The 459698-nt window shown below is 61.9% G+C and carries 386 protein-coding genes, 13 tRNA genes, 15 rRNA genes, 1 other RNA gene, 8 pseudogenes and 2 riboswitches (2 of these 425 cut by a window edge); of the genes and pseudogenes, 245 read left to right on the top strand and 178 right to left on the bottom strand.

The window, feature by feature from the left end; genetic code table 11:
• The 3 genes in view from AC1MGT_RS14095 to AC1MGT_RS14105 are tightly spaced (at most 36 nt apart) and all read right to left on the bottom strand, a layout consistent with a single transcriptional unit that may run on beyond the window.
• On the bottom strand, positions 1–694 hold the 5' portion of the coding sequence (locus AC1MGT_RS14095) for a transglutaminase family protein (protein WP_499500698.1). Its footprint begins 242 nt before the window's first position; 694 of the gene's 936 nt are visible here — the first part of the coding sequence; the start codon lies at positions 692–694; the stop codon falls past the left edge of the window.
• Positions 691–3273: a circularly permuted type 2 ATP-grasp protein gene (locus AC1MGT_RS14100; protein ID WP_499500699.1), complete on the bottom strand. Its 2583-nt coding sequence runs from the start codon at positions 3271–3273 to the stop codon at positions 691–693. Before AC1MGT_RS14100 ends, AC1MGT_RS14095 begins: the two co-directional genes overlap by 4 nt.
• Positions 3274–3309: 36 nt before the next feature.
• Positions 3310–6645, bottom strand: a complete 3336-nt coding sequence (locus AC1MGT_RS14105; RefSeq protein WP_499500700.1) for a transglutaminase family protein — start codon at positions 6643–6645, stop codon at positions 3310–3312.
• Between the two features lie 190 nt (positions 6646–6835).
• Here AC1MGT_RS14105 and AC1MGT_RS14110 point away from each other — a divergent pair, with 190 nt between their 5' ends.
• The 3 genes from AC1MGT_RS14110 to AC1MGT_RS14120 all read left to right on the top strand — a co-directional run bounded on the left by AC1MGT_RS14110 (position 6836) and on the right by AC1MGT_RS14120 (position 10200).
• Positions 6836–8248, top strand: a complete 1413-nt coding sequence (locus AC1MGT_RS14110) for a circularly permuted type 2 ATP-grasp protein (RefSeq protein WP_499504290.1) — start codon at positions 6836–6838, stop codon at positions 8246–8248.
• Between the two features lies 1 nt (position 8249).
• Positions 8250–9308 (top strand): alpha-E domain-containing protein, encoded by a 1059-nt coding sequence (locus tag AC1MGT_RS14115; RefSeq protein ID WP_499500701.1) that lies wholly within the window; start codon positions 8250–8252, stop codon positions 9306–9308.
• A gap of 94 nt (positions 9309–9402) precedes the next feature.
• Entirely contained in the window at positions 9403–10200 is a 798-nt protein-coding gene (locus AC1MGT_RS14120) for a transglutaminase domain-containing protein (RefSeq protein ID WP_499500702.1), read from the top strand.
• 131 nt (positions 10201–10331) lie between these two features.
• Here AC1MGT_RS14120 and AC1MGT_RS14125 read toward each other — a convergent pair whose 3' ends face one another.
• From AC1MGT_RS14125 to AC1MGT_RS14135, 3 genes are all read right to left on the bottom strand, one after another.
• Positions 10332–11480: a zinc-binding metallopeptidase family protein gene (locus tag AC1MGT_RS14125; protein WP_499500703.1), complete on the bottom strand. Its 1149-nt coding sequence runs from the start codon at positions 11478–11480 to the stop codon at positions 10332–10334.
• Between the two features lie 251 nt (positions 11481–11731).
• On the bottom strand, positions 11732–12517 hold the full coding sequence (gene aqpZ, locus AC1MGT_RS14130) for an aquaporin Z (RefSeq protein ID WP_499500704.1): 786 nt from the start codon (positions 12515–12517) through the stop codon (positions 11732–11734).
• A 368-nt stretch (positions 12518–12885) separates the two neighbouring features.
• On the bottom strand, positions 12886–13053 hold the full coding sequence (locus AC1MGT_RS14135) for a DUF2256 domain-containing protein (protein WP_258837422.1): 168 nt from the start codon (positions 13051–13053) through the stop codon (positions 12886–12888).
• Between the two features lie 150 nt (positions 13054–13203).
• On the opposite strand from AC1MGT_RS14135, the gene AC1MGT_RS14140 reads away from it, so the two are divergent.
• Genes AC1MGT_RS14140 through AC1MGT_RS14150 form a run of 3 tightly spaced genes read left to right on the top strand, consistent with a single transcriptional unit; the run spans position 13204 to position 15885 of the window.
• Positions 13204–14349, top strand: a complete 1146-nt coding sequence (locus tag AC1MGT_RS14140) for a toxic anion resistance protein (protein ID WP_499500705.1) — start codon at positions 13204–13206, stop codon at positions 14347–14349.
• Between the two features lie 36 nt (positions 14350–14385).
• Positions 14386–14973 carry a TerD family protein gene (locus AC1MGT_RS14145; RefSeq protein WP_258837359.1) on the top strand — a complete coding sequence of 196 codons (588 nt, stop codon included), beginning with the start codon at positions 14386–14388 and terminating at the stop codon, positions 14971–14973.
• Between the two features lie 36 nt (positions 14974–15009).
• On the top strand, positions 15010–15885 hold the full coding sequence (locus AC1MGT_RS14150; RefSeq protein WP_499500706.1) for a hypothetical protein: 876 nt from the start codon (positions 15010–15012) through the stop codon (positions 15883–15885).
• A 7-nt stretch (positions 15886–15892) separates the two neighbouring features.
• Here the strand turns inward: AC1MGT_RS14150 and AC1MGT_RS14155 are convergent, their stop codons facing one another.
• Entirely contained in the window at positions 15893–17674 is a 1782-nt protein-coding gene (locus tag AC1MGT_RS14155) for a DUF885 domain-containing protein (RefSeq protein WP_499500707.1), read from the bottom strand.
• 175 nt (positions 17675–17849) lie between these two features.
• Between AC1MGT_RS14155 and AC1MGT_RS14160 the strand changes: the two genes are divergently transcribed.
• Entirely contained in the window at positions 17850–18545 is a 696-nt protein-coding gene (locus tag AC1MGT_RS14160) for an SDR family NAD(P)-dependent oxidoreductase (RefSeq protein WP_499504291.1), read from the top strand.
• Between the two features lie 6 nt (positions 18546–18551).
• Here the strand turns inward: AC1MGT_RS14160 and AC1MGT_RS14165 are convergent, their stop codons facing one another.
• The 7 genes from AC1MGT_RS14165 to AC1MGT_RS14195 all read right to left on the bottom strand — a co-directional run bounded on the left by AC1MGT_RS14165 (position 18552) and on the right by AC1MGT_RS14195 (position 24640).
• Positions 18552–19124, bottom strand: a complete 573-nt coding sequence (locus AC1MGT_RS14165; RefSeq protein WP_499500708.1) for a histidine phosphatase family protein — start codon at positions 19122–19124, stop codon at positions 18552–18554.
• A 62-nt stretch (positions 19125–19186) separates the two neighbouring features.
• A complete protein-coding gene (locus tag AC1MGT_RS14170) occupies positions 19187–19729 on the bottom strand; it encodes a hypothetical protein (protein ID WP_499500709.1) in 543 nt (180 codons plus the stop codon).
• Positions 19730–19851: 122 nt separating this feature from the next.
• Complete coding sequence (locus AC1MGT_RS14175; protein WP_499500710.1) at positions 19852–20295, bottom strand: FxsA family protein; 444 nt, start codon at positions 20293–20295, stop codon at positions 19852–19854.
• Between the two features lie 142 nt (positions 20296–20437).
• Complete coding sequence (locus tag AC1MGT_RS14180; RefSeq protein WP_499500712.1) at positions 20438–21688, bottom strand: DUF819 family protein; 1251 nt, start codon at positions 21686–21688, stop codon at positions 20438–20440.
• A gap of 224 nt (positions 21689–21912) precedes the next feature.
• Positions 21913–22869, bottom strand: a complete 957-nt coding sequence (locus tag AC1MGT_RS14185) for a fasciclin domain-containing protein (RefSeq protein WP_499500713.1) — start codon at positions 22867–22869, stop codon at positions 21913–21915.
• 195 nt (positions 22870–23064) lie between these two features.
• The gene (gene msrA / locus AC1MGT_RS14190) at positions 23065–23580 is read right to left on the bottom strand and encodes a peptide-methionine (S)-S-oxide reductase MsrA (RefSeq protein ID WP_499500715.1); all 516 of its coding nucleotides are present in this window, start codon (positions 23578–23580) and stop codon (positions 23065–23067) included.
• 190 nt (positions 23581–23770) lie between these two features.
• A complete protein-coding gene (locus AC1MGT_RS14195) occupies positions 23771–24640 on the bottom strand; it encodes an alpha/beta fold hydrolase (RefSeq protein WP_499500716.1) in 870 nt (289 codons plus the stop codon).
• A gap of 232 nt (positions 24641–24872) precedes the next feature.
• On the opposite strand from AC1MGT_RS14195, the gene AC1MGT_RS14200 reads away from it, so the two are divergent.
• From AC1MGT_RS14200 to AC1MGT_RS14215, 4 genes are read left to right on the top strand one after another with little or no spacing between them, the layout of a single operon-like run.
• The gene (locus AC1MGT_RS14200) at positions 24873–26285 is read left to right on the top strand and encodes a TolC family protein (RefSeq protein ID WP_499500717.1); all 1413 of its coding nucleotides are present in this window, start codon (positions 24873–24875) and stop codon (positions 26283–26285) included.
• A 5-nt stretch (positions 26286–26290) separates the two neighbouring features.
• A complete protein-coding gene (locus tag AC1MGT_RS14205; RefSeq protein WP_499500718.1) occupies positions 26291–27268 on the top strand; it encodes an HlyD family secretion protein in 978 nt (325 codons plus the stop codon).
• A 9-nt stretch (positions 27269–27277) separates the two neighbouring features.
• Complete coding sequence (locus AC1MGT_RS14210; protein ID WP_499500719.1) at positions 27278–28459, top strand: ABC transporter permease; 1182 nt, start codon at positions 27278–27280, stop codon at positions 28457–28459.
• Complete coding sequence (locus AC1MGT_RS14215; RefSeq protein WP_499500720.1) at positions 28456–29598, top strand: ABC transporter permease; 1143 nt, start codon at positions 28456–28458, stop codon at positions 29596–29598. Before AC1MGT_RS14210 ends, AC1MGT_RS14215 begins: the two co-directional genes overlap by 4 nt.
• Before the next feature lie 21 nt (positions 29599–29619).
• Here the strand turns inward: AC1MGT_RS14215 and AC1MGT_RS14220 are convergent, their stop codons facing one another.
• The 5 genes from AC1MGT_RS14220 to AC1MGT_RS14240 all read right to left on the bottom strand — a co-directional run bounded on the left by AC1MGT_RS14220 (position 29620) and on the right by AC1MGT_RS14240 (position 40973).
• Positions 29620–30288: an SOUL family heme-binding protein gene (locus tag AC1MGT_RS14220; protein ID WP_499500721.1), complete on the bottom strand. Its 669-nt coding sequence runs from the start codon at positions 30286–30288 to the stop codon at positions 29620–29622.
• Between the two features lie 321 nt (positions 30289–30609).
• Positions 30610–31188 carry an SCO family protein gene (locus AC1MGT_RS14225; RefSeq protein WP_499500722.1) on the bottom strand — a complete coding sequence of 193 codons (579 nt, stop codon included), beginning with the start codon at positions 31186–31188 and terminating at the stop codon, positions 30610–30612.
• A gap of 37 nt (positions 31189–31225) precedes the next feature.
• Complete coding sequence (locus tag AC1MGT_RS14230) at positions 31226–32920, bottom strand: multicopper oxidase family protein (protein WP_499500723.1); 1695 nt, start codon at positions 32918–32920, stop codon at positions 31226–31228.
• 904 nt (positions 32921–33824) lie between these two features.
• Complete coding sequence (locus tag AC1MGT_RS14235; protein ID WP_499500724.1) at positions 33825–34553, bottom strand: PEP-CTERM sorting domain-containing protein; 729 nt, start codon at positions 34551–34553, stop codon at positions 33825–33827.
• A 96-nt stretch (positions 34554–34649) separates the two neighbouring features.
• Positions 34650–40973 (bottom strand): peroxidase family protein, encoded by a 6324-nt coding sequence (locus tag AC1MGT_RS14240; RefSeq protein ID WP_499500725.1) that lies wholly within the window; start codon positions 40971–40973, stop codon positions 34650–34652.
• 1162 nt (positions 40974–42135) lie between these two features.
• On the opposite strand from AC1MGT_RS14240, the pseudogene AC1MGT_RS14245 reads away from it, so the two are divergent.
• Positions 42136–42234: pseudogene (locus AC1MGT_RS14245) on the top strand (IS5/IS1182 family transposase); the annotation flags it as partial.
• A 317-nt stretch (positions 42235–42551) separates the two neighbouring features.
• Here AC1MGT_RS14245 and AC1MGT_RS14250 read toward each other — a convergent pair.
• The 4 genes from AC1MGT_RS14250 to AC1MGT_RS14265 all read right to left on the bottom strand — a co-directional run bounded on the left by AC1MGT_RS14250 (position 42552) and on the right by AC1MGT_RS14265 (position 44716).
• A tRNA-Ala gene (locus AC1MGT_RS14250) sits at positions 42552–42679 on the bottom strand.
• A gap of 8 nt (positions 42680–42687) precedes the next feature.
• Positions 42688–43488, bottom strand: coding sequence for an HDOD domain-containing protein (locus tag AC1MGT_RS14255; protein WP_499500726.1), 801 nt, complete (start codon positions 43486–43488; stop codon positions 42688–42690).
• A gap of 257 nt (positions 43489–43745) precedes the next feature.
• Positions 43746–44219: a type VI secretion system amidase immunity protein Tai4 gene (locus AC1MGT_RS14260; RefSeq protein WP_499500727.1), complete on the bottom strand. Its 474-nt coding sequence runs from the start codon at positions 44217–44219 to the stop codon at positions 43746–43748.
• On the bottom strand, positions 44216–44716 hold the full coding sequence (locus tag AC1MGT_RS14265) for a type VI secretion system amidase effector protein Tae4 (RefSeq protein ID WP_499500728.1): 501 nt from the start codon (positions 44714–44716) through the stop codon (positions 44216–44218). Before AC1MGT_RS14265 ends, AC1MGT_RS14260 begins: the two co-directional genes overlap by 4 nt.
• 918 nt (positions 44717–45634) lie before the next feature.
• Between AC1MGT_RS14265 and AC1MGT_RS14270 the strand changes: the two genes are divergently transcribed.
• The 3 genes from AC1MGT_RS14270 to AC1MGT_RS14280 all read left to right on the top strand — a co-directional run bounded on the left by AC1MGT_RS14270 (position 45635) and on the right by AC1MGT_RS14280 (position 49415).
• Positions 45635–47317 (top strand): hypothetical protein, encoded by a 1683-nt coding sequence (locus AC1MGT_RS14270; RefSeq protein WP_499500729.1) that lies wholly within the window; start codon positions 45635–45637, stop codon positions 47315–47317.
• Positions 47318–47364: 47 nt separating this feature from the next.
• A complete protein-coding gene (locus AC1MGT_RS14275; RefSeq protein WP_499500730.1) occupies positions 47365–48654 on the top strand; it encodes a type II restriction enzyme NmeDI-related protein in 1290 nt (429 codons plus the stop codon).
• Between the two features lie 98 nt (positions 48655–48752).
• Positions 48753–49415, top strand: coding sequence for a hypothetical protein (locus AC1MGT_RS14280; protein ID WP_499500732.1), 663 nt, complete (start codon positions 48753–48755; stop codon positions 49413–49415).
• A gap of 121 nt (positions 49416–49536) precedes the next feature.
• Here the strand turns inward: AC1MGT_RS14280 and AC1MGT_RS14285 are convergent.
• From AC1MGT_RS14285 to AC1MGT_RS14300, 4 genes and pseudogenes are all read right to left on the bottom strand, one after another.
• Positions 49537–49650 (bottom strand): annotated as a pseudogene (locus AC1MGT_RS14285) (IS5/IS1182 family transposase); the annotation flags it as partial.
• A gap of 354 nt (positions 49651–50004) precedes the next feature.
• Positions 50005–51927 carry a DNA primase family protein gene (locus tag AC1MGT_RS14290; RefSeq protein ID WP_499500733.1) on the bottom strand — a complete coding sequence of 641 codons (1923 nt, stop codon included), beginning with the start codon at positions 51925–51927 and terminating at the stop codon, positions 50005–50007.
• Positions 51928–52318: 391 nt separating this feature from the next.
• A complete protein-coding gene (locus tag AC1MGT_RS14295) occupies positions 52319–53506 on the bottom strand; it encodes a site-specific integrase (RefSeq protein WP_499500734.1) in 1188 nt (395 codons plus the stop codon).
• A gap of 208 nt (positions 53507–53714) precedes the next feature.
• A complete protein-coding gene (locus tag AC1MGT_RS14300; protein WP_499500735.1) occupies positions 53715–53999 on the bottom strand; it encodes a hypothetical protein in 285 nt (94 codons plus the stop codon).
• A 670-nt stretch (positions 54000–54669) separates the two neighbouring features.
• On the opposite strand from AC1MGT_RS14300, the gene AC1MGT_RS14305 reads away from it, so the two are divergent.
• Positions 54670–55847, top strand: a protein-coding gene (locus AC1MGT_RS14305) for an IS3 family transposase (RefSeq protein ID WP_499500736.1) whose coding sequence is annotated in 2 segments (ribosomal slippage) — positions 54670–54937 and positions 54937–55847 — 1179 coding nt in all. Because the reading frame shifts where the segments join, the coding sequence is not laid out codon by codon here.
• A gap of 200 nt (positions 55848–56047) precedes the next feature.
• On the opposite strand, the gene AC1MGT_RS14310 is transcribed toward AC1MGT_RS14305, so the two are convergent.
• The 5 genes from AC1MGT_RS14310 to AC1MGT_RS14330 form a co-directional block, all read right to left on the bottom strand.
• The gene (locus tag AC1MGT_RS14310) at positions 56048–56344 is read right to left on the bottom strand and encodes a hypothetical protein (RefSeq protein ID WP_499500737.1); all 297 of its coding nucleotides are present in this window, start codon (positions 56342–56344) and stop codon (positions 56048–56050) included.
• Between the two features lie 259 nt (positions 56345–56603).
• Positions 56604–57341, bottom strand: coding sequence for a hypothetical protein (locus AC1MGT_RS14315; RefSeq protein ID WP_499500738.1), 738 nt, complete (start codon positions 57339–57341; stop codon positions 56604–56606).
• Between the two features lie 13 nt (positions 57342–57354).
• Positions 57355–58521 carry a hypothetical protein gene (locus tag AC1MGT_RS14320; protein WP_499500739.1) on the bottom strand — a complete coding sequence of 389 codons (1167 nt, stop codon included), beginning with the start codon at positions 58519–58521 and terminating at the stop codon, positions 57355–57357.
• 387 nt (positions 58522–58908) lie between these two features.
• Positions 58909–59496, bottom strand: coding sequence for a hypothetical protein (locus AC1MGT_RS14325; RefSeq protein ID WP_499500740.1), 588 nt, complete (start codon positions 59494–59496; stop codon positions 58909–58911).
• A 102-nt stretch (positions 59497–59598) separates the two neighbouring features.
• Complete coding sequence (locus AC1MGT_RS14330; protein WP_499500741.1) at positions 59599–59841, bottom strand: hypothetical protein; 243 nt, start codon at positions 59839–59841, stop codon at positions 59599–59601.
• Between the two features lie 198 nt (positions 59842–60039).
• Here AC1MGT_RS14330 and AC1MGT_RS14335 point away from each other — a divergent pair, with 198 nt between their 5' ends.
• The 4 genes and pseudogenes from AC1MGT_RS14335 (at position 60040) to AC1MGT_RS14350 (ending at position 66883) form a co-directional block, all read left to right on the top strand.
• Entirely contained in the window at positions 60040–60237 is a 198-nt protein-coding gene (locus AC1MGT_RS14335) for a helix-turn-helix domain-containing protein (RefSeq protein WP_499504292.1), read from the top strand.
• Between the two features lie 11 nt (positions 60238–60248).
• Positions 60249–62630 (top strand): EcoAI/FtnUII family type I restriction enzme subunit R, encoded by a 2382-nt coding sequence (hsdR, locus tag AC1MGT_RS14340; RefSeq protein ID WP_499500742.1) that lies wholly within the window; start codon positions 60249–60251, stop codon positions 62628–62630.
• A 24-nt stretch (positions 62631–62654) separates the two neighbouring features.
• Positions 62655–64038, top strand: a pseudogene (locus tag AC1MGT_RS14345) (type I restriction-modification system subunit M); the annotation flags it as partial.
• 910 nt (positions 64039–64948) lie between these two features.
• Positions 64949–66883 carry an AAA family ATPase gene (locus tag AC1MGT_RS14350; RefSeq protein WP_499500743.1) on the top strand — a complete coding sequence of 645 codons (1935 nt, stop codon included), beginning with the start codon at positions 64949–64951 and terminating at the stop codon, positions 66881–66883.
• Between the two features lie 179 nt (positions 66884–67062).
• Here the strand turns inward: AC1MGT_RS14350 and AC1MGT_RS14355 are convergent, their stop codons facing one another.
• From AC1MGT_RS14355 to AC1MGT_RS14370, 4 genes are all read right to left on the bottom strand, one after another.
• Positions 67063–67908 carry a hypothetical protein gene (locus AC1MGT_RS14355; RefSeq protein ID WP_499500744.1) on the bottom strand — a complete coding sequence of 282 codons (846 nt, stop codon included), beginning with the start codon at positions 67906–67908 and terminating at the stop codon, positions 67063–67065.
• A complete protein-coding gene (locus tag AC1MGT_RS14360; protein ID WP_499500745.1) occupies positions 67908–68735 on the bottom strand; it encodes a hypothetical protein in 828 nt (275 codons plus the stop codon). Before AC1MGT_RS14360 ends, AC1MGT_RS14355 begins: the two co-directional genes overlap by 1 nt.
• A 368-nt stretch (positions 68736–69103) precedes the next feature.
• Positions 69104–69179: transfer RNA gene (locus tag AC1MGT_RS14365), tRNA-Phe, on the bottom strand.
• A gap of 58 nt (positions 69180–69237) precedes the next feature.
• Positions 69238–69723, bottom strand: coding sequence for an acyl-CoA thioesterase (locus AC1MGT_RS14370; protein WP_499500746.1), 486 nt, complete (start codon positions 69721–69723; stop codon positions 69238–69240).
• A gap of 181 nt (positions 69724–69904) precedes the next feature.
• Between AC1MGT_RS14370 and epsC the strand changes: the two genes are divergently transcribed.
• Positions 69905–70846: a serine O-acetyltransferase EpsC gene (epsC, locus tag AC1MGT_RS14375; protein ID WP_499500747.1), complete on the top strand. Its 942-nt coding sequence runs from the start codon at positions 69905–69907 to the stop codon at positions 70844–70846.
• Between the two features lie 10 nt (positions 70847–70856).
• On the top strand, positions 70857–71585 hold the full coding sequence (locus AC1MGT_RS14380) for an alpha/beta fold hydrolase (protein WP_499500748.1): 729 nt from the start codon (positions 70857–70859) through the stop codon (positions 71583–71585).
• On the opposite strand, the gene uvsE is transcribed toward AC1MGT_RS14380, so the two are convergent.
• From uvsE to AC1MGT_RS14405, 5 genes are all read right to left on the bottom strand, one after another.
• Positions 71566–72480 (bottom strand): UV DNA damage repair endonuclease UvsE, encoded by a 915-nt coding sequence (uvsE, locus tag AC1MGT_RS14385; protein ID WP_499500749.1) that lies wholly within the window; start codon positions 72478–72480, stop codon positions 71566–71568. The two genes, AC1MGT_RS14380 and uvsE, sit on opposite strands and share 20 nt — an antisense overlap.
• A gap of 83 nt (positions 72481–72563) precedes the next feature.
• Positions 72564–73421, bottom strand: coding sequence for a CAP domain-containing protein (locus AC1MGT_RS14390; RefSeq protein ID WP_499500750.1), 858 nt, complete (start codon positions 73419–73421; stop codon positions 72564–72566).
• A 22-nt stretch (positions 73422–73443) separates the two neighbouring features.
• The gene (locus AC1MGT_RS14395; protein ID WP_499500751.1) at positions 73444–74028 is read right to left on the bottom strand and encodes a lipocalin family protein; all 585 of its coding nucleotides are present in this window, start codon (positions 74026–74028) and stop codon (positions 73444–73446) included.
• 80 nt (positions 74029–74108) lie between these two features.
• Positions 74109–74450, bottom strand: coding sequence for a zinc ribbon domain-containing protein YjdM (locus AC1MGT_RS14400; RefSeq protein ID WP_482897238.1), 342 nt, complete (start codon positions 74448–74450; stop codon positions 74109–74111).
• A gap of 63 nt (positions 74451–74513) precedes the next feature.
• Positions 74514–74589, bottom strand: a tRNA-Phe gene (locus tag AC1MGT_RS14405).
• Between the two features lie 174 nt (positions 74590–74763).
• Here AC1MGT_RS14405 and AC1MGT_RS14410 point away from each other — a divergent pair.
• From AC1MGT_RS14410 to AC1MGT_RS14430, 5 genes are all read left to right on the top strand, one after another.
• Positions 74764–75993, top strand: a complete 1230-nt coding sequence (locus AC1MGT_RS14410) for an FAD-dependent monooxygenase (RefSeq protein ID WP_499500752.1) — start codon at positions 74764–74766, stop codon at positions 75991–75993.
• Positions 75994–76005: 12 nt separating this feature from the next.
• Positions 76006–76740, top strand: coding sequence for a DsbC family protein (locus AC1MGT_RS14415; RefSeq protein ID WP_499500753.1), 735 nt, complete (start codon positions 76006–76008; stop codon positions 76738–76740).
• Between the two features lie 23 nt (positions 76741–76763).
• Positions 76764–77348, top strand: a complete 585-nt coding sequence (locus AC1MGT_RS14420) for a nucleotidyltransferase family protein (protein ID WP_499504293.1) — start codon at positions 76764–76766, stop codon at positions 77346–77348.
• 51 nt (positions 77349–77399) lie between these two features.
• Positions 77400–79220 (top strand): M61 family metallopeptidase, encoded by a 1821-nt coding sequence (locus AC1MGT_RS14425; protein ID WP_499500754.1) that lies wholly within the window; start codon positions 77400–77402, stop codon positions 79218–79220.
• 108 nt (positions 79221–79328) lie between these two features.
• Complete coding sequence (locus tag AC1MGT_RS14430) at positions 79329–80654, top strand: amidohydrolase (RefSeq protein ID WP_499500755.1); 1326 nt, start codon at positions 79329–79331, stop codon at positions 80652–80654.
• A 36-nt stretch (positions 80655–80690) separates the two neighbouring features.
• On the opposite strand, the gene AC1MGT_RS14435 is transcribed toward AC1MGT_RS14430, so the two are convergent.
• Positions 80691–81077: a Fur family transcriptional regulator gene (locus AC1MGT_RS14435; protein WP_499500756.1), complete on the bottom strand. Its 387-nt coding sequence runs from the start codon at positions 81075–81077 to the stop codon at positions 80691–80693.
• Positions 81078–81240: 163 nt separating this feature from the next.
• Between AC1MGT_RS14435 and AC1MGT_RS14440 the strand changes: the two genes are divergently transcribed.
• Both AC1MGT_RS14440 and AC1MGT_RS14445 read left to right on the top strand, forming a co-directional pair.
• Positions 81241–83334: a TonB-dependent receptor domain-containing protein gene (locus tag AC1MGT_RS14440; RefSeq protein WP_499500757.1), complete on the top strand. Its 2094-nt coding sequence runs from the start codon at positions 81241–81243 to the stop codon at positions 83332–83334.
• Positions 83335–83488: 154 nt separating this feature from the next.
• Positions 83489–83953, top strand: coding sequence for a MerC domain-containing protein (locus AC1MGT_RS14445; RefSeq protein ID WP_499500758.1), 465 nt, complete (start codon positions 83489–83491; stop codon positions 83951–83953).
• A 12-nt stretch (positions 83954–83965) separates the two neighbouring features.
• Here the strand turns inward: AC1MGT_RS14445 and trpC are convergent, their stop codons facing one another.
• The 6 genes from trpC to rpe all read right to left on the bottom strand — a co-directional run bounded on the left by trpC (position 83966) and on the right by rpe (position 89528).
• Positions 83966–84766 (bottom strand): indole-3-glycerol phosphate synthase TrpC, encoded by an 801-nt coding sequence (gene trpC / locus AC1MGT_RS14450; RefSeq protein ID WP_499500759.1) that lies wholly within the window; start codon positions 84764–84766, stop codon positions 83966–83968.
• A 16-nt stretch (positions 84767–84782) separates the two neighbouring features.
• The gene (gene trpD, locus AC1MGT_RS14455) at positions 84783–85820 is read right to left on the bottom strand and encodes an anthranilate phosphoribosyltransferase (RefSeq protein ID WP_499500760.1); all 1038 of its coding nucleotides are present in this window, start codon (positions 85818–85820) and stop codon (positions 84783–84785) included.
• Between the two features lie 68 nt (positions 85821–85888).
• Entirely contained in the window at positions 85889–86452 is a 564-nt protein-coding gene (locus AC1MGT_RS14460) for an anthranilate synthase component II (RefSeq protein ID WP_183553782.1), read from the bottom strand.
• Position 86453: 1 nt separating this feature from the next.
• Positions 86454–87950: an anthranilate synthase component I gene (trpE, locus tag AC1MGT_RS14465; RefSeq protein ID WP_499500761.1), complete on the bottom strand. Its 1497-nt coding sequence runs from the start codon at positions 87948–87950 to the stop codon at positions 86454–86456.
• Positions 87951–88149: 199 nt separating this feature from the next.
• On the bottom strand, positions 88150–88857 hold the full coding sequence (locus AC1MGT_RS14470; protein WP_499500762.1) for a phosphoglycolate phosphatase: 708 nt from the start codon (positions 88855–88857) through the stop codon (positions 88150–88152).
• Positions 88857–89528 (bottom strand): ribulose-phosphate 3-epimerase, encoded by a 672-nt coding sequence (gene rpe, locus AC1MGT_RS14475; protein WP_183553776.1) that lies wholly within the window; start codon positions 89526–89528, stop codon positions 88857–88859. Before rpe ends, AC1MGT_RS14470 begins: the two co-directional genes overlap by 1 nt.
• Before the next feature lie 192 nt (positions 89529–89720).
• On the opposite strand from rpe, the gene apaG reads away from it, so the two are divergent.
• Positions 89721–90095, top strand: coding sequence for a Co2+/Mg2+ efflux facilitator ApaG/CorD (gene apaG / locus AC1MGT_RS14480; protein WP_183553774.1), 375 nt, complete (start codon positions 89721–89723; stop codon positions 90093–90095).
• Positions 90096–90097: 2 nt separating this feature from the next.
• On the opposite strand, the gene AC1MGT_RS14485 is transcribed toward apaG, so the two are convergent.
• Positions 90098–90223 (bottom strand): hypothetical protein, encoded by a 126-nt coding sequence (locus tag AC1MGT_RS14485; protein WP_258837389.1) that lies wholly within the window; start codon positions 90221–90223, stop codon positions 90098–90100.
• A gap of 19 nt (positions 90224–90242) precedes the next feature.
• On the opposite strand from AC1MGT_RS14485, the gene mltA reads away from it, so the two are divergent.
• From mltA to AC1MGT_RS14540, 11 genes are all read left to right on the top strand, one after another.
• Positions 90243–91448 (top strand): murein transglycosylase A, encoded by a 1206-nt coding sequence (gene mltA / locus AC1MGT_RS14490; RefSeq protein ID WP_499500763.1) that lies wholly within the window; start codon positions 90243–90245, stop codon positions 91446–91448.
• A 125-nt stretch (positions 91449–91573) separates the two neighbouring features.
• Complete coding sequence (locus tag AC1MGT_RS14495) at positions 91574–92017, top strand: hypothetical protein (RefSeq protein ID WP_499500764.1); 444 nt, start codon at positions 91574–91576, stop codon at positions 92015–92017.
• A gap of 1 nt (position 92018) precedes the next feature.
• The gene (locus AC1MGT_RS14500) at positions 92019–92831 is read left to right on the top strand and encodes a DUF2145 domain-containing protein (protein WP_499500765.1); all 813 of its coding nucleotides are present in this window, start codon (positions 92019–92021) and stop codon (positions 92829–92831) included.
• 103 nt (positions 92832–92934) lie between these two features.
• Entirely contained in the window at positions 92935–93711 is a 777-nt protein-coding gene (locus tag AC1MGT_RS14505) for an enoyl-CoA hydratase (RefSeq protein WP_499500766.1), read from the top strand.
• Between the two features lie 3 nt (positions 93712–93714).
• Positions 93715–95253, top strand: coding sequence for a phospholipase D family protein (locus AC1MGT_RS14510; protein ID WP_499500768.1), 1539 nt, complete (start codon positions 93715–93717; stop codon positions 95251–95253).
• A gap of 440 nt (positions 95254–95693) precedes the next feature.
• Positions 95694–97226 (top strand): 16S ribosomal RNA (locus AC1MGT_RS14515).
• An 85-nt stretch (positions 97227–97311) separates the two neighbouring features.
• A tRNA-Ile gene (locus AC1MGT_RS14520) sits at positions 97312–97388 on the top strand.
• Positions 97389–97412: 24 nt separating this feature from the next.
• A tRNA-Ala gene (locus tag AC1MGT_RS14525) sits at positions 97413–97488 on the top strand.
• 242 nt (positions 97489–97730) lie between these two features.
• A 23S ribosomal RNA gene (locus AC1MGT_RS14530) occupies positions 97731–100622 on the top strand.
• Positions 100623–100747: 125 nt separating this feature from the next.
• Positions 100748–100860, top strand: a 5S ribosomal RNA gene (rrf, locus tag AC1MGT_RS14535).
• The 16S, 23S and 5S rRNA genes sit together here with 2 tRNA genes alongside, the layout of an rRNA operon.
• Before the next feature lie 316 nt (positions 100861–101176).
• Positions 101177–102799, top strand: a complete 1623-nt coding sequence (locus AC1MGT_RS14540; protein WP_499500769.1) for a methyl-accepting chemotaxis protein — start codon at positions 101177–101179, stop codon at positions 102797–102799.
• 23 nt (positions 102800–102822) lie between these two features.
• Here the strand turns inward: AC1MGT_RS14540 and AC1MGT_RS14545 are convergent, their stop codons facing one another.
• The gene (locus AC1MGT_RS14545) at positions 102823–103281 is read right to left on the bottom strand and encodes a MarR family winged helix-turn-helix transcriptional regulator (RefSeq protein WP_499500770.1); all 459 of its coding nucleotides are present in this window, start codon (positions 103279–103281) and stop codon (positions 102823–102825) included.
• A 587-nt stretch (positions 103282–103868) separates the two neighbouring features.
• Between AC1MGT_RS14545 and AC1MGT_RS14550 the strand changes: the two genes are divergently transcribed.
• The 10 genes from AC1MGT_RS14550 (at position 103869) to rrf (AC1MGT_RS14595) (ending at position 115708) form a co-directional block, all read left to right on the top strand.
• Positions 103869–105401, top strand: a 16S ribosomal RNA gene (locus AC1MGT_RS14550).
• Between the two features lie 100 nt (positions 105402–105501).
• Positions 105502–105578 (top strand) — tRNA-Ile (locus tag AC1MGT_RS14555).
• A 21-nt stretch (positions 105579–105599) separates the two neighbouring features.
• A tRNA-Ala gene (locus AC1MGT_RS14560) sits at positions 105600–105675 on the top strand.
• Positions 105676–105916: 241 nt separating this feature from the next.
• Positions 105917–108808: ribosomal RNA gene (locus AC1MGT_RS14565) — 23S ribosomal RNA — on the top strand.
• 126 nt (positions 108809–108934) lie between these two features.
• A 5S ribosomal RNA gene (rrf, locus tag AC1MGT_RS14570) occupies positions 108935–109047 on the top strand.
• A 1531-nt stretch (positions 109048–110578) separates the two neighbouring features.
• Positions 110579–112111 (top strand): 16S ribosomal RNA (locus AC1MGT_RS14575).
• A gap of 84 nt (positions 112112–112195) precedes the next feature.
• Positions 112196–112272: transfer RNA gene (locus tag AC1MGT_RS14580), tRNA-Ile, on the top strand.
• Between the two features lie 21 nt (positions 112273–112293).
• A tRNA-Ala gene (locus tag AC1MGT_RS14585) sits at positions 112294–112369 on the top strand.
• 224 nt (positions 112370–112593) lie between these two features.
• A 23S ribosomal RNA gene (locus AC1MGT_RS14590) occupies positions 112594–115469 on the top strand.
• A gap of 126 nt (positions 115470–115595) precedes the next feature.
• Positions 115596–115708 (top strand): 5S ribosomal RNA (gene rrf, locus AC1MGT_RS14595).
• A gap of 157 nt (positions 115709–115865) precedes the next feature.
• Here rrf (AC1MGT_RS14595) and AC1MGT_RS14600 read toward each other — a convergent pair.
• The 13 genes from AC1MGT_RS14600 to cobT all read right to left on the bottom strand — a co-directional run bounded on the left by AC1MGT_RS14600 (position 115866) and on the right by cobT (position 128997).
• The gene (locus AC1MGT_RS14600) at positions 115866–117329 is read right to left on the bottom strand and encodes a cobyric acid synthase (protein WP_499504294.1); all 1464 of its coding nucleotides are present in this window, start codon (positions 117327–117329) and stop codon (positions 115866–115868) included.
• Positions 117329–118222 (bottom strand): cobalamin-binding protein, encoded by an 894-nt coding sequence (locus tag AC1MGT_RS14605; protein ID WP_499500772.1) that lies wholly within the window; start codon positions 118220–118222, stop codon positions 117329–117331. Before AC1MGT_RS14605 ends, AC1MGT_RS14600 begins: the two co-directional genes overlap by 1 nt.
• Positions 118219–119196, bottom strand: coding sequence for a threonine-phosphate decarboxylase CobD (gene cobD / locus AC1MGT_RS14610; protein ID WP_499500773.1), 978 nt, complete (start codon positions 119194–119196; stop codon positions 118219–118221). The genes AC1MGT_RS14605 and cobD overlap by 4 nt, the downstream gene beginning before the upstream one ends.
• Complete coding sequence (gene cbiB / locus AC1MGT_RS14615; RefSeq protein ID WP_499500774.1) at positions 119189–120133, bottom strand: adenosylcobinamide-phosphate synthase CbiB; 945 nt, start codon at positions 120131–120133, stop codon at positions 119189–119191. Before cbiB ends, cobD begins: the two co-directional genes overlap by 8 nt.
• Complete coding sequence (cobU, locus tag AC1MGT_RS14620; RefSeq protein WP_499500775.1) at positions 120127–120687, bottom strand: bifunctional adenosylcobinamide kinase/adenosylcobinamide-phosphate guanylyltransferase; 561 nt, start codon at positions 120685–120687, stop codon at positions 120127–120129. The genes cbiB and cobU overlap by 7 nt, the downstream gene beginning before the upstream one ends.
• Entirely contained in the window at positions 120684–121994 is a 1311-nt protein-coding gene (locus AC1MGT_RS14625; protein ID WP_499500776.1) for a cobyrinic acid a,c-diamide synthase CobB, read from the bottom strand. Before AC1MGT_RS14625 ends, cobU begins: the two co-directional genes overlap by 4 nt.
• Positions 121994–122620: a cob(I)yrinic acid a,c-diamide adenosyltransferase gene (gene cobO, locus AC1MGT_RS14630; RefSeq protein ID WP_499500777.1), complete on the bottom strand. Its 627-nt coding sequence runs from the start codon at positions 122618–122620 to the stop codon at positions 121994–121996. The genes AC1MGT_RS14625 and cobO overlap by 1 nt, the downstream gene beginning before the upstream one ends.
• Positions 122617–123396, bottom strand: coding sequence for an ABC transporter ATP-binding protein (locus tag AC1MGT_RS14635; protein WP_499500778.1), 780 nt, complete (start codon positions 123394–123396; stop codon positions 122617–122619). Before AC1MGT_RS14635 ends, cobO begins: the two co-directional genes overlap by 4 nt.
• Positions 123393–124415: a FecCD family ABC transporter permease gene (locus AC1MGT_RS14640; protein WP_499500779.1), complete on the bottom strand. Its 1023-nt coding sequence runs from the start codon at positions 124413–124415 to the stop codon at positions 123393–123395. The genes AC1MGT_RS14635 and AC1MGT_RS14640 overlap by 4 nt, the downstream gene beginning before the upstream one ends.
• Before the next feature lie 60 nt (positions 124416–124475).
• On the bottom strand, positions 124476–126308 hold the full coding sequence (locus AC1MGT_RS14645) for a TonB-dependent receptor domain-containing protein (protein ID WP_499500780.1): 1833 nt from the start codon (positions 126306–126308) through the stop codon (positions 124476–124478).
• A 65-nt stretch (positions 126309–126373) separates the two neighbouring features.
• A riboswitch (cobalamin riboswitch) is annotated at positions 126374–126609 on the bottom strand.
• 20 nt (positions 126610–126629) lie between these two features.
• The gene (locus AC1MGT_RS14650; protein ID WP_499500781.1) at positions 126630–127172 is read right to left on the bottom strand and encodes a histidine phosphatase family protein; all 543 of its coding nucleotides are present in this window, start codon (positions 127170–127172) and stop codon (positions 126630–126632) included.
• Complete coding sequence (locus AC1MGT_RS14655) at positions 127172–127954, bottom strand: adenosylcobinamide-GDP ribazoletransferase (RefSeq protein ID WP_499500782.1); 783 nt, start codon at positions 127952–127954, stop codon at positions 127172–127174. Before AC1MGT_RS14655 ends, AC1MGT_RS14650 begins: the two co-directional genes overlap by 1 nt.
• Positions 127951–128997 (bottom strand): nicotinate-nucleotide--dimethylbenzimidazole phosphoribosyltransferase, encoded by a 1047-nt coding sequence (gene cobT, locus AC1MGT_RS14660; protein WP_499500783.1) that lies wholly within the window; start codon positions 128995–128997, stop codon positions 127951–127953. The genes AC1MGT_RS14655 and cobT overlap by 4 nt, the downstream gene beginning before the upstream one ends.
• Here cobT and AC1MGT_RS14665 point away from each other — a divergent pair.
• The 8 genes from AC1MGT_RS14665 (at position 128996) to AC1MGT_RS14700 (ending at position 137777) form a co-directional block, all read left to right on the top strand.
• Positions 128996–129193 carry a hypothetical protein gene (locus AC1MGT_RS14665; RefSeq protein ID WP_183558705.1) on the top strand — a complete coding sequence of 66 codons (198 nt, stop codon included), beginning with the start codon at positions 128996–128998 and terminating at the stop codon, positions 129191–129193. The genes cobT and AC1MGT_RS14665 overlap by 2 nt on opposite strands.
• Before the next feature lie 239 nt (positions 129194–129432).
• Positions 129433–130965: ribosomal RNA gene (locus tag AC1MGT_RS14670) — 16S ribosomal RNA — on the top strand.
• An 85-nt stretch (positions 130966–131050) separates the two neighbouring features.
• A tRNA-Ile gene (locus AC1MGT_RS14675) sits at positions 131051–131127 on the top strand.
• 24 nt (positions 131128–131151) lie between these two features.
• A tRNA-Ala gene (locus tag AC1MGT_RS14680) sits at positions 131152–131227 on the top strand.
• Positions 131228–131469: 242 nt separating this feature from the next.
• Positions 131470–134361, top strand: a 23S ribosomal RNA gene (locus AC1MGT_RS14685).
• Between the two features lie 125 nt (positions 134362–134486).
• Positions 134487–134599 (top strand): 5S ribosomal RNA (gene rrf / locus AC1MGT_RS14690).
• A 176-nt stretch (positions 134600–134775) separates the two neighbouring features.
• A complete protein-coding gene (locus AC1MGT_RS14695) occupies positions 134776–136254 on the top strand; it encodes a DUF2868 domain-containing protein (protein ID WP_499500784.1) in 1479 nt (492 codons plus the stop codon).
• The gene (locus AC1MGT_RS14700) at positions 136251–137777 is read left to right on the top strand and encodes a DUF3482 domain-containing protein (RefSeq protein ID WP_499500785.1); all 1527 of its coding nucleotides are present in this window, start codon (positions 136251–136253) and stop codon (positions 137775–137777) included. The genes AC1MGT_RS14695 and AC1MGT_RS14700 overlap by 4 nt, the downstream gene beginning before the upstream one ends.
• On the opposite strand, the gene AC1MGT_RS14705 is transcribed toward AC1MGT_RS14700, so the two are convergent.
• Positions 137755–139869 (bottom strand): TonB-dependent receptor family protein, encoded by a 2115-nt coding sequence (locus tag AC1MGT_RS14705; protein WP_499500786.1) that lies wholly within the window; start codon positions 139867–139869, stop codon positions 137755–137757. The two genes, AC1MGT_RS14700 and AC1MGT_RS14705, sit on opposite strands and share 23 nt — an antisense overlap.
• Before the next feature lie 558 nt (positions 139870–140427).
• Here AC1MGT_RS14705 and AC1MGT_RS14710 point away from each other — a divergent pair.
• From AC1MGT_RS14710 to rrf (AC1MGT_RS14730), 5 genes are all read left to right on the top strand, one after another.
• Positions 140428–141960 (top strand): 16S ribosomal RNA (locus tag AC1MGT_RS14710).
• 84 nt (positions 141961–142044) lie between these two features.
• Positions 142045–142121 (top strand) — tRNA-Ile (locus AC1MGT_RS14715).
• Positions 142122–142142: 21 nt separating this feature from the next.
• Positions 142143–142218: transfer RNA gene (locus AC1MGT_RS14720), tRNA-Ala, on the top strand.
• Between the two features lie 229 nt (positions 142219–142447).
• A 23S ribosomal RNA gene (locus tag AC1MGT_RS14725) occupies positions 142448–145339 on the top strand.
• Between the two features lie 126 nt (positions 145340–145465).
• Positions 145466–145578, top strand: a 5S ribosomal RNA gene (gene rrf / locus AC1MGT_RS14730).
• Between the two features lie 172 nt (positions 145579–145750).
• Here rrf (AC1MGT_RS14730) and AC1MGT_RS14735 read toward each other — a convergent pair.
• From AC1MGT_RS14735 to AC1MGT_RS14755, 5 genes are all read right to left on the bottom strand, one after another.
• Entirely contained in the window at positions 145751–146050 is a 300-nt protein-coding gene (locus tag AC1MGT_RS14735) for a DUF1840 family protein (RefSeq protein ID WP_499500787.1), read from the bottom strand.
• A gap of 111 nt (positions 146051–146161) precedes the next feature.
• A complete protein-coding gene (locus tag AC1MGT_RS14740) occupies positions 146162–147715 on the bottom strand; it encodes a putative ABC transporter permease subunit (protein ID WP_499500788.1) in 1554 nt (517 codons plus the stop codon).
• Complete coding sequence (locus tag AC1MGT_RS14745; RefSeq protein WP_499500789.1) at positions 147712–148446, bottom strand: ABC transporter ATP-binding protein; 735 nt, start codon at positions 148444–148446, stop codon at positions 147712–147714. Before AC1MGT_RS14745 ends, AC1MGT_RS14740 begins: the two co-directional genes overlap by 4 nt.
• Before the next feature lie 8 nt (positions 148447–148454).
• Positions 148455–148961 carry a hypothetical protein gene (locus AC1MGT_RS14750; RefSeq protein ID WP_499500790.1) on the bottom strand — a complete coding sequence of 169 codons (507 nt, stop codon included), beginning with the start codon at positions 148959–148961 and terminating at the stop codon, positions 148455–148457.
• Between the two features lie 40 nt (positions 148962–149001).
• Entirely contained in the window at positions 149002–149364 is a 363-nt protein-coding gene (locus AC1MGT_RS14755) for a magnesium chelatase subunit ChlI family protein (RefSeq protein ID WP_499500791.1), read from the bottom strand.
• 351 nt (positions 149365–149715) lie between these two features.
• Here AC1MGT_RS14755 and AC1MGT_RS14760 point away from each other — a divergent pair, with 351 nt between their 5' ends.
• Both AC1MGT_RS14760 and AC1MGT_RS14765 read left to right on the top strand, forming a co-directional pair.
• Positions 149716–150174, top strand: coding sequence for a hypothetical protein (locus tag AC1MGT_RS14760; protein ID WP_499500792.1), 459 nt, complete (start codon positions 149716–149718; stop codon positions 150172–150174).
• A 210-nt stretch (positions 150175–150384) separates the two neighbouring features.
• A complete protein-coding gene (locus AC1MGT_RS14765; RefSeq protein ID WP_499500793.1) occupies positions 150385–151767 on the top strand; it encodes an ATP-dependent nuclease in 1383 nt (460 codons plus the stop codon).
• Here AC1MGT_RS14765 and AC1MGT_RS14770 read toward each other — a convergent pair.
• Positions 151713–152890 (bottom strand): IS3 family transposase gene (locus AC1MGT_RS14770; protein ID WP_499500736.1). Its coding sequence is split into 2 segments (ribosomal slippage): positions 151713–152623 and positions 152623–152890, totalling 1179 coding nucleotides; the frame shifts between segments, so codons are not numbered across the junction. The genes AC1MGT_RS14765 and AC1MGT_RS14770 overlap by 55 nt on opposite strands.
• 63 nt (positions 152891–152953) lie before the next feature.
• On the opposite strand from AC1MGT_RS14770, the gene AC1MGT_RS14775 reads away from it, so the two are divergent.
• The 4 genes from AC1MGT_RS14775 to AC1MGT_RS14790 all read left to right on the top strand — a co-directional run bounded on the left by AC1MGT_RS14775 (position 152954) and on the right by AC1MGT_RS14790 (position 156542).
• On the top strand, positions 152954–153778 hold the full coding sequence (locus AC1MGT_RS14775; protein WP_499500794.1) for an ATP-dependent endonuclease: 825 nt from the start codon (positions 152954–152956) through the stop codon (positions 153776–153778).
• A 10-nt stretch (positions 153779–153788) separates the two neighbouring features.
• Positions 153789–155585, top strand: coding sequence for a UvrD-helicase domain-containing protein (locus AC1MGT_RS14780; protein ID WP_499500795.1), 1797 nt, complete (start codon positions 153789–153791; stop codon positions 155583–155585).
• Between the two features lie 373 nt (positions 155586–155958).
• Entirely contained in the window at positions 155959–156207 is a 249-nt protein-coding gene (locus AC1MGT_RS14785; protein WP_499500796.1) for a hypothetical protein, read from the top strand.
• 185 nt (positions 156208–156392) lie between these two features.
• The gene (locus AC1MGT_RS14790; protein WP_471705756.1) at positions 156393–156542 is read left to right on the top strand and encodes a hypothetical protein; all 150 of its coding nucleotides are present in this window, start codon (positions 156393–156395) and stop codon (positions 156540–156542) included.
• 495 nt (positions 156543–157037) lie between these two features.
• Here AC1MGT_RS14790 and AC1MGT_RS14795 read toward each other — a convergent pair whose 3' ends face one another.
• From AC1MGT_RS14795 to AC1MGT_RS14805, 3 genes are read right to left on the bottom strand one after another with little or no spacing between them, the layout of a single operon-like run.
• Positions 157038–157556, bottom strand: a complete 519-nt coding sequence (locus AC1MGT_RS14795; RefSeq protein WP_366927144.1) for a substrate-binding domain-containing protein — start codon at positions 157554–157556, stop codon at positions 157038–157040.
• Positions 157553–157810, bottom strand: coding sequence for a substrate-binding domain-containing protein (locus AC1MGT_RS14800; RefSeq protein ID WP_229255202.1), 258 nt, complete (start codon positions 157808–157810; stop codon positions 157553–157555). The genes AC1MGT_RS14795 and AC1MGT_RS14800 overlap by 4 nt, the downstream gene beginning before the upstream one ends.
• Positions 157811–157857: 47 nt before the next feature.
• Entirely contained in the window at positions 157858–158868 is a 1011-nt protein-coding gene (locus tag AC1MGT_RS14805) for a YeiH family protein (protein ID WP_056139903.1), read from the bottom strand.
• Positions 158869–158968: 100 nt separating this feature from the next.
• On the opposite strand from AC1MGT_RS14805, the gene AC1MGT_RS14810 reads away from it, so the two are divergent.
• From AC1MGT_RS14810 to AC1MGT_RS14840, 7 genes are all read left to right on the top strand, one after another.
• Positions 158969–159853 (top strand): LysR family transcriptional regulator, encoded by an 885-nt coding sequence (locus AC1MGT_RS14810; protein ID WP_056139900.1) that lies wholly within the window; start codon positions 158969–158971, stop codon positions 159851–159853.
• Positions 159854–159941: 88 nt separating this feature from the next.
• A complete protein-coding gene (locus AC1MGT_RS14815) occupies positions 159942–160373 on the top strand; it encodes a nuclear transport factor 2 family protein (RefSeq protein WP_056139895.1) in 432 nt (143 codons plus the stop codon).
• 11 nt (positions 160374–160384) lie between these two features.
• A complete protein-coding gene (locus AC1MGT_RS14820) occupies positions 160385–160903 on the top strand; it encodes an RNA polymerase sigma factor (protein ID WP_056139892.1) in 519 nt (172 codons plus the stop codon).
• A complete protein-coding gene (locus AC1MGT_RS14825; protein WP_056139889.1) occupies positions 160900–161706 on the top strand; it encodes an anti-sigma factor family protein in 807 nt (268 codons plus the stop codon). The genes AC1MGT_RS14820 and AC1MGT_RS14825 overlap by 4 nt, the downstream gene beginning before the upstream one ends.
• Entirely contained in the window at positions 161703–162143 is a 441-nt protein-coding gene (locus tag AC1MGT_RS14830; RefSeq protein ID WP_082488630.1) for a DUF305 domain-containing protein, read from the top strand. Before AC1MGT_RS14825 ends, AC1MGT_RS14830 begins: the two co-directional genes overlap by 4 nt.
• A complete protein-coding gene (locus AC1MGT_RS14835; protein WP_070245919.1) occupies positions 162130–163530 on the top strand; it encodes a YncE family protein in 1401 nt (466 codons plus the stop codon). The genes AC1MGT_RS14830 and AC1MGT_RS14835 overlap by 14 nt, the downstream gene beginning before the upstream one ends.
• 14 nt (positions 163531–163544) lie before the next feature.
• Positions 163545–164135: a uracil-DNA glycosylase gene (locus tag AC1MGT_RS14840; RefSeq protein ID WP_065306379.1), complete on the top strand. Its 591-nt coding sequence runs from the start codon at positions 163545–163547 to the stop codon at positions 164133–164135.
• Between the two features lie 10 nt (positions 164136–164145).
• Here AC1MGT_RS14840 and AC1MGT_RS14845 read toward each other — a convergent pair whose 3' ends face one another.
• The 7 genes and pseudogenes from AC1MGT_RS14845 to AC1MGT_RS14875 all read right to left on the bottom strand — a co-directional run.
• A complete protein-coding gene (locus tag AC1MGT_RS14845; RefSeq protein WP_370660862.1) occupies positions 164146–165279 on the bottom strand; it encodes a TDT family transporter in 1134 nt (377 codons plus the stop codon).
• Between the two features lie 807 nt (positions 165280–166086).
• Positions 166087–166506 (bottom strand): hypothetical protein, encoded by a 420-nt coding sequence (locus AC1MGT_RS14850; protein WP_499500797.1) that lies wholly within the window; start codon positions 166504–166506, stop codon positions 166087–166089.
• Between the two features lie 50 nt (positions 166507–166556).
• Positions 166557–168659, bottom strand: a complete 2103-nt coding sequence (locus AC1MGT_RS14855; RefSeq protein WP_499500798.1) for a hypothetical protein — start codon at positions 168657–168659, stop codon at positions 166557–166559.
• Positions 168660–168686: 27 nt separating this feature from the next.
• Complete coding sequence (locus AC1MGT_RS14860) at positions 168687–170408, bottom strand: site-specific integrase (RefSeq protein WP_499500799.1); 1722 nt, start codon at positions 170406–170408, stop codon at positions 168687–168689.
• Positions 170409–170434: 26 nt separating this feature from the next.
• Positions 170435–171703 (bottom strand): tyrosine-type recombinase/integrase, encoded by a 1269-nt coding sequence (locus AC1MGT_RS14865; protein WP_499500800.1) that lies wholly within the window; start codon positions 171701–171703, stop codon positions 170435–170437.
• A 464-nt stretch (positions 171704–172167) separates the two neighbouring features.
• Positions 172168–173255 (bottom strand): IS3 family transposase gene (locus tag AC1MGT_RS14870; RefSeq protein WP_499500801.1). Its coding sequence is split into 2 segments (ribosomal slippage): positions 172168–173003 and positions 173003–173255, totalling 1089 coding nucleotides; the frame shifts between segments, so codons are not numbered across the junction.
• Between the two features lie 641 nt (positions 173256–173896).
• A pseudogene (locus tag AC1MGT_RS14875) lies at positions 173897–175084 on the bottom strand (YifB family Mg chelatase-like AAA ATPase); the annotation flags it as partial.
• A gap of 237 nt (positions 175085–175321) precedes the next feature.
• Between AC1MGT_RS14875 and AC1MGT_RS14880 the strand changes: the two are divergent.
• Both AC1MGT_RS14880 and AC1MGT_RS14885 read left to right on the top strand, forming a co-directional pair.
• Entirely contained in the window at positions 175322–176248 is a 927-nt protein-coding gene (locus tag AC1MGT_RS14880; protein WP_499500802.1) for an ABC transporter ATP-binding protein, read from the top strand.
• Positions 176249–176257: 9 nt separating this feature from the next.
• Entirely contained in the window at positions 176258–179839 is a 3582-nt protein-coding gene (locus AC1MGT_RS14885) for an ABC transporter permease/M1 family aminopeptidase (protein ID WP_499500803.1), read from the top strand.
• Between the two features lie 257 nt (positions 179840–180096).
• On the opposite strand, the pseudogene AC1MGT_RS14890 reads toward AC1MGT_RS14885, so the two are convergent.
• Positions 180097–180330: pseudogene (locus AC1MGT_RS14890) on the bottom strand (accessory factor UbiK family protein); the annotation flags it as partial.
• A 261-nt stretch (positions 180331–180591) separates the two neighbouring features.
• On the opposite strand from AC1MGT_RS14890, the gene AC1MGT_RS14895 reads away from it, so the two are divergent.
• The 12 genes from AC1MGT_RS14895 (at position 180592) to AC1MGT_RS14950 (ending at position 191981) form a co-directional block, all read left to right on the top strand.
• Positions 180592–181326 carry a TorF family putative porin gene (locus AC1MGT_RS14895; protein WP_332532523.1) on the top strand — a complete coding sequence of 245 codons (735 nt, stop codon included), beginning with the start codon at positions 180592–180594 and terminating at the stop codon, positions 181324–181326.
• A 19-nt stretch (positions 181327–181345) separates the two neighbouring features.
• Complete coding sequence (glnK, locus tag AC1MGT_RS14900; protein WP_137171558.1) at positions 181346–181684, top strand: P-II family nitrogen regulator; 339 nt, start codon at positions 181346–181348, stop codon at positions 181682–181684.
• A gap of 14 nt (positions 181685–181698) precedes the next feature.
• Positions 181699–183099 (top strand): ammonium transporter, encoded by a 1401-nt coding sequence (locus AC1MGT_RS14905; protein ID WP_183556644.1) that lies wholly within the window; start codon positions 181699–181701, stop codon positions 183097–183099.
• 161 nt (positions 183100–183260) lie between these two features.
• Positions 183261–184562, top strand: coding sequence for a glutamate--cysteine ligase (gshA, locus tag AC1MGT_RS14910; RefSeq protein ID WP_332532525.1), 1302 nt, complete (start codon positions 183261–183263; stop codon positions 184560–184562).
• A gap of 88 nt (positions 184563–184650) precedes the next feature.
• Entirely contained in the window at positions 184651–185595 is a 945-nt protein-coding gene (gshB, locus tag AC1MGT_RS14915) for a glutathione synthase (RefSeq protein ID WP_183556648.1), read from the top strand.
• A gap of 4 nt (positions 185596–185599) precedes the next feature.
• The gene (locus AC1MGT_RS14920) at positions 185600–186001 is read left to right on the top strand and encodes a PTS sugar transporter subunit IIA (protein ID WP_183556650.1); all 402 of its coding nucleotides are present in this window, start codon (positions 185600–185602) and stop codon (positions 185999–186001) included.
• 87 nt (positions 186002–186088) lie between these two features.
• Positions 186089–186358: an HPr family phosphocarrier protein gene (locus tag AC1MGT_RS14925; RefSeq protein ID WP_183556652.1), complete on the top strand. Its 270-nt coding sequence runs from the start codon at positions 186089–186091 to the stop codon at positions 186356–186358.
• A gap of 41 nt (positions 186359–186399) precedes the next feature.
• Positions 186400–188154 (top strand): phosphoenolpyruvate--protein phosphotransferase, encoded by a 1755-nt coding sequence (ptsP, locus tag AC1MGT_RS14930; protein WP_499500804.1) that lies wholly within the window; start codon positions 186400–186402, stop codon positions 188152–188154.
• A 16-nt stretch (positions 188155–188170) separates the two neighbouring features.
• Positions 188171–189391, top strand: a complete 1221-nt coding sequence (metX, locus tag AC1MGT_RS14935; RefSeq protein WP_499500805.1) for a homoserine O-succinyltransferase MetX — start codon at positions 188171–188173, stop codon at positions 189389–189391.
• Entirely contained in the window at positions 189388–190005 is a 618-nt protein-coding gene (gene metW / locus AC1MGT_RS14940) for a methionine biosynthesis protein MetW (RefSeq protein ID WP_183556659.1), read from the top strand. Before metX ends, metW begins: the two co-directional genes overlap by 4 nt.
• 148 nt (positions 190006–190153) lie before the next feature.
• Positions 190154–191035 carry a M48 family metallopeptidase gene (locus AC1MGT_RS14945; protein ID WP_499500806.1) on the top strand — a complete coding sequence of 294 codons (882 nt, stop codon included), beginning with the start codon at positions 190154–190156 and terminating at the stop codon, positions 191033–191035.
• 7 nt (positions 191036–191042) lie between these two features.
• Positions 191043–191981 (top strand): pseudouridine synthase, encoded by a 939-nt coding sequence (locus AC1MGT_RS14950; RefSeq protein ID WP_499500807.1) that lies wholly within the window; start codon positions 191043–191045, stop codon positions 191979–191981.
• Here the strand turns inward: AC1MGT_RS14950 and AC1MGT_RS14955 are convergent, their stop codons facing one another.
• The gene (locus tag AC1MGT_RS14955) at positions 191982–192752 is read right to left on the bottom strand and encodes an exodeoxyribonuclease III (RefSeq protein WP_499500808.1); all 771 of its coding nucleotides are present in this window, start codon (positions 192750–192752) and stop codon (positions 191982–191984) included.
• Between the two features lie 266 nt (positions 192753–193018).
• Here AC1MGT_RS14955 and pyrE point away from each other — a divergent pair, with 266 nt between their 5' ends.
• Positions 193019–193690, top strand: a complete 672-nt coding sequence (pyrE, locus tag AC1MGT_RS14960; RefSeq protein WP_499500809.1) for an orotate phosphoribosyltransferase — start codon at positions 193019–193021, stop codon at positions 193688–193690.
• Positions 193691–194159: 469 nt separating this feature from the next.
• Here the strand turns inward: pyrE and gatB are convergent, their stop codons facing one another.
• Genes gatB through gatC form a run of 3 tightly spaced genes read right to left on the bottom strand, consistent with a single transcriptional unit; the run spans position 194160 to position 197477 of the window.
• Positions 194160–195620, bottom strand: coding sequence for an Asp-tRNA(Asn)/Glu-tRNA(Gln) amidotransferase subunit GatB (gene gatB, locus AC1MGT_RS14965; protein ID WP_499500810.1), 1461 nt, complete (start codon positions 195618–195620; stop codon positions 194160–194162).
• A gap of 32 nt (positions 195621–195652) precedes the next feature.
• Positions 195653–197128: an Asp-tRNA(Asn)/Glu-tRNA(Gln) amidotransferase subunit GatA gene (gene gatA, locus AC1MGT_RS14970; RefSeq protein WP_499500811.1), complete on the bottom strand. Its 1476-nt coding sequence runs from the start codon at positions 197126–197128 to the stop codon at positions 195653–195655.
• A gap of 49 nt (positions 197129–197177) precedes the next feature.
• Positions 197178–197477 (bottom strand): Asp-tRNA(Asn)/Glu-tRNA(Gln) amidotransferase subunit GatC, encoded by a 300-nt coding sequence (gene gatC, locus AC1MGT_RS14975; protein ID WP_183556676.1) that lies wholly within the window; start codon positions 197475–197477, stop codon positions 197178–197180.
• Between the two features lie 317 nt (positions 197478–197794).
• Between gatC and AC1MGT_RS14980 the strand changes: the two genes are divergently transcribed.
• The 6 genes from AC1MGT_RS14980 (at position 197795) to AC1MGT_RS15005 (ending at position 204738) form a co-directional block, all read left to right on the top strand.
• A complete protein-coding gene (locus tag AC1MGT_RS14980) occupies positions 197795–198838 on the top strand; it encodes a rod shape-determining protein (RefSeq protein WP_183556678.1) in 1044 nt (347 codons plus the stop codon).
• A 99-nt stretch (positions 198839–198937) separates the two neighbouring features.
• A complete protein-coding gene (gene mreC / locus AC1MGT_RS14985) occupies positions 198938–200017 on the top strand; it encodes a rod shape-determining protein MreC (protein WP_499500812.1) in 1080 nt (359 codons plus the stop codon).
• A gap of 6 nt (positions 200018–200023) precedes the next feature.
• Entirely contained in the window at positions 200024–200542 is a 519-nt protein-coding gene (gene mreD / locus AC1MGT_RS14990) for a rod shape-determining protein MreD (protein ID WP_183556682.1), read from the top strand.
• Positions 200543–200586: 44 nt separating this feature from the next.
• Positions 200587–202569, top strand: a complete 1983-nt coding sequence (gene mrdA, locus AC1MGT_RS14995; RefSeq protein ID WP_499500813.1) for a penicillin-binding protein 2 — start codon at positions 200587–200589, stop codon at positions 202567–202569.
• Between the two features lie 3 nt (positions 202570–202572).
• The gene (gene rodA, locus AC1MGT_RS15000; RefSeq protein WP_332532537.1) at positions 202573–203691 is read left to right on the top strand and encodes a rod shape-determining protein RodA; all 1119 of its coding nucleotides are present in this window, start codon (positions 202573–202575) and stop codon (positions 203689–203691) included.
• 18 nt (positions 203692–203709) lie between these two features.
• A complete protein-coding gene (locus AC1MGT_RS15005; protein ID WP_499500814.1) occupies positions 203710–204738 on the top strand; it encodes a septal ring lytic transglycosylase RlpA family protein in 1029 nt (342 codons plus the stop codon).
• 27 nt (positions 204739–204765) lie between these two features.
• Here AC1MGT_RS15005 and AC1MGT_RS15010 read toward each other — a convergent pair whose 3' ends face one another.
• From AC1MGT_RS15010 to argS, 7 genes are all read right to left on the bottom strand, one after another.
• Complete coding sequence (locus tag AC1MGT_RS15010) at positions 204766–205542, bottom strand: PEP-CTERM sorting domain-containing protein (protein ID WP_499500815.1); 777 nt, start codon at positions 205540–205542, stop codon at positions 204766–204768.
• Between the two features lie 205 nt (positions 205543–205747).
• On the bottom strand, positions 205748–206473 hold the full coding sequence (locus tag AC1MGT_RS15015; RefSeq protein ID WP_499500816.1) for an SPOR domain-containing protein: 726 nt from the start codon (positions 206471–206473) through the stop codon (positions 205748–205750).
• A complete protein-coding gene (locus AC1MGT_RS15020; RefSeq protein WP_499500817.1) occupies positions 206467–207204 on the bottom strand; it encodes a type III pantothenate kinase in 738 nt (245 codons plus the stop codon). The genes AC1MGT_RS15015 and AC1MGT_RS15020 overlap by 7 nt, the downstream gene beginning before the upstream one ends.
• The gene (locus AC1MGT_RS15025; protein ID WP_499500818.1) at positions 207201–207965 is read right to left on the bottom strand and encodes a biotin--[acetyl-CoA-carboxylase] ligase; all 765 of its coding nucleotides are present in this window, start codon (positions 207963–207965) and stop codon (positions 207201–207203) included. The genes AC1MGT_RS15020 and AC1MGT_RS15025 overlap by 4 nt, the downstream gene beginning before the upstream one ends.
• The gene (locus AC1MGT_RS15030; RefSeq protein ID WP_499500819.1) at positions 207962–208747 is read right to left on the bottom strand and encodes an SDR family oxidoreductase; all 786 of its coding nucleotides are present in this window, start codon (positions 208745–208747) and stop codon (positions 207962–207964) included. The genes AC1MGT_RS15025 and AC1MGT_RS15030 overlap by 4 nt, the downstream gene beginning before the upstream one ends.
• A 6-nt stretch (positions 208748–208753) precedes the next feature.
• Complete coding sequence (locus AC1MGT_RS15035) at positions 208754–209434, bottom strand: SPOR domain-containing protein (RefSeq protein WP_499500820.1); 681 nt, start codon at positions 209432–209434, stop codon at positions 208754–208756.
• 33 nt (positions 209435–209467) lie between these two features.
• A complete protein-coding gene (gene argS / locus AC1MGT_RS15040) occupies positions 209468–211180 on the bottom strand; it encodes an arginine--tRNA ligase (RefSeq protein ID WP_183556702.1) in 1713 nt (570 codons plus the stop codon).
• A gap of 209 nt (positions 211181–211389) precedes the next feature.
• Here argS and rsmB point away from each other — a divergent pair, with 209 nt between their 5' ends.
• The 8 genes from rsmB to AC1MGT_RS15080 all read left to right on the top strand — a co-directional run bounded on the left by rsmB (position 211390) and on the right by AC1MGT_RS15080 (position 219952).
• Positions 211390–212988 carry a 16S rRNA (cytosine(967)-C(5))-methyltransferase RsmB gene (gene rsmB / locus AC1MGT_RS15045; RefSeq protein ID WP_499500821.1) on the top strand — a complete coding sequence of 533 codons (1599 nt, stop codon included), beginning with the start codon at positions 211390–211392 and terminating at the stop codon, positions 212986–212988.
• A 43-nt stretch (positions 212989–213031) separates the two neighbouring features.
• Entirely contained in the window at positions 213032–213607 is a 576-nt protein-coding gene (locus AC1MGT_RS15050; RefSeq protein WP_332532547.1) for a DUF4390 domain-containing protein, read from the top strand.
• A gap of 4 nt (positions 213608–213611) precedes the next feature.
• Positions 213612–215912, top strand: coding sequence for an ATP-binding protein (locus AC1MGT_RS15055; protein WP_183557526.1), 2301 nt, complete (start codon positions 213612–213614; stop codon positions 215910–215912).
• Positions 215913–216108: 196 nt separating this feature from the next.
• Positions 216109–216879 carry a response regulator gene (locus AC1MGT_RS15060; RefSeq protein ID WP_499500822.1) on the top strand — a complete coding sequence of 257 codons (771 nt, stop codon included), beginning with the start codon at positions 216109–216111 and terminating at the stop codon, positions 216877–216879.
• Positions 216879–217328: a GTPase gene (locus AC1MGT_RS15065; RefSeq protein WP_499500823.1), complete on the top strand. Its 450-nt coding sequence runs from the start codon at positions 216879–216881 to the stop codon at positions 217326–217328. Before AC1MGT_RS15060 ends, AC1MGT_RS15065 begins: the two co-directional genes overlap by 1 nt.
• Positions 217329–217450: 122 nt before the next feature.
• The gene (locus AC1MGT_RS15070; RefSeq protein WP_183556710.1) at positions 217451–217708 is read left to right on the top strand and encodes a BTH_I0359 family protein; all 258 of its coding nucleotides are present in this window, start codon (positions 217451–217453) and stop codon (positions 217706–217708) included.
• Positions 217709–217788: 80 nt separating this feature from the next.
• Positions 217789–218577, top strand: coding sequence for a class II glutamine amidotransferase (locus AC1MGT_RS15075; RefSeq protein ID WP_499500824.1), 789 nt, complete (start codon positions 217789–217791; stop codon positions 218575–218577).
• A 97-nt stretch (positions 218578–218674) separates the two neighbouring features.
• Positions 218675–219952, top strand: coding sequence for an EAL and HDOD domain-containing protein (locus tag AC1MGT_RS15080; RefSeq protein ID WP_499500825.1), 1278 nt, complete (start codon positions 218675–218677; stop codon positions 219950–219952).
• Positions 219953–220208: 256 nt separating this feature from the next.
• Here AC1MGT_RS15080 and metH read toward each other — a convergent pair whose 3' ends face one another.
• On the bottom strand, positions 220209–223979 hold the full coding sequence (metH, locus tag AC1MGT_RS15085; protein WP_499500826.1) for a methionine synthase: 3771 nt from the start codon (positions 223977–223979) through the stop codon (positions 220209–220211).
• Between the two features lie 236 nt (positions 223980–224215).
• Between metH and AC1MGT_RS15090 the strand changes: the two genes are divergently transcribed.
• Entirely contained in the window at positions 224216–224446 is a 231-nt protein-coding gene (locus AC1MGT_RS15090) for a BrnA antitoxin family protein (protein WP_183557529.1), read from the top strand.
• Positions 224447–224542: 96 nt separating this feature from the next.
• On the opposite strand, the gene fmt is transcribed toward AC1MGT_RS15090, so the two are convergent.
• Both fmt and def read right to left on the bottom strand, forming a co-directional pair.
• Positions 224543–225490 (bottom strand): methionyl-tRNA formyltransferase, encoded by a 948-nt coding sequence (gene fmt, locus AC1MGT_RS15095; protein WP_499500827.1) that lies wholly within the window; start codon positions 225488–225490, stop codon positions 224543–224545.
• The gene (def, locus tag AC1MGT_RS15100; protein ID WP_499500828.1) at positions 225490–226029 is read right to left on the bottom strand and encodes a peptide deformylase; all 540 of its coding nucleotides are present in this window, start codon (positions 226027–226029) and stop codon (positions 225490–225492) included. Before def ends, fmt begins: the two co-directional genes overlap by 1 nt.
• A 281-nt stretch (positions 226030–226310) precedes the next feature.
• Here def and AC1MGT_RS15105 point away from each other — a divergent pair, with 281 nt between their 5' ends.
• The 4 genes from AC1MGT_RS15105 (at position 226311) to AC1MGT_RS15120 (ending at position 232153) form a co-directional block, all read left to right on the top strand.
• The gene (locus tag AC1MGT_RS15105; protein ID WP_499500829.1) at positions 226311–227432 is read left to right on the top strand and encodes a LysM peptidoglycan-binding domain-containing protein; all 1122 of its coding nucleotides are present in this window, start codon (positions 226311–226313) and stop codon (positions 227430–227432) included.
• 7 nt (positions 227433–227439) lie between these two features.
• Positions 227440–228570 (top strand): DNA-processing protein DprA, encoded by a 1131-nt coding sequence (gene dprA / locus AC1MGT_RS15110; RefSeq protein WP_499500830.1) that lies wholly within the window; start codon positions 227440–227442, stop codon positions 228568–228570.
• Between the two features lie 213 nt (positions 228571–228783).
• Positions 228784–229242, top strand: coding sequence for a Smg family protein (locus AC1MGT_RS15115; protein WP_183556726.1), 459 nt, complete (start codon positions 228784–228786; stop codon positions 229240–229242).
• Positions 229243–229486: 244 nt separating this feature from the next.
• A complete protein-coding gene (locus AC1MGT_RS15120) occupies positions 229487–232153 on the top strand; it encodes a DNA topoisomerase III (protein WP_499500831.1) in 2667 nt (888 codons plus the stop codon).
• Between the two features lie 71 nt (positions 232154–232224).
• Here the strand turns inward: AC1MGT_RS15120 and AC1MGT_RS15125 are convergent, their stop codons facing one another.
• Genes AC1MGT_RS15125 through AC1MGT_RS15135 form a run of 3 tightly spaced genes read right to left on the bottom strand, consistent with a single transcriptional unit; the run spans position 232225 to position 236976 of the window.
• Positions 232225–232431 carry an addiction module protein gene (locus AC1MGT_RS15125; protein WP_332532557.1) on the bottom strand — a complete coding sequence of 69 codons (207 nt, stop codon included), beginning with the start codon at positions 232429–232431 and terminating at the stop codon, positions 232225–232227.
• Positions 232432–232474: 43 nt separating this feature from the next.
• Positions 232475–236080, bottom strand: coding sequence for an ABC transporter permease/M1 family aminopeptidase (locus AC1MGT_RS15130; RefSeq protein WP_499500832.1), 3606 nt, complete (start codon positions 236078–236080; stop codon positions 232475–232477).
• A gap of 2 nt (positions 236081–236082) precedes the next feature.
• The gene (locus AC1MGT_RS15135; protein ID WP_258836680.1) at positions 236083–236976 is read right to left on the bottom strand and encodes an ABC transporter ATP-binding protein; all 894 of its coding nucleotides are present in this window, start codon (positions 236974–236976) and stop codon (positions 236083–236085) included.
• 230 nt (positions 236977–237206) lie between these two features.
• Here AC1MGT_RS15135 and AC1MGT_RS15140 point away from each other — a divergent pair, with 230 nt between their 5' ends.
• Together AC1MGT_RS15140 and coq7 are read left to right on the top strand one after the other, a co-directional pair.
• Positions 237207–237638 (top strand): hypothetical protein, encoded by a 432-nt coding sequence (locus tag AC1MGT_RS15140; RefSeq protein WP_499500833.1) that lies wholly within the window; start codon positions 237207–237209, stop codon positions 237636–237638.
• 15 nt (positions 237639–237653) lie between these two features.
• Positions 237654–238298, top strand: a complete 645-nt coding sequence (gene coq7, locus AC1MGT_RS15145; protein ID WP_499453189.1) for a 2-polyprenyl-3-methyl-6-methoxy-1,4-benzoquinone monooxygenase — start codon at positions 237654–237656, stop codon at positions 238296–238298.
• A gap of 9 nt (positions 238299–238307) precedes the next feature.
• Here the strand turns inward: coq7 and AC1MGT_RS15150 are convergent, their stop codons facing one another.
• Genes AC1MGT_RS15150 through AC1MGT_RS15165 form a run of 4 tightly spaced genes read right to left on the bottom strand, consistent with a single transcriptional unit; the run spans position 238308 to position 242150 of the window.
• Positions 238308–238730: an OsmC family protein gene (locus tag AC1MGT_RS15150; protein WP_499500834.1), complete on the bottom strand. Its 423-nt coding sequence runs from the start codon at positions 238728–238730 to the stop codon at positions 238308–238310.
• Positions 238731–238784: 54 nt separating this feature from the next.
• Positions 238785–239969 (bottom strand): ABC transporter permease, encoded by a 1185-nt coding sequence (locus AC1MGT_RS15155; RefSeq protein ID WP_499500835.1) that lies wholly within the window; start codon positions 239967–239969, stop codon positions 238785–238787.
• Positions 239966–240697 carry an ABC transporter ATP-binding protein gene (locus tag AC1MGT_RS15160; protein ID WP_258836675.1) on the bottom strand — a complete coding sequence of 244 codons (732 nt, stop codon included), beginning with the start codon at positions 240695–240697 and terminating at the stop codon, positions 239966–239968. Before AC1MGT_RS15160 ends, AC1MGT_RS15155 begins: the two co-directional genes overlap by 4 nt.
• Positions 240698–240710: 13 nt before the next feature.
• Positions 240711–242150 (bottom strand): alpha/beta fold hydrolase, encoded by a 1440-nt coding sequence (locus tag AC1MGT_RS15165; protein WP_499500836.1) that lies wholly within the window; start codon positions 242148–242150, stop codon positions 240711–240713.
• A 264-nt stretch (positions 242151–242414) separates the two neighbouring features.
• Between AC1MGT_RS15165 and rplM the strand changes: the two genes are divergently transcribed.
• From rplM to erpA, 4 genes are all read left to right on the top strand, one after another.
• A complete protein-coding gene (gene rplM / locus AC1MGT_RS15170) occupies positions 242415–242843 on the top strand; it encodes a 50S ribosomal protein L13 (RefSeq protein ID WP_183556744.1) in 429 nt (142 codons plus the stop codon).
• 9 nt (positions 242844–242852) lie between these two features.
• On the top strand, positions 242853–243245 hold the full coding sequence (rpsI, locus tag AC1MGT_RS15175; protein WP_183556746.1) for a 30S ribosomal protein S9: 393 nt from the start codon (positions 242853–242855) through the stop codon (positions 243243–243245).
• Between the two features lie 166 nt (positions 243246–243411).
• A complete protein-coding gene (gene argC / locus AC1MGT_RS15180; protein ID WP_183556748.1) occupies positions 243412–244449 on the top strand; it encodes an N-acetyl-gamma-glutamyl-phosphate reductase in 1038 nt (345 codons plus the stop codon).
• 229 nt (positions 244450–244678) lie between these two features.
• Entirely contained in the window at positions 244679–245047 is a 369-nt protein-coding gene (gene erpA, locus AC1MGT_RS15185; protein WP_183556750.1) for an iron-sulfur cluster insertion protein ErpA, read from the top strand.
• A 69-nt stretch (positions 245048–245116) separates the two neighbouring features.
• Here the strand turns inward: erpA and AC1MGT_RS15190 are convergent, their stop codons facing one another.
• Positions 245117–246214 (bottom strand): anhydro-N-acetylmuramic acid kinase, encoded by a 1098-nt coding sequence (locus AC1MGT_RS15190; RefSeq protein WP_499500837.1) that lies wholly within the window; start codon positions 246212–246214, stop codon positions 245117–245119.
• A gap of 89 nt (positions 246215–246303) precedes the next feature.
• Positions 246304–247668 carry a M23 family metallopeptidase gene (locus AC1MGT_RS15195; RefSeq protein ID WP_499500838.1) on the bottom strand — a complete coding sequence of 455 codons (1365 nt, stop codon included), beginning with the start codon at positions 247666–247668 and terminating at the stop codon, positions 246304–246306.
• A gap of 180 nt (positions 247669–247848) precedes the next feature.
• Between AC1MGT_RS15195 and tyrS the strand changes: the two genes are divergently transcribed.
• The 14 genes from tyrS (at position 247849) to AC1MGT_RS15265 (ending at position 261872) form a co-directional block, all read left to right on the top strand.
• Complete coding sequence (tyrS, locus tag AC1MGT_RS15200; protein WP_499500839.1) at positions 247849–249078, top strand: tyrosine--tRNA ligase; 1230 nt, start codon at positions 247849–247851, stop codon at positions 249076–249078.
• The gene (gene dtd, locus AC1MGT_RS15205) at positions 249075–249533 is read left to right on the top strand and encodes a D-aminoacyl-tRNA deacylase (protein WP_499500840.1); all 459 of its coding nucleotides are present in this window, start codon (positions 249075–249077) and stop codon (positions 249531–249533) included. The genes tyrS and dtd overlap by 4 nt, the downstream gene beginning before the upstream one ends.
• A 46-nt stretch (positions 249534–249579) precedes the next feature.
• Complete coding sequence (locus AC1MGT_RS15210) at positions 249580–250245, top strand: YbhB/YbcL family Raf kinase inhibitor-like protein (protein WP_499500841.1); 666 nt, start codon at positions 249580–249582, stop codon at positions 250243–250245.
• Positions 250246–250287: 42 nt separating this feature from the next.
• Entirely contained in the window at positions 250288–250962 is a 675-nt protein-coding gene (locus AC1MGT_RS15215) for a histidine phosphatase family protein (RefSeq protein WP_499500842.1), read from the top strand.
• Between the two features lie 323 nt (positions 250963–251285).
• Positions 251286–252311 carry a tRNA dihydrouridine synthase DusB gene (dusB, locus tag AC1MGT_RS15220; RefSeq protein ID WP_258836773.1) on the top strand — a complete coding sequence of 342 codons (1026 nt, stop codon included), beginning with the start codon at positions 251286–251288 and terminating at the stop codon, positions 252309–252311.
• A 116-nt stretch (positions 252312–252427) separates the two neighbouring features.
• Positions 252428–252661, top strand: coding sequence for a helix-turn-helix domain-containing protein (locus AC1MGT_RS15225; protein ID WP_005667930.1), 234 nt, complete (start codon positions 252428–252430; stop codon positions 252659–252661).
• Positions 252662–252752: 91 nt separating this feature from the next.
• Positions 252753–254339: a bifunctional phosphoribosylaminoimidazolecarboxamide formyltransferase/IMP cyclohydrolase gene (gene purH / locus AC1MGT_RS15230; RefSeq protein ID WP_499500843.1), complete on the top strand. Its 1587-nt coding sequence runs from the start codon at positions 252753–252755 to the stop codon at positions 254337–254339.
• A gap of 137 nt (positions 254340–254476) precedes the next feature.
• A complete protein-coding gene (gene ruvC / locus AC1MGT_RS15235) occupies positions 254477–255016 on the top strand; it encodes a crossover junction endodeoxyribonuclease RuvC (protein WP_183556793.1) in 540 nt (179 codons plus the stop codon).
• Positions 255017–255031: 15 nt separating this feature from the next.
• Complete coding sequence (ruvA, locus tag AC1MGT_RS15240) at positions 255032–255610, top strand: Holliday junction branch migration protein RuvA (protein WP_258836666.1); 579 nt, start codon at positions 255032–255034, stop codon at positions 255608–255610.
• Between the two features lie 13 nt (positions 255611–255623).
• Positions 255624–256700, top strand: a complete 1077-nt coding sequence (gene ruvB, locus AC1MGT_RS15245) for a Holliday junction branch migration DNA helicase RuvB (protein WP_499500845.1) — start codon at positions 255624–255626, stop codon at positions 256698–256700.
• Between the two features lie 82 nt (positions 256701–256782).
• Positions 256783–257295 carry a hypothetical protein gene (locus AC1MGT_RS15250; RefSeq protein ID WP_499500846.1) on the top strand — a complete coding sequence of 171 codons (513 nt, stop codon included), beginning with the start codon at positions 256783–256785 and terminating at the stop codon, positions 257293–257295.
• A 121-nt stretch (positions 257296–257416) separates the two neighbouring features.
• A complete protein-coding gene (locus AC1MGT_RS15255; protein WP_499500847.1) occupies positions 257417–259753 on the top strand; it encodes an ATP-binding protein in 2337 nt (778 codons plus the stop codon).
• Positions 259750–260217, top strand: coding sequence for a response regulator (locus tag AC1MGT_RS15260; RefSeq protein WP_183556801.1), 468 nt, complete (start codon positions 259750–259752; stop codon positions 260215–260217). Before AC1MGT_RS15255 ends, AC1MGT_RS15260 begins: the two co-directional genes overlap by 4 nt.
• Entirely contained in the window at positions 260208–261872 is a 1665-nt protein-coding gene (locus AC1MGT_RS15265) for a hybrid sensor histidine kinase/response regulator (protein ID WP_499500848.1), read from the top strand. The genes AC1MGT_RS15260 and AC1MGT_RS15265 overlap by 10 nt, the downstream gene beginning before the upstream one ends.
• Here the strand turns inward: AC1MGT_RS15265 and AC1MGT_RS15270 are convergent.
• Positions 261864–262319 carry a hypothetical protein gene (locus AC1MGT_RS15270; RefSeq protein WP_499500849.1) on the bottom strand — a complete coding sequence of 152 codons (456 nt, stop codon included), beginning with the start codon at positions 262317–262319 and terminating at the stop codon, positions 261864–261866. The genes AC1MGT_RS15265 and AC1MGT_RS15270 overlap by 9 nt on opposite strands.
• A gap of 248 nt (positions 262320–262567) precedes the next feature.
• Between AC1MGT_RS15270 and AC1MGT_RS15275 the strand changes: the two genes are divergently transcribed.
• From AC1MGT_RS15275 to AC1MGT_RS15285, 3 genes are read left to right on the top strand one after another with little or no spacing between them, the layout of a single operon-like run.
• Complete coding sequence (locus AC1MGT_RS15275; RefSeq protein WP_499500850.1) at positions 262568–264379, top strand: CIA30 family protein; 1812 nt, start codon at positions 262568–262570, stop codon at positions 264377–264379.
• Between the two features lie 16 nt (positions 264380–264395).
• Complete coding sequence (locus AC1MGT_RS15280; protein WP_499500851.1) at positions 264396–265517, top strand: sensor histidine kinase; 1122 nt, start codon at positions 264396–264398, stop codon at positions 265515–265517.
• A complete protein-coding gene (locus AC1MGT_RS15285) occupies positions 265514–266119 on the top strand; it encodes a response regulator (protein ID WP_499500852.1) in 606 nt (201 codons plus the stop codon). The genes AC1MGT_RS15280 and AC1MGT_RS15285 overlap by 4 nt, the downstream gene beginning before the upstream one ends.
• Here the strand turns inward: AC1MGT_RS15285 and AC1MGT_RS15290 are convergent.
• The 4 genes from AC1MGT_RS15290 to AC1MGT_RS15305 form a co-directional block, all read right to left on the bottom strand.
• Positions 266086–266610: a hypothetical protein gene (locus tag AC1MGT_RS15290; RefSeq protein ID WP_499500853.1), complete on the bottom strand. Its 525-nt coding sequence runs from the start codon at positions 266608–266610 to the stop codon at positions 266086–266088. The two genes, AC1MGT_RS15285 and AC1MGT_RS15290, sit on opposite strands and share 34 nt — an antisense overlap.
• A 61-nt stretch (positions 266611–266671) precedes the next feature.
• Positions 266672–267013 (bottom strand): SMR family transporter, encoded by a 342-nt coding sequence (locus AC1MGT_RS15295; RefSeq protein ID WP_407070048.1) that lies wholly within the window; start codon positions 267011–267013, stop codon positions 266672–266674.
• Positions 267014–267052: 39 nt separating this feature from the next.
• A complete protein-coding gene (locus tag AC1MGT_RS15300; protein WP_499500854.1) occupies positions 267053–267505 on the bottom strand; it encodes a DUF2147 domain-containing protein in 453 nt (150 codons plus the stop codon).
• 106 nt (positions 267506–267611) lie between these two features.
• Entirely contained in the window at positions 267612–267806 is a 195-nt protein-coding gene (locus AC1MGT_RS15305) for a hypothetical protein (RefSeq protein WP_332532592.1), read from the bottom strand.
• A gap of 232 nt (positions 267807–268038) precedes the next feature.
• Between AC1MGT_RS15305 and AC1MGT_RS15310 the strand changes: the two genes are divergently transcribed.
• Both AC1MGT_RS15310 and AC1MGT_RS15315 read left to right on the top strand, forming a co-directional pair.
• A complete protein-coding gene (locus AC1MGT_RS15310; protein ID WP_499500855.1) occupies positions 268039–269520 on the top strand; it encodes an alanine/glycine:cation symporter family protein in 1482 nt (493 codons plus the stop codon).
• 161 nt (positions 269521–269681) lie between these two features.
• Positions 269682–270707, top strand: a complete 1026-nt coding sequence (locus tag AC1MGT_RS15315) for an MBL fold metallo-hydrolase (protein WP_499500856.1) — start codon at positions 269682–269684, stop codon at positions 270705–270707.
• A 220-nt stretch (positions 270708–270927) separates the two neighbouring features.
• On the opposite strand, the gene AC1MGT_RS15320 is transcribed toward AC1MGT_RS15315, so the two are convergent.
• Complete coding sequence (locus AC1MGT_RS15320) at positions 270928–273726, bottom strand: valine--tRNA ligase (RefSeq protein ID WP_499500857.1); 2799 nt, start codon at positions 273724–273726, stop codon at positions 270928–270930.
• Between the two features lie 86 nt (positions 273727–273812).
• Positions 273813–273919: riboswitch (TPP riboswitch) on the top strand.
• Positions 273920–273996: 77 nt separating this feature from the next.
• Between AC1MGT_RS15320 and thiC the strand changes: the two genes are divergently transcribed.
• The 9 genes from thiC (at position 273997) to AC1MGT_RS15365 (ending at position 282991) form a co-directional block, all read left to right on the top strand.
• Positions 273997–275922, top strand: a complete 1926-nt coding sequence (thiC, locus tag AC1MGT_RS15325; protein ID WP_499500859.1) for a phosphomethylpyrimidine synthase ThiC — start codon at positions 273997–273999, stop codon at positions 275920–275922.
• Positions 275923–276126, top strand: a complete 204-nt coding sequence (gene thiS / locus AC1MGT_RS15330; RefSeq protein WP_183556875.1) for a sulfur carrier protein ThiS — start codon at positions 275923–275925, stop codon at positions 276124–276126.
• A 20-nt stretch (positions 276127–276146) separates the two neighbouring features.
• The gene (locus AC1MGT_RS15335) at positions 276147–276956 is read left to right on the top strand and encodes a thiazole synthase (protein ID WP_499504295.1); all 810 of its coding nucleotides are present in this window, start codon (positions 276147–276149) and stop codon (positions 276954–276956) included.
• Complete coding sequence (locus AC1MGT_RS15340) at positions 276953–277696, top strand: bifunctional hydroxymethylpyrimidine kinase/phosphomethylpyrimidine kinase (protein WP_499500861.1); 744 nt, start codon at positions 276953–276955, stop codon at positions 277694–277696. The genes AC1MGT_RS15335 and AC1MGT_RS15340 overlap by 4 nt, the downstream gene beginning before the upstream one ends.
• Before the next feature lie 10 nt (positions 277697–277706).
• Entirely contained in the window at positions 277707–278321 is a 615-nt protein-coding gene (thiE, locus tag AC1MGT_RS15345) for a thiamine phosphate synthase (protein WP_499500863.1), read from the top strand.
• A 38-nt stretch (positions 278322–278359) separates the two neighbouring features.
• Positions 278360–279073: an ion channel gene (locus tag AC1MGT_RS15350; RefSeq protein WP_499500864.1), complete on the top strand. Its 714-nt coding sequence runs from the start codon at positions 278360–278362 to the stop codon at positions 279071–279073.
• A 59-nt stretch (positions 279074–279132) separates the two neighbouring features.
• Positions 279133–279657: a GNAT family N-acetyltransferase gene (locus AC1MGT_RS15355; RefSeq protein WP_499500865.1), complete on the top strand. Its 525-nt coding sequence runs from the start codon at positions 279133–279135 to the stop codon at positions 279655–279657.
• A gap of 253 nt (positions 279658–279910) precedes the next feature.
• The gene (locus AC1MGT_RS15360) at positions 279911–281821 is read left to right on the top strand and encodes an ice-binding family protein (RefSeq protein ID WP_499500866.1); all 1911 of its coding nucleotides are present in this window, start codon (positions 279911–279913) and stop codon (positions 281819–281821) included.
• 15 nt (positions 281822–281836) lie between these two features.
• The gene (locus tag AC1MGT_RS15365) at positions 281837–282991 is read left to right on the top strand and encodes an OmpA family protein (RefSeq protein WP_499500867.1); all 1155 of its coding nucleotides are present in this window, start codon (positions 281837–281839) and stop codon (positions 282989–282991) included.
• Positions 282992–283075: 84 nt separating this feature from the next.
• On the opposite strand, the gene AC1MGT_RS15370 is transcribed toward AC1MGT_RS15365, so the two are convergent.
• Positions 283076–284203: a metallophosphoesterase gene (locus AC1MGT_RS15370; RefSeq protein WP_499500868.1), complete on the bottom strand. Its 1128-nt coding sequence runs from the start codon at positions 284201–284203 to the stop codon at positions 283076–283078.
• Positions 284204–284461: 258 nt separating this feature from the next.
• Between AC1MGT_RS15370 and AC1MGT_RS15375 the strand changes: the two genes are divergently transcribed.
• Positions 284462–284860 carry a hypothetical protein gene (locus AC1MGT_RS15375; RefSeq protein WP_499500870.1) on the top strand — a complete coding sequence of 133 codons (399 nt, stop codon included), beginning with the start codon at positions 284462–284464 and terminating at the stop codon, positions 284858–284860.
• A 22-nt stretch (positions 284861–284882) separates the two neighbouring features.
• Here AC1MGT_RS15375 and pstC read toward each other — a convergent pair whose 3' ends face one another.
• On the bottom strand, positions 284883–285815 hold the full coding sequence (pstC, locus tag AC1MGT_RS15380; RefSeq protein ID WP_499504296.1) for a phosphate ABC transporter permease subunit PstC: 933 nt from the start codon (positions 285813–285815) through the stop codon (positions 284883–284885).
• A 302-nt stretch (positions 285816–286117) separates the two neighbouring features.
• On the opposite strand from pstC, the gene AC1MGT_RS15385 reads away from it, so the two are divergent.
• The 3 genes from AC1MGT_RS15385 to hpaR all read left to right on the top strand — a co-directional run bounded on the left by AC1MGT_RS15385 (position 286118) and on the right by hpaR (position 288992).
• Positions 286118–287224, top strand: coding sequence for an S-(hydroxymethyl)glutathione dehydrogenase/class III alcohol dehydrogenase (locus AC1MGT_RS15385; protein WP_499500871.1), 1107 nt, complete (start codon positions 286118–286120; stop codon positions 287222–287224).
• Between the two features lie 211 nt (positions 287225–287435).
• A complete protein-coding gene (locus tag AC1MGT_RS15390) occupies positions 287436–288281 on the top strand; it encodes a hypothetical protein (RefSeq protein ID WP_499500872.1) in 846 nt (281 codons plus the stop codon).
• A 222-nt stretch (positions 288282–288503) separates the two neighbouring features.
• Positions 288504–288992 (top strand): homoprotocatechuate degradation operon regulator HpaR, encoded by a 489-nt coding sequence (gene hpaR / locus AC1MGT_RS15395; RefSeq protein ID WP_499500873.1) that lies wholly within the window; start codon positions 288504–288506, stop codon positions 288990–288992.
• 42 nt (positions 288993–289034) lie between these two features.
• Here hpaR and AC1MGT_RS15400 read toward each other — a convergent pair whose 3' ends face one another.
• Positions 289035–289580, bottom strand: a complete 546-nt coding sequence (locus tag AC1MGT_RS15400; RefSeq protein ID WP_499500874.1) for an SRPBCC family protein — start codon at positions 289578–289580, stop codon at positions 289035–289037.
• Between the two features lie 313 nt (positions 289581–289893).
• On the opposite strand from AC1MGT_RS15400, the gene AC1MGT_RS15405 reads away from it, so the two are divergent.
• Entirely contained in the window at positions 289894–292206 is a 2313-nt protein-coding gene (locus AC1MGT_RS15405; RefSeq protein WP_499500875.1) for a UvrD-helicase domain-containing protein, read from the top strand.
• Between the two features lie 46 nt (positions 292207–292252).
• Here the strand turns inward: AC1MGT_RS15405 and AC1MGT_RS15410 are convergent, their stop codons facing one another.
• From AC1MGT_RS15410 to AC1MGT_RS15420, 3 genes are all read right to left on the bottom strand, one after another.
• Positions 292253–293038, bottom strand: a complete 786-nt coding sequence (locus tag AC1MGT_RS15410; RefSeq protein WP_499500876.1) for a BPSS1780 family membrane protein — start codon at positions 293036–293038, stop codon at positions 292253–292255.
• Positions 293035–294042, bottom strand: coding sequence for a homoserine kinase (locus AC1MGT_RS15415; protein WP_499500877.1), 1008 nt, complete (start codon positions 294040–294042; stop codon positions 293035–293037). The genes AC1MGT_RS15410 and AC1MGT_RS15415 overlap by 4 nt, the downstream gene beginning before the upstream one ends.
• A gap of 64 nt (positions 294043–294106) precedes the next feature.
• Positions 294107–294649 (bottom strand): hypothetical protein, encoded by a 543-nt coding sequence (locus AC1MGT_RS15420; RefSeq protein WP_499500878.1) that lies wholly within the window; start codon positions 294647–294649, stop codon positions 294107–294109.
• A 194-nt stretch (positions 294650–294843) separates the two neighbouring features.
• Here AC1MGT_RS15420 and polA point away from each other — a divergent pair, with 194 nt between their 5' ends.
• The 4 genes from polA to AC1MGT_RS15440 all read left to right on the top strand — a co-directional run bounded on the left by polA (position 294844) and on the right by AC1MGT_RS15440 (position 302498).
• A complete protein-coding gene (gene polA / locus AC1MGT_RS15425; protein ID WP_499500879.1) occupies positions 294844–297618 on the top strand; it encodes a DNA polymerase I in 2775 nt (924 codons plus the stop codon).
• A gap of 93 nt (positions 297619–297711) precedes the next feature.
• Positions 297712–300648 (top strand): hybrid sensor histidine kinase/response regulator, encoded by a 2937-nt coding sequence (locus AC1MGT_RS15430; RefSeq protein WP_499500880.1) that lies wholly within the window; start codon positions 297712–297714, stop codon positions 300646–300648.
• A gap of 78 nt (positions 300649–300726) precedes the next feature.
• Positions 300727–301611, top strand: a complete 885-nt coding sequence (locus tag AC1MGT_RS15435; protein WP_499500881.1) for a dienelactone hydrolase family protein — start codon at positions 300727–300729, stop codon at positions 301609–301611.
• 188 nt (positions 301612–301799) lie between these two features.
• The gene (locus tag AC1MGT_RS15440; protein WP_499456698.1) at positions 301800–302498 is read left to right on the top strand and encodes a ZIP family metal transporter; all 699 of its coding nucleotides are present in this window, start codon (positions 301800–301802) and stop codon (positions 302496–302498) included.
• A gap of 142 nt (positions 302499–302640) precedes the next feature.
• Here AC1MGT_RS15440 and AC1MGT_RS15445 read toward each other — a convergent pair whose 3' ends face one another.
• The 3 genes from AC1MGT_RS15445 to AC1MGT_RS15455 all read right to left on the bottom strand — a co-directional run bounded on the left by AC1MGT_RS15445 (position 302641) and on the right by AC1MGT_RS15455 (position 305762).
• On the bottom strand, positions 302641–303495 hold the full coding sequence (locus AC1MGT_RS15445) for a sulfurtransferase (RefSeq protein ID WP_499500882.1): 855 nt from the start codon (positions 303493–303495) through the stop codon (positions 302641–302643).
• Between the two features lie 10 nt (positions 303496–303505).
• Positions 303506–304426: a DMT family transporter gene (locus AC1MGT_RS15450; RefSeq protein WP_499500883.1), complete on the bottom strand. Its 921-nt coding sequence runs from the start codon at positions 304424–304426 to the stop codon at positions 303506–303508.
• 235 nt (positions 304427–304661) lie between these two features.
• A complete protein-coding gene (locus tag AC1MGT_RS15455; RefSeq protein WP_258836626.1) occupies positions 304662–305762 on the bottom strand; it encodes an aromatic ring-hydroxylating oxygenase subunit alpha in 1101 nt (366 codons plus the stop codon).
• A 331-nt stretch (positions 305763–306093) separates the two neighbouring features.
• On the opposite strand from AC1MGT_RS15455, the gene AC1MGT_RS15460 reads away from it, so the two are divergent.
• From AC1MGT_RS15460 to dxs, 3 genes are read left to right on the top strand one after another with little or no spacing between them, the layout of a single operon-like run.
• On the top strand, positions 306094–306360 hold the full coding sequence (locus AC1MGT_RS15460; RefSeq protein WP_499500884.1) for an exodeoxyribonuclease VII small subunit: 267 nt from the start codon (positions 306094–306096) through the stop codon (positions 306358–306360).
• A complete protein-coding gene (locus AC1MGT_RS15465) occupies positions 306357–307250 on the top strand; it encodes a polyprenyl synthetase family protein (RefSeq protein WP_499500885.1) in 894 nt (297 codons plus the stop codon). Before AC1MGT_RS15460 ends, AC1MGT_RS15465 begins: the two co-directional genes overlap by 4 nt.
• Positions 307251–309125, top strand: a complete 1875-nt coding sequence (gene dxs / locus AC1MGT_RS15470) for a 1-deoxy-D-xylulose-5-phosphate synthase (protein WP_258836623.1) — start codon at positions 307251–307253, stop codon at positions 309123–309125.
• Between the two features lie 78 nt (positions 309126–309203).
• Here the strand turns inward: dxs and AC1MGT_RS15475 are convergent, their stop codons facing one another.
• The 7 genes from AC1MGT_RS15475 to AC1MGT_RS15505 all read right to left on the bottom strand — a co-directional run bounded on the left by AC1MGT_RS15475 (position 309204) and on the right by AC1MGT_RS15505 (position 314453).
• Positions 309204–310127: a hypothetical protein gene (locus AC1MGT_RS15475; protein ID WP_499500886.1), complete on the bottom strand. Its 924-nt coding sequence runs from the start codon at positions 310125–310127 to the stop codon at positions 309204–309206.
• Between the two features lie 129 nt (positions 310128–310256).
• Entirely contained in the window at positions 310257–310940 is a 684-nt protein-coding gene (locus AC1MGT_RS15480; RefSeq protein ID WP_499500887.1) for a TorF family putative porin, read from the bottom strand.
• Positions 310886–312157: a S8 family peptidase gene (locus AC1MGT_RS15485; RefSeq protein ID WP_499500888.1), complete on the bottom strand. Its 1272-nt coding sequence runs from the start codon at positions 312155–312157 to the stop codon at positions 310886–310888. Before AC1MGT_RS15485 ends, AC1MGT_RS15480 begins: the two co-directional genes overlap by 55 nt.
• Entirely contained in the window at positions 312154–312840 is a 687-nt protein-coding gene (locus AC1MGT_RS15490; RefSeq protein ID WP_499500889.1) for a zf-HC2 domain-containing protein, read from the bottom strand. Before AC1MGT_RS15490 ends, AC1MGT_RS15485 begins: the two co-directional genes overlap by 4 nt.
• The gene (locus tag AC1MGT_RS15495) at positions 312837–313424 is read right to left on the bottom strand and encodes an RNA polymerase sigma factor (protein WP_499500890.1); all 588 of its coding nucleotides are present in this window, start codon (positions 313422–313424) and stop codon (positions 312837–312839) included. The genes AC1MGT_RS15490 and AC1MGT_RS15495 overlap by 4 nt, the downstream gene beginning before the upstream one ends.
• A 126-nt stretch (positions 313425–313550) precedes the next feature.
• A complete protein-coding gene (locus AC1MGT_RS15500) occupies positions 313551–313790 on the bottom strand; it encodes an EamA family transporter (protein ID WP_499504297.1) in 240 nt (79 codons plus the stop codon).
• Between the two features lie 21 nt (positions 313791–313811).
• Positions 313812–314453, bottom strand: coding sequence for a DMT family transporter (locus AC1MGT_RS15505; RefSeq protein WP_499500891.1), 642 nt, complete (start codon positions 314451–314453; stop codon positions 313812–313814).
• A gap of 94 nt (positions 314454–314547) precedes the next feature.
• Here AC1MGT_RS15505 and AC1MGT_RS15510 point away from each other — a divergent pair, with 94 nt between their 5' ends.
• A complete protein-coding gene (locus AC1MGT_RS15510; protein WP_499500892.1) occupies positions 314548–315534 on the top strand; it encodes a LysR family transcriptional regulator in 987 nt (328 codons plus the stop codon).
• 66 nt (positions 315535–315600) lie between these two features.
• On the opposite strand, the gene AC1MGT_RS15515 is transcribed toward AC1MGT_RS15510, so the two are convergent.
• The 4 genes and pseudogenes from AC1MGT_RS15515 to AC1MGT_RS15530 all read right to left on the bottom strand — a co-directional run bounded on the left by AC1MGT_RS15515 (position 315601) and on the right by AC1MGT_RS15530 (position 319751).
• Positions 315601–317958 carry an Ig-like domain-containing protein gene (locus tag AC1MGT_RS15515; RefSeq protein ID WP_499504298.1) on the bottom strand — a complete coding sequence of 786 codons (2358 nt, stop codon included), beginning with the start codon at positions 317956–317958 and terminating at the stop codon, positions 315601–315603.
• Between the two features lie 6 nt (positions 317959–317964).
• A pseudogene (locus tag AC1MGT_RS15520) lies at positions 317965–318300 on the bottom strand (DUF4214 domain-containing protein); the annotation flags it as partial.
• A 191-nt stretch (positions 318301–318491) separates the two neighbouring features.
• Entirely contained in the window at positions 318492–319193 is a 702-nt protein-coding gene (locus tag AC1MGT_RS15525) for a 2OG-Fe(II) oxygenase (protein WP_499500893.1), read from the bottom strand.
• A gap of 3 nt (positions 319194–319196) precedes the next feature.
• Positions 319197–319751, bottom strand: a complete 555-nt coding sequence (locus tag AC1MGT_RS15530; RefSeq protein WP_499500894.1) for a cob(I)yrinic acid a,c-diamide adenosyltransferase — start codon at positions 319749–319751, stop codon at positions 319197–319199.
• Between the two features lie 80 nt (positions 319752–319831).
• On the opposite strand from AC1MGT_RS15530, the gene AC1MGT_RS15535 reads away from it, so the two are divergent.
• From AC1MGT_RS15535 to AC1MGT_RS15560, 6 genes are all read left to right on the top strand, one after another.
• Positions 319832–321313, top strand: a complete 1482-nt coding sequence (locus AC1MGT_RS15535; RefSeq protein WP_499500895.1) for an FAD-linked oxidase C-terminal domain-containing protein — start codon at positions 319832–319834, stop codon at positions 321311–321313.
• Entirely contained in the window at positions 321313–322371 is a 1059-nt protein-coding gene (gene glcE, locus AC1MGT_RS15540; RefSeq protein WP_499500896.1) for a glycolate oxidase subunit GlcE, read from the top strand. The genes AC1MGT_RS15535 and glcE overlap by 1 nt, the downstream gene beginning before the upstream one ends.
• A gap of 12 nt (positions 322372–322383) precedes the next feature.
• On the top strand, positions 322384–323616 hold the full coding sequence (gene glcF / locus AC1MGT_RS15545; RefSeq protein ID WP_499500897.1) for a glycolate oxidase subunit GlcF: 1233 nt from the start codon (positions 322384–322386) through the stop codon (positions 323614–323616).
• A 56-nt stretch (positions 323617–323672) separates the two neighbouring features.
• The gene (locus tag AC1MGT_RS15550; protein ID WP_332532633.1) at positions 323673–323987 is read left to right on the top strand and encodes a hypothetical protein; all 315 of its coding nucleotides are present in this window, start codon (positions 323673–323675) and stop codon (positions 323985–323987) included.
• A gap of 72 nt (positions 323988–324059) precedes the next feature.
• Positions 324060–324524, top strand: coding sequence for a hypothetical protein (locus AC1MGT_RS15555; protein WP_183556956.1), 465 nt, complete (start codon positions 324060–324062; stop codon positions 324522–324524).
• Positions 324524–325423, top strand: coding sequence for a DUF2145 domain-containing protein (locus AC1MGT_RS15560; protein WP_499500898.1), 900 nt, complete (start codon positions 324524–324526; stop codon positions 325421–325423). Before AC1MGT_RS15555 ends, AC1MGT_RS15560 begins: the two co-directional genes overlap by 1 nt.
• A 12-nt stretch (positions 325424–325435) precedes the next feature.
• On the opposite strand, the gene AC1MGT_RS15565 is transcribed toward AC1MGT_RS15560, so the two are convergent.
• Positions 325436–325924 (bottom strand): glutathione peroxidase, encoded by a 489-nt coding sequence (locus tag AC1MGT_RS15565; RefSeq protein WP_499500899.1) that lies wholly within the window; start codon positions 325922–325924, stop codon positions 325436–325438.
• Positions 325925–326116: 192 nt separating this feature from the next.
• Here AC1MGT_RS15565 and AC1MGT_RS15570 point away from each other — a divergent pair, with 192 nt between their 5' ends.
• Positions 326117–328390, top strand: a complete 2274-nt coding sequence (locus AC1MGT_RS15570) for a TonB-dependent receptor domain-containing protein (protein ID WP_499500901.1) — start codon at positions 326117–326119, stop codon at positions 328388–328390.
• A gap of 90 nt (positions 328391–328480) precedes the next feature.
• Entirely contained in the window at positions 328481–330667 is a 2187-nt protein-coding gene (locus tag AC1MGT_RS15575) for a TonB-dependent receptor plug domain-containing protein (RefSeq protein WP_499500903.1), read from the top strand.
• 167 nt (positions 330668–330834) lie between these two features.
• On the opposite strand, the gene AC1MGT_RS15580 is transcribed toward AC1MGT_RS15575, so the two are convergent.
• Together AC1MGT_RS15580 and AC1MGT_RS15585 are read right to left on the bottom strand one after the other, a co-directional pair.
• Positions 330835–331971 carry a PilT/PilU family type 4a pilus ATPase gene (locus tag AC1MGT_RS15580; RefSeq protein ID WP_183556964.1) on the bottom strand — a complete coding sequence of 379 codons (1137 nt, stop codon included), beginning with the start codon at positions 331969–331971 and terminating at the stop codon, positions 330835–330837.
• A gap of 9 nt (positions 331972–331980) precedes the next feature.
• Positions 331981–333024 carry a type IV pilus twitching motility protein PilT gene (locus AC1MGT_RS15585; RefSeq protein ID WP_332532983.1) on the bottom strand — a complete coding sequence of 348 codons (1044 nt, stop codon included), beginning with the start codon at positions 333022–333024 and terminating at the stop codon, positions 331981–331983.
• Positions 333025–333078: 54 nt separating this feature from the next.
• Here AC1MGT_RS15585 and AC1MGT_RS15590 point away from each other — a divergent pair, with 54 nt between their 5' ends.
• Both AC1MGT_RS15590 and proC read left to right on the top strand, forming a co-directional pair.
• Entirely contained in the window at positions 333079–333780 is a 702-nt protein-coding gene (locus tag AC1MGT_RS15590; protein WP_499500905.1) for a YggS family pyridoxal phosphate-dependent enzyme, read from the top strand.
• A gap of 10 nt (positions 333781–333790) precedes the next feature.
• Positions 333791–334603, top strand: coding sequence for a pyrroline-5-carboxylate reductase (gene proC, locus AC1MGT_RS15595; protein ID WP_499500907.1), 813 nt, complete (start codon positions 333791–333793; stop codon positions 334601–334603).
• A gap of 63 nt (positions 334604–334666) precedes the next feature.
• Here proC and AC1MGT_RS15600 read toward each other — a convergent pair whose 3' ends face one another.
• The 4 genes from AC1MGT_RS15600 to ubiA form a co-directional block, all read right to left on the bottom strand.
• Positions 334667–334969, bottom strand: coding sequence for a hypothetical protein (locus tag AC1MGT_RS15600; protein ID WP_183556973.1), 303 nt, complete (start codon positions 334967–334969; stop codon positions 334667–334669).
• Positions 334953–335336 carry a phage holin family protein gene (locus tag AC1MGT_RS15605; RefSeq protein WP_332532987.1) on the bottom strand — a complete coding sequence of 128 codons (384 nt, stop codon included), beginning with the start codon at positions 335334–335336 and terminating at the stop codon, positions 334953–334955. Before AC1MGT_RS15605 ends, AC1MGT_RS15600 begins: the two co-directional genes overlap by 17 nt.
• 1 nt (position 335337) lies before the next feature.
• Positions 335338–335658 (bottom strand): ElaB/YgaM/YqjD family protein, encoded by a 321-nt coding sequence (locus tag AC1MGT_RS15610; protein WP_332532988.1) that lies wholly within the window; start codon positions 335656–335658, stop codon positions 335338–335340.
• A gap of 66 nt (positions 335659–335724) precedes the next feature.
• Positions 335725–336579 carry a 4-hydroxybenzoate octaprenyltransferase gene (ubiA, locus tag AC1MGT_RS15615; protein WP_499500909.1) on the bottom strand — a complete coding sequence of 285 codons (855 nt, stop codon included), beginning with the start codon at positions 336577–336579 and terminating at the stop codon, positions 335725–335727.
• A 304-nt stretch (positions 336580–336883) separates the two neighbouring features.
• On the opposite strand from ubiA, the gene AC1MGT_RS15620 reads away from it, so the two are divergent.
• The gene (locus AC1MGT_RS15620; protein ID WP_499500914.1) at positions 336884–338386 is read left to right on the top strand and encodes a PhoX family protein; all 1503 of its coding nucleotides are present in this window, start codon (positions 336884–336886) and stop codon (positions 338384–338386) included.
• 31 nt (positions 338387–338417) lie between these two features.
• Positions 338418–338996: a PEP-CTERM sorting domain-containing protein gene (locus AC1MGT_RS15625; protein WP_499500916.1), complete on the top strand. Its 579-nt coding sequence runs from the start codon at positions 338418–338420 to the stop codon at positions 338994–338996.
• A gap of 77 nt (positions 338997–339073) precedes the next feature.
• On the opposite strand, the gene AC1MGT_RS15630 is transcribed toward AC1MGT_RS15625, so the two are convergent.
• Positions 339074–339919, bottom strand: a complete 846-nt coding sequence (locus AC1MGT_RS15630; RefSeq protein WP_499500918.1) for a rhomboid family intramembrane serine protease — start codon at positions 339917–339919, stop codon at positions 339074–339076.
• An 86-nt stretch (positions 339920–340005) separates the two neighbouring features.
• Positions 340006–340749 (bottom strand): SDR family NAD(P)-dependent oxidoreductase, encoded by a 744-nt coding sequence (locus AC1MGT_RS15635; RefSeq protein ID WP_499500920.1) that lies wholly within the window; start codon positions 340747–340749, stop codon positions 340006–340008.
• An 85-nt stretch (positions 340750–340834) separates the two neighbouring features.
• Between AC1MGT_RS15635 and AC1MGT_RS15640 the strand changes: the two genes are divergently transcribed.
• Both AC1MGT_RS15640 and AC1MGT_RS15645 read left to right on the top strand, forming a co-directional pair.
• Complete coding sequence (locus AC1MGT_RS15640) at positions 340835–341398, top strand: TetR/AcrR family transcriptional regulator (protein ID WP_499500922.1); 564 nt, start codon at positions 340835–340837, stop codon at positions 341396–341398.
• A gap of 338 nt (positions 341399–341736) precedes the next feature.
• On the top strand, positions 341737–343425 hold the full coding sequence (locus AC1MGT_RS15645; protein ID WP_499500923.1) for a mechanosensitive ion channel family protein: 1689 nt from the start codon (positions 341737–341739) through the stop codon (positions 343423–343425).
• On the opposite strand, the gene AC1MGT_RS15650 is transcribed toward AC1MGT_RS15645, so the two are convergent.
• A complete protein-coding gene (locus tag AC1MGT_RS15650) occupies positions 343403–344350 on the bottom strand; it encodes a LysR substrate-binding domain-containing protein (protein WP_258836589.1) in 948 nt (315 codons plus the stop codon). The two genes, AC1MGT_RS15645 and AC1MGT_RS15650, sit on opposite strands and share 23 nt — an antisense overlap.
• A 146-nt stretch (positions 344351–344496) precedes the next feature.
• On the opposite strand from AC1MGT_RS15650, the gene AC1MGT_RS15655 reads away from it, so the two are divergent.
• The 4 genes from AC1MGT_RS15655 to AC1MGT_RS15670 are packed head-to-tail and all read left to right on the top strand — an operon-like array spanning position 344497 to position 348529.
• Entirely contained in the window at positions 344497–345687 is a 1191-nt protein-coding gene (locus AC1MGT_RS15655) for a PilT/PilU family type 4a pilus ATPase (RefSeq protein WP_499500925.1), read from the top strand.
• Between the two features lie 12 nt (positions 345688–345699).
• Positions 345700–346173 (top strand): D-glycero-beta-D-manno-heptose 1-phosphate adenylyltransferase, encoded by a 474-nt coding sequence (gene rfaE2, locus AC1MGT_RS15660; protein WP_258836587.1) that lies wholly within the window; start codon positions 345700–345702, stop codon positions 346171–346173.
• Between the two features lie 5 nt (positions 346174–346178).
• Positions 346179–347348: an aminotransferase class V-fold PLP-dependent enzyme gene (locus tag AC1MGT_RS15665; protein WP_499500927.1), complete on the top strand. Its 1170-nt coding sequence runs from the start codon at positions 346179–346181 to the stop codon at positions 347346–347348.
• Positions 347348–348529 carry an SGNH/GDSL hydrolase family protein gene (locus AC1MGT_RS15670; RefSeq protein ID WP_499500929.1) on the top strand — a complete coding sequence of 394 codons (1182 nt, stop codon included), beginning with the start codon at positions 347348–347350 and terminating at the stop codon, positions 348527–348529. Before AC1MGT_RS15665 ends, AC1MGT_RS15670 begins: the two co-directional genes overlap by 1 nt.
• A 6-nt stretch (positions 348530–348535) precedes the next feature.
• Here AC1MGT_RS15670 and AC1MGT_RS15675 read toward each other — a convergent pair whose 3' ends face one another.
• Together AC1MGT_RS15675 and AC1MGT_RS15680 are read right to left on the bottom strand one after the other, a co-directional pair.
• Positions 348536–349690 (bottom strand): epoxide hydrolase family protein, encoded by a 1155-nt coding sequence (locus AC1MGT_RS15675; protein ID WP_499500931.1) that lies wholly within the window; start codon positions 349688–349690, stop codon positions 348536–348538.
• A gap of 60 nt (positions 349691–349750) precedes the next feature.
• Positions 349751–350182, bottom strand: coding sequence for a pyridoxamine 5'-phosphate oxidase family protein (locus AC1MGT_RS15680; protein ID WP_499500933.1), 432 nt, complete (start codon positions 350180–350182; stop codon positions 349751–349753).
• 111 nt (positions 350183–350293) lie between these two features.
• On the opposite strand from AC1MGT_RS15680, the gene AC1MGT_RS15685 reads away from it, so the two are divergent.
• The gene (locus AC1MGT_RS15685; protein ID WP_499500935.1) at positions 350294–350965 is read left to right on the top strand and encodes a TetR/AcrR family transcriptional regulator; all 672 of its coding nucleotides are present in this window, start codon (positions 350294–350296) and stop codon (positions 350963–350965) included.
• Between the two features lie 390 nt (positions 350966–351355).
• Here AC1MGT_RS15685 and AC1MGT_RS15690 read toward each other — a convergent pair.
• The 3 genes and pseudogenes from AC1MGT_RS15690 to AC1MGT_RS15700 all read right to left on the bottom strand — a co-directional run.
• A pseudogene (locus AC1MGT_RS15690) lies at positions 351356–351490 on the bottom strand (tRNA (cytidine(34)-2'-O)-methyltransferase); the annotation flags it as partial.
• A 263-nt stretch (positions 351491–351753) separates the two neighbouring features.
• Positions 351754–352224 carry a tRNA (uridine(34)/cytosine(34)/5-carboxymethylaminomethyluridine(34)-2'-O)-methyltransferase TrmL gene (gene trmL, locus AC1MGT_RS15695; RefSeq protein ID WP_499500937.1) on the bottom strand — a complete coding sequence of 157 codons (471 nt, stop codon included), beginning with the start codon at positions 352222–352224 and terminating at the stop codon, positions 351754–351756.
• A 24-nt stretch (positions 352225–352248) separates the two neighbouring features.
• Positions 352249–352980, bottom strand: a complete 732-nt coding sequence (locus AC1MGT_RS15700) for a ComF family protein (RefSeq protein ID WP_499500938.1) — start codon at positions 352978–352980, stop codon at positions 352249–352251.
• A gap of 60 nt (positions 352981–353040) precedes the next feature.
• On the opposite strand from AC1MGT_RS15700, the gene AC1MGT_RS15705 reads away from it, so the two are divergent.
• The 7 genes from AC1MGT_RS15705 (at position 353041) to AC1MGT_RS15735 (ending at position 358965) form a co-directional block, all read left to right on the top strand.
• On the top strand, positions 353041–353955 hold the full coding sequence (locus AC1MGT_RS15705) for a methyltransferase domain-containing protein (protein ID WP_183557008.1): 915 nt from the start codon (positions 353041–353043) through the stop codon (positions 353953–353955).
• Between the two features lie 298 nt (positions 353956–354253).
• Positions 354254–355447 carry a cytochrome c oxidase subunit II gene (coxB, locus tag AC1MGT_RS15710; protein ID WP_499500940.1) on the top strand — a complete coding sequence of 398 codons (1194 nt, stop codon included), beginning with the start codon at positions 354254–354256 and terminating at the stop codon, positions 355445–355447.
• A 39-nt stretch (positions 355448–355486) separates the two neighbouring features.
• On the top strand, positions 355487–357112 hold the full coding sequence (gene ctaD, locus AC1MGT_RS15715) for a cytochrome c oxidase subunit I (RefSeq protein WP_499500942.1): 1626 nt from the start codon (positions 355487–355489) through the stop codon (positions 357110–357112).
• Positions 357113–357122: 10 nt separating this feature from the next.
• Positions 357123–357230, top strand: coding sequence for a cytochrome oxidase small assembly protein (locus tag AC1MGT_RS15720; RefSeq protein ID WP_332533005.1), 108 nt, complete (start codon positions 357123–357125; stop codon positions 357228–357230).
• A gap of 1 nt (position 357231) precedes the next feature.
• Positions 357232–357813 carry a cytochrome c oxidase assembly protein gene (locus AC1MGT_RS15725; RefSeq protein ID WP_499500943.1) on the top strand — a complete coding sequence of 194 codons (582 nt, stop codon included), beginning with the start codon at positions 357232–357234 and terminating at the stop codon, positions 357811–357813.
• A complete protein-coding gene (locus tag AC1MGT_RS15730) occupies positions 357800–358009 on the top strand; it encodes a DUF2970 domain-containing protein (RefSeq protein WP_499500944.1) in 210 nt (69 codons plus the stop codon). The genes AC1MGT_RS15725 and AC1MGT_RS15730 overlap by 14 nt, the downstream gene beginning before the upstream one ends.
• An 80-nt stretch (positions 358010–358089) precedes the next feature.
• Positions 358090–358965, top strand: a complete 876-nt coding sequence (locus tag AC1MGT_RS15735) for a cytochrome c oxidase subunit 3 (protein ID WP_332533008.1) — start codon at positions 358090–358092, stop codon at positions 358963–358965.
• 15 nt (positions 358966–358980) lie between these two features.
• Here the strand turns inward: AC1MGT_RS15735 and AC1MGT_RS15740 are convergent, their stop codons facing one another.
• Complete coding sequence (locus tag AC1MGT_RS15740; protein ID WP_183557020.1) at positions 358981–359181, bottom strand: twin transmembrane helix small protein; 201 nt, start codon at positions 359179–359181, stop codon at positions 358981–358983.
• A 33-nt stretch (positions 359182–359214) separates the two neighbouring features.
• On the opposite strand from AC1MGT_RS15740, the gene AC1MGT_RS15745 reads away from it, so the two are divergent.
• The 8 genes from AC1MGT_RS15745 to AC1MGT_RS15780 all read left to right on the top strand — a co-directional run bounded on the left by AC1MGT_RS15745 (position 359215) and on the right by AC1MGT_RS15780 (position 366052).
• Complete coding sequence (locus AC1MGT_RS15745) at positions 359215–359940, top strand: SURF1 family protein (RefSeq protein ID WP_499500946.1); 726 nt, start codon at positions 359215–359217, stop codon at positions 359938–359940.
• Positions 359918–360526, top strand: a complete 609-nt coding sequence (locus tag AC1MGT_RS15750; RefSeq protein WP_499500948.1) for an SCO family protein — start codon at positions 359918–359920, stop codon at positions 360524–360526. Before AC1MGT_RS15745 ends, AC1MGT_RS15750 begins: the two co-directional genes overlap by 23 nt.
• A 24-nt stretch (positions 360527–360550) precedes the next feature.
• Entirely contained in the window at positions 360551–361708 is a 1158-nt protein-coding gene (locus tag AC1MGT_RS15755) for a COX15/CtaA family protein (RefSeq protein ID WP_499500949.1), read from the top strand.
• Positions 361708–362601: a heme o synthase gene (gene cyoE / locus AC1MGT_RS15760; protein WP_332533012.1), complete on the top strand. Its 894-nt coding sequence runs from the start codon at positions 361708–361710 to the stop codon at positions 362599–362601. Before AC1MGT_RS15755 ends, cyoE begins: the two co-directional genes overlap by 1 nt.
• Positions 362602–362614: 13 nt before the next feature.
• Positions 362615–363205: an SCO family protein gene (locus tag AC1MGT_RS15765; RefSeq protein ID WP_332533013.1), complete on the top strand. Its 591-nt coding sequence runs from the start codon at positions 362615–362617 to the stop codon at positions 363203–363205.
• A 29-nt stretch (positions 363206–363234) separates the two neighbouring features.
• Complete coding sequence (locus AC1MGT_RS15770; protein WP_499453377.1) at positions 363235–364314, top strand: AI-2E family transporter; 1080 nt, start codon at positions 363235–363237, stop codon at positions 364312–364314.
• A 152-nt stretch (positions 364315–364466) separates the two neighbouring features.
• Positions 364467–365228, top strand: coding sequence for a meso-2,3-butanediol dehydrogenase (gene budC / locus AC1MGT_RS15775; protein ID WP_499500950.1), 762 nt, complete (start codon positions 364467–364469; stop codon positions 365226–365228).
• Positions 365229–365374: 146 nt separating this feature from the next.
• Entirely contained in the window at positions 365375–366052 is a 678-nt protein-coding gene (locus AC1MGT_RS15780) for a PEP-CTERM sorting domain-containing protein (RefSeq protein WP_499500952.1), read from the top strand.
• A 99-nt stretch (positions 366053–366151) separates the two neighbouring features.
• Here AC1MGT_RS15780 and AC1MGT_RS15785 read toward each other — a convergent pair whose 3' ends face one another.
• Positions 366152–366328 (bottom strand): hypothetical protein, encoded by a 177-nt coding sequence (locus AC1MGT_RS15785; protein ID WP_499500953.1) that lies wholly within the window; start codon positions 366326–366328, stop codon positions 366152–366154.
• Positions 366329–366481: 153 nt separating this feature from the next.
• On the bottom strand, positions 366482–367582 hold the full coding sequence (locus AC1MGT_RS15790; RefSeq protein WP_499500954.1) for an NADH:flavin oxidoreductase/NADH oxidase: 1101 nt from the start codon (positions 367580–367582) through the stop codon (positions 366482–366484).
• A 201-nt stretch (positions 367583–367783) separates the two neighbouring features.
• Between AC1MGT_RS15790 and AC1MGT_RS15795 the strand changes: the two genes are divergently transcribed.
• On the top strand, positions 367784–368083 hold the full coding sequence (locus tag AC1MGT_RS15795; RefSeq protein ID WP_332533019.1) for a putative quinol monooxygenase: 300 nt from the start codon (positions 367784–367786) through the stop codon (positions 368081–368083).
• A gap of 36 nt (positions 368084–368119) precedes the next feature.
• Here the strand turns inward: AC1MGT_RS15795 and AC1MGT_RS15800 are convergent, their stop codons facing one another.
• The gene (locus AC1MGT_RS15800) at positions 368120–368425 is read right to left on the bottom strand and encodes a glutaredoxin domain-containing protein (protein WP_499500955.1); all 306 of its coding nucleotides are present in this window, start codon (positions 368423–368425) and stop codon (positions 368120–368122) included.
• Between the two features lie 196 nt (positions 368426–368621).
• Here AC1MGT_RS15800 and AC1MGT_RS15805 point away from each other — a divergent pair, with 196 nt between their 5' ends.
• A complete protein-coding gene (locus tag AC1MGT_RS15805; RefSeq protein WP_499500957.1) occupies positions 368622–369188 on the top strand; it encodes a DUF3617 domain-containing protein in 567 nt (188 codons plus the stop codon).
• A 13-nt stretch (positions 369189–369201) separates the two neighbouring features.
• On the opposite strand, the gene AC1MGT_RS15810 is transcribed toward AC1MGT_RS15805, so the two are convergent.
• Positions 369202–370482: an Nramp family divalent metal transporter gene (locus tag AC1MGT_RS15810; RefSeq protein ID WP_499500958.1), complete on the bottom strand. Its 1281-nt coding sequence runs from the start codon at positions 370480–370482 to the stop codon at positions 369202–369204.
• Between the two features lie 257 nt (positions 370483–370739).
• Between AC1MGT_RS15810 and AC1MGT_RS15815 the strand changes: the two genes are divergently transcribed.
• The gene (locus AC1MGT_RS15815; RefSeq protein WP_499500960.1) at positions 370740–371768 is read left to right on the top strand and encodes a glycerophosphodiester phosphodiesterase family protein; all 1029 of its coding nucleotides are present in this window, start codon (positions 370740–370742) and stop codon (positions 371766–371768) included.
• 152 nt (positions 371769–371920) lie between these two features.
• A complete protein-coding gene (locus tag AC1MGT_RS15820) occupies positions 371921–373603 on the top strand; it encodes an alkaline phosphatase D family protein (RefSeq protein ID WP_499500962.1) in 1683 nt (560 codons plus the stop codon).
• 46 nt (positions 373604–373649) lie between these two features.
• Here the strand turns inward: AC1MGT_RS15820 and AC1MGT_RS15825 are convergent, their stop codons facing one another.
• The 5 genes from AC1MGT_RS15825 to AC1MGT_RS15845 all read right to left on the bottom strand — a co-directional run bounded on the left by AC1MGT_RS15825 (position 373650) and on the right by AC1MGT_RS15845 (position 378793).
• Positions 373650–374009, bottom strand: a complete 360-nt coding sequence (locus AC1MGT_RS15825; RefSeq protein ID WP_499500964.1) for a hypothetical protein — start codon at positions 374007–374009, stop codon at positions 373650–373652.
• A 28-nt stretch (positions 374010–374037) separates the two neighbouring features.
• Positions 374038–375588, bottom strand: coding sequence for a hybrid sensor histidine kinase/response regulator (locus AC1MGT_RS15830; protein ID WP_499500966.1), 1551 nt, complete (start codon positions 375586–375588; stop codon positions 374038–374040).
• Positions 375589–375594: 6 nt separating this feature from the next.
• Complete coding sequence (locus AC1MGT_RS15835) at positions 375595–376398, bottom strand: alpha/beta fold hydrolase (RefSeq protein WP_499500968.1); 804 nt, start codon at positions 376396–376398, stop codon at positions 375595–375597.
• 86 nt (positions 376399–376484) lie between these two features.
• Positions 376485–377825 carry a hemolysin family protein gene (locus AC1MGT_RS15840; protein ID WP_183557055.1) on the bottom strand — a complete coding sequence of 447 codons (1341 nt, stop codon included), beginning with the start codon at positions 377823–377825 and terminating at the stop codon, positions 376485–376487.
• A gap of 59 nt (positions 377826–377884) precedes the next feature.
• Positions 377885–378793, bottom strand: coding sequence for a LysR family transcriptional regulator (locus tag AC1MGT_RS15845; RefSeq protein ID WP_499500970.1), 909 nt, complete (start codon positions 378791–378793; stop codon positions 377885–377887).
• 116 nt (positions 378794–378909) lie between these two features.
• Here AC1MGT_RS15845 and AC1MGT_RS15850 point away from each other — a divergent pair, with 116 nt between their 5' ends.
• The 4 genes from AC1MGT_RS15850 (at position 378910) to AC1MGT_RS15865 (ending at position 382006) form a co-directional block, all read left to right on the top strand.
• Positions 378910–379956: a DUF475 domain-containing protein gene (locus tag AC1MGT_RS15850; protein WP_258836550.1), complete on the top strand. Its 1047-nt coding sequence runs from the start codon at positions 378910–378912 to the stop codon at positions 379954–379956.
• Positions 379957–380074: 118 nt separating this feature from the next.
• A complete protein-coding gene (locus AC1MGT_RS15855) occupies positions 380075–380650 on the top strand; it encodes a TerD family protein (RefSeq protein WP_183557061.1) in 576 nt (191 codons plus the stop codon).
• A gap of 63 nt (positions 380651–380713) precedes the next feature.
• Complete coding sequence (locus AC1MGT_RS15860; RefSeq protein WP_258836548.1) at positions 380714–381409, top strand: TIGR00266 family protein; 696 nt, start codon at positions 380714–380716, stop codon at positions 381407–381409.
• Positions 381410–381421: 12 nt separating this feature from the next.
• The gene (locus AC1MGT_RS15865) at positions 381422–382006 is read left to right on the top strand and encodes a TerD family protein (RefSeq protein WP_183557066.1); all 585 of its coding nucleotides are present in this window, start codon (positions 381422–381424) and stop codon (positions 382004–382006) included.
• A 49-nt stretch (positions 382007–382055) separates the two neighbouring features.
• Here AC1MGT_RS15865 and AC1MGT_RS15870 read toward each other — a convergent pair whose 3' ends face one another.
• Positions 382056–382346: a hypothetical protein gene (locus AC1MGT_RS15870; protein ID WP_499500973.1), complete on the bottom strand. Its 291-nt coding sequence runs from the start codon at positions 382344–382346 to the stop codon at positions 382056–382058.
• A 16-nt stretch (positions 382347–382362) separates the two neighbouring features.
• The gene (locus AC1MGT_RS15875; protein ID WP_499500974.1) at positions 382363–384531 is read right to left on the bottom strand and encodes a TonB-dependent receptor plug domain-containing protein; all 2169 of its coding nucleotides are present in this window, start codon (positions 384529–384531) and stop codon (positions 382363–382365) included.
• Between the two features lie 153 nt (positions 384532–384684).
• Between AC1MGT_RS15875 and AC1MGT_RS15880 the strand changes: the two genes are divergently transcribed.
• From AC1MGT_RS15880 to AC1MGT_RS15900, 5 genes are all read left to right on the top strand, one after another.
• A complete protein-coding gene (locus AC1MGT_RS15880) occupies positions 384685–385089 on the top strand; it encodes a GntR family transcriptional regulator (RefSeq protein ID WP_499500975.1) in 405 nt (134 codons plus the stop codon).
• A complete protein-coding gene (locus AC1MGT_RS15885) occupies positions 385086–385946 on the top strand; it encodes an ABC transporter ATP-binding protein (protein ID WP_499500976.1) in 861 nt (286 codons plus the stop codon). The genes AC1MGT_RS15880 and AC1MGT_RS15885 overlap by 4 nt, the downstream gene beginning before the upstream one ends.
• A gap of 86 nt (positions 385947–386032) precedes the next feature.
• A complete protein-coding gene (locus AC1MGT_RS15890) occupies positions 386033–387337 on the top strand; it encodes a hypothetical protein (RefSeq protein ID WP_499500977.1) in 1305 nt (434 codons plus the stop codon).
• A gap of 207 nt (positions 387338–387544) precedes the next feature.
• The gene (locus tag AC1MGT_RS15895) at positions 387545–389161 is read left to right on the top strand and encodes a methyl-accepting chemotaxis protein (protein WP_499500978.1); all 1617 of its coding nucleotides are present in this window, start codon (positions 387545–387547) and stop codon (positions 389159–389161) included.
• A gap of 94 nt (positions 389162–389255) precedes the next feature.
• On the top strand, positions 389256–392102 hold the full coding sequence (locus AC1MGT_RS15900; protein ID WP_499500979.1) for a PAS domain-containing protein: 2847 nt from the start codon (positions 389256–389258) through the stop codon (positions 392100–392102).
• Positions 392103–392258: 156 nt separating this feature from the next.
• Here AC1MGT_RS15900 and ggt read toward each other — a convergent pair whose 3' ends face one another.
• Positions 392259–394025 carry a gamma-glutamyltransferase gene (ggt, locus tag AC1MGT_RS15905; protein ID WP_499500980.1) on the bottom strand — a complete coding sequence of 589 codons (1767 nt, stop codon included), beginning with the start codon at positions 394023–394025 and terminating at the stop codon, positions 392259–392261.
• A complete protein-coding gene (locus AC1MGT_RS15910) occupies positions 394026–394454 on the bottom strand; it encodes a hypothetical protein (RefSeq protein WP_499500981.1) in 429 nt (142 codons plus the stop codon). It abuts the gene before it with no gap.
• A 177-nt stretch (positions 394455–394631) separates the two neighbouring features.
• On the opposite strand from AC1MGT_RS15910, the gene pstS reads away from it, so the two are divergent.
• From pstS to AC1MGT_RS15940, 6 genes are all read left to right on the top strand, one after another.
• On the top strand, positions 394632–395660 hold the full coding sequence (gene pstS, locus AC1MGT_RS15915; RefSeq protein ID WP_499500982.1) for a phosphate ABC transporter substrate-binding protein PstS: 1029 nt from the start codon (positions 394632–394634) through the stop codon (positions 395658–395660).
• Positions 395661–395750: 90 nt separating this feature from the next.
• Positions 395751–396413, top strand: coding sequence for a winged helix-turn-helix transcriptional regulator (locus tag AC1MGT_RS15920; protein WP_499500983.1), 663 nt, complete (start codon positions 395751–395753; stop codon positions 396411–396413).
• 21 nt (positions 396414–396434) lie between these two features.
• The gene (locus tag AC1MGT_RS15925; RefSeq protein ID WP_499500984.1) at positions 396435–399128 is read left to right on the top strand and encodes a bifunctional diguanylate cyclase/phosphodiesterase; all 2694 of its coding nucleotides are present in this window, start codon (positions 396435–396437) and stop codon (positions 399126–399128) included.
• Between the two features lie 111 nt (positions 399129–399239).
• Positions 399240–399809: a hypothetical protein gene (locus tag AC1MGT_RS15930; RefSeq protein WP_499500986.1), complete on the top strand. Its 570-nt coding sequence runs from the start codon at positions 399240–399242 to the stop codon at positions 399807–399809.
• Between the two features lie 5 nt (positions 399810–399814).
• The gene (locus tag AC1MGT_RS15935) at positions 399815–401287 is read left to right on the top strand and encodes a hypothetical protein (protein WP_499500987.1); all 1473 of its coding nucleotides are present in this window, start codon (positions 399815–399817) and stop codon (positions 401285–401287) included.
• Positions 401254–401781: a hypothetical protein gene (locus AC1MGT_RS15940; RefSeq protein ID WP_499500988.1), complete on the top strand. Its 528-nt coding sequence runs from the start codon at positions 401254–401256 to the stop codon at positions 401779–401781. Before AC1MGT_RS15935 ends, AC1MGT_RS15940 begins: the two co-directional genes overlap by 34 nt.
• Positions 401782–401841: 60 nt before the next feature.
• On the opposite strand, the gene yghU is transcribed toward AC1MGT_RS15940, so the two are convergent.
• The 6 genes from yghU to AC1MGT_RS15970 all read right to left on the bottom strand — a co-directional run bounded on the left by yghU (position 401842) and on the right by AC1MGT_RS15970 (position 408925).
• Entirely contained in the window at positions 401842–402684 is an 843-nt protein-coding gene (gene yghU, locus AC1MGT_RS15945) for a glutathione-dependent disulfide-bond oxidoreductase (RefSeq protein ID WP_499500989.1), read from the bottom strand.
• A 200-nt stretch (positions 402685–402884) separates the two neighbouring features.
• Positions 402885–403775, bottom strand: coding sequence for an RNA polymerase sigma factor RpoH (gene rpoH / locus AC1MGT_RS15950; protein ID WP_499500990.1), 891 nt, complete (start codon positions 403773–403775; stop codon positions 402885–402887).
• Between the two features lie 586 nt (positions 403776–404361).
• A complete protein-coding gene (ftsX, locus tag AC1MGT_RS15955) occupies positions 404362–405282 on the bottom strand; it encodes a permease-like cell division protein FtsX (protein WP_183557107.1) in 921 nt (306 codons plus the stop codon).
• Positions 405279–405950, bottom strand: coding sequence for a cell division ATP-binding protein FtsE (locus AC1MGT_RS15960; protein ID WP_183557109.1), 672 nt, complete (start codon positions 405948–405950; stop codon positions 405279–405281). Before AC1MGT_RS15960 ends, ftsX begins: the two co-directional genes overlap by 4 nt.
• A 23-nt stretch (positions 405951–405973) precedes the next feature.
• Complete coding sequence (gene ftsY, locus AC1MGT_RS15965) at positions 405974–407128, bottom strand: signal recognition particle-docking protein FtsY (RefSeq protein WP_499500991.1); 1155 nt, start codon at positions 407126–407128, stop codon at positions 405974–405976.
• Between the two features lie 99 nt (positions 407129–407227).
• On the bottom strand, positions 407228–408925 hold the full coding sequence (locus AC1MGT_RS15970; RefSeq protein ID WP_499500992.1) for a thiamine pyrophosphate-binding protein: 1698 nt from the start codon (positions 408923–408925) through the stop codon (positions 407228–407230).
• Between the two features lie 251 nt (positions 408926–409176).
• Between AC1MGT_RS15970 and AC1MGT_RS15975 the strand changes: the two genes are divergently transcribed.
• The 4 genes from AC1MGT_RS15975 to glpK all read left to right on the top strand — a co-directional run bounded on the left by AC1MGT_RS15975 (position 409177) and on the right by glpK (position 412158).
• Positions 409177–409602 carry a hypothetical protein gene (locus tag AC1MGT_RS15975; protein WP_499500993.1) on the top strand — a complete coding sequence of 142 codons (426 nt, stop codon included), beginning with the start codon at positions 409177–409179 and terminating at the stop codon, positions 409600–409602.
• A 10-nt stretch (positions 409603–409612) separates the two neighbouring features.
• Positions 409613–410170, top strand: a complete 558-nt coding sequence (locus AC1MGT_RS15980; RefSeq protein WP_499500994.1) for a hypothetical protein — start codon at positions 409613–409615, stop codon at positions 410168–410170.
• An 88-nt stretch (positions 410171–410258) separates the two neighbouring features.
• An RNA gene (gene rnpB, locus AC1MGT_RS15985) (RNase P RNA component class A) lies at positions 410259–410606 on the top strand.
• 58 nt (positions 410607–410664) lie between these two features.
• Entirely contained in the window at positions 410665–412158 is a 1494-nt protein-coding gene (gene glpK, locus AC1MGT_RS15990) for a glycerol kinase GlpK (RefSeq protein WP_499500995.1), read from the top strand.
• On the opposite strand, the gene AC1MGT_RS15995 is transcribed toward glpK, so the two are convergent.
• Positions 412155–412391 (bottom strand): hypothetical protein, encoded by a 237-nt coding sequence (locus tag AC1MGT_RS15995; protein ID WP_499504363.1) that lies wholly within the window; start codon positions 412389–412391, stop codon positions 412155–412157. The two genes, glpK and AC1MGT_RS15995, sit on opposite strands and share 4 nt — an antisense overlap.
• On the opposite strand from AC1MGT_RS15995, the gene AC1MGT_RS16000 reads away from it, so the two are divergent.
• From AC1MGT_RS16000 to AC1MGT_RS16015, 4 genes are read left to right on the top strand one after another with little or no spacing between them, the layout of a single operon-like run.
• Positions 412339–412848 (top strand): Csu type fimbrial protein, encoded by a 510-nt coding sequence (locus AC1MGT_RS16000; RefSeq protein ID WP_499504299.1) that lies wholly within the window; start codon positions 412339–412341, stop codon positions 412846–412848. The genes AC1MGT_RS15995 and AC1MGT_RS16000 overlap by 53 nt on opposite strands.
• Positions 412849–412860: 12 nt before the next feature.
• A complete protein-coding gene (locus AC1MGT_RS16005; RefSeq protein WP_499500996.1) occupies positions 412861–413598 on the top strand; it encodes a fimbrial biogenesis chaperone in 738 nt (245 codons plus the stop codon).
• 14 nt (positions 413599–413612) lie between these two features.
• The gene (locus tag AC1MGT_RS16010; RefSeq protein WP_499500997.1) at positions 413613–416072 is read left to right on the top strand and encodes a fimbria/pilus outer membrane usher protein; all 2460 of its coding nucleotides are present in this window, start codon (positions 413613–413615) and stop codon (positions 416070–416072) included.
• A gap of 4 nt (positions 416073–416076) precedes the next feature.
• A complete protein-coding gene (locus AC1MGT_RS16015) occupies positions 416077–417084 on the top strand; it encodes a Csu type fimbrial protein (RefSeq protein WP_499500998.1) in 1008 nt (335 codons plus the stop codon).
• Here the strand turns inward: AC1MGT_RS16015 and AC1MGT_RS16020 are convergent.
• Entirely contained in the window at positions 417048–419387 is a 2340-nt protein-coding gene (locus AC1MGT_RS16020; RefSeq protein WP_499500999.1) for a putative bifunctional diguanylate cyclase/phosphodiesterase, read from the bottom strand. The genes AC1MGT_RS16015 and AC1MGT_RS16020 overlap by 37 nt on opposite strands.
• 255 nt (positions 419388–419642) lie before the next feature.
• Here AC1MGT_RS16020 and AC1MGT_RS16025 point away from each other — a divergent pair, with 255 nt between their 5' ends.
• Both AC1MGT_RS16025 and AC1MGT_RS16030 read left to right on the top strand, forming a co-directional pair.
• Complete coding sequence (locus AC1MGT_RS16025) at positions 419643–421202, top strand: sensor domain-containing diguanylate cyclase (RefSeq protein ID WP_499501000.1); 1560 nt, start codon at positions 419643–419645, stop codon at positions 421200–421202.
• 159 nt (positions 421203–421361) lie between these two features.
• A complete protein-coding gene (locus tag AC1MGT_RS16030) occupies positions 421362–421769 on the top strand; it encodes a response regulator (RefSeq protein ID WP_499501001.1) in 408 nt (135 codons plus the stop codon).
• 32 nt (positions 421770–421801) lie between these two features.
• On the opposite strand, the gene udk is transcribed toward AC1MGT_RS16030, so the two are convergent.
• The 4 genes from udk to AC1MGT_RS16050 all read right to left on the bottom strand — a co-directional run bounded on the left by udk (position 421802) and on the right by AC1MGT_RS16050 (position 424266).
• On the bottom strand, positions 421802–422443 hold the full coding sequence (gene udk / locus AC1MGT_RS16035; RefSeq protein WP_499501002.1) for a uridine kinase: 642 nt from the start codon (positions 422441–422443) through the stop codon (positions 421802–421804).
• Positions 422444–422539: 96 nt separating this feature from the next.
• The gene (locus AC1MGT_RS16040; RefSeq protein ID WP_499501003.1) at positions 422540–422797 is read right to left on the bottom strand and encodes a hypothetical protein; all 258 of its coding nucleotides are present in this window, start codon (positions 422795–422797) and stop codon (positions 422540–422542) included.
• A 283-nt stretch (positions 422798–423080) separates the two neighbouring features.
• On the bottom strand, positions 423081–423470 hold the full coding sequence (locus tag AC1MGT_RS16045) for a response regulator transcription factor (RefSeq protein WP_499501004.1): 390 nt from the start codon (positions 423468–423470) through the stop codon (positions 423081–423083).
• Between the two features lie 160 nt (positions 423471–423630).
• The gene (locus AC1MGT_RS16050; RefSeq protein WP_499501005.1) at positions 423631–424266 is read right to left on the bottom strand and encodes a response regulator; all 636 of its coding nucleotides are present in this window, start codon (positions 424264–424266) and stop codon (positions 423631–423633) included.
• Between the two features lie 503 nt (positions 424267–424769).
• Between AC1MGT_RS16050 and mraZ the strand changes: the two genes are divergently transcribed.
• From mraZ to lpxC, 18 genes are all read left to right on the top strand, one after another.
• Complete coding sequence (gene mraZ, locus AC1MGT_RS16055; protein ID WP_183557569.1) at positions 424770–425198, top strand: division/cell wall cluster transcriptional repressor MraZ; 429 nt, start codon at positions 424770–424772, stop codon at positions 425196–425198.
• A gap of 7 nt (positions 425199–425205) precedes the next feature.
• On the top strand, positions 425206–426165 hold the full coding sequence (gene rsmH, locus AC1MGT_RS16060; RefSeq protein ID WP_499501006.1) for a 16S rRNA (cytosine(1402)-N(4))-methyltransferase RsmH: 960 nt from the start codon (positions 425206–425208) through the stop codon (positions 426163–426165).
• On the top strand, positions 426162–426434 hold the full coding sequence (gene ftsL, locus AC1MGT_RS16065; protein WP_499501007.1) for a cell division protein FtsL: 273 nt from the start codon (positions 426162–426164) through the stop codon (positions 426432–426434). The genes rsmH and ftsL overlap by 4 nt, the downstream gene beginning before the upstream one ends.
• Positions 426431–428206 (top strand): peptidoglycan D,D-transpeptidase FtsI family protein, encoded by a 1776-nt coding sequence (locus AC1MGT_RS16070; RefSeq protein ID WP_499501008.1) that lies wholly within the window; start codon positions 426431–426433, stop codon positions 428204–428206. Before ftsL ends, AC1MGT_RS16070 begins: the two co-directional genes overlap by 4 nt.
• A complete protein-coding gene (locus AC1MGT_RS16075) occupies positions 428206–429738 on the top strand; it encodes a UDP-N-acetylmuramoyl-L-alanyl-D-glutamate--2,6-diaminopimelate ligase (protein ID WP_499501009.1) in 1533 nt (510 codons plus the stop codon). The genes AC1MGT_RS16070 and AC1MGT_RS16075 overlap by 1 nt, the downstream gene beginning before the upstream one ends.
• A complete protein-coding gene (locus AC1MGT_RS16080; RefSeq protein ID WP_499501010.1) occupies positions 429738–431108 on the top strand; it encodes a UDP-N-acetylmuramoyl-tripeptide--D-alanyl-D-alanine ligase in 1371 nt (456 codons plus the stop codon). The genes AC1MGT_RS16075 and AC1MGT_RS16080 overlap by 1 nt, the downstream gene beginning before the upstream one ends.
• Position 431109: 1 nt before the next feature.
• Positions 431110–432279 carry a phospho-N-acetylmuramoyl-pentapeptide-transferase gene (mraY, locus tag AC1MGT_RS16085; RefSeq protein ID WP_183557206.1) on the top strand — a complete coding sequence of 390 codons (1170 nt, stop codon included), beginning with the start codon at positions 431110–431112 and terminating at the stop codon, positions 432277–432279.
• A complete protein-coding gene (murD, locus tag AC1MGT_RS16090) occupies positions 432279–433772 on the top strand; it encodes a UDP-N-acetylmuramoyl-L-alanine--D-glutamate ligase (protein ID WP_499501011.1) in 1494 nt (497 codons plus the stop codon). Before mraY ends, murD begins: the two co-directional genes overlap by 1 nt.
• Positions 433772–434989 (top strand): putative lipid II flippase FtsW, encoded by a 1218-nt coding sequence (gene ftsW / locus AC1MGT_RS16095; protein WP_332533070.1) that lies wholly within the window; start codon positions 433772–433774, stop codon positions 434987–434989. The genes murD and ftsW overlap by 1 nt, the downstream gene beginning before the upstream one ends.
• Complete coding sequence (murG, locus tag AC1MGT_RS16100) at positions 434986–436071, top strand: undecaprenyldiphospho-muramoylpentapeptide beta-N-acetylglucosaminyltransferase (RefSeq protein WP_499501012.1); 1086 nt, start codon at positions 434986–434988, stop codon at positions 436069–436071. The genes ftsW and murG overlap by 4 nt, the downstream gene beginning before the upstream one ends.
• A complete protein-coding gene (murC, locus tag AC1MGT_RS16105; RefSeq protein WP_499501013.1) occupies positions 436068–437456 on the top strand; it encodes a UDP-N-acetylmuramate--L-alanine ligase in 1389 nt (462 codons plus the stop codon). The genes murG and murC overlap by 4 nt, the downstream gene beginning before the upstream one ends.
• Before the next feature lie 2 nt (positions 437457–437458).
• Positions 437459–438448 carry a D-alanine--D-alanine ligase gene (locus AC1MGT_RS16110; RefSeq protein WP_499501014.1) on the top strand — a complete coding sequence of 330 codons (990 nt, stop codon included), beginning with the start codon at positions 437459–437461 and terminating at the stop codon, positions 438446–438448.
• A gap of 5 nt (positions 438449–438453) precedes the next feature.
• The gene (locus AC1MGT_RS16115) at positions 438454–439290 is read left to right on the top strand and encodes a cell division protein FtsQ/DivIB (protein ID WP_183557221.1); all 837 of its coding nucleotides are present in this window, start codon (positions 438454–438456) and stop codon (positions 439288–439290) included.
• Positions 439291–439303: 13 nt separating this feature from the next.
• Complete coding sequence (ftsA, locus tag AC1MGT_RS16120; RefSeq protein WP_183557224.1) at positions 439304–440536, top strand: cell division protein FtsA; 1233 nt, start codon at positions 439304–439306, stop codon at positions 440534–440536.
• 163 nt (positions 440537–440699) lie between these two features.
• Positions 440700–441899: a cell division protein FtsZ gene (ftsZ, locus tag AC1MGT_RS16125; protein ID WP_499501015.1), complete on the top strand. Its 1200-nt coding sequence runs from the start codon at positions 440700–440702 to the stop codon at positions 441897–441899.
• Between the two features lie 126 nt (positions 441900–442025).
• Entirely contained in the window at positions 442026–442529 is a 504-nt protein-coding gene (locus tag AC1MGT_RS16130) for a peroxiredoxin (protein WP_332533075.1), read from the top strand.
• A 112-nt stretch (positions 442530–442641) separates the two neighbouring features.
• Positions 442642–443484, top strand: a complete 843-nt coding sequence (locus AC1MGT_RS16135; RefSeq protein ID WP_499504300.1) for a DMT family transporter — start codon at positions 442642–442644, stop codon at positions 443482–443484.
• A gap of 52 nt (positions 443485–443536) precedes the next feature.
• On the top strand, positions 443537–444472 hold the full coding sequence (gene lpxC, locus AC1MGT_RS16140) for a UDP-3-O-acyl-N-acetylglucosamine deacetylase (protein WP_499501016.1): 936 nt from the start codon (positions 443537–443539) through the stop codon (positions 444470–444472).
• Positions 444473–444490: 18 nt separating this feature from the next.
• On the opposite strand, the gene AC1MGT_RS16145 is transcribed toward lpxC, so the two are convergent.
• Positions 444491–444982: a DciA family protein gene (locus AC1MGT_RS16145; RefSeq protein WP_499453511.1), complete on the bottom strand. Its 492-nt coding sequence runs from the start codon at positions 444980–444982 to the stop codon at positions 444491–444493.
• A gap of 279 nt (positions 444983–445261) precedes the next feature.
• Between AC1MGT_RS16145 and secA the strand changes: the two genes are divergently transcribed.
• Complete coding sequence (gene secA / locus AC1MGT_RS16150; RefSeq protein WP_499501017.1) at positions 445262–448048, top strand: preprotein translocase subunit SecA; 2787 nt, start codon at positions 445262–445264, stop codon at positions 448046–448048.
• 130 nt (positions 448049–448178) lie between these two features.
• On the opposite strand, the gene AC1MGT_RS16155 is transcribed toward secA, so the two are convergent.
• Positions 448179–449153, bottom strand: a complete 975-nt coding sequence (locus tag AC1MGT_RS16155) for a hypothetical protein (protein WP_499501018.1) — start codon at positions 449151–449153, stop codon at positions 448179–448181.
• A gap of 142 nt (positions 449154–449295) precedes the next feature.
• Between AC1MGT_RS16155 and AC1MGT_RS16160 the strand changes: the two are divergent.
• Positions 449296–449400: pseudogene (locus tag AC1MGT_RS16160) on the top strand (SEC-C metal-binding domain-containing protein); the annotation flags it as partial.
• 128 nt (positions 449401–449528) lie between these two features.
• Here AC1MGT_RS16160 and AC1MGT_RS16165 read toward each other — a convergent pair.
• The 3 genes from AC1MGT_RS16165 to AC1MGT_RS16175 are packed head-to-tail and all read right to left on the bottom strand — an operon-like array spanning position 449529 to position 454929.
• A complete protein-coding gene (locus AC1MGT_RS16165; RefSeq protein ID WP_499501019.1) occupies positions 449529–450503 on the bottom strand; it encodes a hypothetical protein in 975 nt (324 codons plus the stop codon).
• Between the two features lie 20 nt (positions 450504–450523).
• A complete protein-coding gene (locus AC1MGT_RS16170) occupies positions 450524–452077 on the bottom strand; it encodes a hypothetical protein (RefSeq protein ID WP_499501020.1) in 1554 nt (517 codons plus the stop codon).
• Positions 452077–454929 carry a type VI secretion system Vgr family protein gene (locus AC1MGT_RS16175; protein WP_499501021.1) on the bottom strand — a complete coding sequence of 951 codons (2853 nt, stop codon included), beginning with the start codon at positions 454927–454929 and terminating at the stop codon, positions 452077–452079. Before AC1MGT_RS16175 ends, AC1MGT_RS16170 begins: the two co-directional genes overlap by 1 nt.
• Before the next feature lie 250 nt (positions 454930–455179).
• Between AC1MGT_RS16175 and argJ the strand changes: the two genes are divergently transcribed.
• The 4 genes from argJ to AC1MGT_RS16195 are packed head-to-tail and all read left to right on the top strand — an operon-like array spanning position 455180 to position 459036.
• Positions 455180–456418: a bifunctional glutamate N-acetyltransferase/amino-acid acetyltransferase ArgJ gene (gene argJ, locus AC1MGT_RS16180; RefSeq protein ID WP_499501022.1), complete on the top strand. Its 1239-nt coding sequence runs from the start codon at positions 455180–455182 to the stop codon at positions 456416–456418.
• On the top strand, positions 456418–457308 hold the full coding sequence (locus AC1MGT_RS16185; RefSeq protein ID WP_499501023.1) for an ATP-binding protein: 891 nt from the start codon (positions 456418–456420) through the stop codon (positions 457306–457308). Before argJ ends, AC1MGT_RS16185 begins: the two co-directional genes overlap by 1 nt.
• Positions 457305–457724 (top strand): NUDIX domain-containing protein, encoded by a 420-nt coding sequence (locus AC1MGT_RS16190; RefSeq protein WP_499501024.1) that lies wholly within the window; start codon positions 457305–457307, stop codon positions 457722–457724. The genes AC1MGT_RS16185 and AC1MGT_RS16190 overlap by 4 nt, the downstream gene beginning before the upstream one ends.
• Positions 457725–457734: 10 nt before the next feature.
• Positions 457735–459036 carry a D-amino acid dehydrogenase gene (locus AC1MGT_RS16195; RefSeq protein WP_499501025.1) on the top strand — a complete coding sequence of 434 codons (1302 nt, stop codon included), beginning with the start codon at positions 457735–457737 and terminating at the stop codon, positions 459034–459036.
• 15 nt (positions 459037–459051) lie between these two features.
• On the opposite strand, the gene AC1MGT_RS16200 is transcribed toward AC1MGT_RS16195, so the two are convergent.
• Together AC1MGT_RS16200 and zapD are read right to left on the bottom strand one after the other, a co-directional pair.
• Positions 459052–459255: a DNA gyrase inhibitor YacG gene (locus AC1MGT_RS16200; RefSeq protein ID WP_482897510.1), complete on the bottom strand. Its 204-nt coding sequence runs from the start codon at positions 459253–459255 to the stop codon at positions 459052–459054.
• Between the two features lie 15 nt (positions 459256–459270).
• On the bottom strand, positions 459271–459698 hold the 3' portion of the coding sequence (gene zapD / locus AC1MGT_RS16205) for a cell division protein ZapD (protein WP_183557256.1). 328 nt of this gene lie beyond the right edge of the window; 428 of the gene's 756 nt are visible here — the last part of the coding sequence; its start codon lies beyond the right edge, outside the window; the stop codon is at positions 459271–459273.

Genomic DNA, 459698 nt, shown 5'->3' on the forward strand with positions numbered 1-459698 from the left:
TGCCTTCCGGCGGGTGCGTCAGGATGTAGCCGCTGACATAGCGCGCCGGCAGGCCGATGCTGCGCAGGCAGCCGATCATCAGTTGCGCGAAATCCTGGCACACGCCGCGCCGGCCGCGCAGCACCTGGTCGAGCGGCGTCGAGATGTCGGTGGCCTTGCTGTCGAATTCGAAGTCGTCGAAGATCCGGTGTGTCAGGTCGAGCGCCGCGTCGAGTTGCGGGCGGCCCGGGATGTAGCTCTCGCGCGCATAGGCTTCCAGTTCCGGGAACAGCGCGACATGGGGCGAGGCGTACAGGTAGCGACAGGCTTCCAGCGTGGCTGCGCTTTTTTCCTTGTCCATCATGTCGCGCACGGATTCCCACGACAACGTGCCGGCGATCTGCGCCAGCGTGTAGCGCGGGCGCAGCGAGACCGTCGATTCGGCGTGCACCAGCAGGCTGTCATGCGGCACGGTCAGCGCCACGTGGCGCGTGATGTTGCCGAAGTAATCGACGCCCTCGTTGCTGTCGTTGATGACCGGATCGAGCCAGATCAGGTGCGACTCGGTCTGCTGGCACGCGAACGAGCGCGGCGTCAGGTGCAGGTATTGCTGCGACAGCGTGACCATGCTGTTGTACTTGTAGCGCGTCTCGTGCACCACGCGATAGCGCGCAATCACATCGGCGCCCACGGCGCCCGGCAGCAAATCGGTCATGAGGTACGGTTCCTTTGCCGGCCGTTGGCGGTATAGCTGAAAAACTGGACGCCGATCTGTTCGGACAATGCCGCACTGGCCTGCCCGATGCGGCTGAGCAGGTCGCTGAGCAGTGCATTGCCATGCTTCAGGTCGACGCCCGGATCGAGCGCTGTCAGCTCGGCCTTCAGTGGTGCCAACAGGTCCAGGCCCCCGGCGCCCTGGGCCTGCGTGACCTTGCCCAGCGTGCCGATGATGCCGTTCAACTGGAACACGATCGAGCGCGGATTGGTTTCGTCCAGCAGCAGAAGGTCGAGCACCGGCAGCCACTCGGGCTGGGCGCGGTAGCGGGCGCGGTAGGTGATGATGCTGTCGGACAGTTCGAGCACCCAGTCGAGATTGCCGTTCTCGTCCATCGCCAGTGCGCGCTGCAGCACGAGCGCCTGGAACTGCAGGCGTTCAAGGCGCCGACCGATCGACATGAAGCGCCAGCCGAGGTCGCGCACCATGCCGTCGAGGGCGAAGCCGGCCAGCGTCATCAGCGCCGCGGCGGCATCGTCGAGAATCGTCATGACGCCCGACTGCGACGGCCGCTCGCCAGGCGGGGCGGCCGGCTGCACCATGCGGTTCAGGGCGCGCCAGTTGTCGACCGAGAAGCGCTCATGCAGCTGGCCGGCGATCCGGTGCAACTGCTGCTGCTGGCGCGCCAGGCCCGGGACGGCGGGCGAGACCACCGCCAGCAGCAGTGCCGATTCGATCTCGGCATCGGTGAAGATCGGGGCCGGCAGGGCGCTGGCGGTGCCCGGCAATGTGGCCGAGCCCACCACGGCCGGCGCACCCGGCGCCGCTGGTTTGCGCTGCGCATCGAGGAGGCCAAACCAGATGCACAGCGCCTCGACGGTCGGCCACTCGGCGCCGCGCTGGTCGAAGCGCACATTGAACAGGATATTCAGCGCCACCCGCAACAGGCGGCAGATATTGTCGCTGCGTTCGGCATGGCGCCCGAACCACAGCAGGTTTTCGGCCACGCGGCTCGACAGGTTGCTGTCTTCGCGCACCAGGTCTTCACCCGTGATGCTGCTCTTTTGCAGGCGGTGCGTTTCAACGCGGGCGCGCGCCTGGACCCAGGTGTCCTTGCTGGCGCCGCCCATCTGCATCGTCAGCACGCGCGCATCGGGTCCGGTGGCCACGCGGGTCAGGCCGCCCGGCATCACGACATAGCCATTCGGCGTGGCGCACGCAAACACGCGCAGGCCCACCGCGCGCGCCTGCAGGCCGGGCGCGCGGCCATCCTTCCACACCGGTGCCTGTGACAGGCGCACCAGTTCCTGCGCGATGTAATGGTTGGGATTGGCGCGCAGATTGGCAATGAACGCCGCGCGTGCCTCGCCGTCGAGATCCTGGCCGAACACGGCCGGCTGGAACGGCATCGCGCCGCTCGGCTTGATCACCAGGCGATCGAGTCTGGTGATCACCGTTTCAAGCGCGGCCGGTTCACCGCACCACCAGGTCGCCACCGAGGGCATCTTGAGCGGCTCGCCCAGCAGCCGCTTCGATAGCGCCGGCAGGAAGCCGAGCAGCGCGCCCGACTCGAGCAGGCTCGAACCGAGGCTGTTGGCGATCACCACATTGCCGCGCATGGCGGCCTGGGTCAGGCCGGCCACGCCGAGCAGCGAGTTTTGCAGCTCGAGCGGATCGCACGATTCGTCGTCGACCCGGCGCATGATCACGTGCACCCGGTGCAGCCCGGCCAGCGTCTTGATGAAGACCACGCCGTCGCGTACCGTCAGGTCGCCACCTTCGACCAGGGTCAGGCCCAGGTAGCGCGCCAGATAGGCCTGTTCGTAATAGCTTTCGCTGCGCGGGCCCGGCGTGAGCAGCACGATCAGCGGCATCTCGCCCTCGCGCAGCGGCGCCGGCTTGTCGCCATGGGCCGCGCACAGCCGGCCCCAGTGCACCAGGCTGTCGTGCATGGTGCGGAAGAACGGCGACACCGGCTGCACCTTCAGTTCACGCAGCAGGTCGGGGAAGGTGGGGGCGATGATGGACCGGTTTTCGAGTGCGTAGCCGGCGCCCGACGGCGCCTGCGTGCGGTCGGCCATCACCCACCAGCGGCCGTCGGGCGCGCGCGCCAGGTCGACCGCATAGAAATGCAGCGCCACGTCGTCGTGGTGGCGCATGCCGTGGCACGGGCGCAGAAAGCCCGCGTGACCATGGATCAGCGCCGACGGCAGCAAGCCTTCGCGCAGCATCGCCTGCTCGCCATACACGTCGCCCAGGATCTTGTTGAGCAGCGTGGCACGCTGGATCACGGCCGCTTCGATGCCGCTCCATTCCTCGTGCGGCAGGATCAGCGGCAGCACGTTCAGGTCCCACTGGCGCGGCCGGGTGCCGGCGTCGGCCAGCACGTTGTAGCTGACGCCGTTTTCACGCACCTGGCGCTGCACCATCTCCAGACGCTGGCGCATCATGTCCGGTGCTTCGTGCTCCAGGTTGGCAAGCATCGCACGCCAGTGCGCGCGCGGCGCCTTGTCGGCGCCCAGCATTTCATCGAAACCATCCGGCGCGGCCAGATAGTGGGCAAGCAGTTGATTGGGCATTGGCGTGCAGCTTTACGGTTGAAACAAATGCCAGCGTTACATCGGCTGCCAGCGCAAATCGAGGGTCATCGGGAAGCTCGGATTGAGGTCTTCCTTGTACACCGTGAATGGCCCGGGCGTGTGACCGTGTGGCCAGAAACGGGCAAAGCGGCGCGCCTCGGCGGCGTTGGCATTGACCGGCGAGCCGGTTTCGCTGCGTCCGCCCGGGTGCACGACGTGGTAGGTGCAGCCGCCGATCGAGCGCCCGCTCCAGGTATCGACCAGGTCGAACACGAGCGGCGCCTGGACCCGGATGCTCGGATGCAGCGCCGACCACGGGCTCCAGGCGCGGAAGCGCACACCGGCCACGTATTCGCCCGGCACGCCGGTCGGATGCAGCGGCAGCATGCGGCCATTGCAGGCCACCACGTGGCGCCCGTCGGTCAGGCCCCGCACCAGCAGCTGCATGCGCTCGACCGACGAATCGACGTAGCGCGCGGTGCCGCCGGCACTGACTTCTTCGCCCAGCACGTTCCACGGCTCGATCGCCTGGCGCAGTTCCATCTCGACGCCTTCGTAGACGACGGTGCCAAAGCGCGGGAAGCGGAACTCGATGAACGGCTCGAACCAGTGGTCCTCGAACGCGTAGCCGGCCGCGCGCAGGTCTTTCGCCACGTCGCGGATATCCTGCGCGACGAAGTGCGGCAGCATCCAGCGGTCGTGCAGCGCCGTGCCCCAATGGACCAGCTTGGCCTGCAGCGGCTGGCGCCAGAAGCGCGCGACCAGGGCGCGCAGCAGCAGCATTTGCAACAGGCTCATGCGCTCGTGTGGCGGCATTTCAAAGGCGCGGAATTCGACCAGACCCAGGCGGCCGGTCGGGCCGTCGGGCGAGTACAGCTTGTCGATCGAGAACTCCGAGCGGTGCGTATTGCCCGTCAGGTCGACCAGCATATTGCGCAGAAGGCGGTCGACCATCCACGGCTTGTCGCCGGGATGCATGGTCGGCAGCACCTTGTCCATCTGCTGGAATGCGATCGCCAGTTCGTACAGGTTGTCGTCGCGCGCTTCATCCACGCGCGGCGCCTGGCTGGTCGGGCCGATGAAGGTGCCCGAGAACAGGTACGACAGGGCAGGGTGGATCTGCCAGTACGTGATCAGGCTTTTCAGCAGGTCCGGCCGGCGCAGCATCGGGCTGTCTTCGACCGTGGCGCCGCCCAGCGTTGCGTGGTTGCCGCCGCCGGTGCCCGTGTGACGGCCGTCGAGCATGAATTTCTCGGTGCCCAGGCGGGTCAGGCGCGCTTCCTGGTACAGCGTCGTCATGTTGTGGACCAGCTCATGCCAGCTTGCCGCCGGATGAATGTTGACCTCGATGACACCCGGGTCGGGCGTGACGCTCAGCAGCTTGATGCGCGGGTCGCGCGGTGGCGCGTAACCCTCGATGCGCAGCTTCATCTTGAGCTTGGCGGCCGTGTTCTCGACCGCCGTGACCAGCGCCAGGTAATCCTCGATGCGCTTTTGCGGCGGCATGAAGATGTACAGGCGGCCCGCGCGCACTTCGAGGCACAGCGCCGTGTGGATGACTTCGCGCGCTTCCGGGTCAGCTGCGGCAGGCGTTGCCTTGTTTGTCGATTTGCCGGGCGCCACGCTCAGGACCGGGCGCCGGTCCTTCTTGCCAACCGGGAGCGGGCCGCGCGGCGCGAACGGGTCCACATCGAAATCGGGATCGCGCTCTTCGGGCAGCACCCACGGCAGCGTGGACAGCGGCAGGCGCAGGCCGATCGGCGAATCGCCTTCGATCAGGTACAGGTTTTCGCGCTTGAGCGGCCACGGCGACGTGCGCCAGCTGGTGCCCAGCATGACGGACGGATCGTGTTCGCGGGCTTTGAGCGGCAGCACGTAGCCGGCCACCTGGCCCAGGCCCCGTTCGAGCAGGCGCGCCAGGCGGCGGCGCTCTTCCGGTGCTTTCAGGTCGGCGTCCAGCGGATCGAGATTGCGCGGCAGCGCCTGCTCGCGCTGGGCTTGCAGCAGCACGTCTTCGTAGGCCGGGATGGCGCTGCCGGCCGGCAGGCCGAGCGATTTGACCAGCTCCGCGGCAAAGCGGCCGGCATCTTCGCTGCCATAGCCATCATCGATGTGCTCGTCCGAGAACAGCGACGGATCGAACCACATCGGCTGGCCGTCGACGCGCCAGAAGATGTTCAGCGCCCAGCGCGGCAGCGGCTCGCCCGGATACCACTTGCCCTGGCCGTAATGGATCATGCCGCCCGGTGCAAAGTGGTTCTTCAGGCGGTGCATCAGGTTGCCCGCCAGCTCGCGCTTCTTGTCGCCATGCGCCAGCGTGTTCCATTCGGCGCCGTCCATGTCGTCGATCGAGACAAAGGTGGGCTCGCCGCCCTGCGTCAGACGCACGTCCTGGTTCACCAGATCAGAATCGACCTGCTGGCCCAGGCGGTTGATCTTGTCCCAGTCGTGTTCCGTGTACGGCTTGGTCACGCGCGGGTCTTCGTGGATGCGCGTGATCGTCATTTCGTGGACGAACGTGACCTCGGCCTTGTCGGTAAAGCCCGTGACCGGCGCGGCCGACGACGGCATCGCCGTGCAGGCCAGCGGGATATGGCCTTCGCTGGCCAGCATGCCCGAGGTGGGGTCGAGACCAATCCAGCCGGCGCCCGGCACATACACCTCGGTCCAGGCGTGCAGGTCGGTAAAGTCGACGGTGGTGCCGCTCGGGCCGTCGAGCGCTTCCTGGTCGGCGGTGAGCTGGATCAGGTAGCCGGACACGAAACGCGCCGCCAGGCCCATCTCGCGCAGGATCTGCACCAGCAGCCAGCCGGTATCGCGGCACGAACCGGAGCGCTTCTGCAATGTGTCTTCCGGCTCCTGCACGCCCGGCTCCATCCGCAGCAGGTACGCGATGTCGCGCTGCAGGCGCTGGTTGATGGCCACCAGGAAGTCGTTCGTGCCCATCGGCTGGGCCAGCAGTTCGCGCCGCGCGCTGGCGACCCACTCGGTCAGCAGCGGGCCAGGCTCTTGCGACCTGGTGTACGGGCTCAGTTCGGACTGCAGCAGGTCCGGGTAGGCGAACGGGAACGTCTCGGCATATTTTTCGACGAAGAAGTCGAACGGGTTAATCACCGTCATGTCCGCAACGAGGTCGACTGTGAACTCGAGCACGTCGGTTTGTTCGGGGAACACGAAACGGCCAATGTAGTTGCCGTACGGGTCTTGCTGCCAATTGATGAAATGCTCTTTCGGCAGGACGGTCAGTGAATACGACAGGATCGGTGTACGCGCATGTGGCGCCGGACGCAGGCGCACTTCATGCGGTGACAGATTGACCAGGCGGTCGTAACGGTAGCTGGTCTTGTGATGAAGCGCAACGCGGATAGCCATGCGGTGGTGCCTTTCGATTGGGGCGCGATCGATGCCGGCGCTCTGAATTTGGTCGTATTAGTTTGCGCGCAACTAAGCAGGCGCAAGATAGAAGCATTTAAGCATGATTCATACCCGCGTTCGTTTGACTTGTGAGTCGTACGGGGTGGCTGGCACGTTTCTTGTTAGTATTCTGGCACAGGAGGCAATGATGTCGAACTTTTACGATGAAATGTATTCCAATGAGGCAACTGTGCGGCCTCATTATCAGGCATTCGCGGATTGGCTCGGCCAGCAACCCCCGCATCTGATCGAGCAGAAGCGGGCGGAAGCCGAGCTGAACTTCCAACGCGTGGGGATCACGTTTGCTGTGTACGGCGACAACGCTGGCAAGGAACGGCTGATCCCATTCGACATCATTCCGCGCGTAATCAACGCCGCCGAGTGGGCCAAACTGCAGGCCGGCCTGGTGCAGCGCGTGACCGCGCTGAACCGCTTCCTGCACGATGTGTACCACGACCAGAACATCCTGAAGGCGGGCGTCATTCCGGCCGAACAGATCCTGAATAACGCGCAGTACCGACCGGCCATGCAGGGCGTTAATGTGCCCCTGGATATCTATGCCCACATTGCCGGCGTCGACATCGTGCGCGCCGGCGAGGGCGAGTTCTACGTCCTGGAAGACAATCTGCGCGTGCCGTCGGGCGTGTCGTACATGCTGGAAAACCGCAAGATGATGATGCGGTTGTTCCCGGCGCTGTTTGCGCGCAACCGCGTGGCGCCGGTCGACCATTATCCCGATCTGCTGCTGGACAATCTGCGCACCGTGGCGCCGCATGGCGGCGACGATCCCACCGTGGTCGTGCTCACGCCCGGCATGCACAACTCGGCTTATTTCGAGCACGCGTTCCTGGCCCAGCAAATGGGCGTGGCGCTGGTACAGGGGCAAGACCTGTATGTCAGCAACGACACCGTCTACATGCGCACGACGCGCGGCCCGAAGCAGGTCGACGTCATCTATCGCCGCATTGACGACGATTATCTCGATCCGCGCGCGTTCCGCCCCGAATCGACGCTGGGCGTGCCGGGCCTGCTCGATGCGGTGCGCGCCGGCCGCGTTGGCCTGGCCAATGCCATCGGCACCGGCGTGGCCGACGACAAGTCGATCTACCCGTTCGTGCCGGACATGATCGAGTTCTATCTCGGCGAAAAGCCGATCCTGAACAACGTGCCGACCTACCAGTGCAGGAAACCAGAACACCTCCAGTACACGCTGGCGAATTTGCCCCAGCTGGTGGTCAAGGAAGTGCACGGGGCCGGCGGCTACGGGATGCTCGTCGGGCCCGCCTCGACGACGGCCGAGATCGAAGACTTCCGCCGCCGCGTGCTGGCCAATCCGGACGGTTACATCGCCCAGCCGACGCTGGCGCTGTCGGCGTGCCCGACCTATGTCGAATCGGGCATCGCGCCGCGCCACATCGATCTGCGCCCGTTCGTGTTGTCGGGCAAGACCGTGTCGATGGTACCGGGCGGGCTGACCCGCGTGGCGTTGCAAGAAGGTTCCCTGGTGGTCAATTCGTCGCAGGGCGGCGGCACCAAGGACACCTGGATACTGGAGAACTAGCATGTTGAGCCGCACCGCAGATCATTTGTTCTGGATGGCCCGCTACACCGAGCGGGCTGAAAACACGGCGCGCATGCTCGACGTGCGCGTCCAGTATTCGCTGATGCCGCAATCGGTCCAGGCCGAGCAGCAGGGCTGGCGCACGATGCTGAGCGTGTCAGAACTCGAAGCACAATTCGACGCCAAGTACGACGCGTTGACGCAAAAAAACGTCATCGACTTCATGGTGCGCGACCCGGACAACCCGTCGTCGATTGCCAGCTGTCTGCGCGCCGCGCGCGAGAATGCCCGCGCCGTGCGCGGCACCCTGACCACCGAAGTCTGGGAAACCGAAAACACCACCTGGCTCGTGCTGCAAAAGCACCTGAGCGAGCGCATGTTCGAACGCGATCCCGGCCAGTTCCTGGAATGGGTCAAGTACCGCTCGCACCTGTCGCGCGGCGTCACGCTGGGCACGATGTTCCAGGATGAAGCGTTCAACTTCATCCGCCTGGGCACCTTTCTGGAACGGGCCGACAACACGGCGCGGATCCTGGACGTGAAGTTCCGGTTCCTGGCGTCCGACACGATCCAGGAAGGCGCGCAGGGCGAATACTATTACCTGGCGGCGCTGCTGCGCTCGGTATCTGCGTTCGAGACGTATCGGAAGGTGTATCGCCACGCGATCACGCCGACGCGCGTGGCCGAACTGTTGATCTTGCAGGGCAAGATGCCGCGCTCGCTGGTGGCCTGCATGGCCGCCGTCGTGGCGGTGTTGCAGGACGTGCGCAACGAGCTGTCACACGACACCGAGCGGCTGGCGGAAAAACTGCATGCGTCACTCAAGTCGGCCGAGATCAACGAGATCCTCGACGAAGGCCTGCACGAGTTTTTGACCAAGTTCCTGGCCTGTATTGGCGAGCTGGGCAACGGTATCGGACGTGACTTCCTGTTGCCGGTGGCGCCGGAGTTGCCGGAGGTTGTACCGGAGCCTGTGCCGGTGCCCACCCAGTCGCAGACGCAGTCGCAAACGTCATCGCAGACCTCGTCGCAGACGCAGACCCAGTCGCAGACGCGTTGACCGACTCGCGCACCAAACCATGGCGCGGCGCACCGTCATGGCTAGCCTGCGTCATGACGGTGCGCACACTTTAACAAAGGAAGGCGGGCCTGCGATGTGGCTGCGAACCGGTTGCAAGCTCAGTTTCAGCGTCGAATACCCCACGCCATTCATCCTGATGCTGCGTCCCCGCAGCGGTGCGCAGCAATGGGTGGCGCGCGAATCCTATACGCTCACCCCGAGCGTACAAGTGCTTGAATATACGGATGCCTACGGCAACCTGTGCCAGCGCCTGACGGCGCCGCCCGGCGAATTTTCGATCCAGACCTCGGCCGATGTGCTGACCGACCAGGTCATCAGCGTTGCACCCGGTGCGCCGTTCGATGAGGTACCAACCTTGCCGGCGGACGTGCTGCTGTATCTGCTGCCAAGCCGTTACTGCGAATCCGACCGGTTTGCCGAGATGGCCAGCGCCATTGTGGCCGGCGTTGCGCCAGGCTACGACCAGGTGGCCTGCATCACCGACTGGATCCGGCGCGAGGTGCGCTTCAATCCGGCGGCAAATCACACCCAGATGGCCGCGACCGAGGTCAATGAGTACCGCGAAGGCGTGTGCCGCGACCTGGCGCATCTGGGCATTGCGCTGTGCCGCGCGCTGAGCATTCCGGCGCGGATCGTGGCCGGTTACCTGCATGGCCTGGTGCCGATGGACTTGCATGCGTGGTTCGAGGCGTATGTGGGCGGGCGCTGGTATACGTTCGATGCGAGCCAGGATGGACCGCGCGGCGGTCGCGTGACGATAGGGTATGGGCGCGATGCAGCCGATGTGGCGATCTTCACGCAGTTCGGGCCGGCGCTGGCGCTGCATGAGATGCAGGTGACGGTGGAGTTGCTGGAGGGGGCGCCGGGTTGACGTCTGTTGTCTTGTCATCCCGGGTGTAGGGCGGACGGCTATGCCGTCCAGGCGTTCAAAGTACCGTGATTTTGTGGCACGCAAAGGATTGTTGAACGCGTGGACGGGAAACCCGTCCACCCTACTCAAGCTCAGACGGCAGCTGGTGCCGGTGCTGCAGGTGCTGCCGGCGCAGGCGCAGGCGCCGGTGCCTGCGCCGCCTGCGCAGCCAGCGACGGCTTGCCCATCTGATCACGCACGACCTTGTGCACGAATTCCAGCTTTTCCAGCACAGGCGTGCTGAGCTTGAACGGATACGAATCCGGCATGCCGATGCTGCGGTTCAGGCTATTGAGCACGTAGGTCAGCGCGAACCAGTCGCTCAGCGTTTCTTCGAAGGCGCCGGATTTCGTTGGCAGCGTGATCTTGTCCAGTTCCGGCTCATCGGCCTTGGCCGGCTTGAGCGACAGGCCGCACGAGTGAGCCGTTTCCAGCGTATCGATCATGTGCAGGTAGTGGGCCCAGGTCTCGGCCCAGTCTTCCCATGGGTGCGATGCAGCGTAGCTGCTGACGAAGCGCTCTTCCCAGTCGGCGACCGGACCGTTCTCGTAGTGCCGCTTGAGTGCGTCGCCATAATCCTGGCGCTCGTCGCCGAACAGGGCGCGGTAGCTGTCGATCCATGGTGTATCGGCAACAAGGCGGTCGAAATAATAGTGGCCGCTTTCGTGACGGAAGTGACCCAGCAGCGTGCGGTAACGTTCGTGCATCTGTTCGCGCGTTCGCTCGCGCTCGGCCGGATCGGCTTCGGCGATGTTCAGCGTGATCAGGCCATTGTCGTGGCCAGTCATCACGCACTGGTCAGTCACGCCATCTTCGAGGAACTGGAATGCCAGGCCGGTATCCGGCTGGGTTTCTTTCGAGGCCGGGGTCAGGTTCAGCTGCGCCAGCGAGAACAGCAGGCGGCGCTTGGCGGTTTCAAGGCGCGACCACAGGACACGGTTCTTCTCTGACGTCAGTGCCGGGATCACGACCGTGAGCTGGCATGCTTCGCACAACTCATGCGGATCGTCGGCCGGCAGCATCCAATTGCACACATTGTGCTGCACATAATTGCTGCACTGCTTGTAGAGCTTGCCTTCATCCTTGCGGTTCAGGCTACGCCACAGGCCGTCTTCAGCCTGCTCGAAGCTGTTAATGGAGCGCTGGGAAGGCTGGTAGCCCAGGGTGCTTTCGCAATTGAAGCAGAGGGTGTTCTCGAAGAAGATCTGATGCGAACATTTGTCGCAGTGAAAGGTTTTCATAGCAGCACTGATAGAAGGGTTGGGGGTGAAGGTGTATTAACAATCTAACAGTAAATGCGATGTGGGTTTAATCATGTAAGACAATGCCTCATATTGTGTGCGCCCCCTAGAATGCGCGCCTGCTACGCCACTGGCGCGCGCACCAAGGGCATCGACAAATGTGCAGAAAAAACAACAAATCACGCCGCAGAAAGATGGCGTGGCTCAGCGACCCGGCGGTCTGCCGCCCCTGCAGATCAGATGCCCGAACGTCAATGCTGGGCTTGCTCGCGGCCGACGCCGCTGCCCCGTACCTGTCGCTGACGGCGCTCCACATGGCCGTAGGCGGGCGCGTCGACCGGTTCCGACACCGGCGCCTGCGCACCAATGACGCGGTAGAGCGCAGCGCCGAGCAAGGCGCCGGCGATGGGCGCGATCCAGAACAGCCATAGCTGCCCCACGGCCCAGTCGCCGGCAAACACGGCAACGGCCGTGCTGCGTGCAGGATTGACGGACGTGTTTGTCACAGGGATGCTGATCAGGTGAATCAGCGTCAGCGCGAAACCGATTGCGACGGGCGCAAACCCTTTGGGCGCATGCCGGTCGGTCGCCCCCAAAATAATCAGCAGGAAGAAGGTGGTCATGACGACTTCGCTCAGCAGCCCTGCCAGCAGCGAATAACCGCCTGGCGAATGATCGCCGTAGCCATTAGCAGCAAAGCCATTGGCGCTGTCAAAGCCAGGGGCGCCGCTGGCAATCACATACAGCACGCCGCCAGCGAGGATGCCGCCGGCGACCTGCGCCACGATATAAGGAAACAGTTCTCGCGCGGGAAAGCGGCCCCCGGCCCAGAGGCCGATCGAGACCGCCGGATTCAGATGGCAACCCGAGATGTGGCCGATCGCGTACGCCATTGTCAGCACGGACAAGCCGAAAGCGAGGGCGACGCCGTGCAGGCCGATGCCCAGTTCGGGAAATGCGGCAGCCAGCACCGCGCTGCCGCACCCGCCCATCACCAGCCAGAATGTGCCGAGAAACTCGGCGCCGTAGATTTTCATCGTGGTCTCCTTCGGATCAACATTGCAATGTGAAACAGCAGCGGACAGCAGCGAATACCAGCGGGATACCAGCGGATACCGGTGGAGAGCGTGGTGGCAGTGTCGAGGGCCGCAGGTGTTGATAGGACACCCTGCGCCGCGCGAGGTTCCATGAGCGGCGCACCTCGTGTCCGGAGAAAATTCACACATCGCCCGGAGCATCGGGTATCCGGATGGGCATCAGCGAGCGGTGACGGCAGTAGCGGGGGCGCGCAAGGTCGTGGAGGAGGGCGGCGTCGGCAGTGCGAGCGCCAGTCACAGCTTTTCAACGCCGGGCGTGCATGCGGTGACGGCGACGGCGGTGGGGCGCGACGGGCGCAGGACGACCGTCAGCCGGACTGTGGTGGTGACCGGTCCGGCGGCGCCGCACGACGGCACCGTTCCGAGCAATATTTGACCTGTTCCCAGTCGCGCGCCCACTTCTTGCGCCAGGTAAACGGCAGCGCGCAGTGGGCGCAGGTCTTGGTGGGCAGCTCGGATTTCTTGCGCATCTTCATGGAAGGATTGTAGCGGCTGCGGGCGCGCGCCGACACATGGCATCCGTACCGTGACGACGACGTCAGGCGCAGTCGTCAGGTGACACTCGCTCAGCCGGTTTGACCGGTGGTAAGCTATCAATATCGTCACCTCACACCTGAAGGATTGCCATGAAGCCGCTGTTCTCCGCCGAAGAAGAAGCGAACGCAGCATCCGCAGTGCCATCCACAGTGCCGGCCACCCCGGCGCCGGCGCTGCCGCCCTTGTTCAGTCCTGCCGGCACCGACACGCTGCCGGCACTGCGTCCCGAGGCGAGCGCGGCGCCGCTGGTGCGCGTCGATATCTCCGGCATTGACGACAAGGCCATCGAGTCCCTGGGCGGCGCGACTGGTGCCAGCGTGGCCAAGGTGTCGGCCAAGCTGCTGGGCACCGTGCGCGCCTCCGACGCCGATGTCTTCGGCGCGCAGCTGAACGAACTGATCGCTACCGCCAAGGGCCTCGACCCGGCCAAGCTTCGCTCTGGCGGCCTGATGGCGCGCGTGACTGGCATGTTTGGCTCGGTCAAGGAAAAGATGCTGTCGCAGTATCAGGTAGTCGAATCGCGCATGGACACCTTGGTGACCGAAATGACGCGCCATGCCAACGTGCACCGCGGCCGCATCAACGATTTCGACGAGATGTACAAGGGCCTGGAAATCTATTACCAGGGCCTGGACGCCGATGTCAAAAAGGGCGAAGCATGGGCCGCCAAATTGCAGCAGGCCGTCGCGCAGCAGGCGGCGCCGGCCAACGCGTTCGAGGCGCAGCAGGCGACCGAACTGCGGCGGCGTCTGGAGCGGCTCGAAAAGCGCATCGACGACCTGCGCCGCGCGATGCTGATGGCCACGCAGATGGTGCCGCAAATCCGGCTGTCGCAGGACAATGCGCGCGCGCTGACCGACACCTTCACCGATATCGTCAACGTGTCGATCCCGGCCTGGCGCAACGTGTTCTCGCTGTACCTGCTGCAGCTCGAAGCCAAACAGAGCGCGGCCGTGGCCAACGCCGCCTACGACGCGACCGACGCGGCCTTCCGCACCCAGGCCGACATGCTGCTGGAAAATACCGAGACCGTGGCCCGCGTCAAGCAGCGCTCGATCGTCAGCCTGGAAACCGCCCAGCACGTGCAGACGCAGCTGATGACCGCATTCGACAAGCTCGAGCAAATCTCCAACGAAGGCCAGCAGCGCCGCAGGGACGAGCTGCCGAAGTTGCAGGAACTCGAGCGCGAACTGATCACGCGCTTCTCGTCGGCGTCAACGCCCGGCGCGCAGTAATCACGACCTGACCCACACATTCATAAAGGAATATCCATGTCGACAACGCTCGAAACCGGCCACCGCATCAACCTCGAAAAGACGGCGCCGGGCCTGAAGCGCGTTCGTATCGGCCTGGGCTGGAAGGTCAATGCGGCCGAAGGCCAGGCGTTCGACCTCGATTCATCCGTCTTCCTGTGCAAGAAGGACGCGGACGACCACCCGGTCATGATCAGCAACGCCCACTTCGTCTATTACAACCACACCACGTCACCCGATGGCGCGGTGGTGCACTCGGGCGACAACCGCACGGGCGACAAGGATGGCGACGACGAAGTCATCATCGTCGACCTGGCCAAAGTCGAAGCGGCCGTGGTGGAAATGCCGATCGTCGTCACGATCCACGACGCCGAGGTGCGCAAGCAGAATTTCGGCCGCGTCAGTGGCGCCTACGTGAAGGTGTACAACGACGACACGGGCGAGACGATCGCGCAGTACGACCTGAACGAAGACTACTCGGACAAGACTGCGCTTCAGTTTGGCTCGCTGTACCGCCGGGATGGCGAATGGCGCTTCCAGGCGGTCGGCGCCGGTTTCAAGCTCAATCTGGCGACGTTCATCCGCAAGCTGGGTGGCACGGTCTGAGGCCGACCACCCGCGCTGCTCGCCCACCGTTTGCTGATGCCCAAGCCATTTGATTTCGGTGAGGCGGCCGGGGCGCCTCCCGATCCGGTCGAGGCGCCGGCCACGCCGCGCGCGCTCGATTTCGGCGACACGCATGCCGACTCGGCGCCGCCCGTGCGCCACAGCCCGCCCAGGCCGCTGTCATTCGACGACCTGCCAGCCGTCCCGGCGGTGTCAGGCGCTACTGCGAAGGCTGCGCCCAGGGCGCTGTTCGACAGTGAAGATCACCCGGCGGTGCGTGACGCGCTGGCCATTGCCCGGGCCGATTATCCAGTCTTGTTTGCGCACGCCGAGCAACGCTTTGCCGCCTTGTTCCGCCGCATCCTGCCGGTCAGGCTGTCTCTGGTGACGGAATGGGGCGAGGCGCCGCTGATGGAGCAGGCTGCGCTGCTGCGGCCGGTGACCGAGCTGGTGCTGTCGTTCACGCAGATGGCGGTGCCGGCATTGCTCGACGCGGCGCTCGAGACCACCCGCGCGCCGGCGGGCATGTTCGGCAAGCTGTTTCGGCGCGCGACGTCGCCCGTGGAGTTCAAGCCAGCCTTGACGTCTGCCCGCGCGCAACTGGTGCAGCTGATCGCCGACAGCGATGTCGTCACGCGCAATCTGGAAGCGTCGGCGCAAAACCTGAGCCTGCATTCGGCCACGCTGGCGGTGGTCTCGACACTGGCCGGCGATTCGGCCGATGTCGCCTTGCTCGACGCGCTCGTGCAGCGCCGCACGCTGCTCCAGCAGGCAGTGCGCCAGGCCGAGCTGTCAATCCTGCAGATGGGCCAAGTTCGGCAGCAGGCTGCCGAACTCATCGGGCAGGTGTCGTCATTCCTGACGGTCACCTTGCCCGCGATCGAGATGGCGCAGGCGCAGGGCGGTAACTAGCTGCGGTTCAGCTTTTCTTCTGCGCCGCAATCCAGCGATCGGTCGCCGCTTCCAGCACGTCGAGCGGCACCGCGCCGTGCGACAGCACTTCGTTGTGGAAGGCGCGCAGATCGAAGTCCTTGCCCAGCGTTTTCTCAGCGCGTGCGCGCAGTTCGCGCAGCTTGAGTTCACCGATCTTGTAGCTGAGCGCCTGGCCGGGCACCGCGATATAGCGCTCGACTTCCTGCACTGCCGTCACTTCGTTCTGCGGCACGTTGTCCATGAAGTAGGCGATGGCCTGTTCGCGCGTCCAGCCTTTCTCGTGGATGCCGGTGTCGACCACCAGGCGCACGCCGCGCCAGATCTCGGCCGTCAGGCGACCGATCCACTGCCACGGGTCGTCGTACATGCCGATTTCCTGGCCCAGCATTTCGCTGTACAGGCCCCAGCCTTCCGAGAACGCGGTGCTGCCGCCAAAGCGGCGGAAGGCCGGCAGGCCGGTCGTTTCCTGCGCCAGGCTGCGCTCGAAGTGGTGGCCGGGAATCGCTTCGTGCAGGAAGAACGCATTGGTGGTAAAGCGCGTGCGTGTCTCGGGCTTGTAGGCGTTGTAATAGAAGATGCCGGGCCGCTTGCCGTCGACGGAACCGCGCTGGTATGACGCGGGCGCTGCGCTCACTTCGCGGAATGCTTCGACCGGGCGGATTTCAAACGGCGCCTTCGGCACATTCGCGAACAGCTGGCCCACCTTGGCCTCGACCTGCGGCCGCACGCCTTCATAGGCGGCCTGGATTTCCTCGCGCGACTTGAAGCGCAGCTCTGGCGCATTGTTCAGGTGATCGAAAAATTGCCTGAGCGTGCCCTTGAAGCCCACGCGCACCTTGGCCTCTTCGAACTGGGCGCGGATGCGCGCTACTTCGGACAGGCCAATATCGTGAATCTGCGCCGGCGTCAGGTCGGTCGTGGTCGACTGGCGCGCCCGGAAGGCATACCATTCCTTGCCACCGGGCAGGGCGCCGATGCCGGCCGTGGTGCGGCCGGCCGGCAGGTAGGTGTCGCGCATGAACGTGAGCAGCTTGCGGTTGGCGGGCGCGAGCTGTTCGCGCACCAGCTTGCCGTATGCGTCGGTCAGGCGTGCCTTGTCGGCGGCACTGAACGAGGCCGGGAACTTCTTCACCGGGCCCATATAGGTGCTGGTCGCCAGATCATCGCTGCCAACACTCTCGAGCTGCGGCAAGACGCGGCTGATCAACGCCTTCGGCATCACGATGCCCTGCTTGATCCCGAGGCGCATGTCGGCAATCACGTTGTCGACCGCCGGGGCGTAGCCCGCGGCGCGCGCCAGCCAGTTGTCGTAATCCTGAACGGTCTGGAACGGCTGCGTCGAGGCGCCGGAACCCAGCTGGGCCATCATCAGGTGCAGGCCCGAGAACTGATCCACCGGCACCAGGTCGGACGGAAAGCGCAGGCCGTCGAGGACTTGCTGCAGGCGGTAGCGCAGCAAGTCATAGCTGATGCGGTCTTCGGCCGGCAGCGGCGCCGGATCGAACTTGGCGCTGGCGGCGAGATATTTTTCCGACAGCGCGCGGCTTTGCTTGCGCTCCTCGGCCGACGAGACGGGGCCGAAGCGGTCGTTGTAACGCGCGTCGCCGTTGAAGGTCGCGGCGATCGGATTTTCGCGCAGATAGTCTTCCCAGTATTCGGCGTACAGCTGGTTCATTTTTTCCGGCGTGGCCGGCGTTTTGACCTGGGCCATGGCGGGGAGGGCGGCGCACAGCAGGGTGCACAGGAGCAGGGGAAGCGAGCGGGTCATGGGGTCTCGTGGTGGTCGGGGCGATGCAAGAATAACATGGGGCTGCCGGGGAATGATCGCGCAGCAGCGCGGGTCAGCCCGTGTATTGACCCGTCGTTGTCGTCGCATGACGGTGATGGCATGACCTGCCTTCGGTACACTCGATGCACGTACAACGGCGGAGCACGACATCATGATGAACAGTTTGCCGGATCAATTTCATGCGCTGGTTATCGGCGCCTCAGGGACGATCGGCGCGGCCTTTGTCGATCTGCTGGAACAGTCGCCGCGCTGCGCCTCGGTGCGGGCGCTGCACCGCCAGTCGGCGCCCGCGATCGATTTCGCGGACGAGGCCAGTGTTGCCGCGGCAGCGCTGGCGCTCGCCGGCGGGCCGCGCTACCACCTGATCGTGAATGCGACCGGTGTGTTGCACGACGGCGCAACGATGCCCGAGAAGCGTCTGGCCGACCTGAACTACCCGCAGATGCAGGCAACCTTCATGGCGAACACCTTCGGTCCGGCGCTGGTCATGCGCCATTTCGCGCCGTTGCTGGCAGGGGAGCGCGCCATCATGGCCATGTTGTCGGCCAAGGTGGGCAGCATCGGCGACAATCGCCTGGGTGGCTGGTACAGCTACCGCGCGTCGAAGGCGGCCCTGAACATGCTCATAAAAACTGCGGCAATCGAAGTGGCGCGCACGCAAAAGAACAGCGTGCTGGTCGCCCTGCATCCGGGGACCGTGAATTCACGGCTGTCGAAACCGTTTCGGGGTGAGATCATCGGGCGACCGGCCCAGGCCGCTGCCGCCGACATGCTGGAGGTACTTGATGCGCTGACGCCGGCCGACAGCGGTTCGTTCAGATCGTACAACGGCGCCGAATTGCCCTGGTAGGGCCGGTCAGCCCGTCAGCTGCGCCACCGGCACTGTCATTGCGATGCGCAAAGCGCCATCGGGGCTGCGGGTGGCGATGACAATGTCGCCCTGTTCGACGTACTTGCCAACCAGCGCGCGGATGTTTACGTCATGGGTCACCAGCACCAGGTTGCCGGGATCCTTGTATTCCGCCAGATAGGCGCGCAGCTGCGCCAGCTTGCGCTCACGCGCCGCGTCGTCATCCTGGAACATCGAATCGACCATCTCGCTGGGTTCGACCCGGCCGAACGCGAGCCGGGCAGTGTCGACACAGCGGCACCAGTGGCTCGACAGCACCGGGCCCACCGGCACCCCATGCTTGCGAAAGGCTGCCCCGATCCTGGTAGCATCCGTACGACCCGACTGCGACAGGTTGCGCTGGGTGCTGCACACGCCGAGCTTGAAACCGGGCGGATCGCCGATTCCCGGCACCGTCGCGGCATGGCGCATCAGGATGACGTAGCCGCCGCGCTGCAGCAGCGGCCATGGTGATGGGGCGGCGCCTGCCACGGGCGTTGCGCATGCCGCCAGTGCGGCGAGAAAGTGGCGTCGGTCCATGGGGGGCTCCTGGTGGCGGGGCTGATTGAATGATCAGATGGTGCGCATTACGCTGTTAAAAATCACTTTCCTGGCGCATCCAGGAAGAAGATGGCATAGACCTTGGCGCCGGATTTCTCGGTCGGCTTGTCGATCTGGATCTGCGCGCAATCCTGCGCCACCAGGCTGCGCCAGTTGACGACGCCTGCATTGGCAAACACCGAATTGACCTTGCACGCCAGGCTCATGTCGAGCACCAGACGGGCATTGCGCTGCTCTGTTTTTGCGTAGTTGACGCCGCGGATCTCGATGCCGAAGGCGCTCATCCATGGTTCCCACAAACCCAGTTCCACACCCTGCGCCATGCGGCCCAACATGGTCTCCAGCGACAAGCCTTTCTTGACGACGGCGCGCAGCAATGCCAGTGACGGCGCTTCGCGGATGTCGGTGCTGTGCTTGCCCGCGCCGCTGTCGCCGATGGCCTTCAGCTCCTTCGAAAAGGCGGCATCGCGCTCGGTGTAGTCGCGCATGCGCTGGTAGAACTCGACGTCCAGGAAGGGATTTTCGGCCCGGCCGGCGGGCGTCTCGGCTGGCTGGCGGGCGGAAGGCTGTTTTTTATTGGTCATGGCATTGGCTTCGGAGTATGAGGGCGCAGCATACCACTGTGGGCCATACGGGTTGCATGCAAGAGGGATGCGGCTGCACCTTCTGAATGCGTAGTCGCCCGTTGCCGGGGAAGCTCAGCCGCTTAGTCCTTGCGCTCCTTGAATTCGCCCTCGATCACCATGTCGTCGTTGCGCTCAGGCGGGCGCTGACCAGGCATGAACCTGGAGAACGACGAAGACACTCGAGCAAACAGGGTTTTGCGCAACCAGGGGAAGGCAAGAAGAAACGCCGTTACAAACCCGGTGAACAATGCTGGTACGTAGTCGCCCTGCCACACGAAGTGCAGCAGGCAGAGTGCGACCAGGGTCACCATGAGCGGGCGACGGACAGGCTTGGGCAGCAGGCCAACAAGGCGCAGCTTGCCTTGGCTAACCGAAGGAAACCTGGCGAACAGAATGCCAAGCAGCAAGCCGGCCACGAACCGGCCCGTGCCGAGATACTCGGCCACGACCCCGATCACGAGGTAGCCGGTGTAGGTGATCGTGCCAGCCAACACTGCCAGCAGCGCCACCACGAGGGCAAGCACCAGTTTTGGCTTGCCGATGGCCAGTTTGACGAGAAAGCCGAGGATTTGAGTACTCCTGCAAATAAAGAGAGAAAGATTGTCCCAAATTCTAACAGCCCGCTGATGAGGTCATCCTTAAGCGGCGCGCGCCGGCGGCCCGTGTTTACCCGCCAGCAATCGCGCGCAGGGAAATCCCCGTGATGTAGGCGCCATAGGTGCCCAGTGCATAGCCCAGCACGGCGAGCAACACGCCAACCGGCGCGAGCGCCGGATGGAAGGCGCTGGCAACCACCGGCGCCGATGCTGCTGCACCGATGTTGGCTTGCGAGCCCACCGCCATCATGAAGAGCGGTGCACGGATCAGTTTGGCCATCAGGATCATCAGGCCGCCGTGGAACGCGATCCAGATAAAGCCGAGCAGGAACAGCCAGGGGCGATCGACCAGAGCGCTCAGGTCCATCTGCATGCCGATCGTGGCGACCAGCACGTACAGCATCACTGAGCCGATGCGCGAAGCCCCGGCGCCCTCGAATGTGCGGGCCTTTGTAAAGCTGAGCAGCAAACCGATGGTGGTGGCGATCACGACGATCCAGAAAAAGCCCGATGTCAGGCTGTAATCCTGCAGGCGCCACTCAGCCGGCAGGGATGCGATCCACCCAACCAGCGGCTGGGACAGGAAATGGGACAGGCCGGTCGCGCCCAGGCCGATGGCAAGAATTACCATGATGTCGGCCGTGGTCGGGATCCGCGCGTGCTGCGCCTGGTATTGCTCGATGCTGTCACGCAAGTGGTTCAGCGCCGTGAGGTCCGCGCCTGTCCAGCGATCGAATACGTGGGCGCGGCTGGCAAGAAACAGCAACACGGCCGTCCACAAATTACCTACCAGCACATCGACAGCGACGAACTGGCCGAACATCGTGGCATCCACATCGAAGACCTCGCGCATGGCGGCCTGGTTGGCCCCGCCGCCAATCCAGGAGCCGGCCACCGTGGTCATGCCACGCCAGGTGTCGCCGGCCACTGTCTCGGGATGGATCACGCGCATGGCCTCGAACGAGACGAGGGCGCCGAGCATAACGCCAACCGTGCCGGTCAGGAACATGATGATTGCCTTGGGACCGAGCCGCACGATCGCCTTGAAGTCGATTGCCACGCACAGCAGCACGAGAGAACTGGGCAGCAGGTAATCGCGCGCCATCGGGTAGAGCCCTGAGGCCGCGCCGTCGATGACGCCAAGTGTGTTCAGCAGCGACGGCAGCAGGTAGCACAGCAGCAGGGCTGGTACATAGCTGTAGAACTTTTTCCAGAAACCATCCGGGCGTGCCGCGGTCCACAGGACCGTACCGAGTATGGTGGCAAGCATGCCGAAGACGACGGCATCGTTGGTAATCATGGCAGCAGAAACAGGCGGCATGCGCGCTCCAGGTTATTCGTGTCAGTGACCGATGACGAGCATGCATCGTGCATCGTATTGGTCGAAGAGCAACGAGTATCGCCGGGCGCAAGGGTGTCGTCAACGTCATGGACGCTGGCAGCCAGCCGCGTCAGTACAGGCACGCCGCTTAGTCTGTATTGCTTGATTGGTCTGCGCCCGGTCCTGGACTAGCCGCTGCAGCGCTGCCATGGCTGGACGTGCACCTATCTAGGAATCAACACCTTTCCGATGACATGAATGACGCCGTTGCTGGCGCGGACGTCCGTTGCCAGGATGGTGGCCGGCACCGCCGTGGTGTCGGTAATCGTCAGATTGCGGTTGATCGTGATGGTCTGGGCCGCGACCGTTGACCCGTCGAGGGCTGTCGTCGCCAGAGTCGCCACCGGCGTGCCAAACGGTATCGCAGTAGACAGGACCTGTGCCGGCAACACGTGGTAGGTCAGGACCGACGTGAGCTGTGACCTGGTCAGGCCCGTGGGCGCCGAGGCGAATGCGGCATTGTTGGGTGCGAAGACGGTAAAGGGGCCGCTTGCACTAAGCGCAGGTGCCAGACCGGTTGCCACGACTGCGCCGACGAGCGAGCTGAAAGATGCCGGATTGGTCTGGGCCATCTGCACGACATTGAGCACGCCGGGTGGTATCAGGACCTTGTCGATCCCGTGGATGATGCCGTTATCGGCGTACACATTGGCCGTCGTCACGCTGGCCCTGGCCAGGACGGCGTCGGTGAATGCCACGCCGGATGAAGTGTTCAGTGCGAGCCGGGCAGCTGCGCCGTCGAAGACGTAGGCTGTCGCCACGGTTGCGCCGGTAGTGCTTAGCGCCGCCGAGGACCTGGCGCCGGGGATCACATGGTAGCGCAGTATCTTGCCCAGGTCGGCCGCTGGCAGTGCCGCCACCATGGCGCTGGCATTGGTAAAACCAAGTTGTGTCGCCAGTGCGCCGAAGGCTGCGTCGGTGGGGGCCAGAACCGTCAGGTCGGCATTCGCGGCGGTCAATGTACTGGCAATGCCTGCCTTGTCGACTGCGGCCAGCAATGCTGTGAAACCATTTTTTTGAGCGACCTCGGCGACGTTGCCGAGATCGTCGTCACTGCTTCCACAGGACGACAGAAGAACCGCCAGACTCAACGCACCCAGCCACTTCAAGACAGATCTCATGGTTGCACCTCCGGAATGAACGTCCTTTTTGGACTGAAGTTCATCTGTTGGAGTTCCGCTTCAGCGTGCAACCGATGGTCGGGATCAAGCGGATACGGTGTAACTTGACGTCGCTACATCAGCTTTTCCATGGAGTTACCGGCCCGAGGATAGTGCACCCTGGTCTGGCAACTCCATGCCCGGGCGGTACCGGGATTATTTCGATTCCTGGCGTGAGGGCAGCTTCCAGTCCGGGCGGATGAAGTGGCAGGTGTATCCGTTCGGAATGCGCTCCAGATAGTCCTGGTGTTCCGGTTCGGCTTCCCAGAAAGGCCCCGCTGCAGCGATCTCGGTAACCGCTTTGCCGGGCCAGAGGCCGGATGCGTCGACGTCGGCAATGGTCTGTTCGGCCATCTGCTTTTGTGCGTCGTCGAGATAATAGATGGCGGAGCGATAGCTCATTCCCCGGTCATTGCCCTGGCGGTTCGGGGTGGTCGGATCGTGGATCTGGAAGAAAAATTCGAGAATCCGGCGATAGCTGATCTGGCTTGGATCGAACACCAGTTCGAGCGCTTCCGCGTGCGTGCCATGGTTCCGGTACGTAGCGTTGGGCACGTCGCCGCCGGTGTAGCCGACGCGCGTGGACAGCACGCCAGGCATGCGGCGCAGCAGATCTTCCATGCCCCAGAAGCAGCCTCCGGCCAGGATCGCGGTTTCAGTTTGTTGTGTCATTGATGTCCTTTGCTTGGATGAGTCATGAGTCGATAACGTCTATCTTCCCACGTTGATGCATTCGCCGTCGCACCTGCCCTGTTTTTGGCAAATGGCAGCGTTGCAGCCCACCGGCACTGCTGCATTCAACGGAGCCCGGCAACGGCGCGGACGACACTGATTGACACATCGACGTGTCGGGCCGTGAATATCAACGCGCGGGCAGTTGCAGACTCAGGGATTGTTCAAGATGGGGCCCATCGCCCGCATAAGCAAGCCCGGCAGCAGCAGTGGCGTGCGTGCCGGCCAGTGCGCTCAGAATCAGCTGCGCGGCTTCCGCCGGCGCATCCCAATGCGGGAAATGGCCGCAGCGCTCGAACCAGTGCAGTTGGGCATCCGGGAACAGGGCCATTGCCCGCCTGGCCTGCCAGGGGAAACAGACCCGGTCACGTCGTCCCCAACCAATGACGAGCGGCTGCGTGATGCTGTTGCGGGGCGCGCCTAGCTGCTCCTCGCCATACGCGAGCTGAGCCAGCATTTCGTCAAACACCGGCGAGGCCACATAGCTGCACAATTCATCGGTCACGATGTCCGGTGCCAGCTTGGTTGCCCGGGAAGAGAATTGGGCCAGCAACAGCGCGCGGCCAATCGGGTTGGCGCAGACCGCCGGCAACACGGGGCGCAGCAGCCGCAGCAGCCGTATCGACAGGTAAATAGAACTGAAGAACGCGTGCCGCTCCCAGCCCTGCCAGAACCCGCCCGGATTAAGCGCCACCACGCCGCCAACGATTCCACCGCGGCGCGCCAGTTCCAGCACCAGCCGCGCTCCCATCGAGCTGCCGACTGCGTCGATGCCGGTCAAGCCCTGGGCGTGGAGAAAGGCCGCCGTTTCATCCGCCAGCGTGCGGATCGAAGTTTCGCCGGCCAGCCTGGGCGTCTGGCCAAAGCCAGGCAGGTCCACCGCGATGACTTCGCGCCTGCTCGCGAGATCGGCCAGAATGGGATTCCAGCTCTGCCAATGGCCACCGAGGCCATGAATCAGAAGCAAAGGTTTGCCGTTGCCGCAGCGAATGTGATGCATGATCGATCTCCCATCGCACGGGTGTGCGTATGCGGCAAGCGTACCGCAGCAGGAATAACGACTGCGTTCGTTAGGACGATTGCCAGCCTGGAACAGCGAACGCAAGCAGGTAGCCGTCAATACGCTTGAGGCGTTATCATTACGTCCATGATGCCAGTCATGCAATATGCATGACCAGCAACAGCATCCGCCCCGACGAGGGCGGATCGACGAATGAACACCGGAGCAATGCATGAAAGTGAAGGCTATTTTGCCTGGGGCAATTGCAGCCGCCGCGCTTGTGGCGCTGACCCTGCCCGCGCGGGCCGATACCGGCATCGACTATGCCGAGGCGCTGCGCCGGATGCAAACCAGTGCGGGTGCCGTAAGTGGCGCCCGGCTCGATTTCCAGGCCAGGCAATTGCAGGCCGAGGCGCTGCGCCGCATCGATGGCCCGGATGTGCGCCTGTCCGGCTTTGCCGGGCGGGTCTCGACCACCCTCAGCGTCGACACCGGCGCCATTACGCAGCTGGCCAACCCGGTGCTCGACTCGCTACCGCCGCTGCCGGCCCTGAACCTGCCGGACATCCCGCCAGCCATCAATGTCGACCGCGTGTTCAACGTCCATTCGCTCGGTCTGAACACGGTCTGGCCGCTCTACACGGGCGGGCGCCTCGATGCGGTCAAGCAGATCGCCGCCGGCCGCGCGGACGAAGCCCATGCGAGCGTGCAGGCGGCCGTGGACGATGCCTCGATCCAGCTGGCGCAGCGCTATTTCACAGTGCAACTTGCCGCCAAGGCCAGCCAGTTGCGCAGCTCGGCGGCCGAGCTTGCCAAAGAGCATCAGCGCATGGCGCGCAAGATGGAGCGTAGCGGGCTGATCGCGAAGGTCGAGCGCCTGAAAGCCGATGTCGCCGTCGACAATGCGGTCAGGGAAGCGGCAAAGGCGGGCAGCGACCTCGAGATCGCGCAGCTCGCGCTGCGCCGCCTGCTCGACGCGCACGGCGCCGTCACGCCGACCACGCCGCTGTTCGTGCATGCCGAGTCGCCCGGCTCGCTGGCCTCGTTCATCGATGCGGCCATGGCGTCGAACGCGGCCTGGAAACAAATTGCAGGCAAGCGCAAGCAGGCGGACGGCGCCCTGCAACTGCAGGGCCGGGAATTCAGCCCGACCGTCATCGGGATCGCCAACTATAACCTCAACCGTGGCAGCTCCAGCCGCGCCAACTGGCTGGTCGGGGTGTCGCTCAGCGTCCCGCTGGTCGAGCGCATCGACCGCGCAAAAATGACCGCCGCCGCCCGGCTCGAGCAGCAGCGCGTCGAGGTGGCGGCAGAGCAGGCCGGGCGCGATATCCCGACCCTGGCTGAAAGCCAGTGGCGCAGCATGGAGGATGCCCGCCAGCGCTACCTGGCGATGGGGTCTGCGATCGAGCTGGCGGCCGAGACGCAGCGCCTGGCGCAGGTGGGGTTCCAGAACGGGCAGGCCACGTCGACCGACGTTGCCGACGCGTCGCTCAACTACACCAAAACATCCCTCGAGCGTGCCCAGGCCGGCTACGACTACGTCATGGCGCTGGCCAAATTGCTGGGCACCAGCGGCGAGCCTGAGCGCCTGAGCGCGCTGTCCCGGACCGCCACGCACATCGTCGACCTCACGAAAGAATAAGCATCATGGCAAAACCTTCCACCAAAGGCCTGCTTGCCGGCGGCACCGGCATTGTCATTCTCGCCCTGCTCGGCTGGGGCCTGTACCTGGCCTTCCAGCCGGTCCGCGATCCGCTCCAGGGCCAGATCGAGGCGCAGGAAATCAATGTGTCGTCGAAGGTGCCGGGCCGGGTTGGCCAGGTCCATGTGCAGCTGGGCCAGCGTGTCGCCCGCGGCGATCTGCTGTTCGAGCTCGACAGCCCCGAAGTGCGGGCCAAGGTGGCGCAGGCCGAAGCCGCGCGCGATGCCGCGCGCGCGACCAGCCAGAAGGTGCAGGCCGGCGCGCGGCCGGAAGAAATCGTCGCCGCGCGCGCCAACTGGGAGCGCGCCGAGGCGGGCGCCAGTCTCGCCAGGGTCACGTTCGAGCGCATCGGGGCGATGTATGCCGAAGGCGTCGTCGCGCGCCAGAAACGCGACGAGGCCGAAGCCCAGGCGCGCTCGGCGAGCGAGCTGGCCACCGCCGCCCGCGCCCAATACGCGCTGGCGCGCCAGGGCGCCCGTGCCGAAGACCGCCAGGCTGCCGAGGCGCAGGCGCGGCAGGTAGCCGGCGTAGCGGACGAAGCAGGCGCCGCGCTCGACGAGACGCGCATCACGGCGCCCGCCGCGGGCGAGGTGACCAAGCTCGCGATCCAGGCCGGTGAGCTGGCGCCGCAGGGCTTCCCCGTCATTACCCTGGTCGACCTGGCCGATGTCTGGGCCGTGGTGGCCGTGCGCGAAGATGCATTCAAGGCGTATGCGCAGGGTTCGGTTCACCAGGCCACCATCCCCGCGCTCAACACACGGGTCCAGTTCAAGGCCACCACGGTGTCCGCCTTGCCGGCCTTTGCCACCTGGCGCGCCGCGCGCCCGGGCGGCACCGATCTGCGCACCTTCGAGGTCAGGCTGCGCCCGACTGCCCCGGTGCCCGGACTGCGCCCGGGAATGACGGTCGTGTTCGATCACTGAGCGCGGCCGATGACCCGATCCGGCAACGCCATCGCATCGTCCTTGCGGCGCGAATGGGCACGCCTGCGCGCCGATCCATGGGATATCGCCATGCTGGGGGCGATCCCGCTCGCGCTCTACCTGCTGACATGGTGGACCTTCTCGGCCGGCGTGGCGCGCGACCTGCCGCTGGTGGTGCATGACCGCGACCATACCGTCGTCTCGCGCAACCTCATCCGCATGCTCGACGCCTCGCCCGGACTGAACGTGGTGCTCGTCGCAGACAACGAGGCCGAGGCGCTGCGCCTGATCCGCGCGCGCGAGGCATTCGGCCTGGTGTCGATTCCTGCAGATCTGCAGGAGTCGGTGCTTGCGGGCCGCGGGGCCAAGGTCCAGTGGGCCTATAACGCCCAGTTTTCGGCCCATTCGGGCAGCATGACGCGTGACGTGCGCGCCGTGGTGACCACCCTGTCGGCGGGCATCGAACTGCAGGCGCGCGCGCGCCGCGGCGCCGGTCCCGGCCAGGCCGGCGTGCAGATCGAGCCGGTGCAAACCCGCATCAGCACGCTGTTCAATGAAAACGGCAGCTACATTCCGTCGCTTGCGCTGCCGGTGGCCTTTACGCTATTGCATATGTTCGTGACGCTGGCGGCGGTGACGGCGATTGGCCGCGAATTTCGCGCTGCCACGGTGCCCGACTGGCTGGCCGCCGCCCACGGCAAGCCTGCTGTGGCCTTGCTAGGAAAATTGCTCATTCCCTGTGCCTGCTTCGCCGTGCATGCGCTGTTGCTGTTCGTCCTGTTCGGCGTCGTGCTGCGCTGGCCGGTGCAGGGGAGCGCCACGGCCATGCTGGCAGGCACCGCCCTGTTCATCACGGCCTGCCTCGCGCTTGGCGCGGCGATCGCTGTCTTCACCTCATCGCTGCGCGCGGCGCTGTCGGCCAGCGCCTTCATCACGGCGCCCGCGTTTGCGTTCGCCGGCCAGGGCTTTCCGCTGCTGTCGATGCCGCTGAGCGCGCGCATCTGGGCCGAATCCCTGCCACTGACACACTATCTGCAAATGTTGAACAACACCTGGACCGGGGGCGCGCCGCTGCGCTACAACATAACGCACCTGGCGATCCTGCTGGCCTTTACGCTTGGCCTGGGCGTGGCTGCCTGGCTGCGCCTGGCGCGCCGCATGCACCAGCCTGCCACCTGGGGCAAGCAATGAGCGCCCCGCGCCGCGCCTGGGGCGCGTTCATGCTGACCTGGCAAGCCATCTTGCGCGACAAGGCGGCGCTGCTGCTGTTTTTCATTTCCGGCATCATCTATTCGTTTTTCTATCCGCTGCCCTATAGTACCGAGACGGTGCGCCGGGTACCGGTCGCGGTGGTCGACCAGGACCAGTCGGCCCTGTCGCGCCAGCTGATCCGCTATGCCGGGGCCCACCCCGGCCTGGTCGTGGCCGGCGTCAGCACGCGGCCCGAAGATGCGCAGGCGCTGATCTGGCAGGGCAAGGCTGCCGGCGCGATGTTCATCCCCGCCGACTTCAGCCGCAAGGTGCTGGCCGGCATGCAGCCCGAAGTGGAGGTCAGTGGCCACGGTTCCTATCCTTTGCTGAACAAGGTAGTCCTGAACGGCCTGGCCGAGGTCGCCGGCACGGTGTCCGCCGGTATCGAACTCAAGCGCCTGGGCGCATCGACCTCGTCCGGCATGCAGGCCGAGGCGGCGCGCCAGCCGCTGGCCGTCGAGGCGCTGCCGCTGTTCAATGTGCGCGAAGGCTATGCCTCGTATGTCGTGCCTGGGGTCATGGTGCTGGTCATGCAGCAAACCTTTTTGCTCGGGATCGGGCTGTTGTTCGGTAGCTGGTCGAGCGACAAATCCTTCCCTTACGGGCAGGACGCGGCCTCGTATTGCGGCGCCCTGAGTGCGTTCGCGCTGGTCGTGGTGCTCAATGCGCTGTACTTTTTCGGCTTCGTCTTCTGGTGGCAGGATTATCCGCGCGGCGGCAACCTGGCGGGCACGGCCGTCCTGACCCTGCTGTTCGCCTACAGCGTGGCGGCTTTGGGCATGTTGATCGGCATGTTCTTCCGCACCCGCGAGCGCAGCATGCAACTGCTCGTTGCCACCTCCTTGCCCATCATGTTCCTGTCGGGCCTGACCTGGCCGGCAAGCGCCATCCCGCTGCCGTTGCGCGCACTCGGCGCGCTGTTGCCGTCGACTGCGGCGATCCAGGGCTTCGTCGCCACCAACCAGATGGGTGCCTCGCTGCACGAGGTGCGCATGGAGCTTGCCATGCTCCTCGGCCTGGTGCTGGTGTTCGCGGTTGTCGGCCTGGTCAAATGGAGGCGCATGCCCGCGCGCCGATAACAGGCGCAGGCGCGGCGCCGTTCAGTCGAGCTTTAGCCAGATCTCGTTGCGCCGCATGAACCATGGCGTCATTGGGCTGTTGTAGCGCGACAGTACCGGTTCGCCCGTCCAGCGGATAGCGGCTGCACGCAGTGCCGCCTGGAGTTCGGCCAGGTGCTTGTCGTAATTGGCTTGCGACCAGAAGCCGGAATACCGGATCACCGCCACCTGTGTGGGTTGCACTTCGCGCAGCCTGATGCTTGGATCGAGCGGCAGCGGCGCGTTGTCCATATTGATATCCTTGGGCAGGACGAACTGCACCAGGATGCCGTCAGGACCCGTGCTCTGGGTGACGGGCGCCGTCATGTCCAGCTTGGCCGGGACCGACGCCTGGGTCACAGGGGCGGTCATGGCAAGCTTGCGTTCGCCCTTGTTCTTGCCAAAGATGTAGCCGGCCAAAATGGGAAAGGCGCGGTTCCCCGCATCCTCGGCGGGAGGCGGCATCACCACCTCCGCGACGGTGTAAGCCCCGTACTGGCGAATCTCGAATGTGGGGTAGGACCGCACGATGGTGTAGGCGGGTTCTTCGACCGCGTGGCTGGCTGAGGGCAGCAGCACCAGCGCCAGCCCCACGACGCAGGCAAGGCCAATCAGCTGTCGTGTGCGCCGTGGCCGGGCAATGCGGCGGGATGGTCGGGTGGGGGCAGTCATGGCGTGCTTTCCTGAGGCAGTGAGCATGGCAAGAGCATACACTTTCCACAACGCGGCGCCTGGCCGGCCAGGACACAAGGAGGTCTGGCATTACTGTAGCGCGTCGCGTCTGGCCTCGGGCAGGTTGGCGACCACGAAGTCGGTCGGCGCACATGCCATGAGCGGCCCTGGCCTCGATGCCCCCATTCCTTTGTCAAACCATTTGAAGAACCATCAAAGAACAATCTGAACCATTTACCTCCTCCGAAAACTTCACCGGGATTGGCCTTTACTGATCGCAGCGCGCTCCGGTCAATGATGTAGGTTCGCTTGACGAGACTATCAACAGATATTTTCGATGGCGCGGACGACAAGGCTCGCCCGGCTTCGGTTTGGCATCATCATCCACCGGTCCAGCTTGACATTGCCAATGCGAAGGACGCCGGTGTGGTTCCGGATATCGGCATCGGCTACCGGATCTGTGTCGTAGAAGCCGAGTTTGCGTCGGACCAGATCGATATCCTTGGGTGAACCGGTAAGAAATGACCATCCCTTGCCGACTCCAAATTGTTTTGCATATTCCGCCAATACAGCCGGAGAGTCGAGTTCTGGCCGTAATGTGATCGAGTAAATAAACACATCGCGGCCAGACCGGTCCATGAGCGCCGTCTGCACCTCGCGCAGACGCGCCGTATTGTCCGGGCAGATAGCGGTACACATCGCATACATCATATTAATGACGACAACCCTGTTCTCCAGCAGATCCGAATACAAGCGTCGTGGCTTGCCGTCATGATCATATAACACGGTGTCAGGGAAATACGGATGCGCAGAAGGCGCATGATCTGGCGATGCAAGCAGCTTACTGGCCACGCCAAATGCTAGTCCTCCTGCGGTTGCAAATAAAAGACGCCTGTCCATGTCTGTCACCTTGTAGGTTTATTTGCCGCGCAACTGCTCAGTCTTCGACGTCAAAACGCACCATCATCGAATGATCTTCATGGATCGTGTTATGACAATGCATCATGTATTTGCCAACGAAGTCCCGAAACTGTACATATATTGTGACGCTCTCTTCCGGATTCAGAACAAAAACGTCTTTTCGTCCTGCTTCGACTAGCGACGGCGGTCTGCCTCCGCGTGACAACAAACGCCCCTCTTCAAGATGAATATGGATCGGATGATGCCAACCGCCGCTCCCCCCCAGTTCCCAGATTTCTGCAGTACCGCGCTTGACTTTGAACGAGGCTTTTTCAGGATCGAAGACCTCGTTGTTCACCAGCCACACGCCGTTCTCGCGTTTGAATCGAAACTCGCGCCGTTTGGCTACCTCAGCGAAGTTTATTTCTGGCAGTGGCCGCAATTGGCTCGGAACGCGGCTGCTATCGGCGGCGGTACGGTCGACGTCGAAGCGCATCAGCGCATTGCCGGCAAGGTTGAGAATACTTTCAGGTCCCCGGCCCTCGCTCTGCACAATGCGATCCACCAAGTACAATTCGGAACCAATCGCGATGGTTGAGAAATCCATGACAATGTCGATCCGCTCGGCAGGCGCAATCCGTATCGAGGTCGCTTTCAAGGGTGCCGGCAGCAGGTTGCCGTCATTGGCGATAATCCGGAAAGGCAGGTCAGTATTGCCTTTCCGCACGACCAGATCGTAAAAGCGTGACGTACTACCGTTGAGAATGCGGAACCGGTACTTGCGGCTTGCTACCTTGAAAAAAGGTGAAACCTTACCATTCACGGTAAACTTGTTTCCAAGGAAGCCTTCAGTGTCGAACTGGTCGAAAATCAGCAGGCCCCCTGCATCGAACTTCGGGTTCTGGATGATCATGGGGATATCGTAGACCCCTACGCCGCTGGGCAGGCGCAAGGCAGTCGGTGATGGATCCCGTTCGTTGCCGGAATCTACTTTGTCAAACACAAGGTAGAAAGCGGCGAGCCCCTTGTACACGTTTGCCGCTGTGAAACCTTCACGGTGATCGTGATACCACAGTGTCCCCAAAGCCTCCCGATAATCGCCTGCGCTGTCTGGCCATCGATCGGTACCTGCATATGCATTCGGATAATGGCAATCGTAATACTTGCCAGGTCGGGTCAGTGTAGGCCCAGCAATTGTGGTGCTAAAATAATTCCCGGCAAACCCATCGCTTTCCGATGCCGAATGGCCATTGTGCAAGTGGGTCGATATCTCAGGTGAGCCAAAACTATTTACGTCGCGAGGCAGTCTGTTGTAATAACGGACAATCACAGGCTCACCTATCAGCGCGACGATCGTTGGACCGGGGTATTTACCGTCGTAGCCCCAAATCGTCTGGGTAGGCAGGTGCGGATGGAATGTATGCATCCCTTGCTTGACGATGATTGAATAGGTTTTTTGGTAAGGAAACCTGTTCCACGCCTGGTGCCGGTCACGCCCCGCCTCGTCGGCATGGGGGTATTCCTGCGGCGGCGGACTAAGCTCTACCGGCAGTTTGGGACGATACACCGGGAGTGCTTCAAGATACGGTACGGTATACGGAGGCGTGATATCTGCGCCGCTGACGTCGAGTGAACGCGACGCAATCAGTCCAGATCCTCCTGCTGCAGCACCGAGTTTGAGGAATTCGCGACGTTTGGGCGTGAGAACTCCTTTTTCTGTGGATCTCTGCATGTCGACACCCTTGGCTGTTAAAGTTTTATAGCGTCTGTCTTCGAAGGCTTGGCACCTCTGAAATTCTTCAGACGACTTAATGCCATGCCCCTTTTTTACTGCTTGATTAATTTATTATAAGTAATTGAAAAACATTGATTACAGTATCCCCTGCCCAGATTGCATATTACTCCATCGCTGATAAAAATCTACTTTTATTGAAGTCTATTTTTCGGGGTTGAGTTTCATGAGAATGTAAAATACCCTGGCATGGTTCGCCAAACTACGTTTCGCTACTATGATTAAAAATCGAAACTCTAAGGAATGTTTTTCTTTATATCATCCTTTAACTTAATTAAAGAAATTAAGCTAATTCGTAAATGCTCAAAAATGAGCAACGCATATCGAAATTTTTTGTGCTTGCGATGAAGTTTTGCGAAAATTCTTTGCTTCTCTGTAGAACCTATTTCCATCGTGAATTTTTCAGGTATCTGGTTGATTGCCTTAGTTTAAAAAACGTAAAAATCGGGCTTTCTTTCCTGAGGATGCGTCTGGCGTGGTATTTTCGCCGCAGTCTGAAAATATCCCTTAATAAAGCAAAAAACCTGGGTCAGGAATGTCCCGCGCACTGACAATGTCGAGCTTCTCTAACTGTCCTGCTGCCTGTATGTCGTCTACGGCCAGTGCTGCCAAAACATGCTTACGGAGCGCGGCAAATACGGGTGAAGATGGATCAAGTAAGCCTGCCTTGCAGCGCTTGGGGACATTCACTGCACTCACCACACGGCACCATTACAAACAGAAGCACATTTGGCCTTTGCGCACACGCGCACCGGCCTGCCACCGCATCAGGGGCGGCAGGCGCGAGACGAACCACGCGACATCGCTGCGTTCGGTCCACAAGGTAGAGGAACCCCTTTTGGCGCTATTTCAACGCCGGCTGCGTACCGAAAACGACTGCACCGGGAACACGGGGCCGGCGCCGTACTGCAACCAAGCCTGCCAGACCAATCCCGAGGCTCAACAGCGTAGCTGGTTCAGGCACTGGTGCGTCTTGCAGGCCGCTGATGCGCGCCTGGCGCGCGTCCAGAATCTCGAAAGGGCTCAGCAACGACAGGTTTCTCAACAGGGTGCCGTCCGTGGCATCCACACGGAAAAAGTTATTGCCATTGCTGAGCTCAAGGGTATAAGTGGCCATTTCCCCATTAAATCCGAACGCTGTGATATCGGCGAACCGACCCGCTGGGTTACGAGGCACGACGGGCATACGGAAATTCAGGAACAACGAGGTAAAGGCGCCGTTTTGAACACTGACGTCAAGTAGCCGGAAGCTGCCGTCTGCTCCGGTCACTTGCGGTGTCATCGGCGGAGTTGCGCTTGGATTGTCGGCAGCTATCAGCGATTCATTACTTGAGTAATCGACGAGGTACCGGTCGTTGACAGGGCCCGCGCCTGCGGTACCGGTGACCGTGGTGGATGGCCCGGTATCGCTCGGTCCCGTATTGAACCGAACGGCAAACACGCCATTCCCGACGCCGGGCACTGCTGCCGGCTCCGAAAAAATGATGCCGGCCGAGGCTAGCTGTATGCTCGCCGCAGACAGCACGAGAGCGACGACGACTTGTCTGGCTTTGCAAAAATAATAATTTTTCATGATGCCTCACTTGGTTGAGAATGATGTCGACCAAGCACAGGACAACTGTCCCGTGCCGGCCACAGAGGTGTCGCTTACAGCTACAACAAGATGCCTTTAGACAGCCAGTACGAAGTCGGCCACGGTCATTGAAGACAGATCCCCAAGGCCCTGAAGCAAGATCGAGCCACCTCCAACGATCTGGATTTGTATGCTGGTGTTGTTGTCCACCAGCGTAAGTTGCACTTTTGACGTGAAATTAGCCTCTGTGATACCGAGTGCAACAAGATCGATCCGGTCCTGGCCGCCGTTCGGATTGGCATCGAATCCGGATATCGTGTCAGCGCCAAACGCGTACACACTGAACGCGAATGCATCAGAACCGTTCCCCCCTTGAAGAACATCGTTACCAGCGCCACCGTCAAGACGATCGTTGCCATCCATGCCACGGAGAATGTCGTTGAGACCGCCCCCGATGATGGTATTGCCGAGTTCATTGCCTACCAGTGTTGCAGCAGCGCCGGAATGCAGCAGGTCCTCGAGGTTGGCACCGAGCGTATAACTCGTCGCCGTCGACTGCACCGTGTCAGTGCCTTCGCCAGCCACTTCCACGATCACGTCCGACGTCTGATTGACCTTATAGGCGTCGTTGCCCTTGCCACCAGTGAGGGTATCTGCGCCGGCGCCGCCGTCCAGCACGTCATCGCCGTCACCGCCGGTGATCTGGTTGGCCTGGTTGTTGCCGGTGCCGGTGAAGTTGCCGGTACCGGTAAAGGTGAGGTAGTCGACATTGTTGGCCAGCGTGTACGCCAGCGCGGTCGACCTGACGGTATCCAGGCCTGCGCCAGCTGTCTCCACGATCACGTCTGCGGTCTCGTCGACGATATAGATGTCGTTGCCTGCGCCGCCCATCAACTGGTCGGCGCCAGCCTTGCCGTCGAGGGTATCCGCGCCGGTGCTTCCGATAATAATATTGACAAGGCCGTTGCCATCGCCCAGGAAGGCAAGGTTGCCGGTGTAGGTCAGGTTCTCGACGTGGTCGAACAGCGCATAGCTGGTGAGGGTGGTTCTGATCAGGTCGGTGCCGCCGTTGAGCAGTTCCACCACGGCGTCGAGCGACTCGTCGACAGTGTAGGTATCGTTACCGCTGCCGCCGGTCATGCTGTCAATGCCGGCCCCGCCATCCAGGAAATCCGCAGCCCCCGCACCTGTGATCCGGTTGCTTAGTGCATTGCCGGTCCCCCTGAACACCTGGCTGCCGGTGTAAAGGAGATTTTCCAGGTCGTCGCCGAGTACATAATTCGCCAGCGTGGTGCGGACGGTATCGTCACCCTCGCCAAGCAGCTCGACAATGGCGTCGCCCACGTCGTTGACCACATAGGTATCGTCACCATTGCTGCCAGTCATGCGGTCGGCACCCGTGCCGCCATCATGCACGTCGTCGCCTGTGCCGCCGAACAAGATATCGTCGCCAATACCGCCGGTGAGCTTGTCATTGCCGGCCCCGCTGCGCAGTTCGTCGTTGCCGGCGCCGCCGTCGAGGATGTCATCGCCGTCGCCGGCCACGATCAGGTTGGCACCTGTGTTGCCGGTGCCGTTGAAATTGCCAGTGCCGGTATAGCGCAGGATTTCTACATTGTTCGCCAACGTGTAAGTCGCCACGCTGGCATTGACGGTATCGTTGCCCGCACCAGTCCCTTCGACGACGATGTCGCCCAGATCCGAGAGGGTATAGGTGTCATTGCCGACGCCGCCAACCAGCCGGTCTATACCTGCGCCGCCGTCGAGCATGTCGTTGCCGGCGCCGCCAGTCAGCGTATTGGCCTTTGATGTACCCTGGCCGGTAAAGTTGCCACCACCGATGAACATGAGATGTTCGACGTTGCCGAGTTCATCAAGCGCGTAATTGGTCAGCGTCGTATGGATGATGTCGGTGCCTCCACCATCCAGTTCAGTGACGACATCGCCCGTGTTGTCGACCGTGTAAGCGTCGTTGTTCGCTCCGCCTATCATCTCGTCGGCCCCGGCACCACCATTGAGCGTATCGTTCCCGTTGAGGCCCACAAGGCGGTCATTGTTAACCGTGCCGCTCAGCGTCTCGCCAAGGTTGGTGCCGATGACCAGGTCGCCGACGCCCTTGGTCGGCGCCGAAATCACTGTGCGCGCAATGCCTGCCGCGTCGGTGAATGTGGCGACGACGCGCAAGCTCATGCCCACATGCGCCTGCGCTGGCGTGAACGTGGGCAATGTGGCACCGGCGATATTCGTATAGTCGCCCGTGCTCGCGCTCTGCCACTGGAACCTGATGGCCGATTCGAGAATGCCACTGAACAGTGCAATTTCTCCCGGCAGCGCAGTCAGCACCTGGCCTTCGAGCGGCGTGCTGTCGCTGATCTTCGGCTCGCCGGTCAGGTTGACAAGATGATCGGTGAACTGCAGCAGTTCGACATTGCGGATCTTGTCCGTACCATCGGCCTGGGTGCCGCGCAGGTGGGCAACAGTCCAGGTGCCGTCGGCGTTGCGGCTCAGGTCGTAATTGGAATAAAGGTCCGAATAAACGGCCGTGTCGGTATCGCTCTTGGCCGCCGGGTCAGTGATGATCTCCCGGATGATCCGGAGCTGGCCTGGGTTGATCGTCCCGTTCAACATGTCCGTCTTGAGCTCGCTGATACTGTCGACCGACCGGATTTCGACGTCGGGATCGGTTGCGCTGCGTACGCTGACCCGCACATTCAGCCAGGCATCGCCATCGATCAGGTCGTCACCAGCCTTGCCAATGAAACGGTCGTTGCCGTTGCCCCCAATCAGGATATCCCCTCCGTTGACCGGATCGAACACCACCGCTTCGCCATTGGCCACCGCCGCCACGCCAAGGAGCTGCTGGAGCCCTGCAATCATCGCCACGTCTTTTTGCAATAGCTTGCTGTCCGATAATGGGCCGTTCAGGATGCCGCCTGGCTCACCGGCCGTGCCGGTCGGCCGGATCGTACCGGTCAGCACGTCGTCATACTTCCAGCCGGACAACCCCTCGACCGAGTCGAAACGGTCGCGCAGGATGAACTGGTCCTGTTCGAAGAAGACGGCAATACCAAGGTCCGAGTTGGCGCCGACGGGGTCGCCCTTGTGGATGGCCCAGTCGAAACCGAGCATGCCGTTGCTGCGCTGAATGCCGGGTCCCTGCACCATGATGTCGTTGCCCGACTCGCCGTCATAGTCGGTGTCGTTTCCCTGTCCATTCAGCACATCGTGGCCGATAATGTCGCTGTTGAAGAACAGCTGGGAGTTCTCGCCCGACAGGCCATCGAAGCCTTCGCCACCTTCGATCCAGTCGTCGCCCTCATTGCCCATCAGGCCGTCGGAACCGGGGCCGCCCAGCAAAAAGTCATTGCCTTCGCCGGCGAATATTTCAGTAAAGTCGGGGCCGACGATGAAGAAGTCCTGCCCGGTGCCGCCAAAGACGATGTCGTTGCCGGCACCATTGCTGATGACGTCGTTGCCGGCGTCGCCGCGCAGGAAGTCAGCCGCGCCTGCAGGCGTGCCGTGGTCTTCGATGATGTCGTCGCCGTCGCCGCCATGTACCTGATCGGCTTCGTCGCCGCCATCCAAGTGGTCGTTGCCGCCGTCACCCCATAAGGTATCCATACCGCGGCCGCCCATCAGCGTATCGTTGCCCGCTGTACCACCCAGCACGACGTGGTCCGGACCATCGTAGGCATAGGCCAGTACGCCGCCGTCGGCATGACCGTCGCCATTCACATCGGCGCCCGGACTTACCCGTGTGACGAGCGAGTTGATTGCATTTAGGACTTCGTTATTGCGGGTCGGATCGCCGTTCAGGATGGTGCTGCCTTGCACTGCAATTCCGGTGCGTTGGTTGGCCTGGTCCATTTCCAGGATATAGCTTGGCGTGCTGAACAGCAGCCCAGGGAGATGTGTCGTGCTGTCCGCATCGCCCAGGTCGCTGTTGCGCATCACTATTTTGGAAAACAGGTTGCTCTCGAGTTCATTCAGAAGGTTGAGGCCCTGGGTCCGGCTCAGGTAATAGAAACGGTCGCCATTCTGCAGATTTTCCATCTGCGCTTCAAACACGAAGTTGAAGGTCGGGGCGAGCATGCCGCCGAATTCGAGTTTGGCTTCGGCCAGCCCGCCGATCCAGAAGTCGACATCGTTCAGGCCGGTTTCAACGTTTTTCCACGAGCCGGTGCCATTCAGAAAGTCGAGCCGGTCGGCAGGCGCATTCTCCTTTTCCGAATCTCCAGTGATGTTGATGTCGTTCATCACCAGCAGTGTTGCCGCCGCACGCTTGCCGGCCAGGGTAGTTTCGTTGGTTATTGTCTCGTGCGTGCCGTACGAGGCGATAAAGTTAATAATAGACGCAGGATTTTTCAGGTGCGGAGCGAGGTCGGCCCAGCTAGTATAGGGCTTGAGCTGGGCGTCGCCGCTCATCTCGAAGAATGCGGCGCGCGCTTCATTAAAGCTGGGTTCCCCGCTATCGCGTCCGCGTGCGATGTTCAGCGCGGCCAGGTCGAGTGGAAGCCCGACCAGGTTATTGCGCAGCGCTCCAGTAACGAACTCGTCGATTTCGTTGCCAACCTGGCGCGACATGCCGCGGATAATGTCAGCGATTGCTGTAGCTTCACCAGCCTCGCCGCCTGCGCGGTTGAATTCGACCGGATTAAGAAAAGCCTGGATCAGGCCAATGTCCTTATTGTTGAGATCGCCATCGAGCCGGGACACGGTTTCGGTGAGCATCGAGTGACCGAAGCGGTAGACCACATTCGCAAACTCTTCCATGATCGCCGGGTTGATGTCGGCCGAGTGCGAGAACACGAACGGCTCGATACTCGGCTGTACTGCGCGCGCGAACTCCTCGAAAACCATGTGTTGATATTGCATCTCGTTGACGAAACGCCCTGCCTGAAACAGGCGTTCGCCGTCCCACTGCAGCGATGCGAGCGCCGTCGGGGTCACCGGCATGGAGGATACGTCCACGGCCAGCCACTCGTTGAGCATTGTCAGGTCGCCGCTAGCGAGGATCGTCTGCTTGTACTGGTCTACCAGACGGTTGTGCTCGGAGTGGAAGACCGCATGAATGGCGGTGAGGCCGATGTTTTCGTTGCCGCGGCCATCGCCGTTGGAAAAATGGCGGTCCAGCAGTTCATCGTCATAGTAGCCGGGCGGCGCAACAGCGCTGGCACTGCCGACTATCGTGTCCAGGTCCGGCAGGAGCTTCAGTTCTGGCGTACCCGGATCGTGATCGTGATCATAGGTGCCCGGTGCCGAAGAGTGGGCCACATCGATCAGGAATTGGTGCCCAGTACGAATGGTGTCTTGCGGAATTGCTATACCGCGCCCACCATTTGCCGCCGGATCGCCCTCCACTAAGCCGCTGGCGGTTGCGATCTGGACAAAACCATTGGGTCCGGGCAGGAAGTTGCCGTAGGGGTCAGTTGCCAGCAGCGGTGCGTTGAACACATCGTCATCGGTCAACTGGATGCCAAGCTTGGCAGCAGCCTGGGCCTTGACTTCGCCCCAGTTGCCCCCGCCGAACGCCCCCGTCAGCAGTTTGCCGGTCGAAACAGGATTGCCATCGATCATCGAATATTCACGCAGAAACACCTGGTGCGACGGATGCGAGGTGTAGGTCTGGTTCTGGTCGATGAACGGTGTCGTCGTATTGGTATGGCCAACCGTGTCGTCGTCGGTGCCCAGCACCCCATCGGGACCGGGCAACGACGTGTTCGCCGCCCGCGACAGGACCATGAAGTTGGCGTGTCCTCCTTGCACGTACAGCGGATCCTGTGGATCAAGCGGGACGAAGACCGTGCCGCCGCCTTTTGAAATCAGGTCCAGCCCGTGGTCGAAGAACTGGCCGAACAGGGCCATGACGCCGGTGAACGGCGGCGACAGGCCGATGTCGGGGGAAAGGTTCGGAATGTACAGCGTGCCGTTGTCAGTCACCACCGTATTTTGTCCGGGGTAGGTGCTCTCGTCCGCACGCTGATCTGCCGCCGCCACGGCCGCCGGATTACGGTTACTCTGGTCGACGATCAGATTGCTGATCATGCGTGGCGTGGAGTCGAAGACCACGTTTCCCGGCATGGTCTGCGCATAACTCGTGACCGGACCGGCTTGCGTGTCCTGCGGTCCGTAGAAGTACTGTGGCTTGCCCTCGGCGGACATGAATTCGGCAGGCACCAGGCGTGGCATGATTTCATCAGCCGCGCCCGAACGTTCCATCCCTGGCAGCAGGTTATTCCATGAGCCATCGACCGTACGCAAGCCGTACGGGAGCAGCGCACTCCCGACCAGCGCCGGCAGGTTCTGCATGTTGCCGGTAGCCGGGTTAACGCTCGCTTCAGCGATCTTGATCTGTTTCAGGATGAAATTCAGGTCATCAAACGTAACGTTGAAGCCATATTGCGAATTTGACGTCGTCATTTGAATACTCACTTTCAGGAGTTGGTTCGCGGCCTTTTGAAAGCAGCGTCACACTGATTGATGTTTCTGGTAAAAAAGCCATGCTTCCATATCAGATATACGGTGTGCAGTCGCACATCTCCTGCTTCGCACAGATTGCGCAAAACAGGCATGACGAGGCCGTCACCGGTCTAATCGGCTAGCGGGAAGTGCAGTGGATAAGATGCAAGGCGCCAAGCGAAGCGTGCGGCGATTTAATAGCTGGAGGAATCAGCTACGGTTGCCAATGCTTGCCACCTGCCTGTTCAAGGCCCGACGAGATTACCAACATCGCTCTATTCGGCACTTCAATGGCATTGCGTCCCAATAGGGCTTGCGATATCGGTGTTGGAGACTGAATTTGTATCGTGAAGGTCGACCCTGTGCCGTAACATGTCGAATAAGCGACGTGCGAGGCAACAGCTTGCTATCAGTGGCGAGGAATTGAAATAGCTGAGCGATTCCGGACTTTGCAAGCGCGGAGTAGCACAAGAGCCCAACGTCAGTATTGCTTATCCGGCGAAGGCATTTTCGCCAGACGGATAGCAGGGCGTACTTTTCAAGCCCCGGAGTAAACAACGCTCCCACGGCCATGAAAAGATAAACAGAAGAAACTGTCAGAGGAATTGCAGGCACTGCGAATCGAATTGTTCTACAGCTGGCTGCGAAGACGTTTACCACAGCGATCCAAGAATGCCCGGTTTTGTTTCTTGGAGTAGATAGTTCGGTTTTCTCAGGCACGAACATAGCCCTGTCTAAAGACTTATCCATTCCCCACCCCTAATTTTGGCTACATCTTTTTAAAAAGATATTTTATTTAGTTGGAGAAACATAAAGCACTGAAGAGGTCGTTTGTATGTAAATACATAGTACGATAAATGCATAAATTGTTGTAATTATTTCTTCATTTGTAGCGTATTTGCACAGCATGATGAAATATCTGCGAGAAACAGAATTTATTGCATTCGTTCAATTCCAGGCGAATTACCAATAGGCGAAATGTGATCTTCAAGCCGAGTTTCCCACCGAGAAGAAATAGATTCCCCGCGCCCGCTTACGGGCCAGATCGGGATTGTGACGCCATGGCCGCTGCCAGTGGCGGCGGTGCTGCGGTGCTACCTGAACGGTGACAAACGCGGTCGGCGAATGCATCAAGGATTCGATTTACGACAGCCAGGCCATTCGCGGCTTTGTCGGCATCAACCCGACGCACGAGTCGGCACGGCCCGCAACTGCATTCCTAGCCCGTCCATCTGGACGAAGCGTTACGACGTGCCTTAAATCGACTGCACGGCGGTGGATTCCCAAGCCGATGTAGATGCGTCGACTGAAGGCCGATATCGTTTCGCAGTTGTACACTTGCTTTCAGCTTGCGCAAATCGCGCCGTAGACGACTTGTGCAACGAAGCTGATGGAAATGGACAGTCGAACGATTCGGTCGAGACATCGCTGACCGCTGCAGTTTGTTTCGCTTATCTACATGGGCTGGATACGAGGACTACGAGCCCCACAAGCAAAAACGCCAACCAGTGATGGTTGGCGTTGCGTGAACGATATTCTTGGTGGCCCGGGGTGGAATCGAACCACCGACACAAGGATTTTCAATTTTCGCGCGGCGCTGTATCCCCACTATCGATTTGCCAGACCAGGTGTGACGGCCTGGTCCGGAGACAGCGCGCTCCACCGCCCAGGCGAGTCATGGCGCGGCCGAGAAGGATGCGTGGGATGGAAACTTTTTGTGCATCCACTCGCGGTTCAGCTGCAAAGCGGTGACGACGTCTTGCGGCAAGCTCTCGAGAATGGCCGGATCGTCGCTCGGTGTGTCGGCCAGCAGGCTGGCCAGGTGGATGATTGCCCCGAGTTTGCTGAACGGGTGGGCGGCCATTGGATCGGATGCGCTTTCTAATGCGTTCACGATGACGACTGGGAAATTCCAGCGACGACAAAGTTCGGCGGTAATGTGCCCCTCCGAAAAGCCCAGCAATCGCGTTTCGCGTTCCCACCGTCCACCCGGCAGGTGGGGTTGCTCCTCGATCTCGGCAAACGTTGCCGGCGCCGCCTGGTAGATCAGCAGTTCGCCAAGCCGCATCATCATGCCTGCGAGCCAGGCATCCTGGCCATCGTCGCCCAGGCAGACGGCCAGCCATTTGGCGTAGCCGGCGCAGGCCATGCTGCTTTTCCAGAACTCGTCGCTGTCGAGGCCCGGAAGGTCCGGGAAGGTTTCGGCGAAGCAGGCCGCCAGGGCCAGGGTGCGCACATGCCCAAGGCCCGCCATGGCCATGGCATCGTCGAGTGACGTGACACCACGCGCGACGCCGAAGCGGGCGCTATTGGCCAGGCGCATCAGCTTGGCGGTGAGGGCGGGGTCGCGTGCAATGATCGCGCTGATTTGGGTGGCCGACGCATCCTCATCATCGAGGGTTTTGATCAATGCGTGAGCGACTTCTGAAATGACGGGCAATTTTACTGATTGAAAAAAAGACGATAACTCGCTCATGATGATTCTCCAACGGAACATCGCCGCTGCGACAGGTTGACGGTCGCGCGATGGGGTGACATTGAAATTTCACGATAGCATAATTGTTTCCCTTGGGAACTGGTCAGGGAAATTATTTCCTGGACCGGACACAAGGATCGCGGATGCCAGAAAGCCCGCTTGGCCTAGTCTATGTGGTAAGCACCTTTGCGGCCAGCGTCGCCTCGATAACGCACGCACTTGACCTTGGTATGAGGGTGCTCGTAGCCAGCCAGTTGTTACTTGGCGGCTGCGCCGGGAGCCCTTGCCCGCGAAGGGTTTTCCTGCCTGAAAGTACGCTTCGGGTGAATGACCAGCCGCTTGACCAGGTCTTCCAGCGCTTTGCTATGGTACAGATCCATGCACTTCAGGAAATCGAACCTGACTCCTTTGATCTCCGATTCGACGAGCGGATGGGAGTAGTCCCGCGCCAGATAGCGGTTCACCAGCGACTCGACCGCATCGGGACTCTTCTCCATATCGAAGTAGGTCCAATCACGCAAGGCGCTGGCACTGCTTCCAGCATCAGTGGCTGCACCCGTGTCATTCCGGTATGCCTGTGTCATACAGGTTGCCAGCACCATGTCCTTGTAATTTTGCGCATAGGTGCGGGCGCCAGCCTGTGGAGAAATGACGGTTTGATCGGAGGCGTGGACTGTGAATGACAGCAACGTGGAGGTCACAAGCGCCAGGCACAACGGGATCGACTTCATCGCAAGCCCCAGAAGTTCGCACGGTCCGTGCGATATTTTGCTTCCGGCTCATTGAAATAACAGTGGTCATAGCAGGATTGGCCGTTGAAAAGGGTGGCATGCCCCTGCGCATCCGACCAGCCAGATACCTCAAACAGGATGACACCTTTCTTGCCAACCAACGTGCCGCCGCCGGAAGCGGGATATTTCACAACCTCAGCTTTGCCCCATTGCTGCTTCAAAAAACCAATCAGATCCCGTACACGGAAAAAGTATTTTCGCCCGTCCGCCCCGGATACTGTCTGTCCATGGATGTTCGGAATCATCAGGCCTGCCTCGCCAAGGATATAACTCATCCGCACGGCGCAGGTGTTATTCCAGCGCTGCGCATCCGTAAAATTATTAATATTCTTCTCAACATTTCCTCCTATCACCTTTGCTACCCTGGCGCCCGAATTGACGGGGTCATAAATTCGCTGCGAAGCTGCCCATGCAGCAATGAAGGAGGGGCGCGACATGTTGTTCATCCTTGGTTGGGGTTGCATCGGATTGGTCGTTGTGGCGTCTGCGGAGAATTACGCAGCCGTCGGCCGCCTGCTGGCCCCGACGCGCGGTACAGACAGGCCGTCGCGATTATCCGCAATCCGTTCAGATCGGGCTGGACGCTTGTCAAACCAATGATTCGCTCGCATTGATGAACCAGGTCCGCCGACAGAATTCTCCCTTCTATCTGCTGCATAAGCTGCTCACCCGCCTTGCGCAATACTTCCCTCACGGCTGTTTCGCGGACGATGCTCCTTTGACCTGATCAGGCTTGGAGACATGAGCTTGCCATGCTGTATTTATGAATGAGCGAAGTGGACATTGACAGGCGCCGATGCCTGTGAATTCCAGAAACGACAACGCCAATCACGGTGGATTGGCGTTGTGGAAGGGATGTTCTTGGTGGCCCGGGGCGGAATTGAACCACCGACACAAGGATTTTCAAGTCGAAGGTCGCGCGAAATTTGGATGCCTGCATTTGTTTACCGAAGGTTCTACCTAGTGGGAGTAAGTCCTGATGCTTGCATGCTAGTAGAACCCTCATCCATACCTTCTCAAAGTTTTTATAAGCATTTCACTGGACATCCGCGGCAACTCATCAGGTCTATTGGAAGCGTTGCCTTGCTTGAAACGACGCACTGCGGCCGGAAAGTGACCGGCGCTTGACTCTCTACATAAATCGGTGCGTCAGCTACTTACCGAGCGCGCCGGTTTTAGGTGAGGCGAATAATCAGAATCGGCAGTCCTTTGCCCCATCAATTGCCCAGCTGAGTTCTACCCGCTCCAAAGATCTCGCACAGGTGTGTTAACCCAAGGCTACAGTCGCTCAGTTAACTCCCACTGTTTGCCAACGGCAAGTTATACTTTTGCCATTGCTGTGACGAGGAAGACAAATGGGATTGTTTGGAAAAAGGCTGAGTCTAGATTCGCTGAAGAACGCGGCAGCCGGTGCAAAAGAGAAGTTGGAGAGCGCTAAAGACGCGTTGCAGGACTCGGCCAGTGAGTGGAATGCCAAGACCACGGAAGCCAGTAGCAAAATTGCTCAGAAAGTAGCTGAAGCCGCAGGCAGTGCGGCCGACGCTGTGTGTGAATTCGATTATCAGGGCGCTAAGCAAAAGATTAACTCGGTAGCGTGCGGGATTACAGAGAGCGCCGGTGAAATTACCGGAAAAGCAGCTGACGCGGTGCGCAATTTTGAGCTCGATGAGTCAAGGGAGGCCGCTGTCAATTTTGCAAAAGATTCAGCAAAAAAATTTAATCATTATATCCGCCATACTTTCGAGGTAGACAAGTCTACTTTCGACATGGTGAACGACATCCGTAACAAGCTTCCGGTACCTGCGCAGTCAATTGACGACATCTATAGCCAGTGCCGGGATGAAGCGGTGCGTCGAGCGATAGCAGCATTCATGCTAGGGAACATCCTGGACGAGAAAAGCCAGGCCAAATACGACAAGCTCACGGACAGTTACGAGGACTTCCGTATATCACGCAAGAAGCTGGTCGGAGATACACACAGAGACTATGCGGCTATGAAGCCTAGTGAGGACACGCCAGATGGCACAGTTTTCGAAAATGGTTACAACCCTGATGCGCCGCTTGTTTATGAAAAGAACCGTACCACCACAGTTTCCGTGGACCACGTCACTTCAAGAAACGAAATTTTCCGAAGCGCGCTGTTGAAAGCAGGTCTCACGGACCAGCAACTAGGTGACGTGATGAACGACCCTCGCAACATGGTATATGCAAATCGTAGTCTCAACAGCCAAAAAAACGATTTAGACATGTACGATTGGATCGATACCTTTGGCAAACCGCACCCGACAGATCCAAGCAAGGTGATTGTCACAATCAGAAGCTCCGGCGCAGAGCATATAATCGATAAGCAGGCTGTCGACCAAGCTTATGCCCAAAGTAAGAAAGCCTATCGTGACGGCCAGGTCGAAGCAATGAAGGGGATTGCAAGCTCAATGGCCGTAACGGGCGCTACCATGGCGGCTCAACAGGTGGTTGGCCTAATCGTAGTAGAGACCATTGATGTTTTCATGGATGAGCTCAAGAGGGTCAAGCTGATTTCTAATGCCGGAATGATCGACGAACTCAGGGAGAGCAAGGATCGGATCGCCGCTCGCCTGAGTGAGCGGTTTGAAGAGCGCCAAATATGGGTTAAGGCGAAGGCGTTAGGAATAGAAGCGGGTGTTGCGGGAGCTCTAAGCGTGATTCCGCAAATTATGATCTCCCTGATCTTAAAGATGCCTGAATTCATCTATTCCATAATCCGGGAAAGCACGCTCAGTATAGTGCGCTGTGTCCGCGTGCTGGCCAGCAACGAGCCTGATAAGCTTGCGGCTGTGCAGGTAATTATGCTTGGAACCGCATCCGCTATCGCAGGGGTGTATGTGCAGCGCGTAATTAGTCAAGGAGTCGCTTCGGTGCCTATGCTGAATAAATTCAATCCGCAAGTCTCCTCTATTTTGTCAGGTATGTTCATCACAGCCATTCCTTTGGCTGCCATTTATACCTTTGAACAAAACAAACACCATCTGGCACTCAAGATCAAGGGCGCACCAAACTGAGCGACGAGTTTACTTTTGAAGCTGCCAAATTAAATATGAAAGGCTATATGACTACGGAAAACATTTCACAGTCAATTCTTGATTTTCTTTCAACTTACGACGCAAAACGCATGGATGCGCTTTGGCAGATACATCGCTCAAACTTTCGAAAGTTTTGGCATGACCGTATATTGTTAGATGATGGGAATGCTATTACCGATAGTGAATCCGATGAGGTGGTACGTATACTTGATCGTAATGGCAAAGGGAATACGAAAGGCAGTGAAGCCGTAGCCAAAGCGATGGTTCCGCAAGGTGCGTGGCGCCGGATGTTTAAGGATTTCAAGACAAACCGCGATCTGGGCAAGCTTGTATATTCCGTTCTGGAGTGTGAGGACAAAACACGAAAATCTGTCTTGATTGATGAATTGTATAGGATAAACGAAGGGCAAGGAAATCATCTTACTGGAAAAAGTGCTAACACTATCAGTGCGATGTTAGCCGCTTACGATCCTGAAAGAAACCTCTCGGTCATATCGCTGAATGATCGACGAGCATTAATGCGGTACCTAGGAATCCCGTTGAGTGATGCTGCAAGAATCACCATCGGCGCTGAAATCGTGGAAAGTAACGAAGCGATCCAAGCAGCTATGCGCGCCAGAGGATTAGACGCTACAGCTAGGACGGTTACTAACTTCCTTTACTCCCCAAATATAAAGATCTTGTGGAAGGAAGGACATACAATCAAACGTGCGGAAGGCAGCGTCAACGTGGTCGTGCCCACTATGACGGACGAAGAGGAACAGGAAGAGCAAGACGTTGAGACGAAAATTGGAGATGAGGTCAGAGAATCGATGCAAATTCAGGGTTTAATTGCCCAGATCGGAACAAGCATGGGTTTCAGGATATGGCTTCCGAAAGCCGATCGAAGCCGAGTGTTAAAAGTTTGGACGCCCGAGCCTGGTGAACTACTGGACGAGCTCCCGTTAGGGTATGACTCAACGACCACGGAGACCATCGCACAAATCGATGTTCTCTGGTTACGCCAACGCTCCATTGTGCGCGCGTTTGAAGTTGAGCATACAACCTCAGTATATTCCGGTCTGCTCCGAATGGCGGATCTTGTTGCATTGCAACCCAATATCAACGTGAAGCTGCACATTGTTGCACCTGCGGAGAAGCGGGAGAAAGTTCTTAAGGAAATCAGGCGTCCCGTGTTTTCGCTTTTGGAAGGAAGAGCACTAGCTGAAATGTGCACCTATCTCTCATATGATCAGGTAAAGGAGATCGGTGCAATCAAGCATCTCATCCACATGTCCGACAAAGTCATTGACGAGTATGAAGAAACGGCAGAGTAATTCCTAGCGCGTCAGAATAAGTGCCCTTATCTTTAAGGAATTGCAAATACCTACGAGTTTGTGGTATGTTATTTCTAGCAAATTTTTTTGGTCTAATAATGAAAAAGTCTTCACTGCGCGCTGAATTTGTTGCGCCTAAAGATGCAATCGTGGCGTATGTTGTCGGCGTACTTTTAACATTTTCCCTCTATCTCTGCGAGCATTGGTTGCCCTTCCCATGGTTGGGATGGCTTTATCGGCTAAACGACTGGTTTACTGCTAGCGCAGCTTCTCTCTTAGCAGTAGCTCCATGGATCATTGCTGGGCTTCTATGTTTTTTGGTATGTTTTGTGAAAATTCCCCGACTAACGCAAGCTGAGGCGGCAGATACATTGAAGTTGCTGACCACTTTTGTGGTGACATGGAAAGAAGTATTAAAGCCTTGGCAACTCAAAAAACGTATTTGTGAGGAAACCAAAGGTACGCCTCGAACAATTTATTTGAGCGCGAATGCAGGGAGGTGGATTCTTATAAAAGTGGTCAGCGCGGCGTTGGGAACAATAACCGGCGCGCTACTTGTCCTCGCACTGCTCACCAAGTTGCAAAGTAAAAATGATTCTGGGCCAATCTTACACATGGCAGTCGCAAGCATTTTCGTCAGCTATTTTTTTGCTTTGTGTATGACTAAAACAATTCCTGATCTCCTGCGTAATCAGCTGGAAAGCCGCTTGTTGAAGAAAAGAGCTGTCGACGATGCATCGCTGGAAAATACTGGAACATAGTTCATACTTTCTGGCGAGTATGCAAGGAAACGTCAGAGGGCTTTGTTGAGCAAATTAAGCGATGGGTGAGCTGACGCTTCTGATAGCCGGTTTTACAACATCGGGACCATAATCGCAGAGTGCCCAGCCGAGTGAAGCGGTTCAGCACGGCAGCGCGTATCTGTAACTCGGCCACCTGACGGTCGAAGTTACGTGCCATGACGCGTTCACCCAGCAGCTTGACACAGCGCATTTGGTTTCAACGCGCTCCTCGTTGTAGGCGTCATTGCACTTGGCCACCGTCCTGCCTGATTCTCCAGCTCGGGTGCTCTGTAGAGACGGCGTCGTCAGTCACCGTGAGCAGCGTGGTTTGAAAAGCCGCACTTGTCCGCTAAGGCAGCTACACCAGTTGCTTCCTATCGAACGAACAGAGCGAAAAATTACGGCCGCTACGCCCGGCCCACCTTCGCCGCAAATTTTGCCGGGTATCACTTGGACGACACGTTCGCGCGCTTTTGCTGGGTATGCATCTGGACCTAACATACCTCAGCGGCGAGATATGCAAGAAAGCTCCCAATGCGCAATTTCGCGCATTGGGAATTTTGAATGATTAATCGTCGGCCATCGAACCTGTCAGTGATTCACGGGTATAACGGTCCGTCTGTGAGTTTTTTGCGACGACCATCCACCTTTTGTCGCCATTTGAAAATCGGCTCTCGAGGTTCAAATTACTCAACTGCTTGCCGAACTTAATGAGATTCAGCTCCGGGAACCGGCATCGCGACGCAAACTGCCGGTATTGCTCGTACAACGCTGCCGGCTTCGTGCCCTTGGCGTCAGCAGTACATGCTTCCTTGATGAAGTAGCGAACGCTGTCCGATTCATCCCTGTATTGGTTTGCGGTCCTGATTGCTGATTCAGGAACGACGAACTCGTCACGCTTAAGCAAGTCCCGCAACGCGTTCGTGGCCAGCACGAGGATGCCGTCGAGCTCGGCCAAGATTTTCTGTTGCAGATGCTTGTCCATATCGTCGCCGTCGAACTTGCGAGTGAGCTCCATGATAATGGCCCTGCGAAAGAAGCCGTCGGTCGTATCCTTCAGATATGGCAGCGAGTTTGTTGCGGCAACGATCCGAACGAATGGCGGGTAGGAGAACGAGGGCTGGAACTTCCGTTCCGCCTCAACCCAGTCGCCTGCCACGATCGCCTTCAGGTAACCATCAGCGATTGTGGCGTCGCTGCTCATTTCATGGCTGATATTGCACAGCTTGCCTTGGAGTTCGGCGCGGACCGATGGGCGACCCATCCGCTCGAGCATCGCATACGACACGTTGTCCTTGCCGAGCAGTGCAGCAAGCGTATTCAGAATCAGCGATTTACCGTTGCCACCGCTGCCGACCAACCATAGGAACTTATGCTGACTAATGTCCGGAATCAGGCAGTAGCCAAACCACTCCAAGATGAACTGGACCCGCACTTCACGATCATCATCGAACTTGAATATATCGTTGAGGGCTGTCATGAAAACCGGTGCAGTTGCGGCCGGATTCCACGTCACATCCATCTTGTTGACGAGATTGTGTTTAGGATCATGGGGCAGCAGCTGTCCGGTCTTCAGATCGAGCGTGCCGTTGTTGAGGCAGAGAAGTCGTCCCCCACGCTTGCTTGTGGGCGCGATATTTTCCACAATCGTGAGGCTCTCCAGGTTTTCAACGATCTGCTTGACGACCCCGATGTTGAGTGACCTGAACGAATCCATGATTCGCTTCTCGACACCAACCTTGCGGCTCAGCGGCTTCCAGTAGCCATCTTCGTAGGCATAAAACTCAAAGTTAAAGAATTTCAGCAGTCCGCTGAAGATCGTGCGGAGAATCTCCTCGGCCAGCTGGCGTGGGCACTGCTTCGAGCTTGAACCGGTCGGCAAGCGGGACGGACGAGGGGCAGCCGCCGCGTCGTCATCGTCATTGTCATCATCGATTTGGCTACAGTCATGGCCGAGATCTCTGAGCACGGCGATAGCGTCGAAGAAGTCGCCGGTCGTCTCCTTATGAAACGTGCCGCCACTCTGTTTAGCAGGGCACGATGGCAAGTAGAATGCCTGCGCGACTGCTTTGGTCTTGGGGTCGATTGCCTCGTCAAATATCTCGTTGAATGCCTCGTGCATTGCAGGCCAAAGTCTGGCCGGGACTGGAGATGCAAATGGGACCACCACGCGGAAGCAGGGTTTTTTAGGCGAATTGCTATGCGTCGATACCATCACCGCACGGCAGCCAAGATCTTGAAGCGTTTCATAAGCCGAGTCCGGGCACTGGCCATCGAAATCAAAGACGCCCATGGAGATTGACACGGCGGCGCTATTGCAGCGCTGCTCACCTTCCCGGAACGTCGTGCCCGAAAACATTGGCCCGTCTTTTTGATTGCGGAGAACGTGCCGCTTCAGATGGACTTCATTGAACTCGTCAAAACCCAGTTCCTGGTACTCGGGCACGGGGACGGTACATTTCTTGAAAAAACTTACTTTGAATTTCAACATTTCGATAGACTCCAAAAAAGAAAAAACCTCCCAACACGCGGCAAACGTGCGGGGAGGCTATTGGTTTTATGATCGGATGTGCCCACCTGGGCACATCCGGTTGTTGCTTAGATCTGCTGAGAGTGATCACGCAAAGGTGGTCATTCCTTGGATGCGAGATAGCTCAGCGGCGGGATGTCAAAAATCCTCCCTATTATCTTGTTCAAAAAAACGCCAAGATGTTTGTTGAGCCTTGGCCTACGTTTCGGCGCGGGAACATTGTTGCCCCGCCGCCGACGTGAGGTATGCGGGTCGAAGCCGGTCTTTAAAAAATCGGGGAAAAAAATACCGCACTATCCGAGGCCAATGCGGGATCGGTTAGTGGGCCGAAACGAGACGGTTGCGACAGTCGTCAAGCCTTTGGTCCGGCTTCACTCGCTCCCCTGTTCTTTGCCTGGGAAAAAATGCTCGAAACCGAAGCTGATGCCTGCCTGAGAACGTCGTTGGCGACGTGTGCATAGCGTTGCGTGGTGCTCGGTGAAGCATGGTCGAGCAACTGCTGTACTTGGAACAGGCTGGCACCCGATGACACTGCGAACGACGCGAATACATGGCGGAGCGAATGGATCCTCAGGTATGGCAAGGCAGCTGCATTCAGGATGCGGGTGAAGGCTTTGCGCGGGTTGTTCAGTGGACGCACTGGGTCGCGGCCTGGGAAGACCCAAGGAATGCCGGGCAAGCGCACGTGACCGCGCAGCAGCTCTACCGCCTCTAGGTTTAGCATCACGTGACGGGTTTTGCCGTTCTTAGTTTTGGGAAGGAACCACAGGGCATTGTCGAGGTCGATGTGTTCCCAACGGGCCTGAAGCGCTTCTTCGCGCCGCGTGCCAGTCAATAGGAGCAGCTTCAGCGCGGCCACTGCCTGGATGTTGGGTTCAGCATCCATAGCTTTGAGCATTTTTTGCAGATCGTCGGGAGACAGCGTCTCGACGCGGGCCTGTGGCTCGCGGAATTTGGCAACACCAACACATGGGTTGCGGTCGATCCGTTCCCAGCTCATCGCCATCTTGAAGAGCTTAGACAGCAGGGCGAGGTGGCGATTGGCGGTTGCAGGGCTATGCGACGTCTTGATCTGTGCGATGTACATTTGCACATCGCGCGTCGAGATATCGCACAATCGGCGCGAACCAAATTTCGGCACGAGATGCAAGCGCAGTTTGGACTCGTCCATGTCCCAACTGGCTTTGTGCTGTTTTGCGTAGGGTAAGTACTCGTCCATGGAGAACTGAGCAAAACTAGGCATCAGCCGCACACGGTCGCGCTGATCGAGGGGATCTACACCGCGATCAATGGCTGCGCGCCACTCAAGAGCCTGCTGCCGGGCTTCCTGAACGCCAATGGCCGGGAATTCGCCGATCTTGGCCTTTTTCCGCTTACGAAAAATCGTGTAGTGGAAGTAGAAGAACTTCCGTTGAGCGGCGCCTGCACTGCAAACGATGCGCAGGCCGGTCACTTCAGAATCGCTGACCTCCTTGGCTTTGCTTGTTGAATCCGGGCCTGGTCCGGCCATGGCCTCGATGGCACGATTTGTGAGTTTCATGAATATTCCTTAAAGATTTTTATAGCCGGTCCGGCGCAGGGAAACTACGCGCAGCGACGGAGTGCTGAAGGGGGGACGGGCGTTCCTGGCGCAACAGTCGCTCAGGAACTTCCGGCACGAGGAAGCGTTGGAAGCCGTACCAAGTATTCCGATGAGTACGGGGAACCAAGCGAGCGAACGGCCCGCTTAGTTCGGTTTGCGTCAAGTACTACTCACGGCAGCTATCGCAATATTCGGTGATCAGATCGATTGCGCAATCGGCCAACATATCAGACCATTCATCGTGCGTGCACAATTGAGCCTCGCAGGCCGTTCGAGTCGCGTGAATGAACGAATGGACGACATGCATGATTTCGTCTGTTCGCAGCACTTGTGCTTTGAGAAGGCGATTGGTAAGTGTTGTCACCTGATCAAAAGCGAACTCTGAAAGTACTTCGTCCACAGGGACCACTTCCATCTTCGGGTTCGACTTATCTTTTTTGCGGTTTGCCATTTTGCTACTCCTGAATAGATGAAGAAGCTGCCTACAAGGGCGCCATAGGCAGATCGAATTTCGGGAGGCTGGGTAATCCTTCCCTATTATCTTGTTCAAGGTTTCGGCAAGGAGCTGTTTGCAGCGGGCCCTATAGAACAGCGGACTGAAGGAAGTACCTCGGCCGTGCCGCGATGTCCTATCGTGTAGGCGGGTCGCGTTGGCCTGAAACCGCCCCGTCCTGCATCTCAGGCGGCAATACGGCGATGTTGACGACTTAGGTGCCCTCTATATTTTCGCTGGCGGCTAATCGAATTTTGGTAGTTCCCGCGACCGGCAGGAACTTTGTTCGCCACTGGGACGAGAGCGACACTAGACTTGTTAGTCCCTTGAACTGGGCAGGACTGGCGCGGTGGCCGTCCTATCAGGCCTTGCACTGCTTGGTTGATTGAAAAGTTCCGGGTATGTGATTCCAAACGTTGAGGTTTGTCCGGCCTATTGCGGGCCAGTCAGGGGAAAACTGCGGCCTGGGCCTCGTACTGCTAATGAAATTTTCTACCTCTTCTCCCCCTGACCAGGATCGAACAAGATCATTGCAGGGGGAGAAGAGGGGGAATTTTTCGGCAGCTGTAGTGGTCTAATGTCTCCGGACACCTCGATAGGTGGATAATTCACCTTCGAAGGAGTTTACATGACCAGGCAGCGCCGCAATTTTGACCCTAGCTTCAAGCTTGAGGTCGTTCGAATGATCACAGAACAAGGCCTCAGCATTTCGCACGTCAGCCAGACGATGGACATTGGCGTTACCGCGATCCGTCGCTGGATGGAACAGTACGAGGCCGAGCAACAAGGCCAGCCAGGCATTGGCAAACCGTTGACGGCTGAGCAGCAGCGAATCCGTCAGTTGGAGCAGGAAAACCGTCAACTTCGTAGTGATGTGGACGTCTTAAAAAAGGCATCGGCCTTCTTTGCCCGCGAGCTCAAATGAGCTATCGGCTCATCGATGAGCTGCAAACGAAGGCCGTACCTGTCGCACAAACCTGTCGTCTCCTTGGTGTTAGCCGGGCTGGATTTTACGAAGCCAAGCGTCGTGCAACTGCGCCGATGTTTTGCAAAGCGAGCGTGCATTTGCGTGCCGCGTTCATGAGCAGCGGCCAAAGTTACGGCAGCCGTCGGCTTGTCACGGCACTGGCCAACAGAGGCCTGCAGGTCGGGCGTTACAAGGTGCGCCGCCTGATGCAACAGGCCTGCCTGAAGCCAGTCTGGAAGCGCAAATTCGTACACACAACCGACAGTAAGCATGCCCTGCCGGTTGCGCCGAACGTCCTTGCCCGACAGTTCAACCCGGCAGCGCCGAATCAGGCTTATGCCTCGGATATCACGTACATCCGTACTGGCGCAGGCTGGCTCTACTTGGCTGTCGTGCTCGACCTGTTCTCGCGCAGAGTCGTGGGCTGGGCAATGGCGCCGAGCATGCCAGCTGCCTTGGTTTGCGATGCCTTGCGTATGGCGATCCAAGCTCGGCGACCAGCGGCCGGACTGGTCGTCCACTCCGACCGCGGCAGCCAATATGCAAGCGACCAGTACCAAGCGTTGTTGACCGAGCATGGCTTCGTTTGCAGCATGAGCCGCAAAGGCAACTGCTGGGATAACGCCGTCGCTGAACGCTTCTTCTTAAATTTAAAGATGGAGCGTGTCTGGCAGCGCAATTATGCGAACCAAGCCGAAGCCAAGCTTGATGTGGCCAACTACATCGTCGGCTTCTACAACTGCGAGCGCTTGCATTCTGTATTGGGCAATCTGCCGCCCAGCGTCTATGAACGCGCAATGGCAGAGAAAGAACTTATCGTTGTGTCCGAAATTACTTGACCACTACAGCTAATGAAATTTTCTACCTCTTCTCCCCCTGACCAGGATCGAACAAGATCATTGCAGGGGGAGAAGAGGGGGAATTTTTCGGCAGCAGTGTGCCAGTCGAGGAAGTTGCGGCGATTGACTTGGCATTGAAATTGGCAGCGGCATTGCGTGCCGCGCCCAAGAGCTTGACCCTATTATCGGCCGCCGTTAGGTCAATATTCTTCTGGCAGTAGCAGCGTAGTGGCCGAACGGTCGGCCTCGGTAATGATCCAAATACGCGCGCCGTCCGGCAATGTGTAGCTCGATAGCAGCCGAGCACGAATGCGCAGGGCATTGGTGTTGGCGACGGCATCATCGGGCGGCACATCGCCCCAGTCTCCTTTCATGTGTCGGGAGATCAGTCGCATTGGCACGACGCCATTCTTTTCGAGGACACTGAGCGCGCCCGGCGTGGCGACGAGATCGCCCAAGGGAAACAGCATAGAATTGCTTTGCGTGGATTGGTTCATAGAAGATCCTTAGAAGGTGAGCGGAAATGGCGAACTCCTACGCCGGCTCAAGATGGTGCGGGGTGCGGGTTCTGCAGGCTTGGGGATATTGTTTTCCGATACGCCCCCAGGATCTTTGGGGTAATCGATTCCGGCTTGGGGTACATAGTTCAGGCTTCCGCGCTTCGGCTTAGGCGTAGGAAGCGTGCTTGTGGCGCGAGGGAAGACCTTGTTTTGCGATGTGGCGTAATCGCAGGCTGGTAGGGTTGCGGAAGTGTGACTAGTAGGTGTACCCGTAGTCCGATAGCTCAGTTCTGATTGCCGAAATTGCAATGTAGTTTGGGTCGGGCGACGCCAAGATGTCGGCGATGCGCAAGTACAGCGTTTCCATCTGTGGAGCCGGATCGGTGGTGTATTCCTCCTTTGACCGATAACCCTCAAGCTCGAGACCCAGCATGTTTTGATTGATCGGGATACTTAACGAGACGAAGAGCTCGGGCTTCAGATCTGCCACCATCGCGGCCAGTCCCGTAACGGTGACGACAAGGCCGTCGCTGATGAGGAAATCGCCGGCGTGATCGGCATCGTCCACGACACAGGCGTCACCTGCATCGGCGGGATCGACAAGTTGGACGCAGTACGAATTCATCTCATTCTGGAAGTACATGGCCGAACGGTGATGCATGGTTGGCACTAGCGGCGACCAAAACGAAATGATTTCCGCGTAGTCTGGTGGCAGATTCGGAGCACCAGAGAATATGACGCCACGCAAATTAGCAGGCATGGAGACATGTTGACGGTATACGGGTTGATCAGCTGGTGTAAGGTGAAGCACCACTTCGGCCTGGGCAGGCAGTTCAGCAAGATGGAGCGCATCGGTGTTGAGGAAGTAGCCTAGCGCGGTCGTCAGGTCGGTTTTGGGTTCGTCGCTTAAGGATACGCGGCTGTAGTAGTCCAGGTCCTTGATGGCGTTGACGGTTGTCATCGCTTCGGCGCTGATAAAGAGTAGAGCTTGCATAGATTGTTTTCCTTTAATCGTTGATGGTGAACCCCCTGCGCAGCAGCTTGATCTTGTGGCGTTGTTCCACGAGGGGGCGATTGACGCTGAACACGCTGACGTCCCGAGCATCGTCTAGCAGATGTGCCTGCTTGGTGTTGATGGCATGCTTGATGGCCTGTTCGCCGACGATGCTGTCAAAGTCAAAATGACCGTTACTGAAAGTGACCCTATCGACGTCGTATTGCGCGCCAGCGATAAATTTCGCCGCGTCGGCTCGCGTGTTCATCAAGATCAGCTGGATTGTTTTTCCGGCCCGAGTCGAATTGCCGAGGAAATAGCGCGGGTAGCTGGTCGCCGACTCCGATACGTCCTTGAAGGTGAAGGCAAACTCACGCCCAAGGATTCGCATCACTTCTGCATCAAGCCCGATCATGTCAATATCGGAATACTCGGGATGTACGCTAGGATTAATTAGATGCTTAACGAAGCCGCCAAATAAATACAAGCGCCGCTCGTTCATGAGGTAGTTGGCGAGACGCTCACCGTCTTGTACGAGGTCATATCCAACGCGATCGTCGGTCGTCAGGTACCGGCTTGCAAGACACAGCGCCTTGGCGACGAAGACTATGCCGCTGTGCCCGAAGGTCAAGCTGCGGAAGTCGAGCGGGAAAATGCTGTTGAGGTTTTCGCGTAGTACTAGGCGCTTGCCCAGTTGGCCGTATAGCGCTGAATACTGTGGCTTTAGCCTGACGAGGGCAGTCGTCGATAGGGGCGGCAGGACCAGCGAGTATTCAATGTCAATCCCCACCCATTCTTGCTGATAGTGACCGATAGTGGCCAGCACATCAGGGTCCAGTGAGATCGATACGTAATCCACGATTCCCTTGAGCTTGGCGACATGCTGAATTTCACGGGTGATGAGGCGGACCTTGAAGCCATGCTCCTTGACGGTCTGAATCATCGCCAGCAATTGCGGTCCGTAGTCTTCAAACTTGTACAGAGGATCGGCACCGCCGCTAATCGTGATAAATGATTTATCACATTGCTTGATGAAGGCTGAAATGTCCTTGGCACTTTGAGCGCCGTGCGGCAGAAGTGGTGAATCGCGCCAGCTGCAGTACGAGCAGACCTTGGCGCAACCGAACCCTTTCTTTTTCCAGTTCACGATGATCGTAAAATTTTGAGATGCTGATTTCATGGCTTGTTCTTTGGAGGTGGGGTATCACGGGTCTTGTTCGCCAAAAGGGGAAATAACCAGACGGCTGAAGCGTGTTGACAAGCGCAACATGAACCCGGTGCTTATCGGCCAATGGACGCGAATTGGTGGTGCACCAGCGGCGCGTCGCCGCCAGGTGTGACGCGACCAAGTTAGGATTGGGGTAGGTGATTGACTGGTCATGATTGAAGCTTCTGGCTGGTAGGTTTAAATGGAAAACGCCCGAAGGTCCATTACGGAGCTTCGGGCGTTCTGTTGGTAAATGACTGGATTCGGAATTGTAGCCGTCGTTGAAGTCGTAATAGAACTTGCAGCCCATGCGTCTGGTGGCGTTCCGCTAGGCGATCTGCGAGGTTGCCCTGCGCAGTGCTATTTTTTGCGCGGGAGGGACAGCGTTTTTGCCTGTTCCTTTTGTTCCGGAGCCTGCGCTGTTTCGAGCCGCTTTTTGTCAGCATCCGTGATACCGACCTCAATCAGCTTTCCCGCTTCGGCAAGCATCGCTTTCTTCCACGCAGGCCAATCCCCGGATCGCACATGCTGCGTTTCTGCCTCAGGCGCTGCTGCTAGCAAACCTTCGTGCCGCAGCACGGCGACCAGAAATCCGGCGTTATTGCTGCTGCGCCCGATGAAGGCTTCCTTGAACGTTTTCGATGGAAAGAGCTTGGCCGACGCTGTCGGGTCCAGGCACGCTTCAATCTTGGAGATTTCCACATGTTCTTTGCTGAAGTAGCCGCCGCCCTTGTTGCCGGTGATGGCGATGAAAAGCAGTTGACGTTCAACGTCAGCAAGCACGTTGTAGTTGATGCTGCCTTCGGCACGTGCGCCCAGCTTGGGGGCCGTGCCGCCCTTGAGCAGCCAGAACGATTGCGTGTCGGCGGCTTCTTGAGTGCTCGTGTCGGCGGGCATTAATGATTCGGGTATCGTCGGGGATGTATCTGGGGGGTTTATCTTCGTCATGTTGATCTCATGTTGTATGTCGATTCGTCAGAACGCAAAAATCCCCATGACTTCGCGGTCATGGGGATTCAGGTGGTCTTGGGATGTTGGAATACGGGTCGGTCAGCGCCGGTACTTGAGCGAGAAGGCTAGGTCCAGGCTGCGCGGCAGCAAAGTCTGTTTGATTACGATTGCGCCTGCGTGGTTGGTTCGCGTATTGGTCGAAGGGGTGTTGGCGTTCTTGCTTGACCACTGCCAGGTCGGTCTTGCGGTGATGTCTATCATTGTTGAAATTTCCTTTTCTTCGTCGGTATGAAAAGCCCTTAGGCCTGTACCAGGCTTCGGGCCTTGGTCGGGCACGACCATGAAAATCATATATGCATGAAATTTTTGCCAATGTCGAAACACGGCGCGTGATTTTTGTCAAAAGTTCATCATGTCAGCCCTAATCAGGCGAAACCGGTTCTATTCGACTCTAATCATGCAAAGCCGAATTTACATGTGGCAAAAGATGTGCGACCATGGTTACAGTTGAAATATCGTGCAAATTCATGGGGCGACGTCATGGGCGGTCGGTGGTTGTCTGTAGAGGAAATCGGCGAGTACCTTGGTGTCAGCAAGGACACTGTGTATGCGTGGATCAGTAAGCGGAATATGCCTGCACATCGCATCGGTCGTCTTTGGAAGTTCAAGACTGAGGAGATCGACGAATGGGTCCGGTCCGGTGGTGCGGCTGAGAGCGGAAGTCGAGACAATAATTGAAAGATATCTCAATGGACAAACGCCAGCTGAGTGAGCGCGACATTTGCACTAAATTCATTACACCAGCGCTGGAGCGCGCGGGGTGGGATATCGCGACTCAAGTACGTGAAGAGTTTTCAATTACCAAAGGACGAATTATTGTCCGTGGCAAGTTGCATACTCGCGCACAAAACAAGCGTGCTGACTACGTATTGTTCCACAAGCCCAATATGCCGATCGCGATTATAGAGGCTAAGGATAATAAGCACTCCCTTGGCGATGGAATGCAACAGGGTCTTGGTTATGCCGAGATGTTGCAAGTGCCTTTCGTCTTTAGCAGTAATGGCGATGGTTTTCTTTTTCACAACAAAATCGCCAAAGATGGCGTCATCGAACGCGAATTGGCTCTTCACGAGATCCCTAGCCCCGACAAGCTTTGGCAATGTTGGTCTGAACACCTTGGCCTAAGTACCGCACAGAGCGAGCTGATTTCTCAGGATTACTACAGTGATGGCAGCAATAAATCGCCTCGATACTACCAATTGCTCGCGATCAATAAATCCATCGAAGCCATTGCCAAAGGCCAGAATCGCATCCTGCTGGTCATGGCCACTGGTACTGGCAAGACCTACACCGCATTTCAGATAATTTGGCGATTGTGGAAGTCAAAAGCTAAAAAACGCATTCTGTTTCTGGCGGATCGCAACATCTTAGTCGATCAGACCATGACTAACGATTTCAAGCCGTTTGGCTCGGCCATGACCAAAATCAAGAAGCGACAGGCCAATAAGTCGTATGAGATTTACTTGTCCCTATACCAAGCAGTCACCGGCATAGATGAAGAAAGCAACATCTACAAGCAATTCAGCCGTGATTTTTTTGACTTGATCGTAATCGACGAATGCCATCGCGGTAGCGCGGCAGCAGATTCCGCCTGGCGTGAAATTCTTGAATATTTTTCTGCCGCGACGCAGGTTGGCCTGACCGCAACGCCGAAAGAAACTAAAGAAGTCTCCAATATCGATTACTTTGGCGTTCCGATATACACGTACTCGCTGCGCCAAGGCATCGACGATGGCTTTCTTGCGCCCTACAAGGTCGTACGCATCGATCTGGATAAAGACCTTACCGGCTGGCGCCCCGACAAGGGCATGGTTGATAAGAACGGTAACGAAATTGAAGATCGCATCTACAACCAGCGCGACTTTGATAAAAACCTCGTACTAGAAAAGCGTACGGAGTTGGTCGCTAAGAAAATTAGCGACTTCCTCAAGCAAACCAATCGATTCGATAAAACCATCGTTTTCTGCGACAACATTGATCACGCCGAACGGATGCGACAAGCACTTGCAAATGAAAATGCAGATCTCGTCGCCCAGAATTACAAGTACATCATGCGCATCACCGGCGATAACGAAGAAGGCAAAGCCGAGCTCGATAACTTTATATTCCCTGAATCAAAGTACCCGGTCATTGCGACCACCTCCAAATTGATGACCACGGGCGTAGACGCACAAACCTGCAAACTCATCGTGCTGGATCAGCGCATCCAGTCCATGACCGAGTTCAAACAGATTATCGGTCGGGGCACGCGCATCAACGAGGATTACGACAAGTACTACTTCACCATCATCGATTTCAAGAAGGCAACCGAACTGTTCGCGGACCCGGATTTCGACGGTGATCCGGTGCTGATTTACGAGCCCAAGGGGGATGAGTCGCCTGTGCCGCCCGATGACGAGGCAAGCCCACAAACCGACGATGGATTCACCTACCCGCTGGCAGAAGAATCTCCTTGGTTGGGCGTAGCCGAGCCGCGCTCGGGTGAAGAAGGAAGTGGCATTCGCCGCTATGTTGTCGCAAATGTCGAAGTTAAAGTTGCATCCGAGCGGGTGCAGTACTTCGATGCCAACGGAAAACTGATTACCGAATCACTCAAGGATTACACACGTAAAGCTATTGCCAAAGAATTCCGCTCCATGGATGATTTTCTGCGACGCTGGAACGATACTGAAAAAAAGCAAGCCATCATCGACGAATTGGCAAATGAAGGGATTTTCTTTGAGGCTCTGGCTGAAGAAATAGGTCGCCAGTCTGACAAAGAATTCGACCCCTTCGATTTGGTTTGCCATGTAGCTTGGGGGCGACCGCCGCTTACGCGCAAAGAGCGTGCCGAACAGGTCACAAAGCGCGATTACTTCACCCGCTACGGCAAGCAGGCACAGCGTGTGTTGCAGGCATTGCTCCAAAAATATTCAGACGAGGGCGTTGGCTCGATTGAGGACACACAAATTCTTACCATCGCGCCGTTCACCAGCTTTGGTACCCCTATCGAAATTATTCGAGCTTTTGGCGGGCTGGATCAGTACCAGCATGCAGTGCACGAACTTGAACTAGCGCTCTATCGCGCGTAACAATCACTTATTGGAATTTCGTTTATGTCTATCGGTACCCTAATAAAAACAATTCAAGACATCATGCGCAAAGACGTCGGCGTTGATGGCGACGCCCAGCGGATCAGCCAGATCGTCTGGCTGCTATTCCTAAAAATCTTTGACGATAAAGAGCAGGAATGGCAACTCACCATCTCTGGTTACAAGTCGCCATTGCAGAGCCGTTTTCGCTGGTGTAATTGGGCTAAGAACGCTGAGGGAATTACCGGGGACGAACTTATTGAATTTGTAAACAATGAGCTTTTTCCCTCACTCAAGAAACTCGCAACCACCGCTGGTGTGTCTGCAAGAGGAAAGGTTGTTGGCTCTGTATTTGAGGATGCTTACAACTATATGAAATCTGGAACTCTGTTGCGGCAGGTGATCAACGCGATTGAAGGTGATGTCGATTTCAACTCATCTTCAGATCGACATTTGTTCAACGACATTTACGAAAAAATACTTGCGGATCTACAGTCGGCAGGAAATGCTGGCGAGTACTACACTCCACGTGCGGTCACCCAGTTCATGGTAGACATTCTTAACCCGCGACTTGGAGAGAGCGTTCTTGACCCGGCCTGTGGTACGGGCGGTTTTCTTACTTGCTCGATAGAGTATATGAAGGCACAAGTCAGGACAGCTGCGGACCGTACAATATTGCGAGACTCTATCCATGGGGTGGAAAAGAAACCGTTGCCGCATATGCTAGCTATGACCAACCTCATGTTGCATGGCATCGATGTACCTAGTAACGTCCGGCACGATAACACTTTGGGTCGTCCGCTAAAGGATTATGGGCCAAAAGACCGCGTTGACATCATTCTGACTAATCCGCCATTTGGAGGCATGGAAGAAGACGGGATTGAGAACAACTTCCCGCGCAAGTATCAGACTCGCGAAACCGCCGACCTGTTCATGGCATTGATCATGCATCTACTCAAACATGACACCGGGCGTGCTGCAGTGGTACTTCCTGATGGGTTCCTGTTTGGCGAGGGGGCCAAAACTACGCTTAAGCGTGAGTTGTTAGAAGAATTCAACTTGCACACAATCGTTCGTCTCCCAAGAGGAGTTTTCGCTCCTTATACCAGCATTTCAACAAACATTTTGTTTTTTGAGAAGGGCGCGCCGACAAAAGACGTCTGGTTTTTCGAGCACCCATATCCTGATGGGTACAAGAGCTACTCACGTTCTAAACCACTCACAATTGATGAGTTTTCGTTGGAGAAGTCATGGTGGGGAGGGGCTAAGCGTCATGGGCGAAAAAACACAAAACATGCATGGAAGGTTTCTGTAGAGGATATCGCGGCGAAAAATTATAATCTCGATTTGGCTGGCAAGAATCCGCACATGGAGTCGGTGGATCACGGTGATCCTGATGACTTACGAGTGGATTATGAAGATGCAGCTGGCCGGGTGCGGGATACGTACGGCCAACTGAAAGTCAATCTTATAACGGCAGTTTCAGGTCGGGAGAAATCTTTACTAGAGCGGCATTTCGACACATCTTTTGCAGCGCCCGATGGAATTAGAAAATTGCGTGAACTGATACTCACGTTGGCTATGCAAGGTAAGCTAGTGTTGCAAGATGCGCTTGACCAGCCAGCGGAGGAAATGCTGGAAAAGATTAGATCTGCGCGAGCGCGACAAGTAAAGGCAGGCAAAGCCAAACCTATTAAGCCATTTTTGCCTATCGCAGCCGAGGAATCCCTAAATCCTCTGCCTCACAGCTGGAAATGGGTACGCCTTGGCGAGATCGCTGCATATAACGGGCGGGATAACATTAATCCTGAAGATATTGAGCCCGACACCTGGTTATTGGATTTGGAGGACATTGAAAAAACGACGTCAAAACTTTTATACAGAGCTTGCTATGCGGAAAGGCAGTCAAAATCGACAAAATCGACATTTAAGCGAGGCGATGTTCTCTACGGAAAGTTGCGACCTTATTTAGATAAGGTTTTATTGGCGGAAGAGGACGGTGTCTGCACAACAGAAATTGTCCCCATTGTGCCATACGATGTAGTTGATGGAAAATTCCTGAGATGGTTGCTGAAACGTCCAGCATTTCTTTTGCACGTCAATTCATTGATGTATGGTGTAAAAATGCCACGCTTAGGCACTGAAGATGCAAATAATAGCGTTCACCCACTGCCGCCATTAAAGGAGCAATTGCGAATCGTCGAGAAAATCGATCTCCTTATGGCCATATGTGACACTCTAGAACAGCAAATGATATCTGCAACTAATGTTCAAACTGCATTGTTAAATGCGTTGCTCGCGCAGGTTGGTGAGGAAACATGCGCTTAAAATCAGTTTATGTAAGTCAATACAAGAATCTAAAGGATTTCGCGCTCAGCCTCGATGCAGCGAGTTTCATAGATGTTTTCGTAGGAAAGAACGGCAGCGGGAAGTCGAATCTGTTCGAGGCACTAATTGAGATATTTCGCCATCTTGATCAGCTGGGACTTCCCACGAACGAAATTGCATTCGATTATCGCCTAAATTATGAAATTAACGGACAAGATACCGAAATCGAATGGAAGGCGGGCAAGTTACGTATAAACAATGAAGAAGACCGTAAGACACTGGGGCAGACACCGTTCCCAGACAATGTACTCATCTATTATTCTGGGCACAACAATACGGTGTCCGATTTGGTTCGGGACTATGAAGCTAAATTTCGCAACCGTATTAAGTCTGCGGATTTGCAAGATTCCCGTCGCTTCATCGGCATCGGGCAGGAATATAAGGCGCTTCTGTTGGCGATGCTGCTGGTGCAGCCAGCAGACGGAAGGGCACACACGTTCATTCGCCAAAAGCTTGGGATAGAAAGACTTGGTATTGCTAAACCTGGCACTGAGGAAGCATCAGAGTCAGTACTTAAAATCGATTTGAAACGGCCCGATTATGCACGAGGTAGCGAAAAGGAAAAATATGATGTTGATCCCTTGGAGAGTGAATCTCGGTATTGGCGGCCAATCGGTATAACAAAAGACTTTCTCGACATTCTTGGTAGTTGCAGTTGGAGTAATACAAAGGATTTAACGGTCACGGAAGGTTACCTTCCGAATGAGGATCGCTACGTTCTTTATCTGTCAATCGACAAACTGCAAGGGATATTCGTCGGAAAATGGCAGGAGCTTTTTCGCCAGTTCGACAACTTGAAAACATTAGGAATGTTGGATGCCATTTCTGTGCCACTTCGACTTACTTCTGGTTTGGAAGGAAACGTCGGCCATTTTAGTGACGGTCAGTTTCAGTCGGTCTACATTTATTCCATAGTTGAACTTTTCAAAGATCGTAATTGTCTAGTATTACTTGATGAACCCGATGCATTCCTCCACCCAGAGTGGCAATTCGATTTTTTACGTCAAGTCTTTGAGATTACCGGCACCACTCATACGAACAATCACGTTCTGATGAGTAGCCACAGTGCTGCGACTTTGCTTCCATTGGCCGAGCAGCGAATCAGCTTCTTTAAAATTGAAAATTCTATCGTCTCTTGTTCTAAACGAACAAAAAAAGAAATAATACATGAGCTCTCAGATAGTTTTATTCAATACTCTGAAGATGAGAGCAAGCTCCTTATCGATAATGTAATACGTTCGTCGCAACGTCCAATTTTGTTTGTCGAAGGTCCATCTGATGTAAGCATTTTGAATGCGGCGTTTAGGAAGCTTTATCCCCAGGAGGATATTCCGATTCTGATTCAAGACGCCTTTGACCGAGGCTTCGTCAAGATACTGTTATCCAGAAACGAAATATTTAAAACGTACCCTGACAAGCAGTTCTTTGCATTGTTTGACTTCGATGATGCCTATGACGACTGGCGAAGTTTGGGGGGCGAACATCAAATTACCGATATCAGTCAAGGGCTTTGCAGAAAGCTGACGGGGAAAAATGCTCATGCATTTCTCTTACCGGTGCCTGACAACGCACTTAAAGCCCAAGTTTGGGATGATACGAATCCCAATGAAAAAATTAGACCCAATCCTTATCTCGGCATTGAGCATCTCTTTTGGGGTGTAGACGGGCTTGCTGACTGGTTTCGTACGGATGAGAAAACGGCAAACATTAGCTTTAAGGGGGACAAATACAAGGTTAAGTTTGCTAAAGATATCGTCCCGAGCTTAGATGCGGCTTGTTTTGAAGTCTTTCGCCCAATGTTCGATTTCATTAGATTGAAATGTAATACTGTGGCGATATCCGATTTGACGAGCCAGACAATGTAGGCCAAGGTGGCGGGAGTGTACCGGACCGGAGGGGGGCGTGTTCCGGAAACAAAAACGCCAACTTGCATGAGTTGGCGCTTAGTAAGGGATCTCCTTAGTCGCCCGGGGGCGGAATCGAACCACCGACGCAAGGCTTTTCGAGCATAAGCCCTCGGTGTCGCATTTCATCCCCCTCTAGTTTACGTCAAGGCCCAATTTTGAATTTTCAATGCCACTGCTGAAGGGTCCTGGTCGTAAAATGGAGTTACTCCGGCAGACTCTATTTCGTTTAGCAGATCCAATGTCTTCCTTGTCGTCACGATTTCTGTCGAGGTCGTTGCCTCCGGAAGTACGACAAAGAGTGCGGGTTGGGTCTGCAGACGAGAAAGTCTATGGGCAATGTTGACCTGCAGCATAGACGAGTGAATATGAGTGTGCACTGTCGAGAAGGACGCATACCTCGCGGACACAATATTCCCGTAACTTCGACCATTAGTGAGGCCGATCTGTAGACTTTTATTCGCTATAGTGATAGAACGTCCGGGAATAAAGGGATTTGGATTATTTTGGATGGATTTTATTGTCCGGATCATTGTCGCGTATGCCCAATCGTCATCCATTGGACTTTCTCTGTGCTGAACATCAGCCCAAATTGCCCCCGCTTGTCGCTTTAGTAGGGTCGTCAATTCCATACTGACGTCATGAGTGGCTAGGTAGCCACAAGGAACGATTCGCAGATGAGGGCTGCCGCTATCGAGTGACTGTAGCGCATTTTGAAACGTAGAGCGAATCGCTATCTCAGAGCCGTCGAAGAGTTCGCGGGTATCTGAAGCGGTTATGGCATCACCGTACAGGTGACTTAGCTTAGAGAGAGAAGGAAGCCAACTCAAATGCGGTTCTACATCGCCATTTATTGCAGCAGCTACCCCTACAATGAATTCTTGTTGGCTTCCTAGGTCAGGACGAAATGCGATTGTTGCCCACTCACCAGTTAATAGCGGCTCTGCTGATGGCGTCGCTCGTTTCAAAAGTTCCAGAAAATTCATTAAATTAGCCTTTCGCAACTAGTTGCAAACGTGGGTCCTGTTGCGCGCTCTTTCATATACCCAATGATGCAATCGATTTCGTCTGAAACAAGCAAGCCTGGTAATATTGATGAAATTTCGACCAAGATGCCAATCCAGTCATTCTGCGCTTTTTCGTACTCCATGATTGCAGCTGCTCGCCAGGCAGCAAGTCTAGAGCCGTTAAGATTGCCCTGTGCAAGCAATGACAACTCATTCCTAACATTTCGTTCCGGCCAGGAGGTATGCCAATACTTTCCGCCTCCAACGCATCCCTGATCTATTGCTAAATATTTCAGGTCATCTTCGTATAAGAAATTTCCCTCGTGTCTATCATTGTTGCCTGTTACATGGTCAACGGTGGTTAAACGAATGCAGAACGGACTACTGTAGAACGTCTCACTTTGCTTTTTCGAAAAACTAGACAGTCTTCGGATATATCGAAAAGGTCGGGAACTTGCTTCAAAAGACGTGATCCAGCAAGCAGCGAGCCCGGTAACCGGATCGATATAATCACTGAGATCGTTTTTTAGGTCCGGAAGTTCGTGTTCAGACAGAAGTAGTACGCCACATTTTTTTGGTTGCCGAACCCCTCGGAGAGCGTTTACCATGTAACCGATCGTTTCGTTTGCTACCCCACAACTACTAGTTTCGTAGAGCTTTACGACGACGTCTTCGGCTTCATCGCAATCAGGCCAAACTACGCGGCCGACGAAAATTGGTTGAGCGGCGGCGCTTGCGCCCGCTAAGAGTTCTCCCAAGTGTGCAGAAAAGCCGCGATAAGAGTCAGAGGTTAGGATTGTTATCATGTTAGGTGGTCTTCTCGCATTTTTGTCCCCAAGGGTACCGTTGACGAAGTGTATGCGTCCACAAGAATTTATACGCCAGTCAGGAATCGGCGCCCAAAGGGTATCGGTGTGAGCTCAAGCTGGTCGGCCTCAAGCCCGGCCAGGTGATCGGCGACTGGCGCGACAGCAGCGACGGCCTGGGCGGCAGCAGCTATTCGTACAACCTTCCAACAGGCCTGCGGCCGCCCGATCTCGTACCAGATCGTCGATCGCCGTCCGGGCGATATCGCCACACGAGGCACACCGGAAATAGAGCGGACGCAAGGACTGCGAACCTGAGAAACAAAAACGCCAACCTGCATGGGTTGGCGTTTTGCTTGGGATGTACTTGGTGGCCCGGGGCGGAATCGAACCACCGACACAAGGATTTTCAATCCTCTGCTCTACCAACTGAGCTACCAGGCCAAGAGCGCGCAATTATAGCAGCGTTTTTGGCAAGCAGACAATCCTTCCGCGCCGATCCTCAACCCTTGCTGCTGATCCGCTGCGCATGATCCCGCTCGAGCGCCAGGCGCAGGTCGCGCCGGCCTTTGGCTTCCTCGAAGCGGCGCACTTCATCCGGTGTCGACGGAACCAGCGGTGGAATCGAAGCCGGCTTCTTGTCGTCGCCCACCGCCACCATCGTGAAGAAGCAGCTGTTCACGTGCCGCACGGCCTTGCTGCGGATGTCCTCGGCAATCACCTTGATCCCGATTTCCATCGAGCTGCGGCCGGTATAGTTTACCGCAGCCAGAAAAGTCACCAGTTCACCGACGTGGATCGGCTGGCGGAAGGTCACCTGGTCGACGCTCATCGTCACCACATAGCGCCCGGCGTAGCGGCTGGCGCAGGCGTAGGCTGCCTGGTCGAGCAGTTTCAGGATGGTGCCGCCGTGGACATTGCCGGAGAAATTGGCCGTGTCGGGCGTCATCAGCACTGTCATGCTGAGCTGGTGGGAGGGCAGGTTCATGGTTGCAATCAATACAAGTGGCTGGGCGAGTGCTGATGTTGCCTTAGAAACTGCCGCGCGGCAAGGTCAGCCGTGGCCGTCTGCGATCTGCTGACCCGGCGAAAAAATAGTCTGACAAACGCGCTGACCGAAATACCCATAAAATCGTGGCATCACCATGCAAACCCGCTAGGCTCGGCAAATGAACAGCGAACTCCCATACCAAGGTGGATCGGTGCAATGGCACCTTGGTCCCGTTATCGATGCATTGCGCACGTCGCGCGAATCGACCCACAATATCCGGCACCACGGGCGCGTGCGCGAGCTGCCGTCGCGCGACGTGCTGCGCCAGATCGTCGATGGCCTGTCGGCCGCGCTGTTTCCCACGCATTACGGGCGCCCCGACCTGAATGACGAGAGCATCGACTACTACGTCGCCGATACGCTCAACGTCGCACTCGATCGCCTGGTCGAGCAGGTACGGCGCGCGCTGCGGTTTTCGCCGGCGGCGCCGTCCGAACTGACCGGTGCCGACGCCCAGCGTGAAGACCTCGTGCTGGCCGAGCGCGCCCGCGCGATCACGCGCGAGTTCGCGGCCCGCCTGCCTGACTTGCGCGCATTGCTGGTGTCGGACGTGCAGGCCGCGCTTGCAGGCGATCCGGCTGCCACGTCAGTGGCCGAAATCATGCTGTGCTATCCCGGCACCATCGCCATCCTGTACCACCGCATCGCGCATTGCCTGACGCGCCTGGGCGTGCCGTTCCTGGCGCGCGTGGTGGCCGACATCGGCCACTCGCTCACCGGCATCGACATCCACCCCGGCGCGCAGATCGGCGGCAGCTTCTTCATCGACCACGGCACCGGCGTCGTGATCGGCGAGACCGCGATCCTCGGCGAGCGCGTGCGGCTGTACCAGGCGGTCACGCTGGGCGCCAAGCGCTTCCCGGTCGACGACAGCGGCGCCCTCGTCAAGGGCATTCCACGGCATCCGATCGTCGAGGACGATGTCGTCATCTATGCCGGCGCCACCATCCTGGGCCGGATCACCATCGGCGCCGGGTCGACCATCGGCGGTAATGTCTGGCTCACGCAGAGCGTCCCGCCGGGCAGCAACGTGTCGCAGGCGCAGATGCGTAATACCTGAGCAGCAGGCGATGACGATCCTGCTGGTACCCGGCTACATGGCCGATGACACGTTGTGGGCCGACCTGCGCGCGCCGCTCGCGCCATTCGGCCCGCTCGTGCATGCCGACCTGCGCCACGACACGTCGCTCGAAGCAATGGCCGAGCGCGTGCTGCGCGATGCGCCGCCGTCGTTCATCCTCGTCGGCTTTTCGATGGGCGGCTATGTCGCGCGCGAGATCGTGCGCCAGGCGCCCGAACGGGTGGACGCGCTGGCACTGATCGCCAGCTCGACCCGGCCCGATACCGATGCGGTCAGGCAGGGCAAGCGCGTGGTGGCGCGCTCGGCACCGTCGGTGTCGTTCGCGGGCCTGAGCCGCACGGCGATCGCGACGTCGCTGCATCCTAAGAATGCGGACGATGAGGCGTTGATCGAGCGCGTGCGCCAGATGGGTGTGCGGCTGGGGGCGGCGGCGTTTCGCCACCAGTCGATGGTCGAGCGGCCCGGCGACCTGCATCTGCTGGACCAGATCCGCTGCCCGACGCTGATCGTCGCGGCCGGGCACGATCGCCTGCGCAGCCTGGAAGAATCGCAGGAACTGCATGCGGGGATTGCCGGCTCCACGTTTGCCGTCATCGAAGCCAGCGGCCACATGATTCCGATCGAAGCGCCGCAGGCGCTGGCGGATGTGCTGACGCCGTGGCTGGAAAGCGTGTCAGCCTTGCACGCTAGCGGAACGACTACGCCGCGGCGGGCGTGACTTTCTCGCACCAGCCGTGCAGGCCGCGGATCGCGTCTTCCTTGTGCTTGGCCTCGATCTCGATCCAAGGCGCCTGCAGGTAGGAAGACGGCATCACCGAAATCAGGTCGGAGTGCTGGCGGTCGTTGAAGCCTTCGCGGCCGTTCGAGATGTGCACCAGCTGGTGCGCGGGATCGGGCCAGGTGGCGCGCGCCTTTGCCAGCGTCTCGGCCACGCTCGGGTGATCGTAGCTGTCGAGCTTTTCATGAACGATGTGGTGGTGGGCGTCGAATACCATCGGCACGCCCGCACGCACGCACACGGCATGGATCTCGTCGGCGCTGTAGGCGTATTCATCGTTCTCCAGACACAGGCGGCTGCGGATCGCTTCGGGCAGTTCGGCGATGCGGGCCACCAGCTGGTCTTCGCGGTCGGATTTGCCGCCGTGGATTTCCAGCAGCGCCCAGGGCGAGCGCGGTTGCTCCAGCAAATCCATGATGTCGGCGTGCATCTGCAGGATCTTGACGCTGTTGGCGACGACGTTCTCCGAATCCGAGCTCAGTACCACGAACTGGTCGGGATGCATCACCAGCCGGATGCCACGTTCGGTCGCGCGCCGGCCCGAGCGGCCCAGGGTTTCCTTGAACTTCTGCAGGATCGCCAGGCCGAACGGCTCATCGGCGAACGGGAAGATCGACGACGGCATCCGGTACAGCCTGATGCCTTCGCGCTCGCAGTAGCGCAGCGCGTTGTCGAGCGTCTGGATATTGTCGCGGTAGATGTCTTCCAGCGCGCGCTGTTGGCCTTCTTCGGACAGGTCGAGCAGGCGCTTGCGCGTGATCGTGCGATACCGCACCTCTTTCGAGACGGTGATGCAGACAAGGCCGAGGTGTGGTTGCGTGGCGATCAGGGTCATGGTGCAGGCAAGTCTAGCCGAAGCAGCGTTGACGAAGAGCGCGCCTGGGTTCGGAACCAGGGTCGAAAGCGGGGCAGGGAACGTTATCGCGGCGTGCCGAACACCTGGGTCCAGTAGATGATGCCCGCCTGCCGTTCGGCCGTGACGCCGTAGGCTGCGCCCATCTCGGTGAAGTCCGCTTGCATGATATTGGCGCAGTGGCCCGGGCTGTCGATCCAGCCGTCGACCGCTTCCTGTGGCGAGTGCTGGCCGAAGGCGATGTTTTCGCCCAACCGGTGCCAGCGGTATCCGGCGCGCGTGGCGCGATCGGCCGGGTCGCTGCCGTCCTGTGCATAGTGGTTGAAGTAGCGGCGGGTCGCCATGTCGCGGCTGTGGGCCAGCGCGGCCTCGCCCAGCACTGCGTTCCACCGCAAGGGCGGCGCCGCCGCAAATGCGCGGTCGCCGCACATGCGGGCGCTGGCGCGTGCAAGATTGACGGCCTCAAGGATCGCGCGGCCGGCGTCGCGCCAGTCCGGGTAGGTGGTCGATGGCAAGGGCGGTGCCGGCCGCGCCAGCACGACGGTCCAGGTTGCACCCTCGCGGTAGCTGCCCACGGCCGAGAATTGTTCGCTGCGCAGCACCTTGCAGTACTTCTGCTGCAGCACCTTCATGGCGGCCACGGTATCTTCCGGACCGGTGACGTCAACGGAATCCGCGTTATCGACGGCGTAGCCGGCCTGCTCCAGTGCTGATTCGATGAAGGTCCCGAAGCCGATCCGGATCTGCGCCAGGGCCGGCTCGGCGATCAGCGGCGTCACGGGCTCGACCGGTGCGCCGTCGCAGTTGGCCGGGTTGGCGCGGTAGGCGTTGATCAGTGCTGCCAGCGGATCGGTACTAAGGGGCTGGGCCCAGGCTGGCGCGATCGATGTCAGCAGGCCGAGCCCGAACAGGGCAGCACGCATGACCGATCGCTTCACCGGCCTGTCACTGCCCGGCTTGCTGCGCCAGCGTGTGCGGGGTGAGCACGAGTTTCGAAGTGTCGAGTCCCTGGGCTTTCAGGCGCGCCAGCAAGGCGTTGTATTCGGCCGGGGCAACCTGGGGCGTGCGCGACAGGATCCACAGGTATTCGCGCTTGGGTTCGCTCACGGCGGAAAGCTGGTACTTGTTGTCCAGATCGATCACCCAGTAATCGCCCCACACCATCGGGATGAAGGACAGGATGGCCGGTGCGAAGCGCACCTCGAGCTTGGGCGACGTGGCCGCGCCCGGTTGGCGCGCGACGCCTTCGGCGGTATCGACCTTGCCGTCCGCCGTGCGGCAGCGGTTGATCACCTTGACCCGGCCGTCCTTGTCGAGGTTATAGGTCGCGCTGGTGTCGCCCACGCATTTTTTCTGGAACTCGTTCGGGAACTTGGCAATTTCGTACCAGACGCCCATATAGCGGGGCACCGCGAGCGATTCGATCGGCTGCAATGGCTTGGCGGCGTCAGCAGCCAATGCCGATCCGGCGCAGAGGCCAGACAGGGCGAGCGTGGCGCACGCGGCAAGGAACGATGGCTTGGCAAACATGGGAACCTCTTGTGATCTTCAAGGCTCACAGAATAATGACAAAACCGCCATGATGTCGCATGGTTTACAGCACCACGCCATCACACCTTGCGCACGAACTCCGTCTTCAGGCTCATGGCGCCGAAGCCATCGATCTTGCAATCGATATCGTGGTCGGCGTCGACCAGGCGGATGTTCTTGACCTTGGTGCCCTGCTTGATCACGCCGCCCGAACCCTTTGGCTTGAGGTCCTTGATCACGGTGACGGTGTCGCCGTCCTGGAGAATGTTGCCCGACGCATCTTTGTAGACACGCGCGGTCTCGGCGGCAGCGGCACCTGCGATCGGCCACTCGTGCGCGCATTCCGGGCAGACGTACTGGCCGGCGCCATCGTCATAGGTGTAGGCCGATTGGCAGAGGGGGCAGGGCGGAAGGGTATGCATGAGTGGCCTTGGAATGCAAAAACGCCACTCGGTGGTGGCGTTTTTTGCGTGTTGCTGAATTCTTGGTGGCCCGGGGCGGAATCGAACCACCGACACAAGGATTTTCAATCCTCTGCTCTACCAACTGAGCTACCAGGCCAAGAGAGGCACGATTATAGCCAGCGTTTTTCAGTTGCGCAAGTCCTCTTGCGCGCCCGGCCGCGCAAACATGGCCTGTGCGTCGTCGCCGGTTGTCTGCGCCTGTCCCGCTCACCTGCGCGGGTGCGGGCCCGCGGCCCGGCCCCCGGCACCGGCATATCGCTATAATGCCTCCATGACCACGCCCACGACCTCTACCATCCGGACCGACGTCTGCATCGTCGGCAATGGCGCCATCGCCAAGACGGCCGCCCTCGGCTTCGCCCAGGCCGGCCACAGCGTGACACTGCTGGCGCCGCCGGCCCGGCAGGTGCCTGCGGCTGCCACTGCACCGGCAGCCGAGCGACCGTGGGACGTGCGCGTGTATGCGCTCAATCACACGGCGCATGACCTGCTGTCCTCGCTGAAGGTATGGGACGCTCTCGACATGGCGCGCATCGCGCCGGTCGATGCGATGGACGTGCATGGTGACGGCGCCGATGGCGGCAGCCTGGGCTTCGATGCCTTCGGCGCCCGGGTCGGCACGCTCGCATGGATCGTCGAAGACCAGAACCTGAACGGCGCGCTCGATGCCGCGCTCCGCTTCGCGCACAATGTGCAGCGCGTGGAGGGGCGCGCCTGTGAACTCACCTGCAGCGACAGCGGCGCCGCCGTGCGCCTGGAAGACGGGCGGCGTGTCGAGTGCGCGCTGCTGGTCGGCGCGGACGGGCGCGAATCGTGGGTGCGCGGGCAGTGCGATATCGGCGTCGACTACCGCATGTATCACCAGAGCGCCATCGTCACCAACTTCGCCTGCGACAAGCCGCACCACGGCGTCGCGCACCAGTGGTTCACCGGATCGGACGGCATCATCGCGCTGCTGCCGCTGCCGGGCAACCGCGTCTCGCTCGTGTGGTCGGCGCCGGAAACGCTGGCCGCCACGCTGATGGAAGAGTCGCTGGGCGAGCTGGCGATCCGGCTGGGCGAATACGCCGACGACAAACTGGGTACGCTGCGCCCGTTGCAGCCCGACGCCGTGGCCGCCGTGCCGCTGGCGCTGATCAAGCCGCATGCGATGGTGGCGCCGCACGTGGCGCTGGTGGGCGACGCGGCGCACGCCGTGCATCCGCTGGCCGGCCATGGCATGAACCTGGGGTTTGGCGACATCGTCGACCTGCTGGCCATTGTGCGTGACCGCGAAGAGCGGCGCGCCATCGGCGACGAGCGGGTGCTGGCGCGCTATGCCCGCAAGCGCAAGGAAGAGGTGCTGCTGATGCAACTGGCCACCGACGGACTCGAACGCCTGTTCGGCGCGAACCTGGAACCGCTGCGCGTGGTCCGGAATATCGGCCTGAACCTGCTCAACAACATGCCGGCACTGAAGCGGCGCCTGATGGCCCATGCCATGGGCAAGTCATCAATCTGAGGAATTACAAGCATGCTTAAAATGAAGATCGCCGTCCTGCTGGCGACTGGCCTTCTCGCATCGTGCGTCGATGCGCAGACCAACGTCGAATCGACCATCAAGAAGGCGCTCGAGCCACGCCTGAGCGGCGCGAAGATCGAGTCGGTCAAGGAAACCCCGTATTCGGGCCTGTACGAAGTGCGCGTCGCGGGCGACATCCTGTACACCGACAAGAAGGGCGAGTACCTCGTCATCGGCCAGATCTACGACGTGAAAAGCTCGCGCAACCTGACGCGCGAACGTATCGATGAAGTCAACAAGATCAAGTTCTCCGACCTGCCGCTCGAGATGGCGCTCAAGCAGGTCAAGGGCAATGGCAAGCGCGTGATCGCAGTGTTCGAAGATCCGAACTGCGGCTACTGCAAGCGCCTGCGCCAGACCACGCTCAAGGAGATCGACAACGTCACGATCTACACCTTCATGTACAACATCCTGTCCGAGGATTCGTCGGTAAAGTCGAAGAACATCTGGTGCGCGTCCGACCGCAACAAGGCCTGGGATGACTGGATGATCGCCGGCAAGGTGCCGCCGGCCACGCCGGCCGCGTGCGAATCGCCGAACGAGAAGGTTCTCGCCCTGGGCCAGAAGCTGCGCATCACGGGCACGCCGGCGATCTTCTTCGCCGATGGCTCGCGCATCCCGGGCGCGATCGACCTCAAGGCGCTCGAAGGCAAGTTCGATTCGCTCGAAGGCAAGGCCGGGAAGTAACCGGCGTGCCGCCGCGCGAGGGCATCACGCTCACCGGCATCCTGCTGGCCGCAGGGCGCGGCCGGCGTTTCGATCCGGCCGGCGTGCGCAACAAGCTGCTTCAGCGTCTGCCGGGCGGCGATTTCGTCGTCGTGGCCAGCGCCCGCAAGCTGCTGGCGGTGCTGCCGCGCGTGGTGGCGGTGGTGCCACCACGCGATGGTGGCGTGGCCGATGCGCTGCGCGCGCTCGGTTGCACCGTCACCGTGTGCCCGGATGCCGACGGTGGCATGGGGCTGTCGCTGGCGCATGCGATCCGCCATGCGCCGCTCCCTGCACACGGCGCTGGCGGCTGGCTGGTGGCGCTGGGCGACATGCCGTTCGTGACTGAAGCCACGCTGCAGGCGCTGGTGCGCGCAATTGATGAAGGCGCCGGTATCGCGGCGCCGCTGTTCGATGGGCAGCGTGGCAATCCGGTCGCCTTTGGCGCCATCCACCACGACGCCTTGCTGGCGCTGGACGGCGACCAGGGTGCGCGGCGACTGCTCGCGAGCAGGCCGGTGACCACAGTCGCCGTGCCCGACCCCGGCATCCTGCGCGACATCGATACCCAAGGCGATCTGCCAGCCTGAATCCGCTTACACTATTGTCCATACGGCGCGACCCGAGACCAACCCCAGATCATGAAAAAGCCATCGCAAAAAAAACAGAGCGCAATTCACTACACCATCGTCCCGCGGGACCTGGCCGGTCACTTGTTCAACGTCACGCTGACGGTGGCCAATCCCGATCCTGACGGGCAGACCTTCGCGCTGCCGGCCTGGATCCCGGGCAGCTACATGATCCGCGAATTCGCGCGCAATATCGTGCGTATCCGCGCCGAGCGGGCCGGCGCCGCCGTGGCATTGACAAAGCTCGACAAGCACACATGGCGCGCAGCACCAGGCACCGGCCCGCTGACGCTGCACTACGAGGTATATGCGTGGGACCTGTCAGTGCGCGCCGCGCACCTGGACCAGACCCACGGCTTCTTCAACGGCACCAGCGTCTTCCTGCGCGTGGTGGGGCAGGAAGCGACGGCGCACCAGGTCGACATCCAGCGGCCGGCCGATGCGGCTGCACGCACCTGGCGCGTGGCGACCTCGATGAAAGAAGCAGGCGCCAAGCGCTACGGCTTTGGTACCTACGGCGCGGCCAACTACGATGAGCTGATCGACCACCCGGTCGAGATGGGCAACTTCGAACTGGCGACGTTCGAGGCGCACGGCATCCCGCACGACATCGTCATCACGGGCCGCGTGCCCAACCTGGACATGGCGCGCCTGCAGGCCGACCTGAAAGCCATCTGCGAAACCCAGATCGCCTTCTTCGAGCCATTGACCAAGCGCGCGCCGCTCGAGCGCTACGTGTTCATGACAATGGCCGTGGGCGATGGCTACGGTGGCCTGGAACACCGTGCCTCGACCGCGCTGATCTGCGCGCGCGCCGACCTGCCCACCACCGCAAACCAGAAACCCGGCGAGCCGGGCGAAGGCTATCTGCAGTTTTTGGGCCTGTGCAGCCACGAGTACTTCCATACCTGGAACGTCAAGCGCATCAAGCCGGCCGTGTTCGCGCCGTACGACCTGCAGGTCGAGAACTACACGCCGCTCCTGTGGCTGTTCGAAGGCTTCACCAGCTATTACGACGACCTGATGCTGGTGCGCGCCGGGATCATTGGCGAAACGACGTATTTCAAGCTGCAGGCCAAATCCATGTGCGGCGTGCTGCGCGGCAGCGGGCGCCTGAAGCAGAGCGTGGCCGAGTCGAGCTTTGACGCCTGGAGCAAGTACTACCGCCAGGACGAGAACTCGCCCAATGCGATCATCAGCTACTACACCAAGGGTTCGCTGATTGCGCTGGCATTCGACCTGACGATCCGCGCCAAGACGGGCGGGGCGAAGTCGCTCGACGACGTGATGCTGGCGCTGTGGGACCGTTACGGCCGTGACTTTTATCCGAGCGTCGGGCGCGGCGTGACCGAACACGAAGTCGAAGCGCTGTTCGATGAAGTCAGCGGCCTGAAACTGAGGAACCTGTTCGAGCGCTACGTGCGCGGCGTCGAAGACCTGCCGCTGGCCAAGCTGTACGCGCCGTTCGGCGTCAAGCTGATCGATGAACGCAAGACCGGCAAGGCGTCGCTTGACGCCGGCATCGGACGCGATCCGCTGGGCGCCAAGCTCACGCAAGTGCACGAAGGCGGCGCCGCGCACCTGGCGGGATTGTCGGCGCTCGACGTGGTCATTGCCATCGACGGCCTGCGCGTCAATGGCAATCCATCGAATGTCGATGCGCTGCTGGCGCGCTATCGTGTCGGCGACCGCGTACCCGTCCACGCGTTCCGGCGCGACGAACTGATGGCGTTCGACGTCACGCTGCAGGGCGACCGGGTGCCGGTGATCACGCTGTCCCAGGTAGTGGCGGGGCGCAAGCCGGCAGTGCTCAAGCGGCCGAGCGCCGTCTAGCCGCACCGGGCGGCGGGCATGACCCGCCGCCCGTATCGCATCGCATTGGATCGTAGCGCAATGCAGCATGCTATCGTTGTGGCCTGTTCAACACGACCGCAAGAGCCCATGCCGATCCTGACCCGCATCGCCGTCGCAGCCTGTGCGCCGCTCCTGGCACTGTCCGCAACCTCCGCCCTGGCCCAACCGGCCGCTCCGCTCAAGAACGACGTCGTCACGCGCGTGGACGCCATGTATCCGTGGCTCGACACGATCTACAAGGACTTGCACGCGCATCCCGAGATCGCCTTCCAGGAAGTGCGCACCGCCGGCAAGCTGGCCGCCGAGATGCGCAAACTCGGCTTCACCGTCACCGAGAAGGTCGGCAAGACCGGCATCGTCGCGGTGCTCAAGAACGGCGCCGGGCCTACGGTCCTGGTGCGCACCGACATGGATGGCTTGCCGATGGAAGAAAAAACCGGCCTGCCGTACGCCAGCCGCGCCCGCACGACCAGCGAAGGCCGCGACAGCTTCGTGACCCACAGCTGCGGCCACGACATCCACATGACCAGCTGGCTCGCCACCGCGCGCACGCTGGTCGAACTGAAAGGGCAGTGGAAGGGCACGCTCGTGTTCATCGGTCAGCCGGCCGAAGAAATCGTCTCGGGCGCCAAGGCGATGCTGGACGACGGCCTGTTCAAGCGCTTCCCGAAACCCGATTACGCGTTCGCGCTGCATTCGTGGCCGCTGGCGCACGGCACGATCGGCTACAACGACGGCCCGGTGTCATCCAATTCCGACTCGCTCGAGATCACCTTCAAGGGCCGTGGTGGCCATGGTTCGGCGCCCGACAAGACCGTCGATCCGATCGCCATCGCGGCGCGCTTCGTCGTCGATGTGCAGACGGTCGTCAGCCGCGAGAAGGACCCGAAGGAATTCGGCGTCGTCACGATTGGCTCGATCCAGGGCGGCACGGTGGGCAACATCATCCCCGACAGCGTGCAAGTGCGCGGCACCATTCGCTCATACAGCCCGCAGGTACGGGCCAAGCTGCTCGAGGGCGTGCGCCGCGTGGCGGAAGGATCGGCCGCAATGGCGGGCGCACCGAAGCCCGAGATGCAGATCGGCGGCGGTGGCCAGGCCATCGTCAACAGCACGGAACTGGTCAACAAGACCGAGGTGGTGTTCAAGGAAGCGTTCGGCGCGGACAAGGCCCATCGCATGCCGGCCATGACGGCCAGCGAAGACTTTTCGCTGTACGCCAACGAAGGCGTGCCGTCGATGTTCTTCTTTACTGGCGTGTATGACCCGAAGGATGTCGCCGCGGCCGAACAGGCCGGCGGCAAGCCGATCGCGTTCAACCACTCGCCGTTCTACGCGCCAGTGCCGGAGCCGTCGATCAAGACGAGCGCCCAGGCGATGACGCTGGCGGTGCTGAACGTGCTCGGTAAATAAGATGCATGGCGCGGCCCGTCACGGGCCGCGCTGCTGTTACGGTGCGGCCTTGATGCAATCGGCGCAGCGGCCGTACAGCGTCAGTTCGTGGCGCTCGACGCTGAAGCCTTTCGGGGCCATGTGGTCGATGTCGCCCGGGCAGGCGTGCACGTCGAACACCCGCTGGCAGTTGGTGCACTGGAAGTGGTGGTGATGGTGTTCGGCCACGCTGGTCGATTCGTAGCGGGCGCCATCGCCCGGCAGCGTGACGACCTTCAGCGCGCCGTCGTCCACCAGCGACTTGAGGTTGCGGTAGATCGTGGCCATGCCGATCTGGCTGACAGACTGGCTGGCTTCGGCCAGGATCTCTTGTGGCGACAGTGGACGGCGTGCATGCTCGATCGCGTGCAGGATGACTGATTTTTGGCGTGTATTGCGTTGCATAGCCGAAGAATACCCGAAAGCGCGGCCCTTCGGCCAGAAGGGGGTTGAATCCTTATTGATAATGGCCTATCATCTCGACGTTAATGATAATGGTTTATCACTAGACGCATCCGCGCCCGGTGATTTTCCGCCTGCCGTTCATCTCATCATCAAGGATTTCACCATGTCGCATTTCACCTGCAAGCGCACGCCACTGACCCTGGCGCTGATGCTGGCCTTCGGCGCGCCGCTGGCCGTCCATGCCCAGACGACCGGCCGCATGGCGGCCGATCCGGACAGCGTGCCAACCGTGGTGGTGTCGGCCAGCGCCCTGGGCGTGGTACACGACGACATGATCACGCCGGTCACCTCGCTCGGCGGCGCCGAACTGGTACGCGCGCGCGAATCGACGCTGGGCGAAACGCTGGCGCACCAGCCGGGCATCACGTCGAGCCACTTCGGCGCCGGCGCCAGCCGCCCGGTGATCCGCGGCATGGACGGTCCGCGCGTGAAAATCCTGTCGGATGGCGCCGAGATCCAGGATGCCTCGACCATCAGCCCCGATCACGCCGTTGCGTTCGAGCCCGTGCTGGCCGAGCGCATCGAAGTGCTGCGCGGCCCGTCGGCGCTGGCCTATGGCGGCGGCGCGGTGGGCGGCGTCGTCAACATCATCGACCGCAAGGTGCCGACCGCGATGCCGGAAAACGGCCTGGAAGGCAGCGCCGAAATCCGCGCCAATTCAGCGGCGCGCGAAAAGACCGGCGCATTCGAATTCACCACGGCGGCCGGCAGCAACGTCGCGCTGCACCTGGAAGGCGTCAAGCGCGATGCGGGCGACTACCGTGTCGGCAAGGACTGGGTCGATGGCCGCCGCGTGCTGGGCAGCTACAAGGAAGGCGAGACCGGCACGGTCGGCCTGTCGTGGATCGGCAAGAACGGCTACCTTGGCGCGGCCTTCACGAAAGAGCGCACCGAGTACGGCATCCCGGGCCATAACCACGAATTTGAAGGCTGCCATCCGCATGGCGTCCAGCTGCACTGCGGCGGTCATGAAGAGGAAGAGGGCCACGACCACGAGGAAGAAGGTCATGACCACGAGGAAGAGCACAGCGACGTCCCGGTCGTGAAACTCGACAGCGAGCGCTGGGACGTGCGCGGCGAGTACCGCAATCCGGTGGCGGGCATCGAGCGTGTGCGCATGCGCGCCTCGTTCACCGAGTATGTCCACGACGAGCTGGAAGAGAACGTGGTCTCGACGTCGTTCCGCAACAAGGGGATTGATGCCCGCCTCGAGGCGGTGCACGCACCGATTGCCGGCGTGCGCGGCGTGTTCGGCCTGCAGACCACGCGCCGCGATTTCTCGGCGCTGGGCGAAGAAGCGTACGTGCCGCCGACCCTCACCAAAAAGCATGCGGCGTTCCTGACCGAGGAATACAAGCTGCAGGACTGGCGCTTCGAGGCCGGCCTGCGCCACGAGTGGCAGGACATCGAGGTCGATGCTCCGGGCCTGGTCAATACCGATGCGCGCGGCACGTCGGCGTCGGTTGGCGCGGTGTGGAAGCTCACCCCGGGCTATTCGCTGGGCACGTCGCTCTCGCGCAGCCATCGCCTGCCGACTGCCGAGGAACTGTATGCGGATGGCGCCCACCTGGCCACGGCCACCTACGAGATCGGCAACCAGGACCTGGACAAGGAAACCTCGAACAACGTCGATCTCACGCTGCGCAAGTTTGACGGCGACACGACGTTCTCGGTGAGCGCGTTCCGCAACAAGGTCGACAACTACATCTATGCGCGCACGCTGGACAGCGAGGATGGCTTCCAGCTGGTCCAGTACACGCAGCGTGACGCGTTGTTTACCGGCGTGGAAGGCGAACTTCGCCAGAAACTGTCGTCCAACCTGAGTGCGACCGTGTTCGGCGATTATGTGCGCGCCCGTTTCGATAGTGGCGACGGCAGCCGCAACTTGCCGCGCATCCCGGCCAGCCGCATCGGCGTGAAGTTCGATGGCGACTGGAACGGCTGGCATGGCATGGTCGAGCTGTACCGCGTCGGCAAGCAGGACAAGCTGGCCGAGTACGAGACCGAAACGGGTGGCTACAACATGCTCAATGTCGGCACCCATTACTCGACCCGCATCGGCGGCGTGCCGACGCAGTTCTATGCGCGCCTGAACAACCTGACCGACGAGCTGGCGTTCAGCCACACGTCGTTCATCAAGAATGCGGCGCCCCTTACGGGCCGCAATATCACGGCAGGGATTCGCGTGATGTTCTGACGTTGATCGCAGGGCCTACAGCGGCGCACGGCAGATTCTGCCGTGCGCCGTTTGTCGTTTGGGCTCTGATATCGCACGCACGATTCGTCATGCGCGTTGAATCGCTAACGATAATGGGTTATCATTATATTCTAATGATGATGGGAACAGGGCCATGAACCACCCAGGCAAGAACGCTCTGACCAAAACTGCACTGATCAAATTCGGCGACATCGCTGGCATGACGGCATCCGTCCTGTGCCTGCTGCATTGCCTGGCGATGCCGCTCGTGATCCTGGCGTTTCCAATGCTGGGCCTCGCCCACGCGCACGACACGTTCCATGACACGCTGATCGCAGCGATCACGCTGCCGGTGCTGCTGGCGCTGGTGCCCGGCTATCTGCGGCACCGCGACAAGACGACGCTGCTGGTCGGCTGCGCGGGCTTGGTGCTGTTTCTGGCGGCCGTGTTCATTGTCAGTCCGCTGCTGGGCGAGCATGCCGAAGCGGCCGTCGCGGTCCTCAGTGGTTTCATGCTGCTGTACGCGCACCTGCGCAATCGCCGGTTCTGCAAGCGCTGCACGACGCGTGCGCAGCATGACGGCTGCCATGCGGCGCCTGCGCCGTGCAATTCACGTTAAGCGTTCGATTTTTCAGGCGAACAGGCGCGCCAGTTCCTGGCCCGGATTTTCGGCGCGCATGAAGGCTTCGCCAACGAGGAAGGCGTGCACGTTGGCGTCGCGCATGCGCTGTACGTCCTGCGGGCCGAGGATGCCCGATTCGGTCACCACCAGGCGCTCTGGCGGAATCGCTTGCAGCAGGCCGAGCGTGGTGTCGAGCGTGACATCGAACGTGCGCAGGTTGCGGTTGTTGATGCCCACCAGCGGCGTGCGCAATTGCAGGGCCGCGTCGAGTTCTGCGCCATCGTGCACTTCGACCAGCACGTCCATCCCCAGCTCCAGTGCGCACGCTTCCAGTTCGGCCATCAGGCCATGGTCCAGCGCTGCCACGATCAACAGGATCGCATCGGCGCCCATCGCGCGCGCTTCATAGACCTGGTACAGGTCGACAATGAAATCCTTGCGCAGGATCGGCAGGTCGCAAGCAGCGCGTGCCTGACGCAAGTACTCGCTCGAACCCTGGAAGAAATTCACATCGGTCAGCACCGACAGGCATGCGGCGCCATGTTCGGCGTAGCTCTGCGCAATCGCGGCCGGCTGGAAGTCGGCGCGCAGCACGCCCTTCGATGGCGAGGCTTTCTTGACTTCGGCGATCACGCCGGCCTGGCCTGCGGCGATTTTCGCGCGCAAGGCTTGCTCGAAGCCGCGCAGGCTGCGGCGTGCATCGCCATCGCTTTCCACCTCATTGCGCAGGCTGTACAGATCGCGGTGCTTGCGCGCGGCGGCCACTTCGTCGGCCTTTACGGCCAGGATCTTGTCGAGGATGTCGGACATGCTGGTGCTTTCGGTATCAGTTGGCCGCGCCGAGCTGGCGCGTGACCTGGACGAACTGTTCGAGCTTGGCGACCGCCGCGCCCGAGGCGATGGCGGCGCGCGCCTGCTCCAGGCCCGCGCCGATCGAGTCGGCCACGCCGGCGGCGTACAGCGCGGTGCCGGCGTTGAGCGCGACGATGTCGTGCGCCGGACCGGGCTCGCCGCGCAGGGCTTCGAGCACGCGTGCCTTGGATTCTTCGGCGTTGGCCACTTTCAGGTTGCGGCTCGAGACCATTTGCAGCCCGAAGTCTTCCGGGTGGATTTCGTATTCGCGGATCTCGCCGTTGACCAGTTCGCCGACGATGGTGCCGGCGCCGAGCGAGACCTCGTCCATATTGTCGCGGCCCCAGACCACGACCGCATGCTGGGCGCCGAGGCGCTGCAGCACGCGCACCTGGATGCCGACCAGGTCGGGGTGGAACACGCCCATCAGGATGTTCGGCGCGCCGGCCGGATTGGTCAGCGGGCCCAGGATGTTGAAGATGCTGCGCACGCCGAGCTCGCGCCGCACTGGCGCCACGTGCTTCATCGCCGCGTGGTGGTTCGGTGCGAACATGAAGCCGATCCCGGTCTGCGCGATCGATTGCGCGATCTGTTCGGGCGTCAGGTCGATGTGGGCGCCGAAGGCTTCGATCAGGTCGGCGCTGCCGGACGATGACGAGACGCTGCGGCCACCGTGTTTGGCCACACGCGCGCCGGCGGCGGCAGCGACGAACATCGCCGCGCTCGAGATATTGAAGGTGTTGGCGCCATCGCCGCCGGTGCCAACGATGTCGAGCAGGCCGGTGGTGTCGGCCATTGGCACCTTGGTCGAGAACTCGCGCATCACTTGCGCGGCGGCGGTGATTTCGCCGATGGTTTCTTTTTTCACGCGCAGGCCGACGGTCAGCGCCGCGACCATGGTCGGCGACATCTCGCCCGACATGATCTGGCGGAACAGCGACAGCATCTCGTCGTGGAAGATTTCGCGGTGTTCGATACAGCGCAGCAGCGCTTCTTGTGGGGTGATCGCCATGATGGGTCCAGTATGCAAACGTGGTTTGGGCATGGCGCCGCCGGATGCGGCGCGCATGCATGGGCGCATCAGCGCGTCAGGAAGTTCTTCAGCAGCGCGTGGCCGTGCTCGGACAGGATCGACTCGGGGTGGAACTGCACGCCCTCGATGTCGAACGTCTTGTGGCGCACGCCCATGATCTCGCCGTCGTCGGTCCATGCGGTCACTTCGAGGCAGGCCGGCAATGAGGCACGTTCGATTGCGAGCGAGTGGTAGCGGATCACGGTGTAGGGGCTCGGCAGGTCCTGGAACACGCCTTCGCCGATGTGCGCGATGGTCGACGTTTTGCCGTGCATGACCTGCTTGGCGCGAATGACCTTGCCACCGAACGCTTCGCCGATGGCCTGGTGGCCGAGGCACACGCCCAGGATGGGCAGCTTGCCGCCGAATTCGCGCAGTACGTCGAGCGAGATGCCGGCATCCTTCGGCGCCTTCGGGCCCGGCGAGATGCAGATGCGGTCGGGCTTCATGGCCGCGATCTCTTCGAGCGTGATCTCGTCGTTGCGCACGGTGCGCACGTCTTCACCCAGTTCGCCGAAGTACTGCACGATGTTGTAGGTGAACGAGTCGTAGTTGTCGATCATGAGCAGCATGTCAGAACTCTCCATCCAGGCCATCTTGCACTTGCTCGGCCGCGCGCAGTACGGCGCGCGCCTTGTGTTCGGTCTCTTGCCATTCCATCTCGGGGATCGAATCGGCGACGATGCCGGCGGCGGCCTGCACGTACAGGTTACCGTCCTTGATCACGCCGGTGCGGATCGCGATCGCCACGTCCATCTCGCCGCCGAAACTCAGGTAGCCGCAGGCGCCGCCGTAGATGCCGCGCTTGACTGGCTCCAGCTCGTCAATCACTTCCATCGCCCGCACCTTCGGCGCGCCCGTCAGGGTGCCGGCCGGGAAGGTCGCGCGCAGCACGTCGAGGTTCGACATGCCGTCTTTCAGCGTGCCTTCGACGTTCGAGACGATGTGCTGCACGTGCGAGTATTTTTCGATGACCATGCGGTCGGTGACCTTGACGCTGCCGGTATCGGCGATGCGGCCGATGTCGTTGCGCGCCAGGTCGATCAGCATCACGTGTTCGGCCACTTCCTTTGGATCGGCCAGCAGTTCGGCCGCCAGTGCGGCGTCGCGTTCCGGCGTCGCGCCGCGCCCGCGCGTGCCGGCGATCGGGCGCAGCGTGACCTTGCGGCCGCCTTCAGGCAGCGTCTCGTTGCGCACCAAGATCTCGGGCGACGAGCCGACGATCTGCATGTCGCCGAAGTTGTAGTAGTACATGTACGGCGACGGATTCAGCGAACGCAGCGAGCGATACAGCGACAGCGGCGAATCGACATACGGCTTGCGGATGCGCTGGCCGATCTGCACCTGCATCAGGTCACCGGCCATCACGTATTCGTGGGCCTTGGCGACGGCCTTCAGGTAATCCTCTTTGCTGAAGTCGCGTACCGATTCGGTCCGCACCGAGGCCGACGTGACCGGCGCGTCGACGCTCCGGCGCAGCATCATGCGCAGGTCTTTCAGGCGCTGGCGGCCGCGCGAATACGCTTCGGGCTGGCCCGGGTCGGCGTACACGATCAGGTACAGCTTGCCCGACAGGTTGTCGATCACCGCCAGTTCTTCGGTCACCATCAGCTGGATGTCGGGCAGGCCCAGTTCATCGCGCGGGGTGCTCGCGGCCAGCTTGTGCTCGATATGGCGCACCGTGTCGTAGCCGAAGTAGCCGGCCAGGCCACCGCAGAAGCGCGGCAGGCCAGGGCGCAGCGCGACCTTGAAGCGGGCCTGGAATTGCTCGATGAAGTCGAGCGGATTGCCTTCGTGCGACTCGATGACTTCGCCGTTTTTCACGATCTCGGTCAGGTTGCCGGTCGTGCGCAGCAGCGTGTGGGCCGGCAGGCCGATGAACGAGTAGCGGCCAAAGCGTTCACCGCCGACCACCGATTCGAGCAGGAAGGTGTTCTTGCCGGTGTTCTGCGATTGCGCCAGCTTGAGGTACAGCGTGAGCGGGGTTTCGAGGTCGGCGAAGGCTTCCGCGATCAGGGGGATGCGGTTGTAGCCCTGGTTTGCCAGGGACTTGAATTCGAGTTCGGTCATGTTTTCTCCAGACCGCCACGGGGGAAGAGGGCGGTGGTGTGCTTCAAAAAACCCGCCGGTGGCGCGCAGTCGCACGCACACCCGGCAGCAATCGGTACGGCTTAGTCAGCCCAGGATTGCCAGCGTCGCCAGACCCAGGCCTCAGGGGCGCCGGTTTGGTTGACAGTGAGTTTTTTGGTGAAAAACATGGTGAGAGAAGTTAGTTGGTTAAGCTGGCCGTTGCATTGTGCGCGCCGATGCGGCGTGCTGCATCCAGCAGCGAATCCACTATACCATCGGATTGAATTTCTTGTACAGGACGGCCGTGGTTGTAGCCGTACGGTACCGTCAGGACGAAACAGCCGGCCGCGCGGGCGCTTTCGGCATCGTTCGATGAGTCGCCGATGGCCACCACCTGCGCTGGCGGGATGTCCAGCGCAGCGCAGGCGCCCAGCATCGGCATGGCGTCCGGTTTCTTTTTGGCGAACGAGTCGCCGCCGAACACGTGCTCGAAATAGGGCGCGAGGCCTTTCTGGGCCAGCAGCGGCAGCGCGAACGCAAGCGGCTTGTTGGTCACGCAGACCAGGCGCAGGCCCAGCGCCTGCATCGCCGCCAGGCCATCCTGCACGCCGTCGTACAGCGTGCTGCGATCGCCATTGATGGACAGGTAATGCCGCTGGTAGCCGGCCATCGCGTCGGCATAAACCGCATCGACCCGCGCGGCATCCCAGTCGAGCAGCAGCGCGTCGCGCACCAGTTTTTCGGAGCCCTTGCCGACCAGCGGCTTGATGATGGCCTGGCTGATGGGCGCCAGGCCGAGGTCGTGGCGCATGCCGTTCAGCGCCGCCTCGAAGTCGGGCACCGTGTCGAGCATGGTGCCGTCGAGGTCGATGATGACGGCCCGGATACCTGCTGCGCCGGCCCGCATCAGCGCGCGACCGTGGCCAGTTCGGCGCGCATGGCGTCGATCACGGCTTTGTAGTCAGGCTTGCCGAAGATGGCCGAGCCGGCCACGAACGTGTCGGCGCCGGCAGCGGCGGCCGCCGCGATGTTTTCGGCCTTGATGCCGCCGTCGACTTCGAGCAGGATGTCGCGGCCCGACTCGTCGATCAGGCGGCGCGCGATGGCGATTTTCTTCAGTGCTTCGGGGATGAACGACTGGCCGCCGAAGCCCGGGTTGACGGACATGATCAGGATCATGTCGATCTTGTCCATCACGTGCTCGAGGTAATGCATCGGCGTGCCCGGATTGAATACCAGGCCGGCCTTGCAGCCGTGATCGCGGATCAGCTGGAGCGTGCGGTCGATGTGCTCCGACGCTTCCGGGTGGAAGGTGATGATGTTGGCGCCGGCCTTGGCGAAATCGGGAATGATGCGGTCGACCGGCTTGACCATCAGGTGCACGTCGATCGGCACGTCCACGTGCGGGCGGATCGCCTGGCAGACGAGCGGGCCGATGGTCAGGTTCGGGACGTAATGGTTGTCCATCACGTCGAAGTGGATGATGTCGGCGCCAGCGGCAACGACATTGCGCACTTCTTCGCCAAGGCGGGCGAAATCGGCGGACAGGATGCTGGGAGCGATGCGGTAGGTGGTCATGGGGCGACGGTGCGTGTTTTGATGGGAATCCGCTATTCTACGCCCGTCGCGCCGGCGCCTCCAGCGTTGGCGATGCCATGGCGCGTCGGCGCTTGGCGGCCACAGGCGGTATGATTGTTATTTGCGCCACATGGCGCGCCGGCCCCTGCGAATGGCGCAGCGGCCGGGTCCACGATCACGCAAGGAACCTCGATGCCCGCCTACGATTTCGCTGTCACCGTCAGAACGCAATACCTGGCGGAGCAGTCCGACCCGGACCGGAGCCAGTTCGTGTTCAGCTACACGATCACCATCAAGAACACCGGCAGCATTCCTGCCCAGCTCATTTCCCGTCATTGGGTCATTCTCGACGCCAATAACCAGATGCAGGAAGTCAAAGGCCTCGGCGTGGTCGGCCACCAGCCGTTGCTGGCGCCGGGCGAGCAGTTCGAGTACACGAGCGGCACGCACCTGGGCACCGCGCAGGGCTCGATGCGCGGCGAATACTTCTGCGTGGCCGAGGATGGCCATCGCTTCGAGGCCACCATTCCCGAATTCGTGCTGTCGCCACCGCGCTCCCTGCACTGATCCTACGGGGCGGGGGTGTCGTCGCCGTCGTCCCGGTCGCTGTCTTTGCGGCCGGCGAACATGGTCCACCAGACGATGAACACGAACAGGAACAGCGCGACGCCGGCTTCCACCATCAAGATCCACATATCGGTCCCCATGGTTCCCATGTATACAATACGCCGCAGTGTACCCGTCCTGATCGCGCTCGTCAGCCTGCTGAGTGCCTGTTCGACCGAACCGAAGCCCACGGCGCCATCGGTCCCGCCGCCGGTCACGATGCCGCCGCCGGTCGGGCCGGTGGTGGTGGCGCCCCCGCCGGTTCAGCCGCCAGCGCCGACAGCACCGCTTACGCCCACCACCTTTGCCGCGCTGCCGGGCTGGCAGCAGGACGACGTGCGTCAGGCCTGGCCGGCCTTCCTCCAATCGTGCAGCGTGCTGGCGTCGCGCCAGGCGCCGTGGAAGACGCCATGCGCGGCGGCCAGCGCGGTCGATGCGAAGGACGTCGCAGCCGTGCGCCGCTTCTTCGAGACGTATTTCGTGCCGAACCAGGTGCGTAACCCGGATGGCGCCGATACCGGGCTGATTACCGGCTATTACGAAGCGATGCTGTATGGCGCACGCAAGCGGGGCGGGGCGTTCCAGACGCCGCTGTACCGGGTGCCGGACGATCTGGTGACGGTCGACCTGGGCAGCATCTATCCCGATCTGCAGAACCGGCGCCTGCGTGGGCGGCTTTCCGGCAAGACCGTGATTCCGTATCAGAGCCGTGCCGACATTGACCGCGCGCCATTGAGCGGCAAGGAGTTGCTGTGGGTGAGTGATCCGGTGGATGCGTTCTTTCTCGAGGTGCAGGGTTCGGGCCGCATCAAGCTCGATACCGGCGAAACGGTGCGCGTGGGCTATGCCGACCAGAATGGTCATCCCTACAAAGCCATCGGGCGCTGGTTCGTGGAGCAGGGGATCATGACGCCAGACCAGGTGTCGGCGCAGTCGATCCGGGCCTGGATTGTGGCGAATCCGTCGCGGCGCCAGGAACTGTTGAATGTGAACCCGAGCTATATCTTCTTCACGGAGACCAAAGTCGCTGACCCGGGCGTCGGACCGCGCGGCGCGCTCAATGTGCCGCTGACGCCGGGCCGCTCGATTGCGGTCGACCGTACCATCCTGCCGCTGGGTGCGCCGGTGTGGCTGTCGACGACGATGCCGAAGGATGGCGCGCCCCTGCAGCGTCTGGTGATGGGGCAGGACGTGGGCGGCACGATTCGCGGCGCGGTGCGGGCCGATTTCTTCTTCGGCTTCGGGCCGGAAGCCACGGAAAATGCCGGACTCATGAAACAGAGCGGAACGATGTGGGTGTTGTTGCCGAAGTGAACCTTCGTTGCATAATTGAGGGAATCGGGCTACTCTGACTTTTGATTCAATTTCCACGCTGCAATTTTTCGCTGTGTTGATGCGCGGTGACGTGGTGGTGCTTTCATTTTTCACAGGTTCTATTCATGCGTCTGCATTCCCTCCTTGCCATTTGCCTTGCCGCTGCCATCGCCGCGCCCAGCCAGGCCGCCGCGCCTGGTCCTTCCGATACCGTACTGTCGGTAGGCAGCATCGTGCTGCTGGTGCCGTTCAGTGTGGTTTATCTGAGCGCGAAGCACGTGGCGGAAGGCTCGCAGGCCGTCATCGATGTGTCCAGGCGCTGGAGCGTTGCAGCGGTCCGGCCTGAGGGCGACAAGACTGCGCTGGAACTACGCAGCGACGACCAGCAGTTGAAAATCGACATGGCAATCCAGACCCGGATCGTGCAGAACGAGGCAATCAAGGCCGGCGATCGCATTGATATCGAAGCGGTCGGCAAGGCTGGCTATGCTGTCAAGAAAGGCAAGGCGACCATCGCCCTGCTGGCCGAACCAGGCACCGGCATGGCCCACTCGCGCCCGCGCAGCTAGGATGCGCCGCGCCGTTGCTGCGGCTGCACTGGCGCTGGCGGTGCCCACGGCCTTCGCCGGCACCCCCTGCGAGGAGCAGGTCGCTTCTCCAGAGCTATTGGTCCGAAGCATGCAGATGGCCGATCTCACGCGCACGGCGCTCGAAGGCATCGGCGACGATGTCGTGCTGATCGCGCGCGTGGGGCAGGATCTGTCGGCATACCGGCTGACCTATTCGCACGCGGCATTCGCCGTGCGCGCGCATCCAGCCGGCGCCTGGTCGGTGGTGCACAAGCTCAATACGTGTGGCACGGCGACGTCGGCACTGTACGACGAAGGGTTGATTAATTTCTTCTCTGACGCACCAGTGCGTTATCAGGCCGGGATCTGGCGTCTGGCACCTGCTGTCCAGGCCCGGCTCAAGAACGCACTGCTTGGCAACAAGGCGCGCGACTACCACGAGCCGCACTACAGCCTGGCTGCCTATCCGTTCAGCACGCGCTATCAGAATTCGAACGGCTGGGTCCTGGAAATGCTGGCCTACGCCATCGCGCCCGAGGATGCCGCGACGACCCGCACCACAGCGCAGACCTGGCTCGCGTCGAAAGGTTACCAGCCAACCGAGCTGGCGTTGGGCACGATGACGCGCCTGGGCGCACGGATCTCGAAGGCGAATATTGCGTTTGACGACCATCCGTCCAGCTTGCGCTGGAAGGGGCGGATCCAGACCGTGTCGGTGGAGTCGATCGTGACCTGGCTGCGGACCTTGCCCAATGGTTGCCAGGCCATGGGCTGCCCGGAATTGCCGGTCGTGCTGCCGCCAGCAGGGTCGTGATGGGCGGCGTCGTATATATACAGGCCGATCGGGGCGCTCGACTTGACGTACACGGAAAGCGCTACAATCGCGACGATACTATCCAACCAGATGAGGGTGTCCCATGGAATATGCTGACCTGTTGATCGAGAACCACGGCAGGGTCGCCGTGGTACGGCTGAACCGTCCGAAGGCGATGAATGCGCTCAACGACAATATGATGAACGAGCTGGGCGATGCGCTGCGCGCGTTCGACCAGGATCCGGCGATCAATGTCATCGTGTTGACGGGTAGCGAGAAGGCCTTCGCTGCCGGCGCCGACATCGCCGCCATGGCGCAGTACGATTACCAGGAAACCTACGGCAATAACTATATTGGCCGTAACTGGGAACACATCCTCGACATCCGCAAGCCGGTCATCGGCGTGGTCTCGGGCTATTGCCTGGGTGGTGGTTGTGAGCTGGCGATGATGTGCGACTTTTTGATCGCCGCCGACAGCGCAAAGTTCGGGCAGCCGGAGATCAAGGTCGGCGTGACGCCAGGTGCCGGTGGCACTCAGCGCCTGCCGCGCGCGATTTCCAAGTCGAAAGCGATGGACATGCTGCTCACCACGCGCATGATCGACGCCGCCGAGGCGGAGCGTACCGGGCTGGTCTCGCGCGTGTACCCGGCGGCCGATGTGATGGACGAGGCAATCAAGATCGCCCAGGGCATTGCCGACATGCCCGTATCGGTGGCCATGCAGATCAAGGACTGCGTCAACCAGGCGTATGAGATGACGCTGAGCCAGGGCGTGGCCTACGAGCGTCGCTACTTCCATGCCGGTTTCGGCACCCCTGCGCAGAAAGAAGGCATGTCGGCATTCCTTGAAAAGCGCAAACCTGACTTCGAAGGACATTGAACCATGAAGAAGCGCGCCAAATTATGGCTGCTGGTGCCAACGGCGCTGCTTGCAGGCGCATTGACGCTGTCGAGTTGCTCAACGCTGCCGCCGCTCGAGGGGCGCGTTGCCAGCACGGCCCTGACTGATACGGACAACACCCGGCTCGGCCAGGCGCTGTTGCCGCTGACCACGGCGCATCCCGGCCTGGTCGGCATTCACAGCCTGCCTGATGGGCGCGATGCATTCGCCGCGCGCGCCGTGCTGGCGCAGGCGGCCGATCGCAGCCTGGACGTTCAATACTATATCTGGCGCAACGACACCACCGGCATGCTGATGTTCAACGCATTGCGCAAGGCGGCGGACCGTGGCGTGCGGGTGCGCCTGTTGCTGGACGATAACAATACGGGTGGCCTGGATGCGATCTTGGCCCAGCTCGATGCCCATCCGAACATCGAGGTGCGGCTGTTCAATCCGAACGGCATCCGCTCGATGCGCCCGCTTGGCATGGTCGCCGATTTCTGGCGCATGAACCGGCGCATGCACAATAAATCGTTCACCGCCGATAACAAGGCCACGATCATCGGCGGCCGGAATGTGGGCGACGAGTATTTCGGCGCGGCTGGCGATATCTCGTTCGCCGACCTTGACGTGATCGCTACCGGTCCGGTGGTGAAAGAAGTTTCCGCGGATTTCGACCTGTATTGGAACTGTCCGTCGGCCTATCCGCTGGCGCTGATGGTGACAGATGCCAAGGCGCCACCGCCGGCCACGGTCGATGCCGAGACCAAAGCCTATCTGGATGCGATCGGACAATCGGCATTCTTGAATAAAGTCATGAGCGGGACGCTGCCGCTGGAATGGGCGCATGCGCGTTTCCTGAGCGACGATCCTGCCAAGGTACTGGACCAGTCTTCGCCAGATGAGAATATTGCGGCCAGGCTCGCAGTGCTGTTCGGTCAGCCGGAACGCAATCTGGACCTGGTCTCGCCGTATTTCGTGCCGGGCAAGGATGGGGCGGCTGCAATGATCGAGATGGCCAGGAAGGGCGCAAAAATCCGGGTACTCACGAATTCGCTCGAGGCGACTGACGTTTCCGCTGTTCATGCCGGCTATGCCAAGTGGCGCAAGCCGCTGCTGGAGGCTGGCGTGGCGTTGTATGAATTGCGTCGTGCATCTACCGACGAGCCATCGCGCCAGAAAAAGCGCAGTGGCGCCGGCTTTGGCAGTTCGGATGCGAGCCTGCATGCCAAGACGTTTGGCGTGGACGGCAACCGGATCTTCGTCGGCTCGTTCAACTTCGACCAGCGGTCGATTCACCTGAATACCGAAATGGGGATGGTGATTGACAGCGTCGAGCTGGCCCACCGTCTGAGTACAACGCTGGACGAGACCTTGCCGATGCGTGCCTATGAAGTGCTGCTGGATGAGAAGGGCAATGTCTACTGGCTGGAAGGCCGCGACGGCAAGATCGTCCGGCATGACGTCGAGCCTGGAACGACGTGGTGGAAGCGGGCTGTCGTACATGGTCTGGGTTGGCTGCCGATCGACTGGCTCTTGTAGGACAAAATCTTTTCCTTGTAGTCCCTTGCGGACTGCATGGCAGGTTTGGTATAGTTCGCCTCCGCTTCGGCACTGACCGAAAATGTTAACGTAATCAAGTGGTTACGAGAGCAAGGTCTACAGAGAAATCTGAGACGAAGCGAAAAGAAGGGGTTGACGAGATTGTAGGATTGCAGCATAATCTCTCTTCTCTGCTGCAGCGAACAAAACGATTCGCACCATGCGGCAAGGCAGTACCAGATAAAGTTCTTTAAAAATTAACAGTCGATAAGTGTGGGCGTTTGATGAAGGTGCCAAAGACTTCGGTCTTTGATTACTTAAATTATCAAATGTTCACAAAAAAGAAATACGTTGTCTCAGCAATGAGATAACGGTCAGTATTTTGAGTGAGCGACCCCTGCAGCAATGCAGGGTGGCAGAAATGCCAACAAACAGAGATTGAACTGAAGAGTTTGATCCTGGCTCAGATTGAACGCTGGCGGCATGCTTTACACATGCAAGTCGAACGGCAGCGCGGGGCAACCTGGCGGCGAGTGGCGAACGGGTGAGTAATATATCGGAACGTACCCAAGAGTGGGGGATAACGTAGCGAAAGTTACGCTAATACCGCATACGATCTAAGGATGAAAGCAGGGGATCTTCGGACCTTGTGCTCCTGGAGCGGCCGATATCTGATTAGCTAGTTGGTGAGGTAAAGGCTCACCAAGGCCACGATCAGTAGCTGGTCTGAGAGGACGACCAGCCACACTGGAACTGAGACACGGTCCAGACTCCTACGGGAGGCAGCAGTGGGGAATTTTGGACAATGGGCGAAAGCCTGATCCAGCAATGCCGCGTGAGTGAAGAAGGCCTTCGGGTTGTAAAGCTCTTTTGTCAGGGAAGAAACGGTGAAGGCTAATATCCTTCGCTAATGACGGTACCTGAAGAATAAGCACCGGCTAACTACGTGCCAGCAGCCGCGGTAATACGTAGGGTGCAAGCGTTAATCGGAATTACTGGGCGTAAAGCGTGCGCAGGCGGTTTTGTAAGTCTGACGTGAAATCCCCGGGCTCAACCTGGGAATTGCGTTGGAGACTGCAAGGCTAGAATCTGGCAGAGGGGGGTAGAATTCCACGTGTAGCAGTGAAATGCGTAGAGATGTGGAGGAACACCGATGGCGAAGGCAGCCCCCTGGGTCAAGATTGACGCTCATGCACGAAAGCGTGGGGAGCAAACAGGATTAGATACCCTGGTAGTCCACGCCCTAAACGATGTCTACTAGTTGTCGGGTTTTAATTAACTTGGTAACGCAGCTAACGCGTGAAGTAGACCGCCTGGGGAGTACGGTCGCAAGATTAAAACTCAAAGGAATTGACGGGGACCCGCACAAGCGGTGGATGATGTGGATTAATTCGATGCAACGCGAAAAACCTTACCTACCCTTGACATGTACGGAAGGCCGAAGAGATTTGGCTGTGCTCGAAAGAGAACCGTAACACAGGTGCTGCATGGCTGTCGTCAGCTCGTGTCGTGAGATGTTGGGTTAAGTCCCGCAACGAGCGCAACCCTTGTCATTAGTTGCTACATTCAGTTGAGCACTCTAATGAGACTGCCGGTGACAAACCGGAGGAAGGTGGGGATGACGTCAAGTCCTCATGGCCCTTATGGGTAGGGCTTCACACGTCATACAATGGTACATACAGAGGGCCGCCAACCCGCGAGGGGGAGCTAATCCCAGAAAGTGTATCGTAGTCCGGATCGCAGTCTGCAACTCGACTGCGTGAAGTTGGAATCGCTAGTAATCGCGGATCAGCATGTCGCGGTGAATACGTTCCCGGGTCTTGTACACACCGCCCGTCACACCATGGGAGCGGGTTTTACCAGAAGTAGGTAGCTTAACCGCAAGGAGGGCGCTTACCACGGTAGGATTCGTGACTGGGGTGAAGTCGTAACAAGGTAGCCGTATCGGAAGGTGCGGCTGGATCACCTCCTTTCTAGAGTAGCACCACGAAACTGAGAAGTTTCATTATCAAGCGTCCACGCTTATCGACTGTTGAACAAGTAAAGAACAGTTTTATCGGGGCTGTAGCTCAGCTGGTTAGAGCACCGTGTTGATAACGCGGGGGTCGTTGGTTCGAGTCCAACCAGCCCTACCAATCAGCACTAAGCATCACCTGAATGGGGGATTAGCTCAGCTGGGAGAGCACCTGCTTTGCAAGCAGGGGGTCGTCGGTTCGATCCCGTCATCCTCCACCATTACGGTAAAAGTTCAAACGTAAGTCGTCAGTGATTCACTGATGTGATTTAGGTTTGGTCTTTTCGAGATCACTGTTTTTTCGTTCTTTAACAATCTGGAAGAAGTAAAGTTTTTAAGTATGTAGCGCAAATCGGAAACGAGATGTGATGCATGCTTGGGTAGTAGTATTTGTATCATTGCAACACAGCTGTACTCTTGTACCTGTGACGATCTCTGTTGTCAGCAGAGGCCAACGTTATAGGGACAAGCGAATAAGTGCACATGGTGGATGCCTTGGCGATTACAGGCGATGAAGGACGTAGTAGCTTGCGATAAGCTGCGGGGAGCTAGCAAACGAGCTTTGATCCGCAGATTTCCGAATGGGGAAACCCGGCCTTTATAGGTCATTGCATACTGAATACATAGGTATGCAAAGCGAACGCGGCGAACTGAAACATCTAAGTAGCTGCAGGAAAAGAAATCAACCGAGATTCCCAAAGTAGTGGCGAGCGAAATGGGATGAGCCTGTATGTGATAGTCGATCGGATAGTGGAAGTCTCTGGAAATAGACGCCATAGAGGGTGATAGCCCCTTACACGAAATTCGAACGGTGGTACTAAGCATACGACAAGTAGGGCGGGACACGAGAAATCCTGTCTGAACATGGGGGGACCATCCTCCAAGGCTAAATACTCGTAATCGACCGATAGTGAACCAGTACCGTGAGGGAAAGGCGAAAAGAACCCCGGGAGGGGAGTGAAATAGATCCTGAAACCGTGTGCATACAAACAGTAGGAGCGGACTTGTTCCGTGACTGCGTACCTTTTGTATAATGGGTCAGCGACTTACATTCAGTGGCGAGGTTAACCGTATAGGGGAGCCGTAGAGAAATCGAGTCCGAATAGGGCGACAGTCGCTGGGTGTAGACCCGAAACCAAGTGATCTACCCATGGCCAGGATGAAGGTGCGGTAACACGCCCTGGAGGTCCGAACCCACTAATGTTGAAAAATTAGGGGATGAGCTGTGGGTAGGGGTGAAAGGCTAAACAAACTTGGAAATAGCTGGTTCTCTCCGAAAACTATTTAGGTAGTGCCTCAAGTATCACCATCGGGGGTAGAGCACTGTTATGGCTAGGGGGTCATTGCGACTTACCAAACCATTGCAAACTCCGAATACCGATGAGTGCGAGCTTGGGAGACAGACATCGGGTGCTAACGTCCGGTGTCAAGAGGGAAACAACCCAGACCGCCAGCTAAGGTCCCAAAGATTGGCTAAGTGGAAAACGAAGTGGGAAGGCTAAAACAGTCAGGATGTTGGCTTAGAAGCAGCCATCATTTAAAGAAAGCGTAATAGCTCACTGATCGAGTCGTCCTGCGCGGAAGATGTAACGGGGCTAAGCCAGTCACCGAAGCTGCGGATATTTTTCTCGTAATTTATTACTTGATCAATATGGTAGGAGAGCGTTCTGTAAGCCTGCGAAGGTGTCTTGTAAAGGATGCTGGAGGTATCAGAAGTGCGAATGCTGACATGAGTAGCGATAATGGGGGTGAAAAGCCTCCACGCCGTAAGCCCAAGGTTTCCTGTTCAACGTTCATCGGAGCAGGGTGAGTCGGCCCCTAAGGCGAGGCAGAGATGCGTAGCTGATGGGAAGCAGGTTAATATTCCTGCACCGTCGTATGATGCGATGGGGGGACGGATCGCGGAAGGTTGTCTGGCTGTTGGAATAGCCAGTTTTTGACTCATAGAAGGTACTTAGGCAAATCCGGGTACGTAATTCAAGGGGTTGAGACGAGGAACTTAGGTTCTGAAGCAATCGGAAGTGGTTCCAAGAAAAGCCTCTAAGCTTCAGTCATACGAGACCGTACCGCAAACCGACACAGGTGGGCGAGATGAGTATTCTAAGGCGCTTGAGAGAACTCGGGAGAAGGAACTCGGCAAATTGGTACCGTAACTTCGGGATAAGGTACGCCCTAGTAGTTTGACCACTTTACTGTGGAAGGATGAACGGGTTGCAATAAAATGGTGGCTGCGACTGTTTAATAAAAACACAGCACTCTGCAAACACGAAAGTGGACGTATAGGGTGTGACGCCTGCCCGGTGCTGGAAGATTAAATGATGGGGTGCAAGCTCTTGATTGAAGTCCCAGTAAACGGCGGCCGTAACTATAACGGTCCTAAGGTAGCGAAATTCCTTGTCGGGTAAGTTCCGACCTGCACGAATGGCGTAACGATGGCCACACTGTCTCCTCCCGAGACTCAGCGAAGTTGAAATGTTTGTGATGATGCAATCTACCCGCGGCTAGACGGAAAGACCCCATGAACCTTTACTGTAGCTTTGCATTGGACTTTGAATCAATCTGTGTAGGATAGGTGGGAGGCTTTGAAGCGGACACGCTAGTGTTCGTGGAGCCAACCTTGAAATACCACCCTGGTTCATTTGAGGTTCTAACCTTGGTCCGTTATCCGGATCGGGGACAGTGCATGGTAGGCAGTTTGACTGGGGCGGTCTCCTCCTAAAGTGTAACGGAGGAGTTCGAAGGTACGCTAATTACGGTCGGACATCGTGATGATAGTGCAATGGCATAAGCGTGCTTAACTGCGAGACCGACAAGTCGAGCAGGTACGAAAGTAGGACATAGTGATCCGGTGGTTCTGTATGGAAGGGCCATCGCTCAACGGATAAAAGGTACTCTGGGGATAACAGGCTGATTCCTCCCAAGAGTTCATATCGACGGGGGAGTTTGGCACCTCGATGTCGGCTCATCACATCCTGGGGCTGTAGCCGGTCCCAAGGGTATGGCTGTTCGCCATTTAAAGTGGTACGTGAGCTGGGTTTAAAACGTCGTGAGACAGTTTGGTCCCTATCTGCCGTGGGCGTTGGAAATTTGAAGGGGGCTGCTCCTAGTACGAGAGGACCGGAGTGGACGAACCTCTGGTGTACCGGTTGTCACGCCAGTGGCATTGCCGGGTAGCTAAGTTCGGAAGAGATAACCGCTGAAAGCATCTAAGCGGGAAACTTGCCTTGAGATGAGATTTCCCAGAGCCTTGAGCTCTTTAAAGGGTCGTTCGAGACCAGGACGTTGATAGGCTGGGTGTGGAAGTGCAGTAATGCATTAAGCTAACCAGTACTAATTGCCCGTACGGCTTGTCCCTATAACCTTGGTAGTCCAGGGTTGCAAGAGTTCAGCTGTTGTTGATACAAATACGACCCCAAATAAAACTACTTCTTCCAGATTCAGAGCCTCGTTGCATCAGCAACGAGGCTCGTACAAGTTATGCCTGATGACCATAGCAAGTCGGTCCCACCCCTTCCCATCCCGAACAGGACCGTGAAACGACTTTGCGCCGATGATAGTGCTGCAACCAGTGTGAAAGTAGGTTATCGTCAGGCTAGTTATATAGAAAAGCCCCACTCAGTGATCTGAGTGGGGCTTTTCGCTTTGGGCGATCGATCTAACAAGACGGCTCATCTTGATTCTCACGATGATACCTGGCTCGATCCCATTCATCAAAACGCAGCCCCCAACCATCCCTGGCGTTTACGTTCGCTTGATCTTCCCCGTTATATATCGCTTTCGTGTGAAAAAACATCAGCGTAAGGAGCTTAAAGTATAGAAAGCTTTGCTTTCCGTATGGAATGAATCGTGCGCTATTAAATCTTCTCTATAATGCTTTTTCACCATTGAACACCGCTGATTGATGGTTACATGCCAACCGGCGAAACCGCATATTTCTCTCGAAGTCGTTATCATATGAACATATTTTCCTCACTCAGTACCCGTGCAAAACTCGGCGTCGGATTCGGCCTGGTCGGCATCCTCATTATCGTGCTCGCGTTTTTTGCCTGGCGTGAGTTAGGAAGTGTTGGTCAGGAGCTGGCGGATCAGAATGCTGTGCGCACAACGAAGCTCGAGCGTCTGTATGCGCTGCGTGAATCTCTCGCGCAAACCGGACTAGCTGCACGCAATGCTTACATCATTCCCGATGCGATGAAAGCACAGGGTGAGTTGGCCCTGCTGGATGAACAAAAGGCCAATTTTCTCAAGGAGTTGCAGGCTCTGGCGCCCCTGTTTGAAGGAGACGCTGACTTTGTGACGATGCGCGCCGGCCTGCTGCGTATGGCAGAGGAACTCAATCGTCCGAGACGCTACCGCGATGCCGGTCAGATGACAGAATATGGTTCATTCCTGGTCAATGAGTGCAGCCCGCTGCGCCGGCAAAACGTGCTCGACATCGATCGGGTGATCAAGGCTGTGCAAAAGCAGGTTGAAGCGGGCACGCTGAGCGCCGAGCAATCCATCACGTCTGCACAAACAACGATCATCGCGGTTGCCCTCGCTGCAGTGATGATCAGTATTCTGGTTGGTGGCGCCATCACGGCGCACCTGTTGCGCCAGCTGGGTGGCGAGCCTTTGGAGGTCAATCGCATCGCATCGGCGATCGCGTCAGGTGATCTCACGGTCAAGGTGACTGTCCGCCCTAAAGATCGCGCAAGCGTCATGTATGCCATCGGAGAAATGCAAGGCAGTCTGCAGCGCATCGTTGCGCAAGTGCGCGGTGGCACTGACATGATTGCGAATGCTTCCAGCGAAATTACCGCCGGCAACAGCGACCTTTCAACGCGCACTGCTCAACAAGCCACCTCACTCGGTCGAACGGCTACGTCAATGAAAAATTTCACTGCTGTGGTAGAGCAAAATACTGAACATGCCCGTCATGCCAATACCCTGGCGGCGTCAGCGAGTCAGGTTGCCAGCAAAGGTGGCAGTGTCGTCAGTGCAGTGGTGAGCACGATGCAGGAGATTAATGCATCAGCGCACAAGATCTCGGACATCATCAGCGTGATTGACGGCATTGCATTTCAAACCAATATCCTCGCACTCAACGCTGCAGTAGAGGCAGCGCGCGCAGGCGAACAGGGCCGAGGCTTCGCTGTGGTCGCTAGTGAAGTGCGAAGCCTGGCACATCGTTCAGCCAGCGCGGCAAAGGAAATTTCCGCACTGATCGGCGAATCGGTCGCGAAGGTGGATGCGGGCTCGAAGCTGGTCGAACAAGCCGGTACGACGATGACCGACATCGTGACGAGCGTGCGACATGTCAGCGGTATTATCGAAGAGATCACCGCTGCCAGCGAAGCGCAACACGCCGGTATCCAGGAGGTCAACCTTGCTGTCGATCAGATGGACGAAGCAACCCAGCAAAATGCTGTGCTGGTCGAGCAGTCCGCTGCGTCGGCGGCAGCGCTCAACGAGCAAGCGGGGAATTTATTGCGAACGGTTCGGGTGTTCCGAATCAATGCCGAGAACCAACCGCTGCGAATCGCAGCGTAAGTCAGATGAACGACAGCGTGGGCTTAGCCGTCGTTGTCGTTCAAGCTATTGCGCAGTTCGACCAACTGACTACGTAGTGTCTCTGCTTCGTCGGCCGAACACTTCGTCGCACGAAATACTGCCGCCATTACGTTGGCGGCCTTCTGTTTGAGTGCCTTGCCGTCGTCAGTCAGGCTGATGATCACTTGCCGCTCATCACTACGAGCCCGGTTACGCTGGACAAGGCCCTGAGCCTCCATGCGTTTAAGCAGGGGTGTCAACGTCGCGGAATCCAGGAACAGATGCACGCCGATATCTGACACCGTCAATTGGTCCTGTTCCCACAACACCATCATGACGAGATATTGAGGGTAGGTCAGGCCCAGTTGAGGGAGCACGCCACGATACACCCGCATCATTGCCAACGAAGTCGAATACAGCGCGAAGCATAGCTGTTCGTCGAGGCGGGGTGTGGTGGTAGAGGGAAGAGAAGGGGTCGTCATGGATCCAATATAGGTCGCACGCTAGATAATTGCAAGCAATGCTACCCAAGGAGGCTAGCGCCCTCATGCGTTGGCAGTCCCTCGCGATTCGTGGAGCAAGCCCATGTCATCTGTCGCGTATTGCTATTTTTGACGCATGAATACTCGCTTTGAAGAATATTCCTGAAGAGGTCTTGTGCAATCCACCCATGGTTTGTTATAGTTCGCCTCCGCTTCGGCACTGACCGAAAAAGTTAACGTAATCAAGTGGTTACGAGAGCAAGGTCTACAGAGAAATCTGAGACGGAGCGAAAAGAAAGAGTTGACGAGATTTCGGAAACACAGCATAATCTCTCTTCTCTGCTGCAGCGAACAAAACGATTCGCTACCAACAGCAAGATGCACCGAATAAAGTTCTTTAAAAATTAACAGTCGATAAGTGTGGGCGTTTGATGAAGGTGCCAAAGACTTCGGTCTTTGATTACTTAAATTATCAAATGTTCACAAAAAAGAAATACGTTGCTTCAGCAATGAAGTAACGGTCAGTATTTTGAGTGAGCGACCCCTGCCGCAAGGTGGGGTGGCAGAAATGCCAACAAACAGAGATTGAACTGAAGAGTTTGATCCTGGCTCAGATTGAACGCTGGCGGCATGCTTTACACATGCAAGTCGAACGGCAGCGCGGGGCAACCTGGCGGCGAGTGGCGAACGGGTGAGTAATATATCGGAACGTACCCAAGAGTGGGGGATAACGTAGCGAAAGTTACGCTAATACCGCATACGATCTAAGGATGAAAGCAGGGGATCTTCGGACCTTGTGCTCCTGGAGCGGCCGATATCTGATTAGCTAGTTGGTGAGGTAAAGGCTCACCAAGGCTACGATCAGTAGCTGGTCTGAGAGGACGACCAGCCACACTGGAACTGAGACACGGTCCAGACTCCTACGGGAGGCAGCAGTGGGGAATTTTGGACAATGGGCGAAAGCCTGATCCAGCAATGCCGCGTGAGTGAAGAAGGCCTTCGGGTTGTAAAGCTCTTTTGTCAGGGAAGAAACGGTGGAGGCTAATATCCTTCGCTAATGACGGTACCTGAAGAATAAGCACCGGCTAACTACGTGCCAGCAGCCGCGGTAATACGTAGGGTGCAAGCGTTAATCGGAATTACTGGGCGTAAAGCGTGCGCAGGCGGTTTTGTAAGTCTGACGTGAAATCCCCGGGCTCAACCTGGGAATTGCGTTGGAGACTGCAAGGCTAGAATCTGGCAGAGGGGGGTAGAATTCCACGTGTAGCAGTGAAATGCGTAGAGATGTGGAGGAACACCGATGGCGAAGGCAGCCCCCTGGGTCAAGATTGACGCTCATGCACGAAAGCGTGGGGAGCAAACAGGATTAGATACCCTGGTAGTCCACGCCCTAAACGATGTCTACTAGTTGTCGGGTTTTAATTAACTTGGTAACGCAGCTAACGCGTGAAGTAGACCGCCTGGGGAGTACGGTCGCAAGATTAAAACTCAAAGGAATTGACGGGGACCCGCACAAGCGGTGGATGATGTGGATTAATTCGATGCAACGCGAAAAACCTTACCTACCCTTGACATGTACGGAAGACCGAAGAGATTTGGTTGTGCTCGAAAGAGAACCGTAACACAGGTGCTGCATGGCTGTCGTCAGCTCGTGTCGTGAGATGTTGGGTTAAGTCCCGCAACGAGCGCAACCCTTGTCATTAGTTGCTACATTCAGTTGAGCACTCTAATGAGACTGCCGGTGACAAACCGGAGGAAGGTGGGGATGACGTCAAGTCCTCATGGCCCTTATGGGTAGGGCTTCACACGTCATACAATGGTACATACAGAGGGCCGCCAACCCGCGAGGGGGAGCTAATCCCAGAAAGTGTATCGTAGTCCGGATCGCAGTCTGCAACTCGACTGCGTGAAGTTGGAATCGCTAGTAATCGCGGATCAGCATGTCGCGGTGAATACGTTCCCGGGTCTTGTACACACCGCCCGTCACACCATGGGAGCGGGTTTTACCAGAAGTAGGTAGCTTAACCGTAAGGAGGGCGCTTACCACGGTAGGATTCGTGACTGGGGTGAAGTCGTAACAAGGTAGCCGTATCGGAAGGTGCGGCTGGATCACCTCCTTTCTAGAGTAGCACCGCAAACCTTAATGGTTTGCAGAGCTTACGCTCTGCTCATCAAGCGTCCACGCTTATCGACTGTTGAATAGTAAAGAACAGTTTTATCGGGGCTGTAGCTCAGCTGGTTAGAGCACCGTGTTGATAACGCGGGGGTCGTTGGTTCGAGTCCAACCAGCCCTACCAATCAGCACAGCATCACCTAATGGGGGATTAGCTCAGCTGGGAGAGCACCTGCTTTGCAAGCAGGGGGTCGTCGGTTCGATCCCGTCATCCTCCACCATTACGGTAAAAGTTCAAACGTAAGCCTGGCGAATATGCCAACGCGGTTTAGGTTTGGTCTTTTCGAGATCACTGTTTTTTCGTTCTTTAACAATCTGGAAGAAGTAAAGTTTTTAAGTATGTAGCGCAAATCGGAAACGAGATGTGATGCATGCTTGGGTAGTAGTATTTGTATCATTGCAACACAGCTGTACTCTTGTACCTGTGACGATCTCTGTTGTCAGCAGAGGCCAACGTTATAGGGACAAGCGAAAAAGTGCACATGGTGGATGCCTTGGCGATTACAGGCGATGAAGGACGTAGTAGCTTGCGATAAGCTGCGGGGAGCTAGCAAACGAGCTTTGATCCGCAGATTTCCGAATGGGGAAACCCGGCCTTTATAGGTCATTGCATACTGAATACATAGGTATGCAAAGCGAACGCGGCGAACTGAAACATCTAAGTAGCTGCAGGAAAAGAAATCAACCGAGATTCCCAAAGTAGTGGCGAGCGAAATGGGATGAGCCTGTATGTGATAGTCGATCGGATAGTGGAAGCTTCTGGAAATAAGCGCCATAGAGGGTGATAGCCCCTTACACGAAATTCGAACGGTGGTACTAAGCATACGACAAGTAGGGCGGGACACGAGAAATCCTGTCTGAACATGGGGGGACCATCCTCCAAGGCTAAATACTCGTAATCGACCGATAGTGAACCAGTACCGTGAGGGAAAGGCGAAAAGAACCCCGGGAGGGGAGTGAAATAGATCCTGAAACCGTGTGCATACAAACAGTAGGAGCGGACTTGTTCCGTGACTGCGTACCTTTTGTATAATGGGTCAGCGACTTACATTCAGTGGCGAGGTTAACCGTATAGGGGAGCCGTAGAGAAATCGAGTCCGAATAGGGCGACAGTCGCTGGGTGTAGACCCGAAACCAAGTGATCTACCCATGGCCAGGATGAAGGTGCGGTAACACGCCCTGGAGGTCCGAACCCACTAATGTTGAAAAATTAGGGGATGAGCTGTGGGTAGGGGTGAAAGGCTAAACAAACTTGGAAATAGCTGGTTCTCTCCGAAAACTATTTAGGTAGTGCCTCAAGTATCACCATCGGGGGTAGAGCACTGTTATGGCTAGGGGGTCATTGCGACTTACCAAACCATTGCAAACTCCGAATACCGATGAGTGCGAGCTTGGGAGACAGACATCGGGTGCTAACGTCCGGTGTCAAGAGGGAAACAACCCAGACCGCCAGCTAAGGTCCCAAAGATTGGCTAAGTGGAAAACGAAGTGGGAAGGCTAAAACAGTCAGGATGTTGGCTTAGAAGCAGCCATCATTTAAAGAAAGCGTAATAGCTCACTGATCGAGTCGTCCTGCGCGGAAGATGTAACGGGGCTAAGCCAGTCACCGAAGCTGCGGATATTTTTCTCGTAATTTATTACTTGATCAATATGGTAGGAGAGCGTTCTGTAAGCCTGCGAAGGTGTCTTGTAAAGGATGCTGGAGGTATCAGAAGTGCGAATGCTGACATGAGTAGCGATAATGGGGGTGAAAAGCCTCCACGCCGTAAGCCCAAGGTTTCCTGTTCAACGTTCATCGGAGCAGGGTGAGTCGGCCCCTAAGGCGAGGCAGAGATGCGTAGCTGATGGGAAGCAGGTTAATATTCCTGCACCGTCGTATGATGCGATGGGGGGACGGATCGCGGAAGGTTGTCTGGCTGTTGGAATAGCCAGTTTTTGACTCATAGAAGGTACTTAGGCAAATCCGGGTACGTAATTCAAGGGGTCGAGACGAGGAACTTAGGTTCTGAAGCAATCGGAAGTGGTTCCAAGAAAAGCCTCTAAGCTTCAGTCATACGAGACCGTACCGCAAACCGACACAGGTGGGCGAGATGAGTATTCTAAGGCGCTTGAGAGAACTCGGGAGAAGGAACTCGGCAAATTGGTACCGTAACTTCGGGATAAGGTACGCCCTAGTAGTTTGATTGGTTTACTCCATGAGGATGAACGGGTTGCAATAAAATGGTGGCTGCGACTGTTTAATAAAAACACAGCACTCTGCAAACACGAAAGTGGACGTATAGGGTGTGACGCCTGCCCGGTGCTGGAAGATTAAATGATGGGGTGCAAGCTCTTGATTGAAGTCCCAGTAAACGGCGGCCGTAACTATAACGGTCCTAAGGTAGCGAAATTCCTTGTCGGGTAAGTTCCGACCTGCACGAATGGCGTAACGATGGCCACACTGTCTCCTCCCGAGACTCAGCGAAGTTGAAATGTTTGTGATGATGCAATCTACCCGCGGCTAGACGGAAAGACCCCATGAACCTTTACTGTAGCTTTGCATTGGACTTTGAATCAATCTGTGTAGGATAGGTGGGAGGCTTTGAAGCAGACACGCTAGTGTTTGTGGAGCCAACCTTGAAATACCACCCTGGTTCATTTGAGGTTCTAACCTTGGTCCGTTATCCGGATCGGGGACAGTGCATGGTAGGCAGTTTGACTGGGGCGGTCTCCTCCTAAAGTGTAACGGAGGAGTTCGAAGGTACGCTAATTACGGTCGGACATCGTGATGATAGTGCAATGGCATAAGCGTGCTTAACTGCGAGACCGACAAGTCGAGCAGGTACGAAAGTAGGACATAGTGATCCGGTGGTTCTGTATGGAAGGGCCATCGCTCAACGGATAAAAGGTACTCTGGGGATAACAGGCTGATTCCTCCCAAGAGTTCATATCGACGGGGGAGTTTGGCACCTCGATGTCGGCTCATCACATCCTGGGGCTGTAGCCGGTCCCAAGGGTATGGCTGTTCGCCATTTAAAGTGGTACGTGAGCTGGGTTTAAAACGTCGTGAGACAGTTTGGTCCCTATCTGCCGTGGGCGTTGGAAATTTGAAGGGGGCTGCTCCTAGTACGAGAGGACCGGAGTGGACGAACCTCTGGTGTACCGGTTGTCACGCCAGTGGCATTGCCGGGTAGCTAAGTTCGGAAGAGATAACCGCTGAAAGCATCTAAGCGGGAAACTTGCCTTGAGATGAGATTTCCCAGAGCCTTGAGCTCTTTAAAGGGTCGTTCGAGACCAGGACGTTGATAGGCTGGGTGTGGAAGTGCAGTAATGCATTAAGCTAACCAGTACTAATTGCCCGTACGGCTTGTCCCTATAACCTTGGTAGTCCAGGGTTAGCGAGAGTTCAGCTGTTGTTGATACAAATACGACCCCAATAAAAACTACTTCTTCCAGATTCAGAGCAGCGTTGCATCAGCAACGAGGCTCGTACAAGTTATGCCTGATGACCATAGCAAGTCGGTCCCACCCCTTCCCATCCCGAACAGGACCGTGAAACGACTTTGCGCCGATGATAGTGCTGCAACCAGTGTGAAAGTAGGTTATCGTCAGGCTAGTTATATAGAAAAGCCCCACTCAGTAATCTGAGTGGGGCTTTTCGCTTTGGAGCGCGGAAACTCAAATGCCTGAATGATCCATGGCTAACTGCTCACTTCGACGGCACTCAGCATATGTATGATCAGGCCAATTCCACTTTTGCTGGCGCTCATTCAAGACGTTACACATCAGAAGAATGGATACCAGGAAGCATGGTACCGACGATCGCCTACATTGGTGCAAAGTCCATTTCGCTATCAACGCTACCACACGATAATTCCCGGCGACCGAGGTAACCAACAAGATTGCTTGCTCTGTACCGAGATTGCGATGCCTTCAAATCATTTCTCCCGTACCTCTCTCACTGCGTTGACCGTCGGGCCCACTCGCCAGCAGCACTACGCCGTTATGCCGTCAAGCAGGCAGCCGCAATGCTAACGCCCAGGTCGAGGACCCGATCGACGCACCGATGGTACGAGTCTGCACCGCTGCGTTGAGAAATCCAGGTTTTCGTGGATGGCCGATATAAGTGCAAAGCGCATGCGTGCGCTTACGTGTGATGTGGCAGAAGCCGTGGACGCAGCGGCATTGAAATCTGGGTTGGCCTGATTGTGAATACCCATCGAGGCAACGTCAGCGCGGCCACGGATATGCTTACGGCGGCGCATATTATTGACCGCACCCAACCGGTTGAGGACGGGCTCGCACCCGTTGAGGCGCGGGATCAGGCGCGGGATCCGGCACGGGGTCAGGTCATGTTTTCCGGCGTCGCGCCGAGTGCATGGATCTCCAGTTGGACGGCGAGTGATGAACACATGGCCACATTCGCAGCCCGTACCTATCTTGGCGCGAATGAGATGGTCACTACGAGCCGAGCAGCGGCTGCCTGACTGCCCGTCGGCGTCAGTTTTTTGCCGTTGTTCGTCGTAGGCGTGCGCGACGCATACAACGCTGAGTAGGCTCAGACGCTGTTTTTGGAAAGCTGGTTCTATCCGTGTTGGACCCAATCGATCGCTTTCTTGTTGAGGCAGAGTCACCGCCGCACCCAGTAGACCAGACCAGGCTAGCCGACCGCTGCGCCAATCCTCGAATAGGGCAGTTGGGCTGCAAGCTTGTCGAACGGTAGGGTGGACTCTCTCTGCGCCGATGATGGTGAGCGGTCGCTCATACCCTCTCGCGGCGCAGCGCTTCGTACTGTCGCGTTCGATTTCCTCCAGCCAACGTCGACAGCAGGCTCTGCGATATCGTAAAAAAGCCGTTGACAACCATCATGAAACATCGCATACTCTCTTTCCTCCTGCTGCGACGAACACAACGCTTCGAAGAATACGGCAGAGGAAGCAGCACCGAATAAAGTTCTTTAAAAATTAACAGTCGATAAGTGTGGGCGTTTGATGAGGGTGCCAAAGACTTCGGTCTTTGATTACTTAAATTATCAAATGTTCACAAAAAAGAAATACGTTGCTCAGCAATGAGTAACGGTCAGTATTTTGAGTGAGCGACCCCTGCAGCAATGCAGGGTGGCAGAAATGCCAACAAACAGAGATTGAACTGAAGAGTTTGATCCTGGCTCAGATTGAACGCTGGCGGCATGCTTTACACATGCAAGTCGAACGGCAGCGCGGGGCAACCTGGCGGCGAGTGGCGAACGGGTGAGTAATATATCGGAACGTACCCAAGAGTGGGGGATAACGTAGCGAAAGTTACGCTAATACCGCATACGATCTAAGGATGAAAGCAGGGGATCTTCGGACCTTGTGCTCCTGGAGCGGCCGATATCTGATTAGCTAGTTGGTGAGGTAAAGGCTCACCAAGGCTACGATCAGTAGCTGGTCTGAGAGGACGACCAGCCACACTGGAACTGAGACACGGTCCAGACTCCTACGGGAGGCAGCAGTGGGGAATTTTGGACAATGGGCGAAAGCCTGATCCAGCAATGCCGCGTGAGTGAAGAAGGCCTTCGGGTTGTAAAGCTCTTTTGTCAGGGAAGAAACGGTGAGGGCTAATATCCCTCGCTAATGACGGTACCTGAAGAATAAGCACCGGCTAACTACGTGCCAGCAGCCGCGGTAATACGTAGGGTGCAAGCGTTAATCGGAATTACTGGGCGTAAAGCGTGCGCAGGCGGTTTTGTAAGTCTGACGTGAAATCCCCGGGCTCAACCTGGGAATTGCGTTGGAGACTGCAAGGCTAGAATCTGGCAGAGGGGGGTAGAATTCCACGTGTAGCAGTGAAATGCGTAGAGATGTGGAGGAACACCGATGGCGAAGGCAGCCCCCTGGGTCAAGATTGACGCTCATGCACGAAAGCGTGGGGAGCAAACAGGATTAGATACCCTGGTAGTCCACGCCCTAAACGATGTCTACTAGTTGTCGGGTTTTAATTAACTTGGTAACGCAGCTAACGCGTGAAGTAGACCGCCTGGGGAGTACGGTCGCAAGATTAAAACTCAAAGGAATTGACGGGGACCCGCACAAGCGGTGGATGATGTGGATTAATTCGATGCAACGCGAAAAACCTTACCTACCCTTGACATGTACGGAAGACCGAAGAGATTTGGTTGTGCTCGAAAGAGAACCGTAACACAGGTGCTGCATGGCTGTCGTCAGCTCGTGTCGTGAGATGTTGGGTTAAGTCCCGCAACGAGCGCAACCCTTGTCATTAGTTGCTACATTTAGTTGAGCACTCTAATGAGACTGCCGGTGACAAACCGGAGGAAGGTGGGGATGACGTCAAGTCCTCATGGCCCTTATGGGTAGGGCTTCACACGTCATACAATGGTACATACAGAGGGCCGCCAACCCGCGAGGGGGAGCTAATCCCAGAAAGTGTATCGTAGTCCGGATCGCAGTCTGCAACTCGACTGCGTGAAGTTGGAATCGCTAGTAATCGCGGATCAGCATGTCGCGGTGAATACGTTCCCGGGTCTTGTACACACCGCCCGTCACACCATGGGAGCGGGTTTTACCAGAAGTAGGTAGCTTAACCGCAAGGAGGGCGCTTACCACGGTAGGATTCGTGACTGGGGTGAAGTCGTAACAAGGTAGCCGTATCGGAAGGTGCGGCTGGATCACCTCCTTTCTAGAGTAGCACCACGAAACTGAGAAGTTTCATTATCAAGCGTCCACGCTTATCGACTGTTGAATAGTAAAGAACAGTTTTATCGGGGCTGTAGCTCAGCTGGTTAGAGCACCGTGTTGATAACGCGGGGGTCGTTGGTTCGAGTCCAACCAGCCCTACCAATCAGCACAGCATCACCTAATGGGGGATTAGCTCAGCTGGGAGAGCACCTGCTTTGCAAGCAGGGGGTCGTCGGTTCGATCCCGTCATCCTCCACCATTACGGTAAAAGTTCAAACGTAAGTCGCCAACAACCTGTTGGATGGATTTAGGTTTGGTCTTTTCGAGATCACTGTTTTTTCGTTCTTTAACAATCTGGAAGAAGTAAAGTTTTTAAGCACATGCGACAGCATGTGCTTGGGTAGTAGTATTTGTATCATTGCAACACAGCTGTACTCTTGTATCTGTGACGATCTCTGTTGTCAGCAGAGGCCAACGTTATAGGGACAAGCGAATAAGTGCACATGGTGGATGCCTTGGCGATTACAGGCGATGAAGGACGTAGTAGCTTGCGATAAGCTGCGGGGAGCTAGCAAACGAGCTTTGATCCGCAGATTTCCGAATGGGGAAACCCGGCCTTTATAGGTCATTGCATACTGAATACATAGGTATGCAAAGCGAACGCGGCGAACTGAAACATCTAAGTAGCTGCAGGAAAAGAAATCAACCGAGATTCCCAAAGTAGTGGCGAGCGAAATGGGATGAGCCTGTATGTGATAGTCGATCGGATAGTGGAAGCCTCTGGAAATAGGCGCCATAGAGGGTGATAGCCCCTTACACGAAATTCGAACGGTGGTACTAAGCATACGACAAGTAGGGCGGGACACGAGAAATCCTGTCTGAACATGGGGGGACCATCCTCCAAGGCTAAATACTCGTAATCGACCGATAGTGAACCAGTACCGTGAGGGAAAGGCGAAAAGAACCCCGGGAGGGGAGTGAAATAGATCCTGAAACCGTGTGCATACAAACAGTAGGAGCGGACTTGTTCCGTGACTGCGTACCTTTTGTATAATGGGTCAGCGACTTACATTCAGTGGCGAGGTTAACCGTATAGGGGAGCCGTAGAGAAATCGAGTCCGAATAGGGCGACAGTCGCTGGGTGTAGACCCGAAACCAAGTGATCTACCCATGGCCAGGATGAAGGTGCGGTAACACGCCCTGGAGGTCCGAACCCACTAATGTTGAAAAATTAGGGGATGAGCTGTGGGTAGGGGTGAAAGGCTAAACAAACTTGGAAATAGCTGGTTCTCTCCGAAAACTATTTAGGTAGTGCCTCAAGTATCACCATCGGGGGTAGAGCACTGTTATGGCTAGGGGGTCATTGCGACTTACCAAACCATTGCAAACTCCGAATACCGATGAGTGCGAGCTTGGGAGACAGACATCGGGTGCTAACGTCCGGTGTCAAGAGGGAAACAACCCAGACCGCCAGCTAAGGTCCCAAAGATTGGCTAAGTGGAAAACGAAGTGGGAAGGCTAAAACAGTCAGGATGTTGGCTTAGAAGCAGCCATCATTTAAAGAAAGCGTAATAGCTCACTGATCGAGTCGTCCTGCGCGGAAGATGTAACGGGGCTAAGCCAGTCACCGAAGCTGCGGATATGTTTTAGGACATATGGTAGGAGAGCGTTCTGTAAGCCTGCGAAGGTGTCTTGTAAAGGATGCTGGAGGTATCAGAAGTGCGAATGCTGACATGAGTAGCGATAATGGGGGTGAAAAGCCTCCACGCCGTAAGCCCAAGGTTTCCTGTTCAACGTTCATCGGAGCAGGGTGAGTCGGCCCCTAAGGCGAGGCAGAGATGCGTAGCTGATGGGAAGCAGGTTAATATTCCTGCACCGTCGTATGATGCGATGGGGGGACGGATCGCGGAAGGTTGTCTGGCTGTTGGAATAGCCAGTTTTTGACTCATAGAAGGTACTTAGGCAAATCCGGGTACGTAATTCAAGGGGTCGAGACGAGGAACTTAGGTTCTGAAGCAATCGGAAGTGGTTCCAAGAAAAGCCTCTAAGCTTCAGTCATACGAGACCGTACCGCAAACCGACACAGGTGGGCGAGATGAGTATTCTAAGGCGCTTGAGAGAACTCGGGAGAAGGAACTCGGCAAATTGGTACCGTAACTTCGGGATAAGGTACGCCCTAGTAGTTTGATTGGTTTACTCCATGAGGATGAACGGGTTGCAATAAAATGGTGGCTGCGACTGTTTAATAAAAACACAGCACTCTGCAAACACGAAAGTGGACGTATAGGGTGTGACGCCTGCCCGGTGCTGGAAGATTAAATGATGGGGTGCAAGCTCTTGATTGAAGTCCCAGTAAACGGCGGCCGTAACTATAACGGTCCTAAGGTAGCGAAATTCCTTGTCGGGTAAGTTCCGACCTGCACGAATGGCGTAACGATGGCCACACTGTCTCCTCCCGAGACTCAGCGAAGTTGAAATGTTTGTGATGATGCAATCTACCCGCGGCTAGACGGAAAGACCCCATGAACCTTTACTGTAGCTTTGCATTGGACTTTGAATCAATCTGTGTAGGATAGGTGGGAGGCTTTGAAGCAGACACGCTAGTGTTTGTGGAGCCAACCTTGAAATACCACCCTGGTTCATTTGAGGTTCTAACCTTGGTCCGTTATCCGGATCGGGGACAGTGCATGGTAGGCAGTTTGACTGGGGCGGTCTCCTCCTAAAGTGTAACGGAGGAGTTCGAAGGTACGCTAATTACGGTCGGACATCGTGATGATAGTGCAATGGCATAAGCGTGCTTAACTGCGAGACCGACAAGTCGAGCAGGTACGAAAGTAGGACATAGTGATCCGGTGGTTCTGTATGGAAGGGCCATCGCTCAACGGATAAAAGGTACTCTGGGGATAACAGGCTGATTCCTCCCAAGAGTTCATATCGACGGGGGAGTTTGGCACCTCGATGTCGGCTCATCACATCCTGGGGCTGTAGCCGGTCCCAAGGGTATGGCTGTTCGCCATTTAAAGTGGTACGTGAGCTGGGTTTAAAACGTCGTGAGACAGTTTGGTCCCTATCTGCCGTGGGCGTTGGAAATTTGAAGGGGGCTGCTCCTAGTACGAGAGGACCGGAGTGGACGAACCTCTGGTGTACCGGTTGTCACGCCAGTGGCATTGCCGGGTAGCTAAGTTCGGAAGAGATAACCGCTGAAAGCATCTAAGCGGGAAACTTGCCTTGAGATGAGATTTCCCAGAGCCTTGAGCTCTTTAAAGGGTCGTTCGAGACCAGGACGTTGATAGGCTGGGTGTGGAAGTGCAGTAATGCATTAAGCTAACCAGTACTAATTGCCCGTACGGCTTGTCCCTATAACCTTGGTAGTCCAGGGTCAGCGAGAGTTCAGCTGTTGTTGATACAAATACGACCCCCAATAAAAACTACTTCTTCCAGATTCAGAGTCGCGTTGCATTGCAACGAAGCTCGTACAAGTTATGCCTGATGACCATAGCAAGTCGGTCCCACCCCTTCCCATCCCGAACAGGACCGTGAAACGACTTTGCGCCGATGATAGTGCTGCAACCAGTGTGAAAGTAGGTTATCGTCAGGCTAGTTATATAGAAAAGCCCCACTCAGTGATCTGAGTGGGGCTTTTCGCTTTGGGGTGCTGTATCCAGTTGGTTCAATACGCGACTACCCATCTGCACAAAAAAAGCCCGCTGATTCACATCAGCGAGCTTTCTCGCACCCAGAGGAATCGCGCCGCTTTATGCCCGATCCCGCAAGCCAATCAACCTGTCCAGCAATCCCTCTGCCGACGCCGCAATCCGATCCAGACTGGCTTCACGCAGCTGCGCAGTATCGACCACCTGCTCGCTGCGCGATCCCGCCCAGCGCAGCAACGCGCTGCACGCATCCGGATGATCGAACAAGCCATGCAGATACGTCCCCATGATCTGGCCATCGGCCGACATTGCGCCTTCACCGCGCCCGTCGATCACAAACACCGGCCGCGTCATTGCCGCACCACTCGATACGCCCATATGGATTTCATACCCGCTGACGCGACCTGACGCATCGCCCGGCACGAATGCACACAGTCCCTCGACCCGCGTCAGCTGCTTGTCACGTGTGAGCTCGGTATCGATATCGAGCAGCCCCAGTCCATTCGACACACCTGGCGCACCTTCGACACCGTGCGGGTCCCCAACTGTCTTGCCCAACATCTGGAATCCGCCGCACACGCCCATGACCTTGCCGCCGTACCGCAAGTGCCGCGCGATCTGCTCACGCCACCCATGCTTATCGAGCCAGGCCAGGTCGCCGCGCGTGTTCTTGCTGCCCGGGAGGATGATCAGGTCAGCGCCAGGAATCGCTTCCCCCTCGCGCACAAAGTGCAGGTCAACATCGGGATGCGCGCGCAGCGCATCGAAATCGGTGTGATTGCTCATGCGCGGCAGGCTTGGCACGACCACGCGAAACGCGCCCTTGCTCGTTTGCGCCGCCTGCACGGCATCCTCCGCATCGAGGAACAGCCCGTGCAGATAGGGCAGTACCGCCAGTACCGGCTTGCCGGTCTGCGCCTCGAGCCAATCCAGCCCGGGCTCAAGCAGCTTGATGTCTCCGCGGAAGCGGTTGATGACAAACCCGATCACGCGATCGCGCTCCGATTGCGACAGGCACGACAACGTGCCGACCAGGTGCGCGAACACGCCGCCGCGATCGATGTCCGCAACCAGGATCACCGGGCAGTCGACTGCTTCGGCGAAGCCCATATTCGCGATGTCACGGTCGCGCAGATTGATTTCGGCCGGACTGCCGGCGCCTTCGACGATCACTGCTTCGTACTGTGCCAGCAGGCGCGCATGCGATTCAAGCACCGCGCCCATCGCGATCGGCTTGTACTGGTGGTAGTCGCGCGCATTCATGTCGGCGCGCACGCGGCCATGGATGATGACCTGGGCGCCGGTGTCGCTCGATGGCTTGAGCAGTACCGGGTTCATGTCGGTGTGCGCCTCGATGCCGGCGGCGATGGCCTGCAGCGCCTGGGCGCGGCCGATTTCACCGCCATCGCGCGTGACCGCGCTATTGAGCGCCATGTTCTGCGGCTTGAATGGCGCGACCTTCACGCCGCGCTGCTTCAATAGGCGGCACAGCGCCGCGACCACCGTGGTCTTGCCGGCGTCCGACGTCGTCCCTTGCACCATCAGGGTCCGGTAGGGGAATGTCATCATTTCGGGCGTCGCTGGCGCGCCTGCTCCAGCGCCTCGCACATGGTGGCTGTGCCCTGGATCATGCGTGGCCCAGCGCGATTGAGCAAATGGCCGTCGAGCGTGAACAGATTATTGCGGCTCACTGCCGTCATGGTGCCGTAGGTTTTCCATAACTGAACGCCGCCATAGTTCTTTTCGGCGGTGGCGATGATCACTTCGGGATTCTCCTGCAGCACGCTCTCGAGCGTGACCACCGGCGCTGTCACGGCCAGCTTGTCGAAGACGTTCACGCCGCCGCACAGGTGCATCGCATCGGTCAGGATGTGTTTTCCGCTGAGCGTGTACAGCGGCTTGTCCCACACCTGGTAAAAGACGCGCACCGGCGCGCGGCCTGCGTACTGCTTGCGCAGGCTGGCCAGCTGCGTGCGGAGCGCGGCCGCCGCCGTTTTGGCTGCCGCATCGGTTCCCATCAACTGGCCAAGCCGCTCGACACTGTCCGGAATGGCGTCCAGCGTCTGCGCATCGCTCTGGAACACAGGGATGCCGAGCTGGCGCACCATCTCGATCTGCCTGTCCGAGCTGTTGTGGCGCCAGGCCACGATCAGGTCGGGCTTCAGCGAGATCAGGAGTTCCATGTCGATCTCGCGGTTCGAGCCGATGCGCGGGATACGCTTGGCGGCTTCCGGATAATCGCTGTAGTTCACGGCGCCCACGACGCGGCTGCCGCCACCGGCCGCGAACAGCAGCTCGGTCACGCTCGGCGCGAGCGAGATGATGCGTAGCGCCGGCTTGGCGACCATGACGGTCTGGCCGCCATCGTCCTTGACCGTGATCGCGGCTTGCGCACTGGTGATCGACATGCCTGCAATCAGGAAAGTCGTCAGGGCAGCCGTCAGCATCGTTGTTTTCATCGTTGGTTCCATTCATGAAGTGCGTGTTCAAAGCGGTGCCATTCAGGTTCGCCTGCCGGCAGGCCGACGCGGATACCGCGTCCGGCTTCCCGGAACAGCCGGCACCAGATGCCGCGCGCCGCCATGTGGGCGTGGAAGGCGTCGGGCTGCATCTGCGGCCACCAGCGAAACAACGCCGTGCCATTGCTGGCGATGCCGTGGTTTAGCAACAGGCGCGTCATCCGCTCGCCGGACCGGTGCAGACTGGTACGCGTCGCATGCTGCCAGGCGCTATCGGTCAGCGCAGCCAGGGCGATCTCCTGCGCCGGACCGCTGATGGTCCATGGCCCCAGCAGGTCAGCCAGATCGCGCAGCAGGCTGTCATGCGCGGCGACGAATCCCAGGCGCAGGCCTGCGAGGCCAAAAAATTTGCCGATCGAGCGCAGCACGATGAGGCCGGGCTGCGAGGTGTGCATCGCCACGCTGAGCGCCGTCGTGGTGTCGCCAAAGGCTTCGTCGACGATCAGCCAGCCGCCGCGCGCCTGCAGGCGTGTGGCCCAGTCGAGCAGGCGTTCTGGCGCGATTGTCTCGCCGGTCGGGTTGTTCGGATTGACGACGACGACGACATCGCTGACGTCGACCGCCGCTTCCAGCTCGGCATACGCGACCTGCCGCAACCGGTGGCCATGCTGGCCCCAATGGTGCGCGTGCTCCGCATACGATGGCGCCGAAACCGCCACGCGTGACGGTGCGCGCAGGCGGGGCAGCGCCTGGATCGCGGCCTGCGTACCGGCCACCGGCAGCAACTGCGGCGCGTGGTAGTACGCGCAGGCCGCCGCCAGCAGCGCCGGATCCGGCTCGGGCAGGCGCAGCCATGCCCCAGGCGATGGCGCCGGCGCCGGATAGCCATGCGGGTTGATCCCGGTCGACAGGTCGATCCAGTCGCGCCCGTAATGCCGCGCGGCGTCGCTCAGGTTGCCGCCATGTTCAAGCATGCGGCGCCCCGATCACGGATAACACGGCCAGCAGGCAGACGACGCCGAGCCACAGCAGCGTCGTGCGCAGCACCAGCTGCCAGGCGCGCCCGATGTCGCCGGCGCAGGCGGCTGGCCCGGCGCCCAGTGGCGGGCGTTGTTCGACCTCGCCATCGTAGACCGCCGCGCCGCCGAGCGATACGCCCAGTGCGCCGGCGCCGCTGGCCATCACTGGCCCGGCGTTCGGGCTGCTCCATGCCGGCGCCTGCGTGCGCCAGCAATGCCAGGCGCGCGCACGCTTCGCCCCCGCCAGCAGCACATACGACAGCGCGGTCAGGCGCGCCGGCAGATAGTTCATCACGTCGTCGATGCGGGCTGCAGGGCGGCCGAACAGATTGAAACGCGCGCTGCGATAACCCCACATCGCATCGAGCGTATTGGCGAGCCGGAACAGCACTGCGCCCGGCCCGCCCAGCAGGATGAACCAGAACAGCGTGCCGAACACGGCGTCGTTGCCGTTTTCAAGAAGCGACTCGGCGCTCGCCTTGGCCAGGTCGGACTCACTGGCGTTGGCAGTGTCGCGGCTGACGATGCGGGCAGTCAGCGCGCGCGCCTGGGCCAGATCGCCGCTGCGCAGCGCCTCGTAGATCGGGATCGTATGGTCGCGCAGGCTGCGCAGGCCGATGCACAGATACAGCAGCACCGCGTGCAGCCACAGGCCGGCCACATCGGTGAGCAGCACGAACAAGGCAGTCAATGGCAGCACTGCCAACGCCCATGCGAGGCTGCCGCGCGGCAGGCGCAGGTTGCCGCGGTTCAGGCGCCGCTCGATGAAGTTCGCCAGATTGCCGAAGCCCACCAGCGGATGCCAGCGCCGCGTCTCGCCCAAGAGCAGGTCGAGCGCGACACCGGCCACCAGCAGAAGCGCCACCGTCGACAACGACAAGCCAGTCAGCACAGGGAACCCTTCAGAACAAGTGGCAGGCCGGCCGCGACCAGCACCGCGCGGTCCACGCGCGCAGCTACTGCCTGATTGAGGCGCCCGGCTTCGTCGGCAAAGCTGCGCGAGATGGCGCCCCACGGCACGATGCCCATCCCGACTTCATTCGACACAAAGACCGCGTCGCCCGGCATGCCCGCATCGAGCAGGTCCAGCAGGGCCGCGCGCTCCTCGTGGAACCGGTTCGGCAGCGTCAGGGCACCGACCTCGGGATATTCCCGGCCATCGCAGAACATCAGGTTGCTGAGCCACAGCGTCAGGCAATCGACCAGCACCAGGCGGCCCGGCAGGCATTCGGCGCGCAGCGTCTGCGCCAGCGCCAGTTCTTCCTCGACCGTGCGCCATTCGGGCGGCCGCTGCTCCCGGTGCAGCGCAATGCGCGCCGCCATCTCGCCATCACCCGCGCGCGAGGTGGCGATATACACGACTTCCCGGCCCGACTCGCGCGCCAGCCGTTCGGCAAACGCGCTCTTGCCCGAGCGTGCGCCGCCAAAGACCAGCGTCGCGCTCATGGCGCACCGCCAAACAGCGCGGCAACCGCGCGCGGATTCGACGGAAAGTAGCCGTGGAAGTAGGACGCGAATAGCGAGCCGACGCGATACACCGCTTCGCCCGGTGTCTGCGTGCGCTGCTTGACGGTATGTGCCTGCGGCGGCACGCCGGTAGCCAGCAGCGAATAGTGGAAGGTGTGACCGCGCAGCTCGCCCTCCGGCGTGGTCAGCGCATGCATCCCGAGACCAGCCAGGCGCTGTTGCATTGCCACTTCGCCCGGCAGGACGCCGGCCATCTCCCAGCGCCGGCCATCGCTGTCTGTCAAGCCATCGGCCAGGGCCATCATGCCGCCGCATTCGGCCACGATTGGCACGCCCCGCGCATGCGCTGCGCGGATCGAATCGCGCCAGCGCGTTGCGCCTTGCAGCGCAGCGCCGTGCAGTTCGGGATAGCCGCCCGGCAGATACACGGCGTCGGCATGGTCCGGCACCGCATCGTTCGACAGCGGTGCAAAGTACGTGATCTGCGCGCCAAGCGCCTTGAGCAGCTCGACGTTGGCCGGATACACGAACATGAACGATGGGTCGTGCGCGATCGCGATCGTGCGGCCGGCGAGCGGCGTGTCGATCTGCGCCGGGACGGCATGCGCTGGGGCCAATGCTGCTTCCATCACCGGCAGCGCATCCCACGCCGCCTCATCGAACTCGATGCTGTCGGCCAGCGCGTCAAGGATGCGCTGCAGCTCTTCGACTTCACCCGGTAGCACCAGGCCCAGTTGCCGTTCGGGCAGGTGATGCTCCTGGCGCGCCAGGGTGCCGATCAGGGGAATGTCGCGCAGCGACTCCTTGACCATCGCCGCGTGGCCGCTGCTGGCGACGCGGTTGGCGATCACGCCCGCCATCTGCACGGGACCATAGTCACGCAAGCCTTGCGCCACGGCGCCGGCCGTTTGCGCCATCGCCGATGCATCCAGTACCGCCAGCACCGGAATCCCGAACGCACGCGCCAGGTCGGCGCTCGATGGCGTGCCGTCGTACAGGCCCATGACGCCTTCGACGAGGATCGCGTCGGCCTCCGCGGCCGCATCCTGCAGGCGCTGGCGGCAGGCTTCAGGGCCGACCATCCACAGATCCAGGTTGTGGACCGGCGTGCCGCACGCACTTTCCAGCATCACCGGATCGACGAAGTCGGGACCGCACTTGAACACGCGCACGCGCTTGCCCATGCGGATCAGGCGCCGTGCCAGCGCGGCCGTGACGGTGGTCTTGCCCTGGCCGGACGCCATTGCCGCCACCAGCACCACGCGCGCCCCGGGATACGCGCTCATTACCACTCTGTCCCGGCCTGGGCGCCGATCCCCGCCTTGAACGCGTGCTTGACGACGTTCATTTCAGTGACGGTGTCGGCGATCGCCACCAGTTCGGGCGGCGCGCCACGGCCCGTGATCACCACGTGCTGCATGGTCGGACGGTCGAGCAGGTCGGCGATCACGGTGTGCACGTCAACGTACCCGTATTTGAGCGCGATATTCAGTTCGTCCAGCACCACCATGCCGATATTCGGATCAGACAGGAACTGCCTGGCCAGCGCCCACGCCTCGGTCGCTTTCTCGATGTCGCGCTCGCGGTTCTGGGTTTCCCAGGTATAGCCTTCGCCCATCGCATGGAAGCGCACTTCGTCCGGGAAGCGGCGCAGGAAGGTTTCTTCGCCAGTGGACAGCGCGCCCTTGATGAACTGGACCACGCCGACCTGCATGCCGTGGCCCAGCGCCCGCGCCACCATGCCGAACGCGCTCGAGCTCTTGCCTTTGCCGTTGCCGGTATTGACAATGATGATGCCGATTTCCTTGTCGGCCGACGCGATCTTTGCGTCGATAATGGCTTTCTTGCGCTCCATGCGCACGCGATGGCGTTCGTTCAGCGCTGCGGTTTGTTCGGGAGTCATGTCGTTCATGCGGAATCCTCTTGAGGGATGAAGATGCGGCGGCCGTGATGTTCGATCATCTCGATCGGGTGGCCGAGGTAGTCGCCCAGCAGAGCGGGCTGCATGGTCTGTTCATTGGTGCCGGCGTGCCAGCGGCCATCGCCCATCAGCAGCAGCACGTGGGTCGAGATGCGCGAAGCCAGGTTCAGATCGTGGCCGATCATGACCACGGTGTGATTCCGTTCGCGGCACAGGCGCGCGAGCAGGCCCATGACGCTCACCTGGTGCGCCAGGTCGAGCGCATTGGCTGGCTCGTCGAGCAGCAGCAGCGGGGTTTGTTGGGCCAGCAGGGCGGCAATCGCCACGCGCTGGCGCTCGCCGCCGGACAGCGTGCGCACGTCGCGCGCAGCCAGATCACTCACGTCCATCGACGCCAGGGCTTCCAGCGCAACCTGATGGTCATCGCTGCCCTCCCAGTAGCGGTTGGCGTGGTACGGGTGACGCGCAGAGAGCACGCTCTCGAGCACCGTGTAGGCAAAAGCGTCGTGGCGTGACTGGGCGAGAAAGGCGCGTTCGCGCGCCAGGTCGGTCAGCGGCCAAGCCGCCAGGGCGCGCCCGCCGATGTGAACGGCGCCGCCGTCGGGCTGGTGCAAGCCGGCCAGCGTGCGCAGCAAGGTGCTCTTGCCGGCGCCGTTGCGGCCGATGATGCTCCAGCATTCACCGGGTTGCGCAGACCAGTCGAGGCCCTGCACCAGGGTGCGCCCGGCAATGGACAGGCGCAGGTCGTGGGTGGCGATGGTGCTCATTTGCGCATGCGGTGCAGTTGGTACAGGAAGACCGGCGCACCGATCATCGCGGTGATGGCGCCGACCGGCAGCTGCTGCGGCGCGACGATCGTGCGCGCCAGCGTATCGCACAGTACAAGGAACGCGCCGCCGCTCAGGACGACGGCAGGAATCAGTACGCGGTGATCGGGCCCGAAGGCGAAGCGGCAGGCGTGCGGCACGATCAGGCCGACGAACCCAATCGAACCCGCGCTGGTGACGGCGCTCGCCGTGAGCAGCGCCGACACGAAGAACAAGCCCTTGCGCAGCGCACTCACGCGCACGCCCAGCGTGACGGCATTTTCGGCGTGCAGCGCGACCATGTTCATGGCGCGCGCGCTACGCATGGCAAACAGCAGCGCGCCGACCAGCACGAGCCACGGCGCCAGGCGCAGCGGCGCGCCGGCCAGGTCGCCAATCAGCCAGAAGATCATGCTGCGCAGGCGCCCCTCCGGCGCGATCGACAGCATGAGGGTAACGAGGGAGCCGCACAGGGCCGAGACGATCACGCCGGTCAGCAGCAGCATCGAGGCGCCGCCTTCGGCAGCCTGGCCGCTGCGCAGGTCGCGCCGCGCCAGCGCGTACAGGAGCAGGGAGACGCCGACCGCGCCGACCAGCGCGGCCGCATCGACCATCAGCGTGGACGCCATGAGCAGCAAGGCGAGGAGGGCGCCGACCGAGGCGCCGGACGAGACGCCCAGCACATACGGGTCGGCGAGGGGATTGCGTAACAGCGCCTGCATCATCAGGCCGGCCAGGGCGAGGGCGCCGCCGGTGGCAAAGGCCACCAGCGCGCGGCTGGCGCGCAGGTCGAGCAGCGATGCAGACAGGGATTCGGGTTGGCCACTGGCCAATTGGCGCAGGGCGTCGGGGATGTCGCTGAGCGGCACGCGGATGGAACCGGTCATGCCCGAGAACAGCAGGGTGGCAATGGCCAGGACCAGCATGGCGCCGACGATGAGCGTGGCGCGTTGGCGTAATGACGGGACAGATGCTTGCATGCGGGCCCTGATAGTTGATCGATGCCCGCGGCGCGTGCGCCGCGGGCGGAAAATGCCAGCTTAACGGATGCCGTAGCGCAGCGACGCGAACCAGGTGCGGCCGCTGGTGCCATAGTTGCGCGCCACTTCGTAGTTCTTGTCCGCGACGTTGTTCACGCGCAGGAGCAGGGACCAGTCGGGCGTGAACTGGTACGTGGTGTACAGGTTCAGCAAGCCGTAGCCGCCCAGGCGGTTGGTGTTGGGCGCGTTGTCGAAGCGGTCACCCGACACGGTCAGCTCGGCGCCGCTTTTCAGCTGGCCCATCACGTAGTCGGCAGCGAAGTTGGCATGCTTCTTCGCGCGGCGCGCCAGCTGGCGGCCGGTGGTGTCATCGCGCGGATCCTGCCAATCGAGACTGGCGCGCAGGTTCACGTCCATCAGGCGCGTGCTGCCGGCCAGCGAGAAGCCTTCGAGCGTCGCTTCGTTGACGTTGTAGGCGCAGCTGCGGTTGATGCCGTCCGGGCATGGCGTGCTTGATACGATCATGTCGGTCAGGCGATTGTGGAAGTACGTGGCATCGAGGTTGTAGCCGTTGCCGTCGTAGCGCAGGCCCACTTCGCGGTTGCGGCCTTTTTCGGGCTTGTTCGTCGCCAGGCCGTAGCCCGGGAAGTACAGTTCGTTGAAGGTCGGGGCGCGGAAGCTCGTGCCGATGCTGGCGGTGGCGCGCAGGCCGTTGCCGAACTCGTAGCCGTAGCCGGCGGCGCCGGTGTTCTGGCTGCCGTAGACCGAGCGGTCCTGACGTGCGCTGACATCGAACAGGTGATTGGCGCGCTTGGCCGAGTAGGCCGCGGCATACGAATTGGTGATGCGCGTCTGGCGCATCGACGAGACTTCTTCCTTGCGGTGGTTGAACAGCAGCTGCAGCGTGTCCTGGCCGATCGCGACGTTGTTCTGCCACGAGAATTCGTTCTGCTTGGTGTCGATCTGGCTGGCGCCGCTGGCCGTGGCGTTGCTGAAGTTGCCCGACTTGTCTTCTGAACGTGCGTACTGCACGGTGCTGCGCCAGTTTGGCAGGAGCTGGTTGGTCATGTAGACGGCGGCGGTATTGATGTCCGAGTCGCTGTGCACGTCGTAGCTGCCGGAACCACTGGCATCGTACTGGCTGTACGTGCGGCTGGCCAGGAACTGGGCGCCGATCTCGTGACCCGGCGCGAGCGCCATCGACACACGGCCATTGGCATTGCGGCGGCGGTAGCCGTCTTCGTCGGCGTTGTAGCCTGACGCGCCGGGCCGCGTGGACGAGAAGCCGTCCGACTCTTCATAGCCGGCGCCAAAGGCGTAGCTGATGGCATTCGGGCCGCCGCTGCTGCCGAAGATGCCTGCATCGCCCTGCAGCGTCGCGTTGCTGCCCGCGCCCACCGAAGCGGTGACGACAGGTGCGCCTTCGCCCTTGCGGGTGAAGATCTGGATCACGCCGCCGATGGCGTCGGCGCCGTACAGCGTGCTCAGTGGCCCGTAGACGATTTCAATGCGGTCGATGGCGCCCAGCGGGATGGCATTCCAGCTGGCGGTGCCGGTGGTGGACGAGCCGATGCGCACGCCGTCGAGCAGCACGACGATCTGGTTGGCGTTTGCGCCGCGCACATAGACGCTGGTCGTGGTGCCGGCCGGGCCGTTGCGGGCGATCTCGATGCCGCGCTGGCGCTGCAGGATGTCGGCCACCGAGCCGGCGCCCGAGCGCGCGATTTCTTCGGCGTTGATGACGGTGGTGTCGGCGATCAGGTCGGCAGCGAGTTGCGGCGTGCGGGTCGCGGTGACGACGACGGTGTCAGCGACTTCGGCGATGGCGGTGGACGAGATGAGGGCGAGTGCGAGCGACACGGCGGCCGCTTGCCGGCTTACTGGAAAATTCATGAGTGGTTCTTATCAAAGGCATCCCGCCGACGTCCCCGTGGGCTGGATTCAAAGGATCGCGCTGTGCGCGTATCCACCTTTTGGCCGGTATCCGGGCTGACAAGTATGGCCGTCCGACCTTCCCATGCTCAGAAAAGCACAGTGGTATGAGGGGGCGGTTTGCCGCAGGACCCGATGAGAGGCTGCAGCACTTGCTTACCGTTGCGGGGGCAGCACGCGTTGGCCCTGTGAAGAGCTTCGTGTTTCCCGTTTAACTGCACCTGCGAACGCAGGTGCGAGCACCAAAACGCGCTCATTATAAGGTGGTTGCCCCGGGCATTGTCATATTTCCAGCACCATGACTTCGCCGTAGCCGATCTGGTGTGGTGTCGATGCCGCACGCAGCGCAGCATCCTCCAAGGTGCCGCCGCCGGACATGGCGTGCAGCAGGCGCATGGCGCCGGCGTGGCAGATGACGAGTGCCTCGGCGTGCCTTGCGCGCTGGATGTCGGCTTGAAACGCGGCCACGCGCACGGCCACCTGCATGACGTTTTCGCCGCCGCCGGGGCGGTAGTGGAGCAGGTCGGCGTTCCAGGCATCGATCTCGTCCCGGGCGATGTCGTCCCACTGGCGCAGCTCCCAGACGCCAAAGTCCATCTCGGCCAGGCGCGCGTCGAACGTGGGCGCGCTTGACAGCTGCTGCGCCAGCACGGCGCAGCGTTGCAACGGGCTGGCGTAGACCGGCATGGCGCCGGGAAGGCCTTGATTGGTCAGCGCCGCCAGCACGCGTGCGGTGTCTGTTGCTTGCGCTGGCAGGTCGGTGCGGCCGTAGCAGTACCCGGCCGGCACGTCCGGTTTCGGGTGGCGTACGAGGTACAGGCGCATCAGGCCAGCGCGCCGCGGCCGAGCGTGGCCAGTACCGCGATATAGATGGCGACTTCGGCCAACTGCTGCACGGCGCCGAGGCAGTCGCCCGTATAGCCCTGCAGCCGGCGCGTGAACATGCGGGCCAGCCAGCGCGTGGCCAGCAAGGCCGCAAACACCGCCGCGCCAATCGCAGCCAGGTCTAGCAGGCCAACGGCGAACAGCACGAGCGCGGGCACGAGCACCGTGAGCGTCGCGATCCCGAATTCGTCGCTGCTCATGCGCACGGCCAGCGGCTTGGCCTTGCCTTCGGCGCGGGCGTATTCCATCTGCCAGATCAGGGACGTGGCGGCCAGGCGCGAGAGCGGGTGTGCCAGCAGCAGGGCGCCGATGGCGGTAAGGGGCGGCAGCGTGGCGAGTGCAGCCAGCTTCGCGCCGAGCATGCAGACGATGCCGATCGCACCATACGCACCGACGCGCGAATCCTTCATGATGTCGAGCGCGCGTTCTTTCGTCATGCCGCCGCCCAGACCATCGCAGGTGTCGGCGAAGCCGTCTTCGTGGAAGGCGCCGGTGAGGTAGATCGTTGCGGCGGTGGAGAGCACGGCGGCCACTGGCGCTGGCAGCCAGTGCCCGGCGATGAAGTAGACGGCCGCGCCGATGGCACCTACCACCACGCCAACCAGCGGGAAGTAGCGCGACGCATGATTGAGCCATGCCGGCTCGAAGCCGACCCAGCGCGGGATCGGCAGCCGCGTGAAGAACTGCAGCGCAATGAAGAACAGGCGCAGTTGATGGATCATCCCGCGTGCGCGCCCAGTTGTGCCGAGACCTGGGCCGATGCGAAGGTCGCCATCTCGCCCAAGAAGTTGGCGGCTGCGTGCAGCAGGGGCAGGGCAAGGGCGCTGCCGGTGCCTTCGCCCAGACGCAGGCCCAGGTCGAGCAGCGGCCGTGCCCCAAGCTGCTCGAGCAGCAGGGCGTGGCCATGCTCGCCCGAGCAGTGCGCGAACACGCAGTAGTCAAGGATCGCCGGTTGCAGGCGCGCGGCGACCAGCAGCGCGCTGGTGACAATGAAGCCGTCGATCAGCAGCACCTTGCGCAGGCTGGCTGCCTGCAGCATGGCGCCGGCCATCATCGCGATTTCGAAGCCGCCGAAGGTGGCCAGCAAGTCGAGCGGTTCGCGCACGCTGGCGTGACGCGCGACGGCGGCAGCAACCACGTGCTCTTTATGGCGGATGCCATCAGGCGTCAGGCCGGTGCCGGCGCCGACGCAGGCAGCCGCCGGCTGCCCGGTCAGCTTGTGCATCAGGGCGGCGGCAGAAGTCGTGTTCCCGATGCCCATCTCGCCGAAGCCCACGACGTTGCCGGGCAGGTCGCGCGCCAGGGCCATGCCGTGTTCGAGGGCGGTAGCACAGTGCTGCGCCGACATCGCCGGTTCGATGGCGAAGTTATTGGTGCCATTGGCGACTTTTCGGTCGAGCAGACCATCCCGCACGCCAAACTCGTGGTTCACGCCGGCGTCGATCACGCGCAGCGCGCAGCCATTCTGGCGCGCGAACACATTGATAGCCGCGCCGTTGGCGAGGAAGTTCTCGACCATCTGCCAGGTGACGTCTTGTGGATAGGCGGAGATGCCTTCGGCGACCACGCCATGATCGGCGGCAAAGACGAGGATGGCAGGCTGGTCGACCGTGACCCGGGTTGTCTGCTGGATCAGGCCCAACTGGGTGGCGAGATCCTCCAGACGCCCCAGGCTGCCAAGCGGCTTGGTCTTGTTATTGATTGCGGCGGCCAGGGATTGGGACAGCGCCGCATGGGCGATCGGGGCAATAACAGGAATATGCATGAGTAATAAAAAGGTCGCTATGGGCGGCGGCCACGATATCACAAGAGAAAGCATTGCAAGACCATCCTGGCTTTGTTATAGTCTCGCTCCTCGACGCAGACGCCGCCTCAAACGCAGCGACAGCGAAGAAAAAGAAGGAAAGAAGGGGTTGACGAAAAATGAGAAACACTTCATAATCTCGCCTCTCTGCTGCTAACGAACACAACGCTTCGTAGCAAACGGCAGAAGCAGCACCGAATAAAGTTCTTTAAAAATTAACAGTCGATAAGTGTGGGCGTTTGATGAGGGTGCCAAAGACTTCGGTCTTTGATTACTTAAATTATCAAATGTTCACAAAAAAGAAATACGTTGCTCAGCAATGAGTAACGGTCAGTATTTTGAGTGAGCGACCCCTGCAGCAATGCAGGGTGGCAGAAATGCCAACAAACAGAGATTGAACTGAAGAGTTTGATCCTGGCTCAGATTGAACGCTGGCGGCATGCTTTACACATGCAAGTCGAACGGCAGCGCGGGGCAACCTGGCGGCGAGTGGCGAACGGGTGAGTAATATATCGGAACGTACCCAAGAGTGGGGGATAACGTAGCGAAAGTTACGCTAATACCGCATACGATCTAAGGATGAAAGCAGGGGATCTTCGGACCTTGTGCTCCTGGAGCGGCCGATATCTGATTAGCTAGTTGGTGAGGTAAAGGCTCACCAAGGCCACGATCAGTAGCTGGTCTGAGAGGACGACCAGCCACACTGGAACTGAGACACGGTCCAGACTCCTACGGGAGGCAGCAGTGGGGAATTTTGGACAATGGGCGAAAGCCTGATCCAGCAATGCCGCGTGAGTGAAGAAGGCCTTCGGGTTGTAAAGCTCTTTTGTCAGGGAAGAAACGGTGAAGGCTAATATCCTTCGCTAATGACGGTACCTGAAGAATAAGCACCGGCTAACTACGTGCCAGCAGCCGCGGTAATACGTAGGGTGCAAGCGTTAATCGGAATTACTGGGCGTAAAGCGTGCGCAGGCGGTTTTGTAAGTCTGACGTGAAATCCCCGGGCTCAACCTGGGAATTGCGTTGGAGACTGCAAGGCTAGAATCTGGCAGAGGGGGGTAGAATTCCACGTGTAGCAGTGAAATGCGTAGAGATGTGGAGGAACACCGATGGCGAAGGCAGCCCCCTGGGTCAAGATTGACGCTCATGCACGAAAGCGTGGGGAGCAAACAGGATTAGATACCCTGGTAGTCCACGCCCTAAACGATGTCTACTAGTTGTCGGGTTTTAATTAACTTGGTAACGCAGCTAACGCGTGAAGTAGACCGCCTGGGGAGTACGGTCGCAAGATTAAAACTCAAAGGAATTGACGGGGACCCGCACAAGCGGTGGATGATGTGGATTAATTCGATGCAACGCGAAAAACCTTACCTACCCTTGACATGTACGGAAGGCCGAAGAGATTTGGCTGTGCTCGAAAGAGAACCGTAACACAGGTGCTGCATGGCTGTCGTCAGCTCGTGTCGTGAGATGTTGGGTTAAGTCCCGCAACGAGCGCAACCCTTGTCATTAGTTGCTACATTCAGTTGAGCACTCTAATGAGACTGCCGGTGACAAACCGGAGGAAGGTGGGGATGACGTCAAGTCCTCATGGCCCTTATGGGTAGGGCTTCACACGTCATACAATGGTACATACAGAGGGCCGCCAACCCGCGAGGGGGAGCTAATCCCAGAAAGTGTATCGTAGTCCGGATCGCAGTCTGCAACTCGACTGCGTGAAGTTGGAATCGCTAGTAATCGCGGATCAGCATGTCGCGGTGAATACGTTCCCGGGTCTTGTACACACCGCCCGTCACACCATGGGAGCGGGTTTTACCAGAAGTAGGTAGCTTAACCGCAAGGAGGGCGCTTACCACGGTAGGATTCGTGACTGGGGTGAAGTCGTAACAAGGTAGCCGTATCGGAAGGTGCGGCTGGATCACCTCCTTTCTAGAGTAGCACCACGAAACTGAGAAGTTTCATTATCAAGCGTCCACGCTTATCGACTGTTGAACAAGTAAAGAACAGTTTTATCGGGGCTGTAGCTCAGCTGGTTAGAGCACCGTGTTGATAACGCGGGGGTCGTTGGTTCGAGTCCAACCAGCCCTACCAATCAGCACTAAGCATCACCTGAATGGGGGATTAGCTCAGCTGGGAGAGCACCTGCTTTGCAAGCAGGGGGTCGTCGGTTCGATCCCGTCATCCTCCACCATTACGGTAAAAGTTCAAACGTAAGTCGTCAGTGATTCACTGATGTGATTTAGGTTTGGTCTTTTCGAGATCACTGTTTTTTCGTTCTTTAACAATCTGGAAGAAGTAAAGTTTTTAAGTATGTAGCGCAAATCGGAAACGAGATGTGATGCATGCTTGGGTAGTAGTATTTGTATCATTGCAACACAGCTGTACTCTTGTACCTGTGACGATCTCTGTTGTCAGCAGAGGCCAACGTTATAGGGACAAGCGAATAAGTGCACATGGTGGATGCCTTGGCGATTACAGGCGATGAAGGACGTAGTAGCTTGCGATAAGCTGCGGGGAGCTAGCAAACGAGCTTTGATCCGCAGATTTCCGAATGGGGAAACCCGGCCTTTATAGGTCATTGCATGCTGAATACATAGGCATGCAAAGCGAACGCGGCGAACTGAAACATCTAAGTAGCTGCAGGAAAAGAAATCAACCGAGATTCCCAAAGTAGTGGCGAGCGAAATGGGATGAGCCTGTATGTGATAGTCGATCGGATAGTGGAAGCCTCTGGAAATAGGCGCCATAGAGGGTGATAGCCCCTTACACGAAATTCGAACGGTGGTACTAAGCATACGACAAGTAGGGCGGGACACGAGAAATCCTGTCTGAACATGGGGGGACCATCCTCCAAGGCTAAATACTCGTAATCGACCGATAGTGAACCAGTACCGTGAGGGAAAGGCGAAAAGAACCCCGGGAGGGGAGTGAAATAGATCCTGAAACCGTGTGCATACAAACAGTAGGAGCGGACTTGTTCCGTGACTGCGTACCTTTTGTATAATGGGTCAGCGACTTACATTCAGTGGCGAGGTTAACCGTATAGGGGAGCCGTAGAGAAATCGAGTCCGAATAGGGCGACAGTCGCTGGGTGTAGACCCGAAACCAAGTGATCTACCCATGGCCAGGATGAAGGTGCGGTAACACGCCCTGGAGGTCCGAACCCACTAATGTTGAAAAATTAGGGGATGAGCTGTGGGTAGGGGTGAAAGGCTAAACAAACTTGGAAATAGCTGGTTCTCTCCGAAAACTATTTAGGTAGTGCCTCAAGTATCACCATCGGGGGTAGAGCACTGTTATGGCTAGGGGGTCATTGCGACTTACCAAACCATTGCAAACTCCGAATACCGATGAGTGCGAGCTTGGGAGACAGACATCGGGTGCTAACGTCCGGTGTCAAGAGGGAAACAACCCAGACCGCCAGCTAAGGTCCCAAAGATTGGCTAAGTGGAAAACGAAGTGGGAAGGCTAAAACAGTCAGGATGTTGGCTTAGAAGCAGCCATCATTTAAAGAAAGCGTAATAGCTCACTGATCGAGTCGTCCTGCGCGGAAGATGTAACGGGGCTAAGCCAGTCACCGAAGCTGCGGATATTTTTCTCGTAATTTATTACTTGATCAATATGGTAGGAGAGCGTTCTGTAAGCCTGCGAAGGTGTCTTGTAAAGGATGCTGGAGGTATCAGAAGTGCGAATGCTGACATGAGTAGCGATAATGGGGGTGAAAAGCCTCCACGCCGTAAGCCCAAGGTTTCCTGTTCAACGTTCATCGGAGCAGGGTGAGTCGGCCCCTAAGGCGAGGCAGAGATGCGTAGCTGATGGGAAGCAGGTTAATATTCCTGCACCGTCGTATGATGCGATGGGGGGACGGATCGCGGAAGGTTGTCTGGCTGTTGGAATAGCCAGTTTTTGACTCATAGAAGGTACTTAGGCAAATCCGGGTACGTAATTCAAGGGGTTGAGACGAGGAACTTAGGTTCTGAAGCAATCGGAAGTGGTTCCAAGAAAAGCCTCTAAGCTTCAGTCATACGAGACCGTACCGCAAACCGACACAGGTGGGCGAGATGAGTATTCTAAGGCGCTTGAGAGAACTCGGGAGAAGGAACTCGGCAAATTGGTACCGTAACTTCGGGATAAGGTACGCCCTAGTAGTTTGATTGGTTTACTCCATGAGGATGAACGGGTTGCAATAAAATGGTGGCTGCGACTGTTTAATAAAAACACAGCACTCTGCAAACACGAAAGTGGACGTATAGGGTGTGACGCCTGCCCGGTGCTGGAAGATTAAATGATGGGGTGCAAGCTCTTGATTGAAGTCCCAGTAAACGGCGGCCGTAACTATAACGGTCCTAAGGTAGCGAAATTCCTTGTCGGGTAAGTTCCGACCTGCACGAATGGCGTAACGATGGCCACACTGTCTCCTCCCGAGACTCAGCGAAGTTGAAATGTTTGTGATGATGCAATCTACCCGCGGCTAGACGGAAAGACCCCATGAACCTTTACTGTAGCTTTGCATTGGACTTTGAATCAATCTGTGTAGGATAGGTGGGAGGCTTTGAAGCGGGGACGCTAGTTCTCGTGGAGCCAACCTTGAAATACCACCCTGGTTCATTTGAGGTTCTAACCTTGGTCCGTTATCCGGATCGGGGACAGTGCATGGTAGGCAGTTTGACTGGGGCGGTCTCCTCCTAAAGTGTAACGGAGGAGTTCGAAGGTACGCTAATTACGGTCGGACATCGTGATGATAGTGCAATGGCATAAGCGTGCTTAACTGCGAGACCGACAAGTCGAGCAGGTACGAAAGTAGGACATAGTGATCCGGTGGTTCTGTATGGAAGGGCCATCGCTCAACGGATAAAAGGTACTCTGGGGATAACAGGCTGATTCCTCCCAAGAGTTCATATCGACGGGGGAGTTTGGCACCTCGATGTCGGCTCATCACATCCTGGGGCTGTAGCCGGTCCCAAGGGTATGGCTGTTCGCCATTTAAAGTGGTACGTGAGCTGGGTTTAAAACGTCGTGAGACAGTTTGGTCCCTATCTGCCGTGGGCGTTGGAAATTTGAAGGGGGCTGCTCCTAGTACGAGAGGACCGGAGTGGACGAACCTCTGGTGTACCGGTTGTCACGCCAGTGGCATTGCCGGGTAGCTAAGTTCGGAAGAGATAACCGCTGAAAGCATCTAAGCGGGAAACTTGCCTTGAGATGAGATTTCCCAGAGCCTTGAGCTCTTTAAAGGGTCGTTCGAGACCAGGACGTTGATAGGCTGGGTGTGGAAGTGCAGTAATGCATTAAGCTAACCAGTACTAATTGCCCGTACGGCTTGTCCCTATAACCTTGGTAGTCCAGGGTTAGAAAGAGTTCAGCTGTTGTTGATACAAATACGACCCCAAATAAAACTACTTCTTCCAGATTCAGAGCCGCGTTGCATTGCAACGAAGCTCGTACAAGTTATGCCTGATGACCATAGCAAGTCGGTCCCACCCCTTCCCATCCCGAACAGGACCGTGAAACGACTTTGCGCCGATGATAGTGCTGCAACCAGTGTGAAAGTAGGTTATCGTCAGGCTAGTTATATAGAAAAGCCCCACTCAGTGATCTGAGTGGGGCTTTTCGCTTTGGGCGATCGCTTTGTCGTGCTCCCTCGTCGATGTGACGGCCATGGTGCGCCACCCCACCGCCAACGCCCGTGAATCTGGTGCACAATGCATTCATCAGCATTGTCATTTCAATCACGGGAACAGCATGAATGAACAGGTTGCACGCAATGTCGTGCTGGCGCGCGCGATCGAGCACGCCGACGTTGGTCATACCGTACTGAGCGACGACGATCGCAAGTACGCCACCCGCAGCGCACGTGAGCTCGCCGCATGGCAGGCGGCTGACAGTCATACGGCCGTCAACCAGCAGCATTTCCTGCAGCAGCGCGCCGAGCAAATCCTCAAGCGCCTGGGCGAACGCACGCCGGCCTTTGGTGCATTCCAGCGCCGTGCCCCCGGCATGCGCGGTATCTGGTTCGCGTTGCCGTTCATCGCCTTCGTGCTTGGCGCCGCGCTTGACCGCATTGCCGACCCGCACCGGGTTGACTTGTTATCCGCTCCGCTCCTGATCATCATTGCCTGGAACCTGCTGGTGTACCTGGGTCTTCTGGTGTGGGCGGTCGTGCCTGCCGCGCGCCGGAAGAAGAGCGGTGCGCCGCTGCTGCGCCGGCTGAGCGTGGGCAAGGCCGTCGCGCCGCGCAAGCTGCCTACCGCACTGGCCGAAGGCGTTGCTCACTTTCTGGCCGATTGGGCCGTGCTCAGTGAACCGCTCACGCGTGCGCGCCTGAGCCGCACGGTGCATCTCGCCGCCGCCGGGTTTGCGCTCGGCGCCGTCGCGTCGCTGTATGCGCGTGGCCTGCTCACCCAATACGTGACTGGCTGGGAAAGCACCTTCCTCGATGCCCAGCAAGTCCACACGCTGCTGTCGTGGCTCTTCACGCCGGCACTGACCGTGTTCCCGTTCCTGCAAGGCTTCACGCTGGCCGAGATCGAGCAACTGCGCTTCGGCGGCAGCGCCGGCCTGCCGGTTGGCGAGCGCTGGGTGCACTTGTATGGCGCGACGTTGCTGCTGCTGGTGATCATTCCACGCGTGCTGCTCGCGATTGTCGCCGGCCTGCGCGCGCGCCATTTGTCGCGTCACTTCCCGCTCGACCTGGACCAGCCGTATTACCGCAAGCTGGCCGACAGCATCGGCACCAGCGCGCCGGCCGTGCTGCGCGTAATCCCGTATACCTACACGCTTGACGAGCCACGTGACCGCGGCCTGTGGGCAATCGCCGCTGCGGCGCTGGGCGGGCAGGCGAGGGTGCAGTTGCTGCCGGCGGTCGCGTATGGCGTCGAACCGAAGGACGCATTGCGCGAGACGATGCTGAACGAAGCTGGCATCACCGTCACCACCGTGTTATTCAGCTTAGCTGCGACGCCAGAAAAGGAAAATCACGGCGCGCTGCTCGACTACCTGGTCAAGCATGTGCCTCGTGGTGTCGCCGTGCTGCTGGATGAATCGGCGCTGCTCGAGCGTATCGGCGACCAGGTCGGCGCCGAACGCGCCGCCGAGCGTCATTCGCTGTGGCGGCAGTTCTGCAGCTTCCATGGCACCTCGGCCCATGTCGTCAATTTGCTCGAACCGGACAAGTATCCCCTTGAACTGGGTGCGGGCTTGACTCTGCCGGAGCTGCGATGATCCAGCCTGCCAAGATCCAGTTCGCCCTCGTCTCGCATACGAACAACGGCAAGACCACACTGGCGCGCACGCTGGTTGGCATGGACGTCGGCGAAATTCGCGATGCTGCGCACGTAACCCAGATTTCGCAAGGCTACCCGCTGCTGTCTACACCGGCTGGCGACTCGCTCGTGTTGTGGGACACGCCCGGTTTCGGCGATTCGGTGCGTCTGCACAAACGCCTGGCCATGGCCGGCAATCCGATCGGCTGGTTCCTGCGCGAAGTTTTCGACCGCTATCGCGACCGCCCGTTCTTCCTCAGCCAGCAGGCACTGCGCGCTGCACGTGAAGAAGCCGACGTGGTGCTGTACCTGGTCAACTCGTCCGAATCGCCACAGGATGCGGGCTATCTGCCGTCCGAGATGAATATCCTCGAGTGGCTCGGCAAACCCGTGGTCGTGCTGCTGAACCAGATCGGACCACCGCGTCCGGCCAGCGAAGAACAGGCCGAGCCACAGCGCTGGAAACAGCATCTGACCCAGTACTCGGTCGTCAAGGAAGTGCTGCCGCTCGATGCATTCGCGCGCTGCTGGGTGCATGAACACGTGTTCTACGAATCGGTCACGCACCTGATCGCAGCCGAGAAGCAGCCCGCCTATGCGCGCCTGCTGTCTGCCTGGGCGGCGCGCAATCGCGAGCGCTATGCAAGCGCCTTGCAAATGAACGCCGAACAGATTGCCGCCGCCGCGCGCGACACCGAGGCGCTGGACGAACAACGACCGGGCATGCTGCGCAGCGCGCTGAAAGCGGTCGGCATCGGCAAGGACGAAGCGCGCCGCCAGGAGCTGGCGATGGCCGCGCTCGTGCAGCGCCTGAACGACGGCATCAATCACGCGACGGCGCGCATGCTGTCGCTGTATCGCATCGATCCGGGGCAGGCTGTCGCTGTCAATGCGCGCGTGCGCGACAACTTCGCGGTCAACGCGCCAGTGGACAAGGCGCAGGCTGGATTATTGGGTGCGGTGGTGGCGGGTGCAACCACCGGTCTGTCGGCTGACTTGATGGCGGGCGGCCTGACGATGGGCGCCGGCGCGTTATTGGGCGCGATCGCTGGCGGCATCACGGCTGCCGGCGCCGCGTGGGGCTTCAATCAGGGGACCGATCGCAACCAGGCAAACGTGAAGTTCGCCGACCCGTTCCTGCAGCAGATGCTGGTGGGTGCGATTCTGCGCTATCTGGCAGTGGCGCACTTTGGCCGTGGACGCGGCAATTATGTCGAAAGCGAAGCGCCGCCGTTCTGGCAGGCCGAGGCTGAGAGCGCACTGGCCGCGCGCGGTGTCGATAGCGCGCGCCTGTGGCAATCCGTGCGCGCCGCGCCGGACCTGGGCGCAGCCACCAAACTGGTGCAGGCTGTTCTGGTGCCGGCGGTGACGGCGACGCTCGCGCGCCTGTATCCGGATGTAACGCTGCCGGGGCAGGAGCCGCCAGCAGCGGCCCCGTCCCCGGCCCCGGTGGACCTGACTAAAACTGATACTGCGCGCTGACGCCCAGCAGCCAGTTACTGCCAGGCGCCGCTTCGTAATAGCGGCGGTTGGCGTCGCCCACGATCACCGAGCCGACATAGTCGCGATCGAACAGGTTGTTCAGGCGCGCGAACTGGCGCAGGCGCCAGCCGCCAAACTGCTGGCTCGCCTGCACGCGGGCATTGACGACCGCATAGCCCGGCGCTGTCTGCGCGGTGTTGGTGTCTTCGGCATACACCCGGCTGTTGGCGACCGTCTCGAGCGCGACGCCATAACGGCCCGCCGCTTCGGTCCAGCCTAATTCACCGTAGAAGCTCGACTTGGGCACGCCCGGCAGGCGGCTGCCCTTTGGCACGGCGCCGAAGCCTTCGTCGTAGATCGCATGCAGCATGCTCATGGCGATGCGCGCATTCCAGCCGGCGCCCAGCTCCGCGTCCACCGACAGCTCGCCACCCTGGCGCAGCGTAGCGCTCGCGTTGCGATAGCTGGTACGGCCACCCGACGATGCATCGACCACCAGTTCATCCTTCGTCTTCACTTGGAACACGGCGGCGTTGACGCGCACGCCGCGGGCCACCATCGCCTTGGCGCCGACTTCGAGGTGCGTGCCGATCGCCGGCTCGAGTGCGAAGTTGAAGCCGCCGCCCGTGCCTGAATAGAACGACTCGTTCATGGTCGGTGTTTCGAAGCCGCGCGCCGCGCTCGCATACACATTCAGCGTCGGCGAGATCTTGTAGAGCACGCCGACCAGTGGCGTCGTATGACGGAAGTCGGTGCCGCCGCTGTCGTTGCCATTGGAGAGATACCGGTCCTCGACGTCGAAGTCCACGCGGCTGTGACGCAGGCCGCCGGTGAGCACCCACTGATCGCGTTCCCATTCGACTTGCACGTACGGGTCGACGCTCGTCACGTCGTTCTGTTCATCGCGCCGCAGATTGCCTTTCACGCCAAAGGTCGTGCCGATGAAGTTCTCGAAACCCTGGCGCGCATCCTTGGATTGCGCCATTTCCAGGCCTGCCGTGGTGCGCAGCGTTCCACCTGCGACGGTGCGTACCGCACGCCAGTTGGCGTCGATGCCATAGAAGTCGCGGTCGAAATCGATGACGCCGCCCGAGTGCGTCGCCGGCGCCTGGAAGCCGCGCGAGAAGGACTGGTACTGGATCACGCGGCGGTTGCCGCCGTAAGCCGTGACCTGCAGGCGATCCTGGCCGAAGCGCTGCTCGAACGTCGCGCCAAATTGCTTGTGGTTGATGCTCTTGCGCGTGTCGTAGCGATCGGCCAGCGTGCGCTGCGGCAATTGCGTATCGGTGGTGTCGATCTCGCCCGCACGTGGATCGCGGCGGAAAGTATCCCATGTCACGCCCAGCGGATCCTGCGTATCGTCCTGGCGCAGCCCGCTGGCCGTGATCACCAGGCGGCTGGTCGACGTTGGCTCTACCACCAGCTTCGCATAGGCCTGGTCGCGTGTGGCTGCACTGTGATCGCGGTAGCCATCGGTTTCGAAACGCGACGCATCGATCAGGTAGCCGATACCGCCGCTGCGGCCCGACGCATTTGTATCGAGCTTGCGCTGGCCGTAGCTGCCGCTGGTGAAGCTGGCTTCGACGGTTGGCCTGTCGGTCGGTTCGCGAGTGAACAGCTGGACCACGCCGCCCGAGTGATTGCCATACAAAGCAGAGAAGGGGCCGCGCAGCACTTCGATGCGCTCGGCGACATCAAGGTTGAAGGTCGCGGCCTGCCCCTGGCCGTCGGGCATGGTGGCCGGGATGCCATCGGCAACGAGACGCACGCCGCGCACACCGAATGCCGAACGCGTGCCGAAGCCACGTGACGAGATTTGCAGGTCTTGCGCGTAGTTCTCGCGATTGCGCACGACCACGCCCGGCACGGCGGCCAGCGCTTCGGAGGCGTTCACGCGCAACTGCGCGGCGCCGATCTGCGCTGCATCGACGACATCGATCGCAGCAGGCAGGTCGAAGCTGGTGTGTTCAGCACGCGCGCCACTGATGACCACCACATTCATCGGATTGCGGATGTCATCGGCAATGGCGGCAAGTGGCCAGCAGGCGCAAAGGGCGGCGATCGTGGTACGGCGCAGGACAGGATGCTTCATTATTTCCCCAAAGTATTGCGAGCAGAGTGTGAAAGTTGGTCTTATATTATTTAACCGGGGAATATACCTTGGGCGCCAGAATTCTGCTGGGGACGTAGCCGCGTGACGAAAACGTACGGTGTGAAGAATCTTTTGTAGGAGGGCTTGCGGAACCCTGGCGAGGTTTGTTATAGTTCGCCTCCGCTTCGGCGCTGACCGAAAAAGTTAACGTAATCAAGTGGTTACGAGAGCAAGGTCTACAGAGAAATCTGAGACGAAGCGAAAAGAAAGAGTTGACGAGATTTCGGAAACACAGCATAATCTCTCTTCTCTGCTGCAGCGAACAAAACGATTCGCTAACGACAGCAAGATGCACCGAATAAAGTTCTTTAAAAATTAACAGTCGATAAGTGTGGGCGTTTGATGAAGGTGCCAAAGACTTCGGTCTTTGATTACTTAAATTATCAAATGTTCACAAAAAAGAAATACGTTGTCTCAGCAATGAGATAACGGTCAGTATTTTGAGTGAGCGACCCCTGCCGCAAGGTGGGGTGGCAGAAATGCCAACAAACAGAGATTGAACTGAAGAGTTTGATCCTGGCTCAGATTGAACGCTGGCGGCATGCTTTACACATGCAAGTCGAACGGCAGCGCGGGGCAACCTGGCGGCGAGTGGCGAACGGGTGAGTAATATATCGGAACGTACCCAAGAGTGGGGGATAACGTAGCGAAAGTTACGCTAATACCGCATACGATCTAAGGATGAAAGCAGGGGATCTTCGGACCTTGTGCTCCTGGAGCGGCCGATATCTGATTAGCTAGTTGGTGAGGTAAAGGCTCACCAAGGCTACGATCAGTAGCTGGTCTGAGAGGACGACCAGCCACACTGGAACTGAGACACGGTCCAGACTCCTACGGGAGGCAGCAGTGGGGAATTTTGGACAATGGGCGAAAGCCTGATCCAGCAATGCCGCGTGAGTGAAGAAGGCCTTCGGGTTGTAAAGCTCTTTTGTCAGGGAAGAAACGGTGAGGGCTAATATCCCTCGCTAATGACGGTACCTGAAGAATAAGCACCGGCTAACTACGTGCCAGCAGCCGCGGTAATACGTAGGGTGCAAGCGTTAATCGGAATTACTGGGCGTAAAGCGTGCGCAGGCGGTTTTGTAAGTCTGACGTGAAATCCCCGGGCTCAACCTGGGAATTGCGTTGGAGACTGCAAGGCTAGAATCTGGCAGAGGGGGGTAGAATTCCACGTGTAGCAGTGAAATGCGTAGAGATGTGGAGGAACACCGATGGCGAAGGCAGCCCCCTGGGTCAAGATTGACGCTCATGCACGAAAGCGTGGGGAGCAAACAGGATTAGATACCCTGGTAGTCCACGCCCTAAACGATGTCTACTAGTTGTCGGGTTTTAATTAACTTGGTAACGCAGCTAACGCGTGAAGTAGACCGCCTGGGGAGTACGGTCGCAAGATTAAAACTCAAAGGAATTGACGGGGACCCGCACAAGCGGTGGATGATGTGGATTAATTCGATGCAACGCGAAAAACCTTACCTACCCTTGACATGTACGGAAGACCGAAGAGATTTGGTTGTGCTCGAAAGAGAACCGTAACACAGGTGCTGCATGGCTGTCGTCAGCTCGTGTCGTGAGATGTTGGGTTAAGTCCCGCAACGAGCGCAACCCTTGTCATTAGTTGCTACATTTAGTTGAGCACTCTAATGAGACTGCCGGTGACAAACCGGAGGAAGGTGGGGATGACGTCAAGTCCTCATGGCCCTTATGGGTAGGGCTTCACACGTCATACAATGGTACATACAGAGGGCCGCCAACCCGCGAGGGGGAGCTAATCCCAGAAAGTGTATCGTAGTCCGGATCGCAGTCTGCAACTCGACTGCGTGAAGTTGGAATCGCTAGTAATCGCGGATCAGCATGTCGCGGTGAATACGTTCCCGGGTCTTGTACACACCGCCCGTCACACCATGGGAGCGGGTTTTACCAGAAGTAGGTAGCTTAACCGCAAGGAGGGCGCTTACCACGGTAGGATTCGTGACTGGGGTGAAGTCGTAACAAGGTAGCCGTATCGGAAGGTGCGGCTGGATCACCTCCTTTCTAGAGTAGCGCCACGAAACTGAGAAGTTTCATTATCAAGCGTCCACGCTTATCGACTGTTGAATAGTAAAGAACAGTTTTATCGGGGCTGTAGCTCAGCTGGTTAGAGCACCGTGTTGATAACGCGGGGGTCGTTGGTTCGAGTCCAACCAGCCCTACCAATCAGCACAGCATCACCTAATGGGGGATTAGCTCAGCTGGGAGAGCACCTGCTTTGCAAGCAGGGGGTCGTCGGTTCGATCCCGTCATCCTCCACCATTTAATTGAATGGCTAAAAAGTTCAAATGTAAGTCACCTGAAGCCAGGCAGATTTAGATTTGGTCTTTTCGAGATCACTGTTTTTTCGTTCTTTAACAATCTGGAAGAAGTAAAGTTTTTAAGCGCATGCGACAGCATGTGCTTGGGTAGTAGTATTTGTATCATTGCAACACAGCTGTACTCTTGTACCTGTGACGATCTCTGTTGTCAGCAGAGGCCAACGTTATAGGGACAAGCGAATAAGTGCACATGGTGGATGCCTTGGCGATTACAGGCGATGAAGGACGTAGTAGCTTGCGATAAGCTGCGGGGAGCTAGCAAACGAGCTTTGATCCGCAGATTTCCGAATGGGGAAACCCGGCCTTTATAGGTCATTGCATACTGAATACATAGGTATGCAAAGCGAACGCGGCGAACTGAAACATCTAAGTAGCTGCAGGAAAAGAAATCAACCGAGATTCCCAAAGTAGTGGCGAGCGAAATGGGATGAGCCTGTATGTAATAGTCGATCGGATAGTGGAAGCTTCTGGAAATAAGCGCCATAGAGGGTGATAGCCCCTTACACGAAATCTGAACGGTGGTACTAAGCATACGACAAGTAGGGCGGGACACGAGAAATCCTGTCTGAACATGGGGGGACCATCCTCCAAGGCTAAATACTCGTAATCGACCGATAGTGAACCAGTACCGTGAGGGAAAGGCGAAAAGAACCCCGGGAGGGGAGTGAAATAGATCCTGAAACCGTGTGCATACAAACAGTAGGAGCGGACTTGTTCCGTGACTGCGTACCTTTTGTATAATGGGTCAGCGACTTACATTCAGTGGCGAGGTTAACCGTATAGGGGAGCCGTAGAGAAATCGAGTCCGAATAGGGCGACAGTCGCTGGGTGTAGACCCGAAACCAAGTGATCTACCCATGGCCAGGATGAAGGTGCGGTAACACGCCCTGGAGGTCCGAACCCACTAATGTTGAAAAATTAGGGGATGAGCTGTGGGTAGGGGTGAAAGGCTAAACAAACTTGGAAATAGCTGGTTCTCTCCGAAAACTATTTAGGTAGTGCCTCAAGTATCACCATCGGGGGTAGAGCACTGTTATGGCTAGGGGGTCATTGCGACTTACCAAACCATTGCAAACTCCGAATACCGATGAGTGCGAGCTTGGGAGACAGACATCGGGTGCTAACGTCCGGTGTCAAGAGGGAAACAACCCAGACCGCCAGCTAAGGTCCCAAAGATTGGCTAAGTGGAAAACGAAGTGGGAAGGCTAAAACAGTCAGGATGTTGGCTTAGAAGCAGCCATCATTTAAAGAAAGCGTAATAGCTCACTGATCGAGTCGTCCTGCGCGGAAGATGTAACGGGGCTAAGCCAGTCACCGAAGCTGCGGATATTTTTCTCGTAATTTATTACTTGATCAATATGGTAGGAGAGCGTTCTGTAAGCCTGCGAAGGTGTCTTGTAAAGGATGCTGGAGGTATCAGAAGTGCGAATGCTGACATGAGTAGCGATAATGGGGGTGAAAAGCCTCCACGCCGTAAGCCCAAGGTTTCCTGTTCAACGTTCATCGGAGCAGGGTGAGTCGGCCCCTAAGGCGAGGCAGAGATGCGTAGCTGATGGGAAGCAGGTTAATATTCCTGCACCGTCGTATGATGCGATGGGGGGACGGATCGCGGAAGGTTGTCTAGCTGTTGGAATAGCTAGTTTTTGACTCATAGAAGGTACTTAGGCAAATCCGGGTACGTAATTCAAGGGGTCGAGACGAGGAACTTAGGTTCTGAAGCAATCGGAAGTGGTTCCAAGAAAAGCCTCTAAGCTTCAGTCATACGAGACCGTACCGCAAACCGACACAGGTGGGCGAGATGAGTATTCTAAGGCGCTTGAGAGAACTCGGGAGAAGGAACTCGGCAAATTGGTACCGTAACTTCGGGATAAGGTACGCCCTAGTAGTTTGATTGGTTTACTCCATGAGGATGAACGGGTTGCAATAAAATGGTGGCTGCGACTGTTTAATAAAAACACAGCACTCTGCAAACACGAAAGTGGACGTATAGGGTGTGACGCCTGCCCGGTGCTGGAAGATTAAATGATGGGGTGCAAGCTCTTGATTGAAGTCCCAGTAAACGGCGGCCGTAACTATAACGGTCCTAAGGTAGCGAAATTCCTTGTCGGGTAAGTTCCGACCTGCACGAATGGCGTAACGATGGCCACACTGTCTCCTCCCGAGACTCAGCGAAGTTGAAATGTTTGTGATGATGCAATCTACCCGCGGCTAGACGGAAAGACCCCATGAACCTTTACTGTAGCTTTGCATTGGACTTTGAATCAATCTGTGTAGGATAGGTGGGAGGCTTTGAAGCAGACACGCTAGTGTTTGTGGAGCCAACCTTGAAATACCACCCTGGTTCATTTGAGGTTCTAACCTTGGTCCGTTATCCGGATCGGGGACAGTGCATGGTAGGCAGTTTGACTGGGGCGGTCTCCTCCTAAAGTGTAACGGAGGAGTTCGAAGGTACGCTAATTACGGTCGGACATCGTGATGATAGTGCAATGGCATAAGCGTGCTTAACTGCGAGACCGACAAGTCGAGCAGGTACGAAAGTAGGACATAGTGATCCGGTGGTTCTGTATGGAAGGGCCATCGCTCAACGGATAAAAGGTACTCTGGGGATAACAGGCTGATTCCTCCCAAGAGTTCATATCGACGGGGGAGTTTGGCACCTCGATGTCGGCTCATCACATCCTGGGGCTGTAGCCGGTCCCAAGGGTATGGCTGTTCGCCATTTAAAGTGGTACGTGAGCTGGGTTTAAAACGTCGTGAGACAGTTTGGTCCCTATCTGCCGTGGGCGTTGGAAATTTGAAGGGGGCTGCTCCTAGTACGAGAGGACCGGAGTGGACGAACCTCTGGTGTACCGGTTGTCACGCCAGTGGCATTGCCGGGTAGCTAAGTTCGGAAGAGATAACCGCTGAAAGCATCTAAGCGGGAAACTTGCCTTGAGATGAGATTTCCCAGAGCCTTGAGCTCTTTAAAGGGTCGTTCGAGACCAGGACGTTGATAGGCTGGGTGTGGAAGTGCAGTAATGCATTAAGCTAACCAGTACTAATTGCCCGTACGGCTTGTCCCTATAACCTTGGTAGTCCAAGGTTGCAAGAGTTCAGCTGTTGTTGATACAAATACGACCCCCAAATAAAACTACTTCTTCCAGATTCAGAGCAGCGTTGCATGTGCAACGAGGCTCGTACAAGTTATGCCTGATGACCATAGCAAGTCGGTCCCACCCCTTCCCATCCCGAACAGGACCGTGAAACGACTTTGCGCCGATGATAGTGCTGCAACCAGTGTGAAAGTAGGTTATCGTCAGGCTAGTTATATAGAAAAGCCCCGCTCAGTGATCTGAGTGGGGCTTTTCGCTTTGGGATGCCAGTATTCAACCACAGAAAAGGTCATCCTTACTCGACCAATCCGAGGCAAAAAAAGCCCGCTGATTCACATCAGCGGGCTTTTTACATGCAGACAAGGATAAACCAATGCCTGCTTACACACCCCAAAGGATATCGGTCTTGTTATCACGCGCAGAGCGAAGCATTTCCAGCAGCGGATACATGCGGGTCGAGAAGCTGACGACCTCGATTGCCTGATGGTCATGGTCGTCTTCATCGCGGTGATGCGCATGGACATCGTGCGCTACCTGATCAGACACCTGATGCTTGCGGGACTCTTCGATCTCGTCCTCGACCAACGAAATCACCTGGCTGGCTTCGGCCGAGGTAATCACGCCGCGCTCCGGCTCCTTGTGCAGCAGGTCAAGGATTCGTTTGGCATGTTCCTGATACATCAGAACTTCTGGATACGTTTTGCATTTAAATGTAATCAACATAGCTATCTCTTGGTTTTGTTAGTAATTAAACGATAGCACGACTCGCGCCCCTTCACAGTGCGGTCGCGCTCACACTGGCCGACGCCGCAACATCCAGGCAATGCCAGGTACAGCAACGGCGAACAACGCAGCCCCCGCTGCGACAAGGATGCCCATGTGGTCCAATGGCCCAAGCGTGGCAGCCGACAGCAGCCATCCCAACGCGCCCCACGCCAGGCTGTTGAACAATTCAAGCACGTTCATCATCAGGCCTCCTTTGCCACGCCCTTTGAAATTGCTGCGTATTCCAGGCCGCCCGCACCAGAACACCACCAGGCCGGCGCCCACGACAGCGCCGCACACGACCAGGAGTCCAACCAGGCCGGCGGTCGGCATCCGCACTGTCAGCCATAGCAGAGGAACAGCCACTAACCCCAGCACCGGCATCATGGCCGCTGCCAGCTTGGCGCGCCGTACGGTGCGCTGCGACGCGGGCGATACCAGTAGCAGATCCGGCGCATCCTCGGCCGACAAGGCAATCCATGCCAACGCACCAGTTAGCGAACTGCACAGCAACGCCAGGCCCGCGCCGATGGCTTGCACCTGCACGTCGGCACGCTTGAAAATCAGGAAGAACAACGGCAGCAAAAACAGTATTTGCAGCATCACCTGCGACAGCAACTGCGGATCGCGCACGATCAGGCGCCATTCCTTGATGACCACCGTCTGGAACAGGCTGCGCCCGAAGCGGGGCTGCGCCGTTGTCGATGACGCCTTGCCCGCAGCGATCGAAGGCGTCGACGCAGCCAGTTGCAGTCCGCGCGCAAAGAAGCGATGCGTGTGCCAGGTCGTCAGCACGAACATGCCGCACGCGAGGGCGCTCAGTAGCAGCATTGGCAACGGCTCGCCCAGCATCGCCCGCGCCGGCAGCCAGAGCAGGTTATCGGCTGCACCCTCCGCCTGCACCATCCCCAGCACGGTATCGCGAATGCCGTCCTGCGTTTGCCTGGACGTGAGCGCATGGAGCTGCGACGCGATCACGAGCAGCGCGCCAGCCAGTGCCCCGACAATCTGCGCCACGACGCGCGTGCGGCGCGCACCGAGCAGGCGCACGAGGCCAAGTGTTAGCAGCATGGCGCCACAGCTGCACAGCACCGCAAGGGCGATCACGCCCGGATAAATCCCGAGCCAGCGAAATTGACCCTGTAGCAGCCCCGCATGCGCGAACGGCGCCAGCAAAAACAGGTACAGCGCCGCCGTGCCCGCGCACACGCCCAGCAGCCGCACCGTGAAAATGCTGCGCGAGGGCAGGGGCGATGACAGCAGCAGATCGAGGTCGCTGCGCTCGAACATCACCACGACGCACGCCTTGATCGCCGATGACAGCATGAAGGTCGTGGCCACGATCAACAGCGCGGACACCGCAAGCAGGATGCGCGGATCGTCGCCCGGCATCCCTGCCAGCTGGCGCACGACAAACCAGCTCGCGACATGCATGACGATACAGCCAGCAGCCGCCAGACCGAGCGCCAGATTGCCTGGCCGGCGCCGCCCGTCCGCCGCTTTGCCGCCTGCTGCATTGAACCAGGCAAGCCGCAACTCGTGCCGCAGCAGCCAGCCGATGCCGCCCGGCGCCAGCCTCATGGCGCGGCCATCAGGTGCAGGAACATGTCTTCCAGGCTGCCGCCCTGCGTACGTTCGCGCAGCGCATCCAGCGTCCCTTCGGCGATGAGCCGCCCCTGGCGAATGATCCCGATGCGGTGTGCCAGGCGCTCGGCCACTTCCAGAATATGCGTTGTCAGGATGACGGTGCCGCCCTTGGCCACATGCGCCAGCAGCAGGTCTTTCACCTGGCGCGCTGCCGCTGCATCCAGGCCAGTGAGCGGTTCGTCGAGGATCAAGAGTTCCGGGTCGTGGATCAGGGCGCCGGCCAGCGCGAGCTTCTGCTTCATTCCGCGCGAAAAACCTTCGGTCAGCTCGTGCGCATGCTGGCTCAGGTCGAGCCAGTCGAGCAGTTCGCGTGCGCGCGGTTCAGCATCCTGCGCTGTCACGCCCCACAGGCCCGCGACGAATTCGAGGTACTCGAACGGCTTGAGCTTCCCGTACAACATTGGCTCGTCCGGCAGGTAGGCCAGCTTGGCTTTGGCCGCTGCCGGCGCCGCAGTCATGTCCACGCCCAGCACCTCGATCGTGCCGGCGTCGGGCGCCAGGAGGCCCGTGACCAGGCGCAGCGTCGTCGTCTTGCCGGCGCCGTTCGGCCCGAGCAATGCATAGAACTCGCCGCGCCGGACCAGCAGGTCGAGGCCATCGACGGCAGGGCGGCCGAACTGCTTGCGCAGGCCGACCAGGCGCAGGGCGGGGAGCTGGTCATCCATGGGTGACCTCAAAAGCTCGTGAAGGATGTGAGGAACTGCTCGACCTGTTCCGGCGGCGTCTTGCCTGCAGGGCCAAGCACGATGACCTGGTAGACGCGGTTGCCCTTCGCGGCGAAGCGTCCGCTCAGATGCATTGGCGTACCCTGACCGGCGCCCGTGACATCCGCGTTCAGGTCACCAGTGGCCGCAGCGTCGGGCGCGCCGATATTGCGCAGCAGCGCCAGGCGCATGGCCGGCAGCGCCGCCTGCGCGCGCGCCGCATCAGGTGCGACAGCCGTGCCGACGGCGAACGTCGTGTTGTCCACCTTGGCCGCCGTCATCGTCATCTCGACCTGCAGGCCGTTCAGGTCCACCGTGCGGGTGAGGGTCGCGGGCTTGGCTGGAAACAGCACCTTGAAGCGCCCGTCCTCGCTCGTATGGTCACGCCAGTTATAGGCCGGATTGCAACCGGCCAGCAGCGCGCTGGCCAGGAGGATCGGGACAATCTGCACGGCACGCACGATAGAGGGTCGCATGCGTCGATGGTAACAGCAGCGCCGCAGAACGCAAGACCTGCTAATCGCCCTGCAACGCGCGCCGGTACCCGATCGCCTCGGCCACATGCGCGGCTGCCACGTGTTCGCTGCCGGCCAAGTCGGCCACCGTGCGCGCCACTTTAAGAACGCGATGATACGCACGCGCCGACCAGTGCAGATGCCGGACCGTGGCGTGCAACAGGCGCTCTCCGGCGTCGTCAGGCGCGCAGTAACGGTCGATATCGCGCGGTCCCAGATGGCTGTTGGGCCACCCTTGGCGCGCCACCTGCACCGCACGCGCCTGCGCCACACGCACTGCAATCACGCTGCTCGGTTCCCCGTCGGCGCCTGCGCCCATGCTTTCCGGCCCCAGCGCCGCCACCGGCAACTGGATATCATGCATAAGTGAAGCTAAGACCGCTTAATAGCAGAGCAATAAAGACATTCCTCCAGTCAAAAACAGTCCAGTATCAAGATGACATGGTTCGATGTGTCAACTAATTTGTCAACAACTCGGCGTTCAAGCGAAATTTATCTAAGTGAACACGCAACTGTAATGACAACGCCAGACATCTTCACAACAGTTTGCTGTGGTAGAACCAGCGGCCAGATTCTTTAACGAATGCAGGCTGGGGCGGCGTTGGCCTTGAACCGAGCGGACTGGCGGGTATAACGCGTAGCACATCAAATTTTGAAGAGTATGGTATCTAGTTCTTCGAACGGGAAAATTCGTGTCACGCAGCAAGTCAAACCAATGGCAGTGGATCCGATCTTATGGGACATCTTTGGGATTTCTGAGAACGCAGGCGAACCGCTTTCGTTTCGTGCTACAGGGGCGTTCACCTGTTCTGGCTTGCCAATCTATGAAGAGTTGTTAGACGGGCCCGAAGTTACGGTAAGCGATGCGGTGATAGCCCTGAGAACGATTGCTGATAACAACAAAAAGTTGTTCCAGGAAGTTTTATTTGGCACGAATTTTTCGACATTGTTAGCACAGCATCCGAATCACCGTGAACGTGGGGCATATGCTGTGACGCTCGTGACTAGTTTGATCAATGACGGCCATCTCGATGCGGCAGCTAATCTTGCAAGTGCTTACGAATCGGGCGAGCTGAAGTCGTGCCAGGATTTCTGGTGCCAAGGTGTTTCATTCCATCGCTTGAAACTTGACTGGTTAGCAAACGCCAAAGTGCTGGAGCGATTTACCCTTTAGGCAGCGTTCGCTTAGGGTCGAAACAGGCCGGTCGCATAGATCAGAGGTTTTTGCGTGTTAGCAACATGCTATAGTTGGCGAAGGATCGATTTCTTCCAAAAGCGAACACTTATATTACTTATCCGGAGGCTTGGAAGTAATATCGCGATGCACCTTGACCCTAGCTGGCGCCTGTGAACAAAATAAAAAAATTTTCGGACTTGGACTCTGATGCATATCTCAAAACTGACGCTCGTCAACTACCGAAACTTCGCAAGCGCAGCCCTGACGTTCACGAAGGGTGTGAATACCATCATCGGCGAGAACGGGTCGGGAAAGACGAATCTGTTTCGGGCCATCCGCCTGCTCCTCGACGACTCGATGGCTCGATCAGCATCTCGCTTAGAAGAGTCCGACTTTCACCGCGGCCTCGACAACTGGCGTGGTCACTGGATAATCATTAGCCTTGAGTTCGACGAGATAGGTCCTGACGAGGCGATCCAGGCGCTCTTCTTACATGGAACAGGGGTGGTAGTAGGAGCAGCGCCAATCGGCCGGGCCACCTACAACTTGATCTTTAGACCGAAAAAGGACGTCCGCATCAAGCTGGCCCAACTTGCAGACGGCGACATAGCTGGATTGGCTGGAGTCAGGGAGTCCATCGAAATTTCCGACTACGAGACGGTCATCACCGGCAAAAGTACGGCCGACTTCGGCAACCTCGCGACGTACTCCGAAATCGTGGGCGACTTTGAGAACTGCATAATCAGCAACGAGACTGATGATCCGCGCATTGGCGCCCGCGTGTCTCCCGTTCTTTCGGTAGCAAGCGAGGTCTCGTTTACTTACATCCAAGCCTTGCGGGACGTCGTGGCCGAGTTCCACAACAACCGAACCAACCCGCTGCTCACGCTGCTAAAAAGCAAGAGCGGCGCGATCTCCGCGACTGACATGGATCCGATCGTCGCCAGAGTCCGCGAGCTCAACGAATCGATCGTGGCACTGAATGATGTGCAGGTCGTCCGATCTGACATTCGAAGCACAATCAAGGCGGCTGCGGGCGAGACTTATTCGCCAAGCTCGCTGTCGATTCGCTCGGACCTGCCAGAAGAGGCTGACAAGCTCTTCCAGTCTCTAAAGCTTTTCGTGGGCGAGTCGGACGAGAACTATGAGGGTGGCATTCACGAGCTGAGTCTTGGCGGGGCTAACCTGATTTTCCTGACGCTGAAACTACTCGAATTTGAGTATCAACGAGCGCATCAGTCGATCGCCAACTTCCTGGTCATCGAAGAGCCCGAGGCGCACATCCACACCCACATCCAGAAGACTTTATTCGATCGCATCACATACGCCGACACGCAGATCATCTACTCGACGCACTCGACCCAGATTTCCGAAGTGAGTAAGGTCTCGAGCGTCAATGTGCTGGGACGACGTGGTGCCGCTTGCGAAGCATATCAACCCACAACGGGGCTCGATCCAACCGCGATCGACACAGTGCAGCGATACCTAGACGCGGTTCGAAGCAACCTCTTGTTCGCCAAGAGTGTGTGTAGTGGTCAAGTAATTTCGGACACAACGATAAGTTCTTTCTCTGCCATTGCGCGTTCATAGACGCTGGGCGGCAGATTGCCCAATACAGAATGCAAGCGCTCGCAGTTGTAGAAGCCGACGATGTAGTTGGCCACATCAAGCTTGGCTTCGGCTTGGTTCGCATAATTGCGCTGCCAGACACGCTCCATCTTTAAATTTAAGAAGAAGCGTTCAGCGACGGCGTTATCCCAGCAGTTGCCTTTGCGGCTCATGCTGCAAACGAAGCCATGCTCGGTCAACAACGCTTGGTACTGGTCGCTTGCATATTGGCTGCCGCGGTCGGAGTGGACGACCAGTCCGGCCGCTGGTCGCCGAGCTTGGATCGCCATACGCAAGGCATCGCAAACCAAGGCAGCTGGCATGCTCGGCGCCATTGCCCAGCCCACGACTCTGCGCGAGAACAGGTCGAGCACGACAGCCAAGTAGAGCCAGCCTGCGCCAGTACGGATGTACGTGATATCCGAGGCATAAGCCTGATTCGGCGCTGCCGGGTTGAACTGTCGGGCAAGGACGTTCGGCGCAACCGGCAGGGCATGCTTACTGTCGGTTGTGTGTACGAATTTGCGCTTCCAGACTGGCTTCAGGCAGGCCTGTTGCATCAGGCGGCGCACCTTGTAACGCCCGACCTGCAGGCCTCTGTTGGCCAGTGCCGTGACAAGCCGACGGCTGCCGTAACTTTGGCCGCTGCTCATGAACGCGGCACGCAAATGCACGCTCGCTTTGCAAAACATCGGCGCAGTTGCACGACGCTTGGCTTCGTAAAATCCAGCCCGGCTAACACCAAGGAGACGACAGGTTTGTGCGACAGGTACGGCCTTCGTTTGCAGCTCATCGATGAGCCGATAGCTCATTTGAGCTCGCGGGCAAAGAAGGCCGATGCCTTTTTTAAGACGTCCACATCACTACGAAGTTGACGGTTTTCCTGCTCCAACTGACGGATTCGCTGCTGCTCAGCCGTCAACGGTTTGCCAATGCCTGGCTGGCCTTGTTGCTCGGCCTCGTACTGTTCCATCCAGCGACGGATCGCGGTAACGCCAATGTCCATCGTCTGGCTGACGTGCGAAATGCTGAGGCCTTGTTCTGTGATCATTCGAACGACCTCAAGCTTGAAGCTAGGGTCAAAATTGCGGCGCTGCCTGGTCATGTAAACTCCTTCGAAGGTGAATTATCCACCTATCGAGGTGTCCGGAGACATTAGACCACTACAGTGATCCTGGTTGAGGGCGACGCGGAAGAAATCCTGATTCCGCTAATGTTCAAGCAGGTGACGGGGCTCAGCCTTGACGAGATCGGCGTCAGCCTAATCAACATCCGTAGTACCGGTTTCCAGAATGTGGCAGTGCTCTTTCACCAATCTCGAATTCGCAAGCGCTGCGCGATCCTAACTGATCGTGATGCAGCCATTATCAACACAACCCCTGTGCCGGGCGAGTCTGATGCAGATGTTCGCTACAAAAAGAAGTGCCATGGATCGGACGTGAAAGGGCTTGCGCGCAAGCTTGCTCTCGATCTCTTCGTCCAAGGCAACCCTTGCCTGTCCGCCCATTACTCCGATCACACGTTCGAAGTTGATTTCATCGCAGCCGGAAACGCATCGAAAGTTAGAGCACTGGTGCCGACTATCTATGTCGACCCACCGACGCTCGCGGCTGCCGACGCCGATCTGACATCTGTGGACAAGGCCCAGTTCGGGCGGCGCGTTCTCACGATGGCGGCTAACCAGGGCAAAGGTTGGTTTGCCATCCTGCTGGGCAGGTGCTTGGACTCCGACACTGTTATCCCGCTATATATTCGAGACGCAATTTTCTTCGCCAAGCCGACCCTGTCAAAGGAGTTGTTCTCGAATATCTATCGCTACAGAGTTAGCAAGGCTGTGCAAAGCGGTGTCCTAGCCGCGGCAGGTGCCGACGCCTTGCATGCGTTGATTGCGCAGTACCATTCCGGCGCCCTACCTCTCGCCGACCTCAAAGCTACGCTGCTGGCGATGCTGCCGAACGATCAGATCCATCGATTGCTGGCGAATGTGGCTTGAGGGGGCGTCCATGTTCGCTTGGTCCCCACATGATCTAAACCAGGAACAAGAGGCTGCGGTGCTTTTCGCGGGCAGTCAGTTCCTCATTGCCTGTCCGGGCAGCGGCAAGACACGAACGCTGACGTACAAGATCGCCTATGAACTGTCGCGGCTGCCCTCCGACCGCCAGTTTGTCATCGCAATCACCTACACCAACCGTGCTGCCGATGAGATCCGTGAGCGGATCGAGAATTTGGGAGTCAACACCGAGCGACTCTGGATCGGCACCATTCATGCTTTTTGCCTTGAATGGATTTTGAAGCCCTACGGTCTCTATCATCCCGATCTGTCTCACGGATTTCGAATCATCGATTTGCACGAGCGCGAAAAGGTGCTGGAGCAGCTGTGCGATCCATACCGAGCGCAGCGCGTCACCTTTTGGGATTGCGACTACTACTTCACGCCTCGCGAGCGTGTACTGGGGTGTAGCGACACGCGCAAGCATACAATTATCGAAAATGTCCTAGACGAGTTCTTTGCGACGCTAAAGTCCAGGCGGCAGATTGACTTCGAGCTGATCCTTTTCTACGCGCATAGACTCGTGGCGGCGCATCCTGCGATCAGTGGAAATCTCTCCAACCTTTTCTCATTTGTCTTGGTTGATGAGTATCAAGACACCAAAGAGATTCAATATGAGATTCTAGGAAGGATACTGTCGGCTGGCGGTGGTACCACCAAATTGCTGATGGTGGGAGACCCAAACCAGGCGATTTTTGGTTCGCTGGGTGGATTCCCTATCGACCTCGCCGACCTGCGCGCCATAACGGGTTTAGAGATCGAACCGAGGGCGTTGTCGCGAAACTATCGGTCTTCCCAGCGTCTAATTGACTACTTCGGGAACTTCAATCTGTATGGGACGGTGATCGAGGCTTCCGGTGGAGACCGAGACTTTGCCAGCCTGATCACCTACAACGCGACCATCCATAAGGACGATCTCGCCGACGAAATCGCGCGTTTGATTCAGCACAACATCGAGGTACTGGGTGTGCCGCCCAATGAGATCTGCGTCGTCGCCCCCCAGTGGCCTTATCTGACGGCCATGACGCGCGCGCTTGTGGTGCGGTTGCCGGAGTATAGGTTTGACGGCCCAGGCATCGTTCCATTCGCCCGAGACCCGGAGAACTTTTGGTACAAGGTGGCGCGGCTGGCCTTGACCGAACCTTCCCCCGGCGGCTACCTGCGTCGCTTGCGATGGGCGGGCGAGGTGATTCAGGATCTAAACAGCGCAGGCGTCGACGTTTCAGCCCTCAATCGGAAGCACCTTCTCGCGGAATGCAACGCAGTTGTGATCGATGAGACGGACGGGCTTCTTTACCTGCGCACGTTCTTCGATGACCTGTTCATTCGCCTTCAAGTGCCCTACCTTGGGTTCGCGAGCCTAGTGGAACACCACGAGGCGTTCTTCGCCAGCTCCGAGGCGCGATTGCAACGACTGCAAACTGATGGAGTCGCCGCTGCCAGCGATCTCTCGTTCTTCAAAAAAGCGTTCCAGGCGCGCTCCGGGATCTTGGTGTCCACCATTCACGGCGTCAAAGGCGCCGAATTCGATGTCGTCATCGCTCACACCCTGCTCGAAGGGATGGTGCCGCACTTCAACGACGCTGGCGGAAACGACAGTGCAAAGAAGCTCCTGTACGTCATCGGATCTCGGGCGCGAAGGCACCTCCACATGTTTTCTGAGATAGGTCGCGCAAGAGGGCAGCGAGGCGACATGTGGGGTGCGACTCGACTGTTGACGGCCTGCATCTTCCCTTACGACTCTCCGTAGAGCCGCTGTCAGGTGCCAGGCGCGTCGTGACCATGCCGCGGCCTGACGTTCTGCGTCTTAATGAATAAAAAGGTGAAATATAGGGCTTAGTGTTCCGATTTATTGCGTTCGAGGCCAGTGCATGCTGGTTACACTAGGCAGCGCTGCGAACACGCAGCGTAGCAATACGGAAGCCTTTATCTTGTGACGTAGGAGGTATCCCCCCGACTGTTGACAGCCAATGTTGCGATTAACATAGTCCGCTTTGGGTCGGTTCCTGCCCTTCGTGAGAGTCCGTGACTTTTCCATCTCGGTGACCTGATATGCTCAGCTGAACGTCCGGGTTCAGCCAGAAGCGGGCGTCGTAGGACTTCAAATTTATCGAAAGGCAGCCATGGCGGATATGAATTTTGAGGGTATTGGTCGCTTCATCTACGGCGCAACCCGGCACGGCGGTGACATGGACGATGTAAAAAACTGGATAGCAGATGATTTGGAGCTGCCATGCCCAGCTCCTGGAGATGATTCTGCTGCTCTCGGCATGTATAGAGCATTTTCCGCAAAGTACCCGGACAATGATTCCCTTCGCGAAAACTACGAACGCTTTATGGAAGTATTAAAAAGCCGTTCTGTGAAGCGCTGACTGGAAGACTGCTTTGGGTCGTATCCGGCCCTTTGTGACAGTCCGCGATCTTTCGGCCGCGGCGACCTGCTATGCTGAGCTGAACGGCCGCGTTCGGCCAAAAGCGGACTGTCGCTGTCCGGCAAGCCCGTAGTAGCGAACCTGTGGGCCAGTTGGTGCCCGTCGGCCGTCGAGAGAAGACGGTCTTGGCCAAAGCGCAGGCAGGGCGTGGCGATGTCGTCTTCATCTTTGCTAATCAGGGTGGTTTTGCCCCGGCATTCAAATGCTGTCTTTCCCAAAAAAGCATGGTCCTGCAAAATGTTCTGATCGACCATATTGGCGCCATGGCGCGCTAATCAGGGGCGCGCGGCTTGCCGACAACACTTTTTTTCAATGCCAAGGGGACCAGCCAGTCAAACGCCGCAGGGGCGAGCTATCGCCGGCGACCTTGGCCAAGCATCTCGACAAGCTAGCCGTTCGGCGACAGCGCTGTCGGCCATCAGCATCGCGATGCCGTGGCCAAACGCAACGACCTCGATCCTCACGTTGTCGGCGCCTAGGTCATCCTGCGCATTACAAGTATTGTTGAGCGTCAGATTCCGTTTCATGGGGTTGGCGTCGCTCCCCTGGAAGACGACCCGCCATGCGGTGGCAGTCCCTGCGGCTGCAGCTCCAGAAAGGGTTCCAAGTGCACCGGGCGCTGCCAGGGCAAGCGATTGGGTCACGACCGCCCCGCGCGATGGTGCGTTATTGTCCATTTTGTCTAGGAATCGTTACCGCCGCCGTGCGACGCGCTGCACGCGGTACCTGAATATACTGAAACCCGCCGCAGGCCCACAATCCGGCGCTCATTATTTCTGCCAGCCCCACCTGGCAAAGATCGCGCTGCCTTGCGGCGATTGCAGGAATGCGATGAACTGCTTCGCTTGCGGGTTGGCAGCGCCATGCTCAGTCAACGCCACGCCGGTATCGCGGTAAATCGCATAATCAGGTTCGATTGGCACGACGTCGGCCAGGCGCGGGTTCGACACCTGCCAGATATTCCAGATAAGCCACGCGTCGATGTCGGTGCGCGCGGTCCAGGTACCGCGCGCGCTCGCGCTGTTGGGTGCGTAACTGGCAATATTTGCGCGTACCTTGCGCACCGACTCCATGCTGCCTTTGCGGCCAGCCATGTCTTCCCAGACGCCGTTCTGGCCGGCACCGTTGACCACCAACAGGCGCACGCCGGGCTGCATCAGGTCGGCCACGCCGCGCAGGTGCTTGGGATTGCCGGGACGCACCAGGATCGCCAGGGGACGCATATATAGCGGGGTAATGCTTGCCTCCTGTATCTTGCCGCCCATCGCTAACGTAAAGTCCGTCATCATCGTTTCCGAACCGCTGTAGATGATGTACGCATCCTGTTTTGCGTGGTCGACCAGCTCGGCGTGGGGCCAGCCGTGACGGTGACTTTGATGCCGTTCGCGTGCTCGAATGCCGCCGCCGCCTCTTTCATCGCAGGAGCCGGTCCACCCGGGCCGTACACCAGCAACGGCTGCTGGGCACACGCGATACCAGCGGTGAGCGAGACTGCAACAACAAGGCTGCAGCGCGCCGCGGTCAAATAGTGATGTGATGTCATGGCGTTTTCTTTCGTTTTTGGAAAATGGATGGCGTACTGCTACGTCCTTAAACACCCAGAAATTTGATCAGGGCGAAACTGATGACACCAAGGCCGAGCAGCGAAAAAATGACAACCCCGGCAACCTTGCCGCCGGCACGCAGGACAGCGCGGGCATCGACGCCGAGGCCGAGCGCGGCCATCGACATAATGGTGAAGAAATTGGCGGCAACGTGCGCTGGCGCCAGCGCTGCCTGCGGAATCCAGCCCAGCGAGCGCAAGCCCAGCAATGCAAGGAAGCCGACGATAAACCACGGCACCAGGTGCGCGACGTTCAGGCGGGCGCCTCCCCGTCCGCGCCCTGTCAAGGACAACACCAGCACGACCGGGCCCAGCATCAACACGCGCACCAGCTTGACCAGGGTGCCAATGTGCACGCTGGCTGCGGACACCGAACTCGTTGCCGCCAGTACCTGTGGCACGGCATACACGGTCAGCCCGGCAAACACGCCGTATTGAACCGGCGTGAATGACAACAGCCCGACTAGCAACGGCAACCCGAGCACCACCACCACACCCAGCACCGCCGTAAAGGCGATGGAGGCGGCCACGTCCTTGCCATCTGCGTCGATCACTGGGGCCACCGCCGCAATCGCCGAGTTGCCGCAAATTGAATTGCCGCAAGCAATCAGGATCGCCATCTTTTTCGGCAGACCGGCGCTGCGGCCCAGGAAATAACTGAACAGAATTGCCAGCACGACTACCCCGGCAATGCCGCCGACCAGTCCCATGCCGTTTTCGAGCAGCGCGCCGGCGCTGACGGATGCGCCCAGCAGCACCACGGCAATTTCAAGCAGCAGCTTGGCGCCCATATGGATGCCTGGCTCGAACCGCTGATCGAGACGGTGCACGGTGCGCAGTCCGGTTCCAAGCAAGATCGCCAGGACCAGGCTTTCAAGCCACGCGCGTCCGAACAGATGGGCTTCTACAGCTTCCAGCCCATACGCGGCCAGCGTGACGGCGCCGCACAGTAACAGGCCGGGTACAAATGGAGCGCATTTTTGATAGTGGGATGTCATGGTCGACTCTCGTTCAGATATTTAGTGCATGCATTATTGAACGGCGATTTCGTTCGGTCCATCGTATAATTAATGACAAATCATTAGATTGGATCGAACGATGACATTGGACCAGCTACGCATTTTTGTTGAAGTCGCACAACGCCAGCACCTTACTCAGGCGGCTTCCGCGCTGTTTCTATCCCCGTCTGCCGTCAGCTCATCGATCAAGGCCCTGGAAGAGCGCTATGGCACGGCACTGTTCCATCGGATAGGACGGCGCATCGAACTCTCCGACGCCGGTTTGATTTTCTTGATAGAAGCGCAACGCACGCTGGCCAGCGCGCGTGCAGCGGAAAACACGTTGTCGGAGCTGGGCCAGATGCGGCGCGGCACGCTGGCAATCCACGCCAGCCAGACCATCGCGAGTTACTGGCTACCGCGCTTGCTCGTGCAATTCAGTCAAACCTACCCGGCCATCGACCTCACCCTGGAAGTGGGCAATACCGACAGCGTGGCGCAGGCCATCCTGCTGGGTGGCGCCGATCTCGGTTTCATCGAAGGCGATATCGACGAACCCTCCCTGGCCATCGAAGCTGTGGGGGAGGATCAGCTCGTTGTCGTGGTAGCACCCGATCATCCATGGTCCGCCGGGGTGCCGCTGGCGGCTGCCGACCTGGTGCAGGCGCAATGGATTTTGCGCGAAACCGGTTCCGGCACGCGTTCGGCGTTTGAGAAAGCGCTGTCGGACATGGGCGTGCCGGTCGCCGCAATGCAGGTTGCTCTCAGCCTGCCGTCCAACGAGGCGGTGCGCAGCGCGGTGATGGCCGGTCCCTTTGCCACCGCGATTTCCGAACTGGTCGTGGCATCGCATGTTCAGGCGGGCCTGCTGGCGCGCGCGGCGCTGGTCCTGCCGGCGCGTGGGTTCTCGATGCTGCGTCATCCTGAACGCCATCGCAGCCGTGCGGCGCTGGCATTTGAAGAATTGATGAACACAAAAAAATAAATACAAATACATGGAATAAAAACAGGGCAATGACGTTTGCACCTGTAGCAAGCCCGTTTTTCAACCTGACCTGTACTGGACCGCACCCATGAAAACCACCCACCTGATGTTCCTGTTGGCCAGCACCATCGGCATCGCCACCACGGCTGTTGCCGGGCCTGCGCTGGATATGGCGCAAGCCCACTTCGCCGCCATTGGCGCCGGTGAACACGCCGCCATCGTGCATGATTACGCCGACAATGCGCGGCTGACCTGGGTTGGTGGACCGCTTGACGGCAGCTACGACGGTGCAGCCGCCATCGGCGCCGTATGGAGCAAGTTCGGCGCGATGGGCCCGCTGCGCGTCACCGTTATGGGCGCGTCCGAGTCGGTCAATCCGAAGGGTGCGACCGTCACGGCGGCAGTGCAATTCGACGGCAAGGCCTCCATCAAGGTGCGCTACGTGCTGACCTACCGCGACGGCAAACTGGTCAATGAAACCTGGCAGATCGATCCGAAGCTGGCCGCCAGCGCGATGTAATCACTGGTTCCATGAGCGTCCTGCCCCTTCTTCCCGGCGCGGAGTTGCTGGCGTGTGTCCCGCGGCTGCGGCGCTACGCGCGCGCGCTCGTGGGCGAGCGCGCCGCGGCCGATGACCTGGTGCAGGACACGCTCGAACGCGGCTGGGCCCAGCGCGCCGCGCTACAACCCGGCACGGACGCGCGCGCCTGGCTGTTTGCGATCATGCACAATATGCGTATCGATCAGATACGGCGCGGCGCACTGGTCACCGAGCCGCTCGACGATGATACGCCGATGCCGGCCCTGGCGGATCGCAGCACGGTCGGCATCCAGGTGCGCGAGATGGATGCCGCGCTGCGCCTGCTGAGCGAAGAACAGCGCGCGATCCTGCTGATGGTCGGGCTGGAAGACATGCGTTATGAAGAAGTGGCGTCGACGCTCGGCATCCCGGTCGGGACCGTCATGTCGCGGCTCGCGCGCGCCCGCGAAAAGCTGCGCAGCCTGATGGACGGCGGCGCCCGCGTGAACTCGTTGAAAGTCGTGAAATGAACCTGCCCGTGACTGAAGCCGATCTGCACGCGTACGTCGACGGCGTGCTGCCGGCAGCACGCGCTGCCGAGGTCGCCGCCTACCTGGCAGAGCGCCCCGAGGAAGCTGCGCGCGTGCGCGCCTACGCGGCCCAGAACGACGCCATGCATCGCCTGTTCGATCCGGTGCTGGGCGAACCGGTCCCGGCGCCCATGGCAGCGGCCACCACGCCGCAGCGCAACCGGCACTGGCAATGGCAGGCGCTGGCGGCGGGCCTGGCAATCGCGTTGGTGAGCGGTGGCGCCGGCTGGGGCTTGCGCGGCGCGGCAACTGGCCAGTCCCTGGCGCGTATGGAGCAGCAAGCGCCCGCGTATCAGCAGGCAGCGTGGTCCGGCCTGGCACACCAGGCCGCAATAGCCCATGCCGTGTACAGCCCGGATGTGCGCCGGCCAGTGGAAATTCGCGCCGACCAGGAAGACCAGTTGGTGACCTGGCTGTCGAAGCGCATGGGCAGCAAGATCCGTCCGCCGCATTTGGGCAAGCTGGGCTATGAACTGATCGGCGGGCGCCTGCTGCCCGGGGCCAGCGGGCCGGTAGCGCAATTCATGTACCACGACGGCGCTGGCCAGCGCCTGACGCTGTACGTGTCGACGGAGCAGGCGCGCAACAAGGACACCGGCTTTCGGTTCGCCAAAGAGGGCGACGTCAACGTGTTTTACTGGATCGACGGGAAGTTCGGCTATGCGCTGTCCGCAGCCGTCGACAAGGGCGAACTGGCACGGGTTGCCAGCGCCGTCTATGAACAACTGGAGGGACCGGTTTGAAATTTTCACTTTTTTTGGGCGCCATGCTCTGGTGCTGCACCGCCACAGTCTCGGCGCAGCATGCTGGCCACCATGGCGCGACTGCGCCGCCTGCCTCGTTTATCGCCAGTAGCGACAGGCCCTATGCGTCTCTCGCGGATGATGCCATGGCGATCATGGATGACGGCATGCGACGCGCGCCGACAACCGGGGACCCCGCGCATGACTTCATGAGCATGATGATTCCTCACCATCAAGGCGCGATCGATATGGCCAAGGCCATCCTGGTGCACAGTAACGACCGCGAACTGCGCAACCTGGCACAAGGCATCATCGTCGAACAACAGAACGAAATCAATGTAATGCGCGCCTGGTTGCAACGCTACCAGGCAGCCCACGGCGCAAGAGCCGATTCCACCAACGCAGACACCAGGAAAGACTCTCATGCAACTCACTGAATTGAATAAGCTCACCTTCGCCATGACGCTTGCGGTCGCTGCCATGGGTACTGCGCAGGCTGCGCCAGGCACACAGGACCGCGTCTATACAGCTGACCAGAACAGCAACACCGTTTCGGTGATCGATCCATCCACCAATCAGTTGCTGGGACAAATCCGGTTGGGTAATCAGCGGCCCGACATCCTGTCTCCTTTGTACAAGGGGCAAGTGAATGTTCATGGACTGGGTTTTTCGCCGGACCATAAAACCTTGATTGCGATATCGAATGGCTCCAATTCGGTGACCTTCATCGACACGGCCACCAATAAGGTCAAGGGCGTTACCTATATCGGGCGGTCGCCTCACGAAGGATTTTTCACCGCGGACGGTCGCGAAGTCTGGGTCGTGGTACGCGGCGAAGATTACGTCTCGGTCATCGATCCTGTCACCTTCAAGGAAAAACGCCGGATCCAGACAACAGGTGGTCCGGGCATGGTGATGTTCCATCCCGATGGCAAACTGGCGTTCGTGGTATCGAGCTTTAATCCTGTCGTCGATGTCATCGACATGAAAACATCCAAAGTGATCAAGCATATTTCTGTCACTAGCCCGTTCTCGCCGTTCTTGCAGTTCACGCCTGATTTCAAGGAAGTCTGGATGACGCACAAGGACGTTGGCAAGGTCACCCGCATCGACGTGGCGACGCTGACAGTCAAAGGCGTCATCGACACCGGTTTTATTACCAACCACCTGGCGTTCGGGAAGAACGCTGGCGGCGCAAGAGCCTACGTGACAGTGGGCGGAGAAAATGTCGTCAAGGTCTATTCCACCGGTGATCAGCCACAACTGATGGCGACGATACCGACCGGGGCCTTGCCGCATGGCGCATGGGCGTCGGACGACGGCAGCAAAGTGTACGTTGGTCTCGAAAACGGCGATGGTGTCGACGTGATCGACACCGCAAGCAACAAGGTCGTCGCGCATGTGGCGGCCGGCCAGGCGCCGCAAGCGCTTGTCTACGTGTCCCATGCCGTGCCCACCGGTGCTGGTACCAGCAACCTGGTGCCGCGTGTGAACGGCGAGTCGAGCAATATCGCTCTCAAGTCCCGCGGCGACGCCAAAGGATTCGTGGTCGTGCGCAGCCTGGGCGTGACCGATGCACTGGAAGTGTTCTTGTACAAACTGAAACCGGAGACTGTTTACAACGTCTACGCCGGTGGTCAGCGCGCGCCGGTGGGTCGCTTCAAGACTGACGGCAAAGGCATGGCGAACGGTACTGCCATTGGGCCCATGCGCGACGTGCGGCCGGGCCTGGCGCAGCAGCCGGCTGGCGCCAGCCGGATCCTGGTGATGGAGGGCGACACGCCAGCCGGAGCGGAGCAGGCAGCGCTGGCGAGCAGCGAGTGACGTCTGGCGTGCCGGTGGCTCCCTTGCTGGACGATGTAGCCGAACTGGCACGCCGCGTCGAACTGCTGTCTCTTCCCCATGTGGTCGCGCTCAACCAGTGGGTCGACACGCACGCAGCCGTCCGCGCGCTGCCGTACTTCGATCCGCTGGACGGCGGCGCCGATGCGTCCATTCTCATCTTGCTGGAAGCGCCGGCGCGCCATGCGATGCGCCCGCGCTTCGTCTCGCGCGACAATCCTGGTCCTGCGCAGCGCAATCTTCAACGTTTCCTGGCGCAAGCCGCCGTCGCGCGTGCGCGTACCGTGCTGTGGAATACCGTGCCCTGGCTGGCCGACGAGCAAGCTCCGCCGGCGCGCCTGGGTGTGGCGGCGGTACGCGCAGGCATCGCCATGCTAGGCGATGTGCTGGACCTCCTGCCATGCCTGCGGGTGGTCGTGCTGGCCGGACGCACGGCCCGCCAGGCCCACGCTGCCATCGAGGCCAGGCGGCCGGGCTTGATCGTACTGGAAATGCCTCATCCGAGTCCGCTATCTGTTTGTACGTCGCCAACTGTGGCCCCGCAAATCGTCGCGACACTGGCGCGCGCGGCGCAACTGGCGCGCTGAACGTTGGCCTTCAGGGCCGGTTCATCGACGCAATACAGGGAGAGACGAACAGGTTGCCACGGTAAGCGCCGAGCGCGGTGCGCCATGCGACAACCAGCCACAGGCTTGCCAGTACCACTACCAGCGCGCTGCCGAAGACCTCGAAGAACAGCGAATCGAGCACCTTCGCCAGACGCAGCGTGGTGACCGCGAATACGCCGAGCGGAAAGGTATAGCCCCACCAGCCCAGGTTGAATGGAACGGCTGCCCTGAAGTAGCGCAGCGTAATCAGGGTTGCCAGCATCATCCACCACAGGCCGAGTCCCCAAAGCAGCAGGCCGCTCACCACGCCCATCCCGTTGGCCACGTGGCCAACCTCGGCCAGGCCAAACGGCGCCAGCGTCGCCGGCGCGGCGGCGCCGAGCACCAGCATGCCGAGCGCGCCGGTGCCCACTGGCCCGAGCGCCAGCCAGCTTGATGCCGCCATGCTTTCGTGCGGCAGTTTGTGCAGGGCCATGCGTAATAACAGAATCGCGAGAATGCTGAGCGCCACTGGCACCGAGTATGCCCACAGCACGTAGCCGGTGATCAGGACTGTGAAGCGCGCGCCACCATCCTGCAGGTGCGGCACAAGCAGCCCGGCGCTCGCCGCTGCAACCTCGGCAGCGACGACCGGCAGCAGCCAGACCGCCGTCATTTGGTCGATGCTGTGCTGCTGGCGCGTGAACATCAGGTAAGGAATGAGGACGCCGCAAGCAAGTGCCATGGCCACATCGATCCACCACAAAGCTTCGGCCACCGCGACGGCGGCGGCGCCCCAGCGCGACACGCCAAAGCTGAGAAATCCATTGATAATTGTAGCTAAGCCCATGGGAATGGTACCGAAGAACATGGAGACGGTCGCATGGCCGAACACCTGTTTCGCTTCGTCGAAAAACATGACCCAGCGCGCGCTGTACAGCGCGGCAAACAATACGAACAGCGCAATGTTAAAAAGCCAAAGTCCCTCGGCCAGGCGGGCCATTCCCGGGAGCGCGCCTGGAAGTTGGGCGAGCGCGAGCGACAAGATGCCGGTGCCCATCGTTGCCGCAAATGTGACTTTCCGAAATAGATGCGACGTTTTGGAAATTACTGCGACGACAGGGCATGAAGTAGCGAAATCCACCGCTTCTTGCTGAGTTACACTGGCGACGACGAACTTCTGCTTTCGGCCAAAAGCAGACCTTGGACGCAAGCTGCAATTGCGTCGCTTCAGCTAATGCGTAAAGATAGATTGGAAACAGTAGGCGCAGTTCGCGTGCGCAAGAAGTGGGGCATTTGCTATGGGTAGAGGTGGATTGGACGAGTACGAAGCATGGCTGGATACGCTCGATACCAAGTTTCGTATAGTGAATGGAGGAATTCGTTCTGATTTTGATGTGCCTTTCTCCATATCTCTTCTTGACTGCAACGACGTTGATGGGATTTTGAAGTGCGCGACAAAACTAAGGACTGTTTTTTTGTCGAACTCATCACATCTTCCCGTTGAGTATCTTCTTAAGCGATTCATACGGCTTGCCATCGACGCAAATCGCCTTCCGATCCCGAAAGCAGAGATCCTAAGCGGACTTCCAAAAGAGTGGGATTTCAGCAATTGGATTTGATGATGTCCGGTTAACTCGTCACCGCTTAGGCAACGGCTGCTTCGGGTCGTAAGCTGCTGCACGCTGGAGGGCGAGAACCAGTTCAATACATCTGTTCGCCGCACAAAGCTCGTATCACGCGCTACAGAATCGATTCGCGCGAAATGCTGGCGGTGGCGTTTGGTCTCGAGCGAACTTTCGGTTGGTTACACCCCTTCCGCAGATTGCGCATCCGGCAGAAGGGCGGGCAGACATGCACCACGCGTTCATGTCGCATGCCTGTTCACCCATTTGTTGGACGTATGTCAAAAGGTTTGTTAGGCGCTTGTAGGCCTATGCAAAGGCCCACTTCAAGGAACGCTTCGTTCTCTATCAATCATTGGTAAAGGCTCATTCAACTGTGAGGCACTAAGTCCGCGTTTGTATGCGTTATATTGCCAAATAGTGACCAAGCTCCGAAAATTGTCAATTTCTTTGTTTTGTGTTTGTATGACTGAGTTGAGATACGCAATTCTTTGACTAGCAATCTTCAGGCTACTAGGGTATGCAGGAGTTTGGCGATCAACCGGCTCGGAACATTCTTTTCGGGCACGAAAAGCTGCTTGAACACTCTTATGTGCAGAAAGGCCTTGCCGGGAAGGGATGTACCCGAGGATGCTTTCACACGCAACGCATACAGCTTCCCATCCAATTTTTCTGTCCGGCCAGCCACGAATTAACAAGATAATTCTTTCGACATCACCTGTCTTAATATATTTATTGCCTGCCATTATCCTCTCCGCGCATCTAATGAAGTAAACGCAATAAACAGTTGGACCCGCTAGTCATGGTCGGACATCCATGTTAATTTTCGGAGATCTTTGTTCGCTAAGCTCTCGCGACTTCCATCTGTTGATGAGACAGAATTTATGATGCGCAGAAGATGGGTCTTTGCGGTCCCATCGTATAAACTTATTACAGATTGATTGGGAACTTTTGGGTCTTCCAAAATACGAACGAGCTGGAGAAGGCGCGCGCGGTATTTTCGATGGCTTTCATACCACGCCGCAGCACCAGGATCCCCCGCATCCGAACAAATTTTTGCTTGATTGAGTTCTTGCTCAACTTCGACTAGTAGCGACTTCAGCCGAGAAAGTCGATCTTTATCACCGTTGCTATCGCTCTTTGTGCAGAAGTGCTCTTCACAGTTGAGACAATCGGCAAATTTTTCGCAAGGAGATAGAAGAAAATCATGGACGCATCTGCCCCAAAGTGTTAGGTGACTGGCCCCGCGCGGTGATAGCCGAAGGTCTGAAAACGAAATTGGGTCGGTATCGCTTGTTACCGTCCAGTGTGTCGCATCCTCCTCCGAAACAAAAGATTTGTCTTCAGTTGCATTGTTTTCCGCATTCCCGGACTGCATGGCTCTTCGGGCCCGATTAAGCACATCAGACTCAGACTCATGGTTGTAAATACGGTTTGCTCGATGATTAGTGCGACCAGACCATTTTGCGATTTCCTCCTGTGTCATGTTGCCCTTCTGAGCCAGCGTATTGATATAGTGTCTTAATGAATGAGAGTTCAACCGCAGCTGTTCACCGTTCGGTTTGAGATAACCGTAGCGTTGAAATATCGTATTCTGCTTAGTCCAAGAATTAGGAGTGCAATCTGAGCAAAAAATAACCAATTTAGGGGCCCATAAGATGACTGGGCTGCGGCTTCTCTTAATCCCGAGCTGGGACTTGAACATACAAAACAGAGCCGAACTGAACCGAATTTTCTTAGCCCGGTTCAACCAAGGAAAATCTGGTGGTTGCTGTGTAAGAACCCACTGCCAAAGCGTGTTTAACGTATATGCACCATTCTTTCGACTTAGGCCTGCTTTCCTTAGACACTCAAAATTGGCATACCCTAGCGCTTTACTAGCCTGCTCAGCCGTTAAAGGTTGATCATCTGGAACATCAGGGCAGGACGTATGCCGGAAAAAGCGCATCTCGGCGTGAGCGTTTGCTTTTTTTTGCTCGAGCTGTCGTTCAATGTAAAGGGCTAACTTCCTCGCATCGTTAGTAATCTCATGTAGTCGTTTGACAGCGAGCTTCGCTACCGGCACCATAACTTCCGGAACCCATTTGACGTCACCACCATATCCTTTTCCGGAGAAATAGCGAAACCCGTACTGAGAATCTCCGCGCCGATCAATCTCTTCCACTTCTAGGTCAACCGGGAGGTCATGAATTTCTGAGCCTCGCGAGGGCGCCGATAGTAGCATCGCGCAAACAGAAGTAGTATAGATATCCCTATGTTGGGCATTGCACTTTGAATCTAGATTTGAAGAAAATATCTCGGCAAGAGCGTTTAACGCATCGGGATCCGGCATTTTCTTACGTCTTAGCTCATCAGACTCAGGGCCTATCCCTTCTTTAACGTTTTTGTATGCACGAAGCGGATGCTTCCAGTACGACAGATCCACGCTTACAAGGTGGTGTGCCGTTAAGAAGATCGCTAAATTGCGTAGACGTTGACAGCTTTCATAACCATTTCGACCAAAATGGCTTTGGCCGAGCTGCGCAGCATGATCAAGCACAACGACATCAATGCTAATGGGATCTGCTGATCCCTTTAAATCAAGTAATGATTTTTCGAGAAGTCTTAACGCGGTTATATTGCGACCTATTTTCGCCACCGATCCAGGGTTATGGGTATGCTCGTACCTCACACATGCCTTAGCAAAATCAATAAAATCAATGTCGAGTTGACGCATGTCAGCGGCCGCTTTGGTGACGCTTTGTGGCGTACCAAGTTTTGTAAAACGGCAGACTTTAGGCCAATGACATTTATCCCATTCAAGGTCATCGCCAAATGCCGTAAGGTCATCGCGGCACAGTCGAATGAATTCAGCCAGGTTCGCTCTACAGTTTCCTTTAATTGACGAGAGGGTGCGCATATTGTCGTGTGCAAACTTATACGTAGATCAACGATTACTGGGCGAGATCAGGCGATCGTTATACTGACGACTTTCAGTCGAGCGCCTCATTTCTTTACATTTTTCGATCACGTTAACTACCGCAAAAATTGTCTGATCGTCTACTCCAATCATTAAATCGTCCTGGAGAATGAGCCTGCGCTCTTCTCTTTCTCGGAGCAGCCCGTCTAAAACCTCCTCGTGGGGCCCATCAAGCCAGGGTTGAAAATGATTGCAGGTATAGCAGGGCCGCGGGAATTTTGAAAGCGCACATTTGGCTTTTTGGCCACACGTAGCGGTTCCGATTCCATTAAATAAAATACGGGATTCAGTAGGAACCGCCCCACCGACAGCGTCTTCTTCACGCATCACTACTTCTCCGCGAAATAACTTAACCAGAGGGGCCATAGCCATAGCCATCGCACGATTAATCGGACCTGCATGTTCTGCGGAAATTTTTGTGTAGATGTCCACGCAAGAGGTATTGCTGTGGTCGAGTAGTTCAGCGATTACAATACTGCCATAGCCAGCGCGTGCCGCATCAGTGCCTTTGGTATAACGCAAACGTCTTGGTGAGACATGAAGCGGGTTGCCAGTTCTATCTAAGGCCCCTGAAATCTGCGTAACGTATTTGACAGTACGCTGTATGCCGTCCGCAGAGACATGCCAAGCCTCGGAGTTGACCAGGGTTCTTAATTTAGAATACGCTTCGCCGTGGCGATCCTGCGATATCAGCGTTTTAGCTAAATTTAAAAATTTTGTGACTAGTCGCCAACTTGGAAACAGAGGGAGGCTAGAAATTATTTCGGTCGTGTCGTGAGAGTGCAGATCCCAGCCAGTCTGTCTGAGGAGTTCGCAGAATCTGGATGATACATTATCCTTCTGCGTTAACGCGACAGTCCACAATTCCGGGATAAGCGCCACTGGCTTACGTAGTTCTCGAAATTTCGAGTTGGTTTGCTTTGCTCTCGGTATATAAATAAGGTTGGCATTTCCACGAGCTAATGTCGGGCTAGCTTCTTGTTTGTAATGCTCGGCATTCACAAGATCTTTGATTTTAAGTCCAGATATTTGGCATGGGCGCCTGCCTGTGTAAATGCATAGTAGACATATTGTTAGATCGTGGTGGGTGACACGATTTTTTTCATAAGCGACCATAATCGCAGTTTTCAATGCAGATAATTCTGAAGGATCCAGCGGTCCATCTAACGGGTCGAGACGTTTCACCGCCTCTCCCACGAGAGGTTTTTTCAGAGTCCAAGACTTTAAGGTCCTAATCATGTCAATGGAAACGCCCGAGTAACCAAGGTCGTGCCACTTTAACAAGATTGGGCGAAGAGAGATAAGCTCTCTGTCGTGGCCGTATTTGAAAAGCATTTCCCCACGGTAGTTTGCTAAGCTTGTTATTGAAAATTCAGTAATTTGCATTTCCCGATTTATAGATCGAAGGAAGTTCCTCAGCGTCACTGAATAGTTTTTCGTTGTTCCAGCTGAATAATTTTCTGCATAGAACGCCAGTGTCTCGAAGCATCCCTCAACAAGCATTTCTGGTAAGAGATTTTTTAGTTCTTGTAAGTCTAGTCGCACGCCTTTCCTGAGCGTCCACTGAGTTTGTTTTGAATCGAACTCGAAGCCGTCATAGCTCTGCCTTCTATATTTTTCTAAAGCGGCTATATTGTTTTGATGCGGTATTTCAGCAGCGCACGCTTTATTTAACTTGTTCGATACCATGCGGTCTCTCTTGTACAAATTAACTGCTACGTTGGTATGTCGGATTTAGTACGGAGAAGAGATGCCTGAAGTTCTAGGCCCGCTTCGAGCGCCTTACGGCGTATAAACCTTCTGTTATAGATTGAGGCAGTTCCAGAACCCTCCCGCCAGCCCATCCAGTTTTCACGTATCTTCTCTTGCTGCTCTTTGGATTCTGGATTTTCTTTCGAATCCATCCATTCGCTGAACCGCTCGTTCCATGTATGACGCAGGTCGTGGCTAGAAAAGTTTCTCAATAATGCGGATGAGAATTTTATCGAACGTATAACTGCATTAAAATTTGCTCGGCTCATCGGTGCTCCCAACGTTGGGCCGGATTTGTGGGTAATGAAAAGGTAGGGGTTTTTTCTCGCGTTTGGGATTAAGCGTCGAGTATTTACTATGTAATGTCGAATAAATTCAGCGAGTTTTGGATCTACTAAAAGGCGTCTGGCTAGAGTCTTCACAAGAGGTTGGCGCCGTCTAGGATCATCCAATTGGTCGGCACGTCGCTTTATGGATACTTCGTTTTTTTGGAAGTCGATATCTTCGATCCTAATATTGAGTAGCTCCCCAGATCGAATACCTAAGTGACGCATCATTACGATCATTAGCTGGTTCCGGGTCTGAATCCCTTCGTTATGGAATGGATTTCGCTCATGCTTCGCAGCAAGAATCTGCATAAGTTCTTTTTCTTGGTCCTTACAAAGTCCACGCTGTTCATCCAAAGACGGATTGCGCTGGCGATAACTTGGCCTCAGTGCCAAGATGCATTTCTCCATTGACCTTATGGAGTTCGCAGTATGCTCATCTAGCTGACTTTGATTGAGAAGATTTGCTAACCAGGATATAAAGTGAGCAATATGCGTTAATCGGGTAGATGTGGTGTGTTTTGCTACTTTTTTAGGAGCATCGGAGTGTCTTTTGCCAGCTTTAGATATTGATATCACAGTTGAGCGTTCGGTATTTCTGTATGGGCGAAAGTCTTTTTGGCAGTAGTCTCGAACTGCGCTGCATTCTCCGCTAGTAAGCCAAGATTTTTCCGATAGGCGGGCTTCTAGATTAATCGAGGCGTCGGAGCAGAAGTTAAGAAGGACCGCTAATGCGCAGTGCGCTTGTTCCATTGCGGCGTGGCTTAATGACCTGTTTCTTACTTGGGATGTGACATAAAGTGTTGGGTAAAAGACTGGCAGCCCAGTGTCGCGTGCTATGAGAGCGCAGTAGCGCTCTCCATCTACCATCACCCAACTTTTGATCATGTAATGCTTCATTTGCATGTCATGTTTGTCTGAGTGTACACAAGTCGTATAAGTCGTTGGTACTGCATCTTTATCGTGGCATAGCGCGTGTTTAGGCAGGCCTAATGCACTACCGGCTATTCTGACAACATTCGGATGTACCGATATCCTACTGGGCAAAACCATAGCCCGATTGGTAAAAAACGGACTAACGATCAGGCAGGGAAGCTTATAAAAAGAACGTTGACAGAACCCTTTTTTACACTAGCTTACGTTTGCAGTGCAGTCAATAAGTATATCAATCCAAGAAAAATGTGATTTATTTATTTCTTTCTGACGTTGGAAGAAAATGGCTTCGATTTCGTCCATATCACCCTAAACACGAGCGTATCTCTTTGACAACGAGCGCGGTCGCAATCGCCTTTTGGACTGTCTTCATGGGGTGAAGTACCTTATCATGTGTGGGTAATCCCCCCATTTTTAGAGCACGCTAAAAGTAGAGGTTAAGCGGCGAGCGCCAATTTCTGTTTTGGCGTAATACCGCCGAGCGCCATGTTAGGCCGGTCGTGATTGTAGGTCCACAACCAGTTGGTGGCAAATTCCTGAACTTCATCGAGCGTTTCAAACAGGTGATGGGCAAGCCAATCATAGCGAACCGTCCTGTTGTAGCGCTCGACGTAAGCGTTTTGCTGGGGCTGGCCAGGCTGAATGAAATCGATGCGGATACCGTGCCTGGCAGCCCAGGCTAGCGTCACCGCGCTGATGTATTCGGGACCGTTATCGCAGCGGATGGCGTCCGGTTTGCCACGCCATTCGATGATCCGGTCGAGCGATCGAATCACCCGTTCAGATGGCAGCGAGAAATCGACTTCGATCCCGAGGCCTTCGCGGTTGTAGTCGTCGATGACGTTGAACAGCCGGATACTGCGTCCATCGGCAAGCTGGTCATGCATGAAGTCCATCGACCAGCACTGATTGATCGCCGTCGGCACCGCCAACGGCAGCGGCTTCTCGCGTACCAGCCGATGGCGCGGCTTGATGCGCAGGTTCAGCTCGAGCTCGCGGTAAATCCTGTAGACGCGCTTGTGGTTCCATTTGAAGCCCTTCACGTTGCGCAGGTACAGGAAGCACAGTCCAAAGCCCCAGTTGCGCTGGTTATTTGTCAGCCGTACCAGCCAGTCCGCGATCACGCCGTTCTCGGCATCGAGCTTGGCCTTGTAGCGATAGCAGGTCTGACTGATGTGAAATGCCTGGCATGCCAGGCCTATCGTGGCTGACCGGTTCGCCACGGCCCACTGCGCCATCTCCCGCCGCTGAGATGGCGCTACCACTTTTTTGTGAGTGCCTCCGCAACGATCTCGGCCTTGAGGCGCTCCTCGGCATACATCTTCTTGAGGCGCCGGTTCTCGTCCTCGAGCTCCTTCATGCGCGCCATGAGCGACGCGTCCATGCCGCCGAACTTGGACCGCCACTTGTAGAACGTGGCGTTGCTGATGCCGTGCTCGCGGCACAGCTCAGGGACCGGGCTGCCGCCTTCGGCTTGCTTGAGGATGGCGATGATCTGGCTGTCGGTAAAACGGGACGTCTTCATGTAGAGCTTTCTGTTCTTAAGTAGAAAATTCTACTTCTAAACGCGCTCTTTCTGTGGGGGGATTACCTGTGGTTTTCCAGAAAGATACATACGCGCTGAACGATGTCTTTCAGCAGTCAAATAAATTTACAAATTACAACAAATGCGAAATCTCTTCCGTTAAGCGCTCAGGATCGCGATTAGTTGATTCGATTTCGTAAGTCTTAAGAGGGTAGTTATGAATAGCTTGAGCACATCAACAGAAAAGCGCCAGGTGTTAATCCGATTACCACTTCCGATGTACGAGGATTTGCTTAACCTCTCGGCGGCAGCGACGCTTTTGCAGCGGAAAAGTGTAAGTGTTCCCGGGGTGGTTGTTGAGATTCTTGAAGAAGCATTGCGTAACCGTTCAGCAAGGAGCGGTCGTAGATAGTCGTTGTAGAAGCCACTGCCGTTCTCACAGGCGTAAGCCTTTCGAAGGCGTTCGCAAGTCTCGCAGCATTGCTAAAAGTGAGGCGTGCCTTTGTTTACACTCAAGCTAGCACTGAGGTCAGCCGGGCATCGGGATTTGATGCTGCCACTTCTTGCCGGGTCAGTGAAAAAGCCTTATTTATTCAAGGAGATAGGGAGCTTGTTGTCGATTTGGCTCGTAGATATATTGAATCGATGCGATCGAGCAGGGGCCCCGAGATACGGCTCTGGTAGCGCAGCACGGCGGCCTCATGGCAGTGGCATTTGCCGCTGGCGTGACCGAGCCAGCCGCATGGACACGGATTCATCGCTGCAATGAGCTGGAAGCGCGCCGGAAAATCGGCCTGGTGCGCCGCGCGCGAAATCGTGATCTGGCCCGATTCGAGCGGCTCGCGCAGCACCTCGAGCACGCGCCGGTCGAACTCGGGCAGCTCGTCCAGAAACAATACCCCATGATGCGCGAGCGAGACTTCACCGGGCCGCGGCACACTGCCGCCGCCCACCAGGGCCACACCGGACGTCGTGTGATGCGGGCTGCGAAACGGCCGCTGACGCCAGCGCTGTGGCGAGAAGCCGCCTGCCAGCGATTGCACGGCGGCCGATTCGAGCGCCTCGGCGTCACTCATCAATGGCAGCAAGCCGGGCAGGCGCGCCGCCAGCATGCTCTTGCCCGCGCCGGGCGGGCCGACCAGCAAACATGAATGCGCGCCGGCCGCCGCCACCTCGAGCGCGCGCTTGGCATGCTGCTGGCCCTTGACGTCGGCGAAATCGGGGTAGTACACCGCCTGCGCAAGGGGCGGCCCCACATGCCGCACCAGCTTGGGCGCATCGGGTGCATTGGCGAAGTGCGCGCAGACTTCGAGCAGCGTGCGCGCCGGCAGGATCTCGGCTGCGTCGACCAGCGCCGCTTCATCGGCATTGGCCAGCGGCAGGATGAAAGCCCGGTGCTGCAGGTCGGTCTGTAAAGCAGATTGTGCAGAACCCGCACGCATCATCGCAAACGCCATCGCCAATGCACCACGAATCGGCCGCAGCTCGCCCGACAGCGACAATTCGCCAGCAAACTCGTAGCGCTCCAGCGCATCGCCCCGGATCTGGTGTGATGCGGCCAGGATGCCCAGCGCAATCGGCAGATCGAAGCGGCCGGATTCCTTGGGCAGATCGGCCGGCGCGAGATTGATCGTGATGCGGCGCGGCGGGATATCGAAGCCCGAATTCTGCAACGCCGCGCGCACGCGGTCTTTCGCCTCGCGCACTTCGGTGTCTGGCAAGCCCACGATCGTCCAGCCCGGAAGACCGTTGGCCAGATGCACTTCGACATTGACGGGCGGCGCGGCCATGCCGGCCAGCGCGCGGCTTTTGAGGACGGCAAGACTCATTGGATTCCTTCCGCATGACGCCAGGGTGCCCCATCCTAAAGCGGGCACCGCGCCACCGTTTGAGAGCGGACAGGCGTGCGCGCGCTTGCCCGTTCATGACAGGTGCATATACCGGTCATCTCGTCGTTCATCCCGCAATTCATACCGTCTGTCACAAAATGCTGACATTGCTTTTTGTTAACGTTACATTGATCGTGAACAGCACCACAACCGCAACCGTCCCCGGAGAATCAGTCCATGTTATCGATCAAGCAGCTCAACAAGACCTATGCCAACGGCGTCAAGGCGATCAACAACGTCAGTCTCGAGATCCCGAACGGCATGTTCGGCCTGCTCGGGCCCAACGGTGCCGGCAAGTCGTCGCTGATGCGCACGATCGCCACGCTGCAGGACCCCGACAGCGGCAGCATCGATTTCAATGGCCTGGATGTGTTGAAGGACAAGGAGGGCTTGCGCCGCCAGCTCGGCTACCTGCCGCAGGACTTCGGCGTCTATCCGAAAGTGAGCGCCGAAAAACTGCTGAACCACTTCGCCGTCCTCAAGGGCCTGACGGCCAAGGGCGAGCGCAAGGAGATGGTCGAGGCGCTGCTGCACCAGACCAATCTGTGGGAAGCGCGCTCGCGTGGCCTGGGCACCTTCTCGGGTGGCATGCGCCAGCGCTTCGGCATCGCGCAGGCGCTGCTCGGCGCGCCGCGCCTGGTGATCGTCGACGAACCGACCGCAGGTCTGGACCCCGATGAACGCAACCGCTTTCTGAACCTGCTGGCCAAGATCGGCGAACAGGTGGTCGTGATCCTGTCGACCCACATCGTCGAAGACGTCACCGACCTGTGCCCGCGCATGGCGATGATCGCCAAAGGCACCGTGCTGCTGCAGGGCGAGCCGCAAGCTGCGATCGACACACTCAAGAGCCGCGTATGGCGGCGCACCGTCAGCCAGGATGCGCTGGCCGACTACCAGCGCGATTTCAACGTGCTCTCCACGCGCCTGGTGGCGGGGCGCCCGCAGATCAACGTGTTCGCCGAGTCGCAGCCGGACGACGGCTTCGTCAGCGTCGAGCCGGACCTGGAAGACGTCTACTTCCTCCAGATCCGCAATGCCAACCGTGCGGCCGTTTCGACGACCGATGCGGCGCAGGCGTCCACCGCACCGGTCGTGGCGTAAGGAGCCGGCATGCTACGGGAATTTTTCAAGTTCGAGCTGGGCATCCAGCTGCGCCAGCCGCTGTTGTGGGTATGCGCGCTGATCTTCGGCGCGCTGGCCTTTGGCGCGACCACTACCGATGCGATCCAGATCGGCGGCAGCATCGGCAACGTCAATCGCAATGCGCCGGTCGTCGTCGCGCAGCTGCTCGGCGTCTTCAGCCTGATGTCGATGTTCGTCGTCACCATCTTCATCGCCGGCTCGGTGCTGCGCGATGGCGACGTCGGCATCTCCGACATGCTGTTTGCCACGCCGATGAAAAAGCACGATTACCTCGTCGGCCGCTTCCTGGCGGGTCTGCTGGCCTGCATGGTGATTTTCGCGGTGATCGTGGCGGGCATGATGCTCGGCCCTCTGATGCCGTGGATCGACGCCGAGCGCGTGGGGCCGTTCCCCGGCGCCGCCTACCTGTGGGCGCTGTGCGTGCTGGTGATGCCGAACCTGCTGTTCATCGGCGCCTTGCTGATGCTACTGGCCGCGACCACGCGCTCGATCATGATGGTATATGTCGGCGTGATGGCGTTCTTCGTGCTGTGGATCCTGGCCGGCAAATTCACCGGCAATATCGACAACGAGTGGTTCGCCGTGCTGGCCGATCCGTTCGGCCTGCGCGCCCTTGGCCGCGCCACGCGTTACTTTTCCACCGCCGAATCGAATGCCGGCCTGCCGGACATCGGGGGCTATATGCTGGCCAACCGCCTGTTGTGGAGCGTGGTCGGCCTGGCGCTGCTTGGCCTGACGCTGGCGCTGTTCAAGCCGCAGCGCGCCGGCACCGGCAAGCGCCTGTTCGGCAGGGCCAAAGCCGCAGCGCCGGCCGCCGGCGCCCCGGCGCACGTCGCGCTGCCACGCATCGTCCCGCGCTTCACACGCGCCACGCGCTGGGCCCAGTGCTGGCACATCTTCGTCTTCGACGCCGTGGCCGTCTTCAAGAGCGTGCCGTTCCTGGTCATGCTGCTGTTCGGCGTGCTCAATATGGTGGGCAGCTCCAGTCAGCTGGGCCAGATGTTCGGTACCGACGTCTACCCGCGCACCTACCTGATGATCGAGCTGCTCAAGGGCAGCTACAACTTCCTGCTGCTCATCATCGTGATCTTCTATGCAGGTGAACTGATCTTCAAGGAGCGCCAGGCCGGCATCGCCGACGTGAGCGACGCGATGCCAATGCCGAACTGGGCGCCGCTGGTGGCGAAAAGTCTGGCCCTCGTTGGCGTGGTGCTGGCCTTCCTGTTTGCCGGGATCCTGACCGCGATCGCCATCCAGCTGTACAAGGGCGGGGCGCCGATCGAACCGATGGTGTATCTGCAGGGTGTGTTCATGGCGGGCACGCCGTACATCCTGATGGCGCTGATCGCCGTGGCGCTGCAGGTGGTCACGAACAACAAGTTTCTGGGCTACCTGTTCATGATCGTGCTGATCGTGGCGCAGATCGTCCTGTCGGTCCTGCACTTCGATCACAACCTGTACAACATCGGTCTGCTGCCCGAGACGCCGTACTCGGACATGAATGGCTTCGGCCACTTCGTCGCGGGCTGGTCGTGGTTCGCGCTGTACTGGACCCTGTTTGTCGTGGCGGGCCTGATCGTGGCCCAGGCGTTCTGGGTGCGCGGCCTGTCGGTCGAGTGGCGCACGCGCACGCGCGAAGCGACGCGGCGCCTGAAAAGCCCATCGGGCGTTGCGCTGGCTGCGTGCACGATCGCGTTCGCGCTGGTGGGTGGCTGGATCTTCCACAATACCGTCACGCTGGGCCGCTACGAAGCGCAGAACGTGGCAATGGACAAGCAGGCCAGGTACGAAAAGACCTACCGCAAGTACAAGGACCTGCCGCACGTGAAGATTGTCGACGTGCGCGCCGCGGTGGACATCTACCCGGCCGAGCGGCGCGTGATGGTCAACGGCCGCTACGTCTTCGAGAACAAGACGAGCCAGCCGCTGGACACATTGCGCCTGCAGGTCAACCCCGACGTTGTGACCACCTTTGCCGGCCTGCCCGCGCACACGGTGGTCCTGGACGACAAGGTGGCGGGCTTCCGGATACTCAAGCTCGCGCAGCCGACAGCGCCGGGCGCCCGCCTGGCGCTGGACTTCACGGTCGACGTGCGCCGGCCCGGTTTTTCCAACGCGGGCAAGGGCGACACGCTCAACCTGAACGGCACGTTCTTCAACAACCGCGAGTTCTTCCCGCTGGTCGGCTACCAGAGCGAGTTCGAACTACTGGACCGCAACGAGCGCCGCAAGCGCGGCCTGGGCGAACCGGAGCGCATGGCCAAGCTCGAAAACCAGGCGGCCCGCGCCAACACGATGTTCGGGGACGACGCCGACTGGATCAGTTTCGACACCACCGTTTCCACGAGTGGTGACCAGATTGCGCTGGCGCCGGGCTACCTGCAAAAGGCGTGGAAGGAAAACGGCCGCAACTACTATCGCTACAAGATGGACCAGAAGATGATGCCGTTCTTCGCCTACCTGTCGGCCGACTGGCAGGTCAAGAAAAGCGACTGGCGCGGCATCCCGATCGAGATCTATCACGATCCGAAGCACGCCTACAACGTCGACCGGATGATCGCGGGCACGCAAAAGTCGCTCGACTACTTCACGACCCAGTTCACGCCCTACCAGCACAAGCAGGTGCGTATCCTGGAATTTCCGAACTACCAGCGCTTTGCGCAATCGTTCGCCAACACAATCCCGTTCTCGGAATCGATCGGCTTTATCGCCGACCTGCGCAACAAGGAGGACATCGACTACGTCTTCTACGTGACGGCGCACGAGATGGCGCACCAGTGGTGGGGCCACCAGGTCACGGCCGCGAATGTGCAGGGCGCGAGCATGCTGATCGAATCGCTGGCGCAGTACTCGGCACTGATGGTGATGGAGAAGGAATACGGCCCGCACCAGATGCGCCGTTTCCTGCGCTATGAACTGGACCGCTATCTCAGTTCGCGCGGCGCCGAAAAGATCGAGGAACTGCCGCTGGTGCGCGTGGAAAACCAGGACTACATCCACTACCGCAAGGGCAGTTTGGTCTTCTACCGCCTGCGCGACGAGATCGGCGAAGCGGCGCTCAACCGCGCCCTCAAGCGCTTCCTGCAGGACAAGGGCTATCAAGAGGCGCCGTTTGCGACCTCCGCCGAACTGGTGGACTACATCCGCGCCGAAGCCCCGGTTGGCAAGCACGCGCTGATCGCCGACCTGTTCGAACGCATCGTCTTCTACGATAACCGCGTGACCGAGGCGAAAGCCGTCAAGCGCGCGGACGGGCAGTGGGACGTGACGATGAAACTGCATCTGGCGAAGATGCAGGCCGACGGCAAGGGGCAGGAAACCCCACGCACCTATGACGAGGCCGTGGAGATCGGCGTGTTCGCACGCGCGAAGGATGCCAAGGAATCGGACGAGCGCGTGCTGTTATTGGAGAAGCGCGTACTGCGGGGCGAGAATCCGACCGTGACGGTGACTGTCAAAGAACAGCCGTTCGATGTGGGTATCGATCCGTACAACAAGCTGATCGACCGCGTGGCGCGTGACAACCGCAAGGAAGTCAGCGTCGATTGAGTCCGGGGCAGTAGGGTGGGCGGGTTTCCCGCCCACGCGTTCAAACAAACCCCGGTAACTGTTTAATGCTTGTCGAGCGTTGGCGGCACGACGATCGTCGGGTCTTCCGGTGCAGCCGGGAACGGCGCGGTGGCCGATGGCGCGGCGCCTGGCATCGGAATCGCCGAGCTGCCCGAGGTCGGAAACGCGGCCGATGCCGATGCCGCTGTCGCCGAGGTTGCCGATGAGGTTGCCGACGGCGTCGTGGTGCTGCCTGCACCCAGCTTGGCTTCGAGCTCGCTCACGCGCAGTTCAAGCGCCTCGAGCTTGCTGCGGGTCTTGGCCAGCACCTGGGCCTGGATATCGAATTCCTCGCGCGTGACCAGATCGAGCTTGGAGAAGCCCGACGTCATGGCCGCCTTCACATTGCGTTCAATGTCCTTGGCCGGACCGCTCTCGAGCGCCTGGTTGATCTTGCCCTGCAAGTCGCTGAAGAAGTTGCTATTACTCATATCCATTTCCCTTTCTGCCGAGGCCGCACGCTCCATGATGGTGCAATGTGACCTGATGTAGTGCGCCGAACGGCCGTCTGGGTGCCGTATGCGGTCCGTTGTGTTGTAGCAAAACCGATGTGGGGCGTGTTTACCAAAAAAACAAGGACCTTTTTCCGCTTTATGAGCTGGCACGCATCCTGCTAAATAAAGCATAGATAAAGAACATCAGAAGGATCCACAAGCAGTCATTTTTCATGTTGTTCATCAAGGGGGTTTGTCATGAAGTGCAAAGCAAAATTCAGCGCAGTTGTCTTGGCAGTGTTGGCTCTTACCAGCGCTCCGGGCATGGCACAGGAACAACCCGCCGAACACCAGGTGAGCTACAACGCGAGCATCACCAGCGACTACCGTTACCGCGGCCTGTCGCAAACAGCCCTCGACCCGGCCCTGCAAGGCGGCGTCGACTACGTACATGGCCCATCCGGCTTCTACGTGGGCACCTGGCTTTCCACCATCAAATGGACGAAAGACCTGGGCGGCGACGGCAATATCGAATGGGACGTCTACGGCGGCAAGCGCGGTCAGTTGAGCGACGCGATCAGCTATGACATCGGCGGCCTGTATTACTACTACCCGGACAACGGGTTGAACCCGAGCGCGAACACGTTCGAGCTGTACGGCAAGCTCGGCTACGGCCCGGCCTACATCAAGTACTCGCACTCGACGACCAATCTGTTCGGCACCGCAGACAGCAAGCGCAGCGGCTACCTGGACGTGGGCGCCGACATCGACGTCAGCAACGGCTTCATCCTGAACCTGCACGTCGGGCGCCAGAAACTGAAGAACAACAGCGCGTTTTCGTACACCGACTACAAGGTCGGCGTCACCAAGGACTTCGGCGTCGCCACCGTGGCGCTGGCGTGGCACAAGGCGAATACCGACGCCTACCTGAGCCCGGAAGGCAAGAACCTCGGCAAGTCCGCCGCCGTGCTGTCCGTCTCAAAAACTTTTTGATTGCAAAAGAGGCAATACCATGAAAATGATCACCGCCATCATCAAGCCCTTCAAGCTCGACGAGGTGCGAGAGGCACTGTCGGAAATCAACGTGCAAGGCATGACCGTGACCGAAGTGAAGGGTTTCGGTCGCCAGAAAGGCCATACCGAGCTGTACCGTGGCGCCGAGTACGTCGTCGACTTCCTGCCCAAGATCAAGATCGAAGCTGCCGTCGACGATGCCATCGTCGACCAGGTCATCGACGCGATCCAGGGCGCTGCCCGCACCGGCAAGATCGGTGACGGCAAGATCTTCGTGGCCGACCTGAACCAGGTCATCCGTATCCGTACCGGCGAGACCGGCAACGACGCACTGTAAGAGGGAATGTTTTCATGAAGCGCATAACTACAACGATACTGACCGCCTTGCTGGGCCTGGGCGTCGCCCTGCCGGCCATGGCGGCGCCGTCCATCAACAAGGGGGATACGGCCTGGATGTTCGTCGCCACGCTGCTGGTGATCCTGATGACCATTCCCGGTCTGGCGCTGTTCTACGGCGGCCTGGTGCGCGCCAAGAACATGCTGTCGGTGCTGATGCAGGTGATGATGGTGTTCGCCCTCGTCATCGTGCTGTGGTGCCTGTACGGCTACTCGCTGGCCTTCACGCAGGGCAACGCGTTCATCGGCGGCTTCGACCGCGCCTTCCTGCAAGGCATCTGGGATCCGGTCGCCGGCAAGTTTGCGATGGCCGCGACCTTCAGCAAAGAGACGATGATCCCCGAATTCATCTTCGTCGCCTTCCAGGGCACCTTTGCAGCGATCACCTGCGCGCTGATCGTCGGCGCCTTTGCCGAACGCGCCAAGTTCGCGGCCGTGCTGGTGTTCGTCGTGCTGTGGTTCACGTTCGGCTACCTGCCGGTCGCGCACATGGTCTGGTTCTGGGCCGGTCCTGACGCCATCACCGACGCTGCCTCGCTGCAAACCGTCACCGCAGCTGCCGGCTACCTGTGGCAGCAGGGCGCGCTCGACTTCGCGGGCGGCACCGTGGTGCACATCAATTCGGCCGTGGCCGGCCTGGTGGGTGCCTATGTGATCGGCAAGCGGATCGGCTACGGGCGTGAATCGATGGCGCCACACTCGCTGCCGATGACGATGGTCGGCGCGTCGCTGCTGTGGGTCGGCTGGTTCGGCTTCAATGCCGGCTCGGCGCTCGAAGCAGGCGACGTGGCGGCACTGGCGTTCCTGAATACGCTGCTGGCGACCGCCGGTGCGACCCTCACCTGGGTGCTGGGCGAGTGGATCTTCAAGCACAAGCCATCGATGCTGGGCGCGGCATCGGGCGCCGTGTCGGGCCTGGTGGCCATCACCCCGGGCGCCGGCTTCGTCGGTCCAATGGGCGCGCTGGTCATCGGCCTGCTGGCAGGTATCGTCTGCCTGTGGGGCGTGACGGGTCTGAAGCGCCTGCTGCGCGCCGACGATTCGCTCGACGTGTTCGGCGTGCACGGCGTGGGCGGTATCCTCGGCGCGATGCTGACCGGCGTGTTTGCGTCGCCGGCACTGGGCGGGCAGGGCGTGTGGGATTACACGACCAATGCGATGAACACGAGCTACTCGATCGTCGGCCAGCTGTGGATCCAGGCCCATGCGATCGGCGTGACCGTCATCTGGTCGGCCGTCGTCGCCTTCATCGCCTTCAAGCTGGTGGATATCGTGATCGGTCTGCGTGTACCGGAAGAAGAGGAACGCGAAGGCCTGGACATCACGAGCCACGGCGAGTCGGCTTACCGTTACTGATCCGCTCAGTCATCGGTTGTCCCTGAAAACGTCGTCTCCGCACAAGCGGGGACGGCGTTTTTTGCATTCTTCGCATTGCCCTTTAAAATACCCGGACCAACCCCATATGCGATTCCCAACTTAATTAACAACAAGAAGCGCACAACAAGGACGTCCAATCAATGGTTCCGCACCTCGCCACCGCCCAGACCGGTCCTTTGCTGGACCTGGAAAAGAAAATCCTCGAAGCCACGCCTGCCATCGAGCGCTGGTTCCGCCTCGAGTGGCAGGAGCACACGCCGCCATTTTATTGCTCGGTCGATCTGCGCAACGCCGGCTACAAGCTCGCACCGGTGGACACCAACCTGTTCCCGGGCGGCTTCAACAACCTCGCCAGCGAGATGCTGCCGCTGACGGTGCAGGCGGCCATGGCCGCCGTCGACAAGTATTGCCCGGACGCGCGCAACCTGCTGCTGGTGCCGGACGCCGACCGCCGCAGCCCGATCTACCTGCAGAACGTCGCGCGCCTGATGCAGATCTTCCGCCAGACCGGCTTGCATGTCCGTCTTGGCACGTTCTCGCCCGACATCACCGAGCCGACCCCGCTGGCGCTGCCTGACGGCAATATGCTCGTGCTCGAGCCGCTCGTACGCTCGGCCAATGGCCGCCGCGTCGGCCTGCCTGACTTCGACCCGTGCACCATCCTGCTCAACAATGACCTGTCGGGCGGCATCCCGTCGATCCTGGAGAACGTCCACGAACAGGCCTTGCTGCCGCCGCTGCACGCCGGCTGGGCGCTGCGCCGCAAGAGCAATCACCTCAAGGCGCTGGACGAAGTGGCCAAGAAGTTCGGCAAGCTGATCGACATCGATCCGTGGCTGGTCAACCCGTTACACAGCACCTGCGCCGAAGTCGACCTGCGCGAGAACGTCGGCACCGAAGCGCTGGCCGACGACGTCTCGGCGCTGTTCTCGAAGATCAAGAAGAAGTACAAGGAATACGGCATGAAGGAGCGCAAGCCCTTCGTGATCCTCAAGCCCGACGCCGGCACCTACGGCATGGGCATCATGACCATCAAGGACGCGAGCGAAGTGCGCGACCTGACCCCGGCCCAGCGCGCGCGCATGTCGGTGGTCAAGGATGGCGTGGCCGTGACCGATCTGATCATCCAGGAAGGCGTACCCACCTTCGAATCGATCGACGACGCGGTCGCCGAACCGGTTGTGTACATGATCGACCGCTATGTCGTGGGTGGCTTCTACCGCGTGCACGCCGAGCGCGGCATCGACCAGAACCTCAATGCGCCCGGTTCGCAATTCGTGCCGCTGGCGTTCGCGCAGCAGCACGCGATGCCCGATCCGAAGGCCAAGCCGGGCACCGCTGCGCCCAACCGCTTTTACGTGTACGGCGTGGTCGCGCGCCTGGGCATGCTGGCCGCATCGCTCGAACTCGAACGCACCGATCCGAATCCGGAAGTGTACTGACGCACTGCGTCCGGCAAACCTCGGGGCCTCGCCCGCGAGGTTTGCCGATTCGGGCTAAAATCAAGGTATTACATCGATTGGACGCCCCATGAAAATCGCTTTTCTCGCCGACCCGCTGTCCGGATTCAAGATTTACAAGGATTCGACCTTCGCCATGATGCGCGAGGCGGCCCGGCGCGGTCATGCCCTGTACTTCTTCGAACAGCGCGACATGGTGCTCGAAGAGGGCATCGTCAGCGCGCGCGTGATGCAGATCCACCTGACGGGCGAGCCGGATGTCTGGTATACGGCCGATGCCGCCGTCGACGTGAAGCTGTCCGAATTCGACGCCATCATCGAGCGCAAGGACCCGCCGTTCGACATGGAATACGTCTACGGCACCTACCTGCTCGAACTGGCCGTGCGCCAGGGCGCCTGCGTGATCAACAGCCCGTCGGCGATCCGCGACCACAACGAAAAACTGGCGATCGGCCAGTTCAGCCAATACACATCGCCAACGATGGTCACTTCGGACGAAGCGCGCCTGCGCGCCTTCCACGCCAAGCATGGCGACGTGATCTTCAAGCCGCTCGATGGCATGGGCGGCGCCGGCATCTTCCGCGTAAAGAGCGATGCGCTCAATCTGGGTTCGATCATCGAGACACTGACGGCCAACGGCCGCCACACGATCATGGCCCAGAAATTCATCCCGGCGATCGACAAGGGCGACAAGCGCGTGCTGGTCATCGGCGGCAAGCCGGTGCCGTTCGTGCTGGCGCGGATTCCGCAAAACGGCGAAGTGCGCGGCAACCTGGCAGCCGGCGGCATCGGCGTGGCGCAACCGATCAGCGAGCGCGATCGCGAGATCGCCGAAGCCCTCGGCCCGTTGCTGGCCGAGCGTGGCCTGTTACTGGTAGGATTGGACGTGATCGGCGAGAACCTGACCGAAGTGAACGTGACCAGCCCGACCTGCTTCCAGGAGATCTTCGACCAGACCGGTTTTGACGTGGCCGCGATGTTCATCGACGCGGTCGAACAGAAAGTACTTGGATAACGACATGGTAGGCATTCTGCTCCTGACCCACGCACCTTTGGGCCAGGCATTCATCGCCGCGGCAACGCACGTATTTCGCGGCCCCACCGAGCGCGTCGAGGCAATCGACGTGACCGCTGACCAGGATATCGGCCAGATCAACTGCCTGGCCAAGGAAGCCATCGCGCGCCTGGACGACGGCGACGGCGTCCTGGTGATCACCGATGTCAAGGGCGGCACGCCGTCGAACTGCTGCAATTCGCTGGCCGACGCCGGGCACGTGGAAGTCATCGCCGGCATTAGCCTGCCGATGCTGCTGCGCGCGATCACCTACCGGCGCGATTCGCTCGACGTGGTCGTCGAGATGGCGCTGGCCGGTGCGCAGAACGGGGCCGTGCGGGTGGATAACCGGATCCGGGTGGGCTAGGGCAGGCGGCGGTGGCGGTGGCAATGGCGATGCGTGCGAGGAGATACCGGGCGCAGTCAGACACATTACAAAAACGATAAAGCGACTATGATTCAACAAGAACTCGAGATCATCAACAAGCTGGGCCTGCACGCACGGGCCTCCGCCAAGTTCACGCAACTGGCCGCCAGGTACAAGAGCGACGTCTGGCTCACCCGCAACGGCCGTCGCATCAATGCCAAGTCGATCATGGGTGTCATGATGCTCGCCGCCGGCAAGGGCGCCAAGGTCACGCTCGAAGCCGATGGCGCCGATGAAGAAGCCGCGCTGGCCGCCCTGACGGCGCTCGTCAACGACAAGTTCGGTGAAGGTGAATAATGCCGCGTGAAGCGGTCCCCTCGCGTTCAACGGATTCTTCCATGGCTTCCTTTCTCCTTCACGGCATTCCGGTTTCGCGCGGCATCGCGATCGGCCGCGCGCACCTGCTCACGCCGGCCGCACTCGATGTCAAGCATTACCTGGTCCCCGAAGAGCAGGTCGAGGCCGAGGTGCGGCGCCTGCAGGATGCGATCGCCGCCGTCCACCACAATCTGCAGGAACTCTGGACCGGCCTGCCGAAGGATGCCCCGACCGAACTGGGCGCCTTCATCGACGTGCATGCGCTGATCCTGTCCGACCCGATGATCTCGGAAGCGCCGCTGGACATCATCCGCGCGCGCCACTACAACGCCGAATGGGCGCTGGTGACGCAGATCGATGAACTCTCGGCGCAGTTCGACGAGATCGAAGACCCCTACCTGCGCGAGCGCAAGTACGACATCCAGCAGGTCGCCGAGCGCGTGCTGAAGGTCCTCACCGGCACCGCCCTGAGCGTCGCGCCGGTGTTTGCCGACGAAGACCAGCCCCCGCCGCAGATGATCGTCGTGGCCCACGACATCTCGCCGGCCGACATGCTGGCGTTTCGCGACCGTTCGTTCATCGGCTTCGTCACCGACGTCGGCGGCCAGAACTCGCACACGGCCATCGTCGCGCGCAGCCTGGATATTCCGGCGGTGGTCGGCATGGACCAGGCTTCGCGCCTGGTGGAGCAGGACGACTGGCTGATCGTCGACGGCGACGCCGGCGTCGTCATCTGCAATCCGAGCCAGCTGGTGCTCGAGCAGTACCGCGCGCGCCAGATCACGATGGCCAAGGCACGCAAGCGCCTGCTCAAGCTCAAGAAAACGCCAGCCATCACGCGCGACGGCACCACGATCACGCTGCTGGCCAATATCGAACTGCCGGACGATTGTCCGGCCGCCCTCGAAGCGGGCGCCAATGGCGTGGGCCTGTTCCGCTCCGAATTCCTGTTCATGGGCCGCGGCGCGCAGGCGCTGCGCATCCCGGACGAAGAAGAACAGTTCGAGCAGTACCGCAAGGCGGTGCTGGCGATGAAGGGCCGCCCGGTCACGATCCGCACGCTCGACGTGGGCGCCGACAAGCCGCTCGACCAGACCGACCACACGGCGCTCAACCCGGCGCTCGGCCTGCGCGCGATCCGCTATTGCCTGGCCGAGCCGCAAATGTTTTTGGTACAGCTGCGCGCGATCCTGCGCGCGTCGGCGTTCGGCAAGGTGCGCATCCTGATCCCGATGCTCGCGCATGCGTTCGAGATCGACCAGACGCTGGGCATGATCGAGCAGGCCAAGACCCAGCTGCGCGACGAGAAGATCCGCTTCGACGAAGGCATCGAGGTCGGCGCCATGATCGAGATCCCGGCTGCCGCGCTGGCGCTGCCGCTGTTCGTGCGCCGCATGGATTTTTTGTCGATCGGGACCAATGACCTGATCCAGTATCTGCTGGCGATCGACCGCGTCGATTACGAAGTGGCGCACCTGTATAATCCGCTGCACCCGGCGGTGCTGCAACTGATCGCCTCGACCATCGCCACGGGCCACAAGGCCGGGCTGGATGTGGCGGTGTGCGGCGAGATGGCCGGCGACGTCAAGCTCACGCGCCTGCTGCTGGGCATGGGCCTGCGCGAATTCTCGATGCACCCGGCGCAGCTGCTGGCGGTAAAACAAGAAATTTTGAATACCGACCTGGGCGTGGTCACGACCCGTACCCGGCGCATCCTGCGCGCGATGGAGCCGGGTGAAATCGCCAGCGCCGTCGAGCAGTTGCAGACCCTGTGAGTCGGCCGCCGTTGCCATGCCCGGCAACGGCGCCACCACCGCATCATCAATCAAAGCACACAGTCCCATGGGATCTCTAGGAATAGTCACACCGCAGGCGATGCACTTCGCCGAGCCGCTGCGCCTGCAAAGCGGCGCGCAGCTCAGCAACTACACGCTGATGTATGAAACCTATGGCACGCTCAACGCCGACAAGTCCAATGCGGTACTGGTCTGCCACGCCCTGAATGCATCGCACCACGTCGCCGGCCAGTACGACTCGCCCAAGAGCGCGGGCTGGTGGGACAATATGGTCGGCCCGGGCAAACCCGTGGACACCGACCGCTTCTTCGTCATTGGCGTGAACAACCTGGGCTCGTGCTTCGGCTCGACCGGCCCGATGCATGTCAATGCTGCTACCGGCAAGCCGTATGGCGCGAGCTTTCCGCTGGTGACCGTGGAAGACTGGGTGACCGCGCAGGCGCTGCTGGCCGACCGTCTCGGCATCGACCGGTTTGCCGCCGTGATGGGCGGCTCGCTGGGCGGCATGCAGGCCCTTTCGTGGAGCATCAAGTTCCCCGAGCGCCTGCGCCACTGCATCGTGATCGCCTCCACGCCAAAGCTGTCGGCCCAGAACATCGCCTTCAACGACGTCGCGCGCCAGGCGATCCTGACCGACCCCGATTACCACGGCGGCGACTTCTATGAGCATGGCGTGGTGCCGAAGAACGGCCTGAAAGTGGCGCGCATGATCGGCCACATCACGTATCTGTCCAACGACGACATGGCCGAGAAGTTCGGGCGCAAGCTGCGCAACGCCGCCGAAACAAACGACTACAACTTCGACTTCGGCGTCGACTTCGAGATCGAATCCTACCTGCGCTACCAGGGCGACAAGTTCTCGGAATATTTCGATGCCAATACCTACCTGCTGATCACGAAGGCACTCGATTATTTCGATCCGGCGCGCGAATACGATGGCGATCTCGAAAAGGCACTGGCCGGCACCAAAGCGCAGTTCCTGATTGCGTCGTTTACGACTGACTGGCGCTTCTCGCCCGAGCGCAGCCGCGAGATCGTCGAAGCCCTGATCAGCAACCGGCGCCGGGTGACCTACGCCGAAATCGACGCCCCGCACGGCCACGATGCGTTCCTGCTCGACGATGCGCGCTACATGAACGTGGTGCGTGCGTACTACAACCGCATCGCGCTCGAACTGGCCCCGAGCGCCGTTACCACCGCCACGGAGGCCGCATGAATTTTGCCGACCTCAATACGCTGCGGCCCGACCTGGCCTTCATCGCGCACTGGGTGGGCGAGCGCGCCCACGTGCTCGACGTCGGCTGCGGCGACGGCGCCATGCTGCGCTACCTCGAATCCGGCAAGCGCTGCTCGGGCTACGGCATCGAGATCGCCGACGACAAGGTCCTGGAAAGCACCGCGCGCGGGATCAACGTGATCCAGCACGATATGGAAAAGGGCCTGGGCCTCTTTGGCGACAACACGTTCGATACCGTGCTGTGTCTGAATTCGCTGCAGATGATGCAGCATGTCGAAGGCCTGCTGCGCGACATCGTGCGCGTCGGCCACGAAGCGATCGTCTCGTTCCCGAACTTCGCCCACTGGCCGCACCGCCTGGCGCTGCTGCGTGGCCGCATGCCGGTCTCGCGCGCGCTGCCGTACCAGTGGTACGACACGCCGAATGTGCGCTGCGCCACGATCTACGATTTCCAGGAACTGGCGGTCGAATGCGGCCTGGAAGTGCTGGAATGCGTGGCGCTGGCCGATGGCAAGGTGGTCAAGTTCCTGCCGAACCTGCGCGGCAGCATGGCGGTCTTCCGCCTGCGTAAAAAAGCGCCGCCGGCAGTGTAACGCGGGGCAGGTTGCGACTTATGTGCGTTGGCGGCTTGAGCGGGGCCGGTACATACGGCATGATCACGTCGATTCTGCGCGGGCGCTGCCCATTTATAACCAATTTTACGAGGCCGGCTGCCAACAACAGCCTGCCGGAGCCATGATGATGAAACTGAAACAACTCGCCGTTTGTCTGACCCTGTTCGCCGCGACCGGCCTGGCCACGGCGCAGGAGGCCGGCGTCGTCGTCCAGGATGGCATCGAGGTCAAGCCACTGTCGCGCATGCGCGTGCTGGCGCCCGAAGAGCAGGTCAACGAAGCCGCGCGCCTGCAATACACCGAAATGATGAGCCAGGCCAAGGAGAAGGGCTTGCTGGCGCCGACCAGCGACCCGCAGCTCAAGCGCCTGCGCACGATCGCCCAGCGCATCATCCCGTTCACGCCGCGCTGGAATCCGGTGGCCAGCAAGTGGGACTGGCAGGTCAACCTGATCCAGGCCGACGAGGTCAACGCGTTCTGCATGCCGGGTGGCCGCATCGGCTTCTATACCGGCATCCTCACCAGGCTGCAGCTGACCGACGACGAAGCCGCGGCCATCATGGGCCACGAGATCGCGCACGCACTGCGTGAACACGGGCGCGAGCGCCTGGCCAAGTCCAACGTCACCGCGCTGGGCGCGCGTGTCGGTGGCGCGCTGTTGTCGGGCATCTTCGGCGTCGACCCCAACCTGACCGCCACCGCAGCCAATGGCCTGGGCAGCATGCTGGTGCTGAAATTCTCGCGCGACGAAGAGCGCGAGGCCGACCTGGTGGGCCTGGATATCTCGTCGCGCGCCGGTTACGATCCGCGCGCCGGCATCGCCCTGTGGCGCAAGATGGCCACGCTGAACCAGAGCGCGCCGATGGAAATCCTGTCGACCCACCCGGGCGGCGACACCCGCATCAAGGACATGGAAGCGCACATGAACGTGCTGCTGCCGCTGTATGCGCGTGCCAAGAAGACGACGGTTGCCAAGCTGCCGGCCTACAAGAGCACTGCGCTGAATTGAGGCGTTGATGGGCAGCAGCGCCAGGGGCCGTCAGGCCGAAGCCAATGCACTCGTCCCGCTGCCCCTGCGTGACGGCGTCGCGCCCAGCTATCTGTGGCTGACCGAAACGCGTGCCGGCGGCATGCTGCGCTTTTTATGCGAGCGCTTTCCTGACGTGCCGATGCAATCCTGGGCGGCGCGGCTGGAGCGCGGCGAAGTCGTCGATGCGAAGGGCGCGCGGGTGGCATTCGATACGCCGGTGCGCCAGGGCATGCGCATCTGGTACTACCGCGAGCTCGAGATGCCCGAGGTGCCCATCCCGTTCCAGGAGGCGGTGCTGTTCCAGGATGACCACATCCTGGTTGCCGACAAACCCCATTTCTTGCCGACGATTCCGAGTGGGCGCTTCTTGAGGGAGACGCTGCTGGTGCGCCTGAAGCGCACGTACGATTTGCCGCACCTGGTGCCGATCCACCGGCTCGATCGCGAGACGGCGGGCGTGGTGATCTTCTCGCACAATCCTGCCTCGCGCGGTGCTTACCAGTCGATGTTCCAGAAGCGGGTGGTCACCAAGACCTATGAAGCGATCGCGCCACTGCTGCAGGGGCGCACGCTGCCGTTCACCTACCGCAGCCGCATGCAGGATGCGGCGCAGTTTTTTCTCAGCGAAGAAGTGGCGGGCGAACCCAATTCGGAAACCCTGATCGAATTGATCGAGGGGCGCGGGCCGCTGGCACGGTACCGGCTGCATCCGCACACGGGGCGCAAGCACCAGCTGCGCCTGCACCTGGCATCGCTCGGTGCGCCGATCGTCGGCGACAGTTTCTACCCGGTGGCGCGGCCCTGCGGCAGCGACGATTTCAGCGCACCCTTGCAGTTGCTGGCGCGCGCCATCGCGTTCGACGATCCGCTCACGCGCCAGCCGCGCAGCTTCGCCAGCCGCTTCGACCTGCGCTGGCCGGCGTGATTACAGGTCGTAGTCGATGATGAGCGGAGCGTGGTCCGAGAACTTCACGTCCTTGTAGACCGAGACGGTTTTGGCGCGCGCCGCGATGCCGGGCGTGGCGACGTGATAATCGATGCGCCAGCCGACGTTCTTCGCGTAGGCCTGGCCGCGGTTGCTCCACCAGGTGTACTGGTCGGGGCGCGCATCTAGCCCGCGGTGCACGTCGACCATTCCCAGCTCGTCGAAGATGCGCGTCATCCACGCCCGTTCTTCGGGCAGGAAGCCTGAGTTCTTCAGGTTGCCCTTCCAGTTCTTCAGGTCGATCTCCTTGTGCGCGATGTTCCAGTCGCCGCAGATGACGACTTCGCGGCCCTCGGCCTGCAGTGCCTGCAGATGCGGCAGGAAGACTTCCATGAAGCGGAACTTGGCCAGCTGGCGCTCCGGCGACGAGGAGCCGGACGGGCAGTAGACCGAGATGATGGTCAGGTTGCCGAAGTCGCAGCGCGTGTAGCGGCCTTCGGCATCGAACTCCAGGCAGCCGAAACCGATGCGGTGCTGGTCGGGTTCGGTGCGGCTGTAGACGCCGGTGCCCGAGTAGCCCTTTTTCTCGGCGTAATGGAAGCGCCCGTGGTAGCCGTGCGGGCGCAGGAAATCTTCGGTCATGTCGGCTTCCTGGGCCTTGAGTTCCTGGACGCAGATATAGTCGGCGTCCTGCGTGGCCAGCCAGTCAAAGAAGCCCTTCTTGTGGGCGGAGCGGATACCGTTGAGGTTTGCGGAAATGATTCGTGGCATGGAGATGTTCAGCAGATAGAAGAGGGCAGGGCGCACCGGGAAGCGCGCCGACAGCCGGCAAGTTTAACGTGTTTTGATGCTGCTCGTCATGTCTTCGGCCGGTTGCCATCCTGCGACTGGCGACGCTGCGCGTGGCCGATCTGGCCGCAGGGGCCATCGGCGGCCAGTTGTGCGGGCCGGGCACGCGCAGCATCGACAATCAAGAAGGTATCTCGGCGGCGCGATACGTTCTAAAATAGCCGCTTTCGACATTCAGGGACACGCATATGAGCGATCTGCGCCAGCAATTTATCGGGTTTTCGGTCGAGGCCGAAGTATTAAAGTTCGGCCAATTCACGACCAAGGCCGGGCGCCTGTCGCCATACTTCTTCAACGCCGGCCTGTTCCACGACGGCGCCACGCTGGGCAAGCTTGCCCAGTTCTACGCGCAGACGCTGCTCGACTCGGGCGTCGAATTCGACATGCTGTTCGGCCCGGCCTACAAAGGCATTACGCTGGCCTCCGCAACGGCAGTGGCCCTGGCCGCAAAAGGTCGCGACACGTCGTACGCGTACAACCGCAAGGAAGCGAAGGACCACGGCGAAGGCGGCACCATCGTCGGCGCCAAGCTGCAGGGCAAGGTCGTGATCATCGACGACGTGATCAGCGCCGGCACCTCGGTGCGCGAATCGGTCGCCATGATCCGCGCCGCCGGCGCCGAGCCAGCCGCCGTCCTCATCGCACTGGATCGCATGGAGCGCTCGGGCACGGACGACGCACTCTCCGAACTGTCGGCAGTCCAGGAAGTCTCGCGCGAATTCAACATCCCGGTGATCTCGATCGCCAACCTCGCCGACCTCTTCACCTACCTCGACACCCACACCGCCGACCCCCGCCTGTCGCAACACAAAGACGCCGTTTCCGCCTACCGCACCCGCTACGGCATCCAAAAGCAATAGCCCAACAATTAGGGTCAGAGTAGATTTGTTGGGCAATTACCCAAAGTTGTCAAACAATTCGACTCTGACCCTAATTTAGATTGGCGGAAACTCTTGCAAATTAATTAGGGTCAGAGTCGACTTATTGGGCAATTCTCCAGAGTTGTCAAACAATTCGACTCTGACCCTCATTGTTTATATGCTTGCAGGAATCGATTTATTTTCCGCTTGGAATATCGCTTGTCAGTTTAATGAATTGACCAGGAATCGGACCAGCTTTCCTGCCTTGTGGACAGTTTGGGCCATCCAAACAAATAGGGTCAGAGTCGAATTATTGGGCAATTGCTCGCGGTCGCCCGATAAGTGGGGACAGAGTCGCTAGGCTGGGCAATTACTGTGGGTAAAAATGAATCAGGGTCAGCGTCGCATTGCTGGCAATTGTGGGCAATTGCTCAATAATTCGACTCTGACCCTAATTGAGGAAGAAGGGTTAGCTGGTCAGCTTTTTCTTCAGCAGTTCGGTGACTTGCGCTGGGTTGGCTTTGCCCTTGGAGGCTTTCATGGCCTGGCCGATCAGGGCGTTGATCGCTGCTTCTTTGCCGGCGCGGTATTGTTCGACGGATTTGGCGTTGGCGGCCAGGACTTCGTCGACGATGGCTTCCAGTGCGCCCGTGTCCGAGATCTGTTTCAGGCCTTTCTGGTCGATGACCGTGTCGGCCAATCCCTCATCATCCGATTTGGCGTCCCACATTGCAGCGAAGACTTCCTTTGCGGCCTTGTTCGAGATCGTGCCGTCGGCGATGCGCTTGAGCAGCAGCGCCAGTTGCCCGGCACTCACTGGCGAGGCTTGCAGCTCGACGCCTTCGCGGTTCAGTGTCGACGACACGTCGCCCATCATCCAGTTGGCGGCCGACTTCGCGTTTTCCTTGCCGGCTTTCGCCACCACTGCTTCGTAGTACGTCGCCATCGTCTGCGATGACGTGAGCACCAGGCTGTCGTATCCCGGCAGGCCGTATTCGCCCGTGAAGCGCGCGCGCATGGCGCCTGGCAGTTCCGGCATTTCCGCTTTCACGCGCTCGATCCAGTCCTGGCCGATCGCCAGCGGCGGCAGGTCAGGGTCAGGGAAGTAGCGGTAATCCTGCGCGTCTTCTTTCGTGCGCATCGAGCGCGTTTCTTTGCGGTCCGGGTCCCACAGGCGCGTGGCCTGGATGACCTTGCCGCCGTCTTCGATCAGTTCGATCTGGCGCCGCACTTCGTAGTGGATCGCTTCTTCCATGAAGCGGAACGAGTTCAGGTTCTTGATTTCGCAGCGCGTGCCGAATTCCTGCTGGCCGACCGGGCGCACCGAGACGTTGACATCGCAGCGGAACGAACCCTCTTGCATATTGCCGTCGCAAACACCCAGCCACATCACCAGCGAGTGCATCGCCTTGGCATACGCCACCGCTTCGGCAGCGCTGCGCATTTCAGGCTCGGACACGATTTCCAGCAGCGGCGTGCCGGCGCGATTCAGGTCGATCCCGCTCATGCCCGCATAGTCTTCGTGCAGCGACTTGCCGGCGTCTTCCTCGAGGTGGGCGCGGGTCAGGTTGACCGTCTTCATTTCGAGCTTGCCGTCTTTTTCGTAGGCGAAGGACAGCGTGCCGCCCTGGACCACCGGATCGGCGAACTGGCTGATCTGGTAACCCTTCGGCAGGTCGGGATAAAAGTAGTTCTTGCGCGCGAAGACCGACTCCGGCGCGATGGTGCCACCGACCGCCAGGCCGAAACGGATCGCGCGTTCGACCGCGCCGCGGTTCAGCACCGGCAGCACGCCCGGCAGCGCCAGGTCGACCGGGCTGGCTTGCGTGTTCGGCTCGGCGCCGAAACGGATCGCGCTGCCGCTGAAGATTTTCGATTGGGTCGTGAGCTGCACGTGGTTCTCAAGACCGATGACGACTTCCCATTGCATAGTGTTCTCTCTTTGTTCTGTGTCGGCGCGAATCAAACGCCGTCCGGCGTGCGCGTATGCCAATCGGTCGCGAGCTGGTACTGGTGCGCGATGTTGAGCAGCTTGGCTTCGGCGAAGTAGTTGCCGATAATTTGCAGGCCGACCGGCCGCTTGCCGTTCTTCTCGCCGGCGCCGAAGCCGCACGGGATCGACATGCCGGGCAGGCCCGCCAGGCTGGTCGAGAGCGTGTAGATGTCGGCCAGGTAGTTCGCCACCGGATCGTTCGACTTGGCGCCCAGGTCCCACGCCACGGTCGGTGCGACCGGGCCCATGATCACGTCGCACTTGTCGGCAAACGCTGCCTGGAAGTCGTCGGCGATCAGGCGCCGGATCTTCTGCGCCTGCACGTAATACGCGTCGTAGTAGCCGTGGCACAGCACATAGGTGCCCACCAGGATGCGGCGCTTGACCTCGGTGCCGAAACCTTCGGCGCGGGTTTTGCGGTACATGTCCTGCAAATCCTTGTACTCGCTGGCGCGGTGGCCGTAGCGCACACCGTCAAAGCGCGACAGGTTCGACGAGGCTTCCGCCGGTGCGATGATGTAATAGGTCGGGATCGACAGCGCGGTCTTTGGCAGCGAGATGTCCACCAGCGTCGCGCCCAGTTTCACGAACTGTTCGAGCGCCGCGCGCACGGCGGCTTCGACGTCGCTCGCCAGGCCTTCGCCGAAATACTCGGCCGGCACGCCGATGCGCAGCCCGGTCAACGGGTGCTCCAGCGCGCGCGTGTAGTCTTCCGCGACGTTGCCCTGTTCGACGGTCAGGCTGGTCGAATCACGCTCGTCGAAGCCGATCATTTCATTGAGCAGCAGCGCGCAATCTTCGGCGCTCTGGGCGATCGGGCCGCCCTGGTCGAGTGACGAGGCAAACGCGATCATGCCGAAGCGCGATACGCGCCCGTAGGTCGGCTTGATGCCGGTGACGCCGCAGAACGCGGCCGGCTGGCGGATCGAGCCGCCGGTGTCGGTGGCAGTGGCCGCCGGCGCCAGGCGTGCAGCGATCGCCGCCGCCGAGCCGCCCGACGAGCCGCCCGGCACTGCCGTCATGTCCCATGGATTCTTCACTGCGCCGTAGGCCGAATTTTCATTGGCCGAGCCCATCGCGAATTCGTCGAGATTCACCTTGCCCAGCGTGACCATGCCGGCATTGCGGAAGCGCTCGACCACGGTCGCATCGAACGGGCTGACGTAGCCCTCGAGCATCTTCGAGCCGGCCGTCGTGCGCCAGTCGCGCGTGACGAAAATATCCTTGTGCGCAATCGGCACGCCGGTCAGCGGGCCGGCCGTGCCGGCGGCGAAGCGCACGTCGGCCTCGGCGGCCTGGGCCAGCGAGCGCGCGTGGTCCACGTGCAGGAAGGCGTTATGCTCGCTGGCGTCGATGCGGCCGAGGTAGTGGCGCGTCAGTTCGGTGCTCGAGATCTGCTTCGAGTGCAGGAGCGCGGACAGCTCCTTGAGGGTCTTGTTATGCATGTGCGTGTCGATTCTAAAAGCGGATTCGTGAGCGATTCAAAAGCCGGGATTACTCGATGACCTTCGGCACCAGATACAGGCCGTCCTGCGCTTTCGGTGCCGGCGCCTGGTAATCGTCGCGGTGGTTCTGTTCGGTCACCACGTCGTCGCGCAGGCGCAGCGGCAGGGCGAGGATCGCCGACAGCGGCTGGGCCAGTGGCGCCACACCGGTGGTGTCGACCGCCTGCATCTGCTCGGCCAGCGCGAAAATGCCGTTCAGCTCGGTCAGCGCGATCTCGGCATCGGCCTCGTTCATTTCGAGCTGGGCCAGGTTGGCAATGCGTTTTACGTCAGATAGGGTCAGGGACATGGCAAGGTGGCGCGGCCCAAGGCTACGCAGAATGTGATTAGGCGAATAAAGAATGTTGGCAAGTTGTCAGCGAACAGCATTTTAAAGTTGATAAAACCCTTCAAATATCGCGCAAACCGCTTGCAATTCGGTGGGGAAATCCACCTGTATTGGGCATGTAAACGACAAATTATAAGGTAGAATGGCGGGCTAATGCGTTGTCGTGCCGAAAGCTATGGCTCCCGCGCAATGAAAGTCCGCGGTGCCCTCGGTTGGCAGGTGCGGCACAGAATCCCCGATCAATGTTTAGGCGCACATTGATGCGCATCAGGACACCCATGTTTGGTTTTTTACGCAGCTATTTCTCGAACGACCTCGCCATTGACCTCGGTACCGCCAATACGCTGATTTACGTGCGTGGCCTGGGTATCGTGCTGGACGAGCCGTCGGTCGTCGCGATCCGCCAGCAGGGCGGGCCAAATGGCAAGAAGACGATCCAGGCGGTCGGCAAGGAAGCCAAGCAGATGCTGGGCAAGGTGCCCGGCAATATCGAGGCGATCCGCCCGATGAAGGATGGCGTGATCGCCGACTTCACCGTCACCGAACAGATGCTCAAGCAGTTCATCCGCATGGTGCACGAGTCCAAATTCTTCCGCCCGTCGCCACGCATCATCATCTGCGTGCCATGCGGTTCGACCCAGGTCGAGCGCCGCGCGATCCGTGAATCGGCCCTTGGCGCCGGCGCCTCGCAGGTGTACCTGATCGAAGAGCCGATGGCCGCGGCCATCGGCGCCGGCCTGCCTGTGTCGGAAGCGACCGGCTCGATGGTCGTCGACATCGGCGGCGGCACCACCGAAGTGGGCATCATCTCGCTGGGCGGCATGGTGTACAAGGGCTCCGTGCGCGTGGGCGGCGACAAGTTCGACGAAGCCATCGTCAACTACATCCGCCGTAACTACGGCATGCTGATCGGCGAACAGACCGCCGAAGCGATCAAGAAGGCAATCGGCTCGGCGTTCCCGGGTTCGGAAGTCAAGGAGATGGAAGTCAAGGGCCGCAACCTGTCCGAAGGCATCCCGCGCTCGTTTACCATTTCGAGCAACGAGATTCTCGAAGCGCTGACCGACCCGCTGAACCAGATCGTCTCGGCCGTGAAGAACGCGCTGGAACAGGCCCCGCCCGAACTGGGCGCCGACATCGCCGAAAAGGGCATGATGCTCACCGGCGGCGGCGCGCTGCTGCGCGACCTGGATCGCCTGCTGATGGAAGAAACCGGCCTGCCGGTGCTGGTGGCCGAAGACCCGCTGACCTGCGTGGTGCGCGGCTCGGGCATGGCGCTGGAACGGATGGACAAACTCGGTTCCATCTTCTCGTACGAATAAGCCGCACGTGGTCTTCCAGGACGGGCAGAGCGTGCGGTCACAAGCTGCGCGCATCTGCCCGTCTTGATATGAACTCCCGCGTTACCACCACCAGAGCTCATGGAATATAGTCCTCCGCCGCTGTTCAAACAAGGCGCGCCCGCGCGTGTCAAGGTGACGGTGTTCGCGCTGATCGCGATCGTTCTGCTGGTGGTCGATGCCCGCATGGGGCTTCTTGCCGGCGTGCGTACGGTCGCCGCCACCGTGCTGTACCCGATGCAGATGGCCGCCATGCTGCCACGCGATGCGGTAGGCAATATGGGCGTCTATTTCTCGTCGGTCTCCACGCTGCAAAAACAGGTCCAGGCGCTGAAGAACCAGGAGCTTGCCCAGTCCCGCCTGCTACAGCAGGCGCAGTTCCAGATGGCCGAGAACATCCACCTGCGGCGCCTGATGGACGGCAAGCAGCAACTGCCCGTGCAATCGCAGATGGCCGAAATCCTGTACGACGCGCGCGATCCTTCGACGCGCCGCATCGTCATCAACCGCGGCTCGCGCGACGACGTCACGCCCGGCCTGCCGGTGATCGATCATGCCGGCGTGGTGGGGCAGGTCACGCGCGTGTTCCCGTTCACGTCCGAAGTCACGCTCCTGACCGACAAGGACCAGGCCATTCCCGTCCAGGTGCTGCGCAGCGGTTTGCGCAGCATCGTGTACGGCCGCGGTCACTCCGGTCAGCTCGATCTGCGCTTCGTGGCCCAGGACGCCGACATCCAGGTTGGCGACGTGCTGGTCACGTCGGGCCTGGACGGCATGTACCCGGCCGGCCTGGCCGTCGCGCGCGTGACGCAGGTCGAAAAGGCGACCGGCTCGTTCGGCCGCGTGGTCGGCCTGCCGCTTGCTGGCATCGACCGCAATCGCCAGGTGCTGGTGATCATGTCGAACCATGCCTTGCCGGCGCGCCCGCCGCAGGAAACGCCGCCAACCGGCAACCGCCGCAAGCTGCCGGCGATGGCACCGGTGCCGACGCCGCCGTTGCCCGCGTCGCCATTGCCTGCCGCCGGCGCGCCGACTGCCGTGCAGCCGCCGGTTGCGCCTGCGACGCCGGTCACCCCGGGCGCCGCGCCAGGTACTGCGCCGGCGCCGGCCGCATCGACGCCGGCCGCGCCTAGGCCGGCCGCACCGACCCCAACCCGATAAGCCACCATGCCAGGTAACCGCCCGCATTACATCCTGCTGCCCGTCAGCCCGCTGTTCATCACGTTCAGCCTGGTGTGCGCCTTCATGCTCAACCTGATGCCGTGGGGCCGCTGGCTCGGCGCGCCCGACTTCGTCGCACTGGTGCTGGTCTTCTGGGGCATCCACCAGCCGCGCAAGGTCGGCATCGGCGTCGCCTTTTGCATGGGCCTCCTGATGGACGTGCACGATGCGAGCCTCCTGGGCGAGAATGCACTGGCCTACACGCTGCTGTCGTACTTCGCCATCATGATCCACCGCCGCGTGCTGTGGTTCCCGACACTCACCCAGGCCATGCACGTGTTCCCGCTGCTCCTGATGGCGCAGGCGATCCAGCTGATCGTGCATTTCATCGTCTCCGGGCGCTTTCCGGGCCTGCTGCAGTTCATCGAGAGCGTGGTGGCGGTGATCCTGTGGCCCGTGATCACCTGGCTGCTGCTTGCGCCCCAGCGCCGCGCGGTTGACCGCGACCACACCCGTCCGATCTGACGATCCGAATCGACCTGAATCGACCTGAATCGACCCATAAGCGCATGACCGAATTCAAAGACAGCGATCGCGAGATCCACCAGTTCCGGATGCGCCTGACGGTGCTGATCGGCCTGGTTTTCATTTGCTTTGGCCTGCTGGTCGCGCGTGTCGTGTGGCTGCAGGTGCTGCATCACGACCAGTACGCGGCCCAGGCCGAGGACAACCGCATCGCGCTGGTGCCGATCGTGCCCAATCGCGGGCTGATCGTCGACCGCAACGGCGTGGTCCTGGCGCGCAATTATTCGGCCTACACGCTCGAACTGACACCGTCGAAGCTGCAGGCGAACATGGAATCGGTGATCGACGAACTGGCCAAGCTGGTGCAGATCGAGCCGCGCGACCGGCGCCGCTTCAAGCGCTTGCTGGAAGAGTCGCGCAGCTTTGCCAGCGTTCCGCTGCGCACGCGCTTGACCGATGACGAAGTGGCGCGCTTTACTGCCCAGCGCTTCCGCTTTCCTGGTGTCGAAGTGCAGGCACGCCTGTTTCGCCAGTATCCGATGGGCGAGGCGGCCTCGCATGTGATCGGTTATATCGGCCGCATCAACCAGAAGGAATCGGACGCGCTCGAAGAGAGCGACGACGCCGCCAATTACAACGGCACCGACCACATGGGCAAGGAAGGCGTCGAGAAGCGCTACGAGCGCCAGCTGCACGGCCAGACCGGCTACGAGCAGGTCGAGCGCTCCGCTGGCGGGCGCGCTATCCGCACGCTGCGCCGCACGGCGCCCACGCCCGGCAGTAACCTGATCCTGTCGATCGACATCGAACTGCAGAAGATCGCCGAAGAGGCGTTTGGTGACCAGCGCGGCGCCCTGGTGGCGATCGAGCCGGCCACCGGCGACGTGCTGGCCTATGTGTCGCGTCCCGGGTTCGATCCGAACCTGTTCGTCGACGGCATCGACACGCAGAGCTGGAACGAGCTCAATACCTCGCTCGACAAGCCTTTGATGAACCGGCCGCTGTCGGGCACCTATCCGCCCGGGTCGACCTTCAAGCCGTTCATGTCGCTGGCAGCGCTCGAGCTGGGGTTCCGCCGGCCGCAGGATGCGATCCGCGACCCCGGTTTCTTCATGCTGGGCGGGCACCGCTTCAACGATGACAAGCCGGGCGGCCACGGCATCGTCAATATGTACCACTCGATCGCCCACTCGTGCGATACCTATTACTATCAGCTGTCCAACGAGATGGGGATCGATAACATCTCGAAGTTCATGCGCGAATTCGGCTTTGGCCAGCCGACCGGGATCGACCTCGATTACGAAAAGACCGGCGTGCTGCCCTCAAAAGAGTGGAAGGCCGAGCGCTTCAAGCGCAACCCTGCGGCCCAGAAGTGGGTCGGCGGCGATACCATCTCGGTCTCGATCGGCCAGGGCTTCAACAACTACACGATGCTGCAACTGGCGCACGCCACCGCGATCCTGGCCAACAACGGCGTGGTGATGAAGCCGCACCTGGTCAAGATGATCGAGGACGGCGCCACCCGCGAGCGCACGCTGACCGTGCCGAAGGAAACCCGGCGCCTGGCCATGAAGCCCGAGCACATCGCGTTCATCAAGGATGCGATGGCGGGCGTGATCCGCGAAGGCACCGGCCAGAAAGCCTTTGCCGGGGCCCTGTACACCGCCGGCGGCAAGACCGGCACCGCTCAGGTGATCGGCCTGCGCGGCAAGAAATACAATGCCAACGCGATCGATGAGCGCCACCGCGACAATGCGCTGTTTACCGTGTTTGCGCCGGCCGAGCAGCCGCGCATCGCGCTGGCGATGGTCGTTGAAAATGCCGGCTTTGGCGGCGCCGTGGCCGCGCCGATCGCGCGCAAGGTGCTCGATTACGCCATCCTGGGCAAGCGCCCGGCGCCGCCGGCCGAACCAAAAAAGGCCGAGCGCCCCGTCACCGTCAAGAAGACCGCGCCAGCACCAGCGCCAGCGCCCGTGACCGCACCGCTTCAGACGGCCAGCGCGCCCGCAGTCACCCGAACCGAGTAAACCATGGCCCATATCCCAGAACGGCGTTCGCTGCGGCGGCGCCTGCGCCCCTATTTCACGGTGTTCGACCTGCCACTCACGCTCATCCTGGCGGTCCTGGTCACGATCAGCATGGTGACCATGTCGTCGGCCGGCGCCGACTTCCCGGACCGGGTCGAGCACCAGATCCGTAACTTCCTGCTGTCGTTTGCCGTGATGTGGATCGCTGCGAACATCGCGCCGCAAACGCTGATGCGCCTGGCCGTGCCGATCTATACCATCGGCGTGGCGCTGCTGCTTGCAGTGGCCATGTTTGGCCTGATCAAGAAGGGCGCACGGCGCTGGCTGCACATCGGCGTGATCGACATCCAGCCGTCCGAGATCATGAAGATCGGCGTGCCCCTGATGCTGGCCTGGTATTTCCAGACCCGGGCACAGGTCGCGAGCTGGAAGAATTACCTGGTCGCCGGGGCGCTCCTGATGATCCCGGTGGCGTTCATCATGAAGCAGCCCGACCTGGGCACGTCGCTGCTGGTGGCATCGTCGGGCCTGTACGTGATCTTCCTGGCCGGCCTGTCGTGGAAGGCCATCGCCGCCGTGTCGGTACTGGGGCTGGCCGGCTTGCCGGTGGGCTGGTCGATGATGCACGACTACCAGCGCGAGCGGGTGATGACGCTGATCGATCCGACTTCCGACCCGCTGGGCAAGGGCTTCCACATCATCCAGTCGATCATTGCGATCGGCTCCGGTGGCGTGAGCGGCAAAGGCTATATGAAGGGCACGCAGGGTTACCTGGAATTCGTGCCCGAGCGGACCACCGACTTCGTGTTCTCGGTATATTCGGAAGAATTCGGCCTGATCGGCAACCTGTTCCTGCTGTTCGTGTACCTGCTCCTGATCGGGCGCGGCCTCATGATTGCGGCCAATGCAGCCAATACCTTTGGGCGCCTGCTGGCCGGGTCGATCTCGATGATTTTCTTTACCTATGCCTTTGTCAACATGGGCATGGTGGCGGGCATCCTGCCCGTGGTCGGGGTGCCGCTGCCCTTCATGAGCTATGGCGGCACTGCCTTTATCACACTCGGCCTTGGCGCCGGCATATTGATGAGTATTCAAAGACACCGTAAACTGGTGAAGACTTAACTAGCAGGAGGACTGCCAATGGGCGTTCGCAAAAACATCCCGGCGGTCGTAGCGGTTGCCTTTCTTGTCACGGCGTGCAGCAGTACCGGTGAACACAAACGCTTGTCGCCCTTCCCGTGGCCGCACAAGCCCACCGCCAAGCATGGCCCCGCGCCCAAGCTGCCACCCGCCAATTCAGGGCGCGGCGGCTACTACAAGGACGACGGCCCGGGCGAGAATCCGCCCGACGGCCTGCTCGAGACGCCCGACGCGGTCGTCGTGGCCGAACCGTTCAATAAGTTCACCAGCCGTCCCTATACGGTGCTGGGCAAGACCTACACGCCGCTGGGCAACGATGAACGGTTGACCCAGCGCGGCATCAGCACCTGGTATGGCAAGAAATTCCATGGCCAGCGCACGGCCTCCGGTGAGCTCTACGACATGTACAAGATGACGGGCGCGCACCCGACATTGCCGATTCCGTCGTACGTGCGCGTGACCAGCCTGGAAAGCGGCCAGTCGGTGGTCGTGCGCATCAACGATCGCGGCCCGTTTCATTCCACGCGCATCATCGACGTGTCGTACACGGCCGCGCTGAAACTGGGCCTGCTCGGTAACGGCAGCCACGAGGTCGAAATCGAGCGCCTGTTCCCGGGTGATCCGATCGTCAATCCGGCGCAGATTGCCACTGCGCGGCGCGAAGCGACATCGCAGGCGCAATCGGCGCCGCCCGAGATCGCCGCGCTGATGCTCGAAGACCGGGTGCAGTCCGACAGCGGCGCCGTAGTGCGCCTGGTGGAGCCGGCGACACCGGCGGCGCCGGCCGCGCGCGCCACGACGGGCGACTACTACATCCAGCTTGGCGCCTATGGCCGTACCGGCACTGCCGAAGCGATCAGCGACCAGATCGCGCGCGCCGGCGTGGACGTGGGCACGCTCGAAGTGGTGAAGGTGGGCGCATTCAATCGCCTGTACGGCGGGCCGTATCCGACGCGTGCCGAGGCGGTCGAGGCGATGGACGCGCTGCCGGCTTCGTTGGGGTTGAAGCCGATCGTCGTGCGGCGCTGACGCCTCGCCGGTCCTTCGCAAACCGTCTTATGCGGCCGCGCGCTTGCTGCGGCGACGCACGGCGCCCAGACCGGCCAGGCCGGCGAGCGCCAGGAGGATGCTCGATGGTTCCGGCACTTCAGCAGCCGCCAAGACTTCCGTGTAATCCAGCAGCAGCTGCGAGTTGGTCAGAATCAGGTCGCCCGCGACTTTCAGATTCAGCGTCAGCTGGTCGCTGCGCAGCAGTTCGTCGATGATCGACTGGTTCGAGATGATGCCGCTGATCGTGAAGGCGCCAGTGTAGTCGCGGGTGATGGTCGTGGTGTCGGTCCAGCTCTTCGTATAAAAAGCATAGCAGTGGCTGTAGAAGCAACCCTTGCCTTCATACTTGGCATGGAGTGGGCTGGAGGTGGTTTTGCTCGATTCGCTCAGTGTGGTGCTGCCCGTGCCGAGAACGACGTCGCCGATCGACAGCGCAGCGCTTTCCTGCTGGCTCGTGCGTTCTACCGTCGCGTAATTTGTCAGATAACGTGCGAAGCTCACCGCGGTATGGGGCCGCCAGCCCGTCATGCTGCTGCCGGTGGAGACCGGGGCCGACGTCGTGAACATATCGGTTCCATCATCACGGAACGAGAACGAGTACGCGAGGCTGTTGACCGTGTAGTCGGTCGGCAGGAACGATTTGCCGCTGAACACGGCGCTGTAGTTGTTATTGGCCAGGTCGCTCGACGCGAACGCGCCGGTCATGGCGATTGGGGTGGCCAGTGCTGCAGCGGAGATGGTGCACAGGGTGGTTAGCAAGGCAGTGGTGATCAGGTTCTTCATGGCAAGTCCGAAGTTTTAATTTAAGAAACAATAATTTGTATATAGCAATAGTTGGGCCAGCAAAGCAACTCATTGATTATAAACAATCTTATTTTCTTAAAAAAATCTAGTGTAAAGAAATTCGACACTTTTTAGCGTCTGCACAACACGCATGGACGAAAAAAAGCGCACCCGCAGGTGCGCCATCGATGGGCGGCAGTACGATTCAGCTGCAGCGAGTGAGGGCAGCGCCGCTGTAGTTGTCGGCAATGCCAGTCAACCGGTCGCGCTCCGCAGCATCGATCTGGCGATACTGGTAGCCGACGCGCGTCACTTGCGGTCCGCGCGGCAGGATGCGCACGCCGCGCACGCCCTGGCGCTGCAGGTCGGCCACGAGCTTTTGCGCCGCACCGTCCGACTTGAATACGCCGAGCGAAATCGCATAGCGTAGTGGCGACGTATCGTTCTGCATGATGAAGAAGTTGGTCACCCCGCGTTCCTTCAACTCGGCGACGCGGCGCTGGGCGCCTTCGCGGCCGCCGTTCGGTGGCAGATAGACGAGACGGCTCGTCACTTCCTGGTACGGCATCTCGACGCGCGACTGGCGCGGCGCCAGGCCAAGCCGTGCGACACGGGCCTCGAAGCGGCGCGCATCGGCCGTGCTGAACGGGCCGGCCTGCACGCAGGCGACCAGATCCCGCGCAACTGGCGCTGGCACTGGTGCTGGCTCGGGCACGGGCGCAGCTACCTCGGCTTGCGGCGCCGGTGCAGCGCTCGCCGCCGCCTGCCTGGCCTGCACCGGCGTGAGCTGCTGCATGCGCTCGGGCGCCAGCTGGTTCTTCAGGCGCGCTGGCTCGCGCGCCGCATCGGCCGGCTGCCCAAGCAGGCCCTGGCCATATGCCAGCAATACCCCATTGGCGCCCAGCAGCGCCCAGAACACGAATTTCAGCACTGCATATCTCCCGTCGAGCCGGCGGCTGCTGCATGCAGGCCGACCAGTACGATGTTATCGACCACCTGGTACCCAACCTTGAGGGCCGGCGCGATATGGGGCGCGGCGCCGCCCGAGATGATGCAGATGGCGCCACCCAGCCCGGCCACCGCACGCTCGATCGCGCCCGCCTGCGCCGAGAGCAGGCCGGACAGGATCGCATCATGCGTGTTGTCGCCAAACAGCGGCGGCAATGCGCCAGCGTCGACTTGCGGCAGTTGCGCCGTATTGCGCGCCAGGCTGGCGGCCATCAGGGCCAGGCCGGGCAGGATCATGCCGCCGATAAAGTGGCCGTCGGCGCGTACCGCGTCGACCGTGGTCGCGGTGCCGCAGGTGGCCACGATCAGGTTTTGGCCGGGCGCCAGCGCGCGCGCGCCGATGGCGGCGGCGAAGCGGTCGCACCCGAGCCGCGCCGGCTCGCGGTAGCCGTTGGTGACGCCTGCGCGCTGCGGCGTGGACGCGAACCACTCGACCTGCGCATGCGCCGGCAGCAGGGCGGCGATGCGTGCGGCCAGCGCGGGACCCGCCACATTCGAGACCAGCACACGCGTGGCGCCGGCCCAGTCGGACGCCAATGCATCCAGCCCGGCATGCGCTACTGCACCAGTGCCCGACCAGGCGCCAGGCGCCGCGCCGTCGTTTGCCAGCGCCCACTTCACGCGGGTGTTGCCGGCATCGATCAGCAGCATCATGCTTTTACCCGCAGCGAGACGTCGCCGGCCATCACGGTGATGCGGCCTTCATCTGTATCGAGCAGCAAGCGCCCGCTATCGTCGACACCGGCGGCGCGGCCTTCGTGCCGCACGACGCCCCCGTCGAGCAGGACGACGGTCTCGCCCTGCCACGCATGGCGCAGATTCCAGCGCGCGCTGAAGGCGGCAAACCCGCGCATCGCAAATTCGCGCAGGCAGTCGGCCAGGCCGTCGAGGAGCGCCGCCATCAACGCGTCGCGGTCCATGCGCGCCAGCCATGGCATGCCGGCCGCGCTGCGGCCCAGCTGCGCTTCCATCTCGTCCGGCATCAACAGGTTCAGGCCGATCCCGATCACGGTCCAGGTGCCGCCGCCAGGGGCGGACTGGGTTTCGATCAGGATGCCGGCCAGTTTATCGCCATCCTTGAGGACATCGTTCGGCCACTTCAGCTGTACCTGCTGGCCCAGCGTGCCAAGCGTGTCGGCCAGCGCCACGCCCACCGCCAGCGGCAGGCCAAGCAGCGCCTGTGGCCCGCCGTCGAAGCGCCAGGCCAGCGAAAACGTCAGCGAGCCTTCGGGCGACGACAGCCAGCTGCGCCCGGCGCGCCCGCGGCCGGCGCTTTGATGTTCAGCTATCAGCAGCAGCGGGGCGGCAAGTGTGCCGGCGCGCACGAGCAGGTCGGCATTGGTCGATCCGGTCTGCGCGACGACTTCAACGGCAACGCCTGCGCGTGACAGCGCGGCAATGGAAGCAGCGTTCATGGCTGCTCCCGGCGCGGCTTGGTCGGCGCGCGCGCAAAGAGACGGTCGAACAGGGCATTGGGCATCAGCCGTAGCAGCTTGGCGACAACGCCCATCTGCCACGGCAGCACGCGGTAACTGTCGCCGCGCGCGATCGCCGCGACAGCCCGCGTGGCAAAGCGTTCAGGCGGCATCAAAAAGGGCATGGGAAAGCGGTTGGCACGGGTCATGGGGGTATCGATGTAGCCGGGCGCGATGGTCACCACGCGAATGTTCGACGGCCGCAGTTCCACGCGCAGCGCCTCGCAATAGCTGTGCAGCGCGGCCTTGCTGGCGCAATAGGCGCCGGCCCCGCGCATGCCGCGAATGCCGGCCACGCTGCCAATGCCGACCAGGCGGCACGGCGTCGACTGGGTTTTCATGGGAGCGATGAACGGTGCGAACGTCGCCACCGTGGCATTCACATTGGTGGCGAAGACGGCGTCGAACACCGCCAGGTCATCGACCTGCTCGGTCAGCGTGCCCTGCGAAATGCCGGCACAGGCGATGACTATATCGGCGCCGCCGTTCACGGCAATGAAATCCTGCGCGGCGGCGGCGAGGGCCGCGCGATCGAGGACATCGACGGCATACACCTGGTGGCGCGAGGAATCAGGGAGCGATTGACGCAGTTGGTCGAGCGCGTCGCGCCGCCGGCCCAGGAGGCCCAGCGTCGCGCCGCGCGCGGCATATTCGCGCGCCAGCGCGGCGCCGATGCCGCTCGAGGCGCCCGTGATGAAGACGCGCTTCGCCGGCAGTGACATGCCGGATCAGCGCTGGTTGCGCACGATGGCGACGTCGATGCCGCTGTCGAGCAGCTTGGCGCGTGCGCGGTTGACGCCTTCGACCTGCGTGAACGGGCCGACGCGCACGCGGTGCAGCACGCCGCTGTCGGTCGTGCGGTCGGTGATGGCGGCCTCGAAGCCCAGCAGGGCCAGTTTGGCGCGGGTGTTTTCGGCGTCCGACATTTCGCGGAACGCGCCTGCTTGCAGGTAATAGATGTAGCCGTCGGTGACGGCGGCAGCCGCCGGCGCTGCGGCGACCGTGTTGACGGGGGCCGGCGATGGTGCCGGCGTCGGCGCGCGGCGCGGTGCCTGCATGCCGGCGATCGCAGCGCCCAGTGGATCTGCGTCTGCAGGCGCTGCAGCCGGGGCGGCAGGTGCGGCCGGTGCGGCCGGTGCCGCAGCCGGTGCAGCCGGCGCCGGCTTGGGCGTCTCGCGCACCGGCGTGCGGGTACCGTACAGCGGCTTGTTCGGATCGTTGGCCTGGCTCGGCTCGAGGTCGGCCGGGCGCCCCATCTTGTTGGAGCGATCGGTGAAGGGCGAGGCGCCCTTGGTGATCACGAGTGCGACCGCCACTGCGATGCCCAACCCGATGATCAGGCCGATGATGATGCCCGTCAGGGTGCTGCCGCGCTGGCGGAGGGGCGAGAAGGATCGAATGGCGGTCATGACGCTTTCTGGTTGGGCAGTGGGATGCAGTGATTACATTTTGTCCGGCGCCGAGACGCCGATCAGCGCGAGGCCGTTGCGCAGCACCTGGCGCGTGGCCGCGGCCAGCGCGAGACGGGCCAGCTTGAGCGGCTCGTCGTCGTCCAGCAGCCACTTGTGCGCAAAGTAGTAGCTGTGCAGGTCGCCGGCCAGTTCGCGCAGGTAGAACGCGACCTGGTGCGGGCCCAGTTCGGCCAGTGCGCGCTCGAGCACTTCAGGGTACGACGCCAGCTTGGCCAGCAGTTCGAATTCCTTCGGCGAGGTGAGCGGCGACAGGTCGACGCTGGCGAGCGACGCGACATCGCCGCCCCAGTTGGCCAGCGCCGAACAGATGCGCGCATGGGCGTACTGGACGTAGTACACCGGGTTCTCGTCGCTTGTTTCGAGCGCGACGTTCACGTCGAACACGAATTCGGTGTCGGCCTTGCGCGAGATGAGGAAGAAGCGCACCGCGTCGCGGCCACGCGTGACGTCGCCCGCGCCCGACCAGTCGATCAGGTCGCGCACAGTGACGTACGAGCCGGCGCGCTTGGAAATCTTGACCTCTTCGCCGTCCTTCATCACGGTGACCATCTTGTGCAGCACGTAGTCGGGATAGCCTTGCGGAATGCCGATGTCCACCGCTTGCAGGCCGGCGCGCACGCGCGCGATCGTGCCGTGGTGGTCACTGCCCTGGATGTTGATCGCCTGGTCGAAGCCGCGGCGGAATTTCTGGATGTGGTACGCCACGTCCGGCACGAAGTACGTGTAGGTGCCATCGGACTTGCGCATCACGCGGTCCTTGTCGTCGCCGTAGTCGGTGGTCTTGAGCCACAGCGCGCCGCCGTCTTCATAGGTCTTGCCCGAGTCGACCAGCGTCTTGACGGCGGTGTCGACCTTGCCGTCGGCGTACAGCGACGACTCGAGGTAGTAGTTGTCGAACTTGACGCCGAAGGCTTGCAGATCCTGGTCCTGCTCGTTGCGCAGGTAAGTCACGGCGAAGCGGCGGATCGATTCGAGATCGTCGACATCACCGCTGGCGGTGGCCGGCTCGCCATCGCTGGCCGAGACGGTTTTTTTGGCCAGGAAGTCGGCAGCGATTTCGGCGATGTAGTCGCCGTTGTAGGCGGATTCGGGCCATTCGGCGTCGCCGGGCTTGAAGCCACGCGCGCGCGCCTGCACCGAGTTTGCCAGCGTGGCGATCTGCACGCCCGCATCGTTGTAATAGAACTCGCGCGTGACGTCATGGCCTTGCGACAGAAACAGCGACGCCATCGCGTCGCCCAGCGCAGCCTGGCGGCCGTGACCGACGTGCAGCGGGCCGGTCGGGTTGGCCGAGACGAATTCGATGATCACGTGGTGGCCGGCGCCGCTGGTACCGCTGCCGAATGCCGCGCCCTGTTCGAGCACGCTGCGCGCAACCGATTGCTTGGCGCTGGCGGCCACGCGCAGGTTGATGAAGCCGGGGCCGGCGATGTCGGCCGCGTCGATCAGCCCCTGCGCGCCTGGTTCGGCCAGCAGTGCGGCGACCAGGCGCGTGGCCAGTTCGCGCGGGTTGGTCTTGAGTGGCTTGGCCAGCTGCATCGCGATATTGCAGGCGATGTCACCGTGCGATGGATCGCGCGGCCGTTCGAGCACCACGTTCGGGGTGAGATCGGTACCGGCGACGATCGGCGCGAGGGCGGCCTGGAACAGGGCAACGATTTGTTGTTTTTGTTGGGCGAGCATGGGAATGGTCGAAAATGTAATGAGGCGGCGCCTGGAGGTCAGGCAAACAGTGCACATTATACTAGCTTGACGGGCCGCTTTGGCGGGCTGCGGCGCCAGTGGCCAGCGTAGCACCCACCATCAGGATAACCACAGCGGCCACTATATTAAGCGTCTTCAAAGGCATAACCGTTACAATGGGAGCCCATTTTCGCAACATTTTATTCGCCATGACTGACAAGCGTCCAACGCTCTCCCTGAAACCCAAGGCCAAGCCAGCCTCCGACCGGCGCGGCGCCGGCGCGGCAGGCCGCAAGCCGGCCCAGGCCGCCGAGCGCGGGCAACCACGCGCACAGGGACATGGGCAGGGGCAGGGCAGCCAGGCGCCGCAGGCCGAACGCGCACCGGCCCAGCCGGCAGCGGCGTCCGGCTATCAGTTGAAGCACCACGTTGCGCGTCCGCAGCGTGAAGAGCCGCGCCTGCGCGCCAGTCATGAAGTAAAAGTTGCGCCGCAGCGCGACTACAAGCCTGACCTCAAATCCGACTCGCTGGCGCTGGCGCTGCTGGGCGCGGCCAGTGCCGTCGCCCGCGTGCAGGGCGGCATGGCGCTGCCGCAGGCGCTGTCGATCGTGTTCGGCGCCTACGACGTCACGCCGCAAACGCGCGGCGCGATCCAGGACATCGCCTACCGCACCATGCGCCAGCTGGGTCGCAGCGAAACGCTGCTGGGCCTGATGACGAGCAAGGCGCCTGAGCCGCCGATGCTGGGCGCGCTGCTGTGCGCGGCGCTGTCACTGCTCGACCCGCCCGAGGGCACCCCGGCGCCGTACGAAGCCTTCACCGTGGTCGACCAGGCCGTCACCGGCGCGGCGGCGCATCCCGATTTTGCGCACGCCAAGGCGATGGTCAATGCGGTGCTGCGCCGCTTCCTGCGCGAGCGTGAATCGCTCGTCGAAGAAGCGCTGCGCACGCCGCTGGCACGCTGGAATTATCCGCAGTGGTGGATCGACACGGCGCGCGCCGCCTACCCGCGTGACTGGGAAGCCGTGCTTGCTGCGGGCAACGCGCATCCGCCACTGACACTGCGCGTGAACCGCCGCCGGCAGGACGTCCCCGCCTACCTGCAGTCGCTGCAGGATGCGGGCCTGGACGCCGAGCAGGTGGGCCCGTACGCGGTGCGCCTGGCGCAGGCGATCAATGTGAGCCAGATTCCCGGCTTTGCCGAAGGCGTGGTCTCGGTGCAGGATGCCGGGGCCCAGCTGGCCGCGCCGCTGCTCGACCTGCAGGACGGCATGCGCGTGCTCGACGCGTGCGCCGCACCGGGCGGCAAGAGTGGCCATATCCTCGAGACGGCGAACGTCGAACTCACGGCCGTCGACACCGATGCGCTGCGCCTCGGCCGCGTGGGCGACAATCTGGGCCGCCTGGGCCTGGCCGCGCAGCTCGTCACGGCCGATGCCGGCGCAACGGACTGGTGGGATGGCCGTCAATACGACCGCATCCTGGCTGACGTGCCGTGCACGGCGTCGGGCATCGTGCGGCGCCACCCGGATATCCGCTGGTTGCGCCGCAAGTCGGATACATCCCAACTTGCAACACTTTCCGCCAAAATACTCGACAACCTTTGGCAGATGCTGCTGCCGAATGGTAAATTGCTATTCGTGACATGTTCGCTCTGGCCCCAGGAATCGGAGGCGCAGGCGGCTGCCTTCGCGGCCCGCCACGACGCGGTCCGCCTCGATGCGCCGGGCCAACTGCTGCCCGTCGGTGGCGCCGGACAGGATCATGACGGTTTGTTCTACGCCCTGTTCCAGAAGAAAGCGGCGTGAAGTTCTTTTCACTACGCGCATTATTTAAGGCCCCGGCTCCCCCGTGACGTTACGATTTTTCCGCCTTCTCGCCTGTCAGTTGCTGCTGGCGATCGCGTGCGTTGCCATGGGCACGCCGGCGCAGGCGGCCGACGACATCGAAATCACCCGCGCAACCATCGAAGCGAGCGACGATGGCTACCGTCTCAACACGGCCTACAACTTCGAGCTGAATCACGGCCTGAAGGACGCGATCCAGCACGGGGTCCAGCTGCACTTCACCACCGAGATCGAACTCACGCGCCCCCGCTGGTACTGGCGCGACGAAAAGGCCGTCTCATTAAAACGCACCATCCGCATTTCGTACGACGTGCTCACGCGCCAGTATTACGTGGTCGTGGTGGGTTCGTTCCAGGAGCGCTTCCAGACCTTCGAGGACGCGATGTTCATGATCCGGCGCCCGACGCGCTGGCTGATCGCGCCCAAGGGCGCGCTCAAGACCGGCGAAGTCTATGAAGTCTCGCTGCGCATGTTCATGGACCGCGAGTACCTGCAAAAGCCGTTGCAGGTCAATGCCTTCAACGACTCGGACTGGCGCCTGACCTCCAGCCGCAAGACGTTCACCTACCGTGCGGAGTGAAGTGATCAGCGGTGGGGTGCGCTACGCGCTGATCGTTGGCGGCGCCATCGTCTCGATCCTGCTGTTCCTGCTGGCCGGCGCATCCGACAATTCAGGCTTCTTCGGCCGCTACTACAGCTGGCTGCTGGGCCTGACCGCCGCGATGGCGTTCCTGCTCCTGATCGTCGTGGTCGTGGCGCTGGGGCGCCTGTATTCCCGCTACAAGGCCGGCAAGTTCGGCTCCCGGCTCATGGCGCGGCTGGTGCTGCTGTTTGCCGGTATCGGCATCCTGCCTGGTCTCGTGATCTTCATCGTGTCGGTGCAGTTCGTGTCGCACTCGATTGACTCGTGGTTTGACGTCAAGATCGAATCGGCCATCGAATCGGGCCTGAACCTGGGCCGCGCCGCGCTCGACGAATCGCTGTCCGAACTGGGCGCCACTGCGCAGACCGCCGCCGCCACGCTGGCAGGGCAGAGCGACATGACCGCGCAACCCGTGCTGGCGCGCCTGCTGCTTGACACCAGCGGCCTGCAAAGCGTGATGCTGGTCGACGCCAACGGCGCCGTGCTGTCGGCCGCCACCGAAGACCGCGGCGCCAACCTGGCGGCCGACGCACCCAATGAACGCATGCTGCGCAGCGCCGGGATGCCGGGCGGGTATGCCCAGGCCGAGGGCGGTGTCGGCCCTGCCGATGCGGGCGACGAGGCCGCAGACGGCGCCTCGAACGCGCTCGACGCCGTGACCGGCCTGCGCCTGCGCGTGGTGATGGCCGTGCCCGAACCGCCCGGCGTGCAGCAGCGCTACCTGCAACTGCTGCAGGCGGTGCCGGTCGGCCTGGCCTCGAACGCCGAGGTGCTGCGTTCGGCCTCCACCGAATACCGGCTGCGCCTCGAAGCGCGCACGGGCCTGCGCAAGATGTACATCGTGACCTTGACCCTGACGCTGCTGCTGGCGATCTTCGGGGCGATCGGCAGCGCCTTCCTCATCGCCGGCAATCTGGCGCAGCCGCTCTTGGTGCTGGCCGAAGGCACGCAGGCGGTGGCCGAGGGTGACCTGTCGCCGCGCCCGATCGTCGAGACCAACGATGAACTGGGCACGCTGACCAGATCGTTCAATGCGATGACGGGCCAGCTGTTCGAGGCCAGAAGCGCCGTGGAGCGCAACCGCGCCGCGCTGCAAAGCGCCAAGGCCCACCTGGAATCGGTGCTGGCGAATATGTCGGCGGGCGTGATCGTGCTCGATGCCGAAGGCGTGGTGGTCAACTCGAACGATGCGGCGTACCGCATCCTGCAGGTGGAGCCGGGCGCGATGGCGGGGCCGCTGAACCGCATCGCCGGCCTCGAACATTTTTCGAACACGGTCACGCGCTCGTTCTCGGCGCAAAGCGCGCACGTGGCCGCCGAGCGCCGCAAGCGCGCACACTGGCAGCAGCAGATCGAGATCCCGCGCGACGCCCAGCGCAAGACCGGCGCGGCCGACGAACAGGAGCACGACATCGTGCTGCTGGCACGCGGCTCGCGCCTGCCGGTGGGCGCCGACAGCGGCTTCATCGTCGTGTTCGACGATATCTCGGACGTGATCACGGCCCAGCGCTCGGTGGCCTGGGGCGAGGTGGCGCGCCGCCTGGCGCACGAAATCAAGAACCCGCTCACGCCGATCCAGCTGGCGGCCGAGCGCATGCAGATGAAGCTGGCCGAACACCTGCCGCAAGCGCAGGCCGACCTGCTCCAGCGTGGCACGACCACGATCGTCAATCAGGTCGATGCGATGAAGCGCATGGTCGACGACTTCCGCGACTATGCACGCACGCCGCCGGCGATGCTCGACCAGCTCGACCTGAATGGACTGATCGCCGAGATCCTCAGCCTGTACCTGGCCGACGACGGCAGCGACATCATTCATGCAAATCTTGCGCCGGACCTGCCGCGCGTGATGGGCGACGCGACCCAGCTGCGCCAGGTGATCCACAACCTGGTGCAAAACGCGCAGGATGCGCTGGTCGAGCGCGGGCCGGACGCACCTGCGCCGCGCGTGGACATCACGACCGAGGCGATCCAGTACACGGGCGCCGGCGGCCTGGCCGGCACCGCGGTGCGCCTGGCGATCGTCGACAATGGGCCCGGTTTCGCGCCCCGCATCCTGGCGCGCGCGTTCGAGCCGTACGTGACGACCAAGGCGCGCGGCACGGGGCTTGGCCTTCCGATGGTCAAGAAAATCATCGATGAACACGGTGGCCGGATCGATGTCGGAAACCGCAGCGATGGAACTGGCGCAGCAGTGTCGATTTTACTGTTAAAGTTAGCTCCCGAAGCAAGCTTGGCTTAAGGACAACTGAACAAGCGGCTGCGTGTTGCCCTGCCAATCGCACCGCGCGGCAGTACACTGCGCCGCGTTGGTCAGTACAGTGCGTTTTTCCGGCCGATCGTGGCTCCGCTCGTAATGGTTTTTCGAACTCCCCTTCAGTGCAAAAAACTTATAAAATTGCACACACGTCGGGTAGAAGATCAGGAAGGTAGAAGAGATGGCGAACATACTGGTAGTTGACGATGAAATGGGAATCCGGGAGCTGCTGTCCGAGATTCTCGGTGACGAAGGTCATGCCATCACCCTGGCCGAGAACGCGCAGCAAGCGCGTGAGGCGCGCGCGGCCGGCGCCCCGGATCTCGTGCTGCTCGATATCTGGATGCCTGACACCGATGGTGTCACGCTGCTCAAGGAATGGCAGCGCGACGGCCTGCTGACCATGCCGGTCATCATGATGTCGGGTCACGCGACCATCGACACCGCAGTCGAAGCAACGCGCATCGGCGCGCTGAACTTCCTCGAGAAACCGATCGCACTGCAAAAGCTGCTCAAGGCCGTGCAGCAGGGCCTGAGCCGCGCGCAGGAAGTCGCGCGTGCACCGATGGCGCCACCGCGCCCGATCGCACCGAGCGTGCCAAGCATGGCGCTCGATGGCGGCGGCGCGGCATCCGCATCGGCATCGGCATCGGCGCCGATGTTCGCATCGGCCAATACGCAGCCGGGCGCCGGCGCGGCCCTTGGCAACGGCGCGCGCATGGTGCATGCGATGTCGCAGGGCGAGGGCACCGGTTACACGCTGTCGTTCGACCTGCCGCTGCGCGAGGCACGCGACGCATTCGAGCGCATGTACTTCGAGCACCACCTGGGCCGCGAAGGCGGCAGCATGACGCGCGTGGCCGAAAAGACGGGCCTGGAGCGCACCCACTTGTACCGCAAGCTCAAGCAGCTGGGCGTCGAGCCGGGCAAGCTGGCCAAGAAAGGGGGCTGATGGCCCGCGCGGCCACCAGTCTCGTTACCGGTTCGACGGCGGCGGCGCGCGAAGCGGCCATTGCGGCGCTGTTGGCCACGCCATTCGATGCAGCCTCTGCATCTTCTGCGTCCGTCAGCAGCCTTGCTGCTGACGGAGCGGCCTCTCCCGCAAGCCGCCTGCCGGCACCCGCCATCCCGTTCGACGCTGTCATCCTCGAAGGCCTGGGCGTGGCGGCCACGCCCCTTGAAACGGGTCCCGGCCTGCAGGTCATGCGCATCGCGCCGGGCTGCCTGTGCTGCGACGGCAATCTGGTTTTGCGTGTAACATTGAATCGTCTGCTGCGCCAACGCCCTCGGCGCCTGTTCATCGGTCTGGCGAGCAGCGAACACCTTGATCAGTTGCGATCGTGGCTTGCAGCACCGCCATACGATCAGCTGTTGGCCCTGGAACCGACCGTGCACGCCTGAGTTTTACGGGTGCGTTCACTTGAAATCCAGCTGGCCAGCCCCACCTCTTTATCGAAGTGAACAGCCTGCCATTCGCCGCCATCCGGCAGGCTGGCACCAACTTTCTGATCGAAGGAGTCAACATGAACATGATCTATAACAGTGAACAGTACAGCGTCGTCGAATTCGGCGTCGACCGTGAACTCGAAGCACTGCGCTTTGGTGGCTTCGAGATCGTCGACAAGGCCGGCCGGCGCGAAGCGTTCATCGGCGGCCGACTCGCGCAATCGTTCCGGCGCGATGTCAACAACCTGATCGCCAGCGAACCGACGATGGAAGAAATCGACGAGTTCCTCGGCGAGTACGACACCCTGATGAGCCAACCGGTGGTGCTGCATTAAGCCGGTGTCGAAGTACCTGTCCCGCCATCGCCAGCCAAGGTGATGGCGCTTTCATTTCAGTAGCATACGAAGCTGTACCCATGTGCCAGTTACTTGGAATGAACTGCAATGTCCCCACTGACATTGTCTTCTCTTTTACCGGCTTCGCCCACCGCGGCGGCCGCACCGATACCCACCATGATGGCTGGGGGATCGCGTTCTTCGAAGGGACGGGCGTACGCCACTTCGTCGATCACCAGGCAGCGATTGCGTCGTCGATCGCCGAGCTGATCAAGCGTTACCCGATCAAGTCCACCAACGTCATTGCCCATATCCGCAAGGCCACCGTCGGCCAGGTGGCGCTGGAAAACTGTCATCCGTTCGTGCGTGAGTTGTGGGGCCGCTATTGGGTGTTTGCCCATAACGGCGACCTTAAAGCGTTCGCGCCCGTCCTCGATGGCGCATTCCGGCCCGTCGGCACGACCGACAGCGAGCTGGCCTTCTGCTTCCTGCTGCAAAGCCTGCGCCGCGAGTTCGGCGATACGGCGCCCACGCGCGCCGCGCTCGCTGGCGCACTCGAGCGCATCATTCCCGGCATCGCCGCCCATGGCACCTTCAACATGATGCTGTCCGATGGCACGGCGCTGTACACGCATTGCTCGACCAAGCTGTGCTACGTCGTGCGCAAACACCCGTTCGTGACGGCCTGCCTGTCGGACGAAGACCTGTCGGTCGACTTTTCGCAGGTGACGACGCCCGATGACCGGGTCGCGATCATCGTGACTGAACCGCTGACGACGAACGAGGCATGGACCCATTTCGCGCCGGGCGAACTCAAGGTGTTCGTCGATGGCTTGCCGCAGGATGTGGCGACCTTGTCAGCGGGTTGATCGTTCCCCAACATTCTCACAAAAAATTTATGCTAGGAAACCCAACTGTCATTGGGATGCGGTAAAGTAGATCGGTTGCCGCGATATTGAGAATGATATGACCGATACAGCCCGCCTCGACGAGGCATCCCAGCCACTGCGCATGCGCAATTTCTTCTTGGCGCGCCAGCCGGTGCTGGACCGCAACCAGGCACTGTATGGCTACGAATTGCTGTTCCGCGGCAGTGCCCAGGGGCCGGCGGAGTTCGAGTCCGGGCTGTCGGCCAGCGCCAGCGTCATCCACCACGCGTCCCAGCTCGGCCTGCCACGCGCGATTGGCGATGCGACGGCGTTCATCAATGTCGACAAGGACGCGTTGATGAGCGACATGTTCGCGTTCATGCCGCGCGAGCGCACGGTGCTGGACATCGTCAGCTCGGTCGAGCCCGATGCCGACGTCATCGAGCGCATGACGCATCTGGCGTCGCACGGCTTTCGCTTTGCTGCCGAAGCGTCGGCCCACGGCCAGGCGCTGTCGCGTTTCTTGCCTGTGATCGATTTCGTCAAGATGGACCTGCGCGCGCTGCCGCTCGTGACGATGCTGTCGCTCGCACCGCGCCTGCGCAACACCGGCAAGCGGCTGGTTGCGGCGAAGGTCGAGAACCTCACCGAATACCGGACCTGCCTGGACGTCGGCTTCGACTATTTCCAGGGCTATTACTTTGCCAAGCCATCCGTGATCGCAGGGCGCAAGTTGTCGCCGTCGCAGACGACGGTGCTCGACCTGATGAACCTGATCACGTCGGATGCCGACAATGCCGAAATCGAGCAGGTGGTCAAACGTGAAGTGACGATTGGCCTGAACCTGCTGCGCCTGGTGAATACGCCGGCAGTCGGGGCAGGGCGCCGCATCGAATCGATCAGCCAGGCCTTGAACCTGCTGGGCCGGCGCCAGTTGCAGCGCTGGCTGCAGATCCTGCTGTTTGCCGAGCCTGATGTGCGCGGCCACAGCCAGAGCCCGCTCCTGATGCTGGCCACGACCCGCGCGCGCCTGATGGAGCTGCTGGCCCAGCGCATGCGCCCGGCGCAGCGCAACGTCGCCGACATCGCGTTCACGGTCGGCATGATGTCGCTGATGGACACGCTGTTCTGCATTCCGATGCGCGACATCGTCGAACAGATCCCCGTGATCGACGAAGTGCGCACCGCGCTCCTGAACCGCACGGGCTTCTTTGGCGAGCTGCTCAAGCTGGCCGAATCGATCGAGCGCATGGACGACGAGCAGGACGACATGCTCGCCGGCCTCAAGTCGCTGGCCTTCGACGGCGACGACCTGGCCGAGCTCGAAGTGGCCGCATTCGAATGGAGCGACAAGGTCGTACGCTACGCGATCTGACGCCACCAGCAGCATCACCCCGACCGGGCCGCCAGGAAACTGCCGGCCCGTTTCGCATCCCGCCACAGAAAAGCAATTACCCAACAATTAGGGTCAGAGTCGAATTGTTTGACAACTTTTCCAATTTGCATGGCCTCGAATGGCCCAGCCCGTTGTCAAAGAGAGCAATTGCTCAATAATTCGACTCTGACCCTAATTAAAATTAGTGATCTCAGGAAAAATTACTTATTAATTCTACTCTGACCCTAATTGTGGGTCAGGAGAGGTTGGGGGCCAGGTGGCGTTCGACTTCTTGTTTGTCCATGTTGCGGCGGGTGGCCATGTCGTCGACCTGGTCGTTCCCGATCTTGCCGACGACGAAGTACTTCGAGTCGGGGTGGGCCAGGTAGAAGCCGGAGACGGCGGCGCCGGGGTACATGGCGTAGGACTCGGTCAGTTGCATGCCGATTTCTTCGGCTTGCAGCGTGGCGAACATGTCGGCTTTGACTGTGTGCTCGGGGCAGGCCGGATAGCCGGGGGCAGGGCGGATGCCGAGGTATTTTTCGGCGATCAGCGCTTCGTTGCTCAGGTCTTCGCCGACGGCGTAACCCCACAGGTCGGTGCGCACGCGCTCGTGCAGGTATTCGGCGAAGGCTTCGGCCAGGCGGTCGGCCAGCGACTTGAGCATGATCGACGAGTAGTCGTCGTGCGCCGCTTCGAAACGCTGCTCGTGCTTTTCGATGCCCAGGCCGGCCGTCACGGCGAACATGCCGATATAGTCGGCGACGCCGCTGTCCTTTGGTGCGATGAAATCGGCGATGCACTGGTTCGGGCGCTGCTCGCCGTTCACCATGGGTTTCACGCCCTGCTGGCGCAGGCCGTACCAGGTCAGCGCCACTTGCGAGCGCGATTCGTCCGTGTAGATTTCGATGTCGTCGTCATGCACCGTGTTCGCCGGCAGCAGCGCGATGACGCCGTTGGCCGACAGCCAGCGGCCTTCGATGATTCGCTTGAGCATTGCCTGGCCTTCGGCAAACACCTTGCTGGCGGCGTCGCCCACCACCGCATCGGTGAGGATGCCGGGGAACGGGCCGGCCAGATCCCAGGTCTGGAAGAACGGACCCCAGTCGATGTAGCGCGCGATCATGCCCAGGTCGACGTTCTTGAAGATGCGGCGGCCAATGAACTTCGGTTTTACCGGTGCGAAATCAAGGCGTGCCTTGTTGGCGCGGGCCTGCTCGAGCGTGAGCATCGGCAGCGCCTTCTTGCTGGCGTGCTGGATGCGGATGCGTTCGTAGTCCTGGGCCAGCTCGATGATGTAGGCGTCACGTGTGTCGTCCGTGACCAGCGACTGACCGACCGAGACCGAACGCGATGCATCCGGCACGTATACCACCGGGCCGTCGTAGAACGGCGCGATCTTCACGGCCGTGTGCGCGCGGCTGGTGGTTGCGCCGCCGATCAGGAGCGGCATCTTGCGGTCGCGGAAGTACGGATCGCGCTGCATCTCGCGCGCCACGTGCGCCATCTCTTCTAACGATGGCGTGATCAGGCCCGACAGGCCCACCATGTCGGCGTTTTCTTCTTTCGCACGCGCGAGGATGTCCGCGCATGGCACCATCACGCCCATATTGACGATCTCGAAGTTATTGCACTGCATGACGACCGAGACGATGTTCTTGCCGATGTCGTGCACGTCGCCCTTGACGGTGGCGATTACCATCTTGCCCTTCGGCTTGGAGACGATGCCGGTGCGCGCTTCTTCAAGCGCCTTCTCTTCTTCGATGAACGGCACCAGGTGCGCCACGGCCTGCTTCATCACGCGCGCCGACTTTACCACCTGCGGCAGGAACATCTTGCCCTGGCCGAACAGGTCGCCGACGATGTTCATGCCGTCCATCAGCGGGCCTTCGATCACGTGGATCGGGCGGCCGTTCGCCGCCAGCACCTGCTGGCGCATTTCTTCGGTGTCCTCGACGATCCACTGCGTGATGCCGTGCACCAGCGCGTGCGCCAGGCGCTTCTCGACCGTCGCTTCACGCCACTCGAGGTTCTGTTCCTGCTTGTTGCCGCCGGCTTTCAGCGTGCCGGCGATCTCGATCATGCGTTCAGTGGCGTCCTTGCGGCGATTGAGCACGACGTCCTCGACGCGCTCGCGCAGTTCGGGCGCCAGGTTGTCGTAGACGCCGACCATGCCGGCGTTGACGATGCCCATCGTCAGCCCCGCCTTGATCGCGTGGTACAGGAACACGGTGTGGATCGCTTCACGCGCCGGATCGTTGCCGCGGAAGCTGAATGACACGTTCGACACGCCGCCCGAGATCTTCGCGTACGGCAGGTTGTCGCGGATCCACTGGCACGCCTGAATGAAGTCGTTGGCGTAGTTGTCGTGTTCTTCGATGCCGGTCGCGATCGCGAAAATGTTCGGGTCGAAGATGATGTCTTCGGGCGGGAAGCCCACCTGCTCGGTCAGCACCTTGTAGGCGCGCGCGCAGATCTCGGTCTTGCGCGCGAAGGTGTCGGCCTGGCCCTGCTCGTCGAATGCCATCACGATCACGGCCGCGCCGTAGCGGCGGCACAGGATCGCCTGGCGAATGAATTCTTCTTCGCCTTCCTTCATCGAGATCGAGTTGACGATCGCCTTGCCCTGCACGCACTTCAGGCCCGCCTCGATCACCGACCACTTGGACGAGTCGATCATCACCGGCACGCGCGAAATATCGGGCTCCGACGCGATCAGGTTCAAAAAGCGCGTCATGGCCGCCTGCGAGTCGAGCATCGCTTCGTCCATATTGATGTCGATGACCTGGGCGCCGTTCTCGACCTGCTGGCGCGCGACCGACAGCGCCTCGTCGAACTGCTCGTTGAGGATCATGCGTGCGAATGCTTTCGAACCCGTCACGTTGGTACGCTCGCCGACGTTGACGAACAGCGACGACTCGTCGATCGTGAACGGCTCGAGGCCCGACAGGCGCATCGCCACCGGGATCTCGGGGACCTTACGCGGCGCGTGCTGCTCGAGGATGGTCGCGATTGCGTTGATGTGCTCCGGCGTCGTGCCGCAGCAGCCGCCGGCGATATTGATGAAGCCCGCGTCCGCGAATTCACGCAGCAGCGCGGACGTGTCTGCGGGCAGCTCGTCAAAGCCCGTGTCGCTCATCGGGTTGGGCAGGCCGGCGTTCGGGTAGATGCAGACGAACGTGTCGGCGATGTTCGACAGTTCTTGCGCATAGGGGCGCATCAGGGCCGCGCCCAGCGCGCAGTTCAGGCCAATCGTCAGCGGTTTTGCGTGGCGCACCGAGTTCCAGAAGGCCGGCACGGTCTGGCCCGACAGGATACGGCCCGAGGCATCGGTCACGGTGCCCGAGATCATCAGGGGCAGGCGCGGCACACCCGGGTGTTCGTCGAAGTAGAGGTCGATGGCGAACAGCGCCGCCTTGCAGTTGAGCGTATCGAAGATCGTCTCGACCAGCAGCACGTCGGCGCCGCCATCGACCAGGCCGCGCACCTGCTCATGGTAAGACGCGACCAGCTGGTCGAAGGTCACGTTGCGCGCCGCCGGGTCGTTCACGTCGGGCGAAATCGAGGCGGTCTTGGGCGTCGGGCCGAGCGCGCCGGCGACAAAGCGCGGCTTGTCCGGCGTCGAGTACTTGTCGCAGGCGGCGCGCGCCAGTCTGGCGGCCTGCACGTTCATCTCGTAGGCCAGGTGCGCCATGTGATAGTCGTCCTGCGCCACGCCGGTCGCGCCGAACGTGTTTGTCTCGAGCAGGTCGGCGCCGGCAGCCAGGTAGCGCTCGTGGATTTCCTGGATGATCTGCGGCTGCGTCAGCGTCAGCAGCTCGTTATTGCCCTTGACGAACAGTTCGCGCGCGCCGCTGCCTTCGGGCGCGGCAAAGGTCGCAAACCGCTCGCCCCGGTACGCCGCTTCATCGAGCTTGTACTGCTGGATGATCGTGCCCATCGCGCCATCCAGGATCATGATACGGCGCGAGAGGATGTCACGCAGCTGGGTTTCGATCGGCGAGATGGCGTTGGAGCGGGCGTTCATGGTGAGGTCTTTCGAGGAGGGCGGCTTGGCAGATGGAGCCTGTTGGGCGGTCTACGATTATACGTCAAGCCGTTGATATCGCTGAAAGTCCGACCCATGTATGTATCCTTTTGTATGTAACATGGCATGTGTTACATGGCGTTACAATTCGCGACTTAACAGCAATCTTTACGTTACATGGTGAGACGACAATGAAGTCAAGCCACCGCGAGTGGCGTGAACAGATGGGATTACGCATGAACAAAGAATACCGACCGGATTGGGATCAGCCAATTGACAGCAGCCCGGACTCAGCAGCATCGTCGAAGCCGCAAGTCGCCAGCAATGGTGTGAAACAGATCGTCACGATCCGTCTGGATGTGGATATGCTGGAATGGTTCAAGACCGCAGGTCCTGGCTATCAGACCCGCATCAACCAGGTTCTGCGTGAACACATGGATGCCCAGCGTAATTCGCAGGCAGAGTAAGCAGTTGCAAGGCGCCGGCGAGGCGCCTTTTTCACGGCGTGAAGACAAAAACGGCAGCCCGCGGGCTGCCTTGTCGTATCCGGAGCCCGTAGCGGCTCAGCTAAAGGTTAATCCCGCCAGCGCAAACCCTTTCAGGAATTCCGCCGCCGCCAGGCGCTTGCCGCCTGGTTTCTGCAGCTCGGTCAGGCGCAGCGCGCCCGAGCCGCACGCCACCACGATTCCGCCCGCATCGGCCTGCAGCACCCGGCCCGGCGCGCCGCTGCCATCGACGGCGTCGGCATGCCAGATCTTGACCGCCACGCCATCGACGATGCCGTTCGCACCGGGGAACGGATTGAACGCACGGATCTTGCGCGCCAGGACGCCCGCCGGCAGCGCGAAATCGAGCTTCGCTTCTTCTTTCGTGATCTTGGCCGCGTAGGTCACGCCGGCCTCTGGCTGCGGCGTGGCCACGAGTTCGCCGGCGGCCATCTTGTGCAGCGCCTCGACGATCATGCGTGCGCCCAGCGCCGCGACCTTGTCGTGCAGCGTGCCGGTGGTGTCGGTGGCGTCGATCGGCAAGCCTTCCATCAGCAGCATCGGACCGGTGTCGAGGCCTTCTTCCATTTGCATGATGGTCACGCCAGCGTCAGGGTCGCCCGCTTCGATCGCGCGATGGATCGGCGCCGCACCGCGCCAGCGCGGCAGCAGCGAGCCGTGAATATTGATGCAGGGGCGGATGTCGAGCGTGCTGCGCGGCAGGATCAGGCCATAGGCCGCCACCACCATCACGTCGTAGTCCAGCGCCAGCAACTGCGCATGGGCCGCGCGGGCCTGTTCGGCGCGCTCCGGATCCTTGCTGTCGGTGCGCAGCGACAGCGGCTGCGCCACCGGCATGCCATGCGCCAGCGCGTATTGCTTGACGCTGGAAGCCTGCAACTGCATCCCGCGCCCGGCCGGGCGGTCGGGCTGGGTCAGGACCAGCGGCACGGTGAAGCCGGCTTCGTGGATCGCGCGCAGGGCGACGGCGGCAAACTCCGGCGTGCCGGCAAAGACGACTTTCATCAACGACGCGCGCCGCGCTGGGCCGCTTCACGCGCCAGGCCGCGCTCTTCCTTCTGCAGCTTGGCCTTGATGCGGTTGCGTTTCAAAGGCGACAGGTATTCGACAAACACCTTGCCCTTGAGGTGATCCATCTCGTGCTGGATGCAGACGGCCAGCAGGCCATCGGCGTCAACCGTGAATTCCTTGCCCTCGAGATCGAAGGCGCGCACCTTGACGCGCGATGGCCGCTCGACGCCGTCGTACACGCCCGGCACCGACAGGCAGCCTTCGTCGTACACGGCGCGCTCTTCGCTCGACCAGGTGATTTCAGGATTGATGAAGACCATCAGATCGTCCTGCGCTTCGGTCACGTCGATCGTGACGACTTGCTCGTGCACGTCCACCTGGCTCGCAGCCAGGCCGACACCGGGCGCGTCATACATGGTGTCGGCCATGTCGGCTACCAGGGTGCGCAGGCGCTCGGTGCCGAATTCGGTCACGGGCGTGGCAATCTTGTGCAGGCGTGGGTCGGGATAGCGAAGGATGTCGAGTAGGGCCATGATCAGTTCGGATTTCGAGAGGTGGGTGCGGTTGACGGGGTGCTGGAGCGCAGGCAATTTCAGACAGCAAATGCGCCACACGCCCCGCAGGACAAACGCCGGTTTGTCTTGCTAGTTCAGGCAATTGTGTGCAGAATTTGATTCTATACAGCAACCCTTCCGTGGGCGGGGAGCGGTACGTCGTGATGCTTCTGGCGCCGCGGCCGGGCGCACTGCGCGCGCGGCCTGCAATCGTATTCGGATTTACGCTGTCTTAACGCCGGACTTAACGGACGTCTTCAATGAAAAATTTTAGCACAGTCATGGCCCATGCTGCAGCGGTGGCCTTGCTGGCCTGCGCCGCGAGCGGCGCCGCCGTGGCCCAGACGGATACTGCCACCCCGTCGGCGACCTGCGCGTTCCGTCCCGACGCCCCCGACAAGCATGTCGTCGTCAAGCGCGACACCCTCTGGGATATTTCTGGCAAGTTCTTGCGCAACCCATGGTGCTGGCCGCAGGTCTGGGGCATGAACCGTGATGAAATCCGCAACCCGCACTGGATCTATCCGGGCCAGGTGATCTGGTTCGACCGCGCGCGCGGGCGCCTGTCGTTCAACCGGCCCGGCGAAGATGGCGATGGCCGGGGCCAGCCGCCGCTGACGCGCCTGTCGCCGCAAGTGCGCAGTGAAGGCACGGGCCAGGGCGCGGTGCCGTCGATTCCCGCTGGCGCCATCGAGCCGTACCTGACCCAGCCGCTGGTGGTCGAAGCCGACGAGCTGGCCGGCGCGCCGCGCATCGTCGCCTCGCAGGAAGGCCGTTTCTACCTGGGCATGGGCGACCGCGTGTACGTCCATGGTGCGCTCACGAGCGACACGGTGTACCAGGTGTTCCGCCCCGGCACCGTGCTGCGCGATCCGCAGACCGGCAAGGTGATGGCGCATGAGGCGGCCTTCCTGGGCAGCGTCAAGCTCGTCACCCCGGCCGGCCCCGGCGTCGATGCGCATACGTTCCAGGTCGTCGACACCGTGCGCGAAATGGGTGTGGGCGACCTGCTGGTGCCGCAGCCACCCACGCCGGTGCGCAACTATGTGCCGCATGCGCCGCTGCAACCGATCGATGCGCGCGTGATGTCGATTTACGCCGGCGTGACTTACGCCGGCCAGAGTCAGGTCGTGACTGTCAACCGGGGCGCGGTTGACGGACTCGATGTCGGCGCCGTGCTGCAGCTCTATCATGTCGGGAAGACTGTGCCCGACCCGGCGAGCCGGGGTTTCCTCGGCATGGGGCGTGCCCAGTTGAAAATGCCTGACGAGCAAAACGGCAGCCTGTTCATCTTCCGCGTGTTCAAGAACGTCTCGTACGGCTTGATCATGACGGTAACAGCGCCCGTGCAAGTCGGCGACGTGGTCAAATCACCGGAGTAACCCTGCCGTGCAGGCCACGGACCCCCACCCAACGCCGGACCAGCACGCTACCCCAATCGCCGACTGGCTGCGCCTGGAACAGGCGGCCGGGGTAGGGCGCCGCAGCGTGCACGCGCTGCTGGCCGTGTTCGGCACCCCCGGCGCCATCCTGCGCGCTGGCCCGCAAGCGCTGAGCGCCCATGTCACCCCGGCCCAGGCACGCGCCATCTGCGCCCCGGTCACGCCTGCACTGGCGGCACTCATCGAGGCCACGCTGGCCTGGCTGGCCGTGCCTGGCCATCATCTCGTCACGTTCGACGACCCACGCTATCCGCCGGCGCTGGCCGAGATTCCCGATCCGCCGCTGCTGTTATATGTCAGTGGCCGCGTAGCAATGCTGGCGCAGCCGCTCGTTGCGGTCGTGGGCAGCCGCAATGCCAGCGTGCAGGGCAGGGTGGATGCCGAGTCGTTTGCCGCCGCGCTGTCCGGCGCCGGGCTGTGCGTGGTGTCGGGGCTGGCGCTGGGGATCGATACGGCGGCGCACGAAGGCGCGCTGCGTGGAGTCGGCTCGACGATCGCCGTCGTCGGCACGGGCCTGGACCGCGTCTATCCGGCGCGCAACCGGGCGCTGGCGCACCGGATCGCCGCACAAGGCTGCATCGTCAGCGAATATCCTCTGGGCATGCCGCCACTGGCCGCCAATTTCCCGCGCCGCAACCGCATCATCAGCGGCCTGGCAGCCGGCGTGCTGGTGATCGAGGCGGCGGCGCAGTCCGGCTCGCTGATCACGGCGCAACTGGCGGCCGAGCAGGGCCGCGAGGTGTTCGCGCTGCCCGGTTCCATCCATTCGGCGCTGACCAAGGGCTGCCACCGCCTGATTCGCGAAGGCGCGCAACTGGTCGAGACGGTGGACGATGTGTTGATGGCCATGCGCATGTCGCCGCTGGCAGGGTTGCCGCAGGTCGATGCTGCCGCACCTGGGTCGGAGGACGACGCCATCCTGCTTGACGCCCTGGGCCACGAACCGGTCGCGCTCGACGAGCTGCTGGCCCGCCTGGCGCTCGATCCGGGGATGCTTGGCGCGCGCCTGCTCGAGCTGGAACTGGCTGGCCTCGTGACCCGGTTGCCGGGCGGCCGCGTGCAGCGCATCTGGCGCTGACAGCGCCGTGGCAGGGGGTGTTTATGACCGACAATGACAGCGGGCTCGTGCTTCCCGATCCGTATTATGCGAATGGTATGTGCTTGTTTTTAATCATTATTAATAAGCTGGCTTATTGAACAAGGCTTGGATACAACGGTTTTTCCGTGGTGCGGCGTGGCTGGCGTGCTCCACTTGTGCCTCACGAAGTTTAGCTGCTACAGTAGCGTCACTATGTTCGACATCCTGGTCTATCTCTACGAGACGTACTACCGTCCCGACGCCTGCCCCGAGCCGGCAGCCCTGGCGCGCAAGCTCTCCGCCGTTGGTTTCGATGACATCGAAATCACGGAGGCGCTCGACTGGCTGGGCGGGTTGACCGACGCGCCACTGCCCGAAACGATCGATGCGTCCACGGGCACCCGTTACTACGTCGACGAAGAATATATCGAGCTCGGCAGCGCAGCGATCGGCTTCATCGCTTTCCTCGAAAGCGCCAAGGTCCTTGGCCCGATCCAGCGCGAAATCGTCATCGAGCGTGCGCTCGCCTGCGACGAATCGCCCATTGCTTTGAGCAAACTCAAGATCATCGTGTTGATGGTGCTGTGGAGTCAGGGCAAGGAGCCGGACGCGCTGATGTTCGACGATCTGTTCAGCGACGACGACGAGCAGGAGCCGCGTTTATTGCACTAAATTCGGTGCAATAATGGTAATACACGAACGGGGCTGCGCGCCCCGTTTTGTATTTCCGGCCTGTCTGTCTGAATGCACCAGCGTGGGGCGGCCCCTTGCCGGAAGCGCGAAAACCCGCTTATCATTGGCCGCTTCCTTCAGGACGTTACCAAACTGGCATGATGGCCAGAATTTCACCGGTGCTGGCCCGAGCATGTATGATGCGCAAGCCCCACACTATATAGACAGTACGACGAGAAACACTATGACCAAATCCCTCATCATCGCCGAGAAGCCGTCGGTCGCGAACGACATCGCCAAGACGCTGGGCGGCTTCACCAAGCACGATGAGTACTTCGAATCGGACGAATTCGTGCTCTCGTCGGCTGTTGGCCACCTGCTCGAAATCGCCGTGCCAGAAGAGCACGACGTCAAGCGCGGCAAGTGGAGCTTCACGCACCTGCCGATGATCCCGCCGTACTTCGCGCTCAACCCGATCGCCAAGACCGAATCGCGCCTGAAGGTGTTGAATCGTTTGATCAAGCGCAAAGATGTCACGACTCTGATCAACGCATGCGATGCCGGGCGTGAGGGTGAGCTGATCTTCCGCCTGATCGCGCAGAACGCGAAGGCCAAGCAACCGGTCAAGCGCCTGTGGCTGCAGTCGATGACGGCAGGTGCGATCCGCGACGGCTTCGCCAATCTGCGCAGCGACGAAGAAATGCTGCCGCTGGCCGACGCCGCGCGCTGCCGCTCCGAAGCCGATTGGTTGATCGGTATCAATGGCACGCGCGCCATGACAGCGTTCAACTCGAAAGAGGGCGGCTTCTACCTGACCACCGTCGGCCGCGTGCAGACGCCGACGCTGTCGATCGTCGTCGAGCGCGAAGAAAAGATCAAGAAATTCGTCCCGCGCGACTACTGGGAAGTGCGCGCCGAGTTCGTGTGCGCCGCCGGTATCTACGAAGGCCGTTGGCTCGACCAGAAGTTCAAGAAGGACGAGAACGACCCTGAAAAACGCGCCGAGCGCCTGTGGAGCAAGACCGCGGCCGACTCGATCGCCGCCGCCTGCCGCGGCAAGCAGGGCGCCGTCACCGAAGAATCCAAGCCGACCACGTCGATGGCGCCAGCGCTGTTCGACCTGACCAGCCTGCAGCGCGAAGCCAACGGCCGCTTCGGTTTCTCGGCCAAGAACACGCTGGGCCTGGCCCAGGCGCTGTACGAAAAGCACAAGGTGCTGACCTACCCGCGTACCGATTCGCGTCACTTGCCAGAAGACTATATCGCCACGGTCAAGGAAACGCTCGTCGCGCTGGCCGAGACCAATAACTACAATCAGTTCGCCAAGCAAGTGACCAAGGGCGGCTGGGTCAAGCCGAACAAGCGCATTTTCGACAACACCAAGATTTCGGATCACTTCGCGATCATCCCGACCGGCATCGTGCCGAAGAACCTGTCCGAGCCGGAACAAAAACTGTACGACCTGGTCACGCGCCGCTTCCTGGCCGTGTTCTTCCCGGCCGCTGAATTTTTGGTCACGACGCGCTTTACCGAAGTCTCGGGCCACCAGTTCAAGACCGAAGGCAAGGTCATGACCAATCCCGGCTGGCTGGCCGTGTACGGCAAGGACCTGGGCGACGACAAGGATGGCGCCAACCTGGTGCCGGTGGCCAAGGGCGAGAAGGTCCTGACCGAAAAAATCACGGCCAACGGCCTGGTCACCAAACCACCGGCGCGCTACAACGAAGCGACGCTGCTGTCGGCCATGGAAGGCGCCGGCAAGCTGATCGACTCGGACGAGCTGCGCGACGCGATGGCCGGCAAGGGCCTGGGCACGCCGGCAACGCGCGCCGCCATCATCGAGGGTCTGCTGACCGAGAAATACCTGCTGCGCGAAGGCCGCGAGCTGATGCCGACCGCCAAAGCTTCGCAGCTGATGACCTTGCTGCGCGGCCTGGGTGTGAATGAACTGACAGCGCCCGAGCTGACCGGCGAATGGGAATTCAAGCTGTCGCAAATGGAAAAGGGCAAGATCTCGCGTGAAGAATTCATGCGCGAAATCGCCCAGATGACCCAGATCATCGTCAAGCGCGCCAAGGAATACAGCAACGACACGATCCCGGGCGACTATGCGACGCTCACCACCCCGTGCCCGAACTGCGCGAATGTGGTCAAGGAAAACTACCGCCGCTTCGCCTGCACCAAATGCGATTTCTCGATGAGCAAGACGCCGGGCAGCCGCCAGTTCGAGATCAGCGAAGTCGAAGAGCTGCTTGAAAAACGCACGATTGGCCCGCTGCAAGGCTTCCGCTCGAAGATGGGCCGCCCGTTTGCCGCCATCCTGCGCATCGTGCGCGACGAAGAGATCAAGAACTTCAAGCTCGAGTTCGATTTTGGCCAGGACGATGAAGGCGCCGATGGCGAAGGCGTGGACTTTACTGGCCAGACGCCGGTCGGTCCGTGCCCGAAGTGCACCGGTGGCGTGTTTGAAATGCCATTGGCCTATGTGTGCGAACACAGTGTGGCCAAGCCGAAGACGTGCGATTTCCGCAGCGGGCGCATCATCCTGCAGCAGGAAATCCTGCCTGAGCAGATGAGCAAGTTGCTCAATGAAGGCAAGACCGATCTGCTGCCGGGCTTTGTGTCGCAGCGCACGCGGCGCGCCTTCAAGGCGTTCCTGGTGCGTGGCAAGGACAACAAGATCAGCTTCGAGTTCGAAGAGCGCAAGGCCAAGCCGGGTGCCAAGGTCAAGGCGGGCGCTGCCGATGGCGCCGCAGACGCCGAGGCAACGGTCGACGGTGCAGCCGCACCGGTGAAGGCCGCGCGCAAGGCGGCCGCCAAGCCAGCGGCGAAGAAAGCACCTGCCGCCAAGAAGGCAGTGGCCAAGAAGCCGGCGGCCAAGAAAGCGCCTGCCAAAAAGGCGGCGAAATAAACCAGCGCCCACCGGCGTAAAAAAACCGCGGCATGCCGCGGTTTTTTGTTTTTCAGACGAATCGAACGCTGTCAGTCCTGCCATTCCTTCAATGCGCGAATGGCTGCTTCGCCGTTGTGAATGGCTTGCACGCGCCGCACGACTTCATTGCGCCACGCTTCATCGGCGTCCTGATCGGGACCGTCGATATCCTGCAGCAGCATGTGTAGCACTTGCTGTTTCTCTGTTGCGTTCAGCATCTGGATTTTTTCGGTAATCTCCGTGACCAGGTTTGACATGACGCTTCCTCCCCCATATTTTGATTTGATCATAGCGCGAGAACTACGGCTTGTCGACTGTACGCATATTGTCACGCGGTTTTCGATCGATCAGCTTGTTATCGGGATCGATGCCGGCGCGCGCCGGGATGCCATCGACCACCAGCGTAATCTGCTGTTCGGCCCGGCTGACGAGGCGCCGTTCGCGCACCAGGGGATTGCCGTCGCTGTCGTCCACACCGAATTCGATGAAGTCGTGTAGCGGCATCGGCTGTTCTTCACCCTGGTCGGTAGCGCGCATCTTGCCGGCGCTGGCGCGGATCGTCACCTCGTACCTGCCATCGGCGCGCCGGCGCGCCGTGGCGCTGTCGGCCCGGTTCTCGTACAGCACGATCGATTCGAACAGGTCGTCGATCAGATAGGCCTTCGAGGGCGGCGTCACGGCGCGCAGGCCGTCAATCAGGCTGGACGCGGTCGGGTAGGGCGGGCCCTGGTAGCCGTGCTGCGCCAACAGCCCGCGCAGCACGCCGTTGACGACATCCTCGCCCAGCATGTCCTGCATCAGGTACAGCGCCAGCGCGCCCTTCTGGTACTGGATGTAAGGCTGCTGTTCGTTGAGCGCCAGCGGCGCTTCCTTGCGCTGCTCGTTCGCGCGGCCCCTCAGGTAGCCGTCGAGGTCATAGCGCAGGAAGCGCCGCATCTTGCCCGCGCCGTAGGCGCGCTGCATGACCATCAGCGCCATGTACTCGGACACCCCTTCGCTGAGCACCGTGCTGCCGCGCGTGTTGGCGCCGATGAGCTGGTGCCCCCACCACTGGTGCGCCGTCTCGTGCGCGCTGATGTAGAACGGGTAGTCGAGGTCTTTCGGCGAGCCGGGATCGATGCGCGCAATGAAGCCGGCGCTTTCCGAGAACGGGATCACGCCCGGGTAGGCAACGGCCATGCTGCTGTAGCGGGGGAATTCGACAATGCGCAGTTCGCGCAGCGGATAGCGCCCGAAGTTGCGCGCGCCGTAGTCGAGGCCCGCCTGGGCGCCGCGCACCATGCGCTCCACGTTCGCTTCGTGGCCCGGGTGGTAATACACGTCGATCGTTACGTCCTGCCAGCGTTCGTGGCGCACTTCGTAGCGCGCCGACTGGAAGGCGTAGTTGTTCAGCATCGGGCGGTCCATCTTGTAGCGGAAGTAGCGCCGCCCGTCCTGGCTCCATTCGCGCACCAGCGTGCCTGGCGCCACCGCAATCTGGTCGGCGCTGGTGCTGACGGTGGTCTCGAAGTCGATCCAGTCGGCGTCCACGCCCAGCAGGTGGTTGGCGCGCGCCGCCGGGTCATCGCGCGCGGCCATGCGCGCGCGCGGGGCCAGGCCATAGCGGCGGCGATCGCGCTCGTCGCGCAGTTCCACCGCCGGCTGGTAGCCGATGCGCGGCATGACGTCATCCGTAAAGAAGGTGCCGTTGGCCACCACCGGCGTTTCGCTGCCCAGGCCCAGCAGGCCGCGCGGCGCGTAGTCGACGGTGAAGTCCAGCGCCATGCGTGCGCCCGGCGCCATCGGCGCGGCCAGGCGGTAGCGATAGAAACCGCGCTCGGGGTCACTGGCCGCCAGCGTTGCCGGCTGTGTGAACGTCACGTTCAGGCGCGCGCCGCGCTGCTGGTACAGGACCACGTCCGACACCGGCTTGCCACTGCGGTTTTCAAGCTGATAACGGCCCTTGACCTGCAGCGCGCGCGCGGCCGGATGGATGGCCGTGTCGAGCCTGACGGCCGTGATGCGTGGCTGCGGCAGGAAGGCGGTGCGGTGGTAGCGTTGTTCGTAGTCGGCGCGCAGCTGTTCGGTCTGGCGCGCGCTCAGGTAGCCGCCCTGCGCCATTTCCCATGCGATGAAGGCGCCGCTGCTCGCGAACACGACGGCGCCGGCGCCGATCGTGGCCAGCACCGGGATGCTCAAGCTGCGGCGCGCCAGGTGCAGGCGCTCGCGCCAGCCGCTGTCGACGCCGCGCGGCCACAGCGCGCGCGCCGCGCCCAGCAGCATCAGCGCCGCGCCGCCCCAGTACAGCAGGTAGAAGCGTTCGCGCAGCAGGTAGTGGCCAAAGCCGTTTATCGCTGAATAAGTGAGGTCGGGCCAGACCGCGTACAGCACCAGCGGATGATCCAGGCCCGCACCGTTGAAGGCGAGCGCCGCCAGCACCCAGCCGATCATGACGAAGTTGGCCAGGTATTTGTGGTTGACGATGACTTGCACGGCGATCGCCAGCACCGCGAGCAGCGCGAAGTGGGGCAGCATGACCGAGAACAGCGCCTGCAGGTACAGGCCCGGTTCGAGCTGGAAGTACCCCTTGAACAGCTGGATCAGCATGGCCGTGACCATGGCGACGAGCAGCAGGCAGGCTTGCAGCCCGACCAGCGCCAGCGTCTTGCTGGCCAGCGGCAGCCCGCTTGGCACCGGCAGCGCATCGAGAATCTGGCTGGTGCGCATCTCGCGCTCGCGCCAGACCAGTTCACCGGCATAGAAGATGGTCGTGATGATCACGAACAGGCCGGTCACATCGCGGATCAGTTCCAGCATCATGTAGGTGACGGGATAGGTCGGCGTGCCATATACCGCGCCCAGGTCAAGCGCGCTGCCGATCAGTGCCAGCACGCCGGCCGTGGCCAGCGCCACGAAGTACGCGTTGCGGATCGATTCGCGCAGCTCGCCCCAGCTTGATTTGACGAGCAGCACGGCCAGGCTGCGGGCCGCGAAATCCGGGGGCGTGCTGGTGTCGAGTGCCGCGCGCGATAATGGCGGGGTGAACCCGGAGGGCAGTCCGGACGGCAGTTCGGGCGCCAGCTTGCGGCGCGCGCGCGTCTGGCCTTCGGTCTCGCCGACGGCCTGGAAGCGCCAGTAGCCAAGCAGCAGCACCAGCAGCGAGAAGCCGGCCCAGATCACGCGGTTGACCAGGTACACGTCGGTCAATGCGATCAGGCGCACGTTGCGCTCGGCCAGCGGCCAGTATTCGGTCAGGCGGATCAGGGCCGTGGTGCCGAACGGGTCGATCAGCGCGGCCAGCGTCTTGAAATCGAGGTCGCGCGCCAGCGACGGGGCAATGGTGTACCCGAGCGTCATGATGACGCTGGCCACGTACACCGGCAGCATGCGCCGGGTGAGGGCGGCCAGCACGAAGAAGATCGCGCCAAAGATGAACAGGTTGGGCAGGAGCGTGAACAGGTACGGCGTGAGCCAGGCGGCCAGCGGCGCGCCGCCGAGGCGATCGGGCGCGATCCCGGGCAGCATGGTGCCGAACCACAGGCCCAGCACGATGCCGGCGAAGATCACGGCCAGCGTGGCATACGCGCCCAGGAAGCGGCCGAACACGTAGTCGGCCTTGCGCAGCGGCGCGCTGAAAAAGAAGTGGTGCATCTCGTGCTCGAAATCCTGCTGCACCGCGCGCCCCATGACGGCTGCGGCAACAATGACCCCGAGGCTGCCGAGCATCGCGGTGGCCAGCGCGATCTGGCGCGGCCCATCGATCGCGATGCGGGTGCCGAACGTGATCGACAGCTCGCGAAACGCGCCGCCCGACGCCACCATCCACAGCATCCCGAGCGCCAGGAAGCCGCCAAAATACACCCAGGTCGACAGCAGCCGCAGGCGCTGCCTGGCCTCGAAACGGGCAATGACGAGCAGTGCGCGCACGGTCAGCAATCCCCGGCGGCGGGATTATGACGGCCGGCGATGGTGGCGAAGTACACGTCGTCCAGGCTCGCGCGGGCCGGCTCGAAGCCGTCGCCCGGATCGTCCTCGGCATACACGTGGATCAGCGTGCGGCCACTGAGCAGGCGGCTCGAGATCACGCTGTGGCGTGCCTGAAATGCCGGCAGTTCGGCCTTGGTGACGAAGCGCGCCCAGATGAAGTCTTCGATGCCGTAGATGAGTTCTTGCGGCTCGCCGCACAGCAGCACCTGGCCCTTGTTGATGATCGCCATATTGGCGCACAGGTCGGCCACGTCGGACACGATGTGGGTCGAGAGCAGCACGGTGCGCTCTTCGCCGATGTCCGACAGCAGGTTGTGAAAGCGCACGCGTTCCTGCGGATCCAGGCCGGCCGTGGGTTCGTCGACGATGATCAGGCGCGGGTCGCCCAGCAGGGCCTGGGCAATGCCGAAGCGCTGGCGCATGCCGCCCGAAAAGGTGCCCAGGCGCTGCGCGCGTACGTCCCAAAGATTGGTTTGCTGCAGCAGGCCGTCCACGACTTCGCGCCGGCGCGTCCGGTGCGACAGGCCCTTGAGCTGCGCGAAATGGTCGAGCAGGTCGTACGCCGTGACCTTCGGGTAGACGCCAAAATCCTGCGGCAGGTAGCCGAGCATGCGGCGCACCGCGTCTTTCTCGTCCAGCACATCGATATCGTCGAGGAACACCGAGCCGGCGTCGCATTCCTGCAGCGTGGCGAGAATCCGCATCAGTGTCGATTTGCCCGCGCCATTCGGCCCGAGCAGCCCGAACATCCCGGCAGGGATATTCAGCGTGACACGGTCGAGCGCGACCACGCCGTTGGCGTAGGTCTTGGACAAATTGCGGATCTTTAATTGCATGACAACTCCTGGCTGCAGTGATGTATTTACATCGCAGCTACTCTTTTTTCACACTGGCATTGTATTCAATCGACACGGCCAGGACAGGCACGGTGCGATGCACGGGCCAAAGCGGGCCACAGGCTGCATTATCCGGTGACAGGGTGCATGCCGGGTTTCTTTCTATAAATTTGTTGTCCTGCACAACGGGTGTGCGGCCCAGGCCTGCCCAAATTATGGATAATGGCAACATGGATGCCGCCACCCAAGACAAACTCTTGACCCTGATGCGCGAAGGGCGCAGCCGGGCCGAATCGACCGACTGGTTCCGTGTCGGCCTGGGCCTCGTGTACCTGGCCGGCCTGATGACCAAGGACGAGATCGACTTCAAGACAGTCGACCGCGAATTCAACCGCTTCATCTATCACACGCTGGGCAAGGGCCACACGATCACCAGCGTGCTGCAGTTCATGAGCGGCGAGAAGGTCATGCCCACCGTGGAATCAAGCCGTTTTCTGGATGCGTTTTCCCGCCACTGTCCCGGCGTGCCGATCGTGTCGGTGCCGTACCTGCTCGAACTGAACCTGGGCGTGGCCAAGAACATCTCGGGGATCGAGCCCGAAGGCCCGCTGGTCGAGTGGATCGCGAGAACGAAGGCATATAATGAAGGCCTCAGCGACTAGATTACCGAGCCAGCCATGACCGCAAATCGTTTCATCAGCCCCCTGGACCACCTGATTGTCGGCGTCGACAAGGCCTTGCGCGTCGTCGGCGGCGTGACCGCCATGTCGCGCCCGAACCCGGCCACGCACGCCATGGACAGCGAACTGTCCGATACCGATCGCCGTCACAGCGCAGGCCTGATGCGCGTGAACCATGTCGGCGAAGTGTGCGCCCAGGCCCTGTACGATGCGCAGGCCAGTTTTGCCCACACGCCGCAACTGCGCGCGCAGTTCGAAGAAGCCGGCCAGGAAGAAGAAGACCACCTGGCCTGGTGCGCGCAGCGGCTGGATGAACTGGGTTCGCAACCGAGCGTACTCAATCCGCTGTGGTATGCGGGCGCCTATGTGATGGGCGCCGTGGCGGCCCGGATCGGCGATCCGGTCAGCCTGGGCTTCGTGGTGGAGACCGAGCGCCAGGTCGAGGCGCACCTGAACAGCCACCTCGAACTGCTGCCGCAGCAGGACGCCAAATCGCGCGCGATCGTCGATCAGATGCGCATCGATGAAATCGCGCACGCCGACGCGGCCCAGGCGATGGGCGCAGCCCCGTTGCCGATGCCGGTCAAGATGGCGATGCGGGCGATGGCCAAGGTCATGACCACCGCCGCCTACCGCATCTGAAGCCCCGTTTTAAGCTTCGACGATCTCGATCGAGTGCGTGATCTCGGCGGTCTTGGCCAGCATGGCCGACGCCGAGCAGTACTTGTCATGCGATAGCTGCACCGCGCGTTCGACCGCCGCCGGTTTCAGGTTGCGGCCCGTGACCACGAAGTGGAAGTTAATCTTCGTGAAGACCTTCGGATCGGTCTCGGCACGCTCGGCCTGCAGCGTCACGTCGCACCCGCGCACGTCTTCGCGCCCGCGCTTGAGGATCAGCACCACGTCATACGCGGCGCAGCCGCCGGTGCCGATCAACACCATCTCCATCGGGCGCGGCGCCAGATTGTGGCCGCCGCCTTCCGGCGCGCCATCCATTGCCACCATGTGGCCGCTGCCCGTCTGGGCCCGGAAGCTCATGCCCGACGGGCCGTTCCAGCTGACTTTTACATCCATGTTCTGCTCCGCTGTGCTGTGTTCTTGAAAAGGGGCTTCGATTGTACGGCGGGATCACACACCCAGCACGTATTTCTCGCTCTTCATGCGCCAGCTCGCGAACGCCACCACCAGCAGCGCCGGGATCAGCGCGCACAAGAATGTCAGCACGAACGGCAGCGGGCCGATGTCGCCCGTCTTGGCCAGTTCCTTGACCAGCGTCTGGTTCGACAGCATCGGCACCAGGTACATCCAGGTCGCGGTCTTGAGTTCCATGAACGAGACCACGAAGCCCGGAATCACGGGCAGGATGGTCACGAAGCTGACCGTGGTCTGGGCTTCCTTGAAGGTCTTCGCGTTCATCGCGAGGCCGATGAACAGGGCGCTCGAGAGCAGCGACAGCGGCACCGTGACCAGGCACACGAGCATCAGCTCACCCCAGCCCAGGTTCCACGACATGCCGATTTCCTCGAGCGGCAGCCAGCGCAGGATGGCGTGCGCGACGCACAGGATCAGCGTCACGCCCAGCAGCGACGGCACGCTCGCGGCCAGCCATTTGCCGACCACCAGTTCCCAGCTGCGGGCCGGCTGCGCCATCAGCACTTCGAGCGAGCGCCGTTCGCGTTCGCCCGCCGTGCTGTCGACGGCCGCCGACAGGTTCAGGAAAAACGCCGGTAAAAACAGGATACCGATGATGCCGCCGATGACCATCGCCGAGCGCGAGGCGTTGGTGCCCGTGTCATGGCGCTGCAGCTCGATGGGCGAGAGCGTGGCGGGCGAGACGCCGTGCGCGAGCAGGCGCGCGCTGGCGATATTGCTGCTGTAGGCCTGCAGGATGTCTTCGACGTCGCGCCGCTGCGGGCCGCTCTCGGTGGACGAATCGAACCACAGCTCCAGGCGCGCCGGGCGCATGGCCTGGTAGTTGGCGACGTAGTCGTCCGTCACGCGCAGCACGGCGACGGTCTTTTTGGCGCGCAGCAGGTCCCCAATGGCGTCTTCATTCATCGGCGCGGCCTCGGTGACGGTCACGCTGCGCTCGCGCAGCTGGGCCATCAGGGTCGGCGCTTTCGCGCCGCCGATGACGACCATCTCGATGCCTTCACGCTCGGTGCGCGTGTTCCGTTCGATCATCTGGTTCAGCAGCAGGCCGATGATGGCCGGGTACATCAGCGAGGCGGCCAGCAGGAACGCCAGCGTGCGGCGCTCGCGCAGCATCTCGCGCAGCTCTTTCAAAAACACGATCCGGATCTTGGACTTCATGCGATACCTTCTTCGGTGCCGACCAGGCTGACAAAGGCGTCTTCCAGGTTGGTGATGCCGGTGCGCCGGCACAGTTCTTCGGGCGAGCCCTGGGCCACGGTATGGCCCTTGGCGATGACGATCACGTCGTCGCACAGGTGCGTCACTTCCTGCATCACGTGGGTAGCCATGATCACGCAGCTGCCGTCCTCGCGCAGCGCGTTCAGGGCCGTGCGCAGCGCGCGCGTGCTCATCACGTCCAGGCCGCGGCTCGGTTCATCGAGCAGCAGGTGGCGCGGGCGGTGCAGCAGCGTGCGCGCCAGCGCGACCTTGATGCGCTGGCCCTGCGAAAAGCCCTTGGCCCGGCGATCCAGGATGTCTTCCATGCCCAGCAGCTCGGCCACTTCGCCGATGCGCGTGCGCAGTGCCGGGGCCTGCATGTCGTTGAGTTCGCCGAAATAATGCAGGTATTCGCGGGTGGTCAGGCGCTCGTACAGCCCGAACTGGTCGGTGAGAAAGCCGATATTGCGGCGCACCGCCATCGGGTCCTGTTCGGGGTCGACGCCGCCGATCAGGATGCTGCCGTGGTCGCGTTTGAGCAGGCCGACGAGCGTGCGCAGCAGGGTGGTCTTGCCGGCGCCGTTGGGGCCGAGCAGCGCGGTGATCTGGCCATCGCGCGCGGTGAAGGAAACGCCGCCCAGCGCCTGGACGGCGCCGAAGGCCTTGCGTACATCGTGAACTTCGATCATGGCGTGTCCGAATCTATGGTTGCGGCCCGGCGCTGCCGAGCTGGAAGGTGGGCGCCGGGATCTCGGCCATGCAGGCCGCGTCGAGCTTGTCCTGCGGATGGTCAAGGAAGGCGCGCAGCAGGCGCGGCGCGCAGCCCAGTTGCGAGACGCCATGGCCTGCATTGGCCACCACGATCTGCTGGGCGTGCGCCATCGACCGGGCGGCGCTCGCGGCGCGGTGCGGCGGCGTGACCGGATCGAGCGCGCCCGAGAGCAGCAGGGCTGGTGCGTCGATGCGGGTCGGTTCTGCATACGGCACGGCCGGCACCTTGATGTCGTCCCTGCACAGCTTCGGCATCATCTCGGCCAGCGGCCGCGCCAGTACGGCGGCGTCAGCCTTCATCAACTCGGGCGTGAAACGGGGTACGTCTTCGGCGCACACCACGGCGAAGTGCAGCAGCATCGACATGCTCGCATCGTTGCCGAAGTCACCGGCCAGGTTCTGGCGCGCGATGAACGGCTGCCAGCGCCCTTGGCTCGCGTTATGGATCAGGAATGGCAGGCGCCGCGCATCGGCCGGCGCATACAGGATGTTGTGTACGGTGCCCAGGAAGCGGTCGGACGACATCGTGAAACTGGTCTGCTCGGCCGTGCGCGGATTGGGCAGCGACAGGCGCAGGTCGCCCGCTTCGAGCCGGGTGACCAGGCGATCGAATTCGGCGCGCAGGTTCGGGTACGCCTTGTGGCAGGCGGCGTCCTTGGCGCAGGCGGCAAACACGCCGTCGAGCGCGGTCTGCGAGTCGCGGCCCCCGGCCGGGATCACCTGGTCGGGCGCGGCCACGCCGTCGAGCACGAGGGCGCGTACGCTCGATGGATAGGCGCGGGCATAGGTTTGCGCCAGGCGCGTGCCGTACGAGCCGCCCCACAGATTGACCTGGCCGTAGCCCAGCGCAAGGCGCACGCGTTCGAGATCGCGCGCGGCGGCCAGCGTGGTGTACGCACTCAAAGGCGACTTGTTGGCCGCGATACAGGCGCGCAGTTCGGCCATCAGTTCGGCGTCGCCCATGGTTTCGTGTTCGGGCTTGCTGACGCAGCCGAGTTTGCCCGAGCGGCCGGTGCCGCGCTGGTCGATGAAGACGATGTCGCGCGTGGCGCGCACGCGGTCGAACGCCGCCTTGAGCAGCACCAGCACATCGCTGCCCGCCTGGCCCGGGCCGCCGGCCAGCACGAACAGCGGATCGGTGCGGCTGCCCTGGCGGAACGCCGGCGCCACGGTCACGTGCAGCGCCAGCGTTGGGCCCTGCGGCTTCGCATGGTCGAGCGGCACCGTCACGCTGACGCAGCGCAGCGCCTCGACCACACCGGGCAGGTGGCAGTTGCGGTCCGTCATGGCCGGTGCGGCGGCGCTGGCGCTGCCCGTAGCCAGCAGCAGCGGCAGCGCCAGCAGGGTGGGCAAAATCTTGAATATCGTCACGACATCTCCTCAGGTTGCAACGATGATAAGTTCGCGTTGTTTCTATGGTCAACCCATTGTTTCAACTATGCATCAAGGCATGCGGACCGGGTCAGGATTGTGGCCGCGCTGGCCCCTGAAAATCACCAGATGGCGATTGACGGCAGTGCCCGTGCAGGTTATGATCGTCGGCTTTCCGTTTGCTCAGGAAAAGATAACAAGGCCGAGTCCGCTGAAGTACAGGGCGGAACCACCATTTGAGCAATTTTTTATTTTGGAATAAACATGAAAACTTTTTCCGCTAAGGGCCATGAAGTCCAGCGCGACTGGTTTGTCATTGACGCGACGGACCTGGTCCTCGGACGTGTTGCCAGCGAAGTGGCACTCCGACTGCGCGGCAAGCACAAGCCGGAATTCACCCCGCACGTCGACACCGGTGACTTCATCGTTGTGATCAATGCAGGCAAACTGCGTGTGACCGGTACCAAGGCCACCGAAAAAACGTACTACCGTCACTCGGGCTACCCGGGCGGTATCTACGAAACGAACTTCCTGAAAATGCAACAGCGTTTCCCAGGTCGCGCACTCGAGAAAGCGGTCAAGGGCATGCTGCCTAAAGGCCCACTCGGCTACGCAATGATCAAGAAGCTGAAAGTGTACGCGGAAGGTTCGCACCCACACGCTGCTCAGCAACCACAAGCACTGACCCTCTAAGGAACTGACATGATCGGTAACTACAACTACGGCACCGGCCGTCGCAAGAGTGCAGTCGCTCGCGTGTTCATCAAAACTGGCACCGGCCTGATCATCGTGAACGGCAAGCCTGCTTCGGAATACTTCTCGCGCGAAACCGGCCTGATGGTCATTCGCCAGCCGCTGGAACTGACCGGCAACGTCGAGCGTTTTGACATCAAGGTCAACGTGCACGGCGGCGGCGAGTCGGGCCAGGCTGGCGCCGTCCGTCACGGCATCACCCGCGCTCTGATCGACTACGACGCAGCACTGAAGCCAGATCTGGCCCGTGCTGGCTTCGTCACCCGCGATGCGCGTGAAGTCGAGCGTAAAAAAGTTGGTCTGCGCAAAGCACGTCGCGCAAAGCAATTCTCGAAGCGTTAATTCGCTTTTGCACAGTGCCTTCGGGCGCTGTGCCGAAAAAGCCGTCCACCGCAAGGTTGGGCGGCTTTTTTGCTTTACAGAGCGGTACACCCCGCATTTCCCAGGCTGTTAAAATGCACCTTCGTCCTGAAATCAGGGCCTTTCTACCATTATCGAGGAATAGAACATGATCAAAGTTGGCATCGTTGGCGGCACCGGATACACGGGCGTGGAATTGCTGCGGCTGTTGGCCGTGCACCCGGATGTGCAACTGACGGCAATCACGTCGCGCAAGGAAGACGGCCTGCCGGTGGCCGACATGTTCCCGTCGCTGCGCGGCCGCGTCGACCTGGCGTTCTCGAGCCCTGATAAAGCCGACCTGAAAAGCTGCGACGTCGTGTTCTTTGCCACCCCGCACGGCGTGGCAATGGCGCAGGCGCCCGAGCTGCTGGCAGCGGGCGTGAAAGTAATCGACCTGGCGGCCGACTTCCGCCTGAAGGATCAGGCCACGTTCGAAAAATGGTACAAGATCGACCACACGGCGCCCGAGCTGCTCGAAGAAGCCGTGTATGGCCTGGCGGAACTGAACCGCGACGCCATCAAGGGCGCGCGCCTGATCGCCAACCCTGGCTGCTACCCGACCACGATGCAGCTTGGCTACTACCCGCTCCTCAAGGCCGGTATCATCGACGCGGGCAACCTGATCGCCGACTGCAAGTCGGGCGTCTCGGGCGCCGGCCGCAAGGCCGAGATCGCCACGTTGTTCTCGGAGTCGAGCGACAACTTCAAGGCCTACGGTGTCAGTGGTCACCGCCACACGCCGGAAACCACGGCCCAGCTGGCACGCTTCACCGACCAGAAAGTTGGCCTGATCTTCACGCCGCACCTGGTGCCGATGATCCGCGGCATGCACGCGACGCTGTATGCGCGCCTGACGAAAGAGATCGACGATGCGGCGCTGCAGGCCCTGTTCGAAGACGAATACAAGGACAGCGAGTTCGTCGATGTGATGCCGTTCGGCTCGCACCCTGAGACGCGCTCGACCCGTGGCTCGAACGTGCTGCGCCTGGCGCTGCATCGCCCGGATGGCGGCGACACGGTCGTGATCCTGGTGGTGCAGGACAACCTGGTCAAGGGCGCGTCGGGCCAGGCCGTTCAGTGCATGAACCTGATGTTCGGGCTGGATGAAGCGACCGGGCTGAAGCAGATCGCGCTGTTGCCGTAACAGGCGTCGCTGGTGCCTGTCGGACTTGAATTGCGGCCACTTGGCCGCATATTCGAGGCTACTGCACCAGCGCTTGCAGAAGGATCATGTCCTCTTGATATTATCAAGGGACGGTACCCTGTCTGAGTGACAACTGGTGTCTCATCTGGCCGACTTTCCCTGAGGGTCGGCAGCATGAGTTCCCCCAACCGTCTATAATGGGCGGAGTTTGATTATCCAGGAGCATTCCATGACCGCAGTCGCCGAAGTAGTAGATTTCGACACGATTCCCGTACCAATCAACTTCACCGACAGCGCGGCACAGAAAGTGGCCCAGCTGATCGAAGAAGAAGGCAACCCCGACCTCAAGCTGCGCGTCTTCGTGCAGGGCGGCGGCTGCTCGGGCTTCCAGTATGGCTTCACCTTCGACGAGATCATCAATGACGATGATACGACGATGGAAAAAGCAGGCGTCCAGCTGTTGATCGATTCGATGAGCTACCAGTACCTGGTCGGCGCCGAGATCGATTACAAGGATGACCTCGAAGGCGCGCAGTTCGTGATCAAGAATCCGAACGCCACCTCGACCTGCGGTTGCGGTTCGTCGTTCTCGGCGTAAGCAGCGCAGCACGACCCGGCAATTGCCGGAGTATCGAAAAAGGCCCGCTTCGAGCGGGCCTTTTTGCGTTCACGCCGGGTACAGCGCGCCCAGAACGCGCAAGCCGCGTGCGCCCGTGACGGCTGGCAGATTGCCCGGCTCGCGCTGCGTGAAGCGCCAACCCAGCCAGGCGAACGCCAACGCTTCAACCCGGTTCGGGGCGACGCCCAGTTCGGCCGTTGACGCCACTGTCACGCCATCGAGCTCGGCGCTGATAGCGCGCAGCAGCGCGCCGTTATAGGCGCCGCCACCGCATATATATACCGCATCCGGCGCGATGCCCTCATCGCGGATGGCGCGTGCGATCGTCACAGCCGTCAGACGCGTGAGCGTGGCCTGGACGTCGGCCGGGGCGACATCCTGGAAAGCAGCCAGCCTGGCATCGAGCCAGGCGGCGTGGAACAGGTCGCGCCCCGTGCTCTTGGGCGCCGGCAGCCCGAAGTACGGCTCATCGAGCAACGCTGCCAGCAACGGCTGGTGGACGGTCCCGCTCGCAGCCCAGGCGCCATCCTCGTCGTAGGCGCGGCCCTGGTGGCGCGCGACCCACAGGTCCATCAATACATTGCCGGGACCGGTATCGAAGCCCGTCACGCCCCCGTCGCCATGCAGCACGCTGATATTGCCGATGCCACCGATGTTGACGACCACGCGCGCGGTACCCGGAGCGCCGAACGCGGCCGCATGAAAGGCCGGCACCAGCGGCGCACCCTGGCCACCGGCAGCGACGTCGCGGCTGCGAAAGTCGGCGATCACGTCCAGGCCGGTGAGTTCGGCCAGCAGCGCCGGATTGTTGGTCTGGCGCGTAAAGCCCAGCTCGGGGCGATGGCGGATCGTCTGGCCATGCACGGCCACGGCAGCAACCTTGCCGGGGCTGGACGGCAATAGCGCACGCACGCAGTCGGCATAGGCCAGCGCCAGTGCATTGGCGGCTAGCGCCTCGCGCTCAAGTTCGTTGTGGCTGGCCGCCTGCAGCGCCATCAGCTCATCGCGCAGGTCGGCAGGGAAGGGTGTAAAGGCGGCGGCGATCGTGCGGATCGCGTCTTGCGAAAAGTCGGCCAGCACGCCATCGACGCCGTCGAGGCTGGTGCCTGACATCAGGCCAATGAAAAGGGAAGGGGTCTCGGTCATGGTGTTATGAAAAAATCAGGCCATACAAAGCAAAACGCCCTCCGGCATCGAGATGCAGCGGAGGGCGTCGGGACAGGGGTGAAGCTGTCTTAGCGGGCGGCCATGGCCGAACCGCTTGGACCCAGCAGCGAGAAGCGGTGATTCATCTCAGCTGCAGCCATGCGGAAACGACCTAGTTCAGCCTGGCTCAGCGGTTGCTGTGCCAGCGACTTGTACTGGTTTGGATCCTTGGCCACGCCTGCAACACGGAATTCGTAGTGCAGGTGCGCGCCGGTCGACCAGCCGGTCGAACCGACGTAGCCGATGACCTGGCCCTGGCTGATCTTGGCGCCCTTGCGCAGACCTGGCGCGATGCGGCTCATGTGCGCGTAGGCGGTGCTGTACGCCGACCAGTGCTTGAGCACGACCATATTGCCGTAGCCATTGCCGTTGCCGGCGAAGTCGACGGTGGCATCCGCCACGGCGCGGATCGGGGTGCCGGTCGATGCTGCGTAATCGACGCCCTTGTGCGCTTTCCATTTGCCCGACAGCGGGTGCACGCGCATCGAGAAGCCCGACGAAATGCGCGAGTACTCGAGTGGCGACTTCAGGAAGGCTTTCTTGAGTGCCTTGCCGTCCAGGGTGTAGTAACCGCCCTGTTTGGTGATCGGATCTTCATACCAGACCGACTGGTACGCCACGCCGCGGTTGACGAACTCGCCAGCCAGGATACGGCCGGTCTTGACCTGTTCGCCGTCGAGCCAGAAGGTCTCGTAGACCACATTGAAGCGGTCACCGCGCTTGACGTCGGTGCGGAAGTCGATATCGGTCGAGAACATCTCGATGATCTGGCCGACGATCGAATCGGGCAGGCTGCCGCCGTCTACGTTGGAGTCGGTGGCTGCATACAGCGACGACGCGATGTCGCGCGAGCGCATTTCGACGCGACGCTCGAGCTTGGCCGGCGCTTCGAGGGCGACGAAGGATTCGCCCTTGCGCTCGACGCTGATCGTGCGTGCGTTGCCGTTCTTGCCATCGATGACGGTGGCGCGCATCGACAGCAGCAGGCCATTTTCATCGGTCTCGGCCTGGATACGCTTGCCGGTCTGGAGCGACAGCAGGCGACGTGCCAGCTTGTCGGAACGAACGAATTTCTGTGCCTGTGCATCTTCGATGCCAAGGCGGGTGAAGAGCGAGCCGAGCGAATCGCCGCGGCGGATGCGTTCTTCGTGGATGAATTGCTGCTCGTCTTGCTGCAGTGCGGCGATCTGGGCTGCCAGATTTGGCAATTCCAGGTTCGTCGCGACCGAGGTCACGGGCAGGTCGGAAGGATCGTTGGCGATCGGGGCGACACCTACTGCGCCAAAGGCGCACATGCTCAGGAAGACGGCGCCGGCGCTCAAAACGCGGGCTTTGCGGGTCTTCGGCACCAGCTGCAGCAGTGTCTGACGGGTAATTTTCTGTATAGGGTTCATGCAATCAGTTAAAATTTGCGGCTGAACTTTCAAGGGCCATGTTCATGACGTTTAACAAAGTTTTCTTTGGGAAACGAAAACAGGATCGTGAATTATACCAAAAGATGTGGTCCTACAACCGTTTTAGCCAATTTCCTACACGAATTTATGACCTCAACAGCAGTTCCTGGCGGCAATTCCATGGTAAATGCGCCTGTGCGCCTTCCTCTGACTGACCGCGTTCTCGAGTCCCTCGCCATCGCAAAAAGGGGTGTCGACGAGTTGCTGGTCGAGGCCGATTTTGCGCAAAAACTGGCGCGGTCGGAGCAAACCGGCACCCCGCTGCGCATCAAACTGGGTCTGGACCCGACGGCGCCAGACTTGCATCTGGGTCACACCGTGGTGCTGAACAAGTTGCGTCAATTGCAAGATCTGGGTCACCAGGTGATCTTTTTGATCGGTGACTTCACGTCGATGATTGGCGACCCGTCGGGGCGCAACGCAACCCGGCCGCCGCTGACGCGTGAGCAGGTTGAAGAAAACGCGATGACGTACTTCCGTCAGGCATCGCTGGTGCTGGACGCCAGCCGCACCGAGATGCGCTACAACTCGGAGTGGTGCGACCCGCTCGGCGCGCGCGGCATGATCCAGCTTGCGTCACGCTATACAGTAGCGCGCATGATGGAGCGCGACGATTTCACCAAGCGCTACAAGAGTGGGACACCGATCGCCGTGCATGAGTTCCTGTATCCGCTGATGCAGGGCTACGATTCGGTCGCATTGAAGTCCGACCTTGAGCTGGGTGGAACGGACCAGAAATTCAACTTGCTGGTTGGCCGCGAACTGCAGAAGGACTACGGCCAGGAGCCGCAGTGCATCCTGACCATGCCGCTGCTCGAAGGCCTGGATGGCGTCGAGAAGATGTCCAAGTCGAAAAACAACTACATCGGCATCACCGAAGCGCCGAACACCATGTTCGGCAAGCTGATGAGCATTTCGGACGACATGATGTGGAAGTACTTCAATTTGCTGTCGTTCCGCTCGCTGGACGACATTGCCCAATTGAAGGCGACGATCGACGGCGGCGCCAACCCGCGCGACGCCAAGGTGGCGCTGGGCAAGGAAATCGTGACGCGCTTCCACTCGGCCCAGGCGGCCGACGATGCGCTGGCCGACTTCGTCAACCGCTCCAAGGGCGGCATCCCCGACGACGTGCCCGAAGTGTCGCTGTCGGGCGCCCCGATGGGCGTGGCGCAATTGCTCAAGCAAGCTGGCTTGTGCGCATCGACGTCCGAAGCCATGCGCATGGTCGACCAGGGCGGCGTGCGCATCGACGGCGCCGTCGTGGCTGATAAAGCCTTGCAGGTGGCTGCCGGCACGCTCGTCGTGCAAGTGGGCAAGCGCAAGTTTGCGCGCGTGACGCTGGCATGATCGGCCTGCTGCAACGCGTGAGCGAAGCGGCAGTGCGCGTCGACGGTGCGACCGTCGGCGCCATCGGTCCGGGCCTCTTGGTATTGCTGTGCGCCGAAAAGGGTGACACCGAGCGCGAAGCCGATTTGTTGCTGACCAAAATGCTCGGTTACCGCGTCTTTTCGGATGAGGCCGGCAAGATGAATCGCAGCCTGGCCGACGTCAATGGCGGCCTGCTCCTGGTGCCGCAATTCACGCTCGCGGCCGATACCAAATCCGGCACGCGGCCGTCGTTCACGCCGGCGGCAGCACCGGAAGATGGCCGGCGCCTGTTCGATTACGCCGTGCGCCAGGCCCGCACGCGCCACGCCCAGGTGGACACCGGCGTGTTCGGCGCCGACATGAAGGTGTCGCTCATCAATGACGGGCCGGTGACATTCTGGCTGCGCGTTGATCCGGTCGTAGCAACCCGCTGAAACCCCGCCTAGCTGCCAGGGTCAAACCCAGTAGCCGGGAGGAGCCATGCGAATCTGGAGCAATTCATTTGCCAACGGGGCCGCCATCCCCGCTGCCTGCGCGTTCGCCGTGGGCGACTCTGCCGCCCATGTCAGGCTGTCGAGCAACCGCAACCCGCATATCGCCTGGGCCGACGTACCGAACGGCACCGAATCGCTGGTGCTGGTCTGCCACGATCCCGACGTCCCACGCGATGGCCGCCGCGTCAATGTCGACGGCTGCACGGTGCCACTGACGGCGCCGCGCATCGATTTTTTTCACTGGACGCTGGCCGATATCCCCGTATGCCTCACGGCGCTGGCCGAGGGCAGGTTTTCCAATCGCGTCACGCCGCATGGCAAACCGGGGCCGCTGGTGCCGTTCACCATCAAGAACGGCACCGAGCACCAATTGCGCCATGGCCTCAATGACTATACCGACTGGTTTGCCGGCGCGCCCGGCATGGCCGGCGAGTTCTATGGCTATGACGGCCCATGTCCGCCCTGGAACGACGAGCGCGTGCACCACTACGTCTTTACCCTGTATGCGCTCGATATGCCACGCCTGCCGCTCACGGGCCGCTTCACGGGGCTGGAAGCCCGCATGGCGATCTACGGGCACATCCTCGACGAGGCGTGCATCTTCGGCACCTATGCACTCAATCCCCACGCCGTCGCCGATCTGCCAAAATAGCGCTTCCATCCGATTGCCCCGAGGTTCGGGCACAAGAACCTCATGACCCTGACCACGGCGCCCCAGGGCGCGACCACGATCCTGCTCATCCGCCACGGCGAAACCGCCTGGAATGCCGAACGCCGGCTGCAGGGCCATCTCGATATCCCGCTCAATGCCGAAGGCGAGCGCCAGGCGGCGCTGCTTGGCGCGGTACTGGCCGGTGAAGCCATCGACCACGTGCTGTCCAGCGACCTGGGCCGTGCCCGCCAGACCGCTGAGGCGATCCTGCGCGCGCGCGGCGCAACAACGGCTGTGCAGGTCGATCCCCAATTGCGCGAACGCTGCTACGGCGGCTTCGAAGGCTTGCTCTATAGTGAGATCGCGGCCCGCTATCCGGCGGACTTTGCCGCATGGCAGGCGCGCAATGTCGATGCAACGCTGCCACCGGGCAAAAACCAGGGTGAATCGTTCCGCGCCTTTTTCGACCGCGTCACGACGGCGATCGCGGCCCACGCTGCCCGTCATCCGGGGCAGATACTGGCACTGGTGGCGCACGGTGGCGTGCTCGAGTGCGCCTACCGCGCCGCACTGGGCCTGTCGCTGGACACCCCGCGCGACTTCAAGGTGCACAACGCCAGCATCAACCGCTTTGCGGTCGAGCAGGGCAAGCTGCACCTGCTCAGCTGGGGCGAAGTCGAGCATCTGCGGCAAGTGGCCCTGGACGATTTGCCGTAGGGTGGAAGGCTCCGCCTTCCACGCGGTGATGGTTGGCTGCCGGGCTGCCCCGCACGAAACCGGCACCGATTGGTTGGCTGTGGGCTTGCCCCGCACGAAACCGGCACCATCGGTCGCCCGCCAGATCACCCCGCGCACGACCGGCGCCGATAGCGATCGCCGCGTGGACGGCGGAGCCGTCCACTCTACCTGAGGGGTCTCACTCCCCATTTCCTGACCTTGCCAATATCGCACACACAACAATTTGAAAAATTGTGCTGATAAATTGAGCAGCGCTTGAGGTAAAATAGCAGGTTCCCGTGTCACTTTTGAGTCTGCCAGCTGTGCAAATAGGTCCTTATCTCCTGCGTAATAACGTCTTTGTCGCGCCGATGGCTGGTGTGACGGACCGTCCGTTCCGGCAACTGTGCAAGCAGCTCGGCGCGGGCTATGCGGTGTCCGAGATGGCTGCGTCCAATCCGCGCCTGTGGGCCAGCGAAAAGACGTCGCGCCGGATCGACCACGCGGGCGAGATGGAGCCCAAGGCGGTGCAGATCGCCGGCGCCGATCCGAAAGACCTCGCCGATTGTGCGAAGTTCAACGTCGAGCGTGGCGCGCAGATCATCGACATCAATATGGGGTGCCCGGTCAAGAAGGTGTGCAACAGCTGGTGCGGATCGGCCCTGTTGCAGCACGAAGACCTGGTCGAGCGCATCCTGCACGCGGTGGTCGAGGCCGTCGATGTGCCGGTCACGCTGAAGTTCCGTACCGGCTGGGATCGCCAAAACAAGAACGCGCTGCGCATCGCGCGTCTGGCGGAGCAGGCCGGCATCCAGATGCTGACCCTGCACGGCCGCACGCGCGCCGACGGCTACAAGGGCGACGCCGAGTACGACACCATCCGCGCCGTGAAGGCGTCGGTCGGCATTCCGGTGGTGGCCAATGGCGACATCACCACGCCCGAGAAAGCCAAGTTCGTGCTCGACTACACGGGGGCGGACGCCGTCATGATCGGCCGGGCGGCCCAGGGCCGGCCATGGATCTGCCGCGAAATCGATCACTTCCTGCGCACGGGCGAGCACATGCCGGCGCCGCTGGTGGAAGAAGTGCGTGAACTGATGCATGAGCATTTGCCCGCACACTACGCCTTTTATGGCGAGTTCATCGGCGTGCGCACTGCGCGCAAGCACATCGGCTGGTATGTCCAGGATCTGCCGGATGGCGAGGAATTCCGTCAGCGCATGAATCTGCTGGAATCGACAGCCGAGCAACTTGCTGCGATGGATGACTTCCTGAAATCCCAGCACCGCCATGGCGAGCGGTTACAATACCGCCCCGCGCTTCCCGCCGTGGACGCAATCGCGGCATAGAAGACCAGCACAACCAGCGACAAGAAGAACAATTGGGGACGCGCTGCCCGCAGATGCAGCAAGCCAGTGCAGCAAGCTGGGCAGCAATCACACAACCAGGATGAAGCAGCAAAGACATGAGCAAAGAAAGTATCCAGGAAGTCGTCCAGAAGAGTCTTGAAGACTATTTCAACGATCTCGGCGAGCAAAAACCGACCAACATCTACGACATGATGGTGTTGACCGTCGAAAAGCCCGTCCTCGAAGTGGTCATGTCGCGCGCCGACGGCAACCAGTCGCATGCCGCGCAGATGCTGGGCATCAATCGCAATACATTGCGCAAGAAACTGCAAGAGCACGGGCTGCTCTAAGCGTTGCCGGTTGGCTGCGCTTCCTGCGCGGCCCCGGAGACCCAACGGTCTCCACGTCCGGCGCCAGGAATTCTCAACCATAGGCCTCACCATGATCAAACAAGCTCTCATTTCCGTATCCGACAAGACCGGCGTGCTCGATTTCGCGCGCGCGCTGAACCAGCTGGGCGTGAACATCCTGTCCACTGGCGGCACCGCCAAGCTGCTGCAAGAAAATGGCGTGCCAGTCACGGAAGTGGCCGATTACACCGGTTTCCCGGAAATGCTCGATGGCCGCGTCAAGACGCTGCACCCGAAAGTGCACGGTGGCATCCTGGCCCGTCGCGATTTCCCCGAGCATATTGCGAAACTGGAAGAGCACAATATTCCGCAGATCGACATGGTCGTGGTCAATCTGTACCCGTTCCAGCAAACCGTCGCCAAAGAGCAATGCTCGCTGGAAGATGCGATCGAGAACATCGACATCGGTGGTCCGACCATGCTGCGTTCGGCCGCCAAGAACCACCGCGACGTGGTCGTGGTCGTCGATCCGGCCGACTACGGCGTCGTGCTGGCTGAGATGAAGGGCTCGGGCGGCGACGCCGGTCCCGTCAGCTACGAGACCAAGCTCCGCCTGGCCAAGAAAGTGTTCGCGCACACCGCCCAGTACGACGGCGCGATCACCAATTACCTGACCAGCCTGGGCGAAGACCGCGCACACGCGACCCGCTCGAACTTCCCGGCCACGCTGAACATGGGCTTCGAGAAAGTCCAGGAAATGCGCTACGGCGAAAACCCGCACCAGGGCGCCGCCTTCTACCGCGACCTCGTCACGATCGACGGCGCGCTGGCCAACTACCGCCAGCTGCAAGGTAAAGAGCTGTCGTACAACAATATCGCCGATGCCGACGCGGCCTGGGAATGCGTCAAGTCGCTCGGCGGCCTTGGCCAGGCTGCCGGTTGCGTGATCGTCAAGCACGCCAATCCGTGCGGTGTGGCAATCGGCATCGATGCACTGGACGCGTATTCGCGCGCACTGCAGACCGATCCGACCTCGGCCTTTGGCGGCATCATCGCCTTCAACGTCGAAGTCGATGGCAAGGCGGCCGAAGCGCTGGCCAAGCTGTTTGTCGAAGTGCTGATCGCGCCGAGCTTTACCGCCGAAGCACGCCAGATCATGTCGGCCAAGCAGAACGTGCGTCTGCTGGAAATCGCCCTGGGCGCCGGCCAGAATGCCTACGACGTCAAGCGCGTCGGCGGCGGCCTGCTGGTGCAGTCGCCAGACGCGAAGAATGTCGGCATGGAAGACCTGCGCGTGGTTTCCAAGCTGCAGCCATCGCCGCAGCAGCTGCAAGACCTGATGTTTGCCTGGCGCGTGGCCAAGTTCGTCAAGTCGAACGCGATCGTGTTCTGCGGTAACGGCATGACGCTGGGCGTCGGCGCCGGCCAGATGAGCCGCATCGACTCGGCGCGCATTGCCTCGATCAAGGCGCAGAACGCCGGCCTGAGCCTGAGCGGCTCGGCCGTGGCGTCGGATGCATTCTTCCCGTTCCGTGACGGCCTGGACGTTGTCGTCGATGCCGGCGCGACCTGCGTGATCCACCCGGGTGGTTCGATGCGCGACCAGGAAGTCATCGATGCCGCCGACGAGCGTGGCGTCGTCATGCTGTACACGGGCACGCGTCACTTCCGTCATTGATTCCATGACAAGGCGAGGGCGGCGGGAAACCTGCCACCCCCGCTGGCGTCCAATGGGGGCGTACCGAAATGGTGCGCCCCTGTGTTTTTGCACAGTATTTTTCCCACGAACACCCCTAGCCGGGGTAACATTCCCGCATGATTATTCTCGGCATCGACCCGGGCCTGCGCACGACGGGTTTCGGCGTCATTGAAAAACACGGCACGAAGCTGCGCTACATCGCTTCGGGCACCATCAAGACCGGGCTGGAAGGCGCCTTGCCGCCACGCCTGAAAGTCATCCTGCACGGCGTCAGCGAAATCATTGCGACCTACCAGCCGGCCTGTTCCGCCATCGAAAAAGTGTTCGTCAACGTCAATCCGCAATCGACCCTGCTGCTGGGCCAGGCGCGCGGCGCGGCCATCACGGCGCTCGTGGGCGCCGATCTCGACGTGGCCGAATACACGGCGGTGCAGGTCAAGCAAGCGGTGGTGGGCACGGGCCGCGCGGCCAAGCCACAGGTGCAGGACATGGTGGCGCGCCTGCTTAAATTGCCAGGTCTGCCGGGCAGTGACGCCGCCGATGCGCTCGGCGTGGCCATTTGCCATGCCCACACGATCGACACGCTTGCGCTGTTGGGCGCGATTGCACCCGACATGATCGGGCTGCGCATGAAAAACAGCCGTCTCGTCTCATAACAAGGAACTCATTCGATGATCGGTCGTCTCTCCGGAACCCTGCTCGAAAAAGCGCCGCCCCACGTGCTGGTGGATTGCAATGGCGTCGGCTATGAAGTCGATGTGCCGATGAGCACGTTCTACAACCTGCCGCACACGGGCGAAAAAGTCGTGCTGTTTACGCACCTGACCGTGCGCGAAGATGCGCACCTGCTGTTCGGCTTTGGCAGTGCCGCCGAACGCGCGCTGTTCCGGCAACTGATCAAGATCACGGGCGTCGGCGCGCGCATGGCGCTGTCGATCCTGTCGGGCATGACCGTGGCCGAGCTGTCGCAAGCCGTCACGCTGCAAGAGACGGGCCGCCTGGTCAAGGTGCCCGGCATCGGCAAGAAGACCGCCGAGCGTCTGCTGCTGGAGCTCAAGGGCAAACTCGGCGCCGACATCGGCATGGTGGCCGGCGTGCCGCGCGACGACACGCAGACCGACGTGCTCAATGCGCTGGCCGCGCTGGGCTACTCCGACAAGGAAGCGCTGCTGGCGATCAAGAGCATGCCAGCGGGCGGCAGCGTCTCGGATGGCATCAAATTTGCGCTCAAGGCGCTTTCCAAAGCCTGACCGGATGTAAGCAATGAGTATCCAGACCGACAACTTTACCGAACAGCGCGTGATCGACGCCGCGCCGGCCTCGCCCAACGAAGAGGCGATCGAACGCGCGCTGCGGCCCAAGCAGCTCGACGAATACGTCGGCCAGGAGAAAATCCGCGACCAGCTCGAGATTTTCATCACGGCCGCGCGCAACCGGCGCGAAGCGCTCGACCACACGTTGCTGTTCGGGCCACCGGGCCTGGGCAAGACGACGCTCGCGCACATCATTGCGCGCGAGATGGGCGTGAACCTGCGCCAGACCTCGGGCCCCGTGCTCGAGCGTCCGGGTGACCTGGCCGCGCTCCTGACCAACCTCGAGCCGAACGACGTGCTGTTCATCGATGAGATTCACCGCCTGTCGCCGGTGGTCGAAGAGATCCTGTACCCGGCGCTCGAGGACTATCAGATCGACATCATGATCGGCGAAGGCCCTGCCGCACGCTCCGTGAAGCTCGACCTGCAGCCGTTCACGCTGGTCGGCGCGACGACCCGCGCCGGCATGCTGACCAATCCGCTGCGCGACCGTTTCGGCATCGTGGCGCGCCTGGAGTTCTACAACGTCCCCGAGCTGACCAAGATCGTGCTGCGCAGCGCCGCGCTGCTGGTGGCGCCGATCGATGAAGAAGGCGCGCGCGAAGTGGCCAAGCGCGCCCGCGGCACGCCGCGTATCGCCAACCGGCTACTGCGCCGCGTGCGCGACTTCGCGCAGGTGAAAGGCACGGGCGAGATCACGCGTGACATCGCCGACCGCGCCCTGAAGATGCTCGACGTCGACAGCGTGGGCTTTGACGTGATGGACCGCAAGCTGCTCGAAGCAGTGCTGTTCAAGTTTGCCGGCGGCCCGGTCGGCATCGGCAACCTGGCCGCCGCCATCGGCGAAGCGGCCGACACGATCGAAGACGTGCTCGAACCGTTCCTGATCCAGCAGGGCTACCTGCAGCGTACCCCGCGCGGGCGCATTGCGACGCCGCTGGCCTACCAGCACTTTGGCGTGACCGCGCCCCGCATCAGCCCGACGGGCGACCTGTGGGACAGTCTGCCGCCAGGGGAGGGCGGCTGAAGTGGCTCGTCGCTTGATCTGACGTTGTCCGCATGCCTGTGTGCTTGTCAGAACACAGCGACATTCTCTTTTTGGAGCAATCGTGAAAATAATCTTCCCGGCCGTCCTGGCCCTGGCCCTGCTGGGCTGCGCCGCGCCGCCAATCCAGGGCGACGCGCCCTCTCCCCTGGGAGACGGCGTATGGTCAGGGACGTTGACGTCGCAAACGATCAGCCCTGATGATTCGGTGGCGGAAGGCACGTCGGACCTTCTGGTTGCGAGCTGCAAGGGCGTCGTACGCATCTGGGCGAGAGACGTGGGCCCGCAATTCCCGGATAGCGCCTACGTGCGGCTGGGGACGAAATACCGTGTTCAATCGCTTCCCGACAGTCACATGATTTACTATCTCCACGCAGCGCCGACGCAGCCTGATTGGGTGGAAATCCAGACCTATGCGTTTCTCGAGCTCGATGCGGATACCGCCGCACTGCAATGGAGCCGCGCTGTCAACAATCGCGATATCAATGGCGCCGCACAGGGCCGCTATTTTTTCAGTCAGGGCACCACCCGGCTGACACGTGTGAACCGTGCCTGTAGTAGCAGGCTGATGGAGTGAGCATCGTTTGGCGCAAGAGCGAAAGGTACCGTCGGCACGCGACGATTATCCGCACAATCCACGTTAGTGCTACTCTTCGCCCCTTCGTCTAGCAAACGGCCATGCGATAAAGAGTCACTCAATGAGTCGCAGCACCCTGCCGTTCCCGTACAGTATCAAGCGCCACGGCGTCTCCCTGTCCAACTGCGATGACGAGCCGGTGCAGACCCCGGGTTGCATCCAGGCGCATGGCTTGCTGCTGGCGCTCAGTCTTGACGACCTGATCGTGCGCCAGGCCAGTGAAAACTGGCCGCAGCGTACCGGCCTGGCCATGGACCAGGTGCTGGACCAGCCACTGGCCGCCGTCGTCGGTTCGGATGCGGCGCAGCGCATCGTGCATGCGATGCGCACCGAAGTCCTGGAGCGCAATGCGCTGTACGTGCTGACCACGCCGCTGCCCCATGCCCCTTGCCGCGATATCGCGATGGACTTTTCGGTCCACCAGGCCGACGGCGTCCTGATCGTCGAGATCGAGCCGGCCAGCCGGCCAGGCGACACGGTCGTGACCGACAGCGACTATTATTCGATGGTGAAAACGACGCTGGTGCGCCTGAAGTCGGCCAGCAGCCTGAGCGCGTTCTGCGACATCGCCGCCAACGAGGTACGCCGCACGACGGGCCTGGACCGCGTGATGATCTACCGCTTCCACCGCGACGAGACAGGCGAAGTGATCGCCGACGCGCACCGCAGCGACCTCAATTCGTGGCTGGGATTGCGTTATCCGGCCAGCGACATTCCGGTACCGGCGCGCGCCATCTTCAAGCGCATCGGCGTGCGGCCCTTGCCGGACGTGAACGGCGCGCTGATGGAAATCGTACCGCTGCTGAACCCGGTGACCGGGCGGCCGCTGGACATGACCTATTGCGCACTGCGCGGCGCGTCCGTCATGTACACCGATTACCTGCGCAATATGGGCGTGGCCGCCACGCTGACGATGCCGATCCTGCGCGACGGCCGGCTGTGGGGGCTGATCGCCTGCCACCATTACACGCCGATCGTGCTGCCCTATACCCTGCGCGCGGCCGCCGAATTTCTCGGCCAGGTCACGTCTCTCGAAATCGCCTCGGCCGAAGGCCGGGAACATCTGGAATACCGGCTCAAGCTCGAGGCGGCGCACCATGCGGTGCTGGGCCAGGCGCTCGCCGACGGCAACTACGCGGCGCTGACCGAAGGCACGCCCTGCCTGCTCGATGGGATCGATGCGGGCGGCGTGGCGGTGTCGGAGAATGGCCAGTGGAGCATGGCGGGCGCCACGCCGGATGCGCAGCAGCTCACGGCACTGGCAACCTGGCTGACGCTGCACAGCGCGCGCCTGGCCGATGGCGGCACGGTCATCGCGCTGGACGACCTGGGCCGCGCGTATCCTGAGGGCGGCGACGCGCTTGGTTGCTGCAGCGGCCTGCTGGCGTTTCCGATCTCGCAGCGCAGCCAGGGCGACTGGGTCATCTGGTTCCGTCCCGAGCAGCTGCAGACGTATCGCTGGGGCGGCAATCCGTACGAAGCCGGCAAGGCGACCGGGGAGCACGGCACGCGCCTGACCCCGCGCCAGAGCTTCGCGGTGTGGCAGGAAGAAGTGCGGGGCCGCGCCGAACCATGGAAGCCGGTCGAGATCGAAGCGGCCAAGAACCTGCGCCTGTTGATGCTCGATGTCGTCGTCGCCCGCGCCGAACAGCTGGCGGCGCTGAACACGGATCTGGTGCGCAGCAACGATGAACTCGACGCCTTTGCCTACGTCGCCGGCCACGATCTGAAAGAGCCGCTGCGCGGCATCCACAAGTACGCGCACTTCCTGCTCGAAGAAACGAAGGCGGGCCGCCCGCTCGACGCCCAGGGCCGCGAACGCATCGACGCCATGCTGCGCCTCACGGTGCGCATGGACAGCCTGCTCGACGCGCTGCTGCACTTTTCGCGCGTTGGCCGGCTCTCGCTTGCGCGCCAGCCGATCGCGCTGGGCGACGTGGTGGCCGAGGCGACCGACATGCTCGGCGCGAGCCTGCTGGGGCGCGACATCGACGTACAGATTCCAAGGCCGCTGCCGACGATCTCGTGTGACCGTATCCGCGTGCGCGAAGTGTTCGCCAACCTGATCTCCAACGCCGCCAAGTACAACGAAAAGCCGCAGCGCCGGATCGAGATCGGCTACCTCGATCCGGTCGATGGCGCTGACACCGTCTCCACGTTCTACGTGCGCGACAACGGCATCGGCATCGATACCAAGCACAGCGAGCGTGTCTTCATGATGTTCAAGCGCCTGCACACGCGCGACGCCTACGGGGGCGGCAGCGGCGCCGGCCTGGCGATCGTCAAGAAGCTCGTCGAGCAGCATAATGGCCACAGCTGGTTCACGTCCGAACTGGGCGTCGGCACCACCTTTTACTTCACGCTGATCGGCGCCGGCATGAAGCAGCCAGTCGCATGACGCCCCTGGTGCGGAGCGACTTGCCGCCCATTCTGGTCGTCGACGACAGCGACGAGGATTTCGACACCGTCTCGATTGCCGCGCGGCGCGCCGGCATCGGCAACCTGCTGGTGCATGCCATGGATGCCGACGACGCCAGGCGCCAGCTGTTCGCCGTGCCTGGCGCGGACTACGCCTTCATGCTCCTGGACTGCAATCTGCCGGGTGAAGACGGCCTGACGCTGCTGGAAGAAGTGCGCCGCCATCCGCAACGCCGCACGCTGCCCGTCATCGTGCTGACAGCCAGCATCAACCCGCGCGACCGGGACGCGTTCTATGCGGCCGGCGGCAACGCCTATCACGTCAAGCTGGTGAACTTCGAGGACGGCCTGGCCAACCTCGAGAGCATCTTTCGCTACTGGCTGACGCACGTCGTGCTGCCGGGCGCGGACACATCATCGACTGGAAAACCCTTATGCCCGTGACCTGTGACACCGATCGTCCCTGGCGCATCCTGCTGGTCGACGACAATGCGCTGGACCGCGCCGAGGCAAAGGCGGCGCTGCTGGGCGGGCACGATCGCCGCTACCAGTTCGTCGAAGCGACGTCGGCGAACGAGGCGATGCACCTGTGCGCGAGTTCGGCGCCGTTCGACTGCATGATTCTCGACTTCTTTCTGCCCGATGGCGACGCGCTCGACGTGCTGGCGCGCTTGCCGTGCGACGCCGACAGGATTCCGCACCTGCCTGTCGTGATCCTGACGGGCGTGGCCGGGACGGAGAGCCGTGCCTCGCTGCGCCACGGCGCCCAGGATTTCGTGGGCAAGGCCTGGCTGGGCCGCGAAAGCCTGACCTGGGCCGTCGAAAACGCCATCGAGCGGCGCAAGATCGCGCGCGAAGTCATGGCCGAACGCCACGTGATGGACAACCAGCGCCAGTACCTGTTCGAGGCCGAACGCACGGCGCGTCTGGAGAGCGAACGGGTGGCATTGCTGAAGGACGAATTTCTCGCCACGCTCAGCCACGAACTGCGCACGCCGCTGGCCGTGATCGTCGGCTGGGCCGGCGTGCTGCAACGCGCGCAGGACAACCCTGCCACCGTCAGGCGGGGCGTCGACGCCATCGCGCGCAATGCCGGCCTGCAGGCCAAGCTGATCAACGATCTGCTGGACATGAACCGCATCGTGACCGGCAAGCTGATCCTGGATCTGCAGCGGGTCGACCTGAGCGCGCTGCTCGATTCGGCCGCCGAATTCTTGCGTCCGCTCGCCATCGAGAAGGGCGTGGAGATCCGGATCGACACGCATGACGGCGCGCCGCTGGAGCTCGATGGCGACCCGGTCCGCCTGCAGCAGATCTTCGCCAATTTGCTGGGCAATGCGCTCAAGTTCACGCCTGGCGGCGGCGCGATCACCCTGACGGCGCAGCGCCGCGACGATGCGCAGGTCGCGGTGACGGTGCGCGACAATGGCGAGGGCATCGATGCGTCATTCCTGCCGCAGTTGTTTACGCGCTTCAGCCAGGAAAACAGCAAGGCTGCGCGCGTGCATGGCGGACTGGGGATCGGCCTGTCGATCGTCCGGCAGTTGACCGAGCTGCATGGCGGCACCGTCAGCGGCGACAGCGCCGGCGTGGGCCAGGGCGCGACCTTCACGGTAATGCTGCCGCTGCGCGTTTTCGATCCGGCAGTCGACGACGCTGCCGGCATGGTTGCTGAAGCAGAAGCGAATGCGGAAGCCGACCAGCTGATGCTGATCGACCTGCGCGGCGTGAGCGTACTGCTGGTGGACGACAACGAAGACATCCTGGAACTGAGCCGGCGCGTGCTGGAAGAGCGGGGCGCCGCTGTCGTCACCGTGAATTCGGTCGTGGCGGCGCTCGCGCAATTAAGCGCTGTGCGCCCGCAGGTGCTGGTCAGCGATATCAGCATGCCCAAGCTCAATGGCTATGATCTGATCCGCACGGTGCGCAACGACATGCGGCTCGATGAACACATGCTGCCGGCCGTGGCGATGTCCGCGTTTGCGCGGCCGCTGGACCAGCAGCGCGCCTTGCAGGCCGGGTATCAGGCGTACGTGATCAAGCCGTTGCAGCCGCATCTGCTGATCCGGGCGGTGGCGCGGCTGGTGGGGCTAGTGTAATGACGCCAGCTGCCGCGCAGCGCGCCAGCGCAGCCAGGCCTGCGTCTGCGCGCGCAGCACCGGATAGACGAACGTCAGGTACAGCGTCAGCGTAAAGCCAAGCAGCACGCTAGCGGTCCACATGAAGGCAGGCGCGGCGCCGCGCCACAGCAATGCGGCGCAAAAGGCAAGGGGCACGGCCAGCAGCAGGGCGGCCAGTGTGCGCAGCAGGCCAGAGCGGCGCAGCAGATGCCCGGCCATCCCGGTCACGAAAAAGGCGCACGCGCCGAGCACGAGGCAGGCCAGCGTTGCCGCCGCCTTGCCCGCGTGCGGCGTCATGGCGCCGGCCGGCAGCACGATTGCCGGCGCGACGAGCACCAGCATGCCGGCGGCAAAGCACAGCAGCCGCAGGATCGTCATGGCGATTTTTCGCGCGGCAAAGTTGACAGGGATGGTGTTCTGGCTCATACGAGATCGATTGCATTATTCAGCCAGCACGGCAGTGTGACAAAGATAGCACACAGGCAATATTGCGGTCTTAATTACTGTCTTTGGCACACGACAGATTTGTCCTTGTTTTGCCGTGAATGTGTCGTTCAGATGTAGCGCGAGCCTGGCCGCACATGACAGTTGTCATCCGATAGTGATGGCAAGTGCGCCTGTCGGCGTACCGGCGCGATCGCCATACTGGTTTCACACCAACCCGTGAGGAAACCATGTCCACCATCGTCGCAAAAGCGGCAGTTGCCGCAGCCGGTCTGTCCCTCTCCTGCCTGGCGCTGGGCGCCGCCACCCTGGTCCAGGACGTACGCGTCTTCGACGGCAAGGCCGTGCACGAACGGCGCTCGGTGCTGTTCGATGATGCGCGCGTCGTCGATGCGGATTTTCGCGGACCGGCCCCGGCAGGGGCGCGCATCGTCCAGGGGGCCGGGCGCACGCTGCTGCCGGGCCTGATCGACGCCCACACCCACGCGTTCAGGCAATTCGACCTGCCGGTGCTGTTTGGCGTGACGACCCAGATCGACATGTTCACCGCCGTGCCGGTCATGCAGGACGCCAAACGCAGCATGGCCGCAGGCAGGCATGCGGGGCAGGCCGACCTGTTCTCGGCCGGCACCCTGGCCACGGCGCCGGGCGGCCACGGCACCCAGTTCGGCGTGCCGATCCCGACGCTGAGCAGCCCGGGCGAGGCGCAGGCCTTTGTCGACGCCCGCATCGCCGAAGGCTCCGACTTCATCAAGATCGTGCTGGAAGCAGGCGGGCACGGTGCCGGCGCGATGCATTCGCTCGACATCGCGACTGCCACTGCGCTGATCGAGGCGGCGCACCGGCGCGGCAAGCTGGCCGTTGTACACGTCAGCACCGAACATGACGCCCGCGCAGCGCTCGAGGCCGGTGCCGATGCGCTGGTCCATCTGTTCCTGGGCGCCGCGCCCGATCCAACGGCGGTCGACAGCCTGGCCAGGCTGGCCAAACGCAAGAATGCCTTTGTGATCCCGACCTTCACCGTGATGGAAAGCATGGCCGGCGTGCGCGGTGACGACTTGCTGGGCAATGCGGATCTGGCGGCGCTGGTCGAACGCGAGGGTGCGACGACCCTCAAGGCGCGCTACGGCCAGCAGGCGCGTCCCCAGCTGCTGGCGATGCCGAAGGCCGTCACGGCGGCATTGGCCAGGGCGGGCGTGCCGATCCTGGCCGGCACCGATGCCGGCAATGCCGGCACGCTGTATGGCATCAGCATGCACCGCGAACTGGCGGCGCTGGTGGCGGCGGGTTTGACGCCGACCGCCGCGCTGGCCGCCGCCACGAGTGCGCCGGCCGCCGCCTTCCGGCTGGGCCAGCGCGGCTGTATCGCCACGGGCTGCAAGGCCGACCTGCTGCTGGTCGAGGGCGACCCGACACGCGATATCACGGCCACGCGCCGCATCGTCGAGGTGTGGAAGGACGGGCAAAGCGCGAATGCCCTGCGCGACGCCAGGCGTGAACATGTCGCGCAAGAGCGCGGTGGATCGACGCGCCAGGACTTGCCGGCCGATGGACGCATCAGCCAGTTCAGCGCGGCGAAACTGGCCAGCCCGTTCGGCAGTGGCTGGATGCCATCGACCGACCAGTTCGCCGGCGGCAAGTCGACCGTCAAGCTCGACGTGTTGCCGGCGCTGCCCGATGGGCAAATCCCGCTGGCGGTGCAGGCCAGCGTCGCCCCCGGCCTGCCGTATGCGTGGTCGAGCGTCGCGTTCATGCCCGGCGCGCAGCCGATGCAGCCGGCCGACCTGAGCGCGGCCCGGGTCTTGCGTTTCAAGGTGCGCGGCGACGGCAAGACCTACCAGGTGATGATCATGGGCGCGGCCAATAACCGGCCGAGCAGCGTGCCATTCGTCGCCGGCAAAGAGTGGGAAGACATCAGCGTGCCACTGTCGGCCTTTGCCGGCATCGATCCGGCGGCGGTTGCCATGCTAGCATTCAGTGCCGGGCCACAGCCGGGCGAGTACCGCTTCGAACTCGCCGACGTGCGCCTGCTGGCGCAATAACCATCACGGAGTCACGATGACGACGACCTTCAGGCAGGTACTGGCGCGACCGTGGATGCCGGCCGACTACGGCGCATTGCAATACACGTGGCTGCTGTCACTGGGCTACCTGTTCTGGAAGTTTTATTACGTGTCGCCCGGCGTGGCCGAGGCGGTGCTGCTGGCGCTGACGATCATCCTGTTCGTGCCGCTGTACTGCGCCAGCTTCTGGCCGCGCGGCTGGCGCGTCGGCGCCTGCGTGGCAGCCACCTGCCTGATCGGCGCAGCCTGGGCGCCGTGGAATCCGGGCGCTGCCTGCTTCTTCATCTTTGCCTGCGCCATGTGCGCCCGCATTCACGGTACGGGCCGCGCCGTGGGCGCGATGCTGGCCGTGATCGCCAGTGGCGCGGTGGTTGCCTTGCTGATCCCGCAGATGCAGATGGTGTTCCTGCTGCCGATCCTGATGGCCGGCATGCCGGTCGGCCTGTCGTGCATCATGGATGCCCGGCTGCGCACATCGCGCACGCTCCTGATGCGCAAGCAGGAAGAGGTCGAGCACATGGCGCGCATCGCCGAGCGCGAACGCATTTCGCGCGACCTGCACGACCTGCTTGGCCACTCGCTGTCGATGATTGCGCTGAAGGCCGAACTGGCGCGCAAGCTGGCGCGGCGCGATCTGGCTGCCTGCGAGCGCGAAATCGCCGACATCGAAACCAATGCGCGCGGTGCGCTGGCCGAGGTGCGCGCCGCCGTGACGGGCTATCGCCACAGTGGCCTGGTGCAGGCGCTGGCCAGTGCGCGCGCCAGCCTGCTGGCAGCCGATGTGATCCTCGACGAGCGCATCGAGCGCATGCACCTGGCGCCGGCGGCCGAACACGTGGTGGCGCTGGCCGTGCGCGAAGCCGTGACGAATATCGTGCGCCATGCCGGCGCGTCGCGCTGCACGCTGAGCCTGGTGCAAGAGCAGCAGGATGGGCAAACGCATGCTGTGTTGCGCGTGCTCGACGACGGCAAGCTGCGCAGCACGGATGGTCTGCAGCCGGGCAACGGCCTGGCCGGTATGCACGAGCGCGTCGCGGCGCTCGGCGGGCGCTTGTCGCTGCAGGCCGGCGCCGGTCTGGCGCTCGAACTGCACGTGCCGGCGGGAGCATCGGCATGATCCGCATCCTGATCGCCGAAGACCAGACGCTGGTGCTGGGGGCGCTCAGCGCGCTGCTGCGGCTCGAACCCGATTTCGATGTCGTGGGTGGCGCCGCGGACGGACGCGCGGCGCTGGCGCTGTGCGAGCGCCTGGTGCCGGACATCGTGCTGACCGATATCGAGATGCCGCACATGACGGGCCTCGAACTGGCGCAGGGCCTGGTTCAGCGCAAGCTGGCGTGCCGGGTGGTGGTCGTGACCACGTTTGCACGCAGCGGCTACCTGCGCCGCGCGATGGAAGCCGGCGTGCGCGGCTATCTGCTGAAAGACGCGCCGGTCGATGCGCTGGCCGCGGCGATCCGCGTCGTGCACGGCGGTGGCCGCGCAATCGCGCCCGAACTGGCATTGGAGAGCTGGAACAGCGGCAGCGATCCGCTGACCGAGCGCGAGCGGCAGGTGTTGCGGCTGGCAGGCGAAGGACGCAGCAGCGGCGAGATCGCGCGTCAGGTGCACCTGTCGGAAGGCACGGTGCGCAACTACCTGTCCGAGGCGATCAGCAAGCTGGGGGCCAGTAACCGCGTCGAAGCCTACCGGTTGGCGCGCGATGCCGGCTGGTTGTAGTCGTTGGCGTTGCCGCGGGGCCGGCTCAGCTGGTTCCAGGCGGGTGTTTTGCCGCCGCGCCGGGGCGACGCTGGTGGCTGTGGCACATGCATCAACGGATAGATGAAACTGCAATAGAGCAGGACCGTGTGCACCAGGAAGAACGTGCACAGGTAGACCATCAGCATATTACTGCCATGCCAGATGACGATGCCGCTGGCACCAAATGGCACCATCAGCAGCAGCGCCGCGAACGAGCGCAGCATGGCGTCGCGCCCCATGCGTTGCCCCGCCATCGCCACCAGGAAAAACCCGCCCGAGCCCAGTGCCACACCCACCAGCACGATGTACGGCTCGAGCCAGTCGGGGATGCCATGCGCCGTCGAGGCCAGCAGCGCGGCCGGCAGCAGGATGGCGAACACGCCGGCGGCCATGCTCAGGAGCCGCAGCACGCGCATCTCGCGCCCGCGAAAAACGGGGCGGGCAGTACGCGTGATCGGGATGGGTGTCATGATGCGAAGGATCGGGATGGGGCCGGATGTAACGTCCAGGCGCACGGTGCGGTTGACATGGTCAGTGCCCGACGCTTTTCGAGAACAGATTAATGACCAGCACGCCGGCGATGATCAGCGCCAGGCCGGCGATGGCCGCCAGATCCAGGCTTTGCTTGAAATACAACCAGCTGACGATCGAAATGAGCACGATGCCCACGCCTGACCAGATCGCGTAGGCGATGCCGGTTGGCAGCACGCGCAGGCTGAAGGTGAGCAGGTAGAACGACAGGGCGTAGCAGCCGACGGTGATCAGGCTGGGCAGGGGACGGGTAAAGCTGTCGGAGGCTTTGAGGGCCGTGGTGCCGATGACTTCGGCAACGATGGCAAATCCGAGATAGAGGTATGCGAGGTTCAGGGTCATGGACAATAAAAACGGCCCGTTGCCGGGCCGTGGTAGTGATTACTGCTCGCGCTGCCAGGTCTGGGTGCGCCCGAACATCGGCGCACCGATGTAGCCGCGCACTTCGAGCTTGTTGCCGTTGTCGGCCAGCGTGGCCTTGCTCTTGTAGGTCTTGCCGGCGGCCGGGTCGAGGATTTCGCCGCCGGTGTAGGCGCCGCCGTCTTTTTTCAGGCCCGACAGGATGGTCATGCCGATGATCGGCTGGTCCTTGCGCGCGTCGCTGCATTTCCCGCAGAGCGGGTTCTGCTCTTCGGATGGCGCGCGGTACAGTTTTTCGATCTTGCCGGTCAGGACGCCGCTTTCTTCGGTGATCCGCACCAGCGCCTTTGGCTTGCCGGTCTTGTCATCGATGGTCTTCCAGGTGCCGACAGGCGAGGTGGCCTGTGCCCACGCGGCGGCGGGCAGGGCGAGCATGGTGGCGGCGATCAGGCTTGCTTGGATCAGGTGGCGCATGGTGGTGTCTCCAGTGTTGTTGTAGGTACGGCGCCAGTGTAGCCTACCGCTTCGCCCGTGTGACAGGTTGACGCCCGAGGATGTCTTCCAATCGTGCAGCACGGGCCTATGGCGCGTTGCGCACGTCTTCCGGTGTCACCTGATGGCGTCGCTCGGCCGGGCGCGTCAGCACGCGCAGGCTCACTTCGAGCGGCACGCCGAGCGTGGCCAGTTCGCGCGCCGCAGGGCGGGCCTCGATCGACACGTCGTGCAGCACGGCGTCGATGAGGAGGGCGGTCTTGTAATCGCTTCGTCGGTCCATGGCGGGATCGTATCATGTCCACCACGCTTTAGATCGCCAGCAATTGGTGCACCGACCGGGCGCGCCTGCACCAGCAGCGCTCATTTCCTGCCCATCCTGAGTCAGCCCGGCCGATGGCGCCACAGGGCGGAAAAAATGATGTGAATTCCTTACGGAATCATGTAACTTGTGCGACGTCACGGCGGCGACATGCCGCTCTTCCGGAATCCCTCAACGCAGGAGTCGCACCACCATGCTCGACCTGGTCAACGCAGTCAACGGTATCATCTGGAGCCCCATCATGATCGCCCTGTGCCTCGGGGCGGGCTTGTATTTCTCGATTCGCGGCCGCTTCCTGCAGGTGCGGCATATTCGCGAGATGCTGCGCCTGATGCGTGAGGGGAAGAGCTCGGAGCAGGGCGTGTCGTCGTTCCAGGCGCTGGCCATGACGCTGGCGGGCCGGGTCGGCACCGGCAATATCGCCGGCGTGGCAACTGCCATCACGTTCGGCGGCCCCGGCGCCGTGTTCTGGATGTGGGCCGTGGCCTTCCTGGGCGCCAGTTCGGCCTTCGTCGAGTCGACGCTGGGCCAGCTCTACAAGGAGCAGATCGGCAACCAGTATCGCGGCGGCCCGGCCTTCTATATCGAAAAAGGCCTGGGCATGAAGCGCTACGCCTGGACCTTCTCCATCGCCACGCTGTTCGCCACCGGCCTGCTGCTGCCGGGCGTGCAGGCCAATTCGATCGCCGAAGGCCTCAAGACCGCCGCCGGCATCGATCCGCTTTACACCGGCATCGGCGTGGCCGTCGTGCTGGCCGCGATCATCTTCGGCGGTGTCAAGCGCATCGCCCATTTTGCCGAGATCGTGGTGCCGTTCATGGCGGCCGCCTACATCCTCGTGGCCGTGGCGGTGGTAGCGATGAACATTGAAGCCCTGCCGGGCGTGCTGCGCCTGATCGTCAGCTCGGCCTTCGGCCTGGATGCGGGCTTCGGCGCCATGCTCGGCATGGCCATCCAGTGGGGCGTCAAGCGCGGCATCTATTCGAACGAAGCCGGGCAGGGTACCGGCCCGCACGCGTCGTCGGCGGCCGAAGTGAGCCACCCGGCCAAGCAGGGCCTGGTGCAGGGCTTCTCCGTTTATATCGACACGCTGTTCGTGTGCTCGGCCACCGCCTTCATGCTGCTGGTGACGGGACAGTACAACGTCGAGAATACCGACGGCACGGCGCGCTTCATCGGCGTGCAGGGCGTGGCGTCGGGTCCGGGCTATGTGCAGACCGCGCTCGAGAACGTGCTGCCGGGCTTCGGCGCGCTGTTCGTCGCGATCGCGCTGCTGTTCTTTGCGTTCACGACCATCGTCGCCTACTACTACATCGCCGAGACCAATATCGCCTACATGGACCGCCATAACCGCCATCCGTGGCTGGGCGTGGTCCTCAAGCTGTGCATCATTTCGGCCACCATCTACGGCGCGGTCAAGACCGCCGACGTGGCGTGGGGCCTGGGCGACATCGGCGTCGGCCTGATGGCCTGGCTGAACATCGTCGCGATCTTCTTGCTGCGCAAGGACGCCTTCAAGTGCCTGCGCGATTACGAGGCGCAGAAGAAGGCCGGCAAGGAACCCCAGTTCGATCCGGTCGCGCTGGGAATCAAGAATGCGCATTACTGGGAGGGGCGTGCCGCTGCGCTGAAGGTGCAAGGCGATGGTGCGCGCGACGCAGCAGCGGTCAAATAGATCCGCGTGGCGCCACGGCCATCCAGGCCGGGGCGCTCGCTGGAGCGTGTGCCATCTGCCCCAGCATCGGGAAGTCCGGATCGGCCACAGTGCACTTTTATCGAATCGACGCGTTCATGCGCCTGCTTGTCGGCATCATCGTTACGGGAGCTCTCGCTACCATGGCAATCTGTACCCCTGTCTCGGCAACGACGACCGCGCCAACCTCGCCGCAATACCACGACGGTAAATACCGCAATCCGGTCGCCATGCACAAGCTGGGTGCCGGCGGCATTGCCAAGCTGTGGTGGGCTTTCCTGTTCGACAAGCCTGCCGGGACCACGCCACAGCAGGCGGTGCCGGTGCAGCCGCTGACACGGGCCGCCCTGCTGGCCGCGCCCGACAACACGCTGTACCGCCTCGGTCACTCGACGATGCTGATCAAGCTTGCCGGTGAGTTCTACCTGACCGACCCCGTGTTCTCGCAGCGTGCATCGCCCGTGCAGTGGTTCGGCCCGGCGCGCTTTCATGCACCGCCCATCTCGATCGACGAACTGCCGCCCATCAAGGCGATCATCCTGTCGCATGACCATTACGATCATCTCGACTACGCGGCGATCATGGCGCTGGCGGCGAAGACGTCGGTATTTCTCACACCGCTGGGCGTGGGCGACCGGCTGGTTGACTGGGGCATCGACCGCGCCAAAGTGCGCCAGTTCGACTGGTGGCAGGGCGCCGAGATCGACGGCGTGCACTTCGTCGCGACGCCGGCCCAGCACTTTTCGGGGCGCGGGCCGCACGACGGCAATTCGACGCTGTGGGCGTCATGGGTGATCCGGCACGACGGCCTGCGCCTGTTCTTCAGCGGGGACACTGGCTATTTCAAGGGCTTCAAGGAGATCGGCGCCAGGTACGGACCATTCGACATGGCGCTGATCGAAACCGGCGCCTACGACAAGCTCTGGCCGGACATCCACATGCAGCCGGAAGAAACGCTGCAGGCGTTTGTCGACCTGAACGCAGCCTGGCTGCTGCCGATGCATAACGGGACATTCGACCTGGGGCTGCACCGCTGGCAGGAGCCGCTCGACCGGATCGAGGCGCTGGCTGATGATCGGGGCATCAAGCTGACCACGCCGGAGATGGGCGAAGCACTGAACCTGACGCAGCCGCATGCCGGCGGACGCTGGTGGCATGGCCTAAAGTGAGTGAAAAGCCGGGGTCAGGTCTGACATTCGGACACGATCTCGACAGTCGGGTAGTCCAACCTGGCTGGCAACGGGCCATGCTAATACTGTGCAAGAAACCGTTGGAAGTGACTAAGGCTGAGGTCGTGTCCGAATGTCAGACCTGACCCCGGCTGTGCTAGTGAGCAGAGCAGAAACAAAAAACGCGGCCGAGGCCGCGTTTTCTTTGGGGACTGGCGGATTACGCCGCTGCCAGTTTCTCCAGCTGCTCCTGCATCTTGCTGAGCGTGGCCGAGAAGTTCGCCACGCGTTCCTGCTCCTGCGCCACCACCGCGGCCGGGGCGCGCGCGACAAAGCTCTCGTTCGACAGCTTGCCGTTGGCCTTGGCGATTTCGCCGGCCACGCGCGCGATCTCCTTCGACAGGCGCTCGCGTTCGGCGGCGACGTCGATCTCGACCTTGAGCATCAGCTTGGTGGTGCCGACGATCGACACGGCTGCTGGCGACTCCGGCAGTGCATCGACGATCTGCACTTCAGCCAGTTTGCCCAGCAGCTGGATGTACGGTGCGAACACCGCCATGTCAGCGCGCCCGGCGTCGCTCGACGGTTCGACGATCAGCGGCACGCGCAGCGACGGCGCCAGCGACATTTCGCCGCGCAGGTTGCGGGTGGCGTCGACCAGCGCCTTCAACTGCTCCATCCAGGCCTCGGCACCTTCATCGATCTGCGTTGCATCGGCTTGTGGATACGGTTGCAGCATGATCGTCGGGCCGGTTTTGCCGGCCAGCGGGGCAATGCTTTGCCACAGTGCTTCGGTCACGAACGGGATGATCGGATGCGCCAGGCGCAGAATCACTTCCAGCACGCGCAGCAGCGTGTGGCGCGTCGCGCGTTGCTGCGCTTCGGTGCCTTGCTGGACCTGGACTTTCGATACTTCCAGGTACCAGTCGCAGTACTCGTCCCAGACGAACTTGTAGATGCTGTTGGCGATATTGTCGAAGCGGTAATCGGCAAAGCCCTTGGCGACATCCTGCTCGACGCGGTTCATCAGCGAGATGATCCAGCGATCGGCCTGAGATAAGTCTTCAGGCAATGGGGCGCCGCAATCCTTGCCTTCCGTGTTCATCATCACAAAGCGCGTCGCGTTCCACAGCTTGTTGCAGAAGTTGCGGTAGCCTTCGGCGCGGCCCAGGTCGAAGTTGATGTTACGGCCCAGCGACGCGTAGCTTGCCATCGTGAAGCGCACGGCATCGGTGCCGAATGCCGGGATGCCATCCGGGAATTCGCGGCGCGTGGCCTTGCCGATTTTCTCGGCGGCGCGCGGGTCCATCAGGCCCGTGGTGCGCTTGGCCACCAGCGTCTCGACGTCGATGCCGTCGATCAGGTCGATCGGGTCGAGCGTGTTGCCCTTCGACTTTGACATCTTCTGGCCTTGCGAGTCGCGCACCAGGCCGTGCACGTACACGGTCTCGAACGGCACCTTGCCGGTGAAGTGCGCGGTCATCATGACCATGCGCGCCACCCAGAAGAAGATGATGTCGAAGCCCGTGACCAGCACCGACGACGGCAGGAACATCTTCATGTCGGGCGTTTCTTGGGGCCAGCCCATGGTCGAGAAGGGCACCAGCGCCGACGAGAACCACGTGTCGAGCACGTCGTCATCGCGACGCAGTGCGCCCGTGATGCCGGCAGCTGCGGCCTTGGCCTGCGCCTCGGCTTCATCGCGCGCGACGACGATCTGGCCGTCTTCGGCGAACCAGGCCGGGATGCGGTGGCCCCACCACAGCTGGCGCGAGATGCACCAGTCCTGGATGTTGCCCAGCCACTGGTTGTAGGTCGTGCTCCAGTTTTCGGGAACGAACTTGATCTCGCCACTGGCGACTTTTTCGAGTGCCACGTCGGTGATCGACTTGCCCGGATTGAACGTGCCTTCCGGCGCCGGCTTGGTCATCGCGACAAACCACTGGTCGGTGAGCATCGGCTCGATCACGACGTTGGTACGATCGCCCCGCGGGACCATCAGCTTGTGCGGCTTGATCTGTTCCATCAGGCCCAGCGCTTCGAGATCGGCGACGATCTGCTTGCGCGCGGCGAAGCGGTCCAGGCCTTGGTACTGGGCCGGGCCGTTTTCGTTGATCTTCGCGTCGAGCGTGAAGATGCTGATCGGCGCGAGGCCGGCGCGCTGGCCGACTGCGTAATCGTTGAAGTCGTGGGCCGGCGTGATCTTCACGCAGCCGGTGCCGAATTCTTTATCGACGTAGCTGTCGGCGATGATCGGGATTTCACGGCCGGTCAATGGCAGCGTGAGCGTCTTGCCGTGCAAATGCAGGTAGCGCTCATCGGTCGGGTCGACTGCGACGGCGACGTCGCCCAGCATCGTTTCAGGGCGCGTGGTGGCGACCGTCAGGTGGCCGCTGCCGTCGGTGAGCGGGTACTGGATGTACCACATGAAGCCGTCTTCTTCCTGCGAGTCGACTTCGAGGTCGGACACGGCCGTGCCCAGCACCGGGTCCCAGTTCACCAGGCGCTTGCCGCGGTAGATCAGGCCCTGCTCGTACAGGCGCACGAAGACTTCGACGACCGATTTCGAGCGCGGCTCGTCCATCGTGAAGTATTCGCGCTGCCAGTCGGGCGACGTGCCCAGGCGGCGCATCTGGCCGGTGATGGTGCTGCCCGATTTTTCCTTCCACTCCCAGACTTTTTCGAGGAATGCGTCGCGGCCCAGGTCATGGCGCGAAATCTTTTGCGCGTCCAGCTGGCGTTCGACGACGATCTGGGTGGCGATGCCGGCGTGGTCGGTGCCCGGGACCCATGCGGTGTTGTAGCCGCGCATGCGGTAGTAGCGCGTCAGGCCATCCATGATCGTCTGGTTGAACGCGTGGCCCATGTGCAGGGTACCGGTGACGTTCGGCGGCGGCAGCTGGGTGCTGAAGGAGGGCTTGCCCTCGTCCATGGTCGCGGCAAAGTAGCCGCGCTGTTCCCACTCTGCGCGCCAGAACTGTTCAATATCGGCTGGCTCGAAAGACTTGGCTAATTCCATGATGTGGTGGCGTGTGATGTGCGAAAAAGACCATTATAAATTACAAGCGCGTATAATTTGCCGCGCTGGACGGGGATTGCTCGTCCGGCACACGCTAGGGGTCCTGCCTGTCGTTCCAACGACACGCGGGTGAGAAATACCCTCCGAACCTGATCTGGATAATGCCAGCGAAGGGAAGCAGCCGATTCGTGCGGCCGTGCGCAGTCTTGCGCCCGACCTTGCCGCACCCGGCAACTCCTTTGCTGGCTCTCATGCACGCAAGGGAGCCACATGAACGCACCGCCGAAGTCTTCGCAACTGTTCGATGCCGCCACCGCCACGGTGGACCAGGCAGCCATCGCATCGCTACCCAATTCCCGCAAGGTCTACATCGAAGGCAGCCGGCCCGATATCCGCGTGCCGATGCGCGCCATCAGCCAGTCGGCCACGTCCGACAGCTTTGGCGGCGAACCCAATCCGCCGCTGTTCGTCTACGACACGTCGGGGCCGTACACCGAACCGGCCACCGCAATCGATATCCGCAGTGGCCTGGCGCCGATGCGCCAACCCTGGATCGACGGGCGCGGCGACACCGAGCAACTGGCCGGACCATCGTCGCAGTTTGGCCAGCAGCGGCTAAACGATCCGGCCTTGAGCGCGCTGCGCTTTAATCTGCAGCGCGCGCCCCGCCGCGCCAGGAACGGCGCGAACGTCACGCAGATGCACTACGCGCGCCAGGGCATCATCACGCCCGAGATGGAATTCATCGCGCTGCGCGAAAACATGCAGCGCAAGGAATACATCGCCTCCCTGCATGCGTCCGGCCCGATGGGCAAGCGGGTTGCCGACCTGATGGGGCGCCAGCATCCGGGCCAGTCGTTCGGCGCCAGCATCCCCGCTGAGATCACGCCGGAATTCGTGCGCTCGGAAGTCGCACGCGGGCGCGCCGTCATCCCGCTCAATATCAACCACCCCGAAATCGAGCCGATGATCATCGGCCGCAATTTCCTGGTCAAGGTCAATGCCAATATCGGCAATTCGGCCGTGACCTCGTCGATTGGTGAAGAAGTCGAAAAGATGACCTGGGCGATCCGCTGGGGCGCCGACACGGTCATGGATCTGTCGACTGGCAAGCACATCCACGAAACGCGCGAATGGATCCTGCGTAACAGCCCGGTCCCGATCGGCACGGTGCCGATCTACCAGGCGCTGGAAAAGGTCAATGGCAAGGCCGAGGACCTGACCTGGGAGATCTTCCGCGACACGCTGATCGAACAGGCCGAGCAGGGTGTCGATTACTTTACGATCCACGCCGGCGTGCTGCTGCGCTATGTGCCGATGACGGCCAATCGCCTGACGGGCATCGTCTCGCGCGGCGGCTCGATCATGGCCAAGTGGTGCCTGGCGCACCACCGCGAATCGTTCCTGTACACCCACTTCGAAGACATCTGCGCCATCATGAAAGCGTACGACGTGACGTTCAGCCTGGGCGACGGCCTGCGTCCCGGTTCGATCTACGATGCCAACGACGAGGCACAACTGGCCGAACTGAAAACGCTGGGTGAACTCACGCAGATCGCGTGGAAGCACGATGTGCAGACGATCATCGAAGGCCCCGGCCACGTGCCGCTGCACCTGATCAAGGAGAACATGGACCTGCAGCTCGAGCAGTGCCATGAAGCGCCGTTCTACACGCTCGGGCCGCTCACGACCGATATCGCGCCCGGGTACGATCACATCACGTCCGGCATCGGCGCGGCCACGATTGGCTGGTACGGCACGGCGATGCTGTGCTACGTGACGCCCAAGGAGCACCTGGGCCTGCCCGACAAAGAGGACGTCAAGGACGGCATCATCACGTACAAGATCGCCGCCCACGCGGCCGACCTGGCCAAGGGCCATCCGGGCGCGCAGCTGCGCGACAACGCACTGTCGAAGGCACGCTTCGAATTCCGCTGGGACGACCAGTTCAACCTGGGCCTGGATCCCGACAAGGCGCGCGAATTCCACGACGAGACACTGCCCAAGGATTCGGCCAAGGTGGCCCATTTTTGCTCGATGTGCGGCCCGCATTTCTGCTCGATGAAGATCACGCAGGAAGTGCGCGCCTACGCCGCTGCCAATGGCGTGCAGGGCGAGACGGCCCTGCAGCAGGGGATGCAGGAAAAAGCGATCGAGTTCGTGCGCGATGGCGCCCGGCTGTACCGGGAGGTCTGAATGACATCCATCGAAGTCAATGGCGCGCCGTGCGGCGTGCCGCCGGGTCAGACGCTCGCCGGCCTGCTTGAGCAGCTGGACCTGAGCGGGCAGGGGATGGCGCTGGCCGTCAACCGCGAGGTGGTGCCACGCCAGCAGTGGCCCACGCGCCGCCTGCAGGCGCAGGACCGGGTCGATATCGTGCGCGCCATCGGTGGCGGCTAAAGGAGAGCAGGATGAATGTCATGAACGAAAACATGAAACCAGACGGGCAACCGGATGTACTCACCATCGCCGGGCGCGCCTACCACTCGCGCCTGCTGGTCGGCAGCGGCAAATACCGCGACCTGGCGCAAACGCGCGAAGCCACGCTGGCGGCCGGCGCCGAGATCGTCACGGTGGCGATCCGCCGCGTGAACATCGGCCAGGACCCGAACGCGCCCAGCCTGCTCGACGTGCTGCCGCCGTCCGACTTTACCATCCTGCCCAACACGGCCGGCTGCTTCAATGCGAAAGACGCGGTCTACACGCTGCAGATGGCGCGCGAGCTGCTGGGCGGGCGCAACCTCGTCAAGCTCGAAGTGCTGGGCGACGCCACCACGCTGTTCCCGCACATGCCCGAGACACTCAAGGCCGCCGAAACGCTGGTGCGCGACGGCTTCGACGTGATGGTCTACTGCAGCGACGATCCGATCCAGGCCCGCATCCTGCAGGAGATCGGCTGCGTGGCCGTGATGCCGCTGGCGTCGCTGATCGGCTCGGGGATGGGCATCCTCAACCCGTGGAACCTGCAACTGATCATCGAGCAGGCCACGGTGCCGGTGCTGGTCGACGCCGGTGTGGGCACGGCGTCGGATGCGGCGATCGCGATGGAACTCGGCTGCGACGGCGTGCTGATGAACACCGCGATTGCTGGCGCGCGCGACCCGGTGCGCATGGCGCGCGCGATGAAGCACGCGGTGCTGGCCGGGCGCGATGCGTATCTGGCGGGGCGCATGCCGAAGCGTTTCGCGGCCTCGCCATCGTCGCCGGTCGAGGGCAAAGTCACCCCATGACACCGTGCGTGCTGGTCTTCGCCGGGCTCGATCCCGGCGGCGGCGCGGGGCTGGCGGCCGACATCCTGGCCATTGCCGCGCAAGGTGCGCACGCGCTGCCGGTGGCCACGGCGCTGACCTGCCAGGACAATAACCGCGTGTTCGAGGCGCACCCGGTCGACGCCGGCCTGGTCGCGCGCCAGGCCGCGCCGCTGGTCGCCGCCTTCGACATCCGCGCCGTCAAGCTGGGCATCCCCGGCAACGCGGCCAATGCAACGGCAATCGCGGCCATCATCCGCGAGCTGCGCGCACGGCAACCCGACCTGCCGGTGGTGCTCGACCCGGTGCTGGCCAGTGGCCATGGCGATGCACTGGGGTCGGGCAGCGCCAGCGCCGCCTTGTCCGATTTGCTGACGCTGGCGACGATCGTGCTGCCCAATCTGCCCGAACGCGATGTGCTGGGCATGCCACCCACCATGCAGATGCTCGTCACGGGCGGCCACGCGCCGGGCGACACGGTGATCAACCGCTGGCTGCAGGACGGTCAAGTGCTGCGCGAGTGGCACTGGCCGCGCTTGCCGGCCAGTTATCACGGCAGTGGCTGCACGCTGGCCGCAGCGCTGGCGGCGCGCCTGGCGCTGGGCGAGTCGATGGCCATCGCCCTCGAGCGCGCCCAGGCCTACACGCACACCACGCTGGCGCAATCGTTCGCGATCGCGCCGGGGCAGCGCATTCCGCGCCGCCTGCCTCAACCACATTGAAGGAGCCAATATGAAGGGCCTGTATCTCGTCACACCCAACTGGAATGACACCGACCGGCTGCTGGCCGCCACCGACGCCGCCCTGAGCGCTGGCGCCGCGCTGCTGCAGTACCGCCACAAGGAGGCAGACGCGCGCCTGCGGCTCGAGCAGGCGACGGCGCTGCTGGCGCTGTGCCGCCGTCACGGCTGTCCGCTCGTCATCAACGACCACCTCGACCTGTGCCAGGCGCTCGACGCCGATGGCGTGCACCTGGGCCACACGGACGGTGGGATCGCGGATGCCCGCGCGCTGCTGGGCCGGGACAAGATCGTCGGCGCCTCGTGCTACGGTGACCTGGCGCTGGCGCGCGCCGCGCGCGACGCCGGCGCCAGCTATCTTGCCTTCGGCGGCTTCTATCCGTCCCCGGTCAAAAAGTACACGTTCGTGACGCCGCCGATACTCCTCGACCAGGCGCGCGCCGAGTTCACGCTGCCCCTCGTCGTCATCGGCGGCATGACGCCGGCCAACGCAGCGCCCCTGGTCGCGCGGGGCGCCGACATGGTCGCGGCGATCACGAGCGTGTACGGCGCAGCCGATCCGCGCACGGCCGCGCACGCATTCGGGAGCCTGTTTTCGGCCGGCTGAACCTACAATGGCAGTACTTACGACTTTGTCCTGCCGCCATGATCGCTCCGCGCCTGTTCATCCACACCCGCCGCCATCCGTCCGCCATCCTGCTGCTGGTGCAGCTGCTCGGCATGCTGTCCTATCCGTTCATCGAAGGCACCCGGGCTGGCCAGGTGGCCTTCAACTGCTTCGGCATCGTGGTGCTGGCGTTTGCCATCCGCATGGTGCGGCGCACGCCCGGCGAGGTGCGCGTGAGCTGGGCGCTGGCGGTGCCCATCATTTTCCTGCTGCTGGCGCAGATCCTGCTCGGCTATAACCACCTGCTGGCCTGGTCATCCGGGCTGGAGGCGCTGTTCTACTTCTACGCGGCCGGCAGCCTGATCGCCTACATGATGGAAGACGAACGGGCCACGACCGACGAGCTGTTCGCGGCCGGCGCCACGTTCACGCTGCTGGCCTGGGCCTTTACCCACATGTACATCCTGCTGCAGGAAGTCCAGCCCGGCACCTTTGCCGCCGCCGTCAACGCGAGCGCGCCGCGCACCTGGACCGAACTCAATTACCTGAGCTTTGCGCTGCTGTCGAGCACGGGCATTGGCGACGTGATTCCGCTGACCGCACCGGCGCGGGCGCTGGCCAGCGTCGAGATGCTCGTCGGTTTGATGTACCTGGCGGTGGTCGTGGCGCGGCTGATTGCCTTCACAACCCGCAACCGGATCGAGGTCGGCCGCGCACGCAAGCGCAAGCTGGAAGAGTGGGAGCAGGATTAAGCCACAGCGCTAGAATTGCTTGCTAGAATCGTTGTCCGATCACCAACAGGGGCACGTGCATGGCGTACCAACTCGCAGGCTATACGATCCGCAACTTCACGCCCGATGCATGGCCGGCCTACCGCGCGCTTCGCCTGCGCGCGCTGGAAGACGCCCCCGACGCCTTCGGCAGCACACTGGCCGACGAATCCGTGCGGCCGCCCGAAGAATGGGCGGCGCGCCTGGCGCGTGCGGCCACGTCCGGCATCGACCATCCATTGGTAGCCGACGTCGCTGGCAATCTCGTCGGGCTGGCCTGGGCGAAGGTCGACGCGGACGACCCGGCTCTCGTGAACCTGTTCCAGATGTGGGTGGCGCCTGAAGCACGCGGGCAGGGCGTGGCCGCTGGCTTGCTGGCCGAAGCGGTGCGCTGGGCGCAGGCGCGCGGCGCAACTGCCATGCAGCTTGGTGTCAATTGCGCCAACGATGGGGCAGTGCGCCTCTATACGCGCGCCGGCTTTGTCGCGACGGGGTGGCAAGAGCCGATGCGGCCGGGATCGGATCAGGTCGAGCAGCGCATGCGTCTGGTCATCGCACCAGCGTGAACATCAGGCTGGTGCGGGGCGCGCTGAACACCGCTTGTTACCACGTTTTTGATTCAAAGTAGAAATATTTCCTTAATAAACTATTAGTGTGCATAAGCGCGCTACCGCACAGTAGTGCAAGTGCCGAAAAGCAATAGTCCGTTCCGGTTCGCGCTTGCTCGGCAGGCGCCGACCCGATTTCCGTCCTTGGCATGAGTCTCATGCAAAGCAGCTCCGGAAATTGTCTTGAACAGGGAACGACATGATACAAACCGTGAGACGCACCATCAAACGCCTCGTTTGCGGCCTCGGCCTTGCAAGCGCCGTGCTGGCCGCAGGTTGCGGCAGCGGTGACCAGGGCCGTGACCCGGTGCTGGGGCTGCCGGCAGCGAGCCTGGTCAGCGTGGCCGTCGCGCCAACGACCGCATCGGTCGCCATTGGCGCAAGCCAGCAATTCACGGCAACGGCCGCCTACTCCGACGGTACTGCACGTGACATCACCCGCCTGTCGGCCTGGACCTCGGCCACGCCGGCTGCCGGCACCGTCGATGGCGCCCGCGGCCTTGCTATCGGCGTCGCTGCCGGCACCTCGGTCATCACCGCGGCCTTCGAAGGCAAGAGCGGCGCAGCGACCCTGACCGTCCTGCCGGCCAGGCTGGTGTCGATCGCGGTCGCACCAGTAAATCCGTCGATCAATATCGGCAATGCGCAGCAGTTCGTGGCGCTGGGCACCTTCGACGACAAGACGACGCGCGACATCAGCGCCGTGTCGACCTTCACGTCGGCCTCCACCGGGGTGGCGTCGATCTCGGCCAGCACCGGCCTGGCGCTCGGCAAGACGGCCGGCACCTCGGTCATCGCCGCCGCCTCCGGCGGGCTCACCGGCAGCGCGACGCTGACGGTGTTGCCGCCAACGCTCGTGTCGCTGGCGCTCACGCCTGGCGCCACCACCTTCGACATCGGTGCCACCGGACAGTTGGCCGTGAACGCCACCTATTCGGATGGCACGGTGGTCGATGTCACGACCGCCAGCACCTACGCCTCGGCCACGCCGGGTGCAGTCAGTGTCGGCACGACCGGCATGATCACCGGCATCGCGGGTGGCACATCGGTCATCACTGCCGGCTTCGGCGGTAAATCGGCCATCGCCAACGCGACGACCAGTGCTGCGGTCGTGACGAGCATTGCCGTCACGCCAGCGAGCGCCATTGTCGCGGTCAATGGCCTGCGCCGCTACGTCGCAACAGCAACCTACTCGAACAACACGACTGCGGTCATTACCACCACTGCCACCTGGACCTCGTCCTCGACCGCCACCGCCACTGTCCTGCCAACCGGCTGGGCCACTGGCGTCACACCCGGTACGATTGTCGTGACCGCGACCTCTGGCGGCAAATCGGGCAGCGCGAATCTGACCGTCCTTGCACCACGGCCAGTGCCAGTGCCTGCGCCAGTCCCGGTCCCCGAACCAGATCCGGTCCCAGCGCCAGTCCCTGTACCTGTGCCGGTCCCAGCGCCAGTCCCAGTCCCAGTCCCAGTCCCAGTCCCAGTGCCAGTCCCAGTCCCAGTGCCTCCGGTCGTGGTCCTCGACCCTGTCGACCTGGGTAGCGCGGCGTCGTTCGGTGTGCTGGCCCAGACCTCGCTGACCAACAACGCCGGTGGCACCACCGTCATTACCGGTAACGTCGGGTCGCCGTCACAAACGACGACGCCAGTCATTGCCGGCGCGTTCCAAACGTACTACACGGGCGCCTTCCTCGATACCGCATTTGCCGACCTCGAGCTGGCCATCACGGACGCCAATCTGCGTCCCTGCACCGTGACGTTCCCGGGCAATATCGATCTGGGCGGCCTGCCTCTCACGCCCGGCGTGTACTGCGCCACCGGCACGATGAACATCACGGGCAAGCTGACGCTCGACGGTCCTGGCGTGTATATCTTCACGAGCACCCAGACGCTCAATACCGTCGCCAATTCCGAAGTGGAATTGATCAATGGGGCCACCGCGGACAACGTGACCTGGGTTCCCGTCGGCGCCACCACGCTCGGTGCAAACAGCATCTTCAAGGGATCGATCCTGGGCCGCGCTGCTGCGATCACCGTGGGCGACAACACGACCCTGCTCAACGGCCGCGTGCTGTCGACCGCTGCCGTCACCCTGAGCAATAACCAGATCACCAAATAAGCGGCTTAGACCATCATGAAAACCACACTCACACTTCTCGCATGCATCGCCATGGCCGGCGCCGGCATCAGCAGCGCCTCGGCCGCGGGCCAGGACCAGACCGCCGCCGGGCGCGATGTCATCGACCCGAACTGGGCTGACAGCGCCTGGTACGCAGGCGCCGGCCTGGGCCAGGGCCGCGCCACGATCGACGACGAGCGCATCGCCCGCAGCCTGACTGCCAACGGCGCCAGCCTCGATGCATTCACGACCGACCAGCGCGACCTCGGCTACAAGGTCTTCATCGGCAAGAAATTCAACCGTTACTTTGCTATCGAGGGCGGTTACTTCGACCTCGGCAAGTTCGGCTTCCAGGCAAACACGTCCGGAAACGGCAGCGGTGTCCTGCGCGGCGAGACGAAATTTCGCGGCGTCAATCTCGACCTGATCGGCCATCTGCCGCTGACCGAGCGCCTGTCGGCGCTGGCCCGCATCGGCGGCCAGTACGGCCGCTCGACGGCGACGTTCTCGGGCAACCGGCTCAATGCCGTCACCGCGCCGAACCCCGAAAAGGAAGAGAAGTTCCAGGCCAAGGTCGGCCTGGGCCTGCAATATCAGATCAACGATGCCTGGGCAGTGCGCGGCGAAGTGGAGCGCTATCGTCTGCGTGATCCGCTGGGCAACCGTGGCGAGATGGACCTGGCTTCGATCAGTCTGATCCGCGCATTCGGCCGTCCTGCTGCGCGCACGATCCCTGCGCCGGCGCCGGTGGCTGCGCCGCAGGAAGTGCAACCGGCCGCACCAATCGTCGAAGCGGCGCCACAGCCGGTGTCGGAGAAAGTGTCGTTCGCGGCCGAGGCGCTGTTCGATTTCGACCGCGCGCTCGTCAAGCCGGAAGGCAAGGCTGCGCTGGACGACCTGATGCGCAAGCTGCAAGGCATGGACACCGAAGTCATGATCGCCGTCGGTCACACCGACTCGGTCGGCTCGGACGCGTACAACCAGAAGCTGTCGCTGCGCCGCGCCGATGCCGTCAAGGCCTACCTGGTCTCGAAGGGCCTCGATCAGGCGCGCCTGTACACCGAAGGCAAAGGCGAAACGCAGCCGATCGCGGACAATGCCACGGCCGAAGGCCGCGCCCGCAACCGCCGCGTCGTGATCGAAGTGGTCGGTACGCGCACCACGCGTTAAGGGTCTGCAGGGAGGGTCAGTCGACCTTCCATCGCTGCATCGACAAGCCGTCCCCGCTGCCCGCAGCCGGGACGGCTTGTTGTTTCATGAGGGTACGGCCTGGCGCCGCAGCGTGATCCGGGTCAGCTCGGACGGCACGCCCAGGCGCAGCGCGAAGCCCGGCCATAATGCGGTGCCATTGTTCAGGTACAGCGTCATCCCATCGACGTCGTAGCGGCCCGACACGAAGCCGTTGTTGGCGCGCGCGACCACCCGATCCAGCCCGACGATCATGCCGCCATGGGTGTGGCCGGACAATTGCAGCGCCACACCACGGCTGGCGGCATGACGCGCATTGCGCGGCTGGTGGTCGAGCAGAATCACCGGTGCGCCGGCCGGCGCGCCGCGCAAGGCTGCGTCGACATCTGGCGCCGCGGCGCCCGTCTGCGGGGCGGTCACGTCATTGACACCGGCCAGCACCAGTTGACCAGCGCCGCGCTTGAGAACGGTATGGCTGTTGTCCAGCGGCGTCATGTTGAGCCCCGCGAAATACGCCATCCACGCCTTGTGGCCGAAGAAGTACTCGTGGTTGCCGGGGATGACCCAGACGCCGTCGGGTGCGCGCAGGTCGCGCAGCGGCGCCACGTCGCGTTCGCGGTGTGCAATATTGCCGTCGATGAGGTCGCCGGTAATGACGATCAGGTCGGCGTCCAGCGCATTGGTGTCGGCGACGACCTTGCGTGTCCAGGGCGCGTCGAACAGGCGGCTGATGTGCAGGTCGGTCAGGTGCACGACCTGGTAGCCGTCGAATTCGTGCGGCAGGTTCTTTACCTCGATCAGCACGTCTTCGAGCGACGGCGACTTGATCGCCTGGTTCACGCCCAGCGCTGCCAGCAGCGCGGCGGCAACGGCGATGCCGTAGCGCAGGCGTGGCGCAATCGCCACGCGCCGGCGCCGGATCGCCATCACGATCAGGGCGCCGGCATCGACCAGCAACTGGAACACGGCCAGCAGCAGGATCGCGCCGAAGCCCCAGTTGAACAGGATCACCAGCCCTTTCGGGAATTCAGGCGAAAACACGCTGCCCGACGACAGGCGCGACCACAGGTGGTATTGCGAGACCAGCACCAGCACGACGGCGCTGGCCACTTTGGATTTGGTGGACAACGGCAGCGGCCAGAGCCAGCGAACCAGGACCAGCAGGCAGGGAAGGCTGAACATCAGATGAAACATCAGCTGCGCTCCGTTCGTGCCGGGAAGCGGCCTGCAGTGACGGGAGGGGTGGTGCGCGGGCGCGTCATGACGCCCACGGAATGAGTCGAGTAAATATGCATCGTGCGGTCTGCCTGAATAAACTAACCGGCAAGCATAGCCTAGATTGGCCGCGGGCACAGGCGGCCTCGTCAGCATGGACGGGGCACGGTATAGTCTTCGATGAGACGCCAGTGCCGATACGGCGGCTGGCACGGACCCGATCATGATTGGATGGCCATGCAGAAAATAGAGTTCGCCATGTTGATGCGCCTGGCGCAGGCGTCGGCGGCAGTCACGACGCCATGCAGCTGTACCGAGGTGCCCCTGACCGCCTGGATGGCGCAGCCGCTGACGCTGGAACTCGACCACTTTGAAGATATCGGCACCTTGCTCGATGATCCGTACGACGAGCCGACGTTCACCGAATACCATCCGGCGGGCACGCGCTACGAAAGTGCGGACGCGCCCATTGCACCGCGCTTTTATCCGTATAACCGCTGCACGGTGGCGCGCTGCACGACGTGTGGCCGGGTTTATCTTCGCTACAACGAGGCTGGCGGCTACTTTACCGAGTGGCGCATTCGCGCGCTGCAGCCAGGCCTGCTGGTGGACGCGCCGTCATCGCACCGTCCGTGAGCAACGACCTGGCGCACGCCGGCTAGGCCGTGCCTTCGCGTCGCTGCATCCGCACCAGCATGAGCTTTGCAGCGCATAGCACGATGAAGGTGATGGCAAACAGGATCAGTCCCAGCGCATACAGCGACGCGACATGCAGCGCCTTTTCAGCTTCGCCGAATTCGTTCGCCAGCGTCGAAGAGATCGAACTGCCGGCAGCAAACAGTGACCAGGACAGCCGATGCGCATTGCCGATCACAAAGGTGACAGCCATCGTTTCGCCCAGCGCCCGCCCCAGGCCGAGCATCACGCCGCCGACCACGCCGTTGCGGGTGTAGGGCAGCACGACCCTGCATGCCACTTCCCACTTCGTGCAACCAAGACCATAGGCCGATTCCTTCAGCACTGCCGGCACGATCGTGAAGACGTCGCGCATGACGGATGCAATGAACGGAATGATCATGATCGACAGGATCAGGCCGGCGGTCAGGATACCCAGGCCGGTTTGTGAGCCTGCGAACAGCTTGCCGATCACCGGAACCTGGCCGAGCGTGCTGGCCAGCAAGGGCTGGACGTAATCCGCGAACAGGGGCGCGAAAACGAAAAAGCCCCACATGCCGTAGATGATCGATGGCACACCGGCCAGCAACTCGACTGCAGTACCCAGCGGGCGGCGCAGCCATGCGGGACAGATTTCAGTCAGAAACAGCGCGACGCCAAAGCTGATCGGAACCGCCACGGCCAGCGCAATGAACGAGGTCGCCAGCGTGCCGCCGATGGCGATCATCGCGCCGAACTGCTCGTTGACCGGGTCCCATTCGACCCGCGTGACGAATCCAGGACCGAACTCGCGCAGGGCCGGCCACGCGCCGATCGTCAGCGAAACGATGATGCCGGCCAGTATTACCAGAACCGATGCGGCGAACAGGCCGGTGGTTCGATGAAACAGGAAATCCTGGCGCCGTCGTGCGCCCATCGCGCCCGGCCGGACCGTGGCGTGCAGGTCTGCGTCGGATTCGTCGGGCAGCGCGTGCCGGTGCGCGATCTTGTAGTCAGCCGTATTCATCACGTGTTCCTCGAGGCGCCGTTGGATGGCCCGGGGGCAGGTAATGCGCGTCCCCGACAAATGCGGACTGTAATGACAGCATGTGACGGCGTCATGACGCCTGGATCGGCAGGCGCATCCGCAGCGCGCGGCCATGTTGCCGCAAGCTTGTTATCATGATGTTTTGCGACGCGCCTGCGCGCGCGGGTCCATTCAAGCAACGGGAAAACGACATGAAAACCAAGGCAGCAATCGCATGGAAGGCGGGTCAGCCGCTGACGATCGAAGAAGTGGAACTCGAAGGCCCGAAGGCCGGTGAAGTGCTGGTCGAAATCAAGGCCACCGGCATTTGCCATACCGACTACTACACGCTGTCGGGCGCCGACCCGGAAGGCATCTTCCCGTCAATCCTGGGCCATGAAGGCGCCGGCGTGGTGGTCGATGTCGGCCCGGGCGTGACCAGCCTGCGCAAGGACGATCATGTGATTCCGCTGTACACGCCGGAATGCCGCCAGTGCAAATTCTGCCTGTCGCAAAAGACCAATCTGTGCCAGGCGATCCGTACGACGCAGGGCCGTGGTTTGATGCCGGACGCAACGTCGCGCTTCTCGATCGACGGCCAGCCGATCTATCACTACATGGGCACGTCGACCTTCTCGAACTACATCGTGGTGCCCGAGATCGCCCTGGCGAAGGTGCGCAATGACGCGCCATTCGACAAGATCTGCTACATCGGTTGCGGCGTGACCACCGGCATCGGCGCCGTGATCTTCACCGCCAAGGTCGAGGCGGGCGCGAATGTGGTCGTGTTCGGTCTGGGCGGCATCGGCCTGAACGTGATCCAGGCAGCCCGCATGGTCGGCGCCGACAAGATCATCGGTGTCGACCTGAACCCGGAACGCGAAGCGATGGCGCGCAAGTTCGGTATGACCCATTTCATCAATCCGACCCAGGTCGAGAACGTGGTCGACGCCATTGTTCAATTGACCGATGGCGGTGCCGACTACAGCTTCGAGTGCATTGGCAACGTGAACACGATGCGCCAGGCGCTCGAGTGCTGCCACAAGGGCTGGGGCAAGTCGATCATCATCGGCGTGGCCGCTGCCGGCCAGGAAATTGCCACACGTCCGTTCCAGCTGGTGACCGGCCGCGAATGGAAGGGCTCGGCCTTCGGCGGCGCCCGTGGGCGCACCGACGTGCCGAAGATCGTCGATTGGTATATGGAAAACAAGATCAATATCGATGATCTGATCACCCATCACCTGCCGCTCGACCGCATCAACGAAGGCTTCGACCTGATGAAGTCGGGCGAGTCGATCCGCTCGGTGGTCGTGTATTAAATTGAGGCAGGCTTCACAGCCTGCGCTCTGTGCATGAATTGCACGCGGCCTTCGGGCCGCGTTGTCGTTGTGGGCCCCGATTGACGGTCTGCGCAGCGATTTCGACGGTCTGTCGCAGCGCGCTGGTTCGTGCCGGGAGCGGCGGCTAGAGTGATATCATCGCCGGCTGCGTCCGGCCCGTTGTCATTGTCCCTGGCCCAAGGAGAACATCATGCCGCATCCTGCACCGCTCACACGCCGACTGGCGCTTCCCTTCATTGGCCTGGCGCTGTGCGCTGCGTCGCTGGCATTGACCGTGCCCCTGCAGGCTGGCGCGCAGGAGGCCAAACGCGCGGTGCGCGTGACGCAGGGCGAGCCGTACGCGCTGGTGCGCGGCAAGGAAGGCAGCTTCAATATCAGCGGCAGCAGCGACGACTGGCCGGCGGTGAAAGCAGCCCAGCGCGCCATTCCCGGCGAGTTCATCTGGTTTCGTGAAGATGGACGCGACTACGTGATCCAGGATGCCGCGGTGATGGCCAAGGTGCGTACGGCCTGGGCGCCGCTGGATCGGCTGAGTGCCCGCATGGACGTGCACAGCAAGGAGATGGATGTGCACAGCAAGAAAATGGATGCACTGGGGCGCCGGATGGACCGGGTTGCCGTCAGCAAGGACAACCTGCCCAGTGAGCGCGATATGCGTGAAATCGATGGTGGCATGCAGGCGCTGGGCGAGCACATGGAGCGCCTGAGCAGCCAGATGGAAACAGCGCGTGACCAGGCCGAGCGCGAGCGCCTGAGCCGCGAGATGGCCGCAACCGGTGCGCGCATGAATGCCGCGGGCCGGCAGATCGGCCAGGCCTACGACTCGCCACAGATACGCAAGTCGCACGCGGCGATGGAGGCGATTGGCCGCCAGATGGAAGAGGCCGGCAAACCGATGCATGTGCTGGGCGAGCAAATGGGCATGCTGGGCAAGGAGATGGAGCGCGAAAGCAAAGTCGCCGACAAGACGGTGCGCGCATTGATCCGCGATGCACGGGCGAAGGGTCTGGCGCGGCCGGCACCGGTTGCGGGTTGATGCGCGTCCTTTGATGTGAAGAAGGCGGCCATCGAGCCGCCTTTTTGTGCTTCGGAGGGGTTACGGTAATATCTGTTCACAAAAAATTCGCATGGAATCGCCTGCGTGAAGCGAAATCCACCGGGCTGGCAAGTATATTAGTCAGCCAGGCACGACTGCCGCGCTCCCTGCGCAGCGGCCGATGCAGAACCAGAGACAGAATTACCTATTACGGAGCATTCCTTGGCCCGCCGGATCACCCACCGCAATCTTCCCCAGCTTTTTCTGAAGGCGCGAGAATCGTTGTTGCTGCACTTCCGTCCCATCCTCAACCATTTCGGCGTGACCGAGCAGCAATGGCGCATCCTGCGTGTGCTGGACGAGCATGAGCAACTCGAGCCACGGGAGATGTGCGAACTGTGCCAGATCCTGAGCCCGAGCATGACGGGCGTGCTGTCGCGGATGGAAGAGCTGGGGCTGATCGAGCGCCAGCGCGTGGCAGCTGACCAGCGTCGCATCTGGGTGCGCCTCGCGCCGAAGGGTGACCGCCTGATCGACGACATCGCGCCGCTCATCGAGCGCCAGTACAAACTGATCGAATCGGCCTACGGCGCGCAGGTCGTGGCCGATCTGTCGCTGGCGCTCGAAGGCTTCATTGCGGCGCAGACGACACCGGTCGAGCGCGTGGCACTGCCGGCGTCGATCAAGCCGGTCAACAGCCGCCGGCCGTAGCCGGCGTGCCTGTGTCGGCATGGGTCGAGCAATGCTGGTCGATCAATGCTGGTCGACCTTGCCGCGCCAGGCGCCGGTTTCACTGCCACGCTGCTCGAGCAGTTCCTTCAGGTTGGCCAGGTTGGCGCGCGCTTCCATGCGCACGGCGCCCAGGGCATCGCCCAGCGTTTCCAGCGCGCCTTCGGGCTCGTAATCCATCTGCAGCGCGATGCGCGTGACGGTATCCGAGATCTTGTGGAAGGTGACGACACCGCCATTTTTCACACCGGTGACGCTGCGCCATGCGATGCGGTCATCCGGAATCTGTTCGGTGATCTCGGCATCCCACTCTTTTTCTTCGCCGGCGACATTTGCGCGCCAGTGCAGGTGCGTGTCGTCGAGCTGGCGGATTTCCTTCACGCTCTTCATGAATTGCGGGAAGTCTTCGAATTGCGTGAACTGGTTATAGGCGGTGCTCACTGGCACGTTGATCTCGATGGTTTCGACGATTCCCGAGCTGGCGCCAAAGCCATTGTTTCCCTTGAGTTTTTTTGACAGCATGACACCGCCAACGGCCAGTGCGGCCATGGTCACTACGCGTCCTAGCATGATCATTCTCCTTGTTAAGATTTTCACGAGCTTGTCGCAAAGCTGGTGTTAACATAAGCGAAACACTCACCGCGCGGCGCGCGCTTGAGAAGCTTGAATCGTGAAAATTGCGCGAAGTTAATCCTCTTTCTTCGGTGAAATGTCCGAAGATAACGGCGGGAAGGGTGGCAACGATATTCGGTGGGCGCTTCTGCAGTGCAGTCCGGATTGATACCAATGGCACACCGTTCAACAGCGTATTGGTCCGCCTTCGTCACGCGTACGCCACGAAACTGGATGGGCATACAGTATATCGCGGCGGTATAATGGCCGGATGCTGAAACTCGACACCCTGAACCCTGAACAATTTGCCGCCGTCACCTTGCCGGCGCAAAGCGCCCTGATCCTGGCCGGCGCCGGCTCGGGCAAGACGCGCGTTCTGACCACGCGGATTGCCTGGCTGATCCAGACCAATCAGGTCTCGCCCGCCGGCATCATGGCGGTGACGTTCACGAACAAGGCCGCGAAAGAAATGCTCACGCGCCTGTCGTCGATGCTGCCGATTAACACGCGGGGCATGTGGATCGGCACCTTCCACGGCCTGTGCAACCGGCTGCTGCGCACGCACTACCGCGACGCCGCGCTGCCGCAGACGTTTCAGATTCTCGATTCGCAAGACCAGCTTTCGCTGATCAAGCGCATGCTCAAGGCGCACAACGTCGACGATGAAAAGTACCCGGCCAAGGCGCTGATGTACTTCATCAACAACGCCAAAGACCAGGGCTTGCGCGCGTCGCAGGTCGAGGCCTACGACCCGATCGAGCGCCGCATGGTCGAACTGTATGAACTGTACGACCAGCAGTGCCAGCGCGAAGGCGTCGTCGATTTCGCCGAACTGCTGCTGCGCTCCTACGAGCTGCTGTCGCGCAATACGCCGCTGCGCCACCACTACCAGATGCGCTTCCGTCACATCCTGGTCGACGAGTTCCAGGATACCAACGACCTCCAATACAATCTGCTCAAGCTGCTGGCGGGGCAGGGCGAATCGGGCGGCGGCGCCATCTTTGCCGTCGGCGACGATGACCAGAGCATCTATGCCTTCCGCGGCGCCAACGTCGGCAACATGTCGGCGTTCGAACGCGACTACCAGGTCAAGAACCTGATCAAGCTCGAGCAGAATTACCGCTCGCATGGCCACATCCTCGACAGCGCCAACTTCCTGATCGCCAACAACGTCAAGCGCCTGGGCAAGAACCTGCGCACGGATGCCGGGCAGGGCGAGCAGGTGCGCGTGTATGAGGCGTCGTCGGATCTCGAAGAAGCGCAGTGGATCATCGAAGAATCCAAGAGCCTCATGAACGAGGGCATGGGCCGCAATGAAATCGCGATCCTGTACCGCAGCAACGCGCAGAGCCGCGTGATCGAGCATGCTCTGTTTGCGGCCGGCATTCCATACACCGTGTACGGCGGCCTGCGCTACTTCCAGCGCGCCGAGGTCAAGCACGCGATCGCCTACCTGCAGCTGATGGACAATCCGCACAACGATTCGGCCTTCATGCGCGTGGTGAACTTCCCCACGCGCGGCATCGGCGCGCGTTCGATCGAGCAGTTGCAGATGGCAGCCGACAGCTACGGCATTTCGCTGTACGCGGCCGTGCCGTACATGACGGGCAAGGCCGGCACCGTGCTGGGCAACTTCGTCAAGCTGATCGAAGGCGCGCGCTTCGAGACCCAGCAATTGCCGCTGCCCGAACTGGTGCGCGTGGTGCTCGAGCGCAGTACGCTGCTGACGCACTACGGCAATGAAAAAGAAGGCGCCGACCGCATCGAAAACCTGGAGCAGATGGTCAGCGCCGCGACCCAGTTCGTGCAAGAAGAGGGCTTCGGCACCCAGGCGCCGGCCCACCTCGGCCCACCGGCGCAGGCGCAGGCCGGTGAATCGGTCGTCTACCAGGATGGCATCGAGATCCTCGATGGCGGTGCGCCGCTGCCTACCGTGATGTCGCCGCTGTCGGCCTTCCTGTCGCACGCGTCGCTCGAAGCGGGCGACGCCCAGGCGCAGGCCGGGCAAGAGGCGCTGCAACTGATGACGGTGCACTCGGCCAAGGGCCTCGAATTCGACGCCGTGTTCATCACGGGCCTCGAAGAAGGCCTGTTCCCGCACGAGAGCAGCGCGCGCGAGGCCGACGGTGTCGACGAAGAACGGCGCCTGATGTACGTGGCAATCACGCGCGCGCGCCGCCGTCTGTACATGAGCTTTACGCAGCAGCGCATGCTGCATGGTCAAACGCGCTTCAACATGAAATCGCGCTTCTTCGACGAACTGCCCGATGAATCGATCAAGTGGCTCTCGCCACGCGTGCAGGGCAACTGGTTTGGCGGGCGAAAGTCGACCACGGCATGGGACGACGCCAAGTTCCGCGAAGGCGGCAGCGACAACAAGATCGCGCAGCAGATCACGCAAAAGGCGGGCAATGGCACTGGCTGGCGGGTGGGCGAGAGCGTCGTTCACGCCAAGTTCGGCGAAGGCGTGATCGTTAACATCGAGGGCGGCGCCGGTGCGGCGCGGGCCCAGATCAACTTTGGTTCGGCGGGGGTGAAGGTGCTGGATCTGTCGATCGCGAAGCTGGAGCGGGTGGGCCGCTAGGTGGGGCACGTTGGCGGCGCTGCCGCCAACGTCGGTAGAACGTTGATTACCGCTGCTTGTCGAGGCTGACCTTGCTACCGGGTTCTGCCGGTGGCTTGCCGAAGATCTCGCGATAGCCCACATACAGCGCGCACTGCAGCAGCAGGATGAACAGGAAGATCACCCACATGATCACGACGCGGGCGATGCTGCTACCGCCCAGGATGACGGCGATCACCATGCACACGGTAAAGAAGATGCCGAACCACGCCAGCAGCATCACGATGAAGATGCTCGCGCTGCGCTTGACGGCGAAAAAGCTGTAGAACACGGCCTTGAACGGCGGCATTTTCTGCCAGTACGTCAGCGGCGCGGCGAAGCACAGCGAAATCAGCGCCACCGCATCGAGCGCGAAAATCAGGAACATCGCCAGCACGTCCTGGCCTGCCAGCACGGCCGGGGTGCCACTGGTGCTCTGGGCCTGCACCTGTTCCCAGAAGTCCGGCTGCACGGCAAAGCGCGTGATCAGTGTCAGGATCAGCGACACGCCCAGGTAGACGATGCCGACCTTGCACAGCTCACGCAGCACCGGCTTGCGAAAACCCGTCAGCGCCACGGCCGGCGTGACGCGCTGGCCGTTCTCGATCATCGAGCACGCCATCATGAACGCCATCGAGAACGAGGGAATCAGCACCACCGCCACCATCGCGCCCAGCACCGGCACGGCGCTGATCAGAATACTGACCAGAATATTGGCGAACAGCAGCGTGGTCAGCGCGGCCGGTTGTTGACGAAACAGCAGGGCGCCATTTTTGAGCCAGGTCCAGCCGGTAGATGCAGGTAGTTTGTTCATGTAATGACAGTGGTGGGCAAGCCCGGCGCGGGGTGCGCAATGCGCTCGCGCAGAATACGTTCGAAATGGGTGGGGTCGTGCGGCGTCAACAGCTCGGCCGCGCGGGGAAGGTGCAGATCATACAGGCGTGACAGCCAGAAGCGTAGTGCGCCCGCGCGCAACAGTGGTTGCCAGGCGTCGCGCTCGTCGTCGGTGAACGGGCGCACCGCGTGGTAAGCATCGAGCAGGGCGCGCACGCGTGCTTCGTCCAGCTCCCCTGTGGCGAGGTCGACGCACCAGTCGTTGACCGTGACGGCCACGTCGTACAGCCAGGTATCGATGCCGGCAAAGTAAAAGTCGAAGCAGCCGCTCAGGCGCTCGCCTTCGAACATCACGTTATTGCGAAACAGGTCGGCGTGCACCGGGCCGCGGGTCAGGTTGGCATAGGTAGCGCTTGCGGCGAATGTGGCCTGGAACGCGACTTCGTCCCGCAGCAGCGTGGCTTCGGCCTCGCTCAGCAATGGCGCAACCTCGGGCGCGGTTGCCGTCCACCAGTCGATGCCGCGCAGGTTCGGCTGCTGCAGCGCAAAGTCCTGCGCCGCCAGATGCATCCGCGCCAGCATGCGGCCCACTTCGGCGCAATGCACCGGCTGGGGAGCGAGCTGCGAGCTGCCATTCAGGCGGCTGACGATGATCGCCGGCTTGCCGTGCAGGCTCACGATCAGCTCGCCATCGTTGTTGGGCACCGGCGCCGGCACGGGAATGCCGCGGCCAGCCAGGTGGCGCATCAGGTTGACATAGAAGGGGAGCTGGTCGAAGCGCAGGTTCTCGAAGATCGTCAGCACGTAGTGACCGGACTGCGGACCGGACTGCGGACCGGACTGCGTACCGTGCTGAGTATTCAAAAAGAAGTTGCTGTTGTCGATGCCGGAGGAAATGCCTTCGAGCCCGACGGCCTGGCCGAGGGGGAACTGCTTGATCCACTGGTGAAGGTCATCCAGCGAGACCGCGGTGAAAACTGCCATGAGCTAGCAAGAAAGAGAAGTGGACGATGGCCGCGACACTACCGCGCGAACGCGGCAGGCGGGATCATTGTTTGGTGGTCGGCTCGAGCGCAGGTGGTGGCGGCACGTCGGCGCGCGCCGGGATCGTCCCGGCTGCACCGGCACGGGCGGGCGCCGCGGCAGCTGGCTGCTCGTCGGTGTTCTGTTTCTTGGGATTGCCAAAATCAAATTCCATCACTTGCCATTGTGGGGCACGGATGCTGCTGCCCGAGATATCGCCTGGTTGGGCATTTCCCGGTGCAACGTTGGGCTTCATGGTGTAACGGCTTGGGCCGGCTTGCACTTCGACTTCGTTGATCTTGCCATCATTGCCGCGTTTCTCGGTAATGACCGTGCCTTTGCGCGGCGGGATCGTCGTGGCCGGTACGTCGCTGCCCGGCTCGATGCGCTCGAGCTGCGGCGGCGCGTCGCTTGGGCGCTGCTGCTGGGCTGGCTGGGCTGGCGTCGTGGCGCGTGGCGCCGGCTGGGTCTGCGTTTGCGGTGGTGTGGTCGGCTGCGCCGATGCCAGGCCCGCGTGGGCGAACAGGCACAGCGTCAGGAGGGCAAAGCGGGGTGTCGAGCGCAGCATGATGGTCACCTAATGTCGTTTAGTCCATTGTAGCAAACAGTACCGCCTCCCTGTGAAACGTGTGCTACATCCCATGATTGCTGCGAGGAATTGAGACGCTGGAGCGGGCGCTGCTCATCCTGCGGATTCTGCGATAATGGCAGCGACCCTGGCGCCACTCTCGACGCCGCATGCTTACCTGATTTTCGCCCCCTATGGACAATACCCTTCTGCTCGTCGACGGTTCCAGCTATCTCTACCGCGCCTTCCATGCATTGCCCGACCTGAGGAGCCCGGACGGCTTCCCCACGGGCGCCATGCACGGCATGGTCAATATGCTGCGCCGCCTGCGCGCCGACTTCCCGGCCGCCTACATCGCTTGCGTGTTCGATGCCAAGGGCAAGACCTTCCGCGATGACCTGTATCCCGACTACAAGGCCACGCGTGCGTCGATGCCGGAAGACCTGGGCAAGCAGATCGAGCCGATCCACGAAGTGGTGCGGCTCATGGGCTGGCCGATCCTGATGGTCGATGGCGTCGAGGCCGACGACGTGATCGGCACGCTGGCCGTGCAAGCCACTGCGCGCGGCATGAAGACGGTCGTCTCCACCGGCGACAAGGACCTGGCCCAGCTCGTCAACGACAAGGTCATGCTGATCAACACGATGAGCAACGAGCGCCTGGACGACGCTGGCGTGCTGGCCAAGTTCGGCGTGCCGCCAAACCGCATCATCGATTACCTGACGCTCGTTGGCGACACCGTCGACAACGTGCCGGGCGTGCCCAAGTGCGGTCCCAAGACAGCGGTCAAGTGGCTCACGCTGCATGGCTCGCTCGATGGCGTGATGGAAAACGCCGGCAGTATCGGTGGCGCCGTGGGCGAGAACCTGCGCGCGGCGCTCGACTGGCTGCCGAAAGGCCGTGAACTCATCACCGTGAAGACCGACTGCGACCTGGTCAAGCACGTGGTGTCGTTCGAAGAAACGCTCGTCGGCCGGCCCGAAAATGCCGACGCGCTGCGTGAATTCTTCAGCCGCTACGGCTTCAAGACGATGCTGCGCGACCTGGGTGGCGCCAAAGCCGGTGACGGCAGCGTGCGCCCGGCCGCCGGCAGCGCGCCGGGCGGCGGTCCGCTCAATTCGCCGGAAGGCGCGCAGGCCACGCTCGACGGCATGCCGGTCATCAAGGGCGAGTACGAGACGATTCTGCTTGACGAGCAGCTGGACGCGTGGCTGGCGCTGATCGATGCTGCTGCACTCACGTCGGTCGATACCGAAACGACGTCGCTCGATCCGATGACGGCGCAGATGGTGGGCATTTCGCTGTCGGTCGAACCCGGCAAGGGCGCCTACATCCCGCTGGCGCACCGCTACGCCGGCGCGCCTGACCAGCTCGAGCGCGAACACGTGCTGGAAAAGATGCGCGCCTGGCTGGAAAATCCGGCCAAGCCCAAGCTCGGCCAGAACCTCAAGTACGACATGCACATCTTCGCCAACCATGGCATCACCCTGAAGGGCATCGTGCACGACACGCTGCTGCAGTCGTACGTGTTCGAGTCGCACAAGCCGCACGATATGGACACGATGGCCATGCGCCACCTGGGCTACACGACGATTCCGTTCGTGGATGTATGCGGCAAGGGCGTCAACCAGATCTGCTTCGACCAGGTCGAACTGGGCCGCGCCACCGAGTACGCGGCCGAGGATTCCGACATCACGCTGCGCCTGCACGGGTCGATGCTGCCGCACGTCGAAGCCGACAAGGGCCTCACCTACATCTATCGCGACATCGAGATGCCGACGATGGAAGTGCTGCACAAGATCGAGCGCAACGGCGTGCTGATCGACAGCGACCTGCTGGGCGTGCAATCGAACGAGCTGGGCAAGCGCATGCTCGAACTCGAGCAGCAGGCGTACGAGCTGGCCGGCGGCCCGTTCAACCTGGGTTCGCCGAAGCAGATCGGCGAGATCTTCTTCGTCAAACTCGGCCTGCCGGTGATCAAGAAGACCGCCACCGGGGCGGCATCGACCGACGAGGAAGTGCTGCAGAAGCTTGCCGAGGATTACCCGCTGCCGAAGATCCTGCTCGAGCACCGCGGCATGTCCAAACTCAAGTCGACCTATACCGACAAGCTGCCGAAGATGGTCAACGCCAGCACGGGCCGCGTGCACACCAATTACTCGCAGGCGGTGGCAATCACGGGCCGTCTGTCGTCCAATGAGCCGAACCTGCAGAATATCCCGGTGCGCAACGCCGAAGGACGCCGCATCCGCGAAGCCTTCATCGCGCCGCCGGGCAGCGTGATCGTCTCGGCCGACTATTCGCAGATCGAGCTGCGCATCATGGCGCATATCTCGGGCGACGCCGCGATGCTCAAGGCCTTTGCCGATGGCGAAGACATCCACCGCGCGACGGCCGCCGAGATCTTCGGCATCCCGCCAGCGGACGTGCAGAGCGAACAGCGCCGCTATGCCAAGGTCATCAACTTCGGCCTGATCTACGGCATGAGCGCCTTCGGCCTCGCGGCCAATCTGAACATCGAACGGGGCGCTGCCGCCAATTATATTGAGCGTTATTTCGCGCGCTTCTCGGGCGTGAAGCAGTACATGGACGAAACGCGCCTGCACGCCAAGGCGCGCGGCTATGTTGAAACGGTGTTCGGCCGCCGCCTGTGGCTGCCCGAGATCAATTCGCCGAACGGCCCGCGCCGCGCCGGCGCCGAACGGGCCGCGATCAATGCGCCGATGCAGGGCACGGCGGCTGACCTGATCAAGCTGGCGATGATTGCCGTGCAGGGCTGGCTCGAAACCGAAAAGCTGAGCACGCGCATGATCATGCAGGTGCACGATGAGCTGGTGCTCGAGGTGCCGCAGGCCGAACTTGAACTGGTGCGCGTGAAGCTGCCCGAACTGATGGCTGGCGTGGCGACGCTGAAGGTGCCGCTGGTGGCCGAAACGGGCGTCGGCGAAAACTGGGAAAAGGCGCACTAACCGTGGGGTGGACGGCTACGCTGTCCACGCGTTGACCCAAAAATCCGTTACAGAACGCGTATTTTTCTCGCAATTTATATGTGAGAATAAGTGATGTTTACGCAACCTGACTACGCGGCACTGTTCGCGGCCTCGCCGTATCCTTATCTGCTCATCAACCGGGATTTCACCATCATTGGTGCAAATCCCGCGTATCTGGAGTCGACCGGGCGCACGGCGCAGCAGATCGTCGGCCAGCACATCTTCGAGGCGTTTCCGGCCGATCCGAACGACCCCGCATCGACCAACGTCGACGAGGTACGCCGGTCAATCGAACAAGCCTTTGCGACGAAGCAGCCGCACACCAGCGCGCTGCTGCGCTATGCGGTACCGCGCGAAACGCCTGGCGGCCACGTGTTCGGCGAGCGTTACTGGAGTGCGATCCATACGCCAGTGTTCGATGCGGCCGGCGAGGTCGCCTTCGTGGCGCAAAACGCCATCGATGTCACGGATCTGTACCGGTTTGACGCCGCCAGCGGCGCCTACCATCTCAGGCATGGCGCGCATGCGGTGTCCGACATGCCGCAGATGACCCGGCCGCAGATGCACGAGGCGATGACGCGCATCCTGAGCCTGGAGCGCAGCCAGTTGCAGACGATGTTCAACCAGGCGCCGAGCTTTATCGCGGTGCTCACCGGCCCCGACCATGTCTTCGAGATGGCCAACGAAGCGTATTACCAGCTGGTCGGGCGCCGGGAGCTGATCGGCAAACCCCTGCTCGACGCGCTGCCGGAGCTGGCGGCGCAGGGCGTGCGCCGCGTATTCGATGGCGTCTTCGCGGGCGGCAAACCGGTTGTGCTGCGCGATTCATTGATCTCGCTGCAGCGCCGGCCAGATGGCGCGCTGGAACAACGCTACGTCGATCTGCTGTGCCAGCCGATCTTCGGCCACGACGGGCAGGTAACGGGCATCTTCGCCCAGGGCAGCGATGTCACCGAGGCCTATCACGCGGCGCAGGCGCTGTTCGAAAAAGTCCAGCAGCTCGAAGCGGTTCGCGAAAACCAGACCTTCCAGCTCACACTGGCCGACCGCATCCGGCAGCTCGCCGACCCGGATGACGTGACCGAGGCAGCCTGCGAGCTGCTGGGCCGCGCCCTGCAGGTGTCGCGCGTGCTGTATGCGCAGATCGACGATGCCGCCGGCACCGTTGCGATCGTACGCGACTGGACCGCGCAGGGTGTGCCCAGCCTGGCCGGCAAGGTCATGGTCATGGACGATTTCGGCCCGCCGATGATCGCCGCGCTGCGCGCCGGCCAGACCGTTGTCAACCACGATGTCGCGCGGGACAGCCGCACCGCGGGCAATACCGGCATCTATGCGCAGATCGGCGTCGGCGCCGACCTGCTGGTCCCGTACATCAAGGCCGGCAAGATGCGGGTCGTGTTGACGGTGCAGAATGCCGCGCCGCGGCGGTGGCGCGAGGCCGAGATACGGATGGCGCAGGAAACCGCCGAGCGCACCTGGTCGGCGGTCGAAGCGGCCCGCGCGCACGCCGCGCTGCGCCGTGAACGCGACCAGAGCCAGAGCATCTTCGACAGCATGGGCGAGGGCTTCGCGGTGCTCGACAAAAACTGGAACATCCTGCGCATGAACGCCGAAGGCCTGCGCCTGACCCAGCGCCGCGCCGAAGATGTCATTGGCCACAACCACTGGGAAGTCTGGCCCGAACTGCGCGCTACCCCGGCCGACGCGGTGTTCCGGCGCGTGATGAGCACCGGCGCCCCGGGGATTCTCGAGCTGGCCCACCGCATGCCGGATGGACGCCAGGCCTGGATCGAAACGCGCACCCACCGCTCGCTCGATGGCGGCATCGCGTTCTTCTTCCGCGATGTCACCGAGCGCCGCGAAGCGCAAGAGCAGCTCACTGCCGCCGACCGGCGCAAGGACGAATTCCTGGCGATGCTGGCGCACGAGCTGCGCAATCCGCTCGCGCCGATCGGCGCGGCCGCCGACCTGCTGCAACGGGCGCGGCTCGATGAAGCGCAGGTGCGCAAGACCAGCCAGGTCATCGGGCGCCAGGTGCGCCACATGACGAGCCTCGTCGACGATCTGCTCGACGTCTCGCGCGTCACGCGCGGCCTGGTGGCGCTGCACACCGAGCGCCTGGACATCCGGCATATCGTGAACGACGCGATCGAGCAGGTCACGCCCCTGATTCACGCCCGCCGCCATCACCTGGCGCTCGAATTGCCGCCGCAAGCACCGCTGGTCGAGGGCGACCACAAGCGCCTGGTGCAGGTGCTGGCCAACCTGCTGAGCAATGCGGCGAAGTACACGCCCGAAGGTGGCCACATCACCTTGAGCACCGAAGTGCGTGCGACACACGTGCTGCTGCGGGTGGCCGACGACGGCATCGGCATGGCGCCCGAACTGGTCGCGCGCGCGTTCGAGCTGTTTTCGCAGGCCGAGCGTTCGTCCGACCGGTCGCTGGGCGGACTGGGACTGGGCCTGGCGCTGGTGAAAAGCCTGGTCGGCCTGCATCATGGCAGCGTCGCCTGCGAGAGTGCGGGGCAGGGCAAGGGCAGCACCTTCACGGTGTGCCTGCCGCGCCTGGACAGCGAGGTCGCGGCCGCAGGCATTCCGACCGCCGGCCCGGTGAGCGCGCCGGCGCCGTCGGACCATCTTCGCATCATGGTGGTGGACGACAACGTGGACGCGGCGACGATGCTCGCGCTGCTGCTCGAATCGAACGGGCACGAGGTGCGCGTCGAGCATGCGGCGTTGCCGGCGCTGGCTGCGGCCGAGCACGCGGCGCCGCATGTATACCTGCTCGATATCGGCCTGCCCGACCTCGATGGCATCGAACTGGCACGGCGCCTGCGCGCCCGGGCCAACGCGCAGCGCGCGGTGCTGGTGGCAATCACCGGCTACGGCCAGGAGCAGGATCGCGCGCGCACTGCGGCTGCCGGTTTCAACCATCATCTGGTCAAGCCGGTCGACATGCAGAAGCTGTACGCGATCCTCGATGACGTGGTGCCTGCGCACACGTAGCGCAGTGTGCGCCATGTGCGCCCGGTGCAGGCGATGCTAAACTCGCAAGCCTGTCCACCACTGATCGAAGGGATGACCATGAAAGACCTCGTCAACGACGCCGGCAGTCTGCTCGGCGCGAGCGCATACACCGATGGCGTCGGGCGCCGCGACTTCATCCGGGCCGCCATCGGCACCGGCTTTGCCGCCAGCGCGCTGCCGGTCATGGCGCAGACCCAGATCCAGACCGATACCGACGGCCTTGACGCCGGCGACACCATCCTCGTCATCGACGGCCAGGACGTGCCGGTCTATCGCGCCCAGCCCAAGGGCAAGACGGGCGTGCCGGTGATCCTGGTGATCTCCGAAATCTTCGGTGTGCACGAATACATCAAGGACGTCGTGCGCCGCTTCGCCAAGCAGGGTTACATGGCGATTGCGCCCGACCTGTTCGTGCGCCAGGGCGATGCGACCAAGGCGCCGAGCACGGCCGAGCTGATGAAGAACATCGTCTCAAAAACACCCGATGCACAGGTGATGTCGGACCTCGACCGCGTGGTCACGTGGGCCGCCCAGCGCGGCGGCAACACCGAAAAACTGGGCATCACCGGTTTTTGCTGGGGCGGGCGCATCACCTGGCTGTACGCGGCGCATAACCTCAAGGTCAAGGCGGGCGTCGCCTGGTACGGCCGCCTGGTCGGCGAAGCAACCGCCACGTCGCCCAAGCACCCGATCGACTTTGCCCAGAACCTGAAAGTGCCGGTGCTGGGCCTGTATGGCGCGAAGGACACCGGCATTCCGGTCGAATCGGTCCAGCGCATGCAGGCCGCGCTCGACAAGGGCAACAGCCGCTCGACGATCCACGTGTATCCGGAGTCGGGCCACGCCTTCCACGCCGACTACCGCCCGATGTACAACGCGGCGGATGCGCAGGATGGCTGGAACCGCGCGCTGGCGTGGTTCGCCAAATACGGCGTCGCCTGATGTAGCAGGCGCCGCCTTGGACGAGGGCAGGCCGGGAGCGGTACAATGCCCGGTTTGCGGCTCGTCGCACGTACAGAACAAGAGGCCTTCAAATCGACCCGTTTTCAGCCCCATTCATCGACCCGACCCTGCGCTCGATCCTGCTCGCGACGCTCGTCGCCGGCGTCGTCAGCATCTCCGGGGCTGCCATTTTCTCGTTTGCCCTGCTGTCGAAAGTGGTGGAAAAGATGGTCAGCCTGTCGGTCGGCATCATGCTGGCCACATCGCTGCTGCACGCGCTGCCGGAAGCATTCGATTCGGGCGCCGATACCCGCAGCCTGTTCGCCACGCTGCTGGGCGGCCTGCTGGCCTTCTTCTTGCTGGAGAAGGTGGCCCTGCTGCGCCACTCGCATCATCACGAAGGCGACGGCCACCACCACGCCCACGGGCACGACGCGCGTGAGGCGGGCAAGGCCGGCTGGATGATCTTGCTCGGCGACGGCATGCACAACTTCACCGACGGCATCCTGATCGCCGCGGCCTTCCTGGCCAATCCTGAACTTGGCATCGTCACCGCGCTGGCCATCGTCGCGCATGAAATTCCGCAGGAGATCGGTGACTTCATCGTGCTGCTCAATGCCGGCTTCTCGCGCCTGCGCGCCTATGTGTTCAACCTGCTGTGCAGCCTGATGGCGGTGGCGGGGGGCTTGCTGGGGTATTACACGCTGGACCGGGCCAGCGGCCTGATTCCGTACGTGCTGGTGTTTGCATCGTCAGGGTTCATCTATATCGCGGTGAGCGACCTGATGCCGCAGATGCAGCGGCGTTCGACGTTGCGCGAGTCGATCCCGCAGGTGGTGCTGATCGGCCTGGGCGTGGCGATCGTCTTTGCGTTGCACGCGTTTTGATGTTGAATTAGTGGCGGCGCTGCGGACTTGGGTTCCAGCCTCCGCTGGAACGACGTGTTTGTGTCGCGTGGCGCAATAGCTGCTTTTAGCTGCTTGCCTGGAAACCGTCGTTCCAGCGAAGGCTGGAACCCAGGTTGGTTGACTAATCCGCGCCTTTGGCGACCGGCCGCGCCGGATCGCCAACCCACTCGCTCCACGACCCCGGATACAGCGCGGCGCCCGGCAAGCCTGCCACTTCCAGTGCCAGCAGATTGTGGCAGGCGGTCACGCCGGAGCCGCACTGCATGATGGCTGCGGCAGGATCGTCGATCAGGGCGCCAAATTCTTCCCGCAACTGCGCAGCATCCTTGAAGCGCCCGTCAGCCCCCAGGTTGTCCTTGAAGAACCGGTTCTTCGCCCCCGGAATATGCCCGCCCACCGGATCCATGGTCTCGTTCTCGCCACGATAGCGGTCGGCTGCGCGCGCATCGATCACGATCCGTTTGCCGCTTTCCAGATTGTCCAGCACCTCGCGCACCGTCACGGTCGGCACGAACGGCGCACGTACGTTCAGGGCGCCGCGCGGCCTGGTGCGCACCTCGGTCGTCAACGGCTGCCCGGCAGCCTCCCACGCGGCCAGCCCGCCATCGAGTACCGCCACCGCCTCGTGCCCCAGCCAGCGCAGCAGCCACCACAGGCGCGCCGCGAACATGCCGCCGTGCGCGTCATACGCCACCACCTGCGTGGTGTCGTCGATGCCGAAGTCGCGCAGGGCTTCGGCCAGCACTTCCCGGCCGGGCAGCGGATGCCGGCCCAGGAACACGCCATCGGCGCCGTTCTTTGCACCCGACAGCACCGTCTCGATATCGGCAAACACCGCGCCTGGCAGGTGGCCGCTCGCGTAAGCATCGCGGCCGGCGGCCAGGTTCATCAGGTCGTGGCGGCAATCGACGACGACCCAGGCCGGGTCGTCGATGTGTGCGGCCAGGTCGGCGGCAGAAATCAGGGTCTGGTGCATGACGGTTCCTTTACGTTTCGCTGGCGATCGGATCGGTGTCCTTGACGACGGCGCCGCGCGCCGTCTTGCGGGTATTGTAGAACGTTGCGGCCACGCCCGACACCAGGATCACGCCCACGCCCAGCCAGACGTGCCAGTCGAACGTGTCGCCCCACAGCAGCAGTCCCCACAGGCACGAGAACACGATGCCGGTGTACTGCAGGTTGGCCACCACCAGCACCTTGCCGACGCGGTAGGCGCGGGTCATCGCCATCTGCGCCATCAGCGCCGCGCCGCCGATCCCGGCCAGCAGCAGCAGGCTGTATGGCGTGTGGGCATGGAACACGGCGCCCTTCGGCCCGTCGCCGGCCAGCGTGGCCAACAGGCCCACGACCGCGGTGGTGAGCGAAAAGAAGAACACGACGCGGTATTCGGGTTCGCCCAGCAGACCCAGTTTGCGCACCTGCATATACGCTGCCGCTGATACCACCGACGAGCACACGCCGGCCAGTGCGCCGAGCCACTGTCGGCTCTCGATCGCCGGCTGCAGCACCATCGTGACGCCAAAAAAGCTCATGCCGATGGCGATGACCAGCGGCCATTCGGCGTGCTTGGTGCGGGTCCACCAGCCCAGCGCGAACATCCAGGCCGCGATCCAGATCGGGGCCATGTAGTTCAGCGTCATGGCCGTGGCCAGCGGCAGGCGGCCGATGGCGAAGAACCACATCCACAGGGCGGTCACGCCGACGAAGCTGCGGATCAGGTGCGATTTGGCGAACGGCGTTTTGAACGTGCCGCCACGGTGGCGCACCATGGCCAGCAGGATGACGGTGCCGATCAGGCCCCGGTACATCAGCAGTTCGGACGTGGAGTAGAACTCGGAGGCGAGCTTGACGCCCGCGCCCATCGCTGCGAACGCGAAGCTGGCGAACAGCATCCAGAGTGAAGCCATGGTATTCCCAATAAAAAAAGGAGGGGCAGCCGACTGGCCACACCCTCCGCAGCGCTGCGTGTCACGACACGGCTAGGGAAGCACTGATCTATTCTGGGGGATGGAATTGGCTGCGGAAAAAGCCGCCATGCAAGGCGCAAATCGCAGCAATAGCGAGCTATTGCGAGAATTTGCAACGCTGCAGGGTGGCTATTTTCCGCGCCAAGTCCGCCTCCATGAATTAATCAGTGCTTCCCTACAGCGCCATCTTGCTGCGATACCACTCATGGAAGTGCTGCATGCCGTCTTCCATGGGCGACTGGTAGGGACCGACTTCGTTGACGCCGCGCGCCACCAGGATCTTGCGGCCGGCGTCCATGCGCAGGCCGATTTCATCGTCCTCGACCGCCGTCTCCATGTACGCGGCGCGTTCTGCCTCGACGAATTCGCGCTCGAACAGCACGATCTCTTCGGGGTAGTAGAACTCGACGACGTTGCGCGTCTTGTCCGGGCCATCGGGCCACAGCGTCGACACCACCAGCACATGCGGATACCACTCGACCATGATGTTCGGGTAGAGCGTGAGCCAGATCGCGCCGTACTTCGGCGGCGTACCGTTGTTGAACTTGAGGATCTGCTCCTGCCAGCGTTTATAGGCAGGCGAGCCGGCCTTTTGCAGCGCGCGGTTCACGCCCACGGTCTGCACGCTGTAGTCGGCGCCGAACTCCCATTTCAGGTCGTCGCACGAGACGAAGTTGCCCAGGCCCGGGTGGAACGGTTCGACGTGGTAATCCTCGAGGTAGACTTCAATAAACGTCTTCCAGTTGTAGTCGCACTGATGCACTTCGACGTGATCGAGCATATAGCCCGAAAAATCGAGGTCTTTCGTCACCGACAACTGGCCGAGCTTGTCCATCACGTTGTAGCCGTTCTGCTCGAACAGCAGCCCGTTCCAGTTCTGGAGCGGCGTCTTGGACAGGTTCAGGCACGGGGTATCGGCAAAATGCGGCGCGCCGATCAGTTCACCCTTCAGGTCATAGGTCCAGCGGTGCAGCGGGCAGACGATGTTGGTCGCATTGCCGCGCCCATTGAACATGAGCGCCTGGCGATGACGGCAGACGTTGGACAGCACCTCGATGCCGTTGGCGTTGCGCACCAGCATACGGCCTTCGTGCTCGGCAGCGAGCGTGGCGAAGTCGCCCGTTTCGGGCACCATCAATTCATGGCCGACGTAACGCGGGCCATTCACGAACAGCTGCTGCATCTCTTGTTTGAGCAGCGCCTCGTCAAAATACACAGTTACCGGAAGCTGCGCGTTGGATCGCGCCAGCTTGGCGTGGGTAGCCAGATCGGACATCCCAACCCCCCTTAAATAAGCATCCAAAGAAGAGAAAGAATCCAAAGACCAGTATTTAAGTAAAGGAATACGGTATTTCGGACAGAACCGGCGATTATACTTCGGAACGAGCTCTACCGTCTTGGTCCAGCGCGCGGCTGTTGTGTGCACTGGCGGGGAAATTGCCTTCGTGGCATGATTTTCATGATGAGGGAGGGCGTGGCCCAATCGATGGACGGGGCTGCATGTTGCGAATGGTGCAATGTGCGCCCCCCGTGGTGTGGGATTGATCTAAAATACGCGATTGGATTGACCCACGGCGCACAACTGGACGCCCTTACGATACCGACCTATGGCAAAGAATATGACAGCGGGCAGCGCAGCAGCAGGGGCGGCGCCACCCGAATCCTTCGAGGGGGCGATGGCCGAACTGGCCCAGCTCGTGACACAGATGGAGTCCGGCGCCTTGCCGCTGGACGCCTCGGTCGCGGCGTATGCGCGCGGCTCCGAACTCGTCAAGTACTGCGCAGGGCAGCTCGAGAAAGTCGAGTCGCAGGTCAAGGTACTTGAAGGCGACATGCTCAAGCCGTTCTCGGGCGACGACGAGGGCGCGCAATGAGCGCGCTGGCGTTCGCCGACTGGACCCGCCAGGTCCAGCACGACGTCGAGGGCGCGCTCGACGCGTTCCTGCCAGCGGCCACCCAGGTGCCGCACAAGCTGCACGAAGCGATGCGCTACACGACGCTGGGCGGCGGCAAGCGCGTGCGCCCGCTGCTGGCGTACGCCGCCGGCGCGCTGTTCGACGCCGACCCGGCCGCGCTCGCGCGGGTGGCCAGCGCCGTCGAAATGATCCACGTGTATTCGCTCGTGCACGACGACATGCCGTGCATGGACGACGACGCGCTGCGCCGCGGCAAGCCGACGGTGCACGTGGCCTACGACGAAGCGACCGCGCTGCTGGTGGGCGACACGCTGCAGGCGCAGGCCTTCACGGTGCTGGCCGAATGCGCCACCGTGCCGCCGGCGCGCCTGTTGACGATGGTGCGCCTGCTGGCGCAGGCAGCTGGCTCGAACGGCATGTGCGGCGGCCAGGCCATTGACCTCGATAGCGTGGGCCTGGCCCTGACGCGCGACGAACTCGAACGCATGCACCAGCTGAAAACGGGTGCCATGCTGCGCGTGTCGGTGCTGCTTGGCGCGCTCGCGGGCCGCGACCTGACGCCACTCGAAGTCGAGGCCTTAAACGCCTATTCGGCCGCAGTTGGCCTGGCGTTCCAGGTGGTCGACGATGTACTTGATGCGACCGCCGATTCGGCCACGCTGGGCAAGACCGCCGGCAAGGACGCGGCCGACAACAAGCCGACCTATGTGTCGATCCTCGGCCTGGCGCCTTCGCGCGACCTGGCAGAGCAATTGCGGCGTGACGCGCATGACGCGCTGGCGCCATTCGGAGAACAAGCACAGCGGCTGCGTGAACTGGCAGACCTGATCGTGCAGCGGAAGGCCTAAATGAACCTGCTAGACAATATCAACGACCCGTCCGACCTGCGCAAGCTGCCGCGCACCCAGCTCACGCCACTGGCCAAGGAGCTGCGCCAGTTCCTGCTCGAGTCGGTCTCGAAAACAGGCGGCCACCTGTCGTCCAACCTGGGCACGGTCGAACTGACCATCGCGCTGCATTATGTGTACGACACGCCGCGCGACCGCATCGTGTGGGACGTCGGCCACCAGACCTATTCGCACAAGATCCTCACGGGCCGCCGTGGCCGCATGCCGTCGCTGCGCCAGTTGAACGGCCTGTCGGGCTTCCCGAAGCGCGACGAAAGCGAGTACGACACGTTCGGCACCGCCCACTCGTCGACCTCGATCTCGGCGGCACTCGGCATGGCCGCAGCGGCCAAGATCAAGGGTGAAGACCGCCACGCGATCGCCGTCATCGGCGATGGCTCCATGACCGCCGGCATGGCGTTCGAGGCCCTGAACAATGCAGGCGTCGAAGACGACGTGAACCTGCTGGTCATCCTGAACGACAACGACATGTCGATCTCGCCACCGGTCGGCGCGCTCAATCGCTACCTGGCGCGCCTGCTGTCGGGCCAGTTCTACGCCGCCGCCAAGAACGTGGGCAAGAGCGTGCTGCCGGCGCCCGTGCTCGACCTGGCGCGCAAGCTCGAAGAACATGCGAAGGGCATGGTGGTTCCGGCCACGATGTTCGAGGAATTCGGCTTCAATTACATCGGCCCGATCGACGGCCACGACCTCGAATCCCTGATCCCGACACTGGAAAACATCAAGAAGCTCAAGGGCCCGCAGTTCCTGCACGTGGTGACCAAGAAGGGCCAGGGCTACAAGCTGGCCGAGGCCGAGCCGATCCTGTACCACGGCACCGGCAAGTTCAATCACCTCGAAGGCATCAAGCCGGCCACCGCGCCGGGCAAGATCACCTACACCGAAGTCTTCGGCAACTGGCTGTGCGACATGGCAGCGGCAGATCAGCGCCTGGTCGGCATCACGCCGGCGATGCGCGAAGGCTCGGGCATGGTCCGCTTCCACCAGGAATACCCACAGCGCTACTTCGACGTCGGCATCGCCGAGCAGCATTCGGTGACCTTCGCGGCCGGCATGGCCACCGAAGGCGTCAAGCCCGTGCTGGCGATCTACTCGACGTTCCTGCAGCGCGGTTACGATCAGCTGATCCACGACGTGGCGCTGCAGAACCTCGACGTGACCTTCGCGCTGGACCGCGCGGGCCTGGTCGGCGCCGATGGCGCGACCCATGCCGGCAACTACGACCTGGCCTACCTGCGCTGCATCCCGAACATGGTCGTCATGGCCGCGTCGGACGAAAATGAATGCCGCCAGATGCTCACGACCGCTTATCACTATCCGGGCCCTGCGGCGGTGCGCTATCCGCGCGGCGCCGGTGTCGGCACGCCGATCGTGGAGGCCTTGAACTCGATCGAGATCGGCAAGGGCGAAGTGCGCCGCAGCGGCAAGAACATCGCGATCCTGGCGTTCGGTTCGATGGTCTCGCACAGCATCCTGGCCGGCGACGAACTCGATGCGACGGTCGCGAACATGCGCTTCGTGAAGCCGCTGGACGTTGACCTGGTCAAGCGCCTGGCGCAGGAGCATGACCTGATCGTGACGGTGGAAGAGGGCTGCATCATGGGCGGCGCGGGCGCTGCCGTGATGGAAGCGATGGCCGCTGCCGGCATCGCCAAGCCGGTGCTCAATCTGGGCTTGCCGGATACCTTCATCGACCAGGGCGATCCGGTGGCGCTGCTGTCGTCAGTGGGTCTGGACGCCAAGGGCATCGCGGCATCGATCCGCGCGCGCCTGTCGGCATCCGGTGAACCGCGCCTGGTGGTCAACAACGGCTGACGCGGTTTCTGCGCGGCGTGACGCAAAAAAGGGCTGGCGATCGACGCCAGCCCTTTTTTTATCCCGTCTGTTTGACGGTTATTGCGCCTGGCGCGCCTTGAGGCGGTCGGCTTCGGCGACCGGGAACGGCGCGCCCAGGACAACGGCGCCGCCGCGGGTGCGGTTCCGTGCCTGGCACTTGTGCGTGCAGGCGGTGGCTGGTGGCGCCACTTCAACGGCATCCTCGCCCATCACCTGACCCATGCGTCCGCCGCTGGCGACGGACCATTGCGACACGCCGCCGCAATGCTGGACCCTGGCCACGCCGCCCGTGCGGGTGACGATATTGTTGGTGCACAGCGGTTCGGCGATGCGGTCGGCGAACTGCGGGCTGTCGCGGCCGACGAATTTCGCCTCATAGTCGTTGCCAAAATTGATGCGCGGCGTGACGGTCAGCGTGGTGTCCTTGAAGGGCACGGTATCGCCTTCGCGGTTACGGAAATTGCGGTTGTCGAAGTAGAAGGCGCTTTGCGCCAGCTTGTGCGTAAACACCGTTTTGGTTTCGTCGCTGCGCTCGACTTCCATCTGGAACAGGCCACCGGTGGCGCAATCCTTGGCCTGGATCTTCATCGTGACGCCCGGCCCGCTGCGGGTCAGCACGATGTCGGCCGAACTGCTCAATTCGACGCTGACGGCGCCGTTCAGGACCAGGCCCCGGTGGTCGGGCATCTTGCTGTCGAAGACGGGCGTTGCCTTACCACCCGTGATGTCTTCCTTGTTGGCAGCGCCGGTCAGCGTGTAATTGAGCACGCCGAACGAGGCGGCATCGACATCGAACTGGACGTAGCGGCCCTGTACCCGAAACACCGATGTCACGGCGCCCGGCGCGACCGACACCGCTTGCGCGCCGCGTTTGCCCAGTACCGTGAAGCCGCCGCTCTCGCAGCCGGCCGAATCTGCTGCGTAGGCAGCGTGCGCAGACATCAACAGGCCCATGCTGCAAGCCACCATCCAATTTTTCATGCTGTTCTCCGTTGTCGGAACGTCGCGCCCGATGCGCTGGTGTTCTGAACCGTTAATACCCTTGTGTGCGGCCAGGGTTCAAAGAAGATCAACAAATTTTTCAACCCGATACGGGTACGCGGCGAGACGTCAAAAATGGTAGCTGGCACTGGCCGTGAACGCACGTGGCTTCGGGAAGTCAGGCAGGTAAGTCCGCCAGCGCGCCTGCCATCCGGCTTGCAGCGTGACGTCCCCGACATCGGTCACGAGCGCGATGCGCACGTCGGCGCTGTGCTTGGCCGCGACGCCGTCATAGGCGAACGGATGCAGCACACCAACGTGGGCGGCCAGGCGCACTGTGTCGGTGAGGGGATAGGCGCCGCTCAGGTCGAGGTAGACGCTACGCCCCTCGCCATAGTAGGCAGGGGAGTAGAACACGCGCGCGCTGGCGCGTTGCAGTGCCACGCCGGCATAGAACTCGTGGTAATTCCGGCGCTTGTCGCGCAGGTAGGTGTTGCGCGTGACGCCCGCGTCCCATGACAGCGTCGACGTCAGCCTGCGGGCCTTGCCGGCATAGGCGGTCAGCTGACCCTGCGTGCGGTTATCGAGCGTGACCGGCGACGCGAAGGCGCCGCCGTACCAGCCTGCGGCGGTGTCGTGCTCCACCCGCAATTGCAGCGCAGGGCGCGTGTACAACGCGACGCCGCGGCCGGCATATTCGGACACCAGCGTCAGGTCGCCACTGGTCTGGGCCCGTGCGCCCTTGTACAGCGGCAGGGTCAGCGCAAGCGCGAGGAGGAGGAGGATGGCGCCGTGGCGACGGTGGAAGGGCATAGGCAGACGCAGGTGTCAGCTGCCCGTGACAGGGCGGCACATGCGTCAATGTTACCACCCGTCCGCGCTGCCACGGCGCCGTCCGCCTGGCGCCGCAGCGTTTGTGCGACCGTGCCCGGTTGGCGCTCGGCCAGCAGTGCCGCGAGGCCGGCCACGTGCGCCGCCGCATACGACGAGCCGGACACCATATGCCAGCGCCGGCCCGGCGCGCAGGTCGGGATGTCGGTCCCAGGCGCGTACACCAGCGTCGACGGTGTCGGGTGGTGGTCACCGGGCCGTGCGACCCCGATCACGCCTGGCAGCGCAGCCGGGAAGCCGCCATCGGGCAGGCGCGGGTCGGCCGCCGCCACCACGATCACGCCGCGCGCGAGCGCCGCCTGCAGCAACGCTTGCAGCAGGCGGTCGGCTGGCCCGGCCAGGCTCAGGTTGATGATCCGGGCGCCGTTTTCAAGCGCATAGTTGATTGCCTTGCCGAGCGTGAGGCTGTTGCAGCGCGCGGGTCGCGCACCGGTTTCCCAGCAGGCGCGCAGGGCCATCAGTTTGACACCCGGCGCCACGCCGGCGATGCCCGCGCCATTGCCAGCCAGTGCGCCGATGATGCCAGCGACTGCCGTGCCATGGACCTCGGCGACATCGCCGGTGTCGTCGACGAAGTTGCGGCGCACCCTGATGCGCCCGGCCAGGTCGGGGTGGTCGGCATCGACACCGCTGTCGATCACCGCGACGCTCACGTTGCGCCCCGTGCTGACGCGGTGCAGGTCGGTCAGGTGCCAGTCGTGGCCCGCCGGCTGCAGCGGGTAGAGCGGATCGCCGCCGTCCTGCGCCTGGAAATCGGCCAGCGGCTGGGCCCATGCCACGCGCGCATCGTGCGCCAGCGCGGCCACCACGCGCCCGATCGGCGCATCATCGGGTTCTTCCATCACGAAGCAGTCGACGCCGATGGCAGGCATCGGCCAGCTGTCGAGTAGGCGTAAACCGTGGGCGGCGGCGATGTCATTCGCCACGCGGCGGCGCGCGGCGCTGCCGCCATCCTTCAGGTAACCGCCGCCATACGATGCATCGGGGCGAAAGTGCTGGGCCGGCAGGCGCAGCATCACCAGCACCTGGCGCCGCGCGGCCTGCGCCAGTGGATCGGCGTGGTCCTGTGCGTGTGCCTGCGTGCCGGCCAGGCCGAGCAGGGCGGCGATCAGGGTCGCCCAGGCGAGCAGGCGGTTCATGGGCCGGCCTGGACGCCGAGCGGCTCGGCCAGCGTGACGGCCGATTCGGTGCGCAGGCGCGCCGCGACGTCGGCCGGTGCTTGCGCGCTGCCCAGCATCCACGCGCCCGTGACTGTCGGGCCGCCGACGATGTGTGCGCCGCTGGCCGTCACGATGCGGCGCAGTTCATGTTCCGGCGTGTCCGGCTTGAAGGTCACGGCCACGATGCTGTCCGCGCCGGCCTCGGCGCCGAGCACGCGGTAGGCGTCGTCCTGCACCGCCACCTGCGCCGCCATCTGCGTGTCGCCGGCTGGGCGCACCAGCAGCGTGCCCAGCACGATGATCGCGCAGAACTGCAGGCCCACAGCGGCGCGCAGCCAGCGTGCGTCATTGGCGGCAAGACGCGTGCGCCAGCCGGGGATGACAGGCGCTGCATGCACTGGCGCTGCCGCATCCAGCTGCGGCAGCAGGCGCGCGAACGCCTTGTCGACATCCAGGTCTGGCGGCGGCAGGTCGGCGACATCCTGCAGTGTGTAAAGCGTATCGAGATCGGCGCGGCATGTTGCGCAGGTATCCAGGTGCGCCTGGACGCGCTGCAGTTCTGCGCCGTCGAGCCGACCGTTGACCAGCCATGGCAGCAGGTCCTGCGCCTCGCGGTGCGCCGCCTCGATATCCGGTGTGTCTTGATCCGACAGGCGGGTCATGACCGCACCTCGATCTGGCCTTCCAGCAGCACGGCCAGGCGCTTGCGGGCATGGAACAGGCGGGTTTTGATGGTATTCACTGGGCACTCCATGATCTCGGCAATCTCTGTGTAACTCATGTCATGATAAAAAGTCAGCTGGAACGCAGTACGCTGCGCCAGCGGCAATTGGGCCAGCGCCGCATGCACGGCACCGGTCAGCTGCAGTTGCGCCAGTTGCCAGTCGGGCCGGTCGGCCTCGATGCCTTCGCGTTCATCGATGCCGGCATCGACCGGCTCGTCCAGCGCCTGCAGGCTCTTGCAGGCACGCCGGTAGGCAATGGCAAAAATCCACGTCGAGACCTTGCTGCTGCCATTGAACGTCGCCGCCTTGCGCCAGACCACCAGCAGCGTGTCGTTGACGATTTCCTCGATCAGTGGTGTGCTGCGCGTCATGCGCTGCAGGAAGCGCGCCAGCCGCGGGTGGTAGGACCGGTACAGCGTTTCAAAAGCGCGCCGGTCGCCCGTCGCAACACGCTCGACGAGTCCCGCTTCATCCTGCTCCGTGCGCGCCATGGCCGGCCTGGCGTCAAATCGTCGTTCCACGCACGTCCTCTCGTTCTTCTACGGTAGATACCCCGCCACACCGAAAAGGTTCATGGCGTCGTCACGATTGTCGAATGGGGGCACGCTGCATGCTAACTGACGGCAGCAGGGCAGCGGGCAGCTTTTTCAGGATTTGACGGCGCGTGTGCACAGATACACGGCGCCGGCCGTGACGGCGAAACCGGCGATCGACAGGGCACCAAGCCGCTCGCCCAGGATCGCAAAGCCCATCAGCGCCGTCGTTCCAGGGATCAGGTAGAACAGGCTGGCGACCCGGCTCGCATCGCCCCGCCGCATCATCAGGAACAACAGGCTGACGGCGCCGATGGAGTTGACCACCGACAGCCAGCCGGACGCCAGGACCAGCGTCGGCGTCCACGTTACCTGTCAGCCTTCGAGACCGAGCGCCAGCGGCAGCGCGACGGCCGTGGCCACGGCCAGCTGGATACAGCCGCCGGTGCGCAAGTCCAGGCCGGCGCAGTACTTCTTCTGGTACAGCGTACCGAGCGTGATGCCGGCCAGGGCCAGCAGCACGGCGCCAATCCCGGCGGCGCCCATGTGCCAGGCGACGCCCTTGCCAAGCGCCACCAGCAGCACGCCGGCAATGCCTGCGATGAGGCCCATCCACTGGCGCACGCCAACGCGTTCGTGCAGGAACGCGCCCGCTCCGAACGCGGTACACAGGGGCATCGCGCCAATGATCAGGGCCGAGACGCCTGCGCTCACGCCCAGTTTCAGGCCCGTGTACAGGCCACCGAACTGCAGCGCCTGGACCAGCAGCCCGGCGACGACGAGATGCGCGTACTGCGCGCACTGGCGCGGCCACGGCGCGCGGGTGAGCAAGGCCACGAGCAGCAGCACCAGCGCCGCCAGGCCAAAGCGCAGCACCAGCAATGTGAACGGGCCGGCGAAGGGCAGGGCCAGCTTGCCGACGACGTAGCCGGAGCTCCACATCAGGATGAACAGGAACGGCAGCGTCAATGCAACAGATGGGCGTGCGACGGGAATGGGTTGAACAAGGATGCGCATGACGGTCTCCGGTGGTGGAGAAGCCACGTTACGCCTCGCTGGTTACCGATACAATATGCTGATCGGTCAACATACTGTTTCCAATAGGGATACCATGCCGGACTTGAAGCCACGCGATTTTACGGATCTGTGGGCCTTTGTCCGGGTGGTCGAGACGGGCAGTTTTTCGGCTGCCGCGCGCCAGACCGGCACGACCAAAGCCAGCGTCAGCAAGGCGGTGGCGCGGCTGGAAAGCGCGTTGCAGGTCAAGCTGCTCAATCGCTCGACGCGCCGCATTGGCCTGAGCGAAGCGGGGCGCGACATTCACCGGCATGCGCTGCGCATCGTCGACGAAGCGCGCGCCATCGAGAGCATGGCTGCCGGTTTGACAGCAGGACCGGCCGGCACGCTGCGTGTGACGACGTCGATGGCATTCGGGAATGCGCAACTGGCAGCCCTGCTGCCGGCGTTCATGCGCCGTTATCCGGACGTGCGCGTCAGTCTGACGCTGACCTACCGGCATGTCGATCTGGTGGAAGAGGGCATCGATGTCGCGCTGCGCCTGAGTCACGACATCGGCTTGACCAGCGCCGTGGCGCGCCCGGTTGCGCCGTTGCGCTATGTGCTGGCCGCCGCGCCGGCGTACATGGCTGAATGCGGCTTGCCGCCCGATCTTGCGGCGCTGCAGACGCATCGCTGCCTGATGTTTGCCGATGCCGGCCCTGGCGCGAACTGGCGTTTCGACGATGCGGGCACGCCACTGCAGATCACGCCGTCACGCGCGCTGGTCATCAACAGCAGTCAGGCGCTGCGCGAAGCGATGCTGGGCGGCGCTGGCATCGCGCTGCTGCCGACGTTTGTCGTGGGAGACGATATTCTCGCGGGGCGCGCCGTTCACATCCTCCCGGCATCGAACCCGGTCGGCATGTTCGGCAGCCACGTGCTGGCTGTGTATCGTGAGAACCGGTTCCTGCCGCAGAAGGTCAGGGTGTTCATCGACTACTTGCTGGAGACCTTGGGCACGCTGCCGCCGTGGGATGCGTTTCTGCGTGCGGCGCATCGGGATGACGGCGCCCAGGACGACACCAGCCCGCTGTCGTGAGAGAGAGGGCTGGTGTTTGCTGCCTCACCGGGATCAGGCAAGGCAAGGCAAGGCGATGGAACAGATTTAAGAGATATCGCCGAAGGAGACGTTACCATTGCCATCCATCGAAAAACTGCCGCTACCGACGATCGCGACAGCGATATCGTTGGCGTCGATGATGTCATCGCCGTTATCTACTACCAGCAGGTTGACGGAACCAATATTGAAGACGACGGCATCGTTGGTTGCGGTGCTCTGGGCGTTGTACCCATCAGTCAGTTCCTGGTACAGTTCTTCGATGGACACGTAGCTCGTGAGATCGATCGGCGACATGTAGACATGCGCCACGTCAGCGGCAAAGTCGAAGATTGCCGTCGCTTGAGCCTCGACGGTCACGAAATCGATCGACGGCCCTGACTGGCTGCCCCCGGCGGTCGACAAGCTGGAGTCTGTTGCACTGCCATACACCAAGGTATCCATGCCTTCACTCACCAGGATCTGGTCGCCACCTGCGCCACCTTCGATCCAGTCGTCGCCGGCGCCGCCGGACAGCATATCGGCACCATCGTTGCCATGCAGGTGGTCGCTGTCGTCGCCGCCGTATAATTTGTCGTCGCCACTGGTGCCGAAGAGGATGTCGTCGCCCTCAAAGCCCCATGCGTTGCTGACGTTCTTGAGGACGTTGCTGCCAGCCGAACCCAGTGTGTAGACAAGTTGAGTCGCATCTTTTACGAAACCACTTTGCATCGATTCGATTGCGAGCGTGCCCGAAGCAACTTGCGCCTGGGTGCCGATCGTGACGAAGCCTACGCTTGCGTTGCCGTCAGTTGCAGTCGACATCACGCGTGTGGTGGTCGATGAGGTCTCCAGGAAGATCGCGCCGGCCACGCTGCTGTTCAGGTTGATCCCGCTTTCATTCGCAAGAACAAACAGTGTCGGTGTCGGTGCCGGTACCTCGATCGTGAAATCGAGCGCTGCGGTTCGTGTACCGATATTGCCCGCCACATCGTACTGGCGCACCTGCACGCTGTAGCTGCCAACGTCGCTCAGTTCGAGCGTATCCGCGCCGCTACCGTCGTTGGTGTCGCCATAGGTCCAGGTCTTGCCTTTGTCGGTGCTGTATTCCCAGGCGGTGTCGGTATTCTGGTCCAGGCCGGTGATGTCGATCAGGCCGGACGTGGTCGATCCATTGCTTGGCGCATTGTGCAGCGCGATGGCCGGCGTGTCCGGCGCTTGGGTGTCGAGCGTGAAGGTAAATTGCTGGTAATTGCGGTTGCCGGCGAGGTCCGTGACGCGTACCTCGACGACGTTCATCCCTTCGTGCAGGGCTGGTTGCGTGGTCCAGACATCGGGCGCCGACGCGTCGTTGGCACTGACGCGGCCAATCTGCTGCTGCACCTGGTACTCGACCGTGGCGCCTGCTTCGACATACTCGAGATTCAGCGTCCCATCGTTCGTCACCTGATCGTTATTGCTGCCCAGTTCGCCGTGATGGCTGTCCGTGGCGAGCGAGACGTACGGCGACAGGGTATAGCCATCAAAAACGATGGTCTGCGTGACGGGCGTGGTGGTGGTGCCGTTGGCATCGACGGCGCGCAGCGCAATGGTGACGGTCTGCTCGGGTGGTGGCGCCATGATGGACATCGCGTTGTCGTCGCCAGACATCGTCAGGCTTGGAAACTGGTAACCCAACTGCACTTGCTTGAGGATGACGGTATTGTTGTTCGCGTCGACCTCGATGTTGGCATCGGTCCAGTGCTTGCCGTCGAGCGAGTACTCAAAGTGCTGGCCCGTGCGCAGGTCGCGGCCCGTGTAGCTGAAGGTAACGTCGGCAGTGCTCTGGTTGGTGACGTTGTCGTCCGTCCCGTCGAGTTCGTCCTGGGTGACGTGTTCGAATGCCAGTTTCAGATTGAACGTCGGCACCGGGGCGGTCACGACCGGCGTCGGCGGATACACGACCTCGATCGCTGCCGGCAGGCCACCCTTGGCCAGGGCGGCGACAACGTCCTTGAGCGATGCATTGGCCGGCATGACCTTGAGCACCTGGTCCATGCCACCGCCACGCAGCAGCGAATCGAGCGTGACCGGGTTGCCGGCTGCTGCCTTGGCGGTGTCGGCCAGCGTCTGGGCCAGTGCGACCGGGTCGCCCTTGCCGCGCGTCGTGTCGAACAGGGCGAGCAGGGTGGTGCCAGTGGCGATCGCGTCCACCACTTGCGGCGTCTTGGTGGCGGTATCGGCGAACGATACCGCAGCCTTGACCAGCGTGTCGATGTCGCCGGTGGCCGTGTCGACGGTGACGGCGCGCACCAGGATGCGGGCCGCTTCGACCGCCGCGTAACCGCGGTACTGGGTGCCCGTTGCTTCTACCTGAGCGGTAAAGGCGTCGACTGCCGTTTGGCGCAGTGTGGTCAGCGCCTTGTCGATGCCCTGGGCGCCGCCCATGATGGCGACGGCCACGTCAGCCAACGTTGCATGGCCTTGTCCAACCGCATTCGACCAGTACGCCAGGCCGACCGAATCCGGCGCGCGGTTGAACAGGGCCTGGTAGATCTCGCTGATCCGTTCGTTGACGGTATCGGCGCCGTAGCGAACCTGCGCCTCTTCCGAACTAGCAAACGCCTGCGTGATCGCAGACAGGTTGCCACCGTTATCGGCAAGTTGCTTGGTCCAGAACGCCAGGCCAGCAGGATCTGCTGGGCGACCATAGAAAGCCAGGTAGAACGAGTTGACGGTGGAGGCGAAGGTAGTTTGCGTGCTCATGATCTCAGAGAAGTAATGGGCGGCACGGAATGTTGCCGCTGATCATTATCTTAATCTTCAAACCAGCAAAAGGCGTAAATATCTGAAGATCATGTGGGATAAATCTGACATCAAATAGCAGAATGCCATCGAATTTCCCCAGTTCACCATGGCAAAGATGATAGGGAATAACGAAAAATCGCTAAATGGTAAATATTATCGTGGTACTGAAAGAATCAGTCAGTATTGCCGAACAGCGCCTCGGCGCGCTGGTACAGGATCCACGAGGTGGCGATGTATTTGTCATTGCTGACCGCCACATTGCCCCGGTGCGTGTGCGTGAAGCCTGCCGGTGCGATGACCAGCCGCCCTTGTTTGGGCGCGATCTTGCGGCGCTGATACAAAAACTCGGTCTCGCCGCCCTCGGCCACATCGTTCAGATAGACCATCCACAGCAGCACCCGATGGAGCGATTCGCAGCTTGCGTTCTGCGGATAGATTTCGGAATGCCAGTGGTGATAGCCGCCGCTGCCGCGCAGGTATTTTTGCAGGTTGATCGTGCCGGGCCGGTACAGCACGCGCAGCAACTCATCGATGTTGGGTCGCCCCAGTTCATCGAAGTTGGCCATCGACAGCACGGTCGGCACGCCCGTCACGGGATGCTCGAGCGTGGGCGAGAGTGACCCCATCAGCAGCATCCGATAGCGTTCGGCGTAGTCAGCCAGGTGGCGTGCCATCGTGTCCACCAGCATGCCGGTGGCGTCGGCCCACTCGGGATGCTGGTTGATCGTGATGTCGTAACTGTCCTTCTTGACGACATCGACGCCGTTGCCTGTCTGCCCGCGCACCACCTTGTCGCTGGCGTCGAAGCGCTTGATGAGCGCATCGCACTGCTGCGCGGTGAGCGCGTCGTCATAGACGCCGATGAAGTCGTCCATGACTTATCTGGCCTTGCGCTCGTGATTCCACAGCACGTCACCCCCACCCGCGAAGCGGTTCAGTACGCGCGCCAGCACGAACATCAGGTCGGACAGGCGATTGACGTACTGGCGCGGGTGCGCGTGGATTTCTTCTACCTTCGACAGCGCGACGATCGCGCGTTCGGCGCGCCGGCACACGGTGCGGCACAGGTGCGCCGTGGACGCCGCGCGTGAACCGGCCGGCAGGATGAATTCCTTCAGCACCGGCAGGTCGGCGTTGTATTTCTCGAGCATGGTGTCCAGGCGCAGCACGTGTTCTTCCTTGATCATCTGGTAGCCCGGGATGCACAGCTCACCGCCCAGGTCGAACAGATCGTGCTGGATGCCCACGAGCTCGTCGCGCAGATCCGGCGGCATGTCTTCGCACAGCAGCAGGCCGACAAAGGAATTGAGTTCGTCGACTTCGCCCAGCGCGTGGATGCGCGCGCTGTCCTTGCCGGTGCGGCTGCCGTCGCCAAGGCCCGTGCTGCCATCGTCGCCGGTGCGGGTTGCTATTTTTGAGAGGCGGTTGCCCATGATGTTCTCTTATGCAGTAGGGTGAAAATACGATGGCACGAGGATACGACAAAACCTGTCGATTTGCTTACAATCGACCCATGTCTTCGTCCAATTTAGCCTTGCCTGACCGGCGCGCACAGGTTGTCGCCGCGCTGCTGGCGCGCGTGCCGGCGTCGTGCGTCCTGTCCGCCCCGGAAGACACGCGGCCCTACGAATGCGATGGCCTGGCCGCCTACCGCCAGTTGCCGATGGTCGTAACGCTGCCGACCGACGAGGAGCAGGTGCTGGCAATCCTGGCCGTGTGCCGCGCACTGAACGTGCCGGTGGTCCCGCGTGGCGCCGGCACCGGCCTGTCGGGCGGTGCGCTGCCGATCCACGATGGTGTCGTGCTCTCGACCGCGCGCATGAACGCGATCAAGCGGGTCGACCACCTGGCGCGTACCGCCGTCGTGCAGCCGGGCGTACGCAACCTGGCCATTTCCGAAGCCGCCGCGATCCACGGCCTGTATTACGCGCCCGATCCATCGTCGCAGATCGCCTGCACCATTGGAGGCAACGTGGCCGAAAACGCGGGCGGCGTGCATTGCCTCAAATACGGCCTGACAATCCACAACGTGCTGCGCGTGCGCGTGGCCACGATCGAGGGCGACATCGTCGAACTGGGCGGGGGCGCGCTCGATGCGCCTGGCCTGGATCTGCTGGCCGTGTTCATCGGCTCCGAAGGCATGCTGGGCATCGTCGTCGAGGTAACGGTAAAACTGGTGCCCAAGCCAGCGCTGGCGCAGGTCATCATGGCCTCGTTTGCCGACGTGGTCACGGCCGGCAATGCGGTGGCCGACGTCATCGCCGCCGGCATCATCCCGGCCGGCCTCGAGATGATGGACCGCACCTCGGTGCGCATGGTCGAACCGTTCGTCAAGGCCGGTTACGACCTGGACGCCGCCGCGATCCTGCTGTGCGAAGCCGATGGCACGGCGCTCGAAGTGGCCGAAGAAATCAGCCGCATGAGCGCGGTGCTGGCGCGCGCCGGCGCCACCGCGATTACCGTGTCGCAGAGCGAGGCCGAGCGCGGGCGCTTCTGGTCGGGCCGCAAGAATGCGTTTCCGGCGGCGGGGCGCATCTCGCCCGATTACTACTGCATGGACGGCACCATCCCGCGCAAGCAGCTCGCGCGCGTGCTGGCCGGGATCGCGGCGATGGAAGTCACGTACGGCCTGCGCTGCTCGAACGTGTTCCATGCGGGCGACGGTAATATGCATCCGCTGATCCTGTTCGACGCCAGCGTACCGGGCGAATTCGATCGCGCCGAAGCCTTCGGCGCGGCCATCCTGGCGTTGTGCGTCGAAGTGGGCGGCACCATCACGGGCGAGCATGGCGTGGGCATGGAAAAGATCGGGTCGATGTGCGTGCAGTTCGGCCGCAAGGAGCTCGACGCTTTCTTCGCCGTCAAGCACGCGTTCGATTCGTGCGCGCTGCTCAATCCCGACAAGGCCATCCCCACGCCGCACCGCTGCGCCGAATTCGGCAAGCTGCACGTGCACCACGGCCAGGTGCCATTTCCCGAATTGCCGCGCTTCTGATGAATACCGTCGAACATTTCCAGCAGCAGGTCAGGGCAGCCGCCGCCAGCGGGCAGGCGCTGTGCATCCGTGGCGGCGGCACCAAGGACTGGTACGGCGGCGCGCCGGCTGGTGCCGTCCTCGAGACGCGCGCCCATGCGGGCATCGTCGACTACGAGCCGACCGAACTGGTGATCACGGCGCGCTGCGGTACGCCGCTGGCCGAGATCGAGGCCGCCCTGGCCGAACGCAACCAGATGCTGGCGTTCGAGCCGCCGCATTTCGGTCCGCACGCCACGCTGGGCGGCGTGATTGCCAGCGGCTTGTGCGGCCCGCGCCGCGCAACCAGTGGCGCCGCGCGCGACTTCGTGCTGGGCGCGACGCTGCTCGATGGCCGCGGCGACGTGCTGGCCTTTGGCGGACGCGTCATGAAGAACGTGGCCGGCTACGACGTCTCGCGCATGCTGGCCGGCTCGCTCGGCACGCTGGGCGTGCTGCTGGAAGTCTCGGTCAAGGTGCTGCCACGGCCCTTTGCCGAAACCACGCTGCGGTTTGCACTGAACGAGATCGATGCGCTGCGGTCCCTGAACACGTGGGGCGGTCAGCCCTTGCCCATCTCGGCCAGCGCCTGGGTCGACGGCGAGCTGGCGCTGCGCTTGTCGGGCGCCGAGGCAGCGGTCGATGCCGCCGTGCGAAGTCTGGGTGGCGAGGCGATGCCGGAGCCCGACGCATTCTGGCGGGCCGTGCGCGAACAACGCACGGCGTTTTTCGACGGCGACGGTGCGCTGTGGCGCCTGTCGGTGCCGTCCACCACGGGCGCGCTGGTGCTGGGCGGCGCGCAGATGATCGAATGGGGCGGCGCCCAGCGCTGGTTGCGCGCCGATGGTAACGCGATTACCGCGCAGGCGATCCGGCGCACCGCGCAGGCCTGCGGCGGCCATGCGACGCTGTTCCGCGGTGGCGACAAGTCGGCCGGGGTGTTCCAGCCACTGGCGCCAGCGCTGGCGCGCATCCACGCGCGCATGAAAGACGCGTTCGATCCGGCGCATATCTTCAACCCCGGTCGCATGTACCCATAAGGCGCATAAGACATGCAAACCACGTTGGCCGATTTCATCAAGGGCACGCGCGAGGGCAGCGAGGCCGAGGCGATCCTGCGATCCTGCGTGCATTGCGGCTTCTGCACCGCCACCTGCCCGACGTACCAGTTGCTGGGCGACGAACTCGATGGCCCGCGCGGGCGCATCTACCTGATCAAGAACGTGCTCGAAGGCGCCGAGCCGACGCGCAAGACCCAGCTGCACCTGGACCGCTGCCTGACCTGCCTGAATTGCGAAACCACGTGTCCGTCAGGCGTGAAGTACGGGCGCCTGCTCGACATCGGCCGCAAGCTGGTCGATGAGCGCGTGGCGCGGCCCCTGGGCGAACGGCTCACGCGTACGACGCTCAAGGCCTGCCTGCCGCATGCGGGCCTGGCCACGCCGGCATTCAAGGCAGGGCGCCTGCTGCGGCCCCTGTTGCCGGAGCAGCTGCAGGCCAAGTTGCCGCCCGTACGCGCCGCCGGCCGCTGGCCGACACGCATCCATCCGCGCAAGATGCTGGTGCTCGATGGCTGCGTGCAGCCCGGGATGGCGCCCAACATCAATGCTGCCGCAGCGCGCGTGCTCGATGCGCTGGGCGTGCAACTGACCGTGGCGCCCAAGGCCGGCTGCTGCGGCGCGCTGCGCTATCACATGAACGACCAGGACGGCGGGCTGAACGACATGCGCCGCAATATCGATGCCTGGTGGCCCAGCGTTGAAAACGGCGCGGTCGAGGCGATCGTCATGACCGCCTCGGGCTGTGGCGTCACCGTCAAGGAATACGGCCACCTGCTGGCGCACGATCCCGCGTATGCCGCCAAGGCCGAACACATCAGCGCAATGACGCGCGACCTGTCGGAAATCCTGGCGCTATTTCAGGACCGGATCGCCGCACTGGCAAAGGGGAAGGGCGGCCCGCCCGTGGCGTACCACCCGCCATGCACGCTGCAGCATGGCCAGCAGATCCGTGGCAAGGTCGAGGGCGTGCTGCAGGCGGCCGGCGTGGAGGTGGTGCTGTGCGCCGACAACCACCTGTGCTGCGGCTCGGCCGGCACCTATTCGGTGCTGCAGCCGGCCATCTCGCTCGCGCTGCGCGAGCGCAAGCTGACCAGCCTGGCCGCGACGGGGGCTGACCACATCGTGTCGGCCAATATCGGGTGCATCGCGCATTTGCAGGCGGGGACCGGGACGCCCGTGACGCACTGGATCGAGCTGCTGGATCGGATCTGTACAGCAGACTGACAGGGGCCGTGGTAGCATCGCCCCGACCCCAGCAACGAACACCAGCAGGAACGATCTTGAGCTTTACCTTTCAACTCGTGCGCGAGGACGAAGACAGTCCGCGCGCCATCGTCTTCGAAGACAGCAGCACCCCGGGCCTCGTGCCGGTATGGGAGGCCGCCGGCGTCTACGACGCGCTCTACAACAGCGATGGCCAACTGGCGCGCGACGTCTCGCGCCGGCTGGCGTACGGCGTCGATCGGCTGAACGACGACCCCGGGCTTGCCAACCTGCTGCCGCCCGGCCTGTCGATGGATGTGGCGATCCGCTTCCTGGACAACGTCACCCGCGCCTGCATCACCCACGGCGCAGCACGCATTCAGACGCGATAAGATTGCCCTATGGTCATTCGGGGCAAGGGCTTGTACCATAGGAGCGTTCTGCTCGCCAAATGAAAGAGTTACATGACCTTGCCTATCCTCTCCCGCACGCTCTGCCTGACCCTGTTCGCCGCAGCCTGCAATGCGCCCGCGCAGGCTGACAGCTTCGCGTCGTCCGCGTCCAGCGCCGGCTCGGCGTCGTCGGCCAGCATTTCCGATTCGGTCAGCGGTTCCAGCAACAGCTCGAGCGACAATGACAAGGTCGCCGCCGGCCAGTACCGCGTGATCAATATCGCGCACGCACCGAACAAGCCCGATACCACCCGGCTGACGCTGCGCGCGACTGCTGCTGGCCAGGCCCGTTCGTTCGAGCTCGACGTGCCCAACCGCGCCCTCGCGACGCGCACCGTGATCGCGGGCGACGTGGTCCAGGTCAATGAGCGCGCCTACGGCTACGAATTCGCCTACGCCGACACCCAGCGGCCATTCTTCCTGGCGCTGCAGGACGAGTGGTACCGCGAACTGGGCTCGCGCAAAGTCACGATCTGATGCCCGTGCGCCAGGCGGCGCTGGCGTTGCTATTGTGTGCAAGCGGCAGTGCCTGGGCCGGCTTTCCCACCTTTTGCGACCGCTCGCGCGACCTCAACGCGACCGAGCAGGACCGCGTGCTGCGCTTTGCCGGCGTCGTCAAGCAGGAGCTGGCGCGCTCGAACGGCAAGGTCGCCCTGATTGCACGCGCCGGCACGGACCTGAGCCGCTTCGATCTGGTGTATTCACACGCCGGCGTCGCACTGCGCGACACGCCGGACAGCCCGTGGGCCGTGCGCCAGCTGTACTACGAGTGCGACGAGGCGCGTCCGTACATCTTCGACCAGGGCATCGCCGGCTTCGCACTCGGCGCCGACGCACCGGGCAAAGGCCATATCGCCTTGTTGTTCCTGCCCGCTGACGACAGCGCGTCGCTCGAACGCGCCGCCCGCGACAAGGCGCTGGCGCTGGCCCTGCTGGCCGGTCAATACAGTGCCAACGCCTATGCCTACGGCACCAAATACCAGAACTGCAACCAGTGGGTGGCCGAGCTGATGGCCAGTGCCTGGGGCGGCGCGCCAGGTGAGGGCAACGCGCGGAAAAAAGCGCAGGCCTGGCTGCGCGCGAACGATTACGTCCCTGGTCCGGTCAAGGTGCCATCGCACTTCACGATGTTCGCCGGGCAGTTCGTGCCGCTCGTGCACGTGGACGACCACCCGGTGGAAGACCTGCACGCGCTGTCGCTGCAGGTCAGCGTGCCGGCCTCGATCGAGGCCTTCGTGCAGCGCCGCGCGCCCGAGACGCAGCGCGTGGAAATCTGCCACGACGAGCGCCGGATTGTCGTGCGGCGTGGCTGGACACCGCTGGGCGCAAGCTGCGAGCCGCAGCCGGGTGATGAAGTGATCGCCATTGCGCCGTGAGCGCTGACCCAATCAGGCCCCGTTTGCCAGCACCTTCTCGATATCGCCGCCCAGGTCTTCCGGCTTGGTGGTCGGCGCATAGCGCGTGACGACCGCACCTTCGCGGTTGACGAGGAACTTGGTGAAGTTCCATTTGACCGCCTCGGTGCCCAGCACGCCGGGCGCCTCACCCTTCAGGAAGCGAAACAGCGGATGCGCGTCGTCGCCGTTAACGTCGACCTTGGCGAACATCGGGAACGTCACGCCGTAGTTCTTTTCGCAGAAGGCACCGATCGCTGCTTCGTCGCCCGGTTCCTGGTGCCCGAACTGGTTGCACGGGAAGCCCAGCACCACGAGGCCTTCGTCAGCATAGCGGCGCTGCAGCGCTTCAAGCCCCTGGTATTGCGGCGTGAAGCCGCAGGCGCTGGCCGTATTGACGATCAGGAGCGCCTTGCCGCGGTAGCGCTGCAGGTCGACCGGCTGGCCGTCGAGGGCAGTGGCGTTGAAATCGTAGGCATTCATTGAGGTCTCCTTGTTGTAAGCAGTGCAGTTTACGCTACTGCTGGCAAGCGCACGCCAGAGCGTTGGCCCTGGCGGTGTCCGTTCGCCGATCAATGCTGTGACATTTCGTCCGTCTTAGCATTTCTTAACAAATTCCGGGCATGACGCGTGCGACAATCACGCTCGTTCAAATGTCCCGTCACCCAGGTATTCATGTCACGTCACCGTTCTTCCGCACTGTTGTTCGCGTTGCTCGCGCCTGTTTGCGCATTGGCCCAGGAAACCGCCGTACGGCCGGCGGAACCTGTCACTGGCGCCGTGACGCCGACCGCCCCGGCGCTGCAGGCGCTTGAGGTCCCCGTCGCCTCCACGGTTGCCGTGACGGCCGCGCGTTCGTCGAACCGGATCGACCGCCAGGCGTATGACGTCAAGAGCGACGCCGCGTCGACCAACGACACGGTGGCCGACACGCTCAACAAGGTGCCGTCGGTGGCGGTGGACGCGGACGGCAACGTGACGCTGCGCGGGCGCAGCAATGTGCAGATCCTCGTCGATGGCAAACCATCGGCGATGATGCAGGGCGAGAACCGCGCCGCAGCGCTGGGCGCGATTCCGGCGGCCGATCTCGATTCGGTGGAAGTGATCAACAACCCCGGCGCGCAGTTCGGCAACGAAGGCGGGGGCGGGCCGATCATCAATCTGGTGATGCGGCGCGAGCGCACGCCGGGTGGCTTCGGGGCCGTCAATGCGAACGTCGGGCCGGAAGGGCGCGCCAATGCGTCAAGCTTCGGCAGCTACACGACCGGGCGCATGAGCGTGCAGGGCGGCGTGTACGTCCGGCGCGACACACGTGGCTCCGACGGCGAAACAAACCGCGACCGGATCGACCCGCTCACCGGCGCCGTGGCCAGCAGCACGCAACGCTCGAACAGCGAGACCGACACCGAGGCCGTGGGTATGAACAGCTCGCTGACCTACAACCTGGGCGACAAGGACGTGCTGTCGGCCAAGGCCAGCTTCTCGGCCAACGGCAGCGACGGGCAGTCGCAGGAACGCTATCGCGGCGTGAACGCCGACGGCAGCATCGACGGCGACTATCTGCGTTCGAGCGTGCGTGACAACGATAACCGCAGCTACAGCCTGAGTGGCGGCCTGGATCACAAGGGCGCGCGCCCCGGCGAAATCTTCAAGGTCGACCTGCGCCTGTCAGGCAACAAGGGCGAGGCCGACACGCGCTTTGCCAGCGATTACACGGTGCGCCCCGCCAATTCGACCGCGCCGCGCACCCACCAGAACAACCTGACCGAAACGCGCGTGATCGACTTCACGGGCGACTATGAACTGCCGGGCGAAAAGGGCGTGTTCAAGGCGGGCTACAAGGTCGCGCAGAACAGCAATGTGTTCGACACGCGCTTTTTCAATGTCGATGAGGCGACACTGGCCGAGAGCCTCAGCAACCAGCGCACCAACCGCTTCGAGCTCGATGAAACGACCGTGGCCCTGTACGGTACCTACCAACTGCGCCTGGCCGAGAAGTGGGGCTTGCTGGGCGGGCTGCGCACCGAGTACACCGACCTCGATCTGAATCAGGTCACCACGAACGTCAAGGCCAACAACCATTATTTCGACGCGATCCCGAGCGCATTCCTGACCTACGACCTGTCGGACGACACGGCGCTGCGCCTGAGTTACGCGCACCGCATCCGCCGGCCGGGCGCGGGCGACCTCAATCCCTTTGTCGTCTACCGCGACGAAACCAACGTCTCGTCCGGCAATCCCGACCTGATGCCCACCAAGACCGACTCGATCGAGCTGGGGCTGGAAACCAAACTGGGCAAGGTCGAGACCAATGTGCGTCTGTACGCACGGCGCGACTCGGACCTGATCCAGGAGCGGCGCACCTTCATCTCCGATACGGTGCTGCTGACCACGCGCGAGAACGCCGGCAGCAGCAACTCGGGCGGCGTCGAATTCACGTTCAGCGGCCGCGTCACACCCAGCTTGACGGTCAACGCCAGCGGCAACCTGGGGTACTCCGAGCAGTCGGTACTTGGCAACAGCCAGGACGACAAGCGCAGCGCCACATCGCTCAGCGGCCGCGCGCGCGTGAGCTATCAGATCAATCCCACCAACAGCCTGCAGCTGGTGCTCAATGCGCAGGGCAAGACGCTGTTCGGCGAAGGCTACCGCCAGCCGACGCGCAGCGCTGACCTGAGCTACCGCCGCAACCTGAGCCAGGCCCTGAGTCTCGTCGTGAACGTCAACGATGTCTTTGACTCGCAGAAAACCGAATCGATCACCGAGACCGACCGCCTGCGCGAATACAGCATCCGTCGCCAGGAAGGACGCCTCGTGTATGTCGGACTGTCGTACCGCTTCGGCAGTTTTGGCGGCGCTGGCGGGCGCCGACCGGATGGCGCGCGGGGCGGTCCTGGCGGTGGACCAGGGTTCGGGCCACCGGGCGGCGGCATGGGGCTGGGCGGGTGAGCGTTTGACCCGTATGCGGGTCGGGTAATTTGACGACGTGCTGTTCGCAGCAGCAGGGGCATGACAGAATACGGCACCTTTGAATCTGCCATGACTGTCCCCCAGATGCTTCGCCCCACGCTCGTCGCGCTTTCCCTGTCTGCCTTGCCTGCCTACGCCCAGAACACCGCGGCACCGGCACTCTCCACGGACACTGTCCAGAAGGTCGAAGTCAAGGCCGACGCCAACGGCTATGATCCGCGCCGCGACGACACCGCCAGCAAGATCGTGGTGTCGACCGAGGAAATCCGGCGCTACGGCGACACCTCGGTGCTCGACGTGTTCAAGCGCCTCCCGGGGATCACGGTCAGCGGCGGCGCCGGGCGTGGCGGTGGCGAGATTCGCATGCGCGGCCTGGGCAACGGCTACACGCAGATCCTGCTCAATGGCGAGCGCGCACCGGCCGGCTTCGACATCGACCAGCTTTCGCCCGAGTCGATTGAGCGCATCGAAATCCTGCGTGCAGCCAGCGCCGAGTTTTCGACACAGTCGATCGCCGGCACCATCAACATCGTCCTCAAGCGCGCGGTGAAAAAGGCGCAGCGCGAGCTGCGCGTGGGCTACGGCAAAAGCGGGGAGGTGAGCAATCCTTCGGCCAGCCTCACCATGTCTGACCGCATCGGCAAGATGTCGTATTCGCTCGCCGCGAGCGCCTGGCGCTACGAGTTCGATCGCCCGTCGCCGTTCGAAGAATCGCAGGTTGATGCGGCCGGGCGCCCCATCTTCGTGCGGCGCACCGTGCAGACCGATCGTGGTAAACCGCAAGGCATCAACCTCACGCCGCGACTGAACTGGAGCCTGGAAAACGGCGACACGGTCAGCTGGCAGTCGCTCGTGACGCACCAGCGCACCGATTACCAGGGTGGCGCCGTGGTCGACACCATCCTTGGCCTGCCCCCGCGGTACGACGTGCGCGGCATGACCAGCGATGGCAGCAGCTCCGTGGTGCGCTCGGACCTGAACTGGATGCATAACCTGGACGAGGGCGCAAAGCTGGATCTGAAGCTGGGCGTGAACGGCATGCGCAGCGATGGTAACTATCATGAAGAAGACGCCCGCACGATGGACGGCGTCGCCCGGCTGGCGCGTGACTCGGTCGTTCTCAGCGACACTGACGAAGTCGGCGTCACGGCCGTGGGCAAGTATTCGCGCCCGTGGAAAAAAGACCATGCACTGTCGATGGGCTGGGATGCCGGCTATGCGGTGCGCGACGATGCGCGCGGCGAGGTGGAACTGTTCCCGCTCGCGGGTACGACGTTGCGCCGCAATGAAGAATACGAAGCGACCCTCAAGCGCCTGGCGCTATTCGTGCAGGACGAGTGGAACATCACCAAGCAATGGTCGATGTACGCGGGCCTGCGCTGGGAAGGGCTGGAAACGCGCAGCAGCGGCAACACGTTCGAGACCAGCACCAACCGTACCAGCGTCTGGAGCCCGCTCGCGCAGACCTTGTACAAGCTTCCCGACAGCCGCGATCAGGTACGCGTGGCGCTGACCCGCACCTTCAAGGCACCCCTCACGGGCAGCTTGATCCCGCGGCGCTTCACGACCCCGAACAACAGCCAGACCGACCCTGACTATCGCGGCAATCCCGACCTGAAACCGGAACTGGCGACCGGCATCGACGCATCCTACGAACATTACTGGGCCGAGAAGGCGCTGTTGAGCGCCAGCGTATCGGTACGGCGCATCAGCGACTACACGCGCCAGGGCCTGCTTTTTGAAGACGGTCGCTGGATCCAGACGCCGGTGAATGATGGCGACGCGCTCACGCGCAGCCTGGAGCTCGAGGCGAAGTTTCCGCTGTCGGCCGTGATGCAGGACGTGCCGGACATCGACCTGCGCGCGAGCCTGGCGCGCAACTGGTCGCGGGTCGATGCGGTGCCGGGGCCGGACAACCGGCTCGATCAGCAGGTGCCGGTGTCGGGCACGCTGGGTGTGGACTACAAGACGCCGGGCGGCAAGCTCACGACGGGCGCAAGCTTCGCCTTCAAGAACGGCGGCAACGTGCGCGTGAACGTGGAGCAGTCACGCTACCAGAGCGTGCGGCGCGAGCTGGATGTGTATGCGCTGTGGAAGCTCAATCCGACCTACCAGCTGCGACTGGCGGCAACCAATCTGCTGGCGCAGGATACGGTGTCCGAGTCGCGCTACGTGGACGAGAACGGCGTGCAGCGCAGGACGACGTTTGCGGATGGGCAGGCGGTGGCGCGGGTGACGCTGGAGTCGCGGTTTTAAAAGCCGGTGGGCCCGTGCCGGGTAGGGTGGACGGCTGCGCCGTCCACGCGGTGATCGGCATCGGTGCCGATTTCGTGCCGGATGAATTTGGTGTTAACCATCACCGCGTGGACGGCATAGCCGACTGCGCGTCCCGGTCCACCCTACGTCATCACCCCATCACCCCATCACACCAATCCCAACGCCTCCGTCCCGCTCGAAAAATCGCGGTTCTTCGCATGCTTGCTATTGAGCTTGATGTTCAACCGCAGGTCATTGACCGAGTCCGCATTGCGCAGCGCGTCTTCGTAGGTGATCTTGTCGGCCTCGTACAGGTCGAACAGCGCCTGGTCGAACGTCTGCATCCCCAGCTCGCGCGACTTCTTCATGATTTCCTTGATCTCATGAACTTCGCCCTTGAAGATCAGGTCCGAAATCAAGGGTGAGTTCAGCAGGATCTCGATCGCCACCACGCGGCCCTTCGATTCCTTCTTCGGAATCAGGCGCTGCGACACCAGGCCTTTCAGGTTCAGCGAGAGGTCCATCAGCAGTTGCTGGCGGCGTTCCTCGGGGAAGAAGTTGATGATGCGGTCCAGCGCCTGGTTGGCGCTGTTGGCGTGCAGCGTGGCCAGGCACAGGTGGCCCGTCTCGGCGAACGCGATGGCGTGCTCCATCGTCTCGCGGTCGCGGATCTCGCCGATCTGGATCACGTCCGGCGCCTGGCGCAGCGAGTTTTTCAGGGCTGCTTCAAAGCTGTCGGTGTCCACGCCCACTTCGCGCTGCGTGATCACGCAGTTCCGGTGCGGGTGGACGAATTCGACCGGGTCTTCGACCGTGATGATGTGGCCGTAGCTGTTCTCGTTGCGGTAGCCGACCATCGCCGCCAGCGTCGTCGACTTGCCCGAGCCTGTCGCGCCGACCATGATTACCAGCCCGCGCTTGGTCATCACGACATCCTTGAGCGTGTCGGGCAGGCTCAGTTCCTCGAACTTCGGGATCGCCGTGGTGATCACGCGCAGCACCATGCCCACGCAGCCCATCTGCATGAAGGCCGAGACCCGGAAGCGTCCCAGGTCGCCCGGCGTGATCGCAAAGTTCGCTTCGCGCGTGAGTTCGAACCCGGCCCCCTGCTTGTCGTTCATGATGGCGCGCGCCAGGTCGCCCGTGTGGCCGCTGGTGAGCGGCTGGCTCGAGACGGGCGTCATGCGCCCGTCGATCTTGATCGCCGGGGGAAAGCCCGCCGTGATGAACAGGTCCGAGCCGCCCTTGGTCACCATCAGGCGCAGCAGGTCGAACATGAATTTGGTAGCCTGGTCGCGTTCCATGGATGGTCCTTAACCGAGGAAGTTTTCGGGGATCTTGGCGGCGCTGCGCGCGACCACCGACGAGATCATGTTGCGGCGTACGAGGTCGGTCAGGTTCTGGTCGAGCGTCTGCATGCCCACATTGCTGCCGGTCTGGATCGCCGAGTACATCTGGGCGATCTTCGCTTCGCGGATCAGGTTACGGATGGCCGGCGTGCCGATCATGATTTCGTGCGCCGCCACGCGGCCCGAGCCGTCCTTGGTCTTGAGCAGCGTTTGCGAGATCACGGCCTGCAGCGATTCGGACAGCATCGCGCGCACCATCTCTTTTTCTTCGGCCGGGAACACGTCGACGATACGGTCGATCGTCTTGGCGGCCGACGACGTGTGCAGCGTGCCAAACACGAGGTGGCCCGTCTCGGCGGCCGACAGCGCCAGGCGGATCGTTTCCAGGTCGCGCAGTTCGCCGACCAGGATCGCGTCCGGGTCTTCGCGCAGCGCCGAGCGCAGGGCGTTGCTGAACGAGAGCGTGTGCGGACCGACTTCGCGCTGGTTGATCAGGCATTTCTTGGAGTCGTGCACGAATTCGATCGGATCTTCGATCGTCAGGATGTGGCCATATTCCTGTTCATTGAGGTGATTCACCATCGCCGCCAGCGTGGTCGACTTGCCCGAGCCGGTGGGGCCCGTGACCAGCACCAGGCCGCGCGGTTTCAGGGCCAGTTCGCCGAAGATCTTCGGCGCGTTCAGGTCTTCGAGCGACAGGATCTTGGACGGAATCGTGCGCAGCACGGCGGCCGCGCCCCGTTCCTGGTTGAACGCATTGACGCGAAAACGCGCCAGACCCGGAATCGCGAACGAGAAGTCGCACTCGAGCACTTCTTCGTACTGCTTGCGCTGGCCGTCGTTCATGATGTCATAGATCATGCCGTGCACGTCCTTGTGCTCCAGCGGCGGCAGGTTAATCCGGCGCACGTCGCCATGGACGCGGATCATCGGCGGCAGGCCGGCCGACAGGTGCAGGTCCGAGGCCTTGTTCTTGACCGAGAAAGCGAGTAATTCCGATATGTCCATTTATAATCCCAGTGCCGCAAACGGCCTCAAAAATATTTCCTATAGAAAATCATTATGTCCATAATCGCCGGGAACTTGCAAGCTGTCGAAGCGACAATCACCGATGCTGTAAAGGCATCGGAACGCACCAGAAGCGACGTCCAGTTGCTGGCCGTGTCGAAGACCTTCCCTGCACAGGCGGTGTTAGAAGCGATGGCCGCAGGCCAGCTGGCGTTCGGCGAAAACTATTTGCAGGAAGCGCTCGACAAGATCGCAAGCGTCGCGCAGGCGCAACCAGATGCGGCCGTCGAGTGGCATTTCATCGGCCCGATCCAGAGCAACAAGACGCGGCCCATCGCCGCCAGCTTTGCCTGGGTGCACACGGTCGAGCGGCTCAAGATCGCGCAGCGCCTGTCAGAGCAGCGGCCGCCCGAACTGGGCCCGCTGAATATCTGCCTGCAAGTGAACATCAGCGGTGAGGCCAGCAAGAGCGGCGCATCGCCTGAAGAATTACCGGCGCTCGCGCGCGAGGTCGCGCAACTGCCGAACCTGCGCCTGCGCGGCCTGATGGCGATTCCTGAACCCACCACCGATGTCGCAGAACAGCGCGCTGCCTTTGCCCGTGTGCGCGCCCTGTTTGACGCGCTGCGCGCTGACGGCCTGGCATTGGACACGCTATCGATGGGCATGTCGGGCGACCTGGCGCCCGCGATCGCTGAAGGCGCGACGATCGTGCGCGTGGGCAGCGCCATCTTTGGCAAACGCGATTACACCTGACAGGATCACCATGAACATCGTCTTTATCGGCGGCGGCAATATGGCCGCAGCCCTGATTTCCGGGCTCGTGAAAGTTGCGGGTTCCGGCGCGCAGATCCACGTGGTGGACCGCAATCCCGAAGCACTGGAACGCCTGGCGCGCGAGTATGGCGTGCGCACCGCGACGGACATCGACGAGGGTGTCCAGCACGCTGAAGTCGTCGTGCTGGCCGTGAAGCCGCAGCAGATGCGCGAAGTGGCCACAGCACTGGCACCGCACCTGACGCGTCAACTGGTGCTGTCGATCGCCGCGGGCATCCGCAGCAGCGACCTGACGCGCTGGCTCGGTGGCTACGACGCCATCGTGCGTACGATGCCGAACACGCCGGCACTGATCGGCATGGGCGTGACGGGGATGGCGGCGCAGGCCGGCGTCAGCGCCGCGCAACGCGAGCAGGCCGACGCCGTCATGCGCGCGGTAGGCAAGACCGTGTGGCTGGACGACGAAGCGCAGATCGATGCGGTGACAGCGGTGTCGGGCAGCGGGCCCGCCTATGTCTTCTATTTTCTGGAAGCGATGCAGGAAGCCGCCCGCGCCATGGGCCTGAACGCGGAGCAGGGCAGGGAACTGGCGCTGGCCACGTTCACGGGCGCAGCGCAACTGGCGGCGCAGTCGGCTGAAGCAGTCGACATATTGCGGGCGCGCGTGACGTCAAAGGGCGGCACGACGCATGCGGCAATCGAGAGCATGGAAGCGGCAGGCGTCAAAGGCGCGATCGTCGCGGCGATGCAGGCAGCTGCAGCGCGCGGCAAGGCGCTCGGGGACGAGCTGGGTCAGGATTGAGCGCATGAAAAAAGGGGCGCCGCCAATGCGGACGCCCCTTTGTGTCATGCGGGAGTGCGGGGTTCAATGCACCTCGAACTTCCGCCACCCCAATACCGGCAGCACCTTCTGCGCCAGCTTGTAGGCCGACAACGCTGCGGTGATCGCACCGACCACCCAGGTCGGCTTGGTCAGCAGGATGCCCACCCCGACGCCGGCGGCGGTCAGGATGGCTTTCTTGTGCTGCACCACATACCCCGTGGTGCCGCCCATCGCCGACGGCGTGCGCAGCAGCGTCACGTCGGCCGACATCTGGGCGCGCTGTTCGGCGCATTGCGCAGCCAGCAAGCGGCGGCGCACCGCCAGTGGTTCAGATTTTGACGTCATCGATCGGCTCTCCTTTGACAGCTTGTGCATCCTTGCGCAGTTCGGCCAGCGTGGCCGCCATGATCGGCCCGCGGTTTGTCAGGTCACCACGGACCTTGAAGAACGCCAGCACACTGCCCAGCGCGAACAGCAGCGTCATGCCGCCAACGGCGAGCAGGCGGTGCGTATCCCAGAACAGCACCAGCACGAACAGGATGAGCAGCAGCACCGCGACCACGCCGAAGAAGGCGGCAGCGACGCCCCAGGCGACGTAGCCGAACAGGCGGTGCGTTTCTTCCTGCAGTTCGAGCGTCGCCAGCTCCAGCCGCGTGCGCAGCATGGCAAGCAGCGTGGCCCCAATGCGCGAAATGGTCGCGGGGATCGTCATCTTATTTACGGACGATCAGCATGCCGATGACGACACCGATGGCAGCGCCCAGGCCAACCGATTTCCATGGGTTGTCCTTGACGTATTCGTCGGTGGCCTTGGCGGCGACCTTGGTGCGCTCGACTACGGTTTCTTCGGCGTTGATCAGGCCGACCTTGGCTGAGGCCAGCGTCTGCTCGAACTTGGCCTTGGCCGACTTGAGTTCTTCGCCGGTCAGCTGGCTGCCGTTGCGCAGCCACGATTCCGCGTCGCCGATGACGCTTTTCAGGTCATTGACCAGTTGGTCGCGGGTGTTGGTCTGGGTCGGGATTTTTTCGATCATATTGGGCCTCTTGGTGTGGTGGTCGATCACGCTGCCGGAGCAGCGATGAATGCATTTCGGACAATATTAACCTAATGCATAATCTAGTGCGACACCAATGAACAGTGCGGCCCCCAGCCAGTTGTTATGGCGGAAGGCCTTGAAGCAGTTCATCCGGTCGCGGTGGCGGATCAGCGTGTAGTGATACAGCGCGATCGCGCCCGCCACTGCCACACCGGCCACGAACCACCAGCGCAGGCCCAGCGACCAGCCACACAGCAAAAAGATCGCCAGCGACGCGCCATAGCACAGCATGATCGCGGCCACGTCGAAGCGCCCGAACGTGATGGCCGATGTGCGCATGCCCAGCTTGATGTCGTCATCGCGGTCGACCATCGCATACGCGGTGTCGTAGGCCACGGCCCAGAACACATTCGCCACCAGCAGCCACCAGGCCACGCCTGGCACCGCGCCCTGCACGGCGGCAAACGCCATCGGGATGCCGAAGCCAAACGCGATGCCCAGGTAAGCCTGCGGAATGGCGAAGAAGCGCTTGAAGTACGGGTAGGTGCCGGCAACCACCACGGCCACCACGGACAACTGCTTTGTCAGCGCATTGAGCGGCAGGATCAACAGGAACGACGCGATCGCCAGCACGGCCGCGACCATCACCGCTTCCCAGCCCCGGATCTTGCCGCTCGTGAGCGGGCGGTCGACCGTGCGCTTGACGTGGCGATCGAAGTCGCGGTCGGCGTAGTCGTTGATGGCACAGCCGGCGGAGCGCATCAGCGCCGTGCCGACCACGAAGATCGCCAGCACATCGAACGCCGGCACGCCGCCGGAGGCCATCCACAGCGCCCATAGGGTGGGCCACAGCAGCAACAGGATGCCGATCGGCTTGTCGGCCCGGATCAGGCGAAAGTAGAGCGCCAGCTTGTTCATGTGTTCGCTTTTTTGTCGCAAAAAATATTGATCGGAAGACAGCAATTCTAGCCGGTTTGGGGACGCTGCGCGGCGCACCCTTGCCGCAGCAGGCCCCATGCGATGTGAATGACAGGCAGATGTCACGACCAACCGTGCAGGGTAAAAAATTGTCTTTTTGTTGTCATTAACTTGACATGATCGTTTGCTTTAATGCATCGGTCCGAGCCGGGGTGGTAAGGACAGGCGGGCCGCCGCTCAGGCGCTGCCAACATTCGAGATGCCGGTCCACCGGCTCGCACGTCCAATCAATGGAGAAGTACACATGAACAACCACGACACGTCGCCGTCGCGCCGCAACCTGCTCAAGGGCATCGCTGGCGCCAGCGCGCTGCCATTCGTCGGCGCCTTCGCCGCGTTGCACGCGCGTGAAGCTGCCGCCGCCAATGGCGTCACCGCGCCCGTCGACAGCCCGTACGGCCCGATCGCGCCAACCAATGACCTGAGCACCGGCCTGCCGCTGCTGCAACTGCCGCCTGGCTTTACCTACAAGAGCTATGGCTGGCGCGGCGACACCATGGCCGACGGCCGGCCATGCCCGGCCGGCCACGACGGCATGGGCGTGATCGCCACGCGCAAGGTCGGCCGCAGCACCGAACAGGTGTTGGTGCGCAATCATGAAATCACCAGCAGTGCAGCTGGCAATTTCATCAACGCCTACAGTTTCTACGATGGCGGCACGATCAACACCACCACGACCAACCGCTCGTGCGGCGGCACCACCAACCTGGTGTTCCGCGATGGCGACTGGGTCAGCATGACGCCCAGCCTGGGCGGCACCCAGCAGAACTGCGCCGGCGGCGTCACGCCATGGGGCACGTGGCTGACCTGCGAAGAAGTCGGTTCCGACGCGATCACCGCCGGCGGCAAGAAGCACGGCTACGTGTTCGAAGTGACGGTCGATCCGCGCCAGACGACCGGCCAGCCGATTGTCAACATGGGCCGCTTCGCGCACGAAGCCGCTGCCGTCGATCCGGCCAACTGCAATGTCTACCTGACGGAAGATTCGTCGGGCAAGTCGGGCTTCTATCGCTACGTGCCGGACATCAAGACGGGCGCGGCCGGTTCGCTGGCGCGCGGCGGCGTGCTTGAAATGGCGAAGGTCAAAGGCGTCAACAATGTCAACCTGGCCACTGCGTCGGTCGACCTGACGTACGAACTGGAATGGGTGTCGATCCCGAATCCGGACGCCAACCGCGGCAACAGCGTGGGCCTGAATGGCCAGGCGATCAGCAATGCCGCCGGGCCGTTCAACCAGGGCTGGGCCAAGGGCGCGCTGCGCATGAACCGCGGCGAAGGCATCTTCTATACCAAAGGCAAGCTGTACGTGATGGACACGTCGGGCGGCCCGGTCAACCGTGGCGCGATCTGGGAACTGGACCTGGCCAGCCAGACGCTCAAGTGCATCTATTCGAGCCCGAGCCCGCTGATCGGCAATATGGGCGACAACCTGGCGGTCAGCCCGCGCGATGGCCTGCTGATCTGCGAAGACTCGTCTAGCCCGATCACCGACACCTTCGGTTTCGGCCAGCGCCTGATGGGCCTGACGGGCACCGGTGACGCCTACATCTTCGCCAAGAACAACGTGAACCTGACGGCGGCCCAGCTGACCGCCGCCGGCAAGGCGCCGACCCTGGCCGGCGATGGCCGCGGCAATGAATTTGCCGGTGCCTGCTTCGATCCGACCGGCCGCTATCTGTTCGTCAATATCCAGACGCCAGGCATCACCTTCGCGATCTCGGGTCCATGGGCCAAGGGTCCGCTGTAATTCTCACCGCATTCATTCAAGGATCATCATCATGACCATCAACAAATTCATCACCGCCGGCCTGGCCGCGCTGGCCTTTTCGACCCTGGCGCCGGCCCACGCTGCGCTGCTGGTCAGCTCGAACAGCGCGGCAGGCAATGCCGTGACCGACTACAGCGCCGCCGGCGCCGTGTCGTTCGACTTGGCGCTGGCCAATTTCACTGGCACCAAGCTCAACTTCGTGCTGGAGGAAGCCGACCTGGCTGGACCGCTGAGCCTGAGCGCGATGGTGATCAACCTGAGCGGCATGTCGTTCCCGCAGTTCACCTTTGGCTTGCAGGGCATCCGTTTCGCTGCGCCGGGCACGGTGTCCGCATTCTCGCAAGCGCTCAGTGTCAACAACTCGTTCTACAACGCGGCGATCACGTTCGCCAATGGCGAACCGGCCGAGTTCCAGTTCGGGAACCCGACCCTGCTCGATGGCCGCAGCGACTGGCTGCTCGACACCAGCGGCATGCGCGCCGGCGACACGTTCTCGATCATGGCCGAAGTGCCGGAACCGTCGACGATCGCGCTGATGCTGCCGCTGCTGCTGGGTGGCTTGATGGTGGCCCGTCGCCGCCAAGGCTGATCGGGCTGGTTGCGTTGAACGCGTGGGCGGGGTACCCGCCCACGCGTTCAACCCAATGTTGCGCCGCGTGGACGGTATTACGGGCGTTGAGGATTCACGGCCCGCATCGCCTCGCGTTGCGCAGCGAGCACCTCGGATGCGCGCAGGATCTGTGCGATCCGGCTGACCTGGTCGGACGGCGGCTGCTTCACCAGCGCCACCAGCACGCCCAGGCCGACGGCGAACACGAGCGCCGACTGCACCGCAGGGGCGATCCGCAATACTCTTCCCGGCAGCATCAGCAGGGCGCCGATGGCGATCCCGGCCAGCGCACCACCGATGTGGGCCGCATTATCGGTACCGGTCATCAGAAAGCCCATGCCGATATTCAGCGCCACCACCTGGAAGATGACCTTCAATTCGATTTTCGCCGCTGTGCCGGCGCACAGTGCATGTACCAGCAGGGCGCCGGACGCGCCGAGCAGCGCGCCGGATGCGCCAATGCTGACCGTGGTTGCGAAATGCGGCGTGAAGCCCATGGCCGATGGCACCAGGTCGTAGCCCGTGTTGCGCACGGCCACGCTTGCATACCACCAGGCGCTGGCCAGCCCGCCGAACAGGCCGGACAACAGATAGATCAATGTAAAGCGGGTACGGCCCCAGACCGCCTCGGACAATGGACCGATCTGCGACAGCATGAACATGTTCAGGCCAAGGTGCAGCGCGCCACCGTGCAGGAACATCGACGTGACAAGCCGCGTCCAGTCGCCGGTGAGGGTGTAGGGGCCGAGGTTGCCGCCCCAGGCAGTCAGGTCGGCCGGACTGGGCGACATCCAGTCGACGCCGTTCATGCCCAGATACACCCAGGCGCCGATATTGAGCAGGATGAGCCAGAAGGTAGGGGTGGTGAAAAGGCTCGGGCGCGTGCCCGGTGTTGTCTGCATGATTGTTACCGAAAATAAATTATCGGTGAAAATAGCACCTTTCAGACAAGCCGTCGATTCACTAACGCGGATCGCTTGCTCTTCGCCTACACCGCCGCGACACCGCCATCGACGAAGAGTTCATGTCCAGCGACAAAGCTGCTGTCGCTTGATGCCAGGAAAAGCACTGCCCGTGAGACCTCGTTCGGCTCCGCCAGCCGCCCAAGTGGAACGCTTTTATTCAGCGCCTCTTCAACAGCCGGCTGGGCGTCTAGGTAGCTGCGTATCAGGCGGGTTTCCGTGCCTCCGGGCGAGACCACATTCACGCGGATACCCTGCTGCTTGAGGTCATTCGTCCAGCTTCGGGCGAAGGAGCGCACTGCCGCCTTGCTCGCGTTATAGAGCGATTGGCCCGGCAAGCCCTTGCTGCCAGCAATGGAACCATTGAGAACAACCGCACCTCCCGCCGTCATCAAAGGTAGTGCCTTCTGCACAGTCAACACCACGCCTTTCACATTGATGCCGAAGATCGAATCGAAATGCGCATCGTCGATCGCATCGAGTGGTTTGACCTCGTATATGCCTGCATTGGCGAACACCACATCAACGCGTTGATGGTCGCGCTGAATCCGTTCGTAAAGCCGGGCGACGTCGACAGCGCTGGTGACGTCACCTTGCACGCCGACCGCTCCATGCCCGATTTCATTCACGGCGTCGTCCAGCAGCTCTTGCCGGCGCCCTGTGATGTACACGTGCGCACCTTCGATGGCGAACAGTTTGGCCGTTGCGAGACCGATCCCGTCGCTTCCCCCTGTGATCACCACAACCTTGTTCTCAAAACGCTTCGTCATTTTCTGGTACTCTTTTTAAAAGTGGAGGATCGCCCCACTTATGATACGGAGGGTTCCTCCACTTAACAAGCGAAAGAGCAAAATAGTGAGTGATGAACCTGTCCTCAGGGCTGATGCGCAAAAAAACCGCGAACTGATCCTTGTTGCCGCCGAGGCACTGTTCCTGGAAAAAGGCGCGAATGTTCCACTGGAAGACGTTGCCAAGCGCGCAGGGGTCGGTATCGGTACGCTGTATCGTCGCTTTCCCACGCGTGAGGCGTTGTTGGCCGCTACCAGCAATGAGCGTTTCTTGTCGCTGGCCCAGACCAGCCTTGCGCGCGACGCAGACCTCACGCCAGGCGCCGCGGTACGCGCTTATCTTGAAGAGCTTGCCAGCAATACCAGCATTTATCAGAGCCTTGCTGCGTCGATCGGGACGGTGATCCAATGCGGAACGCCAGGATGTAATGCGATCACGGCCGAAGGGCAGCGCTTGCTTCAGCGCGGACAGGAAGCGGGCGCCATCCGCAGCGATGTCACTTACGAGGATTTGATTTACGTGGTCACTGCCATTTCGATCGCGATCGACGCTGACCGTTCAACGACATCGCGTATCGGCCACATGGTGGACTTGTTCCTGAATGGCATAAGCGTAAAAGATCCGGATTAACATCCGGATTAACCGCCGATAGCCGCCTCTACCGCCGCCTCCCACGCACTTTGCCAATGGCCTGCGAGCCCCTTGCGCTGCCAGCAATAGTGCGGGCGTGACATCGGCAGGATGCTAGACTTTGGTTCCCGGGCGCCACTGCCCGGCCATCCAGACCGATCGCATCGCAGGTCCGGGCCAGCGCGTTTGCCCCGGCACGGCATGTCCATCGCTGCGCATCCGCAGGCATGCCATCTCGCCGGATGTCGCGGTGTCCGCACCGTCACTCCCGTCCGGGCCGCGTCATGCGCCATGCGATCAAACACGTGCAAGGAGTCGTTTTGAATAGAATATTGTCGATGAGATTACTGGTCTCGCTGTCCCTGGCATTGCTGCTGGGACTTACCCAACCACCGGCGTTTGCGGCCGGCCAGGATGCCGAGGCACCCGCCGCCGCTGAATCTGCCGTCCCCGATCCGCTCAAGCGCGAGACGCCGCGCTCCATGGTCTCCGGCCTGCTTGGCGCCCTTGGCCAATCCGACTACGATCGCACCGCGCTGTACTTCGACTTGCCGCCTGCAACCAGCTCGCGCCAGCGTACCAACGCGGTGGAGCAGGCGCGCGCGTTCCACGCGGTGCTGGACGATGGCGGCACGCTCGACACCTTCATCGCGCTGTCCAACGACCCCAACGGCAAGGTCAGTGACGACTTGCCGGTCGATCAGGAGCGCGTCGGCGAGATCGCCATCCAGGACAAGAAAATCCCGGTGCTGCTCACGAAAGGGCAGGACGGCGAGCATCAGGTGTGGCGCGTCTCGCGCGAGACGCTGACCCAGATTACCGCGGCCACCAAGCGTGCGCCCGTAGTCACGGAACCGGCGGATGACCAGGTCGTCGTCGCCGGTGCGCCGCTGAAGGACTGGGCGCTGCTGCTGGGCCTTGGCGTGCTGGTGTTCGGCGGCTTGTGGATGCTGTCGGCGCTGATCGTGTTCTGCATGCGCAAACTCGTGCCCGACCCGGAAGCCAACGGCCTGTACCGCTTCTTTGAGGCGGCCCTGCCGCCGGTGAGCCTGTTGATCGCCGTCGGCGTGTTCTACAACTGGGCCGAGCAGCTGCCAGTGTCGATCGTGGCGCGCCAGACCCTGCTGCGCTATACCAGCATTGTCTACGTGGTCGCGTTCGTCTGGTTCGGCTTGCGGCTGGTCGATGCGATTTCACAACTGGCCATTGCACGCATGCAGCGCAGTCAGCGGCGTCAGGTCGTGTCGGTCATCACGCTGGCGCGCCGCGCCGCCAAGGTCATTCTGCTGGCGTTTTCCGCCATCGCCATCCTGAGCACCTTCGGCATCGACGTCACGACCGGTATCGCGGCCCTTGGTATCGGTGGTATCGCGCTGGCGCTGGGCGCCCAGAAGACGGTGGAGAATCTGGTCGGCAGCGTGACCGTGATTGCCGACCGCCCGATGCAGGTGGGCGACTTCATCAAGGTCGGCGACGTGGTGGGCACCGTGGAAGACGTCGGCATCCGCTCGACCCGCATCCGCACCAATGAGCGCACGGTCGTGACGATTCCGAATGGCGACCTGTCGGCGCGCCAGATCGAAAACTACTCTGCGCGCGACCGGTTCCTGTTCAATCCGGTGATTGCCATCGCTTATGGCAACTCGTCGGCCAAGCTGAAGGAAGCCATTGCAATCGTCCAGCAAGTCCTGACCGACGAAAAGAATATGGCAGAAGGGCACCGCGCGCGCCTGGGCAGCATCAGCGAGCGCGCCTTCAACATCGAGGTGTTTTCCCACATCGACGTGCACGAGTTCGACACGCAGGTGATCATTCGCGAAAAGCTGCTGCTGACGATCTTCGAGCGGCTGGAAGCAGCTGACATCAGCCTGGCATTCCCGACCCAGACCATCGTGTTCTCGCCGTCGCAGCTCGAGGCGGTCAGGGACGGGGCTGCGGCCAACGGCGATGCCGACAAGACCGACGACGCCGTCGCTACTGCGCCGTCAGCCGTGTGGACCAACGCTACGCCGCCGCCTCGTACGTGATCATTTCCACGCCAGGCAGATGACATTCACTCACCGCCTGCATCACCGCATCGATCGCGGCGCGGCGGGTGAAGCTCTTGCGCCAGGCGATCACGACGCGGCGCGACGGCGCCGGCCTGGTGAACGGCACATAGGCCAGCAAGCCATTCGACTCGCTCAGGTCGGTGACCGACGCGCGCGGCAGCACCGTCAGGCCGATGCCGCTGGCGACCATGTGGCGGATCGTTTCCAGCGACGAGCCTTCGAACGTGCGCTGCATGCCGGTGCCACCGCCCGGCGCCGAGAAGCGCGCCATTTCCGGGCACACTTCCAGCACCTGGTCGCGGAAGCAGTGGCCGGCGCCGAGCAGCAGCATCGTTTCGCTTTTCAGGTCTTCGGCCGAAATTTCCTTGCGCTTGGCCCACGGGTGGTGTTTCGGCATCGCCACGATGAACGGCTCGTCGTACAGCGGCTGCACCGCCATCCCGTGGTCGGGCAAGGGCAGCGCCATGATCGCGGCGTCGAGCTCGCCCTGGCGCAGCAATTCCAGCAGCTTGTGCGTGAAATTCTCTTGCAGCACCAGCGGCATTTGCGGCACGTTGTCGATCAGGTTTTTGACCAGCGGCGGCAGCAGGTACGGCCCGATCGTGTAGATCACGCCCAGGCGCAGCGGGCCGGCCAGCGGGTCTTTGTTCTGCTTGGCTAATTCTTTGATGGCAGCGGTCTGCTCCAGCACGCGCTCGGCCTGCGCCACGATCTGGGCACCCAGAGGCGTGACGGACACTTCGGAGCCGCCGCGCTCGAACAGCAGCACGCCCAGCTCGTCTTCCAGCTTCTTGATGGCGACCGACAGCGTGGGCTGGGCCACGAAACAGGCTTCGGCCGCGTGGCCGAAGTGCTTGGCGCGGGCGACGGCGACAATGTATTTCAACTCGGTCAGGGTCATGGTAGGCGTCTCGACAAGGCGCGCTGCCGGCGCCTCGCGAGAGCGGGGCAGCAGGGCACGCGCCATGAAATAATGGTGTAGCGAGAATGATAGTCGATATAATCTCTTGATAGGCTCCGCCTATGCATCTTTTGTGAAAGGCCCGCATGTCCACCACGTTTGGCCCGGCGGAAGCCCAGGTCTATATCCATAAACTGCTCACGGTGATGCATCACCAGGGCGGTTCCGACCTTTTCATCTCGGCTGATTTCCCGCCGAGCATGAAGTACCAGGGCGCCATGAAAGCCCTCAGCCAGCAGCGCCTGAGCGGCGAAGTCACGCGCGCGCTCGCGGTCTCGCTGATGAACGAGCGCCAGCGCGCCGAGTTCGAGACCGAAATGGAGTGCAATTTTGCGATCTCGCTGCCCAACGTCTGCCGCTTCCGCGTGAACGTCTACGTGCAGCAGCAAAGCGTCGGCATGGTTGTGCGCACCATCTCGTCCGAGATTCCCAACTTTGAAAAGCTCGACCTGCCCGAAGTGCTCAAGGATGTCGTGATGACCAAGCGCGGCCTGGTGCTGGTCGTGGGCGGCACCGGCTCGGGCAAGTCGACGACGCTGGCGGCGATGATCGACTATCGCAACAACAATTCGGCCGGCCACATCATCACGGTGGAAGACCCGGTCGAATACGTCCACAAGAACAAGAACTGCCTGATCACGCACCGCGAAGTGGGCGTCGACACGCTGTCGTGGCACAACGCGCTGAAGAACACGCTGCGCCAGGCGCCGGACGTGATCCTGATCGGCGAGATCCGCGATACCGAAACGATGGAGCACGCGATCGCGTTCGCCGAAACGGGCCACCTGTGCCTGGGCACGCTGCACGCGAACAATGCCAACCAGACGATGGACCGGATCATCAACTTCTTCCCCGAAGAACGGCGCAACCAGCTGCTGATGGACCTGTCGTCGAACCTGCGCGCCATTGTCTCGCAGCGCCTGGTGCGCACCGAGGACGGCAAGGGCCGCAAGGCCGCCATCGAAATCCTGCTCAACACGCCGACGATTGCCGAGATGATCCTGAAAGGGAACTTCCAGAGCATCAAGGAGATCATGCACAAGTCGCGCGAGCTGGGCATGTGCACGTTCGACCAGGCCTTGTTCGAGCTGTACAACAAGGGCTTCATCAGCTACGACGAAGCGATCCGCAATGCCGACTCGGCCAACGGCCTGCGACTGCAGGTCAAGCTGTCGGGCGAGCGCAAGGAACCGGGCCTGCCGGCCGGCGCCGCGCGGCCATCCGAACTGTCGATGGCACTTGACGAAGAGCCTGACGACGAACCGCCCAAACACTGAAACTGAATACCCATGCCTTCATTTGAAAACAAGCTCTGCACGCGCGCCGACCTGGCTGCGCGGATCGCCGCACTGCCAAAGCCGGTGGTGCTGACCAACGGCGTGTTCGACATCCTGCACCGCGGCCACGTGACCTATCTGGCGCAGGCGCGCGAGCTGGGCGCGTCGCTCGTGGTGGCGGTCAACACGGATGCGTCCGTCAAGCGGCTGGGCAAGGGCGACGACCGCCCGCACAACACGCTGGCCGATCGCATGGCGGTGCTGGCCTCGCTGGAATCGGTCAGCCTGGTGGTCGAGTTCGACGAACAGACGGCGCTCGAAGTGGTCCAGGAAGGCCGGCCCGATATCTATGCCAAGGGCGGCGACTACGTCATGGACCAGATTCCCGAAGGGCAGGCCGTGCTGGCGTATGGCGGGCGTGCGGTGGCGATCGACTTCGAGCATGACCGCTCGACCACGAAATTAGTGGCGCGGATCCGGGGCTGACCGGCATGGCCAAGCTCCCTGTGATGCCGGCACTGGCCGGCCTGTATCCGCCAGCGCCCGACGGCATCGTCAATCTCGAGCACGGCTACTTTGGCGCGATGGCGCAGCCGGTGCAGGCGGCGCTGGTCGAATCGGTCGACTATCTGAATCGTCATCTGAGCCCGTTCCTGCGCAGTGCGCAAGCTCTCGAGCATGGCGCTGTGCTGTGCGCGCGGCTGGCCAAACTGATCAATGCCGAACCACATGAGATTCTGCTCACGCGCAGCGCGAGCGAATCGATGCAGGTGCTGATCGGCCAGTACCACCGGCTGGCGCCAGGCGACGGCGTCCTGTGGAGCAACCTCGATTATCCGGCGATGCGCTATGCAATGGCGTGGCTTGAAGGGCGGCGCGGCGTGGTGCCGACCGAACTGCAACTGACACTGCCCTTATCGGGCGACGCGCTGCTGGAACAGTATGCGACGGCGATCCGCGATACGCCGGGCCTGAAGCTGCTTTTGCTCTCGCAGGTGTTCCCGGCCAATGGCCAGTCGGTGCCGGTGCGCGAGATCGCCGCACTGGCGCGGGCGCGCGGCGTCGACGTGCTGGTCGACAGCGCGCATGCGCTGGGCCAGCTGGACGTCGACGTGCAGGCGATGGGCATCGACTTCGCGGGCTTCAACCTGCACAAATGGATCGGCGCGCCGCCGGGGCTGGGCTTTGCGTACATCCGGTCTTCACGTCTGGACCGGATCGAGCCGCACTTTGGCGACCGCGATTATCCGGCGGACGATATCCGCGGGCGCTTGCATGCCGGGATGCCGCCGATGAGCGCGATCATGGCTGCGCCGGTGGCGCTGGACGTGCATGCGCAATTGGGCGGCTCGGCAGCGAAAGGCGCGCGGCTCGCGTGGCTCAGGAATTACTGGGTGCAGCGCGTGGCGGACCTGCCGGGGCTGCAATTGATGAGCCCGCTGGTGGGCGACACGGCGCTGGCGGCGTTCACGATCGACGGCATGCGCGCGCATGACGTGCAGGCGGCGCTGCTGGAGCGCTTCGGCGTGTTCACGGTGGAGCGGCCGGTGGGCGACGCCAGCCTCGTGCGCGCCACGGTGGCGCTGACGACGACGGTGGAAGAACTCGATCGCCTGGTCGAAGGATTGACGGTGTTGACCCGCGAAGCGGCGGGTGCCTGATGACGGGCACGTCGATGTACACGCTGTCGCCCATTCCCGCAGACCTGATCCATGGCGCGGTCGAGCTCCAACGCACCGATGCCGGCCTGCTGCCGCAGCGTTTGCCGGCCTGGGCGCTCGCGCAGCATCTGGATGTGCAACTGGCGCTGGCTGCAGCACAGCCATCCGGCGTGCGCCTGGCGTTCCGGACGGCGGCCCGTGTCGTCGAGTTACTGGTGCTGCCGACCAAGCGCAGCTACGGCAAGATGGCGCCGCGGCCCGACGGTATCTTTGATCTGGTGGTCGATGGGAAGCTGCTTGCCCAGGCAAGCGCGCCGGGCGGCAAGCGCCTCGACATCGACATGATCAGCGGCGCCACCAGGGTGCACCCGGGCGAGCCGCACTGGCTGCGCTTTGCCGACCTCCCGGCGGGCGACAAGACCGTCGAACTCTGGCTGCCGCATGACGAGACGACCGAGCTGGTGAGCTTGCGCGCGGATGCGCCGGTGTCGGCCCTTTTGAAAGGCGGCCAACGCCGCTGGCTCCATCACGGCAGTTCGATCAGCCAGGGCTCGAATGCGACCCACCCGACCGGCATCTGGCCTGCGGTGGCGGCCGGTCTGGCCGGCGTCGATCTGTTCAATCTTGGGTTCGGCGGCAATGCCTTGCTGGACCCGTTCACGGCGCGCACGATCCGCGACCTGCCGGCGGACCTGATCAGCCTGAAGCTCGGCATCAATCTCGTCAACACCGACCTGATGCGCGTGCGGGCGTTCGGGCCAGCCGTGCACGGCTTTCTTGACACGATCCGCGAAGGGCAGCACCGGAGCACGCCGCTATTGGTAATCTCGCCGACCTGGTGTCCGATCCACGAAACGACGCCGGGGCCGACCATGTTCGATGGCAAGGCCATGGAGCAGGGCAGGCTGCTGTTCCGGGCGATGGGCAACGATGCCGAGCGGCGCCAGGGCAAGCTGACGCTGGGTGTCATTCGCGAGCAGTTGCAAAGAATCGTCGCGCAGCGGGCAGCGACCGATGCGCACATCCATTACCTCGATGGCAGCGCGCTGTATGGCGCCGACGACAACGCGCACCTGCCGCTGCCGGATGCGCTGCATCCGGACGCCGCCACGCACCGGCTGATCGGTGAGCGCTTTCATGCGCAGGTGTTTGCCGATGGCGTGTTCGGCCAGCAGGACTGAAGTTACTCAGAGCATCGTGCGGAACGTCGCGCGCAGATGCTCGACGAGAGCAGCCGGGTTTTCCATTGCCGCAAAATGGCCGCCGCGCTCGGCTTCGCCAAAGAAGCGCAGATCGGCAAAGCGCGCTGCGGCCCAGCGCTCCGACAGCCGCATTTGCTCGCCTGGAAACATGCTGATGCCGGCGGGCAGGGGCAGCGGGGCGGTGGGCATGCCGCGCGCCATCTCGCGCGCGGCTTCCCAGTAAAAGCGTGCCGAGCTTGGCCCGGTATTGGTCAGCCAGTACATCATCACGTCGTCGATCAGGCGGTCCGGCGCCATCGTGCGCTCCGGCTGGCCGTCGGTATCGGACACGTCCTGGAACAGCGCGTACAGCCAGCTGGCCAGGCCCACCGGCGAGTCCGCCAGCGCGAACCCGACCGATTGCGGGCGCGTGCACTGCAGCTTCATGTAGGCCGAATATTCCTTTTCGTAGCGCGCGGCATCGTCGAGCATGCGCTGCTCTTCTGGCGTTGCGTCGGCGATTTCCTGCTCGGTTGGATGGAACATCACCATATTCAGGTGGATGCCCGCCAGGCCCGGCACGCGCATGTGCGCCAGGGCGCTCGTGACGGCCGCGCCCCAGTCGCCGCCTTGCGCCATCCAGCGCTCGCCGTAGCCCAGGCGGCGCATCAGTTCCGCAAACGCCTGCGCCGTGCGGCCCACGCCCCAGCCCGGTTCGGTTGGCTTGTCGGAAAAACCGAAGCCGGGCAAGGCTGGAATCACCAGATGGAATGCATCCGACGCCAGGCCGCCATGCGCCTGCGGCTGCGTCAGCGGACCGATCAGCTCACGAAATTCGAGCACGGAGCCTGGCCAGCCATGCGTCAGCAGCAGCGGCGTTGCGTTCGGTTCCGGTGAGCGGATATGCAGGAAGTGAATGCCCAGTCCATCGATGACGGTACGGCTGCTGCCCCATTCGTTGAGTGCGGCTTCCGTGCTGCGCCAGTCGTAGCCGTTCTGCCACCGTTCCACCAGTGCGCGGATGCGGGCCAGTTGCGGGCCCTGCGAAGTGTCGTTCACGGTTTCGGCATCGGGCCAGCGCGTGCGCGCCAGACGGTCGGCGAGGTCGGTCAGGTCGGCTTCCGGGATATGGATGGGAAATGCGTCGATTGCAGTGTGCATGGCGGGCCTGTCGAGTCGTTGATGGGGCAGGGGCCGGCGCGACCCGTGCGTGTTCGGGTTTTACAGAACGATCTCGCCCTGGTCGGCGCCATTCCAATAGTGGATTCGGGCGGCGCGAACGCGTATCATGACCAATCCTGGCGTGTCGATGCCTTGCTCGAACCAGTGATCGAGCCCTGCCGTCCAGTGCGCTGCGAACATGGCCTTGTCGCGGATCAGTTCTGCATTGCCTTGCACCGCGATGAATAGCGGTGGCTGTCCGTGGGGGCCGGGAGCACCAGTGAAGGTCAGGCCGACCGCTGCGTCGCCCTCGATGTCCGCCACGGTACGGGCCTGGTCGTAGGTGAAAAAGTAGCTGTCCCCGTCATAATCCACCTCGCCGTTGTTGCTCATGGGCCGACTGGCGAAGGCGCCGCCTTCGGTGCGGGTCGAGAGCATGCCAAAATCAATTGCCCTCATATTGTCAGATAGAAATTTCAAACGCATGTCCATCGCTTCACCTTTGATTGAGAGTCCAGAAACTGAACTATACCATTCAGTTCAGTTTATTATGATGACTATTTTGCCATGCGCCTGACATCAAACCTGCCGGAGTCGGACCAAATGCCCACCGCGCGCAAGCGGGGTGGCCGGCCGTCTGCCGAGCATGCCGGTGAAGTGGACCGCCGCATCCTCGACGCAGCGACAACGCTGTTCCTGCGCGCGGGTTTCGATGCGACGAGCTGCGACCAGGTCGTCGCCATGGCGGGCGCTGGCAAGGCGACCCTGTATGCGCGCTACGCCAACAAGGACGCGTTGTTCAGCGCAGTCGTGCACCGTGCCCTCGAGCGCGCAGCGCCGCCTGCGCCTGACTTGCCGCCTGCCATGCCAGTGCGGGATCGCCTGCACGCAGTTGGGCTGCATCTTCTGCAGCAAGCGCTCACGGAAGAATCAGTGGCGTTGCTGCGGGTAAGTTTGACAACGGCGCCCCGGCTGCCCGAATTGTCGCGACTGGTGGATCAGGCGAGGCGCGACAGCGGCGTGGCGAGTATCGTGGACGCGCTGGTCGGACCAGTGCCAGCGCCTGATCAGACCGCATCGGCCACGACCATCGCGCAGCGCTTCATCGACCTGGTGATCGTGCCGCAGCAGATGCGCGCCCTGATTGGCGACGACCGCGCAGCACTCGAGGCCGCCGCACCGCGCCGGGTCGATGAAGCCATCGACTTGCTCAACCGCGCTGGCCTGCTCGATGCCTTCGAGCGAGTAGCGCTGGTGTATGGCACAGAGGCATAGATAACAAGCCGGCTCAAGCCGGGGTCACAAGCCGGGGTCACAAGCCGGGGTCAGGTCTGACATTCGGACACAAGCTCTACTGTAATCTGCCTACTTGTTATCGGTATGGCTTCGGTTTCGGGAAAGCCGGGGTCAGGTCTGACATTCGGACACAAGCACTACTGTGATCCGGGACTGCATCCCTCCTAGCATTCGATGCCGTGTCTGAAGGATAGCAAGCCAGGGTCAGGTCTGACATTCGGACACAAGCTCTACTGTGATCCAGCGACCGTACCCCTCCCAGCAGTCGAGGCCGTGTCCGAATGTCAGACCTGACCCCGGCTTTTGACGCGAATGTCAGACCTGACCCCGGCTTTTGACGCCACGGCTGTTCGAGGTAGTAGCGTCGGCTCAGGCGCCGCCGGCGTAGCCGTTCTGGCGCCAGGCTTCGTAGACGACGACTGCTACCGTATTCGACAGGTTCAGACTGCGGTTGTCGGGCCGCATCGGCAGGCGGATGCGTTGGGCGGGTGGGAAGGTGTTGCGAGCAAGCCAGGGTCAGGTCTGACATTCGGACACAAGCTCTACTGTGATCCAGCGACCGTACCCCTCCCAGCAGTCGAGGCCGTGTCCGAATGTCAGACCTGACCCCGGCTTTTGACGCAAGCTCCACTGTGATCCAGCGACCGTACCCCTCCCAGCAGCCGAGGCCGTGTCCGAATGTCAGACCTGACCCCGGCTTTTGGACCTGACCCCGGCTTTTGTGACTCCGGCTTTGACACGGCGGCTGTTCGAGCAGTAGCGTCGGCTCAGGCGCCGCCGGCGTAGCCGTTCTGGCGCCAGGCTTCGTAGACGACGACTGCTACCGTATTCGACAGGTTCAGGCTGCGGTTGTCGGGCCGCATCGGCAGGCGGATGCGTTGGGCGGGTGGGAAGGTTTCGCGCAGGGTGGGGGGCAGGCCGCGCGATTCCGGGCCGAATACGAACACGTCGCCCGGCTGGAAATGGGCCTCGGCGAAGGGCGCCGAGCCGTGCGTGGTCAGTGCGAACATGCGGGCCGGATCGGGCTGGGCATCAAGCAGGAAAGCATCCCAGTCCTTGTGCACTTTCATCGTCGCGTAGTCGTGGTAATCAAGGCCGGCGCGGCGCATCTTGGCGTCGTCCAGTGGAAAGCCGAGCGGCTCGATCAGGTGCAGTTGCACGCCGGTGTTGGCGCACAGGCGGATCACATTGCCGGTATTCGGCGGGATTTCTGGTTCGACCAGGACGACGTGGAACAACGTGCTTCTCCTTGATGATGAGGCTTATCCATGCGGCGGGGTGCGCGCGAAGACGATGTTCGTCACGCGCGCGGCGCCCGCCTGTTTCAATACGGCGGCAGTTTCTGCCAGCGTGTGGCCGCTCGACATGACATCGTCGACCACGCCCACATGCTGGTCACGTACGTCGAACGTGCTGGCCACGCCAAACGCGCCCCGCACGTTCCTGCGCCGGTCGCCGGGCGCGGCGCCGGATTGCGGCGCTGTCTCGCGCAGCCGGTGCAGCAGTTGCAGGGCGACCGGCACGCCCAGCGCACGGGCCAGCGGGCGCGCGACTTCGAGCGCCTGGTTGTAGCCGCGCTCGATCAGGCGGGCCGGGCCCAGCGGCACTGGGCACAGCACGTCGGGCAACGCCCGTGCATCTGACGTGATGGTCGCATGCAGCACGCGCGCCATCCACGGCGCCAGTGCCAGTTGCGCGCCAAACTTCAGTTGCAGCACCAGGCTGTCGAGCGGCGCGGCGTAGTCGCAGGCCGCCCAGGTCGCGTCGAAGGGCGGCGCCTGCGCCAGGCAGGCGCCGCAATGCCGTGTGCTGTCCAGCGCGCCGGTCGGGTTGGCGCAGCAGGGGCAGCGCGGCGTGGGCGCCACATACGCCTGCTCGCATTCGGCGCACACCGCCGCCCGCGCGTGCCCGCCGCACAGTGCGCAGCACGAGGGCAAGAACGCGTCCAGCAGCGCGTGCACGAGGCGCATCGGCAGCGGGCGAAGGTCCGGCATCGGCTCGGCGTCCCACAAACGGTTAAACTGCCCACATTATCTCATCACGCATCCGATCCCATGGCATCTCCTCAATCCCCGTCCAAGCTGAGCGCGCCCATTGACTTGTCGCGTGTGCGCAACCTGTTCGCGCGGCCCGAACGTATCGCGTCGTCGGATTTCCTGCGCCGCGAAATCGCCGCGCGCATGCACGAGCGCCTGGCCCTGGTGAAGATCATCCCGAAGCAGGTGCTCGACGCCGGCTGCGGCCCCGGGGGCGACCTGGCCCTGCTGCAAAAGACCTACCCATCGGCGCAGATCGTCGGCCTGGATGGTGCCGGCGCCATGGCGCGCGCGGCGAAAAAGCCGGGCGCCTCGGGTTCGCTCAACCAGTTATTGAGCCGGCTGATGCCGGCCAAGGCGGGCGTCGACATCCTGTGCGGTGACTACGGCAACCTGCCGCTCGGTCCGAACTCGGTCGACTTGTTGTGGTCGAACCTGGCGTTGCACTGGCATCCGCTGCCCGACCGCGTGTTTGCCGAATGGCGCCGCGTGCTGCGTGTCGAGGGTTTGCTGATGTTTTCCAGCTTCGGTCCCGACACGTTCACCGAACTGCGCACGGCATTTGCGGCGCTGGATGCGTATCCGCACACGTTGCCATTTGTCGACATGCACGATTTCGGCGATCAGCTGGTCGAGGCGGGCTTTTCGACACCGGTCATGGACATGGAGCGCATCACGGTCACCTACGACACGCCGCAGGCGCTGCTGCGCGACGTGCGCGCGCTGGGCGGCAATCCGCTCGAATCGCGCCGGCGCGGCCTGATCGGCCGCGCTGCCTGGCAGCGTGTGCTCGCTGCGCTCGAGGCGCAGCGCCTCCCTGACGGCAAGCTGGGCCTGACCTTCGAAGTGATCTACGGGCACGCGTTTCGCCCGGCGCCGCGCCAGACGGCAGCTGGTGAATCGATCGTCCGCTTCCAGCCACGCAAACCGTAACCGGGTCGCCGTGCACGGGCAGATTGGCGGGGCCCCCGATATTCCTTGAATAAAAATTAGTGCTTTAGATATAATCAATTGCTATTTTTCACGTCTAGCCGATAGAATCGCTTGAAAAAGCGGCATTGGTAAGCGCGAGACAGCGTCAAAACAGAAACAGAAAAAGAATTGCAGCAGCCGCAGAGATGCCCCGGCACGGCATCGGTGTTCTGCGGCCAGCACGGAGCGGCGTCGTTCGTTCGTGGAATGGCTGACCGTTTAAAAATAATTCTTATTTTTTGGGTGGTTGGGGACATACATGACATATGCAACGCGACTTCGGGCCGTGCTGTACGGCTGTGCCGTACTCGGCGCCGCCGCTGGCTCCGTGCCGGCTTGGGCGCAGCAACTGACGGGCCGGCCTCAGGAGCACCAGCTCAATATGCAGGCCCCGGTCACTGCCGTCGGCGCCGACATCTACGGCTTGCACACCTGGATGATGATCGTCTGCCTGGTGATCTTCGTCGCCGTGTTCGGCGTCATGTTCTACTCGGTCTTCAAGCACCGCAAATCCCTGGGCCACAAGCCGGCCACCTTCCACGAATCCACCGCCGTCGAAATCGCCTGGACGATCGTGCCGTTCCTGATCGTCATCGGCATGGCGCTGCCGGCCACCAAGACCGTCGTCGCGCTGAAAGACACGTCCAATGCCGACCTGACCATCAAGGCCACCGGCATGCAGTGGAAATGGGGCTACGACTACCTGAAAGGCGAGGGCGAGGGCATCTCGTTCCTGTCGAACCTTGCCACGCCACGGTCGCAGATCGGGGAACCCGGCGTCGCCCCCACACAAGCCCGTACCGAAAACTACCTGCTCGAAGTCGATAACGAGATGGTCGTGCCGGTCAACAAGAAGATCCGCATGGTCTTCACGGCCAACGACGTGATCCACGCCTGGACCGTGCCGGCGTTCGCGATCAAGCAGGATGCGATTCCCGGCTTCGTGCGCGACGGCTGGTTCAAGGCCGAGCAAATCGGCGTGTACCGCGGCAACTGCGTCGAGCTGTGCGGCAAGGACCACGCGTTCATGCCGATCGTCGTGCGTGTCGTGTCTGATGCCGACTACACCGCCTGGGTCGCGGGCAAGAAAAAAGAGATGGCAGCGCTGGCCGACGACCCGACCAAGGTCTGGACCATCGACGAACTCAAAACCCGTGGCGAAGCCGTCTACACCGCCAACTGCGTGGCCTGCCACCAGGTCAATGGCAAGGGCATCCCGGCTGCGTTCGCGGCCTTGGATGGTTCGCCGAATGTCCTGGGCAACAAGGCGCACCAGATCGACATCCTGCTGCACGGCCAGAAGAGCGGCAAGTTCCCTACTGCGATGCCGGCCTGGCCGCAATTGTCCGACACCGAGATCGCCGCCGTGATCACCTATACCCGCAATTCCTGGTCGAACAAGGCTGCGGAAAATATTGTCCAGCCGGCCGAAGTCCTGGCCGCCCGCAAATAATGTCCGCCACCAACGCACGTAACGAGCAGGGGTAACGCCATGAGCACCACGACGATCGACCACGCACCAGGTCACGGCAATGAGCACGGCAATGAGCACGGCCACGCACACGACGAACACCACGACCATCCGCACGGCTGGCGTCGCTGGGTATACGCCACCAACCACAAGGACATCGGCAGCCTGTACCTGTGGTTCTCGTTCATCATGCTGCTCTCGGGCGGCGTGCTGGCGCTGATGATCCGGGCCGAGCTGTTCCAGCCGGGCCTGCAGTTCGTGCGCCCCGAGTTCTTCAACCAGCTCACGACCATGCACGGGCTGATCATGGTGTTCGGCGCGATCATGCCGGCCTTCGTCGGCTTCGCCAACTGGATGCTGCCGCTGCAGGTCGGCGCGTCCGACATGGCGTTTGCGCGCATGAACAACTTCTCGTTCTGGCTGCTGCCACCGGCGGCGATCCTGCTGGCCACGTCGTTCCTGGTGCCGGGCGGCGCCACCGCCGCCGGCTGGACGCTGTACGCGCCGCTGTCGACGCAGATGGGCCTGGGCATGGACATGGCGATCTTCGCGATGCACATCATGGGCGCCTCGTCGATCATGGGCTCGATCAACATCATCGTCACCATCCTGAACATGCGCGCGCCCGGCATGACCCTGATGAAGATGCCGATGTTCTGCTGGACCTGGCTGATCACCGCCTACCTGCTCATCGCCGTGATGCCGGTGCTGGCCGGCGCGATCACGATGACGCTGACCGACCGCCACTTCGGCACCTCGTTCTTCAACGCCGCTGGCGGTGGCGACCCGGTGATGTACCAGCACATCTTCTGGTTCTTCGGCCACCCCGAGGTCTACATCATGATTCTGCCGGCGTTCGGCATCGTCTCGCAGATCATTCCGGCATTTGCCCGCAAACCGCTGTTCGGCTACGCGTCGATGGTCTACGCGACGGCCTCGATCGCGATCCTGTCGTTCGTCGTCTGGGCCCACCACATGTTCACGACCGGCATGCCGGTGACGTCGCAGCTGTTCTTCATGTACGCGACGATGCTCATTGCCGTGCCCACCGGCGTGAAGATCTTCAACTGGGTCGCCACGATGTGGAAGGGCTCGATGACGTTCGAGACGCCGATGCTGTTCGCGGTCGGCTTCATTTTCGTGTTCACCATCGGCGGCTTCACGGGCCTGATCCTGGCAGTCACGCCGATCGACATCCAGGTGCACGACACGTATTACGTCGTCGCCCACTTCCACTACGTGCTGGTGGCCGGTTCGCTGTTCGCGCTGTTCGCGGGCTTCTATTACTGGGCGCCGAAGTGGACCGGGCACATGTACCCGGAAGCGCGCGGCAAGATGCACTTCTGGCTCTCACTGATCACGTTCAACATCACGTTCTTCCCGATGCACTTCCTGGGCCTGGCCGGCATGCCGCGCCGCTATGCCGATTACGCGGTGCAGTTCACCGACTTCAACATGATTGTCTCGATCGGCGCATTCGGCTTCGGCTTCAGCCAGGTCTACTTCCTGTTTGCGGTCGTGCTGCCGACGATCCGTGGCGGCGCCAAGGCGCCCGCTAAACCATGGGAAGGCGCCGAAGGCCTGGAGTGGACAGTGCCAAGCCCGGCGCCGTTCCACACGTTCGAGACGCCGCCGCTGGTGAAATGAGGGCAATCCGATGACCGCGCCACGCAAACCCAATAACCTGAGAACCGCGCTGTGGCTGGCCGGCCTGGCGCTGTTCTTCTTCATCAGCGTGTTCGTCAAGTTCACGCTGCTGAGCTGAGATGGCCACCGGCGTCAAACTGCTGCGCCTGAACCGCCGCACCTTCGGCAAGCTGGTGGTGGTGGCGGTGGCAATGTTCGGCTTCGGCTATGCGCTCGTGCCGGTGTACCGGCAGATTTGCGAGGTGCTGGGCATCAATGTGCTGACGCAGCAGGATGGGTTTGTCGCGGCGCCGACCAACAGCCAGGTCGACAAGTCGCGCACGATCACGATCGAGCTCGACGGCAATTCGCAGGGGCCATGGCGGTTCCGGCCCACCACGCGCAGCATCGACGTGCATCCGGGCGAACTGGCCACCGTCATGTACGAGGTCGTCAACACGCAGGGCAGGGCAGTCAAGGCGCAGGCGATTCCGAGCTATGCGCCGCAGTCGGCCAGGCCGCACTTCATGAAGGTCGAGTGCTTCTGCTTCCGCGAGCAGACGCTGGCCCCGAACGAAGCGCGCCAGATGCCAGTGGTGTTCTTCATCGACCCCAAGTTGCCGCGCGAAGTGAAGAACATCACGCTGTCGTACACGTTCTTTGAAATTGGCGGGGCGTTCAAGGCCGCTGCCGCGCCGAAAGAAGGCGATGCAAACGGATAAGCCCCATCAGCGCAAGGGGAGTTTTCTGGCCAGCATGAAGGCCGTGCTGTGGTCGTTCTTCGGGGTGCGCAAGCGCGCCGATTACGAGAGCGATGCGGCCAGCCTGAACCCGGTCCACGTGATCGTCGCCGGCCTGATCGGGGTGGCGATCTTCATCGGCCTGATCATGCTGGCGGTGAGTTTCGCGGTGTCATAAGTACGTCATTCCCGCAGAGGCGGGAATCCAAGCAAGCATGCATGACGCAACAATCAACAGCATCGCCCGAGGAGATAAAGATGAGTTCGTCACAACCAGCATCGCCAACGACCGCCGCGCCTTATTACTTCGTTCCCGGCCCCTCGCGCTGGCCGCTGCTGGCCGGCCTGTCGATGCTGGTGACGATGGCCGGCGCATCCGGCTGGGTCAACGGGTTGCCGTTCGCGATGCCCGTGTGCCTGACCGGCATTGTCGCGATGCTGGTCGTGCTGTACTTCTGGTTCGGCGAAGCAATCGGTGAATCCGAATCGGGGCTGTACGGCAAGCGCATCGATTTGTCGTTCCGCTGGTCGATGAGCTGGTTCATTTTCTCGGAAGTGATGTTCTTTGGCGCGTTCTTTGGCGCGCTGTTCTATGCGCGCGTGATTTCGATGCCGTGGCTGGGCGACCTCGATCACCAGATCCTGTGGCCTGATTTTTCGGCGCACTGGGGCAATACCGGGCCGGCCGGCATCGTCGAGGGCTTCCGCACGATGGGGCCGTTCCCGATCCCGACCATCAACACCGCGCTGCTGCTGACGTCGGGCGTGACACTGACCATTTCGCACCACGCCCTGCGCGCCGGGCACCGCGCCAAGACGGCGTTCTGGCTGGCCGCGACCATTTTGCTGGGCGCCGTGTTCATGGGCTTTCAGGTGTATGAATACATGCACGCCTACCAGGACCTGAACCTCAAGCTCACGTCGGGTATCTACGGTTCGACCTTCTTCATGCTGACCGGGTTCCACGGTTTTCACGTGACGATGGGCGCGATCATGCTGTCGGTAATTTTGTACCGCGTGCTGCGCGGGCACTTCACGGCCGAACACCACTTTGGCTTCGAAGGGGCCGCATGGTACTGGCACTTCGTCGATGTGGTGTGGCTGGGCCTGTACGTGGTGGTGTACTGGCTGTAAGCAAACACAACCCGATCAGCGCAATCCGGTCGGCGCAATCCACCCCATCTGGTGCGCCGCCAGCAGGCACAGGAACAGCACGATCGACAAGCCCACCCGCAGCGCCAGCGCATTGACGGTGCGGTTGGTGCGCCCCTTGTCGCGCATCATGAAGAACAGGGCCGACGCCAGGCTGGCCAGGATCAGGACGAAGGCGATGGCAACGAAGATTTTCATGATGGACCCGCGAAAGGTTGAGAATTCATTGTAATGCGCTTCGCCTTCCGATTTCGCCCCGTCGCCCTGATTGCAGCACTGATTGTGGCCCTCATCGGCATCTTGCTCGGCAACTGGCAACAGGACCGGGCCGCCTACAAGACCGACCTGCAGGCGCGCCAGCTGGCGCGCGCCGCCCAGCCGCCATTCACCCTCGGCCCTACCATTGCCGCCTCCCCGGATCTTGAATTTCGCCGCATGCGCGTACACGGCGAATTCGTCGCCGGCTGGCCCGTCCTGCTCGCGAACCGCCCGCGCGGGAGCCAGTCCGGGTTCTATCTCGCAATGCCGTTTAAAATAGCGGGTGCCGACGAGCACGTGCTGGTGCTGCGTGGCTGGTTGCCGCGCCAGGCCGAGTTCGACAAGCTGCCGACATTTGCGACGCCAGCCGGACCGGTCACGCTCGAAGGACGGCTCGTCCTGTCCGCTGGCAAGGTGATGGAACTGGGCGACGGCCCGCCGCTGGCGCCGGGCGCGGCGGTGCAGAACCTGACGCCGCAGGCACTGGCGCAGGCAAGCGGCCTGCGCTTGCTGCCGTTTCTCGTGCAGCAGACGCTGCCGGCGACGCCGGCCGACCTGATGGCGCGCGACTGGCCGCTGCCCGAAGCAGGGATCGACAAACACCGCGGCTATGCCTTCCAGTGGTATGCACTGGCGGCGCTGGCCCTTCTTTTTTATGTGATGACGGGATTTCGACGTGGCTCAAGAACAACTCGCTGACCCTGACACCGCGCGCCGCCGCGGCCGCCTCAAGCTGCTGCTGGTGCTGCTGATCTGCGCCGCGCCGCTGATCGTGTCGTACATTACCTTCTACATCGTCAAGCCGACCGACCGCACCAATTACGGCACGATCCTCGATGCGCGCACCTTGCCGATCCCGCAGATGGCCACGACCACGCTCGACGGCCAGCCGCGCACGCTCGCCGACCTGAAAGGCAAATGGGTCATGCTGCGTGTGGGCGGGGGCAAGTGCAACGATGAATGCATGCGCCAGCTGTACGCGATGCGCCAGTGGCGCACGATGCAGGGCAAAAACATGGAACGCATGGAACGCGTGTGGCTGATCACCGACAGCGAGCCGCTCGACACCGTCATGATGCGCGAATACGACGGCATGGAATTGCTGCGCGCGCCGGCCGCGACGGTGGCCAAGTGGCTGCCGACCGAAGCGGGCCGCGCCCCGAGCGACCATATCTACCTGATCGACCCGCTGGGCAACCTCATGATGCGCTTCCCGTTCCAGCCGGAACCGGGCCGCGTCTACAAGGACATCGCCAAACTGCTCAAGGCATCGGCCATCGGCTGAACCACGTTACCCGTAAAGAATCACATGGACCTGTCTTCCCTCATACACCTCGGCCTGATGGGCCTGCTCGTGGCCAGCCTGCCGCTGGCAATCGTCTGGATGTCGTCCGACGCCCACAAATACCGCAAGCTGGTCTGGGTGATGGTGTTCCTGACGTTCGACCTGATCGTGTTCGGCGGCTTCACGCGCCTGACCGACTCGGGCCTGGGGTGCCCGGACTGGCCAGGCTGCTACGGCGAAGCCAACCCGTTCCTGGCCCATGAGCAGATCGCCGCGGCCGAAGCGGCGATGCCGACCGGTCCTGTCACGGTGGCCAAGGCCTGGATCGAGATGATCCACCGCTACCTGGCGATGGGCATCGGCGCGCTGATCCTGGCGCTGCTGTTCACGTCGATAAAACAATGGCGCCGCACGCACGACGCCGTGTTCCAGCCGGCCATGCCGATCGCCTTGCTGGCCTCCGTGCTGGTGCAGGGCGCGTTCGGCGCCTGGACCGTCACGCTCAAGCTGCAACCGGTGATCGTCACGATCCACCTGTTGCTGGGCATGACGCTACTGGCGATGCTGGTCTGGATGGGGTGCCGCGAAGACGCGCTGCTCAAGCGGCCGGCGCCGTTGCAGGGGCCTGGAATGATCGCGCGTCTGCGCAGCCTGCGCTGGCTGTCGCTGCTCGCCGCCGTCGTGCTCACCGTGCAGATCGCGCTGGGCGGGTGGGTAAGCACTAACTATGCAACCATGGCCTGCGATACGTTCCCGCTGTGCCAGGGCGCGATCGTGCCGGAACTGGACTTCGAGCACGGCTTCCACTTGTGGCGCGAACTGGGCAAGACGATGGAAGGGCATTATTTGCCGTTCTCGGCGCTGGTGGCGATTCACTGGGTGCACCGCGCCTTTGCGCTGGCCGTCGTGCTGGTGCTGGGTTTGGCGGCGTGGCGCGCCTGGCGTTTGCCGGCGCTGGGCAAGACTGCGCGCCTGCTGGTACTGGTCATGGTGGCGCAGCTGTTCACCGGCATCGCGACCGTGTATTTCAGCTTCCCGCTGGCGATTGCCGTCATGCATAACGCCGGGGCGGCGCTGCTGGTGATCCTGGTGACCATGTTAAACTACCGGGTGAAGTTCCAACTCGACGCGGCCTGCGCTGTCCCAGCGCCCGGACTCGCCGCGTCCGCAAGCACCCATTGATGACAACCCAGACAGCCATTCCCAAGCCCCAAAGCCGTTTCTCGCAGTATTGGACCCTGACCAAGCCGCGCGTAACGAAGCTGGCGGTATTCTGCGCCGTGATCGGGATGTTTCTCGCCACGGACGGCTTCCCGGGCTGGCAAACGCTGATCGCCGGCACGGCCGGTATCTGGCTGCTGGCTGCCGCCGCATTCGCTGTCAATTGCCTGGTCGAGGCGCGCGTCGATGCGCGCATGACGCGCACCGCGCGCCGTGCCACTGCGTCGGGCGAACTGAGCACGACGCAGACGGTGGTCTTTTCATCGATCATCGGCGGCCTGGGGATGCTGGTGCTGTACACGCTCGTCAATCCGCTGACCATGTGGCTGACCTTCGTCACGTTCGTCGGCTACGCCTTCATCTACACGCTGCTGCTCAAGCCGAACACGTCGCAGAACATCGTCATCGGCGGCTTGTCGGGCGCAATGCCGCCAGCGCTGGGCTGGGCAGCGGTAGCCAACGATGTGCCGATGGAAGCGTGGCTGCTGGTCCTGATCATTTTCATGTGGACCCCGCCGCATTTCTGGGTGCTGGCGATGTACCGCCGCGAAGACTACGCGCGCTCGGGTCTGCCGATGCTGCCGATCACGCACGGCATGAAGTTCACCGGCCTGCAGGTGTGGCTGTACACGATCGGCCTGGCCGCCACCACCTTGCTGCCGTTCGCGGTCGGCATGAGCGGCCTGATCTACCTGGCAGCCGCGGTGCCGCTCAACGCGGTCTTCCTGCGCCACTCGTGGCGCGTGCACCGCAACTACAGCGATGCGCAGGCGCGCAAGACGTTCACCTGGTCGATCGTCTACCTGTCGCTGCTGTTCGCGGCGCTGCTGGTCGACCATTATTTCAAGTTCTGATATTGGGTTCAAGATGAAACGACTGCTGACCATCGCGGCGTTCTCGGCCGTGGCGCTGTTTGCCACCGGCTGCGACAAGCTGCGCGACAAAGCCCCGGCCTTCCACAACACGGACGTGACGGGCGTCGACTATGCCAAGGGCTTCACGCTGACCGACCACACCGGCAAGGTGCGCACGCTGGAAGACTTCCGCGGCAAGATCGTCGTGATGTTCTTCGGCTATACCCAGTGCCCGGACGTGTGCCCGACCACGATGGCCGAAATGGCGACCGTGCTCAAAGAAATGGGCCCGTCGGCCGACGAAGTCCAGGTGCTGTTCGTCACGGTCGACCCCGAACGCGACACGCAGGAACTGCTGTCGCACTATGTGCCGGCGTTCGACAAGCGCTTCATCGGCCTGTATGGCGACGCCGCCGCGACCGCGAAAGTGGCCAAGGAATTCAAGGTGTTCTACGCCAAGGCGCCGGGCGCCGACGCGAGCAGCTACACGGTCGACCACACGGCCGGCAGCTTTGTGTTCGACAAACAGGGCCAGCTGCGCCTGTTCGTACGCCACGGCCAGGGGCCGGGCCTGATCGCCCACGACCTGCGTCAACTGCTATGATGCCGTAAATACCACTTCCCTGAGGCAGCATGGAGCAGCAACGACCCGGCAGGAACTACACCCGCATCGCCATGGTCATCCTGCTCACGCTGGGCTGCCTCTATGTGCTGCGGCCGTTTTTGCCGGCGATCCTGTTCGCCGCCGCCGTCGCCATTTCGAGCTGGCCGCTGTACCTGCGGCTGCTCACGCGCCTGAACGGCCAGCGCACGATTGCGGCGCTCACCATGACGCTCTCGCTCACGCTGCTGTTCATCATTCCGCTGTCGATGGTCGCCTATAACCTGGGCGACGACGTCGCGCGCGGCTTCGGCGAACTGCGCCTGCTGATCGAGCACCGCGAACTGGCGCCGCCCACCTGGCTGCGCGACATCCCGCTGGTCGGCCCGTCGGTCGAGACCTATCTGAACAACCTGATCGCCAGCCGTGAGCAGATGCTGGCGCTGGCCCAGCGCATGCTCGAGCCGGCGCGCCACTGGCTCGTCAAGGGCGGCCTGATGCTGGGCACCGGCGTCGTGCAAATGAGCCTGGCCGCTTTCGTGAGCTTCTTCCTGTACCGCGACGGTAATGGCTTGCTGTCGATCATCGAAGTCACGATGCGCAAGGTCATGGGCGAGGGCGCCGAATCGATCCAGGCCACTGTCAGCCAGACCGTGCGCGGCGTGATGTACGGCTTGCTCGGCACCGCGCTGGCGCAGGCGATCGTCGCCGCCATCGGCTTTGCCATCGCCGGCGTGCCGGCCGTGCCGCTGCTGTCGGTGCTGATCTTCCTGACGTCGCTGATTCCGTTTGGCCCACCGCTGGTCTGGGGCGGGGCGGCGCTCTGGCTGTTCGCGCAGGGCGAGACAGGCTGGTCGATCTTCATGACGGTCTGGGGCGCGGTCTTGATCAGCGGCGTCGACAATGTCGTGCGCCCGATGCTGATCAGCCGTGGCAGCAGCCTGCCGTTTTTGCTCACGCTGCTCGGCGTGCTGGGCGGCCTGATCGCATTCGGCTTCATCGGGATGTTCATCGGGCCGGTATTGCTGGCGGTCGGTTACTCCCTGATGAGCGAGTGGACCGGCACCGAAGACCCCATCGTCAAGCACGACGAAGAACGCATCGTCGAATAGCGTTCACTGGAGTTTTCCTGCTGGAACCGTAAGAGGGGTGCACGAATCCCTGTGCTATCGTCGACAGCACATTCTCGTGAACCAACAAGGCTGATGAATGGCCCGCTTGCCGCGCGCAAACGGGCTGATTCTGCCTGCTCGAAAGGAATTCAATGAACCGTTTCAATGATAAAACCGTCCTCGTCACCGGCGCCGCATCCGGCATCGGCCTGTCGGCTGCACGCCGTTTTCTGGATGAGGGCGCCCGTGTCGTCATGCTCGATATCGACGGCGATAAACTCGACAAGGCCGCCGCCAGCCTTCCCCAGGATCGCGTGCTCGTGCAGGTCGGTGACACCGCCGACAAGGCCACCGCGACAGCCGCCGTCAAGGCCACAATCGATCGCTTCGGCGGTCTGCACATCCTGATCAACAATGCCGGCATCGCGACGGACGGCGACATCATGGCCACGAGCGAAGAAGACTTCGCGCGCGTCATGGCTGTCAATGTCACCGGCTACTATCACATGGCCAAGGCCGCAATGCTTGAACTCGTCAAGACCCGCGGTTCGATCGTCATGACGTCGTCGGTCTCGGGACTGGGCGGTGACTGGGAAATGTTTGCCTACAACACGTCGAAAGGCGCGGTCAGCAATATGGTGCGGGCAATGGCGATGGATGCAGCCAAGGATGGGGTGCGCGTGAACGCGGTCAATCCAAGCTTTACCGACACCGGGTTGACCCAGGATATGATCAAAAAGCCCGAACTGGTTGCCAAGTTCAACGAGCGCATGCCGCTGGGCGCGCCGGAAGATCCGGACGGCGTTGCAGCCGCGATGGCGTTCCTGGCGAGCGACGATGCGCGCCTCATTACCGGCGTGAACTTGCCGGTGGATGCCGGGTTGATGGCGTCGAACGGTCAGCCGCCGCAGTAAATGTCGATCAGAAATCCGGCAAGTTCTTGTCGGAATTTCTTACACAACTAGCAATAAAAAATGACGCCCCTTTAAGATTCAAGAGGTTACAGAACAGGCACGCGAATTGCTATGTTCTAATTTCCAGAACAATTAAAGAGGTTACCATGTTTCGACGTTGTATTGCAGCAGCTGTTCTCACGCTTACCGCGGCCGCGCCGGCTGTTGCAAATTCCATCAGTATCTCGTTTGAAGAGTTTGCCCACGGCATGACCATCGGCGATTACCACAATGGTGGCAAGGACAGCCTGGGACGGGCTTCAGGCAATGACTACGGGTTGACCTTCAAGGGCGGCACGATCAGGCACACGACGTTGGGTGCTTATCTGTCCGGTCCCGTTCAATTGACGATCGATGTCGCCAAACTGACAGCCCTGCTCGGCACGGACGATTACTATGTTTCATTCAACGCCGCCCGGCATGACCCTGATGGGGAGTTTACCTATTCTTTCACCGATACTGGTCATCTGGATGCAACGCGAATTGCCGGTAATGGCAATCCGTCCTGCAGTGGAAGAGAGCCATGCAACAACGCCTTTTATGGTGCAATGGCCGGCTATCATATTCACCCTGGTACTGGTGTTGGCAGCCTGTCAAACATCAAGTTCGATATTGACCGGCTTGATAACCTCCAGATTCATGCCTATGACGGTAGCGCCTTTATTGTCCCGGGTCTGATTCCCGGTTCGGCCGAGATCAATCGGGATATCCCGGAGCCTGCCTCCATGGCGTTGCTCGGGATCGGTGCGGTTGCGCTACTGGCGCGCCGCCGTCGTCGTCGTTAAACACTCTCGACCAGCGCACTGTATCAGCGCCGTCGCTGACCAGCGACAGGCGCCTGATGTACGTGCTTCGCCAGGAATCAGATTCTTCGGCGAGCGCGCTTAGCCCCCGCCAATACCCACAATGACGTGGCCGCTGCCGCCGCATTGCGGGCATGCCTTGCCATCCGGGAGTGTGCCCTTGCCGGCGCAGGCATCGCAGATGTCTTCGCCGGTACCTGGCGTGCCGGGTTCGGCATCGTCGCCGGGATTGAGGTCGTGTTCGGGATGAATGCTCATGATGGTCCTCGTTGCTGATCGGTCAACCGATTGTAGTGAGGTTTTCGAGCAGGTGGCGCAAGGCAGGCGCGGCGGGAAATGCGCGCGCCCCAATCGCTTGCCGGACAACGGTTTGGCAGTCAGGGAAACGATCCCTGACTGCCGAAACACGTTTTACTTCTGCATGCTGTAACGCTCGAGCCAGTGCGCATACGGCGCCGGCAACACCCAGGTCGGGCGCTCGATGCCCAGCTCTTTGGCCGCTTCCAGCGGATAGTGCGGATTGGCCAGGTGGGCACGGCCTACCATGACGAGGTCCAGTTGTTCGTCCGCCACGGCGCGTTCTGCCAGGTGCGGACCGTCGAAGCCCCACGCCGATGCAACCGGAATGCCGGCTTCGTCACGCACGCGCTTGGCCACCGGGCCCAGGAAGGCAGGGCCCCAAGGGATATTCACATCCGGGATCGTGAAGTTGACGCTGACACTCAGCATGTCCAGGCCGCGCTGGCGCATCATGCGGATCAGTTCGATCGACTCGTTGACGGTTTGCTCATCGTTGCCATCGTATTCAATGACACCGAGGCGCGCAGTGAGCGGCAGGTTGGCTGGCCAGACTTCGCGCACGGCCTCAAGCGTCTCGAGCAAAAAGCGGCTGCGGCCGGCGAAATCACCGCCGTATTGGTCGGTCCGCTTGTTGGAGTGCGGCGAAAAGAAGCTCTGGCCCAGGTAACCGTGCGCAAAGTGCAGCTCGAGCCATTCGAAGCCGGCAGCCAGTGCGCGACGGGCAGCGTCGACGAAATTGGCCTTGACGCGCGCGATGTCGTCCAGCGTCATTTCCTTCGGCACTTTTGGCAGGTTCTTGCCGAAGGCAATCGCCGATGGTGCGATGGTGTCCCACCCATACGCATCTTCCGACGGGATATGGTCGTCGCCTTCCCACGGACGGTTGGCGCTGGCCTTGCGGCCGGCGTGGCCGATCTGGATGCCGGCGACCGCACCGGCGGCCTTGATACGGGCGGCAATGTGGGCCATGCCCTCGACCTGTGCATCATTCCACAGGCCGGTGCAGCCCGGGGTGATCCGACCTTCGGGCGAGACTGCGGTCGCTTCCACGATCACCAGGCCGGCGCCGCCACGGGCGATGCTGGCGTAATGCGTCTGATGCCAATCGTTGACGAAGCCGTCATTGGCGGTGTACTGGCACATCGGCGGCACCGCGATACGGTTGCGCAAAGTGACGTCTTTGAGGGTGAACGGGGTAAACAAGGCTGCCATGGATTTTTCGTTTTCTTAACATAGGGGTCAAGCCGCGGTCTGCGCCGCGGCGGTCGGCCAGTATAGAAGGAAGGCGCAAAACGTGCTGGCGAGGCCAGCATTTTGCGGTTGGACCGGTCGATTTGTGCCCAGCGCTCGTAGCGGAAGTTCCGCCGGCACCATTGTGATAATCTTGTCGGTCGCTCACTTTCAGGGACCACCATGACCTTGCCCGTCGTTGCTATTTTTGTTGCCAAGCCCGGTTTGGAAGAGAAACTGGAAACACTGTTACGCACCGTTGTCGAGCCGACGCTGCGCGAGGAAGGGTGCATCAGCTACCAGGTGAACCGCGATATTGCCAATCCACGGCGCTTCGTGTTTACCGAGGAGTGGCAGAGCAAGGCCGACCTTGACCGGCATCTTGCGACGCCGCATCTGCGGATGCTGTCGGAGCAAATACCGGCGTTGATCGAATCGAGCGATGTGATCTTGCTGGCGAAGGTTGCCGGCGGTCCGGCGTAAGCCGGAGGGCGCCTGGCGCCTGCCAGGCAGCTGGCTTTACTTGTCGCCTAAAAAAGCGACGAGTTCTTCATGCCCGCCAATGCGCTTGCCGTCAATATAAGTCTGTGGTGTCGTCTCGACACCCTCGGCCTGCATGAACGAATCGACTTCGCTCCGGGTCGTCAACTGATGATCTTCGACTTGATAACCCGCCTGTTGCAACAAGTCGAGTGATGCGACGCCGAATGGACAAGTATGTTCCGGGGTGACCATGCGGTGCAGTGTTGCTTGCTTCGATTCCATTGGAATATAACCTTTCTTGAATAGCTCGGTTGCTTGTGGCAACGCGACGAGCAGTGACATCGGGAGTTCGAGATTAGGCGTGTGGTACCCGCCGCGCCGTGCGTGAACGCACGCACATCCGTAAATCATCGCGCCTGACTCGCCCGGCACTGGCGCCTGATATGGCGTCACTTGCGTCGCACTGATTGCACGACCTCACAATTCATACCCTGCCCGAATCGCATACACTGAAACATCCCACCTATCAGGAGCCAGTATGCGAACGAAACACGCCACACAGATCGTCTTTGCCCTTGCCAGCCTTTGTGCAGGCCAGGCATTCGCGCAGCAACCGACCATCAAACCAGGGCTGTGGCAGATCGATATGACGCTGCCCGACAAGGCGAGTGGCAACCCGCTGGGGGGCTACCTCGAACTGATGAAAAGCCAGATGGCCATGATGACGCCCGAGCAGCGCGCGCAGATCGACAAGATGATGGCCGCCAGCGGCACTGAACTCAATGGCGATGGTTTGCGCACGAGACAGTGCATTACCCGGCAAAACATCAACGACTTCGACTTGTTCGGTAAAAAAGGCGCGGATTCCTGCACCAAGAAGATGACACCAACTGCCGGTGGGATGAATGTGAGCATGACCTGCGACCAGCCACGTATGAAGGTCGACGCCGTCCTGAAGGCCGAGAGTGAGACATCGTATCGGTTTGAATCAGTCACGACCGTACCAGGGCCAGGCGGCGCAGACATCAGCCAGAAATCGAGCGGCACCGGAAAATGGCTGGGAAGCGATTGTGGCAAGACCGCTGCAGCAGCGGTTGGCCGCTAACGGGCACGCCCGTTCAGGCGAGGGCAAACATGCACGCCACAGCGAGCGCCATCACCGACGTGCATAGCCAGCCAAGGACTTTCAAGCGCCGGGAGATGGTCAATGCGCCCATGACGTCGTGCCGCGCCGCCATCAGCAGCATCACGGCCATGATCGGGATCGAGACGACGCCGTTGATGACGGCGCTCCAGTAGAGCGCCTTGATCGGGTCAATGGGTGCGTAGATCAGTGCCACCCCGAGAAGCGTCGCCAGAACGATGATCGCGTAGAAACGGGGTGCCACGGCCGGCTTGTCTTGCAAGCTGTTTTTCCATTCAAAGGTGCCCGCCATCGCATAGGCAGCCGACCCCGCAAGCACGGGAATCGCCAGCAGGCCGGTGCCGATGATGCCAAGACTGAAAAGGGTGAACGCGAATTCGCCGGCAATCGGTCGCAGCGCTTCGGCCGCCTGCGCCGAAGACGAAATATCGGTGATGCCGTGCAGGTGCAACGTCACGGCAAAGTTCAGCATGATGGCGAATGCCACCGCATTTGAAAAACCCATGCCAATATAGGTATCGACCTTGATACGGTCGAGGCTTGCCTTCGCTTCGGCCGGTGCATATTTCAGGGCCCGCGCGTCGGGTATCGCACGCAGGTTTTCGACTTCCTGCGAGGACTGCCAAAAAAACAGGTACGGGCTGATGGTGGTGCCGAATACCGCAACAATCGTCGTCACGTAGGCAGCCTTCCAGGGCAGGTGCGGGAACGTGATCAAGCCAACTGCGACTGTGGCCCATGGCACCCTGACGACAAACACGGTCACGACGTACGCCAGTAGCGCCAGCGTCATCCATTTCAGGATGCGCACATAGCGGGTGTAGGGAATCATCACCTGCAGCACGGCAGACAATGCACCGAAGCCAATCGCATACACATGCGCGGGGCCGCCCGCTACCAGCCGCAGGGCGTCGCCCATTGCCGCGATGTCGGCGGCGATATTGATGATGTTTGCAAGCAGCAAAAGCATGACGATGGAATACAGCAACGTCCTCGAATAGTGCCGCCGGATATTGGTGGCTAATCCATGCCCAGTCACCACGCCAATACGTGCGCTGACGATCTGAATACCGACCATCAGGGGATAGGTAAAGATCACCGTCCACAGCAACCCAAAACCGAATTGCGCACCGGCCTGCGAGTAGGTTGCGATACCGCTCGGATCGTCGTCGGCCGCGCCGGTGATCAGGCCAGGTCCTAATTTGGACAGTAATGTGGTGGGTTTTTCTGCGAACGCCGGCAGGGACTCTTCCATAATTGAAGGCTATTCCATTTACTCATGCATGGTCCAGGACGGACTGGAGGGGATGTTCATCACTCCCCCACGAGTCTAACGTGTTCATTCACCTTGTAGGATATTTCTTACACAGCGCACGCATTCATGCCACTGTCATCATGCCGAATTAGCATCCCCTCGTCAGCCCCGCCGATATGGCGCTGACAACTTCTGATGCGCTCGCCCGTGGTGCGAGGCGCGAAATAACTCATCACACTTGAAGAGGGCTTGCTTTTATGAAAACGTCGCATCTTGGACTGTTGCCGCTCGCGGCCATGCTGTTCGCGCCGGTCGCCACCCATGCCATGCCCGTGTCGACACTCACCGGTGAACGTCCTTTGGTGATTGCCCACCGCGGCGCCAGCGGGTATCTGCCGGAGGAGTCGGTGCAGTCCTATCAGCTCGCCATCCGCATGGGGGCCGACTATATCGAAGGCGATGTGTACCTGACCGCTGACAACAAGGCGGTGATGCTGCATGACGGCACCTTGAACGCCACGACGAACGTCGTCGCGTTCGCCGCCACGCATCCCGAGATCGCCGCCCTGCGTTCCAGCAATGGGACCTACGATGTGCGTAAATTCACGCTGGCGCAGCTCGAGAAGTTGTCCGTGACGTGCCGCAACGCCAATGGCTATTGCACCGACAAGACCTATTTCAACCCGGCCATCTCGTACAGCTTCACGTCGTACGATGCCTTCCTCGACCTGGCCTACAACCATTTTCTGGAAACGGGTGTCGCCATCGGTGTCTTCCCGGAAGCCAAGCAGACCGGCCTGGAGGTAGCGGAAGCCATCCTGGCGGGCCTGACCAATGCGAAGTACAACGGCTACTTCACGACGGCGGGCCGCGCCCTGACGCAGTCCTTCAACGCGGCGCAGGTGGAATACCTGAATACCAATTCGTCCATCCCGGTCAGCTATCTGGGCGTCTGCCCCAACACGGCAGCAGGGGCAGCTGCTGTTGCTGCCATCGCCGACGGGATCGGCCCTTCGGCAGGCCTGCTCAGCGCAGCCTGCGTGAAGGCTGCGCACGATGCGGGAATGACGGTCACGCCGTACACGTTCCTGAACAACCCGGCCAGCTACGAGGCGGCCTACAACCTCGGTGTGGACGGCGTGTTCACGAACTATCCGGACATCGCCGTCACCGTGCGCGACCAGATATTCGGGCCTGCGACGCCGGTGCCCGAGCCGCATTCGCTGGCGCTGCTGGGCCTGGGGCTGGCCGGCATCGTCGGGCTGAAAAAGCGCAAGCAGGCTTGATCACGCACCTGATTTGCACGCCCGGCCGGCTTGTCCGACCGGGCGTTTTTTTTATGGCTGACACTTCATGCCCCGTGCATCGCCCGCGTCATCAGAGCGTCATCGGCGCTGGCTAAGATTTGCCGTCTTTCACTTTTGCCAATCCTCATTCCATGAACCAATCGCATTCGCGTCGCAATTTCATTCGTACCTTCTCCCTCGGCACCGTCGCCGTGTCCACGCTCCCGCTCGCGGCCTGCGGCGGCGACGGCGATGACCGCACCGTCAGCTTCGCGCACGGCGTGGCCAGCGGTGATCCGCTGGCCGACCGCGTCATCCTGTGGACGCGCATCACGGCCACCGGCACAGCCGACATTGATGTCGGCTGGGAGATCTCGGAGACGAGCGATTTTTCGCGTACGGTGGCCTCGGGCAGCCTGCGCACCGGCAGCGCCAGCGACTTCACGGTGAAAGTGGATGCGACCGGCCTGACGGCCAACCGCAGCTATTTCTACCGCTTCGGTTGCTATGGCCAGCTCTCGCCGGTGGGGCGTACCAAGACCCTCCCGACGGGCAGCGTGGCGCGCGTGCGCTTTGCCGTGTTCAGCTGCTCGAACTACCCGGCCGGCTACTTCAACGTGTATGCCGATGCCGCCAGGTTCGACGACATCGATGTCGGCCTGCACCTGGGCGACTACATCTACGAATACGCCGCCGGCGGCTATGCGTCACAGAACGCAGGCACCCTGGGGCGCGTGTCGAAGCCGGCCACCGAGATCATCACGCTGACGGATTACCGGGTTCGCTTCCAGCAATACCGCACCGACCCGGACCTGCAGGCGGTGCATGCGCGCATGCCCTTCATCGCCGTCTGGGATGACCATGAACTGACCAACGATACCTGGAGCGGCGGCGCCGAGAACCACGACCCGGCCACGGAAGGCCTGTGGTCGGCGCGGCGCCAGATGGCGATCCAGGCTTATCACGAGTGGATGCCGATCCGCGTGCCGGACGCAGCGCGCCCGGACAAGATCTACCGCTCGTTCGATTTCGGCAACCTGCTGTCGCTGCACATGCTCGACACCCGTGTGATCGGCCGCGACAAGCAACTGGCGTACGCCAGCTATGTCGGCGCCGACCGCAGCTTCAACAGCGCCGCCTTTACTGCCGATGTGACGAACCCGGCGCGCCAGCTGATGGGCACGGAGCAGACCGCCTGGCTGCGCAACCAGATGAGCAAGTCGACGGCCACCTGGCAGATCCTGGGCCAGCAGGTGCTGATGGCGCGCATGCTGCTGCCAGCGCCAATGGTGCTGGGCACGACGGGCTATGGGGCGTACTTCGCGATTGCCGCCAAGGTCAAGGCCGGTGTGGCGCTGAGCGCCGCCGAACAGCAGCAACTGGCGGCCACGCCGGTGCCGTACAACCTCGATGCCTGGGATGGTTACCATGCCGCGCGCGAGACGGTGCTCAACATGGCGCAGACGCTGAACAAGAACATGGTGGTGCTGGCAGGCGACACGCACAATGCCTGGGCCAGCGACCTGGCCGACCAGCAGGGGCGGGCAGTGGGCGTTGAATTCGGCGTGCCGGCCGTGACCTCGCCCGGTTTCGAAAGCTATTTCCCGACTGTCGCGCCGGCCACCGTGGCAGGCGGCATGGAGCAGCTGATCGGGCCGCTGCAATACGCCGAGACGGCCTTGCGCGGCTTCGTCGTGCTGACGGTCACGCCGACCGAAACACGGGCCGAGTACCGCTACGTCGATACGGTCACGTCGAAGACCTACAAGGCAGTGGTCGGCAAGACGCTGCGCATGTTGCCGGGCGTGGCGAACCGCAAGATCGTGGCTGCCTGACGGGGGCAGGGGGGCGAGGCCCCTGGCCTCGCTCCGCTTCGTACCATCAACACATTCCCAGCTGCCAGACGAGTTTCTCCCGATCCTTTTCCAGCAGCTGCACCTCGACCCCCTTGCTGGCCGAGCGCGTGATTACGACCGTCTTGTGAAAGTACGTGTACTGTATGCTGACCACGCCCGAGCTCTCGGTGCGCTTCACATCGGCCCGGTCGAGGTTGAGCTTGAGGTTCTGCAGGATCTGCGCATCGGGCCAGCCGGCCGACAGGCGCACGTGGCGCGTGCGGTCGTCGCCATTGGCCTGCGGGTAGACGCGCTCGCACGCATGGGCGGGCGCTGGCGCCACAACGAGCGTAGCCAGTGACAGCAAGCCTGCTGCGAGAAGGTTCAGGGACAGGGCGCGGGTCATGTTGTCGATGCCGGTGAGGAACAGGTGCTTACTGTAGCAGCAAGCGCAGCCGCTCGATATCGATCGGCTTGGTCAGGTGATGGTCGAACCCCGCATCGCGCGCCAGTTGCCGGTCGCGCTCCTGGCCCCAGCCCGTCGCCGCAATCAGTTTGGTACTGGCACAGGCATCCAGCCCGCGCAGGCGCCGCGCCAGCTCGTAACCATTGAAGTCGGGCAGGCCGATATCCAGTAGCGCCACTTCGGGCAAGAAGTCCGGTGCCAGCGCCAGTGCACCGGCGGCCGTATGCGCCAGTAGCGTCGTGCAGCCGAACAGCTCGAGCATGGTCGCCATCGTCTCGGCCGCATCGACATTGTCATCCACCACCAGCACGCGCAATGCCGCCGGCTGGCCAGGCGCCGCCAATGCTGGCTCGGCCGCCGCGTAACCCGCGATCAGCGGCAGGCGCAACGTGAACTGGCTACCGCGGCCCGGTCCGTCGCTCTCGCCCAGGATGTCACCACCATGCAGCTCGACGATGCCGCGCGCCAGGGCCAGGCCGATGCCCAGGCCGCCGCAGGCGCGCTCGCGCCCCGGTTCCAGCTGCGTAAACAACTGAAAGATCGTGCCCAGGGCGCCCGCCGGGATGCCGATGCCATTGTCGCGCACGCGCAGTTCGGCGTGGCCGGCCTGGCCGGCCAGTTCAACATCGATCAGCCCGCCATCGGGCGTGTACTTGGCCGCGTTGCCCAGCAGGTTGATCACGACCTGCGCCAGGCGCGTGGCGTCGCCATCCACCGTCAGCGGCGCCTCAGGCAGCGCCAGGCGCAGCGTGTGGCGCGCCGCCGTCATCACTGGCGCCATGTCATGCACCGCGCCGCGCACCAGTGCCGCCATGTCGACCGGCGCGCGCCGCAGTTGCATGCGGTTCTGCGTGATGCGCGAGACTTCCATCAGGTCGTCCACCAGCCGTGTCAGGTGGCGCAGCTGGCGGTCGAAGGCGCCGATCACGCGCGCATCCTCGTCGTTGCCGTGCCGGATCTTGAGAACGTCGAGCGCGCTGCGCATCGGGGCGAGCGGATTGCGCAGCTCGTGCGACAGCGTGGCGAGAAATTCATCCTTGCGCAGGTCGGCCGCCGACAACTGCGTGTTCACCGCCTGCAGTTGCAGGTCGCGCTGGCGCTGTACCTCGCGGGCTGCATCGGCCGCGTCCGATCTGCACAGCAGCGCGTTTTCGTAGGCATGCCTGCCACCATCGCGAAACAGGGCCCAGTGGTCGATCTCGCGATCGCCGTCGCGCTGGCGCACGAGCTGGAGCAGCACTGGCAGCCGCGCGCCGCCGGGTGTCAGGAGGTCGATCTGGATGTCATGCGCCGCACCCTCGCTCTGCAGGCGCGGCACGCAGCACGTGTAGTGGAACAGGCGGGCGCTGGGCGGCAGCAGGTCGTGCAGGCGCGTGCCGATCAGGGCTCCCCGCGGCATGCCGAGCCATGCATGCAGGCTGGCGTTGGCCGTGAGAATCATGCCGTGTGCATCGGTTGCCATCAGGCCGCAAGCAGCCTGGTCGAAGAACAGGTCGGTCGCGGTGAGGGCGGCGTTCATGGACGGTCAGCGAAGCTGCTGTGTGAGGAATGTGTCGATCGCGGCCGAGACGGCGGTCGGCGCACTCATGTGCGGACAGTGGCCGACATTCGGTACCATCGCGAACGTGCTGCCGGGCAGGTTCTGGTGCAGCCATTGGCCAGCCGTGCGCGGCGCGATCAGGTCGTCGCTGCATTGCAGGATCAGCGCCGGCGTCGTGGATTTGGGCACATCAAGGCGGTGGTCCGAGCGGAACGTGACGCTGGCAAAGTGATGCGCGATCTCGGGATCGTTGCGGCAAAAACTGGCCGTCAGCCCGGAAGCCAGGTGGGGCTGGTTGGGCGCGCCCATGATGGTGGGTGCAAGGCTGTGCGACCAGGCGATGAAGTTCGTCTCCATCGTCTCGAGCAGTTCGTCGATGTCGTCGCGCGTGAAGCCCCCGGTATAGTCGCCGTCGTTGATGTAGCAGGGCGACGGACTGACCATGATCTGGGCAGCGAAGCGCTCGGGCGCAGCGATCGTGGCCAGCAGGCCGATCGTCGCGCCGACCGAATGGCCGACAAATACCACCGGGCCGCTGGCATGGGCATCCATGATGGCGAGCAGGTCGTCGGCATGACCCTGCAGCGTCGCATGGCGGGCGCGGTCATAGGCCGAAAGGTCCGAGCCGCCGGAGCCGACGAGATCGTAGGTGAGGACGCGATACCGGTGCTGGTAGGCGGGTGCAAGATGACGCCACATCGTCTGGTCGCAACCGAAACCATGGGCAAACACCATCGTGGCGGCGCCCCGGCCGGCAAGGTGAACGTTATGGCGAAGCTGGGCGGACATTGAATGCCTCTCGTCGGTTCACGCAGATATACACAAAAAATAGCATCATTCTTGTGTAATGTCAGCAATGCCGATGTAAAAGGCAGTTAGTCGTGGTCGTCGTTCTCGCCAGCACGTGTCAATTGCGGAATCACCTTGACCAGCAGGATGCGCGGGCCATTCATTTTCTTGACCACGACATCGAACTGCGGGAAGCCGATGCGCTGGCCCTGCTTGGGGATATCGCCCAGCTTGGCCATCAAGAGGCCGCCGACCGATTCCACGTCGTCCAGGCCCATCTGCTCGTTGTCGATGTCGATGCCCAGCAGGCGTTCGAGCGAGAAGATCGGCAGGCTGGCCTTGCCGATCCAGGTACCGTCAGCCTGCTTGAGCCAATCGTTTTCGTTCATCCGGAATTCGTCGCGGATCTCGCCGACCATCGCGCCCAGCAGATTGTCGAGCGTGACGAAGCCAACTGGGCGCTTGCCTTTTTCGCCGATCAGCGCGAAGTGGGGCGCGCCGCCGCGGAAGCGCCGGAAGATGTCCTGCGCTGGCGTGCGCGCCGAAATCGATTCGACCGGCCGCAGGAACTGGGTCAGGTCGCCGATGGGCCGGCCCGACTGCAAGGCGAAATACAGGTCTTTCAGGTGGACGATGCCGATGACTTCTTCGCCGTCCTTGTCGAAATACGGATAGCGCGAAAAACGGTTGCGGCGCACGGTTTCCAGGTTCTGCTCGAGCGAGCGGCTGGCGTACAGGGCGCTGACTTCGTTGATCGGGCGCATCAGCTCGGACACGGCCAGCTGGCTGAAGTCGAGCGACTGGGCCAGGATATTGCGGTCGTCCTGCGTGATCTTTTCAGCCGGGTTGCTGGTGCGCAGGATCAGTTTGAGTTCGTCGAGCGAGTAGTGGTGGTCGTGCCCGCCCTTGCCGGCCAGGCCCGCCACGCGCAGCAGCGTATTGGCGCTGGCATTGAGCAGGGCGATCGCCGGATACATGGCCCAGTAGAACGCGTACAACGGAATGGCGCACCACAGCGCCACCGATTCCGGCAGCCGGATCGCCAGCGTCTTGGGGGCCAGTTCGCCCACCACGATGTGCAGGAACGAAATCACCGAGAACGCGACGATGAACGAAATGCTGTGGATCAGCTCTTCGGACGTCACCCCGACAAACGCAAAGACCGGTTCGAGCAGGCTGGCAAAGGCCGGCTCACCGACCCAGCCCAGGCCCAGCGATGCCAGCGTGATGCCCAGCTGGCAGGCCGACAGGTAGGCGTCGAGCTTGCCATGGACTTTCTCCAGGATGCGTCCGCGCAGGCCGGTGGTTTTGGCGATGGCGTTCACGCGGGTCTTGCGCAGCGTGACGATACTGAATTCGGCGGCGACAAACAGGCCGTTCAGCGCGACCAGAAACAGGGCGAGAACGAGGAAGAGGATATTTTCCATGCTGGAGATGTATTAACAAAAGGCAAAGCAAGAGGGCATTGTACAACCCAAAACGGCCCTTATCCGTCTGATAACGCGCCTTTGTGCACGGCCGACAGGATTGCCTCGACCGCCGGATGCTTGATCTTGCGTTCGTTCGAGATCGCATAGAAGTGTTCGCTCACCTCCGGTACCCGGCCAACCAGCTCGGCGCCAAGCTGGTAGTCGATGTCGATAGCGGGCGCCGCCGGCGTGAAGAACAGCCCCAGGCCGCGCCGGCCAAAGGTATTCAATAACGCGTTGTCCTCGAACTCGCCGACCACGTCGGGCCGGATTGCATGACGCTCGAACCAGTCGTCGATCTTGCCGCGCAGGGCGTTGTTGCGCGTGGGCAGCAAAAACGGTGCGCCGTGCAGCGACGCCGGAAAGTCGTCGCGGTACTCGTGCGCCAGGGCCGGGGCGCCGACGACGAACATCTCGCTTTCGGACAGCAGGTGGCTGAACACGCGCAGCGTGGTGCCGGTGGGCACGGCGCGGTCGGTCAGCACGACATCGAGCTTGTGCAGCGCCAGGTCGCCCAGCAGCGCCTCGTACTGATCTTCGTGGCACACCAGGCGCACCGGCGTGGCCAGCTGGGTCGTCACCTCGAGCAGGCGGTAGGCCGTGAACTTGGGCAGCGAATCGGAAATGCCCACCGCCAGGCGGATGCGCGTGCTGTCGGAGGCGTCGAGCGCTTCCTGCATCTGCTCGCCCAGCAGGAAGATCTGGTCCGCGTACGACAGCGCCAAACGACCGGCTTCGGTCAGATTGAGGCGCCGGCCCTGCTGCGTGAACAGTGCCTTGCCGAACGCCTGTTCAAGTAAGGTAAGCTGCGTACTCACTGTCTGGATGGCCAGGCCAAGGCGCTCGGCAGCGCGCGTAATGCTGCCTTCCTTGGCAACTACCCAGAAGTAATAGAGGTGGCGAAAGTTGGGGAGTGCGTGGCTCATGGCTTCTGTTTTTCGGAAGTAATCTTCCAATTATCTTCGCTTTTTCAATCGCTTGGCAACCTTTACAATTGTTCGTCAGCACCGTTTTTCATAAATCTATAAGAGGGGAAATATTAATGAAGTACTTTACCTGGTCATTCATCGTGACCGCGGTCTGTCTTGCCCTTGCGGCATGGTGGGGATTCGATCATGGTGGCACGTCGGGCATGATTACCGCGCTGGGCGTGGCGGCCATTCTGGCCGTCATGGAAGTGTCGCTGTCGTTTGATAACGCGGTGGTCAACGCCTCGGTCCTCAAGACCTGGGACGAATTCTGGATCAAGCTGTTCCTGGGCGTCGGTATCATCATCGCCGTGTTCGGCATGCGTCTGGTGTTCCCGCTGGTCATCGTGGCCGTGGCTGCCGACCTGGGCGCGGCGGAAGTCTGGAACCTGGCGCTGACCAATCCAAAAGCCTTCTCGATGCACCTGACCAACCACCACGCCGAAGTGGCGGCATTCGGCGGCATGTTCCTGCTGCTGGTGTTCCTGAACTTCATGCTGGACGATGAAAAAGAAACCCACTGGCTGGGCAACTTTGAAGCAAAACTGGGTTCGCTCGGCAAGGTGTCGTCGATCGCCGTCATGATCGCCATCGCCGCGCTGCTGTTCAGCCTGACGTATGTTGATGAAGCACAGAAGATGGTCGTTGCGATCGCCGGTATGTGGGGCATCCTGGTCTATGTTGCTGTCGATATGCTCAGCAGCCTGCTGGAAAAGAGCGAATCCGGCGAGGGCGCTGTTGGTGACGCGGTCAAAAAAGGCGGTATCGGTGGTTTCCTGTACCTCGAAGTGCTGGATGCGTCGTTCTCGTTCGACGGCGTGATCGGCGCGTTCGCGATCACCAGCGACGTCGTGATCATCATGCTGGGCCTGGCAATCGGCGCGATGTTCGTGCGTTCGATGACCGTGTTTCTTGTGCGCAAGGGTACGCTCGATGAATACGTCTACCTGGAGCACGGCGCGCACTACGCAATCGGTATCCTGGCCGTGATCATGCTGGCCAGCATGAAGTGGCACGTGCCAGAGCTGATCACCGGCGGTGTGGGCGTGGCCTTCATCCTGGCGTCGCTGTGGAGCTCGATTCAGTACAAGAAGAAGCACGCCGCACTCGGCGGCGCGTAAGCGGTAACCGGGCCGGCGGCATGCATGCCGGCCCTGCAGTACAGAATTCGCTGCGAGTGGCAGAACACCAGCTCGCGGCGCTTGCAACCCGGTGTTCACAATTTAGGAGATTCTCATCATGGCAATCAGTCTGCAAAAAGGCGGCAACGTCAACCTGTCGAAAGAAGCACCAGGCCTGACTTCACTGAAAGTCGCACTCGGCTGGGACATTCGCGCCACCGATGGCGCAGCCTTTGACCTCGACGGCGCTGTGTTCCTGCTCAATTCGTCCGGCAAAGTCCGTTCGGATGGCGATTTCATCTTCTATAACAACCTGAAGTCGAGCGACGGTTCGATCGTCCACTCGGGCGACAACACGACCGGCGCCGGTGACGGCGACGATGAATTCGTCACGATCGACCTGACCAAGGTCCCGGCCGACGTCGACAAGGTCGTCCTGGGCGTGACCATTCACGATGCCGAAACCCGTCGCCAGAACTTCGGCATGGTCGGCAAGGCGTTCATCCGCTGCGTCAACAACGCCACCAACGCCGAAGTCGCGCGCTACGACCTGTCGGAAGACGGTTCGACCGAAGCAGCAATGATCTTCGGTGAGGTCTACCGCAACGGCGCGGACTGGAAATTCCGCGCGATCGGCCAGGGCTTTGCCGGCGGCCTGGGCCCACTCGCCCGCAACTACGGCGTCAACGTTTAATCATTCAAGCCAGGGCGCTTCTGCGGGAGTGCCCTGCGTGGAACCTCATTCTAAGGAAGCCAAATGCCAGTATTTACCGTGACCGGGGACGTCGATCCTTTCCTTCATGTGTCGATGAAGCAGGGCGAGACCATCTATTGCGAATCCGACGCGATGGTGATGATGGAATCGACCCTCGACCTCAAAGGCAAGATGAAGGGCGGGCTCGGTAGTGCGCTGATGCGCACCTTTGCCAACGGCGAGTCGTTCTTCCAGCAGCACATCGAAGCCACGCGCGGCGATGGCGACTGCCTGCTGTCGCCAACCTTGCCGGGTGCGATGCAGACGGTCGATGTCGGCCCGAACCACTACATCATCAGCGATGGTGCGTTTGTCGCGGCCACGTCGGGCGTTGATCTCAAAGTGCGCACGCAAAGCCTGGGCAATGCCATGTTCGCCAACAGCGGCGGTTTCTTTGTCACCGAGACGGGTGGCCAGGGCCAGGTGGTGGTGTCGGGCTTCGGGTCGATGTCCGTGCTGGATGTCGAACCGGGCAAGGACGCGATCATCGACAACTCGCACGTGGTGTGCTGGGACAGCACGCTGCGCTACGAAATTTCGATCACGACCGGCACCAGCGGCGGCTTCCTGGGTAACCTGATCAACAGCCAGACGAGCGGCGAGGGCATGGTCCTGCGCTTCTCGGGTCGTGGCAAGGTGTATGTATGTTCGCGCAACCGCACTGCATTCAAAGCCTGGATGCAGCAGCCAGCGAAATAACGGAGGAACACAATGTCAGTCAATCTGCAAAAAGGCCAGAAGATCTCTCTGGACAAGGAAGCCGGTGGCGGCCTGTCCCGCGTGACCATGGGTCTGGGTTGGGATGCGATCAAGTCGAAGGGTTTCTTCGGCTTCGGTGGCGGCAAGTCGGACGCCGTCGACCTGGATGCATCGGTGGTCATGTTCGACGAGTCGAACAAGCCGGTGGACGTGATCTGGTTCCGCCAGCTCAAGAGCAAAGACGGCAGCATCGTCCACACGGGCGACAACCGCACCGGCGCCGGTGATGGCGACGACGAGCAGATCACCGTCGACCTGAACGCGGTGCCGGCATCGGTCAAGGCGCTGGTCTTCACGGTCAACAGCTTTACCGGGCAGACTTTCGCCACGGTCGAAAACGCCTACTGCCGCCTGATCAATGCAGCCAACCAGCAGGAAGTCGCGCGCTTCAACCTGTCGGTGACGGGTTCGCACTCGGCGCAGATCATGGCCAAGCTGTACCGCCATGGCGGCGAGTGGAAGATGCACGCGATCGGCGAGAACGGCAACGGCCGCACATTTGACGATCTGATGCCGCAGATTTCAGTGCACCTGTAATCGGCGGGATGGTTTGACCACAGAACCGGGGCCATGTGCTCCGGTTTTTTTATTGCTGCGGCAAGCCTTCGCAGATATGGCGGCACAGCTTTTCCGTATCGTCCTCATGCTTTTCGATGAGTGACACTTCGCGTTCCTTGAGCTGTGCCAGCTTTTGCGGATCGGTCTCCTTGCTTTTTTCGTCGTTCAGCGTCGCCATCCTGTGCGCGAACTGTTCGTTCTTCGCCGTGGATGGGCCCACTTCGGCGCAGGCGCGCATGCAACTGCCGTACGTCCTCGGGGCAGCAGCGGCGTGCGAAGCGATGCATGCCAGTGCCAGTGCGGTGATGATCTTGTTCATGGTTTCTCCCGATAAGTCATAGTCTGGTTTCCAGCCGAATCGCCACGCGCGCATGGTTGGACGTATCGGTCGTGCGCCGCACGATCTCGGCCGCGCCCAGATACGCGTCGATGCGTGACCGTGTGCGTGGCACAAGATTGTCGAGATTGAGCACCAGCCTGGTCTGTTTGCTGACCGTCCAGCTCGCGTTCATGCCCAGCACCCGCTTGCCCGATTCATACACGCGCTGGCTCACGCTGTCGCGTACCCAGTCGCCCGGCAGATAACTGGCGTCGATGCCCAGCTTGACCGGCACCGCCTGAAGCGTATAGCTGCCGCCCACCTTGGCGCGCCATGGCGATTGGCCGGACAGATGGTTGTCGGGGCCGGGCAGGTCACTCAGCGCGGAGTCGGCCAGGCCCACGCTGCCATGCAGGTCCAGGCGCGCCAGATGGCTGCCGATATCCTTGCCCGAAATGCGTGCTTCCAGGTCCAGGCCCCGGATCCGGGCGCTGCCCAGATTGGCCTGGCGGCCGATGTAGCGCGGTGTATTCGCCCACGGCACACCGGCCTGGACGATTTCGTAGCCGGTCTTGTTGCTGATGTTGCGAGAGTAGGCCTCGAGTGTGATCTCGCTGTCCTTGCCGATGCCATGGCTGTACGACAGGTTCACACCCAGCGCCCGCTCGGGCTGCAGGCCGGGATTGCCGGCAGTGTCGGCGGTATCGAGCGTATTGGCACCGCACAGCATCTGGCCGCGACACGGTGCAAACGTGTTGATCACGGGGCGCCACAGCATTTCATCGAAAAACGGCGCGCGAAAGCTGCGCGCGACCGAAAGTCGGAGCTGGCGCTTGCGGTCGGCGCCGAGCTTGCGCGACACGTGCAGTGACGGTGCCCACATCGTGAAGCCGGGGCTGCTGCTGGCCGTGCCTTCGCGCAGCCGATAGGCGCGCCGCTCGACCGAGCTGCCGATGTTCAGGGCCCATCTGCGATTGATGCGCCATTCATCCTGGAAGAAGACCTGACCACTCGTCAGGCGGGCCGTGTCGCTCCGGCCGAGGACCGCCAGGCTGTAGTCGGGCACGCCATTGAAGAAGTCGCTGTAGGAATTGTTGGCCCGGTTGTGCGCGAACTTGGCGCCAGCCGTGATCGCATGGCCGTTTTCGAACTCGGTTGCGTAGTCCACGTGCAGGAAGGTATTCGTGCTGACGGACGTCGGGCGCGATACCAGTTCGTCCATGAGCGCCGCAGTGCTGGTATCGATGCGCAGCGCATCGCTGTCAATGTGGGCGCGGTTCACGTTCAGCTTCACGCTCAGGCTGCTCTCGGGATCGATGCGCCAGTCCCAGCGCAAGGGAATCTCGAGCGACGTCATCGCACTGTCGCCATCCTGGCGCGTGAGCAGGGTGCTGCCGTCGCGCCAGAAGCGTTGTTGGCGGCTGCGTCGCGGCCCACCGAAATAACTGGCCGCCGGACTGAATGTCAGCGCGTGCGTGCTGTCGACGTTCCAGATGAACTCCCCGGAGGCGCTGACGATGTTCGCAGCATTGCGGTTGCGCGCCTGTCCGGTGTAGGCCAGAACCGGCGCGGCAAAGGCGTTCTCGCGGGTTGCAATGTAGTCCATCCGGCTGGACACCGGCTTGTGTACGGCCGACAGGCGCACGCTGTACACGAGCGGCTTGCCGTCGATCGGACCACCCGTCGACCAGGCCACATCGGCGCCAGGAAGCCCGGCCGTCGCCGACAGGCCAGCATTGACCTGCGCCAGAGGTGTCTTCTGCGCCTTGCGGCGGATGATATTGATCGTGCCGGCGATGCCGATCGGGCCGGTCGCGGCAGTACTCGATTTGATGATCTCGATGCGCTCGACATGCACCAGGTCGAGCGTGAACGTGTCGCCCTGGGGTGGCATGCCGTCCACCAGCACCTGCGTGTAGCCGGGCAGGCCGAGCAAACCGATGCGTCCATCCTTGCCGACGCTGACCGATGGCTCGCGGTTGAGCAGATCGCCGACATTCTGCAGGCCGCTCCCGGCGATGCGCGCCTTGCCGATGATGACCTTGCCGGCAACAAAATCACGAATTGCCTCGATGTCGCCCTGGGCGCCGTTGACGACGACTTGCCGGGGCGCGGCCGTAACCGGTGGTTCGGCCCTGGCCATGGCCGTCAGGCAGACAGCAAAACAAGTGAGTGCAAAACGCATCCGGCGACATTTCGTGTGACAACCGAAGAAGCTTAGCAGTCCAATCACGCCGAATTATCAAACAATGTCACGGTTGCAATAATCTCGAATCACCGCATTGACAAGGCCCACCATCGCGTTTACTGTATCAACCAACTAATACACCAATACGCAATGACCACTTCACTGTTTTCGATCATCCCCGGCTCTTCCGATCCGATCTACCGGCAACTGGTCGATCAGGTGCGGCGCCTGGTTGCCGGTGGCCAGCTGGCGCCCGGCGCGGCGTTGCCCTCGGTGCGCGACGTGGCGCAGCAGTTGACGGTCAATCCGATGACGGTCTCCAAAGCGTATGGCCTGCTCGAACTCGAAGGCGTGCTTGATCGCCGGCGCGGTGTCGGCATGGTTGTGGCCGATCGCGCAGCCGGTGCCGGCGCTGGCGTTGCTGCCACTGCCGCCGATCGCGCCGCGCTGTTGCGGCCCTCGCTGGAACGCGCCGCACGTGAAGCGCGCGAACTCGAACTCGATCCAGCCACCGTGCTCGCTCTTTTCACACTCATCCTCAAGGAATCACCGTGACACCATCCCCGATCCAGATGTGCGGCGTGGCCAAGCATTTCGGCAGCAAGGCCATTCTCGATAACCTCGACTGGGAAGTGCGGGCCGGGCAGGTGGTCGGCCTGCTCGGGCGCAATGGCGCCGGCAAGTCGACATTGATGGAGTGCCTGCTGGGCCTGCGCGAGACCGATGGCGGCAGCGTCCTGCTGTTTGGCGAACCGCTGAATGCGTTGACGGACGCGACGCGCGCCCGCATCGGCTACGTGCCGCAGAAATCGGATCTGTTCGAGTGGATGACAGCGCTGCAGATGCTGGATTACTTCAAGGCCATGTACCCGCGCTGGAACGACGCGAAGGTCGCGTCGCTGCTCGAACGCTGGGGCTTCGATGGCCTCATGCGCAACAAGCCGATCCGCAGGCTATCGGGCGGCGAGCAGCAGCGCCTGTCGATCATCCGCGCACTGGCGCATGATCCCGACCTGCTGGTGCTCGACGAGCCCGCGTCGGCGCTCGATCCGGCGGGCCGGCGCAGCTTCTTGTCCGAACTGGTCGACGGCGTGATCGAACAGGGCACCACGGTGGTGTTCTCGACGCACATCCTGACCGATCTCGAGCGGGTGGCGCCCGATGTGGCGTTTCTCAAGAATGGCCGCATCGCGCTGCAGGGCGAACTCGACACCTTGCTCGATGGCGCGCGCCGGGTGATCGGCCCGGCCAGCATGCTGGGCGCCGCCTTGCCGGGCGAGTTGCGCCGCAGCCAGACGGGTGATGGTGCCGTTTGTGTCATCGTGCAGGGCGGTTCTGCGTTGGCCGACACGCCAGGCGTGCGCGTCGAGCCGCTCGGTCTGGAAGACCTGTTCATCGAGGTCACGCGGTGAGCGCGCGTCTGCGACAGTACCGCATGCTGTGGCAAGCCGCGCATGCGCACATCCATCCCCGTGCGCAAACGGTTTTGTGGTCAGCCATGGTCATCCTGACCGTTGCCGTGGCGGCGCTCATGGGGGCGGTGTACGGCGTACTGGCCGGGCTCGGCTGGGCCTTGTGCACCCCGGCGGGGCTGCTGCTGTTTGACTGGACCTTTGCCTTTGTTCCAGGCGCGCTCGGCGTGAACACGCCCGCCAATGCCCAACTGGTGCCGGCCATGCGTGCTCGTCTGGTCGAACTGGTGCTGCTGGTCTGGTTGGCCGCAGTCGGCCTGCTGGCCGCAGGGCTGCAGTTGATCCCGGAGGCGCCGTACCTGCTGCTGCCATTTGCCATGGCCGGCACACTGGGCGCGGCGATGCTGGTCGCTGGTATCGGCGCTGGTGTGGTCCTGGTGCTGCCATTCTTCTTTTCATTCCTGAGCGACGAATGGCAGGGATGGCTGCACGACGCCGCCTTGCAGCCCGGCGTCGTGCCACTGCTGGTAGCGGCCATGGTCCTGCTCGCTGCCCGGGTGGTGCGGACGCTGTTTCCTCGTGGCGGCGAGCGCCATTGGGCCATGCGCGAGCATCTGGCCCTCTTGTCAGGCGACAGTGGCAGCAGCGCCTTGTGGGAAGGCACGCGCCGGTACTCGGTGCGTCGTTTCCTTGAGCAACATGGGACGGGGCGGCGTGCGCCGGGTGCGCTGGTGCTGCGTGCACTTGGCCCGAACCTGTTCTACCTGATGGCGTCGACAACCCTGGGTGTGGTACTCGCCTTCGCTGCCATCACCTGGCACTTGCGCGGCACGCCAATCGCTCACGAGAGTGTGCCCACGATGCTGATGATCGGCGACGCCATGCTGTGCTTTCTGTTTCCTGCTGCTGCCGTGCCATTCTGGCTGGCGCGCACCCGCGGTGAGCAGGCACTGGTACGGCTGGCGCCGGTGTCGCCGGTCGATCCGGCCCGCTTCAACGCGCTGCTGGCCCGGGCCATGCTGCGACAGGGTCTGGCGATCTGGGCCTGGTGCTCGGCGGTTTCGCTGTTGCTGGCGCTTGCCAGCGGCGTGCGCGGGATCGAACTGGTGTGGCAGGCGTGCTTGTGCTGCGTCACCTTGCCCGCACTGGCACTCATGCTGCGCGATCATGCGCGTGCGCCGCGCTGGGGGATGGTGTTCTACGGACTGTCAGCGTTGGGGCTCAGTTTTATCAGCCCGATCGTGGCCGTATTCGGCGCCAAGTGGCTGGGCTGGCCAGTCTGGTCCATCGCAACGCCCATTGCGCTTGTCCTGACCGCCATGCTCGTACAGCGGCGCTGGCGGCGGATGTATGGCGCACCGATGGTATTTCCAGTCGGTCGCCTCGACTGACAATCGGGCATGCAGCGATTGGGCGTGACCTTTTCACCAAGCTTGCCAACAAGATTGATCAGCAGACCACCCTTTGTTGCCCAGTGACAACTGCTTCTTGGGATATTGAACGACAGACTCTATTTTTTGACGGGAAGTAGCCACTTCCGGGATATCGTCTTTCTGTCCGGAATTTACTCCGAGCAAGAAAAATTATCCAGGGTCTCTATGCTTTCCAAATTAACATTGCGTTTTCGACTGATCGCCACGCTGGCGGTCCTCGGTCTTCTCATTGCCGCCATCGGCGTACTCGGTATCTATGGCATGCGTTCGAATCATGCCGCGCTCGAGCAGGTGTACAGCAACCAGCTCGCCTCGAGCATTGCAATCAACAATTCCAAGAACTTCCTGAACCGCGCCCGTTTCGGCCTGGATCGCGCCGTGTTCCATCCGGACGCGCCCGACGTCGCCAAGACGATTGCGCGCGCCAAGGGCTTCATCGACGACGCCAACAAATCGTGGCAAACCTATCTGGCCATGCCGCGCAACGGTGAAGAGGCAGCACTGGCCAAGACGCTGGAAACCGAACGCACACGCTACATCAATGACGGCATGCTGGCGCTGGCCACCGCCATCGAGCAGGGTAATAGCGAGCGCATCGAAGCGCTGTCGATGAAGGAAATGACGGCGCTGTACGGTGTCTTCGACAAGGCGTCGGTTGCGCTGGACGACTATCAGCTGACCACCGCCCGCCATGGGTTCGAGGCCAGCCTGGCGCTGTTTACCACCTTGATGTGGGCGGCCGGTCTGAGCGTGGTCTTCGGCCTCGTGCTGGCGATCGTGTCGTCGGTGCTGCTGCTGCGCGCAATCATGCGCCCGCTCGAGCAAGCCATTGGCCACTTTGACGCAATGGCCCATGGCGACCTGTCGACGACGGTCGTCGTCGATCGCCAGGATGAAATGGGCGCGCTGCTCCGCGGCCTGGCCACGATGCAGGAGCAGTTGTCCGGCACCGTGCGCAGCGTGCGTGACAGCAGCATGTCGATCGCCACCGCGAGCGCTGAAATCGCCGCCGGCAATATGAACCTGTCGGGCCGCACCGAGCAGCAGGCCAGCAGCCTGGAAGAAACCGCGTCCTCGCTCGAAGAACTGACCAGCACCGTGCAGCACAATGCCGACAACGTCCGCCAGGCCAACAATGTGGCGCGCTCGGCATCCGAAGTGGCCATCCGCGGCGGCAAGCTGGTGGGGGACGTGGTCGAGACCATGAGCGCGATCAACGCGTCTTCGAAACGCATTGTCGACATCATTTCCGTCATTGACGGCATTGCATTCCAGACCAATATCCTGGCGCTCAACGCGGCCGTCGAAGCAGCGCGCGCCGGCGAGCAGGGCCGCGGCTTTGCGGTCGTGGCCAGCGAAGTGCGCAATCTGGCGCAGCGTTCGGCGGCGGCAGCGAAAGAAATCAAGGAATTGATCGGCACGTCGGTGACCAATGTCGAGGCGGGTACGGTCCTGGTCGACAGCACTGGCACCACGATGAACGAGATCGTTGCGAGCGTGAAGCGGGTCTCGGACATCATGGCCGAGATCCTGGCTGCCGGCGAAGAGCAGACGTCGGGCATCGGCCAGATCAATGAAGCGGTCAGCCTGATGGACCAGGCAACCCAGCAGAACGCGGCCCTGGTCGAAGAAGCAGCGGCCGCCACCGGCGCGCTGCAAGAGCAGGCCCAGGCGCTGCAGCAGATGGTGAGCGTGTTCAAGGTCGACGCACAGGCGACCGGGCAGCAGCATGGGCGCACGCTCGGGCACAAGGCGCAGCAGCGCATCGCCATCGCAGCGTAGTGCAGGCGGGTGCACCGCCCATGCCATAATGCCGGCATCATGAGCGTGCGCACCCCATTTCCGCTGACAGCCGGTCCCGTAGCCTGTCGATCCCATGCGTGATCCCAACGCATTTCCCATCGACGGCGGGGCGCTCGGCGCCGCGATTCGCGAGCATGACTGGGCTGCCACGCCGCTGGGGCCCATCGAGGATTGGCCGGCCACCCTGCGCACCGGCGTGAGCATCGTTCTCGGTTCGGCGTTCCCCAGTTTTCTGGTCTGGGGCGCCGGGCAAACCCTCCTGTATAACGATTCCTACGCCGAGATCCTGTGCGACAAGCACCCGCGCGCGCTGGGCGGCAGCTTCCAGGCCGCCTGGCCCGAAATCTGGGATGTGCTCGCCCCACTGGTCGAGCGCACGCTTGTGGGCGGCGAGTCGTACAAGATGCACGACCTGCCGCTGGTCATGCAGCGCAAGGGCTATGCCGAGCACACCTGGTTCACGTTTTCGTACGGCCCGGTGCGCGGCGACGACGGCGAGATCCTTGGCCTCTTATGCACCTGCATCGAAACCACCGACACCATCCTCACCCGGCGCCGCCAGGTAGCCGACGAGGCCGTGCTGCGCGAGCACGAAAGCAATTCGCGCATCGATGCTGAACGGGTGCAACTGGCGCTGGCTGCCGGCGCCATCATCGGCACCTGGTTCTGGGATTTGCCGACCGACCGCTTTACGGTCGACGAGGCGTTCGCGCGCGCCTTCGGCCTTGACCCGGCGCTGGGGCGCGTCGGCCTGAGCCTGGCCCAGATCGTTGCCACGGTCCACCCCGACGACCAGGCGGGCCTGGCGCAGGCGATCAACACCGTCATCGCGCGCGGCGGCCACTACGCCCACCAGTACCGCGTCAGGCGCACCGACGGGCGCTATTACTGGATCGAGGCCAACGGCCGGGTCGATCTGGCGCCGGATGGCACCGGGCTGCTGTTCCCGGGCGTGCTGATCGACGTCGAAGGCCGGCGCGCAGTCGAGGCCGAACGCGACCAGGCGATCCTCAAGCTGCGCGCCCTTAACGAGCAGCTTGAGCAGAAAGTCATTGCCCAGGCGCTGGCGCGTGGCCGTACCTGGCAGGTCAGCCCGGACATTCTGGGCGTGCTCAATGCCGACGGCTTCGTCGAGACGTCGAACCCGGCCTGGGAAGCCAGCCTGGGCTGGACCGAGGAAGAGATCGCCCGCACGCACTTCATGGAGTTCATCCATCCCGACGATCACGCGCTGACCAGGGCCGTGTGGCGTGATGCACTCGAGCGCAACATCCCGGCGCTGCGATTCGAAAACCGCCACCGCCACAAGGCCGGCGGCTGGCGCTGGCTATCGTGGGTGGCGGTCCCGGACGACGGCAAGGTGTATTGCTCGGCGCGTGACGTGACCCTCGAAAAGGAAGCCCAGGCCGAACGTGACCGCATGTGGGACACATCGCCCGACCTGTTGCTTACCATTGATGCCAATGGCGTGTTCCGGCGCGTCAATCCGGCCTGGACCCATCTGCTCGGTTACACGCCCGACGAGCTCGTCGGCCATCACGCCACCGAATTCGTCGTGGCCGAGGACCACGCCCCGACCGTGGATGCCAACATCGCTGCGGCCGAAGGGGAGCGGCCGCGCCTGGTCAACCGCTATCGCCACAAGGATGGCTCGACACGCTGGATTTCGTGGGTCGCGGCGCCCGCGGGCAGCGTGACGTATGCGACCGGCCGCGACATCACGGTCGAACGCGAGCGCCAGGCCGAACTCGAGCGCGCCCAGGAGCAGTTGCGCCATTCGCAAAAAATGGAAGCGGTGGGCCAGCTCACCGGCGGCCTGGCGCATGACTTCAACAATCTGCTGGCCGGCATCGCGGGCAGCCTGGACCTGGTAAAGATCCGCATTGCGCAAGACCGCGTGGGCGATGTCGACCGCTACATCGGCGTGGCGCAGGGCGCAACCCGGCGCGCCGCGGCGCTGACCCATCGCCTGCTGGCGTTTTCGCGCCGCCAGACGCTCGCACCGACGGCCATCTGCGTCAATGCGATGGTCGATGGCATGCTCGACATGATCCGGCGCACGGTCGGCCCCGGCGTGCAGGTGGAGCCGCACGCCGAGCGCGCGCTGTGGGCGGCGCTGGTGGACCAGTCGCAGCTCGAAAACGCGCTGCTGAACCTGTGCATCAACGCGCGCGACGCCATGCCGGCCGGCGGCTCGATCACCATTGAAACCGCCAATCGCCAGGTCGACCCCGTGGCCGCGCGCGCGCTCGAACTGCCGCCTGGCGACTACCTGACGCTGTCGGTGTCCGACGCCGGCACCGGCATGGCGCCGGACGTGGTGGCCAAGGCGTTCGACCCGTTCTTCACGACCAAGCCGATCGGGCAGGGCACGGGGCTGGGCCTGTCGATGATCTATGGCTTTGCCAAGCAGTCCGGCGGCCAGGTGCACATCGATTCGGCGGTAGGGCGGGGCACCACGGTAAGCATTTACCTGCCGCGCCACCGCGGCCAGGCCGAGGGCGTCGATGCCGCGCAGCCGGTGGCGCTGGCATCACCGGACGGCCGCGGCGAGACGATCCTGGTGGTCGACGACGAGCCGAGCGTGCGCATGCTGGTGGTCGATCTGCTCCAAGACCTGGGATACCACGTGCTGGATGCCGAGGATGGCGCCGGAGGCTTGAAAGTGCTGCAATCCGCCACGCGCATCGATCTCCTGATCACCGACGTCGGCTTGCCCGGCATGATGAACGGGCGGCAGATGGCCGATGCCGCGCGCGTGGCGCGGCCCGAACTGAAAGTCCTGTTCATCACCGGCTACGCCGAGACCGCCTTGCTCGACAACGGCCAGCTGGGCCCTGACATGGCGATCCTGACCAAACCGTTTTCAATCGATACCATGGCGCAGCGGGTGCGAGACATGGTGGCGCGGCACGGGTGATGGCTATTCACCACAGCCGGGGTCAGGTCTGACATTCGGACACGATCACAGCAGTAGCCATGGTGCGCAAAGGCAGCCATGACATTCGTCGCGAGAGAAATGGCGAACTAATGTCGAGGCCGTGTCCGAATGTCAGACCTGACCCCGGCTTTTGCGTTAGTGGCCGCACCGCTGCACCAGCGCCGTACCCGCTCCATGGCGCTTGCTTTCGCTGACTGCGGTTACGGTGCCATCCGGGTTGAACACCAGCGCATTGGCCGCGCCGATTTCTTCCGCTGGTGATTCCCAGCGCTGGCCGAAGCGCGCGAGCGCCGTTGCCTGCGCGCTGCCGGCAAAGCCTGGCTCGACCGATGTGGTGGCGGCGTTGCGCTGGCTGATGCGCGGGGCATCCACCGCCTGGTGCATCGGCATGCCGAAGTCGACGTAGTTGACGATCGTTTGCAGCACGGTCGTGATGATGGTCGCGCCGCCCGGGCTGCCCACTGAAAACGCCGGTTTGCCATCCTTGAGCGCAATCGTCGGCGCCATGCTCGAACGGGGGCGCTTGCCGGCTTCGGGCACGTTGGGGTGCGGGCTGGCGAAGTCGAAGTCGGTCATCTCGTTATTGAGCAGGAAACCATAGCCCGGCACGACGATGCCGCTGCCGCCCCACGATTCGATCGTGAACGTGTATGCGACCACGTTGCCATCCTTGTCTGACACCGTCAGATGTGTCGTGTGCAGGCTTTCCGGCGGAGGGCGGATGCTGGCGCGCACCGGTGGCAGCAGCGGCACGCTGGGATCATTCTGGAATGCATACGGATTGCCGGCCGCCACCGCGCCTGGCGCAGCCTTTTGCAGCGAGATCAGCGCGCGGCGCGTGGCGGCGAAGTCCTTCGACAGGAAGCCGGCCAGCGGCGCATCGATGTATTCGGGATCGGCCAGATACGCGTTGCGGTCGGCAAACGCGAAGCGGCTCGCTTCAATATACAGGTGCTCGGCCAGCGCGCGCGGCATGGCTTTCAGGTCATAGCCTTCGAGGATGTTGAGCGCATGCGCGACCGTTGCGCCGCCACTGCTGGGCAGCGGCATGCCATACAGCTCATAGCCCCGGTAGGTGCTGCGCAGGGCAGGGCGGATGCGTGCTTCGTAGTTGGCCAGGTCGGCCAGCGTCATCGTGCCGGCGCGGACCTGCACACCCTTGGCCACCGGCGGCCGGTTGACGGTGTCGACGATCGCGCGCGCCATCGGGCCTTCATAGAATGCCTTGACGCCACCCGAGGCGATGGCGCGGTAGGCCCGCGCCATATCGGGATTGCGCAGCAGCGTACCGGTGGGGATGGCCTTGCCGTCGTGCAGGTACAGCGCGCTGGTCGGCATGAACTGGCGAAACTTGGCCAGGTTCTGGTCGACCAGTCCATTGAACGTGGCGTTGACCCGGAAGCCCGTGTCGGCCACCGCGATGGCCGGCGCCAGCACCTGTGCGAAGCGCATGCTGCCGTAGCGTTCGAGCGCCTCGTGCCAGCCGCGCACCGTGCCCGGCACGCCCACTGCTGCGCCGCTGGCGACAGCCGTGTCGAAATCGATCGGCTTGCCATCGCGCTCGAACAGCGTGGGGCCGGCCTTGGCTGGCGCGGTCTCGCGGTGGTCGATCGTGATCACCCGTTTGTCCCTGGCCAGATAGATGACCATGAAGCCGCCGCCACCGATGCCGCAGCTGAACGGATCCGTCACACCCAGCGTGGCCGCTGCGGCGACGGCCGCATCGACTGCATTGCCACCGTTGTTCAGGATGGTCAGCGCCGCTTGCGAGGCCTGCGCGCTGATGGTGGCAACGGCGCCGCCGTGCCCCGTCGCAACGGGCGCGCCGGTGGCGGGCGCAATGACGATCGACAGGATCAGGCCGCAGGCCAGTGCGGCGGTGACCGGCGAGCGGGCCGTCACTTAGGTCCCGTACATATTGAGCACCACCGGATACGACGCCGGCTTCGCCTCGATCATGCCGCGCGCCGGCGGCTCGAACGAACGGTCGAGCTCGACGCGCGCGCCGCGCAGCGCCGGCGACGTGAAGCCCGGTTTGCCCGGTACCAGCCAGAACGCCTGCGCCACGTTCTGGATGCGCAGCGTGAAGCGGTAGGCCACGCGCCCGGCCACGATGCAGCGGGCATTGTCCGGGCAGCGGGTGTCGTTGGCGCCTTCGTAGGTCAGGCTCAGGCGCTGTTCGGGCGCCAGCAGCAGGCTCTGGCTCTCGCTGAGATTGTATTGCGCGTCTGGCAGACGCTCGGGCGCGGCGCAGCCGGACAACAGGCCAGCGCCGAGGCAGACGGCGGCGATGCAGAAGACGCGGGCCGGACGGAAGATCGAGGGGCGCATGGTGTCATCCAGTGTTTGGCAGGGAAAACCCATGATAGCAAAAGCGCAAGCGCAGCGGCGCGGCATGATGCGCCCGGGCGTCATGAACACGGCGATTGTGAAGTCATAAACAGGTCATATTCGCAGGCTATTCTTTGTCCCGTAGTGCAAAACATATCCCTCAACTAAGGAATAACAATGTTCAAAAAGATCCTCGCCGGCGCCGCTGCCGCACTCGTGATGACGACCTCGTTTGCCGCCGACATGACCGGTGCAGGCGCTACCTTCCCGTACCCGATCTACGCCAAGTGGGCCGAGGGTTACAAGGCAGCGACCGGCAATGGCCTGAACTACCAGTCGGTGGGTTCGGGCGCCGGTATCAAGCAGATCAAGGCCAAGACCGTCGACTTCGGCGCGTCGGACATGCCACTCAAGGCAGATGAGCTGGACAAGGAAGGCCTGATGCAGTTCCCGGCCATCATGGGCGGCGTGGTTGCCGTGGTCAACGTCGAGGGCGTGACCCCAGGCCAGCTGAAGATGACCGGTCCGGTCCTGGCTGACATCTACATGGGCAAGATCACCAAGTGGAATGCTGCACCGATCGCTGCGCTGAACCCGGGCGTCAAGCTGCCCGATACCGACATCACCGTCGTGCACCGCGCCGACAGCTCGGGCACCTCGTTCCTGTGGACCGACTTCCTGGCGAAAACCAGCCCGGCCTGGAAAGAAAGCATCGGCTCGGGCACCACCGTGAAGTGGGCCGTGGGCGTGGGCGGCAAGGGCAACGAAGGCGTCGCCGCCAACGTGCAGCGTATCAAGGGTTCGATCGGCTACGTCGAGTGGGCTTACGCGAAAAAGAACAAGCTGTCGCACACCCAGCTGCGCAATAAAGAAGGCGTCGACCTGCAGCCAAGCGACGACGTGTTCAAGGCAGCTGCCGCGAACGCCGAGTGGAACAAGACCCCAGGCTTCGGCGTGGTCCTGACCGACGGCGCCGGCAAGCAAAGCTGGCCGATCACCGGCGTGTCGTACATCCTGATGCACAAGGCACAGGCTGACGCCGAAAAGGGCAAGGAAGTCGTCAAGTTCTTCGACTGGGCCTTCAAGAACGGTGCACCAGCAGCGGCTGAACTGGACTACGTCCCGATGCCAGCAAGCGTCGTCAAGCAAGTGCAGGATGCCTGGAAAGCCAACCTGAAAGACGCTTCCGGCAAAGCGATCATGTAATCAGGCAGGTGAAGTAACGATCCGGCAGCGCGACTGCCGGATTTTTTTATCAGCACATCCAACCTCGGCATCTCACAGACTGGGTATCCCATGACAATGGCGAACACGATCGTCCTGGTGATTGACGACAAGCCGGCCATCGCCGAACTGCTCAAATTTTCACTGCACGAGGACGAGTGGGTCTGGCACAACGTGCCGAGCCTGGCGCAAGCCTGGGACTTTATCGGGCGCGAACGGCCCGAACTCCTGCTGCAGGAATCGATGCTGCGCAACGAAGGCGGCATGCGCCTGCTGGCCCGCCTGCGCGGCGACCGGCGCCTGCGCGAACAACCTGTGATCCTGCTGGCGGCCGAATGTGCCGAAGGCGAGCGTCCGTCTGCATTGCCGGCAGCGGTCGCGCATCCCGAATTCATCCCGCAGGCGCCGATCGGCGAGGCGCGCGAACTGTCGCCCGAATCGCGGGTGCTGCGCTCGGGCCGCCTGGTGCTCGATCCGCTCAGTTGTAGCGTCAAGGTCGGCAACAGCCGGGTTGAAGTACGCCACGCCGAATATCGCCTGCTGCGTTTTTTGCTGTGCCACCCGGGCCAGGTCTTTTCGCGCTCACAATTACTTGAACAGCTCTGGGACGCGCACCAGTCGCTCGACCAGCGCACCGTCGACGTCCACGTGCTGCGCCTGCGCAAGGCGCTGGGCCGCGCCAAATCGCTGATCAAGACCGTGCGTGGCGCCGGTTACATGCTGGCACCGACCTGACATGCAGCGTTCGCTGGCAGCATGAGCCACCACCCCCGTATTGCCCCTTCCGTCACGCCTCACCGCAGCAAGCGCTGCCTGGTGCTGGCATGGCCGCTGCTTGCGCTGCTGGCCTGCATCGCGCTGTGGGGCGCGACACTGGTGCGGGTGGACGCCGAACAGGAGCGCGTTGCCGGCCAGATCCGCAAGGACGCCGCCGCCTACGCCGAAGCCTACGAGCAGTACATCACGCGCTCGGTCGCGCAGATGGACCAGATCACGATGCAGCTCAAGTTCAGCTGGGAGAACTCGCGCAAGCCGGAACTCCTGCCTGACATGCGGCGCGACGGCATGTTCACGGACAGCGCCTTTCACGTGGTCGCCGTGCTCGACCGCCGTGGCATCGTGCGTTCCAGCACGCGGCCCGGCCTGATTGGCGCCGACCTGGCGGACGGTCCGTATTTTTCCCGCCACCGCGACAACAATTCGACGGCGCTGCGGGTCGGCACCACGCCGGTGCAGTTCGGCGCGGCCGACGACGTGGTGCTGTTTACGCGCCGCCTCGATGACCGCGAAGACGAGTTCGACGGCGTGATCATGATGGCAGTCGATGCGCGCTACTTCACGTCGTTCGTCAGCCCGGCCACGCTCGGCGTCGGCGGCATCGTGGCGCTGGCCGGCAGCGAAGGGCGCCTGCGCGTCGAACAGCGCAGCGACGGCGCCGCGTTTTTCGACACGGCCACGCTGCCGCGCCGCGGCGCTGCCTGGTCGGGCGAACAGGGCGTGCGCGAGCTCGATGGGGCCAATGGCTTTGCCGACGGCCAGTCGCGCGTGCTGGGCTGGCGCCAGTCGCCGGTCTATCCGCTGGTCGCGCTGGTCGGCCTGCCACGCGCCGATACGCTGGCCGCAACCAATACCTACTGGACCGACAGCCGCGACCGCGCCATCGCCGTCACGCTGTGCCTGATGCTGCTCGGTGCGGTCGGCGCCGTGCTGGCGCAGCGCGCGCTGCAGCGCGGCACTGAACAGGACGATGTGCGGCGCGCCTACCGCACCGCCACCGAAAGCGGCAACGACGGCTTCTACATGGCAGCGGCCGTGCGCGGGCGCGATGGGCAGATCGTCGACTTTCGCATCGTCGACTGCAACGAACGGGGTGCCTTCTTCTACGGCATGACCCGCGACGACCTGGTCGGCGCGAGCCTGACCGAGATCGACGCCGGCCTGTTCGGCGAAGACTTGCTGGCCACCTACCGCAAGGCGATGGAGGCGGGCTTCCATGAGGACGACCGCAAGATGCCAAGCGACAATCGCCTGAACATCAGCTGGGGGCGGCGTCGCCTGGTGCGGGTTGGTCACGGCCTGGCCGTCACGCTGCAGGACATCAGCGAGCGCAAGGCCCACGAGTCGCAGCTCGAGCGCCTGGCCAACGTGGACTCGCTGACCGGCCTGGCCACCCGGCATGCGTTCTTGGAACGCATGCCGGCGATGCTGGCGCAGGCGCACACCACCGACCTGGGAGCGGCGCTGCTGTTCATCGACCTGGACGAATTCAAGCACATCAACGATTCGCACGGGCACGCCACCGGCGACGGCGTGCTCAAATGTGCGGCCCAGCGCCTGCTGTCGCTGCTGCGCCCGTCAGACCAGGTGGCCCGCTTCGGCGGTGACGAATTCGTTGTCCTGCTCACGCCCTGCGACGGCGAGCGCCAGGCAACGTCGGTCGCGGCGCGCATCGTCGAGGCGTTCGGGGTGCCGTTCCTGCTGGGTGACGAATTGCACGCGGTGGGCGCGTCGATCGGCATCAGCATGTACCCGCGCGACGGCGCCGATGCCGAGACGCTGGTGCGCCACAGCGATATCGCCATGTATGTCGGCAAGAACGACGGCAAGGGCCAGTACCGCTTCTTCGATCCATCGCTGTCGACGACGCTCAATTCGCGCGCGCGCCTCAAGCAGCACATCCTCGAGGCGCTCGAGGGCGACCAGTTCGTGCTGCACTACCAGCCGCGCGTCGATGCCCGCAGCGGCGAATTGCTGAGCATGGAGGCGCTGGTGCGCTGGCACCATCCGACGCTGGGCATCGTGGCGCCGGGCGACTTCATTCCGCTGGCCGAATCGACTGGCCTGATCGTGCGCATCGGCGAGGTTGTGATCGACAAGGCATGCGCGCAACTGGCCGCGTGGCGCGAGGCCGGGGTGGCGCTGGTGCCCGTGTCGATCAATGTCTCGCCCAAGCAGTTCCTGCGCGGCGGCGTGCAGCGGCAGTTGCGCGCGGCGATGGTGCGCCACTGCGTACCGGCCAGCCTGATCGAGGTGGAAATCACCGAGTCGGCGATGATGGGCGACCAGGACGACATCCTGGCCGAACTGGCGGCGCTGCGTGCGCTGGGCGTGAAGCTGCACGTGGACGACTTTGGTACGGGTTACTCGTCACTGTCGCAATTGCAGCGCCTGAAGATGGACGTGCTGAAGGTCGACCGTGCGTTCACGAACGAGCTGGCCAGGTCGAAAGAGGGCAAGGTCTTCTTCCAGGCGATCGTGTCGATGGCGCACGCGCTGGGGATGTCGGTCGTGGCGGAGGGCGTGGAAACCGCCGAGCAGCTGGCGATCCTGCGCGGCCTGGAATGCAATGAAGTGCAGGGTTACTTCATTGCGCGCCCGATGCCGGCGCACGAGATGGCGGTGCTGATGACGCAGCGCTACCTGCTCGAGGTCGCGGCGTCGGCGTCGTGAGCAGGGGCCTGACAGCGAAGTTCCGTGGTGACGATTGAGCGGCGTTGGTCCGGTGATGCAAGGTGGGGCCTAGAGTAGCTGCACCGGACATGCCCGGTGTGAAAGGATCCCATGCCGAACCTTCAGGATGTCGCCGACCAGATCAACGCGCGACTCGACCAGATCTCGACCAACACCTCGGCCACGGCAAACAACACGGCCGATGTCCGCAACGAACTGGTGCAGACCAACAGCCGCCTGGCGCAGATCGACGCCACGCTGGCAACGGGTTTCTCCAACCTGTCACAGGGAGTGTTTGCGCTGATTCAGGTGCAGATCATTGCCGCCGGCCTGCTCGACCATAACCGCAAGCAGAACGACACGATCATCTGCGAGCTGGCCAACAGCAATGCGCTGCTGTGTAATATCCTGCGCAAGCTGGCGCTGCAACTACGCATTGACGAGGCGTTGCAAGCATCACTGGCACGCATCGAAGGCATCAGCGAGCGTGTCCATGCGCCCGAAGCCGGTGATGTCGACCGCCATCGCGAACTCCTCGGGCAGGTGCAGGCCTGCTGCCCACCCGAACCCCCTCCGCAAGAGCCGTGTCCCGCCGTGTGCCCGCCGCCGGTGTACCGCGAGCGCCAGCCGACGGGCCAGGACTGGAAGCCTTTGCCGCCACCACAACGGCCGATCGGGTAGCCGCCATGGCCACGTTCATCCTGCAGGATGCGACAGGCATCGGGTCGGACGACCTCGATCCGGCACAAGGCTTCATCGACATGTCGATCATCGCCAACGATACGGGGCTGGGCATTGCCGATCCGGCCGCCGGCAAGCAGCGCATGACCTACACCCGCACCGGCAACGGCCCGCCCCGGCTGCGTCTCGATGCCATGATCAACACGGCGTTTTCGCCAAATTACGGCAGCGGCGCGAACAACGTCGACACGATCGTCGTCGCCGGCCTCAAGTCGCTGGTGCTCGGCGATGGCTCGTTGATGGCCAACAATGCCACCGTCCTGCCCCCCAGGTCGAGCGGCTTGCCCGGCGCCAGCCTCAATCCCACCGAACAGTGCCTCATCATCTACGATACAAAGCTGACCGTTTGCGTGGCCAGAGCCGGCTCGGGCGGCTCGCTCGATTTGCCGGTATCCCCGCCTGTCGCGCTGTACCACGAGTTTTCCCATGCCTTTCGCGTCGTTACCAACAGCCTGCTGGCCGTTACCGGCATCTGCGACCCGTCGTCGCCGGAAGAACGCGCCGCGATCATCGACGAAAACGATCTGCGCACCGATCTGGCCAGCCGGCAGGGCGCCAGCGCAACGCTGCGCGACCCCGGTAACCATTGCGGCAAAACTGATTCGGATTGCGAAAGCTGCTGCATCATTGCCACGCTCGTGTCCAGGTCGCCCGGGTCGCGGCAAGTGCAGATGCTACGCTGCGCGCGTGACCATTTCGTGCGCGGCACCGACATCGGTCATGCGTTCTTCGAGCATTTCTTTCACGACTATTATGCGTTTTCACCGCAAGCCTGCACGCTCATGGCGGGCGACCAGTCGCTGCGATGTCAGCTGCTCGAAGGCTTCGTCGACCCCTTGCTCGACTTCTGGAACGTCATGGTCGAGCGGGGCCGTCGCGTGATGAGCAGCACGCAACTGGGCGCCGCCTTCATCGCGTTGCACCCCGATCGTCTTCATGCCGAGCGTCGCCACGCCGCCTTGCTCCGTACCAGCGCCTATTGGGACAGCGGAGCAGGGCAGTCCACCGAGGCGCCAGCACAGTTGCTGGCATTGCTGCGCGACCGTGCCTGGCCCAGCCCCTACATGCAGTGGGCGCTCGTCGCGCCAGTCAGGCTGATGCACGCGCTGCTGACCCGGTATCTGGCGGGCGCCGACGCCCCGGCGATCGGCCGCGCCTTCACCGAGGCGCTCGACGCATGGGCGCCCGAGGTACCGATCAGCACCTTGTGGGCGGCGTTGCCGGCCGCGCAGGTGCGGCACGAGCTGGGGTTTTGCGAACGGGCGCTGCTGCAGACGACAAAGAGCAAAAACCGCTTCCGGCAACGATTGGGCGAGCGTTTTCCCGATATCACGGCCGTGGCTCGCGTGCTGGGCCGAGTGCAGGCATTGGACGAGGGGGATACATGGCGAGCGACGACAGCAAACCCGACGACCTGACCGCAGCCATCCAGTCGGTGGCGCCGGTGGACACGCATCTTCAGGTCGTCGTGCGGTTGCAAAACAAGGCAGCACGGGCGCTGCATTATGTGGCCGAAGTGCGCGCGACGCGCTACGACCCGGCCACGCGCACCCTGACACTGGCCCTGTCCGACGAAGGCCGCGAAGTCATCCCGGGCCTGGCGGGCAAACTGCCCGTGTTCCGGCATGTCGATCCGGGCAGCCAGGCCGAGATCCACCTGAGCGTGCCCGACAAGATCGTCAAGCTGTCGCGCGCTGTTGGGTCTGGCGGGTCTGGCGAGCTGGCGTTCGAGACGCAGCAACTGTTTGATGTCCGTGAAGTCGTGGTCGAAGTGGCGTGGGCGGACGTGCCGTATTACCAGGACACGCGCGCCAGCGCGCTGCAAGATGCGCGCCTGCCTGCTGCGCGCTGGGAGCAGCACAAGGCGCGCGCGACGAAGCGCCCGGACAAGAAGCGCCCGCCCAAATCCTGAGGCAGGGCGGGAACGGTGGCTGGGCATGCAGCGGAGCATGCCCAGGGAAGGGCAGGGAGGTCAGTCGAGGTCGGCAGCGCTGTGGCGTTCCAGCACCTGGTCTTCCGCCGGCCCGAACGAGCGGTTGACCTTGCGTCCACGCACCACGGCGGGCCGCGCCGCGATCGCATCGGCCCAGCGTTTGACGTGCTTGTACTCGTGCACCGACAAAAATTTGGCCGCATCGTACAACTGGCCGAGCACCATGCCGCCATACCACGGCCAGATGGCCATGTCGGCGATCGTGTAGTCGTCGCCGGCCATGTAGCGGTTGTCGGCCAGATGGCGGTCGAGCACGTCGAGCTGGCGCTTGGTTTCCATCGCGTAGCGGTCGATCGGGTATTGCAGCTTTTCCGGCGCATACGCATAGAAGTGGCCAAAGCCGCCGCCCATGAATGGCGCCGAACCCATCTGCCAGAACAGCCAGTTCATCGTCTCGGTGCGCGCCACGCCATCCTTCGGCAGGAACGCGCCGAATTTCTCGGCCAGGTACACCAGGATCGCACCCGATTCGAACACGCGCACGGGCTCGGCGCCACTGCGGTCGACCAGGGCAGGGATCTTCGAATTCGGGTTGGCGTCAACGAAGCCGCTCGAGAACTGCATGCCTTCGTTAATGCGGATCAGCCAGGCATCGTACTCGGCGCCCGCATGGCCGGCGGCCAGCAGTTCTTCGAGCATGATCGAGACCTTCACGCCATTGGGCGTGGCCAGCGAATACAGTTGCAGCGGATGCTCGCCCACCGGCAGCGCCTGGTCGTGCGTCGGTCCGGCGACCGGGCGATTGATATTGGCAAAGGCGCCGCCCGGGGTGGCGGGTGGGGTCCAGACAGTTGGTGGAACATACGGCGTTGAATCAGGCATGGCTTTTCCTTGAGCTGACGTGTCAGAAGAACCATTCTAGCCAATGGGCGACAAACGTGTCGGCGGCGGCTTCACGCGTTCAAGTTACCCCGGTTTCGTGGCGGCCACGGAACAAAAAACCGCCAAGTCGGGGTCGAAAAGCGCAAAGCCGCACAAGAAAAAACCCCGCCGAAGCGGGGTTTCAGAGATGGCAGGACGGCTCAGACAAATGCCGTCAGCGCACCCTTCATCTTTTTGAGTGCAGCCGACTCGATCTGGCGAATGCGCTCGGCCGACACGCTGAATTCTTCCGCCAGCGTGTGCAGCGTGGCGCCCGAACCGTCGTCGTTGGCCAGCCAGCGCGCTTCGATGATGCGGCGCGAACGCGGGTCCAGCTTGCCGAGCGCCGATTCCAGGCCTTCCGACTGCAGGCGCGTGACCTGCTGCGCTTCGATGACCTTGGTCGGTTCTTGCTGTTCCGACGACAGGTAAGCGATCGGCGAGAACTTGTCGTCTTCATCGTCGGTTGGCGACTCGAGTGCGATATCGCGGCCCGAAAGACGGGTTTCCATTTCGATCACTTCTTCGCGCTTGACGCCCAGCAGCTTGGCCAGATCATCGACCTGACCCGGCGACATCGCATCCAGGCCGGTCTTGTTGCTGCGCAGGTTGAAGAACAGCTTGCGCTGTGCCTTCGTCGTCGCGACTTTGACCAGACGCCAGTTTTTGAGAATGTACTCATGCATCTCGGCCTTGATCCAGTGCATCGCGTACGACACCAGGCGCACGCCCTGGTTCGGGTCGAAACGCTTGACTGCTTTCATCAGGCCGATATTGCCTTCCTGGATCAGGTCGGCGTGTGGCAGGCCGTAGCCCAGATAGCCACGCGCGATCGACACCACCAAGCGCAGGTGCGACAACACCATCTTTTGCGCTGCGTCGAGATCGTTATCGTCGCGCAGCCGCTTTGCCAGCGACATCTCTTCTTCGTGCGTCAGCATTGGCAGGCGGTTCACTGCCGAAATGTACGCATCGATATTGCCGAGATTGCCGGTGAAACCTAGTCCCAGAGCACGATTGTTGGTCGGGACCAATGCGGATTGTGCGGACATGTTTATTTCCCTTTTAATAATCTTGCTGCATCCTGATAGGCCTCGGCCTCATGCCGGTGACGCCATCCTGAAGCGAATATCGCTTCGTCATGCGGATACTTTTGCTTGAAATTTGATTGCCTTGGACCATATATTAGCACTCCCCCAGAGAGAGTGCCAGAACGTGGCCAGAACTTAAGACTGTCCAAAGTATTGCCTATAGGAATTAAATCCACAAGCAAACTTACTGTAGAACAGCACTTGAATATTCGTTTGATGCAGCTCAGAAAAGAGCCGATAAACACTGGAAATCGCGTACAGGTTCAGAGTAAGGCGCAACAGGCAAGCTCTCTGTTGAATGGCGCACGTACGACTGGGGAGGCCTGTAGGAGTTCTACGCAAGACAGCGTAGGGAAGTGCGACGTGACCGTAGGAGTATGGGCGCACTGCGGCGCATTCCGACAGCCAGGTAATTGGGGAGGCAGCACAACGGCCGCCTCGCCCTGCTCTGGAAGTGGTGCCACTTCCGGCATTTTCAACACCCTGAATCAATCTTTTTTATTCAGCAATATTGTAGGAGTGCCGCTGTCGGCACCCCTGTAGCCTGTCAGCGTCCCCGTGCCAGGTGACGCCGTACCGACAGCATGGCGCCGATCAGGCCCAGTCCGGCACTCACTGCCAGCAAGCCAGCAATTTCCAGCCCTCCCAGCGCCATCAGCTGGAATTGCGAGCCATACAGCCGCGCAAATTCGGCGATGGCGCCATTCAGCGGGTGCAAGGCCAGCGCCACCACGCCCAGGGCCACGCCGCCGGCGCACAGGCCGAGCAGGGCGCCCGTATAGAAGAACGGGCGGTGAATGAAGTCATTGGTCGCGCCGAGCAGTTGCGAAACCGAGATTTCTTCTTTCTGCGTCAGCACCTGCAGGCGGATGGTATTGAACACCACGGCGATGACAACGATGCCGAGCGTGCCAGCCAGCAGCAGCAGGGCCAGGCGCAGGATCCCGAGCAGCGCGGCCAGACGCTTGACCCAGGCCGAGTCGACCTGCACCGTCTCGACGCCCGGCAGGGCGCGCAGGCGCTCGGTGATGGCGTCGACCTGTGCCGCAGCGCCGGCGCTGGCAAAGCCGCCCAGCTTCATCACGTAACTGTCCGGCAACGGGTTCTCACCCAGCGTTTCCAGCACCCCGCCCAGGCTGCTGCGTGCCTTGAGCGATTCCAGCGCTTCTTCACGCGGCACGAACATGACTTCGCCCTTGCCCTGCGCGACGATCTGGCGAATCTGCGGCAACAACGCTTGTGCATCGGGCCGGCTGACATCTTCGCGCATGAACAGACTGATCTCGGGGTCGACCGATAACTGCTCGGACAGTGGCCGTACGTTGTCGAGCAGGGTCAGGCCCGCGAACGGCAGCGTGAGCGCCAGCGCGACGACGAGCACGTTGAACAGGAAGCTGCCGGGCGACTTGCGCACGGTCGACAGCGCGGCCACCAGGGCGAAACGGTGCTGGCGCAACCACGGGCTCATGCTGCACCTCCGACCAGTTGGCCATTTTCCAGGCGGATGACGCGCTCGGCGCGCTCCAGCACGTAATCGTCGTGGGTCGAGATCACGCACGTGACGCCCACTGCATGGAACGAGCGCAGCGCATCGAGCACCTTGTCGGCCGCGACGCGGTCGAGGTTGGCCGTTGGCTCATCGGCCAGGATGATCTGCGGCCGGTTGACGATCGCGCGGGCCACGGCCACGCGCTGCTGTTCGCCACCTGACAGTTCGAGCGGCATCGCGCGGGCGCGGTCGAGCAGGCCAACCTTGTCGAGCGCGGCGCGGGCGCGCTGCTCGGCTTCGGCCGTGCGCGCGCCGGTGACCAGCATCGGCAGCATCGTATTGGCGAGGATATTGCGGTCGTTGAGCAGGCGCTGTTGCTGGAAGATGATGCCGATATTACGGCGCAGGAACGGGATCCCGGCCGGCTTGATGCGCCCCACGTCATGCCCGCTGACGATCACCTTGCCGCTGGTGGGCCGCTCGACGCCGGCGACCATTTTCATCAGGGTCGACTTGCCCGCGCCCGACGGGCCGGCCAGGTAGACCAGCTCGCCCTTGCCGATGGCGAGCGTGACGTCGTGCAGTGCGTAGCTGCCCTGAGCGTCGCCGTGGGTGTACTGCTTCGATACTGACTGGAATGCAATCATGGTGTCCTTGTTCGATCAGCCGCTCAGCCGAGCAGCGCGTCGACGAATTCTTCGGCATTGAATGGCTGCAGGTCTTCCAGCTTTTCGCCCACGCCGATGAAGTACACGGGAATCGGGCGGTTCTGCGCGATCGCGGCCAGCACGCCACCCTTGGCGGTGCCGTCGAGTTTGGTAACGACCAGGCCCGTCAAACCCAGTGCATCGTCAAACGCCTTGACCTGCGCCAGCGCGTTTTGGCCCGTGTTGCCGTCGATGACGAGCAGGATTTCATGGGGTGCACCCGCCATGCCCTTGCCGATCACGCGCTTGATCTTCTTCAGCTCTTCCATCAGGTGCAGCTGGGTCGGCAGGCGGCCGGCCGTGTCGATCATGACGACGTCGGTGCCGCGCGCCTTGCCCGACTGGACCGCATCGAACGCGACGGCGGCCGGATCGCCCGACTGCTGCGAAATCACGGTCACGTTATTGCGCTGGCCCCAGACCATCAACTGCTCGCGCGCGGCGGCGCGGAACGTGTCGCCCGCAGCCAGCAGCACCGACTGGTCGAAGCTTTGCATGTGTTTGGCCAGCTTGCCGATGGTGGTGGTCTTGCCGGCGCCGTTCACGCCCGCGATCATCATCACCAGCGGGTCGTGGCGGCCCAGCTCGAGCGGCTTTTGCAATGGCAGCAGCATCTCGATCATCAGGCTCTTGAGCGCTGTCTTGACGGCGGGCGCGTCGAGCAGCTTGTCTTCCTTGACCTTGCGGCGCAGTTCGGTGAGCAGGTGTTCGGTGGCGCCGATGCCGGCGTCGGACATCAGCAGCGCCGCTTCGAGTTCGTCGTACAGGTCTTCGTCGATGCGCGCACCGACGAACAGCAGCGACAGGTTGCTCGAGGTCTTGGACAGGCCGGCCTTCAGGCGCGCCATCCACGATTGCTTCTTTTCCAGCTCGGTGGTGGGGCGCTCGGCGGTTTCCGGGAACAGGTTGCCGCCTTCGTGCAGCACGCTGACCTCGGTCTTGACCTCGGGCTTGGGGTCAGGCTTGACCTCGGGCTTGGCGTCCTTCTTGATGTCGGGCTTGGCCACGGCTGGCGCCGGTGGCACCGGCCTGGCGGCAGGCGCCGCGGGTGCAGCAGGTACAACAGGTTCCGGCGCCGGGGTATCGGGCGCTTTCTTTCTTTTGAAGAAGCTGAACATAGTGTCTGGTGGGGGACTTCGTGCGAACGCCGGCGGGGCCGGCGATGAAAAAACGTGCGAATATTTTACCAGAGCAGCAATACGTTCCCGCTTTGCGCGTTAGCGTGCTCCTTTTGCGGCCTCGGCCTGCGCACGCATCATCTCGAGCGTGGCGTTCGGTGTGATCAGATTGCCGTCGTAGCGCAGCTCGATCACGGCCGGCAGCTGTTCCTGCGCCGTGTAGGCCAGCGCGCGTGCCAGCGCCGGTGCGAAGTCGGCGGTCTGGTCGACCACTTCGCCATGCCCGCCATAGGCGCGCGCCAGCGCCGCGAAATCCGGATTGTGCAGGTTGGTGCCCGACACGCGGCCCGGATAGGTGCGCTCCTGGTGCATGCGGATCGTGCCGAACATATTGTTGTTGAAGACCAGGATCACGACGCCGGCGCCGTACTGCACGGCGGTGGCCAGTTCCTGGCCCGTCATCATGAATTCGCCGTCGCCGGCAAAGGTCACCACGGCGCGCTCGGGATGCACGATCTTGGCCGCGACGCCGCTTGGCACCGCATACCCCATCGCGCCATTGGTCGGGGCCAGCTGGGTGCGCATGCCGCCGTACCGATAGAAGCGGTGCGCCCACGACGCGTAGTTGCCGGCGCCGTTGGTGATGATCGCGTCTGCCGGCAGCGCACCCTGCAGATCTTGCACCACTTGCCACAGGTCGAGCGGGACGCCTTCGCGCAGCAGGGCAGGTTGCGCCTGCCACGCGGCCAGATCGCTCCTGGCCTGCGTCACGCTGCCCTGCCAGCTTGCGTCAACAGGTTCCATCGCGGCGAGCATGGCGCACGCCTGCGGCATGCCGGCCGCGATCATCAGTTCGCCCTGGTACACGCTGCCCAGTTCTTCGGGATCGGGATGGATGTGCACCAGGCGCTGGGCCGGCACGGGCGCGGCCAGCAAGGTGTAGCCGCCGGTCGTCATTTCACCCAGGCGCGGGCCGATGGCGATGACGAGGTCAGCGTCTTTCACGCGTGCGGCCAGCTTCGGATTGATGCCGATGCCCACGTCGCCAATGTAGTTCGGGTGCGCATTGTCGAGCAGGTCCTGGAAGCGGAACGTGCAGCCCACCGGCAGGTGATTGCGCTCGGCGAACTGCGCCAGGTCGGCGCAGGCTTGCGCGGTCCAGGTGCCGCCGCCCAGCAGCACGACCGGACGCTCGGCCTCGGCCAGCATCGTGCGCAGTTGCGCGATCTGGTCGCTTGATGGCGCCCCGTGCGCTGGCGCATAGGCGCGCGTGTCGGCGACCTCGGCCAGCGACACCAGCATGTCTTCGGGCAGCGCCAGCACCACCGGACCGGGGCGGCCGCTGGTGGCGACCTGGAACGCGCGCGCCATGTATTCGGGAATGCGGTCAGCGCGGTCGATCTGGGCCACCCACTTGGCCATCTGGCCGTACATGCGGCGGTAGTCGATTTCCTGAAACGCCTCGCGATCGACGAAGTCGTTGCCGACCTGGCCGATGAACAGGATCATCGGCGTCGAATCCTGGTACGCCGTGTGCACGCCGATCGACGCATTGGTCGCGCCCGGCCCACGCGTGACGAAGCAGATGCCCGGCTTGCCGGTGAGTTTGCCGTAGGCCTCGGCCATGAACGCCGCGCCCCCTTCCTGGCGGTTGATCACGAACCGGATGTTCGAATCGTGCAGCGCGTCGAGCACGTCCAGGTAGCTTTCACCCGGGACACCGAAGGCGGTATCGACGCCGTGAATGGAGAGGGCATCGACCAGGATCTGGCCGCCGGTGCGGGAAGGGTGCGTCATGGGAGGGTCGTCCTTATGGGGTTCGCTTGCAAGGCATTCTATGTGAGCGTTTAAAACACGGCTTTTGAAATAACGACACTAAATTTCAGATTCGTCGCGACATGCGGAGTTGTTGATAAACAACGGCTTTATGCGTGAAGAATGGCATAGAGGAAATATTTCTTTTCAGATTGACGTGTACATACTGTGAAACCTACATTTGCGGTGCGACGATTGTTGCCAAGAAATATAACGCCAATAGGGAACACGGAATGAAAAAGACCATGACATCCATAGTAGCCGCGTCGATTGCTCTGGCTGGCTGTGCGACTGCATCGAAAGATGTGCCAATCGCCTACACGTCACCGATGCAATATCAGTCCTACGACTGCGATCAGCTGGGCAGTGAAATCCAGCGTATCCAGTCGCGTGTGGGGCAGTTGGGAAGTCGTCTGGATGAAGCAGCATCGAACGACAAGGCCATCGCCGGTGTCGGCATCATTCTGTTCTGGCCTGCGCTGTTTGCACTGGGCGGTACGAAGCAACAGGAAGCGGACTATGCCCGTCTTCGGGGCGAGTATGAAGCAACCCATCAGGCGGCCATCCTGAAGAAATGCCCGGGAGCGGTTGGCACATCCGCCAGTCTGATCGGGCCAGCGCGCGTTGCCCCGGCCAACGCCACTGCCGCAGCGTTCTGAGAGGATATCGATGTCGAAAATGACTCTGACCGCGGCAGCGCTTGCTCTGACGCTTATCCTGTCTGGCTGCGCTGCGCCAGCGCGTATTGACCAGATGATTGCCCATTCCTCGCCACAACAACGGGTCGCACCGACGCCTCTTCGGGCCAATATTGCTGTCCGCGATGTCACGGGGGGCAAGGAAACGAACCCCATGTGGGTGTCCAATGTTGGCAACAGCGAGTTTGAACAGGCCCTGGAAGGGTCGCTGAGAGAGGTCGGTCTGCTGGCCAACGGCAAGCAGCTCGGCAAATACATGCTGGTGGCGCACCTGGAACGTGTCGATCAGCCGATGATCGGCTTGGATATGACCGTGACTGTTGGCGTGACGTATTCCCTGGTCGAGCGTGCGACCGGCAAGGAGCGCTTGAACCGTCGCATCTCGGTGCCGTACACAGCATCATTCGGCGAGGCATTTTCTGGTGTCGAGCGTCTTCGGGTCGCCAATGAAGGTGCGGTACGCGCGAATATTGCCAAGTTGATTGAAGAATTATTTGGCCTTGGCGCCGAATCGATTGCGCTCAATTAGCAGTTCTCCATCAGGGATTCGCGCAGCAGGTCTGCCATGCGACGACGATTCCCTGATCACTTCTTCAAACGGGTACAATACGCCCCGTGAAGCAGGCCAGGCAGTCGCTGGTCCACGCCGCAAGGTCGTGGACGGGAGGAAGGTCCGGACTCCATAGAGCAGGGTGACGGTTAACGGCCGTCCGCCGAAATCCGCTGGCGCAAGCCAGTGGTACAAGGCGAGGAATAGGGCCACAGAGACGAGCGTATTTAGTTACGGTGAAACGCGGTAACCTCCACTCGGAGCAATTCCAAATAGGCACGCGTTGATGTTGCTCGCGGAGCGTGCGGGTAGGAAGCTTGAGCGCTGGAGTAATTCAGCGCCTAGAGGAATGATTGTCCAAGTGTCGCCGCAAGGTGGCATTACACAGAATCCGGCCTATCGGCCTGCTTTACACATAATTCATGACGCGCACCGCTCGGTGCGCGTTTTCCCCGGTCGTTCCGGAGACCGCATTGACCCACTACATCCTCGCCCTCGACCAGGGCACCACCAGTTCGCGTGCGATCGTGTTCGACGATGCCGGCGTGGCCGTGGCCAGCTGCCAGCGTGAATTTCCCCAGCATTTCCCGCAGCCCGGCTGGGTCGAGCACGATCCGGCGGACATCTGGGCCAGCCAGCTTGCCTGCGCGCGCGCCGCGCTGACCGACAGCGGCGTTGACCCTGCGCGCATTGCCGCGATCGGCATCGCCAACCAGCGTGAAACGACGCTCCTGTGGGACCGCGTTACCGGTGAACCCGTGGCCAATGCCATCGTCTGGCAAGACCGGCGCACGGCCGGCGCCTGCGACCGGCTGCGCGAAGCGGGCAGGGCCACCATGATCGCTGAACTGACAGGCCTGGAACTGGACGCGTATTTTTCAGCCACCAAGCTGCAATGGTTGCTCGACCACGTCCCGGGCGCCCGCAAGCGGGCCGAGCGGGGCGAGCTGGCCTTCGGCACCGTCGACAGCTATCTGGTGTACCGCCTGTGCGGGCGTCACGTGACCGATACCAGCAACGCGGCGCGCACGATGCTGTTCAACATCCATACGCTGGCCTGGGATGACGCCTTGCTGGCGCTGTTCGACATCCCGCGCGCGGTACTGCCCGAGATCGTGCCCAGCAGCGGCCTGGTGAGGCATGCCGCCGCCGAGTGGTTTGGCCACCCGATCCCGATTGCCGGCATTGCCGGCGACCAGCAGGCAGCCACGTTCGGCCAGGCGTGCCATCGCAAGGGCATGGTCAAGAATACCTACGGCACCGGGTGCTTCATGCTGATGCATGCCGGCGCCACCGCACCGGTATCGCATCACCGCCTGCTGTCGACCGTCGGCTGGACGCTCGACGGGCGCAGTGATTACCTGCTCGAAGGCAGCGTCTTCATGGGTGGGGCGACGGTGCAGTGGTTGCGCGATGGCCTGGGCATCATCCGCCAGTCACGCGAGGTCGAGGCGCTGTCCACGAGCGTGCCCGACAGTGGCGGCGTGATGCTGGTGCCGGCGTTCACCGGCCTGGGTGCGCCGCACTGGGATCCGTATGCCCGCGCCACCATCCTCGGCATGACGCGCGGCACGACTGCCGCCCACATCGCGCGCGCCGCGCTCGAGGCGATTGCCTATCAGAGCGCCGAACTCCTGACGGCCATGCAGAAGGACGCCGCCTGCGCCGTTACCGAACTGCGCGCCGATGGCGGGGCGGCGCGCAACGACCTGCTGATGCAATTCCAGCCCGACCTGCTCGGCATCCCCGTGGTGCGCCCGCGCGTGACCGAAACGACGGCGCTGGGCGCCGCCTGGCTTGCCGGCCTGGCGTGTGGCGTCTGGGAGTCGCCCGCAGCACTCGAACACCAGTGGCAGGTCGATACCTGTTTCGAGCCCCGCATGGAGGACGAGCGCCGCGCGACGCTGATGGCGCGCTGGGGACGGGCAGTTGCGCATGCACGGTCATGGGCTGAACCCCAGGATTAAATCCGCTGCTGGATGACAACGATACAACGAGTGTTGCAAAAAACCAGCAAAGTGCGCAGATTCGGCAGAATTGAAAAAAGCGCTTTGATTCCACGCGGAAACACATGTATCATATTTTCTGAGTTGAGCAAGACGATGCGCGTCGCGGTGACAGCGCCCTTGAATCTGGAGAATATGATGATGAGCACTTCGAAACGTATCCGTGTCATGGCTGCTGTCCTGGCTGCTGTCATGCCTTTCACCACGGGCGCCGCGGTGTATTCCAAGAGCAAGACCAGCACCTTTGACGTCACGATGCGCGTCGTGGCCGACTGCACCATCGCTGCCAACGGCATCGACTTCGGCCAGACCGGCGTGATCACCTCGGCGATCACGGGTTCGTCGAACATCAATGTGACCTGCACCAACACCACCCCCTACAATGTGGGCCTGGACGCCGGCACCGGCGCCGGTTCGGCCGGCACCACGCGCTTTTTGAGCGGTACCGGCGCAAACGCCGACACCGTTGCCGTCAACCTGTACCGCACTGCGGGTTCGGGCCTGTGGGGCAATACCCAGGGCACCGACACGCTGGCCGGCACCGGTACCGGCACTGCGCAGACGCTGACCGTGTACGGTGAAATCCCGGTCCAGAAGGCGCCGACGCCGGACAACTACAAATCGACGATCACCGCGACCATCTACTTCTGATCGGAATCGTGCATGCGGGGTTTCTTCTCCATCGTGCTGGCAGCGGCACTGTTATCCGGTACGGCGGCGCATGGCGCCAACCTGCAGATTTCACCGGTGTCGATCAGCTTCCAGCCCGGCCAGAATGCGGCCGGCATCCAGTTGCAGAACAATGGCGACACGCCGCTGTACGGCCAGGTCCGGGTATATGCCTGGGACCAGCGTGACGGCATCGACGCCTTGACCCCGACCACGCAGCTCGTGGCCAGTCCGCCGATCATCGAGATCGCGGGCAAGAGTGCCCAGACGATCCGCCTCGTGCGCCGCGCCGGCACCCCAGTCGGTAACCCGTCGGCCCCTGGCGGCGGCGAACAGACCTACCGCATCCTGATCGATGAACTGCCGCGTGGCGACCCCCAGCAGGGCAATGTCGCGATCCGCCTGCAGTATTCGGTCCCGGCCTTCGTGCTGCCGAGCGATACGCAAGCTGCCCCGCAGCTCGAATGGAGCACCTTCCAGCGCGCCGGCGCCTGGTACCTGCGCGCCCGCAATACCGGCGCGCTGCATGCGCAGATCGGCGCCACCAGCGTGACGGTCGGCAGCCGCGACGTCGTGCTCAGCAAAGGCTTGCTGGGTTACGCGCTGCCGGGCCGCACGCGCGAATGGGCCTTGCCCGCCGACGTCGCCGCTGCACTGCCGGCGCCGCTCGCCATCGACACCAACGTCAACGCCAAGCCGCAGTCCGCCAAGGCGGCCGTCGCGCGCGACTGACGACCGGGGCAGCCATGCACACGCGCCACCGGGCGTGGCGGGCCCTGAGGTCGTCGTCCCTGTCCACCTGCCTGCTGGCCTTGAGCGTCACCCCCATCGCGGCAGCGGCCGCCATGGTTGCCGCCGCGCCGGCGTCGGCGTCGCTGGCCGCGCTCGAGGCGCAGGCCGGCCTGGTTGCCGCCCAACCCACCGAACTGTATCTGGACGTCTCGATCGATGGTCAGCCCACGGGCCTGCTTGTCTCCGTGATCCAGCAGGACGCCAGCCTGCGCATGACGGTCGAGAGCCTGCGCGAACTGGGCCTGGACCCGGCGCGCTTCGGCGTGGCCGACCGCACGGATTTTCTGCTCGACGAGATCGACGGCATGACCTGGCGCTACGACAGCGCCACCCAGACGCTGGCGCTGACCCTGTCGGATCGCCTGCGCGTGGCGCGCGTGATCAGTGCGCGCACGGTGCGCGCCAGCGGCGCCGGCCAGGCCAGCCGCGGCATGCTGCTGAACTACAACGTGTTCGCCCAGAGCAGCGGCGGTTCGGTGGCCAGCAATCTCGACCTGCGTTATTTTGACCCGCACGGCAGCTTGACCAGCACCGGCGCGGCGATCCTGCGCGGCGAAGAGCGCGGCTACACGCGTTACGACACCACCTGGACTTACGCCAACCAGGATCGCTTGACCACCGTGCAACTGGGCGACACCGTCACCCCCGCGCTGAGCTGGTCACGCGCGCTGCGCCTGGGCGGCATCGAGTGGCGCCGCAACTTCGAGCTGCGCCCGGACCTGGTGACCTATCCGGTGGCCTCGATTGCCGGTTCGGCCGTCGTGCCCACGAGCGTGGACCTGTTCGTCAACAACGTGCGCCAGTTCAGCACCAGCGTGCCCACTGGCCCGTTCGTGGTCGACCAGGTGGCGGGCCTGAACGGCGCCGGCCAGGCCACCGTCATCACGCGCGATGCGCTGGGGCGCGAAGTGGCCACCACGCTGCCGCTGTATGTCGATACCCGCCTGTTGGCGCACGGCCTGACCGATTTCGCCGTCTCCCTTGGCGCGCTGCGGCGCGACTACGGCGTGGCATCGTTCCGCTACGGCGGCCCGGCGGCAGTGGGCTCGGTGCGCCACGGCTGGACCGACCGCCTGACGCTGGAAGGGCATGCCGAGGCCGGCAGCGGCCAGGTCCTGCTGGGCGGCGGTGTGCTCGCGCGCGTACCCGGCGCCGGCGTGGCCAGCGGCGCACTGGCGGCCAGTGCCGGCCGTTATCGGGGCTGGCAAGCCACGCTTGGGTACCAGTACGTGTCGCCACGCTTCGCGCTCGACCTGCAATCGATCCGCGCGAGCGCCGGCTTCGGCGACCTGGGCACGCTCGAAGGCACGCCGGTACCGCGCGCGCTCGACCGGGCCAGCATCAGCACCGCGTTCGGCGGCAACAGCTTCAGCATGAACCTGATTCAGCTGCGCACGCCACTGGTGGCAGGCGTCGCGCCGGTGCTCGATCCGTTTGGCAACCCGTTGAGCAGGCTGGCCGGGCTGGCCCCAGCCTTGTCCGCGAGCCCGGCCCTGGTGACGCGCACCGTGTCGCTGGCCTGGTCGCGCAGCGTCGGCCTGCGCGGCTACTTCAGCCTGGGCGCGTTCCAGGATCTCGAGCGGCGTGCCGAACGGGGCATCACGGCCACCTTCAGCATGGCCTTCGATTCGCGCGTGGCCGTCAACGCCAATGCGGGGCGTCAGCGCGGTGAGCAGGTGGCGTCGGTGTCGATGGGGCGCGCGCCGGACTTCGACGGTGGCCTTGGCTGGGCCGTCCAGGCAGGCAAGACCGGGGCGCAGCGCTACGACCAGGCCCAGGTGCAATACCTGGGCGCGCACGGCCGCGCGATCGTGTCGACGCAGCGCGTGGGCGAGAGCCGCAACACGAGCCTGGATGTCAGCGGCGCCATCGTTGCGATGGATGGCGCGCTGATCACGGCGCGCAATGTCGGACGTGGTTTTGCGCTCGTCTCGAGCGGCGCGCCCGACCTGCCGGTGCTGCAGGACAATCGTCCGATCGGCCGCACCGACCGCAACGGGCGCCTCCTGGTGCCCGACCTGCAACCGTACGCCGCCAGCCGGATCGCGATCGACCCGTCGTCGCTGCCTTCCGATACCCGCATCCCGCACACGGTCCTCGAGATCGTGCCGCGCCAGAATGCCGGCGTGGTGGCGCGCTTCGCGATCGAACGCTACGCGGCCGCAACGCTCACGCTGGTGCGCGCCGATGGCACGGTGCCCGACGTCGGCACGCTGGCGCGCCTGGACGGCAGCGAATCGACGGCGATGGTCGGGTACGATGGCGTGCTGTTCATCGAAGGCTTGCGCGCGCAGAACCGCGTGCGCGTCGGCAGCGGCAAGGACGGGTGCGAAGTGCGTTTTGACTACAAGCCGGTGGCGGGCGAACTGCCCGTGATCGGACCGCTGGTTTGCCAGCCCCTGCAAGGAGAATGACCAAATGACCGCAATCTGCCGCCCACTCGCGTCACGCCTGTGCCGCCTGATCCTGCCGACTGCCCTGCTGTGGTTGCTGGCCGCCACTGCGGCGCGCGCCGACAATTGCGTGGCCACGATGACCGATGTCGACTTCGGTGTCGTCAGCCCCATTGCGGGCAGCGATGTCACGGCCAGCGGCACGCTGAACGTGACCTGCTACTGGACCATCGGGACCAACGCGCTGCTGCTGCCGGCGGCGAATGTCTGCGTCAACCTGGGCGTGGGCCCGGGCGGCGGCACGGGCGCCCCGCGCTACCTGCTCAACGGCAGCAACCGCCTGTCGTATAACCTCTACACCGACAGCTCGTACACGGCGGCCAAGATCTGGGGCAGCACCGCCAGCACCATCGGCGCCAGGCCGGTCACCGCAACGCTGGCGGGCTTGCTCGGATTGGGCGGGGTGACGCGCAGCTTCACCGTGTACGGCAAGATTCCGGCGGCGAGCCTGGTGGGCGTGGCCACGGTCGGCAATGCCGACACAGTGTATGGCGCCAGCTTCGCCGGCCACGGCACCGTACAGTACGGCTTCGGCAGCGTGCCGTGCACGGGCGGGGCCAGCGCTGCGTTCTCGTTCCAGGCGCGCGCTACGGCGGTCAATAATTGCCTGATCAGCACCAGCAACCTGGCCTTTGCCAGCGGCAGCCCGATCACCGACCAGCGCATCAGCGCGCCGCTGAGCGTGGCCTGCACGGCCAACAGCACGTACCAGATCGCGCTGAACGGCGGCGTGTCGAACAATCCGGGTGCGCGCACGATGAAGAACAGTGTGACCGGGGAAACGTTGACCTACCGGATCTCGGCCACGCCCGACGGCCAGGCCTGGGGCGACGGACAGGCCGGCACCATGGTCTACAGCGGCACCGGTACCGGCAGCGCGCAGAACGTCATGATGTACGGGATCGTGCCAAGTCAGCGCGCCCCGACGCCGGGCGACTACCGCGACACGGTGACGGTGTTGCTGATGTTCTGATGGTGTGACGGGAGGGCGGCTTCGAGTTGGCTGATCAGTTCGCCTAGCGGCATCGGGCGGGAGAACAGGAAGCCCTGCATGCAGGGTTTGCCGTGCGATGCGAGAAACTGCGCCTGCTCGCGGGTTTCGATGCCTTCGGCGACGACGCGCAGGCCAAGCTGGCCGGCCATGGCGAGGATGGACTTGACCAGTGCCGTGCCATTGACGTCGTGCGGCATGTCGCGCATGAAGCCCTTGTCGATCTTCAGTTCGTACAATGGCATTTTCTGCAGGTAGGCCAGGCTCGAGTAGCCGGTGCCGAAGTCGTCGATCGAGAACCGGATGCCCAGCTCGGCCAGCACATGCATTCGGGCGACGGTTGCCTCCATGTTCTCGACCAGCAGGCCCTCCGTCAGTTCGAAGATCAGCTGGGTGGCGGGCACGCCCGTTTCGGCGAGAATCGAGCGCACCACGTCGACGAAGTCGGCTTGCTGGAACTGGCGCGGGCTGACGTTGACCGACAGCGGCAGTGCGTGGCCGGCGCGGGACAGGTGCAGCCAGGACAGGCATGCCTGCCGCAGTACCCAGGTTCCCAGCGGTACGATCAAACCTGTTTTTTCGGCGATCGGAATGAACACGTCGGGTGGCACCAGTATGCCGTCGGCACGGCGCCAGCGCAGCAGCGATTCCGCACCGATCGGTTGGCCATCGGGGCTGACCTGCAGCTGCAGGTGCAACGCGAACTCGTCGTTGTCGAGGGCATTGCCCAGGTCGCGTTCGAGCATCAGCGTATTTTCGGCGGCGGCCAGCATGGTCGTCTCGAACAGGGCGGCGCCGTTGCGCCCCGCAGCCTTGGCGTGGTACATGGCCGTATCGGCTTCGCGCAGCAGGTCCTGGGCGGTCTGCTCCGGCCGGGTGGGCAGCGAAATGCCCACGCTCCCTGACGACTGGTAAACCTGGCCATCGATCTCGATCGGCCGGCGCAGGGCGGTGCCGACGCGCTCGGCCAATGCTACCGCGGCGGCGGTGGCGGCGGTGGCGTCGTCGCCAAGATGCTCGGCCAGCACGACGAATTCGTCGCCGCCGAGACGTGCCACGGTATCGCGCCGGTGGACGGTCTCGCGCAGGATGCCGGCCACGTGTTTCAGCAGGGCGTCCCCGGTCGCATGGCCGCGCGCATCGTTGACGCTCTTGAAGTTGTCGAGGTCGAGATACAGCACGGCCCCGATGCCGTCGCCACGCTGGGCCCTGTCGACCAGGGTGCTGAGGCGCTCCATCAGCAGTCGCCGGTTCGGCAATTCGGTCAGCACGTCGTAGAACGCCAGCTTGCGGATCGATTCGGCAGACTGTCGCTTTTCGGTGATGTCGCGGCCGACGGCCACCCAGTGCGTGATCGGGCCGCCTTCGCCGGCGAACGGCACGATATCGACTTCCACCCAGCGCGGTTCGCCTGCTTTCGTGTAGTTGACCAGTTGCCCCGATGCGGGCTCGTAACGCGCCATCGCATCCGACAGGGCAGCAACGGTTTCGGTGCTGGTTTCCGGGCCGTGCAGCGCGTGCAGGCTTTGCCCGATGATTTCGTCGATGCGATAACCGCTGTGGCGCTCGAACGCCGCGTTCGCAAAGATGATCGGCTGGTGCGAGGTTTTTCCGGGAATTGCCTGGACGATCAGCACCATGTCGTGCAGGCCCGCCAGCGCTGCCGAGGTCAGTCGCCGTTCCTGATTGACAACGCGCAATGTGGTGCGCTCCTGCTCGAGGGACGTGGAAACGGCGTCCGCCTTGTTCAGCGAACGCGACAAGCCCTTGAGTACGCTGCCCGCCGTCAGCGTGCCCAGCGTGCCGACACATGCATAGTTGAGCGCGAAGAGCAGCGTGCCCACGGGCGAGTCGCGCGCGAGGTCGCCCATGGTCAGCTGGCTGTAGCCGGCCAGGCCCAGAGCAATCATGGCCAGGGCGCCAGCCCCGATCGTGGCATACGCCGCGCGCTGTCCCAGCAGGATCACGGCGATGACGGGTATCGCGAGAAGGTAGCAAAGGCCGACTGCACCAACGGAGACGATTGAACCGACGGCAACGAAAAACAGCATGGCCAGGAAGTTGACGACGCGGGTCGTGTGCGACCAGCGGTCGAAGCGCCAGATCGCCAGGATCCACGCCAGTGCGAGCGTGTCCATCAGGGCGACTTGCGGATAGCCCTGGTACGCGGCAACCAGGGCGCTGGGCACGGCCACGACCAGCGCCAGCACGAGCACTGCCGACATCAGCCTGGCGAAGGCGCGCACGCGCCACCGGAAGAGATCCCGATTGATTCTATGAGGCATCCAGGCTGTCCAATATTATAACGATCATCATAAAAATTACCATCGGGAAACATTCTATCAGTTTGTATCGGATCACGCCGTTCGATCCGGCTTTGTTGCACGTGCGCGTCCAGCGCTGCGAGTTCCCATGCTCGCCGTTCCTGCGCTGTTTCTAAGCGATGAACAGAGCGTGAGTTGGCGTTCTCCTCGGCAAACCGGTTTTAGCGCTAACTATTATGCTGTCGGGAAACTATTTCACCGTTGTATTCCGTCGACATGCCACCTTCCACCGATCTGAACCTGCTCCGCCTGCAACATCTCGACGAACGGCGCAGACCGCTGGTCGTGCGGTCGATTATCCTCATGGCGGGCTTTTGCCTGTTGCTGATCGGCCTGCATGGGTGGAGCTTGTGGGCATCGCGCCAGGGTGAACTGGACCAGACGGCAATCAGCACCGAAAACATGGCGCGCGCGCTGGCGTCACATGCCGAGCGCTCGTTGACCGTGGCCGACTCGGTACTGGCAGAGATGGTCGAGCGGGTCGAACAGTCAGCAACGCAGCCGCTGGACATACCGCGCCTGCATGCACGGATGGCGCGCATCACGCGCACCAGCGAAGAGGTGCGCGAGTTGTATATCTACGGCGCCGACGGCGAGCGGCTGGCGACCTCGCTGCCATCGGTGCTGCCGGGGAATAATATGGACCGCGAGTATTTTCGTTATCACATGACGCATACCGACCTGGGGACGCGCATCGGCAAGCCGATCTTCAGCCGCTCGACCGGCATCCAGACGATTCCCGTGTCGCGCCGGATCAACCGTCCCGATGGCAGTTTCGGCGGCGTCGCAATGGCATCGCTCAATCTCGATTACTTCGGCAAGTTCTACGACAGCTTCGATGTCGGGCGCACCGGCACGATCATCCTGGCCGTCGATGACGGGACACTGCTCTACCGCCGCCCGTTCAACGCCGCGATGGTGGGAACGAGCATCAGGAATGGTCCCGTGTTCCAGACCTATTCCAAATCGGGCCCCGTCGGCACGGCGATGATGACCTCCAGGATCGATGGCGTCGAGCGCCTGTACAGCTACCGCCACCTGGACGGCTTTCCGCTGCTGGTGGCCACGGCCCAGGCGAAGGATGAAATCCTGGATGGCTGGTGGATGGCAGTGATCAAGATGAGCTGCGTGGTCGTGTTCGCCGTGTGCATGCTCGGCTGGGGCGGGCACCGCATGATCAGCCAGTTGCGCTTGCGCGAAGCGCTGGAATCGGAGTTGCGCGCGGCGCGCAGCGCGCTCGAACTGCACAATGTATCGCTGCGTCACCTGGCCGACGCCGACGCCCTGACCGGACTGGCCAACCGGCGCCGCTTCGACGAAGTGCTGGCCGTCGAATACGAGCGGGGGCGCAGGAGCGGGCTGCCGTTTTCGCTGATCCTGCTCGATGTCGACCACTTCAAGAAATTCAACGACTGTTATGGCCATGTCGCGGGCGACGACTGCCTGCGCCGCGTCGCCGGAGCGATTGCCTCGGGGCCACGGCGGCCGAGCGACCTGACCGCGCGCTACGGCGGTGAAGAATTCGCCATCATCCTGCCCGATACCGACAGCGACGGCGCCTGCGCGGTGGCCGAGAACATCCGGTCCGCCGTGCAGGCGCTCGACCTGGCGCATGAAGGAAGTTCATACGGCCATGTCACGGTCAGTCTCGGGGTCCATACCTGCAACCAGGCCGATGGCACGTGCGCGGCGCCGCTGGCCGCCATCGAAGCTGCTGACCGCCTGTTGTATCAGGCGAAGATGGACGGGCGCAATCGCCTGGTCGCCGGTCCGTAGCAGCGGCCGGCAGCGTGGGGCTGAACGATTGCCTCACATTGTCGGGACATCCGCCGGACATGCCACAACGCCACGCTGGTTGCTCGTCTATACTGTATTGATGACGCCGACAACCAGAAGTACATCTCCACAGCGATTTACCTGAAGCCAGACTGTGCAATGACCAAGACAGACAATGCTGCCAAAAAAGTCATCCTGGTGGTCGAAGACCTTCCGTTCGACGCCGAATTCACACTGCAGGCGCTGGAAAAATTCGAAGGCAGGTTCGATGTCGATGTCGCGCGCGACGGTTGGGATGCGCTGGTCCTGATGAAGCAACGTCATTTCGACCTCATCCTGATGGACCTGAAGATGCCCCGGATGGATGGGTTCGAGACGATGATCCTGATGCGGGGCTACCAGCTGCAGTACGAGGTGCCGTTGATCATCCTGACCAACTCGGATCTCGACGCCGACCGCGAGCGTGCCCGCACGCTCGGCGCCGTCGACTATGTCCACAAGTCGGGCGACCTGGCCCGGTTCAGATCCGCGCTGCAGGCCGCCGTCGAAAAGCACATGCGCGCCTGAATTGCTCGTGCGCGCCGCGAGCCGCGCTGTAGTCAGGGCCGCTTTGACCGGCCGATGATGCTCGCGACCTTGGTGGTGATCATGTCGACCGCCGGGCCGTTTGCGCCATGGGGCAGGATCACGTCGGCATTGCGCTTGGTGGGTTCGATGAACTGCTTGTGCATCGGCCGTACCGTGTCCAGGTACTGGCTGACGATGCTCTCCAATGAGCGGCCGCGTTCGGCAATATCGCGCTGCATGCGGCGGATGAAGCGCACGTCGGACGCCGTATCGACAAAGATCTTCAGCGACATCATGTCGCGCAGATCGGCGTCGTACAGCGCAAACAGCCCTTCGACGACGATGACGGGCGCCGGCTTGACGGGGATGGTCTTGTCCGAGCGGTTGTCGATCGTAAAATCGTACTCGGGCATCGCGATTGCCTCGCCATTGCGCAGGGCCTGGACGTGCTGGATCAGCAGCGGCCAGTCGAACGCGTGCGGATGATCGTAGTTCTGCTTGCGGCGCACTTCAGGGGGCAGGTCGGACTGGTCGCGGTAGTAATCGTCCTGCATCACGATCGAGACCATGTCGGCACCGAACGACGCCAGTACCTGCTGGGAGACCGTGGACTTGCCACTGCCGCTGCCACCGGCGACCCCGATGACGAACGGCATAAAAGGAATGGAATTCATCCCTGCATGATACCGGAGAGGCGCGCAGGCCGACAGGGCAGGCCAGGCAATGACCTGGCTCTGACCTTGCTCTGACCTTGCTCGATTGTCAGTGCGTCAGAAGTAGACGGTGACGCGGCCGGCGTCGGGGCCGGCACTGCGCAGCGATGGCGCCGCCGGGGCGTCGAGGAGATACGGTGTAGCCGGGCTGGCGCACTGCACTTGCACGGCGGCGCCGGCACTGATCGAACAGGTGGCCACGATCGTCAGGCGCGCTTCGAAGCTTGCCGACACCACGCGTGCATCCGCACCGACCGGCAAGGTCAAGGTGGCGGTGGCCAGCAGAGCAGCAAGGAAACGGAGGGAGCGCGACATGCTTTGTGTTCGGGGCAAATAGCCGGTAGATGATCGATGAAGACCATCATAGCCACTTTGGCAGCGGCGTGCGCGAACGCAGTGCGGGACAGTGCGAGAAGGGGATGTAGCGGTATTTCGGGTTTGACGGTATTTACTTGCCGGTTCAACCGGATGTGTCGCGCAGGTCGCGCACTGGACGGCTGAAAATTGCGATAAAGATAAACACAGTTGTCGGTTTTGCGGCTTTATAGCAAATTAGAGAATAGTCTCTAAAAGCAATATTAGTTTCATTTAGGAAATATTAAGCCGTGTTTTCAGGCAAATTCGCCAGCAATCCCGATACCGCGTCGATCAGTTCGATCGGGCTGAACGGCTTGACGATGTACAGATCGGCGCCGGCGGCCATGCCGGCTGCGACATCGCTTTGCTGGCCGCAGGCCGACAGCAGCACGATCTTGACGCCGGCGTTGGCGGGATCCTGCCGCAGGCGCGCGCAGACGTCCAGGCCGCTCTCGCCGGGGCCGAGCCAGATATCGAGCATGACGACGTCGGGCCGCTCGGCCGCAAACCGCGCGAGCGCCTGTTCGGCGTTGGCCGCTTCGACAATGCGGCCCAGAGCTTGCAGGCTCAGCGAAATCAGCAGGCGCAGTTCGTCCTGGTCATCGACGACAAGAATGGTGTTAGCGGGCATTGCCGTGCTCCTGCCGGGGGTAATGGCTGATGATGCCGGGCTGGTCGAACCGTAGTATCGACGGGATGGGCAAGATCGGCAGGAAGGCCAGGGTGGCGGTCATGGATGGGCTGGCATCGAAGGCGCGTCGGTGCGCCGAGCATAGCAGTTCACTTGCTGGTCAAGCGCGCGCCAGACCGTGTTCGACAGCGGCGCGCAGTTCGCCAAACGGCACCGGCTTCGGAAACACCGGGATATCGGCCGGCAAGCCCATGGCCTTGATCGTTGCACGGTCCAGGCCGCTCACCACGATCATGCTCATCCCGGCGCTGCCGCTGTCTTCGCGCAGCGTGCGGATCATGCGGAACCCGTCCATGCCCGGCATGTTCAGGTCGCTCACCAGCAGGTCGGGCCGCTCTTCGCCGATGCGGATCAGGGCCTCGAAGCCGTTGTTGGCCTTGACCACGTTCAGGTCCATGCCCCAGCCGGCCATCTCGAGTTCGTACAGGCGCAGCATCAGGGGATCATCGTCCACCACGAGTACGCGGCGCGTCGATGACGCCGAGGTGACCGGCGCGGCCGGTGGCGGCGCGTGCGCGGCAATGGCAATGCGACGCCCTTCGACCAGACGGTTAACCGATTCCAGCGTGATGCGGCGATGGCCGCCAGCCGTGCGCCACGCCTGCAGCGTGCCGCTCTCGACCCACAGTTGCACCGTGCGGTGCGACACGCCAAGGACCGCTGCCGCCTCCTTGGTTGAGCAATAGTCGGCGGCGTTGTACGGTGCGGCCGGCTGCAGGTCGGGTGAATTTTTCATATTTACTGATGTTACGTTTTAAGTTTCCCAAAGTCAAAATAGTTAACCGGAAAAATGAATGATTCGTTAAACCAATAGTCGTTATCCGGTGCTGCAAAGGGGAGCATAGCGCATTGGCAAGTTCTTGGGGTGCATCAGAGTGCTGGATGCCTGTACAGTGGTTTCAAACACACGCTGGTTGTTACTTTACGTCAATTTTATTCTTTGCCTTGCGCTTGCACAAACGTAAATATGTTGTTGTGGAATGAGGCCCGACCTTCACTGTAACGGCTAAGTCCCTAATTTAAAGGAATATTTTGAATTGTCGAGTACCCCAAACATACACCTAAGTCATTGGTTTCATTGGCAAAATTAGGAAAGCACGGTTGGGATTTCGCTTGACCGTCAACATTGCTTCCACTAAAGTGGGAAACAGTGTGAAAAAGTGTCGATTTGTGGGAAGAAATCCAGATCCCGGCGCCAGACAACAACGACCAACCGAATTCTCCAAGCTAGGCATTTACGTGTTCCAGGGCGCGTCAGCGATCAACCTCGATGCAAAAGGGCGGATGTCCATTCCAGCCAAGCATCGTGACGCCCTGACACTTCAGTGCGAAGGTCGCGTCACGCTGACCAAGCATCCACAGGGCTGCCTGTTGTTCTTTCCGCGCCCGGTGTGGGAAGAGCATCGCAAGCAGATCGCCGCCTGGCCGATGTCGGCCCGTTCGTGGCAGCGTATTTTCCTTGGCAATGCCGTCGATGTCGAGCTCGACAGCGCCGGACGGATCCTGATCTCCCCCGAGCTGCGCGCTGCAGTCGGGCTCGAGAAGGAAGTGATGATGCTCGGTATGGGCAGCCACTTCGAAATCTGGAACGCCGCCAAACTGGCCGAGGACGAGGCCGCAGCTGTGGCTGGCGGCATGCCGGATGTACTTTCCAATTTTTCTTTCTGAGGCGCCGATGACGGATTCTTTGACGGTGCCTGATTATCAGCATCGCACGGTGCTACTTGACGAAGCAGTCGATGCGCTCGAGCTGAGCGGCGCACGTGCTTCCGGTACGTATATAGACGGGACCTTCGGTCGCGGCGGTCACAGCCGCCTGCTGCTGTCGCGCCTGGCGCCCGAGGGGCGCCTGATCGCGTTCGACAAGGACCCGCAAGCCATTGCAACCGCGGAGCAGATCAACGATCCGCGTTTCAGCATTGTTCACGACAGCTTTGCCACGATGGCCGACGCGCTTGCCGCGCGCGGCATTCATCAGGTCGACGGCATCCTGCTTGACCTGGGCATTTCGTCGCCCCAGGTCGACGACGCCAGCCGCGGCTTCAGCTTCCGCCAGGACGGCCCCCTCGACATGCGCATGGACACCACGCGCGGCATGTCGGCGGCCGAATGGGTTGCGACGGCAGAGCAAAACCATTTGGAAAAGGTGATACGCAATTATGGAGAAGAGCGGTTTGCTTTTCAGATTGCAAAGGCGATTGTTGCTCGCCGCGCAGTCGAACCAATTTCAAGCACACGACAGCTTGCCGCAATCGTGGCAAACACGGTCAAAAGCAGGGAAAAAGGCAAGGATCCGGCAACCAGGACCTTTCAGGCTATCCGGATTTTCATCAATCAAGAGCTTGAAGACCTCGAAGCGGGGTTGACCGCTGCCTACAGCATGCTCGCGCCCGGCGCCCGCATGTCGGTGATCAGCTTTCACTCGCTGGAAGACCGCATGGTCAAGCAATTCTTCGCATCCAAAGCCAATGTCGAGCAGCCCGACCGCCGCCTGCCGATCCGCGCCGTCGACCTGCCGCAGCCGTTGATGAAGCTGATCACGAAGATCAAGCCATCGGATGCCGAAGTGTCGGACAACCCGCGCTCGCGCTCGGCCGTGCTGCGCGTCGCCGAACGCCTGGGAACGCCGACATGAGCGTGAAGGTCAATGTGCTTCTCACCACGCTGCTGGTCGGCTGCGCGCTGTCGGTCGTCAATGCCCGCTATCAGGCGCGCCACTTGCTGATCGAACTTGAGCGCCTGCAGCAGCATGCGCGCCAGCTCGACGTCGACTGGGACCAGCTCCAGCTCGACCAGTCGCGCCTGGCCAAGAACGATCGCATCGAGCAGATCGCCCGTTCCGAACTGAACATGGCGCCGCTCACGCCCGCCCGTACCCAATACCTGACCGAAGGCGCCCCATGACGCGCGGTGCTTCCAAATCCGGCGCACGCGTTGCTGCCTCGAAGGGCGTTGCATTCACCAAGAGCCCGGTGCTCGCAGTGCGCCTGCCCGACTGGCGTTCGCGCCTGATGCTGTTCATCCTGTTCGCGTCGTTCGCCGCGCTGGCCGTGCGCGCCGTCTGGCTGCAGGGCGTATCGAACCAGTTCCTGCAAAGCCAGGGCAAGAGCCGCTACGAGCGCACGCTCGAACTGCCGGCCACGCGTGGCCGCATCCTCGACCGCAACGGCGCCGTGCTGGCCACGTCGCTGCCGGTGCGCGCCGTGTGGGCGATCCCCGAAGACGTGCTGGCCTCGCCGCCGGAGAAAATCACGGCGCTGGCCAAGCTGCTGGGCATGCCCGAAGCCGACATCCGCAAGAAACTCGACTCGGACCGCACCTTCGTCTACCTGAAGCGCCAGGTTGAAATGCCGATCATCGCCGAAATCGAGAAGCTCAAGATCAATGGCCTCGACACGCGCAAGGAATACAAGCGCTTCTACCCGCAGGGCGAAGTCGTCACCCACCTGGTCGGTTTCACCAATGTGGAAGACAAGGGCCAGGAAGGCATGGAGCTGCAACACCAGAAAACGCTGATGGGCGTACCTGGCAGCCGCCGCGTGATCAAGGACCGCCTGGGCCACATCGCCGAAGATCTGGGCATGTTCCGCGAACCGCACCAGGGCCGCGACCTGACGCTGTCGGTCGACAGCAAGCTGCAGTACATTGCGTTTACCAGCATCAAGAACGCCGTCGAGAAGTTCAATGCGAAGGCCGGCGCCGCCGTGGTGCTCGACGTCCATACGGGCGAAGTGCTGGCGCTGGCGAACTACCCGACCTACAACCCGAACGACCGCTCCAAGCTGACCGGCGAGCAGCTGCGCAACCGCGTCATCACCGATACGTTCGAGCCAGGTTCGACGATCAAGCCGATCACCATCGGCCTGGGCCTGGACACGGGCCGCATCACGCCCGACACGGTGTTCGACAACAACCCGGGCTGGATGACGATCACCGGCAAGCGCATTCGCGACACGCACAACTACGGCGTGCAGACGGTCAGCGGCATCATCCAGAAGTCGTCGAATATCGGCGCTGTCAAGGTGTCGCAGCGCATCCCGCCGCAGGAAATGTGGGAGATGTACACCAAGGTCGGCTACGGCCAGGCGCCGCGCTTCGGCTTCCCTGGCGCGACCGCCGGCCGCGTACGGCCATGGAAATCGTGGCGCCCGATCGAGTACGCCAACATGGCCTTTGGCCACGGCCTGTCGGTGTCGCTGCTGCAGATGGCGCGTTCGTACATGATCTTCGCCCGCAACGGCGACATCATTCCGCTGTCATTCGTGAAGGTCAATGAAGAGCCGGTCGGCCAGCAGGTGATTTCGCCCAAGACCGCAGCGCAGGTGCGCACGATGCTCGAATCGGTGGTCGGCCCGCAAGGCACGGCGTCGAAGGCGCAGGTGGCCGGCTACCGCATCGGCGGCAAGACCGGCACGGCCGAAAAGATCGTCAACGGCCGCTACTCGCGCACCAACAATATCGGCTATTTCGCCGGCATCGGGCCGATGTCCAAGCCGCGCTTCATCATCGCCGTGATGGTCGACGATCCGAGCGGCGCCCTGCGCACCGGCGGCAGCGTCGCCGCACCGACGGCCGCCGACCTGTTTGCCAGCGCGCTGCGCGCGGCCAACGTGCCGCCCGATTCCTCCATCACGGACATCATCATTCCGGAAGTCCCATTAGAGGAGAGCATGTGATGAGCCCAGGCCTGAACGACATCCGCAGCTGGATCGCCGCCGCCGCACCGGGCGGCCGTCTCGTTTCCGACTCGCGCCGCGTGCAGCCGGGCGACGTGTTCTTTGCCTGTCCGGGCGACGCGCAGGATGGCCGCCGCTTCATCGGCGCCGCTGCCGACGCGGGCGCCGCCGCCATCGTGTATGACGATCAGGACTTCACCTGGCCTGACACAGTCACGACGCCACACCTGGCCGTGGCCGGCCTCAGGCAGCTGGCCGGCCCGATCGCGCACGCGGTGCTGGGCCAGCCGGACAGCGCGATGTTTACCGTCGCCGTCACCGGCACCAATGGGAAGACCTCGTGCGCGCTGTGGACCGCGCAAGCGCTGGCGCGCCTGGGCGAGACCGCGGGCGTGATCGGCACGCTGGGCGTGGGCGTTATCGCGCCCAAGGCAAAGACCGAAGCGCAGTTCGACGTCACCGGCTATACGACGCCGGACGCCGTGCTGCTGGCGCAGACGCTGGCGGAGCTGAACGGCAAGGGCGTCACGGCGCTGGCAATCGAAGCCTCGTCCATCGGCCTGGTGCAGCAGCGCACGGCCGGCATGCATGTCGACGTGGCGATCTTCACGAACCTGACACGCGACCACCTCGACTTCCATGGCGACATGGCCAGTTACGAGGCGGCCAAGGTCAAGCTGTTCGAGTGGCCAGGCCTGAAGCATGCGATCGTGAACCTTGATGACGCGGCCGGGCAGCGTCTGGTGGCGCATCTGCGCGCGAACTTCCCGGCGCTGGCCGTGACGGGCTACACGTTGGATGCGACAGCAGCGCCGGATGGCGTGGCGGTCCTGCGCGCCAGCGGCATGCGCAGCAAGAACGCCGGCACCGAATGCCAGGTCGAGACGCCGGCGGGCAGCGCGACCATCCGCAGCCGCCTGGTGGGCAACTACAACGTGAGCAACACGCTGGCGGTGCTGGGCGCCTTGCTGGCGCGCGGCGTGGCGCTCAAAAGTGCGGTCGAGGCGATCGAATCGCTGGTCCCGGCGCCGGGCCGCATGCAGCAGATGGGCGGACAGGATGCGCCGATGGTCGTGATCGACTACGCGCACACGCCGGACGCGCTGGAAAAAACCCTGGACGCGCTGCGCCAGGTGGCGGCTGACCGCGGCGGCCAGTTGTGGTGCGTGTTTGGCTGCGGGGGCGACCGCGACCCGGGCAAGCGCCCGCAGATGGGCCGCATCGCGCAGGCCGCCGACCAGGTGCTCGTCACCAGCGACAACCCGCGCAGCGAAGAGCCAGCGGCCATCATCGCCCAGATCGTGGCGGGAATGGATGCCAATGCCCCGGGCTCGCGCCTGCAGACGGTGGAAGACCGCGCGTCGGCCATTCTGCTGGCCGTGAAACAGGCGGCCAAGCAGGACGTGATCCTGCTGGCCGGGAAGGGCCATGAGCCTTACCAGGAAATCAAGGGACGCAAGATGCCGTTTTCGGATACGGACCACGCTTCGCTCGCATTGACGGCGCGGCTTACCATGTTGAGGACGCATTGATGCGCGGTACCCTGGCACAACTCGTGGCGGCCATTCCCGGCGCGCGCCTCGTCGGCGCGGATGTCGCCTTTGGTGGCGTGTCGACCGACAGCCGCAAGGTCGACGCTGGCGCGCTGTTTGTCGCACTGCGCGGCGAGTCGTTCGATGCCCACGATTTCCTCGACCAGGTCGCCGCGCGCGACGTCGCGGCGGTGGTCGTGTCGGCGCTGCCGGAAGGCTGGACGCTGCCGGCGATCGTCGTGCCCGACACGCTGGTTGCGCTGGGCCGCATCGCGCATGCCTGGCGCACGGGGTTCGATCTGCCCGTCATCGGCGTGACCGGCAGCAACGGCAAGACGACGGTCAAGGAAATGATCGCGTCGATCCTGGCGGCCGCAGTGGGCGAAGAAGCGCGCCTGGCCACGCAGGGTAATCTGAACAACGAGATCGGCGTGCCCCTCACGCTGTTCCGCCTGACGGCTTCCCATCGCGCCGCGGTGGTGGAGCTGGGCATGAACCATCCGGGCGAGATCGCCCGCCTGGCGGCCATCGCCGCGCCGACGGTCGCGCTGGTGAACAATGCGCAGCGCGAGCACCAGGAATTCATGCACACCGTGGAAGCGGTGGCGCGCGAAAATGGCGCCGTGCTGCAAGCGCTGGCACCAAACGGCGTGGCCGTGTTCCCGGGCGACGACCAGTACACCGACCTGTGGCGCGGCCTGGCTGCCTGCGATGTCATCACGTTTGGCCTGACTGACACCTGCGACGTGCGCGCCGACTACACGAGCAACGGCTTTGGCAGCGACCTGCAGGTGAGCGCGCGCGGTGCGCAGTTCGCCGTCAAGCTGGCCGCGGCCGGCGAACACAATGTGCGCAACGCGCTGGCCGCGATTGCCTGCGCCTTGGGCGCCGGTGTCAAACCGGACGCCATCGTGCGCGGCCTCGAGGCCTTCGCACCGGTCGGCGGGCGCCTGCAGCGCAAGCAAGCTGCCGGCGGCGCGACCGTCATCGACGACACCTACAACGCCAATCCCGACTCGATGCGCGCTGCCATTGACGTGCTGGCCGCGTATCCTGCTCCGCGCATCCTCGTGGTGGGCGACATGGGCGAGGTCGGCGCGCAGGGAAAAGAATTTCACGAAGAAATCGGGGCTTACGCACACACGCGTGGCATCGACACCGTGCTCGCGACAGGCGAGCTGGCGCGCCATCTGGCCGCGTCGGGAGCACAGCATTACGAGCAGTTCGACGAGTTATTGGCAGCACTGGATAAAAAACTGGGCAGCAATACGGACGCGACTGTGCTGGTGAAGGGCTCGCGTTTCATGAAAATGGAACGCGTGGTCCTGCACCTGACCGGATCAACCCCCCTTGGCAAGGACGCCCACTAATATGCTTCTCTGGCTCGCACAATACTTTCAGGACTATCTCGGTCCGCTGCGCGTGTTTAACTACCTCACGTTCCGCGCGGTGTTCGCCACCATCACGGCCATCACCATCGGCCTGGTGGCCGGCCCGATCGTCATCCGCAAACTGACCGAACTGAAAGTCGGCCAGGCCGTGCGTACCTACGGTCCGCAAAGCCACCTGACCAAGCACGGCACCCCGACGATGGGCGGCGTGCTGGTCCTGATCGCGATCGGCATCTCCACGCTGCTGTGGTGCGACCTGTCGAACCGCCTGATCTGGCCGGTGCTGGTCGTGACGATGGGCTTCGGCGCTGTCGGCTGGGTCGACGATTACCGCAAGGTGGTCTACAAGGACCCGGAAGGCATGCGCTCGCGCGAGAAATACTTCTGGATGTCGCTGATCGGTATCGCATCTGCTCTTTATCTGGCGTTCTCGGTCTCGGCCGCCAATCCGTGGGAAGTCGCGCAACTGTTCTACGCCTGGGTGCAGTCGGGCTTCTCGATGAGCCTGCCGCCAAAGGCCGACCTGATCGTCCCGTTCTTCAAGACCATCAGCTATCCGCTGGGTGTCTGGGGCTTCATCGCGCTGACCTATTGCGTGATCGTCGGCGCGTCCAATGCCGTGAACTTCACCGACGGCCTCGATGGCCTGGCGATCATGCCGACCGTGATGGTCGGTGCGGCCCTGGGCCTGTTCGCGTATCTCACCGGCAGCGTGACGTTCTCGAAATACCTCTTGATCCCGTACATCCCGGGCGCTGGCGAACTGCTGATCTTCTGCGGCGCAATGGCCGGCGCGGGCCTGGCCTTCTTGTGGTTCAACGCGCACCCGGCCCAGATGTTCATGGGCGACGTCGGCGCGCTGGCCCTCGGCGGCGCGCTCGGCACGATCGCCGTCATCGTGCGCCAGGAAATCGTCCTGTTCATCATGGGCGGCGTGTTCGTGGCCGAAACGCTGTCCGTGATCATCCAGGTGACCTGGTTCAAGTACACGAAGAAGCGCTATGGCACCGGCCGCCGCGTATTTTTGATGGCGCCGCTGCATCACCACTTTGAACAAAAGGGCTGGAACGAAACCAAGGTCGTGGTCCGCTTCTGGATCGTGACGATTGTGCTGATCCTGGTTGGTCTGTCCACATTGAAGCTGCGCTAATGAATTACAACGGCAAACTCGCACTGGTATTGGGCCTCGGTGAATCGGGGCTCGCGATGGCGCACTGGCTGGCGCGGGGCGGCGCACGCGTGCGCGTGGCCGATACGCGCGCGGAACCGCAACGCCTGCCGGCGCTGCGCGCGGCCGCGCCGGATGCGCAGTTCGTCGCCGGCGAATTTGGCGCCGACCTGCTCGATGGCGTCGACTTCGTCGCTGTCAGCCCGGGCCTGGCCCCGGATCGCGAACTGGCCGCCATCATGCCTGCCGCCGCTGCGCGTGACATTCCTGTCTGGGGCGAGATCGAACTGTTCGCCCAGGCACTGGCGCACCTGCGCGAGAGCAGCGGCTATGCGCCGAAGGTCATCGCGATCACGGGCACCAACGGCAAGACGACGGTGACGAGCCTGACCGGCCTGCTGTGCCGCCGCGCCGGTTTGAGCACGCGCGTGGCCGGCAATATCAGCCCGGCCGCGCTGGACGTGCTGCGCGAGTCGATCGATGCGAACGAGCTGCCGCAAGCCTGGGTGCTGGAGTTGTCCAGCTTCCAGTTGCATACAACGTTCAGTCTCAAGGCCGATGCCGCGACGGTGCTGAACCTGACCCAGGATCACCTCGACTGGCACGGCACGATGGATGCCTACGCAGCCGACAAGGCGCGCATCTTCGGCCCGGATACCGTGCGCGTCCTGAATCGCGACGATGCGCGCGTGATGCGCATGGCGGTCGATGCGCCGCTGTTCACCTTTGGTACCGATGAACCAAAGGACGCCGACAGCTTCGGCCTGATCGACGAGCGCGGCGTGCTGTGGCTGGCCAATGCGGTGGCGGGCGAAGCGAGCGACAAGAAACTCAAACGCGGCGAAATCCGCGAACAGGTCGACGCGATCGTGGGCCGCCTGATGCCGGCTGATGCCCTGAAGATTCGCGGCCTGCACAATGCCGCCAACGCACTGGCCGCGCTGGCCCTGTGCCGCGCCTGCGGTCTGCCGCTCGCGCCGCTGCTGCACGGCTTGCGCGAATATGCGGGCGAACCGCACCGCGTCGAACTGGTGGCCACCATCGACGGCGTCGACTATTACGACGACAGCAAGGGCACCAATGTCGGCGCCACCGTCGCGGCGCTGCAGGGCCTGGGCAAGGCCTTCGCCGGCGCCGACCAGCAGATCCTGCTAATCGCCGGTGGCGATGGCAAGGGGCAGGACTTTTCGCCGCTGGCCCAGCCCGTGGCGGCGTATGCCCGCGCCGTGCTGCTGATCGGCCGCGATGCGCCCGCCGTGCGCGCCGCGATCGATGCGACCGGCGTGCCGGCGTTCGACCTCGACGACTTGCCGCAGGCAGTGCGCCGCGCGGCCGGTCTGGCGCGCTCCGGCGACGCAGTATTACTTTCCCCTGCGTGCGCCAGCCTGGACATGTTCACCAATTATGCGCACCGCGCGCAGGTGTTCGTCGAGACCGTGCGCGACATCGCACTCGATAAAGGGCAGGAGATCTGATGGCCTTCCAGCTGCCCTTCAAGTTTTCCGGCAACGCCGTCGACGCCACCGTCGACGGGCGCAGCCGGCCGTCCAAAATGATGGACTACGACCAGCCGCTGGTCTGGGTCACGCTGCTCCTGATGCTGTTTGGCATGGTGATGGTGTACTCGGCGTCGATTGCGCTGCCCGATTCGCCGAAATTCCGCTACCTGCAGGACCGCAACGAATACTTCCTGTACCGCCAGGCGGTCTACATCCTCGTCTCGATGGTGGCCGCGGCGGTCGTGTTCCGCGTGCCGATCGCGGTCTGGCAGCGGCATGCACCGATGATCTTCATCGGCACGCTGGTGCTGCTGGTGCTGGTCCTGATTCCAGGCCTGGGCGTGTCGGTCAACGGCGCGCGCCGCTGGCTGTCGCTGAAGGTCTTCATGGTGCAGCCGTCCGAAATCATGAAGATCGCCGTGGTGCTGTACGCGGCCGACTTCACGGTGCGCAAGCAAGAGTACATGCACAAGCTGACCAAGGGCTTCGTGCCGATGGTCGTGGCCATTGGCCTGGTGGGCGGCCTCTTGCTGATGGAGCCGGATCTGGGCGCCTTCGGCGTGATCGTCTGCATCGCCATGGGCATCCTGTTCCTGGGCGGGATCAACATCATCTGGTTCGGCGGCATTGGCGCGCTGCTGGTCGTGATCTTCAGCGCGATCATCGCGCTCTCGCCATTCCGCCGTGCGCGCATGTTCGCTTACCTGAACCCGTGGGAAGAGGGCAATGCGCTGGACAAGGCCTACCAGCTGACACACTCGCTGATCGCGTTCGGTCGTGGCGAATTCTTTGGCGTGGGCCTGGGCGGCTCGGTCGAAAAACTGTTCTACCTGCCTGAAGCACACACCGACTTCATCATGGCGGTGATTGGCGAAGAACTGGGGCTGGTCGGCGTGCTGGTCGTGGTGGCGATGTTCTACTGGCTCGTCAAGCGCGCCTTTGACATCGGCCGCCAGGCGATCGCGCTCGAACAGGTATTCGCCGGCCTGGCCGCGAAAGGCATCGGCATCTGGATCGGCGTGCAGACCTTCATCAATATGGGCGTGAACCTGGGCCTGTTGCCAACCAAGGGCCTGACCTTGCCGCTGATGAGCTTTGGTGGTTCGGGCGTGCTGTTCAACTGCGTCGGCCTGGCGATCCTGCTGCGCATCGATTACGAAAATCGCGTGCGCATGCGCGGAGGCCGCACATGACCAAAAAGCTGATGATCATGGCCGCCGGCACCGGTGGCCACATCTTCCCCGGCATCGCGATCGCGCAAACGATGCGCGCGCGTGGCTGGGAAGTAAGCTGGCTGGGCACCGCCCACGGCATGGAGACCGATCTGGTGCCGAAAGCCGGCATCGACATGGACACGATCGACTTCGCCGGCCTGCGCGGCAAGGGCCTGGCGCACACCATCAAGGGCGCGCTCAAGATGGCAGCCGCCTTTGCGACCTGCCGGCGCTACCTGGCCGCGCGCCGGCCCGACGTGGTGCTGGGCATGGGCGGTTACGTGACGGTACCGGGCGGCATGATGGCGCGCGCCGCCGGCATCCCGCTGGCCCTGATCAATGCCGACGCCGCGCTGCTGCTCTCGAACAAAACGCTCACGCCCCTGGCGCAGCGTGTGCTGTTCGGTTTCCCGGCCGATTTCGGCAAGGCAGCCGGCAAGGCGGTCGTCACCGGCAACCCGGTGCGCCAGCAGATCCTCGATCTGCCAACGCCCGCCGAACGGTTTGCCGGTCGCACGGGCGTACTGCGCGTGCTGGTCGTGGGCGGCAGCCTGGGCGCCAAGGTGCTCAACGATGGCGTGCCGGCGGCGCTGAGCCTGATCGACCCGGCCGCACGGCCGATCGTCACGCACCAGTCGGGCAAGAAGAATATCGATGCGCTGCGCGCCGCGTATGCACAGGCTGGCGTGCAGGCCAATGTGGTCGACTTCATCGACAATATGGCGGCGGCGTACGCCGACGCCGATCTGGTGATCTGCCGCGCCGGCGCGATCACGGTGTCCGAACTGACGGCGGCCGGCGTGGCCAGCGTGCTGGTGCCGTTCGTGGCCAGCACCACGAGCCACCAGCGCGACAACGCTATCTGGATGGACGGGCAAGGCGCGGCAGTGCACCTGCCGCAGGGCGAACTGAATCCACAGCGGCTGAAAAGTCTGCTGCAAACGACGCGCGAGCAGTGCCTGGCCATGGCGCAGGCGGCAGCGCGTGTCGGCCAGCGCGACGCCAATGAGGCGATCGCGCGCGAACTCGAACAACTGGCAGCAAGGGTAAAAGCAGCATGAAACACAAGATCAAGAACATCCACTTCGTGGGCATCGGCGGCAGCGGCATGAGCGGCATCGCCGAAGTGCTGCTCAATCTCGGCTACCAGGTGTCGGGCTCGGACCTGGGCAGCAATGCCGCCAGCCAGCGCCTGGCCGACCTGGGCGCGACCGTGCACCTGGGCCACCATGAAGACCATGTGGCGGGCGCCGACGTCGTCGTGACCTCGACCGCCGTGAACGAAGCCAATCCGGAAGTGGTGGCCGCCCGCGCAAATAAAGTGCCGGTGGTGCCGCGCGCGATCATGCTGGGCGAATTGATGCGCTTAAAGCGCGGCATCGCAATTGCTGGCACGCACGGCAAGACGACGACGACCAGCCTGGTCGCATCGGTCCTGGCGCAGGGCGGGCTCGATCCGACCTTCGTCATCGGTGGCCGCCTGACTGCCGCCGGCGCCAATGCGGCGCTGGGCAGCGGCGACTACATCGTGGCCGAAGCCGATGAATCCGACGCGTCGTTCCTGAACCTGTCGCCGATGATCGAAGTGATCACGAACATCGACGCCGATCACATGGAAACCTACGAGCACGACTTCGAGAAGCTCAAGAGTGCGTTCGTCAATTTCACGCACCGCCTGCCGTTCTACGGCCGCGTGATGCTGTGCATCGACGACAAGCACGTGCGCGAGATCCTGCCGCAGGTGACCAAGCCGGTCACCACCTACGGTTTTTCGGAAGAAGCCGAAGTGCGCGCGCTGGATGCTTACGCCGATGGCACGCACATGCACTTCACCGTGCGCCAGGAAGGCTACGCGGACACGAAGTTCGTGCTGAACCAGCCCGGCATGCACAATGTGCTCAACGCCTGCTCGGCGATTGCCATCGCGCGCGAAATCGGCATCGACGACGCGGCCACGGCCCAGGGCCTGCTGGAGTTCCGCGGCGTGGGCCGCCGCTTCACGCGCTACGGCGACGTGGCTTTGGGGTCTGGCGGCAGCTTCACGCTGGTCGACGACTTTGGCCATCACCCGGTGGAAACCGAAGTCACGCTGGCCGCTGCGCGCGCCGCCTACCCTGGCCGGCGCCTCGTGCTGGCGTTCCAGCCGCACCGCTACAGCCGCACGCGCGACCTGTTCGAAGACTTCGTGAAGGTGCTGGCCACGCCGGACGTGCTGCTGCTGGCCGATGTGTACCCGGCCGGTGAAGCGCCGATCGTGGCCGCTGACGGGCGCGCCCTGGCGCGCGCACTGCGCACCTCGGGCAAGCTCGAGCCGATCTTTGTCGAGTCGATCGCCGAGATGCGCGACGCCATCCTGAACGTGGCGCGCGACGGTGACGTCGTGCTGACGATGGGCGCCGGCTCGATCAGCGGCATCCCGCAACAACTGACCAACGCGAAAGGCTGAGCATGACGACGACCATTCAACTTCTCGATGCCACCGTCTTCGGCAAGGTCGGCGTCCTGTTCGGCGGCCGCTCGGCCGAGCGCGAAATCTCGCTCATTTCCGGCAACGGCGTGCTGCAGGCCTTGAAAAGCCGCGGCATCGATGCGCACCCGTTCGATCCGGGCACGCACAGCCTGGCCGATCTTGCCGCGCAGGGCTTTGACCGCGTGTTCATCGCGCTGCACGGCCGCTACGGCGAAGACGGCAGCCTGCAGGGCGCCCTCGAGCAGCTGGGCATTCCGTACACGGGCAGCGGCGTGATGGCCTCGAGCGTCGGCATGGACAAGATCACCACCAAGAAGCTGTGGCTGATGGAGGGCGTGCCAACGCCAAAATACGCAACGGTCGACGCCGATACCGATCTGGATGCGCTGGTGGCCGAACTGGGCCTGCCGCTGATCGTCAAGCCGCCGCTCGAAGGCTCGAGCATCGGCATCACCAAGGTCACCGACCGCGACCAGCTGGCGGACGCGATTGCGCTCGTGGCCAGCATGGACGATGCGGTGCTGGCCGAGCAGTTCGTCACCGGCCGCGAATTCACGGTCGCCGTGCTGGGGCAGGGCGCCGCTGCCCGCGCGCTGCCGATCGTCGAGATCGTCGCGCCCGAAGGCAAGTACGACTACCAGAACAAGTACTTCACCGACGACACGCAATACCACTGCCCGGCGCCGCTGCCCGACGAACTGACGCAGGAGATCCAGCGTCACGCGGTGAACGCCTACCGCGCGCTGGGCTGCGAAGGCTGGGGGCGCGTCGACGTGCTGGTGCGCGAGAGCGATATGCGTCCGTTCCTGCTCGAGGTGAACACGTCCCCGGGCATGACGACGCACTCGCTGGTGCCGATGGCGGCGCGCGCGGTGGGCATCGGCTACGAAGACCTGTGCGTCGAGATCCTGCGTTCGGCCCGGCTCAAGATGGGCAACCGGGGCGCCAAACCCGACGTGAAGGACTGACAGCGATGTGGCATGACGTCCGCTCCCTCAATGCAACCGCCAGCTTCCTGACGGCGCTGACGGTGCTCGCCGCGCTGGTGACCGGCGTCTGGTGGCTGTCGCAGCGCCCGATGTTCGCACTGGGCTCGGTGACGGTGGAGAGCATGTACGGGATCGACCTGAAACACGTGAACGAACTGACCGTGCGCAACGGCGTGGTCGGTAAAATTCGCGGCAACTTCTTTACTGCCGACCTGGAGCAGGTACGCGCGACGTTCGAGACCGTGCCCTGGGTACGCCGCGCTACGGTGCGCCGCGAATGGCCCAACGCGCTGGTGGTCGAAGTCGAAGAGCACGAGGCGCTCGGTACCTGGGGCGACGAAGGCCGCCTGCTGTCGGTCAAGGGCGACGTGTTTACGGCCAATATCGCCGAAGCCGACGATGAACAGACGCTGCCGGAGTTCGATGGACCGGTGGGCAGCGAGAAGGATGTGCTGGCGCGTTTCAATGAATTGCGCACGGCGTTTGCCAAGGTGGCGCTGGTGCCGCACGCGTTGTCGCTATCGAATCGCTATGCATGGACCGTGAAGCTGGATAATGGCATGAGCGTCGAACTGGGACGCGAACAGGATCGCAACACGTTGAACAAGCGCGTCGCGCGCCTGGTCGGCGTGTACCCGCAGCTGGTGGCCCGGCTGCAGGAGGGCCGTATCGATACGATCGATATGCGCTATCCGAACGGACTGGCCTTGTCGTCGGCGGCGCTGAACGTGCCGCTGGATGCGACCAAGCCGGTCAAGGCAGCCAAGAAACCCAAAGCCGCACCGAATACAAAAACCAATACAACAACCAAGCAAATCTGAGCAGGCTACAGCAATGACAAAAGACGCGAAAAACCTGATCGTCGGTCTCGACATCGGCACCTCCAAGGTGGTGGCCGTGGTCGCCGAAGTGATGTCCGACGGACGCCACGAGGTGATCGGGCTGGGTCAGCACGAGTCCAGGGGATTGAAGAAAGGCGTGGTCGTCAACATCGAGGCCACCGTCGAATCGATCCAGCGCGCGCTGGAAGAGGCCGAGCTGATGGCGGATTGCAAGATCCGCAACGTCTATGCCGGCATCGCCGGCAGCCATATCCGTTCGTTCAATTCGAGCGGGATGGTGGCGATCAAGGAGAAGGAAGTCACGGCGACCGACGTGGCGCGCGTGATCGAGACGGCCAAGGCGGTGAACATCCCGACCGACCAGCAATTGCTGCACACGGTGCCGCAGGAATTCATCGTCGACAACCAGGAAGACGTGCGCGAACCGATCGGCATGAGCGGCATCCGCCTCGAAGTGCGGGTGCACATTGTCACCGGTGCGGTCTCCGCGGTACAAAACATTGTAAAGTGCGTGCGCCGCTGCGGTCTCGAGGTCTCGGACCTGATCCTGCAGCCGATGGCGTCCGCCGACGCAGTGCTGACGGTCGACGAGAAAGAACTGGGCGTGGTGCTGATCGACATCGGCGGCGGCACCACCGACATCGCGGTGTTCTCGGACGGCGCGATCCGCCACACGGCCGTGATCCCGATCGCGGGTGACCAGATCACCAGCGACATCGCGATGGCCTTGCGCACACCGACCGGCGAAGCCGAAGATATCAAGATCCGCTACGGCGTGGCCAAGCAGGTGCTGGCCGACCCGGGCGAGACACTCGAAGTGCCAGGTCTCGGTGACCGCGGCCCGCGCGCCCTGTCGCGCCAGGCTTTAGCGGCCGTGATCGAGCCCCGGGTGGAGGAGCTGTTTGCGATGGTGCACCAGGCGGTGCGCGAATCGGGCTACGAAGGCGTGCTGTCGTCCGGCATCGTTCTGACTGGCGGCAGCGCGATCATGCCCGGCATGATCGAAATGGCGGAAGACATCTTCCTCAAACCGGCACGCCTCGGCACGCCGGACTACCGCGGGCAATTGGCCGATGTGGTGCGCAGCCCCCGCTACGCAACCGTGCTTGGCTTGCTGCTCGAAGCAAAGAAACAGTACCTGCGCGGACACATCGTCACGCGCCAGGATGGTTCGGTGAAGGCAGTCTGGCAGCGCATGAAGGAGTGGATCGCGGGGAACTTCTGACGCACATGCAATCGCACTAGCACTTGGTAACAAATTAGGTAGCGAAATTTCATCACGAATTACAGTTTTTTACATACAATCGCAGATACCGGTTTGAGGCGGCGAACCAGATACGCACAGGCCTCGTTCCCGTAAATGCACTTTGAAAATTAGGGAGCACATCATGGAGTTCGATATGGTCGATAACGCAGCACTGGGGACCGTGATCAAGGTCGTGGGCGTCGGTGGCGCCGGCGGCAACGCGGTTCAGCACATGATCAATAAAGGTGTATCCGGTGTCGAGTTCATCGCCGCGAACACGGACGCGCAAGCGCTGGCCGTATCGAGCGCCGGCAACATCATCCAGATCGGTGACTCGGGCCTGGGTGCAGGCATGCGTCCTGAAGTCGGTCGCCAGCTCGCCGAACAATCACGCTCGCGCATCGAAGACGCACTGCGCGGCGCGCACATGGTCTTCATCGCCGCCGGCATGGGCGGCGGCACCGGCACCGGCGCCGCACCGATCGTGGCCGAAGTGGCCAAGGCGATGGGCGCACTGACCGTCGCTGTCGTCTCCAAGCCGTTCTCGTACGAAGGCCAGAAGTGCATGGACGTGGCCGAAGCGGGCCTCGAAGAACTGACCAAGCACGTCGACTCCCTGATCGTCATCCTGAACGAAAAGCTCGAAGACATCTACGAAGATGAAAGCATGCTCGACTGGATGCAGCATGCCGACGATGTGCTCAACAACGCGGTCGCCGGTATCGCCGAGATCATCAACGTGCCAGGCCATATCAACGTCGACTTCAACGACGTCAAGACGATCATGGGCGAGCAGGGCAAGGCCATGATGGGCACCGCGACCGCCGCCGGCGTCGACCGCGCGCGCATCGCCGCCGAACAGGCTGTTGCCTCGCCGCTGCTCGACGGTATCGACCTGTCGGGCGCCAAGGGCGTGCTGGTCAACGTGACCGCAAGCCGTGGCCTGAAAGGTAAAGAGATCAAGGAAGTCATGGCCGCCGTGCGCGCTTTCGCCGCGCCGGACGCGTCGATCGCACAGGGTATCGCTTACGACGACAGCATGGGCGACGAGATCCGCGTGACCGTGGTCGCGACGGGCCTGGGCAAGAACAAGAAGTCGATCCAGCTGGTCCAGCCGCAGCAAGTCATGCGCACCGGTACCTACGACGCGCCAGTGATGCAGGGCGCCGCAGCCGTGCCGGGCGGCCTGACTGCCGGCAAGGCCAGCGCTGATGCGCTGGGCGGCATGAAGCAGCCGGCCGTGTGGCGCCGCGAGCAGGCATCCGAGCAGGTGCAGGCGATGCAGCGCAATGGCGTCGAGACCTACGACATTCCGGCATTCCTGCGCAAGCAGGCCGACTGAGTTTTGGCATGACGGCTGGCGCGAGCCAGCCGCCGTTGAAAGGGCCGGCGCGAGCTGGCCCTTTTTACGTCCGGGGCCCGGATCGGCGATAATGGCCGGATTCACACAACCTTCACAGGAGCGAACATGAGCATCCAGATTGGCGAACGCCTGCCCGACGGCACGCTGGCCGAATTCATCGAGAACGAAACCGCAGGCTGCAGCCTGGGCCCGAACACGTTCCAGGTCGCCGATCTGGTCAAGGGCAAGAAGATCGTGATCTTCGGCCTGCCGGGCGCGTTCACGCCGGGTTGCTCGGTGCAGCACGTGCCGGGCTATGTCAAGCATGCTGACGCATTGAAAGCCAAGGGCGTCGATGAAATCTGGTGCATCTCGGTCAACGACGCGTTTGTGATGGGCGCCTGGGGCCGCGATCAGAAAGCCACCGGTATCGTGCGCATGATGGCCGACGGTAACGCCACGTTCACCAAGGCGCTGGGCCTGGACAACGATTACTCGGCCCACGGCATGGGCGTGCGCTCGAAGCGCTACGCGATGCTGGTTGAAGACGGCGTGGTCAAGACGCTGGACCTGGATGCCAAGGGCGTTGAAGCGTCGAGCGCCGAAGCGATGCTGGAAAAGCTGGGCTGATTTCGCCAATACCTGCATGACGAACGGCGCTGCGGCGCCGTTTTTTTTCACTACCCACAAGGAACGCCGCACCGTGAAGCGCCCATCGGGAAACCTGTACAGCATCTACGCGATGCTGCTTGCCGTCTTCATGTTCGCGCTGATGGACACGGCCATGAAGCTGCTGTCGGCGCGCTATCCGGCGCTGCAGGTCGCCGCATTGCGCGCCATCTGCTCGCTGCCCCTGATTGCCCTGTACGTGGCCTGGCGCGGCGCGTTTGCCGGCATCCTGCGCGTACGCTGGCCGATGCACCTGCTGCGCGCTGGGCTGGGCATCCTGATGCTGGCGCTGTTCGCATTTGGCCTGCAAAAGCTGTCGCTGGCCGAAGCCTATTCGATCTTCTTCATTGCACCTGCCCTGATCACGGCCTTGTCGGTCTTGCTGCTGCGCGAGCGCGTCGACCTGGCGCGCTGGCTCGCCATCGGCGTCGGGCTGATTGGCGTACTGGTCGTGCTGCGCCCCAGCGGCGCGGGCTTCCTGACAGTGGGCGGTCTGGCGGTGCTGGGATCGGCCGCCTGCTACGCCGTCTCGGCGATCACGGTGCGCGTGCTGTCACGGACCGACCGCAGCGAGCACACGGTGTTCTGGCTGATGGTGCTGATCGCCATTGGCGCCGGCGCCTTGGCGGCGCCCGACTGGGTACCAATGTCGGCCCGTGACATCCCGATCCTGTGCGGGCTGGCGGTGTCGGGTTTCATCGGCCAGCTGGCGATCACCGAAGCGTTTTCGCGCGGCGAAGCGTCGAGCGTGGCGCCGTTCGAATACTCGGCCCTGGCCTGGGGCGTGGGCCTGGACTGGCTGCTGTGGCGCGCGCTGCCCGACAGCTACACGCTGCTGGGCGCAGCGATCATCATCGGCAGCGGCCTGTATCTGATCCGCCACGAGAAAGAGCACGTAGAGGCCGAGCATCCTTGACGAGCAGGGGAGGGGCGCAGCAGCGCTGGGAGCGCTGGGCTATAATCGATCCATGCTGAAACAACGAACCATCAAGGAACTGGTCCGCGCCACGGGCGTCGGACTGCACTCGGGCCGCAAGGTCGAACTCACGCTGCGCCCGGCCGGTCCGGACACGGGCATCGTGTTTCGCCGCGTCGATCTCGATCCGATCGTGTCCATTCCCAGTTCCGCGCACGTGGTGGGCGACACGCGCATGGCGTCGGTCCTGATCAAGGACGATGCGCGCGTCTCGACCGTCGAACACGTGATGTCGGCCTGCGCGGGCCTGGGCATCGACAACCTCGTCATCGACGTGACGGCCGAGGAAATCCCGATCATGGACGGTTCGGCGTCGTCGTTCGTGTTCCTGCTGCAGCAGGCGGGCATGCAAGAGCAGTCGTCGGCCCGCAAGTTCATCCGCGTGCTGAAGGACGTCGAAGTGCGCCAGGGCAGCGGCGCGGCCGAAAAGTGGGCGCGCCTGTCGCCGCACAACGGCTACAAGCTCGATTTCTTCATCGAATTCAATCACCCGGCGGTCGATGGCACGATGCAGCGCGCGAGCGTGGACTTCGGCGACATCACCTATGTGCGCGACGTCGCGCGTGCGCGCACGTTCGGCTTCATGCAGGACGTGGAAAGCCTGCGCGGCATGGGCCTGGCGCGCGGCGGCTCGTTCGAGAACGCGATCGTGATGGACGAATACCGCATCCTCAATGCCGACGGCCTGCGCTACGAAGATGAATTCGTGCGCCACAAGATCCTCGACGCGATCGGCGACCTGTATCTGGTGGGCCATCCGCTGCTGGCCAGCTACACGGCCCACAAGTCGGGCCATGCCCTCAACAACGACCTGCTGCGCGCCTTGCTGGCGCAGCCGGATTCGTACGAGATCGTCAGCTTCGATGCGCTCGATACGGCGCCGCCATCGTACGTCAAGCAGATGACGCGGGAGTGGGCGCAGAGCTGATCCCGGCGCTGCCTGCGCTTATTTTCTCTTTGCTGCCAGCGCCCTGAGCGCGGCCACCAGATCGTGATTGTGCTTGTCGTCCGGCAGTGACGCGGCCAGTTCCTCGAACGCGCGCACGGCCGTCGGTGGCAGCTCCAACGTGCGCATCTCGGGTTTGTCGGGCAGCGCGCGTGTGACCTGCACCTTGATGCGGGTCGATTCCACCTGCCAGCCGCGCCCGATGAGCGTACTTTGCAGCTTGGGCAGCATCTGCTTGAGCCGCGCCGCCAGCGCCGAGCTGGGCACGGCCAGAATCAATACCCCTTCCTGGAACGACAGCACATCGCAGTTGTGAAACACGGCCGGCAGCGCCGCGGCGCAATCGGCCTGCAGGCGCGCCATGCGCGTGATGGCCGGCATCAGGCTGGCCAGGCGGTCGTTCGAGCGCAGGAAGTCGGTGGCGGCGTGCGAGGTCTGCCGGTTCTTGGTGCCGAAGATATGGACCGGGCGCTTTGGGGGAGGTTGCTGCATGCTCGGAACATACCACAGCGCGCGGTAGATGGGGAAACCCCGGCACAGCGCCGGGTCGCGGGCAATGCAGCGTGGGATTTTGCAGGCCATACGAGGCAGTCTGATAACGTTTCTGTCCCTGCGGGACTTGTTATCCTGCCCACGATCCCCAAGTGTGGCCGAATCGCATGATAAAATCAGTGGTTATTTGCCTAACGCGGTCTTTGGTGAAATCTGTTGATATCATCTTGGCTCCCTCATTGGCGTCTATTGCGGCGTATTTAATACTAGAAACCAAGCATGTCATTCCTGACCCAGATTTTCGGCAGTCGCAACCAGCGACTGCTCAAGCAATATCAAAAGACCGTGCGTGTCATCAACGCGCTCGAGCCACAGATGGAGCAGCTCTCGGACGCGGAACTGCAAGCCAAGACGCCTGAATTCAAGGACCGGCTGGCCAAGGGCACGACCCTCGACGAGATCCTGCCGGAAGCATTCGCCGTCTGCCGCGAAGCTGCCAAGCGCGTGATGAAGATGCGCCACTTCGACGTCCAGCTGATCGGCGGCATGGTCCTGCACCAGGGCAAGATCGCGGAGATGGGCACGGGCGAGGGCAAGACCCTGATGGCCACGCTGCCGGTCTACCTGAACGGCCTGTCGGGCAAGGGCGTGCACGTCATTACCGTCAACGATTACCTGGCGCAGCGCGATGCTGACCAGATGGGCCAGCTGTACGGCTGGCTGGGCCTCACGACCGGCGTCAACCTGTCGCAGCTCGACCACGACAGCAAGCAGAAAGCCTACAGCTCGGACATCACGTACGGCACCAACAACGAATTCGGCTTCGACTACCTGCGCGACAACATGGTCTACGACCTGCGCGAGCGCGTTCAGCGCGGCCTGAATTTCTCGGTGGTCGATGAAGTCGACTCGATCCTGATCGATGAAGCGCGCACGCCGCTCATCATCTCGGGCCAGGCCGAGAACCACACCGACCTGTACATCCGCCTGAACGCGGTGCCGCCGCAGCTGGTTCAGCAAATCGGCGAAGAAACGCCGGACGGCAAGGGCAAGATCGAAGTCCCGGGCGACTACCTGAAGGACGAGAAAGCGCACACCGTGCTCTTGACCGAATCGGGCCACGAGCACGCCGAAGCGATCCTGACCGAGATGGGCCTGCTGCCTGAAGGCGCGTCGCTGTACGACGCCGGCAACATCACGCTGATCCACCACCTGTACGCAGCGCTGCGCGCCCACGTCCTGTACCACAAGGACCAGCACTACGTGGTGCAGAACAATGAAGTCGTCATCGTCGACGAATTCACCGGCCGCCTGATGACGGGCCGCCGCTGGTCGGATGGCCTGCACCAGGCCGTCGAAGCGAAAGAGGGCGTGCGTATCCAGAACGAGAACCAGACCCTGGCCTCGATCACGTTCCAGAACTACTTCCGCATGTACGGCAAGCTGGCCGGCATGACGGGTACCGCCGACACCGAAGCGTTCGAATTCCAGGAAATCTACGGCCTCGAAACCGTTGTCGTCCCACCAAACCGGCCGTCGCAGCGCAAGGACCGCCAGGATCAGGTCTACAAGACGTCCGACGAGAAGTACAACGCGATGGTCATGGACATCCGCGACTGTTACGAGCGCGGCCAGCCGGTCCTGGTGGGCACCACCTCGATCGAGAACTCCGAGCTGCTGTCGGGCATCCTGACCAAGGCCAACCTGCCTCACAACGTCCTGAACGCGAAGCAGCACGCACGCGAAGCGGAAATCGTGGCGCAGGCGGGCCGTCCCAAGATGATCACCATCGCCACCAACATGGCCGGCCGTGGTACCGACATCGTCCTGGGCGGCAATATGGGCAAGCAGATCCAGCTCATCGAAGCCGATGGCAGCTTGAGCCCGGAACAGAAAGCGGCCCAGTCGCAGACGCTGCGCGACGAGTGGCAGTCGCTGCACGACCACGTGGTCAATGCCGGCGGCCTGCACATCATCGGCACCGAGCGCCACGAGTCGCGCCGCGTCGACAACCAGTTGCGCGGCCGTTCGGGCCGTCAGGGCGATCCGGGTTCGTCCCGCTTCTACCTGTGCCTGGACGACGCGCTGCTGCGCATCTTCGCCGGTGACCGCGTGCGCGCGATCATGGACCGCCTGAAAATGCCGGAAGGCGAACCGATCGAAGCGGGCATCGTCTCGCGCTCGATCGAGTCGGCCCAGCGCAAGGTCGAAGCCCGCAACTTCGACGTGCGTAAGCAATTGCTCGAGTACGACGACGTCGCCAACGACCAGCGTAAGGTGATCTACACCCAGCGTAACGAACTGCTCGAAGCGACCGACATCAGCGAGATGATCAATTCGCTGCGCGTGGGCGTGTTCACCGACCAGGTGCGCATCCATGTGCCGGCCGAATCGGTCGAAGAACAGTGGGACGTCAAGGCGCTGGAAACGACGCTGGCGGGCGAGTGGAGCCTGAACGTGCCCCTGCAGCAGATGCTGCAGGACGAGCCGAACCTGAACGACGACGACCTGCTCGAGCGCGTGCTGACGGCGGCCGAAACGTCGTACAACAGCAAGGTCGGTATCGTCGGCCGCGAATCGTTCGGTGGCTTCGAGCGCAACGTCATGCTGCAAAGCGTTGACACCCACTGGCGCGAACACCTCGCGGCGCTTGATCACCTGCGCCAGGGTATCCACCTGCGCGGCTACGCACAGAAGAACCCGAAGCAGGAATACAAGCGCGAAGCGTTCGAGCTGTTCTCGAACATGCTCGACCTGATCAAGAACGAAGTGATCCGTACCGTCATGACGGTGCACATCCAGTCGCGTGAAGAAGTCGAAGCAGCCGAAGCAGCGATGGCAGCGCAGGCGGCCCAGCTCGAGAACGTCAACTACCAGCACGCCGACTACAACCCGTCGGCCGCGCCGGAAGAGCTGTTCAATCCGAACCCGAACAAGGACGGCGAAGGCGACGCGGTGTCGGCGGAAGACCACAGCAGCTATATGGGCGTGAAGGTCGGTCGTAACGATCCATGCCCTTGCGGCAGCGGCAAGAAGTTCAAGCAGTGCCACGGCAAGCTGGCGTAAGCGCAGCAGGCAGGTAGCAAGTAGAGGCGGCCGGGGAAACCCGGCCGTTTTTTTTTTCTAGCCGCTGATTGATATGTAATGGGTTACGCCGCTTTAACTCGCGGCGGGTGCGGAGTGCAGCAAACCGGGACTAACGTTCCGATACCCAACGCCATACGGTATAACCATGGGCCGACCCAAGACTAAGCATGACATCGCCGATTCGATAGTATCGCCGAGCTGCACCGGGGTCGGTTGGCTCCCACACGCCTTCTTTTGGGCATTGCTGGCCAGCTTTTGACCACAACTCAGTCGGGGTGTTGGTGTCAGGCGGTGCGACGATAACGGGGTGCCAGGCAGTGGCGACCGCCACTGTTTCTGGCAGGGGAAACATGTCGGTTTCGGTCCTCAACTCTTCTGTTGTTTTGATGACCTTATATACCGCCTGCATTCGCATTCCTTTCACCGCAAAGGTGAGGCTATGATGTTCCAGTCTTGTGGCGGGATACCATACTCCGGTCCACGGGACTTCGTCGCCGGTATGACAAGAAATCGACTTGTCGATGAGATAGTTGGGTAGGGGGTCCGGCAGCGTCGAAAACATTGGATTTTCATAATTTTTCAGATAGCTGGTGTACCACCCTACAATCTTATCCCCTGGAAATCCATCATCATTATCACGCCGTTCTGGATGTGCTAGATTTTCATCGAAATAACTTGTAGCGCCCCACATAGCATTTTGCAAGGTCCGTCTTATAATGGAGGCATACGCCATCGCCCTAGAAAGCCAAACCCGGTCAAATATGTCATATTCTTTCTCGGTCATCCAACTATGCAAAGGTTGTTCTAGCAATCCTCGAACATCGCCCCTGAACGAGTCGGCGGTATCACAAATCAATTGGTAGTCATCGAGACGTGCTAAAGTTGCGCCTCTTTTGTAATTGAATGCAAGCTTTTTAAATGTATCGTAAATTTTGTTATTTCTACCAAAATTTGACGCTTGTCGGGCGATGGCCAGTCTCTCGAACCACTTCATTGTGGCATCTGCATCCTCCGCTGCTTTTTCATAAAATTCTGGCGATGCAAATAAATACCAGATCGCAGCTTCTAAGTTGAAATTCCTCATCGCATTCCTTTTCGATTTTTATGGATTGGCTGGTAAATTGAGAAGAATTCTTTTCGCTTCCTCAGGCGTATAGTCGGTTGCTCCCCAACCAGTTTCGAATGGGCCCTTTATATTTGGATCAAGAATTTGCTTGCGCAGTTTGGCAGCGGCTTTTTCTCCAGCCAAATTAGTGAATGCGGGCTGTAACGACCGATGCCCTCGCGGCAGCGGCAAGAAGTTCAAGCAGTGCCACGGCAAGCTGGCGTAAGAACAGCAGGCAGGTAGCATGTAGAAGCGGCCGGGGAAAACCGGCATTTTTTTGCTTAACCGCTGATTGATATGCAATGGGTTACGCCGCTCTACCTCGCGGCGGGTGCGGAGTGCAGCATGCCGGGACTAACGTTCTGATACCCATCGCCATACAGTATAACCATGGGCCGATCCAAGACTGAGCATGACATCTCCGACTCGATAGTATCGCCGAGCTGCACCGGGGTCGGTTGGCTCCCACACGCCTTCTTTTGGGCATTGCTGGCCAGCTTTTGACCATAATTCGGTCGGTGCTTTGGCTTTGGGTGGCGCGACGATGACAGGATGCCAAGTGGTGGCGACGGCGACTGTTTCAGGTGGAGGGAACATTTGGATTGCAGTTCTCAATTCCTCAGTTGTTTTGATTACTTTATATACTGCCTGCATTCTCATTCCTTTGACCGCAAAGGTGAGGCTGTGATTCTCTAGCCCTGTGCTTGGATACCACACGCCGGTCCATGGAACTTCGTCGCCAGTGTTGCAAGAAATTGATTTGTCTATTGCATAGTCGGGAAGAGGATCCGGCAGGCGCGAGAACAATGGCTCTTTGTAGTAGTCGAGATAGTCGGTATACCATTCAATAATAGTGCTCCCGGGAAGTCCGTCATCATCATTTCGGCGCTCGGGGTGCCTTGGGTTTATGCCGAAATAACTGATGGCGCCCATTAGCGCATTGTGCAAGGTTAGTGTAATGATGCTGCTATATGCCGTGACTCTTGAAATTCGCACTTGCTCAAATTCTTGGTACTCCTTTTCAGTCATCCAACTATGTAGCGGTTGTTCCATCATTCCTCGAATATTTCCGTTATTAGATTCTGCAGTTTGAAAAATGAGTTGATAATCCCCAAGCCTTGCCAAGGCAGCGCCTCTCCTTAAATTGCATTCCAGCTTCCTGAATGTGTCATAGATTTGATTATTTCTCCCAAAATTTGAAACTTGACGTAAAATTGCCAACGTCTCGAACCACTTCGTCGTCACGCCGCAATCATTCGCTGCTGTTTCGAAAAATTCTGGTGATGTAAATAAATACCAGATGGCGGCTTCAAAGTTAAGGTTTCTCATTACTTCCCTCTTGGATGATATTATGGGGTTACGGGCAAATTTAGAATTATTCTGTGCGCTTCTTCTGGGGAATAATCAGTTGCGCCCCAGCCGGTTTCAGTAGGTCCTTTTATGTGCTGATCGACGATCCTCTTGCGCAATTTGGCAGGGACCTTTTCGCCGGCAACATCGGTAAATTCAACTCGCCGATCCAAATTGCCAGCGTAGTCCCTGATATCAGCGCCAGTTTCGTGATCTACGCGAGGCATGACGGTATGCATTTCATCGCGCTTACTGGGGAAAAATACAATTTGCTCTCCACCACCTTGCAAAAAATAGTTCGTCCCTTCCAGTTTTTGGCTGGCTGCGGGCCCCCTCCAGACAGCGAGAGTTTCATTTGGTAGTACGTTATACTCCACAACCCAACCATTTTGATTCCACTCTGGCTTGACTGCGAATCGGCTCCGCCATTCTTCACGATCTTTGATTGCTTTGAATTCTGCTTCGGATATCCAGAATATCCCTGCGCCCTCGTTGGATGGATCTATTATCCTATAAAGTTTCTGCGGACCGATGATGTTGTCTGGAAGCATTCCCTTGCCCCTCGCACTAAATGTAGATATGTTATCGGGAGAAAGGGTCGGATGGTTTGGATGTTGTTTCATAAGTTTTTTTACGGCTATATCGTTTAATGTTATTGGTGGATAGTCTACTGGCCCAGTGATGGACTTAACCCAAGCCGGCGGCTTTGCATTGATCAGTTTTGCCGAGCCAGATTCCGAAATTGGTGCAATCCACCCGCGATTTGTTCGATATATTTCCACCCGCCATGCTTGGTCATCAAGCCTCTTTGCAACGACTTTGAGTACGGTTCTGACAGGTTGCGCATAATCATCGACGCACTCACTTACCGCTTTTCGAAAATCATCGAGCATTTTCAGACTGTCATCCACTAGCGCGCGAATACCCGTGGGAACAATCATCCGTATTTTTTTAAGTAGTTCTTTCAGCGCATCGCACTTCTCGTTGATCAGACCTTTGAGGACGGATGGGCTGATGCTCGCCGCAACCTCTATGATTTTCTTTGAAATGAATTTGTAAACGTCTGGTATTTTCCCCCGTGTCGCCCATTTTGCAATCTGGTTATGCTGGAGGTATTCCGTCAACCTCGGCAGGGCAAGATCGCACGCGCGATTCGTCAAAGCGACCAGCTTGCTGACATTGGTGAAATCGTCTGCGTGTTTGATCAATGGCTTCAGATAGACCCACACCAGGCGCAGGCCACTTTTGGCCACGGTGCCGATCTCGGGAATAAAGCCGATAGCCGTTGTCGCAATAAGAAACATCGTTACTTTGTTATCGGGGTCTTTTCTGTAGAGGCGAATATTTGCGACCAGATCCCGCAGGTCAAGAATCGTATCGACGAGCGGAACCAGCGATACCCCCATGTCGAAGCCGATCTGTCCGTTCGTTCTTTCCGGATTAAAATCCCCTTGCAATGCGCCCCATATCCACTCGCCGATTCCCACACCATCTGGTTTCTGGTAGCCGCGCACTTCGTTCAGGGCGTTCAATGTTTGATCGCTGGTGGTCATCACGCGTCTCCCCTGATTGAATCCTCATCTGACAGGCGCGGCGCCTCGCTCACCAGTCGATCGACACACGCCAGCAGCTCATCAACTTGAGCGCGTGGTTCATCCTGGGCTGATGGCGCGTTGTGATAAACCACCTTGTCGATGGTGTCCGGCAAGTTGCGCTCTTCAGCCATGCCGTTGCCATCCAGCGTCCCGTCCTTTTGCTGGCCGCCGGCCATGTACAGGGTGTAGGGCACACCGGCCATCGGCGCGCCTTCGTGTCCGTCCAGATCGAGTTTCAGCCAGTTGGTATGCTCGGCAGCGGGGAAGAAAGGCAATTTCGCCTCTTGTTGTGCGGGGCCGTTAAATCGATGATTCGCGGCTTTGACGGTAAAGTCATCAGCACAGCCTTGCTCGATCTTTCCGTCAGAGATTTTGATATACGCACCGCCGCATAGCAGCGTCAGGCTTTTCTTTGCCGCGATGACGACTTCACCCTGACTGGCAGTGATCCTGACATCGACATCCGCAGCAATGCCGACACTGTCCTGCTGCGCCTGGAGTTCGAGCTTTCCTGAGCGCGCGATATGCTTCATTCCATCCTGGTGCGCAAACAGCGAAATGCCTTTGCCGGCATTAAAATTGATCTGCTGACCGGCAACGACCTGGATGTGCTGTTGCGCGAGAATATTCTGTTGGCGTCCGCTATAGCTGACGGTCGATTTCGGCGTGGCGCTGACGAAGCCTCCATCGGCATATTGGGCGATCAGAGCTGCTGCTTGTCTGGTGCCATTCGCATCCGAACCAGACGCACCGCCAGCGCTCTCGAGGCTATCCGCCAGCTGCTGATGGGATGTCAGATCGACTGGCAATGCCTGATGCTGTGCAGCGAATTCTCCGAGTTCCTTAAGCAGGGCCTGTGAACTTTCCAGCAGTGCCAGCAGAGGCTCGCGCTCGAGTTGCTTGCCGGTCGCACCAAGCATCGCCTGTGTGGTCAGTAACATCAATTGCGCTGCACGCACGACGACCGAATGATCGCTGCGCAGTTCCGCACCTTCACCCCGGGGTTCGCCATTCCCATCGTTCCTGGGATGGGTCAGGCATCCCAGATTTAACTGGCTATGTCCATGTTCACTGGCCAGTTGTGCGCTGATCTGTCCGGGCGTGTCGTCCAGTCGGAGCTGGTTGTAGCGCGTGCCGTTTACCTCCTTGCTCTTGATGCCAGCCAGGAACCGATTCCCAGGTAATGCGCCGTAATGACTGAACGCTGGGGGAAGAGAAGCGCCGCCGAATACCCGGCCGACGACGATGGGGCGATCCGGGTCGCCACCAAGAAAGTCGACCAATACTTCATCGCCGACTCGTGGCAAGCTAATGCCGCCCCAGTGGTTGCTGGCCCAGGAAGTGGCCACACGTACCCAGGGGGAATCGCGGTCGGTATTGCTCGCGCCGCCGCGGTCCTGATGGTCTTGCTCCCGGTTTCCGGGAAACCGCACTTTGATCCGTCCCAGGGTGTCGCAATGTACTTCTTCACCAGGAGGCCCAACCACAAGTGCTGACTGCAATTTTATTCTGGGCAGATCGGTACGCGGATCGTAGGCCGGGACGATCGGTATCCCGCGTCGCACACAGGTGAACCGATTGGTGTATTTCACGTCACGCTCTTGGCTTGCTTGTTCCAACCCTTTGTGAATCGACGCGTTGGCCAGCAAATCGGCGGCGAACATACGCCGTATGCGTTCATCAACGTCCTTGGGCAGGTTGTTTTCGGCCACTACCGAGAGGTCTGTGACTACGAACTCACGCTCGGTTTCCGGGTGACGGTCGATCTCGGGGTGCCCGTCAAGGCGAAACCACTCGCCGATACGCAAATCGCGCACGCCACTTTCGCCGTGAAAGCACTTGCTCTCATATTCGAATCGTTGAATGCGTAAATCACCCTGCGTTCGATAGTCGGCCGCATCCATTGCGATACCGGGTGGATCGATCTGGTAATCCTCGAGGCCGGATGAAAATTGGGTGCCTGCAGTTCCCTGCTTCGTGAGGGTGGGAGAGTAGGCGTACATCATCCGGCCCTGCAAGGGATTCCAGCTTTGGCGGGAAACACGGCCAGGCTTTAACGTACGCACAGCGCTCCAGCCGATGATGCCGTCTCGCTCTTCAGTGCTCGCATCGCGATGAAACCGCGCAATGCCCACGGCATTTTCTGCGAGCGAGAGCGGTTTGTTAAAGAGTGTCAGCACATGAGTGGGTGTACCAGGGAACGCGGGCTTGGCAGCCTTCCCTGGCCGAAAAAACCAGGCAATGCCACGCCGCTTCCACAGACGGCGCAGGAACGCCGCATCGGATTCATTGTGCTGCATGGTCAGCTCCCGAAATGGACCCTCCTTGGCGATGCCAGTCGTATCAAGCTCGAATGCCATCGCCAGCACCGGATTGTTCAGGCGCCACTCGCGTACCAGCACCGTCGAGATATCGACTTCGTGCATGTTCTGGAAAACACGCGAGTTCACGCGCTGCTCCATCAGCGCCAGCGCATCGCGAATCACCAAATGGTAGGTAGCCAGGCCTCCATCGCTCGGTCCGGCGCAAACCTGCGCGAGAATCCCGCACACCGAATGCAATGTGCCGCGATCAGTCACGAATTGCAGCTCTGCGGGCAGTGCAATCAACATTTTTAGAGGAAGATTCGACTTCGTCGAGAAGCAATCCACGCGGTATTCAAGACCTCCACACAGTGTTTCTTGTCCGCTCAGACGAGCCACGACAAGCACATCCTCCATGTCTACTTCGCCGTGGGCGAGACGCAGACGGATAGCTCGATTGCGCTGGCTGTATTCGAATATGGTTCCATTCAGATTTAGGCTGTTCATATGAGATCTTTCGCTGAAGAACTAGCTCATAAACATGCCCGACACTGAATCCACCAACCTTGACTTTTGTCGTTGCCTTGATATCGCTGTGGGGAAATACCACAGCCCACAGGGCAGGAACGAGCAGATGCCCTGCGCAGGCAGGGCGGTCGCATGTTCAATGCATTCGCACCTGCGGCCGCATGCTTGCCGCGTGGCGGCGACGCTGGCGTTACAATAAGAGATTCGCAATTTTTCCAACGAGATCACCATGGCCGTCAATTCCCCCCTGCCAGTCGCAGCCGACCTGAAACCCGTCAACGGCATCGAGATCGGTTTCGCCGAAGCCGGCATCAAGAAGCCCAACCGCAAGGACATCCTCGTCATGCGCGTGGCCGAAGGCGCCACGGTCGCCGGCGTGTTCACGCTGAACCGCTTCTGCGCCGCGCCGGTACAGGTCAGCAAGGCCAATCTGGCCGCCGTGAAGCATGGCGGCGCGCCGATCCGCGCGCTGGTGGTCAATACCGGCAACGCGAATGCGGGCACGGGCGAAGAGGGCCTGGCCAATGCGCAGGCTACCTGCGCCGAGCTGGCCAAGCTGCTGGACATCGAGCCGGGCCAGGTGCTGCCATTTTCGACCGGCGTGATCCTGGAACAGCTGCCGCTGCAGAAGGTCGTCGCCGGCCTGCCGGCCGCGGTGTCGAATCTGAAGGCGGACAACTGGTACAACGCCGCCGAGGCGATCATGACCACCGACACCCAGCCGAAGGCCGCGTCGCGCACCGTCACCATCGGCGGGCACACCGTCACGATGAGCGGCATCAGCAAGGGCGCCGGCATGATCAAACCGAATATGGCCACGATGCTGGGCTACCTCGCGTTCGACGCCAAGGTCGCGCAGCCGGTGCTCGATGAACTGGTCAAGCACGCGGCCGATCATTCGTTCAATGCGATCACGATCGATGGCGACACGTCGACCAACGACTCCTTCATCATCGTCGCCACCGGCGCCGGTTCGCTCGTGATCGACAAGGCTGAAGGCCCCGACTACGAAGCGTTGAAAGATGCCGTGACCGACATCTCGCGCAACCTGGCGCAGCAGATCATTCGCGACGGCGAAGGCGCCACCAAGTTCATGACCATCACGGTCGACGAAGGCGCCGACGTGGCCGAATGCCGCAAGATCGCGTATGCGATCGCGCATTCGCCGCTGGTGAAAACCGCGTTCTTCGCATCCGACCCGAACCTGGGCCGCATCCTGGCCGCCATCGGCTATGCCGGCGTCGATGACCTGGATGTCACGAAGCTCGACCTGTACCTGGACGACGTCTGGGTCGCCAAGGCGGGCGGTCGCAATCCCGACTACAAGGAAGAAGACGGCCAGCGCATCATGAAGCAGTCCGAGATCACGGTGCGCGTCAAGCTCGCGCGTGGCGATGCCACGGCCACGGTCTGGACCTGCGACCTGTCGCACGACTACGTCACGATCAACGCCGACTACCGGTCCTGATGGTGACATCGCCACTGGACCAGTTCCTGCGCCGCGCCGAAGGCTTGCTCGAGCGCCTTGAAGCCGTGCTGCCGGCCGCGCATGCCCGTGAGCCGGACTGGAAGCGCAGCACGGCCTTCCGCTGGCGCCGGCGCGCGGGCGGCGCCGGCAACTACCTGCAGCCGGTGCTGCACGCGTCCACCATCAACCTGGACGACCTGCACCACGTGGCCGCGCAAAAGCGCCAGATCGAGCAGAACACGCGCCAGTTCGTCGCGCGCCGCCCGGCCAACAACGTGCTGCTGACCGGTGCGCGCGGCACCGGCAAATCGTCGCTGATCAAGGCGTGCCTGAACGGCTACGCCGACCAGGGCCTGCGCCTGATCGAAGTCGACAAGGCTGACTTGGCCGACTTGCCCGACATCGTCGATCTGGTCGCGGGCCGGCCCGAGCGCTTCGTGATCTTTTGCGACGACCTGTCGTTCGAAGAGGGCGAGGCCGGCTACAAGGCGCTGAAGGTGGCGCTCGATGGCAGCATCTCGGCGCAGTCCGACAATGTGCTGATCTACGCAACGTCGAACCGGCGCCACCTGATGCCCGAGAAAATGTCGGACAACGCCGGCTACCAGCATGGCGCCGATGGCGACCTGCATCCGGGCGAGACGGTCGAAGAGAAAATCTCGCTGTCCGAGCGGTTTGGTTTGTGGCTGTCGTTCTACCCGTTCCGCCAGGATGACTACCTGGGCATCGTCGGCCACTGGCTCGCGAGCTTCGGCTGCACGCCGGAGCAGATCGCGGCGGCGCGCCCCGAAGCGCTGCAGTGGGCCTTGCAGCGCGGCTCGCGCTCGGGCCGCGTAGCGTGGCAGTTCGCGAAGGACTATGCGGGCAAGTTGCCGGATCAAGCCGCATGAGTAATGTGAAAGCCAAACCCGTCGATGTCGCCGTCGGTGTGCTGATGCGCCCGAATGGCGACGTGCTGCTCGGCCAGCGCCCGGACGGCAAGCCCTACGCTGGCTACTGGGAATTCCCGGGCGGGAAAGTCGAAGCGGGCGAAGACATCTTCGCGGCGCTGCAGCGCGAGTTCATGGAAGAACTCGGGGTGCAGGTTGTCCAAGGCGAGGCCTGGTGCTGCGTCGAACACGTCTACGAGCACGCCCACGTGCGCCTGTATTTCTACATCTGCCGCGAGTGGATCGGCGAGCCGCAAAGCCTGGAAGGGCAAGCCTTTGCCTGGCAGGGTTCGTATGGCGTCAGCCCGCTGCTGCCGGCGACGATTCCGCTGCTCGAATGGCTCGACCGCGTCCGCTTTCCGGATCGCATAACGTAAAGTTCATCGCATGAAGATCATCATTCTCGGCAGTGGCGTCATTGGAACCGCATCGGCGTATTTCCTGGCCCAGGCCGGGCATGATGTGACCGTCATCGATCGCCAGCCCGGTTCGGGGCTGGAAACGAGCTTCGGCAACGCCGGCGAAATCTCGCCCGGCTACGCGACGCCGTGGGCCGGGCCAGGCGTGCCGGCCAAGGCGCTCAAGTGGCTGACGATGCAGCACAGCCCCCTGGTGATCCGGCCGAAGCTCGATGTGCACCAGTGGCGCTGGATCCTGCAGATGCTTGCCAACTGCAATACCCACAGCTACCAGGTCAACAAGACCCGCATGGTGCGTCTGGCTGAATACAGCCGCGACGTACTGGTGCAACTGCGGCGTGACACCGGCATCGCCTACGATGAACGCAGCCGGGGCACGCTGCAGTTGTTTCGCACGCAGAAGCAGCTTGACGGCGCGCACACGGATACCGAGGTGCTGCGCCAGTCGGGCGTGGCGTACGAATTGCTCGACCCGGCCGGCTGCACGCGCTACGAGCCGGCGCTGGCGCGCGTGCCGAGCAAGTATGTCGGCGGCCTGCTGCTGCCGAATGACGAGACGGGCGACTGCTTCAAGTTCACCCAGGGACTGGCCAGACTGGCCGAGGGCCTGGGCGTGAAGTTCCGCTATGGCCTCAAGATCGAACGCTTGACGACGGAAGGCGACCGCGTCACCGGCGTCGTCACCGACCAGGGCACATTGACATCCGACGCCTTCGTCATGGCGCTGGGAAGCTACTCGCCGCAGTTGCTGCGCCAGATCGGCATCCACGTTCCTGTTTATCCGGTCAAGGGCTACTCGATCACGGTGCCGATCACGGATGCCTCGGGCGCGCCCGAATCGACGGTGATGGACGAGACCTACAAGGTGGCGATCACGCGCCTGGGTGACCGCATCCGCGTGGGCGGCACGGCCGAGATTGCAGGCTACGATTTGCGGCTGCACCAGGCGCGGCGCGATACGCTCGAACACTCGGTGACCGATCTGTTCCCGGACGGCGGCGACGTCAGCAAGGCCTCGTTCTGGTGCGGCCTGCGGCCGATGACGCCGGACGGTACGCCGGTGGTGGGCCCGACGCCGTACCGCAACCTGTTCCTCAATACGGGCCACGGCACGCTGGGCTGGACGATGGCGTGCGGTTCAGGGCGCGTGCTGGCCGACATGCTGTCGGGGCGCCAGCCTGAGATAGGCCTGGAAGGTCTGTTCATGGACCGCTACGGGCGGCGCAACAAGCCAGTGGTGGTGCCGCAGGGGATCCGCAGCGGGACCTAGCCGGGCATCCGGCGGTCAGCGCTGTGGAGGCTGTGGCGGTGGCGGTTCGTCGAACGGGTCGAGCGGGTCGGCCGGCACGGCGCCGGGGATGACGAATTTTTCTTCGGCCCAGGCGCCCAGGTCGATTTGCTTGCAACGCTCGGAGCAGAACGGGCGATACTTGTTCGCCTCGGTCCATTCGACTTTCTTGCTGCAGGTAGGGCAGGAGACAACGGTCATCGTACGGTCAATCAGTTAAAAATTACAGAGCGTCAGGTCGAACGGCACGTCCACCTCGAGCGGCTTGGGCTTGCAGTCGCCGTCCTGGCTGGTGAAGCGCACCCACAGCATGTACTTGTTGGCCGAGATCTCGGGGATCGCGCCGGTGGTTTCGTCGAGCGTCAGGCGCAGCATCTGGTAGATTTTACCCTGCAACATCTGCTGGTAGCTGCCGGCGGCCGCGAACATCTTGACGGACGCGCCGGAATTGCGCAGCAGGCGCAGGACCAGCGACAGCGCCTCGAGCAGCGGCGAGAGCGGGCCGAACCAGCCCATGATGTCGTCAAAACGCTTGTCGAACGGGCGCTTTTGCCAAGCAAAATATGACGGCAGGTCGAACTCGCAGGCGCCGCCCGGGATGATCGTGCGGCCGCGGATGCTCATGAGCCATTCGTTCTCGCGCA

The organism is Telluria sp. BA11, from assembly GCF_056680305.1.

What these genes read in the sequence shown, in the direction of transcription:
- AC1MGT_RS14100 (WP_499500699.1), bottom strand. Translation starts at nt 3,273, where the DNA reads ATGCCCAATCAACTGCTTGCCCACTATCTGGCCGCGCCGGATGGTTTC.
- AC1MGT_RS14105 (WP_499500700.1), bottom strand. Translation starts at nt 6,645, where the DNA reads ATGGCTATCCGCGTTGCGCTTCATCACAAGACCAGCTACCGTTACGAC.
- AC1MGT_RS14110 (WP_499504290.1), top strand. Translation starts at nt 6,836, where the DNA reads ATGTCGAACTTTTACGATGAAATGTATTCCAATGAGGCAACTGTGCGG.
- AC1MGT_RS14115 (WP_499500701.1), top strand. Translation starts at nt 8,250, where the DNA reads ATGTTGAGCCGCACCGCAGATCATTTGTTCTGGATGGCCCGCTACACC.
- AC1MGT_RS14120 (WP_499500702.1), top strand. Translation starts at nt 9,403, where the DNA reads ATGTGGCTGCGAACCGGTTGCAAGCTCAGTTTCAGCGTCGAATACCCC.
- AC1MGT_RS14125 (WP_499500703.1), bottom strand. Translation starts at nt 11,480, where the DNA reads ATGAAAACCTTTCACTGCGACAAATGTTCGCATCAGATCTTCTTCGAG.
- aqpZ (WP_499500704.1), bottom strand. Translation starts at nt 12,517, where the DNA reads ATGAAAATCTACGGCGCCGAGTTTCTCGGCACATTCTGGCTGGTGATG.
- AC1MGT_RS14135 (WP_258837422.1), bottom strand. Translation starts at nt 13,053, where the DNA reads ATGAAGATGCGCAAGAAATCCGAGCTGCCCACCAAGACCTGCGCCCAC.
- AC1MGT_RS14140 (WP_499500705.1), top strand. Translation starts at nt 13,204, where the DNA reads ATGAAGCCGCTGTTCTCCGCCGAAGAAGAAGCGAACGCAGCATCCGCA.
- AC1MGT_RS14145 (WP_258837359.1), top strand. Translation starts at nt 14,386, where the DNA reads ATGTCGACAACGCTCGAAACCGGCCACCGCATCAACCTCGAAAAGACG.
- AC1MGT_RS14150 (WP_499500706.1), top strand. Translation starts at nt 15,010, where the DNA reads ATGCCCAAGCCATTTGATTTCGGTGAGGCGGCCGGGGCGCCTCCCGAT.
- AC1MGT_RS14155 (WP_499500707.1), bottom strand. Translation starts at nt 17,674, where the DNA reads ATGACCCGCTCGCTTCCCCTGCTCCTGTGCACCCTGCTGTGCGCCGCC.
- AC1MGT_RS14160 (WP_499504291.1), top strand. Translation starts at nt 17,850, where the DNA reads ATGAACAGTTTGCCGGATCAATTTCATGCGCTGGTTATCGGCGCCTCA.
- AC1MGT_RS14165 (WP_499500708.1), bottom strand. Translation starts at nt 19,124, where the DNA reads ATGGACCGACGCCACTTTCTCGCCGCACTGGCGGCATGCGCAACGCCC.
- AC1MGT_RS14170 (WP_499500709.1), bottom strand. Translation starts at nt 19,729, where the DNA reads ATGACCAATAAAAAACAGCCTTCCGCCCGCCAGCCAGCCGAGACGCCC.
- AC1MGT_RS14180 (WP_499500712.1), bottom strand. Translation starts at nt 21,688, where the DNA reads ATGCCGCCTGTTTCTGCTGCCATGATTACCAACGATGCCGTCGTCTTC.
- AC1MGT_RS14185 (WP_499500713.1), bottom strand. Translation starts at nt 22,869, where the DNA reads ATGAGATCTGTCTTGAAGTGGCTGGGTGCGTTGAGTCTGGCGGTTCTT.
- msrA (WP_499500715.1), bottom strand. Translation starts at nt 23,580, where the DNA reads ATGACACAACAAACTGAAACCGCGATCCTGGCCGGAGGCTGCTTCTGG.
- AC1MGT_RS14195 (WP_499500716.1), bottom strand. Translation starts at nt 24,640, where the DNA reads ATGCATCACATTCGCTGCGGCAACGGCAAACCTTTGCTTCTGATTCAT.
- AC1MGT_RS14200 (WP_499500717.1), top strand. Translation starts at nt 24,873, where the DNA reads ATGAAAGTGAAGGCTATTTTGCCTGGGGCAATTGCAGCCGCCGCGCTT.
- AC1MGT_RS14205 (WP_499500718.1), top strand. Translation starts at nt 26,291, where the DNA reads ATGGCAAAACCTTCCACCAAAGGCCTGCTTGCCGGCGGCACCGGCATT.
- AC1MGT_RS14210 (WP_499500719.1), top strand. Translation starts at nt 27,278, where the DNA reads ATGACCCGATCCGGCAACGCCATCGCATCGTCCTTGCGGCGCGAATGG.
- AC1MGT_RS14215 (WP_499500720.1), top strand. Translation starts at nt 28,456, where the DNA reads ATGAGCGCCCCGCGCCGCGCCTGGGGCGCGTTCATGCTGACCTGGCAA.
- AC1MGT_RS14220 (WP_499500721.1), bottom strand. Translation starts at nt 30,288, where the DNA reads ATGACTGCCCCCACCCGACCATCCCGCCGCATTGCCCGGCCACGGCGC.
- AC1MGT_RS14225 (WP_499500722.1), bottom strand. Translation starts at nt 31,188, where the DNA reads ATGGACAGGCGTCTTTTATTTGCAACCGCAGGAGGACTAGCATTTGGC.
- AC1MGT_RS14230 (WP_499500723.1), bottom strand. Translation starts at nt 32,920, where the DNA reads ATGCAGAGATCCACAGAAAAAGGAGTTCTCACGCCCAAACGTCGCGAA.
- AC1MGT_RS14235 (WP_499500724.1), bottom strand. Translation starts at nt 34,553, where the DNA reads ATGAAAAATTATTATTTTTGCAAAGCCAGACAAGTCGTCGTCGCTCTC.
- AC1MGT_RS14240 (WP_499500725.1), bottom strand. Translation starts at nt 40,973, where the DNA reads ATGACGACGTCAAATTCGCAATATGGCTTCAACGTTACGTTTGATGAC.
- AC1MGT_RS14255 (WP_499500726.1), bottom strand. Translation starts at nt 43,488, where the DNA reads ATGAGCGAGTTATCGTCTTTTTTTCAATCAGTAAAATTGCCCGTCATT.
- AC1MGT_RS14260 (WP_499500727.1), bottom strand. Translation starts at nt 44,219, where the DNA reads ATGAAGTCGATCCCGTTGTGCCTGGCGCTTGTGACCTCCACGTTGCTG.
- AC1MGT_RS14265 (WP_499500728.1), bottom strand. Translation starts at nt 44,716, where the DNA reads ATGTCGCGCCCCTCCTTCATTGCTGCATGGGCAGCTTCGCAGCGAATT.
- AC1MGT_RS14270 (WP_499500729.1), top strand. Translation starts at nt 45,635, where the DNA reads ATGGGATTGTTTGGAAAAAGGCTGAGTCTAGATTCGCTGAAGAACGCG.
- AC1MGT_RS14275 (WP_499500730.1), top strand. Translation starts at nt 47,365, where the DNA reads ATGACTACGGAAAACATTTCACAGTCAATTCTTGATTTTCTTTCAACT.
- AC1MGT_RS14280 (WP_499500732.1), top strand. Translation starts at nt 48,753, where the DNA reads ATGAAAAAGTCTTCACTGCGCGCTGAATTTGTTGCGCCTAAAGATGCA.
- AC1MGT_RS14290 (WP_499500733.1), bottom strand. Translation starts at nt 51,927, where the DNA reads ATGTTGAAATTCAAAGTAAGTTTTTTCAAGAAATGTACCGTCCCCGTG.
- AC1MGT_RS14295 (WP_499500734.1), bottom strand. Translation starts at nt 53,506, where the DNA reads ATGAAACTCACAAATCGTGCCATCGAGGCCATGGCCGGACCAGGCCCG.
- AC1MGT_RS14300 (WP_499500735.1), bottom strand. Translation starts at nt 53,999, where the DNA reads ATGGCAAACCGCAAAAAAGATAAGTCGAACCCGAAGATGGAAGTGGTC.
- AC1MGT_RS14310 (WP_499500737.1), bottom strand. Translation starts at nt 56,344, where the DNA reads ATGAACCAATCCACGCAAAGCAATTCTATGCTGTTTCCCTTGGGCGAT.
- AC1MGT_RS14315 (WP_499500738.1), bottom strand. Translation starts at nt 57,341, where the DNA reads ATGCAAGCTCTACTCTTTATCAGCGCCGAAGCGATGACAACCGTCAAC.
- AC1MGT_RS14320 (WP_499500739.1), bottom strand. Translation starts at nt 58,521, where the DNA reads ATGAAATCAGCATCTCAAAATTTTACGATCATCGTGAACTGGAAAAAG.
- AC1MGT_RS14325 (WP_499500740.1), bottom strand. Translation starts at nt 59,496, where the DNA reads ATGACGAAGATAAACCCCCCAGATACATCCCCGACGATACCCGAATCA.
- AC1MGT_RS14330 (WP_499500741.1), bottom strand. Translation starts at nt 59,841, where the DNA reads ATGGTCGTGCCCGACCAAGGCCCGAAGCCTGGTACAGGCCTAAGGGCT.
- AC1MGT_RS14335 (WP_499504292.1), top strand. Translation starts at nt 60,040, where the DNA reads ATGGGCGGTCGGTGGTTGTCTGTAGAGGAAATCGGCGAGTACCTTGGT.
- hsdR (WP_499500742.1), top strand. Translation starts at nt 60,249, where the DNA reads ATGGACAAACGCCAGCTGAGTGAGCGCGACATTTGCACTAAATTCATT.
- AC1MGT_RS14350 (WP_499500743.1), top strand. Translation starts at nt 64,949, where the DNA reads ATGCGCTTAAAATCAGTTTATGTAAGTCAATACAAGAATCTAAAGGAT.
- AC1MGT_RS14355 (WP_499500744.1), bottom strand. Translation starts at nt 67,908, where the DNA reads ATGAATTTTCTGGAACTTTTGAAACGAGCGACGCCATCAGCAGAGCCG.
- AC1MGT_RS14360 (WP_499500745.1), bottom strand. Translation starts at nt 68,735, where the DNA reads ATGATAACAATCCTAACCTCTGACTCTTATCGCGGCTTTTCTGCACAC.
- AC1MGT_RS14370 (WP_499500746.1), bottom strand. Translation starts at nt 69,723, where the DNA reads ATGAACCTGCCCTCCCACCAGCTCAGCATGACAGTGCTGATGACGCCC.
- epsC (WP_499500747.1), top strand. Translation starts at nt 69,905, where the DNA reads ATGAACAGCGAACTCCCATACCAAGGTGGATCGGTGCAATGGCACCTT.
- AC1MGT_RS14380 (WP_499500748.1), top strand. Translation starts at nt 70,857, where the DNA reads ATGACGATCCTGCTGGTACCCGGCTACATGGCCGATGACACGTTGTGG.
- uvsE (WP_499500749.1), bottom strand. Translation starts at nt 72,480, where the DNA reads ATGACCCTGATCGCCACGCAACCACACCTCGGCCTTGTCTGCATCACC.
- AC1MGT_RS14390 (WP_499500750.1), bottom strand. Translation starts at nt 73,421, where the DNA reads ATGCGTGCTGCCCTGTTCGGGCTCGGCCTGCTGACATCGATCGCGCCA.
- AC1MGT_RS14395 (WP_499500751.1), bottom strand. Translation starts at nt 74,028, where the DNA reads ATGTTTGCCAAGCCATCGTTCCTTGCCGCGTGCGCCACGCTCGCCCTG.
- AC1MGT_RS14400 (WP_482897238.1), bottom strand. Translation starts at nt 74,450, where the DNA reads ATGCATACCCTTCCGCCCTGCCCCCTCTGCCAATCGGCCTACACCTAT.
- AC1MGT_RS14410 (WP_499500752.1), top strand. Translation starts at nt 74,764, where the DNA reads ATGACCACGCCCACGACCTCTACCATCCGGACCGACGTCTGCATCGTC.
- AC1MGT_RS14415 (WP_499500753.1), top strand. Translation starts at nt 76,006, where the DNA reads ATGCTTAAAATGAAGATCGCCGTCCTGCTGGCGACTGGCCTTCTCGCA.
- AC1MGT_RS14425 (WP_499500754.1), top strand. Translation starts at nt 77,400, where the DNA reads ATGAAAAAGCCATCGCAAAAAAAACAGAGCGCAATTCACTACACCATC.
- AC1MGT_RS14430 (WP_499500755.1), top strand. Translation starts at nt 79,329, where the DNA reads ATGCCGATCCTGACCCGCATCGCCGTCGCAGCCTGTGCGCCGCTCCTG.
- AC1MGT_RS14435 (WP_499500756.1), bottom strand. Translation starts at nt 81,077, where the DNA reads ATGCAACGCAATACACGCCAAAAATCAGTCATCCTGCACGCGATCGAG.
- AC1MGT_RS14440 (WP_499500757.1), top strand. Translation starts at nt 81,241, where the DNA reads ATGTCGCATTTCACCTGCAAGCGCACGCCACTGACCCTGGCGCTGATG.
- AC1MGT_RS14445 (WP_499500758.1), top strand. Translation starts at nt 83,489, where the DNA reads ATGAACCACCCAGGCAAGAACGCTCTGACCAAAACTGCACTGATCAAA.
- trpC (WP_499500759.1), bottom strand. Translation starts at nt 84,766, where the DNA reads ATGTCCGACATCCTCGACAAGATCCTGGCCGTAAAGGCCGACGAAGTG.
- trpD (WP_499500760.1), bottom strand. Translation starts at nt 85,820, where the DNA reads ATGGCGATCACCCCACAAGAAGCGCTGCTGCGCTGTATCGAACACCGC.
- AC1MGT_RS14460 (WP_183553782.1), bottom strand. Translation starts at nt 86,452, where the DNA reads ATGCTGCTCATGATCGACAACTACGACTCGTTCACCTACAACATCGTG.
- trpE (WP_499500761.1), bottom strand. Translation starts at nt 87,950, where the DNA reads ATGACCGAACTCGAATTCAAGTCCCTGGCAAACCAGGGCTACAACCGC.
- AC1MGT_RS14470 (WP_499500762.1), bottom strand. Translation starts at nt 88,857, where the DNA reads ATGCGGGCCGGCGCAGCAGGTATCCGGGCCGTCATCATCGACCTCGAC.
- rpe (WP_183553776.1), bottom strand. Translation starts at nt 89,528, where the DNA reads ATGACCACCTACCGCATCGCTCCCAGCATCCTGTCCGCCGATTTCGCC.
- apaG (WP_183553774.1), top strand. Translation starts at nt 89,721, where the DNA reads ATGCCCGCCTACGATTTCGCTGTCACCGTCAGAACGCAATACCTGGCG.
- AC1MGT_RS14485 (WP_258837389.1), bottom strand. Translation starts at nt 90,223, where the DNA reads ATGTGGATCTTGATGGTGGAAGCCGGCGTCGCGCTGTTCCTGTTCGTG.
- mltA (WP_499500763.1), top strand. Translation starts at nt 90,243, where the DNA reads ATGTATACAATACGCCGCAGTGTACCCGTCCTGATCGCGCTCGTCAGC.
- AC1MGT_RS14495 (WP_499500764.1), top strand. Translation starts at nt 91,574, where the DNA reads ATGCGTCTGCATTCCCTCCTTGCCATTTGCCTTGCCGCTGCCATCGCC.
- AC1MGT_RS14500 (WP_499500765.1), top strand. Translation starts at nt 92,019, where the DNA reads ATGCGCCGCGCCGTTGCTGCGGCTGCACTGGCGCTGGCGGTGCCCACG.
- AC1MGT_RS14505 (WP_499500766.1), top strand. Translation starts at nt 92,935, where the DNA reads ATGGAATATGCTGACCTGTTGATCGAGAACCACGGCAGGGTCGCCGTG.
- AC1MGT_RS14510 (WP_499500768.1), top strand. Translation starts at nt 93,715, where the DNA reads ATGAAGAAGCGCGCCAAATTATGGCTGCTGGTGCCAACGGCGCTGCTT.
- AC1MGT_RS14540 (WP_499500769.1), top strand. Translation starts at nt 101,177, where the DNA reads ATGCCAACCGGCGAAACCGCATATTTCTCTCGAAGTCGTTATCATATG.
- AC1MGT_RS14545 (WP_499500770.1), bottom strand. Translation starts at nt 103,281, where the DNA reads ATGACGACCCCTTCTCTTCCCTCTACCACCACACCCCGCCTCGACGAA.
- AC1MGT_RS14600 (WP_499504294.1), bottom strand. Translation starts at nt 117,329, where the DNA reads ATGACATTCCCCTACCGGACCCTGATGGTGCAAGGGACGACGTCGGAC.
- AC1MGT_RS14605 (WP_499500772.1), bottom strand. Translation starts at nt 118,222, where the DNA reads ATGAAAACAACGATGCTGACGGCTGCCCTGACGACTTTCCTGATTGCA.
- cobD (WP_499500773.1), bottom strand. Translation starts at nt 119,196, where the DNA reads ATGCTTGAACATGGCGGCAACCTGAGCGACGCCGCGCGGCATTACGGG.
- cobU (WP_499500775.1), bottom strand. Translation starts at nt 120,687, where the DNA reads ATGAGCGCGACGCTGGTCTTTGGCGGCGCACGCTCGGGCAAGAGCGCG.
- AC1MGT_RS14625 (WP_499500776.1), bottom strand. Translation starts at nt 121,994, where the DNA reads ATGAGCGCGTATCCCGGGGCGCGCGTGGTGCTGGTGGCGGCAATGGCG.
- cobO (WP_499500777.1), bottom strand. Translation starts at nt 122,620, where the DNA reads ATGAACGACATGACTCCCGAACAAACCGCAGCGCTGAACGAACGCCAT.
- AC1MGT_RS14635 (WP_499500778.1), bottom strand. Translation starts at nt 123,396, where the DNA reads ATGAGCACCATCGCCACCCACGACCTGCGCCTGTCCATTGCCGGGCGC.
- AC1MGT_RS14640 (WP_499500779.1), bottom strand. Translation starts at nt 124,415, where the DNA reads ATGCAAGCATCTGTCCCGTCATTACGCCAACGCGCCACGCTCATCGTC.
- AC1MGT_RS14645 (WP_499500780.1), bottom strand. Translation starts at nt 126,308, where the DNA reads ATGAATTTTCCAGTAAGCCGGCAAGCGGCCGCCGTGTCGCTCGCACTC.
- AC1MGT_RS14650 (WP_499500781.1), bottom strand. Translation starts at nt 127,172, where the DNA reads ATGCGCCTGTACCTCGTACGCCACCCGAAACCGGACGTGCCGGCCGGG.
- AC1MGT_RS14655 (WP_499500782.1), bottom strand. Translation starts at nt 127,954, where the DNA reads ATGATCCATCAACTGCGCCTGTTCTTCATTGCGCTGCAGTTCTTCACG.
- AC1MGT_RS14665 (WP_183558705.1), top strand. Translation starts at nt 128,996, where the DNA reads ATGAGTAATAAAAAGGTCGCTATGGGCGGCGGCCACGATATCACAAGA.
- cobT (WP_499500783.1), bottom strand. Translation starts at nt 128,997, where the DNA reads ATGCATATTCCTGTTATTGCCCCGATCGCCCATGCGGCGCTGTCCCAA.
- AC1MGT_RS14695 (WP_499500784.1), top strand. Translation starts at nt 134,776, where the DNA reads ATGAATGAACAGGTTGCACGCAATGTCGTGCTGGCGCGCGCGATCGAG.
- AC1MGT_RS14700 (WP_499500785.1), top strand. Translation starts at nt 136,251, where the DNA reads ATGATCCAGCCTGCCAAGATCCAGTTCGCCCTCGTCTCGCATACGAAC.
- AC1MGT_RS14705 (WP_499500786.1), bottom strand. Translation starts at nt 139,869, where the DNA reads ATGAAGCATCCTGTCCTGCGCCGTACCACGATCGCCGCCCTTTGCGCC.
- AC1MGT_RS14735 (WP_499500787.1), bottom strand. Translation starts at nt 146,050, where the DNA reads ATGTATCAGGAACATGCCAAACGAATCCTTGACCTGCTGCACAAGGAG.
- AC1MGT_RS14740 (WP_499500788.1), bottom strand. Translation starts at nt 147,715, where the DNA reads ATGAGGCTGGCGCCGGGCGGCATCGGCTGGCTGCTGCGGCACGAGTTG.
- AC1MGT_RS14745 (WP_499500789.1), bottom strand. Translation starts at nt 148,446, where the DNA reads ATGGATGACCAGCTCCCCGCCCTGCGCCTGGTCGGCCTGCGCAAGCAG.
- AC1MGT_RS14750 (WP_499500790.1), bottom strand. Translation starts at nt 148,961, where the DNA reads ATGCGACCCTCTATCGTGCGTGCCGTGCAGATTGTCCCGATCCTCCTG.
- AC1MGT_RS14755 (WP_499500791.1), bottom strand. Translation starts at nt 149,364, where the DNA reads ATGCATGATATCCAGTTGCCGGTGGCGGCGCTGGGGCCGGAAAGCATG.
- AC1MGT_RS14760 (WP_499500792.1), top strand. Translation starts at nt 149,716, where the DNA reads ATGGCAGTGGATCCGATCTTATGGGACATCTTTGGGATTTCTGAGAAC.
- AC1MGT_RS14765 (WP_499500793.1), top strand. Translation starts at nt 150,385, where the DNA reads ATGCATATCTCAAAACTGACGCTCGTCAACTACCGAAACTTCGCAAGC.
- AC1MGT_RS14780 (WP_499500795.1), top strand. Translation starts at nt 153,789, where the DNA reads ATGTTCGCTTGGTCCCCACATGATCTAAACCAGGAACAAGAGGCTGCG.
- AC1MGT_RS14785 (WP_499500796.1), top strand. Translation starts at nt 155,959, where the DNA reads ATGGCGGATATGAATTTTGAGGGTATTGGTCGCTTCATCTACGGCGCA.
- AC1MGT_RS14795 (WP_366927144.1), bottom strand. Translation starts at nt 157,556, where the DNA reads ATGATGACGGACTTTACGTTAGCGATGGGCGGCAAGATACAGGAGGCA.
- AC1MGT_RS14800 (WP_229255202.1), bottom strand. Translation starts at nt 157,810, where the DNA reads ATGACATCACATCACTATTTGACCGCGGCGCGCTGCAGCCTTGTTGTT.
- AC1MGT_RS14805 (WP_056139903.1), bottom strand. Translation starts at nt 158,868, where the DNA reads ATGACATCCCACTATCAAAAATGCGCTCCATTTGTACCCGGCCTGTTA.
- AC1MGT_RS14810 (WP_056139900.1), top strand. Translation starts at nt 158,969, where the DNA reads ATGACATTGGACCAGCTACGCATTTTTGTTGAAGTCGCACAACGCCAG.
- AC1MGT_RS14815 (WP_056139895.1), top strand. Translation starts at nt 159,942, where the DNA reads ATGAAAACCACCCACCTGATGTTCCTGTTGGCCAGCACCATCGGCATC.
- AC1MGT_RS14820 (WP_056139892.1), top strand. Translation starts at nt 160,385, where the DNA reads ATGAGCGTCCTGCCCCTTCTTCCCGGCGCGGAGTTGCTGGCGTGTGTC.
- AC1MGT_RS14825 (WP_056139889.1), top strand. Translation starts at nt 160,900, where the DNA reads ATGAACCTGCCCGTGACTGAAGCCGATCTGCACGCGTACGTCGACGGC.
- AC1MGT_RS14835 (WP_070245919.1), top strand. Translation starts at nt 162,130, where the DNA reads ATGCAACTCACTGAATTGAATAAGCTCACCTTCGCCATGACGCTTGCG.
- AC1MGT_RS14850 (WP_499500797.1), bottom strand. Translation starts at nt 166,506, where the DNA reads ATGGCAGGCAATAAATATATTAAGACAGGTGATGTCGAAAGAATTATC.
- AC1MGT_RS14855 (WP_499500798.1), bottom strand. Translation starts at nt 168,659, where the DNA reads ATGCGCACCCTCTCGTCAATTAAAGGAAACTGTAGAGCGAACCTGGCT.
- AC1MGT_RS14860 (WP_499500799.1), bottom strand. Translation starts at nt 170,408, where the DNA reads ATGGTATCGAACAAGTTAAATAAAGCGTGCGCTGCTGAAATACCGCAT.
- AC1MGT_RS14865 (WP_499500800.1), bottom strand. Translation starts at nt 171,703, where the DNA reads ATGCAAATGAAGCATTACATGATCAAAAGTTGGGTGATGGTAGATGGA.
- AC1MGT_RS14880 (WP_499500802.1), top strand. Translation starts at nt 175,322, where the DNA reads ATGTTATCGATCAAGCAGCTCAACAAGACCTATGCCAACGGCGTCAAG.
- AC1MGT_RS14885 (WP_499500803.1), top strand. Translation starts at nt 176,258, where the DNA reads ATGCTACGGGAATTTTTCAAGTTCGAGCTGGGCATCCAGCTGCGCCAG.
- AC1MGT_RS14895 (WP_332532523.1), top strand. Translation starts at nt 180,592, where the DNA reads ATGAAGTGCAAAGCAAAATTCAGCGCAGTTGTCTTGGCAGTGTTGGCT.
- glnK (WP_137171558.1), top strand. Translation starts at nt 181,346, where the DNA reads ATGAAAATGATCACCGCCATCATCAAGCCCTTCAAGCTCGACGAGGTG.
- AC1MGT_RS14905 (WP_183556644.1), top strand. Translation starts at nt 181,699, where the DNA reads ATGAAGCGCATAACTACAACGATACTGACCGCCTTGCTGGGCCTGGGC.
- gshA (WP_332532525.1), top strand. Translation starts at nt 183,261, where the DNA reads ATGGTTCCGCACCTCGCCACCGCCCAGACCGGTCCTTTGCTGGACCTG.
- gshB (WP_183556648.1), top strand. Translation starts at nt 184,651, where the DNA reads ATGAAAATCGCTTTTCTCGCCGACCCGCTGTCCGGATTCAAGATTTAC.
- AC1MGT_RS14920 (WP_183556650.1), top strand. Translation starts at nt 185,600, where the DNA reads ATGGTAGGCATTCTGCTCCTGACCCACGCACCTTTGGGCCAGGCATTC.
- AC1MGT_RS14925 (WP_183556652.1), top strand. Translation starts at nt 186,089, where the DNA reads ATGATTCAACAAGAACTCGAGATCATCAACAAGCTGGGCCTGCACGCA.
- ptsP (WP_499500804.1), top strand. Translation starts at nt 186,400, where the DNA reads ATGGCTTCCTTTCTCCTTCACGGCATTCCGGTTTCGCGCGGCATCGCG.
- metX (WP_499500805.1), top strand. Translation starts at nt 188,171, where the DNA reads ATGCCCGGCAACGGCGCCACCACCGCATCATCAATCAAAGCACACAGT.
- metW (WP_183556659.1), top strand. Translation starts at nt 189,388, where the DNA reads ATGAATTTTGCCGACCTCAATACGCTGCGGCCCGACCTGGCCTTCATC.
- AC1MGT_RS14945 (WP_499500806.1), top strand. Translation starts at nt 190,154, where the DNA reads ATGAAACTGAAACAACTCGCCGTTTGTCTGACCCTGTTCGCCGCGACC.
- AC1MGT_RS14950 (WP_499500807.1), top strand. Translation starts at nt 191,043, where the DNA reads ATGGGCAGCAGCGCCAGGGGCCGTCAGGCCGAAGCCAATGCACTCGTC.
- AC1MGT_RS14955 (WP_499500808.1), bottom strand. Translation starts at nt 192,752, where the DNA reads ATGCCACGAATCATTTCCGCAAACCTCAACGGTATCCGCTCCGCCCAC.
- pyrE (WP_499500809.1), top strand. Translation starts at nt 193,019, where the DNA reads ATGAGCGATCTGCGCCAGCAATTTATCGGGTTTTCGGTCGAGGCCGAA.
- gatB (WP_499500810.1), bottom strand. Translation starts at nt 195,620, where the DNA reads ATGCAATGGGAAGTCGTCATCGGTCTTGAGAACCACGTGCAGCTCACG.
- gatA (WP_499500811.1), bottom strand. Translation starts at nt 197,128, where the DNA reads ATGCATAACAAGACCCTCAAGGAGCTGTCCGCGCTCCTGCACTCGAAG.
- gatC (WP_183556676.1), bottom strand. Translation starts at nt 197,477, where the DNA reads ATGTCCCTGACCCTATCTGACGTAAAACGCATTGCCAACCTGGCCCAG.
- AC1MGT_RS14980 (WP_183556678.1), top strand. Translation starts at nt 197,795, where the DNA reads ATGTTTGGTTTTTTACGCAGCTATTTCTCGAACGACCTCGCCATTGAC.
- mreC (WP_499500812.1), top strand. Translation starts at nt 198,938, where the DNA reads ATGGAATATAGTCCTCCGCCGCTGTTCAAACAAGGCGCGCCCGCGCGT.
- mreD (WP_183556682.1), top strand. Translation starts at nt 200,024, where the DNA reads ATGCCAGGTAACCGCCCGCATTACATCCTGCTGCCCGTCAGCCCGCTG.
- mrdA (WP_499500813.1), top strand. Translation starts at nt 200,587, where the DNA reads ATGACCGAATTCAAAGACAGCGATCGCGAGATCCACCAGTTCCGGATG.
- rodA (WP_332532537.1), top strand. Translation starts at nt 202,573, where the DNA reads ATGGCCCATATCCCAGAACGGCGTTCGCTGCGGCGGCGCCTGCGCCCC.
- AC1MGT_RS15005 (WP_499500814.1), top strand. Translation starts at nt 203,710, where the DNA reads ATGGGCGTTCGCAAAAACATCCCGGCGGTCGTAGCGGTTGCCTTTCTT.
- AC1MGT_RS15010 (WP_499500815.1), bottom strand. Translation starts at nt 205,542, where the DNA reads ATGAAGAACCTGATCACCACTGCCTTGCTAACCACCCTGTGCACCATC.
- AC1MGT_RS15020 (WP_499500817.1), bottom strand. Translation starts at nt 207,204, where the DNA reads ATGATGCTGCTGATCGATGCCGGCAACACCCGCGTGAAGTGGGCGCTG.
- AC1MGT_RS15025 (WP_499500818.1), bottom strand. Translation starts at nt 207,965, where the DNA reads ATGAACGCTGCTTCCATTGCCGCGCTGTCACGCGCAGGCGTTGCCGTT.
- AC1MGT_RS15030 (WP_499500819.1), bottom strand. Translation starts at nt 208,747, where the DNA reads ATGTCACTGCCGGCGAAGCGCGTCTTCATCACGGGCGCCTCGAGCGGC.
- AC1MGT_RS15035 (WP_499500820.1), bottom strand. Translation starts at nt 209,434, where the DNA reads ATGACCGCCATTCGATCCTTCTCGCCCCTCCGCCAGCGCGGCAGCACC.
- argS (WP_183556702.1), bottom strand. Translation starts at nt 211,180, where the DNA reads ATGCTCGCCCAACAAAAACAACAAATCGTTGCCCTGTTCCAGGCCGCC.
- rsmB (WP_499500821.1), top strand. Translation starts at nt 211,390, where the DNA reads ATGACTGACAAGCGTCCAACGCTCTCCCTGAAACCCAAGGCCAAGCCA.
- AC1MGT_RS15060 (WP_499500822.1), top strand. Translation starts at nt 216,109, where the DNA reads ATGGCGAACATACTGGTAGTTGACGATGAAATGGGAATCCGGGAGCTG.
- AC1MGT_RS15065 (WP_499500823.1), top strand. Translation starts at nt 216,879, where the DNA reads ATGGCCCGCGCGGCCACCAGTCTCGTTACCGGTTCGACGGCGGCGGCG.
- AC1MGT_RS15070 (WP_183556710.1), top strand. Translation starts at nt 217,451, where the DNA reads ATGAACATGATCTATAACAGTGAACAGTACAGCGTCGTCGAATTCGGC.
- AC1MGT_RS15075 (WP_499500824.1), top strand. Translation starts at nt 217,789, where the DNA reads ATGTGCCAGTTACTTGGAATGAACTGCAATGTCCCCACTGACATTGTC.
- AC1MGT_RS15080 (WP_499500825.1), top strand. Translation starts at nt 218,675, where the DNA reads ATGACCGATACAGCCCGCCTCGACGAGGCATCCCAGCCACTGCGCATG.
- metH (WP_499500826.1), bottom strand. Translation starts at nt 223,979, where the DNA reads ATGAACGCCCGCTCCAACGCCATCTCGCCGATCGAAACCCAGCTGCGT.
- AC1MGT_RS15090 (WP_183557529.1), top strand. Translation starts at nt 224,216, where the DNA reads ATGAACAAAGAATACCGACCGGATTGGGATCAGCCAATTGACAGCAGC.
- fmt (WP_499500827.1), bottom strand. Translation starts at nt 225,490, where the DNA reads ATGAAAGTCGTCTTTGCCGGCACGCCGGAGTTTGCCGCCGTCGCCCTG.
- def (WP_499500828.1), bottom strand. Translation starts at nt 226,029, where the DNA reads ATGGCCCTACTCGACATCCTTCGCTATCCCGACCCACGCCTGCACAAG.
- AC1MGT_RS15105 (WP_499500829.1), top strand. Translation starts at nt 226,311, where the DNA reads ATGAAAAATTTTAGCACAGTCATGGCCCATGCTGCAGCGGTGGCCTTG.
- AC1MGT_RS15115 (WP_183556726.1), top strand. Translation starts at nt 228,784, where the DNA reads ATGTTCGACATCCTGGTCTATCTCTACGAGACGTACTACCGTCCCGAC.
- AC1MGT_RS15120 (WP_499500831.1), top strand. Translation starts at nt 229,487, where the DNA reads ATGACCAAATCCCTCATCATCGCCGAGAAGCCGTCGGTCGCGAACGAC.
- AC1MGT_RS15125 (WP_332532557.1), bottom strand. Translation starts at nt 232,431, where the DNA reads ATGTCAAACCTGGTCACGGAGATTACCGAAAAAATCCAGATGCTGAAC.
- AC1MGT_RS15135 (WP_258836680.1), bottom strand. Translation starts at nt 236,976, where the DNA reads ATGCAATTAAAGATCCGCAATTTGTCCAAGACCTACGCCAACGGCGTG.
- AC1MGT_RS15140 (WP_499500833.1), top strand. Translation starts at nt 237,207, where the DNA reads ATGGATGCCGCCACCCAAGACAAACTCTTGACCCTGATGCGCGAAGGG.
- coq7 (WP_499453189.1), top strand. Translation starts at nt 237,654, where the DNA reads ATGACCGCAAATCGTTTCATCAGCCCCCTGGACCACCTGATTGTCGGC.
- AC1MGT_RS15150 (WP_499500834.1), bottom strand. Translation starts at nt 238,730, where the DNA reads ATGGATGTAAAAGTCAGCTGGAACGGCCCGTCGGGCATGAGCTTCCGG.
- AC1MGT_RS15155 (WP_499500835.1), bottom strand. Translation starts at nt 239,969, where the DNA reads ATGAAGTCCAAGATCCGGATCGTGTTTTTGAAAGAGCTGCGCGAGATG.
- AC1MGT_RS15160 (WP_258836675.1), bottom strand. Translation starts at nt 240,697, where the DNA reads ATGATCGAAGTTCACGATGTACGCAAGGCCTTCGGCGCCGTCCAGGCG.
- rplM (WP_183556744.1), top strand. Translation starts at nt 242,415, where the DNA reads ATGAAAACTTTTTCCGCTAAGGGCCATGAAGTCCAGCGCGACTGGTTT.
- rpsI (WP_183556746.1), top strand. Translation starts at nt 242,853, where the DNA reads ATGATCGGTAACTACAACTACGGCACCGGCCGTCGCAAGAGTGCAGTC.
- argC (WP_183556748.1), top strand. Translation starts at nt 243,412, where the DNA reads ATGATCAAAGTTGGCATCGTTGGCGGCACCGGATACACGGGCGTGGAA.
- erpA (WP_183556750.1), top strand. Translation starts at nt 244,679, where the DNA reads ATGACCGCAGTCGCCGAAGTAGTAGATTTCGACACGATTCCCGTACCA.
- AC1MGT_RS15190 (WP_499500837.1), bottom strand. Translation starts at nt 246,214, where the DNA reads ATGACCGAGACCCCTTCCCTTTTCATTGGCCTGATGTCAGGCACCAGC.
- AC1MGT_RS15195 (WP_499500838.1), bottom strand. Translation starts at nt 247,668, where the DNA reads ATGAACCCTATACAGAAAATTACCCGTCAGACACTGCTGCAGCTGGTG.
- tyrS (WP_499500839.1), top strand. Translation starts at nt 247,849, where the DNA reads ATGGTAAATGCGCCTGTGCGCCTTCCTCTGACTGACCGCGTTCTCGAG.
- dtd (WP_499500840.1), top strand. Translation starts at nt 249,075, where the DNA reads ATGATCGGCCTGCTGCAACGCGTGAGCGAAGCGGCAGTGCGCGTCGAC.
- AC1MGT_RS15210 (WP_499500841.1), top strand. Translation starts at nt 249,580, where the DNA reads ATGCGAATCTGGAGCAATTCATTTGCCAACGGGGCCGCCATCCCCGCT.
- AC1MGT_RS15215 (WP_499500842.1), top strand. Translation starts at nt 250,288, where the DNA reads ATGACCCTGACCACGGCGCCCCAGGGCGCGACCACGATCCTGCTCATC.
- AC1MGT_RS15225 (WP_005667930.1), top strand. Translation starts at nt 252,428, where the DNA reads ATGAGCAAAGAAAGTATCCAGGAAGTCGTCCAGAAGAGTCTTGAAGAC.
- purH (WP_499500843.1), top strand. Translation starts at nt 252,753, where the DNA reads ATGATCAAACAAGCTCTCATTTCCGTATCCGACAAGACCGGCGTGCTC.
- ruvC (WP_183556793.1), top strand. Translation starts at nt 254,477, where the DNA reads ATGATTATTCTCGGCATCGACCCGGGCCTGCGCACGACGGGTTTCGGC.
- ruvA (WP_258836666.1), top strand. Translation starts at nt 255,032, where the DNA reads ATGATCGGTCGTCTCTCCGGAACCCTGCTCGAAAAAGCGCCGCCCCAC.
- ruvB (WP_499500845.1), top strand. Translation starts at nt 255,624, where the DNA reads ATGAGTATCCAGACCGACAACTTTACCGAACAGCGCGTGATCGACGCC.
- AC1MGT_RS15255 (WP_499500847.1), top strand. Translation starts at nt 257,417, where the DNA reads ATGAGTCGCAGCACCCTGCCGTTCCCGTACAGTATCAAGCGCCACGGC.
- AC1MGT_RS15260 (WP_183556801.1), top strand. Translation starts at nt 259,750, where the DNA reads ATGACGCCCCTGGTGCGGAGCGACTTGCCGCCCATTCTGGTCGTCGAC.
- AC1MGT_RS15265 (WP_499500848.1), top strand. Translation starts at nt 260,208, where the DNA reads ATGCCCGTGACCTGTGACACCGATCGTCCCTGGCGCATCCTGCTGGTC.
- AC1MGT_RS15270 (WP_499500849.1), bottom strand. Translation starts at nt 262,319, where the DNA reads ATGAGCCAGAACACCATCCCTGTCAACTTTGCCGCGCGAAAAATCGCC.
- AC1MGT_RS15275 (WP_499500850.1), top strand. Translation starts at nt 262,568, where the DNA reads ATGTCCACCATCGTCGCAAAAGCGGCAGTTGCCGCAGCCGGTCTGTCC.
- AC1MGT_RS15280 (WP_499500851.1), top strand. Translation starts at nt 264,396, where the DNA reads ATGACGACGACCTTCAGGCAGGTACTGGCGCGACCGTGGATGCCGGCC.
- AC1MGT_RS15285 (WP_499500852.1), top strand. Translation starts at nt 265,514, where the DNA reads ATGATCCGCATCCTGATCGCCGAAGACCAGACGCTGGTGCTGGGGGCG.
- AC1MGT_RS15290 (WP_499500853.1), bottom strand. Translation starts at nt 266,610, where the DNA reads ATGACACCCATCCCGATCACGCGTACTGCCCGCCCCGTTTTTCGCGGG.
- AC1MGT_RS15295 (WP_407070048.1), bottom strand. Translation starts at nt 267,013, where the DNA reads ATGACCCTGAACCTCGCATACCTCTATCTCGGATTTGCCATCGTTGCC.
- AC1MGT_RS15300 (WP_499500854.1), bottom strand. Translation starts at nt 267,505, where the DNA reads ATGCGCCACCTGATCCAAGCAAGCCTGATCGCCGCCACCATGCTCGCC.
- AC1MGT_RS15305 (WP_332532592.1), bottom strand. Translation starts at nt 267,806, where the DNA reads ATGGACCGACGAAGCGATTACAAGACCGCCCTCCTCATCGACGCCGTG.
- AC1MGT_RS15310 (WP_499500855.1), top strand. Translation starts at nt 268,039, where the DNA reads ATGCTCGACCTGGTCAACGCAGTCAACGGTATCATCTGGAGCCCCATC.
- AC1MGT_RS15315 (WP_499500856.1), top strand. Translation starts at nt 269,682, where the DNA reads ATGGCAATCTGTACCCCTGTCTCGGCAACGACGACCGCGCCAACCTCG.
- AC1MGT_RS15320 (WP_499500857.1), bottom strand. Translation starts at nt 273,726, where the DNA reads ATGGAATTAGCCAAGTCTTTCGAGCCAGCCGATATTGAACAGTTCTGG.
- thiC (WP_499500859.1), top strand. Translation starts at nt 273,997, where the DNA reads ATGAACGCACCGCCGAAGTCTTCGCAACTGTTCGATGCCGCCACCGCC.
- thiS (WP_183556875.1), top strand. Translation starts at nt 275,923, where the DNA reads ATGACATCCATCGAAGTCAATGGCGCGCCGTGCGGCGTGCCGCCGGGT.
- AC1MGT_RS15335 (WP_499504295.1), top strand. Translation starts at nt 276,147, where the DNA reads ATGAACGAAAACATGAAACCAGACGGGCAACCGGATGTACTCACCATC.
- AC1MGT_RS15340 (WP_499500861.1), top strand. Translation starts at nt 276,953, where the DNA reads ATGACACCGTGCGTGCTGGTCTTCGCCGGGCTCGATCCCGGCGGCGGC.
- thiE (WP_499500863.1), top strand. Translation starts at nt 277,707, where the DNA reads ATGAAGGGCCTGTATCTCGTCACACCCAACTGGAATGACACCGACCGG.
- AC1MGT_RS15350 (WP_499500864.1), top strand. Translation starts at nt 278,360, where the DNA reads ATGATCGCTCCGCGCCTGTTCATCCACACCCGCCGCCATCCGTCCGCC.
- AC1MGT_RS15355 (WP_499500865.1), top strand. Translation starts at nt 279,133, where the DNA reads ATGGCGTACCAACTCGCAGGCTATACGATCCGCAACTTCACGCCCGAT.
- AC1MGT_RS15365 (WP_499500867.1), top strand. Translation starts at nt 281,837, where the DNA reads ATGAAAACCACACTCACACTTCTCGCATGCATCGCCATGGCCGGCGCC.
- AC1MGT_RS15370 (WP_499500868.1), bottom strand. Translation starts at nt 284,203, where the DNA reads ATGTTTCATCTGATGTTCAGCCTTCCCTGCCTGCTGGTCCTGGTTCGC.
- AC1MGT_RS15375 (WP_499500870.1), top strand. Translation starts at nt 284,462, where the DNA reads ATGCAGAAAATAGAGTTCGCCATGTTGATGCGCCTGGCGCAGGCGTCG.
- pstC (WP_499504296.1), bottom strand. Translation starts at nt 285,815, where the DNA reads ATGGGCGCACGACGGCGCCAGGATTTCCTGTTTCATCGAACCACCGGC.
- AC1MGT_RS15385 (WP_499500871.1), top strand. Translation starts at nt 286,118, where the DNA reads ATGAAAACCAAGGCAGCAATCGCATGGAAGGCGGGTCAGCCGCTGACG.
- AC1MGT_RS15390 (WP_499500872.1), top strand. Translation starts at nt 287,436, where the DNA reads ATGCCGCATCCTGCACCGCTCACACGCCGACTGGCGCTTCCCTTCATT.
- AC1MGT_RS15400 (WP_499500874.1), bottom strand. Translation starts at nt 289,580, where the DNA reads ATGCTAGGACGCGTAGTGACCATGGCCGCACTGGCCGTTGGCGGTGTC.
- AC1MGT_RS15405 (WP_499500875.1), top strand. Translation starts at nt 289,894, where the DNA reads ATGCTGAAACTCGACACCCTGAACCCTGAACAATTTGCCGCCGTCACC.
- AC1MGT_RS15410 (WP_499500876.1), bottom strand. Translation starts at nt 293,038, where the DNA reads ATGAACAAACTACCTGCATCTACCGGCTGGACCTGGCTCAAAAATGGC.
- AC1MGT_RS15415 (WP_499500877.1), bottom strand. Translation starts at nt 294,042, where the DNA reads ATGGCAGTTTTCACCGCGGTCTCGCTGGATGACCTTCACCAGTGGATC.
- AC1MGT_RS15420 (WP_499500878.1), bottom strand. Translation starts at nt 294,649, where the DNA reads ATGCTGCGCTCGACACCCCGCTTTGCCCTCCTGACGCTGTGCCTGTTC.
- polA (WP_499500879.1), top strand. Translation starts at nt 294,844, where the DNA reads ATGGACAATACCCTTCTGCTCGTCGACGGTTCCAGCTATCTCTACCGC.
- AC1MGT_RS15430 (WP_499500880.1), top strand. Translation starts at nt 297,712, where the DNA reads ATGTTTACGCAACCTGACTACGCGGCACTGTTCGCGGCCTCGCCGTAT.
- AC1MGT_RS15435 (WP_499500881.1), top strand. Translation starts at nt 300,727, where the DNA reads ATGAAAGACCTCGTCAACGACGCCGGCAGTCTGCTCGGCGCGAGCGCA.
- AC1MGT_RS15445 (WP_499500882.1), bottom strand. Translation starts at nt 303,495, where the DNA reads ATGCACCAGACCCTGATTTCTGCCGCCGACCTGGCCGCACACATCGAC.
- AC1MGT_RS15450 (WP_499500883.1), bottom strand. Translation starts at nt 304,426, where the DNA reads ATGGCTTCACTCTGGATGCTGTTCGCCAGCTTCGCGTTCGCAGCGATG.
- AC1MGT_RS15455 (WP_258836626.1), bottom strand. Translation starts at nt 305,762, where the DNA reads ATGTCCGATCTGGCTACCCACGCCAAGCTGGCGCGATCCAACGCGCAG.
- AC1MGT_RS15460 (WP_499500884.1), top strand. Translation starts at nt 306,094, where the DNA reads ATGGCAAAGAATATGACAGCGGGCAGCGCAGCAGCAGGGGCGGCGCCA.
- AC1MGT_RS15465 (WP_499500885.1), top strand. Translation starts at nt 306,357, where the DNA reads ATGAGCGCGCTGGCGTTCGCCGACTGGACCCGCCAGGTCCAGCACGAC.
- dxs (WP_258836623.1), top strand. Translation starts at nt 307,251, where the DNA reads ATGAACCTGCTAGACAATATCAACGACCCGTCCGACCTGCGCAAGCTG.
- AC1MGT_RS15475 (WP_499500886.1), bottom strand. Translation starts at nt 310,127, where the DNA reads ATGAAAAATTGGATGGTGGCTTGCAGCATGGGCCTGTTGATGTCTGCG.
- AC1MGT_RS15480 (WP_499500887.1), bottom strand. Translation starts at nt 310,940, where the DNA reads ATGCCCTTCCACCGTCGCCACGGCGCCATCCTCCTCCTCCTCGCGCTT.
- AC1MGT_RS15485 (WP_499500888.1), bottom strand. Translation starts at nt 312,157, where the DNA reads ATGAACCGCCTGCTCGCCTGGGCGACCCTGATCGCCGCCCTGCTCGGC.
- AC1MGT_RS15490 (WP_499500889.1), bottom strand. Translation starts at nt 312,840, where the DNA reads ATGACCCGCCTGTCGGATCAAGACACACCGGATATCGAGGCGGCGCAC.
- AC1MGT_RS15505 (WP_499500891.1), bottom strand. Translation starts at nt 314,453, where the DNA reads ATGCGCATCCTTGTTCAACCCATTCCCGTCGCACGCCCATCTGTTGCA.
- AC1MGT_RS15510 (WP_499500892.1), top strand. Translation starts at nt 314,548, where the DNA reads ATGCCGGACTTGAAGCCACGCGATTTTACGGATCTGTGGGCCTTTGTC.
- AC1MGT_RS15515 (WP_499504298.1), bottom strand. Translation starts at nt 317,958, where the DNA reads ATGGGCGGCGCCCAGGGCATCGACAAGGCGCTGACCACACTGCGCCAA.
- AC1MGT_RS15525 (WP_499500893.1), bottom strand. Translation starts at nt 319,193, where the DNA reads ATGGACGACTTCATCGGCGTCTATGACGACGCGCTCACCGCGCAGCAG.
- AC1MGT_RS15530 (WP_499500894.1), bottom strand. Translation starts at nt 319,751, where the DNA reads ATGGGCAACCGCCTCTCAAAAATAGCAACCCGCACCGGCGACGATGGC.
- AC1MGT_RS15535 (WP_499500895.1), top strand. Translation starts at nt 319,832, where the DNA reads ATGTCTTCGTCCAATTTAGCCTTGCCTGACCGGCGCGCACAGGTTGTC.
- glcE (WP_499500896.1), top strand. Translation starts at nt 321,313, where the DNA reads ATGAATACCGTCGAACATTTCCAGCAGCAGGTCAGGGCAGCCGCCGCC.
- glcF (WP_499500897.1), top strand. Translation starts at nt 322,384, where the DNA reads ATGCAAACCACGTTGGCCGATTTCATCAAGGGCACGCGCGAGGGCAGC.
- AC1MGT_RS15555 (WP_183556956.1), top strand. Translation starts at nt 324,060, where the DNA reads ATGACCTTGCCTATCCTCTCCCGCACGCTCTGCCTGACCCTGTTCGCC.
- AC1MGT_RS15560 (WP_499500898.1), top strand. Translation starts at nt 324,524, where the DNA reads ATGCCCGTGCGCCAGGCGGCGCTGGCGTTGCTATTGTGTGCAAGCGGC.
- AC1MGT_RS15565 (WP_499500899.1), bottom strand. Translation starts at nt 325,924, where the DNA reads ATGAATGCCTACGATTTCAACGCCACTGCCCTCGACGGCCAGCCGGTC.
- AC1MGT_RS15570 (WP_499500901.1), top strand. Translation starts at nt 326,117, where the DNA reads ATGTCACGTCACCGTTCTTCCGCACTGTTGTTCGCGTTGCTCGCGCCT.
- AC1MGT_RS15575 (WP_499500903.1), top strand. Translation starts at nt 328,481, where the DNA reads ATGACTGTCCCCCAGATGCTTCGCCCCACGCTCGTCGCGCTTTCCCTG.
- AC1MGT_RS15580 (WP_183556964.1), bottom strand. Translation starts at nt 331,971, where the DNA reads ATGGAACGCGACCAGGCTACCAAATTCATGTTCGACCTGCTGCGCCTG.
- AC1MGT_RS15585 (WP_332532983.1), bottom strand. Translation starts at nt 333,024, where the DNA reads ATGGACATATCGGAATTACTCGCTTTCTCGGTCAAGAACAAGGCCTCG.
- AC1MGT_RS15590 (WP_499500905.1), top strand. Translation starts at nt 333,079, where the DNA reads ATGTCCATAATCGCCGGGAACTTGCAAGCTGTCGAAGCGACAATCACC.
- proC (WP_499500907.1), top strand. Translation starts at nt 333,791, where the DNA reads ATGAACATCGTCTTTATCGGCGGCGGCAATATGGCCGCAGCCCTGATT.
- AC1MGT_RS15600 (WP_183556973.1), bottom strand. Translation starts at nt 334,969, where the DNA reads ATGACGTCAAAATCTGAACCACTGGCGGTGCGCCGCCGCTTGCTGGCT.
- AC1MGT_RS15605 (WP_332532987.1), bottom strand. Translation starts at nt 335,336, where the DNA reads ATGACGATCCCCGCGACCATTTCGCGCATTGGGGCCACGCTGCTTGCC.
- AC1MGT_RS15610 (WP_332532988.1), bottom strand. Translation starts at nt 335,658, where the DNA reads ATGATCGAAAAAATCCCGACCCAGACCAACACCCGCGACCAACTGGTC.
- ubiA (WP_499500909.1), bottom strand. Translation starts at nt 336,579, where the DNA reads ATGAACAAGCTGGCGCTCTACTTTCGCCTGATCCGGGCCGACAAGCCG.
- AC1MGT_RS15620 (WP_499500914.1), top strand. Translation starts at nt 336,884, where the DNA reads ATGAACAACCACGACACGTCGCCGTCGCGCCGCAACCTGCTCAAGGGC.
- AC1MGT_RS15625 (WP_499500916.1), top strand. Translation starts at nt 338,418, where the DNA reads ATGACCATCAACAAATTCATCACCGCCGGCCTGGCCGCGCTGGCCTTT.
- AC1MGT_RS15630 (WP_499500918.1), bottom strand. Translation starts at nt 339,919, where the DNA reads ATGCAGACAACACCGGGCACGCGCCCGAGCCTTTTCACCACCCCTACC.
- AC1MGT_RS15635 (WP_499500920.1), bottom strand. Translation starts at nt 340,749, where the DNA reads ATGACGAAGCGTTTTGAGAACAAGGTTGTGGTGATCACAGGGGGAAGC.
- AC1MGT_RS15645 (WP_499500923.1), top strand. Translation starts at nt 341,737, where the DNA reads ATGAGATTACTGGTCTCGCTGTCCCTGGCATTGCTGCTGGGACTTACC.
- AC1MGT_RS15650 (WP_258836589.1), bottom strand. Translation starts at nt 344,350, where the DNA reads ATGACCCTGACCGAGTTGAAATACATTGTCGCCGTCGCCCGCGCCAAG.
- AC1MGT_RS15655 (WP_499500925.1), top strand. Translation starts at nt 344,497, where the DNA reads ATGTCCACCACGTTTGGCCCGGCGGAAGCCCAGGTCTATATCCATAAA.
- rfaE2 (WP_258836587.1), top strand. Translation starts at nt 345,700, where the DNA reads ATGCCTTCATTTGAAAACAAGCTCTGCACGCGCGCCGACCTGGCTGCG.
- AC1MGT_RS15665 (WP_499500927.1), top strand. Translation starts at nt 346,179, where the DNA reads ATGGCCAAGCTCCCTGTGATGCCGGCACTGGCCGGCCTGTATCCGCCA.
- AC1MGT_RS15670 (WP_499500929.1), top strand. Translation starts at nt 347,348, where the DNA reads ATGACGGGCACGTCGATGTACACGCTGTCGCCCATTCCCGCAGACCTG.
- AC1MGT_RS15675 (WP_499500931.1), bottom strand. Translation starts at nt 349,690, where the DNA reads ATGCACACTGCAATCGACGCATTTCCCATCCATATCCCGGAAGCCGAC.
- AC1MGT_RS15680 (WP_499500933.1), bottom strand. Translation starts at nt 350,182, where the DNA reads ATGGACATGCGTTTGAAATTTCTATCTGACAATATGAGGGCAATTGAT.
- AC1MGT_RS15685 (WP_499500935.1), top strand. Translation starts at nt 350,294, where the DNA reads ATGCCCACCGCGCGCAAGCGGGGTGGCCGGCCGTCTGCCGAGCATGCC.
- AC1MGT_RS15700 (WP_499500938.1), bottom strand. Translation starts at nt 352,980, where the DNA reads ATGCCGGACCTTCGCCCGCTGCCGATGCGCCTCGTGCACGCGCTGCTG.
- AC1MGT_RS15705 (WP_183557008.1), top strand. Translation starts at nt 353,041, where the DNA reads ATGGCATCTCCTCAATCCCCGTCCAAGCTGAGCGCGCCCATTGACTTG.
- coxB (WP_499500940.1), top strand. Translation starts at nt 354,254, where the DNA reads ATGACATATGCAACGCGACTTCGGGCCGTGCTGTACGGCTGTGCCGTA.
- ctaD (WP_499500942.1), top strand. Translation starts at nt 355,487, where the DNA reads ATGAGCACCACGACGATCGACCACGCACCAGGTCACGGCAATGAGCAC.
- AC1MGT_RS15720 (WP_332533005.1), top strand. Translation starts at nt 357,123, where the DNA reads ATGACCGCGCCACGCAAACCCAATAACCTGAGAACCGCGCTGTGGCTG.
- AC1MGT_RS15725 (WP_499500943.1), top strand. Translation starts at nt 357,232, where the DNA reads ATGGCCACCGGCGTCAAACTGCTGCGCCTGAACCGCCGCACCTTCGGC.
- AC1MGT_RS15730 (WP_499500944.1), top strand. Translation starts at nt 357,800, where the DNA reads ATGCAAACGGATAAGCCCCATCAGCGCAAGGGGAGTTTTCTGGCCAGC.
- AC1MGT_RS15735 (WP_332533008.1), top strand. Translation starts at nt 358,090, where the DNA reads ATGAGTTCGTCACAACCAGCATCGCCAACGACCGCCGCGCCTTATTAC.
- AC1MGT_RS15740 (WP_183557020.1), bottom strand. Translation starts at nt 359,181, where the DNA reads ATGAAAATCTTCGTTGCCATCGCCTTCGTCCTGATCCTGGCCAGCCTG.
- AC1MGT_RS15745 (WP_499500946.1), top strand. Translation starts at nt 359,215, where the DNA reads ATGCGCTTCGCCTTCCGATTTCGCCCCGTCGCCCTGATTGCAGCACTG.
- AC1MGT_RS15755 (WP_499500949.1), top strand. Translation starts at nt 360,551, where the DNA reads ATGGACCTGTCTTCCCTCATACACCTCGGCCTGATGGGCCTGCTCGTG.
- cyoE (WP_332533012.1), top strand. Translation starts at nt 361,708, where the DNA reads ATGACAACCCAGACAGCCATTCCCAAGCCCCAAAGCCGTTTCTCGCAG.
- AC1MGT_RS15765 (WP_332533013.1), top strand. Translation starts at nt 362,615, where the DNA reads ATGAAACGACTGCTGACCATCGCGGCGTTCTCGGCCGTGGCGCTGTTT.
- AC1MGT_RS15770 (WP_499453377.1), top strand. Translation starts at nt 363,235, where the DNA reads ATGGAGCAGCAACGACCCGGCAGGAACTACACCCGCATCGCCATGGTC.
- budC (WP_499500950.1), top strand. Translation starts at nt 364,467, where the DNA reads ATGAACCGTTTCAATGATAAAACCGTCCTCGTCACCGGCGCCGCATCC.
- AC1MGT_RS15780 (WP_499500952.1), top strand. Translation starts at nt 365,375, where the DNA reads ATGTTTCGACGTTGTATTGCAGCAGCTGTTCTCACGCTTACCGCGGCC.
- AC1MGT_RS15785 (WP_499500953.1), bottom strand. Translation starts at nt 366,328, where the DNA reads ATGAGCATTCATCCCGAACACGACCTCAATCCCGGCGACGATGCCGAA.
- AC1MGT_RS15790 (WP_499500954.1), bottom strand. Translation starts at nt 367,582, where the DNA reads ATGGCAGCCTTGTTTACCCCGTTCACCCTCAAAGACGTCACTTTGCGC.
- AC1MGT_RS15795 (WP_332533019.1), top strand. Translation starts at nt 367,784, where the DNA reads ATGACCTTGCCCGTCGTTGCTATTTTTGTTGCCAAGCCCGGTTTGGAA.
- AC1MGT_RS15800 (WP_499500955.1), bottom strand. Translation starts at nt 368,425, where the DNA reads ATGTCACTGCTCGTCGCGTTGCCACAAGCAACCGAGCTATTCAAGAAA.
- AC1MGT_RS15805 (WP_499500957.1), top strand. Translation starts at nt 368,622, where the DNA reads ATGCGAACGAAACACGCCACACAGATCGTCTTTGCCCTTGCCAGCCTT.
- AC1MGT_RS15810 (WP_499500958.1), bottom strand. Translation starts at nt 370,482, where the DNA reads ATGGAAGAGTCCCTGCCGGCGTTCGCAGAAAAACCCACCACATTACTG.
- AC1MGT_RS15815 (WP_499500960.1), top strand. Translation starts at nt 370,740, where the DNA reads ATGAAAACGTCGCATCTTGGACTGTTGCCGCTCGCGGCCATGCTGTTC.
- AC1MGT_RS15820 (WP_499500962.1), top strand. Translation starts at nt 371,921, where the DNA reads ATGAACCAATCGCATTCGCGTCGCAATTTCATTCGTACCTTCTCCCTC.
- AC1MGT_RS15825 (WP_499500964.1), bottom strand. Translation starts at nt 374,009, where the DNA reads ATGACCCGCGCCCTGTCCCTGAACCTTCTCGCAGCAGGCTTGCTGTCA.
- AC1MGT_RS15830 (WP_499500966.1), bottom strand. Translation starts at nt 375,588, where the DNA reads ATGAACGCCGCCCTCACCGCGACCGACCTGTTCTTCGACCAGGCTGCT.
- AC1MGT_RS15835 (WP_499500968.1), bottom strand. Translation starts at nt 376,398, where the DNA reads ATGTCCGCCCAGCTTCGCCATAACGTTCACCTTGCCGGCCGGGGCGCC.
- AC1MGT_RS15840 (WP_183557055.1), bottom strand. Translation starts at nt 377,825, where the DNA reads ATGGAAAATATCCTCTTCCTCGTTCTCGCCCTGTTTCTGGTCGCGCTG.
- AC1MGT_RS15845 (WP_499500970.1), bottom strand. Translation starts at nt 378,793, where the DNA reads ATGAGCCACGCACTCCCCAACTTTCGCCACCTCTATTACTTCTGGGTA.
- AC1MGT_RS15850 (WP_258836550.1), top strand. Translation starts at nt 378,910, where the DNA reads ATGAAGTACTTTACCTGGTCATTCATCGTGACCGCGGTCTGTCTTGCC.
- AC1MGT_RS15855 (WP_183557061.1), top strand. Translation starts at nt 380,075, where the DNA reads ATGGCAATCAGTCTGCAAAAAGGCGGCAACGTCAACCTGTCGAAAGAA.
- AC1MGT_RS15860 (WP_258836548.1), top strand. Translation starts at nt 380,714, where the DNA reads ATGCCAGTATTTACCGTGACCGGGGACGTCGATCCTTTCCTTCATGTG.
- AC1MGT_RS15865 (WP_183557066.1), top strand. Translation starts at nt 381,422, where the DNA reads ATGTCAGTCAATCTGCAAAAAGGCCAGAAGATCTCTCTGGACAAGGAA.
- AC1MGT_RS15870 (WP_499500973.1), bottom strand. Translation starts at nt 382,346, where the DNA reads ATGAACAAGATCATCACCGCACTGGCACTGGCATGCATCGCTTCGCAC.
- AC1MGT_RS15875 (WP_499500974.1), bottom strand. Translation starts at nt 384,531, where the DNA reads ATGCGTTTTGCACTCACTTGTTTTGCTGTCTGCCTGACGGCCATGGCC.
- AC1MGT_RS15880 (WP_499500975.1), top strand. Translation starts at nt 384,685, where the DNA reads ATGACCACTTCACTGTTTTCGATCATCCCCGGCTCTTCCGATCCGATC.
- AC1MGT_RS15890 (WP_499500977.1), top strand. Translation starts at nt 386,033, where the DNA reads ATGGTCATCCTGACCGTTGCCGTGGCGGCGCTCATGGGGGCGGTGTAC.
- AC1MGT_RS15895 (WP_499500978.1), top strand. Translation starts at nt 387,545, where the DNA reads ATGCTTTCCAAATTAACATTGCGTTTTCGACTGATCGCCACGCTGGCG.
- AC1MGT_RS15900 (WP_499500979.1), top strand. Translation starts at nt 389,256, where the DNA reads ATGCGTGATCCCAACGCATTTCCCATCGACGGCGGGGCGCTCGGCGCC.
- AC1MGT_RS15910 (WP_499500981.1), bottom strand. Translation starts at nt 394,454, where the DNA reads ATGCGCCCCTCGATCTTCCGTCCGGCCCGCGTCTTCTGCATCGCCGCC.
- pstS (WP_499500982.1), top strand. Translation starts at nt 394,632, where the DNA reads ATGTTCAAAAAGATCCTCGCCGGCGCCGCTGCCGCACTCGTGATGACG.
- AC1MGT_RS15920 (WP_499500983.1), top strand. Translation starts at nt 395,751, where the DNA reads ATGACAATGGCGAACACGATCGTCCTGGTGATTGACGACAAGCCGGCC.
- AC1MGT_RS15925 (WP_499500984.1), top strand. Translation starts at nt 396,435, where the DNA reads ATGAGCCACCACCCCCGTATTGCCCCTTCCGTCACGCCTCACCGCAGC.
- AC1MGT_RS15930 (WP_499500986.1), top strand. Translation starts at nt 399,240, where the DNA reads ATGCCGAACCTTCAGGATGTCGCCGACCAGATCAACGCGCGACTCGAC.
- AC1MGT_RS15935 (WP_499500987.1), top strand. Translation starts at nt 399,815, where the DNA reads ATGGCCACGTTCATCCTGCAGGATGCGACAGGCATCGGGTCGGACGAC.
- AC1MGT_RS15940 (WP_499500988.1), top strand. Translation starts at nt 401,254, where the DNA reads ATGGCGAGCGACGACAGCAAACCCGACGACCTGACCGCAGCCATCCAG.
- yghU (WP_499500989.1), bottom strand. Translation starts at nt 402,684, where the DNA reads ATGCCTGATTCAACGCCGTATGTTCCACCAACTGTCTGGACCCCACCC.
- rpoH (WP_499500990.1), bottom strand. Translation starts at nt 403,775, where the DNA reads ATGTCCGCACAATCCGCATTGGTCCCGACCAACAATCGTGCTCTGGGA.
- ftsX (WP_183557107.1), bottom strand. Translation starts at nt 405,282, where the DNA reads ATGAGCCCGTGGTTGCGCCAGCACCGTTTCGCCCTGGTGGCCGCGCTG.
- AC1MGT_RS15960 (WP_183557109.1), bottom strand. Translation starts at nt 405,950, where the DNA reads ATGATTGCATTCCAGTCAGTATCGAAGCAGTACACCCACGGCGACGCT.
- ftsY (WP_499500991.1), bottom strand. Translation starts at nt 407,128, where the DNA reads ATGTTCAGCTTCTTCAAAAGAAAGAAAGCGCCCGATACCCCGGCGCCG.
- AC1MGT_RS15970 (WP_499500992.1), bottom strand. Translation starts at nt 408,925, where the DNA reads ATGACGCACCCTTCCCGCACCGGCGGCCAGATCCTGGTCGATGCCCTC.
- AC1MGT_RS15975 (WP_499500993.1), top strand. Translation starts at nt 409,177, where the DNA reads ATGAAAAAGACCATGACATCCATAGTAGCCGCGTCGATTGCTCTGGCT.
- AC1MGT_RS15980 (WP_499500994.1), top strand. Translation starts at nt 409,613, where the DNA reads ATGTCGAAAATGACTCTGACCGCGGCAGCGCTTGCTCTGACGCTTATC.
- AC1MGT_RS16000 (WP_499504299.1), top strand. Translation starts at nt 412,339, where the DNA reads ATGAGCACTTCGAAACGTATCCGTGTCATGGCTGCTGTCCTGGCTGCT.
- AC1MGT_RS15995 (WP_499504363.1), bottom strand. Translation starts at nt 412,391, where the DNA reads ATGACAGCAGCCAGGACAGCAGCCATGACACGGATACGTTTCGAAGTG.
- AC1MGT_RS16005 (WP_499500996.1), top strand. Translation starts at nt 412,861, where the DNA reads ATGCGGGGTTTCTTCTCCATCGTGCTGGCAGCGGCACTGTTATCCGGT.
- AC1MGT_RS16010 (WP_499500997.1), top strand. Translation starts at nt 413,613, where the DNA reads ATGCACACGCGCCACCGGGCGTGGCGGGCCCTGAGGTCGTCGTCCCTG.
- AC1MGT_RS16015 (WP_499500998.1), top strand. Translation starts at nt 416,077, where the DNA reads ATGACCGCAATCTGCCGCCCACTCGCGTCACGCCTGTGCCGCCTGATC.
- AC1MGT_RS16020 (WP_499500999.1), bottom strand. Translation starts at nt 419,387, where the DNA reads ATGCCTCATAGAATCAATCGGGATCTCTTCCGGTGGCGCGTGCGCGCC.
- AC1MGT_RS16025 (WP_499501000.1), top strand. Translation starts at nt 419,643, where the DNA reads ATGCCACCTTCCACCGATCTGAACCTGCTCCGCCTGCAACATCTCGAC.
- AC1MGT_RS16030 (WP_499501001.1), top strand. Translation starts at nt 421,362, where the DNA reads ATGACCAAGACAGACAATGCTGCCAAAAAAGTCATCCTGGTGGTCGAA.
- udk (WP_499501002.1), bottom strand. Translation starts at nt 422,443, where the DNA reads ATGAATTCCATTCCTTTTATGCCGTTCGTCATCGGGGTCGCCGGTGGC.
- AC1MGT_RS16040 (WP_499501003.1), bottom strand. Translation starts at nt 422,797, where the DNA reads ATGTCGCGCTCCCTCCGTTTCCTTGCTGCTCTGCTGGCCACCGCCACC.
- AC1MGT_RS16045 (WP_499501004.1), bottom strand. Translation starts at nt 423,470, where the DNA reads ATGCCCGCTAACACCATTCTTGTCGTCGATGACCAGGACGAACTGCGC.
- AC1MGT_RS16050 (WP_499501005.1), bottom strand. Translation starts at nt 424,266, where the DNA reads ATGAAAAATTCACCCGACCTGCAGCCGGCCGCACCGTACAACGCCGCC.
- rsmH (WP_499501006.1), top strand. Translation starts at nt 425,206, where the DNA reads ATGACGGATTCTTTGACGGTGCCTGATTATCAGCATCGCACGGTGCTA.
- ftsL (WP_499501007.1), top strand. Translation starts at nt 426,162, where the DNA reads ATGAGCGTGAAGGTCAATGTGCTTCTCACCACGCTGCTGGTCGGCTGC.
- AC1MGT_RS16070 (WP_499501008.1), top strand. Translation starts at nt 426,431, where the DNA reads ATGACGCGCGGTGCTTCCAAATCCGGCGCACGCGTTGCTGCCTCGAAG.
- AC1MGT_RS16075 (WP_499501009.1), top strand. Translation starts at nt 428,206, where the DNA reads ATGAGCCCAGGCCTGAACGACATCCGCAGCTGGATCGCCGCCGCCGCA.
- AC1MGT_RS16080 (WP_499501010.1), top strand. Translation starts at nt 429,738, where the DNA reads ATGCGCGGTACCCTGGCACAACTCGTGGCGGCCATTCCCGGCGCGCGC.
- mraY (WP_183557206.1), top strand. Translation starts at nt 431,110, where the DNA reads ATGCTTCTCTGGCTCGCACAATACTTTCAGGACTATCTCGGTCCGCTG.
- murD (WP_499501011.1), top strand. Translation starts at nt 432,279, where the DNA reads ATGAATTACAACGGCAAACTCGCACTGGTATTGGGCCTCGGTGAATCG.
- ftsW (WP_332533070.1), top strand. Translation starts at nt 433,772, where the DNA reads ATGGCCTTCCAGCTGCCCTTCAAGTTTTCCGGCAACGCCGTCGACGCC.
- murG (WP_499501012.1), top strand. Translation starts at nt 434,986, where the DNA reads ATGACCAAAAAGCTGATGATCATGGCCGCCGGCACCGGTGGCCACATC.
- murC (WP_499501013.1), top strand. Translation starts at nt 436,068, where the DNA reads ATGAAACACAAGATCAAGAACATCCACTTCGTGGGCATCGGCGGCAGC.
- AC1MGT_RS16110 (WP_499501014.1), top strand. Translation starts at nt 437,459, where the DNA reads ATGACGACGACCATTCAACTTCTCGATGCCACCGTCTTCGGCAAGGTC.
- AC1MGT_RS16115 (WP_183557221.1), top strand. Translation starts at nt 438,454, where the DNA reads ATGTGGCATGACGTCCGCTCCCTCAATGCAACCGCCAGCTTCCTGACG.
- ftsA (WP_183557224.1), top strand. Translation starts at nt 439,304, where the DNA reads ATGACAAAAGACGCGAAAAACCTGATCGTCGGTCTCGACATCGGCACC.
- ftsZ (WP_499501015.1), top strand. Translation starts at nt 440,700, where the DNA reads ATGGAGTTCGATATGGTCGATAACGCAGCACTGGGGACCGTGATCAAG.
- AC1MGT_RS16130 (WP_332533075.1), top strand. Translation starts at nt 442,026, where the DNA reads ATGAGCATCCAGATTGGCGAACGCCTGCCCGACGGCACGCTGGCCGAA.
- AC1MGT_RS16135 (WP_499504300.1), top strand. Translation starts at nt 442,642, where the DNA reads ATGCTGCTTGCCGTCTTCATGTTCGCGCTGATGGACACGGCCATGAAG.
- lpxC (WP_499501016.1), top strand. Translation starts at nt 443,537, where the DNA reads ATGCTGAAACAACGAACCATCAAGGAACTGGTCCGCGCCACGGGCGTC.
- AC1MGT_RS16145 (WP_499453511.1), bottom strand. Translation starts at nt 444,982, where the DNA reads ATGCAGCAACCTCCCCCAAAGCGCCCGGTCCATATCTTCGGCACCAAG.
- secA (WP_499501017.1), top strand. Translation starts at nt 445,262, where the DNA reads ATGTCATTCCTGACCCAGATTTTCGGCAGTCGCAACCAGCGACTGCTC.
- AC1MGT_RS16155 (WP_499501018.1), bottom strand. Translation starts at nt 449,153, where the DNA reads ATGAGGAATTTCAACTTAGAAGCTGCGATCTGGTATTTATTTGCATCG.
- AC1MGT_RS16165 (WP_499501019.1), bottom strand. Translation starts at nt 450,503, where the DNA reads ATGAGAAACCTTAACTTTGAAGCCGCCATCTGGTATTTATTTACATCA.
- AC1MGT_RS16170 (WP_499501020.1), bottom strand. Translation starts at nt 452,077, where the DNA reads ATGACCACCAGCGATCAAACATTGAACGCCCTGAACGAAGTGCGCGGC.
- AC1MGT_RS16175 (WP_499501021.1), bottom strand. Translation starts at nt 454,929, where the DNA reads ATGAACAGCCTAAATCTGAATGGAACCATATTCGAATACAGCCAGCGC.
- argJ (WP_499501022.1), top strand. Translation starts at nt 455,180, where the DNA reads ATGGCCGTCAATTCCCCCCTGCCAGTCGCAGCCGACCTGAAACCCGTC.
- AC1MGT_RS16185 (WP_499501023.1), top strand. Translation starts at nt 456,418, where the DNA reads ATGGTGACATCGCCACTGGACCAGTTCCTGCGCCGCGCCGAAGGCTTG.
- AC1MGT_RS16190 (WP_499501024.1), top strand. Translation starts at nt 457,305, where the DNA reads ATGAGTAATGTGAAAGCCAAACCCGTCGATGTCGCCGTCGGTGTGCTG.
- AC1MGT_RS16195 (WP_499501025.1), top strand. Translation starts at nt 457,735, where the DNA reads ATGAAGATCATCATTCTCGGCAGTGGCGTCATTGGAACCGCATCGGCG.
- AC1MGT_RS16200 (WP_482897510.1), bottom strand. Translation starts at nt 459,255, where the DNA reads ATGACCGTTGTCTCCTGCCCTACCTGCAGCAAGAAAGTCGAATGGACC.